The sequence below is a fragment of the Streptomyces sp. NBC_01268 genome, from assembly GCF_036240795.1.
GTDB lineage: Bacteria > Actinomycetota > Actinomycetes > Streptomycetales > Streptomycetaceae > Streptomyces.
On record NZ_CP108454.1, the window covers coordinates 4,619,731 to 5,071,835 of the forward strand.

438 protein-coding genes, 5 tRNA genes and 9 pseudogenes (2 of these 452 only partly in view) are annotated in these 452,105 nt (G+C 72.2%); 255 read left to right on the forward strand and 197 right to left on the reverse strand.

The window, feature by feature from the left end; all coding sequences use genetic code 11:
* Positions 1-157, forward strand: partial view of a hypothetical protein gene (locus tag OG309_RS20620; RefSeq protein ID WP_329422875.1) — the 3' portion only. The gene continues 833 nt to the left of window position 1, outside the view; 157 of the gene's 990 nt are visible here — the last part of the coding sequence; its start codon lies off the left edge, out of view; the stop codon is at positions 155-157.
* Positions 158-211: 54 nt separating this feature from the next.
* Complete coding sequence (locus tag OG309_RS20625; RefSeq protein ID WP_329422876.1) at positions 212-913, forward strand: copper homeostasis protein CutC; 702 nt, start codon at positions 212-214, stop codon at positions 911-913.
* A gap of 71 nt (positions 914-984) precedes the next feature.
* On the opposite strand, the gene OG309_RS20630 is transcribed toward OG309_RS20625, so the two are convergent.
* Both OG309_RS20630 and OG309_RS20635 read right to left on the reverse strand, forming a co-directional pair.
* On the reverse strand, positions 985-1,224 hold the full coding sequence (locus OG309_RS20630; RefSeq protein WP_329422877.1) for a hypothetical protein: 240 nt from the start codon (positions 1,222-1,224) through the stop codon (positions 985-987).
* A 274-nt stretch (positions 1,225-1,498) separates the two neighbouring features.
* Positions 1,499-3,802: a hypothetical protein gene (locus OG309_RS20635; protein WP_329422879.1), complete on the reverse strand. Its 2,304-nt coding sequence runs from the start codon at positions 3,800-3,802 to the stop codon at positions 1,499-1,501.
* Between the two features lie 310 nt (positions 3,803-4,112).
* Here OG309_RS20635 and OG309_RS20640 point away from each other — a divergent pair, with 310 nt between their 5' ends.
* Both OG309_RS20640 and OG309_RS20645 read left to right on the forward strand, forming a co-directional pair.
* Complete coding sequence (locus OG309_RS20640; protein ID WP_329422880.1) at positions 4,113-5,039, forward strand: hypothetical protein; 927 nt, start codon at positions 4,113-4,115, stop codon at positions 5,037-5,039.
* A gap of 72 nt (positions 5,040-5,111) precedes the next feature.
* Positions 5,112-6,035 (forward strand): aminoglycoside phosphotransferase family protein, encoded by a 924-nt coding sequence (locus OG309_RS20645; RefSeq protein ID WP_329422881.1) that lies wholly within the window; start codon positions 5,112-5,114, stop codon positions 6,033-6,035.
* 116 nt (positions 6,036-6,151) lie between these two features.
* On the opposite strand, the gene OG309_RS20650 is transcribed toward OG309_RS20645, so the two are convergent.
* Positions 6,152-8,212, reverse strand: a complete 2,061-nt coding sequence (locus tag OG309_RS20650; RefSeq protein ID WP_329422883.1) for a HelD family protein — start codon at positions 8,210-8,212, stop codon at positions 6,152-6,154.
* Positions 8,213-8,505: 293 nt separating this feature from the next.
* Between OG309_RS20650 and OG309_RS20655 the strand changes: the two genes are divergently transcribed.
* Positions 8,506-8,685, forward strand: coding sequence for a hypothetical protein (locus tag OG309_RS20655; protein WP_329422884.1), 180 nt, complete (start codon positions 8,506-8,508; stop codon positions 8,683-8,685).
* A 25-nt stretch (positions 8,686-8,710) separates the two neighbouring features.
* Here OG309_RS20655 and OG309_RS20660 read toward each other — a convergent pair whose 3' ends face one another.
* The 4 genes from OG309_RS20660 to OG309_RS20675 form a co-directional block, all read right to left on the reverse strand.
* On the reverse strand, positions 8,711-10,351 hold the full coding sequence (locus OG309_RS20660) for a DNA repair helicase XPB (RefSeq protein ID WP_329422886.1): 1,641 nt from the start codon (positions 10,349-10,351) through the stop codon (positions 8,711-8,713).
* A gap of 87 nt (positions 10,352-10,438) precedes the next feature.
* Complete coding sequence (locus OG309_RS20665) at positions 10,439-12,835, reverse strand: tetratricopeptide repeat protein (RefSeq protein ID WP_329422887.1); 2,397 nt, start codon at positions 12,833-12,835, stop codon at positions 10,439-10,441.
* Complete coding sequence (locus OG309_RS20670; RefSeq protein ID WP_329422889.1) at positions 12,832-14,409, reverse strand: hypothetical protein; 1,578 nt, start codon at positions 14,407-14,409, stop codon at positions 12,832-12,834. Before OG309_RS20670 ends, OG309_RS20665 begins: the two co-directional genes overlap by 4 nt.
* A gap of 171 nt (positions 14,410-14,580) precedes the next feature.
* The gene (locus OG309_RS20675) at positions 14,581-15,324 is read right to left on the reverse strand and encodes a GntR family transcriptional regulator (RefSeq protein ID WP_329422890.1); all 744 of its coding nucleotides are present in this window, start codon (positions 15,322-15,324) and stop codon (positions 14,581-14,583) included.
* 261 nt (positions 15,325-15,585) lie between these two features.
* On the opposite strand from OG309_RS20675, the gene OG309_RS20680 reads away from it, so the two are divergent.
* The 5 genes and pseudogenes from OG309_RS20680 to OG309_RS20700 all read left to right on the forward strand — a co-directional run.
* Entirely contained in the window at positions 15,586-16,755 is a 1,170-nt protein-coding gene (locus OG309_RS20680; protein WP_329422891.1) for an ABC transporter substrate-binding protein, read from the forward strand.
* Positions 16,752-17,690: an ABC transporter permease gene (locus tag OG309_RS20685; RefSeq protein ID WP_329422893.1), complete on the forward strand. Its 939-nt coding sequence runs from the start codon at positions 16,752-16,754 to the stop codon at positions 17,688-17,690. Before OG309_RS20680 ends, OG309_RS20685 begins: the two co-directional genes overlap by 4 nt.
* Positions 17,678-18,515: pseudogene (locus OG309_RS20690) on the forward strand (ABC transporter permease). The gene OG309_RS20685 and the pseudogene OG309_RS20690 overlap by 13 nt, the downstream one beginning before the upstream one ends.
* Positions 18,516-18,517: 2 nt before the next feature.
* Positions 18,518-19,627 (forward strand): ABC transporter ATP-binding protein, encoded by a 1,110-nt coding sequence (locus OG309_RS20695; RefSeq protein ID WP_329422895.1) that lies wholly within the window; start codon positions 18,518-18,520, stop codon positions 19,625-19,627.
* An 80-nt stretch (positions 19,628-19,707) separates the two neighbouring features.
* Positions 19,708-20,487: pseudogene (locus OG309_RS20700) on the forward strand (HAD family hydrolase); the annotation flags it as partial.
* Between the two features lie 108 nt (positions 20,488-20,595).
* Here OG309_RS20700 and OG309_RS20705 read toward each other — a convergent pair.
* Positions 20,596-23,151 carry a helicase C-terminal domain-containing protein gene (locus OG309_RS20705; RefSeq protein ID WP_329422896.1) on the reverse strand — a complete coding sequence of 852 codons (2,556 nt, stop codon included), beginning with the start codon at positions 23,149-23,151 and terminating at the stop codon, positions 20,596-20,598.
* Positions 23,152-23,192: 41 nt separating this feature from the next.
* Between OG309_RS20705 and OG309_RS20710 the strand changes: the two genes are divergently transcribed.
* Positions 23,193-24,014, forward strand: coding sequence for a hypothetical protein (locus tag OG309_RS20710; protein ID WP_329422898.1), 822 nt, complete (start codon positions 23,193-23,195; stop codon positions 24,012-24,014).
* A 10-nt stretch (positions 24,015-24,024) separates the two neighbouring features.
* Here OG309_RS20710 and OG309_RS20715 read toward each other — a convergent pair whose 3' ends face one another.
* The 4 genes from OG309_RS20715 to OG309_RS20730 are packed head-to-tail and all read right to left on the reverse strand — an operon-like array spanning position 24,025 to position 28,413.
* Positions 24,025-25,479, reverse strand: a complete 1,455-nt coding sequence (locus tag OG309_RS20715) for a hypothetical protein (protein WP_329422900.1) — start codon at positions 25,477-25,479, stop codon at positions 24,025-24,027.
* 56 nt (positions 25,480-25,535) lie between these two features.
* Positions 25,536-26,342, reverse strand: coding sequence for an ABC transporter ATP-binding protein (locus tag OG309_RS20720; RefSeq protein ID WP_329422902.1), 807 nt, complete (start codon positions 26,340-26,342; stop codon positions 25,536-25,538).
* Positions 26,339-27,415, reverse strand: coding sequence for a FecCD family ABC transporter permease (locus tag OG309_RS20725; RefSeq protein WP_329422903.1), 1,077 nt, complete (start codon positions 27,413-27,415; stop codon positions 26,339-26,341). The genes OG309_RS20720 and OG309_RS20725 overlap by 4 nt, the downstream gene beginning before the upstream one ends.
* Positions 27,412-28,413: a FecCD family ABC transporter permease gene (locus tag OG309_RS20730; RefSeq protein ID WP_329422906.1), complete on the reverse strand. Its 1,002-nt coding sequence runs from the start codon at positions 28,411-28,413 to the stop codon at positions 27,412-27,414. Before OG309_RS20730 ends, OG309_RS20725 begins: the two co-directional genes overlap by 4 nt.
* Before the next feature lie 87 nt (positions 28,414-28,500).
* Between OG309_RS20730 and OG309_RS20735 the strand changes: the two genes are divergently transcribed.
* The gene (locus OG309_RS20735; protein ID WP_329422907.1) at positions 28,501-29,136 is read left to right on the forward strand and encodes an HAD family hydrolase; all 636 of its coding nucleotides are present in this window, start codon (positions 28,501-28,503) and stop codon (positions 29,134-29,136) included.
* Here OG309_RS20735 and OG309_RS20740 read toward each other — a convergent pair.
* Positions 29,124-29,411, reverse strand: coding sequence for a hypothetical protein (locus OG309_RS20740; RefSeq protein ID WP_329422908.1), 288 nt, complete (start codon positions 29,409-29,411; stop codon positions 29,124-29,126). The genes OG309_RS20735 and OG309_RS20740 overlap by 13 nt on opposite strands.
* Positions 29,412-29,576: 165 nt before the next feature.
* Here OG309_RS20740 and OG309_RS20745 point away from each other — a divergent pair, with 165 nt between their 5' ends.
* Positions 29,577-29,960, forward strand: coding sequence for a cold-shock protein (locus OG309_RS20745; RefSeq protein WP_132912020.1), 384 nt, complete (start codon positions 29,577-29,579; stop codon positions 29,958-29,960).
* A gap of 3 nt (positions 29,961-29,963) precedes the next feature.
* On the opposite strand, the gene OG309_RS20750 is transcribed toward OG309_RS20745, so the two are convergent.
* The 4 genes from OG309_RS20750 to OG309_RS20765 all read right to left on the reverse strand — a co-directional run bounded on the left by OG309_RS20750 (position 29,964) and on the right by OG309_RS20765 (position 33,563).
* Positions 29,964-30,812, reverse strand: a complete 849-nt coding sequence (locus OG309_RS20750; protein WP_329422911.1) for a 1,4-dihydroxy-6-naphthoate synthase — start codon at positions 30,810-30,812, stop codon at positions 29,964-29,966.
* On the reverse strand, positions 30,809-31,609 hold the full coding sequence (locus OG309_RS20755) for a futalosine hydrolase (protein WP_329428455.1): 801 nt from the start codon (positions 31,607-31,609) through the stop codon (positions 30,809-30,811). Before OG309_RS20755 ends, OG309_RS20750 begins: the two co-directional genes overlap by 4 nt.
* Complete coding sequence (locus OG309_RS20760) at positions 31,606-32,085, reverse strand: DUF2771 domain-containing protein (RefSeq protein ID WP_329422912.1); 480 nt, start codon at positions 32,083-32,085, stop codon at positions 31,606-31,608. Before OG309_RS20760 ends, OG309_RS20755 begins: the two co-directional genes overlap by 4 nt.
* A gap of 98 nt (positions 32,086-32,183) precedes the next feature.
* Positions 32,184-33,563: an MFS transporter gene (locus tag OG309_RS20765; protein ID WP_329422913.1), complete on the reverse strand. Its 1,380-nt coding sequence runs from the start codon at positions 33,561-33,563 to the stop codon at positions 32,184-32,186.
* Between the two features lie 325 nt (positions 33,564-33,888).
* On the opposite strand from OG309_RS20765, the gene OG309_RS20770 reads away from it, so the two are divergent.
* Together OG309_RS20770 and OG309_RS20775 are read left to right on the forward strand one after the other, a co-directional pair.
* Complete coding sequence (locus tag OG309_RS20770; protein WP_329422915.1) at positions 33,889-34,818, forward strand: DUF3027 domain-containing protein; 930 nt, start codon at positions 33,889-33,891, stop codon at positions 34,816-34,818.
* 150 nt (positions 34,819-34,968) lie between these two features.
* Positions 34,969-38,178 carry a sacsin N-terminal ATP-binding-like domain-containing protein gene (locus OG309_RS20775; protein WP_329422917.1) on the forward strand — a complete coding sequence of 1,070 codons (3,210 nt, stop codon included), beginning with the start codon at positions 34,969-34,971 and terminating at the stop codon, positions 38,176-38,178.
* Positions 38,179-38,188: 10 nt separating this feature from the next.
* On the opposite strand, the gene OG309_RS20780 is transcribed toward OG309_RS20775, so the two are convergent.
* The 3 genes from OG309_RS20780 to OG309_RS20790 all read right to left on the reverse strand — a co-directional run bounded on the left by OG309_RS20780 (position 38,189) and on the right by OG309_RS20790 (position 41,751).
* Positions 38,189-38,785: a hypothetical protein gene (locus OG309_RS20780; RefSeq protein WP_329422918.1), complete on the reverse strand. Its 597-nt coding sequence runs from the start codon at positions 38,783-38,785 to the stop codon at positions 38,189-38,191.
* 193 nt (positions 38,786-38,978) lie between these two features.
* Positions 38,979-41,390, reverse strand: a complete 2,412-nt coding sequence (locus OG309_RS20785) for an HAD-IC family P-type ATPase (protein ID WP_329422919.1) — start codon at positions 41,388-41,390, stop codon at positions 38,979-38,981.
* 88 nt (positions 41,391-41,478) lie between these two features.
* Complete coding sequence (locus OG309_RS20790) at positions 41,479-41,751, reverse strand: DUF2530 domain-containing protein (RefSeq protein ID WP_329422920.1); 273 nt, start codon at positions 41,749-41,751, stop codon at positions 41,479-41,481.
* Positions 41,752-41,903: 152 nt separating this feature from the next.
* Here OG309_RS20790 and OG309_RS20795 point away from each other — a divergent pair, with 152 nt between their 5' ends.
* Positions 41,904-43,349, forward strand: coding sequence for an NCS2 family permease (locus OG309_RS20795; protein ID WP_402544476.1), 1,446 nt, complete (start codon positions 41,904-41,906; stop codon positions 43,347-43,349).
* Here the strand turns inward: OG309_RS20795 and OG309_RS20800 are convergent.
* A complete protein-coding gene (locus OG309_RS20800) occupies positions 43,319-43,573 on the reverse strand; it encodes a hypothetical protein (protein ID WP_329422922.1) in 255 nt (84 codons plus the stop codon). The two genes, OG309_RS20795 and OG309_RS20800, sit on opposite strands and share 31 nt — an antisense overlap.
* A gap of 132 nt (positions 43,574-43,705) precedes the next feature.
* Between OG309_RS20800 and OG309_RS20805 the strand changes: the two genes are divergently transcribed.
* Positions 43,706-44,149 carry a MarR family winged helix-turn-helix transcriptional regulator gene (locus tag OG309_RS20805; RefSeq protein ID WP_329422923.1) on the forward strand — a complete coding sequence of 148 codons (444 nt, stop codon included), beginning with the start codon at positions 43,706-43,708 and terminating at the stop codon, positions 44,147-44,149.
* A 26-nt stretch (positions 44,150-44,175) separates the two neighbouring features.
* Entirely contained in the window at positions 44,176-45,543 is a 1,368-nt protein-coding gene (locus OG309_RS20810) for an MFS transporter (protein ID WP_329422925.1), read from the forward strand.
* Between the two features lie 68 nt (positions 45,544-45,611).
* Here the strand turns inward: OG309_RS20810 and OG309_RS20815 are convergent, their stop codons facing one another.
* Positions 45,612-46,124 carry a GNAT family N-acetyltransferase gene (locus tag OG309_RS20815; RefSeq protein WP_329422926.1) on the reverse strand — a complete coding sequence of 171 codons (513 nt, stop codon included), beginning with the start codon at positions 46,122-46,124 and terminating at the stop codon, positions 45,612-45,614.
* A gap of 45 nt (positions 46,125-46,169) precedes the next feature.
* Here OG309_RS20815 and thpR point away from each other — a divergent pair, with 45 nt between their 5' ends.
* Together thpR and OG309_RS20825 are read left to right on the forward strand one after the other, a co-directional pair.
* Entirely contained in the window at positions 46,170-46,778 is a 609-nt protein-coding gene (thpR, locus tag OG309_RS20820; protein ID WP_329422928.1) for an RNA 2',3'-cyclic phosphodiesterase, read from the forward strand.
* Positions 46,779-46,953: 175 nt separating this feature from the next.
* Positions 46,954-47,943, forward strand: coding sequence for an aldo/keto reductase (locus OG309_RS20825; protein ID WP_329422930.1), 990 nt, complete (start codon positions 46,954-46,956; stop codon positions 47,941-47,943).
* Between the two features lie 108 nt (positions 47,944-48,051).
* On the opposite strand, the gene OG309_RS20830 is transcribed toward OG309_RS20825, so the two are convergent.
* Positions 48,052-48,591: a MarR family winged helix-turn-helix transcriptional regulator gene (locus tag OG309_RS20830; RefSeq protein ID WP_329422931.1), complete on the reverse strand. Its 540-nt coding sequence runs from the start codon at positions 48,589-48,591 to the stop codon at positions 48,052-48,054.
* A gap of 27 nt (positions 48,592-48,618) precedes the next feature.
* On the opposite strand from OG309_RS20830, the gene OG309_RS20835 reads away from it, so the two are divergent.
* A complete protein-coding gene (locus tag OG309_RS20835) occupies positions 48,619-49,032 on the forward strand; it encodes a carboxymuconolactone decarboxylase family protein (RefSeq protein WP_329422932.1) in 414 nt (137 codons plus the stop codon).
* Between the two features lie 64 nt (positions 49,033-49,096).
* Here OG309_RS20835 and OG309_RS20840 read toward each other — a convergent pair whose 3' ends face one another.
* Complete coding sequence (locus OG309_RS20840; RefSeq protein ID WP_329422933.1) at positions 49,097-49,792, reverse strand: GDSL-type esterase/lipase family protein; 696 nt, start codon at positions 49,790-49,792, stop codon at positions 49,097-49,099.
* 79 nt (positions 49,793-49,871) lie between these two features.
* On the opposite strand from OG309_RS20840, the gene OG309_RS20845 reads away from it, so the two are divergent.
* A complete protein-coding gene (locus tag OG309_RS20845) occupies positions 49,872-50,855 on the forward strand; it encodes a WD40 repeat domain-containing protein (protein ID WP_329422934.1) in 984 nt (327 codons plus the stop codon).
* A gap of 96 nt (positions 50,856-50,951) precedes the next feature.
* Here OG309_RS20845 and serC read toward each other — a convergent pair whose 3' ends face one another.
* Positions 50,952-52,070 (reverse strand): phosphoserine transaminase, encoded by a 1,119-nt coding sequence (serC, locus tag OG309_RS20850; protein WP_329422935.1) that lies wholly within the window; start codon positions 52,068-52,070, stop codon positions 50,952-50,954.
* Between the two features lie 51 nt (positions 52,071-52,121).
* Between serC and OG309_RS20855 the strand changes: the two genes are divergently transcribed.
* Positions 52,122-54,950, forward strand: a complete 2,829-nt coding sequence (locus tag OG309_RS20855) for an FAD-binding and (Fe-S)-binding domain-containing protein (RefSeq protein WP_329422937.1) — start codon at positions 52,122-52,124, stop codon at positions 54,948-54,950.
* A gap of 34 nt (positions 54,951-54,984) precedes the next feature.
* Here the strand turns inward: OG309_RS20855 and OG309_RS20860 are convergent, their stop codons facing one another.
* The gene (locus tag OG309_RS20860) at positions 54,985-55,836 is read right to left on the reverse strand and encodes a DUF5937 family protein (RefSeq protein ID WP_329422938.1); all 852 of its coding nucleotides are present in this window, start codon (positions 55,834-55,836) and stop codon (positions 54,985-54,987) included.
* Positions 55,837-55,933: 97 nt separating this feature from the next.
* On the opposite strand from OG309_RS20860, the gene OG309_RS20865 reads away from it, so the two are divergent.
* Positions 55,934-57,244, forward strand: coding sequence for an MFS transporter (locus OG309_RS20865; RefSeq protein WP_329422939.1), 1,311 nt, complete (start codon positions 55,934-55,936; stop codon positions 57,242-57,244).
* Between the two features lie 17 nt (positions 57,245-57,261).
* Here the strand turns inward: OG309_RS20865 and OG309_RS20870 are convergent, their stop codons facing one another.
* The gene (locus OG309_RS20870; RefSeq protein WP_329422941.1) at positions 57,262-58,143 is read right to left on the reverse strand and encodes a LysR family transcriptional regulator; all 882 of its coding nucleotides are present in this window, start codon (positions 58,141-58,143) and stop codon (positions 57,262-57,264) included.
* A 191-nt stretch (positions 58,144-58,334) separates the two neighbouring features.
* On the opposite strand from OG309_RS20870, the gene OG309_RS20875 reads away from it, so the two are divergent.
* Together OG309_RS20875 and OG309_RS20880 are read left to right on the forward strand one after the other, a co-directional pair.
* The gene (locus OG309_RS20875) at positions 58,335-59,246 is read left to right on the forward strand and encodes an EamA family transporter (protein WP_329428459.1); all 912 of its coding nucleotides are present in this window, start codon (positions 58,335-58,337) and stop codon (positions 59,244-59,246) included.
* A gap of 62 nt (positions 59,247-59,308) precedes the next feature.
* Positions 59,309-59,497, forward strand: coding sequence for a DUF1272 domain-containing protein (locus tag OG309_RS20880; RefSeq protein ID WP_329422942.1), 189 nt, complete (start codon positions 59,309-59,311; stop codon positions 59,495-59,497).
* A gap of 290 nt (positions 59,498-59,787) precedes the next feature.
* Here the strand turns inward: OG309_RS20880 and OG309_RS20885 are convergent, their stop codons facing one another.
* Positions 59,788-62,346: an ABC transporter permease gene (locus OG309_RS20885; RefSeq protein ID WP_329422943.1), complete on the reverse strand. Its 2,559-nt coding sequence runs from the start codon at positions 62,344-62,346 to the stop codon at positions 59,788-59,790.
* Between the two features lie 251 nt (positions 62,347-62,597).
* Here OG309_RS20885 and OG309_RS20890 point away from each other — a divergent pair, with 251 nt between their 5' ends.
* The 6 genes and pseudogenes from OG309_RS20890 to OG309_RS20915 all read left to right on the forward strand — a co-directional run.
* Positions 62,598-63,404: a TIGR03084 family metal-binding protein gene (locus OG309_RS20890; protein WP_329422945.1), complete on the forward strand. Its 807-nt coding sequence runs from the start codon at positions 62,598-62,600 to the stop codon at positions 63,402-63,404.
* Complete coding sequence (locus OG309_RS20895; protein ID WP_329422947.1) at positions 63,401-65,176, forward strand: acyclic terpene utilization AtuA family protein; 1,776 nt, start codon at positions 63,401-63,403, stop codon at positions 65,174-65,176. The genes OG309_RS20890 and OG309_RS20895 overlap by 4 nt, the downstream gene beginning before the upstream one ends.
* Positions 65,173-66,771 (forward strand): acyl-CoA carboxylase subunit beta, encoded by a 1,599-nt coding sequence (locus OG309_RS20900; RefSeq protein ID WP_329422948.1) that lies wholly within the window; start codon positions 65,173-65,175, stop codon positions 66,769-66,771. The genes OG309_RS20895 and OG309_RS20900 overlap by 4 nt, the downstream gene beginning before the upstream one ends.
* An 8-nt stretch (positions 66,772-66,779) precedes the next feature.
* Positions 66,780-68,774, forward strand: coding sequence for an ATP-binding protein (locus OG309_RS20905; RefSeq protein ID WP_329422950.1), 1,995 nt, complete (start codon positions 66,780-66,782; stop codon positions 68,772-68,774).
* A complete protein-coding gene (locus OG309_RS20910) occupies positions 68,771-69,904 on the forward strand; it encodes an acyl-CoA dehydrogenase family protein (RefSeq protein WP_329422951.1) in 1,134 nt (377 codons plus the stop codon). Before OG309_RS20905 ends, OG309_RS20910 begins: the two co-directional genes overlap by 4 nt.
* Positions 69,905-69,967: 63 nt before the next feature.
* Positions 69,968-70,636: pseudogene (locus tag OG309_RS20915) on the forward strand (AMP-binding protein); the annotation flags it as partial.
* A 102-nt stretch (positions 70,637-70,738) separates the two neighbouring features.
* On the opposite strand, the gene OG309_RS20920 reads toward OG309_RS20915, so the two are convergent.
* Positions 70,739-70,930: a DUF397 domain-containing protein gene (locus OG309_RS20920; protein WP_329422953.1), complete on the reverse strand. Its 192-nt coding sequence runs from the start codon at positions 70,928-70,930 to the stop codon at positions 70,739-70,741.
* On the reverse strand, positions 70,927-71,757 hold the full coding sequence (locus tag OG309_RS20925) for a helix-turn-helix domain-containing protein (RefSeq protein ID WP_329422955.1): 831 nt from the start codon (positions 71,755-71,757) through the stop codon (positions 70,927-70,929). Before OG309_RS20925 ends, OG309_RS20920 begins: the two co-directional genes overlap by 4 nt.
* Positions 71,758-71,934: 177 nt before the next feature.
* Here OG309_RS20925 and OG309_RS20930 point away from each other — a divergent pair, with 177 nt between their 5' ends.
* The 4 genes from OG309_RS20930 (at position 71,935) to OG309_RS20945 (ending at position 74,059) form a co-directional block, all read left to right on the forward strand.
* Complete coding sequence (locus OG309_RS20930) at positions 71,935-72,135, forward strand: hypothetical protein (RefSeq protein ID WP_329422957.1); 201 nt, start codon at positions 71,935-71,937, stop codon at positions 72,133-72,135.
* A 425-nt stretch (positions 72,136-72,560) separates the two neighbouring features.
* Positions 72,561-72,658: transfer RNA gene (locus tag OG309_RS20935), tRNA-OTHER, on the forward strand.
* A gap of 60 nt (positions 72,659-72,718) precedes the next feature.
* Positions 72,719-72,862, forward strand: a complete 144-nt coding sequence (locus tag OG309_RS20940; protein ID WP_329422958.1) for a hypothetical protein — start codon at positions 72,719-72,721, stop codon at positions 72,860-72,862.
* Positions 72,863-72,985: 123 nt separating this feature from the next.
* Positions 72,986-74,059: a methyltransferase domain-containing protein gene (locus OG309_RS20945; RefSeq protein ID WP_329428461.1), complete on the forward strand. Its 1,074-nt coding sequence runs from the start codon at positions 72,986-72,988 to the stop codon at positions 74,057-74,059.
* Between the two features lie 77 nt (positions 74,060-74,136).
* On the opposite strand, the gene OG309_RS20950 is transcribed toward OG309_RS20945, so the two are convergent.
* The 43 genes from OG309_RS20950 to OG309_RS21160 form a co-directional block, all read right to left on the reverse strand.
* Positions 74,137-74,400 carry a hypothetical protein gene (locus tag OG309_RS20950; protein WP_329422960.1) on the reverse strand — a complete coding sequence of 88 codons (264 nt, stop codon included), beginning with the start codon at positions 74,398-74,400 and terminating at the stop codon, positions 74,137-74,139.
* A complete protein-coding gene (locus tag OG309_RS20955; RefSeq protein ID WP_329422961.1) occupies positions 74,397-74,630 on the reverse strand; it encodes a hypothetical protein in 234 nt (77 codons plus the stop codon). The genes OG309_RS20950 and OG309_RS20955 overlap by 4 nt, the downstream gene beginning before the upstream one ends.
* Positions 74,631-74,673: 43 nt before the next feature.
* The gene (locus OG309_RS20960) at positions 74,674-75,621 is read right to left on the reverse strand and encodes an N-acetylmuramoyl-L-alanine amidase (protein WP_329422963.1); all 948 of its coding nucleotides are present in this window, start codon (positions 75,619-75,621) and stop codon (positions 74,674-74,676) included.
* Positions 75,622-75,689: 68 nt separating this feature from the next.
* Entirely contained in the window at positions 75,690-76,406 is a 717-nt protein-coding gene (locus OG309_RS20965) for a hypothetical protein (protein ID WP_329422965.1), read from the reverse strand.
* A 13-nt stretch (positions 76,407-76,419) separates the two neighbouring features.
* Entirely contained in the window at positions 76,420-77,550 is a 1,131-nt protein-coding gene (locus tag OG309_RS20970) for a hypothetical protein (RefSeq protein WP_329422966.1), read from the reverse strand.
* Positions 77,547-78,623: a hypothetical protein gene (locus OG309_RS20975; protein ID WP_329422967.1), complete on the reverse strand. Its 1,077-nt coding sequence runs from the start codon at positions 78,621-78,623 to the stop codon at positions 77,547-77,549. The genes OG309_RS20970 and OG309_RS20975 overlap by 4 nt, the downstream gene beginning before the upstream one ends.
* 13 nt (positions 78,624-78,636) lie before the next feature.
* Complete coding sequence (locus OG309_RS20980; protein ID WP_329422969.1) at positions 78,637-79,533, reverse strand: phage distal tail protein; 897 nt, start codon at positions 79,531-79,533, stop codon at positions 78,637-78,639.
* A gap of 2 nt (positions 79,534-79,535) precedes the next feature.
* Positions 79,536-81,953: a phage tail tape measure protein gene (locus tag OG309_RS20985; RefSeq protein WP_329422970.1), complete on the reverse strand. Its 2,418-nt coding sequence runs from the start codon at positions 81,951-81,953 to the stop codon at positions 79,536-79,538.
* A 260-nt stretch (positions 81,954-82,213) separates the two neighbouring features.
* The gene (locus tag OG309_RS20990) at positions 82,214-82,663 is read right to left on the reverse strand and encodes a hypothetical protein (RefSeq protein WP_329422972.1); all 450 of its coding nucleotides are present in this window, start codon (positions 82,661-82,663) and stop codon (positions 82,214-82,216) included.
* Complete coding sequence (locus OG309_RS20995) at positions 82,660-83,130, reverse strand: phage tail tube protein (protein WP_329422973.1); 471 nt, start codon at positions 83,128-83,130, stop codon at positions 82,660-82,662. The genes OG309_RS20990 and OG309_RS20995 overlap by 4 nt, the downstream gene beginning before the upstream one ends.
* A gap of 12 nt (positions 83,131-83,142) precedes the next feature.
* Positions 83,143-83,559: a minor capsid protein gene (locus tag OG309_RS21000; protein WP_329422975.1), complete on the reverse strand. Its 417-nt coding sequence runs from the start codon at positions 83,557-83,559 to the stop codon at positions 83,143-83,145.
* A complete protein-coding gene (locus OG309_RS21005) occupies positions 83,552-83,902 on the reverse strand; it encodes a hypothetical protein (RefSeq protein WP_329422976.1) in 351 nt (116 codons plus the stop codon). Before OG309_RS21005 ends, OG309_RS21000 begins: the two co-directional genes overlap by 8 nt.
* Complete coding sequence (locus OG309_RS21010; RefSeq protein ID WP_329422978.1) at positions 83,899-84,219, reverse strand: hypothetical protein; 321 nt, start codon at positions 84,217-84,219, stop codon at positions 83,899-83,901. Before OG309_RS21010 ends, OG309_RS21005 begins: the two co-directional genes overlap by 4 nt.
* Positions 84,216-84,614 carry a hypothetical protein gene (locus tag OG309_RS21015; protein ID WP_329422980.1) on the reverse strand — a complete coding sequence of 133 codons (399 nt, stop codon included), beginning with the start codon at positions 84,612-84,614 and terminating at the stop codon, positions 84,216-84,218. The genes OG309_RS21010 and OG309_RS21015 overlap by 4 nt, the downstream gene beginning before the upstream one ends.
* 3 nt (positions 84,615-84,617) lie before the next feature.
* Positions 84,618-84,848 carry a hypothetical protein gene (locus OG309_RS21020; RefSeq protein ID WP_329422981.1) on the reverse strand — a complete coding sequence of 77 codons (231 nt, stop codon included), beginning with the start codon at positions 84,846-84,848 and terminating at the stop codon, positions 84,618-84,620.
* Between the two features lie 19 nt (positions 84,849-84,867).
* Positions 84,868-85,725 (reverse strand): phage major capsid protein, encoded by an 858-nt coding sequence (locus OG309_RS21025; protein WP_329422983.1) that lies wholly within the window; start codon positions 85,723-85,725, stop codon positions 84,868-84,870.
* Positions 85,726-85,764: 39 nt separating this feature from the next.
* Complete coding sequence (locus OG309_RS21030) at positions 85,765-86,544, reverse strand: hypothetical protein (protein ID WP_329422985.1); 780 nt, start codon at positions 86,542-86,544, stop codon at positions 85,765-85,767.
* Between the two features lie 55 nt (positions 86,545-86,599).
* Positions 86,600-86,764: an Rmf/CrpP fold protein gene (locus tag OG309_RS21035; RefSeq protein ID WP_329422986.1), complete on the reverse strand. Its 165-nt coding sequence runs from the start codon at positions 86,762-86,764 to the stop codon at positions 86,600-86,602.
* Between the two features lie 3 nt (positions 86,765-86,767).
* A complete protein-coding gene (locus OG309_RS21040; protein ID WP_329422988.1) occupies positions 86,768-88,702 on the reverse strand; it encodes a phage minor capsid protein in 1,935 nt (644 codons plus the stop codon).
* 17 nt (positions 88,703-88,719) lie between these two features.
* Positions 88,720-90,213 carry a phage portal protein gene (locus OG309_RS21045; RefSeq protein WP_329422990.1) on the reverse strand — a complete coding sequence of 498 codons (1,494 nt, stop codon included), beginning with the start codon at positions 90,211-90,213 and terminating at the stop codon, positions 88,720-88,722.
* Positions 90,200-90,421, reverse strand: a complete 222-nt coding sequence (locus tag OG309_RS21050) for a hypothetical protein (RefSeq protein ID WP_329422992.1) — start codon at positions 90,419-90,421, stop codon at positions 90,200-90,202. Before OG309_RS21050 ends, OG309_RS21045 begins: the two co-directional genes overlap by 14 nt.
* Positions 90,422-90,433: 12 nt before the next feature.
* Complete coding sequence (locus OG309_RS21055) at positions 90,434-91,705, reverse strand: PBSX family phage terminase large subunit (RefSeq protein ID WP_329422994.1); 1,272 nt, start codon at positions 91,703-91,705, stop codon at positions 90,434-90,436.
* Between the two features lie 19 nt (positions 91,706-91,724).
* A complete protein-coding gene (locus tag OG309_RS21060; RefSeq protein WP_329422996.1) occupies positions 91,725-92,237 on the reverse strand; it encodes a helix-turn-helix domain-containing protein in 513 nt (170 codons plus the stop codon).
* Positions 92,238-92,272: 35 nt separating this feature from the next.
* On the reverse strand, positions 92,273-92,482 hold the full coding sequence (locus tag OG309_RS21065; protein ID WP_329422997.1) for an Acb2/Tad1 domain-containing protein: 210 nt from the start codon (positions 92,480-92,482) through the stop codon (positions 92,273-92,275).
* 77 nt (positions 92,483-92,559) lie between these two features.
* Positions 92,560-92,958 (reverse strand): hypothetical protein, encoded by a 399-nt coding sequence (locus tag OG309_RS21070; protein WP_329422999.1) that lies wholly within the window; start codon positions 92,956-92,958, stop codon positions 92,560-92,562.
* A gap of 250 nt (positions 92,959-93,208) precedes the next feature.
* A complete protein-coding gene (locus OG309_RS21075) occupies positions 93,209-93,625 on the reverse strand; it encodes a hypothetical protein (protein WP_329423000.1) in 417 nt (138 codons plus the stop codon).
* 76 nt (positions 93,626-93,701) lie between these two features.
* Positions 93,702-94,901 carry a hypothetical protein gene (locus tag OG309_RS21080; protein ID WP_329423001.1) on the reverse strand — a complete coding sequence of 400 codons (1,200 nt, stop codon included), beginning with the start codon at positions 94,899-94,901 and terminating at the stop codon, positions 93,702-93,704.
* A 56-nt stretch (positions 94,902-94,957) separates the two neighbouring features.
* A complete protein-coding gene (locus OG309_RS21085) occupies positions 94,958-96,262 on the reverse strand; it encodes a hypothetical protein (RefSeq protein ID WP_329423002.1) in 1,305 nt (434 codons plus the stop codon).
* 158 nt (positions 96,263-96,420) lie between these two features.
* Positions 96,421-97,245 (reverse strand): hypothetical protein, encoded by an 825-nt coding sequence (locus OG309_RS21090; RefSeq protein WP_329423003.1) that lies wholly within the window; start codon positions 97,243-97,245, stop codon positions 96,421-96,423.
* Positions 97,242-98,414 (reverse strand): hypothetical protein, encoded by a 1,173-nt coding sequence (locus OG309_RS21095; protein ID WP_329423004.1) that lies wholly within the window; start codon positions 98,412-98,414, stop codon positions 97,242-97,244. The genes OG309_RS21090 and OG309_RS21095 overlap by 4 nt, the downstream gene beginning before the upstream one ends.
* 106 nt (positions 98,415-98,520) lie before the next feature.
* Entirely contained in the window at positions 98,521-99,090 is a 570-nt protein-coding gene (locus OG309_RS21100) for a hypothetical protein (protein WP_329423005.1), read from the reverse strand.
* 79 nt (positions 99,091-99,169) lie between these two features.
* On the reverse strand, positions 99,170-99,631 hold the full coding sequence (locus OG309_RS21105) for a single-stranded DNA-binding protein (RefSeq protein ID WP_329423006.1): 462 nt from the start codon (positions 99,629-99,631) through the stop codon (positions 99,170-99,172).
* Positions 99,631-100,092 (reverse strand): HNH endonuclease signature motif containing protein, encoded by a 462-nt coding sequence (locus OG309_RS21110; RefSeq protein ID WP_329423007.1) that lies wholly within the window; start codon positions 100,090-100,092, stop codon positions 99,631-99,633. The genes OG309_RS21105 and OG309_RS21110 overlap by 1 nt, the downstream gene beginning before the upstream one ends.
* Before the next feature lie 108 nt (positions 100,093-100,200).
* The gene (locus OG309_RS21115) at positions 100,201-100,413 is read right to left on the reverse strand and encodes a hypothetical protein (RefSeq protein WP_329423008.1); all 213 of its coding nucleotides are present in this window, start codon (positions 100,411-100,413) and stop codon (positions 100,201-100,203) included.
* Entirely contained in the window at positions 100,410-101,090 is a 681-nt protein-coding gene (locus OG309_RS21120) for a zinc finger domain-containing protein (protein ID WP_329423009.1), read from the reverse strand. Before OG309_RS21120 ends, OG309_RS21115 begins: the two co-directional genes overlap by 4 nt.
* On the reverse strand, positions 101,087-101,959 hold the full coding sequence (locus OG309_RS21125; protein WP_329423010.1) for a hypothetical protein: 873 nt from the start codon (positions 101,957-101,959) through the stop codon (positions 101,087-101,089). The genes OG309_RS21120 and OG309_RS21125 overlap by 4 nt, the downstream gene beginning before the upstream one ends.
* 292 nt (positions 101,960-102,251) lie before the next feature.
* Positions 102,252-102,551 carry a WhiB family transcriptional regulator gene (locus tag OG309_RS21130; RefSeq protein WP_329423011.1) on the reverse strand — a complete coding sequence of 100 codons (300 nt, stop codon included), beginning with the start codon at positions 102,549-102,551 and terminating at the stop codon, positions 102,252-102,254.
* Positions 102,552-102,615: 64 nt separating this feature from the next.
* A complete protein-coding gene (locus tag OG309_RS21135) occupies positions 102,616-103,245 on the reverse strand; it encodes a hypothetical protein (protein WP_329423012.1) in 630 nt (209 codons plus the stop codon).
* Positions 103,242-104,285: an ERF family protein gene (locus tag OG309_RS21140; RefSeq protein ID WP_329423013.1), complete on the reverse strand. Its 1,044-nt coding sequence runs from the start codon at positions 104,283-104,285 to the stop codon at positions 103,242-103,244. Before OG309_RS21140 ends, OG309_RS21135 begins: the two co-directional genes overlap by 4 nt.
* Positions 104,282-104,659, reverse strand: coding sequence for a hypothetical protein (locus OG309_RS21145; RefSeq protein ID WP_329423014.1), 378 nt, complete (start codon positions 104,657-104,659; stop codon positions 104,282-104,284). The genes OG309_RS21140 and OG309_RS21145 overlap by 4 nt, the downstream gene beginning before the upstream one ends.
* Positions 104,656-105,042 (reverse strand): hypothetical protein, encoded by a 387-nt coding sequence (locus OG309_RS21150; RefSeq protein WP_329423015.1) that lies wholly within the window; start codon positions 105,040-105,042, stop codon positions 104,656-104,658. Before OG309_RS21150 ends, OG309_RS21145 begins: the two co-directional genes overlap by 4 nt.
* Positions 105,043-105,105: 63 nt before the next feature.
* Positions 105,106-105,291 (reverse strand): hypothetical protein, encoded by a 186-nt coding sequence (locus OG309_RS21155; RefSeq protein ID WP_329423016.1) that lies wholly within the window; start codon positions 105,289-105,291, stop codon positions 105,106-105,108.
* Positions 105,288-105,497, reverse strand: coding sequence for a hypothetical protein (locus OG309_RS21160; RefSeq protein ID WP_329423017.1), 210 nt, complete (start codon positions 105,495-105,497; stop codon positions 105,288-105,290). Before OG309_RS21160 ends, OG309_RS21155 begins: the two co-directional genes overlap by 4 nt.
* A 289-nt stretch (positions 105,498-105,786) precedes the next feature.
* Between OG309_RS21160 and OG309_RS21165 the strand changes: the two genes are divergently transcribed.
* From OG309_RS21165 to OG309_RS21195, 7 genes and pseudogenes are all read left to right on the forward strand, one after another.
* Complete coding sequence (locus tag OG309_RS21165; protein ID WP_329423018.1) at positions 105,787-106,212, forward strand: helix-turn-helix domain-containing protein; 426 nt, start codon at positions 105,787-105,789, stop codon at positions 106,210-106,212.
* 17 nt (positions 106,213-106,229) lie between these two features.
* A complete protein-coding gene (locus OG309_RS21170) occupies positions 106,230-106,622 on the forward strand; it encodes a hypothetical protein (RefSeq protein ID WP_329423019.1) in 393 nt (130 codons plus the stop codon).
* The gene (locus OG309_RS21175) at positions 106,619-108,346 is read left to right on the forward strand and encodes a recombinase family protein (RefSeq protein ID WP_329423020.1); all 1,728 of its coding nucleotides are present in this window, start codon (positions 106,619-106,621) and stop codon (positions 108,344-108,346) included. Before OG309_RS21170 ends, OG309_RS21175 begins: the two co-directional genes overlap by 4 nt.
* Positions 108,347-108,446: 100 nt before the next feature.
* A pseudogene (locus OG309_RS21180) lies at positions 108,447-109,361 on the forward strand (AMP-binding protein); the annotation flags it as partial.
* A 35-nt stretch (positions 109,362-109,396) separates the two neighbouring features.
* Positions 109,397-110,119: an enoyl-CoA hydratase family protein gene (locus OG309_RS21185; protein ID WP_329423021.1), complete on the forward strand. Its 723-nt coding sequence runs from the start codon at positions 109,397-109,399 to the stop codon at positions 110,117-110,119.
* Positions 110,107-110,685, forward strand: a complete 579-nt coding sequence (locus OG309_RS21190) for a TetR/AcrR family transcriptional regulator (RefSeq protein ID WP_329423022.1) — start codon at positions 110,107-110,109, stop codon at positions 110,683-110,685. The genes OG309_RS21185 and OG309_RS21190 overlap by 13 nt, the downstream gene beginning before the upstream one ends.
* Positions 110,686-111,108: 423 nt before the next feature.
* Positions 111,109-112,140, forward strand: a complete 1,032-nt coding sequence (locus tag OG309_RS21195) for an isopenicillin N synthase family dioxygenase (protein WP_329423023.1) — start codon at positions 111,109-111,111, stop codon at positions 112,138-112,140.
* Here the strand turns inward: OG309_RS21195 and OG309_RS21200 are convergent.
* Complete coding sequence (locus OG309_RS21200; RefSeq protein ID WP_329423024.1) at positions 112,119-113,219, reverse strand: citrate synthase 2; 1,101 nt, start codon at positions 113,217-113,219, stop codon at positions 112,119-112,121. The two genes, OG309_RS21195 and OG309_RS21200, sit on opposite strands and share 22 nt — an antisense overlap.
* Positions 113,220-113,491: 272 nt before the next feature.
* On the opposite strand from OG309_RS21200, the gene pdxH reads away from it, so the two are divergent.
* From pdxH to OG309_RS21215, 3 genes are all read left to right on the forward strand, one after another.
* A complete protein-coding gene (pdxH, locus tag OG309_RS21205; protein WP_329428462.1) occupies positions 113,492-114,130 on the forward strand; it encodes a pyridoxamine 5'-phosphate oxidase in 639 nt (212 codons plus the stop codon).
* Positions 114,131-114,441: 311 nt separating this feature from the next.
* On the forward strand, positions 114,442-115,803 hold the full coding sequence (locus OG309_RS21210) for a PAS domain-containing protein (protein ID WP_329423025.1): 1,362 nt from the start codon (positions 114,442-114,444) through the stop codon (positions 115,801-115,803).
* 89 nt (positions 115,804-115,892) lie between these two features.
* On the forward strand, positions 115,893-119,762 hold the full coding sequence (locus OG309_RS21215) for a hypothetical protein (protein ID WP_329423026.1): 3,870 nt from the start codon (positions 115,893-115,895) through the stop codon (positions 119,760-119,762).
* A 76-nt stretch (positions 119,763-119,838) separates the two neighbouring features.
* Here the strand turns inward: OG309_RS21215 and OG309_RS21220 are convergent, their stop codons facing one another.
* Positions 119,839-120,594, reverse strand: coding sequence for an SIS domain-containing protein (locus tag OG309_RS21220; protein ID WP_329423027.1), 756 nt, complete (start codon positions 120,592-120,594; stop codon positions 119,839-119,841).
* Positions 120,595-120,744: 150 nt separating this feature from the next.
* Between OG309_RS21220 and OG309_RS21225 the strand changes: the two genes are divergently transcribed.
* The 3 genes from OG309_RS21225 (at position 120,745) to OG309_RS21235 (ending at position 123,691) form a co-directional block, all read left to right on the forward strand.
* Complete coding sequence (locus tag OG309_RS21225) at positions 120,745-121,437, forward strand: metal-dependent transcriptional regulator (RefSeq protein WP_046906584.1); 693 nt, start codon at positions 120,745-120,747, stop codon at positions 121,435-121,437.
* A 431-nt stretch (positions 121,438-121,868) separates the two neighbouring features.
* A complete protein-coding gene (locus OG309_RS21230) occupies positions 121,869-122,750 on the forward strand; it encodes an alpha/beta fold hydrolase (RefSeq protein WP_329423028.1) in 882 nt (293 codons plus the stop codon).
* Between the two features lie 128 nt (positions 122,751-122,878).
* On the forward strand, positions 122,879-123,691 hold the full coding sequence (locus tag OG309_RS21235) for a N,N-dimethylformamidase beta subunit family domain-containing protein (protein WP_329423029.1): 813 nt from the start codon (positions 122,879-122,881) through the stop codon (positions 123,689-123,691).
* Between the two features lie 24 nt (positions 123,692-123,715).
* Here OG309_RS21235 and OG309_RS21240 read toward each other — a convergent pair whose 3' ends face one another.
* Positions 123,716-124,879, reverse strand: a complete 1,164-nt coding sequence (locus tag OG309_RS21240) for a phage baseplate protein (protein WP_329423030.1) — start codon at positions 124,877-124,879, stop codon at positions 123,716-123,718.
* Between the two features lie 128 nt (positions 124,880-125,007).
* Between OG309_RS21240 and OG309_RS21245 the strand changes: the two genes are divergently transcribed.
* The gene (locus tag OG309_RS21245; protein ID WP_329423031.1) at positions 125,008-125,490 is read left to right on the forward strand and encodes a carboxymuconolactone decarboxylase family protein; all 483 of its coding nucleotides are present in this window, start codon (positions 125,008-125,010) and stop codon (positions 125,488-125,490) included.
* Positions 125,491-125,567: 77 nt separating this feature from the next.
* On the opposite strand, the gene OG309_RS21250 is transcribed toward OG309_RS21245, so the two are convergent.
* Positions 125,568-126,122, reverse strand: a complete 555-nt coding sequence (locus tag OG309_RS21250) for a PadR family transcriptional regulator (protein ID WP_329423032.1) — start codon at positions 126,120-126,122, stop codon at positions 125,568-125,570.
* A gap of 104 nt (positions 126,123-126,226) precedes the next feature.
* On the opposite strand from OG309_RS21250, the gene OG309_RS21255 reads away from it, so the two are divergent.
* The 3 genes from OG309_RS21255 to OG309_RS21265 all read left to right on the forward strand — a co-directional run bounded on the left by OG309_RS21255 (position 126,227) and on the right by OG309_RS21265 (position 128,407).
* Positions 126,227-126,991, forward strand: coding sequence for an alpha/beta fold hydrolase (locus OG309_RS21255; RefSeq protein WP_329423033.1), 765 nt, complete (start codon positions 126,227-126,229; stop codon positions 126,989-126,991).
* Between the two features lie 211 nt (positions 126,992-127,202).
* The gene (locus tag OG309_RS21260) at positions 127,203-128,228 is read left to right on the forward strand and encodes a trypsin-like serine peptidase (protein WP_329423034.1); all 1,026 of its coding nucleotides are present in this window, start codon (positions 127,203-127,205) and stop codon (positions 128,226-128,228) included.
* Positions 128,228-128,407, forward strand: coding sequence for a hypothetical protein (locus tag OG309_RS21265; protein WP_329423035.1), 180 nt, complete (start codon positions 128,228-128,230; stop codon positions 128,405-128,407). Before OG309_RS21260 ends, OG309_RS21265 begins: the two co-directional genes overlap by 1 nt.
* Before the next feature lie 61 nt (positions 128,408-128,468).
* Here OG309_RS21265 and OG309_RS21270 read toward each other — a convergent pair whose 3' ends face one another.
* Positions 128,469-128,912: an SSI family serine proteinase inhibitor gene (locus tag OG309_RS21270; RefSeq protein WP_402544457.1), complete on the reverse strand. Its 444-nt coding sequence runs from the start codon at positions 128,910-128,912 to the stop codon at positions 128,469-128,471.
* A gap of 401 nt (positions 128,913-129,313) precedes the next feature.
* Between OG309_RS21270 and OG309_RS21275 the strand changes: the two genes are divergently transcribed.
* A complete protein-coding gene (locus tag OG309_RS21275; RefSeq protein WP_329423036.1) occupies positions 129,314-130,534 on the forward strand; it encodes an NAD(P)/FAD-dependent oxidoreductase in 1,221 nt (406 codons plus the stop codon).
* A 33-nt stretch (positions 130,535-130,567) separates the two neighbouring features.
* Entirely contained in the window at positions 130,568-131,587 is a 1,020-nt protein-coding gene (locus OG309_RS21280) for an RNA polymerase sigma-70 factor (protein ID WP_329423037.1), read from the forward strand.
* 92 nt (positions 131,588-131,679) lie between these two features.
* Here OG309_RS21280 and OG309_RS21285 read toward each other — a convergent pair whose 3' ends face one another.
* The 3 genes from OG309_RS21285 to OG309_RS21295 all read right to left on the reverse strand — a co-directional run bounded on the left by OG309_RS21285 (position 131,680) and on the right by OG309_RS21295 (position 134,937).
* Positions 131,680-133,296: a transporter gene (locus OG309_RS21285; RefSeq protein ID WP_329423038.1), complete on the reverse strand. Its 1,617-nt coding sequence runs from the start codon at positions 133,294-133,296 to the stop codon at positions 131,680-131,682.
* Positions 133,293-134,138 carry an ABC transporter ATP-binding protein gene (locus OG309_RS21290; RefSeq protein ID WP_329423039.1) on the reverse strand — a complete coding sequence of 282 codons (846 nt, stop codon included), beginning with the start codon at positions 134,136-134,138 and terminating at the stop codon, positions 133,293-133,295. Before OG309_RS21290 ends, OG309_RS21285 begins: the two co-directional genes overlap by 4 nt.
* Positions 134,139-134,271: 133 nt before the next feature.
* On the reverse strand, positions 134,272-134,937 hold the full coding sequence (locus OG309_RS21295) for a bifunctional DNA primase/polymerase (protein ID WP_329423040.1): 666 nt from the start codon (positions 134,935-134,937) through the stop codon (positions 134,272-134,274).
* Positions 134,938-135,289: 352 nt separating this feature from the next.
* Here OG309_RS21295 and OG309_RS21300 point away from each other — a divergent pair, with 352 nt between their 5' ends.
* Complete coding sequence (locus tag OG309_RS21300; protein WP_329423041.1) at positions 135,290-136,672, forward strand: transcriptional regulator; 1,383 nt, start codon at positions 135,290-135,292, stop codon at positions 136,670-136,672.
* A 132-nt stretch (positions 136,673-136,804) separates the two neighbouring features.
* The gene (locus tag OG309_RS21305) at positions 136,805-138,262 is read left to right on the forward strand and encodes a hypothetical protein (RefSeq protein WP_329423042.1); all 1,458 of its coding nucleotides are present in this window, start codon (positions 136,805-136,807) and stop codon (positions 138,260-138,262) included.
* A gap of 3 nt (positions 138,263-138,265) precedes the next feature.
* On the opposite strand, the gene OG309_RS21310 is transcribed toward OG309_RS21305, so the two are convergent.
* On the reverse strand, positions 138,266-139,528 hold the full coding sequence (locus tag OG309_RS21310; protein WP_402544453.1) for an ABC transporter substrate-binding protein: 1,263 nt from the start codon (positions 139,526-139,528) through the stop codon (positions 138,266-138,268).
* 193 nt (positions 139,529-139,721) lie between these two features.
* Here OG309_RS21310 and OG309_RS21315 point away from each other — a divergent pair, with 193 nt between their 5' ends.
* Positions 139,722-140,168, forward strand: a complete 447-nt coding sequence (locus OG309_RS21315) for an SCO4402 family protein (protein ID WP_046906595.1) — start codon at positions 139,722-139,724, stop codon at positions 140,166-140,168.
* A gap of 46 nt (positions 140,169-140,214) precedes the next feature.
* Entirely contained in the window at positions 140,215-141,066 is an 852-nt protein-coding gene (gene purU / locus OG309_RS21320; RefSeq protein ID WP_329423044.1) for a formyltetrahydrofolate deformylase, read from the forward strand.
* Positions 141,067-141,079: 13 nt separating this feature from the next.
* On the opposite strand, the gene OG309_RS21325 is transcribed toward purU, so the two are convergent.
* Together OG309_RS21325 and OG309_RS21330 are read right to left on the reverse strand one after the other, a co-directional pair.
* Entirely contained in the window at positions 141,080-142,321 is a 1,242-nt protein-coding gene (locus OG309_RS21325; RefSeq protein WP_329423045.1) for a zf-HC2 domain-containing protein, read from the reverse strand.
* Positions 142,318-142,902 (reverse strand): sigma-70 family RNA polymerase sigma factor, encoded by a 585-nt coding sequence (locus tag OG309_RS21330; RefSeq protein WP_329423046.1) that lies wholly within the window; start codon positions 142,900-142,902, stop codon positions 142,318-142,320. Before OG309_RS21330 ends, OG309_RS21325 begins: the two co-directional genes overlap by 4 nt.
* 215 nt (positions 142,903-143,117) lie before the next feature.
* Between OG309_RS21330 and OG309_RS21335 the strand changes: the two genes are divergently transcribed.
* Positions 143,118-143,507, forward strand: coding sequence for an STAS domain-containing protein (locus tag OG309_RS21335; protein ID WP_329423047.1), 390 nt, complete (start codon positions 143,118-143,120; stop codon positions 143,505-143,507).
* Here the strand turns inward: OG309_RS21335 and OG309_RS21340 are convergent.
* A complete protein-coding gene (locus OG309_RS21340; RefSeq protein ID WP_329423048.1) occupies positions 143,504-145,150 on the reverse strand; it encodes an ABC-F family ATP-binding cassette domain-containing protein in 1,647 nt (548 codons plus the stop codon). The genes OG309_RS21335 and OG309_RS21340 overlap by 4 nt on opposite strands.
* Positions 145,151-145,410: 260 nt before the next feature.
* Positions 145,411-146,910 (reverse strand): class I adenylate-forming enzyme family protein, encoded by a 1,500-nt coding sequence (locus OG309_RS21345; RefSeq protein ID WP_329423049.1) that lies wholly within the window; start codon positions 146,908-146,910, stop codon positions 145,411-145,413.
* Between the two features lie 134 nt (positions 146,911-147,044).
* Between OG309_RS21345 and OG309_RS21350 the strand changes: the two genes are divergently transcribed.
* The 4 genes from OG309_RS21350 to OG309_RS21365 all read left to right on the forward strand — a co-directional run bounded on the left by OG309_RS21350 (position 147,045) and on the right by OG309_RS21365 (position 151,122).
* A complete protein-coding gene (locus OG309_RS21350; RefSeq protein ID WP_329423050.1) occupies positions 147,045-148,235 on the forward strand; it encodes an amidohydrolase family protein in 1,191 nt (396 codons plus the stop codon).
* Positions 148,235-149,368: an acyl-CoA dehydrogenase gene (locus tag OG309_RS21355; protein WP_329423051.1), complete on the forward strand. Its 1,134-nt coding sequence runs from the start codon at positions 148,235-148,237 to the stop codon at positions 149,366-149,368. Before OG309_RS21350 ends, OG309_RS21355 begins: the two co-directional genes overlap by 1 nt.
* Before the next feature lie 8 nt (positions 149,369-149,376).
* Complete coding sequence (locus OG309_RS21360) at positions 149,377-150,297, forward strand: acyl-CoA dehydrogenase family protein (RefSeq protein WP_329423052.1); 921 nt, start codon at positions 149,377-149,379, stop codon at positions 150,295-150,297.
* 390 nt (positions 150,298-150,687) lie between these two features.
* Positions 150,688-151,122 (forward strand): ATP-binding protein, encoded by a 435-nt coding sequence (locus OG309_RS21365; protein WP_329423053.1) that lies wholly within the window; start codon positions 150,688-150,690, stop codon positions 151,120-151,122.
* A 225-nt stretch (positions 151,123-151,347) separates the two neighbouring features.
* Here the strand turns inward: OG309_RS21365 and OG309_RS21370 are convergent, their stop codons facing one another.
* On the reverse strand, positions 151,348-152,286 hold the full coding sequence (locus tag OG309_RS21370) for a cyclase family protein (RefSeq protein WP_329423054.1): 939 nt from the start codon (positions 152,284-152,286) through the stop codon (positions 151,348-151,350).
* Positions 152,287-152,386: 100 nt separating this feature from the next.
* On the opposite strand from OG309_RS21370, the gene OG309_RS21375 reads away from it, so the two are divergent.
* Both OG309_RS21375 and OG309_RS21380 read left to right on the forward strand, forming a co-directional pair.
* Complete coding sequence (locus OG309_RS21375; RefSeq protein WP_329423055.1) at positions 152,387-153,319, forward strand: SDR family oxidoreductase; 933 nt, start codon at positions 152,387-152,389, stop codon at positions 153,317-153,319.
* The gene (locus OG309_RS21380; RefSeq protein WP_329423056.1) at positions 153,316-154,365 is read left to right on the forward strand and encodes a Zn-dependent alcohol dehydrogenase; all 1,050 of its coding nucleotides are present in this window, start codon (positions 153,316-153,318) and stop codon (positions 154,363-154,365) included. The genes OG309_RS21375 and OG309_RS21380 overlap by 4 nt, the downstream gene beginning before the upstream one ends.
* A gap of 65 nt (positions 154,366-154,430) precedes the next feature.
* Here OG309_RS21380 and OG309_RS21385 read toward each other — a convergent pair whose 3' ends face one another.
* Positions 154,431-155,417, reverse strand: a complete 987-nt coding sequence (locus OG309_RS21385) for a GlxA family transcriptional regulator (protein WP_329423057.1) — start codon at positions 155,415-155,417, stop codon at positions 154,431-154,433.
* Between the two features lie 60 nt (positions 155,418-155,477).
* On the opposite strand from OG309_RS21385, the gene OG309_RS21390 reads away from it, so the two are divergent.
* The gene (locus OG309_RS21390; RefSeq protein WP_329423058.1) at positions 155,478-156,770 is read left to right on the forward strand and encodes an MFS transporter; all 1,293 of its coding nucleotides are present in this window, start codon (positions 155,478-155,480) and stop codon (positions 156,768-156,770) included.
* An 88-nt stretch (positions 156,771-156,858) separates the two neighbouring features.
* Complete coding sequence (locus OG309_RS21395) at positions 156,859-158,172, forward strand: MFS transporter (protein WP_402544445.1); 1,314 nt, start codon at positions 156,859-156,861, stop codon at positions 158,170-158,172.
* On the opposite strand, the gene OG309_RS21400 is transcribed toward OG309_RS21395, so the two are convergent.
* Both OG309_RS21400 and OG309_RS21405 read right to left on the reverse strand, forming a co-directional pair.
* On the reverse strand, positions 158,162-158,746 hold the full coding sequence (locus OG309_RS21400; RefSeq protein WP_329428469.1) for a flavin reductase family protein: 585 nt from the start codon (positions 158,744-158,746) through the stop codon (positions 158,162-158,164). The two genes, OG309_RS21395 and OG309_RS21400, sit on opposite strands and share 11 nt — an antisense overlap.
* Before the next feature lie 64 nt (positions 158,747-158,810).
* Positions 158,811-159,257, reverse strand: a complete 447-nt coding sequence (locus tag OG309_RS21405; RefSeq protein ID WP_329423059.1) for a MarR family transcriptional regulator — start codon at positions 159,255-159,257, stop codon at positions 158,811-158,813.
* A 90-nt stretch (positions 159,258-159,347) separates the two neighbouring features.
* Here OG309_RS21405 and OG309_RS21410 point away from each other — a divergent pair, with 90 nt between their 5' ends.
* Positions 159,348-159,731 carry a hypothetical protein gene (locus OG309_RS21410; protein ID WP_329423060.1) on the forward strand — a complete coding sequence of 128 codons (384 nt, stop codon included), beginning with the start codon at positions 159,348-159,350 and terminating at the stop codon, positions 159,729-159,731.
* Positions 159,732-159,747: 16 nt separating this feature from the next.
* Here OG309_RS21410 and OG309_RS21415 read toward each other — a convergent pair whose 3' ends face one another.
* The 3 genes from OG309_RS21415 to OG309_RS21425 form a co-directional block, all read right to left on the reverse strand.
* Entirely contained in the window at positions 159,748-160,545 is a 798-nt protein-coding gene (locus OG309_RS21415) for an enoyl-CoA hydratase/isomerase family protein (RefSeq protein WP_329423061.1), read from the reverse strand.
* Between the two features lie 21 nt (positions 160,546-160,566).
* Positions 160,567-162,801, reverse strand: a complete 2,235-nt coding sequence (locus tag OG309_RS21420) for an acetate--CoA ligase family protein (RefSeq protein ID WP_329423062.1) — start codon at positions 162,799-162,801, stop codon at positions 160,567-160,569.
* A gap of 85 nt (positions 162,802-162,886) precedes the next feature.
* A complete protein-coding gene (locus OG309_RS21425; RefSeq protein ID WP_329423063.1) occupies positions 162,887-164,083 on the reverse strand; it encodes a flavin-containing monooxygenase in 1,197 nt (398 codons plus the stop codon).
* A gap of 156 nt (positions 164,084-164,239) precedes the next feature.
* Between OG309_RS21425 and OG309_RS21430 the strand changes: the two genes are divergently transcribed.
* Together OG309_RS21430 and OG309_RS21435 are read left to right on the forward strand one after the other, a co-directional pair.
* Entirely contained in the window at positions 164,240-164,689 is a 450-nt protein-coding gene (locus OG309_RS21430) for a DoxX family membrane protein (RefSeq protein ID WP_329423064.1), read from the forward strand.
* Positions 164,689-165,087 (forward strand): Zn-ribbon domain-containing OB-fold protein, encoded by a 399-nt coding sequence (locus OG309_RS21435; RefSeq protein ID WP_329423065.1) that lies wholly within the window; start codon positions 164,689-164,691, stop codon positions 165,085-165,087. The genes OG309_RS21430 and OG309_RS21435 overlap by 1 nt, the downstream gene beginning before the upstream one ends.
* Here OG309_RS21435 and OG309_RS21440 read toward each other — a convergent pair.
* Genes OG309_RS21440 through OG309_RS21450 form a run of 3 tightly spaced genes read right to left on the reverse strand, consistent with a single transcriptional unit; the run spans position 165,068 to position 166,704 of the window.
* Positions 165,068-165,484, reverse strand: a complete 417-nt coding sequence (locus OG309_RS21440; protein ID WP_329423066.1) for a PIN domain-containing protein — start codon at positions 165,482-165,484, stop codon at positions 165,068-165,070. The genes OG309_RS21435 and OG309_RS21440 overlap by 20 nt on opposite strands.
* Positions 165,460-165,792, reverse strand: coding sequence for a hypothetical protein (locus tag OG309_RS21445; protein WP_329423067.1), 333 nt, complete (start codon positions 165,790-165,792; stop codon positions 165,460-165,462). The genes OG309_RS21440 and OG309_RS21445 overlap by 25 nt, the downstream gene beginning before the upstream one ends.
* Before the next feature lie 42 nt (positions 165,793-165,834).
* Positions 165,835-166,704 carry an AraC family transcriptional regulator gene (locus OG309_RS21450; protein WP_329423068.1) on the reverse strand — a complete coding sequence of 290 codons (870 nt, stop codon included), beginning with the start codon at positions 166,702-166,704 and terminating at the stop codon, positions 165,835-165,837.
* 186 nt (positions 166,705-166,890) lie between these two features.
* Between OG309_RS21450 and OG309_RS21455 the strand changes: the two genes are divergently transcribed.
* The 3 genes from OG309_RS21455 (at position 166,891) to OG309_RS21465 (ending at position 169,988) form a co-directional block, all read left to right on the forward strand.
* Positions 166,891-167,877, forward strand: coding sequence for a hypothetical protein (locus OG309_RS21455; RefSeq protein ID WP_329423069.1), 987 nt, complete (start codon positions 166,891-166,893; stop codon positions 167,875-167,877).
* Between the two features lie 87 nt (positions 167,878-167,964).
* Entirely contained in the window at positions 167,965-168,720 is a 756-nt protein-coding gene (locus OG309_RS21460; protein ID WP_329423070.1) for a MerR family transcriptional regulator, read from the forward strand.
* A 47-nt stretch (positions 168,721-168,767) separates the two neighbouring features.
* Positions 168,768-169,988, forward strand: coding sequence for a glycosyltransferase (locus OG309_RS21465; protein ID WP_329423071.1), 1,221 nt, complete (start codon positions 168,768-168,770; stop codon positions 169,986-169,988).
* Positions 169,989-169,992: 4 nt separating this feature from the next.
* Here OG309_RS21465 and OG309_RS21470 read toward each other — a convergent pair whose 3' ends face one another.
* Positions 169,993-171,069, reverse strand: coding sequence for an SGNH/GDSL hydrolase family protein (locus OG309_RS21470; protein WP_329428472.1), 1,077 nt, complete (start codon positions 171,067-171,069; stop codon positions 169,993-169,995).
* An 18-nt stretch (positions 171,070-171,087) separates the two neighbouring features.
* Here OG309_RS21470 and OG309_RS21475 point away from each other — a divergent pair, with 18 nt between their 5' ends.
* Both OG309_RS21475 and OG309_RS21480 read left to right on the forward strand, forming a co-directional pair.
* Positions 171,088-171,909 (forward strand): IS5 family transposase, encoded by an 822-nt coding sequence (locus tag OG309_RS21475; RefSeq protein ID WP_443067586.1) that lies wholly within the window; start codon positions 171,088-171,090, stop codon positions 171,907-171,909.
* Between the two features lie 28 nt (positions 171,910-171,937).
* Positions 171,938-172,305, forward strand: a pseudogene (locus OG309_RS21480) (hypothetical protein); the annotation flags it as partial.
* 226 nt (positions 172,306-172,531) lie between these two features.
* Here OG309_RS21480 and OG309_RS21485 read toward each other — a convergent pair.
* Together OG309_RS21485 and OG309_RS21490 are read right to left on the reverse strand one after the other, a co-directional pair.
* A pseudogene (locus OG309_RS21485) lies at positions 172,532-172,927 on the reverse strand (IS701 family transposase); the annotation flags it as partial.
* Between the two features lie 145 nt (positions 172,928-173,072).
* Entirely contained in the window at positions 173,073-173,861 is a 789-nt protein-coding gene (locus tag OG309_RS21490) for a class I SAM-dependent methyltransferase (protein WP_024756398.1), read from the reverse strand.
* A 149-nt stretch (positions 173,862-174,010) separates the two neighbouring features.
* Here OG309_RS21490 and OG309_RS21495 point away from each other — a divergent pair.
* A pseudogene (locus tag OG309_RS21495) lies at positions 174,011-174,160 on the forward strand (IS701 family transposase); the annotation flags it as partial.
* Between the two features lie 51 nt (positions 174,161-174,211).
* Here OG309_RS21495 and OG309_RS21500 read toward each other — a convergent pair.
* Positions 174,212-175,483: a low temperature requirement protein A gene (locus OG309_RS21500; RefSeq protein WP_024756399.1), complete on the reverse strand. Its 1,272-nt coding sequence runs from the start codon at positions 175,481-175,483 to the stop codon at positions 174,212-174,214.
* Between the two features lie 487 nt (positions 175,484-175,970).
* On the reverse strand, positions 175,971-177,107 hold the full coding sequence (locus OG309_RS21505) for an alkene reductase (RefSeq protein ID WP_329423073.1): 1,137 nt from the start codon (positions 177,105-177,107) through the stop codon (positions 175,971-175,973).
* A 66-nt stretch (positions 177,108-177,173) separates the two neighbouring features.
* On the opposite strand from OG309_RS21505, the gene OG309_RS21510 reads away from it, so the two are divergent.
* On the forward strand, positions 177,174-177,536 hold the full coding sequence (locus OG309_RS21510) for a MerR family transcriptional regulator (RefSeq protein WP_329423074.1): 363 nt from the start codon (positions 177,174-177,176) through the stop codon (positions 177,534-177,536).
* On the opposite strand, the gene OG309_RS21515 is transcribed toward OG309_RS21510, so the two are convergent.
* Genes OG309_RS21515 through OG309_RS21525 form a run of 3 tightly spaced genes read right to left on the reverse strand, consistent with a single transcriptional unit; the run spans position 177,526 to position 179,263 of the window.
* Complete coding sequence (locus OG309_RS21515) at positions 177,526-178,161, reverse strand: HAD-IA family hydrolase (RefSeq protein WP_329423075.1); 636 nt, start codon at positions 178,159-178,161, stop codon at positions 177,526-177,528. The two genes, OG309_RS21510 and OG309_RS21515, sit on opposite strands and share 11 nt — an antisense overlap.
* Complete coding sequence (locus OG309_RS21520; RefSeq protein WP_329423076.1) at positions 178,158-178,403, reverse strand: DUF397 domain-containing protein; 246 nt, start codon at positions 178,401-178,403, stop codon at positions 178,158-178,160. Before OG309_RS21520 ends, OG309_RS21515 begins: the two co-directional genes overlap by 4 nt.
* Complete coding sequence (locus tag OG309_RS21525) at positions 178,400-179,263, reverse strand: helix-turn-helix domain-containing protein (RefSeq protein WP_329423077.1); 864 nt, start codon at positions 179,261-179,263, stop codon at positions 178,400-178,402. Before OG309_RS21525 ends, OG309_RS21520 begins: the two co-directional genes overlap by 4 nt.
* A gap of 90 nt (positions 179,264-179,353) precedes the next feature.
* On the opposite strand from OG309_RS21525, the gene OG309_RS21530 reads away from it, so the two are divergent.
* The 4 genes from OG309_RS21530 to OG309_RS21545 all read left to right on the forward strand — a co-directional run bounded on the left by OG309_RS21530 (position 179,354) and on the right by OG309_RS21545 (position 181,708).
* Positions 179,354-179,770: an ATP-binding protein gene (locus OG309_RS21530; protein WP_329423078.1), complete on the forward strand. Its 417-nt coding sequence runs from the start codon at positions 179,354-179,356 to the stop codon at positions 179,768-179,770.
* 112 nt (positions 179,771-179,882) lie between these two features.
* Positions 179,883-180,416: a hypothetical protein gene (locus OG309_RS21535; protein ID WP_329423079.1), complete on the forward strand. Its 534-nt coding sequence runs from the start codon at positions 179,883-179,885 to the stop codon at positions 180,414-180,416.
* 162 nt (positions 180,417-180,578) lie between these two features.
* The gene (locus tag OG309_RS21540) at positions 180,579-181,445 is read left to right on the forward strand and encodes an isocitrate lyase/PEP mutase family protein (protein WP_329423080.1); all 867 of its coding nucleotides are present in this window, start codon (positions 180,579-180,581) and stop codon (positions 181,443-181,445) included.
* On the forward strand, positions 181,442-181,708 hold the full coding sequence (locus tag OG309_RS21545) for a hypothetical protein (RefSeq protein ID WP_329423081.1): 267 nt from the start codon (positions 181,442-181,444) through the stop codon (positions 181,706-181,708). The genes OG309_RS21540 and OG309_RS21545 overlap by 4 nt, the downstream gene beginning before the upstream one ends.
* A 103-nt stretch (positions 181,709-181,811) precedes the next feature.
* On the opposite strand, the gene OG309_RS21550 is transcribed toward OG309_RS21545, so the two are convergent.
* The 8 genes from OG309_RS21550 to OG309_RS21585 form a co-directional block, all read right to left on the reverse strand.
* A complete protein-coding gene (locus OG309_RS21550) occupies positions 181,812-182,021 on the reverse strand; it encodes a hypothetical protein (RefSeq protein ID WP_329423082.1) in 210 nt (69 codons plus the stop codon).
* A gap of 84 nt (positions 182,022-182,105) precedes the next feature.
* A complete protein-coding gene (locus tag OG309_RS21555) occupies positions 182,106-182,612 on the reverse strand; it encodes a mycothiol transferase (protein ID WP_329423083.1) in 507 nt (168 codons plus the stop codon).
* A 91-nt stretch (positions 182,613-182,703) separates the two neighbouring features.
* Positions 182,704-183,228, reverse strand: coding sequence for a hypothetical protein (locus OG309_RS21560; RefSeq protein ID WP_329423084.1), 525 nt, complete (start codon positions 183,226-183,228; stop codon positions 182,704-182,706).
* Positions 183,225-185,288, reverse strand: coding sequence for a hypothetical protein (locus OG309_RS21565; protein WP_329423085.1), 2,064 nt, complete (start codon positions 185,286-185,288; stop codon positions 183,225-183,227). Before OG309_RS21565 ends, OG309_RS21560 begins: the two co-directional genes overlap by 4 nt.
* The gene (locus tag OG309_RS21570) at positions 185,288-185,671 is read right to left on the reverse strand and encodes a hypothetical protein (RefSeq protein WP_329423086.1); all 384 of its coding nucleotides are present in this window, start codon (positions 185,669-185,671) and stop codon (positions 185,288-185,290) included. The genes OG309_RS21565 and OG309_RS21570 overlap by 1 nt, the downstream gene beginning before the upstream one ends.
* 157 nt (positions 185,672-185,828) lie before the next feature.
* A complete protein-coding gene (locus tag OG309_RS21575) occupies positions 185,829-187,937 on the reverse strand; it encodes a serine/threonine-protein kinase (protein ID WP_329423087.1) in 2,109 nt (702 codons plus the stop codon).
* 132 nt (positions 187,938-188,069) lie between these two features.
* The gene (locus OG309_RS21580) at positions 188,070-191,456 is read right to left on the reverse strand and encodes a hypothetical protein (RefSeq protein WP_329423088.1); all 3,387 of its coding nucleotides are present in this window, start codon (positions 191,454-191,456) and stop codon (positions 188,070-188,072) included.
* Positions 191,457-191,563: 107 nt separating this feature from the next.
* The gene (locus tag OG309_RS21585) at positions 191,564-191,980 is read right to left on the reverse strand and encodes a J-domain-containing protein (RefSeq protein ID WP_329423089.1); all 417 of its coding nucleotides are present in this window, start codon (positions 191,978-191,980) and stop codon (positions 191,564-191,566) included.
* A gap of 130 nt (positions 191,981-192,110) precedes the next feature.
* Here OG309_RS21585 and OG309_RS21590 point away from each other — a divergent pair, with 130 nt between their 5' ends.
* Positions 192,111-192,941 (forward strand): M23 family metallopeptidase, encoded by an 831-nt coding sequence (locus tag OG309_RS21590; protein ID WP_329423090.1) that lies wholly within the window; start codon positions 192,111-192,113, stop codon positions 192,939-192,941.
* A 114-nt stretch (positions 192,942-193,055) separates the two neighbouring features.
* On the opposite strand, the gene OG309_RS21595 is transcribed toward OG309_RS21590, so the two are convergent.
* Positions 193,056-193,259, reverse strand: a complete 204-nt coding sequence (locus tag OG309_RS21595) for a cold-shock protein (protein WP_046908818.1) — start codon at positions 193,257-193,259, stop codon at positions 193,056-193,058.
* A 295-nt stretch (positions 193,260-193,554) separates the two neighbouring features.
* Between OG309_RS21595 and OG309_RS21600 the strand changes: the two genes are divergently transcribed.
* The gene (locus OG309_RS21600; protein WP_329423091.1) at positions 193,555-194,424 is read left to right on the forward strand and encodes a menaquinone biosynthetic enzyme MqnA/MqnD family protein; all 870 of its coding nucleotides are present in this window, start codon (positions 193,555-193,557) and stop codon (positions 194,422-194,424) included.
* Positions 194,425-194,612: 188 nt separating this feature from the next.
* Here OG309_RS21600 and OG309_RS21605 read toward each other — a convergent pair whose 3' ends face one another.
* Entirely contained in the window at positions 194,613-195,689 is a 1,077-nt protein-coding gene (locus OG309_RS21605) for an alpha/beta hydrolase (protein ID WP_329423092.1), read from the reverse strand.
* Between the two features lie 180 nt (positions 195,690-195,869).
* On the opposite strand from OG309_RS21605, the gene mqnC reads away from it, so the two are divergent.
* The 3 genes from mqnC (at position 195,870) to OG309_RS21620 (ending at position 198,479) form a co-directional block, all read left to right on the forward strand.
* Positions 195,870-197,069 carry a cyclic dehypoxanthinyl futalosine synthase gene (gene mqnC, locus OG309_RS21610; protein WP_329423093.1) on the forward strand — a complete coding sequence of 400 codons (1,200 nt, stop codon included), beginning with the start codon at positions 195,870-195,872 and terminating at the stop codon, positions 197,067-197,069.
* 11 nt (positions 197,070-197,080) lie between these two features.
* A complete protein-coding gene (locus OG309_RS21615) occupies positions 197,081-197,680 on the forward strand; it encodes a hypothetical protein (RefSeq protein WP_329423094.1) in 600 nt (199 codons plus the stop codon).
* Positions 197,681-197,783: 103 nt separating this feature from the next.
* Positions 197,784-198,479 carry a demethylmenaquinone methyltransferase gene (locus OG309_RS21620; RefSeq protein ID WP_329423095.1) on the forward strand — a complete coding sequence of 232 codons (696 nt, stop codon included), beginning with the start codon at positions 197,784-197,786 and terminating at the stop codon, positions 198,477-198,479.
* A gap of 21 nt (positions 198,480-198,500) precedes the next feature.
* On the opposite strand, the gene OG309_RS21625 is transcribed toward OG309_RS21620, so the two are convergent.
* Positions 198,501-199,892: a phosphodiester glycosidase family protein gene (locus OG309_RS21625; protein WP_329423096.1), complete on the reverse strand. Its 1,392-nt coding sequence runs from the start codon at positions 199,890-199,892 to the stop codon at positions 198,501-198,503.
* Positions 199,889-200,632 (reverse strand): peptidase inhibitor family I36 protein, encoded by a 744-nt coding sequence (locus OG309_RS21630; RefSeq protein WP_329423097.1) that lies wholly within the window; start codon positions 200,630-200,632, stop codon positions 199,889-199,891. Before OG309_RS21630 ends, OG309_RS21625 begins: the two co-directional genes overlap by 4 nt.
* A 115-nt stretch (positions 200,633-200,747) precedes the next feature.
* On the opposite strand from OG309_RS21630, the gene OG309_RS21635 reads away from it, so the two are divergent.
* Positions 200,748-202,034: a geranylgeranyl reductase family protein gene (locus OG309_RS21635; RefSeq protein WP_329423098.1), complete on the forward strand. Its 1,287-nt coding sequence runs from the start codon at positions 200,748-200,750 to the stop codon at positions 202,032-202,034.
* Here the strand turns inward: OG309_RS21635 and OG309_RS21640 are convergent.
* Positions 202,000-202,974, reverse strand: a complete 975-nt coding sequence (locus OG309_RS21640; protein WP_329423099.1) for a GlxA family transcriptional regulator — start codon at positions 202,972-202,974, stop codon at positions 202,000-202,002. The genes OG309_RS21635 and OG309_RS21640 overlap by 35 nt on opposite strands.
* A gap of 84 nt (positions 202,975-203,058) precedes the next feature.
* Between OG309_RS21640 and OG309_RS21645 the strand changes: the two genes are divergently transcribed.
* The gene (locus OG309_RS21645) at positions 203,059-203,961 is read left to right on the forward strand and encodes an NAD(P)-dependent oxidoreductase (RefSeq protein WP_329423100.1); all 903 of its coding nucleotides are present in this window, start codon (positions 203,059-203,061) and stop codon (positions 203,959-203,961) included.
* 81 nt (positions 203,962-204,042) lie between these two features.
* On the opposite strand, the gene OG309_RS21650 is transcribed toward OG309_RS21645, so the two are convergent.
* Positions 204,043-204,879, reverse strand: a complete 837-nt coding sequence (locus OG309_RS21650) for a C40 family peptidase (protein WP_329423101.1) — start codon at positions 204,877-204,879, stop codon at positions 204,043-204,045.
* A 671-nt stretch (positions 204,880-205,550) separates the two neighbouring features.
* Here OG309_RS21650 and OG309_RS21655 point away from each other — a divergent pair.
* The 16 genes from OG309_RS21655 to OG309_RS21730 all read left to right on the forward strand — a co-directional run bounded on the left by OG309_RS21655 (position 205,551) and on the right by OG309_RS21730 (position 223,240).
* The gene (locus OG309_RS21655) at positions 205,551-205,910 is read left to right on the forward strand and encodes an NADH-quinone oxidoreductase subunit A (protein ID WP_019888619.1); all 360 of its coding nucleotides are present in this window, start codon (positions 205,551-205,553) and stop codon (positions 205,908-205,910) included.
* Between the two features lie 17 nt (positions 205,911-205,927).
* Positions 205,928-206,482 carry a NuoB/complex I 20 kDa subunit family protein gene (locus OG309_RS21660; RefSeq protein WP_329423102.1) on the forward strand — a complete coding sequence of 185 codons (555 nt, stop codon included), beginning with the start codon at positions 205,928-205,930 and terminating at the stop codon, positions 206,480-206,482.
* Positions 206,479-207,210: an NADH-quinone oxidoreductase subunit C gene (locus tag OG309_RS21665; RefSeq protein ID WP_329423103.1), complete on the forward strand. Its 732-nt coding sequence runs from the start codon at positions 206,479-206,481 to the stop codon at positions 207,208-207,210. The genes OG309_RS21660 and OG309_RS21665 overlap by 4 nt, the downstream gene beginning before the upstream one ends.
* Positions 207,207-208,529, forward strand: a complete 1,323-nt coding sequence (locus tag OG309_RS21670) for an NADH-quinone oxidoreductase subunit D (RefSeq protein WP_329423104.1) — start codon at positions 207,207-207,209, stop codon at positions 208,527-208,529. The genes OG309_RS21665 and OG309_RS21670 overlap by 4 nt, the downstream gene beginning before the upstream one ends.
* Entirely contained in the window at positions 208,526-209,269 is a 744-nt protein-coding gene (nuoE, locus tag OG309_RS21675; protein WP_329423105.1) for an NADH-quinone oxidoreductase subunit NuoE, read from the forward strand. The genes OG309_RS21670 and nuoE overlap by 4 nt, the downstream gene beginning before the upstream one ends.
* Positions 209,269-210,618, forward strand: a complete 1,350-nt coding sequence (nuoF, locus tag OG309_RS21680; RefSeq protein WP_329423106.1) for an NADH-quinone oxidoreductase subunit NuoF — start codon at positions 209,269-209,271, stop codon at positions 210,616-210,618. Before nuoE ends, nuoF begins: the two co-directional genes overlap by 1 nt.
* Positions 210,615-213,095, forward strand: coding sequence for an NADH-quinone oxidoreductase subunit G (locus tag OG309_RS21685; protein WP_329423107.1), 2,481 nt, complete (start codon positions 210,615-210,617; stop codon positions 213,093-213,095). The genes nuoF and OG309_RS21685 overlap by 4 nt, the downstream gene beginning before the upstream one ends.
* Positions 213,092-214,456, forward strand: coding sequence for an NADH-quinone oxidoreductase subunit NuoH (gene nuoH, locus OG309_RS21690; RefSeq protein ID WP_329423108.1), 1,365 nt, complete (start codon positions 213,092-213,094; stop codon positions 214,454-214,456). The genes OG309_RS21685 and nuoH overlap by 4 nt, the downstream gene beginning before the upstream one ends.
* Positions 214,449-215,027, forward strand: coding sequence for an NADH-quinone oxidoreductase subunit NuoI (nuoI, locus tag OG309_RS21695; RefSeq protein WP_329423109.1), 579 nt, complete (start codon positions 214,449-214,451; stop codon positions 215,025-215,027). The genes nuoH and nuoI overlap by 8 nt, the downstream gene beginning before the upstream one ends.
* Complete coding sequence (locus tag OG309_RS21700) at positions 215,024-215,845, forward strand: NADH-quinone oxidoreductase subunit J (protein WP_329423110.1); 822 nt, start codon at positions 215,024-215,026, stop codon at positions 215,843-215,845. Before nuoI ends, OG309_RS21700 begins: the two co-directional genes overlap by 4 nt.
* Positions 215,842-216,141 (forward strand): NADH-quinone oxidoreductase subunit NuoK, encoded by a 300-nt coding sequence (gene nuoK / locus OG309_RS21705; protein WP_329423111.1) that lies wholly within the window; start codon positions 215,842-215,844, stop codon positions 216,139-216,141. The genes OG309_RS21700 and nuoK (OG309_RS21705) overlap by 4 nt, the downstream gene beginning before the upstream one ends.
* 10 nt (positions 216,142-216,151) lie before the next feature.
* Positions 216,152-218,047: an NADH-quinone oxidoreductase subunit L gene (nuoL, locus tag OG309_RS21710; protein WP_329423112.1), complete on the forward strand. Its 1,896-nt coding sequence runs from the start codon at positions 216,152-216,154 to the stop codon at positions 218,045-218,047.
* Between the two features lie 5 nt (positions 218,048-218,052).
* Positions 218,053-219,624, forward strand: a complete 1,572-nt coding sequence (locus OG309_RS21715; protein WP_329423113.1) for an NADH-quinone oxidoreductase subunit M — start codon at positions 218,053-218,055, stop codon at positions 219,622-219,624.
* Positions 219,621-221,270, forward strand: a complete 1,650-nt coding sequence (nuoN, locus tag OG309_RS21720; protein ID WP_329423114.1) for an NADH-quinone oxidoreductase subunit NuoN — start codon at positions 219,621-219,623, stop codon at positions 221,268-221,270. The genes OG309_RS21715 and nuoN overlap by 4 nt, the downstream gene beginning before the upstream one ends.
* A gap of 159 nt (positions 221,271-221,429) precedes the next feature.
* Positions 221,430-222,374: a helix-turn-helix transcriptional regulator gene (locus tag OG309_RS21725; RefSeq protein WP_329423115.1), complete on the forward strand. Its 945-nt coding sequence runs from the start codon at positions 221,430-221,432 to the stop codon at positions 222,372-222,374.
* Between the two features lie 41 nt (positions 222,375-222,415).
* Positions 222,416-223,240: a dioxygenase family protein gene (locus tag OG309_RS21730; protein ID WP_329423116.1), complete on the forward strand. Its 825-nt coding sequence runs from the start codon at positions 222,416-222,418 to the stop codon at positions 223,238-223,240.
* A gap of 59 nt (positions 223,241-223,299) precedes the next feature.
* Here OG309_RS21730 and fahA read toward each other — a convergent pair whose 3' ends face one another.
* Entirely contained in the window at positions 223,300-224,529 is a 1,230-nt protein-coding gene (gene fahA, locus OG309_RS21735; protein ID WP_329423117.1) for a fumarylacetoacetase, read from the reverse strand.
* 290 nt (positions 224,530-224,819) lie between these two features.
* On the opposite strand from fahA, the gene OG309_RS21740 reads away from it, so the two are divergent.
* On the forward strand, positions 224,820-226,106 hold the full coding sequence (locus tag OG309_RS21740) for an LPXTG cell wall anchor domain-containing protein (protein WP_329423118.1): 1,287 nt from the start codon (positions 224,820-224,822) through the stop codon (positions 226,104-226,106).
* 124 nt (positions 226,107-226,230) lie between these two features.
* Here OG309_RS21740 and OG309_RS21745 read toward each other — a convergent pair whose 3' ends face one another.
* Positions 226,231-228,249 carry a CocE/NonD family hydrolase gene (locus OG309_RS21745; RefSeq protein WP_329423119.1) on the reverse strand — a complete coding sequence of 673 codons (2,019 nt, stop codon included), beginning with the start codon at positions 228,247-228,249 and terminating at the stop codon, positions 226,231-226,233.
* Positions 228,250-228,270: 21 nt separating this feature from the next.
* Entirely contained in the window at positions 228,271-229,776 is a 1,506-nt protein-coding gene (locus OG309_RS21750; RefSeq protein ID WP_329423120.1) for a peptide MFS transporter, read from the reverse strand.
* A 196-nt stretch (positions 229,777-229,972) separates the two neighbouring features.
* Between OG309_RS21750 and OG309_RS21755 the strand changes: the two genes are divergently transcribed.
* Both OG309_RS21755 and OG309_RS21760 read left to right on the forward strand, forming a co-directional pair.
* Positions 229,973-230,983, forward strand: coding sequence for a polyprenyl synthetase family protein (locus tag OG309_RS21755; RefSeq protein ID WP_329423121.1), 1,011 nt, complete (start codon positions 229,973-229,975; stop codon positions 230,981-230,983).
* Between the two features lie 125 nt (positions 230,984-231,108).
* On the forward strand, positions 231,109-232,272 hold the full coding sequence (locus OG309_RS21760; RefSeq protein WP_329423122.1) for a LolA family protein: 1,164 nt from the start codon (positions 231,109-231,111) through the stop codon (positions 232,270-232,272).
* 89 nt (positions 232,273-232,361) lie between these two features.
* On the opposite strand, the gene OG309_RS21765 is transcribed toward OG309_RS21760, so the two are convergent.
* A complete protein-coding gene (locus OG309_RS21765; RefSeq protein WP_329423123.1) occupies positions 232,362-233,669 on the reverse strand; it encodes a M28 family metallopeptidase in 1,308 nt (435 codons plus the stop codon).
* Between the two features lie 586 nt (positions 233,670-234,255).
* Between OG309_RS21765 and OG309_RS21770 the strand changes: the two genes are divergently transcribed.
* Positions 234,256-234,663 (forward strand): VOC family protein, encoded by a 408-nt coding sequence (locus tag OG309_RS21770; RefSeq protein ID WP_329423124.1) that lies wholly within the window; start codon positions 234,256-234,258, stop codon positions 234,661-234,663.
* Positions 234,664-234,696: 33 nt separating this feature from the next.
* Here the strand turns inward: OG309_RS21770 and OG309_RS21775 are convergent, their stop codons facing one another.
* Positions 234,697-235,413 (reverse strand): DUF4232 domain-containing protein, encoded by a 717-nt coding sequence (locus tag OG309_RS21775; RefSeq protein ID WP_329423125.1) that lies wholly within the window; start codon positions 235,411-235,413, stop codon positions 234,697-234,699.
* Between the two features lie 168 nt (positions 235,414-235,581).
* On the opposite strand from OG309_RS21775, the pseudogene OG309_RS21780 reads away from it, so the two are divergent.
* Positions 235,582-235,722: pseudogene (locus OG309_RS21780) on the forward strand (beta/gamma crystallin domain-containing protein); the annotation flags it as partial.
* 148 nt (positions 235,723-235,870) lie between these two features.
* On the opposite strand, the gene OG309_RS21785 reads toward OG309_RS21780, so the two are convergent.
* Entirely contained in the window at positions 235,871-236,410 is a 540-nt protein-coding gene (locus OG309_RS21785; protein ID WP_329423126.1) for a hypothetical protein, read from the reverse strand.
* A gap of 35 nt (positions 236,411-236,445) precedes the next feature.
* On the reverse strand, positions 236,446-236,898 hold the full coding sequence (locus OG309_RS21790) for an ATP-binding protein (RefSeq protein ID WP_329423127.1): 453 nt from the start codon (positions 236,896-236,898) through the stop codon (positions 236,446-236,448).
* Positions 236,899-237,038: 140 nt separating this feature from the next.
* Here OG309_RS21790 and OG309_RS21795 point away from each other — a divergent pair, with 140 nt between their 5' ends.
* From OG309_RS21795 to OG309_RS21805, 3 genes are read left to right on the forward strand one after another with little or no spacing between them, the layout of a single operon-like run.
* On the forward strand, positions 237,039-237,905 hold the full coding sequence (locus OG309_RS21795) for a helix-turn-helix domain-containing protein (protein ID WP_329423128.1): 867 nt from the start codon (positions 237,039-237,041) through the stop codon (positions 237,903-237,905).
* Complete coding sequence (locus tag OG309_RS21800) at positions 237,902-238,090, forward strand: DUF397 domain-containing protein (RefSeq protein ID WP_329423129.1); 189 nt, start codon at positions 237,902-237,904, stop codon at positions 238,088-238,090. Before OG309_RS21795 ends, OG309_RS21800 begins: the two co-directional genes overlap by 4 nt.
* 38 nt (positions 238,091-238,128) lie before the next feature.
* Complete coding sequence (locus OG309_RS21805) at positions 238,129-238,641, forward strand: DUF1203 domain-containing protein (protein ID WP_329423130.1); 513 nt, start codon at positions 238,129-238,131, stop codon at positions 238,639-238,641.
* Between the two features lie 98 nt (positions 238,642-238,739).
* On the opposite strand, the gene dapB is transcribed toward OG309_RS21805, so the two are convergent.
* Positions 238,740-239,537, reverse strand: coding sequence for a 4-hydroxy-tetrahydrodipicolinate reductase (dapB, locus tag OG309_RS21810; RefSeq protein ID WP_329423131.1), 798 nt, complete (start codon positions 239,535-239,537; stop codon positions 238,740-238,742).
* A gap of 4 nt (positions 239,538-239,541) precedes the next feature.
* A complete protein-coding gene (locus tag OG309_RS21815) occupies positions 239,542-239,997 on the reverse strand; it encodes a VOC family protein (protein WP_329423132.1) in 456 nt (151 codons plus the stop codon).
* 51 nt (positions 239,998-240,048) lie between these two features.
* Between OG309_RS21815 and OG309_RS21820 the strand changes: the two genes are divergently transcribed.
* Entirely contained in the window at positions 240,049-240,369 is a 321-nt protein-coding gene (locus tag OG309_RS21820; protein WP_402545449.1) for a DUF6401 family natural product biosynthesis protein, read from the forward strand.
* Positions 240,370-240,379: 10 nt separating this feature from the next.
* On the opposite strand, the gene rarD is transcribed toward OG309_RS21820, so the two are convergent.
* Both rarD and OG309_RS21830 read right to left on the reverse strand, forming a co-directional pair.
* Entirely contained in the window at positions 240,380-241,381 is a 1,002-nt protein-coding gene (gene rarD, locus OG309_RS21825) for an EamA family transporter RarD (RefSeq protein ID WP_329423133.1), read from the reverse strand.
* A 106-nt stretch (positions 241,382-241,487) separates the two neighbouring features.
* Complete coding sequence (locus OG309_RS21830; protein ID WP_329423134.1) at positions 241,488-242,354, reverse strand: NmrA family NAD(P)-binding protein; 867 nt, start codon at positions 242,352-242,354, stop codon at positions 241,488-241,490.
* 94 nt (positions 242,355-242,448) lie between these two features.
* Between OG309_RS21830 and OG309_RS21835 the strand changes: the two genes are divergently transcribed.
* From OG309_RS21835 to OG309_RS21850, 4 genes are all read left to right on the forward strand, one after another.
* Entirely contained in the window at positions 242,449-242,841 is a 393-nt protein-coding gene (locus OG309_RS21835) for a winged helix-turn-helix transcriptional regulator (RefSeq protein ID WP_329423135.1), read from the forward strand.
* An 85-nt stretch (positions 242,842-242,926) separates the two neighbouring features.
* On the forward strand, positions 242,927-243,742 hold the full coding sequence (locus tag OG309_RS21840; RefSeq protein WP_329423136.1) for a hypothetical protein: 816 nt from the start codon (positions 242,927-242,929) through the stop codon (positions 243,740-243,742).
* On the forward strand, positions 243,739-245,991 hold the full coding sequence (locus OG309_RS21845) for a bifunctional serine/threonine-protein kinase/ABC transporter substrate-binding protein (protein WP_329423137.1): 2,253 nt from the start codon (positions 243,739-243,741) through the stop codon (positions 245,989-245,991). Before OG309_RS21840 ends, OG309_RS21845 begins: the two co-directional genes overlap by 4 nt.
* 2 nt (positions 245,992-245,993) lie before the next feature.
* Complete coding sequence (locus OG309_RS21850; protein ID WP_329423138.1) at positions 245,994-248,186, forward strand: bifunctional serine/threonine-protein kinase/ABC transporter substrate-binding protein; 2,193 nt, start codon at positions 245,994-245,996, stop codon at positions 248,184-248,186.
* Positions 248,187-248,237: 51 nt separating this feature from the next.
* Here OG309_RS21850 and OG309_RS21855 read toward each other — a convergent pair whose 3' ends face one another.
* The 5 genes from OG309_RS21855 to OG309_RS21875 form a co-directional block, all read right to left on the reverse strand.
* Positions 248,238-249,290, reverse strand: coding sequence for a 2-oxoacid:ferredoxin oxidoreductase subunit beta (locus tag OG309_RS21855; protein ID WP_329423139.1), 1,053 nt, complete (start codon positions 249,288-249,290; stop codon positions 248,238-248,240).
* The gene (locus OG309_RS21860; protein ID WP_329423140.1) at positions 249,283-251,220 is read right to left on the reverse strand and encodes a 2-oxoacid:acceptor oxidoreductase subunit alpha; all 1,938 of its coding nucleotides are present in this window, start codon (positions 251,218-251,220) and stop codon (positions 249,283-249,285) included. Before OG309_RS21860 ends, OG309_RS21855 begins: the two co-directional genes overlap by 8 nt.
* 279 nt (positions 251,221-251,499) lie before the next feature.
* Positions 251,500-252,153, reverse strand: a complete 654-nt coding sequence (locus tag OG309_RS21865; RefSeq protein ID WP_329428475.1) for a response regulator transcription factor — start codon at positions 252,151-252,153, stop codon at positions 251,500-251,502.
* A 155-nt stretch (positions 252,154-252,308) separates the two neighbouring features.
* A complete protein-coding gene (locus tag OG309_RS21870; RefSeq protein WP_329423141.1) occupies positions 252,309-253,595 on the reverse strand; it encodes a sensor histidine kinase in 1,287 nt (428 codons plus the stop codon).
* 140 nt (positions 253,596-253,735) lie between these two features.
* A complete protein-coding gene (locus OG309_RS21875) occupies positions 253,736-254,920 on the reverse strand; it encodes a sensor histidine kinase (protein WP_329423142.1) in 1,185 nt (394 codons plus the stop codon).
* 157 nt (positions 254,921-255,077) lie between these two features.
* On the opposite strand from OG309_RS21875, the gene OG309_RS21880 reads away from it, so the two are divergent.
* The 14 genes from OG309_RS21880 (at position 255,078) to OG309_RS21945 (ending at position 267,969) form a co-directional block, all read left to right on the forward strand.
* Positions 255,078-255,500 carry an NADH-quinone oxidoreductase subunit A gene (locus OG309_RS21880; RefSeq protein ID WP_329423143.1) on the forward strand — a complete coding sequence of 141 codons (423 nt, stop codon included), beginning with the start codon at positions 255,078-255,080 and terminating at the stop codon, positions 255,498-255,500.
* Positions 255,491-256,063: an NADH-quinone oxidoreductase subunit B gene (locus tag OG309_RS21885; protein WP_329423144.1), complete on the forward strand. Its 573-nt coding sequence runs from the start codon at positions 255,491-255,493 to the stop codon at positions 256,061-256,063. Before OG309_RS21880 ends, OG309_RS21885 begins: the two co-directional genes overlap by 10 nt.
* A complete protein-coding gene (locus OG309_RS21890; RefSeq protein ID WP_329423145.1) occupies positions 256,060-257,508 on the forward strand; it encodes an NADH-quinone oxidoreductase subunit C in 1,449 nt (482 codons plus the stop codon). Before OG309_RS21885 ends, OG309_RS21890 begins: the two co-directional genes overlap by 4 nt.
* Entirely contained in the window at positions 257,505-258,473 is a 969-nt protein-coding gene (locus OG309_RS21895) for a complex I subunit 1/NuoH family protein (RefSeq protein ID WP_329423146.1), read from the forward strand. The genes OG309_RS21890 and OG309_RS21895 overlap by 4 nt, the downstream gene beginning before the upstream one ends.
* 2 nt (positions 258,474-258,475) lie before the next feature.
* Positions 258,476-259,036 (forward strand): NuoI/complex I 23 kDa subunit family protein, encoded by a 561-nt coding sequence (locus OG309_RS21900; RefSeq protein WP_329423147.1) that lies wholly within the window; start codon positions 258,476-258,478, stop codon positions 259,034-259,036.
* Entirely contained in the window at positions 259,033-259,605 is a 573-nt protein-coding gene (locus OG309_RS21905) for an NADH-quinone oxidoreductase subunit J family protein (protein ID WP_329423148.1), read from the forward strand. Before OG309_RS21900 ends, OG309_RS21905 begins: the two co-directional genes overlap by 4 nt.
* On the forward strand, positions 259,605-259,946 hold the full coding sequence (gene nuoK, locus OG309_RS21910) for an NADH-quinone oxidoreductase subunit NuoK (RefSeq protein WP_329423149.1): 342 nt from the start codon (positions 259,605-259,607) through the stop codon (positions 259,944-259,946). Before OG309_RS21905 ends, nuoK (OG309_RS21910) begins: the two co-directional genes overlap by 1 nt.
* Positions 259,943-261,916: an NADH-quinone oxidoreductase subunit 5 family protein gene (locus OG309_RS21915; RefSeq protein WP_329423150.1), complete on the forward strand. Its 1,974-nt coding sequence runs from the start codon at positions 259,943-259,945 to the stop codon at positions 261,914-261,916. Before nuoK (OG309_RS21910) ends, OG309_RS21915 begins: the two co-directional genes overlap by 4 nt.
* 27 nt (positions 261,917-261,943) lie before the next feature.
* On the forward strand, positions 261,944-263,497 hold the full coding sequence (locus tag OG309_RS21920) for a complex I subunit 4 family protein (protein ID WP_329428478.1): 1,554 nt from the start codon (positions 261,944-261,946) through the stop codon (positions 263,495-263,497).
* The gene (locus tag OG309_RS21925; protein WP_329423151.1) at positions 263,497-265,020 is read left to right on the forward strand and encodes an NADH-quinone oxidoreductase subunit N; all 1,524 of its coding nucleotides are present in this window, start codon (positions 263,497-263,499) and stop codon (positions 265,018-265,020) included. Before OG309_RS21920 ends, OG309_RS21925 begins: the two co-directional genes overlap by 1 nt.
* A 34-nt stretch (positions 265,021-265,054) precedes the next feature.
* Entirely contained in the window at positions 265,055-265,525 is a 471-nt protein-coding gene (gene mscL, locus OG309_RS21930; RefSeq protein ID WP_329423152.1) for a large conductance mechanosensitive channel protein MscL, read from the forward strand.
* Positions 265,526-265,670: 145 nt separating this feature from the next.
* Positions 265,671-266,534, forward strand: coding sequence for a zinc metalloprotease HtpX (htpX, locus tag OG309_RS21935; RefSeq protein ID WP_329423153.1), 864 nt, complete (start codon positions 265,671-265,673; stop codon positions 266,532-266,534).
* Positions 266,531-266,932, forward strand: coding sequence for a YccF domain-containing protein (locus tag OG309_RS21940; RefSeq protein WP_329423154.1), 402 nt, complete (start codon positions 266,531-266,533; stop codon positions 266,930-266,932). The genes htpX and OG309_RS21940 overlap by 4 nt, the downstream gene beginning before the upstream one ends.
* Entirely contained in the window at positions 266,932-267,969 is a 1,038-nt protein-coding gene (locus OG309_RS21945) for a hypothetical protein (protein ID WP_329423155.1), read from the forward strand. The genes OG309_RS21940 and OG309_RS21945 overlap by 1 nt, the downstream gene beginning before the upstream one ends.
* On the opposite strand, the gene OG309_RS21950 is transcribed toward OG309_RS21945, so the two are convergent.
* Positions 267,950-269,179 (reverse strand): APC family permease, encoded by a 1,230-nt coding sequence (locus tag OG309_RS21950; protein WP_329423156.1) that lies wholly within the window; start codon positions 269,177-269,179, stop codon positions 267,950-267,952. The two genes, OG309_RS21945 and OG309_RS21950, sit on opposite strands and share 20 nt — an antisense overlap.
* A 57-nt stretch (positions 269,180-269,236) precedes the next feature.
* Between OG309_RS21950 and OG309_RS21955 the strand changes: the two genes are divergently transcribed.
* Positions 269,237-269,506, forward strand: coding sequence for a GlsB/YeaQ/YmgE family stress response membrane protein (locus OG309_RS21955; RefSeq protein WP_329423157.1), 270 nt, complete (start codon positions 269,237-269,239; stop codon positions 269,504-269,506).
* Positions 269,507-269,513: 7 nt separating this feature from the next.
* Here OG309_RS21955 and OG309_RS21960 read toward each other — a convergent pair whose 3' ends face one another.
* From OG309_RS21960 to OG309_RS21970, 3 genes are all read right to left on the reverse strand, one after another.
* Complete coding sequence (locus OG309_RS21960; protein WP_329423158.1) at positions 269,514-270,137, reverse strand: alpha-ketoglutarate-dependent dioxygenase AlkB family protein; 624 nt, start codon at positions 270,135-270,137, stop codon at positions 269,514-269,516.
* Positions 270,134-270,637: a methylated-DNA--[protein]-cysteine S-methyltransferase gene (locus OG309_RS21965; protein WP_329423159.1), complete on the reverse strand. Its 504-nt coding sequence runs from the start codon at positions 270,635-270,637 to the stop codon at positions 270,134-270,136. The genes OG309_RS21960 and OG309_RS21965 overlap by 4 nt, the downstream gene beginning before the upstream one ends.
* 64 nt (positions 270,638-270,701) lie before the next feature.
* A complete protein-coding gene (locus OG309_RS21970) occupies positions 270,702-271,193 on the reverse strand; it encodes a YajQ family cyclic di-GMP-binding protein (protein ID WP_329423160.1) in 492 nt (163 codons plus the stop codon).
* 172 nt (positions 271,194-271,365) lie between these two features.
* On the opposite strand from OG309_RS21970, the gene OG309_RS21975 reads away from it, so the two are divergent.
* Positions 271,366-271,447 (forward strand) — tRNA-Tyr (locus OG309_RS21975).
* 73 nt (positions 271,448-271,520) lie between these two features.
* On the opposite strand, the gene OG309_RS21980 is transcribed toward OG309_RS21975, so the two are convergent.
* Genes OG309_RS21980 through OG309_RS21990 form a run of 3 tightly spaced genes read right to left on the reverse strand, consistent with a single transcriptional unit; the run spans position 271,521 to position 274,502 of the window.
* The gene (locus OG309_RS21980; protein ID WP_329423161.1) at positions 271,521-272,510 is read right to left on the reverse strand and encodes a DUF6236 family protein; all 990 of its coding nucleotides are present in this window, start codon (positions 272,508-272,510) and stop codon (positions 271,521-271,523) included.
* Positions 272,511-272,562: 52 nt separating this feature from the next.
* Positions 272,563-273,219 carry an NAD(P)H-binding protein gene (locus tag OG309_RS21985; protein WP_329423162.1) on the reverse strand — a complete coding sequence of 219 codons (657 nt, stop codon included), beginning with the start codon at positions 273,217-273,219 and terminating at the stop codon, positions 272,563-272,565.
* 17 nt (positions 273,220-273,236) lie between these two features.
* A complete protein-coding gene (locus OG309_RS21990; protein ID WP_329423163.1) occupies positions 273,237-274,502 on the reverse strand; it encodes an amidohydrolase family protein in 1,266 nt (421 codons plus the stop codon).
* Positions 274,503-274,721: 219 nt separating this feature from the next.
* On the opposite strand from OG309_RS21990, the gene OG309_RS21995 reads away from it, so the two are divergent.
* The 6 genes from OG309_RS21995 (at position 274,722) to OG309_RS22020 (ending at position 277,241) form a co-directional block, all read left to right on the forward strand.
* Positions 274,722-274,794, forward strand: a tRNA-Thr gene (locus OG309_RS21995).
* Between the two features lie 44 nt (positions 274,795-274,838).
* Positions 274,839-274,911, forward strand: a tRNA-Met gene (locus OG309_RS22000).
* Between the two features lie 88 nt (positions 274,912-274,999).
* Complete coding sequence (rpmG, locus tag OG309_RS22005; RefSeq protein WP_003956487.1) at positions 275,000-275,164, forward strand: 50S ribosomal protein L33; 165 nt, start codon at positions 275,000-275,002, stop codon at positions 275,162-275,164.
* 82 nt (positions 275,165-275,246) lie between these two features.
* A complete protein-coding gene (locus OG309_RS22010; RefSeq protein ID WP_329423164.1) occupies positions 275,247-275,699 on the forward strand; it encodes a MaoC family dehydratase N-terminal domain-containing protein in 453 nt (150 codons plus the stop codon).
* A 2-nt stretch (positions 275,700-275,701) separates the two neighbouring features.
* Positions 275,702-276,130 carry a MaoC family dehydratase gene (locus tag OG309_RS22015; RefSeq protein WP_329423165.1) on the forward strand — a complete coding sequence of 143 codons (429 nt, stop codon included), beginning with the start codon at positions 275,702-275,704 and terminating at the stop codon, positions 276,128-276,130.
* 55 nt (positions 276,131-276,185) lie between these two features.
* The gene (locus OG309_RS22020; protein ID WP_329423166.1) at positions 276,186-277,241 is read left to right on the forward strand and encodes a UDP-N-acetylmuramate dehydrogenase; all 1,056 of its coding nucleotides are present in this window, start codon (positions 276,186-276,188) and stop codon (positions 277,239-277,241) included.
* 8 nt (positions 277,242-277,249) lie between these two features.
* Here OG309_RS22020 and OG309_RS22025 read toward each other — a convergent pair whose 3' ends face one another.
* A complete protein-coding gene (locus tag OG309_RS22025) occupies positions 277,250-277,882 on the reverse strand; it encodes an NAD(P)-dependent oxidoreductase (protein WP_329423167.1) in 633 nt (210 codons plus the stop codon).
* A gap of 96 nt (positions 277,883-277,978) precedes the next feature.
* Between OG309_RS22025 and OG309_RS22030 the strand changes: the two genes are divergently transcribed.
* Positions 277,979-278,572: a TetR/AcrR family transcriptional regulator gene (locus tag OG309_RS22030; RefSeq protein ID WP_329423168.1), complete on the forward strand. Its 594-nt coding sequence runs from the start codon at positions 277,979-277,981 to the stop codon at positions 278,570-278,572.
* Here OG309_RS22030 and OG309_RS22035 read toward each other — a convergent pair.
* Both OG309_RS22035 and OG309_RS22040 read right to left on the reverse strand, forming a co-directional pair.
* Positions 278,565-279,596 (reverse strand): adenosine deaminase, encoded by a 1,032-nt coding sequence (locus OG309_RS22035; RefSeq protein WP_329423169.1) that lies wholly within the window; start codon positions 279,594-279,596, stop codon positions 278,565-278,567. The genes OG309_RS22030 and OG309_RS22035 overlap by 8 nt on opposite strands.
* Positions 279,597-279,755: 159 nt before the next feature.
* The gene (locus OG309_RS22040) at positions 279,756-280,982 is read right to left on the reverse strand and encodes a pyridoxal phosphate-dependent aminotransferase (RefSeq protein ID WP_329423170.1); all 1,227 of its coding nucleotides are present in this window, start codon (positions 280,980-280,982) and stop codon (positions 279,756-279,758) included.
* A 238-nt stretch (positions 280,983-281,220) separates the two neighbouring features.
* On the opposite strand from OG309_RS22040, the gene OG309_RS22045 reads away from it, so the two are divergent.
* From OG309_RS22045 to OG309_RS22090, 10 genes are all read left to right on the forward strand, one after another.
* Positions 281,221-281,293 (forward strand) — tRNA-Trp (locus OG309_RS22045).
* 114 nt (positions 281,294-281,407) lie between these two features.
* Positions 281,408-281,692 (forward strand): preprotein translocase subunit SecE, encoded by a 285-nt coding sequence (secE, locus tag OG309_RS22050; protein ID WP_329423171.1) that lies wholly within the window; start codon positions 281,408-281,410, stop codon positions 281,690-281,692.
* A gap of 44 nt (positions 281,693-281,736) precedes the next feature.
* Complete coding sequence (nusG, locus tag OG309_RS22055) at positions 281,737-282,672, forward strand: transcription termination/antitermination protein NusG (RefSeq protein ID WP_329423172.1); 936 nt, start codon at positions 281,737-281,739, stop codon at positions 282,670-282,672.
* A gap of 160 nt (positions 282,673-282,832) precedes the next feature.
* Positions 282,833-283,267, forward strand: coding sequence for a 50S ribosomal protein L11 (gene rplK, locus OG309_RS22060; protein WP_329423173.1), 435 nt, complete (start codon positions 282,833-282,835; stop codon positions 283,265-283,267).
* Between the two features lie 78 nt (positions 283,268-283,345).
* A complete protein-coding gene (rplA, locus tag OG309_RS22065) occupies positions 283,346-284,074 on the forward strand; it encodes a 50S ribosomal protein L1 (protein ID WP_329423174.1) in 729 nt (242 codons plus the stop codon).
* A gap of 152 nt (positions 284,075-284,226) precedes the next feature.
* A complete protein-coding gene (locus tag OG309_RS22070) occupies positions 284,227-285,162 on the forward strand; it encodes a hypothetical protein (protein WP_329423175.1) in 936 nt (311 codons plus the stop codon).
* Between the two features lie 247 nt (positions 285,163-285,409).
* The gene (gene rplJ / locus OG309_RS22075; RefSeq protein WP_046908215.1) at positions 285,410-285,940 is read left to right on the forward strand and encodes a 50S ribosomal protein L10; all 531 of its coding nucleotides are present in this window, start codon (positions 285,410-285,412) and stop codon (positions 285,938-285,940) included.
* 110 nt (positions 285,941-286,050) lie between these two features.
* Positions 286,051-286,437 carry a 50S ribosomal protein L7/L12 gene (rplL, locus tag OG309_RS22080; RefSeq protein ID WP_015035540.1) on the forward strand — a complete coding sequence of 129 codons (387 nt, stop codon included), beginning with the start codon at positions 286,051-286,053 and terminating at the stop codon, positions 286,435-286,437.
* A 547-nt stretch (positions 286,438-286,984) separates the two neighbouring features.
* Positions 286,985-290,467: a DNA-directed RNA polymerase subunit beta gene (gene rpoB / locus OG309_RS22085; protein WP_329423176.1), complete on the forward strand. Its 3,483-nt coding sequence runs from the start codon at positions 286,985-286,987 to the stop codon at positions 290,465-290,467.
* Positions 290,468-290,574: 107 nt separating this feature from the next.
* The gene (locus tag OG309_RS22090) at positions 290,575-294,474 is read left to right on the forward strand and encodes a DNA-directed RNA polymerase subunit beta' (protein ID WP_329423177.1); all 3,900 of its coding nucleotides are present in this window, start codon (positions 290,575-290,577) and stop codon (positions 294,472-294,474) included.
* 71 nt (positions 294,475-294,545) lie between these two features.
* On the opposite strand, the gene OG309_RS22095 is transcribed toward OG309_RS22090, so the two are convergent.
* From OG309_RS22095 to OG309_RS22160, 14 genes and pseudogenes are all read right to left on the reverse strand, one after another.
* On the reverse strand, positions 294,546-294,809 hold the full coding sequence (locus OG309_RS22095) for a hypothetical protein (RefSeq protein WP_046908218.1): 264 nt from the start codon (positions 294,807-294,809) through the stop codon (positions 294,546-294,548).
* Between the two features lie 88 nt (positions 294,810-294,897).
* Positions 294,898-295,107: pseudogene (locus tag OG309_RS22100) on the reverse strand (hypothetical protein); the annotation flags it as partial.
* A 38-nt stretch (positions 295,108-295,145) separates the two neighbouring features.
* Complete coding sequence (locus OG309_RS22105; protein WP_329423179.1) at positions 295,146-296,054, reverse strand: peptidoglycan-binding protein; 909 nt, start codon at positions 296,052-296,054, stop codon at positions 295,146-295,148.
* A gap of 85 nt (positions 296,055-296,139) precedes the next feature.
* On the reverse strand, positions 296,140-296,520 hold the full coding sequence (locus OG309_RS22110; protein ID WP_329423180.1) for an ATP-binding protein: 381 nt from the start codon (positions 296,518-296,520) through the stop codon (positions 296,140-296,142).
* 30 nt (positions 296,521-296,550) lie between these two features.
* Positions 296,551-297,114, reverse strand: coding sequence for a hypothetical protein (locus tag OG309_RS22115; protein WP_329423181.1), 564 nt, complete (start codon positions 297,112-297,114; stop codon positions 296,551-296,553).
* Entirely contained in the window at positions 297,114-298,211 is a 1,098-nt protein-coding gene (locus OG309_RS22120; protein ID WP_329423182.1) for a hypothetical protein, read from the reverse strand. The genes OG309_RS22115 and OG309_RS22120 overlap by 1 nt, the downstream gene beginning before the upstream one ends.
* An 11-nt stretch (positions 298,212-298,222) precedes the next feature.
* Positions 298,223-299,362, reverse strand: coding sequence for a hypothetical protein (locus OG309_RS22125; protein ID WP_329423183.1), 1,140 nt, complete (start codon positions 299,360-299,362; stop codon positions 298,223-298,225).
* 33 nt (positions 299,363-299,395) lie between these two features.
* Positions 299,396-300,613: a hypothetical protein gene (locus tag OG309_RS22130; protein WP_329423184.1), complete on the reverse strand. Its 1,218-nt coding sequence runs from the start codon at positions 300,611-300,613 to the stop codon at positions 299,396-299,398.
* Positions 300,614-300,650: 37 nt separating this feature from the next.
* Entirely contained in the window at positions 300,651-301,850 is a 1,200-nt protein-coding gene (locus OG309_RS22135; protein WP_329423185.1) for a hypothetical protein, read from the reverse strand.
* A gap of 39 nt (positions 301,851-301,889) precedes the next feature.
* The gene (locus tag OG309_RS22140) at positions 301,890-302,813 is read right to left on the reverse strand and encodes a phage distal tail protein (RefSeq protein WP_329423186.1); all 924 of its coding nucleotides are present in this window, start codon (positions 302,811-302,813) and stop codon (positions 301,890-301,892) included.
* Between the two features lie 45 nt (positions 302,814-302,858).
* Positions 302,859-304,115 carry a tape-measure protein gene (locus tag OG309_RS22145; protein ID WP_329423187.1) on the reverse strand — a complete coding sequence of 419 codons (1,257 nt, stop codon included), beginning with the start codon at positions 304,113-304,115 and terminating at the stop codon, positions 302,859-302,861.
* Positions 304,112-305,314 carry a phage tail protein gene (locus tag OG309_RS22150; protein ID WP_329423188.1) on the reverse strand — a complete coding sequence of 401 codons (1,203 nt, stop codon included), beginning with the start codon at positions 305,312-305,314 and terminating at the stop codon, positions 304,112-304,114. Before OG309_RS22150 ends, OG309_RS22145 begins: the two co-directional genes overlap by 4 nt.
* A 56-nt stretch (positions 305,315-305,370) precedes the next feature.
* On the reverse strand, positions 305,371-306,090 hold the full coding sequence (locus OG309_RS22155) for a hypothetical protein (protein ID WP_329423189.1): 720 nt from the start codon (positions 306,088-306,090) through the stop codon (positions 305,371-305,373).
* Between the two features lie 131 nt (positions 306,091-306,221).
* Positions 306,222-306,413: a hypothetical protein gene (locus tag OG309_RS22160; protein WP_329423190.1), complete on the reverse strand. Its 192-nt coding sequence runs from the start codon at positions 306,411-306,413 to the stop codon at positions 306,222-306,224.
* A gap of 249 nt (positions 306,414-306,662) precedes the next feature.
* On the opposite strand from OG309_RS22160, the gene OG309_RS22165 reads away from it, so the two are divergent.
* Positions 306,663-307,427, forward strand: a complete 765-nt coding sequence (locus OG309_RS22165) for a hypothetical protein (RefSeq protein ID WP_329423191.1) — start codon at positions 306,663-306,665, stop codon at positions 307,425-307,427.
* Between the two features lie 36 nt (positions 307,428-307,463).
* Here OG309_RS22165 and OG309_RS22170 read toward each other — a convergent pair whose 3' ends face one another.
* The 4 genes from OG309_RS22170 to OG309_RS22185 all read right to left on the reverse strand — a co-directional run bounded on the left by OG309_RS22170 (position 307,464) and on the right by OG309_RS22185 (position 309,459).
* Positions 307,464-307,763 (reverse strand): hypothetical protein, encoded by a 300-nt coding sequence (locus OG309_RS22170; protein WP_329428479.1) that lies wholly within the window; start codon positions 307,761-307,763, stop codon positions 307,464-307,466.
* 119 nt (positions 307,764-307,882) lie between these two features.
* Positions 307,883-308,173, reverse strand: coding sequence for a hypothetical protein (locus OG309_RS22175; RefSeq protein ID WP_329423192.1), 291 nt, complete (start codon positions 308,171-308,173; stop codon positions 307,883-307,885).
* A 106-nt stretch (positions 308,174-308,279) separates the two neighbouring features.
* Positions 308,280-308,882, reverse strand: a complete 603-nt coding sequence (locus tag OG309_RS22180) for a phage tail tube protein (RefSeq protein WP_329423193.1) — start codon at positions 308,880-308,882, stop codon at positions 308,280-308,282.
* 169 nt (positions 308,883-309,051) lie between these two features.
* Positions 309,052-309,459 (reverse strand): hypothetical protein, encoded by a 408-nt coding sequence (locus OG309_RS22185; RefSeq protein WP_329423194.1) that lies wholly within the window; start codon positions 309,457-309,459, stop codon positions 309,052-309,054.
* Positions 309,460-309,764: 305 nt separating this feature from the next.
* Here OG309_RS22185 and OG309_RS22190 point away from each other — a divergent pair, with 305 nt between their 5' ends.
* Positions 309,765-310,598: a hypothetical protein gene (locus tag OG309_RS22190; RefSeq protein WP_329423196.1), complete on the forward strand. Its 834-nt coding sequence runs from the start codon at positions 309,765-309,767 to the stop codon at positions 310,596-310,598.
* Positions 310,599-310,680: 82 nt separating this feature from the next.
* Here OG309_RS22190 and OG309_RS22195 read toward each other — a convergent pair whose 3' ends face one another.
* The 3 genes from OG309_RS22195 to OG309_RS22205 are packed head-to-tail and all read right to left on the reverse strand — an operon-like array spanning position 310,681 to position 311,967.
* On the reverse strand, positions 310,681-310,890 hold the full coding sequence (locus OG309_RS22195) for a hypothetical protein (protein ID WP_329423197.1): 210 nt from the start codon (positions 310,888-310,890) through the stop codon (positions 310,681-310,683).
* Entirely contained in the window at positions 310,884-311,627 is a 744-nt protein-coding gene (locus tag OG309_RS22200) for a hypothetical protein (protein WP_329423199.1), read from the reverse strand. Before OG309_RS22200 ends, OG309_RS22195 begins: the two co-directional genes overlap by 7 nt.
* A complete protein-coding gene (locus OG309_RS22205; protein ID WP_329423201.1) occupies positions 311,620-311,967 on the reverse strand; it encodes a WhiB family transcriptional regulator in 348 nt (115 codons plus the stop codon). The genes OG309_RS22200 and OG309_RS22205 overlap by 8 nt, the downstream gene beginning before the upstream one ends.
* A 244-nt stretch (positions 311,968-312,211) precedes the next feature.
* Here OG309_RS22205 and OG309_RS22210 point away from each other — a divergent pair, with 244 nt between their 5' ends.
* The 6 genes from OG309_RS22210 to OG309_RS22235 all read left to right on the forward strand — a co-directional run bounded on the left by OG309_RS22210 (position 312,212) and on the right by OG309_RS22235 (position 320,163).
* The gene (locus OG309_RS22210) at positions 312,212-312,661 is read left to right on the forward strand and encodes a helix-turn-helix transcriptional regulator (protein ID WP_329423202.1); all 450 of its coding nucleotides are present in this window, start codon (positions 312,212-312,214) and stop codon (positions 312,659-312,661) included.
* 314 nt (positions 312,662-312,975) lie between these two features.
* Positions 312,976-313,347: a 30S ribosomal protein S12 gene (gene rpsL / locus OG309_RS22215; protein ID WP_003948652.1), complete on the forward strand. Its 372-nt coding sequence runs from the start codon at positions 312,976-312,978 to the stop codon at positions 313,345-313,347.
* 2 nt (positions 313,348-313,349) lie between these two features.
* Positions 313,350-313,820, forward strand: coding sequence for a 30S ribosomal protein S7 (rpsG, locus tag OG309_RS22220; protein ID WP_329423203.1), 471 nt, complete (start codon positions 313,350-313,352; stop codon positions 313,818-313,820).
* Between the two features lie 39 nt (positions 313,821-313,859).
* Positions 313,860-315,986: an elongation factor G gene (gene fusA, locus OG309_RS22225; RefSeq protein WP_329423204.1), complete on the forward strand. Its 2,127-nt coding sequence runs from the start codon at positions 313,860-313,862 to the stop codon at positions 315,984-315,986.
* 148 nt (positions 315,987-316,134) lie between these two features.
* Entirely contained in the window at positions 316,135-317,328 is a 1,194-nt protein-coding gene (gene tuf, locus OG309_RS22230; protein ID WP_046908240.1) for an elongation factor Tu, read from the forward strand.
* 180 nt (positions 317,329-317,508) lie between these two features.
* On the forward strand, positions 317,509-320,163 hold the full coding sequence (locus OG309_RS22235; protein WP_329423205.1) for a peptidoglycan recognition protein family protein: 2,655 nt from the start codon (positions 317,509-317,511) through the stop codon (positions 320,161-320,163).
* Between the two features lie 60 nt (positions 320,164-320,223).
* Here OG309_RS22235 and OG309_RS22240 read toward each other — a convergent pair whose 3' ends face one another.
* Complete coding sequence (locus OG309_RS22240; protein WP_329428481.1) at positions 320,224-322,200, reverse strand: PIG-L family deacetylase; 1,977 nt, start codon at positions 322,198-322,200, stop codon at positions 320,224-320,226.
* Positions 322,201-322,422: 222 nt separating this feature from the next.
* Here OG309_RS22240 and OG309_RS22245 point away from each other — a divergent pair, with 222 nt between their 5' ends.
* The 32 genes from OG309_RS22245 (at position 322,423) to truA (ending at position 341,446) form a co-directional block, all read left to right on the forward strand.
* Positions 322,423-323,589 carry a hypothetical protein gene (locus OG309_RS22245; protein WP_329423206.1) on the forward strand — a complete coding sequence of 389 codons (1,167 nt, stop codon included), beginning with the start codon at positions 322,423-322,425 and terminating at the stop codon, positions 323,587-323,589.
* Between the two features lie 460 nt (positions 323,590-324,049).
* A complete protein-coding gene (gene rpsJ, locus OG309_RS22250) occupies positions 324,050-324,358 on the forward strand; it encodes a 30S ribosomal protein S10 (protein ID WP_003948644.1) in 309 nt (102 codons plus the stop codon).
* Positions 324,359-324,371: 13 nt separating this feature from the next.
* Entirely contained in the window at positions 324,372-325,016 is a 645-nt protein-coding gene (rplC, locus tag OG309_RS22255; RefSeq protein ID WP_329423208.1) for a 50S ribosomal protein L3, read from the forward strand.
* 7 nt (positions 325,017-325,023) lie between these two features.
* Entirely contained in the window at positions 325,024-325,674 is a 651-nt protein-coding gene (gene rplD, locus OG309_RS22260) for a 50S ribosomal protein L4 (protein ID WP_329423210.1), read from the forward strand.
* On the forward strand, positions 325,674-325,997 hold the full coding sequence (gene rplW / locus OG309_RS22265; protein ID WP_024755407.1) for a 50S ribosomal protein L23: 324 nt from the start codon (positions 325,674-325,676) through the stop codon (positions 325,995-325,997). The genes rplD and rplW overlap by 1 nt, the downstream gene beginning before the upstream one ends.
* 40 nt (positions 325,998-326,037) lie before the next feature.
* Positions 326,038-326,874: a 50S ribosomal protein L2 gene (gene rplB / locus OG309_RS22270; protein WP_329423211.1), complete on the forward strand. Its 837-nt coding sequence runs from the start codon at positions 326,038-326,040 to the stop codon at positions 326,872-326,874.
* Positions 326,875-326,886: 12 nt separating this feature from the next.
* Positions 326,887-327,168, forward strand: coding sequence for a 30S ribosomal protein S19 (rpsS, locus tag OG309_RS22275; RefSeq protein ID WP_015035577.1), 282 nt, complete (start codon positions 326,887-326,889; stop codon positions 327,166-327,168).
* Between the two features lie 42 nt (positions 327,169-327,210).
* Positions 327,211-327,558, forward strand: a complete 348-nt coding sequence (gene rplV / locus OG309_RS22280; protein ID WP_004571827.1) for a 50S ribosomal protein L22 — start codon at positions 327,211-327,213, stop codon at positions 327,556-327,558.
* Complete coding sequence (gene rpsC / locus OG309_RS22285; RefSeq protein ID WP_046908247.1) at positions 327,558-328,391, forward strand: 30S ribosomal protein S3; 834 nt, start codon at positions 327,558-327,560, stop codon at positions 328,389-328,391. The genes rplV and rpsC overlap by 1 nt, the downstream gene beginning before the upstream one ends.
* A gap of 5 nt (positions 328,392-328,396) precedes the next feature.
* Complete coding sequence (gene rplP, locus OG309_RS22290) at positions 328,397-328,816, forward strand: 50S ribosomal protein L16 (RefSeq protein ID WP_015035580.1); 420 nt, start codon at positions 328,397-328,399, stop codon at positions 328,814-328,816.
* On the forward strand, positions 328,816-329,040 hold the full coding sequence (gene rpmC / locus OG309_RS22295) for a 50S ribosomal protein L29 (RefSeq protein ID WP_046908248.1): 225 nt from the start codon (positions 328,816-328,818) through the stop codon (positions 329,038-329,040). The genes rplP and rpmC overlap by 1 nt, the downstream gene beginning before the upstream one ends.
* The gene (gene rpsQ, locus OG309_RS22300; RefSeq protein WP_046908249.1) at positions 329,040-329,321 is read left to right on the forward strand and encodes a 30S ribosomal protein S17; all 282 of its coding nucleotides are present in this window, start codon (positions 329,040-329,042) and stop codon (positions 329,319-329,321) included. The genes rpmC and rpsQ overlap by 1 nt, the downstream gene beginning before the upstream one ends.
* Positions 329,322-329,433: 112 nt before the next feature.
* Positions 329,434-329,802 carry a 50S ribosomal protein L14 gene (gene rplN, locus OG309_RS22305; RefSeq protein WP_003956455.1) on the forward strand — a complete coding sequence of 123 codons (369 nt, stop codon included), beginning with the start codon at positions 329,434-329,436 and terminating at the stop codon, positions 329,800-329,802.
* Positions 329,803-329,804: 2 nt separating this feature from the next.
* Positions 329,805-330,116 (forward strand): 50S ribosomal protein L24, encoded by a 312-nt coding sequence (gene rplX / locus OG309_RS22310; protein WP_329423212.1) that lies wholly within the window; start codon positions 329,805-329,807, stop codon positions 330,114-330,116.
* Complete coding sequence (rplE, locus tag OG309_RS22315) at positions 330,113-330,670, forward strand: 50S ribosomal protein L5 (protein ID WP_329428483.1); 558 nt, start codon at positions 330,113-330,115, stop codon at positions 330,668-330,670. The genes rplX and rplE overlap by 4 nt, the downstream gene beginning before the upstream one ends.
* Before the next feature lie 5 nt (positions 330,671-330,675).
* Entirely contained in the window at positions 330,676-330,861 is a 186-nt protein-coding gene (locus OG309_RS22320; RefSeq protein WP_003948630.1) for a type Z 30S ribosomal protein S14, read from the forward strand.
* Between the two features lie 223 nt (positions 330,862-331,084).
* Positions 331,085-331,483, forward strand: coding sequence for a 30S ribosomal protein S8 (gene rpsH, locus OG309_RS22325; protein ID WP_015035585.1), 399 nt, complete (start codon positions 331,085-331,087; stop codon positions 331,481-331,483).
* Positions 331,484-331,504: 21 nt separating this feature from the next.
* On the forward strand, positions 331,505-332,044 hold the full coding sequence (gene rplF / locus OG309_RS22330) for a 50S ribosomal protein L6 (RefSeq protein ID WP_329423213.1): 540 nt from the start codon (positions 331,505-331,507) through the stop codon (positions 332,042-332,044).
* Positions 332,045-332,047: 3 nt separating this feature from the next.
* Positions 332,048-332,431 carry a 50S ribosomal protein L18 gene (rplR, locus tag OG309_RS22335; protein ID WP_329423214.1) on the forward strand — a complete coding sequence of 128 codons (384 nt, stop codon included), beginning with the start codon at positions 332,048-332,050 and terminating at the stop codon, positions 332,429-332,431.
* Positions 332,432-332,476: 45 nt separating this feature from the next.
* On the forward strand, positions 332,477-333,079 hold the full coding sequence (gene rpsE / locus OG309_RS22340) for a 30S ribosomal protein S5 (protein ID WP_135332562.1): 603 nt from the start codon (positions 332,477-332,479) through the stop codon (positions 333,077-333,079).
* Positions 333,079-333,261, forward strand: coding sequence for a 50S ribosomal protein L30 (gene rpmD, locus OG309_RS22345; protein WP_005313525.1), 183 nt, complete (start codon positions 333,079-333,081; stop codon positions 333,259-333,261). Before rpsE ends, rpmD begins: the two co-directional genes overlap by 1 nt.
* 1 nt (position 333,262) lies before the next feature.
* Positions 333,263-333,718: a 50S ribosomal protein L15 gene (gene rplO, locus OG309_RS22350; RefSeq protein ID WP_329423215.1), complete on the forward strand. Its 456-nt coding sequence runs from the start codon at positions 333,263-333,265 to the stop codon at positions 333,716-333,718.
* A gap of 214 nt (positions 333,719-333,932) precedes the next feature.
* The gene (secY, locus tag OG309_RS22355; RefSeq protein WP_329423216.1) at positions 333,933-335,252 is read left to right on the forward strand and encodes a preprotein translocase subunit SecY; all 1,320 of its coding nucleotides are present in this window, start codon (positions 333,933-333,935) and stop codon (positions 335,250-335,252) included.
* Positions 335,252-335,899 (forward strand): adenylate kinase, encoded by a 648-nt coding sequence (locus tag OG309_RS22360; protein WP_329423217.1) that lies wholly within the window; start codon positions 335,252-335,254, stop codon positions 335,897-335,899. The genes secY and OG309_RS22360 overlap by 1 nt, the downstream gene beginning before the upstream one ends.
* 106 nt (positions 335,900-336,005) lie before the next feature.
* Positions 336,006-336,857 carry a type I methionyl aminopeptidase gene (gene map / locus OG309_RS22365; RefSeq protein ID WP_329423218.1) on the forward strand — a complete coding sequence of 284 codons (852 nt, stop codon included), beginning with the start codon at positions 336,006-336,008 and terminating at the stop codon, positions 336,855-336,857.
* A gap of 380 nt (positions 336,858-337,237) precedes the next feature.
* Positions 337,238-337,459 (forward strand): translation initiation factor IF-1, encoded by a 222-nt coding sequence (gene infA, locus OG309_RS22370; RefSeq protein WP_003956442.1) that lies wholly within the window; start codon positions 337,238-337,240, stop codon positions 337,457-337,459.
* Positions 337,460-337,523: 64 nt separating this feature from the next.
* The gene (gene rpmJ / locus OG309_RS22375; protein ID WP_003956441.1) at positions 337,524-337,637 is read left to right on the forward strand and encodes a 50S ribosomal protein L36; all 114 of its coding nucleotides are present in this window, start codon (positions 337,524-337,526) and stop codon (positions 337,635-337,637) included.
* A 206-nt stretch (positions 337,638-337,843) separates the two neighbouring features.
* Positions 337,844-338,224 carry a 30S ribosomal protein S13 gene (gene rpsM, locus OG309_RS22380; protein ID WP_015035595.1) on the forward strand — a complete coding sequence of 127 codons (381 nt, stop codon included), beginning with the start codon at positions 337,844-337,846 and terminating at the stop codon, positions 338,222-338,224.
* A gap of 66 nt (positions 338,225-338,290) precedes the next feature.
* On the forward strand, positions 338,291-338,695 hold the full coding sequence (rpsK, locus tag OG309_RS22385) for a 30S ribosomal protein S11 (protein ID WP_003956432.1): 405 nt from the start codon (positions 338,291-338,293) through the stop codon (positions 338,693-338,695).
* Positions 338,696-338,834: 139 nt separating this feature from the next.
* Positions 338,835-339,857, forward strand: coding sequence for a DNA-directed RNA polymerase subunit alpha (locus tag OG309_RS22390; RefSeq protein ID WP_003966937.1), 1,023 nt, complete (start codon positions 338,835-338,837; stop codon positions 339,855-339,857).
* 180 nt (positions 339,858-340,037) lie between these two features.
* Complete coding sequence (gene rplQ, locus OG309_RS22395; protein ID WP_132912420.1) at positions 340,038-340,502, forward strand: 50S ribosomal protein L17; 465 nt, start codon at positions 340,038-340,040, stop codon at positions 340,500-340,502.
* 86 nt (positions 340,503-340,588) lie between these two features.
* Entirely contained in the window at positions 340,589-341,446 is an 858-nt protein-coding gene (gene truA, locus OG309_RS22400) for a tRNA pseudouridine(38-40) synthase TruA (RefSeq protein ID WP_329423219.1), read from the forward strand.
* Here truA and OG309_RS22405 read toward each other — a convergent pair.
* Complete coding sequence (locus OG309_RS22405) at positions 341,417-342,382, reverse strand: hypothetical protein (protein WP_329423220.1); 966 nt, start codon at positions 342,380-342,382, stop codon at positions 341,417-341,419. The genes truA and OG309_RS22405 overlap by 30 nt on opposite strands.
* 56 nt (positions 342,383-342,438) lie before the next feature.
* Between OG309_RS22405 and OG309_RS22410 the strand changes: the two genes are divergently transcribed.
* On the forward strand, positions 342,439-344,061 hold the full coding sequence (locus tag OG309_RS22410) for an ABC-F family ATP-binding cassette domain-containing protein (RefSeq protein ID WP_329423221.1): 1,623 nt from the start codon (positions 342,439-342,441) through the stop codon (positions 344,059-344,061).
* A 19-nt stretch (positions 344,062-344,080) separates the two neighbouring features.
* On the opposite strand, the gene OG309_RS22415 is transcribed toward OG309_RS22410, so the two are convergent.
* Positions 344,081-345,019 carry an NADP-dependent oxidoreductase gene (locus OG309_RS22415; RefSeq protein ID WP_329423222.1) on the reverse strand — a complete coding sequence of 313 codons (939 nt, stop codon included), beginning with the start codon at positions 345,017-345,019 and terminating at the stop codon, positions 344,081-344,083.
* Between the two features lie 114 nt (positions 345,020-345,133).
* Between OG309_RS22415 and OG309_RS22420 the strand changes: the two genes are divergently transcribed.
* The 4 genes from OG309_RS22420 (at position 345,134) to glmM (ending at position 348,327) form a co-directional block, all read left to right on the forward strand.
* Positions 345,134-345,541: a winged helix-turn-helix transcriptional regulator gene (locus OG309_RS22420; RefSeq protein ID WP_329423223.1), complete on the forward strand. Its 408-nt coding sequence runs from the start codon at positions 345,134-345,136 to the stop codon at positions 345,539-345,541.
* A 203-nt stretch (positions 345,542-345,744) separates the two neighbouring features.
* A complete protein-coding gene (gene rplM / locus OG309_RS22425; RefSeq protein ID WP_132912430.1) occupies positions 345,745-346,188 on the forward strand; it encodes a 50S ribosomal protein L13 in 444 nt (147 codons plus the stop codon).
* A 44-nt stretch (positions 346,189-346,232) separates the two neighbouring features.
* Positions 346,233-346,745, forward strand: a complete 513-nt coding sequence (gene rpsI, locus OG309_RS22430) for a 30S ribosomal protein S9 (protein WP_030750225.1) — start codon at positions 346,233-346,235, stop codon at positions 346,743-346,745.
* Positions 346,746-346,968: 223 nt separating this feature from the next.
* Positions 346,969-348,327 (forward strand): phosphoglucosamine mutase, encoded by a 1,359-nt coding sequence (gene glmM, locus OG309_RS22435; protein WP_329423224.1) that lies wholly within the window; start codon positions 346,969-346,971, stop codon positions 348,325-348,327.
* Positions 348,328-348,420: 93 nt separating this feature from the next.
* On the opposite strand, the gene OG309_RS22440 is transcribed toward glmM, so the two are convergent.
* Entirely contained in the window at positions 348,421-349,398 is a 978-nt protein-coding gene (locus OG309_RS22440; RefSeq protein ID WP_329423225.1) for a DUF389 domain-containing protein, read from the reverse strand.
* A gap of 2 nt (positions 349,399-349,400) precedes the next feature.
* A complete protein-coding gene (gene coaA / locus OG309_RS22445) occupies positions 349,401-350,402 on the reverse strand; it encodes a type I pantothenate kinase (RefSeq protein ID WP_329423226.1) in 1,002 nt (333 codons plus the stop codon).
* A 104-nt stretch (positions 350,403-350,506) separates the two neighbouring features.
* Between coaA and OG309_RS22450 the strand changes: the two genes are divergently transcribed.
* The 9 genes from OG309_RS22450 (at position 350,507) to OG309_RS22490 (ending at position 359,210) form a co-directional block, all read left to right on the forward strand.
* Complete coding sequence (locus OG309_RS22450; RefSeq protein ID WP_329423227.1) at positions 350,507-351,250, forward strand: hypothetical protein; 744 nt, start codon at positions 350,507-350,509, stop codon at positions 351,248-351,250.
* Positions 351,251-351,290: 40 nt separating this feature from the next.
* Positions 351,291-353,138 carry a glutamine--fructose-6-phosphate transaminase (isomerizing) gene (gene glmS, locus OG309_RS22455; protein WP_329423228.1) on the forward strand — a complete coding sequence of 616 codons (1,848 nt, stop codon included), beginning with the start codon at positions 351,291-351,293 and terminating at the stop codon, positions 353,136-353,138.
* An 8-nt stretch (positions 353,139-353,146) separates the two neighbouring features.
* Positions 353,147-353,515 carry a holo-ACP synthase gene (locus OG309_RS22460; RefSeq protein WP_329423229.1) on the forward strand — a complete coding sequence of 123 codons (369 nt, stop codon included), beginning with the start codon at positions 353,147-353,149 and terminating at the stop codon, positions 353,513-353,515.
* Between the two features lie 59 nt (positions 353,516-353,574).
* On the forward strand, positions 353,575-355,014 hold the full coding sequence (locus OG309_RS22465) for an NAD(P)H-hydrate dehydratase (protein ID WP_329423230.1): 1,440 nt from the start codon (positions 353,575-353,577) through the stop codon (positions 355,012-355,014).
* Between the two features lie 173 nt (positions 355,015-355,187).
* Positions 355,188-356,039 (forward strand): L,D-transpeptidase family protein, encoded by an 852-nt coding sequence (locus OG309_RS22470; protein ID WP_402545463.1) that lies wholly within the window; start codon positions 355,188-355,190, stop codon positions 356,037-356,039.
* Between the two features lie 32 nt (positions 356,040-356,071).
* Entirely contained in the window at positions 356,072-357,220 is a 1,149-nt protein-coding gene (alr, locus tag OG309_RS22475; protein ID WP_329423232.1) for an alanine racemase, read from the forward strand.
* Positions 357,221-357,237: 17 nt separating this feature from the next.
* Positions 357,238-358,377: an alpha/beta fold hydrolase gene (locus OG309_RS22480; protein ID WP_329423233.1), complete on the forward strand. Its 1,140-nt coding sequence runs from the start codon at positions 357,238-357,240 to the stop codon at positions 358,375-358,377.
* A gap of 57 nt (positions 358,378-358,434) precedes the next feature.
* A complete protein-coding gene (gene tsaE / locus OG309_RS22485; RefSeq protein ID WP_329423234.1) occupies positions 358,435-358,935 on the forward strand; it encodes a tRNA (adenosine(37)-N6)-threonylcarbamoyltransferase complex ATPase subunit type 1 TsaE in 501 nt (166 codons plus the stop codon).
* A gap of 110 nt (positions 358,936-359,045) precedes the next feature.
* Positions 359,046-359,210 carry a hypothetical protein gene (locus OG309_RS22490; protein ID WP_329423235.1) on the forward strand — a complete coding sequence of 55 codons (165 nt, stop codon included), beginning with the start codon at positions 359,046-359,048 and terminating at the stop codon, positions 359,208-359,210.
* Positions 359,211-359,230: 20 nt separating this feature from the next.
* Here OG309_RS22490 and OG309_RS22495 read toward each other — a convergent pair whose 3' ends face one another.
* Positions 359,231-359,800, reverse strand: a complete 570-nt coding sequence (locus tag OG309_RS22495; protein WP_329423236.1) for a L,D-transpeptidase — start codon at positions 359,798-359,800, stop codon at positions 359,231-359,233.
* 120 nt (positions 359,801-359,920) lie between these two features.
* Between OG309_RS22495 and tsaB the strand changes: the two genes are divergently transcribed.
* From tsaB to OG309_RS22535, 8 genes are all read left to right on the forward strand, one after another.
* The gene (tsaB, locus tag OG309_RS22500) at positions 359,921-360,577 is read left to right on the forward strand and encodes a tRNA (adenosine(37)-N6)-threonylcarbamoyltransferase complex dimerization subunit type 1 TsaB (RefSeq protein WP_329423237.1); all 657 of its coding nucleotides are present in this window, start codon (positions 359,921-359,923) and stop codon (positions 360,575-360,577) included.
* Positions 360,578-360,597: 20 nt separating this feature from the next.
* Positions 360,598-361,068: a ribosomal protein S18-alanine N-acetyltransferase gene (gene rimI, locus OG309_RS22505; RefSeq protein ID WP_329428485.1), complete on the forward strand. Its 471-nt coding sequence runs from the start codon at positions 360,598-360,600 to the stop codon at positions 361,066-361,068.
* Positions 361,058-362,173: a tRNA (adenosine(37)-N6)-threonylcarbamoyltransferase complex transferase subunit TsaD gene (tsaD, locus tag OG309_RS22510; protein ID WP_329423238.1), complete on the forward strand. Its 1,116-nt coding sequence runs from the start codon at positions 361,058-361,060 to the stop codon at positions 362,171-362,173. Before rimI ends, tsaD begins: the two co-directional genes overlap by 11 nt.
* A gap of 14 nt (positions 362,174-362,187) precedes the next feature.
* Entirely contained in the window at positions 362,188-362,451 is a 264-nt protein-coding gene (locus OG309_RS22515) for a hypothetical protein (protein ID WP_329428487.1), read from the forward strand.
* 40 nt (positions 362,452-362,491) lie between these two features.
* Entirely contained in the window at positions 362,492-363,343 is an 852-nt protein-coding gene (locus OG309_RS22520; RefSeq protein WP_329423239.1) for a polysaccharide deacetylase family protein, read from the forward strand.
* A 117-nt stretch (positions 363,344-363,460) separates the two neighbouring features.
* Positions 363,461-363,826, forward strand: a complete 366-nt coding sequence (locus OG309_RS22525) for a YciI family protein (protein ID WP_329423240.1) — start codon at positions 363,461-363,463, stop codon at positions 363,824-363,826.
* A gap of 89 nt (positions 363,827-363,915) precedes the next feature.
* Entirely contained in the window at positions 363,916-365,166 is a 1,251-nt protein-coding gene (locus tag OG309_RS22530) for an RNA polymerase sigma factor (protein ID WP_329423241.1), read from the forward strand.
* Between the two features lie 10 nt (positions 365,167-365,176).
* Complete coding sequence (locus tag OG309_RS22535) at positions 365,177-365,845, forward strand: hypothetical protein (RefSeq protein ID WP_329423242.1); 669 nt, start codon at positions 365,177-365,179, stop codon at positions 365,843-365,845.
* Here the strand turns inward: OG309_RS22535 and OG309_RS22540 are convergent.
* Entirely contained in the window at positions 365,790-366,974 is a 1,185-nt protein-coding gene (locus OG309_RS22540; RefSeq protein WP_329423243.1) for a class I SAM-dependent methyltransferase, read from the reverse strand. The two genes, OG309_RS22535 and OG309_RS22540, sit on opposite strands and share 56 nt — an antisense overlap.
* 101 nt (positions 366,975-367,075) lie before the next feature.
* On the opposite strand from OG309_RS22540, the gene OG309_RS22545 reads away from it, so the two are divergent.
* The 4 genes from OG309_RS22545 to groL all read left to right on the forward strand — a co-directional run bounded on the left by OG309_RS22545 (position 367,076) and on the right by groL (position 370,518).
* Entirely contained in the window at positions 367,076-367,999 is a 924-nt protein-coding gene (locus OG309_RS22545; protein WP_329423244.1) for a polysaccharide deacetylase family protein, read from the forward strand.
* Positions 367,996-368,289: a hypothetical protein gene (locus tag OG309_RS22550; protein ID WP_329423245.1), complete on the forward strand. Its 294-nt coding sequence runs from the start codon at positions 367,996-367,998 to the stop codon at positions 368,287-368,289. Before OG309_RS22545 ends, OG309_RS22550 begins: the two co-directional genes overlap by 4 nt.
* 174 nt (positions 368,290-368,463) lie before the next feature.
* Positions 368,464-368,772 (forward strand): co-chaperone GroES, encoded by a 309-nt coding sequence (groES, locus tag OG309_RS22555; protein WP_329423246.1) that lies wholly within the window; start codon positions 368,464-368,466, stop codon positions 368,770-368,772.
* Positions 368,773-368,889: 117 nt separating this feature from the next.
* Positions 368,890-370,518, forward strand: a complete 1,629-nt coding sequence (gene groL / locus OG309_RS22560) for a chaperonin GroEL (protein WP_329423247.1) — start codon at positions 368,890-368,892, stop codon at positions 370,516-370,518.
* Positions 370,519-370,617: 99 nt separating this feature from the next.
* On the opposite strand, the gene OG309_RS22565 is transcribed toward groL, so the two are convergent.
* Positions 370,618-371,316 (reverse strand): ester cyclase, encoded by a 699-nt coding sequence (locus OG309_RS22565; protein WP_329423248.1) that lies wholly within the window; start codon positions 371,314-371,316, stop codon positions 370,618-370,620.
* Between the two features lie 73 nt (positions 371,317-371,389).
* Between OG309_RS22565 and OG309_RS22570 the strand changes: the two genes are divergently transcribed.
* On the forward strand, positions 371,390-374,881 hold the full coding sequence (locus OG309_RS22570; RefSeq protein WP_329423249.1) for a hypothetical protein: 3,492 nt from the start codon (positions 371,390-371,392) through the stop codon (positions 374,879-374,881).
* An 8-nt stretch (positions 374,882-374,889) separates the two neighbouring features.
* On the opposite strand, the gene OG309_RS22575 is transcribed toward OG309_RS22570, so the two are convergent.
* The 5 genes from OG309_RS22575 to OG309_RS22595 form a co-directional block, all read right to left on the reverse strand.
* Positions 374,890-375,909, reverse strand: coding sequence for a hydroxyacid dehydrogenase (locus tag OG309_RS22575; RefSeq protein WP_329423250.1), 1,020 nt, complete (start codon positions 375,907-375,909; stop codon positions 374,890-374,892).
* 17 nt (positions 375,910-375,926) lie between these two features.
* Complete coding sequence (locus OG309_RS22580; RefSeq protein WP_329423251.1) at positions 375,927-376,781, reverse strand: carbohydrate ABC transporter permease; 855 nt, start codon at positions 376,779-376,781, stop codon at positions 375,927-375,929.
* Positions 376,778-377,680 carry a carbohydrate ABC transporter permease gene (locus OG309_RS22585; protein WP_329423252.1) on the reverse strand — a complete coding sequence of 301 codons (903 nt, stop codon included), beginning with the start codon at positions 377,678-377,680 and terminating at the stop codon, positions 376,778-376,780. The genes OG309_RS22580 and OG309_RS22585 overlap by 4 nt, the downstream gene beginning before the upstream one ends.
* Positions 377,681-377,684: 4 nt before the next feature.
* Complete coding sequence (locus OG309_RS22590) at positions 377,685-378,986, reverse strand: ABC transporter substrate-binding protein (protein ID WP_329428489.1); 1,302 nt, start codon at positions 378,984-378,986, stop codon at positions 377,685-377,687.
* A 136-nt stretch (positions 378,987-379,122) separates the two neighbouring features.
* On the reverse strand, positions 379,123-380,274 hold the full coding sequence (locus OG309_RS22595; RefSeq protein ID WP_329423253.1) for a substrate-binding domain-containing protein: 1,152 nt from the start codon (positions 380,272-380,274) through the stop codon (positions 379,123-379,125).
* Between the two features lie 190 nt (positions 380,275-380,464).
* Between OG309_RS22595 and OG309_RS22600 the strand changes: the two genes are divergently transcribed.
* A complete protein-coding gene (locus OG309_RS22600; RefSeq protein ID WP_329423254.1) occupies positions 380,465-382,279 on the forward strand; it encodes a DUF2264 domain-containing protein in 1,815 nt (604 codons plus the stop codon).
* Positions 382,276-383,802, forward strand: coding sequence for a right-handed parallel beta-helix repeat-containing protein (locus OG309_RS22605; RefSeq protein WP_329423255.1), 1,527 nt, complete (start codon positions 382,276-382,278; stop codon positions 383,800-383,802). Before OG309_RS22600 ends, OG309_RS22605 begins: the two co-directional genes overlap by 4 nt.
* A gap of 13 nt (positions 383,803-383,815) precedes the next feature.
* Here OG309_RS22605 and OG309_RS22610 read toward each other — a convergent pair whose 3' ends face one another.
* Both OG309_RS22610 and OG309_RS22615 read right to left on the reverse strand, forming a co-directional pair.
* Positions 383,816-384,589, reverse strand: a complete 774-nt coding sequence (locus OG309_RS22610) for an SDR family NAD(P)-dependent oxidoreductase (RefSeq protein WP_329423256.1) — start codon at positions 384,587-384,589, stop codon at positions 383,816-383,818.
* Positions 384,590-384,687: 98 nt separating this feature from the next.
* Positions 384,688-385,353 carry an MOSC domain-containing protein gene (locus tag OG309_RS22615; RefSeq protein ID WP_329423257.1) on the reverse strand — a complete coding sequence of 222 codons (666 nt, stop codon included), beginning with the start codon at positions 385,351-385,353 and terminating at the stop codon, positions 384,688-384,690.
* Between the two features lie 79 nt (positions 385,354-385,432).
* On the opposite strand from OG309_RS22615, the gene OG309_RS22620 reads away from it, so the two are divergent.
* Positions 385,433-386,353, forward strand: coding sequence for a LysR family transcriptional regulator (locus OG309_RS22620; RefSeq protein WP_329423258.1), 921 nt, complete (start codon positions 385,433-385,435; stop codon positions 386,351-386,353).
* Positions 386,354-386,779: 426 nt separating this feature from the next.
* Here OG309_RS22620 and OG309_RS22625 read toward each other — a convergent pair whose 3' ends face one another.
* Positions 386,780-387,127: a WhiB family transcriptional regulator gene (locus OG309_RS22625; protein WP_329423259.1), complete on the reverse strand. Its 348-nt coding sequence runs from the start codon at positions 387,125-387,127 to the stop codon at positions 386,780-386,782.
* Positions 387,128-387,585: 458 nt separating this feature from the next.
* On the opposite strand from OG309_RS22625, the gene OG309_RS22630 reads away from it, so the two are divergent.
* From OG309_RS22630 to OG309_RS22645, 4 genes are all read left to right on the forward strand, one after another.
* Entirely contained in the window at positions 387,586-388,197 is a 612-nt protein-coding gene (locus OG309_RS22630) for a response regulator transcription factor (protein ID WP_003948568.1), read from the forward strand.
* 246 nt (positions 388,198-388,443) lie between these two features.
* Positions 388,444-389,046 carry a sigma-70 family RNA polymerase sigma factor gene (locus OG309_RS22635; RefSeq protein WP_046908296.1) on the forward strand — a complete coding sequence of 201 codons (603 nt, stop codon included), beginning with the start codon at positions 388,444-388,446 and terminating at the stop codon, positions 389,044-389,046.
* Positions 389,047-389,185: 139 nt separating this feature from the next.
* Positions 389,186-390,685: an IMP dehydrogenase gene (gene guaB, locus OG309_RS22640; protein ID WP_329423260.1), complete on the forward strand. Its 1,500-nt coding sequence runs from the start codon at positions 389,186-389,188 to the stop codon at positions 390,683-390,685.
* A gap of 129 nt (positions 390,686-390,814) precedes the next feature.
* Complete coding sequence (locus OG309_RS22645; RefSeq protein ID WP_132912496.1) at positions 390,815-391,939, forward strand: GuaB3 family IMP dehydrogenase-related protein; 1,125 nt, start codon at positions 390,815-390,817, stop codon at positions 391,937-391,939.
* A gap of 90 nt (positions 391,940-392,029) precedes the next feature.
* Here OG309_RS22645 and OG309_RS22650 read toward each other — a convergent pair whose 3' ends face one another.
* Entirely contained in the window at positions 392,030-392,521 is a 492-nt protein-coding gene (locus OG309_RS22650; RefSeq protein WP_329423261.1) for a hypothetical protein, read from the reverse strand.
* Positions 392,522-392,614: 93 nt separating this feature from the next.
* Positions 392,615-393,856, reverse strand: coding sequence for a nucleotide sugar dehydrogenase (locus OG309_RS22655; protein ID WP_329423262.1), 1,242 nt, complete (start codon positions 393,854-393,856; stop codon positions 392,615-392,617).
* 266 nt (positions 393,857-394,122) lie between these two features.
* On the opposite strand from OG309_RS22655, the gene OG309_RS22660 reads away from it, so the two are divergent.
* The 6 genes from OG309_RS22660 to OG309_RS22685 all read left to right on the forward strand — a co-directional run bounded on the left by OG309_RS22660 (position 394,123) and on the right by OG309_RS22685 (position 406,928).
* Complete coding sequence (locus OG309_RS22660) at positions 394,123-395,829, forward strand: glycerol-3-phosphate dehydrogenase/oxidase (RefSeq protein ID WP_329423263.1); 1,707 nt, start codon at positions 394,123-394,125, stop codon at positions 395,827-395,829.
* A 152-nt stretch (positions 395,830-395,981) separates the two neighbouring features.
* Positions 395,982-398,246: a serine/threonine-protein kinase gene (locus tag OG309_RS22665; protein WP_329423264.1), complete on the forward strand. Its 2,265-nt coding sequence runs from the start codon at positions 395,982-395,984 to the stop codon at positions 398,244-398,246.
* Between the two features lie 76 nt (positions 398,247-398,322).
* Positions 398,323-401,502, forward strand: coding sequence for a protein kinase (locus OG309_RS22670; RefSeq protein WP_329423265.1), 3,180 nt, complete (start codon positions 398,323-398,325; stop codon positions 401,500-401,502).
* A gap of 142 nt (positions 401,503-401,644) precedes the next feature.
* Entirely contained in the window at positions 401,645-403,306 is a 1,662-nt protein-coding gene (locus tag OG309_RS22675; RefSeq protein WP_329423266.1) for a serine/threonine-protein kinase, read from the forward strand.
* A 104-nt stretch (positions 403,307-403,410) separates the two neighbouring features.
* Positions 403,411-405,039, forward strand: a complete 1,629-nt coding sequence (locus tag OG309_RS22680; protein ID WP_329423267.1) for a succinic semialdehyde dehydrogenase — start codon at positions 403,411-403,413, stop codon at positions 405,037-405,039.
* 65 nt (positions 405,040-405,104) lie between these two features.
* The gene (locus OG309_RS22685; protein WP_329423268.1) at positions 405,105-406,928 is read left to right on the forward strand and encodes a GMC family oxidoreductase; all 1,824 of its coding nucleotides are present in this window, start codon (positions 405,105-405,107) and stop codon (positions 406,926-406,928) included.
* A 678-nt stretch (positions 406,929-407,606) separates the two neighbouring features.
* On the opposite strand, the gene OG309_RS22690 is transcribed toward OG309_RS22685, so the two are convergent.
* Positions 407,607-407,927, reverse strand: a complete 321-nt coding sequence (locus OG309_RS22690; protein WP_402545410.1) for a chorismate mutase — start codon at positions 407,925-407,927, stop codon at positions 407,607-407,609.
* Between the two features lie 322 nt (positions 407,928-408,249).
* Between OG309_RS22690 and guaA the strand changes: the two genes are divergently transcribed.
* The 4 genes from guaA (at position 408,250) to OG309_RS22710 (ending at position 412,840) form a co-directional block, all read left to right on the forward strand.
* Positions 408,250-409,842 carry a glutamine-hydrolyzing GMP synthase gene (gene guaA / locus OG309_RS22695; protein ID WP_329423269.1) on the forward strand — a complete coding sequence of 531 codons (1,593 nt, stop codon included), beginning with the start codon at positions 408,250-408,252 and terminating at the stop codon, positions 409,840-409,842.
* A gap of 124 nt (positions 409,843-409,966) precedes the next feature.
* Positions 409,967-410,755 carry a class II aldolase/adducin family protein gene (locus OG309_RS22700; protein WP_329423270.1) on the forward strand — a complete coding sequence of 263 codons (789 nt, stop codon included), beginning with the start codon at positions 409,967-409,969 and terminating at the stop codon, positions 410,753-410,755.
* Positions 410,756-410,894: 139 nt separating this feature from the next.
* Positions 410,895-412,133, forward strand: coding sequence for a hypothetical protein (locus tag OG309_RS22705; RefSeq protein WP_361838994.1), 1,239 nt, complete (start codon positions 410,895-410,897; stop codon positions 412,131-412,133).
* Positions 412,134-412,225: 92 nt separating this feature from the next.
* Complete coding sequence (locus OG309_RS22710; RefSeq protein ID WP_329423272.1) at positions 412,226-412,840, forward strand: DoxX family protein; 615 nt, start codon at positions 412,226-412,228, stop codon at positions 412,838-412,840.
* Here OG309_RS22710 and OG309_RS22715 read toward each other — a convergent pair.
* Together OG309_RS22715 and OG309_RS22720 are read right to left on the reverse strand one after the other, a co-directional pair.
* Complete coding sequence (locus tag OG309_RS22715; protein ID WP_329423273.1) at positions 412,750-413,010, reverse strand: hypothetical protein; 261 nt, start codon at positions 413,008-413,010, stop codon at positions 412,750-412,752. The two genes, OG309_RS22710 and OG309_RS22715, sit on opposite strands and share 91 nt — an antisense overlap.
* The gene (locus tag OG309_RS22720; protein WP_329423274.1) at positions 412,997-414,460 is read right to left on the reverse strand and encodes a PspC domain-containing protein; all 1,464 of its coding nucleotides are present in this window, start codon (positions 414,458-414,460) and stop codon (positions 412,997-412,999) included. The genes OG309_RS22715 and OG309_RS22720 overlap by 14 nt, the downstream gene beginning before the upstream one ends.
* Positions 414,461-414,627: 167 nt before the next feature.
* Between OG309_RS22720 and OG309_RS22725 the strand changes: the two genes are divergently transcribed.
* Together OG309_RS22725 and OG309_RS22730 are read left to right on the forward strand one after the other, a co-directional pair.
* Positions 414,628-415,896, forward strand: coding sequence for a PspC domain-containing protein (locus tag OG309_RS22725; protein WP_329423275.1), 1,269 nt, complete (start codon positions 414,628-414,630; stop codon positions 415,894-415,896).
* Complete coding sequence (locus tag OG309_RS22730; RefSeq protein WP_329423276.1) at positions 415,893-416,603, forward strand: response regulator transcription factor; 711 nt, start codon at positions 415,893-415,895, stop codon at positions 416,601-416,603. Before OG309_RS22725 ends, OG309_RS22730 begins: the two co-directional genes overlap by 4 nt.
* Before the next feature lie 4 nt (positions 416,604-416,607).
* Here OG309_RS22730 and OG309_RS22735 read toward each other — a convergent pair whose 3' ends face one another.
* On the reverse strand, positions 416,608-417,696 hold the full coding sequence (locus tag OG309_RS22735) for a C40 family peptidase (RefSeq protein ID WP_329423277.1): 1,089 nt from the start codon (positions 417,694-417,696) through the stop codon (positions 416,608-416,610).
* Between the two features lie 341 nt (positions 417,697-418,037).
* On the opposite strand from OG309_RS22735, the gene OG309_RS22740 reads away from it, so the two are divergent.
* Positions 418,038-418,391 (forward strand): hypothetical protein, encoded by a 354-nt coding sequence (locus OG309_RS22740; protein WP_329423278.1) that lies wholly within the window; start codon positions 418,038-418,040, stop codon positions 418,389-418,391.
* A gap of 25 nt (positions 418,392-418,416) precedes the next feature.
* On the opposite strand, the gene OG309_RS22745 is transcribed toward OG309_RS22740, so the two are convergent.
* Positions 418,417-419,604 carry a C40 family peptidase gene (locus OG309_RS22745; RefSeq protein ID WP_329423279.1) on the reverse strand — a complete coding sequence of 396 codons (1,188 nt, stop codon included), beginning with the start codon at positions 419,602-419,604 and terminating at the stop codon, positions 418,417-418,419.
* Positions 419,605-419,903: 299 nt separating this feature from the next.
* Here OG309_RS22745 and pcrA point away from each other — a divergent pair, with 299 nt between their 5' ends.
* On the forward strand, positions 419,904-422,354 hold the full coding sequence (pcrA, locus tag OG309_RS22750; protein ID WP_329423280.1) for a DNA helicase PcrA: 2,451 nt from the start codon (positions 419,904-419,906) through the stop codon (positions 422,352-422,354).
* Between the two features lie 100 nt (positions 422,355-422,454).
* On the opposite strand, the gene OG309_RS22755 is transcribed toward pcrA, so the two are convergent.
* Positions 422,455-424,005: a M23 family metallopeptidase gene (locus OG309_RS22755; RefSeq protein WP_329423281.1), complete on the reverse strand. Its 1,551-nt coding sequence runs from the start codon at positions 424,003-424,005 to the stop codon at positions 422,455-422,457.
* A gap of 198 nt (positions 424,006-424,203) precedes the next feature.
* Entirely contained in the window at positions 424,204-425,031 is an 828-nt protein-coding gene (locus OG309_RS22760; RefSeq protein WP_329423282.1) for a lipase family alpha/beta hydrolase, read from the reverse strand.
* Between the two features lie 224 nt (positions 425,032-425,255).
* On the opposite strand from OG309_RS22760, the gene OG309_RS22765 reads away from it, so the two are divergent.
* Positions 425,256-425,663, forward strand: a complete 408-nt coding sequence (locus OG309_RS22765; RefSeq protein WP_329423283.1) for a cobalamin B12-binding domain-containing protein — start codon at positions 425,256-425,258, stop codon at positions 425,661-425,663.
* A gap of 75 nt (positions 425,664-425,738) precedes the next feature.
* On the opposite strand, the gene OG309_RS22770 is transcribed toward OG309_RS22765, so the two are convergent.
* Both OG309_RS22770 and OG309_RS22775 read right to left on the reverse strand, forming a co-directional pair.
* Entirely contained in the window at positions 425,739-427,331 is a 1,593-nt protein-coding gene (locus OG309_RS22770; protein WP_329423284.1) for a DUF5691 domain-containing protein, read from the reverse strand.
* Between the two features lie 50 nt (positions 427,332-427,381).
* On the reverse strand, positions 427,382-428,731 hold the full coding sequence (locus tag OG309_RS22775) for an SWIM zinc finger family protein (protein ID WP_329423285.1): 1,350 nt from the start codon (positions 428,729-428,731) through the stop codon (positions 427,382-427,384).
* Between the two features lie 137 nt (positions 428,732-428,868).
* On the opposite strand from OG309_RS22775, the gene OG309_RS22780 reads away from it, so the two are divergent.
* The 5 genes from OG309_RS22780 (at position 428,869) to sucD (ending at position 436,172) form a co-directional block, all read left to right on the forward strand.
* Positions 428,869-430,056 (forward strand): ATP-binding protein, encoded by a 1,188-nt coding sequence (locus tag OG309_RS22780; protein WP_329423286.1) that lies wholly within the window; start codon positions 428,869-428,871, stop codon positions 430,054-430,056.
* Positions 430,053-432,521, forward strand: coding sequence for a DUF5682 family protein (locus OG309_RS22785; protein ID WP_329423287.1), 2,469 nt, complete (start codon positions 430,053-430,055; stop codon positions 432,519-432,521). Before OG309_RS22780 ends, OG309_RS22785 begins: the two co-directional genes overlap by 4 nt.
* A complete protein-coding gene (locus tag OG309_RS22790; RefSeq protein ID WP_329423288.1) occupies positions 432,518-433,687 on the forward strand; it encodes a VWA domain-containing protein in 1,170 nt (389 codons plus the stop codon). Before OG309_RS22785 ends, OG309_RS22790 begins: the two co-directional genes overlap by 4 nt.
* Before the next feature lie 404 nt (positions 433,688-434,091).
* The gene (gene sucC / locus OG309_RS22795) at positions 434,092-435,270 is read left to right on the forward strand and encodes an ADP-forming succinate--CoA ligase subunit beta (protein WP_329423289.1); all 1,179 of its coding nucleotides are present in this window, start codon (positions 434,092-434,094) and stop codon (positions 435,268-435,270) included.
* Between the two features lie 17 nt (positions 435,271-435,287).
* The gene (sucD, locus tag OG309_RS22800) at positions 435,288-436,172 is read left to right on the forward strand and encodes a succinate--CoA ligase subunit alpha (RefSeq protein WP_329423290.1); all 885 of its coding nucleotides are present in this window, start codon (positions 435,288-435,290) and stop codon (positions 436,170-436,172) included.
* A 111-nt stretch (positions 436,173-436,283) separates the two neighbouring features.
* Here the strand turns inward: sucD and OG309_RS22805 are convergent, their stop codons facing one another.
* Positions 436,284-437,648 (reverse strand): sigma factor-like helix-turn-helix DNA-binding protein, encoded by a 1,365-nt coding sequence (locus OG309_RS22805; protein ID WP_329423291.1) that lies wholly within the window; start codon positions 437,646-437,648, stop codon positions 436,284-436,286.
* 128 nt (positions 437,649-437,776) lie between these two features.
* Here OG309_RS22805 and OG309_RS22810 point away from each other — a divergent pair, with 128 nt between their 5' ends.
* Complete coding sequence (locus OG309_RS22810; protein WP_329423292.1) at positions 437,777-439,420, forward strand: cell division protein PerM; 1,644 nt, start codon at positions 437,777-437,779, stop codon at positions 439,418-439,420.
* 50 nt (positions 439,421-439,470) lie between these two features.
* On the opposite strand, the gene OG309_RS22815 is transcribed toward OG309_RS22810, so the two are convergent.
* Entirely contained in the window at positions 439,471-440,169 is a 699-nt protein-coding gene (locus OG309_RS22815) for a hypothetical protein (RefSeq protein WP_329423293.1), read from the reverse strand.
* Positions 440,170-440,397: 228 nt separating this feature from the next.
* Here OG309_RS22815 and purN point away from each other — a divergent pair, with 228 nt between their 5' ends.
* The 3 genes from purN to OG309_RS22830 all read left to right on the forward strand — a co-directional run bounded on the left by purN (position 440,398) and on the right by OG309_RS22830 (position 444,266).
* Entirely contained in the window at positions 440,398-441,024 is a 627-nt protein-coding gene (gene purN / locus OG309_RS22820; RefSeq protein WP_329423294.1) for a phosphoribosylglycinamide formyltransferase, read from the forward strand.
* Positions 441,002-442,573, forward strand: coding sequence for a bifunctional phosphoribosylaminoimidazolecarboxamide formyltransferase/IMP cyclohydrolase (gene purH, locus OG309_RS22825; protein WP_329423295.1), 1,572 nt, complete (start codon positions 441,002-441,004; stop codon positions 442,571-442,573). Before purN ends, purH begins: the two co-directional genes overlap by 23 nt.
* 244 nt (positions 442,574-442,817) lie before the next feature.
* The gene (locus OG309_RS22830; protein ID WP_402545395.1) at positions 442,818-444,266 is read left to right on the forward strand and encodes a DUF2079 domain-containing protein; all 1,449 of its coding nucleotides are present in this window, start codon (positions 442,818-442,820) and stop codon (positions 444,264-444,266) included.
* An 84-nt stretch (positions 444,267-444,350) separates the two neighbouring features.
* On the opposite strand, the gene OG309_RS22835 is transcribed toward OG309_RS22830, so the two are convergent.
* Positions 444,351-444,941, reverse strand: a complete 591-nt coding sequence (locus OG309_RS22835; protein WP_329423296.1) for a hypothetical protein — start codon at positions 444,939-444,941, stop codon at positions 444,351-444,353.
* A 236-nt stretch (positions 444,942-445,177) separates the two neighbouring features.
* On the opposite strand from OG309_RS22835, the gene OG309_RS22840 reads away from it, so the two are divergent.
* The 6 genes from OG309_RS22840 to OG309_RS22865 all read left to right on the forward strand — a co-directional run bounded on the left by OG309_RS22840 (position 445,178) and on the right by OG309_RS22865 (position 451,165).
* Positions 445,178-446,038: a bifunctional methylenetetrahydrofolate dehydrogenase/methenyltetrahydrofolate cyclohydrolase gene (locus OG309_RS22840; protein ID WP_329423297.1), complete on the forward strand. Its 861-nt coding sequence runs from the start codon at positions 445,178-445,180 to the stop codon at positions 446,036-446,038.
* A gap of 2 nt (positions 446,039-446,040) precedes the next feature.
* Positions 446,041-446,664 (forward strand): DUF3017 domain-containing protein, encoded by a 624-nt coding sequence (locus OG309_RS22845; protein ID WP_329423298.1) that lies wholly within the window; start codon positions 446,041-446,043, stop codon positions 446,662-446,664.
* Positions 446,665-446,974: 310 nt separating this feature from the next.
* Positions 446,975-447,964 carry a malate dehydrogenase gene (locus OG309_RS22850; protein WP_329423299.1) on the forward strand — a complete coding sequence of 330 codons (990 nt, stop codon included), beginning with the start codon at positions 446,975-446,977 and terminating at the stop codon, positions 447,962-447,964.
* A gap of 181 nt (positions 447,965-448,145) precedes the next feature.
* On the forward strand, positions 448,146-449,882 hold the full coding sequence (locus OG309_RS22855) for a hypothetical protein (RefSeq protein WP_329423300.1): 1,737 nt from the start codon (positions 448,146-448,148) through the stop codon (positions 449,880-449,882).
* Positions 449,875-450,273: a hypothetical protein gene (locus OG309_RS22860; RefSeq protein ID WP_329423301.1), complete on the forward strand. Its 399-nt coding sequence runs from the start codon at positions 449,875-449,877 to the stop codon at positions 450,271-450,273. Before OG309_RS22855 ends, OG309_RS22860 begins: the two co-directional genes overlap by 8 nt.
* Before the next feature lies 1 nt (position 450,274).
* On the forward strand, positions 450,275-451,165 hold the full coding sequence (locus OG309_RS22865) for a serine/arginine repetitive matrix protein 2 (protein ID WP_329423302.1): 891 nt from the start codon (positions 450,275-450,277) through the stop codon (positions 451,163-451,165).
* On the opposite strand, the gene OG309_RS22870 is transcribed toward OG309_RS22865, so the two are convergent.
* Both OG309_RS22870 and OG309_RS22875 read right to left on the reverse strand, forming a co-directional pair.
* Complete coding sequence (locus OG309_RS22870; protein WP_329423303.1) at positions 451,155-451,880, reverse strand: isocitrate lyase/PEP mutase family protein; 726 nt, start codon at positions 451,878-451,880, stop codon at positions 451,155-451,157. The genes OG309_RS22865 and OG309_RS22870 overlap by 11 nt on opposite strands.
* Positions 451,877-452,105 carry the final stretch of a carboxymuconolactone decarboxylase family protein gene (locus OG309_RS22875; RefSeq protein WP_329423304.1) on the reverse strand. The gene runs 284 nt beyond the window's last position, so 229 of the gene's 513 nt are visible here — the last part of the coding sequence; its start codon lies beyond the right edge, outside the window — the gene reads right to left on this strand; the stop codon is at positions 451,877-451,879. The genes OG309_RS22870 and OG309_RS22875 overlap by 4 nt, the downstream gene beginning before the upstream one ends.

Below are 452,105 nucleotides of genomic sequence, written 5' to 3' on the forward strand. Positions count from 1 at the left end.
GGGCACGTACCGCCTCTTCCTGGACTTCCAGCACGAGGGCAAGGTCCGCACGGCGGCGTTCACGGTCCGCGCGGGAGCGGCGTCCGCGCCCGCCTCGACCCCGGCGGGTGGCACTCAGTCCCCCGCGCACGATGCGGGAGGCCACTCCCACGGCTAGTCTGGTCATTGGACTAGACCTGTAAGCCGTGGGAACCCAGGAGGAATGGGCTCGATGAGCAACCGTGCAGTGCTGGAGGTGATCGCCCTCGACGAGGAGGACGCGGTCGCTGCCCAGGCCGGCGGGGCGGACCGCCTCGAACTGGTCACCGACATGGCGGCGGACGGGCTCACCCCGTCCACGACCGGCTTCGCGGCGGTCCGCGCCGCCGTCGACATCCCGCTGCGCGTGATGCTCAGGCTGACCGACGGCTTCGCGGCCGGGGACACCGAGCAGGTCGACGCCCTGGTGGCCCGCGCCACGGAGCTCCGCGCGGCGGGCGCCGACGAGTTCGTCCTCGGCTTCCTCACCCCGGCGGGCGACCCCGACCTGGTCGCCGTCGAGCGCCTGATCGCCGTCCTGGACGGCTGCCGCTGGACCTTCCACCGGGCGATCGACCGCGCCGCCGACCGGGACGCCCTGCGCAAGCAGCTCGCGGACCTCCCGGGCCTCGACACCTACCTGACCGCGGGCGCGGCCACCGGCGTCGACGACGGCCTCACCACCCTCAAGGCGGAGGCGGCCCGCGCGGGCGAGCCCGGCTACGAGCCGCAGATCCTCGTCGGCGGCGGCCTCCGCCTCGACCACCTCCCGACCCTCCGCGCCGCCGGCCTCACCGCCTTCCACATCGGCGGCGCGGCCCGCCCGTCCGGCTGGACGGCCCCGGTCTCGGAATCGGCGGTACGGGCCTGGCGCGAGGCACTGGACGAGGCGTAAGGCTGCTGGAGTTGAACACGAGAAATACAGAAGCCCCGGAGGACTCTCCGGGGCTTCTGTATTTGCTGCGGCTACTTCTCCAGCGACAGAGTGAAACGGCAGGGCAGGTCCTGCGTGAACCTGTCGGCGCCTTGCTTGTAGGTGAAGCGGCATGCGGATGCTTCACCGGAAATCGGGCCGGTGACGGTGACCTTCACCGAGTGGTAGATGCGATTCTCTTTACCCGGGTCCAACTTGATCGGCCCCTTCGAGTAGTCCGTGTACGTGGCCGAGGGGAACTGTGAGTCCCCGTCCGGAAAAATGAGGGCCACGCCTCGTGTCTCCCGCGCATCGAATGCCGCGTATCGGACTACCTTGAGCCCCTTGGGGACGTCCAGTACTTCCGCCTCTGTCAGTTCGATGGGTGAATCGGACCGATTCTGTAGTTTGGGTAGGGCGAACCACCAGGACTGCCCGATCTTGGCGTGGTCGTTCCATACGATTGCGCCTTCTCCTGGGCCGTCCAGAGCATCCCCCTCGCGGGTTCCAGACCCATTGGAGAAGGCGCAGGAGGACAGTGTCAGGAGGAGGGTGACGACGGCTCCACTAGTACGAGTAGAACGTGCCTTCCCTGCCAGTCCCCACTTGTGCATAAAGCCCCCAGATCCAATGGTCGGCCGCCCTGGAACCACCGGCGACTATTTTCTGCTCGTGATCCTTGTCCATCTGCGTCGAAGCCGCCAGAGAGATTCCCATGACCGAGACGGCTCCAGAGATCTTGGCGCTTCGCCCTCGGCTTATTCCGTACCCCGAATTCGGCGCGACCCGTGCGCGGTGTTCGTATGGAGACTTGAAGAATCTAGCCATGCCGTCGAGGTGCGACACGTCCTTGCCGTATATCCCGGTGAAGCCGCCCGGAGGGACCTTGTATCCAGTAGCAGCGATGCGCTGGTACGAGCTCCTTACTACGCCTCCGCAGTAGTACTTTACCTGCTGCTTTACATAGTTGATCGGAACTCGCCAGTGCTTCCCGAAGTATGGACCGCGGTTTGTGAAACCTGTGCTTGAGCCGGCTGAACCGCCGAGTGTGACCCCCCGGGTGACGCTCCAGCTGCCCGTTCCCTTGATGGCCGTGTCGACAGTCGTGGTCATCTTGGACTTGTACTCGAACGACGCCTTGGCATCCCAGTAGGCATGAGCCTCGCCGACCGTCGTGTAGGCGATCTGCTCACTCACGTTCTTCGTCAATGTGTAGCAAGTGCCCGAAGCGCGGGGATCTGTCTGTGATTCGTCTCGGACGGCCTGCGAGCGCACGTCCACACCGCTGACGAGGTAGGGGTTGTAGGCGGCATCCGGCGCAGTGCCCCTGTCGTTCTGCCATGCGGGGGTCAGCGCTGCGTCTTCGGGGGAGGCTGTGGGGAGCTGCTCGTACTGGGCGGCGTAGCTGTTCCGTTCCTGGGCCGCTGTCGGCTCGGAGGTGTCGGCGTCAGGCGCATCGGCGGGGATCATCGCGATCGTGTGATCCGGTTCGGCGGAGGCGGTCACCGCGAGCGCGGACCGCTGAGCAGGGGCCGAGATCGACGCGGGAGCTGCGACCAACTGATCCATGGCAAACATCTGAACGCCAGACGTCGTGGCTCCGAAGACGCTGGCCCCGACATTGAGCACGCCGTCGTTCGCGTCGACCTGGGCCTGGACCTCGGTGGGCAGCTCACTCGGAAGGGTAAATGACCAAGTGCCATCGGCTGCGGTCGTCGTCGTGCCGAGCGCGGCGATTTCCTTTGCCGTGCCGACCTCGCCGACAAGCGCTGGGTCGTTGGGCGCGATCCGCACGGTCATTCCGGCGGCCGGGGTGCCGTTGCCGAGCGTGAACTTGCCAGAGACGGTGACCGGTCCGGCGGCCGGAGTCGGGTCAGGGTCCGGCTGGGGAAGGTCGATTGGCGGTGGTGCAGGCTGGTTGCCCAAGTTCGGCTTGTCGTCAGGAGACGGAGCGGTGAGGCAGCTCGCGGTGTCAGGCAGAACAGCGCCGAAGAAGCCGACAGCCACCTCAGGATTGGCGAGCGCCGGAGATGAACCCGTGTAACTCTTGACGATTCCCGTGTAGTCCTGCGGTCCCGGCTTCGTGTACATGACTCCGGGTGCAGGGCTCCAGGCGCTGGCCGCGGAGGACAGTCCGGTGGCGATCACACCATTGTCGGTCAGCTTGGGGGCCATTGCATCGACGCCGATGTACTCGATGCTGTAACTCCACTGCCTCACCTCGCCGTTGGACAGGGTGAAGATCTTGTCCTCGACACCCCAGACGTGTGTCGCGGAGGCGATGGCCACGGCGGCCGCATCGTTGGCAGGGATTTTGGCGGCGAGCGGCACCATGTGTGGTTTGTTGTTGATCCGCGTTCCGGTGAAGACGCTGACGGAGCGATCGGTCGCCGAGAGTCCGAAGATGGTGTTACCCAGTGTCCACACCCTGGAGTATCCGGTCCATCCGCTCCCGTACGTTGCGAGCGGGGTCAGGAGTGCGCCACCGGTTTCGGTGTTGTCCTTGTACGACTTGAGTATGCCGTCCTGCGTGATTTCGTAGATGACACCGCCCTTCCCGCCGAACACCTGGCTGGTTCCCGGGAGTTGAGCGGTGCTCCCCGTGTCAATGAAGCGACCATCGGTGTCCCCGTTGTAAGGGCTCCAGTCGACGTACTTCCGGATCGTCACCGGCGGCGGGTTCACGGGGCGACCTCCGCCCGGCTTCCCTTCGATGAGATAGAAGGGAAGGTGTGTGGAACAGTCCGCTGCCGACGCAACGGCAACTTCCAAAGTGGCCGGCAGGGCCACTGTGGCGCCTGCAGCAAGCGCCACCGTCAGGGCGCCGCTGACGAGTCTCTGGCGCGAAAAAGAAGAATGGCGCGCGGCCATATGTAATCCCCCCACGGAATTTTAGAAGCTGCCGGGTGAGGGCAGCTGTACCGCAATTACATGCACGCGCTTTGGTTGGGTCAACCCCATATTTGCGGGCCGGGCGTATGTATGCTCCTTTCCGTGGTGTTTGTCCCGCGTGAGGCTTCCTGAATTGATCAAGATCTGAGCTTTCGGGGCCGGTGCGATCTTCCGCCGCCCGGCGCATGCTGGAGATGTGGCGGGTTGGGCCCGCCGGGGGGAAGGGCGTCCCGCCGCGGCATCGTGACAGTGAGAGTCAGGAGAGCCAGGAAGGGACGGTCTGGTGGTCATGGCGCATTCAACTACCTATCCCGCACCCGATATCGCTTCGCTGAACATCCGTATCGCCTACCGCGACGAACACCCCTCCGAGGAACTGTGCGGAGCGGCCGAGCGCAGCGTCGGGGCGCTCGTGCTGCGGCACATGGAGGCGACGCGGCTCCGGCGGGAGGCCGAGGCCGTGATCGACGAGGCGGCGGTCGCGTACGCCGCGCCCGCCACGCGGCTGGTCGAGCCCGATCCCGCGGCGGCCGAAGTGCTGCGCACCGCGCGCCTCTTGGACGGGTCCACGGACTCGTTCGACCGCTACGCCACACTCGAACCGACGGTGCCGGAGGCCCCGGCCTGGGCCCGGCAGATCCCGCCGTACCACTACACCTGGAGCTGGCACGACACGAACGGCTACGCCCCCTACGGCGTGGTCACCACGCTCAGCAGCGGCGCGCTCGGACTGGACGCCCGCTCCGGCTCCCTGCCCGGCGGCAAGAGCGGGTTCGTCAACGCCCACGCGGGGTTCGGTCTGGCCGTCACCACCGACCACGAAGTGATGGCGCGGGGCGTGTCCTTCCGCCAGATGCGGTACAGCTACACCCTGGCCGCCGCCGGCACCGGAGGCAACGCCACCTCCGAGGGCGGCATGGAGTTCACCGCCTTCGAGGACGGCAACCTCATCGGCGCCACCGACCTCAACCTGGACAAGCTCTGGCGCAGCCGGGTGAGCACCACCCTCTTCGACCCGTACGAGTCCGACAGCGGGGGTCAGGGGCCGTACGCGGTCGACAGGCCGCTTGATCTGTACTTCCGGATGCGGCCCGGGCACGGCTACACCTTCAACGTCGGCGGCTGGGTCGCCAGCGACTACCACTCCGGCGCGGGTCAGGCCGGGGCGCAGGCGTTCATGCAGGGGGCCGTGCTGGCTCTGACCGTGTGGAAGTGAGGTCGGCGGACGGCCGGGGCCCGTCGGGGAATCGGGTGGCGCGCGGGTGCGGGACGTCCATAGCCTCACCTCATGCCCGACGCCACGCCTGCCACCCCTGCCCCCACCCCCACCCCCGCCCCCGTTGCCGACGTCGGCCTCGTGCGGCGGCTCGTCCACGCGCAGTTCCCCCAGTGGGCCGGTCTGCCCGTGCGGCAGGTCGACTCCGCCGGGACCGACAACCTGATGTTCCGGCTCGGCGACGCGCTCGTCGTACGGCTGCCCAAGGCCTCGTGGGCACAGGGGCAGGTCGAGAAGGAGCAGCGGTGGCTGCCGCGCCTCGCCGGGCATCTGCCGCTGCCCGTTCCCGTGCCCGTCGGGCTCGGGGTGCCGGGGGAGGGGTTCGGGCAGCGCTGGTCCGTCTACGAGTGGCTGGAGGGCGAGGACGCGTTCCGGGCGCCGATCGGTGATCTCGGGCACGCGGCCGTCGAGTTGGGGCGCTTCGGGTTCGCCCTGCGTGCCGTCGACGCCACCGGCGGGCCGGCCTCCTTCCGGGGCGGGCCGGTCACCGCGTGGGAGGACGGCGCCATGGTGCCGTCCATCCGCGCACTCGGGGCCGACGGCACGCTCGACGCCGGCCTCGTCTCCGCCGCCTGGGAGGCGGTGCTGCGGCTGCCGCAGTGGGACCGCGCGCCCGTGTGGGTGCACGGCGACCTGCTGCCCGGCAACCTCCTCACCCGCGACGGGCGGCTCAGCGCCGTCATCGACTTCGGCGGGCTCGGAGTCGGCGACCCCGCCTGCGACATGATGGGCGCCTGGACGCTCCTCACCCCCGAGACGCGTCCGCTGTTCCGCGAGGCGGCCCGCGTCGACGACGCGACCTGGGCGCGCGGGCGGGGGTGGGCGTTGTGCTGGGGCGTGGTGACGGAGCAGCACTACCGCGTCACCAACCCCGTCCTCGCCGCCGTCGCCCACCGGGCGTGGACGCAGGCGCTGCCGGAGTGCGAGATCGGGTAGGGCGGGCCCTCGCCACGCCCAGGCCAGGGCGCACCGCCGCCCCCCCCAGGCCAGGGCGCAGCGGGCGGCACCGCCGCCCCCAGGCCAGGGCGCACCACCCTCGGCCGCGCCTCCGGCTACCCCTCCAACTGGCCCGGCATGTCCGCCGCGTGAAGCACCGTCAGGCCCGACACCGCACGCGTCAGCGCCACGTACAGGCGGCGCAGGCCCGTGCGTTCGTCCGGCTCGCCGTCCACCACGGCCGCCGGCTCGTCGAGGACCACGTAGTCGTACTCCAGGCCCTTCGCCAGTGAGGCCGGGACCAGGGTCAGGCGGGAGTCGGCCGTGGTCTCCTCGCCGGGGGAGAGGTACGTGAGGCCCGCCGCCGCCAGGGCCTCGGCCAGCGGCGCGATGCGGGCGTCCGCCGCGATCAGGCCGATCGAGCCCTCGTGGGCCAGGGACGCGACGCACGCCGCGACGACGGACGCGTCCAGGTCGTCCGGCCCGTCCACCCGCCGGATCTCCAGCGAGCCGGGGTTCTCCCGTACGGACTCGACGGGAGCGAGCCCCGGTGACATGTGGGGGAGCAGGCGGGAGGCGTACGCGATGACCTCGCGGGGCACGCGGAAGCCGGCCGTCAGCTCCTCCACGTGCGCCTCCGGCTTGCCCAGGTGCTCCAGGGCCTGCGCCCAGCTCCCCGTGGCCCACGGGGTCGTGCCCTGCGCCAGGTCGCCGAGGACCGTCGCCGAACCGGTCGTGCAGCGGCGCCCCACCGCCCGGTACTGCATGGGGGAGAGGTCCTGCGCCTCGTCGAGGACGACGTGGCCCAGCGAGTGGGTGCGCTCCACCAGGTCCTTCGCCTCGTCGATGAGGACCGCGTCCGCCGCCGACCACTTCGCCGACTTCACGCTGCGGGCGGGCTTCGCCCACAGCAGCAGCTTCTGCTCGTCCTCGTCGAGGATGCCGTCGGCGTGCGCGGCCAGGAACTCGGGGTCGCTCAGCAGGCGCAGCACCAGCTTCGCCGGGTCGACCGCCGGCCAGCACTCCTTCACGACGGCCTTGACCGCCGCGTTGCGCGCGACGGTGTTCTGCACCCGGTCGTCGGGAGCCTCGCCCGCCTCCTCCATGCGGACCAGGACGGCGTGCGCGATGCGCTGGGGCAGGGCCTCGCGGGCCGCCCCGTACCGGATGTCCCGGTCGAGGAGCTCGCGGACCATCTCCTCCAGCTCGTATGCGGGCACCCGCCAGCGGCGCGAGCCGCGCACCACCATCAGCGGCTCCGTCGGCAGCGCGACGTGCGAGCGCACCGCGCGCCGCAGCACCTCCGCCATCCGGGCGTCGCCCTTGACGACGGCGGTCGCCGCCTCGTCCGTGCCGCGCACCTCGACGTGGGCGACGAGGTCGTCCACGGTCGCCTGCTGCACCTCCAGCTCGCCGAGCGCCGGCAGCACCTGCTCGATGTAGTGGAGGAAGGAACGGTTCGGCCCGATGACCAGGGTGCCGGTACGGGCCAGCCGCTCCCGGTGGGCGTACAGGAGGTAGGCGACGCGGTGCAGGCCGACGGCGGTCTTTCCGGTGCCGGGGCCGCCCTGCACGCAGACCGTGCCGGACAGGTCGGAGCGGACGATCTCGTCCTGCTCGGGCTGGATGGTGGCGACGATGTCCCGCATGGGGCCGACGCGCGGCCGCTCGATCTCCGCCTGGAGCAGCCGGCTGGTCCGCTCCAGCTCGGCCGGGTCGGACAGGTGCTCGTCCTCGTACGCGGTGAGCTCGCCGCCCGTGTACCCGAAGCGCCGGCGCAGTCCGACGTCCTGGGGGTTCTTCCTGGACGCCTGGTAGTACGGCTGGGAGACCGGCGCGCGCCAGTCGATCACCATCGGGTCGCCGACGGCGTCGTGGACGTGCCGCCGGCCGATGTAGAAGCGCTGCCCCTCCTGCGTGGTGTGCAGGTAGTCGAGGCGGCCGAAGAAGAGCGGGGTGTCGGCGAGGTCGGCGAGGGCCTTGATGCGGTCCTCGATCTGCCGGGTCAGGATGACGGCGTTGACCCAGTTCGCGGTGACGTCCTTGATGTCGAGCGACTCCACGTCCTCGCGCATCGCCCGCAGCGCGGAGCGGGAGTCGGCGAGGTGGGCGCGCTCCCTGGCGAGGGGATCGTCGGCGGCGCCGTGGGCGGTGTCGGTGGTGGACGTTACGGACACGGTGAAGCCTCCGGGTCGGGTACGCGGACACGTCGAGGTGGCCGCCGGTTTCCGACCGGACGGCGGCGCTCCGTGAGGGGAGGCGGGGAAGCTGGCGAGTGTAACGCCGGGCGGCTGCCGGGGGCGAATGGATTCACTCCCCGCAGGACCGCCGCAGGACCGCCGCAGGACCCCCGCCCGGCCCCCCGCCCGACCCCCGTACGACCCGTAGGGGGCGGGGTCCGACTCACGGGGGATCCCGGCTCCACCCCGAGGCCGATGTGTTCCGAATGTCCGGATTCCATCATGGATGCATGACTGCCACGACCCTCACCCCAGCGCCCACCACCCTCCCCCGCGTCCACCGCCTGGCCTTCGCGCCCCTGCGCGCGATACGCGCCTTCGGCGGCGCGGTCGTCTCCGTCGCCGTGCTCGGTCGCCATGACGAGGCGGAGGCGGGGGTCCGCGACCCCCGCCCCACCTACCAGGCCTGACCGGCCGGCCGGGCCGCGGCTACGGCTACGGCGCCAGCAGCTCACTCGCGTCGAGGATCCGGTACGCGTACCCCTGCTCCGCGAGGAACCGCTGCCGGTGCGCCGCGAAGTCCTGGTCGATCGTGTCGCGGGCGACCACCGAGTAGAAGTGCGCCTGATGCCCGTCGGCCTTCGGGCGGAGCACCCGGCCCAGCCGCTGGGCCTCCTCCTGCCGGGAGCCGAAGGTGCCCGAGACCTGGATGGCGACCGTCGCCTCCGGCAGGTCGATCGAGAAGTTCGCGACCTTCGACACGACGAGCACGCTGATCTCGCCGTTGCGGAACGCGTCGAAGAGCTTCTCGCGCTGCGCGTTCGACGTCTCGCCCTTGATCACCGGGGCGTTCAGGTGCTCGCCGAGCTCGTCCAGCTGGTCGATGTACTGCCCGATGACGAGGATCTGCTGCCCGGCGAACTTCTTCACCAGCGCCTCGGCCACCTTCCGCTTCGTCGCCGTCGTCGCGCAGAAGCGGTACTTCTCCTCCGCCTCCGCCGTCGCGTACGCGAGCCGCTCCGAGTCGGTCAGGTCGACCCGGACCTCGACGCAGTCGGCGGGCGCGATGTAGCCCTGCGCCTCGATCTCCTTCCACGGCGCGTCGAAGCGCTTCGGCCCGATCAGCGAGAAGACGTCCGACTCGCGCCCGTCCTCGCGCACGAGCGTCGCGGTGAGACCCAGCCGCCGCCGCGCCTGGAGGTCGGCGGTGAACTTGAAGACGGGGGCCGGCAGCAGGTGCACCTCGTCGTAGACGATGAGGCCCCAGTCGCGGGAGTCGAAGAGCTCCAGGTGGGGGTAGATGCCCTTGCGGCGGGTGGTGAGCACCTGGTACGTGGCGATGGTGACCGGCCGGATCTCCTTGCGGGTCCCGCTGTACTCGCCGATCTCGTCCTCGGTCAGCGAGGTCCGCTTCACCAGCTCGTGCTTCCACTGCCGGGCCGAGACGGTGTTCGTCACCAGGATCAGGGTGGTCGCCTTGGCCTTGGCCATGGCACCCGCTCCGACCAGCGTCTTTCCCGCCCCACAAGGCAGTACGACGACGCCCGAGCCACCGTGCCAGAAGCCCTCGACGGCCTGCTGCTGGTACGGGCGCAGCGCCCAGCCGTCCTCGGCGAGGTCGATCCGGTGCGCCTCGCCGTCGACGTAGCCGGCGAGGTCCTCGGCGGGCCAGCCCAGCTTGAGCAGGGTCTGCTTGATCTGGCCGCGCTCGGAGGGGTGCACCGCCACGGTGTCCGGGTCGAGCCGCTCCCCGACCAGCGGCTGCACCTTCTTCGAGCGCAGCACCTCCTCCAGGACGGGCCGGTCCGTGCTGGTGAGCACGAGCCCGTGCGTGGGGTGCTTGGAGAGCGTGAGCCGCCCGTAGCGCGCCATGGTCTCGGCGATGTCGACGAGCAGTGCGTGCGGCACCGGGTACCGCGAGTACTCCACGAGGGCGTCCACGACCTGCTCGGCGTCGTGCCCGGCCGCCCGCGCGTTCCACAACCCGAGCGGCGTCACCCGGTAGGTGTGGATGTGCTCGGGCGCCCGCTCCAGCTCGGCGAACGGCGCGATGACCCGCCGGCAGGCCTCGGCCTGCTCGTGGTCGACCTCCAGCAAGAGCGTCTTGTCACTCTGGACGATGAGTGGACCGTTCACGTGTCGTGCTTCCCTTCCACGCGGCCGAACGTGGCCAAACATCCAGTCTGCCGCATCGGGGTGCGTCGGGGGCAGGTGCCGGGACCGTCACCGCTGGTCACGGTCGGCGGGGAGGCCGATGCTGACGCGGGCCAGCCCGAGGCGGGAGCGGGCGTCGGCCGCGCTGTTCGCGTCCCCGGTCGCGGCGTACAGGCCCGCGGCGAGCTCCAGGTTCTCGAGCGCCTCGATGTTGCGGCCCAGCTCCAGAAGGGCCTCGGAGAGCGCGACGAGCTCGGTCGCCATGCCGTGGTCGTCCTGGCTGTCGAGGAAGGCCTCCAGGGCCAGGGTGTGGAGCCGCACGGCCTTGCTCCACTGGCGCTGCCGCTGCCGGGTCTGGGCCATGTTGCCCAGGGTCATCGCCTCGTTGCGGCGGTCCTTCATCTGCCGGAAGACGGCCAGCGCCTCCTGCTGGGCGGTGAGGGCCGCCTCCAGATCGCCGTACTCGGTCAGGGCGCTCGCCAGGTTGGTGAGACTCACCGCCCGCTCGTGCGGGAGCAGCACGCCGTCGGCCAGCGCGAGGGCACGCCGGTGGAGCTCCACGGTGTGCTCGACCGCGCCGGTGTTCCGGGTCGCCCTGGCCAGGGTGTCCAGCACGTGGGAGCGATTGCGCAGGTCACCCAGCTTCCGGAAGATCTTCGAGGCCTTGCGCAGGGTGGCGACCGCCTCCTCCGGCCGGCCCAGCTCGATGAGGGTCTCACCGGCGTTGGCCAGGGCCTGGGCGAAACTGTGCCGGTCCCCGGTGCGCCGGAAGATCCGGGCGGCCTGGGAGTGAGCGGCCAGGGCCCGGTCGAACGCGCGCTGGTCATGGAGCGTGAGGCCGAAGTTGTTCAGTGCGCTGGCCAACGGCAGCGGCCGTCCCTCCCGACGGCAGAGCTTGATGGCCCTGCGATGGACCCGGGCGGACTTGCGCAGCTTGCGCATGTCGCGGAGGACGATGCCGAAGGAGCTCAGCAGGGAGGCCTCCCGGCGCCGGTCTCCGTTCCGGCGGCTGGATCCGATGCCGGCGACCAGCACCTGTGCGGCGTCGTCCGTGTAGTGCATCTCCAAGAGGAAGCGGGCGACAGGGATCGCCAAGGACACGCACATGAAGTCGTCTTCGGACTGGTGCGACCAGAGGGCGGCCGCGACCAGGGTGGGTCGTTCCGCCTCAAGCCACCGCAGGGCCTCGTCCCGATCGGCGAAGAGAGGTTTCCGCTTCTGCTCGGCGGGTGGTGGTGCCGTGGGTTGGAGAACCAGCGTGCTCGCGAGGGTGGCCGCCTCGTGGAAGTACGCCAGCAGGCGCATGAGTCCTTTGGGCCAGGTGTCGTCGTCGCCCGCCCTGAGCAACTGCCACGCGTGGTCGCGTACGAGCCCGTGCTGCTGCCAGCGGCCGTACGACGCCCGTGACTCGACCAGGTGCCGCCGGGCCAGATCCTCCAGGAGCCGCCCTGTTTCGCGGGTGCCGGCGCCGTAGAGCCGGGCGGCCGCCTCGGTGGAGAAGTCGGGCCCCGGGTTCAGTGCCGTCAGCCGGAAGAGCCGGGCCTGGTCGGGCGTGAGCCTGCGGTACGACAGGTCGAAGGCAGTGGCCACCGCGCGGTCCTCGCGGCTCAGCACGGAGAGCCGGGAGCGGGTGCCCTCGATCTCCTGGCGGAGGTGGGACAGCGGCCGGGCCGGTACGTCCACGAGCAGGGACGTCAGGATGCGCAGGGCCAGGGGCAGGCCGTCGCAGAGGCGGACGATCCGGTCGGCCTCGCCGGGCTCGGCGGCCACGCGCGCGTCGTCGGGGAGCGCGGTGTGGAGGGTCGTCGCCAGCAGGTCGCGCCCTTCGGAGACGGTCAGCTCGCGCAGGGTCAGCATCTGCGCGTCGAGCTCGGCGAGCGAATGGCGGGCGGACACCAGCGTCGCCGTGCGGCCGTCGCTCGGCAGCAGGTGGTGCAGCTTGTCGGTGGCGGGCACGTCGTCGAGGACGACGAGCACGCGCCGTCCGGCATCGGCCAGGGCGCCGAGCGCGGACCGGTAGACGAGTGCGCGGTCCGCGGTCCCGGACGGAACGGCCTCCGCGGGGACGCCGAGCGCGCGCAAGAGGGTGCCGAGCGCCCGCTTCGGCGACACCTTGCGCTCGTCGTCGTATCCGTGGAGATCGACGAACAGGACCCCGCCGGGGAACCATCCCTCCTCACGGACCGCCCGGTGCGCCGCCTGGAGCAGGAGCTCCGTCTTTCCCGATCCGGCGAGTCCGGTCACCGCGACGGCGCTCGCGGTGGCCTCGGGCGCCGTCCCGGGTGCCAGGGCGGCGAGGACACGCTCCAGCTCGGCGTGCCGTCCCGCGAAGGCGGACGAGTGACGGGGAAGGCCGGCGAGTGCCGGGTCCGGGCGGTACGGGAGCGACAGGTGGACCTCCCCCGCCTGGATCAAACCGCCGAAGTGCGCGCCCCCGCTGACGGTGTTCTCCGTCCGTGTGTTCATCCGGCGGCCTCCCGGTGCCGGACGACCGCCCTGCCGAAGGCGATGATCTCGGCTGCGCTGAAGGCCTGCCTGTTGTCCTCGGTGACCACGTATCCGAGCTCTCGCCAGGCGTGGAGGTACGCGGGGTCGATGCCCAGGCCGGCCGCGCGCTCGGCCATGTCGAGGAGCATGCCGTCGAATCTCTCCGGGGTGATCCTGGTGGGCTCGTCGGCGTCGGGGTCGAAGAACAGCGGGTCGTTCGGCTCCGGTTCGCGGCCGAACTTCTCCCGGAACGCCTCCAGCTGACCTTCGAGCGCCGCCGTCATCTCCCGGCCCTGCGGGTCGTCGGCCGGGAGCGTCACCACGGAACTGCCGTCCGCGTTCCAGACGCGCTGGACTCCGGTTCCGGAGCGGGGGCGGTCGGACGGGCTCGTCGCGCCCGACTTCCTTCCGGCCCGCTTGCGCATCGCCTCGCGCACGGCCGTGCGCCGTGCCTCCCACTCCTCCTCGTCGGCGGCGTCCTGGTCGGTATCCGGGTCGTCCCAGGCGTCCGCGGCAGCGTCGCCGCCGCGAGCGGCGGCGTTGAGCCGCATCCTGGTCTGGGTGCCTGCCCAGTCCAGCAGGTCCGGGGTCAGCTCCATCGACAGGGTCGAGACCCGCGGGATGCCGAGCTCGAACGCCAGGCGGGGCAGGGCTAGTCCGGGAGAGCTCGTCCACAGCAGTGCGTCGGAGGGCAGTGGTGCGGTGAACGCGGGCAGCGAGAAGAGGCGGCCCAGCGTCTCGTCGACGGACATCCCCGCCGCATCGGGGGCGAGGAGGAGGACGTCGACGACGGCCACGAGCGGCGAGGTGTCGTTCAGGGAGCAGGCCCAGGCCGTGGCGTGGTCGCCCAGGTCTTCGAACCGTTCGCCGGGCTTGGTCAGGAGCGCCGCATACAACGCCGGGAGCAGCAGGCCGGGTTCCTCCCTCACGGGCAGTCCGGCGTCCTCGAAGCGCCACAGTCCTGCACGGAGGACCGCACGGGGGGTGTCGCCGTTCCGGGCCTTCTTCTCCTTGGTCTTCCAGAACCGCTTGACGCGCTCCTTCGCGTCCTGTGCCGGGTCGGGGAGCTGGAGGTCCGGCGGCGGCCCGAAGACTTCGCGGCAGCCCCGGAGGGCCGCCCCGGGCAGGATCCGTCGGGGCAGGCGGCGGCCGTCGAGCCGGGCCGCTTCGAGCCTGACGGCCAGGGCGGGCAGCAGCTCCCAGTCGTCCACGGGCAGCCCCAGTTCCTCGCTCGCCGCGACGACTTCGCGTACGAAACGCTCCACGCCCCTGCCCTGCACCGTCCCCTTCAGCAGGCGGAGCCAGGCGTCCCGGGCGTTGGCGAACTCGAACTCGTCCCTGAAGGTCCCGGGCCAGCAGGCTCCGAGGAACAGGAGGTCCAGCGGGTCGACCTCCTGGTACCAGGAGGGCTGGGTGCCTTCGGACTGGGCGTGGGCGAATGCCGCGTAGCCGACGGCGTAGGCGCCGGCCAGGCTGATGTTCCCCGTGGTGGACGAGGTGAGCAGCCGCCTGAAGGCTGCCTCCGTCTCACTCTCCGGGGCGTCGGGACTCACGGCGCCGTCCGGCCCGTCCCCTCGCGTGGCCCGGCTCCCCCCGGACGCCCGCAGCCCCCGCCTTCTCCCCGACGCCTTGCCCACGACATCCTCCCGTGCTCGTGTCCCGGTGCAAGGATGACGTACGGGTCCGACATCGGGTCGGTGAAGTGCCCAGGTCCACCCGGGGGTTCAGCCCACCGTCGTCCGGGCCAGCGCGTTGTTGCCGATCGAGTTGTGGACGGTGAAGCTCACCGCGTCCGGGCGGTAGCGGTCGTCGGACCATTCGACGGGGCGGCCGTCGTGGGTGGTGGTCACGCGGCGGACGCGGAGGAGGGGGCCGGTGCGGCGGACGGTGAGGAGGGCGGCGTCGTGGGCGCCGGCGGCGATCGCGTCGATGACGTGCTCGCCGTGGGCGAAGACCAGGCCCGTGTCCTCGTACAGGCGCTGGGTGACCGAGGCGCAGCCGGGGTCGATGGCCTCGACGGCGGGGGAGATCCAGTCGGCGTACACGCTCCGCTCGACCAGGACCGGCTCGCCGTCCAGGCCGCGGACCCGGAGCACGTTGAGGAGCGGGGTGCCCTCGGGGAGGTGGAGGCGGGTGGCGTCCTCGGCGGTGGCGGGGCGGTACTCCTGGGCGACCACCCGGCCGGTCGCCGTGCGGCCCATCGCCTGGGCCCACTGGGCGAAGCTGCGCAGTTCGGCGAAGCTCTGGCTGCGGCGGCCGGCCAGGACGACCCGGCGGGCGCCCTGGCGGGAGCCGATCAGGCCTTCGGCGGTGAGCGCGGCGAGGGCCTGGCGGACGGTGCCGCGGGAGGCGTCGTAGCGGGCGGCGAGCTCCGCCTCGGTGGGGAGCCTGCCGCCCACCGCGTACTCCTCGCGGTCGATGGCCCGCCGCAGCTCCTCGGCGATCCGCTCGTGGCGCGGCGTGGTCATGGCTCCCCCTTCGAGCGCGCTCCTCAGTGCGCAGTGCTGTCAGCGTAGTTGAGGGCGCAGGTGGCCGAAAAGCGCTGTCAATGTGCAGGGAATGGCGGGCGGCCGTTCCCCTCGCGTTCATGTTCACGACACGGTCGCCGGGCGTACTGAGGCCAACTTGTTCAGACAAGTTGATCGGACGATCGCGTGTGCAGCCGAGGGGCTGCCGATCGATCGCCCGGTCCGGTCGGACCACCCTCGACGCTCCCCCCTGGAGAAGCCGTGCCCGTCCCCACGTCCCCGCTGAGCCTCCCGAGAACCGCCGTCCTGGGCGGCTCCCTCGCCCTCGTCGCCGCGCTCGCCCTGACCGCCTGCGGCGCCGCCCCCGAGAAGGCCACCACGCCCGACGGCAAGAACGCCGCCACCGCGACCTCCGCCGCCGACTTCGGCGGCATGGACGCGCTGGTGAAGGCGGCCAAGAAGGAGGGCGCGCTGCACGCCATCGCGCTGCCCCGCGACTGGGCCAACTACGGCGCCCTCATCGACGGCTTCCAGCAGAAGTACGGCATCAAGGTCGAGGTCGAGAACCCGGACGCCTCCAGCCAGGACGAGGTCAACGCCGTCACCTCCCGCAAGGGCCAGGACCGCGCCCCCGACGTCCTGGACCTCGGCAGCTCCTTCGCGCTCAGCGCCGCCCAGCAGGGCCTCCTCGCCCCGTACGAGGTCGCCGCCTGGAACGACATCCCCGAGGGCCAGAAGGACCCGAAGGGCCGCTGGTACAACGACTACGGCGGCTACGTCTCCATCGGCTGCGACGCCAAGCGCGTGAAGACCTGCCCCACCACCTTCAAGGACCTCCTCAAGCCCGAGTACAAGGGCCAGGTCGCCCTCAACGGCAACCCCACCAAGTCGGGCTCCGCGTTCGGCGGCGTCTACGCGGCGGCCCTCGCCCAGGGCGGCTCCTTCGACGACATCCAGCCCGGCCTCGACTTCTTCGCCGCGCTGAAGAAGAACGGCAACTACACCCCCGTCGAGTCCACCCCGGCCACCGTCGAGAAGGGCGAGACGCCCATCAGCATCGACTGGGACTACCTCAACGCCGGTTACGCCGCCGAGTTCAAGTCCAAGGGCCTGGACTGGAAGGTCGCCGTCCCGACCGACGGCCGCTACGCCATGTACTACTCGCAGGCCGTCAACAAGGACGCCCCGCACCCCGCCGCCGCCCGCCTGTGGCAGGAGTACCTCTACAGCGCCGAGGGCCAGAACCTCTGGCTCAAGGGCTTCGCCCGGCCCGTCCTGATGCCCGCCATGGACAAGGCCGGCACCCTCGACGCGCAGGCCGCCCTCAAGCTGCCCGCCGTCTCCGGCATCCCGTCCTTCCCGACCGAGGCCCAGCAGGCCAAGGCCAAGACGGTCCTCGCGCAGGGCTGGGGCAAGGCCGTCTCCGGATGACGAGCACCCTGACCGAGCCCGCCGCTTCCCGGACCACGTCCGGGAAGCGGCGGGGCCGCACCCCCGGCGCCGGGCCCGCCGCCCGGCCGCGCCGCCGCCGCGCCCCCGCCTGGCTCGCCGCCGTCCCGCTGCTCGCCTTCACCGCGCTCGCCTTCGGCGTCCCCGCACTCGCCATGCTCGGCGGCGCGTTCACCGTCGACGACCCGGCCGGCGGCCCCGCCTCGTACGGCACGGAGAACCTGAGCACCTCCCTCCAGGGCGCCTACCTCACCGCCCTGCTCGGCAGCGTCAAGCTCTCCGGCACCGCCGCCGTCCTCGCCGCCCTGCTCGGACTCCCGCTGGCCCAGGCCGTCGTGACCTCCCGCTCCCGCGCGCTGCGCGAGGCCGTGCTCACCGCCTCCGGCGTGCTCGCCAACTTCGGCGGCGTCCCCCTCGCCTTCGCCTTCGTCGCCACCCTCGGCAACGCGGGCGTCCTCACCCGGCAGTTCGGCCTCGCCGACCAGGGGTGGAGCCTGTACAGCTTCTGGGGCCTGGTCCTCGTCTACCTGTACTTCCTCATCCCCCTCATGGTGCTCACCATCACCCCCGCCCTGGACGGCCTGCGCACCCAGTGGCGCGAGGCCGCCCGCAGCAACGGCGCCACCACCGCCCAGTACTGGCGGTACGTCGCCCTGCCGGTCCTGCTGCCCAGCCTGCTCGGCGGGTTCGTGCTGCTCTTCGGCAGCGCCTTCGCCGCGTACGCCACGGCCGCCGCGATGGTCGGCAGCGCCGTCCCGCTGGTCACCCTGCAGATCTCCGACGCCCTCTCCGGCAACGTCCTCGTCGGCCAGGAGAACGTGGCGCTCGCCCTCAGCCTCGACATGGTCGTCGTCGCCGGTCTCGTCATGGCCGTCTACCTGCCCCTGCAACGCCGGAGCTCCCGATGGCTCGCCTGAACCCCGCACCCCACTGGCGCCACTGGGTCCTCGGCCTCGCCGGGCTCTACTTCCTGGTGCCGCTCGCCGCCTCCGTCGTCTTCACCGTCGACGTGCCGGGCCAGGGCCTCACCCTCGACGCCTACACGCGGATCATCGGCACCGAGGGCTTCACCACCAGCCTGCTGCTCTCGCTCGGCCTCGCCGCCGTCACCATCGCCGTCGTCCTGCTGCTCGTGGTGCCCGCCATGGTCGCCCTGCGGCTCGGCGCGCCCCGGCTGCGGCCGCTCGTCGAGACGGTGTGCTCGCTGCCCCTCGTCGTCCCGCCGATCGCCTTCGTCGCCGGCCTCGGCACCGTCCTGAAGTGGGGTCCCGAACACCTCGCCCGCACCCCCCCTCTTCCAGACCTTCGTCGCCCTGCAGAACCCGGACTTCCCCGTCGTCCTGGTCCTCGCGTACGTGGTGATGGCGCTGCCCTTCACCTACCGCGCCCTCGACGCCGGCCTGCGCGCCGTCGACGTCCGCACCCTCGTCGAGGCCGCCCGCAGCTGCGGCGCCGGCCCGGTCCGCGCCCTGGTCACCGCGGTGCTGCCGAACCTGCGCGGCGCGCTGATGAACGCGGCCTTCCTCACCCTGGCCCTGGTCCTCGGCGAGTACACCGTCGCCCAGCTGCTCGGCTTCCGGCCCTTCGCCGTGTGGATCGTGAACATCTCCGGTTCCCAGGCCCAGATGTCCGTGGCCGTCTCCGTGCTCAGCCTCCTCGTCACCTGGGTGCTGCTCCTGGCCCTCGCCGGGGCCGGCGGCCGCGCGCCCGGCGCCCGCCGCACCCGTACCGCCAAGGGATAACCATGACCGTCACCCCCACCGACGCCACGCCCGCGACCGCATCCGCCGCATCCGGCGCATCCGGCGCATCCGGCGCCGCGACCGTCGAGTTCCGCGGCCTGCGCCGCCGGTTCGGCGCGACCACCGCCCTCGACGGGCTCGACCTGACCGTCCACCCCGGCGAACTGCTCGCCCTGCTCGGCCCCTCGGGCTGTGGCAAGACCACCGCCCTGCGCATGCTCGCCGGCTTCGAGACCCCCGACTCCGGCGCGGTCCTGGTCGACGGCCGGGACATCACCCACGTGCCGGCCCACCGGCGCGACGCGGGCATGGTCTTCCAGTCGTACAGCCTCTTCCCCCACCTCGACTGCGTCGACAACGTGGCCTTCGGCCCCCGCATGCGCAAGGCCGGCAAGGCCGAACGGCGCAAGCAGGCCGCCGAGCTGCTCGAACTCGTCGGCCTCGGCGACAAGGGCGGGCGCTTCCCGCACCAGCTCTCCGGCGGCCAGCAGCAGCGCGTCGCCCTCGCCCGCGCCCTCGCGCTGCGCCCCCGCGTCCTGCTCCTCGACGAGCCGCTGTCCGCGCTCGACGCCAAGGTGCGGCTCACCCTCCGCGAGGAGATCCGCCGCATCCAGTCCGAACTCGGCATCACCACGCTCTTCGTGACGCACGATCAGGAGGAGGCGCTGTCCATGGCCGACCGGGTCGCCGTCATGCGGGCCGGCCGCCTCGAACAGTGCGCCGCCCCCGCCGAGCTGTACGGGCGCCCCGCGACCGCCTTCGTCGCCGAGTTCGTCGGCACCATGAGCCGCATCCCCGGCCGCCTCGACGGCGACACGGTCGAGGTCCTCGGCCGCCGCCTCCCCGTCGACGGCGAGGCACCCGCGACGGCGGAGGTCGACGTCCTCGTACGACCCGAGGACCTCAAGGTCACCACGGACGGCGCCCGCGCCGCCCGGATCGTGGCCACGGCCTTCCTCGGCGCGACGACCCGGCTCACCGTACGGCTCGCCGACGCCACCGAGGTCAAGGCCGACCTGCCCACCCACGAGGCCGCCGCCCTCGCCGCCGGGGACGCCGTCACGGTGACCCCGCGCGAGCGCCCCGTCCTCGTCGCGGCCCGCGCCGCCTGAGACCGCGGCCCGCGCGACAACTGGACCGGTGGCGCGGGCCGCCCCCGCCGTACGACGACGTGAAAGAGAAAGCGACCAGCGTGACCATCGAACTCCCCCTGCACGCCGTCCTGTTCGACATGGACGGCACGCTCGTCGACACCGAGGGCCTGTGGTGGGAGGCGGTGGAACAGGTCGCGGGCCGCCCGCTGTCCGAGGCCGACCGCCCGGACGTCCTCGGCCGCCCGGTCGAGCACACGGCGGCCTGGCTGGCGGCGACCGGCGGCACCGGCACCACGGCCGGCCCCACCACGGGCACCACGGCCGGCCCCGCCACCGGCCCCGCCACCGACGTCCCGGCCGCGGGTGGCGACGCCCCGGCGGGCCCGGCAGGAAGCGCCCCCGCCCCCGCCCCCGCCGACACCCTCGCCGACACCCTCGCGGCCGAGCTGCACCGCGAGTTCGCCGAGCGGGTCCGGGCCGGGGTCGTGCCGCGCCCCGGCGCGCTCGCGCTGCTCGCCGCGCTCGCCCGCGACGGCGTGCCGACCGCCCTGGTCACGGCCTCGCCCCGGGCCGTCGCCGACACCGTGCTCGCCGCCCTCGGGGCGCTCGGCGCGCCGGAGTTCGCCGTCTCGGTCACCGCGGACGACACCGAGCGCACCAAGCCCGAGCCCGAGCCGTACCTCGCCGCCTGCCGCGCCCTCGGCGTCGCCCCCGAGGATTGCGTGGCCGTCGAGGACACCCCCACCGGCGTCGCCTCGGCGCAGGCGGCGGGCTGCACCGTGCTCGCGGTCCCGTCGGTCGCCCCGATCGACCCGGCGCCCCGCCGGACGGTGCGGGAGAGCCTGACGGGAGTGACGCCGGAGCTGCTGCGGTCCCTCGCCGCCCCGACCCCGGACGGCTCTGCCGGGCCGAACGGGACGGACCGCTGAGGGGGAGGCGGCGCGGGCGCGGGTGCCGGGGGGGCCTTGGGCCGTGCTCCGCGCCCCTCAGGCCTCCCCGTCCTCCAGTTCGGCCACGCCCGTGATCCGGTGCAACGGATACGTCCGCACCTCGTCGGCCGTGTGGTCGTATCCGGTCACGAAGCCGCCCTCGACCCGGACCGGCGCGATCACCCGCTGGCTGGCGGCGCCCTCCGCGTTGACGTAGCCGATCCACACGGCCGAGCCGGTGAGGGCGGCGGCCTGCACCGTGGCCAGGGTCTCGGCGGGCGAGGTGCGCGGGAGCGCGCCCGCCGCGAGCGGGGTGGCCGGCTCCTTGCGGACGACGGTGGCGGCCCGGTCGCCCGCCCGGATCGCCCGGACCGCCGCCGTGAGCAGCGTCGCGTCCGGGGCGGGCGGGCCGTCGGGCACGGGGGCCGGGGCGGTGCGGGGCGGGGTGCGGTACGCGTCGGCGCGGGTGATCAGGACGTCGCCCTCGGCGGACTCGGCCGCCGGCGCGTACCCCATCGCCCGCAGCCCTTCCAGGAGCGCCGTCGGATCCGCCTGGGCGGCCAGCACGGTCGGCGCGAGCCGCCGCAGGCCCAGCGGGGCAGAGCGCCGGTCCGCGAGGATCTCGCCGAGCACGGCGTCGTCGTCGCAGCGCACGTACGCGGAGGCGGCGCCGATCCGCAGGTGCCCGTGCCTGCGCGCCACGTCGTCGATCAGGTACGAGAGGGGCTGCGGCACCGGGGTGCGCGAGTGCGCGGTGAGGAAGTCCTGGAGGTCGGACGCGCTGCGCCCGGCGTCCAGGGCCCGGCGCACGGAGCCGGGCGTGAAGCGGTAGACGGTCGCGCCGCCCTTCGACTCCACGTCGGCGAGGACCGACAGCACCTCCGCGAGCGGCCGGCGCAGCGGCCCGGGGGCGACGGCCGTCAGGTCGGCCTGCAGCAGGACGTGGTCGACGGCCTCGGGCAGCAGCGGCGCGAGCAGGGTCGCGGCCCGCGAGGCGGCGACGGACGGCTCGCAGTCGCCGGGGTGCGCGGGGTCGGGTGCGGCCTCGGCGAGCGGCAGGTTGAGCAGCGCGCGGGCGGGCGAGGCGAGCGCGCCCCGGCCGGTGACGCCGAGGAGTTCGGCCTCGTCCAGGGTCCATTCGGCGATCCGGGTGCGCAGGTCGGCGGGGGTGCCGCCCTCGGCGCCGGGCGCGGGCTCGGTGCCCGGTCCGCCGGAGCCGCCCCGTAGCGGCCGGTCCCAGCGCAGCCGGGCGAGCACCGACGCGCGGTCGGCGGCGGCGCCCGGCGGGAGGGTCGCCTGGAGGGCGAGGACCCGGTGGCGGACCTCGGGGGCGGCGGCCCGGTCCAGGCCGGGGCCGAAGGCGGCGAGGGCGCGGCCCTTGCCGTCGAGGGTGCCGATCAGGCCGGAGGTGCGGGTCGCGGCCAGCCAGGGGACGACGAGCGCGACCCAGCGTTCGGCGGGCGGCAGGTCGAGCCAGTCGTCGTACGCGGGGGTCGGCGCGTACCGTTCGTCGGCTTCCCCGTCCGAGGCGAGCAGCCCTGCCCCGTAGAGCAGTTCCAGCCAGAACGCGGCGAGCGGTTCAGACGTGTCGAGGGCGGTCGCGGTGCGCTTGAGGTCACGCACGGCCAGACCGCCGGCCCGCAGCACCTGGGGGCCGCCCTGGTCCCAGGACTTCAGCAGCTCCTCCGCGGTCGCGAGGACCGTGTAGGCCTGGCCCGCCGCCGCGCTGTCCACCACCTGTGGACGGTATTCGCGGGCCGTCACCACCACCGGCGCCACCGGCTCCGGGGCGCGGTGCGCCCGCCCGCCGCGCAGGTGCAGGGCCGCCTCCCGGGGCAGTACCACCGTCCGCGTCGACACCGGCAGCAGCAGCCCCCGGTCGCGCAGCCAGCGCACGGGCGGCGTCGGGGTCGCCGTCACCTCCCCGTACGGCGGGCCCCACACCAGCCGGTCGAGCACCGTGAGCGCCTCGGGCGGCGCGGTGTCGAGCAGCGCCGCCATCCTCGTACGGTCGGTGAACAGCGCGGCCAGCGCCGCGACCGCCGACACCGGGTCGTGCGTGGCGGGCAGCCCGGCCGCCGCGATGATCTCCTGGAGGCGCCCCGGCGACATGCCCGACGTCGCCTCCGCGACCGTCGGGCCGAGCCCGGTCGGCGAGGGGTGCTGCGCCGACGGGGCGAGCAGCTCCCGCGCCGTCCGCACCAGCCGCAGCCGCTCGTCGTCGCCCCACACCAGAGCCTGCTCGCGCAGCACCCCGACCGCGCGCGGCAGCGCCGCCTCGATCTCCGCGTCGCCGCCGTCGCCCGTCAGCAGGGCGAGGAGTACGGGGTACGGGGCGGGGTCCGGCGCCACGGCCAGCGCCTCGGCGGTCTGCAGCGCGAACCGGTCGAGCCGCTCCAGCGCCCGGACCACGGAACCGCGGGTGCCGGCCCGGGTGGCCAGCTGCGTCAGGTCGTTGGGCACCGGCGCGAGCAGGTCGGGGCGGGCCCGCAGCAGTGCCGCGATGCCCCCGTCCGCACCGGCGCGCAGCGCCTCCGCGAGGGTGCGCGGCGCCGCGCCGACACCTGTTGCCTCGGGCACGTGCGCCTCCCGGTCCAGCTCACCGATCCCCATCCGCACCACGTTAGCCCCTGCGCAGGCGCTACCGTCGTGCCGTGGGGATCGAGAACGACCAGTTGGTCTTCGACTATCTGAGCCGCGTCGGCGACCTGGCCCAGCAGCGCAGGATGCCGGCCGCGGAACGCCGCGAGCTGGTCACGGGCCTGCGCGACGAGATCGAACGCCGCCGCACGGTGAAGGGGGAGCCGGTGCGGGGGATCCTCGGCGACCTGGGTACGCCGGACGAGGTGGTCGGCGCGACGCCGGGCCGCGTCCCGGGCGGGCCGGCCGACGCGCCTGCGGAGGAGGAGCCGGCCGCCACGCCGGGCACCGCCGTCCCCACGCCCCGGGAGCCGGACTGGTGGCGCGCGGACGCCGGTGCCGCCGGCGATGTCGTCGACGCCATGGACGCCCCGGCGGCCCTCGGCTTCTACGGCGGCGTGGAGATCCCGGAACTCCTGAAGCCACCGGTGGAGGACGAGGACGACGACGAGGCAGGGGACGACGAGGCCGTCGCGGGGGAGCCGGAGACCTTCCGCCGTCGCCTGTCCTTCCGCCTCGGCAGCCCCCTCCTCCTGGTCGCCGCCCTCCTCCTGCTGGCCGGCGCGGCCGGCGGCTGGCTGCTCCCGCTCGCGGCGGGCTGGCTCCTCGCCTACTTCTCGCGCGAACGGCGCGCCGCCGCCCTCGTCCTCCCGGGCCTGGCCGCCACCGGCGGCGCCGTCTGGCTGTGGGGCCGCATCGCGGGCCGCTGGGGCGAGGCCGTCCCGGCGGGCGGCGAGGCGATGGGCGCGGCCCTCTCGGACACCTGGCCCTGGACGCTGCGGGCGGCGGCCGTGGCGTCGGGGGCGTATCTGCTGTGGCGGTCGCGGCGGGGGTGACGGGGGCGGTTCAGGGGCCGTTCGGGTGCACCACGGCGGCGAACGGGATGGCGGCGTCGGCCGTCACGGTGAACAGGTCGAACCTGCGGTTCTCCCGTTCCGTCTCGGCGTCGCTGATGAACCCCTGACCCTTGAACGTGGAGATGGAGGCGTCGAAGTTGGAGTCGTCCTTGCCCAGTCCCCACCACGCGGTCACATAGCGGGGCTTCCGGGTGACGTTGATCAGGTTGTTGGTGTAGCGCACGGGTGAGTGGTACGTCAGGAACTCCCCGCCGCAGTCCTTCGGGTCGCAGTGGAGGAACGCGTCCTTCTCCCAGGAGTGCTCTCCGACGCTGAAGGTGTCGAGGTCGATCCTCCCGCGGTCCATCCGCATCACCGTGATGTTCAGGTCGGCGTCGATCATGTCGAACGTCGAGGTCTTCGGGATCTCGACCATCTTGTCCTCGCTGTACTCCTCACCGGGTTCGTAGTAGCTGCCGGGTCCGGTGAAGGGGCCGACACCGAGGGCGGTGTACGTGACGGAGCCGAGGTGGAGCGACGCGTCACCCTCCCGCTCGGACCCCAGTTCCAGCGCTTGCCTGCGGTCCCGCAGCTCGTCGCTCTTCTCGACGTACCTTCCGCTGCGCCCGTAGACGTTCCAGCCGTCGGCGAGGATGTAGAGAGGCACGGGGCCGGTGTTCTTCAGCCGGAGCGTCACAGGGAGCAGGTGGACCGGCTTGTTGAGGTCCGTCCGCGGCTGCCCGAACCGCACCCAGATCGTCAGGTTCGCCGGCGCGGCGGTGGGCTGGTAGACGGACGAGTAGGCCAGGTTCACCGCGGCGAGCAGCGCGGTGGCCGTGACGCCGGCCGCGATCTTCGTCGGGTGGGGGAGACCGCGCCACACCTTCTCCCGGATGCACACCCACAGCGCCCACAGGGACCAGAGGAAGAGCGGGATGAAGGCCAGCAGGTACGGCGTGTACTCCAGTTCCTGGAACCAGAGGAAGACCAGCAGGGTGCTGACGGTCAGCGCGATCAGGACGCCCACGAGGACGAGCGCCCCGGAGATCTTCAGACCGCGCTTGCCCCAGTAGTCCACGGCGGCGACGGCCGCCGCCACCTCCGTCACGCCCCCGAGGATGAAGAGGAAGCCGGAGATCCGCCCCGCGAACGTCAGCGCGTCGAAGGCGTCCGGGATGCCGACGGACGTCAGCAGCGCCCAGCCGCCCACCAGCCCCGCCACCATCAGGGCCATCGTCATGCGCCGGAGCCCGGTGCGGTCGGGCCACACCTCGCTCCCGCCGCCGTGCCAGCTGACGATCGACCGGTCCTCCAGGTCGACGTCCTCGGGATACCCGTGGCGGCGCAGCAGGCGCCGTAGTTCTCGCGGAGACCAGGCGCTGCCCGCCGTCTCGCCTCCGACGCGCACCTCGCGCAGCCCTCGGGCGTTCGGTGGTTGCACCGTGGCCTTGCTACGGCGTTCCATGCCCACCAGACTCCGGCCGGGGTGGGAGGGCCGCAGCCGGTGCTGCGCTGTTGGGACTAGGCGGTGTCCGCGACCTTCGCCCCCCACGGCGCCCCCGGCACCACCAGCGGCGACCCCGTCACAGGATCCGGGACCACCACCGACTCCAGCCCGAACACCTCCCGTACGAGCTCGGCGGTGACGACCTCGCCCGGGGCGCCCTCCGCGACCACCCGGCCCGCCTTCATCGCGACCAGGTGGTCGGCGTACCGGGCGGCCTGGTTCAGGTCGTGGAGGACGAGGACGACCGTGCGGCCGCGGACGTGGTTGAGGCGCCGGACCAGGTCCAGGACCTCGACCTGGTGGGCGATGTCGAGGTAGGTGGTGGGCTCGTCGAGGAGGAGCAGGTCGGTCTCCTGCGCGAGGGCCATCGCGATCCACACGCGCTGGCGCTGCCCGCCGGACAGCTCGTCCACCGAGCGCTGGGCCAGGGAGGCGACGTCGGTGCGTTCCATCGCGTCGACGACCGCCCGCTCGTCCTCCTGCGACCACTGCTTCCACCACGCCTGGTGCGGCTGCCGGCCGCGGGCGACGAGGTCGCCGACGGTGATCGCCTCGGGGGCGACGGGCGTCTGCGGGAGCAGGCCGATGGACTGGGCGATCCGCTTGGTGGGGATCTTCGCGAGCTCCTCGCCGTCGAGCAGGACGGCCCCGCCCTTCGGCTTGAGGAGCCGCCCGAGCGCCCGCAGCGTCGTGGACTTGCCGCACGCGTTGGGGCCGACGATGACGGTGACCTCGCCGTCCGGGACCGCCAGGTCCAGCTCGTGGACGACGGTCCGCTCCTCGTACGCGAGGGTCAGCTCCCGCGCGGCCAGCCTGCTCACGATCTGCCTCCTACTCCACGGCTGCGCATGATCAGCCAGATCAGGTACGGGGCGCCGACCGCCGCCGTGAGGACTCCCACCGGCAGTTCGACGGGGGAGAAGAGCCGCCGGCCCAGCAGGTCGGCGGCGACGACGACCAGCGCGCCCATGAGCGCCGAGCCCAGGAGCGGGATCTGGGCCGTACGGGTGGTCCGGCGGGCGATCTGCGGGGCGAGCAGCGCCACGAAGTCGACCGGCCCGGCGACGCCCGTCGCGACCGACGCCAGGATCACGCCCACCGCCACGAGGCCGAGCCGGACCCGTCCGAGCCGCACTCCGAGCGCGGTCGCCGTGTCGTCGTCGAGCGCGACCGTCCGCTGGGCGCGGGCCGCCCACAGCACGGCCGGCAGCATCACGAGCAGCGTCACGCGCAGCGGCAGCGACTCGTCCCAGCCGCGCCCGTTGAGCGAGCCGGTCATCCAGATCTGGGCCTGCTGGGCGACCAGGTAGTCGCCCTTGGTCATGAACAGGGTGGTCAGCGAGCGCAGCGCGATGGCGAAGCCGATGCCGATGAGCACGAAGCGGGTGGCGTGCAGCCCGCCGCGCCAGGCGAAGACGTACACGAGCGCGGCGGCCAGCACTCCGCCGGCGATCGAGAGGTACGGCAGGACCGTGTACGAGGCCAGCCCGAAGGTCATCGCCGCGACGGTCACCGCGCCCGCGCCCTGGCTGATGCCGATGATGTCGGGGCTGGCGAGCGGGTTGCGGGCGACGGTCTGGATGAGGGCGCCGGCGATCCCGAACGCGGCGCCGACCATGAGGCCGGTGGCGAGCCGCGGCAGCCGCAGGTCCTCGACGACGAACGCGGAGGGCGAGCGCTGCCCGGCGAGGATCTTCAGGACCTCGGTGGGGGCGACGAACCGTTCGCCGACGCAGAGGTACGCGACGCAGACGGCTGCCAGGAGGACGACGAGTCCGGCGGCGACGCGTGCGGAGCGCCGGTGCACGAGGAAGGACGCGCGCCCGGCGCGTACGAGTCCGTACCCGGCGGGGCGGACGGAGCCGGGGCGCACCGGCCGGGAGAGGGTGCTCACGCGGGCACCGCCTTGCGCCGGACCAGGGTCACCAGGAACGGCACGCCGATCAGGGCCGTCATCACGCCCGCCGGGACCTCGCCCGGCGGGAAGAGGATCCGGCCCAGGACGTCGGAGACGAGCAGCATGACCGGTCCGATGAGCGCCGCCATCGGCAGCACCCAGCGGTGGTCGCTGCCGACGACGGCGCGGGCGATGTGCGGGACGGCGAGGCCGACGAAGGCGATCGGGCCCGCGGCGGCGACGGCGGCGCCGGTCAGCACGGTCGCGCCGAGGCCGCCGACGATCCGCACGGTCGCGACCCGCTGCCCGAGCCCCTTGGCGACGTCCTCGCCGAGCGCGAGGGCGTCCAGGCCGCGGGCGACGGAGACCACGAGGACGGTGCCGAGCAGCAGGAAGGGCCAGAGCTGGGCGACGATCTCGGCGTCCCGGCCGTCGAGCGAGCCGATCTGCCAGAACCGGAACTCGTCGAGGGCGGACGCCTTCGTGGTGAGGACGCCGGTCGTCACGGAGAGCAGCAGCGCGTTGATCGCGGCGCCGCCGAGCGCCAGCTTCACCGGGGTCGCGCCGCCGCGCCCCCGGGAGGCGACGGCGTACACGGCGACGGAGGCGAGCGCGGCGCCGGCGAAGGCGAACCACACGTATCCGGTGAGCGAGTGCACTCCGGCGAACGCGATGGCGAGGACGACGCCGACGGAGGCGCCCTGGCTGATGCCGAGGATGCCGGGGTCGGCGATCGGGTTGCGGGTGATGCCCTGGAGGGCGGTCCCGGCGAGGGCGAGCGCGGCGCCGACCATGAGGCCGATCAGGGTGCGGGGCACCCGCAGCTGCCGTACGACCTCGGCGTCGGGGCTCGTGGCGCCGTGCAGCAGCGCGTCGACGACGGTGGACGGGGGGATGGCGCGGGCGCCGACCGCGAGGCTCAGCAGGATCGCGAGCAGCAGGGCGGCGACGGCCGCGCTGGTCGCGACGGCGCGCCGGGTACGTGGGGCGGTCATGTACACCCATCAGAGGGACGAGGTTCGGTAAGGCTTGGCTAAGTCTAGACAGCGGGCCTATTCGAACACCCGGGCACAATGACCCTTATGACGACGACGCACGCGCAGAGCCCGCTGAGCCCCCTGACGGTGGGCTTCGACCTCGATCTGACCCTGCTCGACACCCGCCCCGGCATCAGGGCCGCGTTCGAGGCCTTCTCGGCCGCCACCGGCGTCCCGATCGACGCCGACCTGGTCGTCAGCCGGCTCGGGCCGCCGCTGGAGCACGAGCTCGCGCACTGGTTCCCGCAGGAGCGCGTGCCGGAGATGGCGACCCTCTACCGGGAGTTCTACGGCGTCCACGCGATCGAGCCGACGGTGCCGATGCCGGGTGCGATGGATGCGATTCAAGCCGTTCGCGAGGCCGGCGGCCGGACCATCGTCGTGACCGCCAAGAACGAGCCGCAGGCCAAGCGGCACTTCGCCCACCTCGGCATCGAGCCCGACGCCGTCGTCGGCGGGCTCTTCGCCGAGGGCAAGGCGGAGGCGCTGCGCGCCCACGGCGCGGGGGTGTACGTCGGCGACCACGTCGGCGACGTGCGCGGGGCGGCGACCGCCGGCGCGCTCTCGGTCGCCGTGGCGACCGGCCCGTGCGCCCCCGAGGAGCTGAAGGCGGCCGGCGCGGACGTCGTCCTCACCGACCTGACGGACTTCCGTGCCTGGTGGGAGGGCTACCGCGGCTGAACCGTCGCGGCCTGAACCGCACGGGCCCGGCGGCGCTGGACGGTGATCGAGCGGAGCACTCCGGCGCCGGCGACGAGGAATCCGACGCCCATCAGCATCGAGACGAGGTAGGCGACGGTCGGGAACGGCTCCGTTCCGAGGAACAGCGGAGCCACCGTGACCAGCGTCGCCACCGCTCCGACGATGAAGACGATCGCGCCGGCGCGGACCAGGCCGTCACCCGGCGCGCTGTCGTCCGTGGGCGCCGGGGCGGCCGAGGGGGTTTCACTACGCATTCGGCCAGGGTAGTTCCCAGGCGCGGACAACAGTCCGGCGACGTCTTGTCACCGGGCCCGATCCCATTAGCCTTGGTGCCGGCGGGTCCGCGATCAGTGACCCGCTGTATCTCTTTCCGAGCCGGAATCCCGGCGCCCCCATCGAGTACGAGGACGAGGACGGACGTGCCTACCGGCAAGGTCAAATGGTTCAACAGCGAGAAGGGCTTCGGCTTTCTCTCCCGCGACGACGGCGGCGACGTCTTCGTGCACTCGTCGGTGCTCCCGGACGGCGTCGACGCCCTGAAGCCGGGCCAGCGCGTCGAGTTCGGCGTGGTCGCCGGGCAGCGCGGTGACCAGGCTCTCTCGGTGACGGTTCTCGACCCGACCCCGTCCGTCGCCGCGGCGCAGCGCCGTAAGCCCGACGAACTGGCGTCCATCGTCCAGGACCTCACCACGCTCCTGGAGAACATCACGCCGATGCTGGAGCGCGGCCGCTACCCCGAGAAGGTGCACGGCGCGAAGATCGCCGGCCTGCTCCGGGCCGTCGCCGACCAGCTGGACGTCTAGGAGCTAGGGGAAACGCAGCGCGTCCGGGCCGAGGGGAGGCACGAGCCCCTCGGCCGCGGCGCGCGTGAGCAGCCCGCGCACCGCCGCGTAACCGGTCTCGCCGAGGTCCGCGGTGAACTCGTTGACGTAGAGACCGATGTGCTGATCGGCCACCTTCGGGTCCATCTCCTGCGCGTGCTCCCGTACGTACGGGCGGGAGACGGACGGGTCGTCCCAGCCCATCCGGACCGATGTCCGCGCCGACTCGGCGAGCAGCCGCAGGGTCTCCTCGCCCAGGGACCGCTTGGCGATGATCGCGCCCAGCGGGATGGGCAGCCCGGTGGTGTGCTCCCAGTGCTCGCCCATGTCGGCGAGCGCGTGCAGGCCGTAGTTCGCGTACGTGAAGCGGGCCTCGTGGATGACGAGCCCCGCGTCGACCTTGCCGTCGCGCACGGCGGGCATGATCTCGTGGAACGGCAGCACCACGACCTCGCCGACCCCGCCCGGGACGAGGTCCGCCGCCCACAGCCGGAACAGCAGGTAGGCCGTCGAACGCTCGCTCGGCACCGCGACCGTCTTCCCGGTCAGGTCCGCGCCCGGCTCCCGCGTCAGCACCAGCGGGCCGCAGCCGCGCCCCAGGGCCCCGCCGCAGGGCAGCAGGGCGTACTCGTCGAGGACCCACGGCAGCACCGCGTAGGACACCTTCAGGACGTCGTACGGGGCTTCGCCGTCCGCGGCCCAGCCGTTGGTGAGATCGATGTCGGCGAAGGTCACGTCCAGGCGGGGTGCGCCGGGGACCCGTCCGTGCGCCCAGGCGTCGAAGACGAAGGTGTCGTTCGGGCAGGGCGAGTAGGCGATCTTCAGCTTGGTCACGACGGGGACTCCGACTCCACGGGGGCGGGAACGGGGGTGGTGGCGGGAGCGGTCGGGGGAGCGGCCTCGGCGGCGGTCCCGACCGTGGCCGGGAAGACGCTCCGGTCGAGCAGGCCGAAGGCGTCCCGCAGCGCGGCCAGTGCCTCACCGATGCGCCAGGCGGCGCGGTCGCGCGGGCCGACGGCGTTGGACACGGCCCGGACCTCGACGACCGGCAGGCCGTGGGCGGCGGCGGCCTCGGCCACCCCGAAGCCCTCCATCGCCTCGGCGACGGCCCCGGGATGACGCGCCGCCAGCTCGGCGGCCCGCTCGGCGGTGCCGGTGACGGTGGACACGGTCAGGACGGGGCCGACGGCGCACGGCCGCCCGCCGTCCGCGAGCGCGCCGGAGATCCGCGCGACGAGCTCCCCGGCCACCGGGTGCGCCGAACGGCCGAAGCCGAGCTCGTCGACGGGCAGGTACCCCTCGGGGGTCTGCGCCCCCAGATCGGCGCCGACGACGGCGTCCGCCACCACGACCGCCCCGATCGGGGCGTGCGGGGCGAAACCCCCGGCGATCCCGGCCGACACGACGAGCGCGTACGGGGCGGGCGCACAGGCCAGGGCCGTCGCCGTCGCGGCCGCCGCGGCCGCGGGACCGACGCCCGCGACGAGCACGTCGGCCCGCGCGTGGCGGCGCAGCACGAAGCCGCCGGGCAGCGGGGACTCGCCCTCGCCCGGCCCGGCGGACGCGAGACCGCCGGCGACGGAGTCGGCCTCCGCCGCCACGGCGGTCACGATGAGGATCCGGTGGATCAGGACTTCTTCTTCAGCTCGAAGTGCCAGATGCCGGTCACGGACTTGCCGGTGTTCTCGACGATCGTGACCTGGGTCTTGTTCGTCGCCTCGCCGGACTGGCTGGAGAAGAAGGCGCTGGCCGGGATGGTCCGGTACGTCTTCTTGTACGGCTCCGGCTCGGCCTGCTGGCCGCCCAGGAAGATCGTCCAGCCGTTCTCGGCGATCTCCGGGTCGACGCCGAAGCGGATCTTGTCGTCGGACTCGACGGTGATGGACTTCTCGGCCTTCTTGTTGAGGCAGGCCGGGATCTGCGACTCCTTGATGGGGTCGCCGTCGTTGTAGCAGGCCGCCTCGGAGTTCACCGACTCCGTCCCGACCGTCACGGTCGCGAGCGGCGTCGGCTTGTCGCAGGCGGAGAGGACGAGGAGCCCGGCGGAGACGGCCCCGATGGCCACGACGGCCCGGCGGCGCTTGCGGGTGAGGAACGCAACGGTCATGGGCCGAAGGCTATCGGGCCGCCGCGCCCTCGCCACGCGGGGGTACGGCGTGCCGCCGCCGGAGCGACCCGTTGTGTGCATTCGTCCCACCCCGCGCGCTACGCCGCCCGCGCCTTCGCGGCCCCGCCCCGCCCCTTCTGCCGCCGCGCCGCGGCGAGCAGCCCCCGCACGGACAGCGAGGCCCCCACCGCCAGGATCCCCGCCGCCACCGCCATCCCCAGCGTCCCGTTCAGCGGCAGCGCGATGCCGATCCCGCCGCCCACCACCCACGCCATCTGCAGCGCCGTCTCCGAACGGGCGAACGCCGAGGTGCGGACGAGTTCCGGCACGTCGCGCTGGATCAGGGCGTCCAGGGACAGTTTCGACAGGGCCTGGGTCAGGCCGGCGACCGCGCCGAGGACCGCGACCATCAGGCCGCCGAAGAAGATCGCCGTGCAGATCGCGGTGGCCAGGACCACCGACACCATGGTGGCGATGATCACCTCGGGCCCGTGCCCCCGGTCCCGCAGCAGGGAGCCCATCGCCGTCCCGCACGCGTTGCCGACGCCCGCCGCCACGCCGACGATGCCGAGGGAGACCGCCGCGCTCTGCCCCGACAGGGGGTGCACGCGCAGCAGGAACGCCAGGAAGAAGATCAGGAAACCCGACAGCATCCGCTGCGAGGCGTTCGCCTGGAGCCCGTGCAGGACGGACGGGCCGACCGTCCGCAGACTCGGCTTCTTCTCGCCGTGCGTCAGCAGGTGGGCCCGCCGTTCACCCTTCGCCGAGTCGACCTTGTGCGGCATCCGCAGCGCCCAGAAGGTGCCGAGCAGGAACAGCGCGCACGCCCCGTACAGCGGCCAGGCCGGGCCGATCAGCTGGAGCCCGGCGCCGACGGGCGCGGCGATGCCGGTGGCGAGCAGTCCGGCGAGCGTCACCCGGGAGTTCGCCTTCACGAGGGAGAAGTCCGGTGGGAGCAGGCGTGGCACGACGGCGCTGCGCACCACCCCGTACGCCTTCGAGGCCACGAGCACGCCGAGCGCCGCCGGGTAGAGCTGGATCCCCCCGGTGGCGACGGCCCCGGACATGGCGATGGCCAGCACCGCCCGGGTCAGCATCGCCCCGGCCATGGCGGCGCGCCGGCCGTGCGGGATGCGGTCCAGGAGCGGGCCGATGACGGGGGCGAGAAGGGTGAAGGGCAGCATCGTGATGCCCAGGTAGAGCGCGACACGGCCGCGCGCCTCGTCCGTGGGCACGGCGAAGAAGACCGTGGTGGCGAGGGCGACGGTGATCATGACGTCGCCGGCGCCGTTCACGGCGTGCAGCTCGATCAGTTTGCCCAGGCCGGACTCGCCCGCGCCGTGGGCGTGGGTGGCCCGCCGGATGCCCCTGGCCGTACCGGTGAAGGGCAGGTGGAGGGCGCGCCCGACCTTCCGGCCCGCTCGGCTGAGCGGCCCGGCAGGATCGTGGGATCGTGCGGAAGACCGTGCGGCTGCCACTCCGTCATAGTGCCCCACGCGCCCCTCTCGCGAACCGTGGCGCGGCCCGGAGGACGTCCGCGATGCGGGCCGTTTGGTACGGGCAGGTGGGCGGCGGGCGGCGGAGAGGGTAGCGTGCGTAGCGCGTCACCGGCGGATGTTCTCGGCCGCGCGCCTCTTCGGCATCCCGCAGAATGGATGGCGATAGGTGTGCCCGAGACGCGCGAGTCATGTCGGGCGTGGACGTCGATGCGGCCCTCTGGTCCGCTCCGCCCACGACCCGGGACTTCGCTCCCGCTCCTCGGCCGGCGCACCCGTGAGACGGCGTAGGAGAGAAGCGAGACCTGTGAGTGCTGCGACGACGCGAAGCCGTACCCCGCGTACCCCGCGAGCCACGCGTACCCCCGACCGCCTCTGCGTCGAGGCCGTAGACCTCGCCCGCGAGGCCGCCGAGGAGGCGGCCGCCCCCGGCATCGTGGGGGAGCACATCGAGGCGATCGCCGAGGGTGACCGGGTCGTCACGCACTTCTTCGAGTGCAAGGAGCCCGGTTACCGCGGCTGGCGGTGGGCCGTGACGGTCACCCGCGCCTCCCGCGCGAAGAACATCACCCTGGACGAAACCGTCCTGCTGCCCGGCTCGGACGCCCTCCTCGCGCCCGAGTGGGTGCCGTGGAGCGAGCGCCTGCGGCCCGGCGACATGGGCCCCGGCGACCTGCTCCCCACCGAGCAGGACGACCCGCGCCTGGAGCCCGGCTACTCGGGCGAGGACGCGCCGCCGCCGAACTCGGCGGTCTCCGAGGAGCTGGCCGACCACCTGGACGTCGAGGACGCGGAGATCGTGTCCCGTACGCCGTCCCGGGGCGCGATCTCGGCGGTCGCCGAGGAGCTCGGGATGCGGCGCGCCCGCGTCCTGTCCCGGTACGGCCTGCACGTCGCGGCCGACCGCTGGGACGAGGCGTTCGGCCCGCAGACCCCGATGGCCCAGGCGGCGCCCGCCACCTGCGTCTCCTGCGCCTTCCTGGTGCCCATGGCGGGATCGCTGAAGCAGGCGTTCGGTGTGTGCGCCAACGAGTTCTCGCCCGCGGACGGCCGGGTGGTCTCCCTGTCGTACGGCTGCGGCGGCCACTCGGAGGCGGCGGTCATGCCGAAGCCCCCGCGTCCGGCGCCCCCGGTCCTGGACTCGATGGCCACGGACGCCTTCCCCCTCCGCCCGGCCAGGGACTCGGGCTCCACGACGGAGCCCGACACGACCTCGGACGACCTGGGCCACTCCTAGCCCACGGGGGCCGGTGCGGGACGCGGCGCGCAGGGGCCGCGGGGGCGTGACCGTGCCCCCGCGCGCCCCCCGCCCCCTGACGTGCCCCCGCGCGGCGGGCAGGGCACGGCGCGGTACCTTCGGGCCCCGGCCAGTTCCCCGTCCCGCAGAGTGGAGTCAGACGTGAGCGTCAGCGTCAGGACGTCGACCGACGGAACCGACCCCTTCGGTACCGCACGGCTCCGCAGAGGCGTGCTCGACGCGTGGGGTGCGGGGCCCGCCCGGTTCCGGGAGGACGCCAACGCCGAGGAGGACCTGGTCCTCGGCGGCTACCGGGACCGGCTCGTCGTCGAGCTGGCCCAGAACGCCGCCGACGCCGCCGCCCGCGCGGGTGTCGCCGGCCGCCTGCGGCTCACCCTGCACCCGGCGGACAGCGAGGGCCCGGCGGTCCTCGCCGCGGCCAACACGGGCGCACCGCTGGACGCCACCGGCGTGGAGAGCCTCTCCACCCTCCGCGCGTCCGCGAAGCGGACCGAGCGCGACACCGCGTCCGTGGGACGGTTCGGCGTCGGATTCGCCGCCGTTCTCGCGGTGACCGACGAGCCCGCCGTCCTCGGCCGCCACGGCGGCGTCCGCTGGTCCCTCGCGGAGGCCCGCGAGCTCGCGGCGGACGCGGCCCGGTACAGCCCCGGCCTCGGCGACGAACTGCGCCGCCGCGACGGCCACGTACCGCTGCTGCGGCTCCCGTTGCCGGCCGAGGGCACCGCGCCCGAGGGCTACGACACGGTCGTCGTGCTGCCCCTGCGGGACTCCGCCGCCGTCGACCTCGCCGAACGCCTGCTCGACTCGATCGACGACGCCCTGCTGCTCGCCCTCCCCGGCCTCACCGAGGTCGTCGTCGAGACGGCGGCCGGTGTCCGGTCCCTGGTGCGGGGCGAGGGCGACGGGTACGTCCACATCGACGACTCCGCCGACCGCGCGGCCGGCACCCACCGGTGGCGGACCGTCAGCCACGGCGGCCCCCTCGACCCGGCCCTGCTCAAGGACCGGCCCGTCGAGGAGCGGCTGCGCCCGCACTGGTCGGTCACCTGGGCCGTGCCCGTGGACGGGGAGGGCGCCCCGCGCTACCCCCGTACGGCCGGCGTCGTGCACGCCCCCACCCCCACCGACGAGCCGCTCGGCATCCCCGCCCTGCTCATCGCCTCGTTCCCGCTGGACACCGCCCGCCGGCACCCGGCGCCGGGGCCGCTCACCGACTTCCTGGTGGAGCGGGCGGGCGACGCGTACGCCGAACTCCTCGCCGCGTGGCAGCCGGTGACCCCCGCCACCCTCGATCTCGTGCCCGGCCCGCTCGGCAAGGGTCCCCTCGACGGCGCGCTGCGCGCCGCGGTCCTGGACCGGCTGCCCCGGGTCGCGTTCCTCGCCCCCGCGACCGCCTCCGAGGAACTGCCCGCGCTGCGCCCGATCGAGGCGGAGGTCGTGGAGGGCGCGGGCGCCGAGACGGTCGAGGTGCTCGCCGAGGTGTTCCCGACGCTGCTCCCGGCGGGCCTGGAACGGCGCGTGGAGCTGCGCACCCTGGGCGTCGGCCGGGTGCCGCTGACCGAGGCGGTCGACCGGCTCGCCGGCGTCGACCGGGCGCCGTCCTGGTGGTGGCGCCTGTACGACTCGCTGGCGGGCGTGGACCCGGACCGCCTGTCCGGGCTCCCGGTGCCGCTGGCCGCGCCGGAGGAGCCCGAGCACCGCTCCGACCCGTACGCGGACGAGCTCGACGACGCCGCCCCGCAGCCCGCCCGGATCCGCACCACCATCGGCCCCCGGCAGGTCCTCCTGCCGCAGGAGCGCACCCCGGCGGAGCTGACCCGGCTCGGCCTGAAGGTGGCGCACCCGGAGGCCGCCCACCCGCTCCTGGAGAAGCTGGGCGCGCTCCCGGCCACGCCCCGGGCCGTGCTGACGACCCCGCAGGTCCGGGCGGCCGTCGCGGCCTCCCTGGACGCGGGGGAGATCTGGGACGAGGACGCCGACACCCTGGACGCGGAGGAGCTCGCCGAGACGGTCCTCGCGCTCGTCCGGGACGCCGACCTGGCCCCCGGCGACGAGCCGTGGCTCGGGGCGCTCGCGCTGCCCGACGAGGACGGCGAAACGGCCCCGGCCGGGGAGCTGGTCATGCCGGGGTCCGCCTTCGCCGCCGTGATGCGGGAGGGCGAACTGGCCCTGGTCGACCAGGAGCTGGCCGACCGCTGGGGCGAACAGCCGCTCGCCGCCTGCGGGGTGCTCGCCGGTTTCACGCTCGTGCGCGCCGCCGACCTGGTCCTCGACCCGGACGAGCTGGAGCCGCGCGAGGGCGACTTCGCGGAGCCGGACGACGCGGGGCTGCTGGACGCCGTAGACGTGTGGTGCGAGGACGTCCTGGACCGCCTGCCGGAGACCCCGGTGCCGCCGGTCGCGACGGAGATCGTCGCCGTACGCGACCTGGACCTGGTCGACGACGACGCCTGGCCGCAGGCCCTCGCCCTGCTGGCCCGCCCGCCGCTGCGGGACGCGCTGACCCAGCCGGTGCGGGTGCTGCTGCCGGACGGCACCACGGAGACCGTCCGCTCGTACACCGCCTGGTGGCTGCGCGACCACCCCGTCCTCGACGGGCGGCGCCCCGCCGGACTGCGCGCCGCGGGCACGGACCCGCTCCTGATCGGCCTGTACGACGCGGCCGACGCGACCGGCTTCGAGGACGAGCAGGTCCTGCGCGCCCTGGGCGTACGGACGTCCGTCCCGGTGCTCCTGGACGAGCCCGGTGGGGCCGCCGAGCTCCTGGCGCGGCTGGCCGACCCGGCGCGCGAGGTGTCGGGCGCCCAACTCCACGCCCTGTACACGGCCCTGGCCGACCTCGACCCGGACCAGGTCACCCTCCCCGACGAGCTGCGCGCCGTCCTGGACGGCGCCCTGGTGGTCGTCGACGCGGCCGATGCGCTGGTCGCCGACGCACCCGACCTGCTGCCGCTGGCGGGCGGCCTGCCGCTGCTCCCGGTCGCCCCGGCGCGGGCGGCCGAACTGGCCGAGCTGTTCCAGGTGCGCCGGCTCAGCGAGGCGGTCGACGCCGAGGTCACGACGGTCGGCGAGGAGCACGAGGTCCCGTCGGCGGTGCACGCGCTGCTCGGCCCGGCGACCCCCGCCAGCTACGTCGAGCACGAGGAACTGCGCGCCGCCGGCACGGAACTCGACTGGCGCCGCACCCCCGACGGCGTCATCCACGCCGCCACCCTGGAGGGCGTCGCCGCGGGCCTCGCCTGGGCGGCGGGGCAGTGGCCCCGCCGCTTCGAGGTGGCGGCCCTCCTGGAGGACCCGTCGCGGACGGCGGAGCTGGCGAGGGACCGCTGGTTCGACTGAGGCCGCGCGGTCAGTACTTGGCGGCCAGGCTGACCTGCGTGTCACCTCCGGCGCCTTCGAGCCGCCACCGCAGGTACTTGTGGTCGGGCGCCGTCGTGTTCACCGAGATCCAGTGTCCCGGGACGACGGCGCCCCGCCAGTTCTCGATCCAGAAGCACTCGTGGCCGCCGAGACAGAACGGGCCGACGCAGATGCACTCCCACACGTCGACGAAGAGGGTGGCGTTGCGCGTGCCCTCCCTGCCGACCATGGCGATGCCGGTCGCGAAGCCGACGTCCCGTACGGTTCCGCAGATCGCCCAGTCCCAGCCCTGTACGCAGGCCTGGGCGCCGTTGCAGAACGTGTCCTTGAACCACTGCTGTTCGCCGGCGTCGCGGACGACCGCCTCGTCGTAGCCGGTGCGTTCACCGCTCGACTGCTCGCCGACCTCGGGCGGGGCGTCGATCTTGCCGGGGGTGGAGGGGTACTGCTCGACGGCACGGCCGCCCTCCACGACCGCCCGCATCCCGTTGGGGAAGTCGAGGATCTGCAGGGCGTGGTCGTCGCCCAGGTCCATCGTCGTGCTGACACGCGGGGGCAGCCCCCGCCTGATGTTCGTCGTGGTCATCTCGGGGTCCTCCCTCTGGAACGAGGAACGCGCCACGGGCGCGCCCCTGCCGAGGCGAGTGTGCTGAGGGACGATCGCGGGCCGCGGGTGAGGTCCGGTCCGCGGGCCTCACCCCCGGTGACCCCGCGTGTTCTCAGTCTTTCACGGGGTACGCGGCCTGTCGTGCCGACGCCGGGCGGCCCGGCGGGCGGATTCAGGCCGGGAACCTGCGCCCCACCCACCGCCAGGCGAACTCCAGGACCGCGGCCCCCGCCGCGGCGACGGCGACCGCCGTCCACGGCATCGTCACGCCGACCAGCTTCAGGGCGAAGAAGTCCTGGAGCCAGGGGACGACGAGCACGAGGAGGAACGCGCCGCCCATCGTGGCCACCAGGGCGATCCGCCACCAGGTGTAGGGGCGGGCGATGATCGCCAGGACCCACATGGAGACCAGGAAGAGCGTGAGGGTGGCCGCGCTGGTCTCGGCGTCGAGGGCGTCGGGGCCCGTGTAGTAGTGGCGGGCCAGCAGGTAGGTGACGAAGGTGGCGGCGCCCGCGACGACGCCGGCGGGGATCGCGTACCGCATCACCCTGCGGACGAAGTGGGGTTTGGCGCGCTCCTTGTTGGGGGCGAGGGCCAGGAAGAAGGCGGGGACGCCGATGGTCAGCGTGGACAGCAGGGTGAGGTGCCGGGGCAGGAAGGGGTACTCGACCTGGGAGCAGACCACGAGGATCGCGAGGAGCACCGAGTAGACGGTCTTCGTGAGGAAGAGCGTCGCGACCCGGGTGATGTTGCCGATGACCCGGCGGCCCTCGGCGACCACCGACGGGAGCGTCGAGAAGGAGTTGTTGAGGAGGACGATCTGGGCCACGGCCCGGGTGGCCTCGGAGCCGGAGCCCATGGAGACGCCGATGTCGGCGTCCTTGAGGGCGAGCACGTCGTTGACGCCGTCGCCGGTCATGGCGACGGTGTGGCCGCGGGACTGGAGCGCGGCGACCATGTCGCGCTTCTGCTGCGGGGTGACCCGGCCGAAGACGGCGTTGGCGTCGAGGACCTCCGCCATGGCCTCCCGTTCGGCGGGCAGGGTGCGGGCGTCGACGGTGCTCGCGGCGCCGGGCAGGCCCAGCTTGCCGGCGACGGCACCGACGGAGACGGCGTTGTCGCCGGAGATGACCTTGGCGGTGACGTGCTGGTCGGCGAAGTAGGCGAGGGTGTCGGCGGCGTCGGGCCGCAGCCGCTGTTCGAGGACGACGAGCGCGGTCGCGCGGGCGCCCTCGGCGACCTTCGGGGAGTCGAGTTCGGCGGCGGCGCGGGCCAGCAGCAGGACCCGCAGGCCCTGCTCGTTGAGCTGGTCGACCTCGCCCAGGGACGGGTCGCCGGGCGCGAGCAGCACGTCGGGGGCGCCGAGCAGCCAGGTGGAGTTCTCGCCGTCGCCCTCGCTGAAGGCGGCGCCGCTGTACTTGCGGGCGGAGGAGAAGGGCAGCGACTCGGTGCAGCGCCAGTCCACGGAGTCCGGGTAGGCGTCGATGACGGCCTGGAGGGAGGCGTTGGGGCGCGGGTCGGACTCGCCGAGGGCGCCGAGCACCTTGCGCACGTAGCTCTCGTCGGCGCCGTCCAGGAGCCGCAGGCCGGTCACGTCCATGCCGCCCTCGGTGAGGGTGCCGGTCTTGTCGAGGCAGACGACGTCGACCCGGGCGAGGCCCTCGATGGCCGGGAGCTCCTGCACGAGGCACTGCTTGCGGCCGAGCCGGATCACGCCGATCGCGAAGGCGACGGAGGTGAGCAGGACCAGGCCCTCGGGGATCATCGGGACGATGCCGCCGACCGTGCGGGCGATGGACTCCTTGACGTCGTTGTCCTTGACGACGAGCTGGCTGATGACCAGCCCGATCGCGGTGGGGATCATCATCCACGTCACGTACTTGAGGATCGTGGAGATGCCGGTGCGCAGCTCGGAGTGGACCAGGGTGAAGCGGGAGGCCTCCTCGGCGAGCTGGGCCGCGTAGGCCTCGCGGCCGACCTTGGTGGCGGTGAACGCGCCGCCGCCGGCGACGACGAAGGAGCCGGACATCATCCGGTCGCCGGGCTTCTTCACGACCGGGTCGGCCTCGCCGGTGAGCAGCGACTCGTCGACCTCCAGGCTGTCGGCCTCGGCGACCTCGCCGTCGACGACCACCTTGTCGCCGGGGCCGAGCTCGATGAGGTCGCCGAGGACGATCTCGGAGGTGGAGATCTCGGTGGCGGCGCCGTCGCGGCGGACGGTGGGTTTGGCCTCGCCGATGACGGCGAGCCCGTCGAGGGTCTTCTTGGCGCGGAGCTCCTGGACGATGCCGATGCCGGTGTTGGCGATGATCACGAAGCCGAAGAGGCTGTCCTGGATCGGCGCGACGAAGAGCATGATCACCCACAGCACGCCGATGATCGCGTTGAAGCGGGTGAAGACGTTGCCGCGGACGATGTCGGCGGTGGAGCGGGAGCTGCGCAGCGGGACGTCGTTGACCTCGCCGCGGGCGACGCGCTCGGCGACCTCGGCGGTGGTCAGTCCCGTGGGGCGGTGCACGACGGGTGGCTCCGCCGCCGGTCCGGTGCCCCCGCCGTCCGTGTCGATCTTCGCCCGCTGCGTCATGGTTTCGACGGTACGGGGGGAAAGGGGCGCACACCTGCCGAGAAGTCCGAAGATCAGACCGGGGGAGGAGGGGAATGGTCCCCTGGGACTACGAGGCGGGCGGCTGGGCCGCCTGCCGGGCCGCGTGCCGCTTGATGGCCGCGTCCCGCTTCCGCACGTACCAGATGCCGATCAGGCCGAGGCCGGCGCCGGCCAGGCAGGTCCACACCCACCACGCGAGGTCCCGGTCGTCGAACCAGCCGTAGAACGGGACCTGGACGAGGAACAGGACGAACCAGAGGATCGTGCCGCCGGTGATGGTGGCGACGACCGGTCCCTCGAGGGGCTCGGGTGCCTCGTGCTTCGCTGTCCACTTCGCCATGGGGGTCAGTCTAGGTGGCCCGAATGCGTATCTACGCGCGGAGATGGACGCTCGCTCGTTCATGTGTTCATACTGAAACGGTTTGCCTCTGGCGGGTTCCCTTCGTATGAACCGCCAAAAAGGACTTCTCTGAACCTCCGAAGAGGAACCCCATGAGCACCACGGCCCCCGCCAAGGCCATGCCCCCGGAGACCCCCGAAGGGCCCGTCTCCGGCCTCGACCGCTACTTCAAGATCTCCCAGCGCGGCTCCACCGTCGCCCGCGAGGTCCGCGGCGGTCTCGCCACCTTCTTCGCGATGGCGTACATCATCGTGCTGAACCCGATCATCCTGGGCAGCGCGAAGGACATGTACGGGCACCAGCTCGACGGCGGCCAGCTGGTCACCGCGACGGTGTTGACCGCGGCCTTCTCGACCCTGCTGATGGGCGTCATCGGCAACGTGCCGATCGCCCTGGCCGCCGGTCTCGGCGTCAACACGGTCGTCGCGCTCCAGCTCGCGCCGAAGATGTCCTGGCCGGACGCCATGGGCATGGTCGTGCTCGCCGGTCTGGTCGTGATGCTGCTGGTCGCCACGGGGCTGCGCGAGCGCGTCATGAACGCCGTACCGGTCGGCCTGCGCAAGGGCATCGCGATCGGCATCGGCCTGTTCATCATGCTCATCGGCCTGGTCGACTCGGGCTTCGTCTCCCGGATCCCCGACGCCGCGCACACCACCGTGCCGCTCCAGCTCGGCGCCGACGGGCACCTCACCGGCTGGCCGGTGCTGGTCTTCGTCCTGGGCACCCTGCTGACCCTGGCCCTGATCATCCGCAAGGTGCCGGGCGCGATCCTCATCTCGATCGTCGTGATGACGATCGTCGCCATGGTGATCAACGCGGTGGCCGACATCCCGTCCTGGGGCCTGACGACCCCGGAGTGGCCGGGCAACCCGGTCGCCTCGCCCGACTTCGGCCTGGTCGGCCAGGTCAGCCTCTTCGGCGGCTTCTCCAAGGTCGGCGTCCTGACCGGCGTCCTGTTCGTCTTCACCGTGCTGCTGTCCTGCTTCTTCGACGCCATGGGCACGATCCTCGGCGTCGGCGACGAGGCCAAGCTGATGGACAAGGACGGCAACTTCCCCGGCATCAACAAGGTCCTGCTGGTCGACGGCCTCGCCGTCGCCTCCGGCGGTGCCACCTCGTCCTCCGCCACCACCTGCTTCGTGGAGTCCACGGCGGGCGTCGGCGAGGGCGCGCGCACGGGTCTGGCCTCGGTGGTGACCGGTGCGCTGTTCTCGGTCGCGCTCTTCCTCACGCCGCTGGCGACGATGGTCCCCTCGCAGGCGGCGACCCCCGCCCTGCTGGCGGTGGGCTTCCTGATCCTGGCCGGTTCGATCAAGGAGATCGACTGGAGCGACTACACGATCGCCGTGCCGGCCTTCCTGGCGATGGTGATGATGCCGTTCACGTACTCGATCACCAACGGCATCGGCATCGGCTTCATCTCGTTCAGCGTGCTGCGGCTGGCGGCCGGCCGGGGCCGTGAGGTCCCGGTGGCCATGTACGTCGTGTCGGCGGTCTTCGTCTTCTACTACGCGATGCCGGCACTCGGCCTGATGTGAGGCGCGCGGGGGGCGGCCGGCGCGGCCGGCTCCCCGGGTCCCGCCTCCTTCCCGTAGAACCTCTCCGTCTCGTCGACGGCGGTCTTGAACCGTTCGTCGAAATCCTCGCGAATGAGCGTCCGGACGACATAGTCCTGGACGCTCATTCCGCGTTTGGCGGCGTGCCCGCGGAGCCGTTCGAGCAGCTCTCCGTCGAGGCGCAGGCTGAACACGGTCGATTCCATGCCCGTCAGGGTCGCGCCACGGAAGGCCTCCGTGCGTCACTTTCCGGAGGGACCTCACTCGTTCGGGTGACAGTTGGCGGCTACACGTTTTCGATTGGTCTTTAGGAAGAGTAATGAGTTACTCTAAGGACTATGCCTGACCTGTCCCACGGCGCCGCCGACGACATCGCGGCCGTGAACGCGCTCCGCAGTTCCGTGATGCGGCTGAGCCGACGCCTGAAGCACCAGCGCGTCGACGAATCGCTGAGCCCCACCGAGATGTCGGTGCTCGGCACCCTGTCGCTCTGCAGCTCGGCCACCCCTGGTGAGCTGGCCCGCAAGGAGCACGTCCAGCCGCCGTCGATGACCCGCATCGTCGCGCTGCTCGAAGCCAAGGGACTGGTCCGGCTGGAGCCGCACCCCGACGACCGCCGCCAGAAGGTGGTCCGCCAGACCGAGCAGGCCGAGGCCATGCTCGACGAGTCCCGCCGCAAGCGGAACGCCTGGCTGGCCTCCCTCGCCGAGGGTCTGGACGAGGACGAATGGGCCAAGCTGCGCGCAGCCGCCCCGGTCCTGGAGAAGCTCGCCCATCTCTGACCCCGCAGCCGAGGAGGCGACGCACTTTGAGCACGGGACCCGGAGCAGACTCCGCACCCGTCCACAAACCCGACACCTACGCGCACCCGCGCACCCGCCGGAGCAAGGAAAGGGGCACCCGAAAGGGCACCTTCTCCTCGCTTTCGATCCGGAACTACCGGCTGTTCTTCACCGGAGCGATCGTCTCCAACACCGGTACGTGGATGGCCCGGATCACCCAGGACTGGCTGGTCCTGAGCCTCACCGGCTCCGCCGCGGCCGTCGGCGTCACGACGGCCCTGCAGTTCCTGCCGATGCTGCTGTTCGGGCTGTACGGCGGCGTCATCGCCGACCGCTACCCCAAGCGGCGCCTGCTGCTGATCAGCCAGGCCGCGCTCGGCCTCTGCGGCCTCGCCCTCGCCGTCCTCACCCTCTCCGGGCAGGTCCAGGTCTGGCACGTCTACCTGATCGCCTTCCTGCTCGGCATGGTCACCGTGGTCGACAACCCGGCCCGGCAGTCCTTCGTCTCCGAGATGGTCGGACCCGACCAGCTGCGCAACGCGGTCTCGCTGAACTCGGCGAACTTCCAGTCCGCCCGGCTCATCGGCCCCGCCGTCGCGGGCGTCCTGATCGCCGGCGTCGGCAGCGGCTGGGCCTTCCTCATCAACGGCCTCTCCTTCCTGGCCCCGCTCGCCGCGCTCTGGCTGATGCGGACGAGTGAGCTCCACAAGGTGGAGCGCGCCCCGCGCGGCAAGGGACAGCTCCGGGAGGGCCTGCGGTACGTGGCGGGACGACCCGACCTGATCTGGCCGATCGTCCTCGTCGGCTTCGTCGGCACCTTCGGGTTCAACTTCCCGATCTGGCTCACGGCCTTCTCCAGCGACGTCTTCCACGTCGGAGCCGGCGCGTACGGCTTCCTCAACACCCTGATGGCGGCCGGCTCCCTCGCGGGCGCCCTGCTCGCGGCGCGCCGGGGCTCCACCCGGCTGCGGATGCTGGTCATCGCCGCGGGCGTCTTCGGCGCCCTGGAGGTCGCCGCCGCCCTCTCGCCGTCGTTCTGGCTGTTCGCGCTGCTCCTGGTGCCGATCGGCATGATCGGCCTCACGGTCAACATCACCGCGAACTCGGCGGTCCAGATGGCGACGGACCCGGCGATGCGGGGCCGGGTGATGAGCCTCTACATGATGGTCTTCGCCGGCGGCACCCCGATCGGCGCGCCGCTGGTCGGCTGGATCACCGACACGTACGGCGCCCGCGTCGGCTTCGCGGCGGGCGGCCTGGTCTCCCTGGCCGCGGCGGCCGCCATCGGCCTGGTCCTGGCCCGCGTCGGCGGCCTCAAGGTGGCCCTGGGCTGGCGTCGCGGCCACCCGCAGGTGCGCTTCGTACCGCGGGAGCGGCTGGTGACGGCGGCGTAGTCCGCGCGGCCGACGGGGAGGGGGCGGGTCCGGACGGACCCGCCCCCTCCCCGTCGTGCCGCTTCCGCTCAGACCCGCCGTTCCAGCACCTGCCCCGGCCAGTCGCCCACCACGAACTCCTCCGTGCGCGTGAACCCCTGGCGCTCGTAGTAGGCGACCAGCCGCCCCTCGCTGCCCGCGAAGCAGTCCACCCGGAGCAGCGAGACGCCCTGGCGGCGCGTCTCCTCGGCCGCGTGGGCGAGGAGGGCCGCGCCGACGCCGTGCCCGTGGAAGCGGGTGTCGGTGGCGAGGAAGCGGACGTACGACTCCGGTTCCCCGGCGGGCGCCACGTACGCGCCCGGGTGCGGGGTCAGGGTCAGGGTCCCGGCCGGCACCCCGTCGATCTCGGCTATCCACGGGACGCCCTCGGTGGCGACCTGTTCGACCAGCTCCACCGTCTTCGGGCGCGAGCTGAACGGCTCGGTGCCCCACTGGGCGGTGATGCCCTTGCCGTTGAGCCAGCCGACGGCGCTGTCGAGGATCGTGAGCATCGCGGGGACGTCCGACACCCCGCCCTTCCTGATCTTGATCGCGGTGTTCATCCGGCAGAGGCTAGTCCCCCGCTCCTTCCCTGCCACACTCGCCGTATGAGGCTTTTCGCTGCCGTCGTACCGCCGCCCGCGCAGCTCGCCGAGCTCGCCGCCGAGGTCGACCTGCTCGCCGGACTGCCCGGTGCCGGGCAGCTGCGCTGGACCTCGCGGCCCGGCTGGCACTTCACGCTGGCGTTCATGGGCGAGGTCGACGAGGAGCTGCTGCCGGACCTGCGCGCGCGGCTCGGCCGGGCCGCGCACCGCACGGCGCCCTTCCCGCTCCGGCTGCACGGGGGCGGGCACTTCGGGCGGGCGGTGCTGTGGGCGGGCGCGGCGGGTGACCTGGACGACCTGCGACTGCTCGCCGAGCGCGCGGACGCGGCGGCCCGGCGGGCGGGCGTCCCGATGGACGAGCACCGCCGCTACCAGGCCCATCTGACGGTCGCCCGCTCCCGCGCGGACCTGGACCTGCGGCCCTTCGTCGCCGCCCTGGACGCCTTCGAGGGGACCCGCTGGGAGGTCGGGGAGCTGGCTCTGGTGCGCAGCAACCTGCCGGTCGGCGGCACGCCGGGAGAGCGCCCGCGGTACGAGACGCTGGACACATGGGCGCTGGGAGGAGCGGGGCCGGGGCGGGGGCGGGACAGCGGCCGGGCCGGTCCGGGTTAGTCTCGGAGGGTGGACCCGAAGACCCGAAACCGGATCATGGCCGGCGTGCTCGTACTGATGTTCGCGATCATCGCGGTGGCGTCCGTGGTGAGCTGAGCCGCCGCTGCGGCGAACCCCGCGGGCGTCCCGGAAGGCGCTTGCTTCGAGCGCACTCGAAGGCGTTGGCTTGACGCCCATGGAGTACACGCAGCTCGGACGCACGGGACTCAAGGTCAGCCGACTCGTCCTCGGCACCATGAACTTCGGACCGCAGACGGACGAGACCACCAGTCACGCGATCATGGACGCCGCGCTCGACGCGGGGCTCAACTTCTTCGACACCGCCAACGTCTACGGCTGGGGTGACGACAAGGGCCGCACCGAGGAGATCATCGGCTCCTGGTTCGCCAAGGACCCGGCCCACCGCGACAAGGTGGTCCTCGCCACCAAGGTCTACGGGAACATGGGCCCCGACGGCGCGGCCTGGCCCAACCACGACAAGCTGTCCGCGGCGAACATCCGCCGGGCCGTCGACGCCAGCCTGAAGCGCCTCGGCACGGACCACATCGACGTCTACCAGTTCCACCACGTGGACCGCCTGACCCCCTTCGAGGAGATCTGGCAGGCGATCGACGTCCTCGTCCAGCAGGGCAAGATCCTGTACGCGGGCTCGTCCAACTTCCCCGGCTACAAGATCGCCCAGGCCAACGAGACCGCCGCCCGGCGCGGGACGGTCGGCCTGGTCAGCGAGCAGTGCCTCTACAACCTCTACGAGCGCCGCGCCGAGATGGAGGTCATCCCGGCCGCCCAGGAGTACGGCCTGGGCGTCATCCCCTGGTCGCCGCTGCACGGGGGCCTGCTCGGCGGGGTCGTCCGCAAGGAGGTCGAGGGCGGCCGGCGCGCCACCGGCCGGGCCGCCGAGGTGCTCGCCGACCCGGCGGCGCGCGCCCGCCTCCAGGCGTACGAGGACCTGCTCGACAAGCACGACGCCGACCCGGGCGAGACCGCCCTGGCGTGGCTCCTCACCCGCCCCGGCGTGACGGGCCCGATCATCGGCCCGCGCACCGTGGAGCAGCTCCGGAGCGCCCTGCGCGCCCTGGACGTGAAGCTGGGCGAGGAGCTCCTGACCAGCCTGGACGAGGTCTTCCCGGGCCCGGGGCCGTCGCCGGAGGCCTTCGCCTGGTGACGTCGTCCTGAGTGCGCGGGTCATGGGCCGACCGTTCTCGCCGGGCTGTTCGCGGCGGGAGCGGCCGGCCCTTCCGCTGCCCGCCCGGCCCCGGCGGGCCCTGGGGTGTCAGGCCCCGCCCAGCCAGCTCGTCGCGTCGAGGCGGGAGGTCGTGCCCGGGGGGACGACCGTGCGCAGGGCGTTCTCCAGGTCGCGGACGCGGTCGGGGCCGAGGCGGGCGGCCCATTCGGCGCGGAGGGCGTCGAAGACGGCGGCGGAGCGGGTGAGGGCGTCGATGCCGCGGGGGGTGAGGCGGACCAGTTTGCGGCGGGCGTCGGCGGGGTCGTCGGTGCGTTCGGCGTAGCCGAGGGCGAGGAGCCGGTCGACGGTCTTGCCGGCGGCCTGCTTGGAGACGCCGAGGCGGCGCCCGATGTCGCTGGCGGTGGAGCCGCCGGGACCGATGGCCTGGAGCGCGTAGCCGTGCGCCGGGCGCAGGTCCGGGTGGCCCTGGCGGGCGAGTTCGGCGTGGACGCGGTCGATGAGGGTGCGGAAGCCGGCGAAGAGGAGCAGGGGCAGCTCGAAGCCCGGCGGGTCGGGGACGGCCCCGGGAACCCCCTTGCGCGGATCGACAACCTGGTTTACGTTTTCCTCAACGACATGGTCAACCATGTTGTCCATCGTATCGGGGGAGTCACCTTGCCGCAGGACCTGTCCAGCCGTACCGCCGGAGCCGTCGCCCTCCTCAAGGAGTCGCCGCACCTCCTCGACGGCTTCCTCAAGCTCAGCGAGATCTTCGAGTCGACCACCCTCGACCCGCACTCCCGCGAGACCGTCATCCTGACCGTCGCCGCCCGCAACCAGTGCCATCTGTGCGTCGACATGCACGAGGCGAAGTTCGCGGCCCTCGGCCCGGCCGCCGCACCCGAACGGCTCGACGCCGTCCGCCGGTTCACCCTCCAGGTGCTGGCCGCCTCGGGCGCGGTGTCCGACGCCGAACTGGAGGCGTTCCTCGCCCATGGCCACACCCGTCAGAACGCCCTGGAGGTCGTCCTCGGCATAGGGACCTACACGGTCTCCACCTTCGCCAACCGCCTGACGAGAGCAGCCTGATGGCCGACACGACCAGCCGCAGGGACATCGCCTCCGGGGCCCAGGACCCCGGGCGCCGCGGCGGTCACCCCAGGTCGCCCGGGCCCCGGTACGGGCCGCCCACGCCCCACGCCTGGTGCATCGCGTCGGCGAAGGCCGCCGCCAGCTTGTGCTCGCCGGTGGGGCCCGGATGAGTGCCGTCGTAGGTGTCCGCGTGGATGTCGTACGACTCCGGCACCGAGCCGAGCAGCAGCGGTGAGGCCGCCGAGTCCAGGTCCGCGACCGTCTTCGCGAGCAGCTCGTTGAAGCGGAGGCACTCGGCGGCGAAGGCCGGCTCGTCCTCGGCCCGCACGTTCGGGATGACGGGCAGCAGCACGGCCCTCACCCGGGGGTTCGCCGCGCGGGCGGCGGCCAGGAAGGCGCGGACGTTGTCCGCCGTCTGGTCGCTGTTCGTGTAGAAACCCAGGTCGATCAGGCCCAGCGAGATCAGCAGCACGTCCGCGCCGGTCGCCGTCACCGTCGGGCCGATCAGCGGCGCCATGTGCAGCCAGCCCTCGCCCCAGCCGGCCAGATGGCGGCGCGCCCCGGCCGGGAACAGCGGATCGGCGTAGGCGTACGACACGGCCGCGTCGGCCCCGGTCTCGTACAACGCGGTACGCGGGCCGACGATCTCGTACGCCCCGGGCAGGACGGTCTCCAGGTGCTGCCACAGGCGGTAGCGCCAGGTGAAGTCGCCGGCGCGTCCGATGGTCATGCTGTCGCCGACGAACAGAAAACGCATGGCGACCATCATCACCGACCGACGGCGGGCCCTGCGACGTGATCCCCGACACCCGGACCACCGTGGCAGGCTGGAGGGCATGCGACCTGCTCTGTGCGCTCTCGGAACGGCGGCCCTCGTCCTGCTCACGGCGGTTCCCGCGGTGGCGGCGGACGCCGACCGGGACTTCACCATCGAGGACCCCCGGATCACCGAGTCCAGCGGGCTCGCCGCCAGCCGCGCGCACCCCGGCATCTACTGGACGCACAACGACCAGGACGCCCCGCTCGTCTACGGCGTCGACTCCCGCACCGGCAAGACGGTGGCGACCCTCACGATGAAGGGCGTCGGCACCCCCCGCGACATGGAGGGCATCTCCGTCGGCCCGGACGGCGACATCTACGTCGGCGACATCGGCGACAACCTCGACGGCTCCTGGGACCACGTCTGGATCTACCGCTTCCCCGAGCCGAAGGAGCTGAAGGACCAGACCGTCAGCGCCACCCAGTACGACGTGAAGTACGCCGACGGGGCCCGCAACGCCGAGGCGCTGATGGTGCATCCGAAGACCGGCCGGGTCTACATCGCCAGCAAGAACGAGGACGGCGGCGGCCTCTACCAGGGCCCCGAACGGCTCAGCACGTCCGGCACCAACGTCTTCCGCCGCGTCGACGAGGTCCCCTGGGTGACCGACGGGGCCTTCTCCCCGTCCGGCGACCGGCTCGTGCTGCGCGGCTACTTCACGGCCAAGGAGTACACCTGGAAGAACGGGCGCCTCGGCGACGACGGCACCCCCGTCGGCGCGCCGTTCCAGGGCCAGTCGGAGTCCGTGACGTACACGCCGGACGGCTCCGCCTTCATGTTCGGCTCGGAGGGGACGAAGAGCCGGGTGATCCGGGTGGACCGCGAGGGCGGCTCCGCGAGCCCGTCGGGGAAGCCGTCGGGGAGCTCGGGCGGCTCACCCGACACCCCGTCCGCCTCCCCCTCGGAGGGCGGCCCCGGCAACGCGACCCTCGGCTTCCTCGTCCTCGCCGGCGCCACCGTCCTCGTGGTCGGCGTCAAGCGCCTGCTGCGGCGCGGCTGAGCGCGGACGCGGACGGCCGGCGGGGCCGGGGAACGCCGAGGGCCCGGCGTCGGACGACTCCGACGCCGGGCCCTCGTAGGGTCCGCGTGCCGCGGGCTACAGCTTCTCGATCACGTAGTCGACGCAGGCCGTCAGGGCCCGTACGTCCGCCGGGTCGATCGCCGGGAACATCGCGATGCGGAGCTGGTTGCGGCCCAGCTTGCGGTACGGCTCGGTGTCGATGATGCCGTTGGCGCGCAGCACCTTGGCGACGGCCGCCGCGTCGATCTCGTCCGCGAAGTCGATCGTGCCGATGACCTGCGAGCGCTTCGCCGGGTCGGTGACGAACGGGGTCGCGTACTTGGACTCCTCCGCCCAGCCGTAGAGGGCGTCCGAGGACTCCTTCGTGCGGGCCACGGCCCAGTCCAGACCGCCCTGGCCGTTGATCCACTTCAGCTGCTCGTTGAGCAGGAAGAGGGTCGCGAGCGCCGGGGTGTTGTACGTCTGGTTCTTCAGCGAGTTGTCGATCGCGGTCGGCAGGCTGAAGAACTCCGGGATGTGCCGCCCCGAGGCGTGGACGCGCTGGGCGCGCTCCAGCGCGGCGGGGGAGAAGGCCGCCAGCCACAGACCGCCGTCGGCCGCGAAGGACTTCTGCGGGGCGAAGTAGTAGACGTCGGTCTCGGCGATGTCGACGGGCAGACCGCCGGCGCCGGAGGTCGCGTCGACCAGGACGAGCGCACCCTCGTCGGCGCCCGCGACCCGCTTCAGCGGGGCGGCGACACCGGTGGAGGTCTCGTTGTGGGTGTAGGCGTAGACGTCGACGCCCGCCTCGGCCACCGGCTCCGGGTGGGTGCCCGGGTCGGCGGAGATCACGGTCGGCTCGGCCAGCCACGGGGCCAGCTTCGCGGCCTTCGCGAACTTGGAGGAGAACTCGCCGAAGGTGAGGTGCTGCGACTTGTTCTCGATCAGACCGTGGGTCGCGACGTCCCAGAAGGCGGTCGAACCGCCGTTGCCCAGGATCACCTCGTAGCCCTCGGGCAGCGAGAACAGGTCACTGATGCCGGTACGCACCTCGCCGACCAGGTCCTTGACCCGGGCCTGGCGGTGCGACGTACCGAGGTAGGAGGTACCGGTGGCGGCCAGGGCGTCCAGCGCCTCCGTCCGCACCTTGGAGGGGCCCGCGCCGAAACGGCCATCGGCGGGCTTGATGTCAGCGGGAATCTGGATATCGGCCACGAGGCGGAGCGTATCCGGTCGGTGGAGGCGAGGTTGCGGCATGTCCGCCCGATGAGACGAGGACTGAGACATTCTGTAGTCGTGGGATCACACGAACACGCGACACCGGAACTGGCGGACGCCCTGCGCGCGGCGGTCGCCGGAGACGTCGACTTCAGCACCACCGCCCGCGCCCTGACCTCGATGGACGCCTCCAACTACCGGCGGGTCCCGCTCGGCGTCGTAGCCCCCCGGGACGCCGACGACGTGGCCGCGGCGCTCGCCGTCTGCCGCACGTACGGGGTACCCGTCGTCCCCCGGGGCGGCGGCACGTCCATCGCCGGACAGGCCACCGGAACGGGTGTCGTGCTCGACCTCACCCGGCACCTGCGCGCGCTCGTCTGCCTCGACCCCGAGGCGCGCACCGCCGTCGTCCAGCCCGGCCTCGTCCTCGACCGGCTGCGCGAGGCGGCCCGCCCGCACGGGCTGACCTTCGGCCCCGACCCGTCCACGCACAGCCGCTGCACGCTCGGCGGCATGATCGGCAACAACGCCTGCGGATCGCACTCGGTGGCCTGGGGCACGACCGCCGACAACGTCCGGGGCCTCGACGTCCTGACGTACGGCGGCGAACGCCTCCGCGCCGGGCGCGACGGGCAGGGCGCGCCCGCCGGACTGTGCGAGCTGATCGGGCGCAACCTGGCGCCCCTGCGCACCGGTTACCCCGACGGCCTGCCCCGCCGGATCTCCGGCTACGCCCTGGACGCGCTGCTCCCGGAGCGGGGCGCGGACGTGGCCCGCTTCCTCTGCGGCAGCGAGGGCACGCTGGGGGTGGTGACGGAGGCCGAGCTGCGGTTGGTTCCGCTCCCTGCGGAACCCGTCCTCCTCGTGCTCGGCTACCCGGACGAGAGCGCGGCGGCGGACGCGGCGGCGGGGCTGCTCCCGTACGGACCGCTGACCGTGGAGGGCATGGCGGCGGACCTCGTGCGCGGCGGGGCCGCCGGGCTGCCGCGGGGCGGCGCCTGGCTGTTCGTCGAGGTCGACGGCGCCTCGGCCGCCGCCGGACTGGCCCGGGCGGCCGACGCCCTGGACTCCCTGCTGATCGCCGACCCGGCCGGGCAGCGGGCGCTGTGGCGGATCCGGGAGGACGCGGCGGGCACGGCGACCCGGACGCCGGAGGGAGGCGAGGCCTGGCCCGGCTGGGAGGACTGCGCGGTGCCGCCGGCGCGGCTCGGCGCGTACCTGCGCGCGTTCCGCTCGCTGCTGAAGGAGTTCGGCCTGCGGGGCACCCCGTACGGGCACTTCGGCGACGGCTGCGTCCATGTCCGCATCGACTTCGACCTCTACACGGGGAAGGGGGTGGGGGACTTCCGCCGCTTCTCCGAGGCGGTGGCCGACCTCGTCGTCGCGCACGGCGGCTCCCTGTCGGGCGAACACGGCGACGGCAAGGCGCGGGCCGAACTGCTGCCGCGCATGTACGGGGACGAGCTCGTCGGCCTGTTCGGCGCGGTCAAGGACCTGTGGGACCCGGCGGGCGGCCTCAACCCCGGCATGCTGGTCCGCCCCGAACCGCTGGACTCCGGGCTGCGCTTCCCGGACCTGCCCGTGGTGGGCCTCGGCCGTGAGGTGGCCCGCTGCGTCGGCGTCGCGAAATGCCGGACGGAGGGACCTGCTTCGGGGCCCGGGGTGATGTGCCCGTCCTACCGGGCGACCGGGGAGGAGCGGCACTCCACGCGCGGCCGGGCCCGGCTGCTCCACGAGATGGCGCTCGGCGAGATCATCACGGACGGCGCCCGTTCGGAGGAGGTCCGCGAGGCGCTCGACCTGTGCCTGTCCTGCAAGGGCTGTCGCAGCGACTGCCCGGCGGGCGTCGACATGGCCGCGTACAAGGTGCGGTTCACGGAGGAGTACTACGCGGGACGGCCCTGGGCGCGGCCCCGCTCCCACTGGACGATGGGCGGCCTGCCGCGCCTCCTCGACCACTTCGGCCCTGCCCTCAACGCGGCGATGCGCCTGCCCTTCGCGGCCCGGCTCGCGGGCGTCACACCGGAACGGGCCATGCCGCGGGTGGCGCGGGAGTCGTTCACCTCCTGGTTCGGCGAACGCGCCTCGGACCGGGCCCCCGCCCTCACCCTGTGGCCCGACACCTTCACCGACCACCTCGCCCCCCACACCGGCCGCGCCGCCGTCCGCGTCCTGGAGGACGCCGGCCTGGGCGTCGCCCTGCCGCCCGGCCGGGTCTGCTGCGGCCTGACGTACGTCTCGGCGGGCCGGCCGGCCGCGGCGCGGAAGGTGATGCGCAGGACGCTGGACGTGATGGTCGGGGAGGAGCCGGGGCCTTCCGGTCCGGGCGAGGGCGCGGCTCCTCCCGGCGGTCTCGGTCTCGCCGTCCCCGGGCCCGTCGTCGTCCTGGAGCCCTCCTGTGCGGCCGCCCTCCGCTCCGACCTCCCCGAGCTCCTCCCGGACGACCCGCGCGCCGCCCTCCTCGCCGCCTCCGTCCGCACGTTCGCCGAGGCCCTGGAGGAGCTGGCCCCCGACTGGACCCCGCCCCGGGTCGGCCGCCCGGTCACCGGCCAGACGCACTGCCACCACCACGCGGTCCTGGGCGACGCGGCCGACCGCAGGCTCCGCGAACGGGCGGGCATGGAGGGCGACTTGGCGGGCGGGTGTTGCGGGCTCGCCGGGAACTTCGGCTTCGAGCCGGGCCACGAGACGGTCTCCGCGGCCTGCGCCGAGGACCAGCTCCTGCCCGCCCTGCGCGCCGCCCCGCCGCACGCGGTCGTCCTCGCGGACGGCTTCTCCTGCCGCACCCAGATCGCCCACACGGCACCGGACCGGCACGCCCTCCACACGGCGGAGATCCTCGCGGAGGCACTGGCGGAGGGGCGGCCGGAGCGGTAGCGGGGAGGCCTGGGCCGCGAACGGCCGGACAGTCCTAGCGGGTGTCGTCGCCCAGGAGCGCGCGTCCGAGGTCCACGGCCACGTAGTGGACCTCTCGGCCGTAGCGGTGCGCGGTGACGAGCCCCGCGTCACGGAGCACCGCCAGGTGCTGGGAGACCGTGCCCACGCTCAGCCCGGTGCGGGCGGACAGCTGGGTCGTGGTGGCCGGGGCGGTCACCTCGGCGAGCAGGCCCGCGCGGCTGCGCCCGAGCAGCCGGGCGAGACCGTCACCGGGCCCGCCCGCGCACTCCCACAGCGTGCCCACCGCCCGCGCCGGATAGATCACGCACGGCGGCACCGGGCCCCGGCCCGCGACCAGCCGGCAGCGCCCGGTGAAGGCGCTCGGCACCAGGGTCACCCCCTGTCCGCGCAGGGCGAGTTCGCCGGGCGGGAGCTCGGCCGAGACGAGCCGGTCCCCGGTCCAGGCGACGGTGCGGTGCAGTCCGGCGAGCACCTCCCCGATGCCGTCCTCGGCCAGTTGCCGGGTCCGGTACGCGATGTCCGCCTCCAACAGGGCCCGGACGCGCGGCCAGTGCGGCCGCACCGCCGTCCGCCACCACGGCAGGACCGCCTCCGCCGCCCCCGGCCCCACGGCGGCCAGCTCCTCCTCGATCCCGGCCAGCGGGCAGCGCGGGGGCGGCACCGCGTCCAGGTCCAGGCCGATGCCGAAGCCGGGTGCGGGCGGCGGCCCCCCGGCCGCGCCGAGGGCCCGCTTGATCCAGGGCAGGTGCAGGGCGTGCCGCCCGGGGTCGGCAGCGGCCCGCAGTCCGGCGACGGTCTCCCACAGGGGCGAGACCGCGAACCGTACGTGCGCCAGGTCGGCCACCTCGAAGCGCACCGCACCCATGCCCGCTCCCTGCCCCGTCGTCCCGGCCGCGGCGCGACCTTTCGGCCCAGGCTAAAACAATTGTCGGGCCGGTCGCGGACTGGTGATCTCACGGGTCATGACGCTCTCTCACCCCCGTTCGCACCCGGTGGCACCGGCACCGGCCGGTGTCTCCGCCCGCCCGGCCGCCGTCCCGGACTTCCGGCGCCTGTGGGCCGCCGACACGGTCAGCCAGGCCGGGACCGCCGTGACGCTGCTCGCCCTCCCGCTCGTCGCCATCGGGACCCTGCGCGCCACGCCCTTCCAGGCCGGCCTGCTGGTGACCTGCGAGTACCTCGCCTTCCTCCTCGTCGGACTGCCCGCCGGGGCCTGGGTGGACCGCTCGCGGCACCGCCGCGTGATGGTCGCGGGCGACCTCGGCCGGGCGGTGCTGCTCGGGTCCGTGCCGGTCGCGGCGCTGCTGGGCGTCCTGACGCTGCCGCAGTTGTACGGGGTCGCCTTCGGGCTGTCGCTGTGCACGGTGTTCTTCGACGTGGCCGCGCAGAGCGTGCTGCCCCGGCTGGTGGACGGCGAGCGGCTGGAGGAGGCCAACGTGCGCCTGGAGACCACCCGGAGCCTCGTCCAGGCCGCCGGGCCCGGGGTGGGCGGGGTGCTGCTGGCGGTGGTGGCGGCGCCCGTGGCGCTCGCGTTCGACGCGTTCAGCTACCTGGCGTCGGCGCTGCTGCTCGCCCGCGTCCGGCGCGCGGACACCGGGCCCGCCGCCGAGGACGTGCGCGGCCCGGGCCCGGGGACCGCCGGTCGCGGGGACGGCCTCCGGGCGGAGATCGGGGCGGGTCTCCGCTTCGTCTTCGGCCACCCCCGCCTGCGCGCCGTCACCCTCGCCGCCGCGCTCTCGAACTTCTGCGGCACGATCGGCGCGGCCATGCTGATGGTGCTGCTCGCGGGCGAGCTGGGCCTGTCGCCCCTCTGGTGCGGCCTGGTGTTCACCGCCGAGGCGGTCGGCGGGCTGCTCGGCGGGCTGTTCACCGCCCGCCTGGCCGCCCGCTTCGGCACCGGGCGGGCGATGTGCGGGTCCGTCCTGCTCAGCGGGGTGCTGTGGCTGGCGGCGGTGCCGTCCTTCCACGCGGACTGGCGGTTCGCGGTGGGCGTGGCGCTCCAGGGGCTCGGCTGGGCGGCGTTCATGCCGTTCAGGATCGGCGCGGTGACGCTCCGGCAGCGGCTGTCCCCGCCCGAGCTGCTGGGCCGGGTCACGGCGACGGTCCGCTTCGTGGTGTGGGGGGCCATGCCGGTGGGCGCGCTCGTCGGCGGCCTGCTCGGGGAGTCCTGCGGCGCGCGGGCGGCCCTGTGGGCGGGCGCGGTGGCCGAGCTCCTCGCCGTACTGCCGCTGCTGCCGCTGCTGCGGTCCCGGCGGCCGGGCGACGCTCCCTGAGGGCTCGGCGCCCCGGCCTAGGGGGTGTCCGTCCGCCCTTCCCGCGCGATCTCCCGCGCCAGCTCCACCAGCGCCCCCACCGCCGGGTGCCGGTCGGCCTCGCGCCAGGCCAGCAGGACCGGCACCGGCGGGGTGTCGGTCAGGGGGCGGTAGGCCACGCCCGGGTGGGGGTGGAGGGTGGCCGTCGAGGCGGAGGTGACGCCGATGCCCCGGGCGGCGGCGATCGTGGTGAGCCAGTCGTCGGTGTTGGCGACGGTCAGCGTGGTGCGGGGGCGGGCGGTGGCGGGCCACAGGTCGAGGGTGGTCGTGCCCGAGACGGGGTTCAGGATCGCGGTCTCGGCCGCCAGGTCCGCCAGGGTCAGCGAGGTGCGCGCGGCCAGCGGGCTGTCCGCCGGGACCGCCGCCACCCGCTCCTCGGTGAGCAGCTCCTCGGTCGCCAGGCCCGGCAGTTCGGCCGGCCCGCGCAGCAGCGCCGCGTCCACCTCGCCGCGCAGGAGGCCCGCGGTGCGGTCGTCGATGCGGAGGAGTTCGAGCGGGGTGCCCGGGTGCTCGGTCTGCCAGCGGCGCAGCAGGGGGGTCGTGTACGGGCCGAAGGCCGACCAGGCGTGGCCCAGGCGGAGCGGGCGGTGCCGGAGCAGCTCCGGGTCGACGGCCGCGTCGAAGGCGGTGACCGCCGTGGCGGCCCGGTCGAGGAAGGTCCGCCCCTCGGGGGTGAGGGCGAGGTGGTGGGTGCTGCGGTCGACGAGCCGGGCGCCGAGGTGCCGTTCGAGGGCGGCGAGGGTGCGGGAGACGGCCGGCTGGGTGAGGTGCAGGCGGGCGGCGGCGCGGGTGAGGGTGCCTTCCTCCGCGATGGCGAGGAAGCAGCGGAGGTGGCGGAGCTCGATGTTCGTCCGGCTCATGTCTTCGGAGCATAACCGCAGACCAATCGGCATTTCACATGCCACGCGGGGGCTCCTAGCGTGAAGGTTGGAGCCTCGGGGGTCGGTCCATTACTCTGGACTGGTTGGTTCAGAGTAGTGAACTCTTGATCGTTTTCAAGGCAAGGAGCGCGCCGGTGGACAGCCCGGTCAAGGACATAGCCGCCGGCCCCCTGGTCACCGGCAGCCCCGGCCCCGCCGCCGCCCGGGGGCCGGGCCCCCGCGCCCCCCGGGGCACCCGGCTGGGGCCCGTCGCACTCGTCGTCGCGGGCGGCCTCTCCGTACAGTTCGGTTCCGCCGTCGCCGTGCTCCTCATGCCCCGGGCCGGCGCCCTCGGCGTCGTCACGCTGCGGCTCGTGCTCGCCGCGGCCGTCCTGCTGATCGTCTGCCGCCCCAAGGTCCGCGGCTACAGCCGCGCGGACTGGGGGACCGTGCTCGCCTTCGGCACCGCCATGTCCGGCATGAACATCCTGTTCTACCTGGCCATCGACCGGATCCCGCTCGGCGCCGCCGTCACCCTCGAAGTGCTCGGCCCGCTCGCCCTCTCCGTCATCGCCTCCCGCCGGCTGTCCAACCTGCTCTGGGCGGGCCTCGCCCTCGCCGGCGTCGTCCTGCTCAGCGGCGGCGGCTTCGACCGGCTCGACCCGGCCGGTGCCTGCTTCGCCCTCGCCGCGGGCGCGATGTGGGCCACGTACATCGTCTTCAGCGCCCGCACCGGCCGCCGCTTCCCGCAGGCCGACGGGCTCGCCCTCGCGATGGCGGTCGGCGCGGTCATCAGCCTGCCGTTCGGCATCGTCGAGGTCGGCGACCGGCTCCTCGTGCCGTCGACCATCGGACTCGGCCTCGCCGTCGCCCTGATGTCCTCGGTCCTCCCGTACACCCTGGAGCTGCTCGCCCTGCGCCGTCTCCCCGCCCCGACCTTCGCCATCCTCATGAGCCTGGAACCGGCGATCGCCGCCACCGCGGGCTTCCTCGTCCTGAACCAGGCCCTCGGCGTGACGGACGCGCTCGCGATCGCCCTGGTCATCGCGGCGAGCATGGGCGCGGTACGGAGCCAGGTGCGGCGTTCGGCCCCCGCGGCCTGATCCCGTCGATCTTTGGCCCGCGGGCGGTTTTCCGGCCCGCGGGTCTTGCGCAGGATGGGGGCATGGCTCTGGAAATGCGCGACCTCTGCGAACGCTGCGGGACGACCCCCCTGCCCACCGACGGCCCCGCCCGCATCTGCACCTACGAGTGCACCTTCTGCGTGCCCTGCGCCGACGGGATGCGGGACGTCTGTCCCAACTGCGGCGGGGAACTGGTGCCCAGGCCCCGCCGTGGGGTCACCGCCGCCTAGCGCCGTGTCCGACCGTTCCCGCCGGTCCGGCGGGAACGGACGATCACCGCTCCCGCCCCGGTCGGCGCCGCCGCCACCCCGGCCAGGGCCGCCGACGGGCCCGCGCCCGTCTTCGCGAGCTCACCGCCCCCGCCCGCCGACGGCCGCGCGGTCGGGGTCGGCCTCGGTGAGGGCGTCGGCTTCGGCGTCGGGGTCGGCTCGGCGCCGCCCGAGGCCTTCGTGATCCTGAAGGTGGCGGTGGCGGGTTGTACGGCGGGGAACCGGGCGCCCCCTGGCCCCCGGCCGCCCGCCTACGACGCCCGCAGCGCGTCCACCACCACCATCCGCCGCACCCGCCGGGCCGGCAGGACCGAGGCCGCGACGCCCGTGAGGACGGTGGCCGCGAGGATGCCGAGGACGGTCAGGGCCGTGCCGCCGGAGGAGGCGAGGACGTCCGGCGGGGAGACCCGGTCGCCCATCACCGAGCGGGCGGCGAGCGTCCCGTAGACCACGCCCAGGACGGTGCCGGCGAGGGCGCCGGAGAGGGCGAGCAGGACGGACTCCAGGGTCAGCATGCGGCGGAGCTGGTCGCCCGCGAGGCCGATCGCGCGGAGCATGCCGAACTCGCGGGTGCGCTCCTCCACCGTGAGCATCAGGGTGGCCGCGACGCCCAGCGCGGCGATGCACATCGAGAAGCCGAGCAGCACGGTGACCACCAGCATCAGGCGGTCCAGCATCGAGCGGACCATGGCCGCGTCGGAGCCGGTGTCCGCGATCCGGATGTCGGGGTGGGCGGCGAGCGCGCGGTCGACGGCGGAGCGGGCCTCGTCGTGGCCGGTGCCGTCGGCCGGGTTCACCAGGACCGTCGAGGTGCGCGCGGCGCCGCCGGGGGCGAGCCGGTCGAGGGTGGCGCCGTTGACGTACACCGTCGCCTCGGGGAAGAGCGCGACCGGCAGCGCGCCGCCGCCGTCGACCACGGTCAGCCGGGTGGTGCCGGCGGCGGTCGCCGGAGCGCCCTGCACCGTCAGGCTCCCGCCCCGCCCGCCGAGGGCCAGCGCTTCGCCGTCCTTCAGGGCGCGGGCCGCCGCCACGCCCTCCGCGTCGGGGTTGAGGGCGGCCGGGTCCGCCGTGGCGACGACGGTGCGCTGCCCGTCGACGGTCAGGGTGGCGGTGCGGACGGGGGCGACGGTGAGGCCGGGCGCGGCACGCAGGGCGGCGACGGCGTCGGCCGGGACCCGGTCGGCGTCGCCGTCGAGGGCGAAGACGGCCGGCATCCGGCTCGCGAGCATGTCCTCCAGGCCGCCCTTGGTGACGCCGATCGCCGTCACCGCCGACACGGCGACCGTCACGCCGACGAGCATCGCGGAGGCGGCGGCGCCGGTGCGCCCCGCGTTGGCGCGCAGCTGCTGGACGGAGAGGCGGCCGACGGTGCCGAAGGGGCGCCGCAGGGCCAGGCCGATGAGGGCGACGAACGGCGGCAGCACGTACCGCGCGTACCGCAGGACCGCGAAGAAGGTGAGGATCGAGCCGAGGGTCACCACGAGCAGCGAGACGGCCGAGCCGCCGAACGCGCCGAGTGCGAGGAGGCCCGCGCCGGCGACGAGCATGAGGACCGACACGGCCTCGCGCAGGGCGCGGCTGCCGGGCTCGGGCAGCGTCGCGGCGCCGCTGGCGGCGAGCGCGGCGACGGGCGGTACGGCGGATGCGGCCCGGGCGGGCTTGCGCACGGCCCACAGGGTGAGCAGGACGCCGAAGAGTCCGCCGAGGACGAAGGTCCAGCGGCCCGGCATCAGGGAGATGTGGAGGGGGCCGAGGTCGGCGAGGCCGGCGAGGAGGGCGGTGCCGAGGGCGCAGGCGCCCGCGCCGGCGGCGAGTCCGGAGCCGGAGGCGAGCACGCCGAGCATCAGGCCCTGGCGGCGGATGATCCGCCGCACCTGGTCGCGGTCGGTGCCGATGCAGCGCAGCAGGGCCAGCTGGCGGGCGCGCTGGGCGAGGACGACGGAGAAGGTGTTGGTGACGACCATCCGTGCGACGGCCATCGCGATGAGGACGAACGAGAGGGCGGCGGTGAGCACGACCGCGTACATCGTCCGGCCGCTCTGCACGGCCTCGTCGACCGCCCCGGCGTGGGTGCGGGCGGTGACGCCGCCGCCGAGCTCCTTCGTGACGTCCTTCGCGACCCGGAGCGCGTCGGCGCCGGGGCGGACGGCCAGGTCGAGGTGGGTGGCGCGCAGGCCGGTGGCGTACGTCGCGGTCTGCGCGTACGGGATGCCGATCGCCGGCTGGGAGCCGAGGGCCTGGGAGGCGGACGTGTCGAGCAGGCCGGTGAGGCGTACGTCGGCGGTGCCGCCGGAGGCCTGGGTGAGCCGCACGGTGCCGCCGACCCCGGCGCCGACGCGGGCCGCGCTGTCCCGGTCGAGGACGATCTCGCCCGCGCGTTCGGGCCAGCGGCCCGTGTCGAGGCGCTGCCAGCGCAGTGCCGGGTCGGCGGCGACGGAGGTCACCATGGCCCGGTCGTCGAGCGGGCGGCCGGTCGGCGTGAGGAGGTTGGCGTGGCCGACGAGGCGCTCGGAGACGCCGCTGACCTGCGGGACCTTCGCCGCCCGGGCGGCCGTGCCGGCGGGCAGCGCGGCGCCGTCGCGGGCGGCGACCTGGACGGGCGCGTCGCCGACGTCGGCCGCCGCCGACTGCTCGTAGGACTGGACGAGCGCGCCCGCCCCGCCGACGGACAGGACCAGGAAGGCCACGCCGACGGCGACGGCGGCGCCGGTGAGGACCAGCTGGCGCAGCTGGGCCCGGAAGTCCTTGACGGTGAAGCCCAGCAGGGACGAGGACGAGGACGAGGACGATGACGGAGGCGACGGCGACATGCCTTCCACGCTAGGAGCGGGAAGCGGTGGTTCTCGGCCCCACCAGGCAGGATCCGAGGTCATCCCGGAGTCGTCCGTGACGCCCGTGGCGCGTACCTCCGGAGGATGAGCGGAGCTCGTCCTAAAATCATGCAAGCGTGCTTGATTGTTTCCCTGGGCCCTGCCATGCTCCTCCGCAACACGCCCGTGCACCCGTCCGTGCACCCGTCGTGCACCCGCCCGTGACCGCCGATCCCCGAGGGGAGCGTCCCGTGTCCGACCCCGTCACCGTGCTCGACGACCTGAACGCCGAGAGCGAGGAAGTCGACTCCCTCGTCAGGGAGTTGAGTGCGAAGCAGTGGGCCGCGCCCACTCCGGCGGCCGGCTGGACGGTCGCCCACCAGATCGCCCACCTCGCCTGGACCGACCGGGCCGCGCTGCTCGCCGCCACCGACCCCGAGGCCTTCGCCGCCGAGGCCGCCGAGGCCCTCGCCTCGCCCGGCACCTTCGTCGACGAGGGCGCCGAGAAGGGCGCCGCCCTGCCGCCCGCCGAGCTCCTCGCCGGCTGGCGGGACGGCCGTGAACGGCTCCTCCGGGTCCTGCGCGAGGCCCCGCCCGGCGCCCGCTTCCCCTGGTACGGGCCGCCCATGAGCGCCCTCTCGCTCGCCACCGCCCGGCTCATGGAGACCTGGGCGCACGGCCAGGACGTCGCCGACGCGCTCGGCGTCGTCCGCGCGCCCACGGCGCGGCTGCGGCACGTGGCCTGGATCGGGCTGCGCGCCCGCGACTACGCCTACCTGGTCCGGGGCCTCACCCCGCCCGCCGAGCCCTTTCGCCTCGAACTCATCTCCCCTGAGGGGGAGTTGTGGGCGTACGGCCCCGAGGGTGCGACCCAGATCGTCCGGGGCCCCGCCCTCGACTTCTGCCTGCTCGTCACGCAGCGGGTCCACCACGCCGACACGGCCCTCGTTCCGCTCGGAGCGGAGGCGGCGCACTGGCTCACGATCGCCCAGGCCTTCGCGGGCCCGGCCGGCCAGGGCCGTCCGCCGAAGGGCGGCCCGGAGGAGGGGGCGTCGTGAGCCGGATCCTGCGCATCGGCAACGCCTCCGGCTTCTACGGAGACCGCTTCGACGCCGTCCGCGAGATGCTCACGGGGGCAGGGGCAGGGGCAGGGGCAGGGGCGGACGGCGCCCCGGGCGCCGTCCCCGGGTCCGGTACGGACGCCCGTGCCGGCTCCGGCGGGCTCGACGTCCTCACCGGCGACTACCTCGCCGAGCTGACCATGCTCATCCTCGGCCGCGACCTCCTCAAGGACCCCTCCACCGGCTACGCCAAGACCTTCCTGCGCCAGATGGAGGAGGGCCTCGGGCTGGCCCACGAGCGCGGGGTGCGGATCGTCGCCAACGCGGGCGGGCTCAACCCGGCCGGGCTCGCCGACGCCCTGCGCGCGCTGGCCGGACGGCTCGGGATCCCGGTCCGCGTCGCCCACGTCGAGGGCGACCGGCTGCCCGCGCGGGACGGTGTCCTCGCCGCCAACGCCTACCTCGGCGGGGCCGGGATCGCCGCCTGCCTCGACGCGGGCGCCGATGTCGTCGTCACCGGCCGGGTCACCGACGCCGCCCTGGTCACCGGGCCCGCGCAGTGGTTCTTCGGCTGGGGCCCCGAGGAGTACGACCGGCTCGCGGGCGCCGTCGTCGCCGGGCACGTCCTGGAGTGCGGCACCCAGGCCACCGGCGGCAACTACGCCTTCTTCACCGGCCACGACCCGAAGCTGCTGCGCCGCCCCGGCTTCCCGCTCGCCGAACTGCACGAGGACGGCAGTGCGGTCGTCACCAAGCACCCCGGCACCGGCGGCGTCGTCGACACCGGGACCGTCACCGCGCAGCTCCTGTACGAGACGGGCGGCGCGCGCTACGCGGGCCCCGACGTCACCGCGCGGCTCGACACCGTACGGCTCACCCAGGAGGGTCCGGACCGGGTCCGGATCGACGGGGTGCGGGGCGAGGCGCCGCCCCCCACGCTCAAGGCCGGGCTCTGCCGGCTCGGCGGCTTCCGCAACGAGGTCGTCTTCGTGCTGACCGGGCTCGACATCGAGGCCAAGGCGGAGCTGGTCCGCGACCAGATCGAGGACGCCCTCGCGCGGGGGCCCAAGCCGGCGCCCGCGCAGGTCCGTTGGGAACTGGCCCGGACCGACCGCGCGGACGCCGGCACCGAGGAGACCGCGAGCGCCCTGCTCCGGCTGGTGGTCCGCGACCCGGACCCCGAGGCCGTCGGCCGGACCCTGTCGGGGGCGGCGATCGAGCTGGCCCTCGCGAGCTACCCCGGCTTCCACGTCACCGCCCCGCCCGGGAAGGGCGCGCCCTACGGGGTGTTCGAGACCGCGTACGTCCCCGTCGGGGAGGTCCCGCACACGGCGGTGCTGCCCGACGGGAGCCGGGTCGCCGTGCCCGTACCGCCGCAGAGCCGGGTCCTCGCGCCCGTACCGCCGCCGCCGCTGCCCGAGCCGCTGCCGACGGGGCCCACGCGCCGGGCACCGCTCGGGCTGGTCGCCGGGGCCCGCAGCGGCGACAAGGGCGGGGACGCGAACGTCGGCGTGTGGGTCCGGGACGACCGGGCCTGGCGCTGGCTCGCGCACGCCCTCACCGTCGACCTCTTCCGGCAGCTGCTTCCGGAGACGGAGGAACTGGCGGTCGAGCGGCATCTCCTGCCCGGGCTCCGGGCCGTCAACTTCACCGTGACCGGGCTGCTCGGCGAGGGAGTCGCCTCGCAGGCCCGGTTCGACCCGCAGGCCAAGGGGCTCGGCGAATGGCTCCGCTCCCGGCACGTGGACCTACCGGAGGAACTGCTGTGACCGTCCTCGCCTCCGCCCTCGACACCGGCGGACCCGACTACGCGCTGCACCGCTCGGCCATGCTGGAGAAGCTGGCCGCGCTCGACGCCGAACACGCCAAGGCGTGCGCGGGCGGCGGCGAGAAGTACGTCGAACGGCACCGCAAGCGCGGCAAGCTGCTCGCCCGCGAGCGGATCGAACTGCTCGTCGACCCGGACACCCCCTTCCTGGAGCTGTCCGCGCTCGCCGCCTGGGGCAGCGACTACCCGCTGGGTGCCTCGCTCGTCACCGGCATCGGGGTGATCGAGGGCGTCGAGTGCCTGATCACCGCCAACGACCCGACCGTGCGCGGCGGCGCCTCCAACCCCTGGACGCTCAAGAAGGCGCTGCGGGCCAACGAGATCGCGTTCGCCAACCGGCTGCCGGTCGTCTCGCTCGTCGAGTCCGGCGGCGCGGACCTCCCCTCCCAGAAGGAGATCTTCATCCCGGGCGGGGCGCTCTTCCGCGACCTCACCCGGCTGTCCGCCGCCGGCATCCCCACCGTCGCGGTCGTGTTCGGCAACTCGACGGCCGGCGGGGCGTACGTCCCCGGGATGTCCGACCACACCGTGATGATCAAGGAGCGGTCGAAGGTCTTCCTCGGCGGGCCGCCGCTGGTGAAGATGGCGACGGGCGAGGAGAGCGACGACGAGTCGCTCGGCGGGGCCGAGATGCACGCCCGGGTCTCCGGGCTCGCCGACCACTACGCCGTCGACGAGGCCGACGCCCTGCGCCAGGCCCGCCGGATCGTCGCCCGCCTCAACCACCGCAAGGCGCACCCGGACCCGCTCCCGGCGGCGCCCCCGAAGTACGCCGAGGACGAGCTCCTCGGCATCGTCCCCGGTGACCTGAAGACCCCCTTCGACCCGCGCGAGGTGATCGCCCGGATCGTCGACGGCTCGGAGTTCGACGAGTTCAAGCCGCTGTACGGGCCGAGCCTGGTGACGGGCTGGGCCGAGCTGCACGGCTACCCGGTCGGCGTCCTCGCCAACGCACAGGGCGTGCTGTTCAGCGCCGAGTCGCAGAAGGCGGCGCAGTTCATCCAGCTCGCCAACCAGCGCGACATCCCGCTCCTGTTCCTGCACAACACCACCGGCTACATGGTCGGCAAGGAGTACGAGCAGGGCGGCATCATCAAGCACGGCGCCATGATGATCAACGCGGTGTCCAACTCGAAGGTCCCGCACCTCTCCGTCCTCATGGGTGCGTCGTACGGCGCCGGGCACTACGGCATGTGCGGCCGGGCCTACGACCCGCGCTTCCTCTTCGCCTGGCCGAGCGCCAAGTCGGCCGTCATGGGCCCGCAGCAGCTCGCGGGCGTCCTCTCCATCGTGGCGCGCGCCTCGGCGGCGGCGAAGGGGCAGCCGTACGACGACGAGCAGGACGCCGGGATGCGGGCCTTCGTCGAGGCGCAGATCGAGGCGGAGTCCCTGCCGATGTTCCTCTCCGGGCGGCTGTACGACGACGGGGTCATCGACCCGCGGGACACCCGCACGGTCCTCGGACTCTGCCTCTCCGCCATCCACAACGCACCGGTCGAGGGCGCGCGCGGCGGCTTCGGCGTCTTCCGAATGTGAGGCCTCTCGTGATGACGACTGTTCTGGTGGCGAACCGGGGCGAGATCGCCTGCCGGGTCTTCCGCACCTGCCGCGAGCTGGGCATCGCGACCGTCGCGGTGTACTCCGACGCGGACGCCGGCGCCCTGCACGTACGCGAGGCCGACGCGGCCGTGCGGCTGCCGGGGGCGACGCCCGCGGAGACGTACCTGCGCGCGGACCTCGTGGTGAAGGCGGCGCTCGCGGCGGGCGCGGACGCCGTCCACCCCGGGTACGGATTCCTCTCCGAGAACAAGGAGTTCGCGGAGGCGGTGATCGAGGCCGGGCTGGTGTGGATCGGCCCGCCGCCCGCCGCGATCGAGGCGATGGCCTCCAAGACCCGCGCCAAGGAGCTCCTCGGCATCCCGCCGCTCGCGGCCGCCGACGTCACCGAGGCCGAGCTGCCCGTCCTGGTGAAGGCCGCGGCCGGCGGCGGCGGACGCGGCATGCGCGTCGTCCGCGAACTGGACGCCCTGGCGGACGCGTTGGCGGCGGCGTCGGCCGAGGCGCTGAGCGCCTTCGGGGACGGCGAGGTGTTCGTCGAGCCGTACGTCGAGGACGGCCGGCACGTCGAGGTGCAGATCCTCGCCGACGCGCACGGCACGGTCTGGACGCTCGGCACCCGCGACTGCTCCCTCCAGCGCCGGCACCAGAAGGTGATCGAGGAGGCCCCCGCGCCCGGACTCCCGGCCGGGCTGCTCGACTCCCTGTACGCCGCCTCCGCCTCCGCCGCGCGGTCCGTCGGCTACGTGGGCGCGGGCACGGTCGAGTTCCTGGTCGCCGACGGCCGCGCGCACTTCCTGGAGATGAACACCCGCCTCCAGGTCGAGCACCCGGTCACCGAGGAGATCCACGGCCTCGACCTGGTCGCCCTCCAGCTGGCGGTGGCCGAGGGGACCCCGCTCCCGCCCGAGCCGCCCGCGCCCCGGGGCCACGCCATCGAGGCCCGCCTCTACGCGGAGGACCCGGCGGGCGGCTGGACCCCGCAGACGGGCGTGCTGCACGCGCTGGAGTTCGAGGAGCCGGCAACGCCCGGGACGCCCGGCGCCTCCCCGGGCCGGACCCCGGCCCGTACCCGGGTCCGCGTCGACACCGGGTACGTCTCCGGCGACACCGTCGGCGTCCACTACGACGCCATGCTCGCCAAGGTCGTCGTCCACGCCGCCACCCGCGCCGAGGCCGCCCGCAAGCTGGCCGACGTCCTGGAACGGGCCCGCGTGCACGGCCCCGCCACCAACCGGGACCTGCTCGTCGCCTCGCTCCGGCACCCCGACTTCGCCGACCCGGCCCGCCTGGGCACCGGCTTCTACGAACGGCACCTGGCCGCCCTGACCCAGCCTCCCGCCGGGGAGGAGCAGGCCGCCGTGGCGGCCGCGCTCGCGGCGGCGGCGCGCGGCCGGAGCCGCTTCGGCGGCGGCTGGCGCAACGTGCGCTCGCAGGACGAGTCCCGCACCTACGAGGGGCACGGCACCCACGAGGTCCGCTACCGCCCGTCCCGTACCGGCGCCTACGAGGTGACGTCCCCGCCGGGGATCCGCGCGGTGGCCATCGCGCCCGACCGGGTGAGCCTCGAAGTCGACGGCGTCGTGCGCCACTTCGGCGTCACCCGGCACGGCGGCACGGACTTCGTCGGCCGCCACCGCCTCACCGCCGCGCCCCGCTTCCCCGACCCGCGCGAGCAGACCGCGCCCGGCTCCCTGCTCGCCCCCATGCCGGGCACCGTCGTCCGGGTCGCCGAGGGCCTCGCCGTCGGCGACCCGGTCGAGGCCGGGCAGCCCCTGCTCTGGCTGGAGGCCATGAAGATGGAACACCGGGTCGTCGCGCCCGCCTCCGGCACGCTCACCGCCCTGCACGCCGTCCCCGGCCGCCAGGTCGAGGTCGGCGCCCTGCTCGCCGTCGTGCACCCCCTCGATCACCCCCTCGATCGCCCCCTCGACCAGTCCCTCGACGCACCGACCGAAGCCCAGGAGGACCAGACCGCATGAGCAGCATCATCGAGTCCCCGGAGCACACCGCGCTCCGCGCCGCCGTCTCCGCCCTCGGCCACCGGCACGGCCCCGGTTTCGACCGGGCGAGCCTGTGGGCCGAGGCCGGCAAGCTGGGCTACCTGGGCGTCAACCTGCCCGAGGAGTACGGCGGCGGTGGCGGCGGCATGGCCGAGCTGTCCATCGTCCTGGAGGAGGCGGGCGCGGCCGGCGCGCCGCTCCTCATGATGGTGGTCTCGCCCGCCATCTGCGGCACGGTCATCGCCCGCTTCGGCACCGAGGAGCAGAAGCGCGCCTGGCTGCCCGGCCTGGCCGACGGCAGCCGCACGATGGCCTTCGGCATCACCGAGCCCGACGCCGGCTCCAACTCCCACCGCATCACCACCACCGCCACCCGCACCGAGGACGGCTGGGTCCTCAACGGGCGCAAGGTCTTCGTCTCCGGGGTCGACATCGCCGACGCCACCCTGATCGTCGGCCGCACCTCGGACGCCCGCACGGGCACCCTCAAGGCCTGCCTGTTCATCGTCCCGCGCGACACCCCCGGGTTCGAGCGGCGGCAGATCGAGATGGAACTGGCCGCCGACGAGAAGCAGTTCGAGCTCGTCCTGGACGACGTGCACCTGCCCGCCGACGCGCTCGTCGGCGACGAGGACGCGGGTCTGCTCCAGCTCTTCGCCGGACTGAACCCCGAGCGGATCATGACGGCCGCGTTCGCCATCGGCATGGGCCGCTTCGCGCTCGCGCAGGCGGTGAAGTACGCCAAGGAGCGGCAGGTGTGGAAGGCGCCGATCGGCTCCCACCAGGCCATCGCCCACCCCCTCGCGCAGGCCCACATCGAGCTGGAGCTCGCCCGCCTGATGATGCGCAAGGCGGCCGCGCTGTACGACGCGGGCGACGACATGGGCGCGGGGGAGGCCGCGAACATGGCCAAGTACGCCGCCGCCGAGGCCTGCGTGCGGGCCGTCGACCAGTCCGTCCACACCCTGGGCGGCAACGGCCTCACCAAGGAGTTCGGTCTCGCCCGGCTGATCACGGCCGCCCGGGTGGCCCGGATCGCCCCGGTCAGCCGCGAGATGATCCTCAACTTCGTTTCCCACCAGTCCCTGGGTCTCCCCAAGTCGTACTGATCCGCGCCATCCTGGCCGTTCCCCGGCACCGTCCACCCACCGATCAGGGGGCCCGTACGCATGGTGTTCCACAGCGAGTTCGCGGATGTTCCGGCCGTCTCCCTCCCCATCCACGACGCCGTCCTCGGGCGGGCCGCCGAGTTCGGTGACCTGCCCGCACTGGTGGACGGAGCGGGGGAGCTGACGCTCACGTACGGCCAGATCGACGCCTTCCACCGGCGGGTGGCCGCGGGTCTCGCGGAGGCGGGCGTGCGCAAGGGGGACGTGCTCGCCCTGCACAGCCCCAACACCGTGCTGTTCCCGGTCGCCTTCTACGCCGCCACGCGCGCCGGGGCGGCCGTGACCACCGTGCACCCGCTGGCCACGCCGGAGGAGTTCGCCAAGCAGCTGGGCGACTCCTCCGCGCGGTGGATCGTCACCGTCTCCCCGCTGCTCGCGACGGCCCGGGCGGCGGCCGCACTCGCGGGCGGCGTCGAGGAGATCTTCGTCTGCGACACCGCCGAGGACTGCCGTTCGCTCCAGTCGTTCCTCGGCTCGGCCGCGCCCGAACCGGCCCTCGACGTCGACCCGGCCGCGGACCTCGCCGCCCTCCCGTACTCCTCCGGCACCACCGGCGTCCCCAAGGGCGTGATGCTCACCCACGCCTCCATCGCGACCAACCTCGCCCAGCTCGAACCGCTGATGCCGATGGGGCCGGGGGACCGGATCCTGGCGGTCCTCCCGTTCTTCCACGACAGTCGATCTAAAGGGGAGCGATACGGACTGGTGGCTTGACCTGCGGAAACGAGACGGCCCCGCGCCCCATCCAGGGACGCGGGGCCGTTCTGCGCCTGTTCAGCCGGCGAGGCCGGCCGCGTACGCGGCGAACGCGGACCACGCGGCCGGAGCCATGGCGAGGGTCCCCGCGCCGTGGTCCTTCGTGTCCCGGACCAGGACGGCCGGGACGTTGGTGGCAACCTCGATGCACGCGTCGTTGGTGTTGCCGCTGTACGTGCTCTTGTGCCAGTTCGGGACGGTCTCTGTCATTGATGTTCCTTCACGATCGCACGCATCATTTCGAGGGATGCCCGCACGCTCAAAGCCTCCTGTTGGAGCAGATCATAGACCCGCTGGAATTGGAGAACTTCGGCCTTTTCCTCGGTGTATGAACCGGTGCTGAACCCCTCGGTATACGCGCCCCTCCCCTTCGGCAGGGTGAGGAGAGAGAACGATCCGGCGACAGGCACGCTCCCTATCGGGAGGATCTGAATGTTCACATTCGGGCGCTCGCTCATGGTGAGCAGGTGCTCTATCTGCTCGCTCATGGCACGCCGGCCGCCGACCTCGCGCCGCAGACAAGCCTCATCCAGGACGATCATCATCCACGGAGGGTCGTCGCGGTCGAGCACCGCTTGTCGCTCCATTCGGCCCCGCACGTACTCCGTGATCTGTGCCCGGTCCCCCGCGAGGCCCGCCTCCATTGCGGCGCGGGCGTAGTCGGCAGTCTGGAGCAGGCCCGGAACGACGATCGAGAACTCGTGGATCGCCGTCGCCTCGACCAGGCGTCGGACGTAGGGCTTGGCGTAATCCCGTACGGCCTGCTGGCTGAGGATCCGTACGAGGTTGACGAGCGTGCCGGGCGGGAGCTTGAGCTTCAGTTCGAGCTTCTCCGCGAGGTCCCGGTCGGGTGGCTCCTCGCCGCGTTCGATCTCGGAAATCCGGCTCCCACTGCTGAACACCAAACCGGCTAGGTACGCCTGCGTCCAATCGTGTTCGGGGTCAGCCTTCCCAAGGGCGAGCCGCTGCTCGCGCACGATGTTGCCGAGGTACTGCTCGATGCTGTCCCCGGGGTCTAAGTCCTTTGGTCCTGGCATATGCCCCGTTCCTCACCTCACCTGGCGGAACCCAACTGCTAGTAAGCGTAGGGCTACTGCGGCCAAGCTGGAGCCATTCCGGAGCACGCCCCGCAAGGAGGAGAGCAGCCGATGAGCACGCCTACGCCCACGACCGCGCCACGCACCGCGCCGCCGGCCGCGCCGCAGATTCGCCCCGTGAGCGCCACCGAGGCCGGCGCCGTCTTCCAGGACCTCAAGTCGGCGATGGAGGGTGCTGGCTTTCCCACGCAGGGGCTCTACCGCGAGGGGCGCCAGACCCAACACGGCCCGATGCACGTCTACGGTCTGGGCGAGGTGAGCCTCGCCGGGGCCAAGCGCATGACGGCGATCCTGCGGGCCGCCCGGCGGCAGCCGTGAGATACCGCGTGGACGACGTCGTCACGGACGGGACTCGGGCCCTCGCGGGCCAGGTGCGGGCCGTGAACGGCGACCTCCTCACCCTCGCTCGACCCGGAGGCACGGAGTGGACGGCGAACGCGACCGACTGTTGGGCAGCGAGCCCCGAGGAGCGCAGGTCCCTGCGCCCGAGCGACGCGATCACCCTGATCGGGGAACACCTGCCTCCCGTTCAGCCGCCCTCGCACTCTTCCTGACCTTCGTCGCCATCGGCGCCGGCGCCGCCGCACTGGCACTCCGCGCCACCTAACCGCCTCGCCCCGGACCGGAGCTCCCGGGGCGAGGTCCCCCACCCGGCCCCGGGCTGCTCGTTCCCAGCCCGGGGCCGGCCCCAGCCCCGCCGTTCCGACGTGCTCCGCGCCGTCGGGACGGCGGCTCCACCCCTACCCCAGTAGCTCAGTCAGGCAGAGCCCGACGGCGGAGTACCCAACGATCTCCCGTCGCCCCGTCGTCGACGACCCCGGTTCGATTCCGGGCATGGGGACTCGGCCCCCCCGGATTCGGGGATGGCCGTTCCGAGCACCACCCAACCGAAGGAGTGACCATGTCGGGCAAGCACGGCGGCGGTTCGGGCAGCGGATCCGGCGGCAGCCAGCAGGACGACAGCAACAGCGGAAGCCAGCACGGAGGGGGCGGCTCGGAGACGAGCGGCGGGAACTCCTCCGACGGCAGCGGCCCCGCGAAGTAGAGGGACCAGCAGGTGACCACACGCGTAGAGGCGGCGGGCCCGGAGGGGCTCGCCGCCGCGCTCGTCGAATCGGGCGCACTGCAAACGGACTGGCTTTCCACGTACCGCGCCGTCCCCCGTGCCATGTTCGTTCCGGCTCGGGTCTGGCCCGGTATCCCCGAGGGCACGGAACAACGCGCACTCGTCGACCGGAACGCGGACCCTCGGGCGTGGCTTGCGGCCGTGTACTCGAACGTCCCGCTCACCACCCAGTGGGACAAGGGCGAGCACCAGGGCGACGAGCAGGGGACCACCCCGACGAGCAGCAACTCGCTACCGTCCATGGTGTTCACGATGCTCTCCGACCTCGACGTCGAGGACGGACACCGGGTCTTGGAGATCGGCACCGGGACCGGATGGAACGGGGCCCTCCTCTCGCACCGGCTTGGGGCTGAGAACGTCGTCAGCATCGAGTACGACCCGGTCATTGCCGAGCAGGCCCGAGAGAATCTCGCCGAGTTTGGGCCGCCGACGCCGCTCGTCGTGACCGGCGACGGACGGGAAGGGTTCGCCGACCGCGCCCCGTACGACCGGGTGATCGCCACCGCGTCGGTCGGCGATGTTCCGATCGCGTGGATCGAGCAGACGGTTACCGGCGGCGTGATCCTCGCCCCATGGGGGCCGCTGTACGGCGGCGAGGCCATCGTGCGGCTCACCGTCGGCGACGACGGGCACGCCCGGGGCCGTTTCACCCGCTCGTCGGCGTTCATGAGGATTCGGCAGCAGCGGCCGGAGCTTCCCGAGCCGGGCGTTTTCTTTCGGGGCCGGACGTGGCCGGCCGACGGGCGGATCAGCACGACCACGCTGTCGCCTACGGCCGTCGGCGGGTGGCTGGCTCAGTTCGTCATCGGGTTGCAGGTCCCGGGGGCGTTCTGGCGGACGGAACGGTACGACGACGGGGCGTACACCCTGTGGACGTACGACATCGCCGGGGACTCGTGGGCGTCCGCCGACTATGTGCCGGAGGCGAGCAGTTTCGACGTCGTGCAGGAAGGGCCCCGGCGTCTGTGGGACGAGGTCGAGGCCGCCTACCGGTGGTGGAACGGCAGGAGCCGGCCGGGGTTCGAGCGGTTCGGGTTGACGGTCGGGCCGCGCTCCACGGTGGCGTGGCTCGATGACGAGTCGTGCCCGGTGCCGGGGGCCGAGTGGCTCCGGTGACGGCCCGGACATGACGAAAGCGGCCCCACCCCCGGAGAGGGGGCGGGGCCGCTTCGGCGTCCCCGCTGCGGCGGGGGCTACTTCGTGGCGAGCTGCCAGAGGGAGAGGGCGACGCCGAGGACGGCGACGAGCGCGGCGAGGGAGGCGAGAGGCCAGCGGGCGCGTTCGAGGGCGTCGAGGCGTGCCTCGTGGTCGGCGAGCTGCCGGTCGGTCTGGTCGCCGCGCTGGACGAGCAGCGCGAGGGAGCCGTCGACCCGGGCGAATCCCGTCTCCATCGTTCCCCGGAGCTTTTCCAGCTCGACGGCGACGGCGGCAGGGTCGGACGGCGTGGGGATGGTCACTGGCCGCCCCCGTTGTCGTCGATGAGGCCGAGGCCGAAGCGGTCGAGGAGGGCCTCGACGGCGGGCAGCGCCATGACGCGCGCGAGGCCGCCGGCGACGGCGAGGGCGCCGGCGACGTACGGGAGCGAGGCAGGGATGCCGGACGCGGCGACGATGCCGGGGGCGGCGATCGCGAGGGCGGCGGCGGTCTGGAGCACGGTGCGGATGCTGCGCTTGGTGGCGGCGGACATGCGGGGTTCCTCCTGTGGGGGGATGTCAGATTGACGAGTCGAGTTACGCGGCGACGAGAAAGCCGTGCCGGGCCGCGAGGCGGACGAGCGTGGCGCGGCCGGGGATGCCGTCGGCGTCGGCACCACGGAAGCCCTGGCGCGCCTGCCAACGGGCGTACGCGGTACGGGTGGCGGTACCGAAGTGGCCATCGAGCAGGGAGCGCGCGAGCAGCCCCTCGGCGGCGAGGGCCTCCTCGACGATCCGGGCCCCGGCGTACGTGACGGGGGTGCCCTGCTGTGCGGGGTCGCGGCGGGCGGCGGCGATCAGGCGCGAGAGGCTGACGGTCGGCACCTTGGGCGGGTTCGGCTTGGGCTTGGGCTTGGCCGGCGGGGTGGGCTTGGGGGCCGGGGGCTTGGGCTTGTCGGCGAGGCGGGTCTCGACCCGGTCCCGCATCGAGCCCATGGTGAACCCGACCGGGTCCGGCTTGCCGGGCTGCCACTCGCGGTGGCCGATCACGGAGCGCGGGCCCCAGCCGTGCAGGCGGCAGACGGCGGCCGACGCGCGGGCGATGGCGTCGAGCTGGGCTTCGGGCCACGGGTCGGAGCCGTCGCCGAGGTTTTCGCACTCGAACCCGTAGAAGTGCCGGTTGCCGTCGGTGGTCGCCTCGTCGTCGACCGGGGCCGGCCGCTCGTCGATGACGGCCCGGAGCACGTCCGGGTCGCCAGAGCCGGCGTGGTTGGTGCGCCCGTAGCCGACCAGGTGCACCGTGCCGTCCTTGGCGATGACGCCGTGACACAGCGGACCCGGCAGGGTGCTGTGTCCCTCGCGGCAGATGCGGACCGTGTTCGCGGTGCCCTTGGTGACGGTGTGGTGCACGACGACGCCGTGCACGGGGCCCCACGGGCCCTTGTGGTTCCGGTTGTGGCTCTCCCACCCCGGATAGGTCACGACGGTCAGACCCTCGGCGCGGAGCGCGGCGAGGAAGGCGGACGCGGTCGCGGGTGCGGCCATGGGGTACCTCCGAGAATGCGGAAGGGCCGTCCGGCGCGGTGCGCGGGACGGCCCTTGGTGGGGTGGGATCAGGACTGGAAGCCGTACAGGTACCGGGTCATGGCGTACGCGGTCCCGGTGCCGCTGGACACACGGGCCTGAAGCTCGAACTCGGCGGTCGCGCCGTACGTGTAAGACGGGATGGCGAACGTGGTGAGCAGGGCTTGCCCGGCCGTGCCGGTCGCCACGATGCTGCCGTTCACGAGGAATCGGACCTGCGCGGTGGCGCCGCCGGATGCGGTGAGCTGCGCGTAGACGCGGGCTCGGGGCTGCTGCACGATGCCGGTGGAGCGGCCGACGGTGACGAACGTGGTGGACGTGGTCGACGGCCACTTGAGGGTGTTCTCCTCCAGCGGGACCGGCAGGGGGATGTACGGGCGGGCGATGCCGCCGGCGACGGTGTCCTCGGCGAAGATTTCGGCCCCGTTGGCGTCGACGAGCCGGATGGCCTGGGGGACGGTGGCGGGGTTGGTCGGACCTCGGTAGAGGCTGAACGCGATCGTGCCGTTGTCGCGGCGTACGACGGTGCCGTACTCGTCGGGGTTCTCGTAGATCCGGCCGACGCGGAACATGGTCGCGTTGCCGGAGGGGTGTTGGACGGCGAGGGCGCCGCCCTGCCCGACAACGACGTCGCCGTTCAGGACCTGGTCGAGGGCGGGGCGAATGTGGGCTCGGCCCTCCAGCATCCGTAGGCGGTTCTCCATGGCCCGTACGCGGTCGAGGAGGTCTTGGGGGATGGCTGCCATGTGGGAGGGGCTCCTAGGCGGTGAGGGGCGCCGCTGGGGCGGCCGGTTCGAGGAGTAGTTCGGCGGTCTCGGGACGGCCGCGTTCGCTCGGGGTGGTGGCGAGGCCGATCAGCCGATATCGGGTGTCGAGGCCGTCGGGGAACCAGTCGTCGCGGATGCGGAGTCGGACGGTCGAGCCGAGCAGGCCCGGGGAGATGCCGGAGCCTTCGAGGCGCACGGACACGGTGGGCACCTGTGTGGTGGTCCACGCGCGGGTGAGGTCGGCGCGCGCGTGCGCGTCTAGGGTCGTCTGTCGCTCGACGCTGCTGTAGTCGCTGGTGCCGTCGAGGCGGGGCCACCCGTCCGGGTCTACGGCCCCGTTGATGGACACCGGTGCGGACATCAGCGGGTAGGACGGCGCTGCCTGGTTGCGGTTGGTGGATGCGCCCCGGGAGTGCCAGTGCGTGGCGCGCACGGTGCCGTCCTCGGGCATCCGGTAGTCGATGATCGGGCCCGGCGAGGAGAGGACCAATTCGGTGCGGCTGCTGCGGATCGTCGGGTAACCGAGCTGCAAGGCTTTCACCCGGCGGCCGGACGCGTCGCGGTACGTCTGCACCCGCCACTCGAACCCGTTCTCGACGTTGGCGAGCTGGTCGAGGACGTCGCGCACCACGTACAGGTCGTATCGGGAGTACGCCCGGTCGCGGAGCACCCCGGATGTCTGCGACCAGTCCATCTCGATCCCGATGTCGCCGCCCTTGGTCGACTGGACCCAGTCGACGATCTGGCGGGCGATGTCGAGTTGGTCGACGCCGGTCCCGGTCCATCCATCGGAGAGCAGGCGGTGAGCGAGGTAGGAGTCGAACGTCGCGGCCTGAACGGCGAGGGCCCCCGGCCGGCCCCGGGACGGCGGAGTGATCTCCGTGGTCCACACGATGCCGCCCCACCACACTTCGCCGGCGCGCTCAATCCAGACGGCCGTACGAGCAGGGATGACGGCCTCGCGTGCACGGCGCGCCATGTCCCGGCCGGCCACGGGGATGGAGAACTGGGCGCCGCCGGTCTTGCCGATGTAGTCGTCGCACTTGACGCCCTGCGCGGGCAGGACGTCGAGCACCTGATCGGACCGGAGGTCGCACAGGACGACGCGGTAGAGGCCGCTCACGCAGGACCCTGCCAGATCAGGGAGGCGCGGCTGTAGCTGGACGGAATGCCCGTGAGGGCGGCTCCGCTGAAAATGGTCATCTCGACGTAGTCGCCTGCGGCCAGGACGAGCGGGAGGCCGTCCGCTGTGCCCTGTCCGCCGGACGACGACGGCTGATAGCTCATCTGGATCGCGTTGTTCTCGTCGCCGTTCACCCGTGCCCGGGTGCGGGCCAGGGTGGCGCCGCTCGGCCATGTCTGCTGCGCGTAGAAGATGTACTGTCCGGCGACCGGGGCGACCAGTCGAGACGGCTGAGCGGCCGACCACATGACGGTGTCCGTGCGGGCCGTGGCCTGGGACCACTGGATCGCCGTGTACGTGTTCGCGGACAGGGCATAGGTGCCGGTCTTCGTGACGGAGCAGTAGTGCCGCTCTTCGGTCGGCAGCCACGATGAACCGTTCCATCGCTCGATGCCGCGTCCGCCGTCGCGGTACTGGCCTGGGTAGGCGCCCTGCGCTGTGGGCGCACCGACCAGGATTCCGCCGACGGCGACGGTGCCGGTGCGGCGGTCCGTCATCGTGCCCCAGTCGACACCCCCGGTGCCCGCGCTCGCGCCGGCCGGTACGCGGACGTGGGCGAGGGGGATCGAGGCGGGCGGGACGGTGGGCACGATGGGAGTTCCGGCAGGGGCGCCCTGGATGATCTCGATGGCGCCCTTGGTGTCGGCGCCGCCGTCGACGGCTGCGTCGTAGATCCGGAGCACGACGAGATCGATGCGCGGGTTGGCCGCGTTGCCGTCCCCGAACGTGAGGGTCATGGCAGCGTCGAGGCTGACGGGGTAGGCGCCGGCCGTCTCGCTCGACTGGACCAGGGCGCGCCCGGGCGCCACGGACGCGGTCATGGTGCCGGTGGGGGTGACGGCGAGGCCGGCGAGGAGGGTGGCGCCGCCGGTCGAGCCGGGGATCACCCCGGAGAGGGACGAGAGGCGGCCGGCCGGAGTGAGGGTGCCGAGCGGGGCGAGGCGAGTGTCGGCGCGGGTCTGTCCGCCGGCGCTGTCGCCCCTGTTGGTCAGCCATGCGGGACGTACGGGCATGGGGGAGTCCTTCCTACCAGTGGGCGGAGCGCCATTCGATGGCGCATCGGGCGGCGGCCGAGTACGTCTCGGCGCGGTACGAGAGAGAGGTGGTGCCGGGGGCGAGGGTGAACGCGGCCTCGGGCACGCTGCGGGTCGTCGCGGTGTAGAGGCGGGATCCGGCCCCGTTCAGGGTCACGGTCCCGGCGTGGGTGTCGACGACAAGCTGATCGCCAGCTTCGAGGGTGATGTCGTACTCAAGGGTCCGGCCGTCCTCCTGGGTGAGGCGTGGCATGGTCACGGGGCCGGTAAACGCGATGGTCGGCGAGGTCTCGGCGTCGCCGTCGACGAGGACGTTGACGTTGCCGGACACACCGCCGGCTCCCCAGTGGAGGCCGTCGGTCCATTCGAGGCCGGTCCCCCCGGCCCATTCGAGGCCCGGCTCGGGCGCCGGGAGGCCGGTTTCGACGTGGTGCTCGTCTACGCCGTACCGGCGGGGGTCGGACGCCTCCCACTGGATCGCGGCGCCGAGGATCGTCCCGACCGTGTAGCCGGCGGCGACGGGGACGTTGCGGCGGATGGCGCGCGCGTTGACGAGCAGGGGCCCGCGCTCGTCGAGCCACACGACGAGCGGCACCTCGTCGAGGCGCGGCACCGTGGCGGCGTTCAGCGCGGCGACGGCTCGGCCGATCTCGTCGCGGCGGGCCCGCACCATCAGATCGAGGCCGATGGTGCGGGTCTGAGCGAGCAGCATCCCCGGGTAGGCGCCGTGCCCGTCCGGGCGGAGAGCCGAGGAGGAATCGAGCGAGGGGAGTTCTTCCCACCCGGTCAACGTCTTCCATCGGTATGGGGTGTCGGCGCCGAGCAGGAGGTCGCCGTACTGGATCTGTCCGGGGCGGGTGATCAGGCTCCCGAGGTCAGTGGCTCCCATGATCACCCCCGTCCCTTCGACGCCCATTCGAGCGCCCTGGCGTTGTCGTCCGGGCTGCCGTTCTCGGCGGCGTGCCAGTGCTCAATGTGGAGGCGGGCGCCCGGCGCGGTACCGCCGGCGAGCCCGTACGGCGCGGTGCCTGCGAGGGCGGGCGCGCCCATGCCGCCGAACTGCGGGAGGTCGGGGCTCGGGACGAGGGTCTGCATGGCGCGGGCGACCATGCCCTTGGTGCGGTCGATGCCTCGGACGAGACCCGGGGGGATCCAACGGCCGATCTTGGCCATGACGCGGCTCGGCGAGGCGATGCCGAGGGCCTTCGCGATCGGCCCCGGGACCATGCTCTTGGCGAACGACATGAGCTGACCCTTGAGCCAACTACCCATCTGTTTCACGCCGTTGACGAGACCTCGGACGAGGTCCTTGCCCTTGTCGACGAGCAGGTCGCGGAGACTGCCGAGCCCGTTTGTGATCATGTTCGGTAGGCCGCGAACCCACGCGAGGAGGTCGGACCCCTTCTGGATCACGCCGGCTTTCAGCTGGTCCCAGTGTTTGATCACCCGGCCGACGATCGTCCAGTTCAGGAAGAAGTCGGCGATCTTCCCGGGCAGGGCCTTGACCCATTCCACGGTGGCATTCCACACGCGCTGAGTGCCGGTCTTGATGGCGTCCCAGTGCTTGATGATCGCCCCGAGGATCGTCCACTTCATGAACCAGTCGACGATGGCCCGGCCGAACTCCGTCAGCTTGTTCCAGATCCAGTCCCATGCCTTCTTCGATGCCGCAACGATGTCGTCCCAGTACTTGATGATCAGTACGACGAGACCGACCACGGCGGCGATCAGGAGGCCGATGGGGCCCATGGCGATGAGCCACGCGCCAGCCATCCGGGCTGCCTGGATGAGCGACTGCGTGCCCATGAGGATCCACTGACCGACGACGATGGCCCCGGCCGCGATGGCGCGGGCGCCCATGGCGACCCAACCGCCGATCGTGGCCCATGACGACGCCACCTGTGTTGCGGCCGAGGTCACGGACGCGGTTCCGGTGGTGATCCACCCGGTGACCACTGCGGTGGCCGTGATGCCCTGCTGGATCGCCCACTGAATCAGGGCGGGCAGGATCGCCACCGTGATCACGGTGGCGATGCTCAGGAAGACGCCGGAGTTGTCTGCGATGAACTGGCCGGCGGCGCCGATCGCCCCGCCGATCGCGACGGCCGCGTCGGCTCCGGCCATGAGCGCGGGCACGACGTAGGCGCCGATCACGTCGACGACACCTTGCATGAGCCCGCGCTTGAACGCTTCGAACCTGTGCGCTGCGGTGTCGCGCATCATGTTGCCGGCGGCGTCGGTGGCTCCCTCGACCTTGCCGAGGGCGGACACCGCGTTGGAGGGGTCGAGGCCGAGGATGGCTTTCTGCATGTCCTCGGCCTTGGTGCCGAACAGGCCGATCGCAATCTCGGACTGCTTCGCCGGGTCCTTGACGGCCCTCAGCCGGTCCATGACCTGGTCCAGCGCGGCGCCGGCCTTCGGCCCGCCCTCCTGGAATACCTTCTGCATCTGCTCGCCGTTCAGGCCAAGGGCCTTGAAACTCTCGGCGGTCGACTCGCCCATGCCCTGGGCGAGGAGGGTGAACTCCTTCAACGCGTCGGCGACCGTGTCCGCGTCGCGGGCGCCGCCCTGGAGCCCCTGGGAGAGCAGGCCCATAGCGGTCTCGGCGTCGAGGCCGAGCTGACGGAACTCCGTCGGGTACTCGGCGAACGTGTCCAACAGGTCTTCGGCGACGTCCACGCCGCTCTGTGCGCCGCGCGTGAGGACGTCGAGGGCCTCCTCGGCGGAGTCGGCAAGACCGTTCTTCATCATCGTGCCGACGGCCCGGGTGACCTTGGAGACGTCCTCGCCCATGACGGCGGCGGTGTCGGCGACGCGGCGGCCCAGCGTCGACATCTGCTCTTCGGTCGCCTCGGGCGGGAGCAGGCCGCCCCTGGCGATGCCCTTGATGATCTCGGCGCCTTCCTCGACCGACTCGACGATCGCGCCGGCATACAGGTCGCCAGCGACGTCGCCGTACTTCTTCGCCTCAGGTCCGGTCGCGCCGAGCTGGGCGCCGAGGTTGGCCTCGATCTGCCCTTGCTGCATGGCCTCGGAGATACCGACCATGAGCGCGGCCCCGACGGCCGCGCCGACGGCGGCCCACCCGAACGCGGCGAGGGCGCCGCTTCCCTGCTCGGCTCCCTGGTCGGCGCCGCCCTCGATGCCTTCGGCGAGGGCGTCTCCTGCTTCGGCTCCGGCCTGCTCGGCCTCGGACACGATGCTGTCTCCGGTGCGGGCCATGGCGGCTTCCGTGCGCTGCATTCCGGCGCGTGCCTCGGAGTCGTCGACGCTGATGGTGGCGAGCAGCTCGCCTACAGTCAGTGCCACGCCGGATCACCTCCCATCGGGGGTCATCCGGCGCGGTGCCGGGGGTGCTTGGGTTCAGCCGGCGGGGTTGCCGGTGAGGGCCGCGATTTCGGCCGGATCGGTGACGCGGCGCGGTGTCTTCTGCCATGCGCGGGCGAACCGTGACTCGGGGGAGAGACCGCCGATCAGGACCAGGAAGCGGCGCGTGGACAGGGCGGCGACCCCTTCGGCGGCGAGGCCGTACTCGCGGGCGAGGTCAGCCTCGACGGCCGTCCAGTTGGTCAGGATCGCTTCCCAGAACTCCCGGCCTTCGGCTTCTTCTTGGTCCGCCGGGCCGCCCGGTTCGGGCCCGGAGCTTTTCCCGCAGCCTCCTCCGCGTACAGCTCGGCGGCGCGCTCCATCGAGACCTTGCCCGGGGAGCGGATCGCGGCGGCCGACCAGATCAGGAGGATTCCGAGCTGCTTGTCGGTGAGACCGTGTTCGGCCCACTCGTCGAGGACGTCTCCGCCGTAGAGCGCGGTCAGCATCCGGCGGACGTCGTTGGGGTCCTCGGACGCCTGGAGCCGTTCGGCCTGGAGCGTGAACAGTATGGGGAGGGACTCCGGCAGCGTGTACGTCTGGCCGAACAGGGCGAGGGCCTGGCGCGGCTGCTGCTCGGCCTGCTCGGCGAAGAACGCATCGAAGTCGGCCGTCTTGGGCGCGTGCTCGATGTCGATGTCGGGGTCGGTCACGGGGTCACCACCGCAGAGGTCGGCAGACCGGACCGGCGGAACGTCGCGGACCACGACGTCTTTTCATTGGTTCCGCCGGACTGTTCGCCCGGGGTCATCGTGGCGTCCCAGATCGCCCACGCGGTCTGCGTCTCGTGCCGGTAGCGGATCTGGTTGTGCGAGTCGATGCCGAGACGCGGCGCCCAGTCCTCGTCGATGTACGCCTGCCCGACGTCGCGGGCCTTCGTGGTCTTGTTGATGCGGTACTGACCTTCGAGGGTGATGCTCGCGCCACGCTGCATCACGTCCTCCTCGTACGCGCCGTCGCTCTCGAACGCGGTGGTTTCGGCGACCTCCTCGTTCTCGCCGGGGCTGAGCGACCAGGACGTGAGACCGGCGATCGGGAGCCACGTCTCGGTGCTGGCGTCGGCGTCCTCGACCTCGAAGATCCAGCCGCGCGCGTCGATAGACCTGCTGTTGCCCGCCATGGGCGGACCTCCTTACGGGGTGGGGGTGGGGGCGGCCGTGGCGACGTCGTAGTTGGTGACGTGCTCGTGACGGCCGTTGCTGTCGGCGCCCATGGGCGCGGGGATGCCGCGTGCGGCGATCAGGACGGCCCATGTGCCGTCGGGGAGCTGGGTTCCGGTGAGCCCGTGGAGCGCGGCGTAGATGGCCTGCGCGCGGGCGCGGGAGACGCGGGGGTCGGGGCCGCCTCGGACGCGGACCTGTAGGCGCTGGTCGGTGTCGTCGTCGCGGGCCTGCTGCGGGCCCGCGTCGTACAGGGCGAGGGACACGGCCCGGTCCGGGGCGGGTGGCATCGTCTCGACGAACGTGTCGCCCGTGACGCCGGCGGGGTCGTAGGTGAGCAGCCCCTCGGCGGCGAGGTACCGGGCGATGCCGTCGAGGAGGTCAGCCACGGAGGGCCCGCCTCACCTGGGCGGCGATGATCTCGTTGATCGGCCCGGCCTGCTCGACGAGCGGGCGTTCGAGGTACTTCGCGGTGCGGCCGGCGTCGTGCCGCAGGTCCATGTCCTCGTGCTGACGGACGGCGTACGGCGTGTCGAAGCTGACGCCGGCGGTGAGCGTGGCCTCGTCGACGGACGCGACCCCGGAGCGTTCGAGGGTCGCCTCCTCGATCGGGACGACGCGGCGGGCCTCGCCGAGGAGGTGTTCGGCGCCGAGACGGAGCCCGAGCAGGGCGCCGGCGCGTTCGGCGGCGAGGATGGCGGCGCCGTTCCATCGGATCCGGGCACGGCTCATTCGCACATCACCTCCAGTGACTCCGGCACCGGTAGGCCCGGCGCGGTGTGATGGGCGGCCGACAGGGCGCGCGTGCGGCGGCCGGACGGCAGGGTGATGCGGGACTCGGCCGGACAGTGGGTGTCCGGCGCGGTGATGACCTGCGCGGTGGAGATGACCTCGCGGCCCTCGCGGTCCCGCACGGTGCGCACCTGTTCGGCGACCATGGCGGGCACGTCTGGGACGGGCGGGCCGTACTGCGGGCCGTACGCGGAGTCGCCGACGTACGGCTCGATCGTGACGCGGTGGCGGAGCAGCCACGGGGGGACGCGGGTCACTGGATCACCCCCGGGAGCAGGCCGGCGCGCGTGAGGTAGCGGTACGCCTGCGGGCCGAGGTCGACGTTTCCGGCGCCGGTCCCGCCGGCGGCCTGCTGCGGGCCGGACATCGACACGGGGCCGATAGCCACGGACGACCAGCGGCCAGCGGCGCCGGTGCCGGTGTCGCCGGTCTCCTCCCGGTAGGCCACCTGCGCACAGGTGGCGTCGGCGAGGGCCTGAACGACGGCCGGGTCGGTCGGCATCCCTGCGACGTCGACGGCGTAAACGGCGGTCAACAGGCCGTCGTCGACGTCCTCGGACGCCCGGGTGAGCAGCCGTTCGGCGTCCGGCGGTGCGGGCTTGCCGGTCCACTCCGTGAGCTGCTCGGGGGTGGCGTAGACGCGGCGAGTCATCGGCTACCCCTCGGCGCCGTACTGCTCGATGAGCTGCTCCTTGGTGAGCTGCTCGGCGGCGGCCTGCTCGGCGCCGAGGGCGACCGCGTAGCCGATCCATTCGCCCTTGGACGCGGAACGGGCCGGACGCTCGATGTCGTCCGGCCCGTTGCCGTCGTTGTCCCCGCTCGGCGGCGGGGGCTCGTCCGGCTGCTCGTCGGCGTCCGGGCGGTCGTGGTAGCGGCGCAGCATCATGCGGCGGCTCCCTTCCTGATCAGGTGGTGGCGAGGGTGCCGACCGCGACGCCCCGGTCGTCGAGGCGCTTCACCGCGTAGTGGATCGTGGTGGTGATCACGTTCGAGCGGGCAAGGATGTCGCGGTCCTGCTCGACGAGCGGCCGGCGCTTGTAGAGCAGGCCGAGGGCGCCGCGCTTCATGATCAGGAACTTGCCCGCCGCGACGCGGTTGGTGAGGAACACCGGGACGCCACCGATGCGGCCGATCGATCCGGTGACGGCGGCCGAGGGGCCGTTGCCGAGCTTGGCGGCGTCGACGAACTGCGGGTCGCTGAGCGCGTCGGCGTACTGGGCGCTGTTCAGGTAGAGGCCGGCGAAGTCGTCCGGCTCCCACTCGTCGCCGAACTGGGCGATGCCGGGCACCATGGCGTCGAGCCACGTGAACTTGGTCTTCCCGGCTGCGGTGGTGAACTTGAACGGGTTGCCACCGCCGAGGGTGGTCTCGTCGGCCTGGGCCTGCGTGATCAGCGAGGCGTCGATCTTGCGGGCGGCGAGGATGCCGAACTGCCGGCGGGCCTCGGCCTCGGGGTCGCCGAGACCGACGAGTCGGGACTTGTCGGTGATCTCGACGGCCTTGCCGACTTCCTTGATGGTCGCCTTGGCCGAGCTGGTCGACATGGCGACCGGGACGAGCGGGGCCGTCTCGGTCAGGTCGTCGAGGTCGGACAGGGCGCCCCACTTGGGGAAGTTGATCTCATCGCCCGGGGCACCCTCAAGGGTGTTGTCCTCCTGGACGGCGGCGGATCCGGCGACGCGGACCTTGCCGAGGAAACTGGCCTGCGCCATGTCGCCCCAGACCTCGGGGACGATCATGTTCGCGGACGTGGTCTGAGCCATGGGGGGTGCTCACTTTCTCCGGTCGGGGCCGGGGGTTGGTCACCCGCCGGCGAGGCGCCGGTAGGTGTCGGGGTCGGATCCGTACAGCTCGGCCCGCGCGGCGTAGTCCATGGCGGCGAACTGCTCGGCCGTGACGGCCGTCGGGCCGGTGGTGAAGTCGGCGCCGCCGCGCTGCGGGCCCTGGGGCTGCTGGACGGCGAGTCGCGGGTTGGCCGTGACGGCGGCGGTGATCGCGGCCGTGACGGCAGCGTTGTCGGCCGGGTCGATGTCGGCGGTGGCGTCGGCGAACGCCCGGGAGTCGGCGAGCGCCGCCGCGTCGGCGCCGGCGGCCGGGGCGAGGTTGTAGACGGCGAGGCGCAGCTCGGCGGAGCGGGTCCGGGCCTGCTGCGCGGTGAGCTGCTGCGTGAGCTGCTCGGCCGTCGCGGGCTTGTCGGTGCTCTCCGGGTCGATGACGGCCATGAGCTGCTTGATGAGTTCGGTCTTGGCCTCGTCGGCGGCGCGGTGCTTGGCGGTGACCCGCTGGTTGCCCGCCTCCTGGCGCGCGCGGCTGAGTTCGTTCTGCAACCGGGCGATCGTGGCGGCCGGGTCCTCGCCGGGGGTCGGGGCGGCCGGGGCCGGGGTGGGCGCGGGGGCCGGCGGGGTGCCCTGCGGCGCGGTGTTCGGGTCCTGCCCGCCCGGCTGCGTGGTGGGGTCGCCGCCCTGGCCCGGGTCGCCGGTCGGGCCGGTCGACGGGGTGGTCGAGGTGGGGGTCGGGGTGCTCATGGTGTCGCCCTCCTGGGGTGACTCGGGGTCCCGCTCCTGGCGGGCTCGTGTGGACATGCGAAAGGGGCCCCTGCGCCTGGCTGGGGCCCCTTCGGGTGGTGCTGGTGTGCTGCTACTCGTCCGGCTCGGTGACCGGGCGGGCGGCGGCGTAGCCGCGTATCCACGCGGCCCGCAGGATGTCCGTACGCGGGTACGGGCACACGGTCGGCGGGTTGCCCTCCCGGGCGGCGCGGTCGCCCTCCAGGACGGCACGGGTGATGTCCTCGCGGGCGCCCACTGCTCACCTCTTGTTCTGCTGGTCGGATTCGTTGTGCCGGGCGCCGGCGGCCCATCGCTGGGTCTTCCCGGTGACCTGCTCGATGAACTCCGCCTGCGTGAGGCGGCCGTGTTCGGCCCACCACTCTTTCAGCTCGTCCGACGCTCGCGCGTACGCGATACGGGCGGGGCCGCTGAACAGGGCGGCCGGGTTGATGCCGTCCGCCTTGGCCTTCTTGTTCAGGAGGTAGCCGTTACAGGCGTCCTCGGCGTCCGCGTACTGGCGCCATACGTACTCGTCGTAGAGGGCGCGGGCCTCGCGGCGGGTGATGCGGTGCCGCTCGTCCCGGTCTTCGTCGTCCCCGCGAACCACGCGGGCGGCGGCCTGTTTCAGTGCGTCCCAGAACGCGGGGTCGGGGGCGGGGTCCATCGTTTCGGCGAGGGCGTCGCGGTCGGCGAGCAGGTTGTCGACGGCGTCCCCCGTGGCGGCCGGCGGCGGTAGCTCGATGCCGTCGCGGCGGTCCATCTCGGCGGCGATCCTGAGCAGCTCGTCGGCGGTCGCGTGCTGCATGGCCCATGCGAGGTCGTCGTCGCCGATGTCGGCGAGGTCCCCGGAGAGGTGTCCGCCGGGGAACAGGCGGTCGGCGCGCTCGGCGAGGTCGTCGAGGTCCCGGCGGTCTGCCTCCGCCTCGACGCGAGCGAGGGCGCGCGCGTCCACGGGGCCCGACCGGACGGCGGCGGCGAGCTGCTCGTCGGTCATCTCGCGCATGGTGCGCTCGTCGCCGGACCACACCCGTGCGTGGTCGAGCTGGTCAGGCGTGACCGTGGCGCGCTGCTCGGGAAGGTTCCCGGCGCCGAGCTGCTCCCGGGTCCGGTTGCGGCGTAGGTCGGGGTGGTCGGCGAGGTGCTGCCTCATGGCGGCCTGCCACTGACGGGCCTTGGCCTCGGCGGCCTTGCGGCCCTGCTCGTCGACGGCTGCGGCGGCACGGCGCTTGTACTTCCTGATGTGCCGCTCAATCTCTCGCTGTCGCTGCCCGGCCTCGTACCCGGCCGGGTCCGGCTCGGCGTCGTCCACGCGGGTGAGGCCCGGAAGGTACGCGCTCACGCTGTGACGGCAGTTGGGGTGCTGCAACCCCTTCTGTCGGGCCTCGTCGAGGGATCCGGCGACGTGCACCGTGACGGTCTCGCCGTCGCGGGTGGCGTGCTCGACCTCGACGTCGCGGGCGCCGGCCGGGCCACCGACGGTGAGTACCTGCCTCTCCCATGGACGGCAGAGCGGGCACTCGCGCGGCGAGCTGGAAACGATCACTAGGTCGACCCCGGCCGTGGCGAGGGTCTGCATGTGGGCCTCGGTCGCGGCCCTGCCGACGCTGGTCCGTACGGCCATCTCGGCGTATGAGGTGAGCTGCCAGGGGCGGCCGGCCGCGTCGCGGAACCCGGTGATGCCCTTGTCGGCGAAAGCGCGCATGGCGTCCTGTGTGGCCTGACGGCGGGTACCGGTGCCGACGAGCGGCGTGGCGGTGACGTCGGCGACGACGGCGCGGTACTGGTCGTCGACGGCCCGCAGGATGCTGCGGTGGGTCGCGGTGAGGCGGTCCACGGTTTCGGCGGCGAGGCGGTCGACGGCCTGTGCCTGCGGTAGGACGTCGTCGACCATGCGCACGGCGTCGTCCGACAGGGCGCCGAGTTCGGCGACGGCGGCGCGGTGGCCGGTGTTGTACGACTCGGCGATCGCGTCGTGCACGTCGAGGCTGACGGCCTGGCCAAGCTCGGTGACGACGGCCTGAGAGGCGCGCCGTACGGCGGACAGGGCGGAGAGCTTCCGCTCGGCCCATCCGGGGGCGTCGAGGCCGTCGCCGAGCTGCCTGGCGATGATGGCCAGTAGGCGCAGCTCGGCGGCGGCGTACAGGTCGCGGGTGCGTTCGGCGAGGGGCTCGACCATGCCCGGGTGGATCGGCACGGGCTCACCCCCTCGCGTCACATGGGGAAGTTGCCGACCGGGTCCGGGGCGGCGGCGCCGGTCTCGGCGAGGATCGCGGCGACCTCGGCCTCGACGGCGGTGTCGTCCCAGTCCGGATGCAGGATCTTCACCCGCGTCTTGGTGGACGCGGACTCGGCCCGCTTGAGCAGGTCGAGCGTCGTGGCGGTCTGCTGCTCCGACTCGGCGACCCCGTCCCCGAAATCGACGGTCACCGGTGTGGTGACGTCGTTGCGGCGGCCGAAGTGCGCGTTGTCGAGCGCGAGCAGGGCGAGTGCCTGCTCGGCGATGCCGTAACGGAAGTACCCGGCCTTCTTCCGGCGGGTGACCATGCTGCGCTGGTCCCGGGACTCGCTCTCGGTCGCGGTGATCGGCTGCCCGCCTCCCTCCAGCCCGAACGACTGGGCGGAGTAGCCGGCGGACTGGGCGGCCTGTCGCATGATCGCTTCGGCGGTGCGCTGGTGCTCGTCGACTCGGATGGCGAACTGCGACAGGGTGATGCCGCCCCCCTCGTTCGGGGGCATGTTCAGCTCGTCGTAGATCTCGCGGTCGAGGTCGAACGACGCTCCTCGGCCGGGGCCGTCGTCGCGCAGATAGCCACGGGGGACGATCAGGCGTGCGCGGGCGAGCAGGATGTCGCGCATCCACGACGTCCAGACCTCATCGAGCGCGGCGAACTGGTCGTACAACGGGGCCGAGTAGTCAGACCTGCCGAGGGGCGATCCCCGGTAGAGCCGGTTCGGGAGCATGTTGGGGACGTACGACGCGGTGAGCTGCTGGATACCGGTGCTCACGGTGGCGCCGTTCGCGCCGGCTCCGGCGAGGTCGAGGGAGTCGATCAGGGCGGCGGTGTCCGGGTGCTCGGTGAGCGGGACGCGGCGGCCCACGTTGTTCGGCGTGCCCTCGTAGAGCGCGTGCTCAACCTCGCCGGGAGCGTGGCGCTCCATGTGGCGCCACACGGTCGACTGGTTCGAGCCGGTCAGCTCACGCCAGAAAGTGACGGCCCGCAGGATGCCGAGGAAGAACTCGGGGGTCGCGCGGTCCGGCTGCACGACGGTGAGCAGGGGCCTATCAGGGGCTACGGACCGGTCCCATGTCGAGCGGAGATAGACCCCGGACATGGCGGCGGACTGCTCGCCGGCGGACAGGAGGACCTGTTGGACGCGGCCGAGGTCGAGCAGCTCGTCGAGGCGGGTCTGAGTCTCGGTGCTGCCGACGGTGATGGCCGGCATGTCGGCGAACAGGAGGTCGGCCGAGGTGGCGGCGATGTCGCCGGCGAGGGGGACGTGCAGGCGCTTGTCCCGCTCGGGGGTGTGGTCGACGGACCGGCGGCCCCACTGGTTCCGGCGGACGTTGGGCTGCGGAGCGTGCTCGTAGACGGCGGCGAGTCGGCGTTTGTCTCCGGAGTACCACGCGTCATCCACCCGCATCTGTGCGTAGACGGGGGCCCACTCGGGCGGCGGCCACGGGGCGCCGTTCTCAGGAAGTGCCATCGGGACTCACCTCCTGGTGCTCGTCGTCGTGCGGGCGGGTCGCGGTCTCTCGGTAGGCGGCGGCAAGGGTGTCGAGGAAGTCGGCGAGTTGGGGGCCGAGCTGCTCGGCGGCGTCGACGGTGAGGGTGCCGACCGTGGCGGAGCAGCCGGCGACGGTGACGGTGACCGGGAGGGCGAGGGTGTATCGCGGGGCGGGCGTGCTGGGCACGGGGCGGCCTCCTTACGCGGCGAGGGTGAGCAGGTGGCGCCACTCGTGCGCGGTGCTGTGCACGGCGTACCTGAGCGCGTCGGCCGAGTGGTCGTCGACCTTCATGGGGGCGTCCTCGCCACGCTCGGTGGCCTTCGGATCCCACGAGTAGCCGGGAAGCTCGGAGAGCAGGCCGGCGCACGACGAGTGGACGAGCAGGCGGTCGGCGGCGAGCAGGCTGGACACGGACCGGATGCCGTCGCCGACCGCGTTGGTGGCCTTGGCGGGGTTGCTGTGTCCGTCGGCCCACATCTGCGTGTGGAAGCTGGCGGCCGACGGGTCGATGAACGTCCACTCGGGCGCCACGCCCCTCGGCGCGGTGTCGGGTGCGCCCGGCGGTCGGTAGGTGGCGAGCCACGTACGGACGGCGTCGCTGTACTGGGCGTCGGTGAGCTGCCGGCGGGTCGCGCGGGAGTCGTGCCGGTACTCGGAGCAGGCGTACAGGCGGCCGTCGACGCCGAGACCGAGGAGGATGGCGGAGAAAGCGTTGGTGGTGCCGTAGTCGATGCCGACCCAGTACCGGCGCATGTCCGGCAGGGTGTCGACGACGTGCCGGGACTCGTCCCACATGCCGTAGACGGCACCCTCGGCGACGACCCATTCGCCGTCGATCATGCGGCGTTTCCACAGGCCGACGTACTCGGCGGCGAGGGAAGCGACGTACTCGGCGGAGAGACTCGGGTTGTCGGCGAGCTTGAAGTGCCAAGCTCTGAGGTTCAGTTCGTCGGCGCGGTCGAGGTACCCGAGCTTGAGCCAGTGGCGCGGCGAGTCTGGGTTCGTGGTGGCGAACAGGCGCGCCCCGGGGGCGGAGAGGCGGGCGAGTAGCTGCGTCCAGAAACCTTCGGGGACGAGCGTGGCCTCGTCGACGTACGCGAGCTGCGCCGTGAGCCCTCGGAGCCGGCCCTCGGACTTGGCGTCGTTGGCGCCGATCAGGTGGACGGTGCGGCCAAGGATGGTGGCGGTAGTCGAGCCTCGGGTGTGCACGACGTGCCGGGCGAGCGGGCCGAAAAGTAGCGGGTCCTGGAGTGGCTCCAGCACGTTGCGCTCGATGGTCTGGATGGTCTTCCCGGCGATCAGGATGAGACCGGACGGCCCGGCGCCAGCTACGGCGATGACGAACGCGAGCAAGCTGGCGATCGTCTTCCCGGAGCGGACGGAGCCGTGCCAGATGTTGATGCGCGCGGTGGCCCGGCCGATCGAACGGAGCTGCTTGCGAGACAGGGGGAGCGGGACGTCGGGGAGCACTGCTCACCCCCTCGACGGGCTATCCGCCGTCCTCGCCAGGGTCGTCCGCGAAAGCCCCTGCGAGGGCCTCTCCGAGACTGCCGAGCATCGAGCGGACCTCTCCGGCATCGGCGCCGCCCTCGGCGGGCTGTAGGCGTAGCGACTGCTGGATCGCGGTGGCGGTGGCGCTCATGATCTGTCGCTGATCGGTGAACCGTGGGCGGGGCAAGTCGGCGGTCTGCCAATCGCCCTCGCGGCCGGCGAACTCGCCAATCGTGCACGACTCCCAGAGCTGCGCCCGGAGCCGCTCAGCGTCCTCGTGGAGGGTCTCGGCGAGGGCCTGGCGACGGGCGGCGAGGTCGATGCGGCGGGCCTCGGTGGCGGCGACGACCTCGGAGCCGCGCTCGAACGTGAGCCCCTGCTCGGCGGCGAGCTTGGACACGGTCGAGGTGGATCGCTTGATGCGGCGGGCGATGTCGTTGCGGGACATGCCCTCGGCGTGGAGGGCCTTGACCTGCTCCCGGTCTCTGTCGGTGATGGGTCGGGCGGCCACGGCTCACCTCCTCGCCGAGGGCGGTCTCGGCAGGGCTACGCGCGAGCGAGCGCGGCGTTGCCCCAGAACATGGCCTCTTCGATGGCGGTGATGGCGAGGGACTTCTCGCGGCCGTCGGGGCAGGTCTCGTTGATGTGGTCGGCGAGGCGCCGGCAGTGCTGACGCACGCTGGTGTGCGCGTCGCGCTTCTCGTCGGTGGTGGCGGCGTGGAACGCGAACCGGTGCTCGATGTCCTCGGGGCTCATGTCGTGCGGCCTTCCTGGTCGGGGTATGGCGACGGCCCGGCACCCCAGTGCGGGGGCCGGGCCGTCAGGGGCGCGGATCAGGTGGTGCAGAAACCGGACTTCTTGAGTGCCTCGTTGATGGCCTTGCCCTGGGTTTCCGTGGTCGTGACGTCCTTGTAGGTGAAGCGCTGGGACGCGGTCCAATCCAGCTTGGATGCGCCACCGTTGATGGCCTGGCACTGGTTGCGGGCCGCGTCTACGGCCTTGTCCTCGTAGCGGACGGTTTCCGGGGCTGCGGTCTTGAGCGCGGCGAGAAGGTCGGCGCGGACCTGGCCGGTCGGCTCGGGCGGCAGTCCGGACTTCGGGGCTGCGGCGGTCGTGGTGGGCGCCGGCGCGGTGGCGGACGGCTTGGCCTCGGGCGCGGTCTCGTCGCCGCTGCACGCGGTGAGGGTGAGCAGGGCGGCGGCGGACAGGACGGCGGCGGCGGTGCGGTTCACGGGTGGATCCCCCTGGACGTACGGATGGGTCACGGGTGTGACTCGTGAGGCGTCCGAAGGGTTGCACGTGGAACGCCCCGCCGCACGGGAGCGGCGGGGCGTTCGGGGTGGTGATCGTGGGGGGGGCGTCCGATTCCGGGCACGCCGGGGTCGCCCCCGATTAGATCACGGAACGGTAACGACGTCCAGCGCGGGCGCGGGCGGGGCCGCGACCGGTCGGCCGACGTCCGACAGTCGGGGCCCGAGTGTCCTACGGCTGTCGGACGTTCAGGCCGGCGATGGGGCCGGGGCGGCGCGGGCTGGGACGGGTGCCGGGGACCTGCGCCGGCGGCTGTCCGACGGTCGGGGCCGGGGGCGTCCGACGGACGTCATACCCGCTGGTCATGGCGTCCGACGGGTTGGGCTGCGGCGGGGCCGGGGCGAGGTCTCGTTCGAGCTGGTAGGCGAGCAAGACCGGCGCGGTGCCGACGGGCACGACGCCCTCGGCCCATGCGGTGCGGTACACGTCGGCGACCAGTCGGACGCACTGTCGGACGGCGTCGGACAGATTGGCGCCCGTGCGCATCACGACGGCGAGGTCGGCGGCGAGCTGGTCGTCGACGCGGACCGATGGGCGGGTGCCGGCCTTCGGTGGGGTGGGCCGCTGGGTACGCTTGGCGGTAGTCATGACGGGGGTTGCTCCTGTCGTGGTTAGGGCCCGTCCTGCGGTTGCGTCGCAGGTGCGGGCCCGCTCTGTTCTCGGGCTAGTTGTCCCGGAGGATCTGGTAGACCCTGCCCTCGGTGAGGCCGGCGCGGCGTGCGATCTCCGGCACCTTGTACCGGACGCGCTCGGCGCGGACGACTCGGGGCGTAACGGCGGCGGCGGCCTCGGCTACGGCCCGCAGCACTCGCAGGTTGTCGAGGGTGAACTGATCGGCGAGGCGGTCGAGGAACGCGGCGCGTTCCTCCTCGTCGTCCTCGGTGCTCATCCACTCGTCGGCGATGTCCTCGAACGGCTTCCACTCGTCGAGGTCGTACGGGTTGGGGTCGCCCCGGCGGGCGCGGTCGGCGGCGGCCTCCCGCTCGTACTGCCCGAACAGGGCGATCATGTCGGCCATGAGGCGACTGGTTGCCGGGCCAGCTACCGGTTTGGTCCGGCGGTTCAGTTCGTCGGCAACCTGCTGAAGCGCGTCGACGGTCGCGCTCTCCTGCTCGGTGAGGGCGGAGTCGTCGGCGGGGGCCCACCCGGCGGCCGTGACTGCGCCCTCAGCGGCGGCCTGCTGACCGAGGAGGGTGGTCGGGTCGCCGGGGTGCGGGTGGCGGCGGGTGTAGGTCGCCTCCGTCGGCTCTTCGGCCTCGGTGGGCTCGTCCGGCTGCGGGGTGGCGTCCTCGCTCGGCTCGTCGACGGCTGCGTCGACCGGCTGCTCGGGTTCGTCGGCAGGGTCGGCGGTCTCGCGCCACGCCACGGTGTCCGTCTGGGCGAGGTCGAGGATGGCCCGGCGGAGAATCTCGGCTCGGGCTTCCCGGGGCTCGTTCTTGGCGCTGCGGGCGTACGCGAGGCAGGCGACAAGAGTGCGGCGGGCCCCGCTTCCGGGGTGGCCGGTGCCGGTCACGTAGCCGCGTTCGAGCAGCCCGTTGGAAAGCTGGTGGCTCATCTTGAGTCCCCCGTCGGCGAGCACGCCCACGTTGCGCCCGCTGCGCTCCCATGTGAGTTCGCGGCCAAGGACGATCATTCTGTGCATCTCGTCGCGCTGCCGGTCGGTGGGGAGCTGCGGCCGACGAGCGGGGATGACGCGGATGGTGCGCTGCTCGTTCGCGAGGGTGATCGTGTAGTTGTTCGCGTCGGCGGTGATCGTGAACCCCTGGGCGTGTGCCTGCCGGATGAGGTGTACGGCGGTCGGCTCGTCGTATGTGTCGTACTCCGGGACGGCGTGACCGACCTCGGTGGTGATGTTGAACTTCACGGCTGCTGTCCTGTCGGGTAGGGGCCCGCCCCGGGGTGGGGCGGGCCGGTCGGGTCCTAGGCGGGGCGGTGTGCCATCACGCAGCGGTGGGTGTGCGGTTCGATCGTCCACCCGGCCTTGCGCAGCTTGTCGGCGCCGATTTCCAGCTCGACGGCGAACGGCTGGCCGCTCGGGCGGACGTAGCGGCCGGCCTCGATCCAGTAGACGGCGACGCGGCCGTGCCCTCGGGGGTCAACGAGGAATCCCCATGCGCTCGGCGTGTGGTCGGGGTCGCCGGGGTTGGCGGTTACATCGGTGTGGTCGGTCACCTCGGCGAGACGGAGAGGCGCGAGGGCGGCGACGGCGGCGCGGGCGTCCTCGTCGGTGGAGTGCTTGGGCGCGGTGCCCGGGGTGGTGCCGTTGTGGGAGACGATCACGCCCTCGATCACGCGGCGGGCGGGCGCCGGTGCGGTGGTGCGGGCGTCGATGCGGGCCTGAACGGCGGCGGGGACGGGCGCACCGTAGGCGTGGTGCTCGGTGGCGATCCGGTCGTCGGTCTCGGCGCGGTACGCCTCGCGGTCGGCGGTGGCCTTGGCCTTGATGCGGGTGAGGGTGTCGGGGTCCTGGCTCATGCGGACGACGAGCGGTTCGGCCGTGCTGGTGAACAGGGCTCCCTGATCGGCGGGGAGTTCGAACAGGCCGTCGTCGGTGTGCTCGCCGATCCACTCGCCTCGCCACGTGCCGGCGTTGGCGTCCGCCTCGGTGATGAGCTGGGTGGCGTACAGGGCCTCGGCGTCCTCGACGGTGGCGACGCGGGCCTCGACCTGCTCGGCGTGCTCGACGGCCTCGACCGTGCGGGTGGTGTCGGCGAACGCGGCGGCGGCCTGCTCCTCGGCGTGGTCGAGGTGGGCCTCGGTGTCGGCCTGTTCGACGGTCTCGGCGAACTGCACGGCGGCGGCGGCGAGGGGGGAGCGGGCGGCGAGGGCGAGGGCGTAGGCGCGCTCCTCGGCGGCCCGGACGCACGGGGCGCACAGTTCGGGTGCCTGCTCGTCGAGGCCGTCGTACTCGGTGACCTCGCGCCCGCACAGGGTGTCGTCGTTGTTGGAGTAGTGGACGCGGCGGCCCTTTCCGACGCGGGCGTACCGGACGCCGGCGCGCTCGGCGAGGGTGGGGCCGTCGATGCTGCGGTCGGCGGCGACCTGCTCGGCGGCCACGCGGTCGCGCTGCTCGGCCTTGGCGCACTGCTGGCACACGCCGGTGATGTAGCGGTGCTCGATGGGCGTGGCCTCGACGGTGCGTCCGCAGTAGCTCGCGGACGTGCCGGGGCGGCGGTAGTGGCCGGCGCCACGGCTGCGGGGGTTGGCGGGGCGGTACAGGTCCATGGGGTTGCTCCCTGGTCTCTGGTGGGGGCCGGGTTGCGTCCGGCCGGGGTGTCGGGTTGCGTCCGACGAGAACGACTGTAGCCGTTACTGTAGCGACTACACAAGTGGCTACAGTAACGGCTACACAAGGAACTGCGTTCGAACGGTGCCGAGTTGGGCTAAGCGGCCCGGCGGCGGCCGTCGAGGGCGGCCCACAGTGCGGCGAGGTCCGCCCCCCGCCACGTACGCCGGCCCCGGTCGAGGTCGGCAGGGGCCGGGCACTGCTCCCCGGTCTGGCACGTCGCGGACGGCTCCCCGCCGGGCACCGTGCGGGCGAGCAGCTCGCCCCCGCACCACGGGCACGGGTCGGGGAGGACGGTCGTGCGGCCGTCCCGGCCGAGGGCGGTCTCGACACGACGGCGGGCGCGGCGGGCGACCGTGGCGAGGTCGGCGAGGACGTCGTCGCCGAGGGGAGAGAACATCCGGTCGTCCTGGTCCTCGCCGAGGGCGCGCCCCTCCAGCCACACGGCGGCCCAGTGCAGACCGTGTGCGCGGGATCCGGGGGCGTGCGTCCGGCCGGACGGGCCGACAGTGGACGGCGTCCAGCGGCGCGGGTCGGCGCGGTCGCTCTCGTCGACGACGACGCGCATGGTGCCGGTGGTCGCCGTGCCCCCGCCGCGCAGGTGGGCGCGTACCGGGCGCTGGTAGCGGGCGGCGATGCTGTCGCACGCGGTGAAGAGCGCGGCCTCGACGGCGAGGGCGGCGTCGAGGGCGGTCAAGTTGGCCGGCGCGGGGTGCTGGCGGAGCACCAGGGGCATACGGCCGGCGGCCGGCTCGTCCTCGACGGCGGCGAGGAGGTCGCGGATGTTGTCGACGGGCGGCCACGTGTCGGCGGGGCGCTGCTCGATCGCGACGAGCAGGTCGCCCCACTGCTCGCGGACGGCCCGCAGGTCGGCGGCGGTGGTGAGGGCGTGCTCGGGGAGCGCGGTCGGGGTGGTGGTCATGGCTGGTCCTTCCTGGCCTGCTCGATCGCGGCGTACAGGCGGTCGGCGATGTCGGCGGGGTGCGTGGTCCCGAGCTGGTTGGCGGCGCGGCCGGCTGCGTCGAGCAGGCCGTCGAGGCGGGCGCGGGTGGCGGCGTAGAGGCGGGACGCGTGCTGTTCACGGGGGCACCCGCAGGTGACGCACTCGGCGGCGAGGCGCCGGCGGTACTCCCACACGCGCTGACTGGCCTTGACCGCGTACTTCCGCTGCCGGTTGCGCTCGGCCTCGGCGGTGGTGGCGCGCTTCTCGGCCCGCTCGACGCGGGTGCGGAGCCGGGTGACGCGGTGCCGCATCGCTTCGGCCTCGTGCGTGGCGGTGTCGGCGCGCTCGTCGGCGGCCCGCTCGGCGGCGGTTCGGCGGTCGCGTGCTTCCCGGCCGGCCTGCTCGGCGGTGTAGCCGTAGCGCATCCCGAGGTGCGCCCACACGTCCGCCCATGTGCGGGCGGCGCGGACGTGGGCGAGGAGGGCCTCGGCGCGGTCGGCGCGCTGCTTCTCGGTGGCGAGGGCGACGGCGTGCTCGCGGGCCTGCTCGTCGAGGGCGGCGGCTTGGGTCTCGGCGGCGGCGGCGTACGCGGCGGCGGCGCGGGCGGCGACGGGGGTAAGTCCCCGGTGCTCGCCGAGGATTGCGAGGACGTCGCCGTACGTCTCGGCTCGGTGCAGCCGGTCGAGGAACGCCTCGGCGGTGTCGGCGCGGTGGGCCTGTCGGTCGATGCGCTCCTCGTGGGCCATGGCGGCGCACTCGCCGGCGCGGGCGAGGGCCTGGTCGCGCTCGGCCATCACACGCGCTGCTCCGTCGGCTCGGCCGGCGTCGACGGCGTGCAACAGGTCGATGCGGTGCCGGGCCTCGGCGAGCTGCTCCTCGACTCGGGCGCGGTCCTCCTCGGCCTCGACGATCGCCGCGTCGGCGGCGGCGAGGCGGTCGCGCATCTGCTGCATGGCGCGGTCCTGCCCGCGTGCGGTGGAGCGGAGTTGGTCCGCCGTGGCGGCCTCGGTGAGGGCGTACTCGCGGAGCGCGTCCGCTTCGGCGGGCGACAGTCGGTCGGCGCGGTCGAGGAGGACCTCGAACTTGATGCGGCGGGCGAGGCGGTCGTCGGCGTGCTTCCTGCGGGCGGCCATGGTGCGGCGGGTCATCGGCGCTGGTCCTTCGTGCGGCGGTGGTAGCGGGCGGGGTGGCCGAGGGGGACGGCCGCGCACAGGCTCACGAGGAGGACGTACGCGGCCGTGCACAGGAATCCGGTCACCCGTCGGTGCGCTGCTCGGCGGCGCGCTCCCGGCCGTACGCGGCGCGGTTGCGGCGGCCGGCCGCGAGGATGTCGCCGGCGGCGTCGGCGAGGGTGGCGAGCAGGGCGTCGAGCGGGTTGGTGGGGCGCTGCTGGGCCTCGGCGTCGAGGCGGTTGGCGAGGTGCCGGAGCGCGCACGCGACGTGGGCGGGGTTGAGCCCCTTCGTCTGGACGTCGGCGCGGAGCGCGTCCGGGTCGCTGCCCTCGGGCTGGATGACGACCACGGCGGCGGGGGCCGTAGCGGACACGGTGACCCGGTCGTTGGCGGCGTTGTACGTGATCGGGCCCTCGGGGGTGTCGAGGGCGTAGCACTTCCGGAACACCGACTCGCTTGCGGCGCTGCTCGTCTTGACGGGCCGGCCGAGGTGGTCGGTGGACTGGATGTCGTGGGCGATGGTCGGCTCGTCCCGGCCCTCGCCGAGGTAGACCTCGGTCACGGTGATGCGGTCCTCGGCCTTGCGGTGGACGTTGTACGGCGTGGGCCGGTACGTCTGTCCGGGCTCGATCGGGGCGGGGGTCTGGCTCATGGTGGGGTGCTCCTGGTCTCGGTTGTGGCGAGGTGCTCGCGCGCGCGGCCGGCCCGGCGACCGGTCGTCGGCGGCGCGGTCAGTAGGCGGGGCCGTTGGTGTTCCACTGGTCGTACTGGGGCTGCTGCTGGCCGTATCCGCCCGGCTGCTGCTGGGAGTTGCCTCCCTGGCGGTTGCCGGTGGTCTTGGTGACCTGCGCGGTGGCGTTGCGGAGCGAGGGGGCGACTTCCTCGGCCTCGATCTCGACGACCGTGCGCTTGACTCCCTGGTTGTCCTCGTAGGAGCGCTGGCGGAGGGTGCCGACGACGACGACGCGGGCGCCGCGCTGAATGCTGGCGGCGACGTTCTCGCCGAGGGAGCGCCATGCGGTCACGGTCATGAACAGGGACTCGCCGTCCTGCCACTGGCCGGACTGCTTGTCGTAGGTGCGGGGGGTCGAGGCGATGCGGAACTTGGCGACGGCGTGTCCGGCGCCGGTGTGCCTGAGTTCGGGGTCGTCGACGAGGTTTCCGGCGAGGGTGATGGTGGTTTCTCCGGCCATCAAGCGGCCTGCCTTTCGGTGGTGGGTCGGCGGCACGCACGGCAAGCGCGGGCGCCGTTGGGGCGTACGTAGGTGTTGGTGGTGTCGAAGGGATGGCCTCGGTGGCACGCCACCTTCCGCGCGTTGATGGCCGTAGGGCCGTTGCTGCGGAGGGTGTTGGTGCGGTGGTCGGTGAGTTCGAGGTGCTTGGGGTTCACGCAGTTGCGGCGGCGGCATCGGTGGTCGACCTCGGCGCCGGCGGGAATGGGGCCTCTGGCCTGTTCGTAGGCGTACTGGTGGGCGCGGACGGTGCGGCCGTCGGCCTTGAAAGCCCCGTAGAACTCGCCGTGTTCTCCGGCGTCGTGGGGGCGCTTGCTGCGGGCTCCGCCGGTCCACAGGTGGCAGGGGCCGGGGGCGTTTCGGTAGAGGCTGACGGGGCCGGCGGGGTCGACCTTGGCGGCGAAGCGCTCGGGGGTGATCACGGGTCGGTCCTCCTGCTCTACGTGCTGAGCGTGTGCTCGCGGTTCAGTCGTGAGTGGTTTCAATCAATCGCGAGTGGAACGTATCACGCATGAAAGGGCGCCGGTGTTCTACAGCGGCACTTCCGTGAGGCTCTGCGTGCCCGCCTCCGGCTCGAACGGGAGCGGGATCACCCGCAGGTCCCAACCGGCCCGTTCGAGGGCCCTGGCGGCCCGCATGGCGGTCGCCCCGGGGCGGTGCAGCAACTCGCGTACGGTCGCGTCCTCCAGGACGGTGCGGATGATCGCGACGGCGGCGTCGGGGATGGGCGCGGGCGTGGTCATGCGGCAACTCCGGTGTGGCGGTGGGCGAGGGCGGCCTCGACGCGCGAGGGGTGCGGGGCGCGCTCGGTGCGCCGCCGGCTACCGGTCTTGCACGGCGTGCGGACGTCGGCGCGGCAGTGCTCGTACGGGCACGGGACGTCGAGGGGGTCGGGCCGGTCCTCCTCGGCGAGGGCGCGGCGGCGGGGCCGGTGGTCGGCGAGGGCCTCCTCGACGTCCCGGGGCACGTAGTACCCGAGGGCGGCGAGACGTTCGGCGGCGAACTCGTCGCGCTCCTCGCGGGTGGCGGTGGCCGGAAGGGCGAGCATCGGCCGGTCCTCCGAGAAACCGAGGGCGCGGGATGCGGAGGGGGGCGCGACGCGGCCGTCGGCGATGGAGGCGAGCAGGGCGCGGCGGCGGGCGATGGACTCGGCGCCGGTCTCGCCGGGGATCCCGTCGTAGACGATCGTCGCGGCGTTGACCCGCTCGGCGCGGATCCGGGCGCGCTGCTGGCGGACGTGGGCGGGGGTCAGCCACTTGTCGGTGTCGCCGTAGTGGCGGGCGACGGCGGCGCGGGCGTCGTCGTCGAGGGGCATCGAGTGCAGTGCGGCGGCCCACGCGCGGGCGTCGGCCTCGCCGACGGTGCGGCGGTCGAATGCGGCGGCGAGGGTGAGCAGCTCGGCGGCGTCGGCGGGGGTCACTGGGCGGCCTCCTGGGCGCGGAGTCGGGCGGCGAGGTCGAGACCCTCGGCGACCCGCTGGTCGGTCGTCGAGGGGCGGTTGATGGGGACGACGTTCCCGCCGGCGGCCGGGCGGCTGGCCTGGAGGCGCAGGGTGTCGTACTTGTCGCGCAGCTTCGCCATGGACAGGACGTTGGAGCGCCAGAAGTCCGAGTCCTGGCACCAGTCGATGGCGCCGTGCACCTGCTCTTCGGTGCGGCCGTCCTTGTCGAGCATGAGCCGGGCCGCGTCCCGCCATGCCTTCGTGATGGTGGGCCGCTTGCTGCCGTTCTGCACGATGCGGTCGGCGAGGTGCTCACACAGCCGCTCGACGTCCTCACGGGCCGGCGACGGGTCGGGGTCTCGCGGGGCGAGGGCCGACGACGTTCCGTTCCCTGTTCCCTCTTCCCTTCCCTGTTCCCTGTTCCTTTCCTGGGGTGAGTCCTCACTGAGGTGTGCGTGAGCCTGCTCGGAACCCTCATCACCCCTGGTCGGGGGCGGTTCCGGGGTGGATTCGCCCTGGTCGGGGGCGGGGAGGCGGGACGCGGACGGGCGGTTGATCCGCTGGTGCTCCTTCCACCCGGACACGGCCAAGTAGCGCTTGCCCGTGACGGTGTAGCGAAGGATCAGTGAGGATTCACTGAGTGCGGCGAGGTCCGTCTCGACGTCGGCGGCGGTCCGGTCGTCGAGCGGCCAAAGCGCGGCCTTGATGAGCCGGGCGTCGTCGACGGCGCGGCCGAGGTCGTCGCAGTGCGTCCACAGGCCGATGAAGGTCAACCGCTGCTCGATGGAGAGGTCGGCGATCGTCAGGGAGGTGAAAAAGTCGGGTTTGATCGTGCGAATGCGCGGCATGGCGGGGGTCCTGTCGGGGCGGTGCGCCCCGGGGCGAGGGGAATCGTGTCCGGCCTCGCCCCGGGGCAGTACGGGGGCTACTGCGGGCGGGTGCGCGGTACGGGGCGGTGTGCGTCGCAACGCCACCCGCATGGGTACGGGCGGGTCGGGGCGGCGCCACACCTGGGGTTGCCCGTGTCGCACGTGTGCTTCGGCTTCGGCTCGCCCTGGTCGAGGGGGAGTTGACCGGGGACCGGTGCCGGCGGCGCGGTGTCGAGCAGCCTTCGGGCGCGGTCGAGGCGCTCGCGGCCGGTCACGCGGCGGCCTCGGCGGCGAGGCGGTCGCGCTGCGCCTTGACGGTGGCCTTGTGGAAGTGGAAACGGGCGCTGGCGGTCTTCCCGCCCCGGATGCCGAAACGGCCGGTCTTCCCGCGTCCGCCCTCCTCGGCCATGGCCTCGGCGAGGCACTCCTCGCGGACCGGGCACGAACGGCAGAGCGCGAGGGCCTCGCGGCGGCCCTCAACGTCGGTCGAGACAGGAAAGAACGCATCGACGTTCACGCCGGCGCACGCGGCGCGACGGTGCCAACGGGGTTTGAGTGTCTGGAAGTTCATGGGTGGTGCTCCTGGTCGAGGGGCCCGCCCCGTTCGGGGGGCGGGGCGGGCCGTGGCGCGGGGGTCAGAGCTGCTCGGGCGCCGGTTCGGCGGCCGGGGGGAGCGCAGGCGGTTTCGGGGGCGTGTCGAGGTCGAGGCGCTTGGCGGCGACGGCCTCGGCGACCAGGGCGCGGCCGTCGCGGGGCTGGTTCTTGCTCGTCCTGCTGAACAGCCAACGGAAGTGCGGCGACTTGGTGGGCTGGATCGCGACGCCGGGCACGTCGTGCAGCTCGCCCGTGTTCGGGTCGGCGTACCGGGGGGTGTTCGCCGCGTTGACGGCCCCGAGGACCTGCGCGGCGAACTGCTCGTCGATGACGACCTCGGTGCGGGCCGGGATGATCCGGAAGTCGAAGTGCTCCGGGAAGGTGTCGCGCACCCATGCCTCGAACGCGGGCCGGTCGATGATCCGGGCCTCAGCCTCGCCGCCCACTCGGGTCACGGTCGCGAACCTGGTGCCGTCATCGAGAGTGACGTCGGCCTTCGTGCTGCGGGTCGCCTGGTACTGCTGCGTGAGCAGCTTGGCGGCCTCCCGGTTGATGTCCTCGAACATCCCCTCGGCGGCGTCGAGGCGGGCGCGCATGGCCTGCCGGTGGCGCAGGACGGCGGCGAGGTGGTCGGGGTCGGGCGCCTCGACCTTCTTCTCGACGGTGCTCACGCGGCGTTCCCCTCGATCTTCTTCCGGAAGGCGTGCATCTGAACGGCGCTGGCCTGGACGATCGGCACCCCGTAGACGCGCTCGAAATCGGCGTCGAGGGTGCGCAGGTTGGCCCGGGACGCGGCGAGGCGGAGGGCCTCCTCGGCGGTGGCCGTGTTCGCGGCCGGCGGCGCGGTGGCGGGGGCCTGATCCGCAGCCGGGGCGGCCGGGGCCGGTGCGGGCGCCGGATTCCTCGGCGCGGACTGCTGCGGCGTGCCGTTCGCGCTCCGCTTTCGGGTGGCGATGGCGTCGAGTTCGACGATGTACTCCGGCGGGGCCCCGGCCTCCTCGGCGGCCTTTCGGATCGCGGCGAACTCCTCCTCACTCTTCGCCTGCCGGGCCTCAGCGGCGTAGTCCCGGCGCTGGCGCTGCTGCGGCTGCTCCTGCTGCGGGCGGCGCTGCTGGCCTCGCTGCCCGCGCTGCGGCTGCTGCGGGCGGCGCTGCGGCTGCTGGCGCTGCTGCGGGGTGTTGCTCATGACCGGGTGGTCGCGGTCGCCGTCGTCGATGCTGCGGGCGTCCACGGGGATCATGAACACCTGAAAGAGCATGTACTTGAGCGCGGCGCTCATGGCTTTGTTGGTGCTCTTGTCGGCCGTGTCCATGGCCTCGCCCGGGATGGTGACGGCGAGGCAGTCACCGGCCGGTCCGTAGATGCGGTACAGCATCGTGAGGACCGTGTGGGTGCCCTTCTCGCCGCGCGGGCGTTGCTTGTGCTCGATGACCTCGGGCGCGATGAAGCAGCCGTGGTTCCGCATGGGGCCGGCCATGGCGGACATCGCGTCGTCGACGCCCCGGAACTTGTAGTTCTGCTGGTGGTTGTCCTTGTCCTTGCCCACGGGCATGACGTCCCGCATGACGCCGTGGATGACGGCAAACACGCGGGGGAGGTCGGCGCTCGTTCCGGCCGGGGCCGGCGTGTACGCGGTGGTCACGCGGTGATCGAGGGTGGGCGTGGCGACGGGCGGCGCGGTGTGGGCGGTCGGCAGGGTGGTGACGGTCACGGGCGGTTCTCCTGTGCGGGGGTGCGGTGGCGGATGGCGGCGGCCTGCTTCGTGAGCGAGGTGGCGAGCGCGATGGCGTCGTCGGCGTCGAGCAGGTCGTCGAGGCGGTCGGCGGCCTCCAGCGTTTCGAGCAGGGCGTCGCGGGTCCCGTCCGCCTCGGCGGCTCGCATGGCGCGCTCCCAGTCGGCGGCGTCGTCGCTCACGACCACGTGGCCGAGGGAGAGGACCGACGCGGCGTGCTGGGTGAGCAGGCGGCCGAGCATGTCGGGGTCCTCGGCGTACGCGAGGGCAAGCTCGTCGAGCAGGGGGGAGACGGCGAGGGTGACCGGGAGGCGGACGGCGGTCCCGTCGGCGGTGAGGGTCGGGCGGATCACTGGTTCACCGCCGGCGCGGTGTCGATGCCGAGGTCGAGCGGGACGCCGGGGCCGTCGTGGGTGAGGTCTCCGGTCGCCGCGTTGTAGGTGCGGGGCATCGACCAGTCGGCGGCCGGGAACGCCCGGCGGAGCAGGCCGTACGCGGCCCGGCACTCGGCGGCGGTGCGGCTGACGGGCTGGCCGGACGCACCGATCAGTTCGACCCACGTGCGGCGGGCGTCGTTCACGGTGACCGGCACGGTGCGGACGCGGACGGTGCCGGGGGCGATCTCGTGGAGCTGGCGCGCCACGACGTCGATGAAGCGGGCGCGAGTGCGCGCCCTGTGGGCGCCGAGGATGGCCTCGGCGGCGCGCGGAGCGGAGTGGGTACCCTGGTGCTGCATCAGATCTCCTTCGGGGGATGAGAGGGCCGTCCGGGTCGCATCCGGGCGGCCCTCCTGCGTTGTTCAGGCGGCGAGGGGCCGGGGGGCGGTCTGCTCGCGCTGGGCGCGTTCGAGGCGGCGCAAGATCAGCTCGACCTCGGGGTCGAGGCGGCCGGCGGCGCGGTCGCGGTCGCGGCGTTCACGGGCGGCGTCGAGGACTCGGCGCAGGTTCCGTATGGCCTGGTCGCGGGTGACGGTGGGGGCCGTCATGCGGCGACCTTGCGGCGCAAGAGCTGGGAGGCGGTGACGCCGTAGTGCTCCTGGACGGCGGCGATCAGGTTGGCGCTCGGCGCGTTCCGGCCGTGCCACAGACGCCATGCGGTGTTGGGGGCAACCTTTAGGCGGCGTGCCGTGTCAGGAGGGGTGCGGTCGCCCTTCTGCCGGGCGGCGATGACGAACTCAGTGCGGTCGTACATGGGCGCAACGTTCCTTCCGTGGATGGTTCGATTCATCCACGAGTGGAACGTTAGCACGGACTTCACTCACACGTGAATCATTCACGCGCGGAACGTGACGGGGTCGCAGCCCTATGTGTAGATCCGCGTTGACACATTCCGGATGGCGGTAAAGAATCGTTCGCACGTTCGAGGCTCCGGGCGACCTTGGGTCGCTATGTGCCTAGATGGGGGGGATACGCGGTGAAAGATTTGGTCATGCACGCGGCACCCTGTGCCGCCCTCGACTCATGCGCGGTATCTTCCACTCATGGACGATTCGAACCGAGCCCCCTTCTCGGTCTGGTACAGAGACCGCTTGAAGCGCGCCGGATATGACCTCGACCGCCGAGGCGAACAGGCCCGCGTAGTCCGCGACAGCGGCATCCACCAAGCCACGGTCACCCGCCTACTCAAGGGCGACAACGTCCCCGACATCCCCGTACTACGGCAGATCTCCGAACACCTGAGTCGCCCCCTCCCCGAGGTGCTCGTCGCCGCCGGCCTGCTGACCAACGACGACATCGACCGCGTCCGCAACCCCCGAGCCACCACCCCCATGACAACCGACGACGCACTCGACGAACTCGGCATCACCGACCCTGCCGACCGCTCCGTCGTCTCCGCCGTCATCAACACCGTGAAACAGAACCGCGCCAACGACGGCGCGAACGGCGCCGAGAGGGCTGCCGAATAGCAAGGAGCCGCCACGTCATGAACAAACTCCGCCGCGCAGTGCCGCCGGCAACGGTCCTCCTCTTCGTGACCGCCCTCGCCGTCGGCGCGACCGGATGGGCCACCAGCACCGACCCCCTCACGGACGCTGGCACGCTCGGAACCCTCGCGGCGGTCCCCCTCATGTACTGGGTGATGATCACCCGCACCCACGAGATCACCGATCAGCAACTCGAACAGGCCCGGAAACAGGGCTACGTCATGGCCATGGACCACGTCGGGCGAGGTCTCATCGACGCCCCCGTGCCGCCGTCCCCCGGGCTCTGCGAGCACTGCGGGCGCCACGCCTCCCCGGCCGACGTGATCAGCCTCGACGAGCGCCGCCGGCCGGGCCACAACCCCAAGGAGAAACGAAAGGCTCAGATCCCGTGACCAGCCTCTACGTACCAACCCCGGCATCAGCCGCCCTACGCGGCGAACTGCCATGGGTCGTGTACATCCGCGTCAGCACATGGCGCGAGGAGAAGATCTCTCCTGAACTCCAGGAAAGCGCGATCCGACAGTGGTCGGCCCGCACAGGCAACGCCCTGCTCGAACCCCACATCGTCGACCTCGACGCCACGGGCAGGAACTTCAACCGCAAGATTCAAGGGGCCATCGAACTCGTCGAGGCCCGCAAGGCCCGGGGCATCGTCGTATGGCGGTTCTCCCGCTTCGGCCGCAACAGGACCGGCAACGCGGTCGCGCTCGCCCGCCTCGAAGGGGTCGGCGGCGAACTCGAATCCGCCACGGAGCCCCTCGACGCCAAGACCGCCGTCGGCGAGTTGCAGCGCGAAATGATCTTCGCCTTCGGCAACTTCGAGAGCAACCGCGCCGGAGAACAGTGGAAGGAGACGCACGAGCACCGCCGCAAGCTCATGCTCCCCGCGACCGGAGGGCAGCGCTTCGGCTACATCTGGCACCCCCGCCGCGTCCCGGACGCCACCGCGCCGGGCGGGTGGCGCCTCCAGGATGAGCGCTACGAGATCCACCCGGAAAACGCGAGCATCGCCGAGGAACTCTACGACCGGAAGATCAACCTTGAAGGGTTCGCCGGCCTCGCACACTGGCTCAACGACGAACTCGGCGTACTCACGCGCTACGGAAACCGGTGGAAGCCCAACACCGTTCAGCGCTACCTCGACTCCGGATTCGCCGCCGGCGTCCTGCGCACGCACGACCCGGAGTGCCGGTGCGGATACGGCACCATCCACACCGACAAGTGCAAGTACGACCGGGTGATCTACCTCCCCGGCGCTCAGCCGGCCATCATCACCCCGCCGGAATGGGAGGCGTACCTCGACCACCGAAGGGACATCAAGAGCCGGCCGCCTCGCGCCCGGAAAGCCACGTACACCCTGACCGGCATCGGCGGGCACGGGCACTGCCGGGGGACAGCCGTCTTCCGCAGCGACCGGGTCCGCTCCGGCGAGAACAAGGGGACCCCGATCCGGGGACACCACATCGTGTGCAGCAACAACAAGAGCCAGGGCAAGAGTGCGTGCGAGCCGGGCCTCTACGTCCAGAGGACGGAGGCGGAGGAGGCCGTGTTGAAGTGGCTCGCCGACAGGGTGGCCGAGGATGCTGACGCCCTGGTGCCCGAGCCCCGCAAGGAGCGCACCGAGGCCGATCCCCGGGCCCGCGCCATCCAGGAGCGAGCCAAGATCGAGGCTCAGATCGCCAGACTCGACGGGGCCATCAACCGACTCGTCGTCGACAACGCGATGGACCCCGAGAAGTTCCCCGAGGGCGCGTTCGAGGCCGCACGAAATCAGCTCGTCAAAAGCAAGGGAGAGGCACTCGAAGATCTCAAGAAGCTCGCCGACATCGAGGCGATTCCCACCCGGGAGAAGTTCCGCCCTCTCGTCGCCGGCCTGCTGGCGGAGTGGAAGACGTTCAACAACGAGGAACGCAACGCCATGCTCCGACAGGTGATTTGGCGCGTCGCGATGACGACGACGCCGGCACCAGAGAAGATCGGGCGCAAGACATTGGCCGCCACGTTCGAGGTGCACCCGAAGTGGGAACCCGATCCGTGGAAGTGCAAGAACTGCGGGAAGATCATTCCCGGCCCGGGGCCGCTCGTCTGCCCCAACGAAAAATGCCAGCGCGCTTGATTGTTTCCGGGGCTGCTGCCACCCTCTGACCAACCGACGGACCACGTAGGTAGGGGAGGGATGCACCGTGCACAGATGCTCCCCTTTAGATCGACTGTCCCACGTGTACGGGCTCACCGCCCTGATGAACGCCCCGCTGCGGCGCGGCGCGACCGTCGTCGTGCTGCCCCGCTTCGAGCTCGACGGCTTCCTCGCCGCCATCGAGAAGCACCGGATCAACGCCCTGTACGTGGCCCCGCCGATCGTCCTCGCGCTGGCCAAGCACCCGGCGGTCGCCGACTACGACCTGACCTCGCTGCGCTACATCGTCTCCTCCGCCGCCCCGCTGGACGCGGCCCTCGCCGACGCCTGCTCGGCCCGGCTCGGGCTGCCGCCGATCCGCCAGGCGTACGGCATGACGGAGATGTCCCCGGCCACCCACCTCGTCCCGCTCGCCGCCGAGAACCCGCCGCCCGGCACCGTCGGGAAGCTGCTGCCGTCCACCGAGATGCGGCTCGTCGCCCTCGACGACCCGGCGCGGGACGCCGGACCGGGGGAGGAGGGCGAGATCGCCTTCCGCGGCCCACAGGTCATGAAGGGCTACCTGGGCCGGCCCGACGCGACCGCCGCCATGATCGACGAGGCCGGCTGGCTGCACACCGGCGACGTCGGACGGGTCGACGAGGACGGCTGGCTGTACGTCGTCGACCGGGTCAAGGAACTCATCAAGTACAAGGGGTTCCAGGTCGCCCCGGCCGAGCTGGAGGCCCTGCTGCTCACCCACGAGGGCATCGCCGACGCGGCCGTCGTCGGGGTGCCCGACGAGGACGGCAGCGAGATCCCCAAGGCGTTCGTGGTGCGCCAGCCCGGCGCGAAGGAGCTGACCGGGGAGGACGTGGCCGCCTACGTGGCCGAGCGGGTCGCCCCGTACAAGAAGATCCGCCGGGTGGAGTTCATCGAGGCGGTGCCGAGGGCAGCGTCCGGGAAGATCCTCCGCCGGGAGCTGCGCGCGCCGCGCGAACCCCGGCAGCCGTGACCGCCGTGACACCGATGAGAACCGAGGGACCGCGCATGAGCCTGATCGACGTATCCACCGACCGGGGCGTCACCACGCTCGCCCTGGACTCCCCGTCGACGCGCAACGCGCTCTCGGCCCCCCTGGTCACCGAGCTGGCCGAGGCGCTCAGCGTCTGCGGCAAGGATCCGGCGGTCCGGGCGGTCGTGCTCACCCACACCGGATCCACCTTCAGCGCGGGCGCCGACCTGAAGGCCCCGCCCGGGCCGTACGCCTTCGTCGACCTGCTGCGACAGATAGTGGAGCTCCCCAAACCGGTCGTCGGAGTCGTCGACGGCCACGCCCGCGCGGGCGGCCTCGGCCTGCTCGGGGCCTGCGACATCGTGGTGGCCTCGGAGACGGCGGACTTCGCGCTCACGGAGGTACGGATCGGGGTCGCGCCCGCCGTGATCTCGCTGACCCTGCTCCCCAAGCTGGACCAGCGCGCGGCGGCCCGGTACTACCTGACCGGCGAGCGCTTCGGCACGGAGCGGGCCCGGGCCATGGGTCTGGTGACGGCCGCCGCGACCGAGCTCGACGGCATCCTCGACGGGCTGCGCGGCGCCTCGCCGCAGGGGCTGAAGGCCTCGAAGCGGCTGGTCACGGCTAGAGTCCTGGAAGCCTTCGAGCGGGACGCGGAGGAGCTGGTCCAGCTGTCCGCGTCGCTGTTCGCCTCGGCCGAGGCACGCGAAGGGATGACGGCCTTCCTCGAACGACGGGACCCAGCATGGCGGCTCTGACCGGCCCGAAGCAGGACAGGAGCCGCGCCACCCGGCAGCGGCTCCTGGAGGCCGCGGTGTCCTGCCTCGCCGAACACGGCTGGGCGGGCTCCACCGTGTCGGTCGTCGCCGAGCGGGCCGGCGTCTCGCGGGGCGCCGCCCAGCACCACTTCCCCACCCGGGAGGACCTGTTCACGGCGGCGGTCGAGTACGTCGCCGAGGAACGCTCCCAGGCCCTGCGCGAGCTCCCCGCCGTCGGGCGCCAGGAGGCCGTCGCGGCCCTCGTCGGCCTCTTCACCGGCCCCCTCTTCCGCGCCGCGCTCCACCTGTGGGTGGCCGCCGCCGACGAGGACCAGCTGCGCGACCGCGTCACCGAACTCGAAGCCCGCGTGGGCCGCGAGTCCCACCGCATCGCCGTCGAGCTCCTCGGCGCCGACGAGTCCCGCCCCGGCGTCCGCGAATCCGTCCAGGGCCTCCTCGACATGGCCCGCGGCCTCGGCCTCGCCACCCTGCTGACCGACGACCGGGCCCGCCGGGAGCGCGTCGTGGCGCAGTGGGCCCGGCTGCTGGACGAGGCGCTGGGCTGAGGCGTTGGACGAGGCGCTGGGGTGAGGCGCTGGGGTGAGGCGCGTCGGCGGGTGGCCGGGGGCCGGCCGCTCACGCGCCCGGCCGCTCACGCGCCCGGCCGCTCACGCGCCGGTGCGAGGCGCTCCTGCGAGGCGCTGGACGAGGCGCTCCTGCGAGGCGCCCCCGCGGGAGGTGACCCTGCGAGGCCGCTTCCCGCCCGCCCCGTGACGCGGGCCACAGCCACCCTCGCGCCCCCGCAGTACGCTGGTCGCATGCTTTCGCTCGTACGTCGTCGCCACGTGGACCTGCTCCGCGTCGCGAGCATGGGCTGTCCGGGTCGTCACTGACCCCAGGCCCCACCCCCTCGCCCGGCACGGAACGACACGGCACGACCTGCCACGCATCCGTATCCCGGGCGCCGTACACCCCCGCGGACGCACATCATGAGTTACACCTCGCAGCTCCCCATCGTCGACCTCGCCGCCGCCGACCGAGGCCCCCAGGCCCGTCGGCTGCTCCACGCGCAGCTCCACTCCGCCGCCCATGACGTGGGTTTCTTCCAGCTCGTCGGGCACGGCGTGACCGAGGCCGAGACGCGGGCGCTGACCGGCGCCATGCGGGCCTTCTTCGCGTTGCCGGAGGCGGACCGGCTCGCCCTGGACACCACCAACTCGCCGCACTTCCGCGGCTACACCCGGATCGGCGACGAGCGCACCGGCGGCGCCCGCGACTGGCGCGACCAGCTGGACATCGGGGCCGAGCGGCCCGCGCACGTGCCGGGCCCGCACGAGCCCGCGTACTGGTGGCTGCAGGGCCCCAACCAGTGGCCGGCCGCCCTGCCGGAACTGCGGCTCGCGGCGCTGAACTGGGTCGAGCGGCTCAGCGGCGTCGCCGAGCGGCTGCTGCACGAGCTGCTGCTGTCGATCGGCGCCGCGCCCGACTTCTACGACGACGCGTTCGGCCCGCGCGCCCACCCGCACCTGAAGCTGGTGCGCTACCCGGGCAGCAGCGGCGAGGGCGACGACCAGGGCGTCGGCGCGCACAAGGACTACGGCTTCCTGACGCTGCTCCTGCAGGACCAGGTGGGCGGGCTCCAGGTGGAGCGGGAGGACGGGCTCTTCCACGACGTGCCGCCGCTGCCGGGCGCCTTCGTGGTCAACCTCGGCGAGCTCCTGGAGGTGGCGACGGACGGCTACCTGGTCGCCACCAACCACCGGGTGGTCTCGCCCCCCGGGGCGACGGAGCGCTTCTCCGTCCCGTTCTTCTACAACCCGCGGCTCGACGCCCGGATCGTCCCGCTCCGGTTCCCGTACGCCGCGGCGGCGCCCGGGATCACGACCGACCCGGCGAACCCGCTGTTCGCCGAGTACGGCCGTAACGAGCTGAAGGGCAAGCTGCGCGCCCATCCGCTGGCGGCGGCCCGCCACCACGCGGACCTGCTGCTGGCCCAGGATCAGCCGGCGATGTCCTCGTAACCCTCGATCTCGCGCGGGTCCCGCTGCCCGGGGCCCTTGTAGAGCGCGGACGGACGGACCAGCCGGCCGGTGCGCTTCTGCTCCAGGATGTGCGCCGACCAGCCGGCCGTGCGGGCACAGGTGAACATCGAGGTGAACATGTGCGCCGGCACCTCGGCGAAGTCGAGGACGATGGCCGCCCAGAACTCGACGTTGGTGGCGAGGACGCGGTCGGGGCGCCGGTTGTGCAGCTCCTCCAGGGCGGCCTTCTCCAGGGCCTCGGCGACCTCGAAGCGCGGCGCGGCGAGCTCCTTGGCCGTGCGGCGCAGGACGCGGGCGCGCGGGTCCTCGGCGCGGTAGACGCGGTGGCCGAAGCCCATGAGCCGCTCGCCCTTGTCGAGGGCCTGCTTCACGTAGGCGGTGGCGTCGCCGGTGCGCTCGATCTCCTCGATCATGCCGAGCACGCGGGAGGGCGCGCCGCCGTGCAGCGGGCCGGACATGGCGCCGACCGCACCCGACAGGGCCGCGGCCACGTCGGCGCCGGTGGAGGCGATGACGCGGGCGGTGAAGGTGGAGGCGTTCATGCCGTGCTCGGCGGCGGAGGTCCAGTAGGCGTCGACGGCCTTGACGTGCTTCGGGTCGGGCTCGCCCCGCCAGCGGACCATGAACCGCTCGACGACGGTCTCGGCCTTGTCGATCTCGCTCTGCGGGACCATCGGCAGCCCCTGGCCGCGGGCCGACTGGGCCACGTACGACAGGGCCATGACGGCGGCGCGGGCGAGGTCGTCGCGGGCCTGCTCGGCGGAGATGTCCAGAAGCGGTTTCAGGCCCCAGACCGGCGCGAGCATCGCGAGGGCGGACTGCACGTCGACGCGGATGTCGCCGGAGTGCACCGGGATGGGGAAGGGCTCGGCGGCCGGCAGGCCGGGGTTGAAGGCCCCGTCGACCAGCAGGCCCCAGACGTTGCCGAAGGAGACGTGACCGACCAGGTCCTCGATGTCGACCCCGCGATACCGGAGGGCGCCGCCCTCCTTGTCGGGCTCGGCGATCTCGGTCTCGAACGCGACGACTCCTTCGAGCCCCGGTACGAAGTCAGACATGAGGTGGCTCCTCTATAGCGATGTGTGCGGTGCATGCGCTGTGCGGCGACGCATGCGATGCCTGATCGATGATCAATCATTAGGTCGGGCCGGTTGGCGGGACGTAACAGTGATCCAGCGCACGAGTCTGTACGGTTCCGATGATGCGGGGAAGCGTGACATCCGGCACACTGCGCCGAACCGGCGATGAAGGATTAGCGGCCCGTGGTGCCGGGCAGACTCGGGCGCTACGGCAGGATGGCCCCGTGACCGAAGCTCTCGATCCCGCCGACATGCGCGAGCAGTACCGCACCATGGAGTTGACCGTGGCGGACCTCGCACCCGAACCGATCGAACAGTTCTCGCGCTGGTTCAAGGAGACCGCCGCGACGCCGGCGATCCACGAGCCGAACGCGATGGTCGTCTCCACCGCCACCCCCGACGGCCGCCCGTCCTCGCGCACCGTGCTGCTCAAGCACTACGACGGGGCGGGTTTCGTGTTCTTCACCAACTACGGTTCCCGCAAGGGCCGCGAGCTGGCCGACAACCCGTACGTCTCGCTGCTCTTCCCCTGGCATCCGATGGCCCGCCAGGTCATCGTCACCGGCCGCGCGGTGCGCACCGGGCGCGACGAGACGGTGGCGTACTTCCGCACCCGCCCGCACGGCTCGCAGCTGGGCGCGTGGGCGAGTCACCAGTCGTCGGTGATCGGTTCGCGCGCCGAACTGCTCGCCCGGTACGAGGAGCTGGCCGCCCGCTACCCGGAGGACGAGCAGGTGCCGGTGCCGCCGGAGTGGGGCGGCCTGCGGGTGGTGCCGGAGACGGTGGAGTTCTGGCAGGGCCACGAGAACCGGCTGCACGACCGCCTGCGGTACGTGCGCGAGGACGCCGGGGACGATGCGGCCTGGCGGGTGGAGCGCCTCTCGCCCTGAAAACACAGACGACCCGTGGGCCTGGGTCCCGTCCGCTGCAGTTCGGACGGAAGCCGGCCGGACTTACCGGCGGCCCACGGGTCGGGTGACTGCGTTGTCGTCGGCAGAAGGCCTGCCGCGGTGCACAAGAGTGCGACGGCAGGCCTTAGCCCGCAGTCACCTCACGAGTCCGAAAAGAAACCATGTTTTCGGATCACCTCCTTTCACGTGTGGCTTCACCCTAGGAAGCCCCGCGCCCCCGCTCAACCTATTTTCGGGAACGGGCTGTGTCCTGGGTCACGTTTCCAGTTGAATGAGGCGGGGGGTGTCGAATGAGTGCTTCGACGGGTTCTGCCAGCGACACGGCGCGGGTTCCGGGGGTGCCGGGGGCGGACCTGCTGGCCGCCCTGCTCGACGGGATGGACGCGGCCTTGTGCGCGCTGGACTCCGACGGGACCGTCACCCACTGGAACCGCGAGGCCGAGCGGATCCTCGGCTGGTCGGCCGGGGAGGCCGTCGGACGGCGCGGCTTCGACGGCTGGGCGGCCCGCAGCGCCGACGCCGGGGAGACCCTGGCCCGGCTGATGCGGGCGATGACCGCGCCCGGCCGCCAGGTCCACGAGTTCGCGCTGCTGCGCAAGGACGGCGGGCGGGTCCTGGTCCGCACCCAGACGGCGGGCGTGCGCGCGGCCGACGGCGCCCCGGCCGGGGTGTACTGCGCCTTCAGCGAGGTGCACGTCCAGGTCGACCTGGAGCGGTCGATCGCCCTGAGCGAGGCCCTCTTCGAGGACGCGTCCTGGGGCGTCGTGCTGGTCGACGTGGACCTGCGCCCGGCGGTCGTCAACGCCTACGCGGCCCGCGCGCTCGGCACCGCCCGCACCACGCTGCTCGGGCGCCCGCTGGGCGAGATCGTCACCCAGGGCGTCGAACAGCTGGAGTCCGCCCTCCAGCACGTCCTCGCCGCGGGCGCGCCGCCCGAGCCGACCGACCTGTGGGTGACGCTGCGCGGCCCGCGCGGCGAGCGCCGCCGCTGCTGGCGCTCCGGCTTCGTCCGGCTCGCCTCACCGCTCGCCGAGGAGCCGGAGCCGGTCCCGCTGGGCGTCGGCTGGCTCTTCCAGGACGTCACCGACGCCCGTCTCGCCGAGCAGGGCGCGGACCGGCTGCGCTTCCGCTGGAGCCAGCTGCACCGCGCGGGCGCGGCGGCGGCGGAGTGCGAGGACCCGGCGGAGGCCGCCGCGGTCCTGCTGGACTTCGCCCTGGCCGGCTTCGCCGACCACGTCCTGGTCGACCGCACCCTCCCCGACGGGCGCCTGGTCCGCACCCTGGCCACCCCGGCGGGCACCCCCGGCCCGGTCACCCCGACGGCGAGCGGCGGCATCCCGCTGCCCTACGCCGCGTCCCACCCCGCCGTCCTGTCCTTCGCCCGCCCGGGCTGCACCCGTGCGAGCGCGGCCCCCGACGCACCGGACTGGTCCACCGACCGCCTCTGGCCCCCGGGCATGACCCACGCCCTCTGCGTCCCCCTCCGCGCCCGCGCCCGCACCCTGGGCGTCGCCACCTTCCTCCGCTCCCCGTCCCGCCCGGCCTTCGAGCGGGACGACGCGGTGTACGCGGAGACGGTCGCGGGGCGGGTGGCGGCGGCGCTGGACGCGAGCGAGCGCTTACGGCAGCCGACGGGACCCGAGGGGAACTGACGGGCTGTGGACAAGCCGGAGTGGCTGTCGGTCGCCTGTGCGATCATCGCGCCGAATACGCGAAGTCACCGCTCCGGGGGGAACGGAACATGTCTCAACCCTTGCGTGCGGCCGGGAGAACCACGCCGTACGCCGCTCTGTTCGCCACCCTGTCCGTACTGTTGTCCTTGCTGCTGCCCACCGGCGCCGCCTGGGCCGCGGAGGCGCCCTCGCCCCCGCCGTCCACGCCGAAGGCGACGTCCGAGGCGTCCCGGACGCCTCGGACGAGCGCGCCCGAGGCGCCTGAGGCACCGGCCGCCGAGGACTGCTCGCCGCTGGCGCTCGCCCGGTTCGGCGGCCCGGGCGCGGCCGTCGGCAAGGCCTCGCTCGCCGGAAACGGCACGGCCTGCTTCACCTTCACCGCCGAGCGGTCCGGAATGCACCGGGTGCTGCTGGCCGGCCGCTACGGGACCCGCGCCGCCGTCTTCGACGGCGAGACGGAGCTCGACTGCTACGACTCCGACTGGGGCCCCGGCTGGTGTGCCCTGCCCCGCTCCGGCGCGTTCACCCTGCGCCTGGACAACGGCTCGGTCGACCCCGACGAGGCGTCGGTGACGGTCACGCCCCTCGCCTCCGACGACGGCTGTCTGCCCGAGACCGGCACTTCCTGGGACCAGGAGCCCCTCACGGGGTCCCTCGTCAGTCCGCTGGGTCTCGTCTGCCGGCCCTTCGCGGCCAAGCCGGGCGAGCGCATCACGCACACGTTCGACATGGTCGTCTACGGCGACGAGCGGGGCTGGATCACGGACGAGACCGGTGGCCCCGTCTGCGACCTGCGCGCGCCGGGCGAAGGCTGCGTCCTGCCCGGTGACGGCCCCTACCGGGTCATCGGAGAGGCGTCCGGCAATCCTTTCGAGGCCTTCCCCGTCGACTACCGCCTGAAGATCCGTCGCCTCTCGGACCCCGAGGGCTGTGCGACCGTGCCGGTGAACGCCTACGGCTCGGCCCCGACGATCGCGTCCCCGGCGACCGGCTGCAAGACCTTCACCGTGCCCGTGACGGGCGACTACGACGTGTACGGCGTCGCGCAGCCCGAGGGCCAGCGTTCCCGCCTCAGGCTCTACGACCGCGCCGGCACGACCGTCTGCGAGCCCTGGAGCGCCTGCCGGCTCACCTCCGGCGTCCTGTACACGGCGACGACCGACGACGCGACCCTGATCCTCCGGCCGGCGGCCGCCGACGGCTGCGAGACCGTCTCCCTGGGCGCTCTGGAGGGCCGCTTCACCGCGCCCGGTGAGATCGACTGCCTGACGCTGCCCCTGCCCGAGAACGCCCACCTGGCGATCCTCAAGCCGAGCGGCGGCCCCGAGCCCCGCCCGGACCTCACCGTCGTGAGGGCGGACGGCGGCTACGTCTGCGGAGAGGAGACCCTGATCCAGGGCACCTGTGTCCTGACCGGCCAGGGTCCGTTCCGCGCGGTGGTCTCCACCGACGACACCCAGCCGCCGACCGGTGCCTACCGGCTGGTGCTGTACCGAACGGACGCCGCCCACGCCTGCCCGGTCTTCCCCGCGGGCGACTTCACGGCGACGAGCGCCGCCGCCCGGCTCACCACGGGTGACGGGGTCTTCTCCGGCTGTCTGTCCATCCCGGCCGACGCGCACTCCACCTCCGAGAACATGCAGATCAGCTCGGGGGCCGGGGCGGCCGCCGCCCAGTACTCGGTCCTGGACACCACGGGCAGGCAGGTCTGTCAGGGCCGGTCCGACTACGGCAGCTTCACCACCTGTGCCCTGACGCCGGGTCTCGCCCACACCGTGCTCCTCGCGGGCAGCGACACCGCTTCGGCGTACACGCTCGTCCGCCGGGACGTGACCGCTACCGCGAAGGGCTGCGCGGTGACTCCGGCGACAGCGGTCGGCGGCCCGTCCTCGGGCGGCGCGCTCGCCGCCCCGGGTGCGCTGCTCTGCCGCCAGGTGACGACCGGTGACGCCGGGGACGTGCTGCACCTCGACGTCCGCGACCCGCTGGGCACGGCGAACGTCCTGGCCTACGACGCGAGCGGCAGCGGCGTTCCCACTTGCGGCTACCGCAACAAGGCGTGCGCGGTCACCGGCTCGACCCGTTACCAGGTCGTGCTGACCGTGCCGGCGCACCTGAAGGCCGCCGCCGCGTACCGCTTCGACGCGCTGCGCATCGGCACGCCGGAGGGCCCCGCTCCGGAGTGCACCCGCGCCCCGGACATCACCTACGGGTACGGGCCGATCGAGGGCGTGCTCGACGAGCAGCACACGGCGGCCTGCCTGTCGCTGCCCACCGCCGCCCGCGACCGCTTCGACCTGAAGGTCGCCGACACCGCCGGCCGTACGGAGACGGGGGTGCCCGCGCTGTACGACGCGAGCGGTGACAACGGGTGCTTCGGCGTGGGGGCGTCGGCGTACCAGTGCTACCTCACGGAGGGTTCGGGCTCCAACGCCTCGCCCAGCACCTTCGTCCTCGGCCTGCCGGAGAAGGCGGCCAGGACGGACTACAGCACCCGGCTCGACTGCTGGTCGCTCCATTGCGGCACCGCGCAGATCACCATCGGAGACGTCTCCCCGACCTCCGCCCAGGGCGGGAAGGTCGTCACGCTCACCGTGACCGGCACAGCCCTCGGCATGCGGGACTACGTCCGGCTGACCGACGGCTCGAAGACCCTCACGGCCACCACGGTGTCCGTGTCCCCGGACGCCCGGACCCTGACGGCGACGCTGGACCTGCGGAGCGTCGGCGAGAGCAGCTGGAACGTCAGCGTGATCGCTTGGGCCGGCTGGGCTTACCAGCGCGGCACGTTCACGGTCACCAAGCCCGCCCCGTCCGCGCTCGGCACCTACAAGCCGCTCACCCCCACGCGCCTGATGGACACCCGCACCGGCGTCGGCGTCCGCAAGGGCAAGGTCGGCCCGGACGGCACCGTCACCCTGCAGGTCGCGGGCAACGGCGGAGTCCCGGCCACCGGGGTCGGCGCCGTCGTGCTCAACGTGACGGCGACCGGGCCGACGGCGGCGGGCTTCGTGTCGGTGTTCCCGGACGGCACGCAGCGCACGTCGGCATCGAACCTGAACTTCAAGGCCGGGCAGACGATCCCCAACCTGGTGATCGTGCCGGTCGTGAACGGCAAGGTGAGCTTCTACAACCGCGCGGGCTCCGTCGACCTACTGGCCGACGTGGCCGGCTACTACGTGACGGACGGCTCGGGAGCCACGTACCGGCCCGTGACGCCGACCCGGCTGATGGACACCCGGACCGGTCTCGGCGTGCCCAAGGCCAAGGTCGGGGCGGCGGGGACGGTCACCCTGCAGGTGACGGGGAAGGCGGGCGTCCCGTCCTCCGGCGTCACCGCCGTCGTGCTCAACGTGACGGCGACCGGGCCGACGGCGGCGGGCTTCGTGTCGGTGTTCCCGGACGGCACGCAGCGCACGTCGGCATCGAACCTGAACTTCACCGCCGGGACGACCATCCCCAACCTGGTCGTCGTGCCGGTCGTGAACGGCAAGGTGAGCTTCTACAACCACTCCGGATCCGTGGACCTGCTCGCCGACGTGTCCGGCTACTTCACCACCGACGGGACGGGGTCGGCGTACAAGCCGATCGCGCCGACCCGGCTGATGGACACCCGTTCCGGTCTCGGCGTGCCCAAGGCGAAGGTCGGCCCGGACGGGACCGTCACGCTCGCCGTGGCCGGGACCGCGGGCATCCCGGCCACCGGCGTCACGGCCGTGGTGCTCAACGTGACGGCGGTCGCGCCGACGGCGGCGGGTTTCGTGTCGGTGTTCCCGGACGGGACGGTCCGGACCTCCGCCTCGAACCTGAACTTCACCGCCGGGACGACCATCCCCAACCTGGTCGTCGTGCCCGTGGTGAACGGGAAGGTGGGTTTCTACAACAAGGCGGGGTCCGTGGACCTGCTGGCGGATGTCGCCGGGTACTACGTCTCGTAGGAGGCCCGTGCGACCTGACGGACAGCACGGGGGCGGTGGCGAGGATTCGCCACCGCCCCCGTGCGGGTTTCCGGCCTCAGTGGCGGAAGAAGATGCGGTCCCCGTACTCCGTCATCACGCGCCCGTTCCACTCGTGCCCGCCGTCCACGTTGCCCGAGCGGAGCAGCGGCGGCTCGATGCCGAGGCGGACCAGTTCCTCGGCGGCGGCGGCCATCGTGGCCTGCATGAGGGCGCTGGTGACGACGGTGGAGGCGGGGGCGAAGGGGGCCTCGATGCCCTCGTGGGTGAGTTCGGCGTCGCCGATGGCGATCTTCGAGTCGAGGACGACGTCGCAGTGGTCCTTCAGGTACGTCCCCGAGACGTGCCGCGACTTGGTCTCCGTCGCGTACGCGACCGAGGTGACCCCGATCACGGTGAGGCCGAGCGCGCGGGCGTTCATCGCCATCTCGACCGGCAGGGCGTTGCGCCCGGACAGGGAGATGATGATCAGGACGTCGCCGGCCCGCGCGGGGGAGGAGTCCAGGACGGCGCCGGCCAGGCCGTCGACGCGTTCGAGCGCGGAGCCCAGGGTCGCGGGCATGACGTCGACGCCGACGACGCCCGGCACGGCCAGCAGGTTCATCAGGGCGAGGCCGCCCGCGCGGTAGACGACGTCCTGCGCGGCGAGCGAGGAGTGGCCCGCGCCGAAGGCGAAGAGCCGGTTGCCCGCGGCCACCGCCCCGGCGATGGCGGTCCCGGCCGCGGAGATGGCGTCCGCCTCTTCGTCCCGCACCTTCTGGAGCAGGCCGATCGCGGCGTCGAAGAACTGTCCGGCCAGCTTGCTCTCGCCCATGGCGGCGGCTCCTTCTCGTCGTGGTCGCCGATCACGGTGCGGTCTGGACCATTGCTCTGTCAATACCGCCTCGCCCGTGCGCGCCCCGGTTGTCCGCGCGATGCGTCAGAATTGGTGCAGGGCCAGCGCACGACTCATTGAGGGGCACGTATGTCCGGACTGATCGACACCACGGAGATGTATCTCCGCACCATCCTTGAGCTCGAAGAGGAAGGTGTGGTCCCCATGCGCGCCCGGATCGCCGAGCGGCTGGACCAGAGCGGTCCGACCGTGAGCCAGACGGTGGCCCGCATGGAGCGTGACGGCCTGGTGGCCGTCGCCAGCGACCGGCACCTGGAGCTCACGGACGAGGGCCGCCGCCTGGCCACCCGCGTGATGCGCAAGCACCGGCTCGCCGAGTGTCTGCTCGTCGACGTGATCGGCCTGGAGTGGGAGCAGGTCCACGCGGAGGCGTGCCGCTGGGAGCACGTGATGAGCGAAGCCGTGGAGCGCCGGGTCCTGGAGCTGCTGCGCCACCCGACGGAGTCGCCGTACGGCAACCCGATCCCGGGCCTGGAGGAGCTGGGCGAGAAGGCCGAGGCGGAGTCCTTCCTGGACGACTCGATGGTCTCGCTGGCCGACCTGGAGGCCGGCGGCGAGGGCAAGACGGTGATCGTCCGCCGGATCGGCGAGCCCATCCAGACGGACGCCCAGCTGATGTACACGCTGCGCCGTGCGGGCGTGCAGCCGGGTTCGGTGGTCTCCGTGACCGAGTCCCCCGGCGGCGTCCTGGTGGGCAGCAGCGGCGAGGCGGCCGAGCTCGACGCCGAGGTCGCCGCGCACGTCTTCGTCGCCAAGCGCTGACGGTCGGGTTCCGCCCCTCCGGGTCCCGTCCGTTCTCGCACCCCTCGTCCCTTCCGCATCCCCTCCCGTCCCGTGCGGGGCCCGGTTTACGGCGGAATCGCCACGCCCGCGCCCCCGCCCGTGCCACGCTGGGGGGATGAGGGTCGTCCTCCATGCGTATCGCGCCACCGCGACAGAAAGCCCCGGCGCCCTGAGGCGCCGGGGCCTGTCCTCCCCTGTGCTGACCCGGAGCCCCGAGCTCCCAGGGTCATTCCCCACGGACCGATTTCCCCGAGCGGTCCGCCTCCCGCTGAAGATCTCCCCTCGGCCGCGTCCGTCAATCCTTGAGCGCCGTCACTCGAACGAGGGGTGTTGAGCGGCAGGAGCTCATTTTCGAATACAGGTTCGATAGTCTGGCGCAGTTCCAAGGGAAAGAGGGGGTGCCGAGCAGCATGGTGCGACGACTCGACGTCACCGGGGCCGACGGCGTACGGCTGGCGGCCTGGGACTTCACGGAGGAGACCGCCCCGGGGGCGGCCGACGGCTCCGGCGTCTTACTCCTGCACGGGCTCATGGGCCACGCCGCCCACTGGACCCACGCCGCCCGCCGGCTGGGCCGGCGCCACCGCACGGTCGCCCTCGACCAGCGCGGCCACGGGCACAGCGAGAAGCCCGCCGCGGGCCCGTTCACGCGCGAGGCGTACGTCGCGGACGCGGCGGCCGTCGTCGAGCGGCTCGGCCTCGGCCCCGTCACCCTCGTCGGGCACTCCATGGGCGCCCTCACCGCCTGGCAGCTCGCCGCCGAGCGCCCCGACCTCGTCCGCGCCCTCGTCATCTGCGACATGCGCGCCTCCGCCCTCGGCGCGGCCTCCCAGCGCGAGTGGCAGGACTGGTTCCGCCGCTGGCCCGTCCCCTTCGCCTCGCTGGACGCCGTCCGGCAGTGGTTCGGCGACGCGGACCCCTGGGTCGAGCGCCCGCACCCGGCCAGGGGCGAGTTCTTCGCCGAGGTGATGGCCGAGCGGCCCGACGGCTGGCGCCCCGTCTTCGACCCCGCCCAGATGCTCACCTCCCGCGAGACCTGGGTCCACGACGCGCACTGGGAGTCCCTCGCCCAGGTCCGCTGCCCCACCCTCGTCGTCCGCGGTCTCGACGGTGAGCTGGGCCGGGCCGAGGCGCAGGAGATGGTCCGGGTCCTGCCCCGAGGGGCGTACGCGGAGATCCCCGACGCCGGGCACCTCCTCCACTACGAGCACGCCGACGCCTGGTGGGAGACCGTCGAACCCTTCCTGGAGGGCGTCCTGACGCCCCGGCGGACACCGGCGCCGGGTCTATAAGATCACCGGCGGGCGCCCATCAGGGCGCCCGCCGCATCAGCGATGCCGGCGACGGAAGTGACGGTCAGCGACGTCGGTGCAGCCGGTGCCGCCGACCGGCGTCGGCGACGTCAGACCCGGAGGTTCCCTTGCAGCTCGCCCGCCGTACGGTCCTGCTCGCGGCCGGTGCCGCGTCCGCCGCCCTCGCCGTCGCCGCCCCCGGCGCCGCCGCGGCCGCCGGACCCCTGCCCCCGGCCGGGCCGCACACCGGCGACAACCCGGTCGTGCGGGAGAACCTGGCGGAGGGCTCCGACCAGTGGGGCATCGGCTGCGGCGAGACCTGCGGGGTCGACGCGAAGAACCCCCGGATCCAGGGGTACGCGTCCGCCGCCTCCGTCGAGCCGGGCCAGGACCTCGCCCTGCGCGTGTCGGCGCGCGGCGACCGCACCTGCACGGTCGAGATCTACCGCCTCGGCCACTACGGCGGCGACCGCGCCCGCCACCTGCTCACCGCCGCCGACGTCCCGGCCGACGGCCGGACCTGGAAGACGCGGGTCCCCGCGAGTTGGATCTCCGGCCTCTTCCTCGCCGTCCTCACCACGCCCGACGGGCACCGCGCCTACGCGCCCTTCGTGGTCCGCGAACCCGCCCGCCGCTCCGACGTCCTGGCCGTCGTCCCGCTGAGCTACGCCGGCCGGCGCCCGTACCCCGGGCTCGGCATGCCCGAGACCCTGGGGAGGGACGCGAGCACGGCCCGCTGGCTGGAGGAGGCGGGGTACGACGTCACGTACGCGACCGAGGAGGACGTCCGCCGGGGCAGGGTCCGCCCGGCCCGTTACGCGGCGGTCGTGCACCCCTCGGCCACCGCCCTGCCCCGTCCGCTCGCCCTCGCCGAGCCCGGCCACACGGACGAGCGGACCCGGCAGCAGGCCGCCGAACTCCTCGACGGCCTGCTCCGATAGGACCGTCAGGCCCCGGGACGGGCGTCAGCAGACCCAGAAGCTGACGTCCGCGCCCACCCAGCCCACCAGGTTCCGCTCGTCCCAGATGGTCACCTTGCCGTCCGCCGCCACCTCGAAGCGCACCGCCATGGTGTCGGCGGTGACGGCGCCGCCGGTCACCACGCCCAGCAGCCGCTGCGTACGGTTCGGCCGCACCCGCGGCGGCAGGGTGAACAGCACCTCGCCCTGGCCCCACGCGGTGTTGTCCGCCTTCGACAGCGAGAAGTGCAGGTGCACCTGGTCGCCGGCGATCCGGTACTGGGGCACGTAGTTGGCGCTGGTTGGGGTGTACGCGGGGGAGAGGCCCGGCACCTCGGTCCACGGGTTCGTCCCGGGGTGCGGGAAGCGGGCCACGTTCAACTGGCGCACGCCGTCCGGCTTCCCGGCTATGCCGAACGCCAGCGTGTCCTCGTACACGCAGATTCCCTCGGGCTCGCGGTTGGCGATGCCCGGGAAGGCGGTGATGCTCCGCGTCTGGAGCACGGTGCCGGAGGCCCAGTCCGTGCACGTCACCTGGAAGTTGTCGACGTTCTGGTCGCCGTACAGGTGGTAGACGTAGTCGCCGAGGCTCGTGAAGCCCTGGAGGGTCTTGCCCGATTCCCCGAACGTCATCGACCGGACCCGCTGGAACATGCCGGTGGCGGCGAGCCCCAGGTCGTAGGCGTCGATGCCGCCGGTCGCCGTCGGCGAGGACACGTTGTTCGACTGCCAGCGGAAGATCAGCTGGTGCCGGGTCGGGTCGATCGACGCGGAGACCCGGAACACGCCGGTACGCGGGGTCCGGACGACGGCCGCGTCGGACGCGTCGGCGGTGCCGTTCGGCACGTACGGGATGCGGGCGAGGGCGGTGGCCCAGCCGCCGTTCGGCACGGCGCCGGTCCACAGGTAGGTCCCGGTGGCGTTCTTCTCGACGCACAGCCCGGTCCCGTGCCCGGACCTGCCGAGGTACATCTTGTCGACGAGCGCCCCGTCGGCGCTGAGCCGGGTGACGGTGACCCGGTCCATGTCCTCCGGTGTGCCGTCGGGCTGGCAGACGTACCAGAGCTGGTCGACGGTCTCCCAGAACACCGACTGCGCGACGCTGACGGACGAGGCGAGGGTGGCGCCGACGAGCAGCGGGGGCGTGACGGCGGAAGCGAGCTTGATCAAGTGACGTCTCCTCGGAAGCGGCAGGAAGCCTTGAGCATCGCATGATCATCGCGTGGGCATGTCACAGCCGCCGGGGCCGTCTCGTCCAGGGGATGTAGGCACACACCGCCAAGGCCAAGGAGCCCGCCATGGAACCCCGCCTGAACCTCGCCGCCACCCTCGCCACCAGCAAGGCCATGAAGCACATCATGGCGGCCGGCCGCGCCGTCGCCGAGTCCTCCCTGCCGCTCGCCACCCGCGACCTGGTGATGATCCGCGTCAGCCAGGTCAACGGCTGTGCCTTCTGCGTCGACATGCACACCAAGGAGGCGACGGCGGCCGGCGAGACGTCCGTCCGCCTCCACCTGGTGGCCGCCTGGCGCGAGGCCACGGTCTTCACCGAAGCGGAGCGCGCCGCGCTGGACCTCGCCGAGCAGGGCACCCGCATCGCGGACGGCGCGGGCGGCGTGACGGACGCGGCCTGGGAGAACGCGGAGAAGCACTACGACGAGGAGCAGCTCATCGCCCTCGTCTCCCTGATCTCCTTCATGAACACCGTCAACCGCCTCAACGTCATCACCCAGCAGCCCGCCGGGACGTACGAGGTGGGGCAGCTGGCCGCCGCGCACTGAAGCGGGTGCGGAAGCGGACGTCACGGGGTCGGGCGCCGGGGCCGGCCGTGGCCGTCCGGCCCGATGCCCGGCCGGTGTCAGCTCCGGTCCGCCGCCGCCGGGCGGGGGTGGTCTTCCAGGTCGGCGATCATGTCGGCCAGCCAGGCGAGTTCGGCCTGTGAGGTCGCCCGGGCGATCAGCAGGATGCCGCTGCGGAACGGGTCGGTGATCTCCTCGGCGCCGAGCGGCCGGGTGTCGTCGTAGAAGAAGCTGGCGGGCTCGTCGAGGAAGGCGAGCCGGCGGCGGAGCACGGCGGCCTGCTCGGCCGGGTCGTCGAGGTGGCGCAGGAAGGCCAGCACCGTGAACCAGCGGTTCTCGTCGCTGATGTCCAGCTGCTCGGGCGTGCGGAGCCGTTCGAGCAGCGCCGCCCGCCCGGCCGGGGTGAGGTGCAGGGTGTGCCGGGGGGCGGCGGTCGATCCGGGCTCCGTCTCGCGGACGAGCAGGCTGTCGGTCTCCAGGCGCTTGATCGCCGGATAGAGGGTGCCGTCGCTGAGCGGGCGGATGTGGCCGGTCAGCGCGGCCAGGTGTCGGCGCAGTTCGTATCCGTGCATCGGCCGGTCCCTGAGGAACCCGAGAATCGCGAGCTTGAGCATGAGGCCATGCTGCCACCTCGCCGATCCGGCGAGGTATATCGATTCCGCTATACCTCGATGCCGAGGTAGCCTCGGGGAGTCATCCCGAGAGCAAGGAGTCGGCCATGCGCCATGCCCCCGTGACCCCCGACGGCGACCGGATCCGCTGGGTGGAGATCCCCGGCGCCGAGCCCGCCCGGCTCTACCTGCACGGACTCGGTGCCACCTCGCCGGTCTACTGGGCCGCCGCCGCAGCGCACCCCCTGTTGACCGGTCGCCGCTCCCTGCTCCTCGACCTGCTCGGCTTCGGCATCAGCGACCGCCCCACGGACTTCTCCTACACCCTGGAGGCGCACGCGGACGCCGTGGCGGCGGCGCTGGAGGCCGCCGACGTGACGGGCGCCGAGGTCATCGCGCACAGCCTGGGCGGGGCCGTGGCGATCCTGCTCGCCTCCCGGCACCCGCGGCTGGTCGCGAACCTGGTCCTCGTGGACTCCGTCCTGGACCCGGCCCCGCCGGTACCCGCTCCCGGCAGCAGCGGAATCACCGCCTACACGGAGGAGGAGTTCCTGGCCGACGGGTGGCAGCGGACCGAGGAGCGGGTCGGCCCGCTCTGGTGGTCCACGATGCGGCTCGCCGGTCGTGAGGCGCTGTACCGCACCACGGTCCACCGGGCCCGGGGGACCTCCCCGGCCCTGCGCGACCATCTGGCGGGCCTGTCCGTCCCGCGCACCTGCCTCCACCCGGCGGCCGACGGTGAACCGGCCGACGCGGCGGGACTGCGGGCCTCGGGCGTGACCGTCCGGGCGATCCCCGACTGCGGCCACAACATCATGTTCGACAACCCCGACGCGTTCGCGCGCGCGGTCGTCGACGCGTCGGCGACCTGACCGCCGCGCGCACGCCCCGCCGCCCGCCGCCCGGCCCCGCCGCCGCCCACGCCGGGCCGCCGCCGCCCACGCCGGGCCGCCGCCGCCCGGGCCGGGCGCGGCTGAAAACCGCACGGGCGAACCGGCCATTCCTCTGACATTTCGTTGACCGGCGGTCATGTGTTTGCAAAGGATTGCATGTCCATGCCAGCAACGGAGATCGAGGTATCACGTGTCCGGCATACGCCGCAGACGTTCGTACGCCCTGAGCATCGCCGCCGCAGCGACCCTCCTCTTGTTCCCGACCGCCGCGCAGGCCGTCGAGGCCCCCGAAGCGCCCTCCGCGCGGGCCGCCGCCCAGCCGGCCGCGGCAGCCCAGGCGGTGGAGCACAAGGTCCCGTCGACCGCCAAGGCGCGGGCGGCGGAGTACTGGACCCCCGAACGGATGGCGAAGGCCGTCCCGGCCGAGCGGGTGGAGCGCACCGGTGGACCCGGCGGCAGGCCCGCGCCCCAGCGGCCGACGGGCCCGGCGACGACCGGCTCCGACCCCGTCCTGGGGAACGCGGCCCGGGCCGAGGGCTTCCGGGCGACGGTCTCCGCGACCCAGGTCGTGGGCAAGGTCTTCTTCACCGGCTCGGACGGCAAGGACTACGTCTGCTCCGGCTCGGCGGTCAACAGCACCAACAAGAACATGGTGTTCACCGCCGGGCACTGCGTCCACGGCGGCCCCGGCCAGTCGTGGAACTCCAACTGGCAGTTCGTGCCGTACTACGACCACGGCAGCCGCCCCTATGGCACCTGGTGGGCCGAGACCCTCGTCGCCTTCAACGGCTGGACCAACGACGGGAACTTCGGTTACGACCTCGGCATCGTCATCACCTCGCCCAACTCCAGCGGTGAACTGGTCAACGCCGTGGGCGGCATGGGCCTCCAGTGGAACCAGTCCAAGGACCGCTTCGTGACGGCCATGGGCTACCCGCAGGCCCCGCCCTTCGACGGCCAGTGGCAGTACTTCTGCGCCGCGACCAGCTCCCAGCGCAGCTGGTGGACCACCGACCAGATCAAGATCCCGTGCAACATGACGGGTGGGTCGAGCGGCGGTCCCTGGATCTTCGGCAAGGACGACAACGTGTACTACAGCGGCTGGGTCAACGGCGTGAACAGCAACGTCGACAGCAAGGACAACCCGACGGAGATGCGCTCGCCGTACTTCGCCGGCTGGGTCGGCGACGCGTTCAACACGTACTCGTCGTACTGATGGCCAGGCCCGTCAGCGCCCCGCGCCACCTGCTCGTCGCCGCCGCGCTGCTGCTGTGCGCGCTCGCCGCGTGCGGGCCGAAGTCCGGCGCTCCGGGCGACGGCCGGAGCCACTCGGTGGATCCGAGCGGCAACCACGTCATCGAGAGCGGTGAGCCGGACATGCCCGTGGACCCCTGAGGGGTGAGACGGCGAAGAGGCCGGGCCCCAAGGGGTCCGGCCTCCTCTCGTACCGCCCGCGTCAGAACGCGAAGACCGTCCGCTCGGCCGTCTTGGCCCGCAGGTCGCACGTGTTGCCGTACCGGCTCGTCCAGTTGACCCGCTTGCCCTGCCAGACGCCGGAGCCGGTCACCACGATCGGGTCCCACTCCCGGGTGCAGGGGGTGCGGCCGGGGGAGGCGGCCGAGAGCCGGGACAGGTCGCCGCCCACCGCCGCCAGCTCCGAGCAGGCCTCCGCCGGAGCCGGGTGGGTGCCGCCGGGTGTGGGCGAACAGACGAGGGTGACCGCGCGGTCGACCGTGGCCGTGGCGGCGCGCTCGCCCTTGCCGACGGTGAGCACGAGCGCCGAGGGCGGGTAGAGCCCGGCGGGTGCGGCCTCGGCGTCGCTCGTGATCGCTGTGGCGACGAGGGCGAGGCCGGTGGTGGTGGCGAGCGCGGTGGCGCCCAGGGTCCGGAAGTAACGCACGGGGGTGTCCCTTCGCGTGTGAGTGCGGATACGGACGGGAGTCTTGTCGACGCGGAGGGTGATCGCACACCCGCTCGCCGCTTTCCGGCCGTACGTGCGAATCGCGGCCTACCGACCGGTAGTTCGGGCAGCTCGGAGCGGGTGTGCGGCGCTCGGGCGAGGTCCTTGACCGACCCGGTCGGGGTGGCGGTTCAACCGAGAACGACCGTCTGACCTGCGAGAGTCCGGAAAATGTTCCGAGTTGGAGCATTCTCGCCCGAGTTCGATCGACCGGAACCCTCCGTTCAGAGTCCCGCGACGTCCCGTGACGGCTCCCGGGATGTGATCCGGGCCACAACGTGTCACAGGATCGAGGGTCCTGGTGTCTTGATGCCGAACAACCAAGACGGAGGAGAGACACCATGAACGCGCACACCACCACCCCCACCCACGTGGTCGTCATCGGCGGCGGCTACGCCGGCGTCATGGCCGCCAACCGCCTCACCCAGCGCGACGACGTCACCGTCACGCTCGTCAACCCGCGCCCCGCCTTCGTGCACCGCATCCGCCTGCACCAGCTGGTGGGCGGCTCGGACAGCGCGGTCGTCGCCTACCGGGACGTGCTGGCCGAGCGCGTGAGCCTGGTGGTGGACTCCGCGACCCGGATCGACGCGGCCGGCCGCGGCGTGGACCTGGCGGGCGGCGGCACGCTCTCCTACGACTACCTCGTGTACGCGGTGGGCAGCGGCAGCGCCGACCCGGGCGTGCCCGGGGCTGCCGAGTTCGCGTACCCGATCGGCACCCTGGAGGAGGCGGAGCGACTGCGCCCCGCCCTCGACGCCGCTCCCGCGACCGCCCCCGTGACGGTCGTGGGCGCCGGTCCGACCGGCATCGAGACCGCCGCCGAACTCGCCGAGACCGGGCGTGCGGTGACCCTGGTCTGCGGCGGCGTCCTCGGCCCGTACCTCCACCCGCGGGGCCGCCGCTCGGTCGCCACGCGGCTGGCCCGGCTCGGCGTGACCGTGCTCGACGGCCCCGACACCAAGGTGACGGGCGTGCGCGCCGACAGCGTGCTGCTCGCCGACGGGCGCGAGCTGGAGAGCGCCGTGACGATCTGGACCGTGGGCTTCGGCGTGCCGGACCTCGCCGCGCGCAGCGGGTTCACCACCGACGCCCTGGGCCGCCTGCTCACGGACGAGACGCTGACGAGCGTGGACGACGAGCGCGTCATCGCGGCCGGGGACTCGGCGGCCCCCTCGGGCCTGCCGCTGCGGATGAGCTGCCAGGCCGCGATGCCGCTGGGCGCTCAGGCCGCCGACACGATCCTCAGCCGGATCACGGCCGAGCAGCCGGAGACGATCAACCGCCCCTTCGCCGCCCAGTGCATCAGCCTCGGCCGGGCCGACGGCATCTTCCAGTTCGCCAACCGGTCCGACGAGGCGGTGTGGTTCAAGGTCGACGGGCGCCTGGGCGCGAAGCTGAAGGAGACCGTGTGCACGGTCGTCCCCAAGCACCTGGCCGACGAGGCGCACAAGCCCGGTTCGTACGGCCTGCACCGCGGCAAGTCGGGCGGCGCCGCGCGCGCGAAGCAGCTCCAGGACGGGCGGGTCGAGGCGCCCGCGACCGCCGGCCGAAAGGGCTAGCGGATCATGTGGATCTGGGACCAGGATGTGATCATGAACGATCACGCGGCCGGGCCGGCCACCCCGGCCGACGAGGCCACCCCGGCCACCCCGGCCGACGAGGCCACCCCGGCCACCCCGGCCGACGAGGCCGCCCCGGCCGCTCCGGCCGCCCCGGCCGGCACCGGCGGTCCGGCCGACCTCGCGACCGACGCCTTCGTCGCCCACCGCAACCTGCTCTTCACCGTCGCCTACGAGATGCTCGGCTCGGCCGTCGACGCCGAGGACGTCCTCCAGGAGACGTGGCTGCGGTGGAGCAAGGTCGACCTCGACCGGGTCGACGACCAGCGCGCCTACCTGGTCCGCATCACCACCCGGCAGGCGCTCAACCGGCTGCGCTCCATGAAGCGCAGGCGGGAGGCGTACGTCGGGCAGTGGCTGCCCGAGCCGCTGCTCACCACGCCGGACGTGGCCGAGGACGTCGAGCTCGCCGAGAGCGTGTCGATGGCGCTGATGCTCGTCCTGGAGACGCTGTCGCCGACCGAGCGGGCCGTGTTCGTGCTGCGCGAGGTCTTCGAGGTCGACTACGACGAGATCGCCGCCGCCGTCGACAAGACCCCCGCGGCCGTCCGCCAGATCGCCCACCGGGCCCGCAAGCACGTCGACGCGCGCCGCCCCCGCAAGACGGTCACCCCGCGCGAGGCCCGCGCGGTCCTGGAGTCCTTCCAGCGGGCACTGGAGGAACGCGACCCGCAGCGGCTCCTCGACGTGCTCGCCCCGGACGTCGTCGTCCTGAGCGACGGTGGCGGCATCCGGCAGGCCGCCGTCCGCCCGATCGTCGGCGCGGACAAGTTCACCCGCCTCTACCTCGGCGGCTCCGCCAAGGCCGGGGTCACGGTCACCTGCGAGCCCGTCACGCTCAACGGCAACCCGGCGCTCCTCATCCTGGGGAACGGCGAGATCGACGGCATCATGGCGGCCCACGTCGAGGACGGGCACATCACCGGCCTCTACTACGTCCGCAACCCGCACAAGCTCACCCGCGTCGGCGCGGAGACCGCACTCACCCGCTGACGCCCGCCGCCGAGGGCACACGAAAGGGCCGGGCTCCCGAGAACGGGAACCCGGCCCTTCGCCGTCGGGCGCGTACGCCCGCGCGCGTCGGGTCAGCCCTTGCTGACCGCCGCCAGGATCTCCGGCAGCCGCCGCGACACCCGCGGGGCCGCCAGCTTCAGGCCGCCCCAGGTGATCAGCGCGCCGTACAGCGCGCCGCCCGGCAGCAGCACCCACAACAGGTCCTCGTGGTCCGCGAGGTGGAGGAAGAGCGTCAGCCCGATCACCGGCGCGCACAGCACCGCGGCGGAGACCATGCCGCCGAAGATGGACATCCAGGCGAGCCCGCCCTGCCCCGGTGCCACGTTCTTGTACGCGCTGTCCTGCGGGATCGAGTACGGGAAGGTCGCCGAGGCCACCGCACCCGTCGCCATCATCGCGCCGAGCAGGGCCAGGGCCACGCCCAGCGCCTCCGGCAGCTTCTGCCAGGCGTCCAGCATCGCGGCCGTCACCGTCGTCACCAGCACCGTGTACGGCACGGTGACGGTCAGCAGCGCGAGCGACCGGGCCCGCAGTTCGGCGTACGCGTCGGCCTTCGTCGCGATGGTCTGCGCGACCATCCAGAACGCGGAGGTGTCCTGGCCGAACTGGTTGTACATCTGGATGCCGAGCATGCCCGAGGCGAAACAGGCGAAGTAGACGGTGCCGGTTCCCTGCAGCGCGTTGAAGACCGGGACGATCGCGCCGATCGCGAGCGAGGTCACCCACGCCGCCTTCGTCTTCGGGTCGCGCCAGATGTAGCGCAGGCTGCGCTCCATCACCGTGCCCGTGCGCCCGCCCGGCAGGATCCGGCCCAACAGACCGGAGGACGCCTTGTCCTTGGCGCCGGAGTCCGAGGCCGCGCCGATCGTGGAGCCGTCCGGCTCGACCATCAGGCGCACCAGGCTGCGCTGCCACCAGTAGACGAGGCCCACCAGCGCGGCGGCGGTGAGCAGCAGCTTGGCCGCGGCCACCGCGTAGTCGCCCTCGCCGGCGGCGTCCACCGCGGAGATCGCGGAGGCCGGCGGCAGCCAGCCCACGACCTCGGCGGCGGGCTCGACCGCGCTCAGCCCGCCGGCCTGGCTGAGCCGCTGGGCACCGAAGTTGACCAGCTGCATGCCGACCGCGATGACCAGACCGGACAGGACGGCGAGGTCACGGCCCTTGCGGGAGGTGAGGAGGCGTACGTTCGCCGCCGCCACCGACCGCGAGAGCGCCACGCACACCAGCACCACCAGCGGTACGGCGAGGACGGCGAAGAGCGTGCCGGCCGCGCCGTGCGCGAGCGCGACGGCCGCGCCGACGCTCACGCACAGCGTGAACGCCGGGCCGATGCCGACCAGCGAGGCCACGAGCAGCGCCCGGACCAGCGGCCGGGGCCGCAGCGGCAGCATCACGAGCCGGGAGGGGTCGAGGGTCTCGTCCCCGCTCGGCACGAACAGCGGCATGACCGTCCAGGCGAGCGCCATGATCCCGGCCAGCAGGACGGTGACGGTGGGCGCGTTGACGCTGCCGCGCATCAGGGCGAAGCCGAGCAGCGTCACGGCGGCGAAGACCGCGGCGAACACGACCGAGATGATGTAGGCGGCGGTCCGGCCGCCCGACTGCTTCAGGCCGTTCTTGAGGAGCGCCAGCTTGAGCCGTACGAAGACGGCGGTCAGCGAGGGGGCGGGCGCAGTGGCGGTGGTCATCGGCCCGAACCGCCCAGCCAGTCCAGGGACTCGCCGGTGTCCCGTCCGTTCGCGCCGACCAGCTCCAGGAACGCGGCCTGCAGTGACGGTGCTTCGCCCCGCACCTGCTCCAGCGGGCCCTGGGCGCGGATCTGGCCCGCGGCCATCACCGCGACCCAGTCGCACAGCGACTCCACCAGCTCCATGACGTGGCTGGAGAAGACGACCGTGGCGCCCGAGGCGGTGTACCGCTCCAGGACGCCGCGGATGGTCTGTGCCGAGACGGGGTCGACGCCCTCGAACGGCTCGTCCAGGAAGAGGACTTCCGGGTTGTGCAGCAGGGCCGCCGCGAGACCGATCTTCTTGCGCATGCCGGTCGAGTAGTCGACGACCAGCTTGTGCTGGGAACCGGCCAGGTCGAGGACGTCGAGCAGCTGGGCGGCGCGCTTGTCGACCTCGGCGCCGGGCAGCCCGCGCAGCCGGCCGCTGTACGCGAGGAGTTCACGGCCGGAGAGGCGCTCGAACAGGCGCAGCCCCTCGGGCAGGATGCCGATCTTGGCCTTGACCTGGGCGACCGACTCGGCGTCGGCCCACACGTCGTGGCCGGCGACCAGGATGCGTCCGTGGTCGGGGCGGAGCAGCCCGGTGATCATCGAGAGGGTGGTGGTCTTGCCGGCGCCGTTGGGGCCCACGAGACCGATGAACTTGCCCGCGGGCAGGACCAGATCGATCCCGTTCACCGCGATCTGCTGGCCGAAACGCTTCCACAGCCCCTCGACGCGAACGGCGGGCACCGCCCCGGATCCCGATCCCGGTGTCGCGCCCGCCGTTTCGAACACTCCGTCAAATGCCTGGTCAGGCATCATGTTGCGTCAACCCTTCGATGGTCCCCGTCTGACGGGCACCACCTTACGGCCGCGTCTGATCCGGCCATATGGTCGTAAGACCCGAAGGACGGCGGACCCGGGGGCCGGGTCGGGGCGGCCGGGGCGCAGGTCAGGCGTGCCGCCCGCGCGCGTCCGCCGCCTCGCGACCGCACGCGTACGCCAGCGCGCTGATCAGCTCCTCCGCGTCCGGCAGCCAGCGGTTCGCCGCCGTGGGCTTGCGGGCCCACTGCACCGCTCCGAAACCGCCGACCCGGGTCGGCGGCGCCGCCACGAAGTGCCCCTCGCCGCGCGTCGTGAGATCGATCGAGGCGGGCACCCAGCCCAGCTTGCGCACCAGGTCCGGCACCTTGGCCGCGGCGCCGGGCAGCACGAAGAAGAACATCCGGCGGTCGGGCGTGCAGGTCACCGGGCCGAGCGTCAGCTCCATGCGCTCCATGCGGGCCAGCGCGAGGAAACCGGCCGACTCGGACACCTCGACCGCGTCGAAGGTGCGGCCGGTGGGCAGCAGGATCGAGGCCTTGGGCTGCTTCGACCACATCCGCCGGGCCCCCACGGCACTGCCCGTCGCCTGCGTCGACCAGTCGGGCCGTGCGGGGTGCGCGCCGGGCGAGGCGCACGCCTCCACGCCGCACGAGCAGCGCTCCCTGCCCTCGACCGCCTCCAGCCAGGTCCCGGGGAACACGTCCCAGTGCCGCTCTTCCGCGTACCGCACGGCGCTGTCCAGCAGCAGCTCGCCTCGCTGCTTGGGGATCTGTGCGGCGTCCGTGACTCCCATGGTCTCTTCCACGTCGAACTCAACTCCCGCCGTCACCTGGGGTTACGGGCGGGGCGGCGAGCGGTGTGGAGCATCGATCCTGCATGCGGGGCGCACGGTTGCACGGGCGGGGGCGCGCGTGGGGCAGGAGAGCGGTGGGCGGGTAGGACAGGAGGCGGGGGGCGTCGGTCCCGGCTGCCCGTGGGCGGCTGCGACCGTCGTGTCCGGTTTCGCGTGTTCACATCGGCATTGACCGGATATCTGCCGGGCATTGATCAGTCCTGTTGATCAACCGGATCAACTCGGTTCGGTTCGGCTCGACTCGAACCGGCCCGCACCGCGGACCACCGCACGGCCTCAGGGGGTAGTCATCATGGCAGCCAGGCCACTCGTCGCCCGCCAGCCCAACGAACGGCTGCAGGCGCTCATCCAGGAGGCCGCGTGCTCCAACGCCGGTCTCGCCCGCAGGGTCAACATGGTCGGCGCGGAGCGCGGCCTGGACCTGCGGTACGACAAGACCTCGGTGGCGCGCTGGCTGCGCGGGCAGCAGCCGCGCGGCCGCGCCCCGGGCGTCATCGCGGAGGCGCTCGGGCGCAAGCTGGGCCGCACCGTCACGATCGACGAGGTGGGCATGGCCAACGGCCGCAACCTCGCGTCGGGCGTCGGCCTCCAGTTCGCGCCGACCGTCCTCGGCGCCATCGAGCAGGTCTGCGAGCTGTGGCGCAGCGACGTGGGCCGCCGGGACTTCCTGTCCGGCTCCGCTGTCGCCGCCTCCGCGCTCGTGGAGCCCTCCCGCGACTGGCTGATCACCGGCGCCGACACCCAGGTGGCGCGGGCCGCCGGGGCGCGGGTCGGGTTCTCGGACGTCGCCGCGGTACGGGCGATGACCGCCGCGCTCGTCGACCTCGACCGGCGCTTCGGCAGCGGGCACGTGCGCCCGGTGGTCGTCCACTACCTCAACAGCGTGGTGTCGGGGATGCTCTCCGGCTCCTACCGGGAGGCCGTCGGGCGGGAGCTGTTCGCGGCGGTCGCGCGGCTGACGGAGCTCGCCGGGTACATGGCCGTGGACACCGGCCAGCCGGGCCTCGCCCAGCGCTACTACATCCAGGCGCTGCGGCTCGCGCAGGCCGCGGGCGACCGGGCCTACGGCGGCTACGTGCTGGCCGCGTCGATGAGCCACCTCGCCGCCCAGCTCGGCAACCCGCGCGAGATCGCCCAGCTGGCGCGGGCCGCGCAGGAGGGTGCGCGGGGGCACGTGACGCCGCGCGCGGAGGCGATGTTCCTCGCGGCGGAGGCCCGCGGCCACGCGCTCCTGGGCGACGCGTCCTCCTTCGAGCTGGTCGCGGGGCGCGCGGCGGAGGCGCTGGGGCAGGCCGACCCGGAGTCGGGCGACGACCCGGACTGGATCGCCCACTTCGACGGGGCCTACCTCGCGGACGAGCTGGCGCACGGGCACCGGGACCTCGGCCACGCGCGGGAGGCGGCCCGGGCGGCGCGGGAGTCGCTGGCCGGGCACCCCGAGACCCGGGCCCGGCGGCGCGCGATCGGCCTCGCGCTGCTCGCCGCGGCGCAGGTCCAGCAGCGCGAGGTCGAGCAGGCCTGCCAGACGGGCACCCGGGCCCTCGAACTCCTCACGACGCTGCGCTCCACCCGGGGCATGGAGTACCTGGACGACCTGCGGGACCGCCTGGATCCGTACGCGGGGGAGGCGGTGGTGCGGGAGTTCGGGGCGAGGCTGGAGCTGCACGCGGCATAGCGGCGGCTCCCGGGGGCGTCCTACGTCACACCTCTGTCACACGTGTGTGCGGGGCGCTGGGCGCACCCGGTAGCGTGGGCCGACGGTTCCGTAGGTACGCAGGTCCATCAGCAGGCATCAGTAGGAGTCCCGGTGACGCACAGCGGACAGGGGCCGGAGCAGCAGTATCCGGCCGCTCAGCCCCTCCCCCCTGAGGTGACCCCTGGCGGCTCCTCGGACGCCCAGGCGACGCAGTACCTGCCGCCGGTCCCGGCCCAGCCGCCGGTGGCCCCGCAGGCCGGCTACGGCTACCCGCCGCCCGCGCCCCCGCAGCAGCACCAGCAGCCCCAGCCGCAGTCCCAGCAGGGCTACGGCTACCCGCCGGCGCCGCAGCAGCACCAGCCGCAGCAGCAGCAGCAGCAGCACCAGCAGCAGCCCCAGCCCGGTTACGGCTACCCGCCGCCCGCGCCCCCGCAGCACCCGTCCCAGCCGGGGTACGGCTACCCGCCGCCGGCGCCCGCCGACGCGCAGGCCACGCAGTACCTGCCGCCGGTGGTGGCCGACTCGCAGGCGACGCAGCTGATCCCGCCGGTCGCCCCGGGCCCCGGCGCCCCGGGCCCGGACATGCAGGCGACCCAGTTCATCGCGCCCGTACCGCCGCAGCAGACGCCCCCGCAGGCCCCGCACGGCGGTCCGCACGCTCCCGGGGAGCGCCCGCCGCTCGCCGACTTCGAGAACCTGTTCCGCAGCGAGACCCCGCACCAGGCGTCGGCGCCCGTGCCTCCGGTCGTGCAGCACCAGCAGCCCTCGGTGCAGCTGCACCAGCCGCCGCACCAGCAGCAGTACCAGCCGCCGCAGCCGCCCCCGCAGCACCAGCAGCAGCACCACCAGCAGCAGGCGCAGCAGCAGTACGGCTTCCAGGAGGCGTACTACGACGAGCAGGGGTACGACGAGCCCGAGCCGCGGCGCCGGAAGTCGCCGGTCGCGCTGATCGCCGCCGTCGTGGCGGGCTGCGCCGTGGTCGGCCTCGGCGCGGGCGCGCTGCTCAGCGGGGGAGACGAGGACAAGAAGGACCAGAAGGGCGGTCAGAACGTGGCCGCCAGCTCCTCCGCGCCGTCCGCCGCCGGCGGCGGCACGACCGACAAGGCCGCCGATCCGGCCGAGGAGCAGGCGAAGCAGCTCGACAAGCTGCTCGCCGACAGCAACAACAGCCGCGACGCGGTGATCCGTTCCGTCGAGGCGATCAAGACCTGCTCCAACCTCGACCAGGCCGCCGGCGACCTGCGGGGCGCCGCCGAGCAGCGGCGCGGGCTCGTCACCCGGCTCCAGAAGCTGTCCGTGGACAAGGTCCCGGACAGCGGCGCGCTCACCGCGGCCCTCACCAAGGCCTGGCAGGCCTCGGCCTCCGCCGACGACCACTACGCGGCCTGGGCGGACCAGGCGAAGAGCAAGAAGGTCTGCAAGGGCGGCCGGGCCCGCTCGACCTCCCAGACCATCGAGGCGAACAAGAAGAGCGGCGAGGCCAGCACCGCCAAGCGCGAGGCGGCCGGGCTGTGGAACCCGACCGCCGAGAAGTACGGACTGACGAAGCGCAGCCAGACGCAGCTGTAGGCGCTACGGCGCCGTCAGCACGGTCTCGCCGACGTCGACGAAGCCGGGCTTCTGCGCCACGAGCCGCCCCTGGCGGACCACCTGGAACGTCACGTCGTGGTTGACGATCCGGGGGAAGCCGGGGGCGCCGAGCAGGTCGTCGTACCGCCAGCGCAGCGCCGGGGTGAGGCCGCCGGTGTCGATCCGTACGCCGTTGTCGAGCGCGTGCGAGAGCTGCACGGCGGTGACCTCGTCGCTGTCGAGGGACTCCACGACCTGCTTGAGCACGGTGTACGCGATCCAGGTGGTCTGCACGCCGGCGTCCGAGGGGTCGACCCGGTTGTCGACGAAGGCGTGCTGCTGGATCACCTTGCGCATCGGCGCCCAGCTCTTGTTGTCGGCGTCCGGGTACCAGCCGGTGACGAACGCGCCCTCGAAGGGGCTGTGCGCGCCGCCGGAGCGGTCGATGAGGGGCTGCCCGACGCTGCCGAGCACGGAGGAGATCCGCACGCCGCTCTTCCCCTCCTTCTCCTCCCCGGGCAGTCGGCGGAAGGAGTCGAAGAAGGTCTGGGTGCGCTCGCCGAGGACGGCGGTGACGCAGCCGCCCTCGTCCCCCGCGCGGGTCCGGGCGCGGTCGGCCTGCTGGGTGTACTCGGCGGCGTCCTCGACGGCCGGGATGTCGACGGCCTTGCGGTGACTGGCCTTGCGCAGGCCGGAGTTGAGCAGGTCGGGCAGCTTGTCGCCGGCGATCGTGTCGGGGCGGACCAGCGAGACCTTGCGGCAGCCGGCCGCGAGCTGCATGCCGTGGCCGGCGATGAGGGAGGCCTGGCCGCCGTTGACGGGGTACGAGAGCGGGGAGGTGAACTCGTCCTCCGAGATGCCGTAGCCGCCGATGTACGGGATGCCGGCGGCCTCCAGGGGGGCCATGAAGGCGCGCCCGTTCTGGCTGTACGAGCCGACGACGGCGACGGCGCCCTCGCGGACGGCCCTGCGGGCGCAGGCCGCGGCGCCGGCGGAGGTGTTCTGTTCGTTGCAGGTCAGGACGCGCAGCTCGTGCCCGTCGAGGCCGCCTTCGCTGTTGACCCAGCGGGCGAAGGCCTGGGCCATCGCGGGCATGCCGGGCATGTTGGTGGCACGGGTCTGGTCGGGAGCCCAGGTCATGACGGTGACGGGCTCCCTGGAGCCCCCCGTGGCCCCAGGGAGGACGCCGCAGCCGGTGAGCAGCGACGCACCTGCCGCCGCTGTCGTGACGTACGCGAGGATTGAGATGAGTCGCCTACCGGTCATGGGCATGCACAATTCCGCCCCACGGGTAACGCGGGAGTGAGCGCGCTTCAACGCTGGGTGACGTGAAGGTGAATTACGGGGGTCGCCCGGGCCCGGAAAGGGCGCTGTCAGTGGGTGAACGTACGATCGAAAGATGTCCGGTACCACCTCCCCTTCGGTGAACTCTTCCCGTCGCGGCCGTCGCTCCTCCACCATGGGCGGCATGCCTCTCAACGACATGCCGTGGTGGCGCTGGCGCAGCAACGTGCGCTCGGCGCTGCACATGCTTTCGGATCCGGGGTTCCACGAGACGACCTGGCTGGCCGGCCAGGAGGGGTACGGCGACGTCACCGACGCCGTCTACCGCCTGGTCGAGGACACCTGGCTGGACAACTGGTCCGCCGAGAAGTACGTGGGAACGATCTTCCGCGACTCCGGCGAGGCCGCCCTCGTGGACGTGGCCGTGCTGCGGGTGCTGCGGATCATGCACCAGGTCGGCCCGGACGCGCCGGTCTCCGCGTATCTGGAGCACCACGGGTGGCCGGAGGCGGTGCGGGCCGCCCGCGAGGCACACGTACGGATGGCGACGGCGGACGGCGAGGACCCCGAGGTGCCGCCGCGCTCCCTGGAGATCCTGCGGATCATGACCCGTTCCGCCTGACGGACGGCGGCGCGGGGTGGTCCGCCCGGTGTGGCAGGCTGGGCCAATGACCGACCAGTACGTCCTCACCCTCTCCTGCCCCGACAAGCAGGGCATCGTGCACGCCGTGTCGAGCTATCTCTTCATCACGGGATGCAACATCGAGGACAGCCAGCAGTTCGGAGACCGTGACAGCGGTCTCTTCTTCATGCGGGTCCACTTCTCGGCGGAGGCGCCGGTCACGGTGGAGAAGCTGCGGGCCAGCTTCGCCGCGGTGGGCGACTCGTTCACCATGGACTGGCAGATCAACCGGGCCGACGAGCGGATGCGCGTCGTGCTGATGGTGTCGAAGTTCGGCCACTGCCTGAACGACCTGCTGTTCCGCTCCCGGATCGGCGCGCTGCCCGTCGAGATCGTGGCGGTCGTCTCCAACCACACGGACTTCGCGGAGCTGGTCGGCTCGTACGGGATCCCGTTCCGGCACATTCCGGTCACCAAGGACACCAAGGCGGAGGCCGAGGCGGAACTCCTCGCCCTGGTCCGCGACGAGGACGTCGAGCTGGTCGTCCTCGCCCGCTACATGCAGGTCCTCTCCGACGACCTGTGCAAGCAGCTCTCCGGGCGGATCATCAACATCCACCACTCCTTCCTCCCCAGCTTCAAGGGCGCCAAGCCCTACCACCAGGCGCACGCGCGCGGTGTGAAGCTGATCGGCGCCACGGCGCACTACGTGACGGCCGACCTCGACGAGGGCCCGATCATCGAGCAGGAGGTCGAGCGGGTCGGCCACGAGGTGACCCCCGACCAGCTGGTGGCGACCGGCCGCGACGTGGAGTGCCAGGCGCTCGCCCGCGCCGTGAAGTGGCACGCCGAGCGCCGCATCCTGCTCAACGGGCGCCGCACGGTCGTCTTCGCCTAGGGAGCCGGCCCCGCTACATCCGGCTCAGGGACGCCGCCGCGCACAGCACGTCGCGGATCGCCTCCCGGTCGCCGTCCTGCCCCGCCGCGGCCTCCTCCGGCGGGACGTGCCCGGCGACCAGCTGGAAGAACTCGACGCCGTCCATCGCCACCTGGGCCACCGCGCGCTCCCGGGAGCCGAGCGCCCCGGGCGAGTCCAGGGCGATGAACCAGTGCCCGCCGCCCGCGCCCTCGATCTCCAGGTGGAGGGAGCGGCCGGGCGAGCCGGCCGTGACCATCTCGCGGGCCGGGGCCGCCAGCCCCGTGCGGCGGCGCCCGGCGAGGGTCGCGGGCAGCATCCGGGCCGCGAGGTCGATCATGCCGTGCATGTGCGCGCCGCTGGGCGGCTCGTACGGGTAGTCCACCGCCCGCGCGATGTCCCCGGCGTGCACCCAGCACTCGAAGGCCCGCTCCAGCAGCGAGTCCCGCAGCGGCAGCGCGAAGTCCCCGTACGTCACCGTCAGGTCCGCGACGCCGCGCCCGGCGAAGGACGCGGTGCGGATGAGGGTGTGGCTCTGCTCCCGCCAGGGCTCGCGGACCGAGCGGGTCGGCGGCCGGCCCGAGCTGTTCCAGTACGCCTCCGTCCGCTCGGTCGGCGTCAGTTCGCCCGCCCCGCCGGCGCCCAGCGGGTCGTCGAGGCCGAGCGACGCGGCCACCAGGCCGTCCACCGCGAGGAGATGTCCGATCACCCCGGCCACGGTCGTCTTCCGGTTCACCCGGCGCTCGTCCTCGAACCACTTCAGCCGCACCGGCGCGTGCCACTCCGCCTCGCCGATGTCGCGCAGCAGCGCGTCCAGCCGGGCGGTCTCGGCGTCGTACGGGGACGCCCAGGCGGGCACCGGGATACGGGCCGGGCGCCGGCCCAGGCAGTTCTCCAGGACCCGGGAGCGCAGCAGCGGGTCGAGGTCCAGGTCGCGCTCGGCGTGCAGCAGCCCGACCGCGTCCCGCAGCCGCAGCGCCTCGTCGGCGCAGGGCGCGCACTCGGTGAGGTGGTCCTCGACGGCCTGCGTCTCCTCCGCCGAGCAGGCGGACAGGGCCCAGGCCCCGAGCAGGGACTTGAGCACCCGGTGCGGGAGCGGTTCCGGGGCCGGGTCCGGAGCAGGGGCGGGATCCGGCCGTGGGGCCGACAGGTCCGCGTGGTCGTCCGCCGCCCACCGGGGGCCCGGTATCCGCGGGGCGCGTGCGGTCTCCTCGGGATCGCCGTTCGCCCCGGTCACAGCGGCCGCCCGTAGGAGCCGGGCGGCGAGGAGCCCTCGATCGAGCGGGTGTTGGCGGTGGAGAGCAGCTGGAGGCCGAGCCGCAGCCTGCGCCGTGCCTCGTCCTCGGTGACGCCCAGGTCGGCGGCGGTCTGCCGGTAGTCCCGGCGCTGGAAGTAGGCCAGCTCCAGGGCCTGCCGCAGCGGTGTCGGCATCGAGGTGACGATGTAGTCCGCGCGGGCCGCGACCGAGGCCCGGCGCACCTTCTGCTCCAGCTCCTCGGCCGAGCCCTCGCCGCGCTCCGCGTACGCGACCGCCTCGGCCTGGCGCAGCCGGTGGACGGCCTGCCGCTGGGTGAGCCGGGCGACCCAGGCGCGCATGTTGCCCTGCTTGGGGTCGTAGGCGTCGGGGTTCTCCCAGATGTAGCCGAAGACCTCGCGGGTGATCTGGTCGGCCGCGTCGTCGTCGTCGAGGACCCGGTGGGCGAGGCTGTGCACGAGGGAGGCGAAGCGGTCGTACAGCTCGCCGAGGGCCGCGGCCTCGCCGCGTGCGAGGCGCTGCTGCATCCTGCGGTCCCAGCGCGGTGGTGTGTCCTTCGCCATCCGAAGCCCTCCCGACGGCCCGGCCCTCCTGACCCGGGTTCTTCTCCAAAGTAGTGGCCCGGGACCCGGCGCACTCCTGTTTGCCGCAAGTGCGCCCTTGACGGATGACCGGATGGTAAGGAACGAGGCAACCTCGCCGCCGGGGGTTTCGCGGCGTCCCGACGGGGCAGCGGGAGGGCACAGGAAGCACTGCCTCCGTTTGAAAGGCGCCGCTCGTGACGATCCGGGTCGACGAGGACGAGCAGAACCCATGGACCGTGCTGCGGATCAGCGGCGAACTGGACCTGGTCACCTCCCCGCTGATCCGCAGACGCGTCCACGACGCCGTGGCGGGCGGCCGGCACGACGTGGTCCTCGACCTGTCCGCGGTCCGCTTCTGCGACTCCAGCGGCGTCGGGGTGCTGGTCGCCGCCCGGCGTCTGATGCGCTCCTGCGGCGGGCGCCTCCGGCTGATCCTGCCCGCGCGCGGCGCCGAGGACGGCGCCCACGTCAACCGCGTGCTCGCCGCCCTGGGGGTGCGCCGCCTCTTCGAGGTGTACGCGGACCTGCCCGCGGCCCTCGACGAGACGGCCACGCCCCTCCGGCCCGTGGCCCAGGCTTCCTAGGGCCGGTCCCGCAGGACCGGCGCCCCGGTCTCCGTGAGCGTCCCGTCGGCCAGCCGCAGCCACCGTTCCACCCCGATCTCCCGCAGGAACCGCTCGTCGTGGCTGATCACGACGAAGGCGCCGCGGTAGGCGTTCAGGGCGCTCTCCAGCTGGCCCGTGCTGACGAGGTCGAGGTTGTTGGTCGGCTCGTCGAGGAGCAGGAGGTGCGGGGCCGGTTCGGCGTACAGGACGCAGGCCAGGGTGGCGCGCAGGCGTTCGCCGCCGGACAGGTCGGCCACGGGCAGGTGGGCGCCGGCGCCGCGGAAGAGGAAGCGGGCGAGCAGGTTCATCCGCTCGGCCTCCGGGCGGTGGGGCGCGAAGTCGGCGAAGTTCTCGGCGACGCTGCGCTCCGGGTCCAGCAGGTCCAGGCGCTGGGAGAGGGAGGCGATCCGCCCGTCGGCCCGCTTGAGCGCGCCGCCGTCGGGGGCGAGGCCGCCGCCGACCAGGCGCAGCAGGGTGCTCTTGCCCGCTCCGTTCGGGCCGGTGAGCGCGATGCGTTCGGGACCCCGGACGGTGAGGTCGACCCCGGGCGGGGCGAAGACGGGCCGGTCGCCGAGCCGGGCCTGGAGCCCCTCGCCGACGAACAGGGTGCGGCCGGCGGGGACGTCGGTGTCGGGCAGGTCGAGCGTGAGGCGCTGCTCGTCCCGCACGGCGCGCCCCGCCTCGTCGAGGCGGGCCTGGGCGTCGCCGACCCGGGTGGCGTGGGTCTGCCCGGCACGGCCCGCCGACTCCTGCGCGCCGCGCTTCATGTTCCCGGCGAAGATGCGGGGCAGACCGGCGTTCTTCAGGTTGCGGGCGGCGTTGCTCTGCCGGCGCTCCGCGCGTTCGCGGGCCTGCTGCATCTCCCGCTTCTCCCGCTTCAGCTCCTGCTCGGCGCTGCGCACGTTCTTCTCCGCGACCTCCCGCTCGGCCCGCACGGCCTCCTCGTAGGCGGTGAAGTCGCCGCCGTACAGGCGCAGTTCCCCGCGGTCGAGTTCGGCGATCCGCTCCATCCGGTCGAGCAGGGCGCGGTCGTGGCTGACGAGCAACAGGCAGCCGTGGAAGTCCGTGAGGACGTCGTACAGGCGGTGCCGGGCGGTCAGGTCGAGGTTGTTGGTGGGCTCGTCGAGCAGGAGCACGTCGGGCCGCTTCAGGAGCTGCCCGGCGAGCCCGAGGGAGACGGCCTGACCGCCGCTGAGCGTGCCGAGGCGCCGGTCGAGGGCGAGGTCGCCGAGGCCGAGGCGGTCGAGCTGGGCGCGGGTGCGCTCCTCGATGTCCCAGTCGTCGCCGATGGCCGTGAAGTGCTCCTCGGCCACGTCGCCCGACTCGACGGCGTCGATGGCCCGGATCACCGCGTCGACGCCGAGCACCTCGGCCACGGTGAGGTCACCGGTCAGCGGCAGGCTCTGCGGGAGGTAGCCGAGGGCGCCGTCCACGGTCACCGTGCCCGCGCGGGGCCGCAGGACGCCGGCGATCAGCTTGAGCAGGGTGCTCTTGCCGGAGCCGTTGGGGGCCACCAGGCCCGTACGGCCGGCGCCCACGGCGAAGGACAGGTCCGCGAAGACCGGGGTGTCGTCCGGCCAGGAGAAGGAGAGGTGGGAGCCGACGACGGCGGGAGAAGACATGGAGGTGACCTCGTACGTGCAGGAGGGCAGGACGGATCCACTGCCCTGGCGGAAGCGGAGGAAGGGGACGACTGCGGGACCACGGGGCGGCGCCTCGGCGCGCCCTCCGGTGGCCTGCTCACATCCGGGTCTCACCCGGAGATGTCGTCGTCACCCGCCATGTCCGCCGCTCTCCTCGTTGCACGATCAACGTCCGCTCCAGGCTAACAGGACCGCTTTCCTCCGGCAGGGATTTACGTCCTGCCGGAGGGGGCGGCCGCTCAGGCGTACCGCTCGCGCAGCTTGTACTTGAGGACCTTGCGGAGGGTCTCGTTCCTGGGGAGGGCGTCGACCAGCTCCAGTTGTTCGGGCAGCTTGAAGACCGAGAGGCCGGCCGCGCGGAGGAAGGCCGTGACCGTGTCCAGGGTCAGCGGCACCGCGCCCTCGGGCTGTTCGATCACGGCGCAGACGCGTTCGCCGCGCTCGGCGTCCGGCAGGCCGATGACGGCGGCGTCGCCGACGCCGGGGTGCTCGTGCAGGAGGTCCTCGATCTCCTTGGCCGAGATGTTCTCGCCCTTGCGGATGATGATGTCCTTGACGCGGCCGGTGAGGACGAGGTGGCCGCTCTCGGTGAGGTGGCCGACGTCCCCGGTGATGAGGAAGCCGTCCTCGTCGAAGGCGGCGGCGGTCTGGGCCGGGTCCAGGTAGCCGCGGCAGACGGCCTCGCCGCGCAGCCGGACCTCGCCGTCGGCGGTGACGCGTATCTCCATGCCGGCGGGCGGGCGGCCCTCGGTGGTGGCCAGGTTCTCGGGGGTGTCGCCGGGGTCGCCCATGGTGATCATGGGGACCTCCGTCATGCCGTAGCCGTGGGTGAGCTGGCAGCCCATCTCGCGCACGACCGCGTGGTAGACCTCCGGTGGCTTCGGGGCGCCGCCGCCGGCGAGGAGGCGCAGGGTGGGGATGACCGGGTCGCCCGGCTGCTTGCGCTGCTCGGTGAGGAACATCGAGTAGAAGGCGGTGGACCCGCCCGCGACCGTCACGCCGTGCTTGCGGTACTCCTCCAGGGCCTCCGGCAGCGCGAACTGTTCGAACATGACCGCCGGGAACCCGTACAGCAGCAGCATCACCGTGTAGTCGGGGCCCGCGATGTGCGCGTACGGGAAGGCCATCGAGCCCACGTCGGCGTCGCTGAGGTGCAGGGCGTGGGCCAGGCAGGAGCCGCCGGCCAGGAGGGAGCGGTCGGTGTGCAGGACGCCCTTCGGGTCGGAGGTGGTGCCGGAGGTCCAGTAGATCCAGCGGACGTCGGTGCCCGAGGCGGGCGGCGGCGGGAGCACGGCCGGGTCGCCGTCGGGCAGGTCGTCGTACGTTTCGAGGATGCCGCGCGCGCCGAGCCGCCGGGCCATCCCGGTGTGGTCGAATCCGCGCCAGACCCCGGGGACGGCGAAGAACTCGGCGCCGGACTCACGCAGCGCGAAGCCGACCTCCTTGTCCCGGTAGAAGGGGATCACCGGGGTCTGCACGGCGCCGAGGCGGGCCAGTGCGAACGAGAGCACGGCCGTCTCGATCCGGGTCGGCAGCTGCCAGGCGACGACGGTCCCGGGGCGCACCCCCTCCCCGTACAGTCCGGCCGCGCAGCGCTCGGCGCGGTCGCGCAGCTCCCCGAAGGTCAGGGTGCGGTCGCCCTGGAGCAGGACGGGCCGGTCGGGGGTCAGTCCGGCGCGGCGTTCGACGAGCTCCCAGAGCGTGCGGGACTCGCCCAGGGCGTGTGCGGTCTCGTTCATCCCGTACTCCTCATGGCTGACGTTCCGTCAGATGGTGCGGTGAGCGTAGAGGTCCGGCGCTTGTCGGTCCAGGGGTGCGGGGCTAGCCTGACTCCATCGGATCTGACGGGTCATCAGAAATGGGAGAGGGCTCCATGACGGAACTGCCCCGCATCATCAGCGTCGACGACCACGTGATCGAGCCGGCCCACCTCTTCGAGACCTGGCTGCCGGCCAAGTACCGCGACCGCGGGCCCAAGGCCCTCACCGCCGGGATCGGCGAGCTCGCCTACGTCGGCGGGAAGTACCAGATCACGATGGACCCCGACGGTCCGCCGACCGACTGGTGGATCTACGAGGACCTCAAGTTCCCGTACAAGCGCAACATCGCCGCCGTCGGCTTCGACCGCGACGACATGACCCTGGAGGGCATCACCCGCGCGGAGATGCGCCGCGGCTGCTGGGACCCCAAGGCGCGCCTCGCCGACATGGACCTCAACCACGTCGAGGCCTCCCTCTGCTTCCCCACCTTCCCGCGCTTCTGCGGGCAGACCTTCGCCGAGGCGCACGACAAGGAGGTCGCCCTCGCCTGCGTCCGCGCCTACAACGACTGGATGGTCGAGGAGTGGTGCGGCGACAGCGGCGGCCGGCTGATCCCGCTGTGCATCATCCCGCTCTGGGACATCGACCTCGCCGTCGCCGAGATCCGGCGCAACGCGGCCCGCGGGGTCAAGGCCGTCACCTTCTCCGAGATCCCCACCCACCTCGGACTGCCGTCCATCCACTCCGGCTACTGGGATCCGTTCTTCGCCGTCTGCCAGGAGACCGGCACCGTCGTGAACATGCACATCGGATCCAGTTCGCAGATGCCGGCCGCCTCCCCGGACGCCCCGCCCGCCGTCCAGGCGTCCCTCTCCTTCAACAACGCGATGGCGTCGATGATGGACTTCCTCTTCTCCGGCGTCCTGGTGAGGTTCCCCCGCCTCAAGCTGGCCTACAGCGAGGGCCAGATGGGCTGGATCCCGTACGCCCTGGAGCGCGCCGACGACGTGTGGGAGGAGCACCGCGCCTGGGGCGGGGTCCGCGACCTGATCCCCGAACCCCCCTCCACGTACTACTACCGGCAGATCTTCTGCTGCTTCTTCCGCGACAAGCACGGCATCGCCTCGCTCGACGTCGTCGGCCGCGACAACGCCACCTTCGAGACCGACTACCCGCACGTCGACTCCACGTTCCCGCACACCAAGGACGTCGCCCTCGACCACGTCAAGGGCCTCGACGACGAGACCGTCTACAAACTCATGCGCGGCAACGCCATCCGCATGCTCGGCCTCGGAATCGTCTGATGGAGCTCGCCTGCACCGACGAGGAGGAGGAGTTCCGGGCCCGGCTGCGGGAGTGGCTCGCCGCCGAACTGCCCGGCCTGCCGCCCAAGCCCGACCCGCTCGACTGGCCCGCCCGGCGCGCCTACGACTGCGGCTGGCAGCGGCGCCTCTACGACGCCGGGTACGGGCACGTCCACTGGGACGCCTCCCCGACCCAGCGCCTGATCTTCCTGGAGGAGACCGAACGCGCCGGCGCCCCCTACGTCGGCGCCAACTTCGTGGGCCTCCTCCACGCCGGGCCCACCATCGCCGCCGAGGGCACGCCCGAACAGCGCGACCGCTGGCTGGAACCCGTCCTGCGCGGCGACGAGGTCTGGTGCCAGGGCTTCAGCGAACCCGAGGCCGGCTCCGACCTCGCCGCCCTGCGCACCCGGGCGGTCCGCGACGGCGACGCGTACGTCGTCACCGGCCAGAAGATCTGGACCTCCCACGCCGAGGCCGCCGACTGGTGCGAACTCCTCGTCCGCACCGACCCGGACGCCCCCAAGCACCGGGGCATCACCTGGCTCGCCATGCCCATGGACGCCCCCGGGATCACCGTCCGGCCGCTGCGCACCCTCGCCGGCTCCACCGAGTTCGCCGAGATGTTCCTCGACGAGGTGCGGGTGCCGGTCGGCAACCGGGTGGGCGAGGAGAACGACGGCTGGCGGGTCACCATGGTCACCCTCTCCTTCGAACGCGGCACCGCCTTCGTCGGCGAGGTCGTCGCCTGCCGTCGCGTCCTCGGCGAACTCGCCCGCACCGCCCGGAAGAACGGCACCTGGGACGACCCCGTCCTGCGCCGCCGCCTCGGCCGCCTCGGCGCCGAGTTCCAGGCGCTGTGGCGGCTCACCCAGTGGAACGTCAGCGAGGCCCAGGCGAGCGGCGGCGTCCCCGGCACCGGCGGCTCCGTCTTCAAGCTGCGCTACTCGCACGCCCGCCAGGAGCTGTACGACACGGCCGCCGCCGTCCTCGGGCCCGAGGCGCTCGACCTGGCCCGCGAGTGGAACCAGGACCGGCTGTCCTCGCTCTCGTACACCATCGCCGCCGGCACCTCGCAGATCCAGCAGAACATCGTCGCCGAGCGCATCCTCGGCCTCCCGAAGGGCCGGTGAAGCCGTCCATGGACTTCCGACTCACCGAGGACCAGCGGGCGCTCAAGCGAGGCGTACGGGAGCTCCTCGACCGCCGCTTCGGCCGGGACGCGCTGCGGGCGGCGGTCGACGGCGCGGGCCCGGCCGGGGCGGCGCTCGACCGGGAGCTGTGGCGCGAGCTCGGCGCGGCCGGCTTCTTCGCGCTCCGGCTCCCCGAGGCGGCCGGCGGCGTCGGCCTCGGCCTCCCGGATGCGGTGCTCCTCTTCGAGGAGGCGGGTCGGGCGCTGCTGCCGGGGCCGCTGATCGCGACGCATCTGGCGGCGGGGGAGGTGCCGGGGGCGGCGGAGGGGGCCGTGGTGGTCACCGCGGTCGATCCGAGCGGGCTCGTCGAATGGCTGGAAGCCGCCGACGTGGTGCTCGGCCGCGCCGAGGGCGTCGTGCCGGTGCGGAGCGTCGATCCGTTGACGCCCCTGCACCGGGCGCCCGTCAGCGGGGGCACCACGGGGACGGCGGAGACGGCGGAGACGGCGGAGACGGATCCGGCGTCCCGCGAAGCCTCCCTGCTCACCGCCGCCGAGCAGCTCGGCTCCGCCGCCCGTACCACCGAGCTGGCCGTCGCCCACGCCCGCACCCGGGAGCAGTTCGGGCAGCCGATCGGCGGCTTCCAGGCCGTCAAGCACCTGTGCGCGCAGATGCTCGTACGAACGGAGGTCGCCCGTGTCGCCGTCTACGCCGCCGCCGTGACCGCCGACCCCGTCGAGATCGCCGGGGCCCGGCTGCTGGCCGACGAGGCCGCGACCGCGTGCGCCCGGGACTGCCTCCAGGTGTACGGCGGCATGGGCTTCACCTGGGAGGCCGACGTGCACCTGCACCTCAAGCGCGCCTGGGTGCGGGCCGAGCGCGGACTCGCGGGGGCGGCGGCGGAGGAGCTGGTGGCGGCCTCGCTGTAGCGGGGAGGTCACACAGCGTCGATACCGTGTTGTGTCCTTCGGCGCGGCCGTCACGGCCCGGAGTCGGCCCCCGGCTCCGGTACGCTCCGTGGGATGCGAGTGCTTGTGGGCCCGGATCGCACCGGTGCCGCCGATGCGGTGGCTCCGGGCCCGGGAATGCGCGCCGCTCGCGCCCCGCGGAGGCGCTGTGCGCGCCCCTGTTCGACTCCCCGCAGCGTGCGTCGCACAGTATGGACCATGCGTACTCCTTCGCGCTGGAATATGCCCGAAGCGCTTGTTGCGGTGACTGTACGTCAACCATGCTGTCTCGCAAGGGAATCACGTTCTGTAAGGACGCTGATGGCTGTGAGGCGCGAGGCGATGTGTCCGCCGGTTCGGATGGTGTGAACGGTGCAGGTGCTTCAGGTTCAGTTGGAGGTCGGAGCCGATCCGGCCGAGGTGGGACGAGCCCGGCGATGGGCGCGGTCGCGGCTGGCGGGATCGGGGATAGGGGACGACGAGCCGCTGGCGGACACGCTGGTGCTGCTCATCTCCGAGCTGGTCACCAACGCCGTGGTCCACACGGGCTGCCCGGCCGTGCTGCGGATGCTGTTCGGCAGGGGCGGGGTGCGGGTCGAGGTCGCCGACACGAGCGAACGCCCGCCGAAGCCCCGGCACGCGGAGGGCGAGGACACCAACGGGCGTGGCCTGGAGCTGGTCGACGGGCTCGCCGACCGGTGGGGCTGGCAGCGCGAGGGTGCGGGCAAGAGCATCTGGTGCGAGGTGGACCGGGCCCCGGGCGCGGGTCCCGTCGCGCAGGGCTCACCCGCCCGGGTGCACTGTTGACGGTTCGTGGCGAATTGATCACCCTTGGGTGAGCGATTCGTACGGCGAGGGGAGTCGAGGGGCGTCCCGCCCCTCGACGAGCGCGGGTCGTGACGGGTGGCGGCGTTCGTGCCGTGCTCGGGGCGCGCGCGAGTGCGCCGCCACCCACACCCTCCCGCGCGGGCCCGGGCCACCGGGCCCGGATCGGGCGCCCCGGTTCAGGGGGCCCGGTTCAGGGGGTCCGGTTCAGAGGACGGCCACCGGTGCCACGGGTGTGCCGGTGCCGCCCACGAACGGCTCGGGCATCGCCGAGAGCAGGAACGCGTACCGCCGCTCTTGTGCACAGGCTGTGGACAGTTCCTCCAGGTTCCAGTTCTGCCCCTGGAGCATGCCCATCTCGACCAGGTCGAGGGCGTGCACGGGCAGCCACAGGTTCTCGATCTCCGGCGGGAAGATCTCGAAGGTGAGCGTGTCGTTGGCGACCGCCGCCACGTCCCGGGCGTGGAACCACTCGGGCGTGCGCACGGACAGCCCCGGTGAAGGGAACGCGTACCCGTGCCGGTCCCCGGCCAGGTAGACCTGGATCTGCCCGGTCCGTACGAGCACGATGTCACCCGCGCGTACGGTGACCCCGCCGAACTCCGCCGCCTCGTCGAGGTCTTCGGGCGTGACCGCGTGGTCGCCGGGCAGCCGGTCCACGCCCTTGGCGGCGGCCACGTCGAGCAGCACCCCGCGGCTCACCAGGTGCCGGGCGGTGTGGATGCCGCTGAACTGGGAGCGCCCGTGCGGGGTGATGGTGCCGGCGGGCCGCCCGTTGTAGATCCGGCCCGAGTGCGAGACGTGGGTGAGCGCGTCCCAGTGGGTGCCGGCCTGGAGGCCGAGGGTCACGGCGTCGTCGCTGGTGGCGACGGTGCCGGGGCCGAAGAGCTCCTGGTTGACCTGGACCATGACGTGCAGCGGGTTGACCCGGCCGGGGATCATGCCGGTCTGCACCCCGTCCTGTTCGAGGGCGACGGCCAGGGGCACGCGGCGGCCGGTGCGGACGGTGGCGGCGGCCTCGCGGACCACCTCGTCGGTGATCAGGTTGAGGGTGCCGATCTCGTCGTCCCGGCCCCAACGGCCCCAGTTGTTGACGCGCTTGGCGATCTCGTGGAATTCCGGCGGAAGAGCACTGGGCGAAGACATCGGGCCTCCGGGGTCTTGTTTTCCGGTATCTGACGGGCCGTAGAATCCTGACGACGAAAGAATCTAACGGACCGTCAGAAACCGCGGGAAGGGGCCGGGCGTGGGGAACTTCTTGGCAGGGAAGGTCGTCGCCGTGACAGGCGCGGGGAGGGGGATCGGCCGCGCGGTCGCCCTCGCCTGCGCGGCGGAGGGCGCGAAGGTCGTCGTCAACGACTACGGGGTCTCCATCGAGGGCGGCGAGCCGACCAGCGAGGTCGCCGAGTCCGTCGTCAAGGAGATCGAGGCGGTCGGCGGGGCGGCCGTCGCCGTCGCCGACGACATCTCGACGATGGCGGGCGGGCAGCGGATCGTCGATGTGGCGCTCGCCGAGTACGGGCGCATCGACGGCGTCGTGTGCGTGGCCGGCATCCTGCGCGAGCGGATGCTCTTCAACATGTCCGAGGAGGAGTGGGACCCCGTCGTCGCCACCCACCTCAAGGGCACCTTCACCGTCTTCCGGGCCGCCTCCGCGGTCATGCGCCGCCAGGGGAGCGGCACCCTCGTCGGCTTCACCAGCGGCAACCACCAGGGCTCCGTCGCCCAGGCCAACTACTCGGCGGCCAAGGGCGGCATCATCTCGCTGGTCCGCTCGGCGGCGCTCGGCCTCCACAAGTACGGCGTCACGGCCAACGCCGTCGCGCCGGTGGCGCGCACCCGGATGTCGGCCAACGTGCCGATGGAGCTCAAGGAGATCGGCGAGCCGGAGGACGTGGCCGCGCTCGTCGTCTACCTGCTCTCCGACCGGGCCAGGGCCGAGAAGATCACCGGCCAGGTCTACACGATCGCCGGCCCCAAGATCGCCGTCTGGGCCCAGCCCCGCGAGCTGCGCGCCGGCTACGCGGAGGGTGGCGCCTGGACCCCGGACCGGATCGCCGACTTCCTCCCGGGCACCGTCGGCACCGATCCGATGCCGATGCTCCAGCAACTGGAGGAGATGGCGCGCGCCGCGGCCGCCGGGGACCGCCCCAACTCACTTAAGGAGAACGGGTCATGAGGGGTGTCGTCTTCGACGGGAAGCAGGTCCGGGTCGTCGACGACCTGGAGGTCCGCGACCCCGGGCCCGGCGAGGTGCTGGTCGGCATCGCGGCGGCCGGGCTGTGCCACAGCGACCTGTCGGTCGTCGACGGCACCATCCCCTTCCCCGCCCCGGTCGTCCTCGGCCACGAGGGCGCCGGGATCGTCGAGGCGGTCGGCCCCGGCGTCACCCATGTCGTGCCCGGCGACCACGTGGCCCTGTCCACCCTCGCCAACTGCGGGGCGTGCGCCGACTGCGACCGGGGGCGCCCGACGATGTGCCGCAAGGCCATCGGGATGCCCGGGCAGCCGTTCTCCCGCGGCGGGCAGCCGCTGTTCCAGTTCGCGTCGAACTCCTCCTTCGCGGAGAAGACCGTCGTGAAGGCCGTCCAGGCCGTGAGGATCCCCACCGGGATCCCGCTGACCTCCGCCGCCCTGATGGGCTGTGGCGTCCTCACCGGCGTCGGCGCCGTCCTCAACCGGGCCAGGGTCGACCGCGGCGAGACCGTCGTCGTCATCGGCACCGGCGGCATCGGCCTCAACGTCCTCCAGGGCGCCCGGATCGCGGGCGCCACGACGATCGTCGCGGTCGACACCAACCCGGCCAAGGAGCCGGTGGCCCTCGACTTCGGCGCGACCCACTTCCTCACCTCGGCCGACGCGGTTCGGGAGATCCTGCCCACCGGCGCGGACCACGTCTTCGAGTGCGTGGGCCACACCGGACTCGTCCGCACGGCGATCGACCTGCTCGACCGGCACGGCCAGGCCGTCCTGCTCGGCATGACCGCCCCGAAGTCCGAGGCGACCTTCCTGCCGGCCGCGATGTTCCTGGACAAGTCGATCCTGGGATGCCGCTACGGCTCCTCCCGCCCCCAGAAGGACATCGCCCTCTACGCCGACCTCTACCTCTCCGGCCGTCTCCTCCTCGACGAGCTCGTCACGGCGACGTACCCGGTGGAGGACTTCGCGCGGGCGGTGGAGGACGCGGAGCAGGGGAAGGTGGCGCGGGGGGTGCTGACCTTCTGACCGCGGGGCGTGGCCCCTGACCGTCGGGCGCGGCCTTCCGGCGCGGGCCCCGGCCCGCCGGCCGGTCAGCCCACCGCGCCGGCCGCCCGGAAGGTGCGCCGGTAGGCCGTGGGGGTCACGCCGATCGCCGACTGGAGGTGCACCCGGAGCGACTGGGCCGTGCCGAAGCCCGAGGCGTGGGCGATCTGGTCGATCGGGAGGTCGGTGGATTCCAGGAGGTGGCGGGCGCGTTCGACGCGCTGCTGGGTGAGCCACTGGCCGGGGCTCACGCCGGCCTCCTCGCGGAAGCGGCGGGTGAAGGTCCGCACGCTCATGGACTCCCGGACCGCCAGGTCCCGCAGCTGGATCGGCTCGTGGAGGTGGGCGAGGGCCCAGGCGCGGGCCGTGGTGGTGGTCGAGGTCCCGGTCTCCGGCACCGGCCGCGCGATGTACTGGGCCTGCCCGCCGTCCCGGTGCGGGGGCACGACCGTGCGCCGGGCCACGTCGTTGGCGACGCCCGCGCCGTGGTCGCGGCGCACGATGTGCAGGCACAGGTCGATCCCGGCGGCGACGCCGGCCGAGGTCAGCACGTCGCCGTCGTCCACGAAGAGGACGTCCGCGTCGACCCGCACCCGGGGGAACAGGCGCTGGAAGTGCTCGGCGGAGGCCCAGTGGGTGGTGGCCGGGCGCCCGTCGAGGTAGCCGGCGGCGGCCAGCACGTACCCGCCGGTGCAGATCGCGACGAGCCGGGTGCCGGGCCGGACGTGCGCGAGCGCCGCCGCGAGCTCGGGGGGCAGGCGGCCCTCGTCGTAGACCGGGCCGAGCTCGTACGAGGCGGGGACGACGACCGTGTCGGCGGTGCCGAGGATCTCGGGGCCGTGCTCGACGTGCACCGCGAAGTCGGCGTCGGTCCGGACCGGTCCGGCGGCCGTCGCGCAGGTGACGATCTCGTACAGCGGCCGTCCCCCGGGGTCCTTGGCGCGGCCGAAGATCCGGTGCGGGATGCCCAGTTCGAAGGGGAGCAGTCCGGGCAGGGCGAGGACGGCGACCCGGTGCGGACGCTTGCTGTTCAAGGCTCGCTCTCTTCCTCCGAAATACAGTGGTGGTCCAGACCAGTCCACTGGTACGTCTGTGTGCTCGTGACGGACAACACGCACAAGTCTGAGGCCGACGGACGGATTCCCGTACCCGTAGAGCCGCCCGCACCCGCCGGGGGCCTCCCCGCCCCCACCGAGCCCCCCGCTCTCTGGAACCGTAACTTCCGCCTCTTCTTCGTCGCCCGCGCGGTCGCCGTGTTCGGCGAGGGCATGGTCCCGGTCGCCTTCGCCGCCGGACTCATCGGCGCAGGTCACTCCGGCTCCACCGTCGGCTACGCGCTCGGTCTGTGGACCGCGTCCTTCGCCGTCTTCGTGCTCTTCGGCGGCGTCCTCGCGGACCGTTTCACCGCGCGGCGCATGATGATCGTCGCCGACCTCCTGCGGCTGCCCGGCGCCGTGCTCCTCGGGGTCACCTTCGCGCTCGGCAGCCCGCCGCTGTGGGCCGTGTACGCGCTGTCCGCCGTCAGCGGCGTCGGTGCCGCCCTGTTCCAGCCGGGCGTCGCGTCCACGATCCCCCGCATCGCCCCCGACGTGCAGCGGGCCAACGCGGTGCTCCGGGTCGTGGAGGCGCTGATGACCATGGCGGGCCCGGCCGCCGCCGGTCTGCTCGTCGCCCTGTGGAACGCCGGTGCGGCCTTCGCCGTCAACGGCGCGGCCTTCGCGGTCAGTGCCGTCTGCTTCACCCTGATGCGGATCGCGCCGGTCCCCTCCGACGGGATCCGGCGCGGCTCGATGGCCTCCGAACTCGCGCTCGGCTGGCGCGAGTTCCGCGCCCGCAGCTGGCTGTGGGGGGTCATCGCCATCTGGACGGTGTACGGGCTGACCGTCGCGGGCCCGATGGTGCCGCTCACCGCGAGCCTGGTGACCGAGCAGCACGGCTCGGCGACGTACGGCGTGCTGATGGCCGTCAACGGCGCGGGCAGCGCCGTCGGCGGCCTGCTCGCCCTCCGGCTCCGCCCGGTCCGCCCGCTGGCCGCCGGCGCGGTCGCGCTGCTCGGCCTCCCGGTGAACCTGCTGCTGCTCGGCACCGGCGCGGCCGTGCCGCTGCTGTACGCGGGCCAGTTCGTCGGCGGCGCGGCCTTCGCCTTCTGGCTGGTGATGTGGTCGACGGCGGTCCAGACGCACGTCCCGCAGGACGCGCTGAACCGGATGCACGCGTACGACGTGGCCGGGTCGCTGCTGATGATGGGCGTCGGCCGGACGCTGTCGGGCCCGGTGGCGGCGGTGGTCGGCGCGGAACAGGTGCTGCTGGCCGGCGCGGGGATCGCGGTGCTGGTGGTGACGGCGCTGCTGCTGGTGCGCCCGATCAGGACGCTGCCGAGGCTGTAGCCCGCGCCCCGGCGCTTGGCCCGATCCGTTGGAAACACGTCCTTCGGGCCAATGGTGGCGGGGCCCCGGTGGCCGGATCCTGTATGACGTGACCCAGTCAATCGAGACGGCCGAGACCGCAGAGTCCCCCGAGCCCGCAGCGTCCCCCGCCCCCCGCCCCGCTCCCGCCCCCCGCGTGCACCGCGCCTGGTTCGTCGCGGCCGTCACCTTCGTCACGATCATCGGGGCGGCGGCCTTCGCGTCGCTGCCCGGTCTGCTCATCGAGCCGCTGCACGGCGAGTTCCGGTGGTCGCGCGGCACGATCGGCTTCGCGGTCTCCGTGAACCTCGCGCTGTACGGCCTGACGGCGCCGTTCGCGGCGGCGCTGATGGACCGCTTCGGCATCCGGAAGGTCGTCGCGGTCGCCCTGACGGTCATCGCGGCCGGCTCGGTCCTCACCGTGTGGATGACGGCGGCCTGGCAGCTGGTCCTGTTCTGGGGCGTCCTCGTCGGCCTCGGCAGCGGCTCCATGGCCCTGGCGTTCGCCGCGACGGTCACCAACCGCTGGTTCGTCGCGCGCCGCGGCCTGGTCACCGGCATCCTGACCGCGGCCGGCGCCTCGGGCCAGCTGGTCTTCCTGCCGCTGCTGTCCTGGCTGGTCGAGCACCACGGCTGGCGCCCCGCCGCCGTCACGGTCGCGCTGGCCGCGCTCGCGGTGGTGCCCTTCGTCTGGCTGCTGCTGCGCGACCACCCGGCGGACGTGGGCCTGGCCCCGTACGGCGGGGAGTACGCCGCGAAGCCCGCCCCGGTCACGGGCGCGGCCCGCCGCGCGCTCACCGTCCTGTTCAAGGCGGCCCGCACCGGCCCCTTCTGGCTCCTGGCCGGCACCTTCGCGATCTGCGGCGCCTCCACCAACGGCCTGGTGAAGACCCACTTCGTGCCCGCCGCCCACGACCACGGCATGCCGGTGACCGCGGCGGCCGGACTGCTCGCCGTGATCGGCGTCTTCGACGTGGTCGGCACGATCGCCTCGGGCTGGTTCACCGACCGGTTCGAGGCCCGCCGCCTCCTGGCCGTCTACTACGCCCTGCGCGGCGTCTCGCTGCTCTTCCTGCCGATGCTGCTGGCGCCGGCCGTGCACCCGCCGATGCTGTTCTTCATCGTCTTCTACGGCCTCGACTGGGTCGCCACGGTCCCGCCGACCATCGCCCTGTGCCGCGAGCACTACGGCGAGGACAGCGCCATCGTCTTCGGCTGGGTCCTCGCCTCCCACCAGGTGGGTGCCGCCGTCATCGCCTTCGCCGGCGGGGTCGCCCGCGACGTCTTCGGCTCCTACGACGTCGTCTGGTACGCCTCCGGCGCCCTGTGCGCGGCGGCGGCCCTGATGGCCCTCGTCATCCGGCGGCCCGTCGCTACGCGCTGAACCGCCCGAACCGCCCCCGGTGGAACAGCAGCGGGTCGGCCGTGCCGTCCGTGGCGCCGAGGGACTCGACGCGGCCGACCACGATCAGGTGGTCGCCGCCCGTGTGCACGGTGGTGATCGTGCAGTCGAGCCAGGCCGGGGCGTCCGGCAGCCGCGGGGAGCCGGTGGCCGGGGCGGGGGTCCAGTCGACGCCGGCGAACTTGTCGGCGCCGCTCACCGCGAAGGCCCGGCACAGCTCGCCCTGGTCGGCGCCGAGGATGTTGACGCAGAAGCGGCCCGCGCGGGCGATCCGGGGCCAGGTCGTCGAGGTGCGGGCGACCATGAAGGCGATCAGCGGCGGGTCGAGGGAGAGCGACGCGAAGGACTGGCAGGCGAAGCCCGCCGGGCCTTCCGCGTCCAGGGCCGTCACGATCGTGACCCCGCTCGCGAAGTGCCCGAGCACGCGCCGGAACTCGGCGGGGTCGACCGACAGGCGTTCGTCGTCCCGCACGGCGCGCAGCGCGGGGCGGGGCAGGGGTTCCACGGCCGTGGGCGCACCGGCCGACCTGAGGTATCGGACGGCGGTGGCCGCCATCCCAGCGTGTCCCATCACGTCGCCCATTGAAGCTGACGGAGCGTCAGATGAGAAGCCCCGCGGCTCAGTCGGACCCGCCCACCGCCGCCTCGTAGGCGAGCAGGGTGTCCACGAAGAGGCGGCGCTGCTCCGCCGTCAGCGGGGCGAGGGCCGTGCGCCAGGCCGTGGCGCCCGGGGCCAGCCAGGCGGTGATGGCTGGGGTGTGCGCGTCGGTGATCCGGACGATCCGGCGGCGCCGGTCCCGCTCGTCCTCGCGCCGCTCCAGGACGCCCTTCCGGCTCAGGTCGCCCACGAGCAGGCTGACCGTGGTCGGTGCGACCTCCAGCCGGGCGGCGAGCTCGTTCACGGACATCGCCCCGTCGAAGAGGAGCAGTGCGAGCAGGGAGAGGTGGCGCGGGGCCAGGTCGAGGGAGCGCAGCGGTTCGGGCACCGGGATCCGCTTGGCCCGGCCGACCAGGCGGGGCATGAGCAGCAGCAGCTCGCGGACGGTGTCGTCGGCGTTCTCGGGCATGCGGCGGCGGCCTCCCTCATTTACCTTTGAGTGCAAAGGTGTTTTACTGGCAAAGCTAAACCCCCTTCATCGTACGGAGGTTGGTCCGCCATGCCGCACTTCACCCTGCACATCCGTGAGGAGACCCTCGACGGCACCGTCGAGGCCCCGCTGATCCGCGCCCTCACCGATGCCGTCGGCTCGGTCTTCGGCGCGGGCTTCGCCCGGCTCGTCGGCGTCGACCTGATCGGCGTCCCGCGGCACCGCCGTGGCGTCGGCGGTGTCCCGAGCGACGCGCACGGGCCGCACGTCACCCTCAGCATGCGCGAGGCCGCCTACCACCTCGCCGAGGTCCCCGACGCCCCTGCCCGCCTCGTCGCCGCCACGACGGACGCCCTCGCCGGGGTGCTCGGCGAGGGCGTGCGCGGTCAGGTCATCGTGACGATCGTGGGCGTCCCGGACGGGCGTACGGGCGTGGCGGGCGCGGTCGCGTAGCCCCCGGCGGCGAGGGTCACCGCCCCTCGTACGCCGGCGTCCGCCGCTCCACGAAGGCCGCCACGCCCTCCTGCGCGTCCCGCGTGGTCATGCAGAGCTCCTGGGCGTCCGCCTCCGCCGCGAAGGCGGACGCCCGGTCGCCGTCCAGGGACGCGTTCACCAGGCGCTTGGTGAGGGCCAGGGCCCGGGTCGGGCCCTGGGCCAGGCGTTCGGCCCACTCGCGGGCCGTCTTCTCCAGCTCCTCCGCCGGCACCACCCGGTTCACCAGGCCCATCGCCCGCGCCTCCGCCGCCGGCACGGCGTCGCCGAAGAACATCAGCTCCTTCGCCCGCTGCGGGCCGACCAGGCGCGGCAGCAGGTACGCCCCGCCGCCGTCCGGCACGATCCCGCGCCGGGCGAACACCTCCACGAACTTCGCCGGCTCGGCCGCCAGCACCAGGTCGCAGGCGAACGCCAGGTGCGCCCCGATCCCGGCGGCCGTCCCGTTCACCGCCGCGATCACCGGCTTCTCGCAGTCCATGACGGCCGCGATGAAGCGCTGGGCGCCCCCGCGGATCATCCGGGCCACGTCGCCCTGGACCCGCCCCCCGTCCCCCGGGGACGCGGGCGGCCCGCCGCGCAGGTCCGCGCCCGCGCAGAAGCCGCGGCCGGTGGCCGTGATCACCACGGCCCGGACGCCGGGGTCGGCGGACGCGTCCGCGAGGAGCGCGATGATCCGTTCCCGCTGGTCCCAGGTGACGGCGTTCATCGCCTCGGGCCGGTTGAGCGTGATCCACGAGACGCCGTTCTCGACGGCGTGCAGGACGTCCGACATGTTCTCCCCTCCGGAGGGCGACTACCGGCACACCGCGAGCGCGTCCAGGGCCACGGCCCCCTGCCCCCGCGGCAGCACCATCAACGGGTTGATGTCCAGCTCGGCGAGGTCGCCGTCCAGTTCGAGGGCCATCCGCTGCACCCGCAGCACCACCTCCACCAGCGCGTCCACATCGGCCGGCGGCGCCCCCCGCACCCCGTCGAGCAGGGCCCGCCCGCGCAGTTCGCCGAGCATGTCCCGGGCCTCCCGCTCGCCGAACGGGGGCACCCGTACGGCCGCGTCGTTCAGGACCTCCACCAGGACGCCGCCGAGCCCGACCGTGACCGTCGGCCCGAAGAGGCGGTCGTGGGTCACGCCCACCACCATCTCGACGCCGCGCGGCACCATCTGGCAGACCAGGACGCCGTCCAGGTCGATGCCCTCGTAGCGGGCGATGTCGGTGAGTTCGCGGTACGTGTCGCGGATCTGGCTCGCCGAGGTCAGCCCGACCTTCACCAGGCCCAGCTCCGTCTTGTGGGCGAGCTGCGGGCCCGAGGCCTTCATGACGACCGGGTAGCCGACCAGGCCGGCCGCCCGTACGGCCGCCGCCGCGCTGGTCACCAGCTGCTCGCGCGGCACCCGGATCCCGTACGCCCGCAGCAGCTGCTTCGCCGCGTGCTCGCTCAGCCGGTGGCCGGGCCGCATCAGGGCCTGCGCCTTGCGGAAGGAGGGGGACGGGGTGCGCGGGGCCTCGTCGAAGGGGGAGCGGTAGCCGGTGGTGAAGCGGTGGTGGTCGAGGTAGGCCTTGACGGCGCCGATGCAGTTGCCGAAGGTGCGGAAGGTGGCGACCCGCGAGGAGCCGAGCAGGGTGGTGCGGTAGGCGTCCTCGGTGCCGACCGGCGACCCCCACACCACGCAGACCAGCTTGTCGGTCTGCTCGGCCGCGTCCACCAGGTCCTGCGCCAGCTTGTCGCTCATCGGCGGGAAGGGCCCGGTGATGGGACAGATCAGGACCCCGACCCCGGGGTCGGCGAGGATCGCGTCGATGATCTTCCGGCCGCGCCAGTCGCCGACCGGGTGCCCGCCGTTGTCGACGGGGTTGGCCACGCTCAGGTACTCGGGGATCCACTGGTGCAGCTCGTCCTGCTTCGCCTCGGACAGGGTCGGCAGGGTGAGCCCGGCCGCCGTCGCCAGGTCGGAGAAGTGGGCGCCGGTGCCGCCGGAGATCGAGTAGACGACGACGCCGTCCGCGACCGGCTTGCGGGCGCGGGCGAGCAGCGCGGCGGTGTCCTGGAGCTGGTCGAGCCCGTCGACCCGGATCACGCCGAACTGGCGCATGGCCGCGTCGACGACCTGGTCCGCGCCGGTCAGCTTGCCGGTGTGGGAGGCGGCCATCCGGGCCCCGGCCTCGGTGCGGCCCACCTTGACCGCGACGACGGGCACCCCGCGCCGGGCGGCCTGGTCGGCGGCGAGCAGGAAGGAGCGGCCGTCCTTGAGTCCCTCCACGTAGCAGGCGATGGCGCCGACCTCGGGCCGGTGCGCGAAGTACGAGAGGAAGTCGGCGGTCTCCAGGTCGGCCTCGTTGCCGGTGGGCGCCCAGTGGGAGAGCCGGACGCCCAGCTCCTGCATGGTGAAGACGGGCCGGCCCTGGTGCCCGGACTGGGTGATGAGCGCGACGGCGGGCCCGTCCAGGTCCTCGCGGAAGCGCTCGAAGGCGTTGAGGTTGGTGTTGGGGCCGAGCAGGCGCAGCCCCGAGCGGCCGACGGCGGCCGCGAGGCGTTCCTGCGCGGCGGCGCCCGCCTCGCCGGTCTCGGCGAAGCCGGACGCGAAGGCGACGGCGAACCGCACCTTGGCCTCGGCCAGTTGCTCGACGACCGGCAGCGGGTCGGCGACCAGGAGCACGGCGAGGTCGACGTTCACGCCGAGGGTGCCGAGCTCGGCGACCGAGGGGACGCAGTCGATGCCGAACACGGAGGTCCGGGTCGGGTGCACCGGCACCACCCGGGCGCCGACCCGCCCGGCCCAGTCGAGGAGCTGGCGGGTGATCCCGGTGTTGGGCCGACCCTCGGCGTCGGAGGCCCCGACGACGGCCACCACCTCGGGCCGGAAGAACCGGTCGAGCTCGGGCACGGGCGCGTGCAGGGGCCGCCCGCTGACGTCCCTGTCGCCCTCGACGGCGGTGACGCCGTGCACCGCGACCCGGGTGGGCTGCTCGCCGCAGGCGACGACGCGTGCGCGGAGGTCCGTGGTGAAGGTGCCGTGAGTCGATCCAAGCATCGTGGTAGCTCCGCCCGTCCGTTACCTCATCCCTGACGCATAGTCAGATTACAGAACTGACGGGGAGTCAGGAATGGCCGTGCAGCTACCTCTCGCGGGCGGACCCCGGCCGGCCGGCCGTCCGAGCGGTCCGCGCCCCGGTCCTGGCGATCCGCCGGGCGATCCGCTCGGCGTCGAGCGCCATCTCCCGGAACATCCCGCTGATCGGGTTGGTGAACCCCGTGAAGTAGAGCCCCGGCGCCCCCTCCGGGCACTTCGCTCCCCCCGTCACCGGCCGCCCGCGCCCGTCGAGCACGCCGAGGTGTCCGAGCAGCGGCTCCAGGGCCCGCTCGTACCCGGTGGCGGCGATCACCGCGTCCGGGGTGATCCGCGACCCGTCGGCGAGCACGACCTCCGCCCCGTCGAAGGAGTCCACGGCGGCGACCGGCTCCACCGTCCCCGCCCTGACGGCGGCGACCAGTCCCACGTCCTGCACCGGGATCGCGCCCTGGCGCACCCGGGAGTAGAGCCCGCCCTCGGGCCGGGGGATCCCGTACGCCGAGAGGTCGGCGGTCATGAACCGCCCGAGCAGCCCCGTGAGCCGGTCCACCAGGCCCACCGGGAGGCGCCGCACGAGGATGCCGTTGCGCTGGCTGGGCCAGCCGGCCGTGGAGCGCCGGACGATGTACGGGGCGGTGCGCACCGCGAGCCGCACCCGGGCGGCGCCGCCCTCCGCGAGGTCCGCCGCGATCTCGGCGCCGGTGTTGCCGACGCCGACGACGAGGACGTCGCGGCCCTCGTACGGCGAGGGGTTGCGGTAGGCGCTCGCGTGGAGGAGCTCCCTCTCGCGGCGGTACGTGCCGACGCCGGGCCAGTCCGGGACGCGGGGCGTGTGGTTGAAGCCGGTGGCGACGACCACGGCGGAGCCGACGAGCCGCCGCCCGCCGGTGGCGTGCAGCACCCACTCCCCGCCGTCCGCGCCCTTCTCGACCCGGTCGACCTCGACCCCGGTCACGATCTCCAGGTCGTGCACCTCGGCGTACTTCTCCAGGTACCGGACCACGTCCGCGCGGGCCACCCAGCGCCCGAAGGAGCGGGGGATCTTCAGGCCGGGCAGGGCGGAGAGGCGACGGGTGGTGTGCAGCCGCAGCCGGTCGTAGTGGGTGCGCCAGGAGGCGCCGACGGCCTCCGACTTCTCCAGCACGACGGCCCGTACGCCCTTCTCGCGCAGGGCGGCGGCGACGGCGAGTCCGCCGGGTCCGCCGCCGATGACGTAGACGGGGTGGCTCGGGGGGGTGGTCATGAACGCTGAGCGTAATGACGCGTACACGCAATGGGTCTCGGTCAAGAGGGGGTTCGGTTGCGAATCGATCACGCGTGCAGAGGTCTTGCGGAGACCGGAGCCGATCCGCTGAACTGACGCCCTGTCAGATTTCCTTCCCGAAGGGCGGCGGGGCACATGCAGACGGTCTGGCTCACGGGCGCCGAATGGCTCGCCGTCCTCCGCATCGGCCTCGGCCTGTGGTGGCTGGAGAGCTGGCGGCACAAGGACAGGAAGGGCTGGTTCGAGCGGGGCACCGGCATCGCCTGGGCGGCGGACGTGGCGGGCAAGCACAAGTGGCCGCCCGTGAAGAAGGGCTTCGACGCCGTCGTCGCCCCCCACCCCAAGCTGATGGCGTACGTGGTCGTCTACGCCGAACTCGCCCTGGGCCTCGGCCTGGTCACCGGCCTGCTCACCCCGGTCGCCCTCGTCGGAGGCCTGCTCCTCAACCTGCTCTACCTCACCCTGATGATCCACGACTGGGCCGAGCAGGGGCAGAACGCGATGATGGCGCTGATCTCCCTGGTCGCCCTCTTCGCCGTGTCCTGGCAGACCTGGTCCCTCGACCACGCGATCGGACTCTTCTGATGACGGCCACCCCGGATGTCGACGCCTTCACCCGCACCTACTGGGACGCCGCAGCCGAAGGCCGCCTCCTGCTGCGCCACTGCACCGCCTGCGACCGCGCCCACCACTACCCGCGCGAGTTCTGCCCGCACTGCTGGAGCGAATCCGTCGAATGGCGCCCGTCCCCGGGCCGCGCCACCCTCTACACCTGGTCCGTCGTCCACAGCAACGACCTCCCGCCCTTCGGCGACCGCGTCCCGTACGTGGCCGCGGTCGTCGACCTCGCCGAGGGCCCCCGCATGATGACGGAGATCGTCGACTGCGCGGAGGCCGACCTGCGCGTCGGCATGGACCTGGACGTCGCCTTCCGCGCGGAGGGCGACGTCCAGGTGCCGGTGTTCAGGCCCCGACGGTCGTGACCTGCCGGCCGCAGAGTTTCGTCATGTCGTCGACGTCGGACGTGACGACGATCCGGGGGCCGGGGTAGCCGAGGGCTGTGGCGGCGACGACGGAGTCGATCGCGTACTTGTGGCCGTGCAGATTCGCGTGGCGCAGGAGGTCGAGGGCTCGCCAGGTGATGTCGTCGGTGACGGGGACGACCTCCAGGCGGGAGACCTCCCACCGGAGGCGGTCCATGCGCCGCCGGGGGTTCCAGGCCTCCAGGAGTGTCAGGTTGCTGAGGGCGACCAGTGTGTCCTTGGACTGGGCGGTCCGCACCAGGCCGACGATCCTGGGGTCGTTCTCCATGTACTTGCTCAGCCCCTGGGAGTCGAGGAGCAGGATGCCATGGGCTAACCGGCTTCGCGTGCCCGCCACGGCGCCCCCTCCTCGGTCTCCGGCTGGGCGGCCTGCTCCGCGGCTGCCTGGGTCTCGGCCTCACGGAAGACCGCGGCGGCCCAGTCCTGGATCTCCTGGCTGGGAGGGCCGATCTCGGCCTCCTTGGCCCGGAGGGACTCCTCCAGCAGATCCCGCTGTATCTGCCGCTCGACCGCTGCGCTGACGTACGCCGAGAACCCGCGCGCGCCCACCCGCGCCTTCACCGCCGCGATGCGACCGGTCGGCATGGAAACGCTGACCTTCTGAGCGGGGCCCTCGTCGGGCCCGTACTCCGCCTGGGACTCCATGAGGCCGAGAGTAGCAAAGCGAGTAGCAAAGTGAGTGGTAAATCAGGACCGGATCCGCTCCACCGGAATCCACAGCTGCGAGTCCGTCGGCGTGCCGATCTCCACCGGCAGGGTCCGCAGCAGCTCCGGGCCGGGGCGGCTCGTGTACGGGTTGGAGGGGAACCACTGGGTGAAGACGTCCCGCCAGAGTTCCTGGAGGGCACTCGGGTAGGGCCCGTGGTCGTCGAAGACCGCCCAGGTCCCGGCCGGCACGTCGAGGGCGTCCAGCTCCTCGGCGGCCGCCCCGGGGCCGGCGACGACGCCGATCCAGTAGTCCAGCTCGGTGCCCTCCTCCCGGCTGTCGCTCAGGTGGACCGCCGCCGACAGGACGCCCTCCGGCTCCCCGCCGGCCAGCTCCTTCATCCGTACGATCGCCCGCTCGTCCAGGCTCGCCACGTGCGCCGCGGCAGCCGCGTTGACCCCTTCGTGGACCAGGGGGATCCGCGCCTTCCTGCCGACGATCCGGAACGCTTCCTTCTCCACGATCCGATACCTCATGGTGCTGCTCCCTTCGACGACGACCCGGAAGGACATCCGCGGCTGCGCCGTCAGCGTCGCCCCGGTGCGCCGGGCCTCGCCCGGCCCGATGCCGTGCACCGACCGGAACGCCCGGGCGAACGCCTCCCCGGAGCCGTAGCCGTACCGCACCGCGACGTCGAGCAGCGTCCGCTCCCCGTCCAGCACCTCGGCCCCGGCCAGCGTCATGCGCCGGCGCCGTACGTACACGGAGAGCGGCATCCCGGCGAGCGCCGAGAACAGGCGCCGGAAGTGGTACTCCGACGTCATCGCGATCCGGGCCGCCTCGGCGACGTCGAGCTCGCGGTCGAGCCGCGTCTCGATGTGGTCGAGCGCCTGGTTCAGCCGATCCAGCACCTTGGGGGTGTCCTTCCCTCTTGACGTCTCCACCGTAGGAAGGACCAGTGTCCCGGGACCCGACAAACCGTGCCCGGAACGGTCGGGGCAGCGAAGTGTGCCCCCGCACACCTGACGCCGCCCGGCCTCCGCCCGGTAAGCAGGAAGGGCCACCCGCCCGTCCCGACCCCGCAGAATCGAGACGCCATGCCCGCCCGAGACGCCCGGGACTCCCGCGCGGTCCACCCCGCCGCCCCCGACCACGCCCCGCCCCGCAGGCCCGGAGCCGCGCCCCACCCCCTGATGGCCCTCCAGAGCAGCGCGGGCAACGCCGCCGTCGTCCAGCTCCTCCGCAGCTCCGGCCACGCGGAGGCCCACGGGGCCGTCGTCGTGCAGCGCGCGGGCGACGAGAACGGGGAGTCGTCGAAGAGCAACAAGGGGAAGGCGGTGAAGCGGGACAACGGCAGGGGGCAGCAGCAGGAGGAGGAAGAGGCGGCGTCCGCGCAGGGCGAGCACGTCTTCAACGCCCTGGACGACCTGGCGCGGCAGTTCGCGGCCGAGATGGAGCGCATCCGGAGCGTGCGCGTGGGGCTCATCAACGCGGCGGGCAAGGCGAAGACGCTCTCGCCGACGCAGCTCACGAGGGCGACCGCGCGCATCAACCCGGTCAAGACGGCGCTCGCCCACCTGAACGCCTCCGCCACGGAGGCCGGAACGGAACGTGACCACGAGCGGTTCCGCTCCGCCTCGCACGGCGGTCCCAAGGGCAAGGGCGGTGACCAGAACTCGAAGGACTACGGCAGGTACAAGTCGGACGTCATGGCCACGCTGGCGACCTGCGGTACGCGGGACTGGCGCGACGCCCAGCAGCTCAGGGACCTGCAAGGCCGGCTGCTGAGCACCATCAGGGACGACGCCGCCGCCGACGTCCTGCGGAACGAGGACCTCGTCGGCGGGACGAAGGGAAGCAGTGTCGGGAAGAAGCGGACCAACACCGCGGTCCAGCAGGAGTTCGACGCCTGGGTGAGGGACACGGCCAGGACCATGACGGAGCTCTTCCAGGAGATGATCGACACCGCGAACGCGCTCCACACCCTGCTGAGGGAGACCCGCCGAGGCGCCCTCGGATTCGGCGACGTCGACGACGGCCTGTCGGACACGGACGCGGACCCGGACTCGGACCCGGAGGAGTAACCGCGCTTGCGCTTGCCGCAGCGTCAACTCCTACGGTCGTGGTGTGGGGGCCGGAGACACCGGCCCCGGCGACGGAAGGACACCACCATGGCCTGGTCGATCGCGGACGTGGCCCGGATGTCCGGAGTGACCTCCCGGACCCTGCGCCACTACGACGAGATCGGCCTGCTGCCCGCCGCGTGGATCGGCTCCAACGGGCACCGCCACTACGAGCGGGACGACCTGCTGCGCCTGCAGCAGATCCTGCTCATGCGGGAGCTCGGACTGGGCCTGAAGGAGATCCGCGCGGTCCTGGACAGCCAGGTCGACCGGGTGGCCGTCCTCCGCGAGCACCACGAACGGCTGCTCGCGGAACGCGCCCGTCTCGGCACCCTCGCCCGGACGGTCGCCCGCACCATCACCGAACTGGAGGAGGACGCCCCCATGGCGCAGATCAACCGGCCCGAGAACCTCTTCGAGGGCTTCGAGCCCGACCCCGAGCTGGAGGCCGAGGCACAGCGGCGCTGGCCCGAGGCGTACGAGGAGTCCCAGCAGGCGACGCAGGGCATGACCCCGGCGGACATGGAGCACTGGCAGCGCGAGGTCACCGCGCAGATGATCCGCCTCGCCGAGTTCATGACCGCCGGAACCCCCGTCGACGACCCGGCCGTCCAGGCCGAGATCGGCGCCCACTACCGGAACGTGAGCCGCTTCTGGACGCCGACGGCCGAGGCGTACAAGGGCCTCGCCCTGATGTACGTGGAGGACCCGCGCTTCCGCGACAACTTCGAGCGGATCGCGGCCGGCCTCGCCGAGTACCAGCGCGACGCGATGGGCGTGTACGCGGACACGCGCCTGAGCTGATCCGGAAGCGACGGCGGCGGCCCGCCCGGGCAGGCAGAATCGCCGCCATGCGCATCGTGATCACCACCGCCGGTTCCCGGGGCGACGTCGCCCCCTTCACCGGCCTCGGCCGACGCCTCCAGGACGCCGGCCACCAGGTCGCCGTCGTCGCGCACGCCTCCTTCGAAGGGCTGATCGGCGGCTGCGGGCTCGGCTTCCGGCCCATGCCGGGCGACCCGGAGCAGCTGATCCGGGACTGGTCGCGGGCGGCCTCGCGGGACGAGGTCCAGGCGCTGACCAGGGCGTACGCGGACGGGCTCGCCGACGGTGTGGCGGGGGCCGTCGAGGGCGGGGACGTGGACCTGTTGCTCACCGCCTTCGGCCCGGCGGCGCTCGCCATGGCGGCCGGCGAGGCGCACGGCATCCCCGTGATCGGCACCTACCTCACCCCGTCCTTCGCCACCGCCCGCTTCCCGCTCCCCAACGCGCGGAACACGGGAGACGGCGGTCCGCAGGACGACCTCGCCGCCGGACAGGACGTGCTGCGGCGCGCGGAGGGGGTCTTCGCGGGGGCGGTGCGGCGGCTGCGCGCCCGGTTCGGGCTGCCGGAGCGGACCGCCGGGAGCGGGGCCCTGCGGCCCGTCTTCCACGGCTACAGCCCGCTGCTCCTGCCCCGCCCCGACGACTGGCCGTCCGGCGTCGAGGTGTCGGGCTACTGGTGGCCCGCCCGCCCCGACGGCTGGCGGCCACCGGCCGGCCTGGCCGACTTCCTCGCGGCCGGCCCGCCCCCGGTCTTCCTCGGCTTCGGCAGCATGCTGCCCGGCGAGGGGGAACGGCTCGGCGAGCTGGTGGCCGAGGCGGTACGGAAGGCGGGCGTCCGCGCGGTGGTGCAGGCGGGCTGGGCCGGACTGAGCGGCTTCGGGCCGGACGTCCTGCCCATCGGCGACGTCCCGCACGACTGGCTGTTCCCCCGCACCGCCGCCGTCGTCCACCACGCCGGTGCCGGGACCACCGGGGCCGCGCTCCGGGCCGGGGTCCCGGCCGTCCCCGTCCCCGTCATGGCCGACCAGCCCTTCTGGGCGAAGCGGCTCCACGAGCTCGGCGTCGCTCCGAGGCCGGTGCCGTTCCAGGACCTCACCGCCGTCCGCCTCGCCGAGGCGATCACGGCAGCCCTGACCGAACCGTCCCACCGCCACCGCGCGGCCGAACTCGCCCGGGGCATCGCCGCCGAGGACGGCGCGGCGGGGCTGCTCGCCCACCTCCGCACCGCCCCCGGGGGCCGCGGCTGAGCGGTCAGCTGTCGAGGAGGGCGATGCGGATGGCGCGCTCCACGTGCGCGGCGGTGTTGGCGTAGCCGTGGGCGTTGGGGTGGACGAGGGTGACGCGCTTGTTGATGGGAGCGCAGTTCAGCAGGGTGCCGGCCAGCTTGGCGGGCCAGTAGTCCTCGGCGTCGCCGCAGATTCCCTCGACCCACTTGGTGCCCGCGGGCTGGCAGGCGTCGTGGCCCACGCTGGAGGAGTAGACGTCCACGTAGCGGTCGCCGAAGAACGACGTGACGCGCTGGATCGTGTTGTTCAGCTCCTTCAGGACGTCCTCACGCAGCCAGTCGATGTCGGCGTGCTTGATCCCGCCCAGCTCGGTGAGGGAGAGGCGGTTGCAGGCATTGCCCTCCTGCGGCAGGACGGCCGGATAGCCGACGGTGATCACCTTCGCGTTGGGCGCGGCCTCGTGCACCTTGGCCAGCATCGCGATGTACTCGTCCTGGACTCGGGCCAGCTTGTCCTGGATGCTCTCCTCCCCCTCGGGAGGAGAGGTGTAGTACTCACGGCAGTTCTTGCCGATCGTCGCGCCCTGTTCGAGGCACTTGAGGAGCATGCCGCCGAACGGGAGGCTGTTGCCGCCGATGCCGATGGTGACGACGTCGGTCTGGTCGTTGAGCTTCGCCCGCTGGATCTGCGGGTCCACCGCGGTCCAGCCTCCGGTGGGCGGCTGGACCGGGCTGATCGGCGTCTGCTTGGCGTCGGCGATGTCGGCGATGGTGGCGTTGCCGCAACTGACATTGGTCAGGTGGACCAGTTTGCCGGGCGGGAACTCGTCGAACTCCCGGTCGACAACGTCGGGGTAGGCGTTGGTGGTGCGGTCACAGCCGTCCCGCGCGGGGTCGCCGAGCGGGGGCAGCGGGTCCCCGACGAAACCGCCGGCGGTGTACGAGTCGCCCAGCGCGGCCCACTCGTACTGATCAGCCGCACCGGCGGAGCCCGAGAGCGAGAGAGCGGACGCCGCTAGGGCGTGTTTTAGAAGTGGGCTTCGCCGCTCGTCCTGCGCCGTGATGATCGCGGTGTGGGGCGAGGGGATCTTTCTGATGGTCAGTGGGCTGTGCTGGAACCAATGCTGCCGGTGGCGGTGTTGGGGCGGCCGCCGTTGGGCCGGCGGAGGCTGATCGACGGGATTCGGTGGCGGGTGCGGACTGGTGCTCCGTGGAGGGACCTCCCGTCGGAGTACGGGCCGTGGCAGACGGTCTATGGGCTCTTCCGCCGCTGGCAGCGTGACGGCACCTGGCCTGCACTGCTGACCAGGCTGCAAGCCCGCACGGATGAGGCAGGGCTGATCACGTGGGAGGTCAACGTCGACTCCACGATCTGCCGGGCCCATCAGCACGCCGCAGGTGCCCGCCGCGACGGACAGGCCCAGAAGGAACCGCCAGGCGGAACCCGCACCGAGCCGGAAGACCACGCACTGGGCCGGTCCCGCGGCGGTTTCACCACCAAGATCCATCTAGCCTGCGAGCAACGCCAACGACCGCTGTCGCTGCTGGTCACCGCAGGTCAGCGTGGCGACAGCCCTCAGTTCACCGCCGTGCTGGAAGGCATCCGAGTTCCCCGCACCGGACCGGGCCGTCCTCGTGTCCGCCCGCTGCGGGTGCGGGGCGACAAGGCGTACTCCTCCCGCGCCAACCGGGCCTACCTGCGAAAACGGGGAATCCGCTGCACCATCCCAGAGCCCGCCGACCAGGTCGCCAACCGCAAACGGCGCGGGAAGGCCGGTGGGCGGCCTCCGGCCTTCGACCGCGAGGACTACAAGGCCCGGCACGCGGTCGAGTGCGGGATCAACCGGCTCAAGCGCAACCGGGCGGTGGCCACCCGGTTCGACAAACTCGCCGTCCGCTTCGAGGCAACCGTCCTGGTCGCCGCCATCGGCGAATGGCTGTGACCGGCCTGGGCCGTCGGTTGCGCATGCCATGCTGACGGCGACCAGGGGGAACAAGGCGAGGGAGAAGCAACGATGGGGGCTCAGTACTACGGCGCCGACAGCGAGAACGGCGACCGCGTCGACGACCCCTCCGAGGACGCGCTGTTCATGATGGTCAGCGACCTCAACGACTCCGACAACACCTTCGTGGTCGTCCAGCCCGACGAGGAAGACCCCCTCTGGTTCGCCTCCGTGGCCGTCCTGGACGAAGGCGGCTACGAGATCGTCCGCCGTGATACCACCCGCAACGAGCACGAGATCACCACAGCGACCAGCATCAACGACATTGCCCGCGACCTCACCATCTGGATGGCCGCCCGTGACTTCTCCGGACGGCCAACCAGGCAGGTCGGCGAGTTCAAAACACGGCCTAGTACTCCAGCCGTAGATCGTGATCTTCATGGCTGGGCGGCTGCTTGCCGTCGGTAGTGGCAGTCGCGGGCGCGGGCCTGGTGTCGGCGTCGCCAGTGTGACCAGCGGAGTCGGTGCGCGAGGTCGTGGGCCCGGCTGGTCAGGGTGGTGAACAGGCGTTGGATCTCGTTGCAGGTCAAGGGGATCAGGTCGTCGGGGGCGGGGTGGTCGCGGCATGCCCGCAGGCGGCGGAGTAGACGAGGTAGACGGCGACCTGGGAGTTCTCGATCCGGCCCGCCGTGCCGGTGTACTGGCGCTGGACGCCGACCGTGGCGGTGCCCTTCTTCAGGTCGCCGGTCTCGTCGACCACCAGCACGGCTTCGTCATCGGCCAGGTGCGCGACCACGTAGGCGCGTACGTCGTCGCGGACCGCGTCGGCGTCCCACTTCGCGCGGTGCAGCAGGTGCTGCATGCCGTCCGGGGTGGAGTCGCCCGCGTGCTCGGCCAGCGTCCAGCAGTTCTTCCTTGGCAGGTCCGCCAGCAGGCCCAGCACCAACGCCGTTGCGTTGCGGCGTGGTTCGACCCGCGGGAACCGGCCCGCGATACGGCCCGTCAGCTGGTCGAACATCGACCGCCACCGGGCAGGCACTACGCTGTGACCTGCGGCCACCGCCTGATCTTCGTTGGTCGACACAACTCACGATGATCAACGGTGGCCGCAGCCGTCTCCGCACCGGCCCCGACCAGCAAGATCACGACCTACGGCTGAAGTACTAGTCGGCCTGCAGGACGAAGAACAGGAAGCACAGGAAGCGCGGCTTGGCCGCGATGGCCTCGGGGAACATCTCGCGGGCGGCGGGATCAGGCTCCGGCTCGCTGATGACCGTAATCCGGAAACCGGCCCCGATGAAAGCCTCGATCATCGCGTGCAGCGGCCTGTTCCACCTGCTCACCAGGGCGGTATGGCCGCCAATGGTCCACTCCACGGTCCATTTGGTGGTGTCGAAGTAGTTGTGCTCGGCCTCGCGACCGGCCTCGCGGTGTATGAGGTTGATGGCAAAGGGATGGTCGACAGATGCGATCAGCCGACCGCCGGGCCTGAGTACGCGTCGCAGCTCGGCCAGCGCCGGCCCCCAGTCCTCCAGATAGTGCAGCACCAGGGACGCCGTTACATCGTCGAATGTGTCATCAGCGTAAGGAAGCGGGCTGCCCAGGTCCGCCACCTGCAGGTCCGCACCGTCGCCGAGCCGCCGCCGAGCCAGCTCCAGCATCCCGGCACTCGTGTCGAAGCCACTCACAACGGCGCCACGGTCGCGCAGCGCGGCAAACAGGGCCCCCGAGCCGCAGCCGGCGTCGAGAATCCGTCGGCCGGCCACGTCTCCAGCGAGGGCCAGCATCGCGGGCCGCTCGTAGTAGGCATTGACCAGGTTGGTTTCGTTTGCGGCCGCGTACGCCTCGGCGAAGCTGTTGTAGTCGTTGGTCTTCGACGGTTCCGCACTCACTGCGGACGGCGAGACCAGCTTGGTGGAGATCGCGTGCTCTTGGCGCTCACTTGAGATCATGGTGCGGGAGACGTGTGCTCCACCAGTTCAGTTCCGGGCCGCTCCCGACGGCCCTCACATCCTTCGAGATCCAACGAGCCGTTCGTTCCCGAGTTCGTCCAGCACCGCCCGGTGCAGCCGACGCCACAGGCCGGCCCCGGTCCATACCGACCTGCAACGAGATCCAACGCCTGTTCACCACCCTGACCAGCCGGGCCCACGACCTCGCGCACCGACTCCGCTGGTCACACTGGCGACGCCGACACCAGGCCGGCGCCCGCGACTGCCACTACCGACGGCAAGCAGCCGCCCAGCCATGAAGATCACGATCTACGGCTGGAGTACTAGGCCCGGTGCAGATGGCGCTCTGCCTACTGCGCACCCAGTTCTTGCAGCATCTTTTGCTGATGGCGGTGACCGATCGTCTCGTAGCCGATCACGGTGACGAAGGGCGCGAGCATGACCACGAGCAGGCACACCGCGATGGACACGCCGGCGGCGGCCAGGAGGACTGCCGCGAGGAGTACGGCGATGGTGAGGGCGACCAGAAGGATGTGGAAGCGGTCTGCCGTGGACAGCAGCAGGGTGTGCAGGAGGTAGACCATCAGCATGTAGAGGCCGACTGGGAGAGCGAGGGCGAGGACGACGGCGGTGCCGGAGATCTTGGCGTGGTGTTCCATGTACAGGCCTGCCACGTGCAGCCCGGCGCCGGCTCCGGCGACGCCGATGAACAGGGGGATGTGACCGTAGCCGAAGAGGTATCCGCGGCCGCGGCGGTGCGCCAGGATGTCGCCGAACGGCGTCAGGAAATACATCCACCACATACCGAAGGTCAGGCCCACACCGGCGATGACAACGGCGATCGCGTTCCAGGTCCAGTGCGTGCCGTCCCCGCCGCCCAGGAGGTCCCCGGAGGAGGCGACCGTACCGACGACGCCCTCTCCGAGGACGATGATCGCGAAGAGCCCATACCGTTCGGCGACGTGGTGCGGGTGCCAGGGCGTGCCGCCCGCGGAGCCCTGTGTAAGCACCGGCAGGACGAGTTCGAGGGCGCCCAGGACGCCGAACGCGGCGAAAACGGCGCCGTTCGGCATGGGCACGAAGGCCACGACGATCCAGCCGGCCTGGACGATCACCGTCCAGCGGATGTTCGCCATGCCCACGTCGTGGAACGACGGGGACTGCCGGGCGGCGCGCCACCACTGGAGCACCATCGCGATCCGCATCACGACGTAGCCGATGACCATGGCACGTAGTTCGAGGTGGCCGCCCTCCTCGACGGAGTGGAACATCGCGGGCAGGCCGAGCGAGAAGACGACGACGCCGATCATCTGCACCATCGTCACGGCCCGGTAGAGCCAGTCGTCGGTGGCGAATGCAGAGGCGAACCAGCTGAAGCTGATCCAGGCGATGCTGATCGCGAACATCGCCAGGACGAACGCGATGACCGCCTGGCCGGCATGCCCCCCGGCGACCATCTCGGCGAACTGGAACGCCGCCGTGCCGACGGCGACCACGAACGTCAGGTCGAACAACAGCTCCAGCGGCGAGGAGACCCGGCCGTGCTCTTCCGGGTCACGGCCGGTCATGGGGACCAGCCGTCGCGACAGACCGAGCTTGCCGGTGGGTGGGGAATCATTCATGTGCAGCAGTATTTCTGACGCTGTCCCTGCCCGCCCGGCCGCACTGCCGACGCAGAGTTCTCCGGCGACAAGGGTGAAACACTCTACCCGCTCGGCCCCAGCAGCATCGCGGCATGTGGCTATTCGGGCAGGGGTCTCTCCTGGACGTAGCTCTGTGCTCGGTCCCTGACGTGCCCGTCGGCGTCTGCCAGCAGCACGGCCGCAGGCTCCGGCTGCCGGGCCGTCCTCGATGCCGAGCGGTATCTCGCCGCGTGACTTCTCCGGACGGCCAACCAGGCAGGTCGGCGAGTTCTAAAACACGGCCTAGGGCGAGCCCCACGGCCAGCACGCGCGTGCGCAGGCGGGAGACAGGGTGTCGCATGGATCCTCCGGGATCGTGGAAGACGCCCGGGGCCGAACGTGACGCCGGGCGGAGGCACCTCGGCCAAGATCATCCAGGTACTTCGCCCGCTCTTACGACGGATTGGGCCCATCTTGCACGAACGAGCTAATTGGTCACACTGGTCGGACTTTTCGGCTCCGCGTCCGCGTCCCAGGCCGGGTAGTCGGTGTACCCGGCCGCCCCGCCCGTGTACATCAGGTACTGCTCCCGTACGGCGTTCAGCGGAGCCCCCGCGCGCATCCGGCCCACCAGGTCCGGGTTGGCGAGGAAGGAACGCCCGAGGGAGATCAGGTCCGCCCCGGCGGCCAGCAGCCGCTCACCCGCCGCCCGGCCGCCGTCGGCCGGCAGCGGGCCGCCCCAGCCGAGCACCGGGTTCGCGATCAGCGCGCCCGGCCAGGCCTTCCGGATCTCCTGGAACAGCGGCTGCTCCGGATCGGCGAACACCACGTGCAGGTAGGCGGGTTCCCGCTCCGCCAGCGCGGCGACGAGCGCCGGGTACAGCTCCTCGGTGTCGCCCTCCTCGATGCCGTTGACGCCGACCCCGGGGGAGATCCGCACCCCGACCCGCTCCGGGCCTATCGCCTCCGCGACCGCCGTGACGACCTCCACGGCGAAGCGGATCCGGTTCTCGACCGTGCCGCCGTACCCGTCCGTCCGCAGGTTCGTGTTCTTCGCGAGGAACTGGTGCAGCAGGTAGCCGTTGGCCGCGTGCACCTCCACCCCCTCGAAGCCCGCGTCGACGGCCCGCCGCGCGGCGGCGGCGAAGTCCGCCACGGTCGCGCCGATCTCGTCGATGGTCAGCTCGCGCGGCGCGACGGCCGGCCGCGGCCCGTCGGCGGTGTGGATGGGCTCCGGCAGCGCGACCGCCGACGGCGCGACCGGCACGGCCCCGCTCGTGTCGGGGTGCCCGACCCGCCCGCCGTGCTGCAACTGCACGAACATCCGCCCGCCCGCGTCCCGTACGGCGTCGGTCACCCGCCGCCACCCCGCCACATGGGCGTCCGTGTACAGGGCGGGGATGTGCGCGTACGTCTGGCCGACGGCACTCGGCGTCGTCGCCTCCGCGACGATCAGACCGGCCGTGGCGCGCTGCGCGTAGTACGTGGCCATCAGCGGCGTCGGGACCCCGTCGGCAGCCGCGCGGTTCCGCGTCAGCGGTGCCATGACCAGCCGGTTGGCGAGGGGGAGGGGGCCGAGGTGGGTGGCTTCGAAGAGGCGGGATCCGCTCGTGTTCTGCGTCATGCCGGTACCGTAGATCCTGACATCAATGTCAGATTCAAGCGTGAACGACGTGTACGGGGGCGGCACATGAGGATCGGCGAGCTGGCACGACGGGCCGGGGTGAGCGAGCGCTCCCTGCGCTACTACGAGCAGCAGGGCCTCCTGCGCTCCGAGCGCACCCCCGGCGGCCACCGCGCCTACGGGGACTGGGCGGTCGACCGCGTCATCCGCATCCAGGCGCTGTACGCGGCCGGGCTCGGCAGCAAGAAGATCGCGATGCTGCTCCCCTGCATGCGGGACGCCGACGGCGGCCCGACCGAGCACACCACCGCCGAGCTCGTCGACGAGCTGGTCGTCGAGCGCGACCGCATCGACCGCATGATCCTCGACCTCGTCCGCTCCCGTGACGTCCTGGACGAGGTCATCGACGCGGCGACCGTCAGGGTCTGACGGCCCCCGCCCGCGCCAGGATCTCCGGCGCGGCCTCTGCGAGCGTGGCGAAGTGCCGGTGCGAACCCTCCGCCGGCTCGGGCGTGTTCACGGTCCAGACCGTCATCCCGGCCGCCCGGCCCGACCGCACGCCCGACGGGGCGTCCTCGATCACCAGGCAGTCGGCCGGGTCCGCGCCCAGGAGCTCGGCGGCCCGCAGGTACGGCACCGGCGACGGCTTGCCCTCGCTCACCGAGGCCGCGTCCACCAGCAGCTCCGGCACCGGCAGCCCGGTCCGCTCGAAGCGCCCCCGCACCCGGTGCGCGTAGTTCGACGTCACCAGACCCCACCGGCCCTCCGGCAGTGCGGTCAGCAGGGCCGCGGCGCCGTCGAACGCGGAGTACGTCCCCGTCCGCACGTCCTCGTCCTCCAGGGCGTGCAGGAGGGCGAGGCACTCGTCGGGGTCGGCTCCCGGCGCCACGGCCGCGAACGTCTCGACGGGGCGGGTCCGCAGCGCCACCGCGTACACCTCGTCCCCGTCGAGCCCGTGCCGCGCGGCCCACTCGTGCCAGACGCGGCGCTGGTTGGCGACGGCGTCCATGAGGGTGCCGTCCACGTCGAAGAGAACGAAGTTCTTGCTGGTCACGCGCCGGATGCTACGTCCAGGAACGCGGCCCAGGAAGAGGGGGTCACGGCGAGCTGGGGGCCGTGGGGGTTCTTGGAGTCGCGGATGTGGACGGTGGTGGGGTGGGCGGCTACCTCGACGCAGTTGCCGCCTTCGCCGCTGCTGTAGCTGGACTTGTGCCAGTCGTAGGCGATCTCGACGCACTCGCCGCCCTCGCCGCTGCTGTAGCTGCTCTTGAACCAGGCCAGATCCGCGGTGCTCATAGCTCTCCCAGCATCTTCTCGATCAAGTCCAGGGACTCGTTTGGCGTGAGTGCCTGTGCCCGGATGATCCCATAGCGCTCGGTGTACTGGCGTACGAGTTCCGGGTCGGTGATCAGCCGTGCGTGACCGTAGATTTCTGTGTACGCGACCTCCCTTCGGCCCTTGGGGGTCAGGAGGGTGAAGGAGCCATCCAGTGAGGGGTGTTCCGTTCGCCCGAACGGCATCGCCTGGAGGTGAATGGTGCGGCGGCGGCCGATTTCCAGTAGGCGGAGCAGCTGCTCTCGATGGACATCGATGCCGCCGGTGGGACGATGCAGAATCGCCTCTTCGAGGACAAAACTGATCGTGGGTGCAGGCCACTTGTCCAGGATCGCTTGTCGGGCGAGCCTGCCGGCCACGCGCCCCTCGATCGTTTCCTCGTCCCACACGGGGCGACGGTGGCCGTACACGGCTTTCGCGTACGAGGGTGTCTGCAACAGCCCTGGCACCGCCTGCACCGCGTAGTAATGCAGCGCCACCGCTTCGGCCTCCGCCTTGGCGAAGTCCTGGAACCAGTCGGGGTGTCGGGTGCGCGCCCGCGCCAACGCCTCCCGCACGTCGTCCACGGCCGCGATGAGCACCCCGTCCGCCCCCAACACCGGATCGGCCCGGATCAGGAAGTCCGGCTGCGGGGTCCGGACCCCGCGCTCCACCGACGAGACCAGGTCCTCGCTACAGTGCGTCGCCTCCGCGAGCTCCGCCTGGCTCATGCCCGCGTTGCGGCGCAGCACCTTGATGATTTTGCCCAGCGCCCTGAACAGGTGCGCCGTACCGTCGACTTCGGAGGGCCTTTCCGGCCGCTCCTCCTCGTTCCCCGACATCCGTACCGCCCTTTGGCGTGCTCGTACCGCTACTCAGCGTCGTGGTGAAGCCCCTGGTCAGCGTACGACCGGGGCCCCAGGCTCGGGGTCATGAAGACGGAAATGACCCCACCGACCACCCCTTCCGGTGAGTCGGGTGGCGAGTTCGCGCAACGCTTCTCCGCCACGCGCCGGGGCGCACGCCTGGCGCGGCTGCTGGCCGTGCAGCAGTTGCTCGACTGGGGTGTGACGGAGACCGACGCGGCGGAGCTCGTGGTGGCCGAGCTGGCGAGCAACGCCGTGACCCACGGGCGGGTGCCGGGGCGGGACTTCGAGTTACGGCTGACGCCGGCCGGCGACCACGTGCGGGTGGAGGTGTCGGACGCCCGGGGCGAACGCGAGCCCGCTCCCGACCCGTATCCCGACGAGCACGGCTACGGGCTGCACCTCGTCGGCGCGCTGGCCACGGCGTGGGGGGTGAAGAGCCGCAGCGTCGGCAAGACGGTGTGGGCGACGGTCCGCGTCTGAGGCGGGTGCGGTACCTCAATTCTTCCTCTGAGGATCACTCGGGCGCTCGATCCGGCCGCCCGGTGCGGTTACGGTCGCGGCAACGCTCAAGTGTTCGGGGGGAACTGTGGGTATGGCTGATCGACGTGCCGCGAAGCTCGTGACGGGTACGGCTCTGGCGGTCCTGGCGCTCTTGGCCGCCGGGTGTACGGAGGGATCGCCGAAGGCGGGCGCCCCGTCGGCCTCGGCTTCCGCATCGGCGACGAAGCGCGCGGCCGAGGTCGAGGCGGCCCAGGGCACGAGGGCCCAGGCCGCGCTGGAGCTGCTCGCCCCGGGGGAGGCGGACGCCATGGAGGACCCGGACGGGCCGCAGTTCGTCGAGTCCGGGCTCGAACGGGTCGCCGAGGGCCTGCACCACCTCACCCGGCTCAAGAAGGGGCCGTACCAGCTCTACGTGGCCTGCGTCGGCGAGGGATCGGTGCAGGTCGTCGCCTCGGGCGGTCCCGCGCGGACCGTGCGCTGCGACGGGGCACCGGCCGCACAGCGCGTCGTGGTGGACGCCCCGGAGGAGCTGAAGCTGGACATCGCGGGGGTGAACGGAGCCTCGGGCATGTTCGCTTGGGAGCTCGCCGCGCTCTCGCCCGACGGCGGGGTCCGCGTCCAGTGACGTTTCTGTGGTGAATGCGCTACGCCTGGAGAGTGAGTAAAGCGCCCGTATCGGAAGATCCTCGGTTCTCTCAGGAAATCATCTGGTTTTGGTAAAGGGTCGTCGTGTTGCGGCGGCGATCCGCGCCCTTCCGATTTCCCCGAGACGACCAGGAGTCAGGCGTTGACCAGTTACGGAAACCGACTGCGCGAACAGATCGCCGCCCCCGGCACGACCCCCCTGATCGGCGTGTACGACATGTACTCGGCGTCCGTCGCCGCCGACCACTACGACGGGATGTTCGTGTCCGGGTTCGGCTTCGCCGCCTCGTACTACGGGCTGCCGGACATCGGGTTCATCGCCTGGCCGGACATGGTCGCGTTCGTGGAGCGGCTGCGCGGCGCGTTCCCCGGGCAGCACCTGCTCGTGGACATCGACGACGGCTACGTCGACCCCGAGGTGGCCTGCCACGTCGTCGAGCGTCTTGAGCGGATCGGGGCGTCCGGGGTCATCCTGGAGGACCAGAAGCGGCCCCGGCGGTGCGGTCACGCGGACGGGAAGCAGGTGCTGCCGCTGGACGAGTACCTGACCAAGCTGGAGATGGTGCTCGCGACCCGGCGGGACATGGTCGTGGTGGCCCGTACGGACGCCACGGACGAGGAGGACATCCTGCACCGGGCGAAGAGCCTCGCCGCGACCGATGCGGACGTCGTCCTCGTCGACGGCGTTCGGAGCGTGGAGTGGATCCGGCGCATCCGCGAGGTCGTCGGGGGCAAGCCGCTGCTCTTCAACCAGATCGCCGGCGGCAAGTCCCCCCGGCTCTCGCTCGGCGAGCTCTCCGAGCTGGGCGTCGACGTGGCGATCTACAGCACCCCCTGCCTCTTCGCCGCCCACCAGGCCATGGACTCCGCCCTCTCCGAACTGAAGCAGGCCGACGGACGGCTGCCCGTCTTCGACGCGACCGACGGGGTCGGCGTCGCCGCCTCTACCCGGCTCCTGGAGCGGAACATCGCCCGCCACCGCGACGCCCCCGAGCGGGTGGGGGTGTGATCCCCCGCCCGCGCGGCGCACGTCCGGCCAAGGCGCTCGGCCTGGCCGCCGTCCTCCTCGCGGCGGCCGCTTCGCCCGCCGCCGCGGGCGGCAGCCTGGTCACCGTCATCGACAACTCCCAGGCCGACTCGGTCCTGGAGGTCGACCGGGCCGCCAACTTCCAGTACGGCAGCAGCGGCACCGTCGGCAGCGACCACGACGGCAGCGCGATCGACGCGATCCAGGCGCTGATGGGAGCCGTCGGCGCCTCGGACGACGCCTGACGGCGACCGACGGCGACCGACGGCGACCGACGGCGTGCGAACGGCCGGGCACCTCCCTCGTGGTGTCCGGCCGTTCCGTCACGTCGTGCGGGGCGTGCGGGGCTCAGTCCTCCGTCAGGTCCGGCTTCCCGTCCTCGCCGACCTCGACCGGCTCCGGCCCGTCCGCGACGTGGTGCGTGACGGCGGCCGCGGAGGCGTCGGCGGCGGGGGTCGCGGGGGTGGTGGCGTGGGCCGACTGGGCGGCCAGGCCGAAGGCCGCGCCGGTCAGGGTCACGGCGGCGGCGATCGCGCGGGCGATCGTGGTGAGGTTCATGCCCGGTCAACGGACGCCGGGCGGGATCGGTCACGGAACGTGACCCTGGAGAGGGAGGAGCGCGCGGTGGAGCCGCGCGCGCCGTCAGCGCCGTTCGACGATTCCGCGCACGTAGGACGCCTGCCCGGCGTGCTGGTTGTCGTCCGTGATCACGCTGACCAGCCGGACACCCAGGGTCACCGGCGGGTCCCATCGGGTGTCGACGATCCGGTCGAGCTCGGCGTTGGTGACGGAGCCGACGTGGGCGAGCGTGTGGAGGTGGACCGCGTCGTGGTAGGCGAGGAGCAGCGTCCCGGGGGCGCGGACGGCGGCGACCTGCTCCCTGGTGTGGCCGTAGCCGGTGTCCGGCTCGGGGAAGGGCAGGCCGAAGCGGGTGGCCCAGCCCTCGCTGTGCCAGATCTGCTCCGTGCCGAACGCGTCGGCGACGTGGTCGTCCTGGATGCGGGTCAGATGCCACACGAGCCAGGCGATCGGGTTGGCGTCGGCGTCGACCCGTACGGTCAGGTCGTCCTCCGACAGGCCCTCGACGGCCTCGTGCACGGTCTCCTGGATCCGGGCGAACGCGTCAAGGAGCAGGTCGGCGCTTTTCATGGGGCCAGACTCGCGGTCCGGCGGCGCGCTGCCGGGCCCCGACCGGCGCCGGACGGGCGGAATTCACCCGAACGGCGCCCGGCCGACGGGCTCAGGCCGTGCAGCCGGCCGCCTTCTGCGCGGCCGGGAAGTAGGCGGTCATGAAGCGGGTCAGCGCCTCCTTGCGGGCGGCCGCGTCACCGCCCTGCGAGGTGAAGCGTTCGGCGCGGGAGACGAACACGGCCTTCTCGGTGCCGACCGTGCACCTGCGGGCCGCGCTGACGAGCGTGTCCGTGGCGCGGCCCTCGTCGCCGATCCCCACCGCCGTCCCGTGCGGCATCTGCCACGTCCAGGTGGCCCGGTAGTCGAGGCTCGCGGGGCCCGGCGTGTTCTCCAGGGCCAGGACGCGCTTGCCGTCCACCGAGACCGCGCAACCGGTGCCCCCGGAGGGCGCGTTCGCGAGCGAGACGGCGACCTCCTTGCCCGGGACCAGGACGGGCCGGAGCACGGCCGGGTCGACGGTGACCCCGCACAGCGCGGCGGGCGTCGCGTACTCCTTCTGCTCCGTCCCCTTCGCGCAGCCGGCCGCGGCCAGGGCGGCGACCACCGCGAGGGCCGTCAGCGCGCCTCGCCTCACTGGTCGCCCGCCAGGCCCTTGGCCCGGCTGTTGCCGTTCAGGGCGGAGAGGTTGATCTCGTTCTCCAGGGTGTAGGCGTTGTTGGTGCCGCCGGGGTTGGCCTTCGCCCACTCCTGCGACAGGGCCCGCAGCTGGTTCTCCCGGAAGTCGAAGGTCTTGCCGTTCTGCTCCTGGATGCCCTTCTCGATGCGGGCCTGCTCGTCCAGCTGCCACTGGTAGGCGAGGGCGTCGACACCACGTTGGGCCGCGTCACCGAGGACCGGGATGAAGTTCGCCGCCCCGCCGAAGCCGTGGTACAGCCACTTGGCGTTCCACGACGGGTCCTCCTTGTCGGTCTTCAGCGCCTGGTAGCGGGCCTCTTCGAGGAAGCCGACGGTGGCGCCGCCGCGCTGGAGGGTCTCCTTCGGGTCGCTCGGGTGATCCGTGTGGATGTCGCTGAGGATCTCCCGGTTCATGGCGTCGTTCAGCACGCCGTACGCGTCCTGGTCGCGGGAGATCTGCTTCGTGACCTCCAGGAGCTGCTTGCGGTCCAGCTGGCGCGGGTCCTGTGCGTCCGCGGACAGCGAGCTCGCCGAGTGGTGCACGACGTCGCTGTGCCGGGAGAGGACCTTCGCCATGTCGTCGCGCATCTCGGACGGCATGTCGTCGCCGCGCGCCGACAGGTACTCCAGGGAGCGGTCCAGGACCTGCCGGTGCTCCGGCGTGAGGTCGACCTGCGGGGCGGTCGGGTCGTTCGGGTTCATGCCGGTCGCGGCGGCGGCCAGTGCGGCGCCGGTGGCGTCCCAGGCCGAGTTGCCGTCCTTGTGGTTCAGCGGGGTGTCGTCGAAGGTGTGCCGGTCGCCGAGGACGTACTTCGCGTTGTCGTCCGGCTGGGTGGCGTTGAAGAACTCGGTGGCCGCGTCCGGGCTGGCGGCGAGCCCCTTCATGAAGCCGGTCATCGGGTCGCGGCCGAAGTCCTCGCCGATGAAGTTCATCTTCGGCGTCGGCGGGGTGCCCGCGTTCCAGTAGTGGTCGGGCAGCTTCATCTTCTTCTCGGTCGCGACGAGCGCGTTGCCGTAGTCGTTGAGGAAGCGGTCGTCCCAGTTGCCGGTGCGCATCAGGTTGCTCATCAGCTGGTACCCGTACACGTGGGCGCCGCGGGTCTGGATGCGCTCCTCGCCCAGCTTCACCATGTCGTTCTCCCACGTGCGCATCGCGGGACTGTCCGACTGGGTCGCGCCGGCCAGGACCAGGGAGAGGTTCTGCTGGAAGTCGCCCAGCTCCTTGAGGCGGGCGCGCTGGAGGTTGCCGCCGTCCGACCCGTCGGACAGGTCCGCCCAGAAGTCGAGGACGCCGCGCGGGCCGAGGGTGGTGGCCAGCTTCTCCTGGAAGAGGCGGTCGTCCTTGTAGGCGGCGAGGTCCTTGTTGAGCCGGTCGAACTCCTCGGGGGACAGGTCGTCCCCCTTGGTCTTCAGCAGGTTCGCGATCCGCTCCGCGTCCTGCATCGCCTGCGCGGCCCGGTCCCGGTCGTAGTAGGCGGCGTCCGAGAAGCCGTACGGGGTCTGGCTGACCAGCATCGTCAGCGCCTGCGCGGCGGTGGTGTCGCTCTCGGTGGCCTGCTGGAGGATCTTCTGGACCTCGTTGCGCAGGCTGATCGCGTCGGCCTCGGTGTGCTCCGGCACCGTGGTGCCCTTGGCGGCGCGGTCGGGGTGGATGTTCATGGTGACGGTGAAGCCGCCGTCACCGGTCCCCACCACCGTCAGGTTCCGGGTCAGGGCCTGGCTGATCGTCTCGTTCAGCTGCTTCTTGTAGCCGTCCAGCTCGCCGTGGGTGTCGCGGAGGATGTTGGCGATGCTGGTCGCCTGGGTGGCGGCGTCCGCGAACTCCTTGGCCGTCTTGCCGATGAACTCCCGCGTGACGGTGGCGTTCACGCCCTTCCAGTCGGCCTTCTGCGCCTTCCCGCCGAGGTTGTCGCGGGCGTCCGACTCCAGCTCCCACAGCTTCTTCGCCATGGCGTCCCAGTCGCCGGCGGACGTGCCCAGCTTCGAGAAGTCGGCGAACCTGAGTGCGTCGAGGTCCATCAGTGGCCCGCCCTCTCCTCGAAGCCCTTGTCGAGCTGCTCGTACTTGAAGCGGGTGGCGATCCAGTGCTCGTCGTCCGCGTGCGTCTTCTTCGAGTACTCCAGGTGGTTCGAGATGTGGGCGCACGCGTCGAGCAGCGTGTTCACCTGCTCGTTCCACTTCTCGGCCACGGTCGTGAGGGCCGGGCCGAGCGCGAAGTCCGCCTTCATGGCGGTGCCGGCCTCCTGCGTGCTGGCCTTCGCGTGGTCGCCCTCGGTGCCGAGGCGCGTGTGCAGCTTGAAGGCGGCGTCCCCGACGGCCGCCAGGTCCGTCTGCTCGACTCTCAGATCGCCGCCCTGGGCGGAGCCGCCGTCGCCGTCGATGTCGACGTGGGCGAGCTGCATCGCCGCCCGATCCTCATGCGCGGCCGACCTGATGCCGGCCCATTCCTCGTCGAATGACACAAGACCCCCGTGTGGTTCCAAGTACCGGTGTACGACGTGCAGATGCACGGCATACCGACGTGAGCGAACCCAGCATATTGCTATCGGAAACGTTTCCTCAGCTGGCCCTCTCGTAGTGGTAGCCCTCGCCGTGCGAGGGTCCCACGTCATGCCGCAGACCCGTCGGAGTGGCGAGTGCGAAGTAGGAAGGGTCGGTGTTCTGGCAGAGGCTGTGCGAGCGGGCCCGGTCGATGATCCCGGTCCCGAGGTTGATACGGCTGCCGCCGTCGCTGATCGAGACCAGCTTCGTGACGTACTCGCAGTGGAACCCGCTCTGCGAGTCGCTGACCATCTTGGCGGCGATCTGGCCGGGGGCGACCCGGTAGATGTACACGGTCGCCGGCTGGTCGATGTTGAACTGGGCCGTGTACTTCCAGGTGCCGACGAAGGCCGACGGGATGCGGTTGTCGGTGGTGGCCGGGGGCTTCGGCTGGGGGGCGGTGGTGGCGGGCGGCCGGGTCGTCGTGCCGCCGGAGGTGGTGGTGGACGAGCCGCCGGAGGTGGTGGTCGAGGACCCGCCGCCGCCGGACGGGCCCGTACCGCCGGAGGAGCCGCCCACGGCCCCGCCCGCGCCCCCGGAGACCGAGCCGCCGCCCCCGCCCGCGCCACCCGCGCCGCCCGCGCCGCCCGCGCCACCCGCGCCCGCCGTGTCGGCGACGCCCGGCGGGGGCACGGCCTTCGTCGGGGCCGGACCACCGCTGCTCGGCCCCGCCGACGGGGCCCCGCTCGACGGGCCGCCCGAGGCGGTGCCCGGGGGAGCGGTGCTGGTCGTGCCGGGCGCGCCCTGGAGGTCGCGGTGGTCGGGGTCGTTGTCGATGAGCCGGACGACGGTGCCGCTGATGCCGAGGACGACGAAGACGGCGGCCACGACGGCCCAGATCCGCGACGCGCGACGCGGCTCGCGGGCGGCGGGCGCGGGCGTGGCGGGGGTGGCGGGAGTGGCGTCGGCGGCGGCCTGCGGGCGCAGCCCGAGCGTGCCGGTGTCGGACGCCCCGGCAGCCGCCTCCCGGGCCTCGCGGGCCTCCTGGGCCAGCTCCTCGGACAGCGCCTCCACGTCGAGCAGCCGGGCGGCCTGCCGGGCGAGCCGCGCGACGAGCACGGGCGGCAGCCAGGCGCCCCCGGCGAGGGCGTCTTCCCAGGGGGCGGGGGCGGGCTTGGGCGGGGTGGCGGCTCCGGGCGCCTCGGCGGCGTCGGCGGCTGCGGAGTCCCCGGTGTCCCCGGCACCCCCGGCGTCCACGCTGGCTCCGGCCTCTCCGCCGGCCACCGCCTCCCCGGCGGCTCCGCTCTCCCCGGCCTCCCCCTCCCCGCCGGTCAGCGCGGGATCGGCGAGCAGGGCGTCGATGCCGGGGCGGCCGGCCGGGTCCTTGATCAGACAGCGGGCGATGAAGGCGCGCAGGGGCTCGGACGCGATCCGGTCGAGCTCCGGTTCGGCCTCCACGATCTGGAACATGATCGCGTGCTGGTTGCTGGCCCCGTGGCCGAAGGGGAGCCGCCCGGTGGCCGCGTACATCAGGACGCAGCCGAGCGCGAAGACGTCGGCGGCCGGGCCCAGGGACTCGCCCCGGACCTGCTCGGGCGCCATGAACCCGGGGGAGCCCACCACCATGCCGGTGCTCGTGAGCAGCGACTCGACGGAGGGCTCCAGGGCACGCGCGATGCCGAAGTCGATGACCTTGGGGCCCTCGACGGTGAGCATCACGTTGGACGGCTTGAGGTCCCGGTGCAGGATCCCGGCCCCGTGGATGCCCTGGAGGGCGCGCAGCAGCCCGCCGGCGAGCGCGAGGAGCGAGTCGGCGGGCAGCGGGCCGTGTTCCCGTACGACCTGCTCCAGGGAGGGCCCCGGGACGAACCCGGTGGCCACCCAGGGGCGTTCGGCCTCGGGGTCCGCGTCGAGGACCGGCGCGGTGAAGTGCTCGCCGACCTTCCGCACCGCCTCGATCTCGCGCCGGAAGCGCGCCCGGAACTGCGGGTCCTGCGCGTGCTCCTCGTGCACGACCTTCACGGCCACGGTCCGCCCGCCCTCGGACCGGGCCAGGAACACCCGGCCCATGCCGCCGGAGCCGAGCCGCCCGAGGAGCCGGTACGGCCCGATCAGCCGCGGATCGCCGACGGCGAGCGGCTCCATGCCGCTGCCGCCCCTGTCGCGCTTGCCACTCTCGCCGCTCATGACGGTCTGACTCCCCCTGGTCGTGACACTGCCCGGTGGTCGGCCGAACGCGCTCAGGTTAGATGAGTACGCGTCAAGTGGACGCCTCGGGAGCCCACTTGGTTTCCAGAGGCACCGATCGACACGCTTTCCTTACGCGAACCAACCCTGCACGTCGGCGATCAGCTGCACGCTGCCGGAGTGGTTGTAGAAGGTCACCTTCCCGTCGACGACGGGGACGACGACCATGTTCGGCACGGTCTGCCCGGCCTGGAAGTTCAGGCTGGACGCGCTGGTGCGCGGCTGCCCGGACGGGTGGACCGAGATGAAGCCGGCCCGCGTCGGCTGGGTGGCGGTGACGTTGAGGACGACGGCCTTGGCCCCCGCCGGGACCACGCCGACGCCCGCCACCGGGAGGGTGACGGACTGGCCGGGGCCGACGGCGCCCTTGCGGACGCCCTGGCCGGTGCGGGTGTCCATGAAGCGGCGGTTCGTCATGCCGGTGAACGCGACGCCCTCACCGCTCGTGTAGTAGCCGACGACGTCACCGACGAGGTCCAGCGAGCCGAACCGGTTGGCGAAGGCGATCTTGCCGCCGACGACCGGGACGACGACCGTGCCGGCGACGGTCCGGCCCGCCGGGACGTTCACGCTGGACGTGTCCGGGCGGGCGGTGCCGTCCGGGTAGGCGGTGACGAAGGTCGACGCGGTGGCGTTGGTCGCCGTCACGTTCATGACGACGGCCGTGACCCCGTCCGCCGGGACGCCCCGGGCGCCGGTCACCTGGAGCCGGGCCGTGCCGCCGGGACCGATCTTGGCCCGGGGCACACCGGTGCCGGAACGGGTGTCCATGAAGCGGGTCGGAGTGAGCGGCCGGAAGGCGGAGCCGCCGGAGCCGTCGGTGTAGTAGCCGGAGACGTCGGCCACGAGGTCGGCCGTGCCGGCGGTGTTGACGAAGATCCGCACCTTGCCGTCGACGACCGGGACGACCACCAGGTTGGACGTGGTCTGTCCGGCGGTGAAGTTGAGGTGCGAGCCGGCCGAGTAGTCGTCGAGGGACGGCGTCACCTTGATGTCACCGGGCTTGGTGGGGTTGGCGACCGTCACGTTCAGCACGACGCTCGTGACCCCGGTGGCCGGGACCCCGCCGACGCCCCCGACCTGGAGGACGACGTTCTGCCACCGCTGGACCTTGCCCTTGGGCGTGCCGAGGCCGGTGCGGCTGTCCAGGATGCGCTGGGGCCGGAGCGGCAGGTAGCGGCCGGGCAGGGTGGTCAGGAGGGTGTTCCTGGCGTCGAACGTGCCGTTCGCCCCCGCCACGTCGACGAAGGCGTCGCCCTTCCAGGGCGCGACCAGGAGGCGGTAGGTGTACGAGGACGGGGTGACACCGCGGCCCTCGTCGTCCTGGCCGGTCCACTGGGTGGTGACGGTGGCGGCGGGGCCGCCCGCACCGGTGAGCGTCCGCACCAGCTTCCCGGAGTAGCGGTTGCGGATCTCCACCTTCCACTGCGCCACCGGGCGGGAGAGCCGCCACCGGGCGTCCCAGGTGCGACTCTGCGCGGACGTGGACTCGGCGTTGAGGTAGGGGTCGACGGTGGCGTGGATCGCGCTGACCGGCTGCGGGGCGATGCCGGTGGGCACCACGTGGATCCGGCTCCGCTCGTCCACGTACGCGACGCCGCCGCCGTACTTGTCGACGGCCCAGTCCTTCCACCGGCCCGACCCGGAGGTGATGACCGGGACGTCGGCGAGCTCGCTGGTCCTGCCGGTACGCGCGTCGGTGAGCAGCAGCTTCCCGGCCGCGTTGTCCCGGCGCACGAGGTACCCGTCGCCGAGCACCGCCTCGCCCACCGGGACGGACACGTTCGTGGCCCCCCACTGGTTGAACACCCCGGCCTTGCCCTCGGGCCCGCAGGCCCAGTAGATCCAGCTCTGCACGACCTGGAGCTCGGTGGGCGTGCACCCGGTGCGCAGGTCGAGGTCGACGGAGTTCCAGTTCCCGACCAGGTCGTACCGGCTGAGTTTGCCGGGGGTCGCGGTGGGCTTCCAGAGGGTGGTGCCCCAGACCGCGGCGGCGGTACGGGGGAGGGTGAGCAGCACCTTCGCCTCGGTGCCGGGGCGTTCACCGAGGTCGCCGACGTACTGCTTGTCCTCGTGCTCGGCGATGACGAAGCGGCCGGCGGCGTCGGCCAGGCGGGTGGCCGGGGGGAAGTTCACCTGTCGCGCGGTGCCGTCGCCGGTGGGCGAGATCGCGGAGCTGCCGTGGAGGTAGGCGCTCCGCCCGTCGCCGAGCGCCCGCAGTCCGTCGACGCCGTCGGGCTCGGCGAGCCGCCGCACCTCGGTCGGGGCGTCGACGTCGACCTCGTAGACGGCCTCCTTGGGGCCGCTGTCGGAGCGGAAGTCCACCCGGCCGCCGGCGATGTCGAGGCGGTCGTAGGTCACCGGCACGGGCGCGATGTCCCGTACCTTCGTGAGCCGTGGCGTCCCGTCCTCACCGAGGGTGATGCGGTGCGCGGCCCAGTCCTGCGCCCCGCTGCCGCCGACGACGATGACGCTGCCGTCGGGCGCGACGGTCAGCCTGTCCACCGAGGCGGGCAGGAGCTCCTTGGCCGGTCCGCCGCCGATGGGGACCGCCCAGAGCCTGGTGCCGACGGCCTCGCCGGTCGTCACCTCGCGGCGGGTGACGATCCAGTCGCCGATCACCGCGTGCTCGCCGAAGCCGGTCTCGTTCGGCTGGCGTGTCGGCAGCGGCGTCGTCACGGGCGTGGCCGTGGGGTTGTCGCGGGGGACGGTGAGCACCGAGTGGTAGTCCGGGGCCACCAGGATGCGGTCCGCCCCCAGGACCGCCGGGCTGTACCGGTGGATCGGGAGGGTGGGCGTGAGGGCGGCGGTCGCGTAGTCGAGGAGGTACGAGGCGAACGGGCCGCCGGTCGCCGCCTGGGTGGTCAGGAGGACGCCCCGCAGGTCCTGGGCGACGACCCACACCTTGCCGGTCTCGCCCAGGCCGGTGACCGGCCGGTCGGTGACCTGGCCGTCGGCCGCCTCGCTCCGCAGGTGGAGTCCGGCGATCGTGCCGTCGGCGTTCTCGGCGTAGGTCAGGACGGTGTCGGCGTCGAAGGCGCCGGTCCAGATCTGGTCCGCCGGGACGGGCACGGCCTTCCGGGTGCCGGCGGCGATGTCCTGGATCTCCACGCGGCGCTGCTCGGTCGCGGAGCCGGGAAAGAAGGTGGCGCCCCGCCCGGAGTGGCGGACGGCACCGGTGCTCGCGGTCCCCAGGTTGCGGTCCGCGCCGGTGGCGAGGTCCGTCCAGATCCCGCCCTTGGTTCCCTCCTCGTAGCGCAGGAAGCCGGTGGGGCCCGCGGACTCGACCCGGGCCACCCGGGGCACGAACCGCCCCGGGTCCGGGATCACCACCCCCTCGGTGGACGGCAGCGGGTCCGGGTCCTCGGCGACGGCCACGCCGGTCAGGCCGGTCGTGGCGGCCAGGACCGTGGCGGTGGCGAGTGCGGCGCGCGAGAGCGCGCGCGGAGTGTGACGCATGAATGGATCCCCTCCTCGTACGCGGGAGGGGACCACGCCCGGCCGCGCCCACGCGCCGCAGGGCCCCCCGGTCACCCCCCGGATCGGGTGATCCTAATCGAACCGGTTCAAGAAGCCCCCGACGGGCCCGTCCGCTCCGCCCGCCACCGGGCCGCCATCGCGTCCACGTCGAACGGCGTCAGGTTCAGCGGCGGCCCCGCCGGCGGCCGGGCCAGCGCGGCGGCGATCTTCGTGTTGATCTCGCCCAGGATCCGGCGCAGCTGCGTCTCCGAGACGGCCGCGCGGGCCGCCTCCGCCGCGTCCTCGGCCTGCTTGCGCAGGGTCAGCGACGGGGGCAGCACGGAGGCGCCCTCGGTGTGCATCTTCTGTTTGACCCACCACAGCTCGTCGTACGGCGCGGTGTCGTTCTCCAGCGGCTTGCCGAAGCCCTTCAGGCGGTCGAACTCCCCGCGCTCCGCGGCCTCGCGGATCTGCTTGTCCACGAACGACTCGAAGCTGACGCCAGGCGGTTTCCGTTCGGTCATGTGTCCAGACTACGTATCCGCCGGGCCGTACATGGGGCGGTGGCGGACTTCTCCGGGGGGCGGAATTCGGGCACGCTGTCCGCGTTCAACGCGCGTCGACCCTTGTTGGCCCCACCCACCGGAGCAACGCATGCGTTCCAGAACCACCGCCCTCGGCGGCCTCCTCGCCCTGCTCGCCGGGCTGTTCACCGTCCTCGTCGCCACTCCCGCCCAGGCGGCCCCCAACTTCAAGGCGCCCTTCCCCTGCGGCCAGCAGTGGACCTACAGCCACCACTCGGCCGAGGTCCGCCAGGCCCTGGACTTCGTCCGGTCGGACGGCGGGACCACGGCCGGGACGCCGGTGCTGGCCTCCGCCTCCGGCACCGCGTACCGCTACTCCCAGCCCAGCGGCGCCGGGAACTACGTCGTCGTCGACCACGGCGGCGGCTGGAAGACGTACTACTTCCACCTCAGCGCCTACTCCGTCGCCGACGGCGCCTGGGTGGACCAGGGGCGCCAGATCGGCGTCACCGGCTCCACCGGCAACAGCTCGGGCGCGCACATCCACTACGAGCAGCTCTACAACGGGGTCGGCCAGAGCATCGTGATCAACGGGGCCTCGCTCGCGCCCTATCCGGGCTCGTACTACGCGAAGTACCTGACGAGCGACAACGGATGCTCGGGCGGCGGCGGGAGGTACTGGGTCGACACCTTCGCCGACGCCACCGGCTACGCGCAGGCGAACACGAACGACGCCCAGGGCGTGCTGAGGGCCGGCACCAACTACGTCTCCTGCAAGGTCTGGGGCCAGGAGATCCGCGACGGCTCCGGCAACGTCAACCACTGGTGGCTGAGGACGGACCTGGACACGGTCTACCCGGGGAAGAACGGACGCGGGGCGTACGTGTCCGCCTACTACCTGTCGCGCTGGGGGAACGACGAGGCGCGGGACAACAGCGGGAACGTGATTCCCGACTGCTGAGGTCCCGGCGTCCGCCGCCGGAACGGCAGGAGCCCCGCTCCGTGCGCTGGGCGCGCACGGAGCGGGGCTCCTTGGGTACAGCTCTAGAGATCGCGATTGTCGACCCGGGTCAACTTAGACCGGGGTGACGTTCTCCGCCTGCGGACCCTTCGGGCCCTGCGTGACGTCGAAGTTCACCTGCTGGTTCTCCTCGAGGGAGCGGAAGCCAGAGGCGTTGATCGCGGAGTAGTGGACGAAGACATCCGGGCCGCCGCCTTCCTGGGCAATGAAGCCAAAGCCCTTTTCAGCGTTGAACCACTTCACGGTTCCGGTAGCCATGAGCCCTCCTATGGGCCAAAGGGTCGCCCTGCTCCAGAACCTGCAACCAAGTCTGAAAACTACAAAAGCCTGCGGGTTACATGCTCCGCAGGCTCTGTACTGCAAGGGAAACCAAACTGCAACTTGCGCTGAGCGTAGCACGCAGCGTGGTCGAAGCGGTAGAGGGAAAGATCACGTCACTCTCATGTTTGACGCGCTTCTGACGGGCTGACGCGGGTGCCCTCGCGAGTTCGGACGGATGTCCGATGCGTGCCCCGGCGACGTCCACCGTACGAGACGGGGCTAGCCTCGCGATGTGGACAATGCAACCGATGACCACCAGCGCAGCCGGCCCCGTGTCGGGCACATCCAGTTCCTGAACTGCCTTCCCCTCTACTGGGGCCTGGCGCGTACCGGAACGCTCCTCGATCTGGAGCTGACGAAGGACTCCCCGGAGAAGCTCAGCGAGCAGCTGGTGCGGGGCGGCCTCGACATCGGCCCGATCACCCTCGTCGAGTACCTCCGCAACGCGGACGACCTGGTCGCCCTGCCGGACATCGCCGTCGGCTGCGACGGGCCCGTCATGTCCTGCGTGATCGTCTCGCAGCGGCCCCTGGACCAGCTGGACGGGGCGCGGGTGGCGCTCGGCTCCACCTCGCGCACCTCCGTGCGCCTGGCGCAGCTGCTGCTCGCCGAGCGGTACGGCGTGCGCCCGGACTACTACACGTGCCCGCCCGACCTCGGCCTGATGATGCAGGAGGCGGACGCGGCCGTGCTGATCGGCGACGCCGCGCTGCGGGCCTCCCTGCACGAGGCGCCGCGGCTCGGGCTCCAGGTCCACGACCTGGGGCTGATGTGGAAGGACTGGACGGGGCTGCCGTTCGTCTTCGCCGTGTGGGCGGCCCGCAAGGACTTCCTGGCCCGCGAGCCGGAGACCGTCCACGACGTGCACCGGGCCTTCCTGGCCTCGCGCGACCTCTCCCTGGAGGAGGTCGCGAAGGTGGCCGAGCAGGCGGCCCGCTGGGAGGCCTTCGACGCGGAGCTCCTGGAGCGGTACTTCCGGACGCTCGACTTCCGATTCGGGCCCGAGCAGCTCGCCGGGGTCCGCGAGTTCGCCCGCAGGACCGGCCCGACGACCGGGTTCCCCGCGGACGTACGCGTGGAACTCCTCGAACCGGCCCGCTAGGGCCTGTCGTCACACTCCCGTCGTCGCCCGAAGGGCGGCCCCGCGGCGTCTGGTGCGTGCTCTCGGCGTGCCGGGTGGAAGCCCTCGTACTGGACGTACTCGGACTTTCACCCGGTGCGGCGAGAGCGCGTGCCAGGCGTCGCGGGGCAGGCGGGAGTTTGACGACAGGCCCTAGGGCCCCCGGGGCCCTACGAGGAGGGGACGGGGGCGGCGATCGGGCCCTGCATCCGGCGGCTCAGCCAGGCGATCGAGCCCTCGTCCATGCCCCGGATGTAGCTCAGCGCGTTGTGCCCGCCGCCCTGGATGATCTCCAGGTGGGACTTGATCGGGCCCTTCGTGTACTGCTTGATGAAGGCCTTCACGTGCGGGGAGAGGCGGGTCTCCTTGGTGCCCAGCTGGAACGCCAGGAAGAGCTCGTTCTCCTTGGTGTCCGGCTTCCGGCCGAGCGCCGCGGCGAGCCGGCCCGGGTCGTTCGCCCGCCGCTCCCGCTCGTGCCCCTGCCACAGCGGCGAGTCCGGGATCAGGTCCGGTCCCGAGGCGATGACGCCCTTGAACTTGTCCGGCTTCTGGAGCACCGACTTCAGGCCCACGAAGCCGCCCGAGGACGAGCCCATGAACGCCCAGCCGTCCCGCGACTTGAACGTACGGAAATTCGCCCGGACGAAATCCGGGACGTCCTCGGTCAGCCAGGTGCCCATTCGCGGCTGGTCCGGGATATCGCTCCCGTCGTAATAGTGCTTGTCGTCCGGGTTGAGGACGGGCATCACCACGATGAACGGCAGGCTCTTTCCCTCTTCGGACCAGCGGGCGATGCTCGACTGGAGTTTGAGGTCGGTGCCCATCCAGTAATTCGTCGGATAGCCGACGCCGCCGGGCAGCGAGATCAGGACCGGAAAGCCGCTGTTCGCGTACTTCGGGTCGAAATACTGCTTCGGGGCCCACACCCACACCTTGCCGGTGAATCCGGACTTCGCGCCCCGGAGCTCGGTGACGCCGATCTTCGTGCCGTCCTCGACGGTGTTGGCGTCGGTGAACTCCGCCTTGGGTCCGGTGGGGAACACGGTCACGGGGCCGTGGTCCCCCTTCGTCCCGCCGTTCTTCCCGCCCGGTGTGTGCACGGCCGCCTGCTGGGGCTTGCCGTTCCGCGGGGTGTCGAAGGAGACCGGGTCGCCCTGGTCCGAAGAGCAGCCGGCGACCGCGGCCAGCGTGGTCCCGAGGGCGAGGGCGGCCGCGAGGGTGCGGTGGAGGCGGCGGCGACGTGTCATGGCGGGGTCTCCGAGTGCGTTTCGGGTCATACGGCGGATTCCGGAAGGGGAGAGGGATCCGGGACCCGATCGGTTGGCTCGGGACCGGCACGAATCCGGCCGGAGGTGCTGGCGTAGGCTGGCTCGGTCCGTCCAGTACGCGCCCGCCCGCGCGTGCGCAGCCTCCGAAAGGGACACCCGGTGACCGAGAAGGCCGCTCTCCAGTCCGTTCTCGACCGCGCCGCCGCCGGTGGCCGGATCACCCCCGAGGAGGCGCTCGACCTGTACCGCTCGGCGCCGCTGCACGCCCTCGGTGCCGCCGCCGACGCCGTGCGCCGCCGCCGCTACGCGGGGACCGAGCACATCGCCACGTACATCATCGAGCGCAACATCAACTACACGAACGTCTGTGTGACGGCGTGCAAGTTCTGCGCGTTCTACGCGGCCCCCAAGGACACCAAGAAGGGCTGGACCCGCGACCTCGACGACATCCTGCGCCGCTGCGCGGAGACCGTGGAGCTCGGCGGCACCCAGATCATGTTCCAGGGCGGCCACCACCCCGACTTCGGCGTCGAGTACTACGAGAAGCACTTCGCCGCGATCAAGGCCGAGTACCCGCAGCTGGTCATCCACTCCCTCGGCGCGTCCGAGGTCGAGCACATGGCCCGCATCTCCAGGGTCTCCGTCGAGGAGGCCATCACCCGCATCCACGCGGCCGGCCTGGACTCCTTCGCGGGCGCCGGCGCCGAGCTGCTCCCGGAGCGCCCCCGCAAGGCCATCGCCCCGCTCAAGGAGAGCGGCGAGCGCTGGCTGGAGATCATGGGGATCGCCCACGGGCTGGGCGTCGAGTCGACCTCCACGATGCTCATGGGCACCGGCGAGACCAACGCCGAGCGCATCGAGCACCTGCGGATGATCCGCGACCTCCAGGACCGCACGGGCGGCTTCCGGGCCTTCATCCCGTACACGTACCAGCCCGAGAACAACCACCTGAAGGGCCGTACCCAGGCGACCCTCTTCGAGTACCTGCGCATGATCTCCATCGCGCGCCTCTTCCTCGACAACGTGGCGCACATCCAGGGCTCGTGGCTCACCACCGGCAAGGAGATCGGCCAGCTCACCCTGCACTACGGCGCCGACGACCTCGGTTCCATCATGCTGGAGGAGAACGTCGTCTCCTCGGCCGGCGCCAAGCACCGCTCCAACCTGCGCGAGATGATCGACATGATCCGCACCGCGGACCGCGTCCCCGCGCAGCGCTCGACCACCTACGAGCACCTGGTCGTCCACGACGACCCGGCGAACGACCCGGTCGACGAGCGCGTGGCCTCCCACATCTCGTCCATCGCGATCGAGGGCGGCACGGCCCACCCCGAGCTGAAGCTCCTCGACGCCCACTGAGAACGGCACCGATGCTGACGCTGCACGCCGCCGACGGCTCGCCCGAGTTCGCCGTCCTCGTCGACGGTCCGCTCGTCGCGGCCGTCGGCCCGTACGAGGAACTGGCCGACGCCAACCAGGACGCCCGGCTGCGCCGCTGGCCCGGCATCCTCACCTCCGGGCTGCTCAACCCGTACGGCCCCGAGCTGCTCGAAGCGACCTACCACCCGGACCCGCGCGAGGCCGACACCTTCGGCACCGAGCCGATCATGGGGGAGCGGGCGCACGAGATCTTCGAGGCGAACCCCGCCCGCCGGGGAGCCTCCGCGCGCCGCGGGGTGCAGCGGCTGCTCGCGCACGGCACGGTCGCCGTCGGCGGGGAGCTGCGCGGCCGGGCCGCGCAGGACGCGGTGCGCCGGGCCGGGCTCGCCGTGGGGCAGCGCCCGCCGAACCTGCCGGGGCCGCCGTCCCTGACGCCGGCGCCGCTCGTGCTGCTGCCGCGGCTCGCGCCGGGCGGCCCGGCCCGCTTCGCCGTCTTCGACGTGCCCGACCGGGCGGCGCTCGTGCGCCTGGGGCCCGCCACCTGCGTGGCGACGGTCATCGCGGGCCGTCTGGTCTACCGGGCCCGCTGACCGTCGTGGCCGCCGTCCCCTGCGACAATGCGGGCGTAACGTCGGCCCCCAGGCCCTCCGTACGAACCAAGCCCGCAGTACGAACCAAGTGAGGCGAACGCCAGTGACCCGCGCCACCCTGGACAAGCAGCCGCACGAAGTCGCCTCGATGTTCGACGACGTGGCGGCGAACTACGACCTCACCAACGACGTCCTGTCGCTCGGCCAGGACCGGCGCTGGCGCAAGGAGGTCGCCAAGGCGGTCGACGCGCGGCCCGCGCAGAGGATCCTCGACCTGGCCGCCGGCACCGCGACCTCCTCGCAGCCGTTCGCGCGCGCCGGGGCGTACGTCGTGCCCTGCGACTTCTCCCTGGGGATGCTGCGGGTCGGCAAGAAGAACCACCCGTGGATGCCGTTCACCGCGGGCGACGGCACGAAGCTGCCGTTCCGCGACGACGTCTTCGACGCCGTCACCATCTCCTTCGGGCTGCGCAACATCCAGGACACCGACCAGGCGCTGCGCGAGCTGTACCGCGTGACGAAGCCCGGCGGCCGGGTCGTCATCTGCGAGTTCTCGCACGCCACCTGGGCGCCGTTCCGCACGGTGTACGAGGAGTACCTGATGCGCGCGCTGCCGCCGGTGGCGCGGGCCGTCTCCTCCAACCCCGACGCGTACGTGTACCTCGCCGAGTCCATCCGGTCCTGGCCCGACCAGCCGACCCTCGCGGGCATGATGCAGAAGGCCGGCTGGTCCGAGGTGGCCTGGCGGAACCTGACCGGCGGGATCGTGGCGATGCACCGCGGGTTCAAGCAGCCGTAGCGGCCGCAGCGCCCTGGCGGGCTACGGCTTGGCGTACATGCCGTAGCCGCCGACGCCCGCGTACACGGCGTCCGCCACCTTCCGGTGCACCTTCACGCCGCCCACGGTGTCCGTGGGCGGGGTGAGCACCTGGGTGCCCGCCATCAGCGTGGTCGAGCCGCCGCCGTCGAGGTTGAGGGCGTCGACCAGACCGAGCTCCTTGGAGTCGAGGAGCTCGGCGAAGGTGCGCAGGTAGTCGCCGTCCTCGCCGTCCTTGGCGGTGAGGGTGACGAGCACCGGGTTGCCCTTGATGTTCGTGGCGAGCGAGGTGCGCGAGTCCGTGCAGATGAGGATCGCGGGGTCCTTGCCCGGCTTCGTCGTGTCGGAGCACGAGTTGGGCAGCTCGGCGGGGATCGACCCGCTCGTCAGCAGCCGGTGGAAGGAGCTCACCACGTCGACGGAGGCGTCCAGCGGGATGTCCCGGCCGAGCGTGACGTCACGCAGCTTCTGCTCGACGCCGACCCGGTCGTCGCGGACGAGGCGGGTGCGCAGCCACTCGGCGCCGGTGCCGATGCCCTGGAGGACCCGTCCGCCGGCGGGGACGGTGGTGCCGCCGCGGCCGGTGTGGGCGTCGGTGACGACGCCGTTCGCGTCGAGGACGACCTCGAACCCGGTGTCGGCGGTGGCCGGGACGGTGGGGTCGATGCCCGGCTTGGGCGTGGGGACCCCGTAGTCGTCGGTGAACAGGACGATCTCGTCGGGATCGGTGTAGACGGGCGGGCTGGTGGTCACCCGGGTGTCCTCGGCGTCCCGCGCGCAGTGCGCGACCCGGCCGGGGCTGCGGTTCACGTCGTCGACGCGGACGCTCTCGCCGGTCGGCCCGGTCAGCTTCAGGTCGGTGAGCAGCTTGGTGATGTACGGGATGCCGTACTGGATCACGGCCCCGTTGCTGCCCTGTCCGCCGGTCCAGCAACTGGCGCTGTGCAGCACGCCGTCGGTGGCCGTGGCGCTGGTGTGCACCGCGTTCCGGTCGGTGGTCCCGGCCGCGGCGGGCTCCAGCTGGAACAGGCCGCCGTTGGTGCCCGCGTACGGGTGACGGGCGGCGACGGAGGAGACCGTGGCCAGCTGGTCGGGGAGCACCTCGGGCGGGGCGTCGGCGCGGCCGACGGTGCTGCCGAGGGTGAGCGCCGAGGCGGCGGGGTCGATCTCGACGACCTGGAGGACGCGGGGCGCGGTCCGGTTGTCGAGGTTCCGCTCGGTCCACGTGGTGCGGGTGACGCCGGTGGCGACGGTGACCGGGTCGGACTTGGTCCAGTTGAGGCCGAGCGGGCTGGGCGGCTCCTCGGCGGCCGGCGCGGCGGTGGCCGAGGTGGTCAGGGTGAGGGCGGCGGCGACGGCGGCGAGGGCCGCCAGGGGGCGCTGGTTCCTGGTCACTGGCACTCCGAGGTTCCGTTGACGAGCTCGTGCGAGCGGAAGGTGCCGGTGTACGGGGCGGGCACGGTGGTGCTGTCGCCGCGCAGCACGACGTACGCGCCGTACTTCTTCTGGTCGGCCGGGTCGGTCCAGGTGCCGGAGTAGGTCGGCTCCGGGTAGAAGCAGGCGTGCTTCCGGGTGCGGTTGAACACCGACTTGGGCGCCGTCTCGGGGCCGTAGCTGTCGCCGTAGTTCTTGGTGGCGGGGTCGGTCGCGGGCAGGTGGACGGTCATCGCGCCGCGGCCGCGCTCCTCGGTGAAGGTGCAGACCCGGTTGTCGGGGCAGCGCTCGTAGCCGGTGAAGCAGTGGGCGCGGGACGGGACCAGCTTGTGGGAGCTGATGGTGCCGTTGAAGTTCGGGTCGGTCGTGTACTCGTCGGAGTTGCCCGGCTTGATGGTCTGGAGCCGGCCGCCGTAGTGCGCGTCGACGTAGACGCAGCTCCACAGCTTGGTGTTGTTCTTCGCGGAGAGGGTCCGGCCGTCCCAGGTGGCGTCGTAGCTCTCCAGGCTCTGCGTGGCGGTGAAGTCGCGGCGCTCGCCGGTGCCGTCGGTCCCGCCGTACAGGCAGAGGGTGTCGGCGGGGCAGTCGTCGAAGGGGGCGGGCTCGGCGCTGGCGGGCAGCACCAGGAACGCCGCGCTGAGCAGCGCGAGGACCGCTGTGACCAGCGAGCCCCGTCGTATGTGTGTGCGAGTAAGGGTCACGGGGAGTGATCATGCAATGAGGGGTAGCCCTCCGGCCAGTCCTTTCCCGTCCCCCATAGACTGCCCCGGTACGTCCGTACCGCCCCCTACCGTCGAGTCTTCGGGAGAATCCGCCGTGACCGAGCAGCCCCTCTCCGAGCACAGCGCAGACGTGATCGTCGTCGGGGCGGGCCCGGCCGGCTCGACCACCGCGTACTACCTCGCCAAGGCCGGACTCGACGTCCTGCTCCTGGAGAAGACCGCGTTCCCGCGCGAGAAGGTCTGCGGCGACGGCCTCACCCCGCGCGCGACCAAGCAGCTCGTCGCCATGGGCATCGACATCTCCGAAGAGGCCGGCTGGCTCCGCAACAAGGGCCTGCGGATCATCGGCGGCGGCGTCCGGCTCCAGCTCGACTGGCCCGACCTCGCCTCGTACCCGGACTACGGACTGGTCCGCAAGCGCGACGACTTCGACGAGCAGCTCGCCCGCCAGGCCCAGAAGGCCGGCGCCCGGCTCTACGAGCGCTGCAACGTCGGCGCCCCGATCGTCGACGACCGCACCGGCCGGATCACCGGCGTCCACGCCAAGCTGGGCGAGGAGAAGCGCGAGGTCACCTTCCACGCCCCGCTGGTCGTCGCCGCCGACGGCAACTCCACCCGGCTGTCCCTCGCGATGGGCCTGCACCGGCGCGAGGACCGCCCGATGGGCGTCGCCGTGCGCACGTACTTCACGAGCCCGCGCCACGAGGACGACTACCTGGAGTCCTGGCTGGAGCTGTGGGACCGGCGCGGCGCGCAGGACCGGCTGCTGCCCGGCTACGGCTGGATCTTCGGCATGGGCGACGGCACCTCCAACGTCGGCCTCGGCATCCTCGACTCCTCCTCCGCCTTCAAGGAGCTCGACTGGCGCGAGGTCCTCAAGGCCTGGTGCGCCTCGATGCCCGAGGACTGGGGCTTCACCCCGGACAACATGACCACCCCCATCCGCGGCGCCGCCCTGCCGATGGCCTTCAACCGCCAGCCCCACTACACCAAGGGCCTGCTGCTCGTCGGCGACGCCGGCGGCCTCGTCAACCCGTTCAACGGCGAGGGCATCGCGTACGCCATGGAGTCCGGCCAGATCGCGGCCGACGTCATCGTCCAGGCGCACGCCCGGGCCACCCCCGCCCAGCGCGAGCTGGCGCTGCACAACTACCCGAAGATCCTGAAGGACACCTACGGCGGCTACTACACGCTGGGCCGTGCCTTCGTGAAGCTCATCGGCAACCCGAAGATCATGAAGATCGCGACCCAGCGCGGCCTGAGCCACCCGCTCCTGATGAAGTTCACGCTGAAGATGCTGGCCAACCTCACCGACCCGACGGGCGGCGACGCGATGGACCGCATCATCAACGGGCTCTCGAAGGTGGCCCCGAAGGCGTGAACGAGGCCCGGTAGACGGTCGGGGAGACCCCGACCGTCCGGGTGAAATGGCGGCGCAGGTTCGCCGCCGAACCCAGGCCGCTCTCCTCGCCGATCCGCTCCACCGGCAGATCCGTCGCCTCCAGGAGCGTCTGCGCGCGCGCCACCCGCTGCTCCAGCAGCCACTGCAGCGGGGTGGTGCCGTGCACCTCGCGCACCCTGCGGTGGAAGGTGCGCGGGCTCATCCGCGCCTGGCGCGCCAGCCGGTCCACCGTCAGCGGCTCGTCCAGCCGCTCCAGGGCCCACTGGAGGGCCGGGCCGAGGGTGTCCGCCCCGGCCGCCGGGAGCGGCGCCGCGACGGACTGGGGCCGGTCGCCGGAGCGGTGCGGCGCGACCACCAGACGGTCGGCGAGCGCGCCCGCGACGCCCGCGCCGAGGTCCTTGCGCACCAGGTGCAGGCACAGGTCCAGGCCGGCCGCGGCGCCCGCGCCGGTCAGCACGCGCCCCTCGTCGGTGTAGAGCACCGACGGGTCGACCTCCACCCGCGGGTGACGGACGGCCAGCTCGGCCGCGTACGCCCGGTGCAGGGTGGCCCGGCGCCCGTCCAGCAGCCCGGCCGCGGCCAGCGCGAACGCGCCGCTGCACATCGACACCGCCCGCGCCCCGGCGTCCGCCGCCGCGCGCACCACGTCGACCAGCTCCGGGGGCAGCTCCTGGCGCCCCTCGACCACCGCGTCCGGCACCGACGGCACGATCACGGTGTCCGCGCCGGCCACGGCGTCCAGGCCGTGCGTCCCGTACGGGGCCGGGCCGACCACCCTCAGCTCGTACCAGGGGTCGGCCAGATCCGTGTGCGGCATCCCGAACACCATCGACGCGGTGGACAGTTCGTACAGGTCGTACGGGGAGATCCGGCCCTGCTCGTCGGGGACGAGGACGACGGCGACGACTCCGGTGCTCATGTCCGCGACCCTATGGCAGGAATCGTGCGCAGGGCGGCGGTCCCGCTCCTGTCGGCCGGATCCCGCCGTTGAGAGCGTGGAGCCATGAGCGACACGAGCACCACGACCCGCGACACGACCGCCACCGACAAGCAGAACGTCACCGTCATCGGACTCGGCCGGATGGGCGCGGCCCTCGCCGCCGCCTTCCTCGACGCCGGACACCCCACCACCGTCTTCAACCGCACCCCGGAGCGGGCCGATCCGCTCGTGGCCCGTGGTGCCCGCCGCGCCGGCACCGTCGCCGAGGCGGTCGCGGCGAGCGAGCTCGTCGTGGTCTGCGTCCTCGACTACCCGGCGGTCCGCGCCCTCCTCGACCCCGTGGCCGGGGTGCTGCGCGGCCGGGCCGTGGTCAACCTGACCTCCGGCTCGCCCGAGCAGGCCCGCGCGGAGGCCGCCTGGGCCGAGGGGCACGGCATCGGCTACCTCGACGGCGGGATCATGACCACCCCGCCCGGCATCGGCGACAGCGCCAACATGATTCTCTACGCGGGCCGTCCGGGCCTCCTGGAGCAGCACCGCACGACCCTGGAGCTCCTCGCCGACCCCGTGGACCTGGGCGGGGACGCGGGTCTCGCCTCGCTGTACGACGCCGGTCTGCTGGGCCTGATGTGGTCGATCTTCGGCGGCTGGCTGCACTCCACCGCGCTCACCGGCGCCGACGGGGTGCCGGCCAAGGAGTTCACGGCGGTCGCGGTGCGCTCGTTGCGCACGATGGCCTGGTTCATGACCACGTACGCCGAGCAGATCGACGCGGGGGAGTACCCCGGCGACGACGCGACCCTCGACGTGCACGTGGCGTCGGTCGCGCATCTGCTGCACGCCGGCGAGGAGCGCGGGATCGACGGCCGGCTGCCCCGGCTGCACCTGGAGATGATGAAGGAGGCGGTCGAGGCCGGGCACGGAGGGGACAGCTACGCCCGGATGATCGAGGCATTCCGGAAGTAACGCCCGAAAGCATACGCAGGCAGGACGAAGGGCCGTCGCTCCCCCGAGGAGTGACGGCCCTTCACGCGTGCGGTGGTGCGATCAGAGGATGCGCACGGCGCCGGACGGGGTGTCCCAGTCGAGGGAGCGCTCGACGACACCGGTCGACGGGTTCTGCGCGCCGACGTACATGCCGCCGCCGACGTAGATGGCGACGTGGTACGAGCCGCTGCGGCTGCCCCAGTAGAGGATGTCGCCCGGCTGGAGGTTGCTCAGCGAGACGGAGGTGCCGCGGCTCGACTGGTCGCCGGAGATGCGCGGCAGGTCGATGCCGGCCTCGCGGTAGGCGGCCTGGACGAGGCCCGAGCAGTCCCACGAGTTGGGGCCGGTGCCGCCCATGACGTAGGCGTCGCCGACCTGGGCGCGCGCGAAGGCCACGATCGCGGCGGCGGAGCCGGTGGCGACCTGCGTGCTGCCGCTGGAGGAGCGGCTGCTGACGGCGTCGGAGGAGCCAGAGGACGACTTCGCGGAGAGCTGGGTGCGCGTCGCGGTGCGGGAGGCGCGCTCCTCGGCCTCGGCGCGGGCCTTCTCGGCCTTCTCCGCCTCGGCCTTGCGGTCGGCCTCGGCCTTGGCCTTCTTGGCCTGGGCGGCGGCCTTCTTGAGGGCGGCGTCCTCCTGAGCGGCGAGGCTCTGGTCGAGGGCCTCCTGCTGGCTCGCCTCGGCGGAGGCGGAGACGGCGCTGGCGAGGTCGGCGTCGAGGGAGCCCAGGGTGGGCATCTCGAGGGTCGTCTCGGTCACCGGCTCGGCGTTCGCCGGGGCAGCGGCACCGGCCACCGCGAGGGTGCTGAAGACGCCACCGGCAACTCCGGCGCGGAACGCCATCTTCGAGCCGCTGCGGCGGGGCTTCCGGTGGCTGGGTATGTGAGCGGTGTGGGACATGGGTACAACCGCTATCAGGGCTTCACGGTTCCCTTCAAGAAACGTGGGTTGCGCCACAGTTACGTTCGGAACCTTTGAATCCGCTTCCCTGGCACCCTTATTGACGCCGTAACGGGCAAAACGGTCACGCCTCAATCGGGCCTTGATCATGGGTTTTCAATGAAAAGTCCGAATTGCCCGTCACTTACCACCTCTTCACCTCGATGGCCAAGCCCCGTTCTTCCCGGCCGGTTCCCGATGTGGCGCAGGTCACACCCGAGCTCGTGAACGCGTGCACACGTCCACCGCGGTACGCCGAGCCCCCCGACCGGGCGACAGGCGGTTCCTTTATCACTCGTACGCGTCTCGCTGCCAATTTGCCTGTACCGCCCAACTCTTGATAGTGCGACACCCCCTCCGACCAGCGATTTCCGGTACGGATGTCACATCTGGTGATCACCTGGGCGCTTCGAGTGGCAAGATCACCGCTCATCCGACTTCATGATCCTTCGTCAGGTGGTGGAGATCACAAAGTCGTTGCTGCACCCCGTGTCGCAGATCACAGAGGGGCGGGCTTAAGATGCGGGGCAGTCGGGCTTGTGAACTGCCTCACATGGGAGCGATCTTCCGTGTCGCGGCGCAGGCCGACAGTGCGGTCCAACGGTCAAGGACGACTGGAAGGAGCGAGGAGCGTGAATGCGTACGCGCCCGTCCTCGTGCTCGGTGCCCTGGGTGCGGGGTTTGCGATCTTCTCCGTGGTCATGGCCACGCTAATCGGGCCAAAGCGGTACAACAGGGCAAAACTTGAGGCCTACGAGTGCGGCATCGAACCGACGCCCACTCCGGCCGGAGGCGGCCGCTTCCCGATCAAGTACTACCTGACGGCGATGCTCTTCATCGTCTTCGACATCGAGATCGTCTTCCTCTACCCCTGGGCCGTCACCTTCGACGCCCTGGGGCTTTTCGGGCTCGTGGAGATGCTGCTCTTCGTGCTCACCGTCTTCGTCGCCTACGCCTACGTGTGGCGGCGCGGCGGCCTGGAATGGGACTGAGGGGCTGAGGAGCACCCATGGGACTCGAAGAGAAGCTGCCCAGCGGTTTTCTGCTGACGACCGTCGAACAGGCCGCGGGCTGGGTCCGGAAGGCCTCCGTCTTCCCCGCGACCTTCGGCCTCGCCTGCTGCGCCATCGAGATGATGACGACCGGCGCAGGCCGCTACGACCTGGCCCGCTTCGGGATGGAGGTCTTCCGCGGCTCCCCGCGCCAGGCCGACCTGATGATCGTGGCCGGCCGCGTCAGCCAGAAGATGGCGCCCGTCCTGCGGCAGGTCTACGACCAGATGCCGAACCCCAAGTGGGTCATCTCCATGGGGGTTTGCGCGTCTTCGGGCGGAATGTTCAACAATTACGCGATTGTGCAGGGCGTTGACCACATTGTTCCGGTTGACATCTATTTGCCGGGTTGCCCGCCGCGCCCGGAGATGCTGGTGGACGCGATCCTCAAGCTCCACCAGAAGATCCAGAACTCCAAGCTGGGCGTGAACGCCCAGGAAGCGGCCCGCGAGGCGGAGGAGGCGGCGCTCAAGGCGCTGCCCACGATCGAGATGAAGGGTCTGCTCCGGTGAGCGACGAGACACCCAATCCCGAGAAGGAGCTCAGCGAGCAGAACCTCCCGGGACAGCGCGGCGAGCACGGGGAGGAGGTCCGCGTCCAGCGCGGCATGTTCGGCGCGAACAACGGCGGCGACACCTCCGGCTACGGCGGCCTGGTCCGCTCGGTGCGCCTGCCCGGACCGGCCTCCCGCCCGTACGGCGGCTGGTTCGACGAGGTCGCCGACGAACTCGAGGGCGCCCTGGAGGAGCAGGGACTGCTCCCGGAGAACGCCATCGAGAGGACGGTCGTCGACCGCGGCGAGCTCACCTTCCACATCGAGCGCGAACACCTGGTCCGGGTCGCCCGCACCCTGCGCGACGACCCCGCCCTGCGCTTCGAACTGTGCACCGGCGTCTCCGGCGTCCACTACCCGGGCGACAAGGGCCGCGAGCTGCACGCCGTCTACCACCTGCGCTCGCTCACCCACGGCCGGCTGCTGCGCCTGGAGGTCTCGGCCTCCGAGGGCGACCCGCGCATCCCGTCGCTGGTCCCGGTCTACCCGACCAACGACTGGCACGAGCGCGAGACGTACGACTTCTTCGGCATCGTCTTCGACGGCCACCCCGCCCTCACCCGGATCATGATGCCGGACGACTGGCCGGGCCACCCGCAGCGCAAGGACTACCCCCTCGGCGGCATCGCCGTCGAGTACAAGGGCGCCCAGATCCCGGCTCCGGACCAGCGGAGGTCGTACTCGTGAACACCCCCTCTGCCTCCCCCAGGGAGACCACGGAAGGGACCGTCTACACGGTCACCGGCGGCGACTGGGACGAGGTCGTCCAGTCCGCCGCCAAGGCCGACGACGAGCGCATCGTCGTCAACATGGGCCCCCAGCACCCGTCCACCCACGGCGTGCTCCGGCTCATCCTGGAGATCGACGGCGAGACCGTCACCGAGGCCCGCTGCGGCATCGGCTACCTCCACACCGGCATCGAGAAGAACCTCGAGTACCGGACCTGGACGCAGGGCACCACCTTCGTCACGCGCATGGACTACCTCACCTCGTTCTACAACGAGACGGCGTACTGCCTCGGCGTGGAGAAGCTGCTCGGCATCACCGACGACATCCCGGACCGGGCGAGCATCCTCCGGGTGCTCCTCATGGAGCTCAACCGGCTCTCCTCGCACCTGGTGTGCATCGCCACCGGCGGCATGGAGCTCGGCGCCACCACGATCATGATCTACGGCTTCCGGGACCGCGAACTGATCCTGGACCTGTACGAGCTGATCACCGGCCTGCGCATGAACCACGCGTTCATCCGCCCCGGCGGCCTCGCCCAGGACCTCCCGCCCGGCGCCGTCGACGCCGTGCGCGAGTTCGTGAAGACCATGAGGAAGAACCTGCCGGAGTACGACAAGCTGGCCACCGGCAACCCCATCTTCAAGGCCCGCATGCAGGACGTCGGCTACCTCGACCTCACCGGCTGCATGGCCCTCGGCGCCACCGGACCGATCCTGCGCTCCGCGGGACTCCCGCACGACCTGCGCAAGACCGACCCGTACTGCGGCTACGAGACCTACGACTTCGAGGTCCCCACCGCCGACAGCTGCGACGCCTACGGGCGCTTCCTCGTCCGCCTGGAGGAGATGCGCCAGTCGCTGCGGATCGTCGAGCAGTGCCTGGACCGGCTGGAGCCCGGCCCGGTCATGGTGGGCGACAAGAAGATCGCCTGGCCCGCCCAGCTGGCCCTCGGCCCGGACGGACTCGGCAACTCCCTCGACCACATCAAGAAGATCATGGGCACCTCCATGGAGGCCCTGATCCACCACTTCAAGCTCGTCACCGAGGGCTTCCGGGTCCCCGCCGGACAGGCCTACGCGGCCGTCGAGTCGCCCAAGGGCGAACTCGGCGTGCACGTCGTCTCCGACGGCGGCACCCGCCCCTACCGGGTCCACTTCCGCGACCCGTCCTTCACCAACCTCCAGGCCATGGCCGCGATGTGCGAAGGCGGCCAGGTCGCCGACGTCATCGTCGCCGTCGCGTCCATCGACCCCGTGATGGGAGGCGTCGACCGATGACGGACGGACACACCAGTCTCGGGATGCCCCAGCTGCCCGCGCCCGACTACCCCGCCGAGGTCCGCGCCCGGCTGGAACAGGACGCGAAGGCGATCATCGACCGCTACCCGGGGTCCCGCTCCGCGCTCCTGCCGATGCTGCACCTCGTGCAGTCGGAGGAGGGCCACGTCACCCGGACCGGCATGCGCTTCTGTGCCGAGACGCTCGGCCTGACCACCGCCGAGGTCACCGCGGTCGCCACGTTCTACACGATGTACCGGCGCAAGCCCTCGGGCGACTACCAGGTCGGCGTCTGCACCAACACGCTGTGCGCCGTCATGGGCGGCGACGCCATCTTCGAGGAGCTCAAGGAGCACCTCGGCGTCGGCAACGACGAGACGACCGCCGACGGCAAGGTCACCCTCGAACACATCGAGTGCAACGCGGCCTGCGACTTCGCGCCCGTCGTGATGGTCAACTGGGAGTTCTTCGACAACCAGACGCCCGACTCCGCCAAGCGGCTCGTCGACGACCTGCTGGCCGGGCGTCCCGTCGCCCCCACCCGCGGAGCGCCGCTGTGCACGTTCAAGGAGACCGCGCGGATCCTCGCGGGCTTCCCCGACGAGCGCGAGGGCGCCGTCGAGGCCACCGGGGGCGCCGGCCCCGCCTCGCTCGTCGGTCTGCGCCTGGCCAAGGGGGAGACCCCCCAGCACCGGATCGTCCACCCGCGTGGCGAGGCGGCCAGTGAGGAGGGGGAGTGATGACCTTGGCAGCCGAGATCAACAACAGCAGCCCCGAGAAGCTGCTGTCGCCGGTCCTGTCGGCGTTCTGGGACCAGCCCGAGTCCTGGACCCTGGACACCTACCGGCGGCACGAGGGCTACGAGGGCCTGCGCAAGGCGCTCGCGATGTCGCCCGACGACCTCATCGCGTACGTCAAGGAGTCCGGCCTGCGCGGCCGCGGCGGCGCGGGCTTCCCCACCGGGATGAAGTGGCAGTTCATCCCGCAGGGCGACGGCAAGCCGCACTACCTCGTCGTCAACGCCGACGAGTCCGAGCCGGGCACCTGCAAGGACATCCCGCTGCTCTTCGCCAACCCGCACTCCCTCATCGAGGGAATGATCATCGCCTGCTACGCGATCCGCTCCGAGCACGCGTTCATCTACCTGCGCGGCGAGGTCGTACCCGTCCTGCGCCGCCTGCACGAGGCGGTCCGCGAGGCGTACGAGGCCGGCTACCTCGGCCGGGACATCCTCGGCAGCGGCCTGAACCTCGACATCACCGTGCACGCCGGCGCCGGCGCGTACATCTGCGGCGAGGAGACCGCGCTGCTCGACTCGCTCGAAGGGCGCCGCGGCCAGCCCCGGCTGCGTCCCCCCTTCCCCGCGGTCGCCGGTCTGTACGCCTGCCCCACTGTGGTGAACAACGTCGAATCCATCGCCTCGGTTCCCGCGATCCTGAACAAGGGCAAGGACTGGTTCACCTCCATGGGGACCGAGAAGTCCCCGGGATTCACGCTCTACTCGCTCAGCGGGCACGTCGCCTCGCCCGGCCAGTACGAGGCCCCGCTCGGCATCACCCTGCGTCAGCTCCTCGACATGAGCGGCGGGATGCGGCCCGGCCACCGGCTCAAGTTCTGGACCCCCGGCGGCTCCTCCACCCCGATGTTCACCGAGGAGCACCTCGACGTCCCGCTCGACTACGAGGGCGTCGGCGCCGCCGGATCCATGCTCGGCACCAAGGCGCTCCAGTGCTTCGACGAGACCACCTGCGTGGTGCGGGCCGTCACCCGCTGGACCGAGTTCTACGCCCACGAGTCCTGCGGCAAGTGCACCCCCTGCCGCGAGGGCACCTACTGGCTCGTCCAGCTGCTCCGTGACATCGAGGCCGGCAAGGGCGTGATGAGCGACCTCGACAAGCTGAACGACATCGCCGACAACATCAGCGGCAAGTCGTTCTGCGCCCTCGGCGACGGCGCCGCCTCGCCGATCTTCTCCTCGCTGAAGTACTTCCGCGCCGAGTACGAGCAGCACATCACGGGCAAGGGCTGCCCCTTCGACCCCGCCAAGTCCACCGCCTGGGCGGACAAGCACCGGGAGGTGAACGCATGACAGTCACCACGTCCGCCCCCTCCGGGGGTGGTGCGGCGGTCCCGCCGGAGGACCTCGTCACGCTGACCATCGACGGCATCGAGATCTCCGTCCCCAAGGGGACCCTGGTGATCCGGGCCGCCGAGCAGCTCGGCATCGAGATCCCCCGCTTCTGCGACCACCCGCTCCTCGACCCGGCCGGCGCCTGCCGCCAGTGCATCGTCGAGGTCGAGGGCCAGCGCAAGCCCATGGCGTCCTGCACCATCACCTGCACCGACGGCATGGTGGTCCGGTCGCAGCTGACCTCGCCGGTCGCCGAGAAGGCCCAGCACGGCGTGATGGAGCTGCTGCTCATCAACCACCCGCTGGACTGCCCGGTCTGCGACAAGGGCGGCGAGTGCCCGCTGCAGAACCAGGCCATGTCCCACGGGCAGTCCGAGTCCCGCTTCGAGGGGAAGAAGCGGACCTACGAGAAGCCGGTCGCCATCTCCACCCAGGTGCTGCTCGACCGCGAGCGCTGCGTGCTCTGCGCGCGCTGCACCCGCTTCTCCAACCAGGTCGCCGGCGACCCGATGATCGAGCTGCTGGAGCGTGGCGCGCTCCAGCAGGTCGGCACCGGCGAGGGCGACCCCTTCGAGTCGTACTTCTCCGGCAACACCATCCAGATCTGCCCGGTCGGCGCGCTGACCTCGGCCGCCTACCGCTTCCGCTCGCGCCCCTTCGACCTCGTGTCGACGCCGAGCGTCTGCGAGCACTGCGCCGGCGGCTGCGCGACCCGCACCGACCACCGCCGCGGCAAGGTCATGCGGCGGCTCGCCGCCGAGGACCCCGAGGTCAACGAGGAGTGGGTCTGCGACAAGGGGCGGTTCGGCTTCCGGTACGCGCAGCAGCGCGACCGGCTGACCACCCCGCTGGTCCGCAACCCCGAGACCGGCGTGCTGGAGGCGGCCTCCTGGCCCGAGGCGCTCGAAGCCGCGGCCCGCGGGCTCGTGCGCGGGCGCACCGGCGTCCTGGCCGGCGGCCGGCTGACCGTCGAGGACGCCTACGCCTACGCCAAGTTCGCCCGGGTCGCCCTCGACACCAACGACGTCGACTTCCGGGCCCGCGTCCACTCCGGCGAGGAGGCCGACTTCCTCGCCTCCGCCGTCGCCGGACGCGGCCGCGACCTGGACGGCAGGGGCGTCACGTACACCTCGCTGGAAGCCGCGCCCGCCGTGCTCCTCGTCGGCCTGGAGTCCGAGGAGGAGGCCCCCGGCGTCTTCCTGCGGCTGCGCAAGGCCTGGAAGAAGAAGGGCCAGCGGACCTACGCGGTCGCCGCGTTCGCCACCCGCGGCCTGGAGAAGACCGGCGGCACCCTGCTCGCCGCCGCCCCCGGCACCGAGACCGAGTGGCTCGACGCCCTCACCTCCCGGGTCGGGCTCTCCGCCGACGGGCTCGCCGCGGCGGAGGCGCTGCGCCAGGACGGCGCCGTCATCGCCGTCGGCGAGCGGCTCGCCGGAGTGCCCGGGGCGCTCACCGCCGCCCTGCGCGCCGCGACCGCCACCGGCGCCACGCTGGTGTGGATCCCGCGCCGGGCCGGAGAGCGCGGCGCCGTCGAGGCGGGCGCCATCCCGGCGCTGCTGCCCGGCGGTCGGCCCGTGACCGACCCGCGCGCCCGGGAGGAGGTCGCCGAGGTCTGGGGCGTCCGCGAACTCCCGCACGGCTACGGCCGCGACACCGGCCAGATCGTCGAGGCCGCCGCCACCGGCGAACTCGGCGCGCTGCTCGTCGGCGGCGTCGACGTCGACGACCTGCCCGATCCGGCCCGCGCCCGCGAGGCCCTCGACGCGGCCTTCGTGGTCTCGCTCGAACTGCGGCCCGGCGCGGTCACCGAGCGCGCCGACGTGATCCTGCCGGTCGCCGCGGTCGCCGAGAAGGCCGGCACCTTCCTCAACTGGGAGGGCCGCGCCCGGCTGTTCGAAGCCGCGCTCAAGCCGGAGCAGATGACCCGGACGCTGCCGCCCGCCGACGCCCGCGTGCTGCACATGCTGGCCGACGCCATGGACGCCCACCTCGCCCTGCCGGACCTGCGTTCCGTACGGCGCGAGCTGGACCGGCTCGGCGGCTGGACCGGCGAGCGGGCCACCGAGCCCGCCGAGCCCGGCCAGTCCGCCGCGCGCCCGGGCGAGGGCGAGGCCGTCCTCGCCGGACACCGGATGCTGCTCGACCTCGGGCGCCTCCAGGAGGGCGACACGGCACTGGCCGGCACCCGGCACGCCGCCGTCGCCCGGCTCTCCGCCGGCACCGCCGCCGCCACCGGCGTCAAGGACGGCGACACCCTCGAAGTCACCGGGCCCGCGGGCGCGGTCCGCTTCCCCCTCCAGGTCACCGAGATGCCCGACCGGGTGGTCTGGCTCCCGCTGAACTCGGCCGGCCACGGCGTCCTCGCCGGCACCGGCTCCCGCCCCGGCGACCTGGTCCGCATCGGCCCGGCCACCCTCACGGAGGTGGAGGCATGAACACGCTCCTCGCCGCCGAAGACCTGTCCCTGTTCGGGCGCGACCCCTGGTGGCTCGTCCTCGTCAAGGCGGTCTTCTGCTTCGCGTTCCTGATGGTGACCGTGCTCTTCTCCATCGTGTGGGAGCGCAAGGTCGTCGCCTGGATGCAGCTGCGCATCGGCCCCAACCGGCACGGCCCCTGGGGCATGCTCCAGTCGCTCGCCGACGGCATCAAGCTGATGCTGAAGGAAGACGTCATCGTCAAGCGGGCCGACAAGGTCGTCTACGTCCTCGCTCCGATCATCGCCGCCATCCCGGCCTTCATGGCCATCGCGGTGATCCCCTTCGGCCCGGCCGGCAACGAGGTGTCGATCTTCGGCCAGCGCACCACGATGCAGCTGACCGACCTGCCGATCGCGATGCTCTACATCCTCGCGGTCGCCTCCGTCGGCATCTACGGCATCGTGCTCGCCGGCTGGTCCTCCGGCTCCACGTACCCGCTGCTCGGCGGACTGCGCTCGGCCGCCCAGATGATCTCGTACGAGATCGCCATGGGCGCCGCGTTCGCCTCCGTCTTCCTCTACTCCGGGTCGATGTCGACCTCGACGATCGTGGAGGCGCAGGCCGACCGCTGGTACATCGTGCTGCTGCCGGTCTCCTTCATCATCTACATCGTCACCATGGTGGGCGAGACCAACCGCGCCCCCTTCGACATGCCGGAGTCCGAGGGCGACCTGGTCGGCGGCTTCAACACCGAGTACTCGTCCATCAAGTTCGCGCTCTTCATGCTCGCCGAGTACGTGAACATGGTGACCGTCTCGGCCGTCTCCGTGACCCTGTTCCTGGGCGGCTGGCGCGCCCCCTGGCCGATCTCCGGCTTCTGGGAGGGCGCCAACCACGGCTGGTGGCCGATGCTCTGGTTCGTCCTCAAGGTCCAGCTGCTGCTCTTCTTCTTCATCTGGCTGCGCGGCACGCTGCCCCGCGTCCGCTACGACCAGCTGATGAAGCTGGGCTGGAAGGTGCTCCTGCCGGTCTCCGTGGTCTGGCTGATGCTGGTCGCCACCGTCCGGGCGCTGCGCAACGAGAACTACGACTTCCAGACCATCGTGCTGTACGTCGCCGGGGCCGTCCTCGGAGTGCTGCTGCTCTCCTTCGTCTTCGACGTCTTCCGCGACAAGAAGGGCAAGGCGGCCGCGGACGCGGAGGCCGCGGAGACCGGCTCGTTCGACCCGATGGCGGGCGGCTTCCCCGTACCGCCCAAGCCGGGGCAGTCCCTGCCGGCCGTACCGCGGCGCAGGCCCCGCCACGAGCGGGAGCTGATCGTCAGCGGCGGCGCCGATACCGCGACCGCGAGTGAGGGAAAGGAGACGGACGGTGTCTGACTTCCAGAATCCGGTGGCCGGCTTCGGCGTGACCTTCAAGGCCATGTTCAAGAAGCGGCTGACCGAGCAGTACCCGGAGCAGCCGAAGACGACGGCGCCCCGCTTCCACGGCCGGCACCAGCTCAACCGTCACCCCGACGGTCTGGAGAAGTGCGTCGGCTGCGAGCTGTGCGCCTGGGCCTGCCCCGCCGACGCCATCTACGTGGAGGGCGCCGACAACACCGAGGAGGAGCGCTACTCCCCGGGCGAGCGCTACGGCCGCGTCTACCAGATCAACTACGCCCGCTGCATCCTGTGCGGGCTGTGCATCGAGGCGTGCCCCACGCGCGCGCTGACGATGACCAACGAGTTCGAACTGGCCGACTCCTCCCGCGAGAACCTGATCTACACCAAGGAGCAGCTGCTCGCGGGCCTGGAAGACACCATGGTCGACACCCCGCACGCCATCTTCCCGGGCATGGACGAGCAGGACTACTACCGGGGCCTGGTCACCGAGGCCGCGCCCGGCACCGTCCCCCAGATCGCCGTGTCCAAGGGCGAGAAGGGCGAGCCGGAGGGGGCGGACGCATGAGCGTGACCCTCGCCTCCTACACGACCTCCACGGGTGAGGCCCTCCAGTTCTGGGTGCTCGGCACGATCGCCGTCATCGGCGCGCTGTGCACGATCCTCATGAGGCGGGCCGTGCACTCCGCGCTCTGCCTCGCCGGGACCATGATCATCCTGGCGGTCTTCTACCTCGCCAACGGCGCCTACTTCCTCGGCATCGTCCAGATCGTCGTCTACACCGGCGCGATCATGATGCTCTTCCTCTTCGTCGTCATGCTGGTCGGTGTCACCGCCGCGGACTCGCTGAAGGAGACCATCAAGGGACAGCGCTGGTGGGCCGCCCTGTGCGGACTCGGCTTCGGCGTCCTGCTGTTCGCCGGCATCGGCCACGCCTCGCTCACCGAGTTCAACGGCCTGGGCACCGCCAACACCGCCTCCGGCGGGAACGTCGAGGGCCTCGCCGCCCTGATCTTCACCACGTACGTGTTCGCCTTCGAGATCACCGGCGCGCTGCTCATCACCGCGGCCCTCGGCGCGATGGTGCTCACCCACCGCGAGCGCACCGAACGCGCCCGCACCCAGCGCGAGCTGGCCGAGCAGCGCGTGCGCGAGGGCAAGCACCTCCCGCCGCTGCCCGCCCCCGGCGTCTACGCCCGGCACAACGCGGTGGACATCGCGGGCCTGCTGCCGGACGGCACCCCGGCCGAGCTGAGCGTCATGCAGACCCTGCGCAAGCGGGGCCAGATCCGGGACGTGTCGAACGAGGCGCTCGCCGACCTCAAGGCCCTCGAACAGCGCTCCGAGGAGCGGCTGGGCCGGGACGCAGAGGAGGCTTCGCGGTGAATCCCGTCAACTATCTCTATCTCTCCGCGCTGTTGTTCACCATCGGCGCGGTGGGCGTGCTCATCCGGCGCAACGCGATCGTGCTCTTCATGTGCGTCGAGCTGATGCTCAACGCCTGCAACCTCGCGTTCGTCACCTTCTCCCGCATGCACGGCAACCTCGACGGCCAGGTCATCGCCTTCTTCACGATGGTCGTGGCCGCCGCGGAGGTCGTCGTCGGACTCGCGATCATCGTGTCCGTCTTCCGTGCCCGCCATTCGGCCTCGGTCGACGACGCCAGCCTGATGAAGCTGTGAGGGGCTGACCGTGGACAACCTCATTGCGCTGCTCATCGCGGCGCCCCTGCTCGGAGCCGCCGTCCTGCTGTGCGGCGGCCGGCGGCTCGACAAGACCGGGCACTGGCTCGGCACCGTGCTCGCCGCCGTCTCCTTCGCCATCGGCGTGGTCCTCTTCGCCGACATGCTCTCCAAGAGCGCCGACGACCGGGCCCTGCACCAGACCCTGTACACCTGGATCCCGGTCGAGGGCTTCCAGGCGGACATCGCCTTCCAGCTCGACCAGCTGTCGATGACCTTCGTGCTCCTCATCACCGGGGTCGGCACGCTCATCCACGTCTACTCGATCGGGTACATGGAGCACGACGAGCGGCGCCGTCGCTTCTTCGGCTACCTCAACCTGTTCGTCGCGGCGATGCTGCTGCTGGTCCTCGCCGACAACTACCTGCTGCTCTACTTCGGCTGGGAGGGCGTCGGCCTCGCCTCCTACCTCCTGATCGGCTTCTGGCAGCACAAGCCCAGCGCGGCCACCGCCGCCAAGAAGGCCTTCCTGGTCAACCGGGTCGGCGACATGGGCCTGTCGATCGCGATCATGCTGATGTTCACCACCTTCGGGACCTTCGCCTTCGGGCCGGTCCTGGCGGCGACCGGCGAGGCCTCCGAGGGCAAGCTCACCGCGATCGGCCTGATGCTGCTCCTCGCGGCCTGCGGCAAGTCCGCCCAGGTGCCGCTGCAGTCCTGGCTCGGCGACGCGATGGAGGGCCCGACCCCGGTCTCGGCCCTCATCCACGCCGCGACCATGGTCACCGCCGGCGTCTACCTGATCGTCCGCTCCGCCGACATCTTCAACGCCGCCCCCGACGCCCAGCTCGTCGTCACCGTGGTCGGCGCCGTCACGCTCCTCTTCGGTGCGATCGTCGGTTGCGCGAAGGACGACATCAAGAAGGCGCTCGCCGGTTCGACGATGTCGCAGATCGGCTACATGATCCTGGCGGCCGGCCTCGGCCCCATCGGCTACGCCTTCGCGATCATGCACCTGGTGACGCACGGCTTCTTCAAGGCCGGGCTCTTCCTCGGCGCCGGTTCGGTCATGCACGGCATGAACGACGAGGTGGACATGCGCCGCTACGGCGGCCTGCGGAAGTACATGCCGGTCACCTTCGTCACCTTCGGCCTCGGCTACCTCGCGATCATCGGCTTCCCCGGCCTGTCCGGCTTCTTCTCCAAGGACAAGATCATCGAGGCGGCCTTCGCCAAGGGCGGCACCGAGGGCTGGATCCTGGGCGCGGTCACCCTGCTGGGCGCCGCCATCACCGCGTACTACATGACCCGCGTGATGTTCATGACCTTCTTCGGCGAGAAGCGCTGGCAGCCCGACGAGAAGGGCGAGCTGCCGCACCCGCACGAGTCGCCGAAGTCCATGACGGTCCCGATGGTCCTGCTCGCCTTCGGCTCGGTCTTCGCCGGCGGCCTCTTCGGGATCGGCGACCGCTTCGTGAAGTGGCTGGAGCCCGTCACCTCCTTCGAGCACGGCCACCCGCCGATCAGCGCCGGGGCGATCACCACCGCCACCGTCGCCGTGATGCTGCTGGGCGTCGGCCTCGCCTACCTCCAGTACGGACGCCGGCCCGTCCCGGTCGTCGCCCCGCGCGGCTCGCTGCTCACCCGGGCCGCCCGCCGCGACCTCCTCCAGGACGACTTCAACCACGTCGTCTTCGTCCGGGGCGGCACGCACCTCACCCGCTCCCTGGTCTACGTCGACCACAGCCTCGTCGACGGGGTGGTCAACGGCACCGCGGCCTCGGTCGGCGGGCTGTCCGGCCGGCTCCGCAAGCTGCAGAACGGCTATGCCCGGTCGTACGCGGTCTCCATGTTCGGAGGTGTGGCGGTGCTCATCGCCGCGACCCTGCTGATGAGGGCGGTGTAACGCTCATGTCCTTCCCGCTCCTTACGGCGACGGCAGCGGTGCCGGCGGTCGGTGCGATCCTCACCGCCGCCGTGCCCGCCGCCCGGCGCACGGCCGCCAAGTGGCTCGCGCTGCTGGTCTCGCTCGCCACCCTCGTGCTCGCCGCCGTCGTCTTCGCACGGTTCGAGCCCGGCGGCGACCGCTACCAGCTCGTCGAATCGCACTCCTGGATCGCGGACTTCGGCGTCCGCTACGAGCTCGGCGTGGACGGCATCGGGGTGGCGCTCATCGCGCTCACCGCGCTGCTCATCCCCTTCATCGTGCTCGCCGGCTGGCACGACGCCGACCCCCTGGAGACCTCCTCCACCCGGTGGCGTCCCACCCAGGGCTTCTTCGCCCTGATCCTCATGGTCGAGGCGATGGTGATCCTCTCCTTCGAGGCCACCGACGTCTTCCTCTTCTACATCCTGTTCGAAGCCATGCTCATCCCGATGTACTTCCTCATCGGCGGCTTCGGCGACCGCGCCCACGCGGGCTCCGACGAGAACGCGGCGGCCCAGCGCTCCTACGCGGCGGTCAAGTTCCTGCTCTACAACCTGGTCGGCGGCCTGATCATGCTGGCCGCGGTCATCGGCCTGTACGTCGTCGCCGGCAACTTCTCCCTCACGGAGATCGCCGAGGCGCGGGCCAACGGCTCGCTGGAGATGGCGACCAGCACCGAGCGGTGGCTGTTCCTCGGCTTCTTCTTCGCCTTCGCGGTGAAGGCCCCGCTGTGGCCGCTGCACACCTGGCTGCCGAACGCGATGGGGGAGGCCACCGCCCCGGTCGCCGTCCTCATCACCGCCGTCGTCGACAAGGTCGGCACCTTCGCGATGCTCCGCTTCTGCCTCGGGCTCTTCCCGGACGCGTCGAAGTGGGCCACCCCGGTGATCGTCGCGCTCGCGCTGATCAGCATCGTGTACGGGGCGCTGCTCGCCGTCGGCCAGCGGGACATCAAGCGCCTGGTCGCCTACGCGTCGATCTCGCACTTCGGCTTCATCATCATGGGCATCTTCGCGATGACCAGCCAGGGCCAGTCCGGCGCCACGCTCTACATGGTCAACCACGGCATCTCGACGGCCGCCCTGATGCTGGTCGCCGGCTTCCTGATCTCCCGGCGCGGCTCGCGGCTCATCGCCGACTACGGCGGTGTGCAGAAGGTGGCCCCGGTGCTCGCCGGGACCTTCCTGATCGGCGGCCTCGCCACCCTGTCGCTGCCCGGACTCGCCCCGTTCGTCAGCGAGTTCCTGGTCCTCGTCGGCACCTACTCGCGCTACCCGGTGGCCGGGATCATCGCCACCACCGGCATCGTCCTGGCCGCGCTGTACGTCCTCGTCCTCTACCAGCGGACGATGACGGGCCCGGTGAAGGAGGAGGTCCGCGAGCTGCCGGACCTGCGGGCGCGCGAGCTCGCCGTGGTCGTCCCGCTGATCGCGGTGCTGATCTTCCTCGGGGTCTTCCCGAAGCCGCTGACGGACGTCGTCAACCCGGCGGTCCAGCACACCATGTCCGATGTCCAGCAGAAGGACCCGAGCCCCGAAGTGGAGGCGGCCAAGTGAGCACCCCGGCTGTCCACACCCTGTGGACGACGGCCGCCGAGCCGATCAGCAAGATCCCGGCACCCCACATCGAGTACACGCAGCTGTCGCCCGTGCTCATCGTGGTCGGCGCGGCGGTCGTCAGTGTCCTCGTCGAGGCCTTCGTGCCGCGCAGGGGACGCCACTACACGCAGGTGTTCCTGAGCGTCCTGGCGCTCGTCGCCGCGTTCGCCGCCGTCGTCGGCCTCGCCGCCGGCGGCTACGGCTCCACCAAGGCGCACCTCGCGGCGATGGGGGCCATCGCCGTCGACGGGCCCGCGCTGTTCCTCCAGGGCACCATCCTGCTCGCCTCGGTCGTCGCGGTCCTCACCTTCGCCGAGCGCAGGCTCGACCCGGCCGACCACGGCCACCGGGTCGACTCCTTCGCCGCCGAGGCCGCCGCGGTCCCCGGCAGCGAGCAGGAGCGGGCGGCCGTCAAGGCCGGCTTCACCACCACCGAGGTGTTCCCGCTCGCCCTGTTCGCGGTCGCCGGCATGCTGGTCTTCCCCGCGGCCAACGACCTGCTGACCCTCTTCGTCGCGCTGGAGGTCTTCTCCCTCCCGCTCTACCTGCTGTGCGCGGTCGCCCGCCGCAAGCGCCTCCTCTCGCAGGAGGCCGCGGTCAAGTACTTCCTGCTCGGCGCCTTCTCCTCGGCGTTCCTGCTCTTCGGGATCGCCCTGCTCTACGGCTACGCGGGCTCCGTCTCGTACGCCGCGATCGCCGACGTCGTCGACGGCGACGTCGCCGGGATCGACCCGGCGCTCGCCGACACCATGGGCAACGACGTGCTGCTGCTCATCGGCTTCGCCCTGGTGCTGATGGGGCTGCTGTTCAAGGTCGGCGCCGTCCCGTTCCACATGTGGACCCCGGACGTCTACCAGGGCGCCCCGACCCCCGTCACCGGCTTCATGGCCGCCGCGACGAAGGTCGCCGCGTTCGGCGCGATGCTGCGCCTGCTGTACGTGGTGCTGCCGGGGCTCACCTGGGACTGGCGGCCGGTCATGTGGGCCGTCGCCATCGTCACCATGCTGGGCGGTGCGATCGTCGCCATCACCCAGACCGACATCAAGCGGCTGCTCGCGTACTCCTCGATCGCCCACGCCGGGTTCATCCTGGCCGGTGTCATCGCGGCCACGCCCAGCGGCGTCTCGTCGGTCCTGTTCTACCTGGGCGCCTACTCCTTCGTGACGATCGGCGCCTTCGCCGTGGTCACGCTGGTCCGGGACGCGGGCGGCGAGGCCACCCACCTGTCCAAGTGGGCGGGTCTGGGCCGCCGTTCGCCGCTGGTCGCGGCGGTCTTCGCGGTCTTCCTGCTCGCCTTCGCCGGCATCCCGCTGACCTCCGGGTTCTCCGGGAAGTTCGCCGTCTTCAAGGCGGCGGCGGACGGCGGCGCGGGCGCCCTGGTCGTGGTCGGTGTGATCTCCTCCGCGATCGCCGCGTTCTTCTACATCCGGGTGATCGTGCTGATGTTCTTCAGCGAGCCGAAGGCGGACGGCCCCACGGTCGCCGTGCCGTCGGGCCTCACCTCGGTCGCGATCACCGCCGGTGTGGTGGTCACCCTGGTGCTCGGCTTCGCGCCGCAGTACTTCCTGGACCTCGCGAACCAGGCGAGCGTGTTCGTGCGCTAGCCGTCGCCGCACGCCGGAGAGGGCCCGGCCGCCTGTCACGGGCGGCCGGGCCCTTCGGCGTGCGCCGCCCGCCCCCGCGTCGCCGTGGTGACCCACGGCGGGTCGCTGTGTCATCGTGAACGACCGGATTGGTCTCGACCAGTTGAGGGAGGCCGCACGATGCGCGGGACCACCGCGTCGCCCGACACCCCCGAAGCCCCGCCCCCGCGCGGCGCGTTACCCGTGCACCGCCTGGAGGTCCGGCTCCCCGACGGCGTGCCCTTCGCCGTCGGCAGCTTCGACTCCATCGGCCCGATGTCCCGGGCCGCGTTCCCGCACCGCCACACCTTCTACGAGTTCGTCCACGTCACCCGGGGCACCGGCACCCACGTCGTCGACCTGGCCCGCTGGGAGCTGCGCCCGCCGCACCTGGGCCTGATCCTGCCGGGCCAGGTGCACCACTGGGAGGACGCCCGCGACCTCGACGGGACCGTCGTCCTGTTCACCCCCGAGTTCCTCCTCGACCACCCCGGCGACCGGGAACTCCTCCGCCGCCTCGGCGCACACCCCTGGCTCCGCCTCGACTCCGCCGAACACGCCCGCACCGCCCGCCTGATGGCCGAACTCGTCGAGGAGTACGGGCGGGTGGACGCCGGCTTCGCCACCGTGCTGCGGTCGCTGCTGCACGTCCTGCTGGTCCGTACGGCCCGCCTCGGCGACCGCACCGAGGACCGCGCGCCCGGGCGGCCGTCGCCCGGGCGGCACGCGGTGGTCGCCGAGGAGTTCGCCCAGCTGGCCGCCCGTACCGGGACCGACGGCGTCCGATCCGTACGGGAGTGCGCGGAGCGGCTCGGGGTCACCCCCGGCTACCTCACCGAGGCCGTACGGGCCACGCTCGGCCGCACCCCGGCCGGGATGCTCCGGGAGGCGCGCACCCAGGAGGCCCAACGGCTGCTCGCCCGGACCGACTTGTCGGTCCGGCAGGTCGCGGCCCGGACCGGCTTCGACGACCCCGCGTACTTCAGCCGGTTCTTCCGCCGGGAGGCCGGAATGAGCCCGGGGGACTTCCGAAAGCACCACGACCGCCGTGTTCCGTCCATCGAAGACGCCCCCGGACCGGCCTAGGTTTCTGGACGATCGCTCAGCCCCCCACCCGAGGAGCAGGCATGGACAGCGAGACCAGCACCGGCCACATCACCCGGAAGGCCGTGCTGCGCGCGGCGATAGCCGCCGGGATGGCCGTCCCCACGGTGCTCATGGGCGTCCCCGCGCTCGCCCGCACGCTCACCGACGGCACCGTCGCGCCGGCGCTGACGCCGGAGTGCGACGACGGCGACCACCCCACCGTCGAGCAGATCGAGGGCCCCTACTTCAAGCCCAACTCCCCGCTGCGGTCCAGCCTGTTGGAAACGGGCACACCGGGCGTGCGGCTCACCGTCAGCGGCTACGTCTTCGGGCGGGCCTGCCTGCCGGTGTCCGGGGCGCTGCTCGACTTCTGGCAGGCCGACACCAACGGCGCGTACGACAACACGGGCTTCCGCTTCCGGGGGCACCAGTTCACCGGCGCGGACGGCTCGTTCAAGCTCACCACGATCGTGCCGGGGCTCTACCCGGGCCGCACCCGGCACCTCCACGTCAAGGTGCAGGCCCCGGGCCGGCCGATCCTCACCACCCAGCTGTACTTCCCGGGCGAGCCGCGCAACAACACGGACTCGATCTTCGACGCGCGGCTGCTGATGAACGTGCGGGACGCGGGCGGAGCCAAGGAGGCGGCGTTCGACTTCGTCCTCGACGTGCCGCAGACCCCCGGCCCGACGCCCACGCCGACTCCGACGCCGACGACGCCCGGGGGCACCTGGGCCGTCGGGACCGTGTACCGGGCGGGGGACGCGGTCACCTACGCCGGGCGGGGCTACGTGTGCCTGCAGGCGCACACGGCCCAGCCCGGCTGGGAGCCGCCGACGGTGCCCGCGCTGTGGCGGGCGGCCTGAGGCGGCGGGTGCCGCGGGGTGCCGCGGCGGTGAGGCGGCGGCACCCGGGCGGCTGAGACTCAGCCCGCGTTCGGCGCGATCTTGCCCGTGACCTCGCCGAGCGCGATCCGGGTGCCGTCCGGTCCGGGCGCCCAGGCGGTCAGCGTGACCTCGTCGCCGTCCTCCAGGAACGTCCGCTTGCCGAAGGGGAGTTCGAGGACGTCGCGGCCGTTCCAGGTGAGTTCGAGGAGCGAGCCGCGCTGGCCGACCTCGGGTCCGGAGACCGTGCCGGAGCCGTAGAGGTCGCCGGTGCGCAGGGAGGCGCCGTTCACCGTCATGTGGGCCAGCTGCTGGGCGGCGGTCCAGTACATGGTGGAGAACGGCGGCTCGGCCACCACCTCGCCGTTGATCGTCACGGTGATCCGCAGGTCGAAGCCGCCGGGCTCCTCCTCGGCCGCGTCGTCCAGGTACGGCTGGAGGGCGAAGTCGCGGGCGGGCGGCGCGACCCGGGCGGCGTCCAGGGCCTCCAGCGGGGTCACCCAGGCGGAGACGGAGGTCTGGAAGGACTTGCCGAGGAACGGGCCCAGCGGCACGTACTCCCAGGCCTGGATGTCACGGGCCGACCAGTCGTTGAGCAGCGTCAGGCCGAAGACGTGCTCGCGGAAGTCGCCGAGGGCGACCGGGCTGCCGAGCGTGGACGGGGTGCCGACGAGGAAGCCGACCTCCGCCTCGATGTCCAGCTTCACGGACGGCCCGAAGACCGGCGCCGGGTCGGCGGGCGCCTTGCGCTGACCGGCCGGGCGGACCACGTCGGTGCCGGAGACCACGACGGTGCCGGCCCGCCCGTGGTAGCCGATCGGCAGGTGCTTCCAGTTCGGGGTGAGCGCGTCGCCGTCGGGGCGGAAGATGTGCCCGACGTTGGTGGCGTGGTGCTCGCTCGCGTAGAAGTCGACGTAGTCCGCGACCTCGTACGGCAGGTGCAGCGTGACCGCGTCCAGCGGGTGCAGCAGCGGCTCGACGACCGGCCGGTGCGCGGGCACGGTCAGCCAGCCGGTGAGCGCGCGGCGCACGTCGCGCCAGGCGGTGCGGCCGGCGGCGAGCAGCGGGTTCAGGCTCGGCTGGGCGAGCAGCGCGGCGTACGGCGAGCCGAGCGCGTGTGCCGCGGCCCCCGCGTCGAGCACGTGCCCGCCGATCCGGACGCCCAGCCGGCGCCGGTCGGGCTCGTCGGCGGTGCTGAAGACGCCGTACGGAAGGTTGTGCGGGCCGAAGGGATCGCCCTCGGCCAGGTCGAGCGGGCTCTGCTCGGGCATCGGTGCTTGCCTCGCTTTCCAGGTGTGTGGGGGACACGTTACGGGGCGGGCGGCGAGGCGCAGATGACATGTGTCACACGGAAAGTGGGGCCTCCATGGGCAACTGTCCCGGTTCAGGTGGTTTGCCCGTGCTGTGGGTTCGCTGTGCCGAGGTGAACGCGTTCAGACCTCTGTTCCGGGGGCTGTTTCCAGCCCTACGATCACGGGGACGTCGCGCCGCGTGAGTTCCCCGCAGGTGCGGCCCCCACCACGTGTTTCCCCTCCTCCGACCAGCAGGAACAAGGTCCGTCTTGAAGATCCGTCGCATCCTCGCGACCGCCGTGGCCGCCGCCGTGACCACCCCGGTCGTCTTCCTTTCCGCCACGCCCGCCTTCGCCGACACCAAGCCCGGCACGACGGCCGAGGCGCGCAACAAGAAGCCCACGCTGGACGAGCTCCGCCTCGCGGTCACCAAGGCGCAGGCCGTGTACGACGCGGCCGTCGTCGCCGACTCGGACGCCCAGCGGGCCATGGACGAGTTCGACAAGCCGGGCAACCCGCTGTCGGTCGCCCGCATCGCCGCGAAGAAGGCCTCCGACGAGGCCGCCGCCGCCAAGGTCACCGCCGACGGCGAGCTGAAGAAGGCCCAGGACGCCCAGGCCGCGCTGCCCGCCGAGGCGACCCAGGAGCAGAAGGACGCGGCCAAGAAGGCCGTGGACGACGCCCAGAAGTCCGCCGACGAGGCGAAGGCCACCGCCGAGACCAAGGCCGCCGCCTACGCGGCCGCGGACAAGACCTACGACGACGCCTCCGTCGAGCTCTCCCGCAAGATCGGCAAGGCGCAGAAGGCCAAGGCCGACGCGCTCAAGGCCCTCGACGCCGCCAAGAAGGAGCTCGCCGACGCCCAGGAGGAGCCGGGCGAGGACGACTGCGTGGACGACAAGAACTTCGTCACCACCCTCACGGGCCCGGCGAAGGTCACGGCCGGCACGAGCGCGGTCTTCAACCTGCGGGTGACCAACAAGGGCAAGTTCACTTTCGACGAGGTCGGCGGCTCGGCGCTCGCGTACTCCATGGAGGACGGCGAGGACGAGCACTTCAGCGTGGCTTGGTCCTCGGTGAACAGCCCGAAGTGGCAGACGCTCGACTCATTCGACGAGGAGGAGGGCTTTTCCAGCCTCTCCGCGGTCAAGCCGGGCGGCTCCTTCGACTTCAAGCTGAAGGTCACCGTCGACGCCAAGGCCAAGGCGGCCGACGCGGTCCTGGCCGGTGGCGGCGGCTACCAGAACAAGGACGGCGCTTGCGGCGTCACCGACGAGGGCGCCTTCGCAGGGTTCGCCGTCGTCAAGCCCACCAAGCCCGCCCCGGGCAAGGACACCGACAAGGGCGGCTCCACCACCGGCGGCAACGGCAACACCACCCAGCAGGGCGGCTCGTCGAACACCTCGGTGACGAGCGGCTCCACCGGCGGCACCCTCGCCAAGACCGGTTCCGGTTCCGCCACCCTGCCGATCGGCCTCGCGGGCGGCGTGGCCGTCGTGCTCGGCGCGGGCGCGATGGTGCTCGTGCGGCGGCGCAAGGCCGGCGCGGACGCGTAGGCGCCGTACGCGGACTGTGTGAGAGTGGCCCCGATTCCGTCCCGCGGGATCGGGGCCTTCCGTCGTAGGCGGTGTGCGGCGCGTCCGTGATCGCGGAGGGCAGCCGTTTGTCCCGTCTCGGACGTCACCCCGCCGTGCGCGGAATGGCGCGTTCCCACGTGCGGTGGAACACCACCTCGCCGCCCTCCTTGCAGATCACCTCGTTCGAGGTCAGGAACGAGTCCGCGTCGCAGGCGATCTCGGAGCGGGTGTCGATGGTGACGTCCCAGGCCATCTCGGGGCGGTGCAGGCGGATCGACCAGTCGGAGCGGGTGCGGGCGGTCAGCGGGCCGGACTCGGCGATCGTGTAGGTCTCCAGGGCGTCCTCGGTGAATTCGAGGCCGTCGGGGTAGACGCGGGTGCCGCCGTAGCGCGGGTCGACCTCCAGGCGCCATTCGCCCTTGGCGACGTCCCGGACCACCAGGCGCTCGGGGCGGGGCTCCTCCAGGGTGGCGGGGTAGCTGACGCCGAGGGGTTCGGACTGCTCGGGGTCGGCGAAGCCGACGGCGTCCTGGGTGGGGGCGCGGACCGGCAGGGTGAGCGCGGAGCCGGCCGGGTCGAGGGTGAAGCCGGCGGCGTCGGGCTGGGGCCAGATCCAGGGCCAGTACGTGGAGGAGACGGCCAGCCGGACCCGGTGGCCGGGCGGGAAGGTGTGGCCGATGCCGTTGAGCTCGAAGCGGACGTCCTCCCCTTCGCCGATCTGCGCCTCCACGGCCCGGTCGCGGCCGTAGCGGGCGGAGAGGTTGAGCACGCCCCGGGTGACCAGGGTGGAGGAGCCGTCGGGGGCGACGTCGCAGAGCCGGGCGATGACCTGGCCGGTGGGCGCGTCCGCCAGCAGGCGCAGGTCGACGGCGGGCCGGCCGAGGACGTCGATGGGTTCGCCCCCGGAGGAGGCGTCCGGCACGAGGAAGTCGAAGCAGGCCGAGTGGGCGTCCTCCTGGCGCTGGTCCGGCGGCAGGTCGGCGTCGTTGCCGAAGGGGAAGAAGCGGCCCGCGTCCAGACCGGTCTGCTGGGGCGAGCGGACCGGCACCGGGTCGCCGGCGAAGGCGTACGTGACGGGGGTGACGTGCGGGGAGGGCCAGGCGGGGTCGGTGACCCAGCGGCCGGGCAGCTCCTCGTACAGGGTGGCCGGCGGGTGCGAGTCGCTGATCCAGGAGCGCAGCAGCGGCTCGGCCATCACGTCGTTGTCGGCGCCCTTGAGGTGGTGGTCCCACCAGCGCAGGGTCTCCTGGAGGAAGCCGATCGCCGGTCCGGGCGGCAGCCCGCGGTCCGGGTACTGGTGCGACCAGGGCCCGATGATGCCGCGGACGCGGTCCTGGGGGAGGTGCTCGACCAGCCGGAGCACGGTGTCGCGGTACGGGTCGTGCCAGCCGCCGACGGCGAGGACGGCGGCCTTGACCGCGGAGTAGTCCTCGCAGACGCTGCCGTGCCTCCAGTAGGCGTCGCGGGTCTGGTGGGCGAGCCAGGTGTGGATGAGGGGCTCGACGGCCTCCAGGCGCTTCAGCCACAGCTCGCGCCACTCCTCGCCCGCGTACAGCGGGTCCGGCGGCCGGGCGACGAAGGCGAGCATGGTCGCCGCCCAGGCGTGCATGTCGACGGCGAGGACGGAGCCGCCCATGTAGTGCACGTCGTTGTCGTAGCGGTCGTCGGTGGAGCAGACGGTCACGACGGCCTTCAGCGGCTCGGGGGCGAGCGCGGCGATCTGGAGCGAGTTGAAGCCGCCCCAGGAGATGCCGAACATGCCGACCTTCCCCGTGCACCAGGGCTGTTCGGCGAGCCAGTTCACGACGGCCACGCCGTCGGCGAGCTCCAGGGCGTCGTACTCGTCGCCGGGCAGGCCCTCGCTGTTGCCGTGGCCGCGGACGTCGACCCGTACGGAGGCGTAGCCGTGGCCCGCGTACCAGGGGTGGCGCTGCCAGTCGCGGGGCGCGGTCCAGTCGGTCAGGCGGTACGGCAGGTACTCCAGGAGCGCCGGTACGGGCTCGTCGGTGAGCGGGCGCCACACGCGGGCGTAGAGCCGTGTCCCGTCGGGCATCGGGATGCGGATGTCCTCGTGGCGGGTCTCGTACGGGAAGTCGGTACGGATCTTCGGCGTCGCGGGCATCGGGGTCACCTCAGGGCTGCCTCAGTGGACGGGGTGCATGGTGCGGCGCAGCCAGGGCGCCAGGGCGATCACGGCGAGACCGACGGCGACCGCGATGGCGCCGTTGACGGCGAAGTAGGCGGGCTTGGAGACGTCGTCGTAGAGCTTCACCGTCTGGGCCTGGATGCCGTTGGCGAGCGCGAGGGAGAGGAACCAGAGCGACATCGTCTGGCTGGAGAAGGCCTTCGGCGCCAGCTTGCTGGTGGCGGACATCCCGGAGGTCTCCAGGAGCACGTCGCCGAGGCCGAGCAGCAGGTACGAGCCGACGATCCACCAGGCGGCCATCCGGTACGTGTCGTCGGCGTGCCCGGAGGTCGGCAGGACCATCAGGAGGAACGACAGGCCGCCGAGGATCACCCCGAAGGCGATCTTGTTGGAGGCGTGCGGCTGGCGGGGTCCCATCCGCGCCCAGACGGCGGCCACCACGGGGGCCAGGAGCACCTCGAAGGCGCCGAGGGCGGAGGCGTACCAGCTGGCCGGGAAGTCGAAGCCGAGGATGGTCGTGCGGGCGTTGGTGGACGCCAGCAGGATCATCGTCGAGTACGCCTGGAAGAGGATGAAGTTGAACGCCACCGAGGCCAGGAAGAGTACGACGTACGGCCTGAGGCGGCCCCGCTCCTCGGCGGTCACCCGGGGGCTCGCGAACATGACCCAGAAGTAGACGACCGGTGCGATCACCGAGATCAGGGTGAGCAGGTCGACGAAGCGGTCCATGGTCAGCCAGCCGGCCAGGGCCAGGGCGCCTCCGACGACGGCGGCGGCCAGCACGCCGGCGATCATGATCCGGACGGCGCGGCGCAGGGCCTCCGGGGCGAGCGCGTACTCGGCGGAGTGCTTGCGCCCGGCCAGGTGACGGCGGCCCGCCACGTACTGGATCAGGCCGAAGGTCATGCCGATCGCGGCGGCCGAGAAGCCCCAGTGCCAGCCCTTGTGGTCGCCGAGCCAGCCGGTGATCAGCGGGCCCGCGAACGCGCCGATGTTGATCGCCATGTAGTACAGCGCGAAACCGGCGTCGCGGCGCTCGTCGTCGGTGCGGTACAGCTTGCCGACCATGGTGGCCACGTTCGGCTTGAGCAGCCCGGTGCCGGCGCTGATCAGGCCGAGGCCGACCCAGGTCATCGCGCCGGTGGGGACGGCCATCGCGTAGTGGCCGCAGGCGATCAGGATGCCGCCGTAGAGCACCGCCCGGTACGAGCCGAGGATCCGGTCGGCCAGCCAGCCGCCGGCCACGGAGACCAGGTAGACGAGGGTGCCGTACGCGGCGGAGACCGAGGCGGCGGTGCCCGGGTCCATGCCCATGCCGCCGTTCGCGACCGTGTCGGCGAAGTACAGGACGAGGATCGCCTGCATCCCGAGGAACGAGAAGCGCTCCCAGACCTCCAGGCCGGAGAGGGTGAGCAGACCCCTCGGCTGCCCGAAGAAGGCGGCGTCGTCCTCGGGAGGCGGCTGCTCGCCGTTCGTGTCGGTGTCGATCGCTGTTCGGGACAAAACGTGCACTCCTGGTCGTATGAGCTGATCACGAACATACCGGGGGTGACGGGAAGGCGCCCACGGTGATCGAAACGTGACCGGATACGCTGGCTTGAGTGAATCGACCGACACATCGACAATCCGAGTGATGGCGTGTGGTTCGGACAGCGTCAAGGACAGCGTCAGCAGGCGTCAGCAGACAGGAGACCCCCTCGTGACCGTCGTCGGGCCGTTCGGTCTTAGCGTGCGGGACCAGGCTCTCGAAGCCGATGTCCAGACCGGATTGGCGGCGGTGGAGGCCGGCCTCCTCGACGCCACCAAGAGCGACGTACCGTTCATCACGGAGGCCGCCCAGCACCTGGTGCTGGCCGGCGGCAAGCGGTTCCGGCCGCTGCTCGTGATGCTCGCCGCCCAGTTCGGCGACCCCTACGCGCCGGGCGTGGTGCCCTCGGCCGTCGTCGTCGAGCTCACCCACCTCGCCACGCTCTACCACGACGACGTCATGGACGAGGCGGACGTGCGCCGCGGTGTCGACAGCGCGAACACCCGCTGGGGCAACTCCATCGCCGTCCTCACGGGTGACTTCCTCTTCGCCCGCGCCTCGCACACGCTGGCGGACCTCGGACCTGAGGCCGTACGCATCCAGTCCGAGGCGTTCGAACGGCTCGTGACCGGTCAGATCCTGGAGACCGCGGGCCCGCAGGAGGGCCGGGACCCGGTCGACCACTACCTCGACGTGCTCGGCGGCAAGACGGGCTCGCTCGTCGCCGTCTCCTGCCGCTTCGGCGCCATGATGTCCGGCGCCGACGAGAGCGTCGTCGACATCCTCACCCAGTACGGGGAGCGGCTCGGCGTCGCCTTCCAGCTCGCCGACGACGTCCTCGACATCGCCTCCGACTCCCACGAGTCCGGCAAGACCCCCGGCACCGACCTCCGCGAGGGCATCCCCACCCTCCCCGTGCTCCGGCTCCGCGCCGCCGCGGCGGCCCACGGGCGCCCGGAGGACCTGGAGCTCGTCGCCCTCGTCGACGGCGACCTCACCGACGACGCCCGGCACGCCGAGGCGCTGCGCCGGCTGCGGGTCCACCCGGCCCTGGAGCAGGCCCGCCGCGACACCGTGCGCTACGCGGAGGAGGCCCGCGCGATGCTGGCACCGCTGCCCGAGGGGTACGCGAAGTCGGCGCTGGCGGAGATGTGCGACGCCGTGGTGCACCGGGCGGGCTAGGGGTTCTCGGGGTGGGGTCATCCTGGAGGGGTACTCCAGGTTGATCCCGAGGGCTGACGTTTCCGAGCCGCCGGTTTGGTGAGATGGATCCATCGACCAAGGTGCCCACGGAGGTAGCGCAGACCATGGCAACGAACGAAAACCGTCAGCGTAAGGCGAGCCGTTACGTCGTCCCGGTCGCGGTGGCGGGGGTGGCGGCGGCGACGATCGGCCTCGTCCCCGCTCTCGCGGCGTCGGGCGACCCGGACCTGCCCGAGATCACCGCGCAGCAGCTGATCGAGAAGATCGCCGGCTCGGACACGCAGACCCTGTCCGGCACGTTCAAGATCAGCACCGACCTGGGCCTGCCGTCCTTCGCGGGCCTGCTCCCCGCCCCGTCCGGCTCCTCGTCGGCCGACCCGGCGGACAAGCTGACCCAGCTGGTCTCCGGCTCGCACACGCTGCGGCTCGCGGCGGACGGCCCCGACCGGCAGAAGCTGACCTTGCTGGACGGCTCCGACGAGTACAGCCTGGTCCACAACGGGAACGACGTCTGGGCGTACGACAGCAAGTCGAACGAGGTCTTCCACGAGAAGGCGGACGGCAAGGGCCCGAAGACGGAGGACACCAAGCTCCCCGGCACCCCGAAGGAGCTCGCCGACGAGGTCCTGAAGGCCGCCGGCGACACCACCTCGATCACCGTCGGCGGCACGGCGAAGGTGGCCGGCCGGGACGCGTACCAGCTGGTGATCAAGCCCAAGCAGTCCGGCTCCATGGTCGAGTCGGTCAAGATCTCGGTGGACGCGCAGACCGGCACCCCGCTGAAGTTCACGCTGGCCTCCGTCGACGGCGGCAAGCCGGTCGTCGACGCGGGCTTCACGAAGGTCGACTTCGGCAAGCCGGAGGCGTCGGCCTTCGACTTCAAGGCCCCGAAGGGCGCGAAGGTGACCGAGGGCGCGGCGGAGAAGGGCGCCCACGAGGGTGTCGACAAGCCCTTCGGCGGCCTGGCCGACCTGGGCGGCTTCGGCGACCTGACGAACGGCAAGGACGGCGCCGTGAACGTCATCGGCGAGGGCTGGACCACCATCGCCAAGCTGGACTCCGGCGCCCCCGCGCCCAAGACGGACGAGGCGCCGAAGGAGGTCCAGGGCTTCCTGGACGCGCTCGGCGACAAGGTGAGCGGGAAGTTCGGCTCCGGCACGGTCTTCAAGACGAAGCTGGTCAACGCGCTGATGACGGAGGACGGCAAGGTCTACGTCGGCGCGGTGACCCCGCAGAAGCTGGTGGACACGGCGAACGCGTCCAAGTAGCGGACGCGTGAGGCCGGTGGGACCGGCCGGTTGGGACCCCGGGTGGGTCGGGGGCGATGGTCACCGACCCACCCGGGAGTTTTCGGGCCTTAGGGGAACGTCAGCTTGAACTGGCTGATGTAGCCGGTGTCGATCGAGGCCTTGTCCTGGGCACGCAGCTTCCAGACGCCGTTGGCGACCTCGGAGGAGGCGTTGACGGTGTAGGTCTGGTTGATGTTGTCGGCGCTGCCGCCGGCGCGGTTGTGCAGGTTGTAGACCGAGCCGTCGGGGGCGATGAGGTCGACGACGAGGTCACCGATGTAGGTGTGGACGATGTTCACGCCGACCGAGAGGCTGGCCGGGGCGTTGCCGGTCACACCGGAGACGGTCACGGACGAGGTCACCGCGGCGCCGTTGTCCGGGATGGACACGTCGGTGTCGTTGGTGAAGACCGTGCCGGTGGGCGGGGTCGTCGAACCGCTCGAGAGATTCCAGATCGCGTACGCGATGGCGTCCGCGTTGCGGTCCAGGGCGGTGTCGTTGATGTTCGCCGTGGTGTCGCAGGAGGAGTGGTAGCAGCGGTCGAACGCCTGGCCCGAGGTGCCGCCCCACTTCTGCGCCTGGGCGGCGGTCTTGGTGTAGTCGGCGCCGGAGAAGAGCCCGCCGACGGGGATGCCGACGTTCTTGAACGGCGCGTGGTCGGAGCGCCCGTCGCCCTCGGTCTCGATCTCCGTGGGGACGCCGATGCCGGCGTAGTAGTTCTTGAAGGTCTGCTCGATCGTGGGGTCGTCGTCGTAGACGAAGTAGCCCGGGTTGGGCGAGCCGATCATGTCGAAGTTCAGATAGCCCGTGATCTTCGAACGCTCGGCGGCGGGCAGGTTGTTGACGTAGTACTTCGACCCGACCATGCCGTACTCCTCGGCACCCCACCAGCCGAAGCGGATGTGCTTCGTGGGCTGGAGCTGGGCGCGGGAGACGGCGAGCGCGGCCTCCAGGATGCCGGCGGAGCCGGACCCGTTGTCGTTGATGCCGGGCCCGGCGGTGACCGAGTCGAGGTGCGAGCCGGACATGACGACCTGGTTGGGGTCGCCGCCCGGCCAGTCGGCTATCAGGTTGTAGCCGGTGGCGCCGTTGTAGCTGAACGACTGGAGCGTGGTGGTGTACCCGGCCGCGTCCAGCTTGGCCTTCACGAAGTCGATCGAGGCCTTGTAGCCGGTACGGCCGTGGGCCCGGTTGCCGCCGTTGGCGGTGGCGATCGACTGGAGGTCGGTGAGGTGCTGCTTGACGTTGGCCACGGAGATGTCGGGCGGCGTGACCGCCTGCTCCGAGGCGGAGGCGGCAGGGGCCGCCCCGGTGAAGGCGCCGAGTACGAGCGCGGAGGCGCCGACGGCAGCGGAAAATCTCGCGGAGAGCTTCATGTGGGGGCTCCGGATTCCGAACTGGGGATGGTACGGAACGTACGAGCGCCTCGCACCGTGGGTGGTACGAGGCGTTGGAGCTGTGCGGTTGCGCTGTGTGTGACGAATGTTCAGCGAGAGTTTGACATCGCGTCAAGGGCGGAATTCGGTCACGTCAGTTCGATTTTCGAACAAGGTGTCGCGGATGTCGTCGTCCGCCAACCGGATTCAGGGGTCCGGGAGTTGGCGCGACCAGGGCATCTGCGGGTCCCTTGGGCGAGGGCTCAGACCTGCCGGCGCCGGCGGTGCGCGGCGACGCCCGCGAGGCAGCCGAGGCCCAGCGCGATCGCGCCGCCGCCGATTCCGAGCGCCCGGTTCGAGGACGCCTCCGCGCCGGTTCGCGCGAGGGTGCCGGACCTGCCGGATCCTTCGGGGACGGACGGGCGACGCCCTCGCCCTTGCCGGGAAACTGACGCCTCGGCAGGTCCTGTCCCTCCATGGGCTCATGAGTCCGCTCTGTGCCGCACGCGCGATTCCGGCGACGGAACTCGCTACATTGGCCCTGGTTGTCGAGATAACCCCCTTTCGTCCGCATTCGGAGGTTTCCATGGCTTCGCGACTCAACCCCTACATCCGCTTCGACGGCAACGCCCGCGAGGCGATGGAGTTCTACCGGGAGGTCTTCGGAGGCACGCTGGAGGTGCGGACCTTCGGCGAGTACGGCGCTCCCGAGCCGTCGCTGGCCGGCAAGGTCATGCACAGCTCGCTGCAGAGCCCGAGCGGCTACGTCCTGATGGCCAGCGACACGCCGCCGGGGATGCCGTACGGCCCCGGCGACGACGTCTCGCTGAGCCTCGGCGGCGACGACGCCGACGAGTTGCGCGGCTACTGGGAGAAGCTCTCGGCGGGCGGCACGATCGGCGTGCCCCTGGAGAAGCAGATGTGGGGCGACGTGTTCGGCGCGTGTGTGGACCGGTTCGGCATCTCCTGGATGGTCAACATCACCCAGGCGTGATGCCGAACCGCGACGGCCCGTCGGCGAGGTGCGTCAGGACCGGGTCACCGGGCGCATGGCGAGACCCTCCGTCCCCGCCCAGTACGTGACGCGCTGACCGTCGTCCGCCGGGAAGGACCTGACCGGCATCGGCAGGGCGACCGGCTTCTCCGGCTCGGCCTCGCCCCCCGGGCTGCCGAGGCCGATCTTCATGTACGTCACGTCGTACGTGTCCATGTGCCCGCCGGTCGCGAGCAGGCCGGCGTACGCCCTGCCGCCGGGCGCGAGCGTGAGGACCTCGCCCGGGTCGGTCTCCCGCTTGACGGGGGCCGGGCCCTTCGCGTTGCCGAGGGTGACCTCGGGGGCGCCCTGGAGGTCGCACTTCCTGCCGCTGGTGTTGGTGGCGACGAGCATGAGGTGCCGGACCGGCTCGCCCTTCGCGTCGTACTTCGTCGCGGAGAAGGACAGGTCCTGGTGGGTGCAGAGACCGGTCTCGGAGCCGCCGTCACCGCCGCCGTTGCCACCGCTCTTGCCGGTGCTGGGGCTCGCCTTGGGCGGCGCGCTCGCATCCGACGGGCTCGGCGACCCGGTCGGGCCGGTCGAGTCCGTGGCGCTCGGCCGGTCCGACGGCTTTCCGCCGTCGGCGGCGGCATCGCCCGAGCCGGGCCCGCACGCGGTGGTCGCCATAAGCGCGGCGACCGCCACGGCGCCGAGTGCGTAGCTCCGCCGACGGGCGGGACCTCTGTGGTTCTTGCGGACGGCAGCGTTCATTTCTTCCCCCTGGTGACACTGTGGTGATGCCCCGTGAAGCGCTGAGACGCACTGTGCGGGCAGACCGATTGTGCGGCACGCCGTGCCCGTAACTCACCGGCGCCACAGTTCTGTTGACGTTCTGGTACGTGGCGGCCGTACCCCTGGTCCGGGTGCCGTGGCCCTAGCTGGTGGGTCGACAGGATCTCCACGGGCAACAACGACCTGATCTGCTACGACGTCAACGGCGACTCCGTGCGCATCAACCGCTGGACGGACATCACGTTCCCGAGCCGCCCGCCGCAGGTAAAGGACATCGAGATCCTGTGATGTCGTGATGTCCTGACGCTCCGATCCCTTCGGCGAACACCCCTCGCGGGGACGGCGGCCTCTTGGTGCCGTCCCCTGCGGGGGCTTCGCGGTCCGCCGTCCGGAACGTCCTTCCGCTTCCTTCCCCGGCGCGTACCGCGCACGGCCTCTAGGGCTGATCGCCGCTGCCGAGAGCGTGTTCCTTGAGGAACGCGCCCGCGTGGGCCGCTGCTTCCTCGGCGGTGGCGTAGAGCGTCTCGCCGGCGACCGTGCCGGGCACTCCGTCAGCGCCCACGCCCGTCCAGCCCCACTCGCCGGAAGGCGACGGCACCAGCTCGGCAGTCCCTCCGAACAGCGTGAGCGCGCTCTTGCCCGCTGTCGTGGGTGCGGGGCGCCTGACGGCATCGGGCCACTTCTTGCGCGCGCCCTGTCGGGTGATGCCCCAGACGGCTCCCAGCTGCTCGTAACTGGCGCCGTAGGAGCCGGCGGTCGCCGCCGCCTGGGCGGTCAGCCGCCGCACCTCGGCATCCATCACCTTCCAGGCGGCCAGGACGGACAGTGTCACGTCGACGGGGTCCGCGTCCCACATGCGTTCCGGCGCCAGCCCGGTCTCTCGGGAGCGGATGGCCGAGGCCAGGGGATTCAAGATGTCGTACAGGGACTGTTCGAGCTCTGCCTGCTCTTCCGGGGTGATCTCAGAGACCATCATGCGACAACTATAGTTCCCAGAGTCGTTTGTGGAAACTAAAGTTTCCGTACCTGGGCGGCCTCCGGCTCGCTCTCGCGGCAGTCCAGTTCCGCCCACACCGTCTTCCGGGGCACGGGCCCGGTCCGCACGCCCCAGCCCCGCGCCAGTCCCTCGACGATGAGCAGCCCGCGCCCCGACTCGGCCGCGCCCGGACGCCCGGGCCGGGGCAGTCGGTCACCCCGCGTGTCCGTGACTTCGATCCGCAGCACGTCCTCCTGCGCGAACAGCGCGAGGTGGAAGTCCCGGCCCGCGACATGGCCGTGCGTCACGGCGTTCGCGGCGAGCTCGGCGACGATCTGGGCGGCCGGCTCCGCCACGTACGCCAGTCCCCAGGAACGCAGCTGCTCCACGGCGAGCAGCCGGGCCAGTCGGGCGCCCCGGCGGGTGGCGGAGAGCTGGACTCCGAATTGGCGTACGGATGCCAAGAGTTGGGTGGGTTCTTCGTTCATGTCGCCCAGCGTGGCGGCGGCTGCCTACGCTGCCCATCGAACATGCCCTTACGTACGGTTACTGTCCCGCGGCTGTCCGGTCCTGTCCCGACTGTCCCGCGCGACGCTCCGGGAAGGGCTCCGTCGGAGGAGGTGCGCGCATGGGCGTGGACGAGGTGGACGGCACGGGAACCGAGGACGCGGGCTGGGAGGTCGAGCCCGGCGACGAGTCGGGTGCGGCGGTCGTCGCCGCGGTCGGGCGCCAGCTCAAGCTGTGGCGCGAGGCGAAGGGGCTGGGGGCGGTCGAGCTAGGGGAGCGGATCGGCTACGGCGAGGACCTGGTGCGCAAGGTCGAGCGCGGAGCGCGCATCCCACGCCCCGAGTTCCTGGACAGGTCGGACGAGGTGCTGAGCGCGGGCGGGCTGATCTCTGCGATGAAGAAGGACGTGGAGGAGGTTCGCTATCCCAAGCAGGTGCGTGACCTGGCGAAGCTGGAAGCACGCGCGGTCGAGTTCTGCCTCTACTCCAACTTCAACGTCCACGGCCTGTTGCAGACCGAGGAGTTCTCGCGAGCGATCATGCGGACCTGGCGTCCCGCGTACGGCCTGGAGGAGCTGGAGCGGTACCTGGCGGCGCGGGTGGCCCGCCGCTCGGTGCTGGAGAAGGACCCCGCGCCGGAGTTCAGCTTCATCCAGGAGGAGGTGTCGTTGCGACGTCCCATCGGGGGGAGGATGGTGCTGCGTCGCCAGCTCGAACATCTGCTGGAGGTGAGTGAGTTGCCGCACGTCGAGATCCAGGTGATGCCGACCGATCGCGCCGATCATCCCGCTACCGGAGGTCGGATCGCAGTTCTGAAGTTCGGGGACGGCACGGCGGTCGGACGCATGGACGGCGACTTCGGGGGCCGCCCGGTCTCCGACCTCAAACGGCTCCGGATCCTGGATCTGCGCTATGGCATCATCCGGTCCAAGGCCCTCACTCCTGCGGAGTCACGGGACTTCATCGAGCAACTGCTGGGAGAGACATGATCCGCAACCCCGAGCTGGACTGGTTCAAGAGCAGCTACAGCGACAGCGGCAACGGCAACGACTGCGTCGAGGTCGCCAGCACCCCCGGCACCGTCCACGTCCGCGACTCCAAGGACGCCGACGGCTCCCGTCTCGGGTTCGGCCGCGACGCCTGGGCCGGGTTCCTGAGCTTCGCGTCCGAATAGCGCCAGCGTGCGGGGTGGCCGCACGTGACGCTGGGGGCATGACGACGACCACGTACACCGCGCTCCCCATCCCGCCCACCGCCCTCGCCCAGCTCCGCCGCACCGACGACGCCGGGTGGCCCTGTGCGCCGTACACCGTGGGTGAGGACGGCGCCGGCAGCCCGCTGCGATGCTGTCTGCGGCCGGTGGCGGCGGGGGAGCGGATCGCGCTCGTCTCGTACGCGCCGCTGCGGCGGTGGGCTGTCGAGACGGGGGCCGAGCCGGGCGCGTACGACGAGCAGGGGCCCGTGTTCATCCACGCCGAGGAGTGCGGGGGCCCGGACCCGGACGCCGCCGCGTACCCCTTCGACCGCCCCGGCGCGCTGCGGACCCTGCGCCGGTACGACGCCCGGGGCCGGATCGTCGGCGGGCGGCTCCTGGAGATCCCCGAGGAGGCGGGCGAGGGCTTCGACCGGGCCTTCGGCGAGGCGTTCGCGGACCCCGCCGTCGCCCTCGTGCACGTCCGGGCCGTCGAATACGGGTGCTTCCAGTTCGAGGTGCGGCGCGCCTGACACGGCGGTACGAGGTCCGGAGCGGGCCCGGCATCCGTGGCGTGGCGACGCTCGTGCACGTGACCTCGGCGGCGGAGGCCCCGCGCACCGCCCTGGCACTAGCCGAACAGCACCGACCCCAGCCCCCGCCGCACGCCCACCGCCTCGCCCACCCGCCGCACGGCGAGCAGCGTGCCCGCCGTGTACGGGTCGGGGGTCGCGCCCGCGTCGTGGCGGAGGGCCAGGCGCTCGCCGTCGCCGCCGAAGACGACCTCCGTGCTGACCACGAAGCTGGGCAGCCGCACCGAGTGCACCCTGCTGCCCGCCACGTCCGCGCCCCTCGCCTCGACCGGGCCGTGCAACTCGGCCAGGGGGACGCCCTGTCCGGGGGTGCGGGTGTTGCCGAGGGTCTCGGCGAGCTCCCGGGCCGTGCCGCTCGGCACGTCGGGCTTGGTGGCGCTCGCGTAGTCGATGATCTCCCAGTGGTCCAGGTGCTCCGCCGCGAGCTCGGCGGCGCGGGCGAGGACCGCGGCCATGACGGAGAAGTTGCCCGCCGCGATCACCCCGACGCCCCGCGCGCGGGCCAGGGCGTCGAGTTCGGCGTAGTCCTCGGCGGTGAGACCGCTGGAGCCGACGACCACGTGGACGCCCGCCTCGACCGCCGCCCACACGTTCGCCCGTACCGCGGAGGCGCTGGTGTAGTCGACCAGCACGTCCGCCGGGGCGGCCGCGAGGGCCTCGGTGACCGAGCCGTGCACCGTGCCCTCGGAGCGGACCCCCGTCACCTCGGCCAGCGGGCGTCCGGCGGCCGACCGGGAGACCCCGGAGACCAGCTCCAGGTCGGCGGCGTGGGCGATGCCCGCGAGGATCGGCGGGGCGGTCCAGCCGGTGACTCCGGCGAAGCAGACTCGGATCATGCGGTCAATGTACGCAGAACTCGTTGCCTTCCGGGTCCGACATCACGACCCAACTCCCCCCGGGTTCGGCCACTTCCCGCAGCGTCGAGGCGCCGAGGTCCGTCAGCCGGGCCACCTCCGCCTCCCGGCTGTCCGCCTGCGGGTGCAGGTCGATGTGGAGGCGGTTCTTGACGGTCTTCGGCTCCGGGACGCGCTGGAAGAGGATGCGGCGGCCGAGGCCGGTGTCCGAGGCCGGGTCGTGGGGATCGTCGGGGTGCCGGACGGCCGCCAGGTCACGCCAGGCGGCGCGGCCGTGGACGGTGAGCGTGGCCTCGGGCGGCACGGCACCGGCGGCCAGCAGGGTGGCGATCAGCTCGCTGTGGTCCTCCTCCCGGTAGGCGAGCGCGGCGGCCCAGAACGCGGCCTGGGCATGCGGGTCGGCGCAGTCGACGACGAGCTTCCAGTGCACAGGAGTGGTCATGGATGCGTTTATACGGGAGGGGTCCGACAGCCCGTGGGAGCCCGCGCCCGCGTGGCTCAGGCGGCGGGCTCCCGCGCGTCGTACGCCTCGCGGGCCGCCGCGATCTCGTTCTGGTGCTCCTCCGAGCCGGGGCTCGTGGCCGCGCTCGACCAGCACGCGGCGGCCGGGTGCGACGCCCTGCTCCCCGCCCAGCGCGGGGCGCGGGGCCGGACCGTCCGCCGGGAGGAGCTGGGGGACTACGTCCTCGGCTTCACCGACTGGCTCAGCGGGTCCGACTGGGTCGAACCGGCCGGCCACGACTTCGCCACGCTGCGGCTCACCGCCGTCTGCCGGCTGATCCGGGACCACGACCTGCTGGACGCCGCCCCGTAGGAGCCCGGCCCTAGGCGGGGTCGGCCGCCGGCTGCGGCGCGACGGGTGCCGCCGCGAGCGGCGTGGACGGCGTCGCGGACGCCGCCGCGGCGGCCGCCTCCCGGCTCGCCGCCTCCACCGCCGCCCGGCTGCGGCGGGCCGTGCGCAGGGCGTCCCAGGTCAGGATCGTCAGGGCCAGCCACACCAGCGAGAAGCCCGCCCAGCGCTCCGCCGGCATCGCCTCGTGGAAGTAGACGACGCCGAGCAGGAACTGGAAGACCGGGGCCAGGTACTGGAGCAGCCCCAGCGTGGAGAGCGGGACGCGGATGGCGGCGGCGCCGAAGCAGATCAGGGGGACGGCGGTCACCACGCCGGTGGCCGCGAGCAGCGCCGCGTGGCCGGTGCCGTGGGCGCCGAAGGTGAGCGTGCCCTGGGTGCCGAGCCAGAGGAGGTAGCCGAGCGCGGGCAGGAACTGCACGGCCGTCTCGGCGGCGAGCGACTCCACGCCGCCGAGGTTGACCTTCTTCTTCACCAGGCCGTAGATCGCGAAGGAGAAGGCGAGCGTGAGGGAGATCCACGGCAGGCGCCCGTAGCCGATGGACAGCACGACGACGGCCGCGAAGCCGACGCCGACCGCCGTCCACTGGGCGGGCCGCAGCCGTTCCTTGAGGACGAGGACGCCCAGCGCGATGGTGACGAGCGGGTTGATGAAGTAGCCGAGCGAGGCCTCGACGACCTGGCCGTTGTTGACGGACCAGATGTACAGACCCCAGTTGACGCTGATGACGGCCGCGGCGATGGTGATCAGGCCCAGCTTGCGGGGGCTGCGTATCAGCTCGGGCAGCCAGCTCCAGCGGCGCATCACGAGCAGCGCGAGGGCGACGACCGCGAGCGACCAGACCATCCGGTGGGCCAGGATCTCGACCGCGCCCGAGGGCTTGAGGAGCGGCCAGAAGAGCGGGACCAGGCCCCACATCCCGTAGGCGCCGATCCCGTAGATGAGCCCTGTCCGGGCCTCGTTGTCGTCCTTCACCGAACCTCCCCGCCCCGCGCCGCGCTGTCCCGTCGAAGGTAGCGCCGCACGGGGCAGGCTGTCATGTCCGTATCGCCATACGGTCCTGACGGATCTTGGGGGCCGGTCAGGCACCGGCGAGCGCGGCGCCGATCGTCTCGGCGATCGGGGTGGTCGGGCGGCCGATCAGCCGCGTCAGGTCGTCGCCGCGGCTCGCGAGCGCGCCGTGCTCGACGGCCCGGTCGACGTCGACGAGGATCTCGGCGAACTGCGCCGGCACCCCGGCGCCGGTGAGGATCTCCCGATGGGCCTCGGCGGGCACGCTGGTGTACGCGACCTCCCGGCCGGACTGGCGGGCGACCTCCGCGGCGTACTCGGCGAGGGACCAGGACACGTCGCCGTTCAGCTCGTACGCCCGGTTCAGGTGCTCCTCGACCGGTCCGGTGAGGACGGCGGCGGCCGCGGCGGCGTAGTCGGCGCGGGAGGCGGAGGCGATCCGGCCCTCGCCCGCGTTGGAGACGACGGCGCCGTGGGCCAGCACGGGCGCGAGGTTCGCCGTGTAGTTCTCGGTGTACCAGCCGTTGCGCAGGAAGGTGTACGGCAGCCCCGAGTCGAGGACGGCCCGCTCGGTCGCCTTGTGCTCCTCGGCGAGCAGGAAGTCGGCCTCGGGCCCCCCGAGGATGCCGGTGTAGGCGAGCTGGGCGACGCCCGCGGCCTGGGCCGCGGCCACCACGGCGGTGTGCTGCGCCACCCGCCGGCCGACCTCGCTGCCCGAGATCAGCAGCACCCGGTCGCCCGCCTCGAAGGCGCCGGCCAGCGTCTCCGGGCGGCTGTAGTCGGCGATCCGCAGCTCCACCCCGCGCTCGGCCAGGTCGGCGGCCTTCGCCTTGTCGCGCACGACCGCGGCGACGGGCCCGGCGGGGACGGCGGCGAGGAGGGCGTCGATGACGAGGCGGCCGAGCTGACCGGTGGCTCCTGTGACGACGATGCTCATGGGGTGCTCCTGGGGTCGGGGGAAGCGAATCTCCACTCACCGTACGACTGGCGCTAACTATTCGTAAGTACCCACTTTGAAGTAAGGTACTGGTATGGAAGTAAGTGTGGACGGAGTCAGGCGGACCGTCGTGGTCGACGCGATGTGCCCCGAGCGGCGCGTCCTGGAGCACGTCACCAGCCGCTGGGGCGTGCTCATCCTCATCGCCCTGCTGGAGCGCTCGTACCGCTTCGGCGAGCTGCGCCGGGCGGTCGGCGGGGTCAGCGAGAAGATGCTCACCCAGACCCTCCAGACCCTGGAGCGCGACGGCCTCGTGCACCGCGACGCCCAACCCGTGATCCCGCCGCGCGTCGACTACAGCCTCACCGCCCTCGGCCGCGAGGCCGCCGAGCAGGTCGCCGCGCTGGCGCAGTGGACCGAGCGCCGGCTCCCCGCCGTCCAGGAGGCCCGCGCGCGTTACGACACGGTGCGCGGGGCGTCCCAATGAGGTTGTAGCCCGGGCGAGTTGATCCCCGGGGCCGTACGATCTCCTTCACCGACCGGGGGATCGTGTGAGCGACCGTGGGGGAATCGTGAGGGACACAGGCGGAAAGGTGCTGCGCACCGGAGCCGTGGTGGTGGCGAGCGTGGCGCTCCTGGCGGGCTGTTCGTCGGGAGGCGGGGGGGACGACGGGGGCGACGGGAAAGCGCCACGGAAGACCCCGGCCGCGAGCACGACCGCCGCCCCGAGCCCTTCGCGCACCGCTCTCGACTTCACCGTGAACCCGAAGCGCGTGCCGAAGAACGTCGCCGAGGCCCGGCGTCTGGCACTGGCGATCGTGGCGGGGCCGGAATCGTGGGGGCCCGGCTACGTCAAGCGCAACCCCTACCTCAGCGCCCCGGACTCCTGGCCGGTCCTCGACGCGAACTGCGCGTGGGAGGTCGAGACGCCGCCCGCCTCCGTCCTGGCCAGCGTCACCGCGTACAGCGAGATCCCGGCCGCCGACGGCAAGGGGCCGCTGCGGGTCGCCGCGACCGTCACCATCCACCGCACCGAGTCCGACGCCGACTGGGAGATGGCGGAGACCCTGGAAGAGGCGCTGCGCTGCCCCGACCAGCAACTGCGCGAGGGCGAACGCATCACCGGCCTCGGGTCCCTCGGCATGCCCTACGGCACCTCCGGCAACGCCCATTCGACCGACTCCCTCTCCGAGCAGGGCACGTACCTGAACGACGCCTTCAAGGGCGGGCAGCCCTACAGCTGGTACGAGGCCCGCATCGGGCAGGTCACCGTCGCCACCGTGGTCAAGGGAGCCCCCGGCCGTACCAAGGACGTGACCTCCGTCCTGACCCAGGCCCAGGTCACCATGGAAGAACGTGTCAGGAAGCAGATGGGAGCCGCGTCATGAGCTCGACGCCTCAGCCCGCAGGCGGCACCGACCCCGCCGGCCTCCAGCCGCTCCTCCCCTCCGACCCCTCCGCCCTCGCCGGCTACCGGCTCCTCGGCCGCCTCGGCGCCGGCGGCATGGGTGTCGTCTACCTCGGCCGCACCGACACCGGCGCGCTCGCCGCCGTCAAGGTGACCCACGCCGACCAGGCCGACCAGCCCGACTTCCGAGCCCGTTTCCGCCGCGAGGTCGAGGCCGCCCGCCGGGTCGTCAGCCCCTGGGCCGTCCCCGTGACCGGCGCCGACCCCGACGCGCCCGAGCCGTGGATGGCGACCGCCTTCGTGGCGGGTCCCTCCCTCGGCGAGGCGGTCCGCGCGCACGGACCGCTGCCCGAGCGGAGCGTACGGATCCTCGGCGGCGCCGTCGCCCGCGCGCTCGCCGCCGTGCACGCGACCGGGATCGTCCACCGGGACGTGAAGCCGGGCAACGTCCTGCTCGCGGCCGACGGGCCTCGGCTGATCGACTTCGGCATCGCCCGCACGACCGGGGAGACCGGTCTCACCTCGGTCGACATGGTCGTCGGCACCCCCGGATTCCTCGCCCCCGAGCAGGCCGAGGCCCGCGCCGCCGAGATCGGCCCCGCCTCCGACGTCTTCGCCCTCGGCTGCCTCCTGGCCTTCGCGGCCACCGGACGACCGCCCTTCGGCACCGGCACCCTGGACGCGCTGCTGTACCGGACCGTCCACGACGAGCCCGACCTCGACGGCGTACCGGACCCGCTGCTCGACCTCGTACGGCAGTGCCTCGCCAAGGAGCCGGCCGCACGCCCCACCGCCGAGCAGGTCGCCGACCGGCTGACCGAGGACACCCCCGGAGACGCGGCCGACTGGCTGCCGGCACCCGTCGTCACCACGATCGCGGTCCGCTCGGCGGCCATGCTGGCGCTCCCCGACATCGACCCGACAGCGCCCGGAACCGACCCGGCCGCCCCAGCCGCATCCAGTCGGCGCGGCTTCCTGGCACTCGGCGCAGGTGCCGCCGTACTCGCCGCGGGCGGCGGTGCGTTCGCCCTGTGGAACTCACGGCGCGACGGCGCCGACGACGCGAAGGCCCCGGCGCCGAAGGCCCGCAACACCTGGAGCATCGGCGTCCTCGCCGACCTGTCCGGCCCCGCCCAGGAGATCGGCCGGGCCCAGGAGCGCGGCGCCCGGCTCGCCGTCGAGCGCTTCAACGCCGTGCACAAGGGCAAGCCCTTCACCCTGGAACTCAAGGTCGCCGACGACCGCGGGGACCGCGCCGGCGCCTTCGCCGTCGCCCGCCGGCTCACCTCCGACCCCTCCGTGATCGCCGTCCTCGGCCCCACCTCCGACGACACCGGCATCGCCGCGCTTCCCGCCTTCGAGGAGGCCGGCGTGCCGCTGCTCACCACCTCGGCGGGCTACAACCTCTTCACCCTGCGCGGGGAGTCCGGCCCCCCGAACACGACGGTGCTGCGCGCCATCCCGAGCCACTTCATGGCGGGCGCCTTCCTCGCCTGGTCCACCACGCTGCTGCCGCAGGTCCGCCGTCCGGGCATCCTCCAGGAACGCACCGACGACCAGTACGGCTGGCAGTACGTCAGAGGCGCCCGCTTCGGTTTCGACCAGGCCGGTCTCAAGCCGCACTTCCGGGTGATCCCCGGCCAGGCCACCGACTACCGCCGGGTCATCGGCGAGATGATCGACGCCGGCATCGACACCTACATCCACTGCGGTGTCCGGTCCACGGCCGTGCTCGCGGCACGCGCCTTGAACGAACTCGGTTTCACCGGGCCCCGGTTCACCGGCCAGCACGTCTTCGGATCGCGATTCCTGAAGGAGGCCGGGAGCGCCGCCGAGGGCTGGTTCGTCTGTGCCCCCGTCGTCGACCCCGTCCAGCGGGCCGCCGACGCCAAGCTGAAGCCCGCCGACCGCAAGGTCACCCAGGACTTCCTCGACGCCTACCGCAAGCGCTACGGCACCACCCCGGACTTCTACTCCGGCGAGTCCTTCGACGTGGTCGAGCTGGTCACGTCCTGGCTCTCCGCGAACGCCGCCAAGGGCCCGCTCACCCGCAAGGGCCTGTGGCAGGCGCTGCGCAAGCAGAAGTACGAGCACGGGGCCATGGGCGGCTACCAGTTCGACGACCACGGCGAACTCAGGGGCGTGGGCACCTTCATCTACGGCGTGCAGAAGGGGGCCTACAAGTTCATCAGCGCCGCCCCGGCCGAGCCCCAGAACAAGAAGAGCTGACGGTGCAGCGACTCAGGAAGGCCGACCCGTCCGTCATCGCGGGCTACCGGCTGCTCGGGCGGCTCGGCACCGGCGGCATGGGCGTCGTCTACCTCGCCCGGTCCGCCGGCGGCGCGCTCGCCGCGCTCAAGCTGATCCGCGCCGAGCACGCCGCCGACCCCGGCTTCCGCGAACGCTTCCGCCGCGAGGCGCGGGCCGCCGAACAGATCACCGGCCGGTGGGTCGTCCGGGTCCTCGGCGCCGACCCGGAGGCCCGCGAACCGTGGCTGGCCACCGAGTTCGTGCCCGGACCCTCGCTCGCCGAGGCCGTCGCCCTGTGCGGCGCGCTGCCCGAGCCGACCGTACGGGCCCTCGGCACACGGCTCGCCGACGCCCTCGCCGACATGCACGGCGCCGGGCTCGTCCACCGCGACGTGAAGCCCGGCAACGTCCTCCTCGCCCTCGACGGGCCCCGGCTCATCGACTTCGGCATCGCCCGGGCCGACGGCGCCACCGCGCTCACCGCCACCGACGCGATGATCGGAACCCCCGGCTTCCTCGCCCCCGAGCAGGCCCGCTTCCTGGGTGCGGGCGAAGTCGGCCCGCCCAGCGACGTGTTCTCGCTCGGCTGCGTCCTCGCGTACGCGCTGACCGGCCGCCGCCCCTTCGGCACGGGCGCGGTGGCCGCGGTCGTCTACCGCACCGTCCACGAGGAGCCCGACCTCGACGGCCTGCCCGCACCGCTGCTGCCCCTGGTCGAGGCCTGCCTCACCAAGGACGCCGGCGGCCGGCCGAGCGCCGCCGAGGTGCGGGACGCGCTCGGTCCGTACGAGGGGCCGGCGGCGGGCGACTGGCTGCCGCCGGGCCTGCCCGCGCTGATCGCCCAGCGCTCCTCGCGGGTCCTGGACCTGCCGGTCGCCGAACCGACCCTGTTCGACCCGGGGGAGCCGCAGGGGACTTCCCGGCGCCGCTTCCTGGTCCTCGCCGGAGCCGGAGCCGGGGCCGTGGCCGGCACGGGCGGCCTCGCCGCCTGGCTGCTCTCCCGTGACCGGGCCACCGGGGCGGGGGCCGGCGCGAGCACGGGGGCGAAGAGAGCGGCGTACACGCTCGGCGTGCTGACCGACCTCAGCGGCTCCGGCAGGGCGGACGGAAACACGCAGGAACGCGGGATGCGCCTCGCCATGGAGACCTTCAACGCCCGCGCGGACCGGCCCTTCGACCTGGTGCTCAAGGTGACGGACGACGGCGGTGACCCGAAGCGGACCGCCGCCGGGGCCCGGGCCCTGCTGAAGGATCCGAACCTGGTGGCCGTGTTCGGCCCGACCACCCCCGACACGGCCGTCTCCGCGGCGGAGGCGCTGGTCAACGCGAAGGTGCCGGTGCTGAGCGTGGTGGCGTCCGTTCCCGCCGGGACGACGATCCGGGGCCAGACGCCGGACCTGCGCACGTACTTCGAGGTACGGCCCCCCGCCCAGGCGATGATCGTGCCCTTCGGCCGCTACCTCACCGATCACCGCCGGGACCGCACCGCCGTCATCGAGGACCAGGCAGCCGGCGCCTACGCGTGGCTCGCCGCCCAGAGCCTGCGGCAGTCGCCTCCCGCGGGCGGCACGGTCACCGTGCACCAGGTCGCGGCGGACGACGACGACTTCGGCCCGGCGGTCCGGGCCGCGCTCGCCACCTCCCCGACGGGCGTGATGTACGTGGGAAACTCGCCGCGCCGGGCCGCCGGGTGCGCCAAGGCACTGCGGCAGCAGGGGTACCAGGGGCCGCGTGGAAGCGTCGAGGGCGCGTTCGGTCCTGAGTTCCTCGCCCTGGCGGGTCCGGCAGCCGAGGGCTGGTACTTCGGGGCGGGCTACACCGATCCCGACACGGTCCCGACTGCGAAGGCGTTCGCGGCCGCGTACCGGAGGCGCTGGAAGCTCGCGGCCACGGACCAGATCGACCGGTTCGCCGTGGAGTCGTACGACGTCCTGTTCTGGACGGGGCAGGTGCTGCGCACCGCCCTCACGAGGAACGCGGACCGTCCGGTCGAGGCGATGGCCACCGTGTTCATGAAGAACGACCGGGTGTACCGCGGCGTGGCCAAGTCCTACGACTCCAGGTCCAACGACGCCGCGCCTCCCTCGCTCGAGGGGTGGGCGACCCTCTGGAAGGTCACATCCGGCCGTCCTCGCTGCCTGGGTCCCTTCGCGGCCGCGGCGAAACGCGGCTGACCGCGGACCAGGACGGTCCGCGGTCAGCGGGCGGCGCGGCCGGACGCTCCGTCAGCCGACGACCGTCCACGTGTCGTTGCCCGCGAGGAGCTGGCCCAGGTCGCCCTTGCCCTGCTGCTCCACGGCCTTCTCCAGCTGGTCCGCCATCAGCGTGTCGTACACCGGCCGCTCCACGGACCGGAACACCCCGATGGGCGTCTGGTGCAGGGTGTCGGGGTCGGCGAGGCGGGAGAGGGCGAAGGCGGTCGTGGGGGAGGCGGAGTGGGCGTCGTGGACGAGGATCCGCTCCTCGTTCTCCGGGGTCACGGTCACGACCCGGAGGTCGCCCGTGGCCGGGTCGCGGACGACGCCCTTGTCGAGCGCGGCGCCGAAGCGGATCGGCTGCCCGTGCTCCAGGCGGATCACCGCCTCCTTGGCCTGCTCGTTGTCCTTCAGGACCTCGAAGGCGCCGTCGTTGAAGATGTTGCAGTTCTGGTAGATCTCCACCAGGGCCGTGCCGTTGTGGTCGGCGGCCTGACGCAGCACCTCGGTGAGGTGCTTGCGGTCGGAGTCCACCGTGCGCGCCACGAAACTGGCCTCGGCGCCGATCGCCAGCGACACCGGGTTGAAGGGCGCGTCGAGGGAGCCCATCGGCGTCGACTTGGTGATCTTGCCGAGCTCCGAGGTGGGGCTGTACTGGCCCTTCGTCAGACCGTAGATCCGGTTGTTGAAGAGCAGGATCTTCAGGTTGACGTTGCGGCGCAGCGCGTGGATCAGGTGGTTGCCGCCGATGGACAGCGCGTCGCCGTCACCCGTGACGACCCACACCGACAGGTCGCGACGCGAGGTCGCGAGGCCGGTCGCGATGGCCGGGGCGCGGCCGTGGATCGAGTGCATCCCGTACGTGTTCATGTAGTACGGGAAGCGGGACGAGCAGCCGATGCCGGAGACGAAGACGATGTTCTCGCGCGCGAGTCCGAGCTCCGGCATGAAGCCCTGGACGGCGGCGAGCACGGCGTAGTCGCCGCAGCCGGGGCACCAGCGGACCTCCTGGTCGGACTTGAAGTCCTTCATCGACTGGGCGGCCTCGGTCTTGGGCACCAGGTGCAGCAGCGACTCACTCATCGATGACCTCCTTGAGAGCGGCGGCGAGCTGCTCGGCCTTGAACGGCATGCCGTTGACCTGGGTGTGGCTGCGGGCGTCCACGAGATAGCGGGCCCGGACGAGGGTGGCGAGCTGGCCCAGGTTCATCTCGGGCACCACCACCTTCTCGTAGCGCTTGAGCACCTCGCCGAGGTTCTTCGGGAAGGGGTTGAGGTGGCGCAGGTGGGCCTGCGCGATGGGGCGGCCGGCCACCCGGAGCCGCCGCACGGCCGCCGTGATCGGGCCGTACGTGGAGCCCCAGCCGAGGACCAGGGTGCTCGCGCCGTCCGGGTCGTCGACCTCGATGTCCGGCACCTCGATGCCGTCGATCTTGGCCTGCCGGGTGCGCACCATGAACTCGTGGTTGGCGGGGTCGTAGCTGATGTTGCCGGTGCCGTCCTGCTTCTCGATGCCGCCGATGCGGTGTTCGAGACCGGGGGTGCCGGGCACGGCCCAGGGCCGGGCGAGGGTCTCCGGGTCGCGCTTGTACGGCCAGAAGACCTCGGTGCCGTCGGCCAGCGTGTGGTTCGGGCCGGTGGCGAAGGCCGTGGTCAGGTCGGGGAGTTCCGCGACGTCCGGGATGCGCCAGGGCTCGGAGCCGTTGGCCAGGTAGCCGTCGGAGAGCAGGAAGACCGGGGTGCGGTAGGCGAGCGCGATCCGGGCCGCGTCGACCGCCGCGTCGAAGCAGTCGGCGGGCGTCTTCGGGGCGACGATCGGCACCGGGGCCTCGCCGTTGCGCCCGTACATGGCCTGCAGGAGGTCGGCCTGCTCGGTCTTGGTGGGCAGACCGGTGGACGGGCCGCCGCGCTGGATGTCGACGATGAGCAGCGGCAGTTCGAGCGAGACGGCCAGGCCGATGGTCTCGGACTTGAGCGCCACACCGGGGCCGGAGGTCGTGGTCACGGCCAGCGAGCCGCCGAAGGCGGCGCCGAGCGCGGCGCCGATGCCGGCGATCTCGTCCTCGGCCTGGAAGGTGCGCACGCCGAAGTTCTTGTGCCGGGACAGCTCGTGGAGGATGTCCGAGGCCGGGGTGATCGGGTACGAGCCGAGGTAGAGCGGCAGGTCCGCCTGACGGGCGGCGGCGATCAGACCGTACGAGAGGGCCAGGTTCCCGGAGATGTTGCGGTACGTGCCGGTGGGGAAGGCCCGGGTCGCCGGGGCGACCTCGTAGGAGACGGCGAAGTCCTCGGTGGTCTCGCCGAAGTTCCAGCCGGCCCGGAACGCGGCCACGTTCGCTTCGGCGATCTGCGGCTTCTTCGCGAACTTCTGGCGCAGGAAGGTCTCGGTGCCCTCGGTGGGCCGGTGGTACATCCAGGAGAGCAGCCCGAGCGCGAACATGTTCTTGGAGCGCTCGGCCTCCTTCCGGGACAGGCCGAACTCCTTCAGCGCCTCGACCGTCAGGGTGGTCAGCGGCACCGGGTGGACCCGGTAGGCGTCGAGCGAGCCGTCCTCCAGGGGGGAGGTCGCGTACCCCACCTTGGCCATCGCGCGCTTGGCGAACTCGTCCGTGTTGACGATGATCTCGCCGCCGCGCGGCACGTCCCCGATGTTGGCCTTCAGCGCGGCCGGGTTCATCGCGACCAGGACGTTCGGAGCGTCGCCCGGGGTCAGGATGTCGTGGTCGGCGAAGTGCAACTGGAACGAGGAGACGCCCGGCAGGGTGCCGGCGGGGGCCCGGATCTCCGCGGGGAAGTTCGGCAGCGTGGAGAGGTCGTTCCCGAACGACGCCGTCTCCGAGGTGAACCGGTCACCCGTGAGCTGCATGCCGTCACCCGAGTCACCCGCGAAGCGGATGATGACCCGGTCGAGCCGGCGGACTTCCTTGGCGGGTCCGTGGTCGGCCGTCGCCGGGGCGCTGCGCTGCTCCCCGACCAGGGCCTCACCGGCCTCGCTACTGACCTGGCTGGTCACTGAACTGGACCTCCCTCGCGGCAGGGGTTCTCTACTCCGCAGGGGCGGAGAAGGCTCGGAGGACGACCGGCCGACCGGTCGTCCCGTGGCCCACCCTACGTCCGTGGGGGAGTCCCTCCCGGCACTTCTCGCATGGTGGACGCTGTTTTGAGACGCCTGGGACGCCCTTTTCTCATCAATTGTCGCGCTCCGTGAGCCCTCGGGTCCACCGAGGGTCACGCTCCGTCCATTGTCGGTCACGCGGTGGCGTATGCCGACATCTGACAGGGTGTCAGGTAATCAGGAGTTGAGATAGGTCAGCACCGCGAGTACCCGGCGGTGATCCCCGTCACTCGGCGAGAGGCCCAGCTTCATGAAGATGTTGCTGATGTGCTTCTCCACCGCGCCGTCGCTCACCACCAGCTGGCGGGCAATGGCCGAATTCGTACGACCCTCCGCCATCAGCCCCAGCACCTCGCGTTCCCGGGGCGTCAGCGCCGCCAGCACGTCCTGCTTGCGGCTCCGGCCCAGCAGCTGCGCCACCACCTCGGGATCCAGCGCCGTGCCGCCCCGGGCCACCCGCACCACCGCGTCCACGAACTCGCGGACCTCCGCGACCCGGTCCTTCAGCAGATAGCCGACGCCCACGCTGGAGCCGGCCAGCAGCTCCGTGGCGTACTGCTCCTCCACGTACTGCGACAGCACCAGCACCCCGATCCCCGGGTACTCCTTGCGCAGCCGAACCGCCGCCCGTACGCCCTCGTCCGTGTGCGTCGGCGGCATCCGCACGTCCGCCACGACCACGTCCGGCAGCGCCCCTTCGGCCGCCAGATCGGACACCGTCTTCACCAGCGCCTCGCCGTCACCCACCCCGGCCACGACCTCGTGCCCCAGGTCGGTGAGGAGCCGGGTCAGACCTTCACGGAGCAGCACCGAATCCTCGGCGATGACCACCCGTACCGCTTCCGTGCCCTTGTCCGTCACGGCCCTGCCTTTCTGCCTGAGCTGAGAGCTCCTCAGCATCGCAAGCATCGCAGCAGAAGGGACGCGAGAGGGGGCGCGGGGGTTCAACCCGGGTCGCGGGAAGCGGCAGGGGCGGGGTGCGGACGTCACGCCCGCCAGGGCAGCTCCGCCGTGACCGTCGTCGGGCCGCCCGCGGGGGAGTCCACCGCCAGGACGCCGTCGACCGCGTCCAGCCGCTCCGCGAGGCCCGCCAGGCCCCGCCCCTCCACCGGCGCCGCGCCGCCCGCGCCGTCGTCGCGGACCTGGAGCATCAGCCGGTCCCCGGTCCGCCACACCTCCACCCAGGCCTGCCGGGCCCGGGAGTGCTTGGAGACGTTCTGGAGGAGTTCGGAGACCGTGAAGTACGCGATGCCCTCGATCGCCGCGGCCGGGCGGGCCGGCAGCTCGACCTCCACCGTCACCGGGACGGTGCAGCGGGCGGCGATCGCGGACAGGGCGGCGTCGAGGCCGCGGTCGGTGAGGACGGCCGGGTGGATGCCCCGGGCCAGGTCGCGCAGCTCCTGGAGCGCCAGCTTCACCTCGCCGTGCGCCTCGTCGACCATCGCCGCCGCGGCCAGCGGATCGTGCGCCAGCTTCTCCTTCGCCAGGCCCAGGTCCATCGCCAGGGACACCAGCCGGGCCTGCGCCCCGTCGTGCAGGTCCCGCTCGATGCGGCGCAGGTCGGCGGCGGCCGTGTCCACCATCACGCCCCGGTCCGACTCCAGCTCCGACACCCGCGAGGCCAGCCGGGACGGCCCGAGCAGCCCCGACACCATCAGCCGGTCCACCGCCACCAGCCCCCGCAGGACCCACGGCCCGACCATCACGAACAGCAGGCCCACCAGGCAGGTGAAGGCGATCTCGAAGCCCGAGTCCAGGTAGAAGGAGTGCGTGTCGTCCCCGTACAGCTGGAGCCCGGCCTGACCCGCGTACATCGGGAAGACCCACTGCCACAGCGGATAGGTGAACAGGCTCCAGCCCGTGGTCCACAGCACGAGCGACACGACGAAGGAGAAGACGGCCCACGGCATGTGCAGCAGCGCGTAGAGCAGGTGTCGCCAGGACGCCCCGCTCTTCAGCATCGCCCCCATCCACGACAGCGCCCCGCCGGTCCGGCCGCGCACCGGCTCCGGCGCTCCCACGTCCAGCCGCAGCAGCCCCCGCGCCCGCGCCCGCTCCACGGCCCCGAAGCCCCGGCACATCGCGAGCGTGCCGGCCAGCACCGGAATGCCCAGGAAGGTGATGAGCAGTCCGGCCCCGGCCGAGAAGAAGGCCACGGCGAAGCAGAAGTAGACGACGCTCAGCGGAAAGCCGAGCAGGACGTAGCCGAACGCGCGCCAGGTGCGTCCTTCGAACGGCGCGCGGACGGCGGCGGGCAGACGGGGGGAGGCCATCGGGAGGGTCCGTTTCTCACGCGGGGTCGGTGGGTGCTTCCAGCCTCCCGGGAAAGGAGGGGTCGGGACCATGAGGAGGGTCGGCGTCCGGAGAGGGGGGTTTTCCCTACCGGGCGGCCGCCGGCGGGTAGGTCGACCGGCTACCGGCCGCCCGCCGGCGCCCGGTCACGCCACGGCAGTTCCGCCGTCACCACCGTCGGGCCGCCCTCCGGCGAGTCCACGACGAAGAGCCCGTCGACCGCGCCGAGCCGCTCCGCGAGCCCCGCCATGCCCGTACCGCCGCCGTCCAGGCGCGCACCGCCCACGCCGTCGTCGCGGACCTGGATCATCAGCCGGTCCTCGGCCCGCCACACCTCCACCGAGGCCGAACGGGCCCGGGAGTGCTTGGAGACGTTCTGGAGGAGTTCGGAGACCGTGAAGTACGCGATGCCCTCGATCGCCTCGGCCGGCCGGGCCGACAGGTCGACGCCCACCTTGACCGGGACGGTGCAGCGGGCGGCGATCGCGGACAGGGCCGCGTCGAGGCCGCGGTCGGTGAGGACGGCCGGGTGGATGCCCCGGGCCAGGTCGCGCAGCTCCTGGAGCGCCAGCTTCACCTCGCCGTGCGCCTCGCCGACCATCGCCGCCGCCGCGTCCGGGTCGTCGAGCAGCTTCTCCTTCGCGAGCCCCAGCCCCATCGCGAGCGCCACCAGACGCGCCTGCGCGCCGTCGTGCAGGTCGCGCTCGATGCGGCGCAGATCGGCGGCCGCGGTGTCCACCACGACCCCCCGGTCCGACTCCAGCTCGGCGATCCGCCGCTCCAGCTCGTCCGAGGGCGACAGCAGCCCGCGGACCATGGCCCGGTCGACGTTGCCGAGCCCACGGGCCAGGAACGGCAGCACCGGCCACAGCACGAACAGCGACACCAGCGTCACCGTGAACGTCACGATGCCCCACGGCAGCCGGACGAAGCCGTACAGCTGGCTCCGCCACGCCACCGGGTCCTTCAGCTGCGCCCACAGCCACCCGAAGAAGCCCTGCCGCCGCGGCAGCCGGCTCGGCTCCTCGACCCGCACGCCCAGCAGCGCCCGGGCCCGCGCCCGCTCCGACCGCGCCATGCCGCGCGCCCCGGCGAGACCGAGCGCGAGCAGCGGCAGGCCGATCACGGTCACGGCGAGCCCCACACCGAGCGCGATCGTCACGACGGCGTACACGAAACCGGCCACAGCGCAGGGCAGATCGGCGAGGAGGTGCGCGACCTCCTTCCAGGTGTACCGGTCGTACGCGAGACGCGCGGGCGGCGGAGGCGGGCCGGCGTCGGTGTCGGTGGCGGTGTGGTCACTCATGAGGACAAGGCTCCCAAGAGGGGGCCCGGACACGCCATGGGGGAGGTCGGTGAAGGAGAGGGGGGATAACCCCACCCGGAGCCGCCCCACGACCCCGCCCCGGACTGCTTACGGTCTCTTTAGCAGGGCCTAGACTCGCGTGCGTAAAACAAACCGGATGAGACAACGAGACCGAGGGGCGGACGTGCGGGAACCGACCGTTGTTGTCGCGGCGGACTACTTTCAGACGTACTCCGTCGTCGGGCTGCTGGCCGTCGTCGGCGTGCTCTTCGTCGCCGTCGCCTTCGGCGCGGGCCGGCTGCTGCGGCCCGTCGTGCCGACCCCCGAGAAGCTGCTGACGTACGAGTGCGGCGTCGACCCGGTCGGCGAGGGCTGGGCCCACACCCAGGTCCGCTACTACGTCTACGCCTTCCTCTACGTCATCTTCGCGGTCGACTCGATCTTCCTGTTCCCCTGGGCCACGGTCTTCGCCGCGCCCGGGTACGGAGCGACGACGCTGGTCGAGATGTTCATCTTCCTCGGCTTCCTGGCCGTGGGACTGCTCTACGCGTACAAGAAGGGCGTCCTGGCATGGACGTAACACCCCTGCCGGCTCCCACGCTGGGCCCGCTCGCCCGCCTGGCCCCCGAGCCGATGAAGGTGGTCCTGAACTGGGGCCGCCGCTACAGCCTGTGGGTCTTCAACTTCGGCCTCGCCTGTTGCGCGATCGAGTTCATCGCCGCGTCGATGGCCCGCCACGACTTCATCCGCCTCGGTGTGATCCCCTTCGCGCCGGGCCCGCGCCAGGCCGACCTGATGATCGTCTCCGGCACGGTCACGGACAAGATGGCGCCCGCGGTGAAGCGCCTGTACGAGCAGATGCCGGAGCCCAAGTACGTCATCTCCTTCGGCGCCTGCTCGAACTGCGGCGGGCCGTACTGGGACTCGTACTCGGTCACCAAGGGCGTCGACCAGATCATCCCGGTCGACGTCTACGTACCGGGCTGCCCGCCGCGCCCGGAAGCCCTCCTCCAGGGCATCCTCAAGCTGCAGGAGAAGATCGCGCGCGAGAGCCTCGGCGAGCGCTACGGCGCCGGCGCGCCCTCCGTCGGGCAGCTCACGAGCGGCCTCGTGCAGCCCCCGAAGCCGGGAGCGACGGAATGACGCAGGACCGGAACGCCTACGACACCCTCCCGGACGCCGTCACGGAGCTCTTCGGCGAGGAGGCGACGGCGGAGCGGGCCTACGACCTGCTGACCGTCGACGTCCCGACGGCCTCGTGGATCGCCGCGCTGGAGATCGCCCGCGACAAGCTGGGCTGCACCTACTTCGACTGGCTCAGCGCGGTCGACGAGCCGGGCACGGGCTTCCGCGTCTGCGCGCACGTGGCCTCGCTCGGCACCGGCCACGTCCGCCGCCTCCTGCTCCGTACGACGGTCCCGCACGCGGCCCCCTCCCTGCCGTCCGCCGTGGCGGTGTACGCGGGGGCGGGCTGGCACGAGCGCGAGACGTACGAGATGTTCGGCGTGACCTTCACGGACCACCCGCACCTGGTCCACCTGCTCCTCCCGGAGAACTTCGAGGGCCACCCCCTCCGCAAGGACTTCGTCCTCGCCGCCCGGGTGGCCAAGGCCTGGCCCGGCGCCAAGGAGCCGGGCGAGTCGCACGACCCCAACGCGCCCAAGCGGCGCCAGATGCTCCCGCCGGGCGTCCCCGACCCCAACGAGTGGGGCCCCCTGAAGGGCCAGCTCCCCGCGGCCCCGGCCCGCCCGGCCCGCGCGGCCGCCGGCGACCGCCCGGTCCGCCGCACCCGGACGGCGGCCGAGGGCTCGGCGACCCAGCCGGACCCGTCGGCCCCGGTCCGCCGGTCCCGCTCGGTCTCGGAGGGCTCGGCGAGCCAGGCGGGCCAGGAGGGCCAGGCGAGCCAGGCGGGCCAGGTGGATCCGTCGGCTCCGGTACGGCGGTCCCGGTCGGCGTCGGAGGGTTCGGCGAGCCAGGCGAGCCAGGCGGGCCAGGTGGATCCGTCGGCTCCGGTACGGCGGTCCCGGTCGGCGTCGGAGGGTTCGGCGAGCCAGGCGAGCCAGGCGGGCCAGGTGGATCCGTCGGCTCCGGTACGGCGGTCCCGGTCGGCGTCGGAGGGTTCGGCGAGCCAGGCGAGCCAGGCGGGCCAGGCGGACCCGTCCGCCCCGGTCCGCCGCTCCCGCAGCGCGAGCGCGGGCTCGGCGAGCCAGCGCGCGCAGCCTCCGGCACCCGCCGAGGCGCCCGCCGCCCCGGCGGCGCCCGAGGCGCAGGAGAAGCCCGCGCCCCGCACCCGCAGCGCGGACGCCCCGTGGCACCACGCCCGCCCGGCGTTCGACGAGAAGCCCGGGGCCGACGAGGACCCGGGCCCGAAGGACGAGGCTCCGAGCGAGCCGGCTCCGAAGGACCAGGCTCCGAAGGACGAGGCTCCGACGGACCAGGCTCCGACGGACCAGGCTCCGAAGGACGAGGCCGCCGACGAGCAGGCTCCGAAGGCGCAGGCTCCGAAGGCGCAGGCTCCGAAGGCGCAGGCTCCGGACGAGCCGCCCGCCGATCCCCACGACACCCCCGCCGGAGGCGATCCCGCGTGAACGACGTACTCGACGTCGCCCTCCGCCTGCTCATCGTCTTCGCGGTCTTCCTCGTGCTGCCGCTCGTCGTCGGGCAGACGGAGCACAAGGTCATGGCCCACATGCAGGGCCGCCTCGGCCCCATGTACGCGGGCGGCTTCCACGGCTGGGCGCAGCTCGTCGCGGACGGGGTGAAGTTCGCGCAGAAGGAGGACGTCGTCCCGGCCGCGGCCGACCGGCGGGTCTTCCAGCTCGCGCCGGCCGTCGCGCTCCTGCCGTACCTGCTCGTGCTCGTCGCGATCCCCATCGGGCCGAGCGGGGGCGCCGTCGGCCAGGTCGTCGACGCGGGCATCTTCTTCGTGCTCGCGGTGATGGGCGTCGGCGTGCTCGGCAGCCTCATGGCGGGCTGGGCCTCGGCCAACAAGTTCTCGTTGCTCGGCGGTCTCCGTACCGCCGCCCAGCTGCTCGCGTACGAGCTGCCGATGCTGCTCGCCGCCGCGTCCGTCGCGATGGCGGCCGGCACGGTCTCCCTGCCCGGCATCCTGAACGCCTTCGAGTGGTGGTGGGTGCCCTGGCAGATCGTCGGCGCGCTCGTCTTCTTCACCGCGGGCCTCGCGGAGCTCCAGCGCCCGCCGTTCGACATGCCGGTCGCGGACTCGGAGATCATCTTCGGCGCGTACACGGAGTACACCGGTCTCCGCTTCGCGCTGTTCCTGCTCGCCGAGTACGCGGGCATCGTCGTCCTGTGCGGTCTGACCACCGTCCTCTTCCTCGGCGGCTGGCACGGCCCGTTCGGCGCCGACGGCCTCGGCTGGGTCTGGACCCTGCTCAAGACCGCCGTCCTGGCCTTCGTCGTGATCTGGCTGCGCGTCTCGTACCCCCGGCTCCGCGAGGACCAGCTCCAGAAGCTGGCCTGGACGACCCTCGTACCGCTCGCCCTCGCGCAGATCGCGCTGACCGGCATCGTGAAGGTGGCGATCCAGTAACCATGGCTCCCCCGATCCCCGGCTCCGGCCTCGCCAAGGGCCTCGCCGTCACCCTCCGCACGATGACCCGCAAGAGCGTCACCGCGCAGTACCCGGACGCCCAGCCCGAGCTGCCGCCCCGCACCCGCGGGGTCATCGGGCTGTTCGAGGAGAACTGCACGGTCTGCATGCTGTGCGCGCGCGAGTGCCCCGACTGGTGCATCTACATCGACTCCCACAAGGAGACGGTGCCGCCCGCCGCCCCCGGTGGCCGCGAGCGCAGCCGCAACGTCCTGGACCGCTTCGCGATCGACTTCTCCCTCTGCATGTACTGCGGTATCTGCATCGAGGTGTGCCCCTTCGACGCGCTGTTCTGGTCGCCCGAGTTCGAGTACGCGGAGACCGACATCCACGAGCTGACGCACGAGCGCGACAAGCTGCGCGAGTGGATGTGGACCGTCCCGGAGCCGCCCGCGCTCGACCCGCGCGCGGAGGAGCCCAAGGAGATCGCCGCGGCCCGCAAGGCGGCCGAGAAGGCGGCGGCCCAGGCGGCGGCCCAGGCGGCCGAGGGGGAGCAGCAGTGATCCTCGCCGCCCAGAACACGCACGGCTTCCTGTCGCCCACCGGCGTCGAGATCGCCTTCGTCCTCGTCGGCCTCGTCACCGTCGGCGCGGCCCTCGTCACGGTCACCACCCGGCAGCTCGTGCACGCCGCCCTGTGGCTGGTCGTGGCGCTCGGCGGCGTCGCCGTCGAGTACCTGCTGCTGACCGCCGAGTTCATCGCCTGGGTCCAGGTGCTGATCTACGTCGGCTCGGTCGTCGTCCTCCTCCTCTTCGGGCTCATGCTCACCAAGGCCCCCATCGGCCGCTCCCCGGACTCCGACTCGGGCAACCGGCCGGTCGCCCTGGCCGTCGCCGTCGTCGCCGCGGCGGCCCTGGTCTGGGTGGTCGTGGACGCCTTCCGCACCACCTGGATCGAGCTCGACGGGCCCGGCGGGACCGGCGGGACCGTCCAGGGCTCCACCGCCGTGACCGGGGAGATCCTCTTCCGGCACTGGGTGCTGCCCTTCGAGGCGCTCTCGGTGCTGCTGCTCGCGGCCCTGGTCGGAGCGATCGTCCTGTCGAAGCGCACCAGCGAGGGGGAGCGGGACTGATGCACCTCGTCTATCCGGCGGTCCTGGCCGCCCTCCTCTTCTCCATCGGCCTGTACGGCGTGCTCGCCCGCCGCAACGCGATCCTGGTCCTGATGTCCGTCGAGCTCATGCTCAACGCCGTCAACCTCAACCTGGTCGCCTTCGACGTCTGGCTCCGGGACACCCTGCACGCCGGCCAGGCCCTCACCCTCTTCACCATCGCCATCGCCGCCGCGGAGATCGGCATCGGTCTCGCGATCGTCCTGATGGTCTACCGCAACCGCGGCACCTCGGACGTCGACCGGCTCCGCGACACCAAGGAAACGCCGTCCGAGGACGAGAAGGCCGAGGCCATCGCGTGACCACCACGACCCTCGCCGTCCTCGTCCCCCTCCTCCCCTTCCTCGGCGCCGTCGCCGGCCTCTTCCTGGGCCGCACCGCCCCCGGCTTCGTGCGCCCGCTCGCCGTGCTGCCGACGCTCGTCGCAGCCGGCCTCGCGGTCGCCGTCGCCGCCCGGCAGGGCGGCGGGAAGGCGATCGACGCCGCCACCCAGCTGACGCCCAGCGGCTCGGTCCCGATCGACCTGGCGCTGTACGTCGACGGCTTCGCCGCCCTCGTCGCCGTCCTGGTCGGCACCGTCGCCACCTGCGTGCAGGTCTACTCGACCGGCTACCTCCGCCACGACCCGCGCTACCCCTCGTACGCGGCGCTGGTCTCCCTCTTCACCTCCGCGATGCTGCTGGTCGTCTACTCCGGCGACCTGATGGTGCTCCTGGTCGGCTGGGAGATCATGGGCATCTGCTCGTACTTCCTGGTCGGGCACTACTGGGAGACCCCCGAGGCCCGCTCGGCCTCCCTGAAGGCCTTCCTCGTCACCAAGCTGGGCGACGTCCCCTTCCTGATCGGTCTCTTCGCCCTGGCCACCGACGCGGGCACCTTCCGCATCACCGGTGTCCTCGGCGCCGTCGCGAGCGGCGGCCTCGACCACCCCACCCTGATCGCGCTGCTGCTCCTCGCGGGCGTGGCCGGCAAGTCGGCCCAGTTCCCGCTGCACACCTGGCTGCCCGACGCGATGGCCGGCCCCACCCCGGTCTCCGCGCTGATCCACGCGGCGACGATGGTCGCCGCCGGCATCTACTTCGTGGCCCGGCTGCTGCCCGTCTTCGCCGAGTCGGCCGCCGCGCTCGTCGTGCTCGCCGTGATGGCCGCGGTCACCATGGTCGGCTCGGCGCTCGCCGCGCTCGCCCAGGACGACATCAAGCGGGTCCTCGCCTACTCGACGATCGGCCAGCTCGGCTACATGTCCGGCGCCCTCGCCGTCGGCGACCGCGGGGCCGCCGTCTTCCACCTCCTGGCGCACGGCGCATTCAAGGCGCTGCTGTTCCTCGCCGCGGGCGCGGTCATCCACGCCGCCGGCACCAACTCGCTCTCCGCCATGTCCCGGATGAGCGGGCTGACCAAGCGCATCCCCGACGCCTACTGGACGATGACCGTCGGCCTGCTCGCGCTCGCCGCCATCCCGCCCTTCGCCGGCTTCTTCTCCAAGGAAGCCGTCCTGGTCGCCGCCGAGCACACCGCCACCGGGGAGATGACCGTCGCCCCCGCCACGGCCGGCTGGATCGTCTTCGTCGCCGGACTGCTGACGGCGCTGCTCACCGCCGCGTACGCGATGCGCCTGTGGCTGCTCGCCTTCCGCGGCCGCGGCGCCGAGGCCCCGGACCACGGACGCCAGCCGCTCGCCATGACCACCGTCCTGTGGGTGCTCGCGATCCCCTCCCTCGGCTTCGGGCTCACCGCCGGCTACCTCGACGACTGGTTCGACGGGCACCCGCTGACCCCGACCGTCACCACGGCCGTCCTCGGCACCGGCCTCGCCGTCGTCGGCGCGGCCGTCCTGTACGCCGTCTGGCGGGCGCTCGCCCCCCAGCGCGCGGTCCCGGCCGGGACCACCGTCGCGCACCCCGACGCCGAGGGCGGCGCGGTCGAGGCGGAGGCGCTGGACCTGCCGCACCCCGCGCGGGACCCGGCCGACCCCGGCCGCGCCCTGCTCGGGCCGCTGCACCGCCCGGCCGCCGACGGCTTCCACCTGGACGCCGTCTACCGGGCCGCCTTCGTCCGCCCCGTGCTCGCCGCCGCCTCCCTGGTCCGCTTCCTGGACCGCGAGGTCGTCGACACCTACGTGCGCGGTGCGGCCGACAGCGCCAAGGGCCTCGGCTGGCTCGTCCGCCGCGCCCAGACCGGCAACGTGCAGAGCTACCTCAGCGCCCTGCTCGCCGGCTCCGTCGTCCTGGCGATCGTCGCCGTCGTCCTCGCCAACGTCGCCGGAGCGTGAGCCGTGATCGATATCAGCGAATCCGTGATGCAGTTCCTTCTCGCGTTGGTCGTCGCCGGCCCGCTGGTCGGCGCCGCCGCCGCCCTCCTGCCGGCCCCTCCCGGGCTGAAGGGGAAGTCGCCCGACCAGGCCGTGCTCCGGCACGGCGTCACCGTCACCGGCGTGATCCTGCTGGCCGCGATCGTCCTCGCACTCGGCTTCGACCACGCCCACCCGTCGAAGATGCAGGCCACGACGGACGTCAGCTGGATCCCCGCGCTCGGCGTGCGCATCCACCTCGGTGTCGACGGCATCTCGCTCCCCCTCCTGCTCCTGACCGCGCTGCTGACCTTCCTCTGCGCGCTGTACAGCTACTTCAAGATGCCTGCGGGCCCGTCACCCAAGGCATTCGTCGCGCTGCTGCTCGTCCTCGAGTCCGGCACGCTCGCGACCTTCGCCGTCCTCGACCTGGTCCTGTTCTTCCTGGCCTTCGAGATGGTCCTCATCCCGATGTACTTCCTCATCGCCCGCTGGGGCGGCGAGGGGAGGCGGGCCGCCTCCTGGAAGTTCATCCTCTACACGCTGCTCGGCTCGGTCGTGATGCTGCTGGGTCTCCTCCTCATCGGCGTGCAGGCGGGCACGTTCGACATGGTGGCACTGGCCACTGACAACGGCCGGGGCCTGACCACGTCCGTGCAGGTCGTCGCGGTTCTCGCGATCGGTCTCGGGCTCGCGGTGAAGACCCCGATGTGGCCGCTGCACAGCTGGCTCCCGGACGCCCACACCGCCGCCCCGACGGTCGGCTCGGTGCTCCTCGCCGGCGTCCTGCTGAAGATGGGCACCTACGGGTTCGTCCGCATCGTGCTCCCGATCGCCCCCGACGGCATGCGCACCTTCGCCCCGTACCTCGCCGCCTTCGCCGTCGCCGGGATCATCTACGGGTCGCTCGCCTGCCTCGCCCTCGTCCGGCCCGGCAGCAAGGGCGACCTCAAGCGCCTGATCGCCTACTCCTCCGTCGGCCACATGGGCTTCGTCCTGCTCGGCATCGCCACCATGACCCCCACCGGGGTCAACGGCGCCCTCTTCGCCAACATCGCCCACGGCCTCATCACCGGCCTGCTCTTCTTCCTGGTCGGCGCCGTCAAGGACCGCTACGGCACCGCCGACCTCGACACCCTCGCCGGGGCCACCGGCGCCGCCCTCTACGGACGCGCCCCCCGCCTCGGCGCCCTCCTCGCCTTCGCCGCCGTCGCCTCCCTCGGCCTGCCGGGACTCGCCGGGTTCTGGGGCGAGATGCTCGCCCTGTTCGGCGCCTTCGAACCGGCCGAGGGGCTCAGCCGGCCCGCCTTCCTCACCTTCATGGCGATCGGCGGCCTCGGCACCCTCCTCACCGCCGCCTACCTGCTCCTCGTCGTCCGCCGCGTCTGCATGGGCGGCCCCCGCCCGGCCGGCGAGGCCGCCATCGCCGACGTCCAGGGGTACGAGGTCGCGGCCTGGAGCCCGCTCGTCGCCCTCACCGTCCTCGCCGGACTGTGGCCCGCGGTCCTCCTCGGCCTCACCGACCCGGCCGTCCAGCGCCTGCTCGCCGGAGGAAAGTCGTGATGTCCCTCGTCCAGTCCGTCGACTGGCTCACGATCGCGCCGCCCACCCTCACCGCGGTGGTCGCCGTCGGCGTGCTCGTCGCCGACCTCTTCGTCCCCGCCGCCCGCAGGCAACTGCTCGGCTGGACCGCGGTCGGCGGCCTCGTCGCCGCCCTCGCGCTGCTCGTCCCGCTGCGCGCCGGCGACCGCTCGACCTTCTGCCTCACGCCGGACACCACCCTGCGGGCGTGCAGCTACACCGCCGACGACTTCACCGTGGTCATCCAGTTCCTGGTGCTCGGCGGCGCGCTCGTGACCGCGCTGCTGTCGCTCGCCGACACCCGCGAGAAGCTGCCCGCCGGGGAGTACTGGTTCCTGCTGCTGTCCTCCGCGGCCGGCGCCGCCCTGCTGCCCGCCGCCCGGGACCTGGCGACCCTCGTCGTCGCCCTCGAAGTGGCCTCGCTGCCCGCGTTCGCGCTGGTCGGCATGCGCCGCGGCGACCGCATGTCCAGCGAGGCGGCGCTCAAGTTCTTCCTCTCCTCGGTCACCGCGACCGCCGTGACCCTGCTCGGCGTCAGCTTCGTCTACGCGGCGACCGGCACCCTCCACCTCACCGAGGTCGCCCAGCGGCTCGGCGAGGTCCCGGGCCAGCTGCAGACCCTCGCCCAGGCGGGCGTGGTCCTCACCCTCGTCGGCTTCGCCTTCAAGACCGCCGCCGTCCCCTTCCACTTCTGGGTGCCCGACACCTACGTCGGCGCCCCGCTGCCCGTCGCCGCCTACCTGTCCGTCGTCGGCAAGGCCGTCGGCTTCACCGGCGTCATCCTGGTGACCGTCGTCGCCTTCCCCTCGTACGCGGACGTGTGGGGACCGGCGCTCGCCGCGCTGGCCGCGCTCACCATGACCGTCGGCAACGTGGCCGCCCTGCGCCAGGCCTCCACGCGCGCGTGGAGCGCGGTACGGCTGCTCGCCTGGTCCTCCGTCGCCCAGGCCGGCTACCTCCTGGTGCCGATCGCCGCCGCCGCGTACTCCAGCGACGACCAGGTCGGCGCCACCGTCGCGTACGCCCTGATGTACGCCGTCGTGAACCTGGGCGCCTTCGCCGTCGTCGTGCTCGTCGCCCGGACGCACCCCCAGGCGCGGATCTCCGACTTCCGCGGCCTGTACGCCGAGCGCCCCGGGGCCGCCCTCGCGCTCGGGTTCTTCCTGCTCAATCTGGCCGGTCTGCCCCCGGGTATCATCGGCCTCTTCGCCAAGGTGACCGTCTTCTCGGCCGCCGTCGACGCCGGCCTCGGCTGGCTCGCCGTGATCATGGGCGTCAACGTCGTGATCGCCCTCTACTACTACCTGCGGTGGACGGCGCTGCTCTTCCGGACCCCGGAGACCGCGCACGCGCCCGCGCCCGTGGCCGAGGGCGAGCCGCGCACGGCACGCGCCGGGGTCCCCACCCCCGTCACCCTGGCGGTCGCGCTGACCGCCGTCGCGGGCGTCGTCCTGTCGGGCTACCCGCAGATCGCCCTCCGCTTCGCGGCGAACAGCCTCTTCTGACCCCCCACGGAACACACCCAAGGAGCAGTACCCCGTGCTGAACGGTTTCAAGGACTTCATACTTCGCGGGAACGTCGTCACGATGGCCATCGGCCTCGCTGTCGGCTCGGCGTTCACGGCCGTCGTGACCGGCTTCAGCAAGGCCTTCATCACCCCGCTCATCGGCCTGGCCACCGGCTCGGTCGGCGACTTCAGCGAGGCGCAGTTCACCGTCGGCAAGACCGTCTTCCCGTACGGTCTGGCCATCGCCGCCGCCATAGCGTTCGTGATCACCGCGGCCGTCCTCTACTTCCTGATCGTCGTCCCCATGACGAAGATCCAGACGAAGTTCGCCAAGGAGGAGGCGGCCGACCCGAAGTCCGAGAAGCGCGACTGCCCCCGCTGCTTCACCGAGATCCCGGCCATCGCCTCCCGCTGCGGTCACTGCACCAGCGAGGTCGAGCCGCTGTCCACCGCCCTGGAGAAGGCGCACCTGGAGGCCTTCGGCGTCCCCACGCCCCGCTAGTCACCCGTACGGCCCACACGGCGTCCCGTGCGGCCCGGGGAACCCGAGCTCCCCGCCTGGCGTTGACCAGGAGGGGAGGGTCCACTGGACGGTGGACCCTTGTAGAGCAAAGGGTTCCCCTGCCGCACCACTTGGAGGGCGTACCGTGCACCGCCGGCACAACGGGCTGAGGACCGCCGTACTCCTCGGAGGGCTCTCGGCCCTCATCATCGTCATCGGCAGCTTCTTCGGGCGTACGGGCCTGATCGTCGCGCTCTTCGTGGCGCTCGGCACCAACGCTTACGCGTACTGGAACAGCGACAAGCTGGCGCTCCGCGCCATGCGCGCCCGTCCCGTGAGCGAGTTCGAGGCCCCGGCCCTCTACAAGATGGTCCGGGAGCTCTCCACGCAGGCCCGACAGCCGATGCCACGGCTCTACATCTCGCCCACCCAGGCGCCGAACGCCTTCGCCACCGGCCGCAACCCGCGCAACGCGGCCGTCTGCTGCACCGAGGGCATCCTCGCGATCCTCGACGAGCGCGAGCTGCGCGGGGTCATCGGCCACGAGCTCAGCCACGTCTACAACCGGGACATCCTGATCTCCTCGGTCGCCGGAGCACTCGCCTCCGTGATCATGTTCCTCGTGAACTTCGCCTGGCTCATCCCGGTCGGCCGCTCCAACGACGACGACGGCCCCGGCCTGCTCGGCATGCTGCTGATCATGATCCTGGGGCCCATCGCCGCCTCCGTCATCCAGCTCGCCATCTCCCGCTCCCGGGAGTACGAGGCGGACGCCTCCGGCGCCCAGCTCACCGGCGACCCGCTCGCCCTCGCCAGCGCCCTGCGCAAGCTGGAGGCGGGCACCAAACAGCTTCCGCTGCCCCCCGAGCCGAGGATCGAGACCGCGAGCCACATGATGATCGCGAACCCGTTCCGCCCGGGGCAGGGCCTCTCCAAGATGTTCTCCACCCACCCGCCGATGGCCGAGCGCATCGCCCGGCTCGAACAGATGGCAGGTCGACGCCCGTGAAGACAATCCTGAACGTCATCTGGCTGGTCCTCTGCGGATTCTGGATGTTCCTCGGCTACATGCTGGCGGGCGTCCTGCTCTGCATCACGATCATCGGCATCCCCTTCGGCATCGCCGCGTTCCGGATCGGCCTCTACGCCCTGTGGCCCTTCGGGCACACCGTCGTCGACCGCCACGACGCGGGCGCGCCCTCCTGCGTGGGCAACGTGCTCTGGCTGATCCTCGCCGGCTGGTGGCTGGCCCTCGGCCACATCACCACCGGCATCGCGCTGTGCATCACGATCATCGGCATCCCGCTCGGCATCGCGAACTTCAAGATGGTGCCGATCTCGCTGATGCCGCTGGGCAAGGAGATCGTCCCCACGGACCAGGCCGGCTACGGCTACCCGGCCCGCTAGTGCGGAACGCGAAGTACGCGCTGCTGGCCGGCGCGGACGTCCTCGCCCTGTGCGCCGACGTCGACGGCCTGTTCGCCGAGCCCGCGCCGCCCGCCCGCGCCCGCTACGAGCTGCGCGGCTGCGAGCCGCGCGGCCCCCTCGCCCGGGCCGTCACCCAGGCCGTCGTCGAGGGCAGCGCGCCCCAGGGCGAGCTGTACGTGCGCACCGCGGACGGCGTGTCCGGCCTGCGGGACGTCCGCGTCCTCGGCATCCGCGGCGACGTCGTCACCGTCGAGGCCCGCACCCCGCCCCTTTGCGAGCGGGACGGGGACCGTGACCGGGACCGGGGCCGCCGGGACGCCGTCGACTGCGCCAACCTCATACGGGTCTCCCCCCAGGAGCCCGAGACCGCCACCCACACCGAGGTCACGTTCCTCGGCTGCACGCCGCGCGGTCCGCTCCGCGCGGCCGTGGAGTCCGGCACGGGGGAGCTCCCGGCGCCCGTGACGTACCGGCGCCTCGCCTCCGTGGGCACGGCCGCCTCCGGCGTCCGGGGCGGCCGGGTCACCGGCTGGGCGCCGTCCGGCCACGAACGCGGCCTCCTCGACGTGACCGTGCTCGTCGACCGCCGCGACCTGCGCCCGCCCGCCGTGGCGGACATCTGGGAGCTGTGGTGGTGGGCGCGTCCCGAGGAGCCCGGCACCTGGGCCCGCTTCCCCTCCGGGACCCGCGGCGCGTGGCTGGAACAGGCCAGGCGCCACTCCGAGACGCCGGACCCGCCGGCCGACACGTACCACCTGGACGGCGCCCACGTCGTCGACGCGGACTCCTTCTGGTGCGCGCTGGGGGAGGCGTTCCTGGGCCCCGGCGGCTACCTCGCGGACGACCTCGACCAACTGCGCCCGCCCTTCGCGCCCGGCACCACCCTGGTCTGGCACGACGCCCATGTCGCCCGCACCTGTCTCGGCGTCGTCCCCCGCGCGCGCGAGCGCCCGCCCACCTTCGAGGAGATCGTCGTCGGCCTGGCCTGCTCGGGCGTCACGGTCGAGTTCGCCTGACGGCGCCCACGACGGCGTACGCGACCGTCCCCGCCGCCAGGACGCCCACCCCGGCCAGGACGGCGCCCATGGGCAGCGCGAAGGCCAGCACGCCGCAGCCGAGCAGCCCGAGCGCGGCGAGCGGGCGCTCGCGGGGGCCCAGCGTCCAGGCGGCGGCGTTGGCGATCCCGTAGTAGACGAGGACGCCGAACGACGAGAAGCCGATCGCGCCCCGCACGTCGGCCGTCGCCGCCACCAGGGCCACCACCGCGCCCACCGCGAGCTCGGCGTGGTGCGGCACCCCGAAGCGCGGGTGGACGGCCGCGAGCGGGGCCGGCAGGTAGCCGTCCCTGGCCATCGCGAGGGTGGTCCGGGAGACGCCGAGGATCAGCGAGAGCAGCGAGCCGAGGGCCGCGAGGGCCGCGCCCACGGTGACGGCGGGAACCAGCCACGCCGAGCCGGCCGCCCGCGCGGCGTCGGCGAGCGGGGCCGCGGAGGCCGCCAGCCGGGGCGCGCCGAGGACGGCGAGGACGCCCACGGCCACGGCCGCGTAGACGCCGAGGGCGATGCCCAGGGCGATCGGTACGGCCCGCGGGATGGTCCGGGCCGGGTCGCGGACCTCCTCGCCGAGCGTCGCGATCCGCGCGTACCCGGCGAAGGCGAAGAAGAGCAGCCCGGCGGCCTGGAGCACCCCGCCCGTCGGCACGTCCCCGTCGAGCCCGAGCCGGTCCGCCTGGCCGGCTCCCGCGCAGACCGCCACGACGGCGGCGAGCACGGCCAGGACGAGGGCCACGATCACCCGGGTGACGAGCGCCGACTTCCGCGCGCCCCGGTAGTTCACGGCGGTCAGCGCGACCACGGCGGCGACCGCCACCGCGTGCGCCTGCTCCGGCCACAGGTAGCTCCCCACCGTGAGCGCCATCGCCGCGCAGGAGGCCGTCTTGCCGACGACGAAGGCCCAGCCCGCCAAGTACCCCCAGAACGGGCCCAGTCGCGCGCGCCCGTACACGTAGGTGCCGCCGGAGGCCGGATGGAGGGCGGCGAGCCGGGCCGACGCCATGGCGTTGCAGTACGCGACGACGGCGGCCGCCGCCAGCGCCGGCAGGATCCCCGTGCCGGCCGCGCGGGCCGCCGGGCCGAGCGCCGCGAAGATCCCGGCGCCGATCATCGAACCGAGCCCGATGACGACGGCGTCGAACACTCCGAGCGAGCGCCGCAGTTCCTGTGTCATGGGCCGCACCCTAGTCACCGCGGCAACCGCCGGTGCCGACAGGGCGTCCTGTCTGGCATGAGCATCATCGGTTGGATCGTTCTCGGACTCCTCGCCGGAGTCATCGCCAAGATCCTGCTGCCCGGCCGCGACCCGGGCGGCGTGATCGGCACCACGCTGATCGGCATCGTCGGCGCGTTCCTCGGCGGCTGGCTGTCGGCCCGCTTCCTGGACCGCCCGATCACCACGGACTTCTACGACGGGGCGACCTGGCTCTCGGCCATCGGCGGCTCCCTGGTGCTGCTGATCGCCTACCGGGTCCTCTTCGGCCACTCGCGAGAGCGCTGACCCGGCGTCAGAGGCCGGTCTCGCGCAGGGTGATGTTCAGCCGCCCGGCCAGCCCGAGCGCCGGGTCGGCCGTCCCCGCGTGCACCCGGGGCACGCCGTGGTACGCGAACCTGGACGGCCCGCCGAAGACGAACAGGTCCCCGGAGGCCAGCTCCACGTCGGTGTAGGGCCGCCCGCGGTCCTCGGTGTTCCCCAGCCGGAACACACAGGTGTCGCCCAGGCTCAGCGACACCACGGGAGCGGGGGAGCGCTCCTCCTTGTCCTGGTGCATGCCCATCCGCGCGCCGTCCGCGTAGAAGTTCACGAGCGCGGTGTCCGGCGCGAACCCGCCGTGCGCGCCGTACGCCTCGACCAGCGCCTCCCGCCCCAGTGCGGCCAGCCAGTCCGGCAGTGCGACATCGACGCCGTCCAGGTACCGGTACGGCTCCCAGCGCCGCCCCAGGCAGAGCGAGCGCACCGACATCACGCCGCCGCCGGGCAGCACGGTCCGCCGGTACGGGACGGCCCCGCGCCCGAACGCGCGGCAGGAGGCCACCAGCTCACGCTGGCGCGCGAACGACAGCCACCCGGGCACGTGCACCGCCCCCGGCGCGGGTTCGGCCCGCTCGCGCGGGAACAGGCCCTCGGTCACGCCAGAGCCCCCTCCAGCCCCAGCAGCCGCTCCTTGCGCTCCAGGCCGGCCGCGTAGCCGCGCAGGCTCCCGTCCGCCCCGATCACCCGGTGGCAGGGCCGCACGACGAGCAGCGGGTTGCGCCCGATGGCGGTGCCCACGGCGCGCACGGCGGCACCGGAGGACCCGACCCGCCGGGCGACGTCCCCGTACGACACGGTCGTCCCGTACGGGATCTCCTCCAGCGCGGCCCACACCCGCCGCTGGAAGTCGGTACCGCCCCCGGCGAAGAGCAGGTCGAAGGAGTCCCGCTCGCCCGCGAAGTACTCCGCGAGCTGACGTACGGCCTCCGCGAAGGCCCCCGGGTCGTGGACCCACCCCCGCTCGACCGTCGCGCCCCCCTTCTGTCCGGGCAGCGACAGTGAGCGCAACGCGGTACGACCCCCTTCGGCGAGCTCTCCGACCAGGAGCATCTCGCCCAGGGGGCCGTCGGTGTACGCGTACACGGTGATGTCGTCCATGTCTCCAGTGTGCGATCCCCGCCGCCCCTCGGGCTGGCGGTTTTCGGACGCCGAAATCCGGGACCTACCGGTAGTTCACGAACTGCAGCGCGAAGTCGAAGTCCTTGCCCTTGAGCAGCGCGATGACGGCCTGCAGGTCGTCGCGGTTCTTGGAGCTGACCCGCAGCTCCTCGCCCTGCACCTGCGCCTTGACGCCCTTGGGGCCCTCGTCGCGGATGACCTTGGAGACCTTCTTGGCGTTCTCCTGGGAGATGCCCTCGGTGATCGAGGCGAAGAGCTTGTACTCCTTGCCCGACAGCTGGGGCTCGCCCGCCACGTCCAGGGACTTCAGCGAGATGCCGCGCTTGATCAGCTTGGTCTGGAAGATGTCGAGGATCGCGTTGACCCGCTCCTCGCCGTTCGCCTGCATGAGGATCTTCTCGCCCGACCACTCGATCGAGGCGTTGGTCCCCTTGAAGTCGTAGCGCTGCTGGATCTCCTTGGCGGCCTGGTTGAGGGCGTTGTCGACCTCCTGCCGCTCGACCTTGGAGACGATGTCGAAACTGGAGTCGGCCATGAGGTGAGGCTCCTTGCTCGGATGCGTTCGGTTACAACGCAAAGCGTAGCCACCCCGACCGCCGCGAACCCGTGATCAATCGGGTGGCGGAGCACCCCCTGGGATCAGGTATCGTTTACGTCGTTGCCAAGGAGCACCGCCGAAAAGCGGCCAACCGAAGCGACATTCCCATGGCGGTGTGCCCGAGTGGCCAATGGGAGCGGACTGTAAATCCGTCGGCTTAGCCTACCCAGGTTCGAATCCTGGCGCCGCCACATGGAAGGAACGGCCCCCGATCTGCGGAAACGCGATCGGGGGCCGTTCTGCTCTCCGGGTGCCGGAGCGGGCTCAGCCCAGTTCCGCGCGGGCGTGGTGCAGATAGGCGAAATCGTGCTCGTCGCGGCGGGTCCGCAGCGGGCGGATCGGGGCCGTGGCCACGTTGATCGCGTAGGAGCCCGCGGTGGCCGCCGTGACGGTGGCCCAGCCGGGGAGGGTGGTCGCGGCGGTGGCCGCGCCCGCGAGGGCGACGGCGACGGTGATCAGGCGGGTGCGCCAGGCCATGCGGAGGGCGCTGCCGGCGGCCCGGTAGTCGGCGGCCGCCTCGGAGAGTTCGCGTTCCAGCTCGGCGAGGACCTCGGCCGGGTGGGCGTAGTCGCGGCGCAGCTCGCCCAGCAGCCGGTGGACGGCCCGCAGCAGCCGGTGCCGCTCGTCCTCGTGGCGCTCGCGGAAGGCCAGGACCGCCGAGAGCGGGGTGCCGGGGGCGGGAAGGGGCAGGACGCGGCCGAGGTCCACCTCGTAACCGCCGGCCAGGGTGCCGGGGGACAGCTCGCGCGCGGCCCGGTGCGCGGCAGGACGGTCGGTGTACGGGATGTACGCGGTGGTGTCACGGCTCGCCTCCGCGGCGGCGAGCCGCGCCGCCGCGCCGATGACGGTCTGCGCGGTCTCGGCCGTCACGGCGACGGACCAGCGCCCCGGCAGCCGCGTGCCGAGTCCGAGGTCGACGAGCCGCTCCTCCAGGGACCACGACCACTTCGAGGAGTTGATGTACGCGTCGAAGGGCGCGGGAGCCGCCGCCTGACGGGCCGCCAGCCGGTGCAGCTCCGTCCGGACCCGGCCCGTGAACTCCCGGTCGGGCAGCGCGCGGTCGAAGAGCCGGTGGTGGTCCATCGGGTGGTAGAGGCCGCGCTCCCGCAGCTCCGCCAGCTCCGGACCGATCGCGGCCCGCCGGATCTCGCGGTCGAGCGGCGTGACGGACGCGATGCCGTCCCAGTACAGGAGCGCCTGGTGGATGACCTCCACCGGCGGCGAGACGAGCGGGTAGTAGAGCAGGACGCGCATATGTGGGACCCCCCGACGCGATGTGGAGGGTCCAACGTAAGCCCGCCGGAACTCAGTTGCCGGCGATGTCCTTCACCGCCACCGAGACCGGCACCGAGCCCGAGATCAGTTCGAGGGTCAGGCCCGACGTCGCCGGGGTCTCCAGGAGCTCGGCCAGCACCGCGGCCACGTCGTCGCGGGGGATCGGCCCGCGGCCCGTGCGGGCCTCCAGGCGGACCAGGCCCGTGCCCGCGTCGTCGGTGAGCATGCCGGGGCGCAGGATCGTCCAGTCGAGCCCCGAGCGGGCGCGTACGGAGTCGTCCGCGGCGCCCTTCGCTCGCAGGTACGCGTCGAAGACCGCGTCGCCCCGGTGCCCGGCGTCCGCGCCCATCGACGAGACCACCACGAAGCGGCGCACGCCCGCGCGTTCCGCCGCGTCGGCGAAGAGGACCGCCGCCGCGCGGTCCACCGTGTCCTTGCGGTCCGCCCCGCTGCCCGAGCCCGCGCCCGCCGCGAAGACGGCCGCGTCCGCACCCTGCAGGATCCCGGCGACCTCCTCCACGGAGGCCGATTCCAGGTCCATGAGCGCCGGCTCGGCGCCCGCCTCCCGGAGGGCTCCGCCCTGCTCGGGGCGGCGGATGACGCCCACCGGTTCGTGTCCGCCCGCGGCGAGCAGCCGCTCCAGCCGCAGGGCGATCTGTCCGTGTCCACCAGCGATGACTACGCGCATACTCCCGACCGTACGACTCAGCGCGCCCCGTTGCTCCCCGGATCGGGCCGCTCCGGGCGTGTCTGCCTCGGCAGGTCCAACGCCGCCGCCGAGTCGCAGTACTCCCGCACCGCGCTCGTCCGGGCCACCACCCGGCCGCGGTGCACCACGATCCGGCTGTACGCGAGGGACAGCACGCCCGCCAGGCGCTCGCCCCGCACCGCCAACAGCTCCGCGGGGAAACCCGCCTCCACCCGCACCTCCGGGAGCCCCAGCGCCGCCCGCGCGTCCGTGCTCACTGCCTCGTACGCCGCCCCCGCCGGCAGTCCCGCCAGCGACGCCAGCAGAAAGGCCGCCTCCAGCGGGTCCCCGCGCCCCACCGGGTTGCTCACGTCCCGCAGCGCCCCGCTGCCCGCCGCGACCCGCACCCCGGCCGCCCGCAGCAGCCGCACCGGGGCCGCGCCGCGCCGCTCGGTCGCGCCGCAGCCGCCCTGCGGGAGCGCGACCACCGTCACCCCGGCCGCCGCCAGCTGGTCCGCCGCCCGCCGGGCCGCGTCCGAGGGGAGCCGGCCGAGCCCCGCGCAGGGCGCGAGCGTCACCCCGGGGCGCAGCCCGCCGGCCATCGCGGCGAGCCGGGCCAGCCGGGCCGGATCGTCACCGTCCGTGTGCAGGTCCACCGGGCAGCCGTGCTCCGCGGCCACCTCCAGCACCGCCTCCACGTACCCCGTCGGGTCCGGATCCAGGTCGGGGCAGCCGCCGACCACCCCGGCGCCCATCTTCACCGCGTCCCGCAGCATCGCGAGCCCGTCGGCCCCGGCCACACCCGTCAGCAGCCGGGGCACCGCCACGGCCGTCAGGTCGACCAGGCCGCGCAGCGAGCGCCGGGCCTGGAGCACGGCCTCCAGCGGCCCGAGACCGTGCACGTCCCCGATCCGCACCTGGGCGCGCTGCGCCGTGGCGCCGTGTCCGAGCTGGAACAGCGCCGCCTCGGTGGCCCGGCGCTGCACCTCCTCCGGGGCGTACGAGACGGGGCCGGGGGAGTCCGCGGTGAGGGCGGTGTCGGCGTGCGCGTGGGGCTCGACGGGGGCGGGCAGCAGCAGATGGCCGGCGAGGTCGACCCGGGCGCCGACCGCCACGAGGCTGCCGGCCGTGCCGACGGCCTCGATCCGGCCGCCGCCGAGCCGCACGTCCACGGTGCGCCCGTCGGTCAGCCGCGCGTTGCAGAGCAGCAGCGACGTGGTGTCGGCGGTGGCCGCGGCCCGGTCCTCGGGAGACGGCTGGGGCTGCTTGCTGTCGGCTGACAATCGGGCTCCTCGGGCTCCGGGTTCACCGCTGGCCAAGATCAAGATCACGCAGCGTGCGCCCGAGCCTAGGGGGGCCCGCAGCCGCCTTCGAGGAGGAGCGCAATAGTCGTACTGATGAGGGCACGAGTGGCCTACGAGGCGGCGGGGACACTCCCCGCAGGTGGCCGGGGAAACGGATTTGGGTGATGGGCGGAGGACCGTGTAATGTCTTCCTCGCTCGCCCCAATAGCTCAGTCGGTAGAGCGTCTCCATGGTAAGGAGAAGGTCTACGGTTCGATTCCGTATTGGGGCTCTGGTGAGAAGGGTCCCGCCTTCGGGCGGGATCCAGATCATCAAAGCGGTGTAGCTCAGTCGGTAGAGCAAGCGGCTCATAATCGCTGTGTCACCGGTTCAAGTCCGGTCACCGCTACAGAGTGTAGCCGATTGTGGGGTCGGTCCTACGATCGGCTACTCTTTTATGCGTTCATCCGTCTATCCGTCCGTCAAGGAGCACTCACGTGGCTGCCACCGACGTCCGCCCGAAGATCACGCTGGCCTGCGTGGAGTGCAAGGAGCGGAACTACATCACCAAGAAGAACCGGCGTAACAACCCGGACCGTCTTGAGATGAAGAAGCACTGCCCTCGCTGCAACTCGCACACCGCGCACCGCGAGACGCGTTAATCAGGCTCGTACACGAGGCCGTCCCTTTTGGGGGCGGCCTCGTGTCGTTTGTACAGGCAACACACCAGGAGGTATCGAGGCCATGGCGCTCGACCAGTCCTTCGTGGGCCGGACCTATCCGCCCACCGCGCCGTACGAAGTCGGCCGCGAGAAGATCCGCGAGTTCGCCGAGGCGATCGGGGACGCGAATTCCGCGTACACCGACCAGGAGGCCGCCAAAGCGCTCGGCCACCCGGACGTGATCGCCCCGCCGACCTTCGTCTTCGCGATCACCTTCAAGGCCGCGGGCCAGGTCATCGACGACCCGCAGCTGGGCCTGGACTACAGCCGCGTGGTGCACGGCGACCAGAAGTTCGCCTACACCCGCCCGGTGCGCGCCGGGGACCGCCTCTCGGTCACCTCGACCATCGAGGCGATCAAGTCCCTCGCCGGCAACGACATCCTGGACATCCGCGGCGAGGTCCACGACGAGAGCGGCGAGCACGTCGTGACCGCCTGGACCAAGCTGGTGTCCCGCGCCCCCGAGGAGGCCTGACCGTGACCGCGAAGATCGCTTACGACGAGGTCGAGGTCGGCACCGAGCTGCCCGCGCAGACCTTCCCGGTGACGCGCGCCACACTGGTGCGGTACGCCGGCGCCTCCGGGGACTTCAACCCCATCCACTGGAACGAGAAGTTCGCCCGCGAGGTCGGCCTGCCCGACGTCATCGCCCACGGCATGTTCACCATGGCCGAGGCGATCCGCGTGGTCACCGACTGGGCCGGTGACCCGGCCGCCGTCGTCGAGTACGGCGTGCGCTTCACCAAGCCGGTCGTCGTCCCCAACGACGACGAGGGCGCCGTGATCGAGGTCTCCGCGAAGGTGGCGGCCAAGCTGGACGACGGGCAGGTCCGCGTGGACCTCACCGCGATGGCCGCGGGCCAGAAGGTCCTCGGCATGAGCCGGGCTGTGGTCAAGCTCGCCTGACGCCGTCGACGGCACGGGCCCCTTCCGTACGGGAGGGGCCCGTACTCTTGAGCCCGTGCAGCAGCTCAACGACGCCCCCCTCGCCCCCCTGACCACCTTCAGGCTCGGCGGGCCCGCCACCCGGCTCGTCACCGCCACCACGGACGACGAGGTGATCGCCGCGGTCCGCGAGGCCGACGCCTCCGGCACGCCGCTGCTCGTCATCGGCGGTGGATCCAATCTGGTCATCGGCGACAAGGGCTTCGACGGCACCGCCCTGCACATCGCCACCACCGGCTTCTCCCTCGACGGCACCCGCCTGGAACTGGCGGCCGGAGAGGTGTGGACGGACGCGGTCGCGCGGACCGTCGAGGCCGGGCTCGCCGGGATCGAGTGCCTCGCCGGCATCCCCGGCTCCGCGGGCGCCACCCCCATCCAGAACGTCGGCGCCTACGGCCAGGACGTCTCCGCCACCGTCACCGAGGTCGTCGCCTACGACCGGAGGGCCGAGGAGACGGTCACCCTCACCAACGCCGAGTGCGCCTTCTCGTACCGGCACAGCCGCTTCAAGGACCAGCCCGACCGCTACGTCGTGCTGCGGGTCCGCTTCGAGCTGGAGGACGCCGCCGGGATGTCGGCGCCGATCGCCTACCCGGAGACCGCCCGCGCCCTCGGCGTCGAGGCCGGCGACCGGGTGCCGCTCGCGCGGGCCCGGGAGACCGTCCTGCGGCTCCGTGCCGGCAAGGGCATGGTCCTGGACCCTCAGGACCACGACACGTGGTCGGCGGGCTCCTTCTTCACCAACCCGATCCTGACGCACGACGAGTTCGCGGCCTTCCGGGAGCGGGTGGCCGAGCGCCTGGGCACCGACGCCAAGGCCCCGGCGTTCCCCGTGGGCGACCACTCCGTCAAGACCTCGGCCGCCTGGCTGATCGACAAGGCCGGCTTCGTCAAGGGCTACGGCTCGGGGCCCGCCCGCATCTCCACCAAGCACACCCTCGCCCTCACCAACCGCGGCGAGGCGACCACCGAGGACCTGCTCGCGCTCGCCCGCGAGGTCGTCGCCGGGGTGCGGGACGCCTTCGGGATCACCCTCGTCAACGAGCCCGTGACGGTGGGCGTCGCGCTCTGACCCATCGGTCAGTACGCGACTCCCACGCCCTGCTTCACCGTCGCCGGGTCGTCGACCATCGCCAGCATCGCGTGCGCCACGTCCGCGCGCGCGAGGGAGCGGCCGCGGGGCGGGTTGCCGCCCACGACCGAGCGGTAGCGGCCGGTCAGGGGCTTGTTCGTGAGCTTGGGCGGGCGGACCGAGGTCCAGTCGGTGGCGCTCGCCGCGAGCTCCGCCTCCATCGCGCGCAGGTCGGCGTAGACGTCCTTGAGCACGGAGTTGACGATCGCGAGCATCGCCTTGTCGACCACGGCCTGACCGTCCGGGACCGGGCCCACCGGGGCGGCGCTCACCACCAGGAGCCGCCGGGTGTCCGCCGCCTCCATGGCGCGCAGGACCGAGCGGGTCAGCCGTGCCGCGACGCCGGCGTCCGCGCGGGTGCGGGCGCCCAGGCCGGAGAGGACGGCGTCCCGGCCCGCCACGGCCTCGCGCAGGGCCTCGGGGTCGGAGAGGTCGGAGCGGAAGACCGCCAGCTTGTCGCCGCCGACCGTGAACCCCGCCGGATCGCGGACCACGGCCGTCACCTCGTGGCCCGACGCCAGGGCCTGGCGGACGATCTCCCGGCCGATGCCGCCGGTCGCACCGAAGACTGTCAGCTTCATGGCACACCCTCCAAGGGTGGGTAAGTGTTCACTCACCTCTAGAGTGGGTGGGTACTCACTCACCCGTCAAGCGTTCCCAGGAGTTCAGGAGTCTTCGTGGAGCAGAAGCCGACCCGGACGCGGCTCGTCGACGCCGCCCGCGACCTCATGCGCACGGCAGGCCTGGCCCGCACCACCACCAAGGAGATCGCCAAGGCGGCCGGCTGCTCCGAGGCGGCGCTCTACAAGTACTTCAGCAGCAAGGAGGAGCTGTTCGTCACGGTCCTCGACGAACGGCTGCCCCGGCTCGGCGACCTGCTCGGCACCCTCGCCGTCGACCCCAAGGGGCGCGGGGTGGAGGAGAACCTCGTCGAGATCGCCCGCCAGGCCGCGCTCTTCTACGAGCAGACCTTCCCGATGGCCGCCTCCCTCTACGCCGAGCCCCAGCTCAAGCGCCGCCACGAGGAGGGCATGCGCGAGCTCGGCACCGGCCCCCACAAGCCGATCGAGGGCCTCGCCGCGTATCTGCGCGCCGAGCGGCAGCACGGCAGGATCAGCGCCGACGCCGACCCCGAGGCCGCCGCGGCCCTGCTGCTCGGCGCCTGCGTGCAGCGCTGCTTCGCCTGGGAGATGGCCCCGGACGGTCCGCCGCAGTCCCTCGACGCCTTCGCCCGCTCGATCGCCCGCACCCTGATGCGCGGCCTCAGCTAGCCGGCGCCGCCAGCCAGGCGTCGATCCCCGCGAGCAGCCGCCGCCGTTCGTCCTCCGGGGCCGCCGAGCCCCGTACGGACTGGCGCGCCAGCTCGGCCAGCTCCGGGTCCGTGAAGCCGTGGTGGACGCGGGCGAACTCGTACTGCGCCGCCAGCCGCGAGCCGAACAGCAGCGGGTCGTCCGCGCCGAGCGCCATCGGCACCCCCGCGTCGAACAGCGTGCGCAGCGGCACGTCCTCCGGCTTCTCGTACACGCCGAGCGCCACGTTGGACGCCGGGCACACCTCGCAGGTCACCCCTCGCTCGGCCAGCCTGCGCAGCAGCCGCGGGTCCTCGGCCGCCCGGACGCCGTGGCCGACCCGGGCCGCCCGCAGGTCGTCCAGGCAGTCCCGTACGGACGAGGGGCCGGTCAGCTCGCCGCCGTGCGGGGCCGCGAGCAGACCGCCCTCGCGCGCGATGGCGAAGGCCCGGTCGAAGTCGCGGGCCATGCCCCGCCGCTCGTCGTTGGAGAGCCCGAAGCCGACCACGCCCCGGTCCGCGTACCGCACCGCCAGCCGGGCCAGCGTGCGCGCCTCCAGGGGGTGCTTCATCCGGTTCGCCGCGACCAGCACCCGCATCCCGAGCCCGGTCTCCCGCGCGGCCGACTCCACGGAGTCCAGGATGATCTCCATGGCGGGGATCAGACCGCCGAGCAGCGGCGCGTACGAGGTGGGGTCGACCTGGATCTCCAGCCAGCCCGAGCCGTCCCGGACGTCCTCCTGGGCCGCCTCGCGCACCAGCCGCTGGATGTCCTCGGGCTCGCGCAGGCAGGAGCGGGCGAGGTCGTAGAGCCGCTGGAAGCGGAACCAGCCGCGCTCGTCGGTGGCCCGCAGCTTGGGCGGCGTCCCGCTCTTGAGCGCCTCGGGGAGATGCACCCCGTACTTGTCGGCCAGTTCGATCAGGGTCGAGGGCCGCATCGAACCCGTGAAGTGCAGGTGCAGATGGGCCTTGGGGAGGGTGGCGAGGTCGCGGTAAACGTGCTCCATCGACTGATCCTGCCGCACCCGAATGGACGAAGACAGTCCCTTTCCCCGATCGGGACCTTGATAGAACGCAAAAACGGGCCCCCGGTTCAGGAGAACCGGGGGCCCGCAGTGCTCGTATCACCCAGGAACGTTACTAGGTGGGTGCGAGGTCGGTCGCGGTCAGTCGCGCGCCTCGGCGAGCAGCTTCTGGAGCCGGGACACGCCCTCCACCAGGTCCTCGTCACCGAGCGCGTACGACAGGCGCAGGTAGCCCGGCGTGCCGAAGGCCTCGCCCGGGACGACCGCGACCTCGGCCTCGTCCAGGATCAGCGCGGCCAGCTCGACCGAGCTCTGCGGGCGCTTGCCGCGGATCTCCCTGCCGAGCAGCGCCTTCACCGACGGGTACGCGTAGAACGCGCCCTCCGGCGTCGGGCAGTACACGCCCTCGATCTCGTTGAGCATCCGCACGATGGTCTGGCGGCGCCGGTCGAAGGCGGTGCGCATCTCGGCGACCGCGTCCAGGTTCCCGGAGACGGCGGCGAGCGCGGCGGCCTGGGCCACGTTGCTCACGTTGGAGGTGGCGTGCGACTGCAGGTTGGTCGCGGCCTTCACGACGTCCGTCGGGCCGACGATCCAGCCCACCCGCCAGCCGGTCATCGCGTAGGTCTTGGCGACACCGTTGACCACGATGCACTTGTCGCGCAGCTCGGGCAGGATCGCCGGCAGCGAGGTGAACTTCGCGTCGCCGTAGACCAGGTGCTCGTAGATCTCGTCGGTGAGGACCCACAGGCCGTGCTCGACGGCCCAGCGGCCGATCGCCTCGGCGTCGGACTCGCTGTAGACCGCGCCCGTCGGGTTCGAGGGGGAGACGAAGAGGACGACCTTGGTCCGCTCCGTGCGCGCCGCCTCCAACTGCTCCACCGAGACCCGGTAGCCGGTGGTCTCGTCGGCCACGACCTCCACCGGGACGCCACCGGCGAGGCGGATCGACTCGGGGTACGTCGTCCAGTACGGGGCCGGGACGATGACCTCGTCGCCCGGGTCGAGGATCGCGGCGAAGGCCTCGTAGATCGCCTGCTTGCCGCCGTTGGTCACCAGGACCTGGGAGGCGTCGACCTCGTAGCCGGAGTCGCGCAGGGTCTTCGCGGCGATCGCGGCCTTCAGCTCGGGCAGGCCGCCGGCCGGCGTGTAGCGGTGGAACTTCGGGTTCTTGCAGGCCTCGACGGCCGCCTCGACGATGTAGTCCGGCGTCGGGAAGTCGGGCTCACCCGCGCCGAAACCGATGACCGGGCGCCCGGCGGCCTTGAGGGCCTTGGCCTTGGCGTCGACGGCGAGGGTCGCGGACTCGGAGATCGCACCGATCCGGGCGGAGACCCGGCGCTCGGTGGGAGGGGTAGCAGCGCTCATGCGGCCCATGGTCCCAGACCCCGAACGGGCCCGGCACACAGGTTTCACGGAGCGGACAGGAACGGTCAATCCCGGTCGTACTCGCCGTTCCCCAGGGGATCTTGAGGGGTCCGGAACGGGCCGTACGCAGGTCGGAGCCGTTTCTGTTCGACGCGGGGCCCCATCACCACGTACACTCACTGCTCGTTGGCCCGCACCGACCACATCTCACGATGCGGTAGGTTGGGGGACACCACAAAGGGTCGTAGCTCAATTGGTAGAGCACCGGTCTCCAAAACCGGCGGTTGGGGGTTCAAGTCCCTCCGGCCCTGCTACACACACCGCCAGGCTGTGTGCGCATGTTGTTGTACGTACTTCATTGCACCGCCGTGCGGCTCCACCCATCCGGGCGCGGCACGGCCAGACCCGGAATCAGGTGAAAGATCGTGACGGACGCCGTAGGCTCCATCGACATGCCTGATGCCGAAGACGCTGCTCCGGAGTCGAAGAAGGCCCGCAAGGGCGGCAAGCGCGGAAAGAAGGGCCCTCTGGGCCGCCTCGCGCTGTTCTACCGCCAGGTCGTCGCGGAACTCCGCAAGGTCGTCTGGCCCACGCGAAGCCAGCTCTCGACGTACACCACTGTGGTGATTGTCTTCGTTGTCATCATGATCGGCCTCGTGACCGTGATTGACTATGGCTTCCAGGAAGCAGTCAAGTACGTCTTCGGCTGACTTTTTGTTCCACCCCATCTGTATCGCAGGAAGAAGCAGCCACCGTGTCTGACGCGAACCTGAACGACGCCTTCGAGTCCGAGTCCGTCGAGGACGAGCAGGACATCGTCGAGGCGGCCGACGAGGACCAGGCCGACGCTGCTGACGCCGAGGCCGGCCAGGCCGCCGAGGAGGCCGCGCTCCACGCCGAGGCCGCCGACTCCGATGACTCCGACGACGACGAGTCCGAGGACGTCGAAGAGGCCGCCGACGAGGACGCCGCAGAGGAGTCCGACGAGGACGCCGAAGAGGCCGCCGAGGACGAGGGCGACGACTCGGAGGACGAGGACGTCGAGGCCGAGGAGGCCGAGCCCGCCGCTCCGGTCGACCCCATCGCCGCGCTCCGCGAGGAGCTGCGCACCCTGCCCGGCGAGTGGTACGTCATCCACACCTACGCGGGCTACGAGAAGCGCGTCAAGGCCAACCTCGAGCAGCGTGCCGTCTCGCTGAACGTCGAGGAGTTCATCTACCAGGCCGAGGTGCCCGAGGAAGAGATCGTCCAGATCAAGAACGGCGAGCGCAAGAACGTCCGGCAGAACAAGCTGCCCGGTTACGTTCTCGTCCGCATGGATCTGACGAACGAGTCCTGGGGCGTCGTCCGCAACACGCCGGGCGTCACCGGCTTCGTGGGCAACGCCTACGACCCGTACCCGCTGACCCTGGACGAGATCGTCAAGATGCTCGCCCCGGAGGCCGAGGAGAAGGCCGCCCGCGAGGCCGCCGAGGCCGAGGGCAAGCCGGCTCCGGCCCGCAAGGTCACCGTCGAGGTCCTGGACTTCGAGGTGGGCGACTCGGTCACCGTCACCGACGGCCCCTTCGCGACCCTCCAGGCCACGATCAACGAGATCAACGCCGACTCGAAGAAGGTCAAGGGCCTCGTCGAGATCTTCGGTCGCGAGACCCCGGTCGAGCTCAGCTTCGACCAGATCCAGAAGAACTGATCTACACAGGTTTCCGACCAGGTCAGAGTGGCTCTCAGAGCCGCTCTGACCTGCTCGGTTTTTAGCCGCACGTCTATACCCGTTATCGTTGTGCGGTATGCCTCCGTCCGGAGACCGGACGGAACGGCTGAAAACTCTCACTAGGACCCGGAGAGAGCACATGCCTCCCAAGAAGAAGAAGATCACGGGGCTTATCAAGCTCCAGATCAACGCTGGTGCGGCCAACCCGGCCCCGCCGGTCGGCCCCGCGCTCGGTCAGCACGGCGTCAACATCATGGAGTTCTGCAAGGCCTACAACGCCGCGACCGAGTCGCAGCGTGGCATGGTCGTGCCGGTGGAGATCACGGTCTACGAGGACCGTTCCTTCACCTTCATCACCAAGACTCCGCCGGCTGCCAAGCTGATCCTCAAGGCCGCGGGTGTGGACAAGGGCTCCGGCGAGCCGCACAAGACCAAGGTCGCGAAGCTCACGGCCGCCCAGGTCCGCGAGATCGCCACGGTCAAGCTGCCCGACCTGAACGCCAACGACCTGGACGCCGCGTCGAAGATCATCGCCGGCACCGCCCGTTCCATGGGCATCACGGTCGAGGGCTGACCAGCCCCGTAAGTCCCCAGTGGTAGGGCCTGCGCCGGCCCGCACCACGACTCCCCCCTGAAACACACAGGAGCAGAAGTGAAGCGCAGCAAGTCTCTCCGCGCTGCGGACAGCAAGATCGACCGGGAGAAGCTCTACGCCCCGCTCGAGGCCGTCCGTATTGCCAAGGAGACCTCCACCACGAAGTTCGACGCCACCGTCGAGGTCGCCTTCCGCCTGGGTGTCGACCCGCGCAAGGCCGACCAGATGGTCCGTGGCACCGTGAACCTTCCGCACGGCACCGGCAAGACCGCCCGGGTCCTGGTCTTCGCGACCGGTGACCGTGCCGAGGCCGCGATCGCCGCTGGCGCCGACATCGTCGGCTCCGACGAGCTCATCGACGAGATCTCCAAGGGCAACCGCCTGAACGAGTTCGACGCCGTGGTGGCCACCCCGGACCTCATGGGCAAGGTCGGCCGCCTCGGCCGCGTCCTCGGCCCGCGTGGTCTGATGCCGAACCCGAAGACGGGCACCGTCACCCCCGACGTGGCGAAGGCCGTCAACGAGATCAAGGGCGGCAAGATCGAGTTCCGCGTCGACAAGCACTCGAACCTGCACTTCATCATCGGCAAGGTGTCGTTCGACGACGCGCAGCTGGTGGAGAACTACGGTGCGGCCCTGGAGGAGATCCTCCGTCTGAAGCCGTCCGCCGCCAAGGGTCGCTACATCAAGAAGGCCGCCATCGCCACCACGATGGGCCCCGGCATTCCGGTCGACTCGAACCGCACCCGCAACCTCCTCGTCGAGGAGGACCCGGCCGCGGTCTGAGTCCTCTGACTCAAGCGTCCTGAAACCGCCCCCCACGGCTCGCGAGAGCCGTGGGGGGCGGTTTTCTCGTACCGGGGATGTCGGCCCCGTGCGTTACGGTGCTGGGGACTACAAGTTTTGCGAACACATTAACGATCAAGGGGTGGGGACGCATGAGCATGTCCGCATGGAAGCGCGCGGGCGTCTCGGTGGCGGCCGTGGCGGTCATCGCCGGTGTGGCCGGTTGTCAGGACGGGGACGGCAAGGCGGCGGGCGCGAGCTCCGAGAAGCACCAGGCCGGCCAGACGCGGGACGAGATGACCAAGGTCATCCAGGCCGCCTACCGCAAGACCGCGGACGCCAACTCCGCGAAGGTCAAGATGACCATGGACATGAAGATGCCGGCCGCCCCCGCGGACTCCGGCACCATGGAGATGACCGGCATCCAGTCGTGGAACCCGGCCGCCATGGACATCACCATGACGGGCTCCGCGCTCACCGCCGCCGACCCGGGGGCTCCCAAGGAGTCCCGCATGATCATGCTCGACCAGGTCATGTACGTCGACATGGGCGCCAAGCAGGCCGCCGAGATGGACGGCAAGCGCTGGATGAAGCTGGACCTCAAGGCCGCGGCCGAGGCCTCCGGCGACCCGGCCGCGCAGAAGCAGATGACCGGCGGCCTGGAGAACATGAACCAGGACCCGGCGCAGCAGCTCGCCCTGCTCCTGGAGTCCCCGAACCTGAAGCACATCGGCTCGGAGAAGATCAACGGCGGCGACACCGAGCACTACAAGGGCACGCTCACGTTCGAGCAGATGCTGAACGCGAACAAGCAGTCCGAGGCGCTCACCGCCAAGGAGCGGGACCAGCTCGTGGCCAACATGAAGAAGATCGGCATGAAGGGCTACGAGACCGAGGTCTGGGTCAACAAGGACGGTTACCCGGCCCGGATGGTCGTCGACATGACGATGGCCCAGGGCACGATGAAGATGCGCGCCGACTACACGGACTACGGCGCCAAGGCGACCGTCCAGGCCCCGCCGGCCAAGGACACCTTCGACCTCTTCGAGATGCTCAAGGGCCTCAAGGGCGGCGCCCCCCAGGGCTGATTTGCCCCGGACCGGTCCCGTCACGTACTCTTCCACAGAAGCCAAAGACCGCTGGTCGTCGCTGCGCCCCTATAGGTGCGGTGGCCGAAGGATTCGCTGAGTGGCGAACGACCCGCGCAGGTGACTGTGGATGAGTTCCTGGATTTCGATCCGGTCGAGCTGAGCCCCGTGCGCCTGCGCCCGGGGCGTTCTGTTTTGTTCAGCCCCTTCCGTGCGGTCACATCACCCGGAAGGAGGCCGACGCTCTATGGCAAGGCCCGACAAGGCTGCCTCGGTGGCCGAGCTCGCGGACCAGTTCCGTGGCTCGAACGCCGCTGTGCTGACCGAGTACCGGGGTCTCACCGTTGCGCAGCTCAAGACGCTGCGTCGTTCGCTCGGTGAGAACGCCCAGTACGCCGTGGTGAAGAACACGCTGACCAAGATTGCGGCCAACGAGGCCGGGATCACCGCACTGGACGAGCACTTCGCTGGTCCGACCGCGGTCGCCTTCGTCACCGGTGACCCGGTGGAGTCGGCGAAGGCTCTGCGTGACTTCGCCAAGGAGAACCCGAACCTCATCATCAAGGCTGGTGTCCTTGACGGTAAGGCTCTCTCCGCCGACGAGATCAAGAAGCTCGCGGACCTCGAGTCCCGCGAGGTTCTGCTCAGCAAGCTGGCCGGCGCCTTCAAGGGCAAGCAGTCTCAGGCTGCTTCGCTCTTCCAGGCTCTGCCGTCGAAGTTCGTCCGCACCGCGGAAGCGCTTCGCGTCAAGCTCGCCGAGCAGGGCGGTGCCGAGTAATTCGGCTCGCGCAATGATCCGCTCACGCACGTGAGCGGGTCGCAGCGGGCCGTTACGCCCGCCTTTACATACATCCGGCACCTGCCGAATTAGTGGAAGGATCGCCCATCATGGCGAAGCTCTCTCAGGACGACCTCCTCGCCCAGTTCGAGGAGATGACCCTCATCGAGCTCTCCGAGTTCGTGAAGGCCTTCGAGGAGAAGTTCGACGTCACCGCCGCCGCGGCCGTCGCCGTTGCCGGCCCCGCCGTGGGTGGTGGCGACGCTGGCGCCCAGGCCGAGGAGCAGGACGAGTTCGACGTCATCCTCGAGGGTGCCGGCGACAAGAAGATCCAGGTCATCAAGGTCGTGCGCGAGCTCACCTCCCTGGGCCTCAAGGAGGCCAAGGACCTCGTCGACGGCACCCCGAAGCCGGTCCTCGAGAAGGTCGCGAAGGAGGCCGCCGAGAAGGCTGCCGAGTCCCTCAAGGCCGCCGGCGCCTCCGTCACGGTCAAGTAAGGCCGTTTCGGCTCGCTGAGCTGACTCCTGCCCCCGTGTAACGCGGAGGCACCGAAGGGCGATCATCCATCTGGGTGGTCGCCTTTCGGCGTTCCCTGAGACCGCGTGGCGGCGGTCGTCCGGGCCTCCGGATGCGGAGTATGGTGATCTTCGCCGTGCGCCGCGCAGGGGCGGGGGCCTTGACGAACCGCACGCAGCGCGCAATTCTCAGGACGCGTCGTCACAACGATCCGTTTCCGAGGCATGGATCGGCGACCGAACGGGCAGTATCGAGGTGCGCCACACGGCGCGAGGTACCGCGGAGTTGAGAACAACGAGGGTTGCGAAGAACTCGCCCTGGACATCAGTGGGCCAACTGGCTACACTGTCCCTTTGCGCTGCCTGTTAACTGCCCCCTGCCCGTCACCAGGGGCATCCCCTCGCAACCGCTTCGCTGGTCGACCCACTCTGACCTGGCCTTTCAGCCACATCGGGAAACGTCTTCCAACAAGCCCCGCTAGGGACCGGTACGCGCGTAGTGAGTCCGAGCCCTCGGAAGGACCCCCTCTTGGCCGCCTCGCGCAACGCCTCGACCAATACGAACAACGGCGCCAGCACCGCCCCGCTGCGCATCTCCTTTGCAAAGATCAAGGAGCCCCTCGAGGTTCCGAACCTTCTCGCGCTCCAGACCGAGAGCTTCGACTGGCTGCTCGGCAATGCCGCCTGGAAGGCTCGCGTCGAGGCCGCTCTCGAGTCGGGACGGGACGTCCCCACGAAGTCCGGCCTGGAGGAGATCTTCGAGGAGATCTCCCCGATCGAGGACTTCTCCGGGTCGATGTCGCTGACGTTCCGCGACCACCGCTTCGAGCCGCCGAAGAACTCGATCGACGAGTGCAAGGACCGTGACTTCACCTACGGTGCCCCGCTCTTCGTGACCGCCGAGTTCACGAACAACGAGACCGGCGAGATCAAGTCCCAGACGGTCTTCATGGGCGACTTCCCGCTCATGACCAGCAAGGGCACCTTCGTCATCAACGGCACCGAGCGTGTCGTCGTGTCGCAGCTCGTCCGTTCCCCCGGTGTCTACTTCGACTCCTCCATCGACAAGACGTCCGACAAGGACATCTTCTCCGCCAAGATCATCCCGTCCCGGGGTGCCTGGCTGGAGATGGAGATCGACAAGCGCGACATGGTCGGCGTCCGCATCGACCGCAAGCGCAAGCAGTCCGTCACCGTCCTGCTCAAGGCGCTCGGCTGGACCACCGAGCAGATCCTGCAGGAGTTCGGCGAGTACGAGTCCATGCGCGCCACCCTGGAGAAGGACCACACCCAGGGTCAGGACGACGCGCTGCTCGACATCTACCGCAAGCTGCGCCCGGGCGAGCCGCCGACCCGCGAGGCCGCTCAGACGCTGCTCGAGAACCTGTACTTCAACCCGAAGCGCTACGACCTCGCGAAGGTCGGCCGCTACAAGGTCAACAAGAAGCTGGGTGCGGACGAGCCGCTGAGCGCGGGCGTCCTCACCACCGACGACGTCATCGCCACGATCAAGTACCTGGTCAAGCTCCACGCGGGCGAGACCGAGACGATCGGCGCGAGCGGCACGGAGATCGTCGTCGAGCCCGACGACATCGACCACTTCGGCAACCGTCGTCTGCGCAACGTCGGCGAGCTCATCCAGAACCAGGTCCGCACGGGTCTGGCTCGTATGGAGCGCGTCGTGCGTGAGCGCATGACCACCCAGGACGTCGAGGCGATCACGCCGCAGACCCTGATCAACATCCGGCCGGTCGTCGCCTCCATCAAGGAGTTCTTCGGCACCAGCCAGCTGTCGCAGTTCATGGACCAGAACAACCCGCTGTCCGGGCTGACGCACAAGCGTCGTCTGTCCGCGCTCGGCCCGGGTGGTCTGTCCCGTGAGCGGGCCGGCTTCGAGGTCCGAGACGTGCACCCGTCCCACTACGGACGCATGTGCCCGATCGAGACCCCCGAAGGCCCGAACATCGGTCTGATCGGTTCGCTCGCCTCGTACGGCCGGATCAACCCCTTCGGCTTCATCGAGACGCCGTACCGCAAGGTCGTCGACGGCCAGGTCACCGACGAGGTCGACTACGTCACCGCCGACGAGGAGGACCGCTTCGTCATCGCCCAGGCGAACGCGACCCTGAACGACGAGCTCCAGTTCACCGAGCCTCGCGTCCTGGTCCGTAAGCGTGGCGGCGAGGTCGACTACGTCCTCCCGGCGGACGTGGACTACATGGACGTCTCGCCGCGCCAGATGGTGTCGGTCGCGACCGCGATGATCCCGTTCCTCGAGCACGACGACGCCAACCGTGCCCTCATGGGCGCGAACATGATGCGTCAGGCCGTCCCGCTGATTAAGTCGGAGGCCCCGCTCGTCGGCACCGGCATGGAGTACCGCTGCGCCACCGACGCCGGCGACGTGCTCAAGGCCGAGAAGGACGGTGTCGTCCAGGAGCTGTCGGCCGACTACATCACGGTCGCCAACGACGACGGCACGTACATCACGTACCGCCTGCACAAGTTCTCCCGCTCGAACCAGGGCACCTCGGTCAACCAGAAGGTCGTCGTCAACGAGGGCGACCGGGTCATCGAGGGCCAGGTGCTGGCCGACGGTCCCGCCACCGAAGACGGCGAGATGGCGCTCGGCAAGAACCTGCTCGTGGCGTTCATGCCGTGGGAGGGCCACAACTACGAGGACGCGATCATCCTGTCGCAGCGCCTCGTGCAGGACGACGTCCTCTCCTCGATCCACATCGAGGAGCACGAGGTCGACGCCCGTGACACCAAGCTGGGCCCCGAGGAGATCACCCGGGACATCCCGAACGTCTCCGAGGAGGTCCTCGCCGACCTCGACGAGCGCGGCATCATCCGCATCGGTGCGGACGTCGTCGCCGGCGACATCCTCGTCGGCAAGGTCACGCCCAAGGGCGAGACCGAGCTGACCCCCGAGGAGCGGCTGCTCCGCGCGATCTTCGGTGAGAAGGCCCGCGAGGTGCGTGACACCTCGCTGAAGGTCCCGCACGGCGAGATCGGCAAGGTCATCGGCGTCCGCGTCTTCGACCGCGAGGAGGGCGACGAGCTTCCTCCGGGCGTGAACCAGCTGGTCCGCGTCTACGTCGCCCAGAAGCGCAAGATCACCGACGGTGACAAGCTGGCCGGCCGTCACGGCAACAAGGGTGTCATCTCCAAGATCCTTCCGATCGAGGACATGCCGTTCCTCGAGGACGGAACGCCGGTCGACATCATCCTCAACCCGCTCGGTGTGCCGTCCCGAATGAACCCGGGACAGGTCCTGGAGATCCACCTCGGCTGGCTCGCCAGCCGCGGCTGGGACGTCTCCGGTCTCGCCGAGGAGTGGGCGCAGCGCCTGCAGGCCATCGGTGCCGACCAGGTCGCCCCCGGCACCAACGTCGCCACCCCGGTCTTCGACGGTGCGCGTGAGGACGAGCTCGCGGGTCTGCTCCAGCACACCATCCCGAACCGCGACGGCGAGCGCATGGTGCTCCCGACCGGTAAGGCGCGCCTGTTCGACGGCCGCTCCGGCGAGCCGTTCCCGGACCCGATCTCGGTCGGGTACATGTACATCCTCAAGCTGCACCACCTGGTCGACGACAAGCTGCACGCCCGGTCGACCGGCCCGTACTCGATGATCACCCAGCAGCCGCTGGGTGGTAAGGCCCAGTTCGGTGGCCAGCGCTTCGGTGAGATGGAGGTGTGGGCGCTGGAGGCTTATGGCGCCGCGTACGCCCTCCAGGAGCTGCTGACGATCAAGTCCGACGACGTGACCGGCCGCGTGAAGGTCTACGAGGCCATCGTCAAGGGCGAGAACATCCCTGAGCCCGGCATCCCCGAGTCCTTCAAGGTGCTCATCAAGGAGATGCAGTCCCTGTGCCTCAACGTGGAGGTGCTGTCCTCGGACGGCATGTCCATCGAGATGCGCGACACCGACGAGGACGTCTTCCGCGCAGCGGAGGAGCTCGGCATCGACCTGTCCCGGCGCGAGCCGAGCAGCGTCGAAGAGGTCTGACGGGAGTTCGGTCGGGGACTCGGCGAAACGCCGCTGAGTCCCCGGCCGGCCCCAAGACCCCCGTATCAGACCCACAGCCTTACAACCCTGAGAGGGATTGACGCATAGTGCTCGACGTCAACTTCTTCGACGAGCTCCGGATCGGTCTGGCCACCGCTGACGACATCCGTCAGTGGAGCCACGGCGAGGTCAAGAAGCCGGAGACCATCAACTACCGCACCCTGAAGCCCGAGAAGGACGGACTCTTCTGCGAGAAGATCTTCGGTCCGACCCGGGACTGGGAGTGCTACTGCGGCAAGTACAAGCGTGTCCGCTTCAAGGGCATCATCTGCGAGCGGTGTGGCGTCGAGGTCACCCGCGCGAAGGTGCGCCGTGAGCGGATGGGCCACATCGAGCTCGCCGCTCCCGTCACCCACATCTGGTACTTCAAGGGCGTTCCGTCGCGCCTTGGCTACCTGCTCGACCTCGCTCCGAAGGACCTGGAGAAGGTCATCTACTTCGCGGCGTACATGATCACGTACGTCGACGACGAGCGCCGGACGCGCGACCTGCCCTCGCTGGAGGCGCACGTCTCCGTCGAGCGTCAGCAGATCGAGAACCGTCGCGACTCCGACCTGGAGAACCGCGCCAAGAAGCTGGAGAACGACCTCGGCGAGCTCGAGGCCGAGGGCGCCAAGGCCGACGTGCGCCGCAAGGTGCGCGAGGGTGCCGAGCGTGAGATGAAGCAGCTGCGCGACCGTGCGCAGCGCGAGATCGACCGCCTGGACGAGGTCTGGACCCGCTTCAAGAACCTCAAGGTCCAGGACCTGGAGGGCGACGAGCTCCTCTACCGCGAGCTGCGTGACCGCTTCGGCACGTACTTCGACGGTTCGATGGGTGCCGCGGCGCTGCAGAAGCGCCTGGAGACCTTCGACCTCGAGGAGGAGGCCGAGCGCCTCCGCGAGATCATCCGCACCGGCAAGGGCCAGAAGAAGACCCGTGCGCTCAAGCGCCTCAAGGTCGTCTCCGCGTTCCTGCAGACCGCGAACAGCCCCAAGGGCATGGTTCTCGACTGCGTGCCGGTCATCCCGCCGGACCTGCGTCCGATGGTGCAGCTGGACGGTGGCCGCTTCGCGACCTCCGACCTGAACGACCTGTACCGCCGCGTGATCAACCGCAACAACCGTCTGAAGCGCCTGCTCGACCTCGGTGCCCCCGAGATCATCGTGAACAACGAGAAGCGGATGCTCCAGGAGGCGGTCGACGCCCTCTTCGACAACGGCCGTCGCGGTCGCCCGGTCACGGGCCCCGGCAACCGTCCGCTGAAGTCCCTCAGCGACATGCTGAAGGGCAAGCAGGGTCGATTCCGTCAGAACCTGCTCGGTAAGCGTGTGGACTACTCCGCGCGTTCCGTCATCGTCGTCGGCCCGCAGCTCAAGCTGCACCAGTGCGGTCTGCCGAAGGCCATGGCGCTGGAGCTCTTCAAGCCGTTCGTGATGAAGCGCCTGGTCGACCTGAACCACGCGCAGAACATCAAGTCGGCGAAGCGGATGGTCGAGCGCGGCCGCACGGTCGTGTACGACGTCCTCGAAGAGGTCATCGCCGAGCACCCGGTTCTGCTGAACCGTGCGCCCACGCTGCACCGCCTCGGCATCCAGGCCTTCGAGCCGCAGCTGGTCGAGGGCAAGGCCATCCAGATCCACCCGCTCGTCTGCACCGCGTTCAACGCGGACTTCGACGGTGACCAGATGGCCGTCCACCTGCCGCTCTCCGCGGAGGCGCAGGCCGAGGCCCGCATCCTGATGCTGTCCTCGAACAACATCCTCAAGCCCGCCGACGGCCGTCCGGTGACGATGCCGACCCAGGACATGGTCCTCGGTCTGTTCTTCCTCACCACCGACGGTGAGCTCCGTGACACCAAGGGCGAGGGCCGCGCGTTCGGCTCCACGGCCGAGGCGATCATGGCGTTCGACGCCGGCGAGCTGGCGCTGCAGTCCCCGATCGACATCCGCTTCCCGATCGGCACCGTCCCGCCGCGCGGCTGGGTTCCCCCGGTCGCCGAGGAGGGCGAGCCGGAGTGGCAGCAGGGTGACTCGTTCCGCGTCCGGACGACCCTGGGCCGCGCGCTCTTCAACGAGCTGCTGCCCGAGGACTACCCGTTCGTCGACTACTCGGTGGGCAAGAAGCAGCTCTCCGAGATCGTCAACGACCTGGCCGAGCGCTACCCCAAGGTCATCGTGGCGGCGACGCTCGACAACCTGAAGGCGGCGGGCTTCTTCTGGGCGACCCGTTCCGGCGTCACCGTGGCCATCTCCGACGTCGTCGTTCCCGAGGCGAAGAAGGAGATCGTCAAGGGTTACGAGGCGCAGGACGAGAAGGTCCAGAAGCAGTACGAGCGCGGTCTGATCACCAAGGAAGAGCGCACGCAGGAGCTCATCGCGATCTGGACCAAGGCGACCAACGAGGTTGCCGAGGCGATGAACGCGAACTTCCCCAAGACGAACCCCATCTTCATGATGGTTGACTCGGGTGCCCGAGGAAACATGATGCAGATGCGGCAGATCGCCGGTATGCGTGGTCTGGTGTCGAACGCCAAGAACGAGACCATCCCGCGTCCCATCAAGGCGTCCTTCCGTGAGGGCCTCTCCGTCCTCGAGTACTTCATCTCGACGCACGGTGCCCGTAAGGGTCTCGCCGACACCGCCCTGCGTACCGCCGACTCGGGTTACCTGACCCGTCGTCTGGTGGACGTCTCGCAGGACGTGATCATCCGCGAGGAGGACTGTGGCACCGAGCGCGGTCTGAAGCTGAAGATCGCCGAGCGCGCCGCGGACGGCACCCTGCGCAAGACGGACGACGTCGAGACCTCCGTGTACGCGCGGATGCTCGCCGAGGACGTCGTCGTGGACGGCAAGGTCATCGCGCCGGCCAACGTCGACCTGGGCGACGTGCTCATCGACGCGCTGGTCAACGCGGGCGTCGAGGAGGTCAAGACCCGCTCGGTCCTGACCTGTGAGTCGGCCGTCGGCACCTGTGCCTTCTGCTACGGCCGCTCGCTGGCCACCGGCAAGCTGGTCGACATCGGTGAGGCGGTCGGCATCATCGCCGCCCAGTCCATCGGTGAGCCCGGTACCCAGCTGACGATGCGTACCTTCCACACCGGTGGTGTGGCCGGTGACGACATCACCCAGGGTCTGCCCCGTGTCGTCGAGCTCTTCGAGGCCCGGCAGCCCAAGGGTGTCGCCCCGATCTCGGAGGCGGCCGGCCGCGTCCGCATCGAGGAGACCGAGAAGACCAAGAAGATCGTCATCACCCCGGACGACGGCACCGACGAGACGGCGTTCCCGATCTCGAAGCGCGCCCGTCTGCTCGTGGGCGAGGGCGACCACGTCGAGGTGGGCCAGAAGCTCACCGTGGGTGCCACCAACCCGCACGACGTGCTGCGGATCCTCGGCCAGCGTGCCGTCCAGGTCCACCTGGTCGGCGAGGTCCAGAAGGTCTACAACTCGCAGGGTGTGTCGATCCACGACAAGCACATCGAGATCATCATCCGGCAGATGCTGCGCCGCGTGACGATCATCGAGTCGGGCGACGCGGAGCTGCTGCCCGGCGAGCTCGTCGAGCGTTCGAAGTTCGAGACCGAGAACCGTCGTGTGGTCCAGGAAGGCGGCCACCCGGCCTCCGGCCGTCCGCAGCTGATGGGTATCACCAAGGCCTCGCTGGCGACGGAGTCCTGGCTGTCGGCCGCCTCCTTCCAGGAGACGACCCGAGTCCTGACGGATGCGGCGATCAACGCCAAGTCCGACAGCCTCATCGGCCTCAAGGAGAACGTCATCATCGGTAAGCTCATCCCGGCCGGTACGGGTCTGTCCCGCTACCGCAACATCCGGGTCGAGCCGACCGAGGAGGCCAAGGCCGCGATGTACTCGGCCGTCGGCTACGACGACATCGACTACTCGCCGTTCGGCACCGGCTCCGGCCAGGCCGTTCCGCTGGAGGACTACGACTACGGTCCGTACAACCAGTAAGCGAGTCGCTTGACCGAAGGGCGGTCACCCCGAGAGGGGTGGCCGCCCTTCGGCGTTCGCCCCCGGAGGGGTCAGCGCGCGGTCAGCTCCCAGGCCGTCACGGCGACCGTGGCCACCGCGGCGAGGGCGCCGATGCTGGCGAGCGGCCAGCGGGCGCGCTCCAGGGCGTCGAGCCGCGCCTCGTGGTCGGCGAGCTGCTTGTCGGTCTGGTCGCTGCGCTGGACCAGCAGGGCGAGCGAGCCGTCGACGCGGGCGAAGCCGGCCTCCAGCGTGCCGCGCAGCCGTTCCAGTTCGAGCGCGACGGCGACCGGATCGTTCGGGTCAGACTCGGTCATCGGCCGCCTCCGGAAGGGCTTCCGGGCGGACCTCCGGGTCGGCCACGGGCGCGAGCTCGTGGACCGGGGCGAGCTCCTGGGCCGGCGCCGGGTCGACGCGCAGCCAGGACGGCAGCAGCGCCTGGAGCACCGGGTAGGCCATCACCCGGGTGAGGGCGCCGGCCACGGCCAGGGCCGCCGCGACCCAGGGGAGGGTCGCGGGGATGCCGGAGGCGTCGACCAGGGCCGGCAGCACCACGGCGATGCCGACGGCGGTCTGCAGCACGGTGCGGACCGTGCGCTTGGCGGCTTCGGACATGGGTGGTTCTCCTTGCGTGGGGGTTCGGTGCGGGGGGCTTACTGGACGAAGGGGACCTTCAGCGCGTTCCAGGAGGCGCGGCCCGGCCAGCCGTCGGCGTCGGTGCCGGAGAAGCCCAGCTTCCGCTGCCAGGCGGCGTACGACCGGCGGTCGGCCTCGGACCAGCGCGGGCTCGGGCCGACCTGGTAGCGGCCGCAGCCCTCGGCGGTCAGCCGGCGGCCCATCGCGGTGACGACGGGGGAGCTGGGGGTGGTCCTGAAGAAGGCGGTCCCGGGGAACGGCTGGTAGCGCGGGGCGGCCGGCTTGGGGGCGGTGGGCTTGGCGGCCGGGGCGGAGCCGAGCCGCTTCTGGACCCGCTCGCGCATGCCCGGCATGCCGAAGCCGCGCGGGTCGTTCTTCCAGTCGGACCACTCGGAGTGGCCGATCACGGACTTGGCGCCCCAGTCGTGGGCGCGGCACAGGGCGGCGGACACCCGCTCGATGGCGTCGAGCTGGGCGGGCGGCCACGGGTCGCTGCCGTTGCCGAGGTTGATGCACTCGAAGCCGTAGAAGCGGGAGTTGCCGTCGACGGCGCCGGCGCTGCCCTGGTGTTCGCGCGGGCCGGGCGGGCGGTCCCCGTAGGTCTCGGTGATCACGGCCTGGAGGACGGACGGGTCGCCGCCGCCGGCGTGGTTGGCGCGGCCGCTCGCGACCAGGTGGACCGAGCCGTCCTTGGCGATCACTCCGTGGCAGAGCGGCCCGGGCAGGCCGGCGTAGCCGTCGTAGCAGAGCGCGACGGTGTTCTCCGTGCCGGCGGAGACGGTGTGGTGGATCATCACGCCGGTCACGGGGCCCCAGGCGCCGTGGCCGTTGCGGTTGTGGGTGCGCCAGCCGTCGTGCTCGACGACGGTGACGCCTTCGGCGCGGAGCGCCGCGACGAAGCGGTCCGCGGACAGGGGAGTGGCCATCTGTGTCCTCCGGGCATGCGAAAACCCCGGCCGGATCGGCACGGGGCGTGGGACGTACGGGGGCGGGCGGGGCGGCCCGCCGGGGTTACGGGGCCGGGGCGGGGGCCGGCGGCGCCCAGGTGGCGCAGAGCGCGGCGTAGGCGGCGCGACGGTTGTCGAAGTCGGCGAGCGCCGTGGCGACGGCCCGCTGCACGGCCGTCGGGTCGGGGACGGCCGGGTTGCCGTCCTGGGCGGTGACGACGACGAGGGCGCTGCCGCGCAGGACGGCGTCGCCCGCGCCGTTCTCGCTGAACGTGGCCGAGACCTGGACCGACGGGTACTGGCCGGTGACCGGGTCGCGGTCGAGGGTGCCGCCGAAGGAGTTGTCGTAGACGCGGATGTCGAGGGTGTGGCCGTTCTCGGTCACACGGGCGCGGCCCGCGTAGTCGATGGCCACGCCCCACGGCTGGGTGGGGTCGATGTTCATGGGTGCTCCTCTTGCTCCTGGACGGGCCGGTCAGCTCTGGGTGCCGTAGATGAGGACGGGCTGGGCGTAGACGGTGCCGCCGGAGGCCAGGGCCTGGATCTCGATCTTCATGGTCTGGCTGAACCGGGTCTTGAAGTCGCCGGGCAGCAGGCCGGTGTAGTCGTAGGTGGTGCCGGCCGTGACGGTGGGGCCGAACTGCACGTCGTCGACCATGACCCGGACCTGGCCGGTGGCGCCGGTACCGGCCGCGGTGCTCAGCGAGATGCGCATCTTCGGCTGCCAGATCGGGTTGAAGGACCGGGCGATGGTGGTGAAGGAGCCGTTGGCGGTCTGCGGCCAGCGGGTCGTGCTGGTGTCCTTCGGCGGCATCAGCGCGAGCCAGGGCCGGGCGAGGCCGCCGGTCACGATGTCGTCCGAGAAGATCTCGTGGACGTACCCGTCGTACATCCGGATCACCGGCCGGGTGGGCACGGTGTTCGGGTCGGGGCGGATCTCGTTGAGCGGCGGCCGGGTGTTGACGGCGGTGGACAGTGCCTTCAGCCGGCGCTCCATCTGGTTGAGCCGGTCGATGATGTCCTCGGGCAGCTGGGGCATCAGGCCTCCTCGAGGTAGAGCTCGGCGGTGTCGGGGCGGCCCCGCTCCGGGGGCGTGACCTTGACGCCGATGATGCGGTAGCGGGCGTCGAGGCCGGTGGAGAACCACTCGTCGGTGATCCGGATGCGGGCCACCCGACCGAGCAGCGCCGGCGGGACGATCCCGCCGAGGTGGATGCTGACCTCGGGGATCAGGACGGCGCCGCGGGCCTCGGCGAGTTCGGCTGCGGCCACCTGGTTGAGGGTGAGCTGGTCACCGATCTCGTTGTGGTCCGAGGACAGGTCGATCTTCGGCCAGCCGTCGACGAGCAGTCCGGTGTCGACCTGCTCGGCGGAGAACAGCGGCCGGGACTCGGCGCCGGCGTTGGAGTTCACCGAGGCGCCGCGGGCCATCGCGGTGGTGCCGCCGCGCGTCGCGTCGTACGGGAAGGAGTACGACAGGATGACGCCGGGCCGGTCGAAGAGCAGGTCGGTGGCGCCGGTACGGATCTTGGTCGAGCCGAGCCGGAGTTGCCGGACGCGCTTGCCGTCCTCCGGGTCCCGGTAGACCAGGATCTGGTACTCGAAGCCGTTCTGGAGGTCGGCGAGCTGGCTCAGGGCGTCCTGGTAGACGGTCTCGTCGCCGAGGCGGTAGTTGACCGTCCGCTTGATGTCGGAGGTCTCCTCGCCCATGGTGAGCGTGAAGCAGCCCGGGCCCTTGGTGAGCTCGGTCCACAGCTTGCGGGCGATCTCCAGCTGGTCGGTGTCCGTGAACGCGAGGTCGGTGCGGATGCGGCGGCGGGCCGCGTACGAGTCGAAGGTGGCGGCCTGCAGGGACAGGGTGAGCACCCCGCGCCCGCTGGACTGGAGCGTGGTGGTCCAGATGATGCCGCCCCACCACAGGTCGCCGCCGCGCTCCAGGTAGATCGCGGTGCGGCCCTCGCGGACCTTCTTGACCCGCTCGGCGATCTCCTGGTTGGGGATCGGGATGGTGCCGGACAGCGAGCCGGCCTTGCCGATGTAGTCGTCGAAGGAGACGTCGCGCAGCGGCAGGATGTCGATGGTCTGGTCGGTGATCAGGTCGCAGAAGATGGCCCGGTAGGGCGTGTCGAGTGCCATCACGGGCCTCCTTACAGGACGTAGGTGGCGGAGACGCGGATGTTGCGTCCGCCGGCCAGCTGGCCGTTGGGGGACCAGGTGCGCAGGTCGATCTGCCCGTTGGTGTTGATGTTGGCGCCGCCCGAGCCGAAGCCGTCACAGGCGACGGCCTCGAAGGAGATGGTGGGGCGCCAGCCGGCGGGCAGGGTGCACAGCGGCTCGTCGCTGATCTGGCCGGTGTTGTCGGCGGTGACGGTGGAGCCGGTGCGGGTGACGGTGACGGTCATGGTGCACAGACCGCTCTTGGTCCTGCGGGCGAAGAACGAGACCACGCCCCAGTTGGGGAGCGGGGTGACCCCGCTGGTGGCGGTCTCGTTCTCGAGCGGCGGCTGGTAGTTCGCCCACGAGGTGCCGTTCCAGCGCTGGAGGTTGCCGACGTTGTCGCGGTACTGGCCGGTGTAGGAGCCGGTCGAGACGGTGCCGCTGGGGGCGACGCCGCCGATCTCCTTCGGGTAGGCGACCCAGGAGGTGCCGTCCCAGCGCTGGAGGAAGTGGGCGTTGTCGTTGTCCTGGTACTGGCCCGGGTAGGAGCCGGCCAGGCCCGCGTTGTTGTAGACGGGCAGGATGCCGCCGGACGAGACGGTCGTCTGGCGCAGGTCGGTGGCGGCGCCGCCGACCCAGTCGATGCCGCCGGTGCCGGCGGAGGCGCCCTTCTTGACCAGGACGGAGAACAGGACCAGCGAGCGCGCCGGGGCGGTCGGCAGGACCGGGACGGCCGCCGGCTGGCCCTTGATGATCTCGATGCCGGCCGTGTACTTGCCGAGGGCGTCGACGTCGTTGTCGTACACCCGCACGACGACCAGGTCGAGCCGCGGGTTGAGCGGGTCGCCGTCGCCGAAGGTGATGACGACGTCCTCGTCGAGGGCGACCGGGTAGGCGCCGTCGGTGTTGCCGCCCTGGATGACGGCCTTGCCGTGGTAGACGATGGCCGTCATCGGGCCGTTGGAGCCCATCCAGAGGCCGCCGACGCGGAACTTGCCGTCGTACGTGCCGGGCAGGACGCCCGACCGTACGCCGAGCGGGTTGACGGGGGTGGTGGCGCCGATGGCGGTGACGCGGGTGTTCTGACGGGTCTGACCGGTGGGCAGCAGCCAGCCGGAGCGTACGGGCATGGATCTCTCCTCGGGAGGGGGCGGGCGGGCGGCTCAGTACTGCGGGGTGACCTGGATGTACGAGTTGTCGAACCAGGCCCGCACGTTCGCGTTGGAGGTCCGGAAGTACGCGGTGACCGTGTAGGTCTGACCCGGGGTCAGGGCGTAGAGGCGCTGGATGGTCCCGACCGACTGGGCGTCCGTCGGGTCGGCGGACTTGGACGACATCGCGGCCAGTTCGTCCTCCACCTCGCGGACCACGGTGGCGCCCTGGGTGATCCGCACGCACATGAAGGCCGAGCTGGCGATGCCCGTGGTGCCGCTGGCCAGGCTGAGCTCCATCCGGGAGCCGAAGCTGAGGATGGCCTGCTTGGACTCGGGGGCGACGAAGCTCACCGCGAGCGGGTTCTCGGCCCGCTCGACGAGCGCGTTCACGTACGTCGTCGAGACCGTGTAGCCCGCGTCCAGCGAGTCGTTGAAGTACGGGCCGGGGTACGCCGGCGCCCACGCCGAGCCGGTCCAGCGCTGCAGCGGGCCGTCGGCGACGGCGCGGTACTGCCCGTTGTAGGTGCCGGCGCTCGCGGCGGGCACGGAGCTCGGCACGATGCCGCCGATGGCCTGCGGGTACGCGACCCACTTGCCGCCGTCCCAGCGCTGGAGCTGGTCGTTCGCGGTGTCCTGGTACTGGCCCGGGTAGGCGCCCGGCAGCACCGGGCCCTCGACCGGGAGGATGCCGCCGACCGCGACGACCGGGGTGCGCAGGTCCTTCAGGGCGCTGTTCCACGGGATGCCGCCGTTGCCCGCGCTGGCGCCGGCCGGGACGGTCACCTCGTACAGCGGCAGGCTGCGCGGCGGGGCGACCGGGGCCTTCGGGGTCTGCTCGGCGACGCCCTGGATGACCTCGATCCTGGCCTCGTTGCGGGTGGAGCCGTCGTAGAGGTTGTCGTAGATCTTCAGGACGACCAGGTCGATGCGCCCGTACTGGGCGTTGCCCACGGCGAAGGTGACCTGCTCGGCGGCGGGCAGGGTGACCGGGTAGACGCCCTGGGAGATGTCTCCCTGGATGACGGCCCGGCCCTCGGAGACGGTCGCGGCCATGGCGGACGCGTTCGTCATCCAGAAGCCGGAGAGGCGCCACTGGCCTCCGTAGGAGCCCGGCAGGATGCCCGAGCGCACCTGTACGGGGTTGATCATCGTGGTCGGCGTCTGGGTGAGCCGGGTGTCCTCGCGGGTCTGGCCGGTCTCGGCGACCCAGCTGCTGCGCAGGTTCATGGGGTTCTCCATTCCAGGAGGGGCGGGGGAGCGGGGGTCAGGACTTGAGCCACTCGGCGGTGAGGGTGCAGGCGTAGCCGGAGCCGCCGAGCGTCTTGATCGGCGCGGTGTGGCTGTGGTAGCCGGCGAGCTGCAGGGTGTCGCCGGCGACGAGCCGCATCACGCCCGTGCCGCCGACGGAGATGGCGCCGTTGCCGGCGGGGACGAGCCAGGTCGTACGGGACTGGCCGACGCCGCTGACCACGATGCGGGCGCCGCGCATGCCGGTCTGGGCGTCGTTGGCCCAGGTGGCCTGGCCGGAGACGCGCCACCAGCCGGTGCGCGGCACGACGTAGGTGCTGGTCCCGTTCCAGCCGCGGCCGTCGTCGACCTCGACGGTCGGCAGGGTGAGCACGGTCCAGACGTTGGGCGGGACGGTCTGCTGCTCGCCGGACAGCCACTGCGTGACGCCGAGCAGGACCTTCGAGGTGCCCTCGGCGTACTGCCAGTTGGTGCCGTCCCAGCGCTGCAGGATCCCGGCGTTGTCCCGGTACTGGCCGATGTAGCTGCCGGTGGACACCAGGGAGCCGGGCGCGATGCCGCCGTTGGCCCGGGGGTAGGAGACCCAGGTCGAGCCGTCCCAGCGCTGGAGCATGCCGCTCGTGTCGCGGTACTGGCCGACGTACGCGCCCTTGAAGCCGCTCGTCGGCAGGATGCCGCCGAGCGCCACCACGGGCCAGTGCTGGGTGGTGACGCCGCCGGTGGTCCAGGCGATGCCGCCGGTGCCGGCCGAGGTGCCCTTCGGCACCCGGACCGTGTAGAGCTGCTGGGTGCTGCCGGGGCCGCTCGCCGGGGCGACCGGCTGGGCCGCCGGCGTGCCCTTGACCAGGCGGACGACGGCGTCGGTGACGCCGGTCTTGTCGTAGGCGTCGTCGATGACGGCCAGTTCGATCAGGTCGATCCGGTCGTACTGCGGATCGCCGTCGGGGACGGTGATCGTCTCCGGGGAGATCGCGGCGACCAGGTAGGCGCCCTGACGGGTCTCGTCGCCCTGGATGATCGCCCGGCCGGTGCCGATGGCGCACTGCATGGCGGACGTCGCGGTCAGCACGAAGCCGCCCGGCACGATGCCCTGCCGGGAGCGGAGCGGAGTCTCCTCGGGGCTCTGGCCGCTCGGGGTGAGCAGGGCGGCCAGGGTGAGACGGGTGTCCTCGCGGGTCTGGCCCGTGGGCTGGAGCCAGGCGGCCCGTACGGTCATGGTTCACCTCTTTCTACGGGGTGGGTCACAGGCCTTCGGTCACCACTCGGCGCTGCGCCAGCGGACCGTCATCAGGGCCTCGGGAGTGGCCGCGTCGGGCCGGAACGCCAGTTCGGTGCGGCCGGGTTCGAGGAGGAACAGCTCCTCGGGGCTGGAGTCGGCCATGGCGGTGTGACGGCGGGACGCGGTGTTGTTGAGCATCACGGTGCCGTTGGCGGTGTCGACGACGAGCTCGTCGCCGGCGGCCAGGTCGATCGCGTACCGCAGGCGGCGCCGGCTGACCCGCTCGGTGACGGTCGGCATGGAGCACGGGCCGCGGAAGACGATCACCGGGTGGGTCGCGGCGGAGCCGGTGTTCACGGCGACGGCGTCACCGGTGGACTTGGCCTCGCCCCAGCTGAGCGGCCACGTCAGCGGCCAGACCAGGCCCGATTCCGGCTGCGGCGGGGTGGTGGAGGCGGACTGCTCGTCGACGGCGTAGCGGCGCGGGTCGGTGGCGAGCCACTGGATCGACATCTTGGAGCTGCCCTGGGTGGCGAAGCCCTGGTCGGCGGGGACCACGCGCTGGGCGATCCGGGCGCGGACGGAGAGCATCTCGCCGTGCAGCCGGACGGTGAGCCAGCGCTCCTCGTCGAGCAGGGCGAGCGCCTGGCGCAGGGCGCGGACGGCCTCGCCGGCCTGGTTCCACTCCGGCATCAGGACGATCGTGCCGCCGATCTTGCGCGGCTTGGCGTAGCGGGAGCCGGGCCAGGCACCGTGCGAGGTGGGCCGGTCGGCGTCGGAGGAGTCGTACTCGGGCAGGTCCTCCCAGCCCTGGAGTCCGCTGCGGTCGACGGCGAACGGCGTACCGGGCCCGATGAGCAGCCCGGCCCACTGCAGCTGCCCGTCCTGGGTGATCAGCGAGCCGGGCGCGAGGTCGGCGGTGAAGTTGCTTCCGGCATAGGGGGCGGTGGTCTCGGCCATGAGGCCGTCACCTCACTTCTGAGGGGTGTCGGGTGGGTGGGGGCGTCAGGCGTGGGCGGCCATGAGGAAGAGCAGGTCCTCGGCGGTCGACCGGGGGCCGGCGCTCGGGTCCTCGTGGAAGTCCCGGATCCGGTGCGGCGGTTGCGGCGGCTCGGTGAGCGCCGGGACCGTGCGGGACTCCAGGACGGTGAGCGGGTCGATGCGGGGCGCGGTGTCGGAGCCGGGGAAGACGACGCCGCCTTCGGCGAGCATCGGGATCTTGGGGATGTCGACGCCGAAGTGCTTGCCGAGGAAGTCGAAGCTCAGCTTGTTGAGGCCGTCGATGATCCAGTTGGCGAAGGCGATGAGGCCCTTGATGGGCCCCGTCACCACGCCGCTGACCGAGGTCAGCGCGCCCTTGATGAGCTCGCCGAAGCCGCGCATGGCCCCGCCGACGGCGGTGTTCGCGGAGCGGAAGAAGCCCGGGACCTGCTCGGTGAAGAAGGACAGCATCGGCTGGATGGCGCTGCGGATCCCGCCCATGGCGCCGGAGGCGATGCCGCGGAGGGCGGCGGACGAGGACGAGACGGAGGAACCGGTGCCGGAGAAACCGCCGACGGCTGCGCCGATGACGGTCAGGGCGGCGGTGATGACCGTGAGGTAGCCCTGGAAGTACGTCATGACGGCGTCGCCGAGGAACTCCATGACCGGCTGGAGGTACTTCCAGATCGACTCGAAGCCCTTGAACACCTGCTCCATGACCTGCTCGATGATGCGCTGTCCGGCCTCGCTGTTCATCGCGTACTCGATGAGCCAGGCGGCGACCGGGAGCAGGATGCCGATGAGGAAGCCGAGCGGGTTGGCCCGCATGGCGACGTTGACGGCCATCATGACGACGGAGGCGACGGTCATGACCATGCCGAACTTGTCCATCAGCTTGGTGATGATGTCGGTGACGGGGAGCAGCGGCACCAGGATGGTGAGGATCCCGCCGAGGCCCTTGCTGAGCTTGCCGAAGGCTCCCTTGGCCTTGCCCGCCTTGTCGCCGAAGGACTTGACGCCGCGGGGGGCGGTGGTGCGGCCGATCTTGGTGGTGGAGGTGGCGGTGGTGGTGGCGTCGGCGCGGAAGCGCCCCAGTGCGCCGCCGGCTCCCTGGGCTTCGGTGGTGAGGCGGCGGACCTTGCCCGACGCGTCCCGGAAGCTCTGCGCCTGCCGACGCAGGGTCGAGACGGCCTGCCGGAGGTTTCCGCTGACCGTCTGGAGCGCGGGCGTGACGGGCCCGAGCAGGTTGGTCAGGGGCAGGGTCGCCATGACCGCGGTCATCCGCGCGCCTTGGCCAGGTACATCAGCGCGTCCGCGGTGGACTGCGGGTCGCTGTTACGGGCCGCGTGGTAGTTCTCGATGTGCAGCCCGACGCCGCCGCCCCGGCCCGACTGCAGCTGTGCCGACATCCGCGCCCGGCGCGCGGTCATCGCGAGCAGCCGGTCCAGCTTGGAGAGCGGGAGCACGGCCTCGGCCTCGCCCGCCTCGGCGATGATCGCGGGGACACCACCGGCGCGCGGCATGACGACACCACCGGTGGCCAGCATCGGGATGGTGGGGACGCTGACGCCGAAGGTCTTGCCGCCGACGATCGGCACCCAGCCCGGGACGCTGACCTTGACCCGGTTGACGGCGCCGATCAGGCGGTTGATCAGGCCGATGATGGAGTTGATCGGGCCGGAGACGCCGCTCTTGATGCCGTTGAACGCCCGGGACGCGATGTCCTTGAGGCCGTTCCAGATGGACGACATCTTGTCCTTGACGGCCTGGAAGGCGCTGGGGATCGCGCTCTTGATCCAGTTGACCACCGGGGTGATGACGGCCTTGATGCCGTTCCAGACGGTGCTGATGACCGTCTTGATCGCCTTCATCACGGTGGTGATGACGGTCTTCCAGATGTTCACGTAGGTCTTGACGACGGTGGCGACCGCCTTGACCACGGTCGAGATGGAGCTCTTGATGGCGTTCCAGACCGTCTTGATCAGCGCGCCCGCGTTCTTCATGATCGGGCCGATGGCCTTCATGACGGCGCTGATGACGACCTTGATGGCGTCGAACGCCTTCTTCATGATCGTCTGCATGGTCTTCGAGCGGGACGCCATCTCGACGATCTTCTCGATGAGCGGCATGAACAGCTCGATCAGACGGGCCAGGAAGTTGCCCTTCATGGACTTGTTGAGCTTGTCCTGGCCCTTGGCGGCCTTCCCCGCGCCGGACTCGTACTTGCCCAGCTTGCCGCCGGCGGACTGGCCGGTCTGACCCGCCTTGGCCATCGAGCGCTCGGCCTGGTCGGAAGCCGTCTTGAGGCTCTTGAGCTGAGAGGTGGTCGACTGGGCACTGGTCTTGAGCTGCTTGACGCCGTTCGAGGCGGAGGTGGAGCCGCTGGCGACGCGGGTGACGGCCTGCGCGCTCTGCTGGGCGTTGTTCTTGAGGTTCTTCAGGGCCGATGACGTGCCGGTGAGGGCTTTGGCGAGAGACATGGTTCACCTGGTTTCGGTAGGACGGCGAACGGACGGTGTGGCTGCGGAAGCGGGTGTCAGGCTTCTTGGGCGGCTTGCCTGAGCGCGGTCCGCAGCGAGTTGACGTCCTTCGTGGTCGCCTTCGCGGCCGTCTTGAACCGGTTCTTCGCGCGCTCCTCCTTGCGGCCGTACAGCTGTGCCTTGCGCATGAAGGTGCGCGCCTTCTTCTCGATCCGGGCCGCGGACTTCGTGATGTCCTTGAGCGCGTCGCGGGCCTTCTTCTCCTCCGCCCGGGCCTGGCGGGCCTTCTCCTTGACCTTGGCCAGCCACTCGTCGGATTCCTTGCCCTGGCGGTGGCGCTTCTCGGCGAAGGGGACGCGGGCTTCGGCGTCCTGGCGCCTGGACACGGCGTTCTTGTACGCGTCCTGGGCGGCGGTGACCTTGTCGAGGCGCCGCTTCACCTTGGCGTGCCGGCGGTTCAGCTTGCGCTGGAACTTCTCCATCTTGAGCTGGAAGTGCTTGGCCGGGTCGGCCAGCTTCCAGCCCCTGATCTGGCGCCCCATCACGGTGAGGCCCTTTTCGTCGATCTTGATGGCGGCGTAGCCGAGCGAGGCCACCGTCAGACCGGCGAACTCCATTTTCAGGAGCGTGATGTCGGCCTTCATGCCCGAGACGGTGCTCGAGAGGTTGACCGCGGTCTTCTTGGTCTCGGTGTAGTCCTTCTGGAGGTCGAGCCACGGGGGCGCCTTGACCAGCGCTCCTGAGATGTCCTGGATGGGATCGGGAACGGTTCCCATGGGTGTCCTCGATTCGGGAGGTCGTGCCGCGGCGCACCCGGAAACGCCTGAGCCGCCTGTCCCCGGCGGGGGAGGCGGCTCGTGTGCGTGGGCGGCGGGTTGATCCCGCCGGCGAGGGCGTGGCGTGGGTGTCAGCGGCGGCGGAGTTCGGCCAGGGCGTCGTTCCAGCCGGCCGTGTAGGCGCGGGTCTCGCGAGCCGCGACCTCTGCGTCGAGGGTGGCGAGCAGTGCGCGCTTGTCGAGGGGACCGGGGCCTTGGAGCAACGCGTTGAGCCTGTCGTGGAGCGTGCTCCCTGCGCGGCTTCCCCCGGTCTGAGACGTCATGGTGCCCTGCCCTCCGGTGATCGAACTACTGTGCGATGCATTGTCGAACGAAAGTTCGAACTTTGTCGAGCCTGAAACGCCCGGCGCGGCGTCTTCCACCGGGGTCGCCTCAGAACGGTCCTGATCGGAGCCAGTGTTCGAGCCGGGGTACTCTGGATGGCGCGTTCCCCGAACCTGACACAGTCGGGGGACGGCGGGGCGCGAGGGGCGCGCGGGGACCCCAGGGGGCTTGGAAGGCAGTGCTGACGCATGGACACGGAGCCGGGAGCTAGCCGGCGGGAACGGGCCGTCGACTGGCTCGAGTCCCACCCGGATCTGCCCCATCTGTTCGCACGTCTCGCGGAACTGGTCCATGTCACCGGCTACGCCCCGGAGGACCTCGTCGTCCTGCCCCGCTCCGAAGTGGACCGCCGCGAGACCGCAGGCTTCACCGCCGGATGGGCCGAGGCCGTCTCCGACGAACTGCCGCGCATCCGCAGGGAGTACGAGAAGCGCGTCGCCGACGCCTACGCGCAGGGACAGGGCGACGCGCGTGGTATACGCCGCCCCCAGCGACGGTCGGACACGCCCCAGGACGGCGCCCGGGTCATCGCGCTGCCCTTCGCCCGGCTCCTGGAACCCCCGGCCGTCGTGGTCCAGGCCGAGGAACGGGTCCGCAGGGAGCGGGAGTTGTTCGAACAGAGCCCCGAGCCGGAGCACGAGCCCGTTCATGAGCGGGAGCCCGACCCGACGCCGGAGCCCGACCTCCTGGTGACGGCTCAGGAGAGCCGTACGCGCAGGAACGCCCAGCCGGTACGGAAGGTGGTACGCGGCAAGGGCGGCCGCCCGATCGTGCCTCCCCTCGCCGGCGTACCCGTGCAGAGCGGAACGGGTGGTGAACGTCGGGACCCGGAGCCGGCCGAGCCGGACGCGGCGGCGGGCAAGGGGCGGCGTCTCTCCGACCGGGCCAGAGCCCTGGAGAAGGGAATGGCCGCGGAGCGAGCACAGGAAGCGCCCCCGGAGCCCGTTCCCTGACGGGAACGGGCTCCGGGGGCCGTGGGGGAGGCGGGGTCAGCCGAAGAAGCGGGCGAGGGTACCCAGGGACACCGCCTCGACGGCGCTCTCCTCCGTGGAGTCCTCGTCCTGCTCCTCCTCGTCCTCGTCCTCGTCGGAGTCGCCCGGACGAGGAATGGGCTGCGGGGGCTCGGGCTGTTCGCCGTCCTCGTCCGCGTTGACGGCGGCGAACATCCAGTTGGCGACGGCCAGATGGTCCACCGCGGCCGCCAGCAGGTGGTCGGTGACCGACCAGTCCGCGGCCTCGCCGTGCAACTCCCGCTGCACGGCGCTGTCGGCCGGCAGATGTGTGATCAGCGCGGCGACGCGCCGACTGGAGAGATCACCGCGGTACCAATCGAGGAGATCGGTGCCGTAGTAGCGGAGGAAGTCCGCCTCAAGGGCCTCGGCGTGTTCGTCGACGAACTCGACGAGGCTCAGTCTTCCCCCAGGCCGAGCCCGGTCTCCTCGCCGTAGGCCTCAAGGATCGCGGCGATGTCCTGCATCGTCACGTCGTGCTGTTCGAAGCGGGCGAACTGCGCCCCACCCATCAGGAGCGAGAGCAGACCGTCCACGTCGTTGTCGTCCAGCTTGCTCAGCTTCTTGGCGGTCGCGCGGGAGAGCTCGGTCGGGAGCGTGAAGGACTCGCCGTCCAGCTCGAAGGACCAGTCGTGGCCGGAGACCTCCAGGCGCTGGGCGCGAGCGGCGTTGACGTCGAAACGGGCCATGGTGTGCGTACTCCTTGTTCGCGTGGTTCGCGTGGGTGAAGAGCAGAAGGGGCGGGGCGGGACGGCGCGTGGCCGTCCCGCCCCGGGTGGGGAGTGATCCGCCGGATCAGACCGTCGCGGAGTACTGGTCGTCCTTCATCAGGAAGGACGCCAGCGGCTTGCCGTCACCGTTCGACATCGCCGTGAAGGTCACGCCCAGCTGGGACGCGGCCTTGCGGTTGAGCTTGATGTCGTCGGTGGCGGTCACCTGGCCGCGCGGGATGATGAAGCGGTAGGTGACGGCGGTGGTGCCGCCGGCCTTCACGTCGGTGAACTCCAGGCCGAGGGCGCGGACGTCCGCGAACGGACGCTCGGCGATCTCGTACTTGTAGGTGCCGGTCGCCGGCGCCGGGTCGGCGTCGACCTTGCCGCCGCCCATGAAGAACGGCAGCGTGTCCTCGTTGAACTGGAGCAGCGAGAACTTCAGGGACAGGTCACGGGCCGAGTAGATGTAGTGGACCGGGGAGACCGACTGCCACGAGTCGATGGCCTCCAGCTTGTCCTTCTTCGAGAACGTGACGCCGTCGCCGGTGGTGAAGCCGAGGTTGGTCCAGGACGACCAGTCGGCGACCGCGTCGGCGCCGAAGTTGGGCGCGGCCGTGCCGACCTTGGCGACGTAGAGCTTGCCGCTGCCGGCGACGCGGATCTCGGCAGAGTTGTTTCCAGCCATGGTGGTGTTTCTCCTTGGATACAGAGGGGGTGGGGTCGCCGCCCCGGCGGCCGGGGGATTCCGGCTCCGGGTACGGCAAAGGCCCCGCTGGACGGTCCGGCGGGGCCTGGTCTGGGGCGAGCGGCCGCAAGGGCCCTCGGGGGCGGGGCGTCGAGGAGACCGCTGGGGTCTACAGGACGTCCAGGGAGAGGCGGATCACGCAGAGGTAGCGGTTCGCGCCCCGGTAGAGGTAGTCGGGCATCCAGCGCGGCCCGTCCTCCTCCTCCACGTCGCTGACGTAGGTCACGCCGAGCTGCTTGCCGATGGTGGCGAGCAGCGCCCGGCGGGCCGCGTTGGCGGTGACGTGGGCCGCGGTCTTGTTCGGGCCGTAGACCTCGAACTCGATGAGCGGCTTGTCGACGTGCAGGTCGCCGATCCAGGCGCCGCCGCGGCGGTTGACCAGGACGGCGTTCTGCGTGCCGTCGAAACCGGCGGGCGCCTGGGCGGCGACCGTGACGCCGGCGAGCGCCGGGTCGGCCTTGAGGACGTCGACGACCAGCTTCTCGACGTCCGGGAACGCACTCGGGGGAGTGGTCATGACGGTTCTCCTCGGAGAAGGGGATGGGGTGGGGCGGGCGGTGCGCGGGTGCCGCCCGGGGCGCTCGACGCGGGGAAGGGGGCGGGGGCGCGGAGCGCTCCCGGACGGCGAACGGCGGAGGCCGCGTCCCGTCCTGCGGGCGCAGCTCCGCCGCTGCACCAACTGTGACAGAGAGCGTGCGCGCACGCAACTAGTTCGGTGATCCCCTTCGGGATTCCCTGGGGAGGGGGCTGCTGTACGGCGCTGACCTGCGGTTTCGTCTCGGCGGTAGGTTGGCCCGGTCTTCCCCGAACAAGGAGCCGCCCGTGCCCACCGCCCGCCGCCCCCGTCTCCTCTACGTCAGCGACCTCGCCTACCCGGCCCGCGGTCGCCGCTACTGCGACGAGGACATCGACCTCACCGCCCGGCTCCGCGCGGAGTTCGACCTCGCCGTCTGCCACCCGCGGGACGCCGCCGCCCTCATGGACGCCTTCGACGCCGTCGTCGTCCGCAACAGCGGGCCCGTGCTGCACTACCAGGAGGCGTACGACGCCTTCCGCGCCCGCGCGGCGGAGCTGGGCACCCGCGTCTACAACCCGCTGCACGGACGGGGCGACATGGCCGGCAAGCAGTACCTCCTCGACCTCACCGCCGCCGGGCTGCCCGTCATCCCCACCGTCGACCGCGCCCAGGACCTCGAACGGCTGCCCGCCGCCGACACGTACGCGGTCAAGCCCAAGGCCGGGGCCGACTCCATAGGGCTGCGCTTCCTCCCGTACGAGGAGCTCGGCGGACTCGCGTACGGCGAGGGGCTCCTGGTCCAGCCGCGGATCGACTTCCGGTACGAGGTGTCCTTCTACTTCGTCGACGACCGCTTCCAGTACGCCCTGTACGCCCCCGACCCGGAGAAGCGCTGGGAGCTGGAGCCGTACGAGGCCGACGAGGCCGACCTGCGGTTCGCCCGCCGGTTCGTCGACTGGAACACCCTCGACCACGGCATCCAGCGCGTCGACGCCTGCCGCACCCGCGAGGGCGAGCTGCTCCTCGTCGAGCTGGAGGACCTCAACCCGTACCTCTCCCTCGACCTCGTACCGGAGGCCGCGCGCGAGCGCTTCGTGGCCGCCATGGCGGAGTCGCTGCACGCCTTCCTCGCCGCGTAGGGACAGGCGCAGGGAACGCCGGAACGCCGAAGCGCCCCGTGTCTCGGGTGAGACGCGGGGCGCTTCGGCGGATCCGGGGGCTTCAGGCGGTGCGCGGGCGGCGGCGGGCCGTTCGTTCGGCGGCGAAGACGTCCTCCAGGCGGAACAGCTGCGCCCGGCCGGCCTTGCCCGCGGCCCGCAGGTGGCCCAGCTGGACCCACTTGCGGATCGTCGCCGGGGCGACCCCCGCCTCCACGGCGGCGAGCGGGCCCGGGATCAGCGCCGGCAGGGAAAGCGCGGTCGAGCTCAGCATGTGGTCTCCTTCGTGTCGTCCATCGCCGCTTCGATCTCGTCCGTGCGTGCACCCGACGCGTCCGCGAGCTCCGCCCACTCGTCCTCCGGCCACAGGTGCCGGTAGGCCGGGTCGTCCTGGCAGCCGCAGGCCTCGTCCGTGCACAGGCAGGCCGGGTTCACGCACAGCACCGCCCGCCGGTCCGGGAAGGCCCGCAGCGACACCGAGTCGCACCAGGGGCAGCGGCCCGACACCCGTACGACCGTCTCCGCGTCGCCCAGCGTCCGCGCGCAGCGGCGGGCCATCCGGCGGATCTCGTCCCGCACGTGCCGGGCCAGCACCGGGTGGGCGGCGATCGTGTCGAGCGTCCCGGTGACCCGGCGCAGCCGCTCCACCACGCCCGCCCGCCGCGGCCGCGGCAGTCCGAGCCGGGCGCAGACCGCCTCCTCCAGCTCCACCACGCCGTCGGTGATGTCACGGATCGCGTCGGAGATGTGCAGCCGGATCGGGGCCGCGCCGTGGCCCGGTACGGACAGGCCGTGCCGCTGTTCGAGCAGCAGTGCCTCGCGGCGCTCCGCGCGGATCAGCTCGTCCCGCCCGGGGTGGGGGGCGGTGGGCGCGGTCCCGGCGGGGGAGCGGCGGCCGGGGGCGAGCTCCTCGGCGAGCTCGGGGAACTGGCGGGCGAGGGAGGCGGTCCAGAGCACGATGTCCCGCACCACCCGCTCGTCGGCGGGGCCGGCGTCCACGTGCTCAGCCACGGTCGCCTCCGGCGAGGGCGGCGCCCGCGGCGTCCAGGGCGGCGTGATCGGCGAGGGCGTGGTCCGCGGACGGCTCGGCGGTGTCCGCCGGGGCCGGCTCGCCGCGGCGGCGGCGGGGCTTGACCGGGCGTCCGTTGCGCCACAGGCGGCCGGCGCAGACGCCGTCGAACCAGCTCTCGGCGGGGGCGACGGCCGTCTCGCACTCGCGGCGGACGGGGCAGGCGGCGCAGGCACGCAGGGCCGGGGCCGCCTCTTTGCCGCGGCGCGAGAACACGACGGACGGGGAGAGGCCGGCACACGCGGCGGCGGCCTGCCAGGGGGAGGAGTCGTACTGGTGCAAGGAGGTTCTCCACGTTCCGGGGCCCCGTACGCCCCTGGGGCCGGTGTGGCCCGTGGGACTCAGGAGGCCGACGAGTGCGGCGGCGAGAACACTGACATGTTGCGTGCGAGCTCGCAACTACCTTTGTGAGGGCCCCTTCACCGGTTCGACACGATTGCGTGCCCGAAAGCACGTAATTCCGTGCGCGCAAGCACGCTAAAGTAAGGGGCCCGAAGGGTGGGGGAGTTAAGGGAGCGGTACACACATGAGCACTCAAGGGCTCGACGAGTTCGCAGGCTGGGTCGAGAGACTGATGCGAGCGCGCGGCTACGACATCGACAGCCCCCGCGGCGGAGGGAAGTCCCGGATCGCGGACGAGGCCGGAGTGCACCGTGCCGCCGTGACGCGACTGCTGCAGCGGCAGAGCATGCCCGACCTGGAGACCATGCGCAGGATCGCCCCGCTCCTCGGGGTCTCGGTCCGCGACATGCTCATCCGGTCCGGCCGGGTGACCCCGGAGGAGCTGCCGCTCGCGGAGGACCTCCTGGCGCCGGGCGACTGGCAGCCGACCATGGAGGACTTCGCGCGCTGGCTCGGCGTCCCCGACGAGCGGATGGACGTCTTCGTGAAGGTCGTCACGCAGTTCCTGGAGCCCGGGGCGGAGGGTTCCGACGCCCGCGCGGCGGGCGAGCCCCGCCGTGCCGCCCAGGACTGACCCGCGCGCCCACCGCCTCGCCGCGCCGCCTTGCCCGTCCGGGTGACGTTCTCCCGCGTCGCCCGGACCGGCCTGCGCGTGGGCATTTGTTTTGACCGGAGTCCATGCGATAGGTACGCTCATGCCTTGTGCCTGGGGTGTGCCCGGACTCGTGTGCGTGTCTTCCGCCGCAGACTGAGTCCGAAGCCGGCCGCCGCAATCCGCGCTCCTCTCCGCCTCTGGCGGGGGGTTCGCAGGATTCGACACACCCGACCGCGTGGGTCGGAGATGTTCCAGGTTAGTTTTACCGACGGCACACAGAAACCGGAGAAGTAGTGCCTACGATCCAGCAGCTGGTCCGTAAGGGCCGGCAGGACAAGGTCGAGAAGAACAAGACGCCCGCACTCGAGGGTTCCCCTCAGCGCCGCGGCGTCTGCACGCGTGTGTTCACGACCACCCCGAAGAAGCCGAACTCGGCCCTCCGTAAGGTCGCGCGTGTGCGTCTGACCTCGGGCATCGAGGTCACGGCCTACATCCCGGGTGAGGGCCACAACCTGCAGGAGCACTCGATCGTGCTCGTTCGCGGTGGCCGTGTGAAGGACCTGCCGGGTGTTCGTTACAAGATCATCCGTGGTTCCCTCGACACGCAGGGCGTCAAGAACCGTAAGCAGGCTCGCAGCCGCTACGGCGCCAAGAAGGAGAAGTAAGAATGCCTCGTAAGGGCCCCGCCCCGAAGCGCCCGGTCATCATCGACCCGGTCTACAGCTCTCCTCTTGTCACCTCGCTGATCAACAAGATCCTGCTGGACGGCAAGCGTTCCACCGCCGAGCGCATCGTCTACGGCGCCATGGAGGGCCTCCGCGAGAAGACCGGTGCTGACCCGGTCGTCACGCTGAAGCGCGCTCTCGAGAACGTCAAGCCGTCCCTCGAGGTCAAGTCCCGCCGTGTCGGTGGCGCCACCTACCAGGTGCCGATCGAGGTCAAGCCCGGTCGCGCGTCCACCCTGGCGCTGCGCTGGCTGGTCGGCTACTCCCGCGCCCGTCGCGAGAAGACCATGACCGAGCGCCTCATGAACGAGCTCCTCGACGCCTCGAACGGCCTCGGTGCTGCGGTCAAGAAGCGCGAGGACACGCACAAGATGGCCGAGTCCAACAAGGCCTTCGCGCACTACCGCTGGTAGTCGCAACCCACATCGAGACCGAGAGAAGACTGAGCCGATATGGCTACCACTTCGCTTGACCTTGCCAAGGTGCGCAACATCGGCATCATGGCGCACATCGACGCGGGCAAGACGACCACCACCGAGCGGATCCTGTTCTACACCGGCGTCTCGTACAAGATCGGTGAGGTCCACGACGGCGCCGCCACGATGGACTGGATGGAGCAGGAGCAGGAGCGTGGCATCACGATCACCTCTGCTGCCACCACCTGCCACTGGCCGCTCGAGAACGTCGATCACACGATCAACATCATCGACACGCCGGGCCACGTCGACTTCACCGTCGAGGTGGAGCGTTCGCTGCGCGTGCTCGACGGTGCTGTCACCGTGTTCGACGGCGTGGCCGGCGTCGAGCCCCAGTCCGAGACCGTTTGGCGTCAGGCGGACCGCTACGGCGTTCCGCGCATCTGCTTCGTCAACAAGCTGGACCGGACCGGTGCCGAGTTCTTCCGCTGCGTCGACATGATCGTGGACCGCCTCGGCGCGACCCCGATCGTCATGCAGCTCCCGATCGGCGCCGAGATGGACTTCCAGGGCGTCGTCGACCTCGTCCGCATGAAGGCGCTTGTCTGGTCCGCCGAGGCCAGCAAGGGCGAGATGTACGACGTCGTCGACATCCCGGCCACGCACACCGAGCTCGCCGAGGAATGGCGCGCCAAGCTGGTCGAGGCCGTCGCCGAGAACGACGAGGAGCTCATGGAGCTCTTCCTCGAGGGCCAGGAGCCCACCGAGGAGCAGCTCTACGCCGCGATCCGTCGCATCACCATTGCCTCGGGCAAGGGTGGCGAGACCACGGTCACCCCGGTGTTCTGTGGCACCGCGTTCAAGAACAAGGGCGTTCAGCCCCTGCTCGACGCGGTCGTTCGCTACCTCCCGTCCCCCCTCGACGTCGAGGCCATCGAGGGCCACGACGTCAAGGACGCCGAGGTCGTCGTCAAGCGCAAGCCGTCCGACGACGAGCCGCTGTCGGCCCTCGCGTTCAAGATCGCGAGCGACCCGCACCTCGGCAAGCTCACCTTCGTCCGGATCTACTCCGGTCGCCTGGAGGCCGGCACCGCGGTGCTGAACTCCGTCAAGGGCAAGAAGGAGCGCATCGGCAAGATCTACCGCATGCACGCGAACAAGCGTGAGGAGATCGACTCGGTGGGCGCCGGCGACATCGTCGCCGTCATGGGCCTCAAGCAGACCACCACCGGTGAGACGCTGTGTGACGACAAGAACCCGGTCATCCTGGAGTCCATGGACTTCCCGGCGCCGGTCATTCAGGTCGCCATCGAGCCCAAGTCCAAGGGTGACCAGGAGAAGCTGGGTGTTGCCATCCAGCGTCTCGCGGAGGAGGACCCCTCCTTCCAGGTTCACTCGGACGAGGAGACCGGCCAGACCATCATCGGTGGTATGGGCGAGCTTCACCTCGACATCCTCGTCGACCGTATGCGTCGCGAGTTCAAGGTCGAGGCGAACGTCGGCAAGCCGCAGGTCGCGTACCGCGAGACGATCCGCAAGGCCGTCGAGCGACTGGACTACACCCACAAGAAGCAGACCGGTGGTACCGGTCAGTTCGCCAAGGTGCAGATCGCGATCGAGCCCATCGAGGGCGGCGACGCCTCGTACGAGTTCGTGAACAAGGTCACCGGTGGCCGCATCCCGAAGGAGTACATCCCTTCGGTGGACGCCGGTGCGCAGGAGGCCATGCAGTTCGGCATCCTGGCCGGCTACGAGATGACTGGCGTCCGCGTCATCCTTCTCGACGGTGGCTACCACGAGGTCGACTCCTCCGAGCTCGCGTTCAAGATCGCCGGTTCGCAGGCCTTCAAGGAGGCCGCGCGCAAGGCTTCGCCGGTCATCCTCGAGCCCATGATGTCCGTCGAGGTCACCACGCCCGAGGACTACATGGGTGAGGTCATCGGCGACATCAACTCCCGCCGTGGTCAGATCCAGGCCATGGAGGAGCGCAGCGGCGCTCGCGTCGTGAAGGGCCTCGTGCCCCTCTCGGAGATGTTCGGCTACGTCGGAGACCTCCGCAGCAAGACCTCGGGTCGCGCAAGCTACTCGATGCAGTTCGACTCCTACGCCGAGGTTCCGCGGAACGTCGCCGAGGAGATCATCGCGAAGGCCAAGGGCGAGTAACTCTCCCGAGTGCACGCTTTAGGCTTGACACCGTACGCCGGGGCTCGGACTTCGAACCCGAAGGAAGTCCCCGGCGGACGGCATCCCAGCAAAGATCACCTGGCGCCGTTGAGTAAGGCGTACAGAACCACTCCACAGGAGGACCCCAGTGGCGAAGGCGAAGTTCGAGCGGACTAAGCCGCACGTCAACATCGGCACCATCGGTCACATCGACCACGGTAAGACGACCCTCACGGCCGCCATTACCAAGGTGCTGCACGACGCGTACCCGGACCTGAACGAGGCCTCGGCCTTCGACCAGATCGACAAGGCTCCTGAGGAGCGCCAGCGCGGTATCACGATCTCGATCGCGCACGTCGAGTACCAGACCGAGTCGCGTCACTACGCGCACGTCGACTGCCCCGGTCACGCGGACTACATCAAGAACATGATCACGGGTGCGGCGCAGATGGACGGCGCCATCCTCGTGGTCGCCGCCACCGACGGCCCGATGCCGCAGACCAAGGAGCACGTGCTCCTGGCCCGCCAGGTCGGCGTTCCGTACATCGTCGTCGCCCTGAACAAGGCCGACATGGTGGACGACGAGGAGATCCTGGAGCTCGTCGAGCTCGAGGTCCGTGAGCTCCTCACCGAGTACGAGTTCCCGGGCGACGACCTGCCGGTCGTCCGTGTCTCGGCGCTCAAGGCGCTCGAGGGCGACAAGGAGTGGGGCGAGAAGCTTCTCGGCCTCATGCACGCCGTCGACGAGGCCATCCCGCAGCCCGAGCGTGACGTCGACAAGCCGTTCCTGATGCCGATCGAGGACGTCTTCACGATCACCGGTCGTGGCACCGTCGTCACCGGTCGTATCGAGCGTGGTGTCCTCAAGGTCAACGAGACCGTCGACATCATCGGCATCAAGACCGAGAAGACCACCACCACGGTCACCGGCATCGAGATGTTCCGCAAGCTGCTCGACGAGGGCCAGGCCGGTGAGAACGTCGGTCTGCTCCTCCGTGGCATCAAGCGCGAGGATGTCGAGCGCGGCCAGGTCATCATCAAGCCCGGTTCGGTCACGCCGCACACCGAGTTCGAGGCCCAGGCCTACATCCTGTCGAAGGACGAGGGTGGCCGTCACACCCCGTTCTTCAACAACTACCGCCCGCAGTTCTACTTCCGTACCACGGACGTGACCGGCGTCGTGACCCTCCCCGAGGGCACCGAGATGGTCATGCCGGGCGACAACACCGCCATGTCGGTCGCGCTGATCCAGCCGATCGCCATGGAGGAGGGCCTCAAGTTCGCCATCCGTGAGGGTGGCCGGACCGTCGGCGCCGGCCAGGTCGTCAAGATCACCAAGTAAGTTCTCACGAACTTCGGTGGTTTGACCTGGTAGCTCGACAGAGCTGCTTGGAAGGGCCCCGCACCGCTTCGGCGGCGCGGGGCCCTTCTGCGTGCCCACCCCGGTGGCAACCGCAAACCTGACGTCCCGTAGCATGCGCCGGTCAGCCGTGTCATGGGCACAAACAGGGGTGGAGACGACTTGAGTTCGGGACGTGGAGTACGTCGCAGACAGAACAAGCGGGTACGCCGTACGGCGATCGCGGCGGGTCTCGCCGCGGCGACGGTGCTGGGATTCCAGGCCGCCGCGAACGGCGCGGTGTTCGGCGAGGAGGGCCCCACGCCCAACCCGCCCAGCGTCTACAGCGCCACGGGGGAGGAGACCGGACCCGTCAAGAGCGAGGTCCAGAAGCTGGCCCTGACCGACAAGGGCCACGGCGAAGCCGTCCTGTCCCAGCGTGACACCCAGCGCTTCGGCCTCCTCGGCGTGTCCTGGACGGACCCCGAGGCGAAGATCAAGGGCAAGATCCAGGCCCGCTCCCGTGACGCCGAGACCGGCGCGTGGACCGAGTGGATGGACCTGGAGCCCTACCCGGCACTGCTCGACGGCAAGCGGGCCGGTGCCCGCGGCTCCACCGAGCCGATCTGGGTCGGCGCCTCCGACGGCGCCGAGGTGCGGGTCACCGACGGTGCCGCCAGCGGTGTCCTCCCGGCCGGCCTCCGGCTGGACCTGGTCGACCCCGGTGCGCCCGCCAAGGCCGCCGCAGGCGACCTGAACGCGGAGACCGCGGCCTTCAAGGCCGACGTCCCGCCGACCCCGACCGGCCCCGAGTCGACGGCCCCGCGGCCGACGATCGTCAGCCGCGCCGAGTGGGGCGCCGACGAGTCCCTGAACAACGAGGGCCCGATCTACCTGCCCGGCGGGAAGATCAAGGCCGCGTTCGTGCACCACACGACGGACGCGGACTACGACTGCGCCCAGTCCGCCGCCCTGGTCAGGGCGATCCACGTCTACCACGTGAAGACCAACGGCTGGCGCGACCTCGGCTACAACTTCCTCGTCGACAAGTGCGGCACGATCTTCGAGGGCCGCCAGGGCGGCGTCGACCAGCCGGTCCTGGGCGCGCACACCTACGGCTGGAACTCCGAGTCGACCAGCGTGTCCATCATGGGCAACTACACCGACAAGGCCGCGCCGCAGGCCGCGCTGATCTCGGCCTCCAAGGTCATCGCGTACAAGCTGGGCCAGTACGGCGTCGACCCGGCCGGCAAGGCCACGCTGACCGCCGGTGCCACGCAGAACAACTTCTTCGGCGACAAGTTCACCGTCGGCCAGACGTACACCTTCGACGCCGTCTCCGGGCACCGCAACGGCTTCAACACCGAGTGCCCCGGCACCATGCTGTACCCGCAGCTGCCGCAGATCCGGGCGTACGCCACCGGTTCCCTCGCCAACCTCAAGGTCGACTCGCTCACCGGGGGTGCCACCCCGGTCGGCAGCGGCTACGAGACCCCCGGACCGGTCACCGTGAACTGGTCCACCAGCACCGCGCCGAACAGCCTCATCAGCAAGTTCGAGGTCCTCGTCGACGGTCAGGTCGCCACCACGAGCTGGGGTCACATCCGCAGCTCCGCGGTGAACGTCAGCGGCTACGGCGACCACAGCGTCGCCGTCCGCGGTACGCACACCTCCGGCAAGGTCACGACCTCCGCGCCGGTCACCGTGACGGTGCCCGGGCCGAAGACCTACAAGCCGCTCACGCCCACCCGCCTGATGGACACCCGCTCCGGCCTCGGTGTGCCGAAGGCCAAGGTCGGTCCGGCAGGCGAGGTCACCCTGCAGGTCGCCGGCCAGGGCGGCGTCCCGGCCACCGGCGCCGGCGCCGTCGTGCTCAACGTGACCGCGACCGGTCCGACCGCGACCAGCTTCGTCTCCGTGTACCCGAACGGGACGGCCCGCACCAGCGCGTCGAACCTGAACTTCACCGCGGGCAAGACGATCCCGAACCTGGTCGTCGTGCCCGTCGTCGACGGCAAGGTGAAGTTCTACAACCACGCCGGATCGGTCGACCTGATCGCCGACGTCACCGGCTACTACGCCAAGGACACCAGCGGCTCGACCCACGTGAACCTCGGCCCGCTGCGGCTGATGGACACGCGTGCCGGGACCGGCGTCGCGAAGGCGAAGGTCGGCGCGGACAGCACGGTCGACCTCCAGGTCGCCGGCGTCAGCGGCGTCCCGGCCGACAAGGTCACCGCCGTGGTCCTGAACGTGACCGCGACCAACCCCACCGCGGGCAGCTTCGTGTCGGTCTTCCCGCACGGCACCGCCCGCACCAGCGCGTCGAACCTGAACTTCACCGCCGGCCAGACGATCCCGAACCTCGTGGTCGTCCCCGTCGTCGACGGCAAGGTCAGCTTCTACAACAAGTCCGGCTCGGTGGACCTGCTCGCCGACATCACGGGCTACTTCACGTCCGAGAACACCGGCGCCTCGCACATCAACCTGGGACCGAAGCGCCTGATGGACACCCGCTCCGGCCTCGGTGTCCGCAAGGGCGCCATCGGCGCGGACAGCTTCGTCACGCTCGACGTGGCGGGCGTGCAGGGCGTCCCGGCGACCGGCGTCACGGCCGTCGTCCTCAACGTGACGGCGACCAACCCGACCTCGGGCAGCTTCGTCTCCGTCTACCCGGACGGCACCACCCGCACCAGCGCGTCGAACCTGAACTTCACCTCCGGCCTGACCATCCCCAACCTGGTGGTCGTGCCGGTCGTCAACGGCAAGGTGAACTTCTACAACAGGTCCGGCTCGGTCGACCTGCTCGCCGACATCACGGGTTACTTCACCAAGTGACCTGAGAACGGCTCGCGTCGAGGGCCCGTCTCCCTGCGGGGAGGCGGGCCCTCGGCGTTCCTACGGGCGCCACGCCCAGGGCCGCGCATCCGCCCCGAGGCCGACCACCGCCCCCGCGTGCGGCACCGCGTCGCCGACCGGCACGGGTCCTCCCGTACGGGTGTACGGACGCCCCGCGCGGTACAGCTGGACCCGGTGGCCCTGGTCCCGGCCCACGAGCACCGGGCGGCCGTCGGGGCCGGGCGCTGCGGACAGCAGGCCGTAGCCGTCGAAGGCGGGGGCGGTGCCGGTCGTCGTGCGCAGCCGGGCCTCCGCCGGGCGCCGGTAGAAGACCTGGACGCCGCCCGGGGCCGGGACCGCGGCGACCGGGTCGCCGGCGAGCGGGAGCGGGGCCCCGGGGGAGCCGTCGACCCAGTGCCGTACCGCGTCCCGGCCGGCCGCCAGGACGTGCACCCGGCCGTCGGCGCCGGTCAGCGCGGTCAGACCGTCCTGGAGCTCGCCCTGCGCCGGGAGCGCCCGCCACGGGCCCCAGGAGCCGTCGGCGTCCCGTACCCGGGTGGAGACGCCCTGGTCGGCGTCGCGCACGAAGAGGTGGACCCGCCCGTCGGGCGCCGTGACGGCCACCGGCGCGCCGATCCGGCGCCCGCGGTCGTCGCCGCGCTCCGGGTTGCCGAGGCCCCGCCAGGCGAGGAACGGGCCACCGGGGGAGCGCTGCTCCAGGACCACCAGCTCGCGCCGGTTCGGGCCGCCGCGGCCCGCGAGGGCGGCGAAGCGCACCCCGAAGAGCAGCACCCGGCCGTCGCGGAGCACCGTCCGGGCCAGCGCGGGCGCCAGCGGGCCGCCGCCCAGGTCCTCGGGGGCGCCGAAGCGGCCGGAGCCGGGGGCCGTCTCGCGCCAGCGGACCGCGCGCAGCCCGAGCACGCCGTACGCGGCGAGCCGGCCGTCCGGCTCGGTGGCGACGGCGGGCGCCGGGGCGGGCCAGCGGTAGTGGGTGGAGCGCACCCAGCCCTTCTTGTTGGTGAGGGGCCGGTCGCCGCCGACGCCGTAGTCGCCGCAGCCGGAGGGGTTGCCGCACTCCCATGAGGGGTCGCCGCCGTAGGGGGCGAGGTGGCCGGCCTTCTCGGCGAGGACCTGAGGCGGGAGGTTCTTGGGCCAGTGCCGGTTGTAGTAGCCGCGGAAGGCGGTGACGGTGAACGCGGGGACGGGCCCGCCGCCGGCGGTGGCGTCGGCGACCCGGCGCAGCAGCGCCGCCCAGGTGAAGCAGGCGACGGCGGTGTGGTCGCCGTGGTCGGAGTAGCCGGGCTGCTCGCTGTCCCGCCTGCGGGTGGCCTCGGTGCTGTGCTGAAGGTCCGGGTCCGGGTCGAGGGTGTGCACGACGGTGGGCCGGTACGTGGCGAGGAGCCCGGCGAGGACCTCGGTCAGGCCGTCGTGGTCGTAGCGGTCGGCGCGGGTCACGGGGGAGTCCGCGGACAGGTGGGTGCGCAGTTCCAGGGCGCGGTCCTCCCACAGGGAGGGGAGCGCCATGGAGCGGCGGGAGGTGTGCATGGGGAGGTTGAGGAAGAGCAGCTCCACCCGGCGCCCGCCGTGCACGAGCGTGTCGGCCTCGGCCTGCCGTCCGCCCGCGAGAGAGAAGATTCGTTTCTTCCACGGGGCGAACCGGTCCGCGCCGAGCGCTTCCGCGTACGCCTGCCGTAGGCCCTGGTGGCGGGCGGAGGAGTAGGCGGCCCGGTCGGGGGGCGTCTCGGGCATGCCCTTGATCCGGTTGACGCCGGTGTGCTCGCCCGCCGTGACGTACACGGAGACGAGCGGGACCCCGGCGTCGAGCAGCCGCTGGGTGTCGGGGTTCATGAAGTACAGGTCGTCGTCCGGGTGCGCGGCGAACTGCATCAGCAGCGCCCTGCCGTCCCGCGCGGCCACCGGCAGACCCGGCTTCGGATCCGCGCTCGGCCCGACGCGGGGCCGCGGCGGTACGGAACACCCGGCGGCGGTCGCGGCGGCGACCGCGGCCGCTCCCGCGAGAACACTGCGCCGCGCCACTCTTCTGCTGTCCACCGGTCGTACGTCCCCCGTGCGTCGTGCTGCGTACTGGCCTCGTGCCATCTGATGAGACGGTCATACGATCGCCCGGGTTCAACGGTAAGCCGCCGTGCGCGGTCACGAACTGATCAAGAGGCCCTGACCAGGCTTTTCCGCCCGTCCGGAGACGTGAGAACGTCCGGATCGCAGGATGAGACGCAGCAGCACCCGGGGTGGGACAGCATGAGTGAGAAGCCGTCGGTCTCCGACGAGGAATGGGCCTCGTTCGTCGAGGCCGCGCGCGAGCAGGGGCTCGGCACGGAGGAACAGGAGAAGCTCCTGAAGAAGGCCAGGCCGCCGAAGCGGTCGAAGCCGCCCAAGGCGCCGAAGCCGCCGAAGCGCCAGGAGCCCGCGGGCTGGCGCACCGGGCCCGCCTGGCAGGAGATGAACGGCACCGCCCGCCGCCGGGGCCGGGCCAAGGCCGCGCTCGGGATCACCCTGGTCGCCGCCCTCGCCCTGGTCGCCGTACGCCCCCAGCTGCTGACCGACCACCTTCCCGAGGGCGTGACGTCCGCGCTGCCGTCCAGCTGGACCGACCGCCCCGAGGACACCACCCCGCTCGCCGCCGAGACGGCCCGCCCGACCGCGGCGCCGGACGCGGTGGACCCGCACCGCCCGACCCTGAAGGAGCCCTTCAAGGGCTCCCCGGCGTTGCGCTGGGCCGACGGGGCGGCGGGGATCGAGCTGCCGCCGGCGAAGGCGGTGGGCTGGATGTCGAAGGAGCAGGCCGCGACCGCCCTGAAGCGCTCCAAGGCCTTCCTGGTCGCGGCGAACCTGGACCCGGCGGTCCTCAGGGGCGGCAGGCCCGCCGACGCGCTGGCGCTGGTCGAGCCGACGCAGCCGGCCCGCAAGCAGCTGGAGGGCTGGCTGGCCCGGCCGACGAAGGAGACCGACCCCACGGCGGTCTTCAGCCGCTTCTCCCCGTCCGAGGTCAAGTTGGTCGGCACGGTCGTGAAGACCCGGGGCCGGATGACGATGGAGGCCGGCGAGGGGGAGCAGAAGGGCGCGGTGCTCGTCCACGTCGACTACAGCTTCGTCTACCCGCTGGTGCAGGTCAGGCCCGGAGCCGACGAGGTCACCCGCACGATCGTCCGGCGCGAGATGGTCTTCGGCTTCTACGACTCGACGCGGTACCGCGTCACCCAGGGCAAGCTCTCCCTGCACCGCTGGAGCTCCGACGTCGGCAACAGCTCCTGCGAGCGCGACGGCGACGGCTTCTACCACCCGGCCTTCCAGGGGGACCCTGCCACCACCGAGCCCGGCACCGCGGGCCCGGAGATCGACCCGTACGACCGCACCAAGGGCCTCGACCAGCGCCCGAAGGAGTGCGGCACGGTCTCCCGCGTCTGAACCGCGGCACCGTCGCCCCTCCCGGGGGCGCGACCCACCCGTCGTGCCCCTGCGTGTACCCCGACGTGACGTGGGGTACAGTCTTCGCCGCCGATTGGCGGCGGGATGGCCGCGTATGGCAGACTGTCGGGGTTGCTCGGTTGAGTGCCGATGCTGCGCGCCTCCCGCCGGGAGGACCGGAAGCGAGTCCCACAGTACTCGTCGCCCCCCAGGGGCGGACGTACGGGAATCTTTCGGGAAGTGTCAGCGGGGCCTCTACCAGGCACCCGGTGGGTGTTCCACCCCCGTCTCGCGGTCCATGGCCCGCACCCCCTTGGTTGGGAATTCCTCAGGGAATTCTTCGTAGAGGGAGTGCGACACGCCCGACCGCGTGGGTCGGAGGAGGAGCGGTGTTCTCGACAGAGGACGCAGCCGCCCGGGTTCCAGAGCGTTACGACAGAGACAGGACTACGAAGTAGCCATGGCGGGACAGAAGATCCGCATCCGGCTCAAGGCCTACGACCACGAGGTCATCGACTCCTCGGCGAAGAAGATCGTCGAGACGGTGACGCGCACTGGTGCGTCGGTCGCGGGCCCGGTGCCGCTGCCCACTGAGAAGAACGTGTACTGCGTCATCAAGTCGCCGCACAAGTACAAGGACTCGCGCGAGCACTTCGAGATGCGCACGCACAAGCGCCTCATCGACATCCTCGACCCCACGCCGAAGACGGTCGACTCGCTCATGCGTCTCGACCTGCCGGCTGGCGTCGACATCGAGATCAAGCTCTGAGGTGACGCGCGAGATGGCTAAGAACATCAAGGGCATCCTGGGCGAGAAGCTCGGCATGACGCAGGTCTGGGACGAGAACAACCGGGTCGTCCCGGTGACCGTCGTCAAGGCCGGCCCGAATGTCGTGACCCAGGTCCGTACGAACGACAACGACGGCTACGAGTCGGTCCAGATCGCCTTCGGCGAGATCGACCCGCGCAAGGTGAACAAGCCCCTCAAGGGTCACTTCGCCAAGGCCGATGTCACCCCGCGCCGCCACCTGGTGGAGCTCCGTACCGCTGACGCCTCCGAGTACACGCTCGGCCAGGAGATCACCGCTGAGCTCTTCGAGGCCGGCGTGAAGGTCGACGTCACCGGTAAGAGCAAGGGCAAGGGCTTTGCCGGTGTCATGAAGCGCCACAACTTCCGTGGTGGCAAGGCTTCTCACGGTGCCCACCGCGTGCACCGTAAGCCTGGTTCGATCGGTGGCTGCGCCACCCCGGGCCGCGTCTTCAAGGGCATGCGCATGGCCGGCCGTATGGGCAACGAGCGCGTGACCACCCAGAACCTGACCGTCCACGCCGTTGACGCGGAAAAGGGACTGCTGCTCATCAAGGGCGCCGTTCCCGGCCCGAACGGTGGCCTCGTCCTGGTCCGCACCGCGGCCAAGGGGGTTTGAGGAACCGATGAGCACCATTGACATCCTGTCGCCCTCCGGCGACAAGGCCGGCACCGTCGAGCTCCCCGCGGAGATCTTCGGCGCCAAGGTCAGCGTCCCGCTGATCCACCAGGTCGTCGTTGCGCAGCTGGCCGCGGCCCGTCAGGGCACGCACAAGGTCAAGACGCGTGGCGAGGTCCGTGGTGGTGGCCGCAAGCCGTACCGCCAGAAGGGCACCGGCCGCGCCCGTCAGGGCTCGACCCGCGCGCCGCAGTTCGCCGGTGGTGGCGTCGTGCACGGTCCCGTGCCGCGTGACTACTCGCAGCGGACTCCGAAGAAGATGAAGGCCGCCGCCCTCCGCGGTGCCCTCTCGGACCGCGCGAACCACTCCCGCATCCACGTCGTCACCGACGTGGTCGAGGGTGGCATCTCCACCAAGGCCGCGAAGACGCTGTTCGGCAAGATCTCGGAGCGCAAGAACCTGCTCCTGGTCGTCGAGCGCTCCGACGAGGCCGCGTGGCTGTCCGCCCGCAACCTGCCCCAGGTGCACATCCTGGAGCCGGGCCAGCTCAACACGTACGACGTGATCGTCTCCGACGACGTGGTCTTCACCAAGGCCGCCTTCGAGTCCTTCGTGTCTGGCCCCCAGACCGCTGAGACCGAAGGGAGCGACGCCTGATGACTGAGGCCGTCGTCACCAGCAAGACCTTCTCGGACCCGCGCGACATTCTCGTCAAGCCGGTCGTCTCGGAGAAGAGCTACGCTCTGCTGGACGAGAACAAGTACACGTTCATCGTCGCGCCTGGCTCCAACAAGACCCAGATCAAGCAGGCCGTCGAGGCGGTCTTCTCGGTCAAGGTCACCGGGGTCAACACGATCAACCGCCAGGGTAAGCGCAAGCGCACCAAGGCCGGTTTCGGCAAGCGCAAGGACACCAAGCGCGCCATCGTGACCCTTGCTGAGGGCAACCGTATCGACATCTTCGGCGGTCCGACCGCCTAAGGGCGGTCTGGATCGTCCGGAATCGGACGAGGACTGAGAAATGGGAATCCGCAAGTACAAGCCGACTACGCCGGGCCGTCGTGGCTCCTCCGTAGCCGACTTCGTCGAGATCACGCGGTCCACGCCGGAGAAGTCGCTGGTTCGCCCCCTGCACAGCAAGGGCGGCCGTAACAACACCGGTCGGATCACCGTTCGCCACCAGGGTGGTGGACACAAGCGCGCCTACCGTCTGATCGACTTCCGTCGTCACGACAAGGACGGCGTGCCGGCCAAGGTCGCGCACATCGAGTACGACCCCAACCGCACCGCGCGCATCGCGCTGCTCCACTACGCGGACGGCGAGAAGCGCTACATCATCGCCCCCAAGGGTCTGACGCAGGGTGACCGCGTCGAGAACGGCCCGGGCGCGGACATCAAGCCCGGTAACAACCTGGCCCTCCGCAACATCCCGGTCGGTACCACGATCCACGCGATCGAGCTCCGCCCCGGTGGCGGCGCCAAGTTCGCGCGTTCCGCTGGTGCCTCCGTGCAGCTGCTGGCGAAGGAGGGCACGATGGCCCACCTTCGTATGCCGTCCGGTGAGATCCGTCTCGTCGACGCCCGCTGCCGCGCCACCATCGGCGAGGTCGGCAACGCCGAGCAGTCGAACATCAACTGGGGTAAGGCCGGCCGTAAGCGCTGGCTGGGCGTTCGCCCGACCGTCCGCGGTGTGGCGATGAACCCGGTTGACCACCCGCACGGTGGTGGTGAGGGCAAGACCTCCGGTGGTCGCCACCCGGTCTCCCCGTGGGGTCAGAAGGAGGGTCGTACTCGTTCGCCGAAGAAGGCTTCGAACAAGTACATCGTCCGCCGCCGCAAGACGAACAAGAAGCGCTAGGAGCGGGTTTAGATGCCGCGCAGTCTCAAGAAGGGACCCTTCGTCGACGGCCACCTCGTCAAGAAGGTGGACGCCCAGAACGAAGCCGGTACCAAGAACGTCATCAAGACCTGGTCCCGTCGCTCGATGATCATCCCGGCCATGCTCGGCCACACGATCGCGGTGCACAACGGCAAGACCCACATTCCGGTGTTTGTCACCGAGTCGATGGTCGGCCACAAGCTCGGCGAGTTCTCGCCGACGCGCACCTTCCGGGGTCACGTGAAGGACGACCGGAAGTCGAAGCGCCGCTAGTAGCGGGGTGGAATGACCATGACAGACACTGGAAGGACAACCATGGAAGCCAGGGCCCAGGCGCGGTACATCCGCGTCACGCCCATGAAGGCCCGCCGCGTGGTGGACCTTATCCGTGGCATGGACGCCACGGAGGCTCAGGCGGTCCTGCGTTTCGCCCCGCAGGCCGCGAGCGTGCCGGTTGGCAAGGTGCTGGACAGCGCCATCGCCAACGCCGCGCACAACTACGACCACACTGACGCCTCTTCGCTGGTCATCAGCGAGGCGTACGTGGATGAGGGCCCGACCCTGAAGCGGTTCCGTCCGCGTGCTCAGGGCCGTGCCTACCGGATCCGTAAGCGGACCAGCCACATCACCGTGGTCGTCAGCAGCAAGGAAGGAACCCGGTAATGGGCCAGAAGGTTAACCCGCATGGGTTCCGGCTCGGCATCACCACGGACTTCAAGTCCCGGTGGTACGCCGACAAGCTGTACAAGGACTACGTCAAGGAAGACGTCGCCATCCGTCGGATGCTGACGTCCGGCATGGAGCGCGCCGGCATCTCGAAGGTTGAGATCGAGCGCACCCGTGACCGCGTCCGCGTGGACATCCACACGGCTCGCCCGGGCATTGTCATCGGTCGCCGCGGCGCCGAGGCCGACAAGATCCGTGGCCAGCTGGAGAAGCTGACCGGCAAGCAGGTTCAGCTCAACATCCTCGAGGTCAAGAACCCCGAGATGGACGCTCAGCTGGTGGCCCAGGCCGTCGCCGAGCAGCTGTCCTCCCGCGTCTCCTTCCGTCGCGCCATGCGTAAGAGCATGCAGGGCACGATGAAGGCCGGCGCCAAGGGCATCAAGATCCAGTGTGGTGGCCGTCTCGGCGGCGCCGAGATGTCCCGCTCGGAGTTCTACCGCGAGGGCCGTGTGCCCCTGCACACGCTCCGCGCGAACGTCGACTACGGCTTCTTCGAGGCCAAGACGACCTTCGGCCGCATCGGTGTGAAGGTCTGGATCTACAAGGGCGACGTCAAGAACATCGCCGAGGTCCGCGCCGAGAACGCTGCTGCCCGCGCTGGCAACCGCCCGGCCCGTGGCGGCGCTGACCGTCCGGCCGGCCGCGGTGGTCGCGGTGGCGAGCGTGGCGGTCGCGGCCGCAAGCCGCAGCAGGCTCAGGCTGCCGAGGCCCCCAAGGCCGACGCTCCCGCCGCCGCTCCGGCTGCTGAGAGCACCGGAACGGAGGCCTGACCGAAATGCTGATCCCCCGTAGGGTCAAGCACCGCAAGCAGCACCACCCGAAGCGCTCTGGTATGAGCAAGGGTGGCACGCAGGTTGCGTTCGGCGAGTACGGCATTCAGGCCCTCACGCCGGCGTACGTGACCAACCGTCAGATCGAGGCCGCGCGTATCGCGATGACCCGCCACATCAAGCGTGGCGGCAAGGTCTGGATCAACATCTACCCGGACCGCCCGCTCACGAAGAAGCCTGCCGAGACCCGCATGGGTTCCGGTAAGGGTTCGCCGGAGTGGTGGATCGCGAACGTCAAGCCCGGTCGGGTGATGTTCGAGCTGTCCTACCCGAACGAGAAGATCGCGCGTGAGGCTCTGACTCGTGCGGCTCACAAGCTGCCGATGAAGTGCAAGATCGTTAAGCGCGAGGCAGGTGAGCTGTGATGTCGGCCGGTACCAAGGCGTCCGAGCTGCGCGAGCTGGGCAACGAGGAGCTTGTCGCCAAGCTCCGCGAGGCCAAGGAAGAGCTGTTCAACCTCCGCTTCCAGGCGGCGACGGGTCAGCTCGAGAACCACGGCCGGCTCAAGTCCGTCCGTAAGGACATCGCCCGGATCTACACCCTGATGCGCGAGCGTGAGCTGGGCATCGAGACGGTGGAGAACGTCTGATGAGCGAGAACAACGTGACTGAGAAGACCGAGCGCAACGCTCGCAAGGTCCGCGAGGGCCTCGTCGTCAGCGACAAGATGGACAAGACCGTCGTCGTCGCTGTCGAGGACCGCGTCAAGCACGCGCTGTACGGCAAGGTCATCCGCCGTACGAACAAGCTCAAGGCTCACGACGAGCAGAACGCTGCGGGCGTCGGCGACCGTGTCCTCCTCATGGAGACGCGCAAGCTGTCCGCCTCGAAGCACTGGCGCGTCATCGAGATCCTCGAGAAGGCCAAGTAAGCACCTGAGGATTCCCTCAGGTTCGTTCCGCCAGGCTCCGCTGGGGGCCGAGGCGCTCTGACCGAGCGCCGTGGCCCCCGGCGGGGAACCGGCAGACAATCAGGAGATAGACGTGATCCAGCAGGAGTCGCGACTGCGTGTCGCCGACAACACTGGTGCCAAGGAGATCCTTTGCATCCGTGTTCTCGGTGGCTCGGGTCGCCGCTACGCGGGCATCGGTGACGTCATCGTCGCCACCGTCAAGGACGCGATCCCCGGTGGCAACGTGAAGAAGGGTGACGTCGTCAAGGCGGTCATCGTTCGCACCGTCAAGGAGCGCCGCCGCCAGGACGGCTCGTACATCCGCTTCGACGAGAACGCCGCCGTCATTCTGAAGAACGACGGCGACCCTCGCGGCACCCGTATCTTCGGCCCGGTGGGCCGTGAGCTGCGCGAGAAGAAGTTCATGAAGATCATCTCGCTCGCGCCGGAGGTGCTGTAAGCATGAAGATCAAGAAGGGCGACCTGGTCCAGGTCATCACCGGTAAGGACAAGGGCAAGCAGGGCAAGGTCATCACGGCCTTCCCTACTGAGAACCGTGTCCTGGTCGAGGGTGTCAACCGGGTCAAGAAGCACACCAAGGCCGGCCCCTCGCAGGCCGGCGGCATCGTGACGACCGAGGCTCCGGTCCACGTCTCCAACGTCCAGCTGGTCGTGGAGAAGGACGGCAAGAAGGTCGTCACGCGTGTCGGTTACCGCTTCGACGACGAGGGCAACAAGATCCGCGTTGCCAAGCGGACGGGTGAGGACATCTGATGGCTACCACCACTCCGCGTCTCAAGACGAAGTACCGCGAGGAGATCGCGGGCAAGCTGCACGACGAGTTCAAGTACGAGAACGTCATGCAGATCCCCGGCCTCGTGAAGATCGTGGTCAACATGGGTGTCGGCGACGCCGCCCGTGACTCGAAGCTCATGGACGGTGCCGTCCGTGACCTGACCACCATCACCGGTCAGAAGCCGGCCGTCACCAAGGCCCGCAAGTCCATCGCGCAGTTCAAGCTGCGCGAGGGTCAGCCGATCGGTGCGCACGTCACCCTCCGTGGCGACCGCATGTGGGAGTTCCTGGACCGCACCCTGTCGCTCGCGCTTCCGCGCATCCGCGACTTCCGCGGCCTGTCCCCGAAGCAGTTCGACGGCCGTGGCAACTACACCTTCGGTCTCACGGAGCAGGTCATGTTCCACGAGATCGACCAGGACAAGATCGACCGTACCCGGGGTATGGACATCACCGTGGTCACCACGGCGACCAACGACGACGAGGGCCGCGCGCTTCTCCGTCACCTCGGCTTCCCGTTCAAGGAGGCGTAAGCGAGATGGCGAAGAAGGCTCTCATCGCGAAGGCTGCCCGCAAGCCCAAGTTCGGTGTGCGGGGCTACACCCGCTGCCAGCGCTGCGGTCGCCCTCACTCCGTGTACCGCAAGTTCGGCCTGTGCCGCGTGTGCCTTCGTGAGATGGCTCACCGTGGCGAGCTGCCGGGCGTGACCAAGAGCTCCTGGTAATTCCCCTTCGCCCTTTGGGCGTTGGTGAATGACCGGAGTCTCTCGGTAAGCACTGGGTTGGCGGCCGTCCAGCCCCGCATGGCTTAGGCTAGTGGGGTTGGGCGTCCGCCGCCCGTACGACTTACTACGCCGTAGGTCCCCGCGCCGCACCCGTCCCGCCCCTGTGTGGGGAGAGGGATGGCGCATACAGGAAACCCCGGCGAGAGAGGCCGAAGGCCAATTCATGACCATGACTGATCCGATCGCGGACATGCTGACTCGTCTGCGTAACGCGAACTCGGCATACCACGACTCCGTGACGATGCCGCACAGCAAGATCAAGTCTCACATCGCGGAAATCCTCCAGCAGGAGGGCTTCATCACGGGCTGGAAGGTCGAGGACGCCGAGGTCGGCAAGAACCTCGTCCTCGAGCTCAAGTTCGGTCCGAACCGTGAGCGCTCCATCGCGGGCATCAAGCGGATCTCGAAGCCCGGCCTCCGGGTTTACGCGAAGTCCACCAACCTGCCGAAGGTTCTCGGCGGCCTGGGCGTGGCGATCATCTCCACGTCCCACGGTCTCCTGACCGGCCAGCAGGCAGGCAAGAAGGGCGTAGGTGGGGAAGTCCTCGCCTACGTCTGGTAGTCGGGAACGGAGGAATAGCTAATGTCGCGTATTGGCAAGCTGCCTATCCAGGTTCCCGCCGGCGTGGACGTCACCATCGAGGGCCGCACGGTCACGGTGAAGGGTTCCAAGGGCACCCTGAGCCACACCGTCGCCGCGCCGATCGAGATCGTTAAGGGCGAGGACGGCGTTCTCAACGTCACCCGTCCGAACGACGAGCGTCAGAACAAGGCCCTCCACGGCCTGTCCCGCACGCTGGTGGCCAACATGATCACCGGTGTGACCCAGGGTTACGTCAAGGCGCTCGAGATCAGCGGTGTCGGTTACCGCGTGGCCGCGAAGGGCTCCGGTCTGGAGTTCCAGCTCGGCTACAGCCACCCGATCATGATCGAGGCGCCCGAGGGCATCTCGTTCAAGGTCGAGTCGCCGACCAAGTTCGCGGTCGAGGGCATCGACAAGCAGAAGGTCGGCGAGGTCGCCGCCAACATCCGCAAGCTGCGCAAGCCCGACCCGTACAAGGCCAAGGGCGTCAAGTACGCGGGCGAGGTCATCCGCCGCAAGGTCGGAAAGGCTGGTAAGTAAGCCATGGCATACGGTGTGAAGATCGCCAAGGGCGACGCTTACAAGCGCGCTGCCAAGGCGCGCCGTCACCTGCGCATCCGCAAGCACGTGTCGGGTACGGCGGAGCGTCCGCGCCTCGTCGTGACGCGTTCCAACCGCGGTATCACCGCTCAGGTCATCGACGACCTCAAGGGTCACACCCTTGCGTCCGCGTCGAACCTGGACGCGTCGATCCGTGGCGGCGAGGGTGACAAGTCCGCGCAGGCCAAGCAGGTCGGCGCCCTGGTCGCTGAGCGCGCCAAGGCCGCCGGTGTCGAGACCGTCGTGTTCGACCGTGGTGGCAACAGGTACGCCGGGCGCATTGCCGCTCTGGCTGACGCCGCCCGCGAAGCCGGGCTGAAGTTCTAAGCCCCGGTTCCGGGACTAACGGACGTAACAGAGAGAGGTAATCCAATGGCTGGACCCCAGCGCCGCGGAAGCGGTGCCGGTGGCGGCGAGCGGCGGGACCGGAAGGGCCGCGACGGTGGCGCTGCCGCCGAGAAGACCGCGTACGTTGAGCGCGTTGTCGCGATCAACCGCGTCGCCAAGGTAGTCAAGGGTGGTCGCCGCTTCAGCTTCACCGCGCTGGTCGTGGTGGGCGACGGTGACGGCACCGTGGGTGTCGGTTACGGCAAGGCCAAGGAGGTGCCGGCCGCCATCGCCAAGGGTGTTGAGGAGGCCAAGAAGCACTTCTTCAAGGTCCCCCGTATCCAGGGCACCATCCCGCACCCGATCCAGGGCGAGAAGGCTGCGGGCGTCGTCCTGCTCAAGCCGGCTTCCCCCGGTACCGGTGTTATCGCCGGTGGCCCGGTGCGTGCCGTGCTCGAGTGCGCCGGCGTGCACGACATCCTGTCGAAGTCGCTCGGCTCCGACAACGCGATCAACATCGTGCACGCGACCGTGGCGGCCCTCAAGGGCCTGCAGCGTCCCGAGGAGATCGCGGCTCGCCGTGGTCTGCCCCTCGAGGACGTCGCCCCCGCGGCTCTGCTTCGTGCGCGTGCCGGGGCGGGTGCGTAATGGCCCGCCTCAAGATCACGCAGACGAAGTCGTACATCGGCAGCAAGCAGAACCACCGCGACACCCTGCGTTCGCTCGGGCTCAAGCGCCTGAACGACGTGGTTGTCAAGGAGGACCGCCCCGAGTTCCGCGGCATGGTGCACACCGTCCGCCACCTCGTGACGGTCGAGGAGGTTGACTGACATGGCGGAGAGCAACCCGCTGAAGGCCCACAACCTCCGTCCCGCCCCCGGCGCCAAGACCGCGAAGACCCGTGTGGGTCGTGGTGAGGCGTCGAAGGGTAAGACGGCCGGTCGTGGTACCAAGGGCACCAAGGCCCGTTACCAGGTTCCGGAGCGCTTCGAGGGTGGCCAGATGCCCCTCCACATGCGTCTCCCGAAGCTCAAGGGCTTCAAGAACCCGTTCCGCACCGAGTACCAGGTCGTGAACCTGGACAAGCTGGCCGCGCTCTACCCGCAGGGTGGCGAGGTCACGGTGGCCGATCTGGTCGCCAAGGGTGCGGTTCGTAAGAACCAGCTCGTCAAGGTGCTCGGCGCCGGCGAGGTCTCCGTGGCGCTGCAGGTGACGGTCGACGCCGTCTCCGGCTCCGCCAAGGAGAAGATCGCCGCTGCCGGCGGCACTGTCACCGAGCTCGTCTGAGACGACTCGATGGCCTGAACATCCGACCGGGGATGCCTCCCAAAAGGGGCATCCCCGGTTGGTCGTTCCTAGGGGGCCATAGTCGCCGGTAAGGTGGCGTCCACTGTCCTAGAGTGCGTGCGGTATGCCCGCGTGTTCTCCGGACGGATTCATATTCGTCGAACCTCAAGACCGTCACCTCTGACGCACGTGCGCGGGGGTCGCAGGAGGCACCGTGCTCACCGCGTTCGCCCGGGCGTTCAAGACGCCCGACCTGCGCAAGAAGCTGCTCTTCACGCTGGGCATCATCGTGCTGTACCGCCTCGGGGCACACATCCCCGTGCCGGGCGTCAGCTACGAGGCCGTGCAGCAGTGTGTGGACCAGGCGAAGCAGGGCAACAACAGCCTGTTCGGTTTGGTCAACATGTTCAGTGGCGGGGCGCTGCTGCAGATCACCATCTTCGCGCTCGGCATCATGCCGTACATCACGGCGAGCATCATCCTGCAGCTGCTGACCGTCGTCATCCCGCGCCTGGAAGCCCTCAAGAAGGAGGGGCAGTCCGGCACCGCCAAGATCACGCAGTACACGCGTTATCTGACGGTCGCCCTCGCCATCCTCCAGGGCACCGGCCTCGTCGCAACGGCTCGGACGGGCGCGCTCTTCAGCGGCTGCTCCGTCGCGAACCAGGTCGTCCCCGACCAGTCGATCTTCACTACCGCCACCATGGTCATCACGATGACCGCCGGTACCGGTGTGGTCATGTGGCTCGGTGAGCTCATCACCGACCGCGGCATCGGCAACGGCATGTCCATCCTGATGTTCATCTCGATCGCCGCCGGCTTCCCCGGCGCCCTCTGGGCCATCAAGGAGAGCGGCAAGCTGGCCAAGGGCTGGATCGAGTTCGGCACCGTCATCGTCATCGGCTTCGTCATGGTGGCCCTCGTCGTCTTCGTCGAGCAGGCCCAGCGCCGCATCCCGGTGCAGTACGCGAAGCGCATGATCGGCCGAAGGTCGTACGGCGGTACGTCCACTTACATCCCGCTCAAGGTGAACCAGGCAGGTGTGATTCCTGTCATCTTCGCCTCGTCGCTGCTCTACATCCCGGCGCTGGTCGCGCAGTTCTCGAACTCGACCGCCGGGTGGAAGACCTGGATCGAAGCCCACTTCGTCAAGGGTGACCACCCCTACTACATCGCCGCGTACTTCCTCCTGATCGTGTTCTTCGCCTTCTTCTACGTGGCGATCTCGTTCAACCCCGAGGAAGTTGCCGACAACATGAAGAAGTATGGTGGCTTCATCCCGGGTATCCGGGCCGGTCGTCCTACTGCCGAGTACCTGAGCTACGTGCTCAACAGGATCACTTGGCCGGGCTCGCTGTATCTGGGTCTGATCGCTCTTGTGCCGACGATGGCGTTGGCAGGCTTCGGTGGCGCCAATGCCAACTTCCCGTTCGGCGGGACGAGCATCCTCATCATCGTGGGTGTGGGTCTTGAGACCGTGAAGCAGATCGAGAGCCAGCTCCAGCAGCGCAATTACGAAGGGTTCCTCCGCTGATGCGAATCGTCCTCGTCGGACCGCCCGGGGCCGGCAAGGGAACGCAGGCCGCGTTCCTTGCCAAGAACCTGGACATCCCGCACATCTCCACGGGTGACCTGTTCCGTGCCAACATCTCGCAGGGCACCGAGCTGGGCCTGAAGGCGAAGGCGTTCATGGACGCCGGCGACCTCGTCCCGGACGAGGTGACCATCGGGATGGCCAAGGACCGCATGGAGCAGGACGACGCCGTGAACGGCTTCCTGCTCGACGGGTTCCCGCGCAACGTGGCCCAGGCCGAGGCTCTGGACGCTGTCCTCAAGACCGAGGACATGCAGCTGGACGCGGTCCTGGACCTGGAGGTCCCCGAGGACGAGGTCGTGAAGCGGATCGCGGGTCGCCGCATCTGCCGCAACGACTCTTCGCACGTGTTCCACGTGTCGTACAACGCTCCCCAGTCCGAGGGCGTCTGCGACGTCTGCGGCGGCGAGCTGTACCAGCGCGACGACGACTCCGAGGAGACCGTCCGGCGGCGCCTGGAGGTCTACCACACGCAGACCGAGCCGATCATCGACTACTACCGTGCGCAGGACCTGGTCGTGACGATCTCCGCGCTCGGCAAGGTGGACGAGGTCACGGGGCGTGCGATGGAAGCGCTGAAGAAGTAACCCACGGTTCGTCCGATACGGCCGCGGTGCCCGTCAGGGGCGCCGCGGCCGTATCGTTGTTCTGTCCCGTACACACGCAGTACTCGCAAGGAAGGCCCCCGTCACGATGGTGCAGATCAAGACCCCCGAGCAGATCGCGAAGATGCGCGAGGCGGGGCTGGTCGTCGCGGCCATCCACGCGGCCACCCGCGAGGCGGCGGTGCCCGGTGCGACCACCCGCGACCTGGACGAGGTCGCCCGCAAGGTGATCGCCGACCACGGCGCCAAGTCGAACTTCCTGGGGTACGGCGGCTTCCCCGCGACGATCTGCACCTCGGTCAACGAGGTCGTCGTCCACGGCATCCCCGACGAGAAGACCGTCCTGAAGGACGGCGACATCATCTCGATCGACGCCGGCGCGATCATCGACGGCTGGCACGGCGACGCGGCCTACACCGCCTTCGTGGGCACCGGGCACGCGCCCGAGCTGGTCGAGCTCTCCCGGGTGACCGAGGAGTCGATGTGGGCCGGCATCGCGGCCATGAAGCTGGGCAACCGGCTCGTCGACATCTCCAAGGCGATCGAGACGTACATCAAGCGTCAGCCGCGGCCGGCCGTCGGCGACCACAGCCTCGGCCGCTACGGGATCATCGAGGACTACGGCGGCCACGGCATCGGCACCGAGATGCACATGGACCCGCACCTGCTGAACTACGTGGCCCGCAAGCGCGGCAAGGGCCCGAAGCTGGTCCCCGGCCTCTGCCTGGCGATCGAGCCGATGGTCTCCCTCGGCACCCCGCAGACCGAGGTCCTCTCCGACGACTGGACGGTCATCACGACCGACGGCACCTGGTCCTCGCACTGGGAGCACTCGATCGCCCTGACCGAGGAGGGCCCGCTGGTCCTCACGGCGGTCGACGGCGGCAAGGCGAAGCTGGCGGAGCTGGGCGTCGTCGCGGCGCCGGATCCGCTGGCGTAGCGGAGCTCCGGTCCTGGTCGCCCGGCGGCACCACTGCCCGGGGTCCGGCCGTGGCCGTGGCCGGCGGACGGAGTCCGACGCAGCCGGCCGAAGCATGTGAGGCGCCCCAGGCGCCGAGCCCGCGAGGGCGGCGTGCGGCAGGACCGTCGGCGGCAAGGCGAAGCCGGCGGAGCTGGGCGTCGTCGCGGCGCCGGATCCGCTGGCGCAGTAGGGCGGGGGCGCTTCGAGCGCCCCTGCGTAACGATCTTCTACGGTGGGCACACTTCCCGGATTCGTCTTTTGGAAAGCCCTGACGTAGACTGATGCGTCGGCTCTCGTGTACCCGTGTGTCCGCACCCGGTGCGAGAGTCGATCAAGGTAGCCGATTCGAAAGGCGAAGCGTGGCCAAGAAGCAAGGTGCCATCGAAATCGAGGGCACCGTGATCGAGTCCCTGCCGAACGCCATGTTCAAGGTGGAACTCCAGAACGGTCACAAGGTCCTCGCGCACATCTCCGGCAAGATGCGGATGCACTACATCCGAATCCTTCCGGACGACCGGGTCGTCGTGGAGCTGTCTCCGTACGACCTGACGCGTGGCCGGATCGTCTACCGGTACAAGTAGATCTTGCCCGCACCCGCGCGCCCCGCGCGGGTCGTGAGCACTGACCCGGAGAACCTCACATCCCATGAAGGTCAAGCCGAGCGTCAAGAAGATCTGCGACAAGTGCAAGGTGATCCGCCGCCACGGCCGGGTCATGGTCATCTGCGACAACCTGCGCCACAAGCAGCGCCAGGGCTGACGCACGCCGACCGACCTGCATTTCGCAGTCTTCGCGCGACGCATAGCAACACGTACATACGCAGAGCCCGTCGGGCCGTGATCGCACGGTTGACGACACCTCCGGCGGGGGCCGGGGACCCGGTTCGTACCACTTCCCTGGAAACAGGGCGGTCGGCGGTCGGGAGCGGTTCTGCAGCAGACCCCCGAGAACACAGGAGCCATTGAATGGCACGCGTTTCCGGTGTTGACATCCCGCGCGAAAAGCGCGTGGTGGTCGCACTCACCTACGTCTTCGGCATCGGGCGTACCCGGTCCGAGGAGATTCTCGCCGCGACCGGCGTGAACCCGTCCACCCGTGTCCGCGACCTTGCCGAGGAAGACCTCGTCAAGATCCGCGAGTACGTGGACGCCAACCTCCAGACCGAGGGTGACCTCCGTCGCGAGATCGCCGCCGACATCCGCCGCAAGGTCGAGATCGGCTGCTACCAGGGCCTGCGCCACCGTCGTGGCCTGCCCGTCCGCGGCCAGCGCACCAGCACGAACGCTCGTACCCGCAAGGGCCCGCGTCGCGCCATCGCCGGCAAGAAGAAGCCGGGCAAGAAGTAGTCCTCAGCGGACGCTTGACCAAGCGGTCTTCGCTGTAGGACCGACCACCTCCCGTAGGAGTAAGAGATGCCCCCCAAGGGTCGTCAGGGCGCTGCCAAGAAGGTGCGCCGCAAGGAAAAGAAGAACGTCGCTCACGGGCACGCTCACATCAAGAGCACGTTCAACAACACGATCGTCTCGATCACGGACCCGTCCGGCAACGTGATCTCCTGGGCCTCCGCCGGCCACGTCGGCTTCAAGGGCTCGCGCAAGTCCACCCCCTTCGCCGCGCAGATGGCCGCCGAGTCGGCCGCCCGCCGCGCGCAGGAGCACGGCATGCGCAAGGTCGACGTCTTCGTCAAGGGTCCCGGCTCCGGCCGTGAGACCGCGATCCGCTCCCTCCAGGCCACGGGCCTCGAGGTCGGTTCGATCCAGGACGTCACCCCCACCCCGCACAACGGCTGCCGTCCGCCGAAGCGCCGCCGCGTCTGACGCAGCGACGCCTGTGCGTCTTTGAGTGTCCGGGCGGTACGACCCCGTATGGGGACGTGCCGCCCGTACCCTTGGCTGTACCTCGCAGTACCTGTCGGGCGTCAAATAGTGGGCGTCCACAAACGAAGGAAACGAAGACATGCTTATCGCTCAGCGTCCTTCGCTGACCGAAGAGGTCGTCGACGAGTTCCGCTCCCGGTTCGTCATCGAGCCGCTGGAGCCGGGCTTCGGCTACACCCTCGGCAACTCCCTCCGCCGCACCCTCCTCTCGTCGATCCCCGGCGCTGCTGTCACCAGCATCCGCATCGACGGTGTCCTGCACGAGTTCACCACCGTGCCGGGCGTCAAGGAGGACGTCACCGACCTCATCCTGAACATCAAGCAGCTGGTCGTCTCCTCGGAGCACGACGAGCCGGTCGTGATGTACCTGCGCAAGCAGGGTCCGGGTCTGGTCACCGCCGCCGACATCGCGCCCCCGGCCGGTGTCGAGGTGCACAACCCCGACCTCGTCCTCGCCACGCTCAACGGCAAGGGCAAGCTGGAGATGGAGCTGACCGTCGAGCGCGGTCGCGGCTACGTCTCCGCCGTGCAGAACAAGCAGGTGGGCCAGGAGATCGGCCGTATCCCGGTCGACTCCATCTACTCGCCGGTGCTCAAGGTCACGTACAAGGTCGAGGCGACCCGTGTCGAGCAGCGCACCGACTTCGACAAGCTGATCGTCGACGTCGAGACCAAGCAGGCCATGCGCCCGCGTGACGCCATGGCGTCCGCCGGCAAGACCCTGGTCGAGCTGTTCGGTCTGGCGCGCGAGCTCAACATCGACGCCGAGGGCATCGACATGGGCCCGTCCCCCACGGACGCCGCCCTCGCCGCCGACCTCGCGCTGCCGATCGAGGAGCTCGAGCTCACCGTTCGTTCGTACAACTGCCTCAAGCGCGAGGGCATCCACTCCGTGGGTGAGCTCGTGGCGCGTTCCGAGGCCGACCTGCTCGACATCCGCAACTTCGGTGCGAAGTCGATCGACGAGGTCAAGGCGAAGCTGGCCGGCATGGGCCTGGCCCTCAAGGACAGCCCGCCCGGATTCGACCCGACCGCCGCCGCCGACGCCTTCGGCGCCGACGACGACGCGGACGCCGGTTTCGTCGAGACCGAGCAGTACTGAGAGCTCGGACCTCACGGTCCGTACTCGGGTGCGGGAGCGCTGTGCTCGATCGCGCAGCTCCCCGCGCCCCTTCCGGACTCGCCCCTTCGGGGCTTGTCCGGATCTCCGACAGGCGACCGCCTGCTCGGATACTGACCCCGGTACCTCACACGGCCGGGGCAGACACCTAGGAGAATCACCATGCCGCGTCCCGCGAAGGGTGCCCGCCTCGGCGGTTCCGCCGCTCACGAGAAGCTGCTGCTCGCCAACCTGGCGAAGTCGCTGTTCGAGCACGGCCGCATCACGACGACCGAGGCCAAGGCCCGTCGCCTGCGTCCCGTCGCCGAGCGCCTCATCACCAAGGCGAAGAAGGGCGACATCCACAACCGTCGCCTGGTGCTGCAGACGATCACCGACAAGGGCATCGTCCACACCCTCTTCACCGAGATCGCCCCGCGCTACTCGGAGCGTCCGGGTGGTTACACCCGTATCACCAAGATCGGCAACCGTCGTGGCGACAACGCCCCGATGGCCGTGATCGAGCTGGTCGAGGGCGAGATCGCCAAGAAGGCGACCGTCGCCGAGGCCGAGGCCGCCACCAAGCGTGCCGTCAAGGAGGCCGACGAGGCCGCCGAGGTCAAGACCGAGGACGCCCAGGACGCCTGAGCGTTCTGAACGATCTCGTGTGCGGGCCCGCACCCCTCGGGGTGCGGGCCCGTTCCGCGCGTACAGGCATGGAGAGGATGAGGCGCGTGAGCGACGACGTGCAGCCCGGTTTCGTACGGGTACGGCTGGACCTTTCGTACGACGGCAAGGACTTCTCCGGTTGGGCCAAGCAGGCCCAGGGGCAGCGCACCGTGCAGGGCGACATCGAGGACGCCCTGAAGACGGTCACCCGCTCCAAGGAGACGTACGAGCTCACCGTCGCCGGCCGCACCGACGCCGGTGTGCACGCCCGCGGCCAGGTCGCCCACGTCGATCTGCCCGTCGCCCTGTGGGAGGAGCACCACGACAAGCTGCTGCGGCGGCTCGCGGGGCGCCTCTCGCACGACGTGCGGGTGTGGCGGCTGACCGAGGCCCCGGAGGGCTTCAACGCGCGCTTCTCGGCGATCTGGCGCCGCTACGCCTACCGCGTCACCGACAACCCCGGCGGCGTCGACCCGCTGCTGCGCGGACACGTCCTGTGGCACGACTGGGCCCTCGACATGGACGCCATGAACGCCGCCGCCGAGCGGCTCGTCGGCGAGCACGACTTCGCCGCCTACTGCAAGCGGCGGGAGGGCGCCACCACCATCCGCACGCTCCAGGAGCTGCGCTGGGAGCGGCGCCCGGACGGTGTGCTGGAGGCCACGGTCAAGGCCGACGCCTTCTGCCACAACATGGTCCGGTCGCTGGTCGGCGCGCTGCTCTTCGTGGGCGACGGGCACCGGCCGGTGGAGTGGCCCGGCAAGGTGCTCGCCGCGGGTGTGCGGGACTCGGCCGTGCACGTCGTACGGCCGCACGGCCTCACCCTCGAAGAGGTCGGCTACCCCGCCGACGACCAGCTCGCCGCCCGCAACAAGGAGGCGCGCAACAAGCGCTCACTCCCGGGGAGCGCCGGCTGCTGCTGAGGCCTGGGCGCGGCCCCGGGCGTAGATCTGGTTGAACGCGAAGGTGCCCAGGTCGTCGGCGGTCTGGAAGACCGCCTTGTCGCCCGTGGTGACCTTGGTGCCGTTGGTGAAGCCGGTCTGGGTGAGGTAGACGTACCGGCCGACCGAGTTGGTGCGGCGCAGGCAGACCGTCTGGTGGCAGAAGTCGCCGACGCCGGCGCCGGTGAGCGGCGCGATGCCGCCGCCCGCCTGCTTCTTCGCCTTGAGCGCCTGGTCGTCGGTGGGGAAGACGGCCACCCCGACGGTGACGGCGACGCCGTCCTTCACGTACGTGGCGCGGATCACCCGGGTGCAGCCGTTGGCCTTCAGGACGGAGCCGAGGCCGCCCTGGGTGACGGCGGCGCAGTTCGTCGTCGAGGCGGTCGCGCCCTTCTGGTAGGGGCGCCCGTTCATGGTCAGCTTCTTGCCCGGGAAGAGGCCCTCGGCGCTCAGCGGCGCCTTGTCCTTCTTCGCGTCGGTGAGGAAGTCCATCGGGTTCGGCGGAGGCAGCGGGGCGACCGAGGAGAAGGTCGGCGCCGGGCTGGCGGAGTCCGTGGGGGCGGCCGAGCCGGTCGGGGTGGGCCCGCCGTTCTTGGCCTCGTCGTTGCTCTTGTTGGTGAGCACGACGGCGGTGGCGACGACCGCGCCCACGGCGAGCACCGCGAGGACGCCGCCGCCGATGACCAGGCCGCGCTTGCGCTTGTTACGGGCGGCCGAGGCCTCCGCGAGGGCGCCCCAGTCCGGGGTGTGCCCGGGCTGCGCCCCCGGGAAGGGGTTCGGCTGCGTCGGGCCGGCCTGCCCAGGCCCCTGGAAGCCCCCCTGCGGGCCGTTCTGCCACGCCTGCGGCGGCGGCTGCTGTCCGTACGGCTGCTGCTGTTCCGGGCCCTGCTGCGGCCACTGTGGTCCCCCAAAGCTCATGCCGCGCATCCTAATCCGCTTGGGATCACACGGGTCGGGCGGTGACAATGCCCCTCATGGGACATGTCGAGGCCGCGCATCTGGAGTACTACCTTCCGGACGGGAGGGTCCTGCTCGGGGACGCCTCCTTCCGGGTCGGAGAGGGCGCCGTCGTCGCCCTGGTCGGGGCCAACGGCGCCGGCAAGACGACCTTGCTCCGGATGATCGCCGGTGAGCTCCAGCCGCACGGCGGCACCGTCACCGTCAGCGGCGGGCTCGGCGTGATGCCGCAGTTCGTGGGCTCCGTGCGGGACGCGTCCACCGTCCGCGACCTGCTGGTCTCGGTGGCGCCCGCGCGCATCAAGGCCGCCGCGAAGGCGGTCGACGAGGCCGAGCACCGGATCATGACCGTCGACGACGAGGCCGCGCAGATGGCGTACGCGCAGGCCCTCAGCGACTGGGCCGAGGTCCACGGGTACGAGTTCGAGACCCTCTGGGACATCTGCACGACGGCCGCGATGGGCGTCCCGTACGACAAGGCGCAGTTCCGCCAGGTGCGCACGCTCAGCGGCGGCGAGCAGAAGCGGCTGGTCCTGGAGTACCTGCTGCGCGGCAACGACGAGGTGCTGCTGCTCGACGAGCCGGACAACTACCTGGACGTCCCCGGCAAGCGCTGGCTGGAGGAGCGGCTGCGGGAGACCCGCAAGACCGTGCTCTTCATCTCCCACGACCGGGAGCTGCTCTCCCGGGGCGCGCAGAAGATCGTGGCCGTGGAGCCCGGCCCGGCCGGGTCCGACGTGTGGGTGCACGGCGGCGGCTTCGACACCTTCCACGAGGCGCGGCGGGAGCGGTTCGCCCGCTTCGAGGAGCTCAAGCGGCGCTGGGAGGAGAAGCACGCCCAGCTGAAGAAGCTGGTGGTCAACCTGCGGCAGGCGGCCGCGGTCAGCCACGAGATGGCCTCGCGCTACGCGGCGGCGCAGACCCGGCTGAAGAAGTTCGAGGAGGCGGGCCCGCCGCCGGAGCCGCCGCGCGAGCAGGACATCCGGATGCGGCTGCGCGGCGGGCGCACCGGGGTGCGGGCCTTCACGGCCGAGAACCTGGAGCTCACCGGCCTGATGAAGCCCTTCTCCCTGGAGATCTTCTACGGGGAGCGGGTCGCCGTCCTGGGCTCCAACGGCTCCGGCAAGTCGCACTTCCTGCGCCTGCTGGCCGGCGACCCCTCGGTGGCCCACACGGGCACCTGGAAGCTGGGCGCGCGGGTCGTCCCCGGGCACTTCGCGCAGACCCACGCCCACCCGGAGCTCTTCGGCCGGCCCCTCGTCGACATCCTGTGGACGGAGCACGCCAAGGACCGCGGCGCCGCGATGTCGATGCTGCGCCGCTACGAGCTGGAGCGTCAGGGCGACCAGCCCTTCGACAAGCTCTCCGGCGGCCAGCAGGCCCGCTTCCAGATCCTCCTCCTGGAGCTGGCCGGCACCACCGCCCTGCTCCTGGACGAGCCGACGGACAACCTGGACCTGGAGTCGGCGGAGGCCCTCCAGGACGGTCTGGAGTCCTACGACGGCACGGTCCTGGCCGTCACCCACGACCGCTGGTTCGCCCGCTCCTTCGACCGCTACCTGGTCTTCGGCTCGGACGGCGTGGTCCGCGAGACGCCGGAGCCGGTGTGGGACGAGCGGCGGGTGGAGCGGGCCCGGTAGGCGCGCCCTCCCGCAGCACCTACGGCACCAGCACCAGGCGCCCACGCAGGCCGCCCTCCGCCAGGCGCCGGTGCGCCCGGGCGGCCTGCGCGAGGGGGAGGGTCCCGGCCAGGCGCGGGGTGAGGGCGCCCCGGTCGGCGAGGGCCGCCAGGCGGGCGAGGCCGGCCGGGTCGGCGCGGACCCAGACCGGGACGACCCGGATGCCCCGCAGGGGGTACGGGGCGCCGCCGGCCACCAGGGCCGCGAAGGCGCCTCCGGTGCGGACCGCGTCCAGGGCCGCGGCCCCGAGGACGGCGCCGTCCAGGGCGGCGGCCACGCCGCCGGGGACCAGCTCCCGGACGGCCTCGCCGAGGCGCGGGGCGTCGGCGGGCACGAACAGCGCGGCGCCCAGGCCCCGGACCAGGGCCTCGTCGCCCGTACGGGCCGTCGCCACGATCCGCAGGCCGCGCGCGGCGGCCAGTTGCACGGCGTAGCCGCCGACCGCGCCCGCCGCGCCCGTGACCAGGACCGTCTCCCCGGCGGGCAGGTCCAGCGCGTCCAGGGCCTGGAGGGCGGTGAGCCCGGCCAGTGGCAGGGTCGCGGCGGACGCCGGGTCGAGCTCCGCGGGGGCTGGGGCGAGGGCGTGGGCGTCCAGGACCACGTACTCCGCCTGGGTGCCGAGCGGCACGTCCAGGCGGTCGTTCAGGCCGATGACCCGGTCGCCGGGTGCGAGACCGGTCACGCCGGGGCCGGTCCGGTCGACGACGCCGGCGACGTCCCAGCCGAGGCCGGTGCGGCCCCGGCCGGCCATCAGGCCGGCCTCCGCGAGGACGCCCGAGCGGGTCGCGAGGTCGACCGGGTGGACGGTGGCGGCCTCGACCCTGATCCGGACCCTTCCGGGTCCCGTCGTGGGCACCGGGACCTCGGCGATCCGCAGGACCTCGGGGCCGCCGAAGGAGTCGATGACGAGAGCGCGCATGGCCGGGGCCTTCCCTGGGGGAGCGGTGTGCTGACCCCACGAACCTAGGGAGAGCTACTCTCCGTCGGGAAGTACGTACCCGGGAGTGCGTACCGCACCGGAAGGAGCGTGCCGATGGGCACCCGCACCGCCGCCGAGCGCCGTGACGAGGCCCGGCGCGCCTATGACGCGTATCTCGCCGAGTGCCCCGCCCGGCAGCTCCTCGACCGGCTCTCCGACAAGTGGGTCACGCTGCTCCTGAACGCCCTCGCGGACGGCCCGCGCCGCTACGCCGAGCTGGGGCGCAAGGTCGCCGGGGTCAGCCAGAAGATGCTCACGCAGACCTTGCGGGGCCTGGAGCGGGACGGCCTCGTCGCCCGGACGGTCACCCCCTGCGTACCCGTACGGGTCGACTACGCCCTGACCCCGCTCGGCGAGAGCCTGCTGCCGGTGGTGCGGGCCGTGAAGGAGTGGGCGGACGGGCACATCGAGGAGGTCGTCTCCGCGAGGGAGGCGTACGACGGCGGCGCCGACGCGTTTTGACCCGCCCGGGGGAGCCCGGGTACGCTTCTGCTTTGTTATGCGTACTGGCTTCGTCGTTCTCACGCGAAGGGCCGTTGCGCAGGTTCCCTGGAGCAGTTACCAGTGGCTCGCATACGGGCGGTGTCCCGGCAGTGCAGGCCCCAGCTGCATGATCGCTTCAGGTGTGTCTGGACTCCATCCACTGAAGAAGCGAAGGCTACGAAGTGCGTACGTACAGCCCCAAGCCCGGCGATGTCACTCGCCAGTGGCACATCATCGACGCGCAGGACATCGTCCTGGGTCGTCTGGCGACCACGGCTGCGAACCTCCTGCGAGGTAAGCACAAGCCCGTCTACGCCCCCCACATGGACATGGGCGACTTCGTCATCATCATCAACGCCGACAAGGTTCACCTGTCCGGCAACAAGAAGACCCAGAAGATGGCGTACCGCCACTCTGGCTACCCGGGTGGTCTGCGCTCCGTCCGCTACGACGAGCTGCTGGACAAGAACCCCGAGAAGGCCGTCGAGAAGGCCATCAAGGGCATGATCCCCAAGAACACCCTGGGCCGTCAGATGCTCTCGAAGCTGAAGGTCTACGCGGGCGAGAACCACCCGCACGCTGCCCAGCAGCCGGTCCCGTTCGAGATCACCCAGGTCGCGCAGTAGTTCCGGCCACACCCCCTAAGAACGAAAGAAATCTGAGGAGCATCGTGGCCGAGACCACCCCCGAGACCCCCGTCGACGAGTTCGAGGGCGTCGAGGAGTACACCACCGAGACCGAGATCGTCGAGGGTGACTACACCTCCGAGTCCCTCGCGTCCCGCTTCGGCGACCCGCAGCCGGCCGCCGGCCTGGGCCGTCGCAAGAACGCCATCGCCCGCGTCCGGATCGTTCCGGGCACCGGCAAGTGGAAGATCAACGGTCGCACCCTTGAGGACTACTTCCCCAACAAGGTGCACCAGCAGGAAGTCAACGAGCCCTTCAAGGTGCTCGAGCTCGACAACCGCTACGACGTCATCGCCCGCATCGCGGGTGGCGGCGTGTCCGGCCAGGCCGGCGCCCTGCGCCTCGGCGTGGCCCGTGCGCTGAACGAGGCGGACGTCGAGAACAACCGCCCGGCGCTGAAGAAGGCCGGCTTCCTCTCCCGCGACGACCGTGCGGTCGAGCGCAAGAAGGCCGGTCTCAAGAAGGCCCGTAAGGCCCCGCAGTACAGCAAGCGTTAATCGCCTGCTCGGTCTGCTTTGTACGTACGCCCCGGCGGCACTGTCCGTGCTGCCGGGGCGTACGGCTTTTTCACACCTTGGTTTCATAATCTTGGACAGGACCCCGGACACCACCCTGGGCACACATGTGGGCGTCTTCTGAACGACTCGGACGGCTCGGACGTAAGAAGCGGGCATCAGCCGGTCAGGGGATCGCATTTCTGAGCACTTTCGGAGGACAGCTGTGGGACGACTCTTCGGCACGGACGGGGTCCGCGGTGTGGCCAACGCCGACCTGACGGCGGAGCTGGCGCTCGGCCTGTCGGTCGCGGCCGCGCACGTGCTCGCCGAGGCGGGCACCTTCGAGGGCCATCGGCCGACCGCCGTGGTCGGGCGGGACCCGCGGGCCTCGGGAGAGTTCCTGGAGGCCGCGGTCGTCGCCGGCCTCGCCAGCGCGGGCGTCGACGTCCTGCGCGTCGGCGTGCTGCCGACCCCCGCCGTGGCGTATCTCACCGGCGCCCTCGGCGCCGACCTCGGCGTGATGCTGTCGGCCTCGCACAACGCGATGCCCGACAACGGCATCAAGTTCTTCGCGCGCGGCGGGCACAAGCTGGCCGACGAGCTGGAGGACCGGATCGAGTCCGTCTACGAGGAGCACCGCACCGGCGCCCCGTGGGACCGTCCGACCGGTTCCGGCGTCGGCCGGGTCCGCGACTACGACGAGGGCTTCGACAAGTACGTCGCCCACCTCATCGCCGTCCTCCCCAACCGGCTCGACGGGCTGAAGATCGTCCTCGACGAGGCGCACGGCGCCGCGGCCCGCGTCTCGCCCGAGGCCTTCTCCCGGGCCGGCGCCACCGTCGTCACCATCGGCGCCGAGCCGGACGGCCTCAACATCAACGACGGCTGCGGCTCCACCCACCTGGGCCTGCTGAAGGCCGCAGTCGTCGAGCACGGCGCCGACCTCGGCATCGCGCACGACGGCGACGCCGACCGCTGCCTGGCCGTGGACGCGGCCGGCAACGAGGTCGACGGCGACCAGATCCTCGCCGTGCTCGCGCTCGCCATGCGCGAGGCCGGCACGCTGCGCGGCGACACCGTCGTCGGCACCGTCATGTCGAACCTCGGCTTCAAGCTGGCCATGGAGCGCGAGGGCCTCGCCCTCGTCCAGACCGCGGTCGGCGACCGCTACGTCCTGGAGTCCATGAAGGAGCACGGCTACGCGCTCGGCGGCGAGCAGTCCGGCCACGTCATCGTGCTCGACCACGCCACCACCGGCGACGGCACCCTCACCGGCCTGATGCTGGCCGCCCGGATCACGGCCACCGGCAAGTCCCTCACCGAGCTCGCCGCCGTCATGGAGCGGCTGCCGCAGGTCCTGGTCAACGTGCCGGACGTCGACAAGTCCCGGGTCGGCACCTCGGCCGAGCTGGCCAACGCCGTCAACGACGCCGAGCGCGAGCTCGGCTCCACCGGCCGCGTGCTGCTGCGCCCCTCCGGCACCGAGCCGCTGGTACGGGTCATGGTCGAGGCGGCCGACATCGAGCAGGCCCGCTCGGTGGCCGGCCGGCTCGCGGACGTCGTGAAGTCGGCGCTCGGCTAGAGCCGGTGACGGGCCGTCCGGCGACGGACGGCCCGCCCCCTGGCACCCCGTCGGCCCCCGCCCCGGTTCACCGGAGCGGGGGCCGACGCCCTCTCAGCGGGCTTCGCCGGAAGCGCCGCCGTCGCCGCCCTTGGCCTTGCGCACCCAGTGCCCGCGCTGGGTGCGCCACAGCAGCACCTGCCCGAACAAGGTGACCGTGCCCGCGAGGATGATGCCGGTCAGGTTGAGCGCCAGCTGCTCGACCGAGCCCCACATCTGCCCGTACTGCCCGTAGCTGAGCGCCACGGCCGCGTTCGCGGCGGCCGGCACGGTCGTCACGGAGATCGCGACGCCGATCAGCGCGCCCGACTTCGTCGAGGTCAGCGAGAGCGTGCCCGCCGCGCCCGCCAGGAGGGCGACGACGAAGGAGAACGGGTCCGGCTTCCAGATGAAGCCCGTGTTCACCCGGGGCGCGTCCAGCTTGTCCACGCTGAACAGGCCGAGCGCGTCCATCCCCAGGCTGAAGACGGTCGTCGCGACGATCGCCGCCGCGAAGCCGACGACCAGCGCGTACGAGGAGCGCAGCACCAGCTTGGCGGAGCGCCGCACGATCCCCGTGCAGATGCCGGCGAGCGGGCCGAACTCCGGGCCGACGGCCATCGCGCCGACGATCAGGATCGCGTTGTCGAGGACCACGCCGCAGGCCGCGATCATCGTCGCCAGGATCATGAACGCGCTGTAGGTGATGGTGAGGGTCGACTCCTCGTGGGTGGCGTCGGTCAGCTGCTCCCAGAGGACCGCGTCCGCGGCCTCTCCGGGGGCCTCCTCCTCGGCCGCCGTGGCGCGCTGCGACAGCGTGAGGTCGATGTCGTCGACGGCGATCGACCCGTCCTGATCGATCTTCAGGTCCCGCATGCCGTTGATGAGTTCGTGGCCGGCCTCGCGCGCCACGTCGCACATCACGACGTCCCCGGCCGGTTCCCGGGCGGCGCCCGGCAGGACCACCACGTGGGTGGTGCCCACCGTCCGGTCGATGAGGGCGACGGCCGCCTCCGTACGGTCGGCCGGGACGATCATCCGAAGGTGCAGCATCCTCAGAGCTTACGGAGGCTCAGTCGCTGCACCTTGTGATCGGGGCCCTTGCGCACCACGAGCGTCGCTCGTCCGCGGGTGGGGGCCACGTTCTCCAGCAGGTTCACCTTGTTGATGGTCCGCCACATCGTGCGGGCGTAGTCCAGGGCCTCCTCCTCGGAGACCCGGGTGTAGCGCTGGAAGTACGAGGACGGGTCCTGGAACGCGGTGTCGCGCAGCTTGCGGAAGCGGTTGAGGTACCAGCGCTCGATGTCCTCCGGGCGCGCGTCCACGTACACGGAGAAGTCGAAGTAGTCCGCGAGCCCGACCCGGGTGCGGCCGTCCTTGCCGGGCAGGGCCGGCTGGAGGACGTTGATCCCCTCGACGATGAGGATGTCGGGGCGGCGCACGACGAGCCGCTCGCCGGGCACCCGGTCGTAGATCAGGTGCGAGTAGACGGGCGCGGTGACCTCCTCCTTGCCCGCCTTGATGTCCGCGACGAACCGGGTCAGCGCCCTCCGGTCGTACGACTCGGGGAAGCCCTTCCGGGACATCAGCCCGCGGGACCTGAGCTCCTCCATCGGGTACAGGAACCCGTCGGTGGTCACCAGCTCCACCCGCGGGTGCTCGGGCCAGCGCGCGAGCAGCGCCTGGAGCAGGCGCGCCACGGTCGACTTGCCGACCGCGACCGATCCGGCGACCCCTATGACGAAGGGGGTGCCGCGCTGCTCGGCGCGTTCCCCGAGGAAGGTGTTGAGCGCCCCGCGCAGCCCGCTGGTGGCCTGCACGTACAGGTTGAGCAGCCGCGACAGCGGCAGGTAGACGTCCCGAACCTCGTCGAGGTCGATGACGTCCCCGAGTCCGCGCAGTCGCTCGACCTCCTCGGCGGAGAGCGGCAGCGGCGTCTTGTCCCGCAGGGCGCTCCACTCGGCCCGAGTGAGATCGACGTACGGCGTCGGCTCGGGCCCCCGCCTGGCTCCGTTGCCGGCGGGACCGTTCGGGCTTCGTGGCGGCGAAGTGATCACCCCGCCATTGTCCTGGGTGCGGGGCGGCCGTGGGGGGTGGGGTGGGTCACGCGCGCAACGGGTTGTGGGCCGCGGCCCCGGGCCGTGATCATTCGCTCATGCGCATGTCTGTACGTACCGCCCTGACCGCGGCCACCGCCGCCTCCCTGGCCCTGCTCCTCACCGCCTGCGGCGGAGACGCGAGCGACGGCAAGCCGAAGGGGGACAACGACGCCTCCGCGTCGGCCGCCGCCAAGCCCGACGTCAAGGCGCTGACCCCGGCCCAGCTGGACAAGCTGGTCGTCGCCCAGGCCGACCTCACGGGCTACCTGGTGCAGAAGACGGACGCCGCGGACGTCGTGAACGGCGGGGACGTCGGCGCCGACAAGGCGCCCTGCGAGCCGCTCGCCGAGGCCATGTCCGCGGTGGCCCCCGGCACCCCCGGGGCCAGCGTGCAGCGCAAGGCCGTCCAGGCGAAGAAGGGCACCGGCGGCTCCCCGGCCGACATCCGGAACGCGCTCGGCGCGCCGGCGACCGCGATCACGCTCGGCTCGTACGCCGGGGAGGGCGCCCAGCAGGCCCTCGCCTCGCTCAAGGCGGCCGGGGACGCCTGCGGCGGCGGGTTCACCATCAGCGCCAGCGGCGAGAAGACGAAGGTCGCCAAGGTGAGCCCGGAGCCGCTGACCGCGGGCGACGAGGCGGTGGCCTTCACCGTCATCAGCGAGATGGAGGGCAAGCCCTTCATGAGCACGCTGGCCGTCTTCCGCAAGGGCAACAACCTCGCCACGTTCTCCACCGTCAGCCTGACCGGCAAGGTCAAGGAGCTGCCGCAGGACGTCGTCGACGCGCAGGCGGCCAAGCTGCGCTGAGTCCGGACGGTGGGGGCCGTTCCGCCGTAGGCTGCGCGCTATGTGCGGAATCGTTGGCTATGTGGGCGGACAGTCGGCACTCGATGTCGTGATCGCCGGCCTCAAGAGGCTCGAATACCGGGGCTACGACTCGGCCGGGGTCGCGGTGCTCTCCGACGGGGGGCTCGCCGCGGCGAAGAAGGCCGGCAAGCTGGTCAATCTGGAGAAGGAGCTGGTGGACCGCCCGCTGTCGAGCGGCTCCACCGGCATCGGCCACACCCGCTGGGCCACCCACGGCGGGCCCACCGACGCCAACGCGCACCCGCACCTCGACAACGCGGGCCGTGTCGCCGTCGTCCACAACGGCATCATCGAGAACTTCGCCGCCCTGCGGGCCGAGCTGGCCGACCGCGGCCACCGCCTCACCTCCGAGACGGACACCGAGGTCGTCGCCCACCTGCTCGCCGAGGAGTTCTCCTCCGTCGGCGACCTCGCCGAGGCCATGCGGCTGGTGTGCAAGCGGCTCGACGGGGCCTTCACCCTGGTCGCCGTCCACGCCGACCAGCCGGAGGTCGTGGTCGGCGCCCGCCGCAACTCCCCGCTCGTCGTCGGCGTCGGCGAGGGCGAGAACTTCCTCGCGTCCGACGTCTCCGCCTTCATCGCGCACACCCGCTCGGCCATCGAGCTCGGCCAGGACCAGGTCGTCGAGCTCACCCGCGAGGGCGTCACCGTCACCGACTTCGACGGCGCCCCCGCCGAGGTGCGCGCCTTCCACATCGACTGGGACGCCTCCGCCGCCGAGAAGGGCGGCTACGCCTCCTTCATGCTCAAGGAGATCGCCGAGCAGCCCAAGGCCGTCGCCGACACCCTGCTCGGCCGGATCGACGCCGAGGGGAACCTGCGCCTCGACGAGGTGCGCATCCCCGCCGCCGTGCTCCGCGAGGCCGACAAGATCGTCATCATCGCCTGCGGCACCGCCTTCCACGCCGGACTCATCGCCAAGTACGCCATCGAGCACTGGACCCGGATCCCCTGCGAGGTGGAGCTGGCCAGCGAGTTCCGCTACCGGGACCCGATCCTCGGGCAGCGCACCCTGGTCATCGCGATCTCCCAGTCCGGAGAGACCATGGACACCCTCATGGCGGTGCGGCACGCACGCGAGCAGGGCGCCAAGGTGCTCGCCGTGTGCAACACCAACGGCTCGACCATCCCGAGGGAGTCGGACGCCGTGCTCTACACGCACGCCGGGCCCGAGGTCGCCGTCGCCTCCACCAAGGCCTTCCTCACCCAGCTCGTCGCCTGCTACCTGCTCGCGCTCTACCTCGGCCAGGTGCGCGGCACCAAGTGGGGCGACGAGATCCACGCCGTCGTCCGCGAGCTGGCCCGGATCGCCGACGAGGTCGAGCGGGTCCTGGAGACCATGGAGCCGGTCCGCGCCCTCGCCCGGTCACTGGCCGACCGGGACACGGTGCTGTTCCTCGGCCGGCACGTCGGCTACCCCGTGGCCCTCGAAGGCGCCCTGAAGCTGAAGGAACTCGCGTACATGCACGCGGAGGGCTTCGCGGCCGGCGAGCTCAAGCACGGCCCGATCGCCCTGATCGAGGAGGGCCTGCCGGTGGTCGTGGTCGTGCCGTCGCCGCGCGGCCGGTCCGTGCTGCACGACAAGATCGTCTCCAACATCCAGGAGATCCGGGCCCGGGGCGCGCGCACGATCGTGATCGCCGAGGAGGGCGACGAGGCCGTCGTCCCGTACGCCGACCATCTCTTCCGCATCCCCGCTACGCCTACGCTTCTCCAGCCGCTGGTCTCCACCGTGCCCCTCCAGGTCTTCGCCTGCGAACTGGCGACGGCACGGGGCAACGAGGTCGACCAGCCGCGCAACCTGGCCAAATCCGTGACGGTGGAGTGAGTGGACAGATGATCATCGGGGTGGGGATCGACGTGGCCGAGATCGACCGCTTCGCGGCGTCGGTCGAACGGACGCCGGGGCTGCTCTCGCGCCTCTTCGTCGAGCGCGAACTGATGCTGCCCAGCGGCGAACGGCGGGGGAACGCCTCACTGGCGGTCCGGTTCGCCGCCAAGGAGGCCCTCGCGAAGGCGCTCGGCGCCCCGGCGGGGCTGCACTGGACGGACGCCGAGGTGTACGTCGAGGACACCGGGCAGCCGCGCCTGCGGGTCCGCGGGACGGTGGCCGCCCGGGCGGCCGAACTGGGCGTGCGGCACTGGCACGTGTCGCTCAGCCACGACGCGGGAGTGGCGTCGGCGGTGGTGATCGCGGAGGGGTAGCGCCCTCCACGCCGCGCCGAGGGTGGCGGGCCGCGCGCCGAGCGGAGAGGGTGGGTGCCATGCGTACCGCTCATCGTGTGGAGACCGTACGGGCCGCCGAGGCCGAACTGATGGCCCGGCTGCCGGAGGGCGCGCTCATGCAGCGCGCCGCGGCCGGGCTCGCCGCCGCCTGCTGCGCACTGCTGCCCCGGGTGTACGGGGCGAGGGTCGTGCTCCTCGTCGGGAGCGGCGACAACGGTGGCGACGCCCTCTACGCCGGGGCCCGGCTCGCCCGGCGCGGGGCCGGGGTGACGGCCGTGCTGCTCGGGGCGCGGGCCCACGAGGGCGGGCTCGCCGCACTGCGGGCCGCCGGGGGGCAGGTCGTCGGCGAGCACGACGACCCCTACGACGCGCTGGCCGTCGCCGACCTCGTCCTCGACGGGATCACCGGCATCGGCGGGCGGGGCGGACTGCGGCCCGACGCCGTGCCCGTCGCCCGGGCGGCCCGCGGCTCCGACGCGGTCGTCGTCGCCGTCGACCTGCCGAGCGGCGTCGACGCGGACACCGGCGAGGTGACGGGGGAGGCGCTGCGGGCCGACGCGACCGTCGCCTTCGGCACGTACAAGCCGGGGCTGCTGATCGACCCGGCCCGGGAGTACGCGGGCGCGCTGCGGCTCGTCGACATCGGGCTCGGCGCGACCCTCCCCTCGGTCCCCGACCTGGAGGCGCTGCAGCACGAGGACCTGGCGCGGATGCTGCCGGTGCCCGGGGCCGAGAGCGACAAGTACCGGCGCGGGGTCGTCGGCATCGTCGCCGGCTCCGCCCGCTACCCCGGTGCCGCCGTCCTCGCCGTCGAGGGCGCGCTGCGCGGCGGCGCGGGCGCCGTCCGGTACGTGGGGCCGGCCGGCGAGGCGGTGATCGCAGCCCGCCCCGAGACGCTGGTGCACGCGGGGCCCCCGGCGAAGGCCGGCCGGGTCCAGGCGTGGGTCGTCGGGCCCGGCCTCGGCGACGGGCCGGGTGTCGCGGAGGTGCTGGCGACGGACGTCCCCGTGCTGGTCGACGCGGACGGCCTGCGGGACCTGTCCCCGCAGACCGTGCGGGGCCGCCCCGCGGCCACCCTGCTCACCCCGCACGCCGGCGAGGCGGCGGCGCTGCTCGGCGTCGCCCGCGAGGAGGTCGAGGCGGGACGGCTCGCGGCGGTCCGCGAGCTGGCGGCCCGGTTCGGCGCGACGGTCCTCCTGAAGGGCTCGACGACGCTGGTGTGCGGGGCGGGCGGCGCGGGGCCGGTGCGGGTCAACCCGACGGGGACGTCGTGGCTCGCGACGGCGGGGAGCGGCGACGTGCTGTCGGGGCTCGCGGGGTCGCTGCTGGCCGCGGGGCTTCCCGCCCTGGAGGCCGCGTCGGCCGCCGCGTACCTCCACGGGCTGGCCGCCCGGCGTGCCTCGCGGGGCGCGCCGGTGGCGGCGGGGGACGTGGCGGCGGCGCTGCCGGGGGCCTGGCGGGACGTCACGGGGGGGTGAACGGGACCCGCGCCGCCGCTCGGCGGGACGTCGCGGGAGAGCGAAGCAACCGCCGCCGCTCGGCCGGACGTCGGGGGGAGCGACGCCCCGCGCCGCCACTCGGCGGAACGTGTGGGGCCGTAGGTGGTGTACCGCAGGCGGGGCCGGGCGGGGCGGCGTGGGATGGGTGGGTGATCAGATGGAGAAGGCGTCGTCGTGGCGTCACCGCGTTGTTGTTCGCCCTGGCTCTCGTGGCGCCCTCGCCCGCGCTCGCCGACGCGCCCGAGCCCGGTGAGGACCTGCTGCCGGGCGGGGTCGGCGCCGCGCGGGCCGAGTACCCCATGGACACGCCCGACCAGGTGCTGCCGCCGCGCCGGCCGGACGGGGAGCTGCCGGTGCCCGAGCCCGAGGACGAGGTGGACGAGCTCGTCGAGTTCCTGCCGCGGAGCGCCGCCGGGGCCGCCTGCACCGCGAAGGCCGGGCCCCACCAGAGGCGGGTGGAGCGGCTGCTGCGGCTGAGGGCCGACGGGAAGCAGTCCGCTGCGGACTGCCGGGCCATCCGGGCCTTCCAGCGGTCGCAGAAGATCAAGCCGGCCAACGGGTACGCGGGACCGGTGACCTGGGGCCGGGCCGAGCTGCTGGCCGCCCGCGCGCACCCCAACGCCGCCGGGAGGTGCCCGGTGCGCGCGTACACCGTCGCCTGCGTCGACCTCGACCGCGAGCTGATGTGGGTGCAGAAGGGGACGCACGTCACGTACGCGGTGGTGAACGTGCGCAGCGGGCGGGCCGGGTACCGGACGCGGACCGGGTGGCACGAGGTCTACTGGCGCCACAAGGACCACTGGTCGTCGATCTACAACACGCCCATGCCGTACTCCCAGTTCTTCAGCGGCGGCCAGGCCTTCCACGCCGTCTACGGGCAGATCGCCACGCCCACCGGCAGCCGCGGCTGCGTGAACCTGAGCCACGGCAACGCGCGGAAGCTGTGGGACGTCCTGCGCAAGGGGGACCGGGTCTACGTCTGGGGCAGGCGGCCGGAAGGCTGAGCGGGCCCGGGGACCTGAGAGACTGGGCGGCGATGACTGAGACACCACTGCCCCGCCGGGCCCGCGCCGAGATCGACCTCGGCGCGCTGCGCGCGAACGTCCGCGCGCTGCGCGCCAGGGTCGCCCCGCACGTTCAGATCATGGCCGTGGTCAAGGCCGACGCGTACGGGCACGGTGCCCTGCCCTGTGCCCGAGCCGCCGTCGAGGCCGGCGCGACCTGGGTCGGGACGGCGACTCCGCACGAGGCGCTCGCGCTGCGGGCGGCCGGTCTGCTGGACGTGCGGATCATGTGCTGGCTGTGGACGCCGGGCGATCCGTGGGCGGAGGGCATCGAGGCCGGGCTCGACATGTCGGTCAGCGGCATGTGGGCGCTGGCCGAGGTCGTCCAGGCGGCCCGGGAGACCGGCCGCCGGGCCAGGATCCAGCTCAAGGCCGACACGGGCCTCGGGCGCAACGGCTGCCAGCCCGCCGACTGGCCGGAGCTCGTCACCGAGGCGCTCAAGGCCGAGGCGCAGGGGCTGGTCAAGGTGACCGGGCTCTGGTCGCACTTCGCCTGCGCGGACGAGCCGGGGCATCCGTCGATCGCCGCCCAGCTCGACCTGTTCCGCACCATGCTCGACTTCGCCGAGAAGGCGGGCGTCGCGCCCGAGGTGCGGCACATCGCCAACTCGCCGGCCACCCTGACGCTCCCCGAGTCGCACTTCGACCTGGTGCGGCCCGGCATCGCCATGTACGGCGTCTCGCCCGCGCCCGAGGTCGGCACCTCCGCCGAGCTGGGACTGCGGCCGGTGATGAGCCTCAAGGCGAGCGTCGCCCTGGTCAAGGACGTGCCGGGCGGACACGGGGTGTCCTACGGGCACCACTACACGACCCCCGGCGACACCACCCTCGGACTGGTGCCGCTGGGGTACGCGGACGGGATCCCGCGGCACGCCTCCGGGCGCGGCCCCGTGCTCGTCGACGGCAGGGTCCGCACCGTGTCCGGACGGGTCGCCATGGACCAGTTCGTGGTGGACCTCGACGGCGACCGGCCGGCACCCGGCACCGAGGCGGTGCTCTTCGGGCCCGGCGACCGCGGCGAGCCGACGGCCCAGGACTGGGCCGACGCCGCCGACACCATCGCGTACGAGATCGTCACCCGGATCGGCGCGCGCGTCCCGCGCGTCTACCTGGGCGAGTAAGAGGGGGCGGGGCGGCCGTGGGCGAGGAGACCTGGCGGCGGGCCGGCTGGGCCGGTGCCGCGATAGGAGTGCTCGCGGCCGGGGCCGCCGCCGGTGTCGCGGTGGAGCGGCTGACCGTCGGGCGTTCCGTACGGGAGAAGGCACGGCTCGTGCTGGACGCCGAGGGCCCCTACGGGGCGGTGCGCGGCGCCCCGGGGTGGGCGGTCGCCGACGACTCCACGCGCCTGTACTTCGAGGTCGACGAGGTCGAGGGCGACGCGCCCGCGCCGCGCCGGCGGCGCCTCTTCGGGCGGAAGGCACCCGCGCCCGTCACGGTCGTCTTCAGCCACGGCTACTGCCTCAACCAGGACTCCTGGCACTTCCAGCGGGCCGCGCTGCGCGGTCTGGTCCGCGCCGTGTACTGGGACCAGCGCAGCCACGGACGGTCCGGCCGCGGCGCCGAGCAGGCGGGTCCCGACGGCGTGCCCGTCTCCATCGACCGGCTGGGCGGCGACCTCAAGGCCGTCCTCGACGCCGCCGCTCCCGAGGGCCCGCTGGTGCTGGTCGGGCACTCCATGGGCGGGATGACGATGATGGCGCTGGCCGACCGCCATCCGGAGCTGGTGCGCGAGCGGGTGGTCGGCGCCGCCTTCGTGGGGACCTCGGCCGGGAAGCTGGACGAGATCAGCTACGGGCTGCCGATGGCCGGTGTGAACGCCGTGCGCCGGGTGCTGCCCGGGGTGCTGCGGGCGCTCGGCTCGCAGGCGGAGCTGGTGGAGCGGGGGCGGCGGGCCACCGCCGACCTCTTCGCCGGGCTCATCAAGAGGTACTCGTTCTCCTCGAAGGACGTGGACCCGGCGGTCGTCCGGTTCGCGGAGCGGATGATCGAGTCGACTCCGATCGACGTGGTCGCCGAGTTCTACCCGGCGTTCGTCGAGCACGACAAGGGGGCGGCGCTCGCGGCCTTCCGCGAGCTGCCGGTGCTCGCGCTGGCCGGCGACCGCGACCTGGTCACGCCCAGCTCGCACACCGAGGCCATCGCCGACCTGCTGCCGGACTCCGAGCTGGTCATCGTGCCGGACGCCGGGCACCTGGTGATGCTGGAGCACCCGGAGGCGGTCACCGACCGGCTCGCCGACCTCCTCGGGAGGGTGGGGGCGGTCGCCCTCGGCGGATAGGGGCCGGCGGGCGGGGGTCGGCGGATGGAGCGCCGGCGGATAGGTAGGTTGGCGGACATGGACACTCCGCACATCCAGGCCACCCTCGACGTCGACTCGCCCGCGCGCATGCAGGAGCTCGGCCGCCGCCTCGCGAAACTGCTGCGCCCCGGCGACCTCGTGATGCTCACCGGCGAGCTCGGCGCCGGGAAGACCACGCTCACCCGCGGTCTCGGCGAGGGGCTGGGCGTCCGTGGGGCCGTGACCTCGCCGACCTTCGTCATCGCGCGCGTCCACCCCTCGCTGGTCGGCGGCCCCGCGCTGGTCCACGTCGACGCGTACCGCCTGGGCGGCGGCCTCGACGAGATGGAGGACCTGGACCTCGACGTCTCGCTGCCCGACTCGGTCGTCGTCGTGGAGTGGGGCGACGGCAAGGTCGAGGAGCTGACGGACGACCGGCTGCACGTGCTGATCCACCGGGTGGTCGGCGCCACCGAGGACGCCGAGGACGACCGCCGGACCGTGGTGCTCAACGGGATCGGCGCCCGGTGGGCCGACGAGGACCTGCTGCTGGGCTGAACGTACGTAGGTTCCGACAACGTGTCGGGAAAATGTTGCGTCAGTGCTCCGCGCCGTGGTCACATGGAATCACGAGCTGGTTAGGTGTACCTAACCTACGGGAGGCATTCATGGCGACGCCGGAGCACGCCGTTCGGATCGACCACACCGCGGACGGCGTCTCGATGAGAGAGCTGCTGGCCTCCTGTGCCGCGGCCAGCGCCGTCTCGACGCCGCCGCGCGAGCCCGAGGCGGCGGACGAGCAGGAGTCTCCGGTACGCGGGGAAGCCGCGTAGGCGGTACGCGAGGGGTCGCGTCAGGCGACGACGACGACCTTCGCGCCGATCACCGCGAACGTCCACAGCGCGTCGCCGTCCGCCCGCTTCATGCGCACGCCGCCGGTCTTCTTCGACGGGTCCGGCTTCGGCGTCGAGCCGTCCACCGCCGCGCTGAAGCCGATCGACACGTCCTGGACGGTCGCGAACCGCACCACGTGCTCGATCTGCACCCCGTCCGAGCCGCGCACCGCGCCGGAGCGCGAGGTCACCGCGTACACGCCGGGCGGCGGCGAGACGGTGCTGGGCATCACCGAGAAGGTGTGGGTGACCTGGTTCTTCTCGTCCACGAGCCACACCCGGTGGTCGTCGAGGGCGTAGACCACGCGCTCGCCCTTGCCGGAGCCCGCGGGCACCGCCAGCGGGTCCTTCGGCGCCGGCTTCGGCTTTCCGCTCGCGGTGGCCGAGGGAGCCGAGCTCGGGGCCTGCGGCTTGGCCGCCAGATCGGCGGCCGACGGCGCGGCGGCCGAGGCCTGGTAGGCGAGGAAGCCGATCACGGCCACGGCGGCCGCGGTGAGCCCGGCCACGAATCCCGAGCTGCTCCTTGCCACCGCACGCCCACCTTCTGTCGTACCTACGTATCGGTGCCTGACCGTAGCAGCCGCCGCCCCGCGGGGGCGGGGCGCCGTACGCCGGACACGCCCTGCGCTCCGGCGCCGTAGGCTGTTCGCGTGCTCTTGCTCGCCATGGATACCGCCACCCCCGCCGTCACCGTCGCCCTGCACGACGGCGACTCCGTCGTCGCCGAGTCGAGTCAGGTCGACGCCCGCCGGCACGGGGAGCTGCTGCTGCCCGCCGTCGACCGGGTCCTGAAGCAGGCCGGGCTGACGCTGGACGCGGTGACCGGACTGGTGGTCGGCGTCGGCCCCGGCCCGTACACCGGTCTGCGCGTCGGCCTGGTCACCGCCGCCTCCTTCTCCTCCGCGCTCGGCGTGCCGGTGCACGGCCTGTGCACCCTCGACGGGCTCGCGTACGCCTCCGGCATCGAGGGGCCGTTCGCCGTCGCGACGGACGCGCGCCGCAAGGAGGTCTACTGGGCCCGCTACGCCGACGCCCGCACCCGGGTGACCGACGCGGCCGTCGACCGGCCCGCCGACATCGCCGAGCAGCTCGCCGGAGTGCCCGTGGTGGGCGCCGGTGCCCGGCTGTACCCGGAGGCCTTCCCGGACGCCCGCGACCCCGAGCACCAGTCCGCCGCCGCGCTCGCCGCCCTCGCGGCCGAGCGGCTCGCCGCGGGCGGGGACGGCTTCCTCGACCCGCTGCCGATGTACCTGCGCCGCCCCGACGCGCAGGTGCCCAAGAACTACAAGGTGGTCACGCCGAAGTGAGCGGCGTGGCACTGCGCGAGATGCGCTGGTGGGACATCGGCCCCGTGCTCACCCTGGAGGCCGAGCTGTTCCCCGAGGACGCCTGGTCCGAGGGGATGTTCTGGTCGGAGCTCGCGCACTCCCGCGGCCCGCGCGCGACCCGCCGCTACGTGGTGGCCGAGGACGCGCGGGGCCGGATCGTCGGGTACGCGGGGCTCGCCGCGGCCGGCGGGCTCGGCGACGTCCAGACCATCGCCGTCGCCCGCGACCAGTGGGGCAGCGGCCTCGGCGGGCGCCTCCTCACCGATCTGCTCCAGCACGCCACGGCCTTCGAGTGCGACGAGGTCCTGCTCGAAGTGCGCGTGGACAACACCCGGGCCCAGAAGCTCTACGAGCGCTTCGGCTTCGAGCCCATCGGTTTCCGACGCGGCTACTACCAGCCCGGAAACGTGGACGCGCTCGTGATGCGACTGACCGTTCAAGGAACTGAGACTGATTCTGATGGCTGCTGACGAACCGCTCGTACTCGGCATCGAGACCTCCTGCGACGAGACCGGCGTCGGCATCGTCCACGGGACCACCCTCCTCGCGGACGCCGTCGCCTCCAGCGTCGACACCCACGCCCGCTTCGGCGGCGTCGTGCCCGAGATCGCCTCCCGCGCGCACCTGGAGGCGATGGTCCCGACGATCGAGCGCGCCCTGAAGGAGGCCGGCGTCTCCCCGAAGGACCTCGACGGCATCGCCGTCACCGCGGGCCCCGGCCTCGCGGGCGCGCTGCTCGTCGGCGTCTCGGCGGCCAAGGCGTACGCGTACGCCCTCGGCAAGCCGCTCTACGGCGTCAACCACCTCGCCTCGCACATCTGCGTCGACCAGCTGGAGCACGGCCGGCTGCCGGAGCCGACGATGGCCCTGCTGGTCTCCGGCGGGCACTCCTCGCTGCTGCTGTCCTCGGACATCACCTCCGACGTGCGGCCGCTGGGCGCGACCATCGACGACGCCGCCGGCGAGGCCTTCGACAAGATCGCCCGCGTGCTCGACCTCGGCTTCCCCGGCGGTCCGGTCATCGACCGGCTCGCGCGGGAGGGCGACCCGAAGGCGATCGCCTTCCCGCGCGGACTGTCCGGCGCGAAGGACCCCGCGTACGACTTCTCGTTCTCCGGTCTGAAGACCGCCGTGGCCCGCTGGATCGAGGCCAAGCGGAACGCGGGCGAGGACGTGCCGGTCCGGGACGTCGCCGCGTCCTTCCAGGAGGCGGTCGTCGACGTGCTCACCCGCAAGGCCGTGCGGGCCTGCAAGGACGAGGGCGTCGACCACCTGATGATCGGCGGCGGCGTGGCCGCCAACTCGCGGCTGCGGGCGCTCGCGGAGGAGCGCTGCGAGCGGGCCGGCATCCGGCTGCGGGTGCCCCGGCCGGGCCTGTGCACCGACAACGGCGCGATGGTCGCGGCCCTCGGCGCCGAGATGGTCGCCCGCAACCGGCCGGCCTCCGACCTGGAGCTGTCCGCCGACTCCTCGCTGCCGGTGACGGACCCGCACGTGCCGGGGGCGCACGCCCACGACCACGTGCACGACCACGACCACGTGCACGAGGTCAGCAAGGAGAACCTGTACCCGTGACCACGGTGACCCTCATGTGGGAGGCCCGTGCCGTCGAGGGCCGCGGCGCCGAGCTGCTGGACTGGGCGCGGGCCCGGGCCCGGGAGCTGCCGGCCGTGCCGTCGCGCCGCGAGACCTTCCGCGCGCCGCAGGACCGGGTGCTCGTGCTGACGTGGTGGGAGACGGCGGACGGCCTGGGGGCGGAACTCCCCGAGCTGCCGGAGCCGGACGCGGAGCTGGTCACCCGTCCGGTGCACCGCTGGCGCTTCGAGTCGATCGAATCGAACGAATCCGTGTAAGTGGGGCAACCGTTCGAGCGGTGAGCGCATCCCACAGCGTGTGAAGAAGAAGATCGCGCTGTGGGCGGCGCTCACCACCGCGGCGCTGCTCGTGACGACCGCCTGCACGACGACGGCCGACGCGGACAGCACGGCCCCGAGCACCGGGACCGGCACGCCGACGGCCAAGGCCTCGCACACGCCGGACGCGCCCGACGCCGCGGCCGCGCGGGCCGCCGCGTACCGCAAGTGGGGGCTCAAGCCCTTCCCGGCGCCGCCCGCCCCGCCCGCGAGGAAGCCGGTGAACCGCGGGCCCGGCGGACCCGTCCCCGTGGTCAGCGACATCCCCACCCGCGAGAAGATCGTCTTCATCACCATCGACGACGGCGCCGAGAAGGACCCCGAGTTCGTCGCGATGATGCGCGACCTCCGGATCCCCGTGACGATGTTCCTCACCGACGCGGCCATCCGCGCCGACTACCGCTACTTCGCCCCGCTCGTCGCCCAGGGCCACGGCGTCGCCAACCACACCCTCACCCACCCCAACCTGCGCACCCTCTCCGAGGACGCCCAGCGCAGGGAGATCTGCGGCCAGCAGGAGAAGCTGACCAAGGAGTACGGGAAGCGGCCGCGCCTCCTCCGCCCGCCCTACGGCAACTGGAACGAGTCCACGCGCGCCGCGGCCGCCCGCTGCGGGATCGACGCGATCGTGCTGTGGCGCGAGTCCATGCAGATCAAGAACATGCAGTACCAGCGCGGGGACCGCAAGCTGCACCCCGGCGACATCATCCTGGCCCACTTCCGCGGACCGTCCGAACTCAAGGGCACCTCGATGACCGAGATGACCGCCAACCTGCTGCGCCACATCCAGGAGCAGGGGTACACGGTGGCGCGCCTGGAGGACTACCTCTGAGCCGCCCCGAAAGAAAACGGAGGAAATACCGGCGCGGTCGTCGATGCGGGCGTCTCCCGTTCGACGTATGAGTGTGAAGGCGGGGAACGGCCCCGCCACCGCACCCGAGGAGTCACCATGCCCCGCTACCTCTCCCTCGTCCGCATCGAGGAGAACAGCATCGACATGGCATCCGCCGACCCCGGCTTCGAGGAGCGCATGGGCGCGCTCTTCGAGGAGATCACCAAGGCCGGCGTCATGCTGGACACGGCCGGGCTCAAGCCCACCTCCGAGAGCACCCGGGTCTCCTGGCAGGACGGGAAGCTGTCGTACACCGACGGCCCCTTCACCGAGACCAAGGAGGTCGTCGGCGGCTACGCCATGATGCAGTGCAAGGACATGGCCGAGGCGATCGAGTGGGGGAAGCGCTTCCTGGAGGTCCACCCGCCGCAGTGGACGGTGGGCCTGGAGATCCGCGAGGTCGAGGAGATGCCGGGCGCCTGAACCCACGGCCTGGCGGTGCCTGGAGGTGCCTGGCGGTGCCTGGCGGTGCCTGGCGGTGCCTGTCAGTGGGCTGTGCTGTCATGTGAGGCGTGACGGCACAGACGGTCGAGGAGACCCTGGACACGGTCTTCCGGATGGAGTCCGCCCGGATCATCGCCACCGTGGCGCGGATCGTCCGGGACGTCGGGATCGCCGAGGAGATCGCCCAGGACGCGCTGGTCGCCGCCCTTGAGCAGTGGCCGCGGGCGGGCGTCCCGGACCGGCCGGGCGCCTGGCTGACGGCCACCGCCAAGCACCGCGCCGTCGACCTCGTGCGCCGCCGCGAGACGTACGCCCGCAAGCTGGCGGAGGCCGGCCGCGAGCTGACGGAGGAGGCGTACGACCCCGAGCCCTCCGGCCCCGGGGACATCGACGACGACCTGCTGCGGCTGGTCTTCACCACCTGCCACCCGGTGCTCTCCGCCGACGCCCGCACCGCGCTCACCCTCCGCCTGCTCGGCGGGCTGCGCACGGACGAGATCGCCCGCGCCTTCCTCGTCCCGGAGCCGACGGTCGCCGCACGCATCACCCGGGCCAAGCGGACCCTGGCCCGCTCCGGGGTCGCGTTCGAGGTCCCCTACGGGGAGGACCGGGCGGCCCGCCTCGGCTCGGTCCTGGAGGTCATCTACCTGATCTTCAACGAGGGGTACGCGGCGACCGCCGGCGACGACCTGCTGCGCCCGGCCCTGTGCGAGGACGCGCTGCGGCTGGCCCGGGTGCTCGCCGCGCTGATGCCCCGGGAGGGCGAGGTCCACGGCCTGGCCGCCCTGCTGGAGATCCAGGCCTCCCGGACGGCGGCCAGGACCGCCCCGGACGGGCAGCCGGTGCTCCTCGCCGACCAGGACCGGCGGCGCTGGGACCGGCTGCTGATCCGGCGGGGCTTCGCCGCCCTGGCGCGGGCCGTCGAGGCGGACGGCGCCACCGGTCCGTACGCCCTCCAGGCCGCCATCGCCGCCTGCCACGCGCGGGCGACGCGGTACGAGGAGACGGACTGGACGACCATCGCCGCCCTCTACCGGCGGCTCGCCGCCGTCGCGCCCTCCCCGGTCGTGGAGCTGAACCGGGCGGTCGCCGTCTCGATGGCCGAGGGCCCGGAGGCGGGCCTCGCGCTCGTCGACGCCCTCGCCGCCGCACCGGCCCTGGACCGCTACCACCTGCTGCCCAGCGTCCGGGGCGACCTGCTGGCCCGGCTCGGCCGGGAGGCGGAGGCCCGGGCCGAGTTCGCGCGGGCGGCGGAGCTCACCCGCAACGAGCGGGAGCGGGCGCTGCTGCTCAGGCGGGCGGCCGGCGCCGCCGGTTAAGCTCCCCGGCATGTCCCCCCGCACCCCGCTTCCGCCGCCCCCGCCGCCCGCCGAGATACGCAACTGGCCCGACCGCGAGGCGCGGCTGGCCGACCGGGCGCTCGCCATGGACGAGTTGGGGCGCCGACTGCTGGGCGGCGGGCGGCTCGCGCTGTTCCTGGTCTGGTTCGGGATGCTCCAGCTGGGCTGGTCGATGGTGGGCGTGCCGCTCGTGTCCTTCGGCGGGGCCGGCGGGGTGGCGGACCCGATCAGCATGCTGCTCGCGCTGTTCTGCGGAGCCGCCGGGATCGCCGTGCTCGTCCCGGCCGTGTGGCTGACCGTGCGGAGCCTGCGCCGGGACCGGGTGGTGCGCGAGCGGCTCGTGGGATGGGCGGCGCTCGACCGGCACGGGCCGTCCGACGCGCGGCTGCGACTGCCGCTGCTGAGCGCGAGCTGGCTGGTGCTGTCCTTCGCGATGTGCGCGGTCGGGCTGTGGACCGCCTTCGCCGTCCCGCTCAACACCGGCCCGGAAGACGGTGGTTACGGCGCCGTCGCCTACGGCATGGGCGCCGCCCTCATCCTGTGGATCACCGGACTGACCGGCCTCGCGAAGGCCGTCGGGCACTACCGCATGGCCGTCCGCCTCACCGGCCGGCCGGGCGCCCGATCAGCATCGTCGGAGCTCCCGCGACCCGAGTGAGCAGCACCGTCGCCGAGTTGGGGCCCTTGGGCTTCACCTTGCGGCGGATCTCCTCGGGTTCGACGGCGGAGCCGCGCTTCTTCACGGTCAGCACGCCCACCTCGCGCTCACGCAGCAGCGCCTTCAGCTTCTTCAGGTTGAAGGGGAGTTCGTCGGTGATCTCGTAGGCGGCGGCGTACGGCGTCGGGATCAGGGCGTCGGCCGTCACGTACGCGATGGTCGGGTCGATCAGCCCGCCGTCCAGCTCCCGCGCCACCTCGGCGACCAGGTGGGCCCGGATGACGGCGCCGTCCGGCTCGTAGAGGTAGCGGCCGACGGGCCGGACCGCCGGGTCGGGCAGGGTGCCGCCGGTGAGGGTCGCGCCGCCGGGCAGCAGGGTGGCGCGCCGGGCGCCGGGCTCGGTGCCGAACCAGAGCACGGCCTCCTTCACGTCCCCGCCGTCCGAGATCCACTCCGCCTCGGCCTCCTCGGGCACCGCCTCGTGCGGGATGCCCGGGGCGATCTTCAGGGCCGCGTGCGGGGCCTTGCGGGCCGCCTCGACCGCCCAGGACAGCGGCGGCGAGTAGGCCTCCGGGTCGAAGATCCGGCCCCGGCCGCCGCGCCGCGCCGGGTCGACGAAGACGGCGTCGTACGGGGAGGTGTCGATCTCCGTCACGTCGGCGCAGCGCACCTCGATCAGGCCGTCGAGGCCGAGCGCCGCCGCGTTGGCGCGGGCCGCCTCGGCGGTGAGCGGGTCGCGGTCGACGGCGAGCACCGAGATCCCGGCCCGGGCGAGCGCGAGCGCGTCGCCGCCGATGCCGGAGCAGAGGTCCGCGACGCTGCGCACGCCGAGCTCCTTGAGGCGGGCCGCCCGGTAGGCGCCGACGGTGGCCCGGGTGGACTGCTCGACGCCGTGGGGCGTGAAGTACATGCGGTAGGCGTCCTCGGCGCCGAACTTCGCCACCGCCCGCTGCCGCAGCCGGGCCTGGCCGAGCGCCGCCGAGACCAGTTCGGCGGGGTGTTCGCGGCGCAGCCGGGAGGCGACCGCCAGCTCCTGGGCGGGGTCGTAGTCGCGCAGGGCGGCGAGGAGGGCCTGCCCCTCGGGGGCGAGCAGGGAGGCGAAGGCGGCGAGGTCGGTCACCCGACCCATTCTGAGGGGCGCGGGAGGTGTGGGCCGCCCGGGGGACCGTGCGGGCGGCGCCGGTGGTGTCGGGGCCCGGGAGGGGCTCGGCGCTGACAGGATGCGGCGCCATGCAGCTAGTACGACAAAAGGAACAAGTGCGCACCTTCCGATCCGTGCGGGTGGTCGGCGCCGCCCTCCTCGTCGCCGTCCTCGGCTCCGCCTGCGCGGGGCCCGGCGCAGGCGGGGAGTCCGCGTCGCCGAAGCCCGCCGCCGGTCAGCCCCGCGCGCAGAACCCCGCCGGGGCCCTGAACGCGTACGTCGAGCGGGTCCGGGCGGCGCGGGCCGCCCGGGTGGCCGCCGCCAAGAAGTGGGGGCTGGCCCAGCCGCCGCTCGAAGCGCCGGCGCCGCCCGCCGTGAAGCCGAAGATCACCACCCGCAAGGGCTTCGAGACCGACGGGGAGGGGCTGCCGCCGGTCTTCACCACCGTGCCGACGAAGCAGAAGGTCGTCTTCCTGACCATCGACGACGGCGCCGAGAAGGACCCCGCGCTGCTGCGGATGATGAGCGAGCTGAAGATCCCGTACAGCGCGTTCCTCAGCGACTACCTGGTCAAGGAGGACTACGGCTACTTCCGCACGATGCGGGACTCGGGGGTCGCGCTGCACAACCACACCCTCCACCACCGCTATCTGCCCGGGCTCGACTACGCGGACCAGAAGCGCGAGATCTGCGGGATGCAGGACGTCATCCAGAAGCAGTTCGGCAAGCGGCCCGCGCTCTTCCGCCCGCCGTACGGCAACTACAACGAGGACACCCTGCGCGCGGCCGGGAGCTGCGGGGTCAAGGCCGTCCCGCTGTGGGCCTCCGAGGCCTTCCCCGACCACATGGAGTGGCGCGAGTGGGACCGGGACCTGCATCCCGGCGACATCGTCCTCACGCACTTCCGCGGCAAGGAGGACTGGAAGGGCTCCATGCCGGACATGATCCGCCGGGTGATGAAGACGATCACGGCGAAGGGGTACGCGGTGGCCAGGCTGGAGGACTACGTATGAGCCGGGCGCGCCGGCTGGCAGCCGCCCTGGCCCTGACCGGCGCGCTGTTCGCCCTGACCGCCTGCGCGTCCTCGGCCGACCCGATCGACCCGATCGAACGGCTGGGCCGCAAGGCGGCGGAGAAGGTCTCGCCGCGGGTGCCGCACCAGCCGCACCCGCCGCGCGCGGTCCGGGGTCCGTCAGCCGCCCCGTCGGGGTCCGCCGTCCCGGTCAGACCCCTCGCACGGAACCGCGGGCTCCGTCCGCGCGTTCTTCCCGGAGTGCCCCCGCGTCACGCCACGGGGTCGTGAATTGGCACTCCGCTTGACCGAGTGCTAATCGCGGTCATAGTCTCGGCTCTGGCACTCCCCACTGGAGAGTGCCAACGCAGCGACAGGCAGGTCCGGCACCCGCGACGACGGATCCACCTGGTCGCCACCTCAGACAGTTAACCCCGTGAGATCTCCGAAGGGGGAGGTCGGATCGTGACGACCACCAGCTCCAAGGTTGCCATCAAGCCGCTCGAGGACCGCATCGTGGTCCAGCCGCTCGACGCCGAGCAGACCACGGCCTCCGGCCTGGTCATCCCGGACACCGCGAAGGAGAAGCCCCAGGAGGGCGTCGTCCTCGCCGTGGGTCCGGGCCGTTTCGAGAACGGCGAGCGCCTGCCGCTCGACGTCCAGGTCGGCGACGTGGTGCTCTACAGCAAGTACGGCGGCACCGAGGTCAAGTACAACGGTGACGAGTACCTCGTCCTCTCGGCTCGCGACGTGCTCGCGATCATCGAGAAGTAGTCCACCGAAGCACCTGTAAAGCAGACGCTTCACGCCGCGCCCCTGACCCCCTGGTTTCTCCGGGCGTTCAGGGGCGCGGTTTTTTTCCACGATTTCCGAGAGGGCTGAACCGCTTCCATGGCGAAGATCCTGAAGTTCGACGAGGACGCCCGTCGCGCCCTTGAGCGCGGCGTCAACAAGCTGGCCGACACGGTGAAGGTGACGATCGGCCCCAAGGGCCGCAACGTCGTCATCGACAAGAAGTTCGGCGCCCCCACCATCACCAACGACGGTGTCACGATCGCCCGCGAGGTCGAGATCGAGGACCCGTACGAGAACCTCGGCGCCCAGCTCGTGAAGGAGGTGGCGACCAAGACCAACGACATCGCGGGTGACGGCACCACCACCGCCACCGTGCTCGCCCAGGCCCTGGTCCGCGAGGGTCTGCGCAACGTCGCCGCGGGCGCCTCCCCGGCCGCCCTGAAGAAGGGCATCGACGCCGCGGTCAAGGCCGTGTCCGAGGAGCTCCTCGCGACCGCCCGCCCGATCGACGACAAGTCCGACATCGCCGCCGTCGCCGCGCTCTCCGCGCAGGACCAGCAGGTCGGCGAGCTCATCGCCGAGGCGATGGACAAGGTCGGCAAGGACGGTGTCATCACCGTCGAGGAGTCCAACACCTTCGGCCTGGAGCTGGAGTTCACCGAGGGCATGGCCTTCGACAAGGGCTACCTCTCGCCGTACATGGTCTCCGACCAGGAGCGTATGGAGGCCGTCCTCGACGACCCGTACATCCTGATCAACCAGGGCAAGATCTCCTCCATCCAGGACCTCCTGCCGCTGCTCGAGAAGGTCATCCAGGCCGGTGGCTCCAAGCCGCTGCTGATCATCGCCGAGGACGTCGAGGGCGAGGCCCTCTCCACCCTCGTCGTCAACAAGATCCGTGGCACCTTCAACGCCGTCGCCGTCAAGGCGCCCGGCTTCGGTGACCGCCGCAAGGCGATGCTCCAGGACATGGCCACCCTCACCGGTGCCACGGTCATCTCCGAGGAGGTCGGCCTCAAGCTGGACCAGGCCGGTCTGGACGTGCTGGGCACCGCCCGCCGCGTGACCGTCTCCAAGGACGACACCACGATCGTGGACGGCGCCGGCTCCTCCGAGGACGTCCTCGGCCGCGTCAACCAGATCAAGGCCGAGATCGAGTCCACGGACTCCGACTGGGACCGCGAGAAGCTCCAGGAGCGCCTCGCGAAGCTGGCCGGCGGCGTGTGCGTGATCAAGGTCGGCGCCGCCACCGAGGTGGAGCTGAAGGAGAAGAAGCACCGTCTCGAGGACGCCATCTCCGCGACCCGCGCCGCGGTCGAGGAGGGCATCGTCTCCGGCGGTGGCTCCGCTCTCGTCCACGCCGTCAAGGTCCTCGAGGGCAACCTCGGCAAGACCGGCGACGAGGCCACCGGTGTCGCCGTGGTCCGCCGCGCCGCCGTCGAGCCGCTGCGCTGGATCGCCGAGAACGCCGGCCTCGAGGGCTACGTCATCACCTCGAAGGTGGCGGAGCTCGACAAGGGCCAGGGCTTCAACGCCGCCACCGGCGAGTACGGCGACCTGGTCAAGGCCGGCGTCATCGACCCGGTGAAGGTCACGCGCTCCGCCCTGGAGAACGCCGCCTCGATCGCCTCCCTGCTGCTCACGACCGAGACCCTGGTCGTCGAGAAGAAGGAAGAGGAGCCGGCGGACGCGGGCCACTCGCACGGCCACGGTCACTCGCACTGACGCACTGACGCGCTGAAGCGCTGAAGCGCTGACGTCACCGAGGCCCGGTGCCCCCGTCGCGGGGGCACCGGGCCTCGCCCGTTCCGCAGGCGCCGCCGGTCAGGCCTCGACCGCCCCGAGCTGCCCCATCAGCCCGAGCATGTCGTACTGCCACCACCCCGCGACGGCCTTTCCGTCCTCCCGGAAGCGCTGGATCAGCGTGCCGGTCATCTCCACCGCGATGCCGCTCGGCTGGAGCCCCATGAAGTCGCCGCTTTGGGTGCCGTTCCAGGTCCAGCGGGTGCACACCCGGTCACCCTCGGCGATCTGGTCGTCGACGGTGAAGGCGAAGTCGAAGCCGCCCCGCCACATCTCCACCTGGCGGCGTATCGCGTCCATGCCGATGGCGTCCGCCGGGTTGGACGGATCGTGGTCGTGGTACCCCTCGGCGATCACCTCGTCCAGCAGCGCCATGTCCTCCCCGCCGCCGAGCAGCGCGAGGAAGCGCCGCGAGTTCCCCTTGTAGAGGGCCTCGTCGCGGACCACGTCCAGATCGGTGAAGGTCGGCATCTCGTCGCAGAGCGCCACCATCTCCCGGAAGATCCGGTCGGTCTCCGGCAGCTGCGAGTTGCGCATGGCCACGTCGTACGAGGGGAACTCGACGATCTCCACCACGTGGGAGGCGTCGGAGCGGTCCGTGCCCACGATGCTGTGGGTGGCGGTGCGCTTGCCCTTGGTCTGTTCGACCCACTCGTCCATGAGCCGGTTCAGGTCGTCGATCCGGCTGGTCTTGCAGTCGATTATCTGTACAAAACTCATGACGCCTCCCGGGCCGGGGCGGACCCTTCCAGTCTAGGTCCGCGGGCCCGGGGTGCCCTGGCAGCATGGCCCCATGCGCGCCATGGGGGAGGAACCGGGGGAGCGGTCGGTCCGCGTCGACAACGACAGCGGGATCGTCGTGGTCGGGGACGGGAACCGGGTCGTGGTGGGGGCTCCGCCGCCCGTCCGGTCCGCGTACTGGGAGCAGGTCCGCCGCCTCGCCCCGGCCGAACTGTGCGACAGGGAAGTGGAGTTGGCGGAGCTGGCCGCCTTCTGCGGGACGACCGGAACCGGATACCTCTGGTGGCGTGCGGACGCGTGGGCGGGCAAGACGGCACTCATGGCCTGGTTCGCCCTGCACCCGCCGCCCGGCGTACGGATCGTCCCCTTCTTCATCACCGCCCGCTGGGCCGCCCAGAACGACGCGACGGCGTACGTGGACGTCGTCCTGGAACAGCTCGCCGAACTGGCCGGCGAACCCCTGCCCGCCCTCCTCACCGCCGCCACCCGCGAGACCCACCTCCTGCGCCTGTACGGCACGGCCGCCCGCGCCTGCGCCGGGCGCGGCGAACGGCTGATCCTGCTCGTCGACGGCCTCGACGAGGACCGGGGGGTGACCACCGGGCCGGACGCCCACTCGATCGCCGCCCTCCTGCCGCCGGACGCGCGGGTGATCGTCTCCGGGCGCCTCAACCCGCCCCTCCCGCCGGACGTCCCCGACGCCCACCCCCTGCGCGAATCGGCGACCGTCCGCGTCCTGGTCCCGTCCCCGGCGGCCCGCGCGATCCGGTTCGAGGCGGAACGCGAACTGAAGCACCTCCTGACGGCGGGCGGCCTCCCGTACGACCTCCTCGCCCTCCTCACGGCCGCGGGCGGCGGCCTGACGGCGGACGACCTCGCCCATCTGACGGACGGGGTCCCGTACCGGGTACGGGACGTGCTGAGGACCGGCCCGGGGCGGACCTTCGCCCCGGCGGGCCCCGCCTACCTCCTCGCCCACGAGGAACTCGCCGCCCAGGCCCGGGAGATGCTGGGCGAACGCGAACTGGCCCGGTTCCGGGACCTGCTGCACGCCTGGGCGGAGCAGTGGCGGGAGCGCGGCTGGCCCGAGGGCACGCCGGAGTACCTGTTACGCGGGTACGCGGCGACCCTGCGGGCGGCGGGGGACGTCGAGCGGCTGGTCGGCTGCGCGCTGGACGCCGTACGCCACGACCGGCTGCTCGCGGCGACGGGCGGCGACGGGGCGGCGCTCGCGGAGGTCCGGGCGGCGTCGGAGGCCCTCCTCGCGGGCGGCGACCGGCCGGACCTGATCCCCCTCATGCTGCGCCTCGCGGTCCGGCGCGACGACCTGGAGCTGAGCGGCGGCCTCGTCCGGCCCGAACTCGCCGCGGGCTGGGCCGCCGTGGGCGAGGTGGACCGGGCGGTGGCGCTGGCGCGGGCGGCGGGGGACGAGCGGGCGGTGGCGGGGCTGTGCGCGGTGGCGGCGACGCTGCTGCGGCGCGGGGACCGGTACAGGGCCGTCGCTCTCGCGGAGGAGGCGGAGGAGCTGGCGCTGCGGGAACGGGAGAGCCACGCGAGGGACAGCGCGTCGGCGAAGGCCGCCTCGCTCCTGGTCGCGCTCGGGTTCCACGACCGGGCGGAGCGGCAGATCCGGCGGGTCGGCAGCGACCTGGACCGCGACAAGGCGTTGTACGCCCTGGCCGAGGCTCTCTGCACGGCGGGGGAGTACGAGCGGGCCCTCGACCTCGCACGCGGCGAATCGCACATTCGGCTGCGGGCCAACGTGCGCTCCGTGGCGGTCCGGTCTCTGGTCCGGGCGGGCCGGTCCGGGGAGGCCGAGCGGGCGGCGCGCGAGGAGGATCCGAACCGCGCAGTCCGGGCCTTGGTCCTGGTCAGGGCCGCGACCACTCTGAGGGAGGCCGATCAGGGCGGGCCGGGGGCCGTGCTCCTGGCCGAGGGGCTGCGTGAGTGGGGCTCGACGGAGCCGGACGAGGACGGGAAGGGGGTCCGGCGCAAGCTGATCGAGGCGCTGGTCGAGGCGGGAGAGCTCGACCACGCCCGCCGGTCCCGCCACGGTTCCTTCGACGGTATGGACCAGGAGACCTACGCCGCGGCGCTGGCCCGGATCGGCGAGTGGGACCGGGCTTGGGAAGTCGTCGACGGTCTGGGGAGCGTCTGGGCGGAGGGGGCGCTGCTGCAGTTCGCCCTCATCACGGCCGAAGCCGGAGACGACGTGGTGGCCGAGCAGATGGGCGACGAACTGGATTACGTCGAGGACCTGTGGGCGGTCATCGCGACGACCCGCCTGGAACGGGGGGAGCTGGACTCCGTCGAACCGCTGCTCGACCGGCTGGCCGGCACCGGCGGCTTCGACGTGATGGGCGAGTACGTGCGGCGGTTGGTCGAGCGGGGCCGGGTGGCGCAGGCGCGTGCCGTGCTGGCTCGGGTGGGCGGTCCCGAGCACGAACCGTGGTTCGCCGCCCCTCTGATCGGACGGGCGGCGGAGGCCTTGCACGACGCGGGCCACGTCGCCGAGGCGAGGGCGCTGCTCGTCTCGGCCGAGGCGGGGGTCCGCACGCCGCCTCAGGACGACCTCGTGCGGCGACTGGTGCGGTGTGCTCACGCCCTCGCGGAGGCGGGACGGCCGGACGCCGCCGCGGCCCTGATCGACGTCGTGGACTTCGACGAGCAGGACGCCGAGCGTGCCATGGTGTCGGCGCTGCTGGCCGTCGGACGGACCGAGGAGGCCGAGGAACTGGCCTGGGCTGTCGAGGTGGTCGACAGCCCACTCCTGAGGGTCGCCGCCACCTGCGTCCGGCGAGGGGACTTCGAGCGGGCCGACAGGCTGGCCCGCGCGGGCCGGTACAGGTTGGCCGTGGCAGCCGCCGTGGCGTACGCGGAGTCCGGCGACCCGGATCGGGCCGCCGGTTTCGTGCCGGACCTGTCCACCGACCTGGAGGTGATCGAGCTGGCCACCGCACTGGTCCTCGCCCTGGACCTTCAGGGCCGCCGCGAGGAGGCGGAGCAGTGGCTGGACCGGGCCGTGGGGCTGTCCTGGCCGCTGGCGGCGACCACCGCCGTCATGCTGCCGGCGCTGGTCCGCGCCCAACTCGCCCTCGGCCGCCAGGACGAGGCGACCGCGCTGCTGCACCGGGCCACCAGGTCCTGGCTCACCTACTACGGCTCGTCCCAGCCCGAGTACCTGCTCCAGGCCTGGGTCCTGCTGGGCGCCCCCGACCACGCCCTCGACCTCGTGCGGAGGCTGGAGCCGGACGCCGTCGCGCGGGCCCTGCCGTCGCTCGCCGCCGACCTCGCCCGGGCCGGCCAGTACGAGCGCGCCGAGACGGTGCTCGCGGACCTGCACCACCTGGGCCCCCGGTGCGCCACGGCGTACACCGTCCTGGCCGTCGAGCACCCCGACCCGGTCCGCGCCCGCGAGCTCACCGCGCTCGCCCTGCACCTGGGCCCCTGGTACGAGGCGCTGCCCGCGGTACTGGCGTGCGAGCCGGGGACGGTGGAGCAGGTCGTCGCGGAGGGTGAGCGGCTACGGGCCCTGCTGGGCTAGGCGACCCGTCAGGCCGACCGCCCCAGCTCCTCCGCCGTCACCTCCTCCGCGAACGGCTCCCCCCGCCCGTACCGCGCCACCTCCTCGACCGCCTGGTCCGCCATCCGGTGCAGCTCGTTGCCGAGGGAGCCGGCGACGTGCGGGGTGAGGAGGACGTTGGGGAGGGTCCACAGGGGGGAGTCGGGGGCGGGGAGTTCGGGGTCCGTGACGTCGAGGACGGCGTGGAGGCGGCCCGAGCGGAGGTGGGGGAGGAGGGCGGCCTCGTCGACGAGGGAGCCGCGGGCCGTGTTGACCAGGGTCGTGCCGTCGGGCATCGCGGCGAGCTGGGCGGGGCCGAGCATGTGGTGGGTGGCGGGGAGCTGGGGCGCGTGGACGGAGACGACGGTGGCGCGGGCGCAGAGTTCGTCGAGGGGGACGAGCGTCACGCCGGGCGGGGGAGTCGTCACGTACGGGTCGTACAGCAGGATCTCGAAGTCGAAGGGGCGCAGGAGGTCGATGACCCGGCGGCCGATGCGGGAGGCGCCGATGATGCCGATGGTGCGGCGGTAGTTGCCCCAGGCGGTGGACTCGTCGAGCCAGGCCTGGTCGGTGCGCAGCTCGGCGTACTGCTGGGCGGAGCGCAGGACCCGCTTCCCGGCGAGGAGGATCGCGGCGAGCGTGTACTCGGCCACGGGCAGCGCGTTGGCGGCGGCGGCCGAGGTGACCCGGATGCCGCGTGTCCAACAGGCGTCGGTGATGTGGTGCTTGACCGAGCCGGCCGCGTGGACGACGCCCTTGAGGCGGGGGGCGCGGGCCAGGACGTCGGCGGTGAGCGGGGTGGTGCCCCAGCAGGTGAGGAGGAGCTCGGCCTCGGCGAGGGCCGCGGCGACCCTCTCGTCCGGCGCCGTCAGGTCGTGGGCGACGAGCCGCGGGTCGGTGCGGGTGAGTGCGGCGAGGCGGTCGCGGTGGGCGTCGGTGAGGAGGCGTTCGGCGATGCCGGGGCCCATCGCGAGGAGGAGGGAGGGGCGGTTGTCGGTGGCGGGGTGCATCGTGGGATCTGTGCTCCTCACTTGACGCTGCCGGCGGTCAGGCCCGCTTTCCAGTGGCGCTGGAGGGAGACGAAGGCGATGACGAGGGGGACGACGGCGAGCAGGGATCCGGTGACGACGAGGGGGTAGAAGTCGGGTTCGGCGTGGGCGTTGCTGTTCCAGGAGTAGAGGCCGAGGCTCAGCGGGAACAGCTTCTGGTCGGAGAGCATCACGAGGGGGAGGAAGAAGTTGTTCCAGATCGCGGTGAACTGGAAGAGGAAGACGGTCACGAAGCCGGGCATGACCATGCGCAGGCCGATGGACCAGAAGGTGCGCAGCTCGCCGGCCCCGTCGATACGGGCGGCTTCGAGGGCCTCGTCGGGGATGTAGCCGGCGCTGAAGACGCGGGCGAGGTACACCCCGAAGGGGTTGACGAGGACGGGCAGGATGACGGCCCAGTAGGTGTTGACGATGCCGACTTCGCTGGCGAGCAGGTACATGGGCAGGGCGAGTGCCGTGGTGGGGACGAGCACGCCGAGGAGGACGACGCCGAAGAGCTTCTCCTTGCCGGGGAAGTCGTACTTGTCGAAGGCGTAGCCCGCGGCGACGCTGACCAGCGAGCAGGCGAGGGCGCCGATGCCCGCGTACAGCAGGCTGTTCAGGTACCAGTGGAAGTAGATGCCGTCGTTGTAGTCGGCGAGGCGGGTGAGGTTGCCGCCGAGGTCGAAGCCCTCGAAGGAGAAGGCGTTTCCGGCGAGGAGTCCGCCGGCGTCCTTGGTGGCGGCGGTGAGCAGCCAGACGAGCGGGAAGAGCATGTAGACGACGGCGAGGACGAGGGCGCCGTTGACGGCGGTCTTCGACAGCCAGACGGAGGGCGTGCGGGGCGTGCTCATGCGGCCTTTCCCTTCCGGCGGCCGCCGCGACGGCCGGTGAGGCGCGTGACGGCGAAGGAGAGCAGGGCGGCGGTCAGGGCGAGCAGGACGGAGGCGGCCGCGGCGAGGCCGTAGTCGTTGCGGTCGAAGGCCGCGGTGTACGCGTACATGTTGGGCGTCCAGGTGGAGGTGACGGCGGAGCCGGTGCCCTTGTTGAGGATCAGCGGTTCGGTGAAGAGCTGGAGCGAGCCGATGACGGTGAAGAGGGCGACCATCGCCAGGGAGGCCCTGATCAGCGGGAGTTTGATGGAGAAGGCGATCCGCCAGGAGCCGGCGCCGTCGACGGTGGCGGCCTCCAGGACGGAGCGGTCGATGGCCTGGAGGGCGGCGTAGAAGATCACCAGGTTGTAGCCGAGCCACTCCCACAGCGCGATGTTGACGACGGAGGGGAGGGCGCCCTCGGGCGAGAAGAAGTCGAAGCCGATGCCGCCGGCCTCCATGGCCTGGACGACCGGGCTGAGTTGGGGGGTGTAGAGGTAGACCCAGATCAGCGCGGCGATGATGCCGGGGACGGCGTGCGGCAGGAAGAGCGCGAGCTGGAAGAAGCGGCGGGCGCGGGCGAGCGCCGAGTCGAGCAGCAGGGCGAGGCCGAGGGCTCCGGCGAGCAGCAGCGGGATGTAGAGCAGGCAGTATCCGAGCAGCACGCCGAAGCCTTCGAGGAAGGCCCGGTCACCCAGCGCCGCGGTGTAGTTGTCGAGTCCGCTGAAGACGGTCTCGGTGCCGCCGAAGCCGAGTCCCGACTGCTTCTCGGTGAAGAGGCTGAGCCAGACCGCGTAGCCGATCGGCACCACCATCACCGCGGTGAACAGCAGGAAGAACGGGGTCAGCAGGGTCGCGGCGGCGCGGGTGCGGGCCTTCACGGGATCAGCCCTCGACCTTCAGGCCGCGCTTGGTGAGCTCGGCGACGGTGGCGTCGTGGCCTGCCTTGATGGCGTCGGTGATGCCGGGACCGCCCTTGGCGATCTTGCCGAACTGGTCCTTGATGGTGGTGTTGGTGGTGCCGGTGGTCGGTCCCCAGGCCCAGCCGGGGGCGATGGAGGCGCCGGACTGCTCGAAGAGGGCGTAGATGTCCTGGCCGCCGTAGTAGCTCGCGTCGAAGACCTGCTTGGCGACCGGGCGCAGCGCGGTGGCGGCGGGGAAGGCGCTGGAGGTGCCGGAGGCGATGCGGGCCTTCACACCGGCCTCGGTGGTGGACATCCACTCGGCGAACTCGACGGCCGCGGCCTTCTTCTTGCTGTCCTTGGTGACGGCGAACGAGGTGCCGCCGAGCATGCCGCTGGCGGGGGTGCCGTTCCAGTTCGGCATGGGGGCGACGGCCCACTTGCCGCTCTGCTCGGGCAGGGTGCCCTTGAGGACGCCCGCGCCCCAGGAGGCGCCGAGGTAGCCGATGGTGGTGCCGTTCTTCAGGGAGCCGGTCCACTCGGGGCTGAAGGAGGCGTTCTTGTGGACGAGGTCGGCGTCGAGGAGGCCCTGCCAGTAGGAGGCGACCTTGGTGGTGGCGGCGTCGGTGGTGTCGATCTTCCAGGTGTCGTTCTCGGCCTTGAACCACTGGGCTCCGGCCTGCCAGGCCATGGCCTCGAAGGTGGTCGGGTCGTCGGGGAAGAAGGTGGCGATCCGGGCCTTCGCGTCGGCCTTCTTCACCTTCTCGGCGGCGGACTTGAACTGGTCCCAGGTCGTGGGGACGGCGACCTGGTACTTGGCGAAGAGGTCCTTGCGGTAGAAGAACGCCTGCGGCGCGGCGTCGAAGGGCACCGCCCAGCTCTTGCCGCCGAGGGTGGTCAGCTGCACGGCCTGCGGCAGCAGCTTGGCGCGGTCCTGTTCGGTGAACGCGTCGCCGATGTCCTGGAGGGCCCCGGAGGAGACGAACTCGGGGAGCGAGGAGTATTCGATGGAGACCAGGTCGGGGGCGTTGCCCGCCTTCACGGCGTTGGAGATCTTGGCGTAGCCGCCGGCGGTGCCGGAGGGGATCTCCTCGAACTTCACCTGGATGTTCTCGTGGGAGGCGTTGAACGCGTCGACCACGTCCTTGGAGCCCTTGGCCCAGCCCCAGAAGGTGAGGGTCACGGGTCCGGAGGGCTTCGCCGCGGAGTCGTCGCCTCCGCCGCCGCAGGCCGTGAGGACGGCCAGGGCGGTGGCGGTGACGGTGGCGGCTATGAGGGGGGTGATTCGTGGACTGCGGGGCCTACGGGGCCTACGGGACACGGCACGGCTCCTGACACGGCGGCACGGACGGGGTTGGCCGTGATCCTGGAACCGTTCATGACCGAAGTCAAGAGCGAAAGATTGAATGATCGAAAATTGATCAAACCTGAGGAGGGGTGAGCGCCCCGCAGGAGGCCCGCACCCGCAGGCTCGGCAGCAGGCTCAGATGCCGCCGCGCCGGCTCCTCGCCGACGGCCGAGCCCCCCTCCGCGAAGCCTTCCGCGACCCCGGCCGTGCCCCCTGCCGTGCCCCCTTCCGACACTCGCTCCACCAGCAGCTCCGTGGCGTGCCGGCCCACCTGCCGTTTGGGCGGGGCGACCGCCGTCAGCGGGGTGTCGGCGAGCGCGGCGACCTCGTCGTCGTACGCGATCAGGGCCAGGTCCTCGGGCACCCGCACCCCCAGCTCGGCCAGGCGCTGCACGATCTCGATCGCGTCCACGTCGTTGTGCACCAGGGCCGCGCTCGCCCGCCCGGACCCCACCGCCTCGTGCAGGGCCCGCACCGCCCGCTCGAAGCCCTCCGGGTCGCGCTCGGCCGGTACGGAGTCGATCACCGCGCGCGGCGCCTCCAGGCCCAGCGTGCGCAGCGCCTCGGCGTACCCCGCGCGCACCGCCAGCGCCGTCGGGCTGTCCCCCCGGGCCACCAGCAGCGGTGTCGCGTGGCCGAGTCCGAGCAGGTGGCGCAGGGCGAGCAGCACCCCGTGGGAGTGGTCCGACGCCACCCGGTCCAGGCCGTCGAGCGGGGTGCCCGGATCGGCCCGGCGCTCCAGGAGCACCGCGGGCACCGGCAGTTCGGCCAGCCAGTCCCCGTACGCGAGCCGGTCCTCCGGGCCCCGCCAGCCCGGTGCGACGAGCACGCCCTCGGCGCCCGCCGCGAGCAGGCCCTCGGTGCGCGCCCGGTCCTCCTCGGGCCGGTAGTCCGAGATCCGCAGGATGAGCCGGGCACCGGCCCGGGCGGCCGCCTCGTGCGCGCCCCGGATGACCTCGGCGAAGTAGTACGTGGCGGAGGGCGCGAGCAGACCGAGCACCAGGCCCCCGCCGCCCTGCGGGCCCGCAGGGCCCTGGCCTCGGGGCCAGGAGACCTGGCCGTGCACCCGGTCCAGCAGCCCCCTGGCGGCCAGCGCCTCGACGTCCCGGCGCGCGGTGACGGGGGAGACCCCGAGCAGTCCGGCCAGGTCGGAGACGCGGGCCGTGCCGCGCTCGCGCACCAGCGCCAGCAGTCGGTCGTGTCGTTCGGCAGCACTCTCGCGCACGGTGCGGTTCCCCTCGGTTCCCTGGCGGTGGTGGTCGTTCCCCGACCTTAGAGCAGCACGGCCCCAAATGATCGAACGGAGGGAGTTTCGATCATTCGCTCCGTCTCCTCTTGACGTTCGATCGAAGCGTCTTCAGGATTCCGGGCGACGCCGCCGTCACCCTCCGCAGCACGGAATCCCAGGGAGCATCATGCCCACGCAACCCGAGAACCGTGAGCTCAGCCCGTACACCGGCTGGACCCGGGCCCACTGGGAGACCACGGCCGACCGCCTCCTGCTCGCCGTACGCCCCCACGCCTCACCCCGCGCCGCCCTCGTCGACCTGCCCGGCCCCCGCCCCAGCTGGTCGGGCCCCCGCTCCGACGGCCTGGAGGGCTACGCCCGCACCTTCCTCCTCGCCGCCCTGCGCGCCGCGCACGGCGACGACCCCCACGGGCACCTCGACCGCTACGCCGAAGGGCTCGCCGCCGGCACGGCACACCCCGGCACCACGGGCCCCGACTCCTGGCCCCGCATGGCCGACACCCGGCAGGCCGTCGTCGAGTCCGCCTCCGTCGCCCTCGCCCTGCGCCTCACCCGCCACCACCTCTGGGACCACCTCGACAGCCGCGTCCGCGAACGGATCGCCGACTGGCTGCTCCCCGCCCTCGGCCCCTCGCCCGTCGACAACAACTGGTGGCTCTTCGGACTCACCGTCGCCGGCTTCCTCCAGGACGCGGGCATCGAGACCGACCGCGCCGCCGCCACCGTCGACCGCGCCCTCGAACGGATCGAGGACTGGTACCTCGGCGACGGCTGGTACAGCGACGGCGACAACCGCGCCTTCGACCACTACAACCCCTGGGCCCTGCACTTCTACCCCGTCCTGCACGCCCACCTCTCCGACGACCGCGCCCTGCTCGACCGCTACGGCCCCCGGCTGCGCGCCCAGCTCGACGCCCACGTGCACCTCTTCGACACGAACGGCGCCCCCCTCCCGTACGGCAGGTCCCTGACCTACCGCTTCGCCGCGGCCGCCGCCCCCTGGCTGGGCGTCCTCACCGGACACACCCCGCTCACCCCCGGAGCCACCCGCCGCCTCGCCTCCGGCAGCCTCCGCTACTTCCTCGACCGCGGCGCCACCGACGCCCGCGGCCTGCTCACCCTCGGCTGGCACGGCCCCTACGAGCCCGTCCTGCAGAGCTACTCGGGCCCCGGCTCCCCCTACTGGGCCGCCAAGGGCTTCCTCGGCCTGCTGCTCCCCGCCGGCCACCCCGCCTGGACCGACCCCGAGGAACCCCTGCCCGCCGAACGCGCCGACACCGTCCGTCCCTTCGGCCCCACCGGCCTCCTCGTCCAGACCACCGCCGCCGACGGAGTGGTCCGCCTCCACAACCACGGCAGCAACCACGTGGGAGACCCCGGCACCGACGACCCCGGCTACTCCCGCCACGCCTACTCCACCCGTACCGGACCCACCAGCGCCCCCGACCCCGCCGACAACCACTTCGCCCTGCTCGACGCCGACGGCCGGGCCACCCGCCGCGGCCCCGTCACCCCGCTCGGCTCCGGACCCGACCGGGCTCTCTCCCGGCACACGCCGCTCCCCGGCGTCCACGTCGTCTCCGCCGTCCTCGTCCACGGCCGCGCCGAGGTCCGCGCCCACCTCGTCCTGGGCGCCCCCGAAGGCACCCCCGTACGGCAGACCGGCTGGACGGTCCACCCCGACGGGCCCGTCTCCCAGCTCCACCCCGTCCACGGCTACGCCCCCGAGGTCACCGAACTCCCCACCGGCGGCACCCTCCAGGGCCCGGCCCCCACCCGTACCCCCGCCCTGAACGGCACCACCAGCGGCCCCGCCGCCCTCTTCGTCGCCCTCGCCTCGCTCACCGCCGAAGCCGATCCCGCCCCCGTACCCGACCTCGCGAACGTCCAGGTCAGCGACGCCCGCACCCTGCACGTGACCTGGCAGAACGGCACCACCTCCCGCCTCGCCCTCGACGCCCCCGAACCGGAGGACCAGTGACCCAGCGCCGAACCCGCGCGGCCCTCGCCGCCGCCCTGGCACTACCGCTCCTGACCACCGCCCCCGCCGCGGCCGCCCCGCGCACCGGCGACCGCCACTACGTCGACTGCTCCGCCACCGCCCCCGGCGACGGCACCGCCCGACGCCCCTGGACCACCCTGACCGAGGCCAACGCCCACCCCTACGGGCCCGGCGACCGGCTCCTGTTCAAGCGCGGCACCACCTGCACCGGCACCCTCGCCCCCCAGGGCGCGGGCGCAGCCGGCGCCCCCTTCACCATCGCCGACTACGGCGACGCGCCCGGTCGCGCGGTCATCGACGGCAACGGCGCCCACGACGCCGTCCTCCTCGCCAACACCCGGTACCTCCGGCTCACCCGCCTGGAGATCACCAACGCCGCCGCCCCCGGCACCGAACGCAACGGCGTCCGGCTGCGCCTGGCGGACTACGGAGCCGCCCAGGGCATCAGCCTGGACCACCTCGCCATCCACGACGTGCGCGGCGGCGACTCCAAGACCCTCACCGGCTCCAGCGCCATCCACGTCGCCGTCGAGGGCACCACCGTCCCCAGCTGGTACGACGGCCTCGACATCGCCCACAACGACATCCGCGACGTCGACCGCGAGGGCGTCTACTTCAAGTCACGCTTCTCCAAGCGCGACCTGGTCGGAAACCAGCAGGACCCGGTCGCCTTCCCCGGCCCGTGGACCCCCAGCCTCCGCGTCCGCGTCCACCACAACACCCTGACCTCGATCGCCGGCGACGGCATCAAGATCGACACCACCAGCGGCGCCCGCGTCGACCACAACCGCATCGACGGCTTCCAGCTGCGCTCCAAGGCCGCCAACGCCGGCATCTGGACCTTCAACACCGATGACACGACCGTCGAGTACAACGAGGTCTCCGGCGGCGGCAACACCAAGGACGGCATGTCCTTCGACGCCGACGGCGCCTCCAAGGGGACCGTCTTCCAGTACAACCACAGCCACGACAACGCCGGCGGCTTCCTGCTGATCTGCCCCTACAGCGGCGCCCAGACCCTCGACACCGTCGTCCGCTACAACCTCAGCGTCGACGACGGCGCCCGCCTCGTCCAGAACTGCTGGGGCCCCATCCTCAACACCCGTATCTTCAACAACACCTTCGTCAACCGGACGACCGTCCCCTCCTACCTCGTCCAGGACGACGCGGGCAGCCCCGCCACCCCCCGCCACGAACTGACCCTCACCAACAACCTCTTCGTCAACGAAGGCACCCCCGGCGGCTACGCCTTCAAGAACCCCACCCCGGGCCTCGCCTTCTCGGACAACCTCTTCCACGGCGTCACGATGACCCGCCCCAACCCCGGCGGCCTCACCGCGGACCCCCTCCTCAACCCCGACCTGACGCTCGCCCCCGGCTCTCCGGCCCTGTCCGCGGGCACCCCCGTCGAGGACAACGGCGGCAGGGACTGGTTCGGGAACGACGTGTCGGCGACATCGCCCCCGAACATCGGGGCGTACGAGGGGCCGGGCGTGAACTGAGCCCCGAGCGGCTCTATTCGGGCCCGTACTTGCGCCCCGCCCGGGAGGACACCCCGCCCAGCAGCCCGCGGGGAGCCAGCTTCACCACACCCATCAGGGCCTTGTAACGGGGATCGGGGATGGACAGCGTCCGCCCCCGGGCCAGATCGGCGAGCGCCGCGGAGACCAGCTTGTCCGCGTCGAGCCACATCCAGCCCGGGATGTTGTCCGTCCCCATCCCCGCCCGCTGGTGGAACTCCGTCCGCACGAACCCCGGGCACAGCGCCATCAGCCGCACCCCGCTGCCCGCGAGATCCCGCGCCGCGCCCTGCGTGAACTGCACGACCCACGCCTTCGACGCCCCGTAGGTGCCGCGCGGCAGGAAGGCCGCCACCGAGGCGACGTTCACCACCCCGCCGCGCCCGCGGGCCCGCATCGCCTCCGACGCCGCCGAGGTCAGCCGCAGCACCGCCTCGCAGTGCACCTTCAGCATCTTCAGCTCGTCGTCCATGGAGACTTCCAGGAACCGGCCCTTGTTGCCGAACCCGGCGTTGTTCACCAGGAGGTCCACCGGCTGCTTGGCGTCCGAGAGCCGCGCCACCACGGCCTCGATCCCCTCCTCCTCGGAGAGGTCCGCCGCCAGCACCTCCGCCTCGATCCCGTGCCGGTCGTGCAGCTCCGTCGCCTGTTCCCGAAGCCGCTTCACGTCGCGCGCCACGAGCACCACGTCATGCCCGTCCGCGGCCAGCCGCCGCGCGAAGGCGGCGCCGATGCCGGCGGTCGCGCCCGTAATCAGTGCAGTCGTCATACGCGGCACGTTAACCCGCGCCGCGTGAACGCCGTGTGTGGGTAGGACCCCGCCCCGCTCCGTCCCGTTCCCGCCCCCGGTCCCTCCCGTTCCCGCTGCTACGCCCCGTACTTCTCCGCGTAGTTCCGCGCCAGCGCCAGCAGCCCCGACTCCATCCACTCGGCCGCCACCAGCGTGCCCGGCAGCTGGGAGCGGTCGCGGGTCGCGGCGTGGTGGAGGCGGGTGATGGTGACGGGGTGGGTCGGGCGGTGGATGACGGTGATGGGGTCGCCCGCGCGGATCTCGCCCGGTTCGATCACGCGGAGCAGGGCGCCGGGGCCGGCCGAGGACTGGTTGAGACGGCGGACCCAGGCGTCCTCCTGGACGAAGCCGGCGAAGGTGCGGCACGGGATGCGGCCGCCGGTGACCTCCAGGACGAGGTCGGGACCGATCCGCCAGCGCTCGCCGACGAGGGCGCCGTTCACGTCGAGGCCACGGGTGGTGAGGTTCTCGCCGAACGAGCCGGGGGGCAGGGGGCGGCCGAGCTCGCGCTCCCAGACCTCCATGTCCTCGCGCGCGAAGGCGTGCACGGCTCGGTCGGCGCCGCCGTGGAAGCGCAGGTCGCACACGGTGTCCCCGGCGACGCCACTGGCTCCACCGGGTGCGGGGGCGGCGACCCGCACGGGGCCGTCCACCGGGCGCTTGTCGATGCCCGTACGGCCCGAGGGGGCGCTGGTGTAGTCGACGGCCTGGGGGCTTCCCACGTTCACGCTCAGGAGTTCCATGGGGGCAGCCTAGGCCGACTTCCTCAAAGGTTGGTATAGGAATTCCACGACGCATCCAAGGAGGCCTTATGCTTGGGGCATGATCGAGGCCCGCCACCTCCGTGTCCTGCGCGCCGTCGCCGCCACCGGCTCCTTCTCCGCCGCCGCCCGAGAACTGGGCTGCACCCAGCCTGCGGTGAGCCAGCAGATGAAGGCGCTGGAGAGCTCCGCCGGCACGCCCCTGCTGATCCGTACCGGCCGCGAGATGCGCCTCACCCAGGCGGGCGAGGCCCTGGTCCGGCACGCCTCCGGGATCCTGGCCGGGCTGACCGCCGCCGAGGAGGAGGTCGCGGCCATCGCCGGGCTGCGGGCCGGACGGGTGCGGCTCGTCTCGTTCCCCAGCGGCAGCTCCACCCTCGTCCCCACCGCCCTCGCCGCCCTGCGCGCCGCCCACCCCGGCACCCGGGTCTCCCTCGTGGAGGCCGAGCCGCCGCGCTCGGTGGAGATGCTGCGCGAGGGCGACTGCGACGTGGCCCTCGCCTTCCGTTACGGGACGGGCCCGGACGCCTGGGACGACCTGGTGGTCCGCCCGCTCCTCGCCGACCGGCTCGTCGGCCTGGTGCCCGAGGGGCACCGGCTGGCCGGGGCGGAGTCGGTGGCCATCGGCGAACTGGCCGAGGACCCGTGGATCGCGGGCTGTCCGCGCTGCCGCCGCCAGCTGGTGGACGTCTGCCGGGAGGCGGGCTTCACCCCGCGCATCGACTTCGCCACCGACGACTACCCGGCCGTGATCGGCCTGGTGGGCGCCGGCCTCGGCGTGGCCGTCCTGCCGGAGCTCGCCATCGAGTCCGTACGGCCCAAGGGCGCGGTCACCGTCACGGTGGAACCCGCCGTGGAGCGCGAGATCGTGGCACTCACCCTTCCGGACCTGGCCCAGGTCCCGGCCGTCGCGGCCACCCTGGACGAGCTGACCCGCGCCTCCGCCCGCGCCGCCGAGAAGTCGGCGCCGACACGCGCGTAGGCCGTACGAGTGACACGGAGGCGCCGCCGTACGGGTGGTCGTCGAACCGCCGTACGGGGGACCGCGGTACGGGACGGGGGGCGCCGTCCGGGCGAACCGGGTCCGGCCGCACGGGTGCGGGCGCACGCCCGTAGGAGTGGGTGCGCTGGGCCGGGAGGGTGAGAGCCGCGCGCCTGTGTGGGTGAGGGCGGAGGTATCGGTCGGGCGAGCGCGTTCCGGCGGCGCGCGGTACGCGCCCGCCGTCCGGGTCACCGGCCCGGCGCGCGCCCCTTCCCGCGGCCGTCGCGCGCGGCGGGCGTGCGGGAGGGCGCGGTCGCCGGAGCCGCACGCCCCCGGGCCGCGTGCGGCGCGGCTCCCGGGGCCGGGTGGCCGTCGGCCCGGCCCGTGTCGTCCGGTTGTCCCAAGTCGTGGTGCAGAAACGTTACTTCAGGCGTGACCCACGCCGGCCGTGCTCGTGTGGGACGCCCGCGCGGTGGCGGACGTCGTGACCAGGCGATTGCGGGCTCGGCCCATGAGCTCTTCGCGTTCGTCCTCGGTGAGGCCGCCCCAGACGCCGTAGGGCTCCCGTACGGCGAGCGCGTGTGCCGCGCACTCCGCGCGTACCGGGCATCGCATGCAGACCTCTTTCGCCGAGTTCTCGCGCGCACTCCGTGCCGCGCCGCGCTCTCCCTCGGGGTGGAAGAACAGGGAGCTGTCGACCCCGCGGCAGGCCGCGAGCAGTTGCCAGTCCCACAGATCGGCGTTGGGTCCGGGAAGGCGGGAGAAATCTGCCATTGCGCTAGTCCCCTTGAAACCGTGTGAACGGATTGGTGGGCGGGTTGATGGCTGATCGACGGGGCCCTTCGTCCCCTGCCGGGTGTCGCGTACCCGCTCTCGCGGGTTCGATCCGACCGTACAACTACTGTCTAAGTAGATGTAAATATGACTCATTGCGAATCTAGCCACAGACACCGCGAAAAGGGAAGAAAACCCGCTAAATGGGGCATACCTTCGGGTGAAGGACGGATGACCTGCGACGCTCTCCTCCGCGTACGGACCCTCACGTAGAGTGCCGAAGGCGGCCGTCCGACCCGTAACTCTTTCGAGTGACCGTCGTTGAGAGTGCGGAGGCGGTTGAAGGAACAAGCGCTCGGACAGGTGTCCGGGGGTGTCAACCGCACAGGTGACGATACGTACCAGCCCTGGAGGCTCAAGGTGACGCGCTTCAGCTGCGAGAGCCGCGGAGGTCAGGCATGACTTCCGTCCTCGTCTGCGACGACTCCCCGCTTGCCCGAGAGGCGCTTCGGCGGGCGGTCGCGACCGTGCCCGGCGTCGAGCGCGTGACCACCGCGGCCAACGGCGAGGAAGTCCTCCGCCGCTGGGGCGCGGACCGCTCGGACCTGATTCTGATGGACGTGCGCATGCCCGGCCTGGGCGGCGTGGAGACCGTCCGCCGGCTGCTGTCCGCGGACCCCGGCGCCCGCATCATCATGCTCACCGTCGCCGAGGACCTGGACGGTGTCGCGCTCGCGGTCGCCGCGGGTGCCCGTGGCTATCTGCACAAGGACGCCTCGCGCGCCGAGCTGCGGGCCACCGTCACCCAGGCCCTCGCCGACCCGACCTGGCGGCTCGCCCCGCGCCGGCTGCGCTCGGCCGAGATGGGCGCCGCGCCCACGCTCACGGCCCGCGAGATCCAGGTGCTGGAGGGCATGAGCCACGGCCGGTCCAACGCGGAGATCGGGCGCGAGCTCTTCCTCTCCGAGGACACGGTCAAGACGCACGCGCGCAGGCTGTTCAAGAAGTTGGGTGCCTCCGACCGGGCGCACGCGGTGGCGCTCGGATTCCGCTGGGGCCTGGTGCGCTGACCTGCGGCCATCGGCCGCATCCCCGTCCGCCGAGCGGCGGACGGGGTGGGCTTGTGTCACTTCTCCGCGGAATGCCGCATCCTTGGTGGTGTGGAGTTCCTCGGGGACGAGACGAACGAGCGAGCGGACAACGAGCGGAAGGGGAGGGCGCAGGAGATGAGTGCCGGCGCACCTGCTCATAACGCTTCGGTGCACAACTACGGACGCGGTGCCGCGAACGAGCAGGCGTCAAGGCACCATGGAGCGATGCGCGACGACGAGACCATGGGGTCCCCCGTGCCCGCAGGGCAGGGGGAGATCGGTGCACTCGTTCACCGTGCCGTGGAGGGGGACCAGCAGGCGACGCACGACCTCCTCGCGCGCGTGCACCCCCTTGCCCTGCGCTACTGCCGTACGCGGCTGAACCGGCTGCCCGGTGACGCCCGTCACTTCGTGGAGGACCTCGCCCAGGAGGTCTGCGTCGCGGTCCTGATGGCGTTGCCGCGCTACAAGGACACGGGCAGACCCTTCGAGGCGTTCGTCTTCGCGATCGCCGGACACAAGGTCGCCGACCTCCAGCGGGCCGCCATGCGGCACCCGGGTTCGACGGCCGTGCCCTCCGACGAGATGCCCGAGCGGCCCGACGACTCGCTCGGGCCCGAGGAGCGGGCGCTCCTCAGTGACGACGCCGAGTGGGCCAAGAAGCTGCTCGCCAACCTCCCGGAGAACCAGCGCGAGCTGCTCGTCCTCCGGGTGGCCGTCGGGCTGACCGCCGAGGAGACCGGGCAGATGCTCGGGATGTCCCCGGGCGCGGTCCGGGTGGCGCAGCACCGTGCGCTGAGCCGGCTGCGGGCACTGGCCGAGCAGTAAGGGTTCGGAGGGGCGGCTGTCCCTCACGTACACGTACGAACGTCCAAAGCTGCTCGCTGATCTTGATCGTGGAATGAGACACGGCCGCGGCCCGTTAGCATGGACATCCGCACCGATCAAGGCCATTGGGGAAGGTGTCATGACCAACATCGACGGAGTGCCCGAGAAATTCGCGACACTCGGGCTGACCTACGACGATGTACTGCTGCTGCCGGGTGCGTCCGACATGGCGCCCGACCAGATCGACACCTCTTCGTACATCTCGCGGAACGTGCGGGTGAACATCCCGCTGCTCTCCGCCGCGATGGACAAGGTCACCGAGTCCCGGATGGCCATCGCCATGGCCCGTCAGGGCGGCGTCGGCGTCCTGCACCGCAACCTCTCCATCGCCGACCAGGCCAACCAGGTCGACCTGGTGAAGCGCTCCGAGTCCGGCATGGTGACCGACCCGATCACCGTGCACCCGGACGCCACGCTCGGCGAGGCCGACGCGATCTGCGCCAAGTTCCGCATCAGCGGCGTCCCGGTCACCGACCCGGCGGGCAAGCTGCTCGGCATCGTGACCAACCGCGACATGGCCTTCGAGTCGGACCGCAGCCGCCAGGTGCGCGAGGTCATGACCCCGATGCCGCTGGTCACGGGCAAGGTCGGCATCTCCGGCGTGGACGCCATGGAGCTGCTGCGCCGCCACAAGATCGAGAAGCTGCCGCTGGTCGACGAGGCCGGGCTGCTCAAGGGCCTCATCACGGTCAAGGACTTCGTCAAGGCCGAGAAGTACCCGAACGCCGCCAAGGACAAGGACGGCCGGCTGCTCGTCGGCGCGGCCGTCGGCGTCGCCGGCGACTCCTACGAGCGCGCCCAGGCCCTGATCGAGGCGGGCGCCGACTTCATCGTCGTCGACACCGCGCACGGCCACTCCCGACTGGTCGGCGACATGATCGCCAAGATCAAGTCGAACTCCTCGGTCGACGTCATCGGCGGCAACGTCGCCACGCGCGACGGCGCCCAGTCGCTCGTCGACGCCGGCGCGGACGGCATCAAGGTCGGTGTCGGCCCCGGCTCCATCTGCACCACCCGCGTGGTCGCCGGCATCGGCGTCCCGCAGGTCACGGCCATCTACGAGGCCTCCCTCGCCGCCAAGGCGGCCGGCATCCCGGTCATCGGCGACGGCGGCCTGCAGTACTCCGGCGACATCGCGAAGGCGCTCGTCGCCGGCGCCGACACGGTGATGCTCGGCTCGCTGCTCGCGGGCTGCGAGGAGTCCCCGGGCGAGCTGCTCTTCATCAACGGCAAGCAGTTCAAGTCGTACCGCGGCATGGGCTCGCTGGGCGCCATGCAGACCCGCGGCGACCGCAAGTCCTTCTCCAAGGACCGGTACTTCCAGGAGGGCGTCGCCTCCGACGAGCAGCTGATCCCCGAGGGCATCGAGGGCCAGGTGCCCTACCGCGGCCCGCTCGCCTCGGTCGTGCACCAGCTGACCGGTGGTCTGCGTCAGTCGATGTTCTACGTCGGCGGCCGCACGGTCCCGGAGCTCCAGCAGAACGGCCGTTTCGTCCGGATCACCTCGGCGGGTCTCAAGGAGAGCCACCCGCACGACATCCAGATGACCGTCGAGGCACCGAACTACAGCCGCAAGTAGGTCTCCGTCACCCGGTGCGACGCACGGTGTGACACCGACGGGGTGGTTCCGGCATGTGGCCGGAGCCGCCCCTTCGGCGTGTGTCGGGGATACTGGTAGGCGCAGACCAAGAGGGAAAGGCCACACAACGTGACTGAGATCGAGATCGGGCGCGGCAAGCGCGGCCGCAGGGCGTACGCGTTCGACGACATCGCCGTCGTACCGAGCCGGCGCACCCGGGACCCGAAGGAGGTCTCGATCGCCTGGCAGATCGACGCCTACCGCTTCGAGCTCCCGTTCCTGGCCGCCCCCATGGACTCGGTCGTCTCGCCGCAGACCGCCATCCGCATCGGCGAGCTCGGCGGCCTGGGCGTGCTGAACCTCGAGGGCCTGTGGACCCGCTACGAGGACCCGCAGCCGCTGCTCGACGAGATCGCCGAGATGGACGAGGAGACCGCCACCCGCCGTCTGCAGGAGATCTACGCGGCTCCGATCAAGGAGGAGCTGATCGGGCAGCGCATCAAGGAGGTGCGCGACTCGGGTGTGGTCACCGCCGCCGCGCTCTCCCCGCAGCGCACCGCGCAGTTCTCCAAGGCCGTGGTCGACGCCGGCGTGGACATCTTCGTCATCCGCGGCACGACCGTCTCCGCCGAGCACGTCTCCGGCGCGGCCGAGCCGCTGAACCTCAAGCAGTTCATCTACGAGCTCGACGTCCCGGTCATCGTCGGCGGCTGCGCCACGTACACCGCGGCCCTGCACCTGATGCGCACCGGCGCCGCGGGCGTCCTGGTCGGCTTCGGCGGCGGCGCCGCGCACACCACGCGCAACGTGCTCGGCATCCAGGTCCCGATGGCCACGGCCGTCGCCGACGTGGCCGCGGCCCGCCGCGACTACATGGACGAGTCCGGCGGCCGCTACGTGCACGTGATCGCCGACGGCGGCGTGGGCTGGTCCGGCGACCTGCCGAAGGCCATCGCCTGCGGCGCCGACGCGGTCATGATGGGCTCCCCGCTGGCCCGTGCCACGGACGCGCCCGGCAAGGGCCACCACTGGGGCATGGAGGCCGTCCACGAGGACGTGCCGCGCGGCAAGCTGGTCGACCTGGGCATCGTCGGCACCACCGAGGAGGTCCTGACGGGCCCGTCGCACACCCCGGACGGCTCGATGAACTTCTTCGGCGCCCTGCGCCGCGCGATGGCCACCACGGGCTACAGCGAGCTCAAGGAGTTCCAGCGCGTCGAGGTGACGGTCGCGGACGCGCAGCACAAGCGCTGACACCGCGGGATCCGTGCCCCGTACGTACGAGAGGGGCCCCGCACCGGGTGGTGCGGGGCCCCTCTCGCGTGCGTGCGGGTCTGCCCGCGGCTACTCGGCGGCCTTCTTCGAGCCGCTGAACGCGGCGAAGGCGGCGAGGGCGAAGAAGAGGAAGGTCAGCGGGTCCAGCTCTTCCTTCCACGCCGCCTGCAGGACGTCGGAGTGCTCGAAGAAGAGGGTGCTCACGGAGACGTTCAGCTCCTTGCCACCGATGATCGCGATGGCGAGCAGCTGGCCGAAGTAGACCGCGCCGAGCGAGAGCACCGCGCTGACCACCGGCAGGGCCGGGTTGCGGCCGCCGGCCTTGCCGGCCGCGAAGCCGACGAGGAAGCCGACGCCGACGGCGGCCCAGCCGATCTCGCGCTCGATGGCGCCGGCGATCCCGCCGTAGACACCGCCGGCGACGAGCGCGGCGACGACCGCGACGACCAGGCCGAGGCCCACGTTGGAGCGGGCCGGCGGGGCCGGGGCGACCGGCGGCTGCGGGAAGGGCTCGGCACCCTGGGCGAACGGGTTGCCGGGCGGCGGAACGGGCTGAGACATGAAGAAGATCCCCCCATGGGACGCGTGATGAAGCGGCCTGGAGGCTAGCAGTCCCCTGTGACATGTTCACAGGGGGTTTACTTCGGACGTTTCCTACAGCCGGTGCGCGGCGCCCCCCGGGGTGGCGCCCCGGGTGTCGAGGAGCAGCTGCGCCTTCACGGACAGGCCCTGGAGGTCGTACGTGCGGTGGTGCTGGAGCAGGATCGTCAGGTCGGCGTGGGCGGCGGCCTCGTAGAGGGAGTCGGCGCGGGGGACCGGCAGGTCGCGGACGCGCCAGTCGAGGACGTGCGGGTCGTGGTAGCTGACCGTGGCGCCCAGGTCCATCAGGCGGCGGGCGATCTCGTCGGCGGGGGAGCCCTGCCGGTCGGCGAGGTCGGGTTTGTACGTGATGCCGAGCAGCAGGATCCGGGCGCCGCGGGCGGACTTGCCGTGCTCGTTGAGGAGGGTGGCGCAGCGCTGGACGACGTACTGCGGCATGCGTTCGTTGACCTGGCCGGCGAGTTCGACCAGGCGCAGCGGGCGGTGGGCGCCGACGGTGTCCACGGGGACGCCGTGGCCGCCGACGCCGGGGCCGGGGCGGAAGGCCTGGAAGCCGAAGGGCTTGGTCTCGGCGCAGCGGATGACGTCCCAGAGGTCGACGCCGAGTTCGTGGCAGAGCACCGCCATCTCGTTGACCAGGGCGATGTTGACGTGCCGGAAGTTGGTCTCCAGGAGCTTCACGGTCTCGGCCTCGCGCGGGCCGCGGGCGCGGACCACCTTGTCGGTGAGGCGGCCGTAGAACGCGGCGGCGGACTCGGTACAGGCGGGGGTCAGCCCGCCGATGACCTTGGGCGTGCCGGCGAAGCCGTGGGTGCGGCTGCCGGGGTCGAGGCGGCCGGGGGAGTAGGCGAGGTGGAAGTCGCGCCCGGCGCGCAGCCCGGAGCCGGTTTCGAGGAGTTCGCGGAGCGGGCCTTCGGTGGTCCCGGGGGGTACGGGGGACTCCAGGAGGACCGTCGTGTGGGGGCGCAGCCGGGCGGCGAGGGCGCGGGCGGCGTCGGTGACGTCGGTGAGGTCGAGGGCGCCGTCCGGTCCCGGCGGGGTGGGTGCGCAGATGACGGCGGTGCGGACCCGGCCGAGTTCGGCGGGGTCGGTGGCGGGGCGGAAGCCCGCGGCGAGCATCCGGCGGATCTCGGCCGCGGTGAGCGAGCCGTCGACGGGGGGCCGTCCGGCGGCGAGTTCGGCGACGGGTCGGGGGTCGGTGTCGTAGCCGATGGTGCCGACGCCGGCCGTGGTGGCCGCCTGGGCGAGGGGGAGACCGTGGTGGCCGAGGCCGATGACGGCGAGATCAGCGGGCATGGAGTGGGCCGTCCTTCCCTGGTGCCGGAGGGGGGTGTGAGACCGGGGCCGCTAGCCGGAGGGGACGCGACGCGCAAGCCCTGTGGACAGAACGGGGCGAGTGCAATGTCAGACTAGGCGTAAATATGACCGATATGCGGCATTGTGGAGCCGAAGATCGCGAGTGTTATCCACAGGTCGCGGTTCAGGCGGTGGCTGAAGTCGGTGGGCCGGGCCAGAATCGAAGCCGTGAGCCCGACCACACAGGGGGACGACGGGAGGCAGCGGTGAGGACAGCGACACTGGGACCCGCCGAGCGCACGGCGGCGCTCGCGGCGATGGCCGAGCGCGAGCTGGACGTGCTGGTCGTCGGCGCCGGAGTCGTCGGCGCGGGCACCGCGCTCGACGCGGTCACCCGAGGCCTCTCCACCGGCCTCGTCGAGGCGCGCGACTGGGCCTCCGGCACCTCCAGCCGGTCCAGCAAGCTGATCCACGGCGGCCTGCGCTATCTGGAGATGCTCGACTTCGCCCTCGTCCGCGAGGCCCTCAAGGAGCGCGGCCTGCTCCTCGAACGGCTCGCACCCCACCTGGTCAAACCCGTCCCGTTCCTCTACCCGCTCCAGCACAAGGGCTGGGAGCGCTGGTACGCGGGCTCGGGCGTCGCGCTGTACGACGCGATGTCCGTCTCCTCGGGTCACGGGCGCGGCCTGCCCGTCCATCGCCACCTCAGCCGCGGCCGCGCCCTGCGGGTGGCGCCCTGCCTCAAGAAGGACGCCCTGGTCGGCGCCCTGCAGTACTACGACGCGCAGATGGACGACGCCCGCTTCGTCACCACCCTCGTCCGCACCGCCGCGAGCTACGGGGCGCAGGTCGCCAGCCGGGCCCGGGTCGTCGGGTTCCTGCGCGAGGGCGAGCGGGTGGTCGGCGCCCGGGTCCAGGACGTCGAGACCGGTGGGGAGTACGCGATCAGGGCCCGCCAGATCGTCAACGCCACCGGCGTGTGGACCGACGACACCCAGGCCCTCATCGGCGAGCGCGGCCAGTTCCACGTCCGCGCCTCCAAGGGCATCCACCTGGTCGTGCCCAAGGACCGCATCCACTCCACCACCGGACTCATCCTGCGCACCGAGAAGTCCGTGCTGTTCGTCATCCCCTGGGGCCGCCACTGGATCATCGGCACCACCGACACCGACTGGGACCTCGACAAGGCCCACCCCGCCGCCTCCAGCGCCGACATCGACTACCTCCTGGAGCACGTGAACGGGGTCCTCGCGACCCCGCTCGGCCGCGACGACGTCCAGGGCGTCTACGCGGGCCTGCGCCCGCTGCTGGCCGGCGAGTCGGACGCCACTAGCAAACTCTCCCGCGAACACACCGTCGCCCACCCCGCCCCCGGACTCGTCGTCGTCGCCGGGGGCAAGTACACGACCTACCGCGTGATGGCGAAGGACGCCGTCGACGAGGCCGTCCACGGCCTCGACAAACGGGTCGCCGACTGCGTCACCGAGGACACCCCGCTCATCGGCGCGGAGGGGTACCGGGCCCTGTGGAACGCCCGCGCCGGAATCGCCGCCCGCGCCGGGCTCCACGTGGCCCGGGTGGAGCATCTGCTCAACCGCTACGGCTCCCTGACGGAGGAGATCCTCGACCTGATCGCCGCCGACCCCTCGCTCGGCGCGCCGCTGCCCGCCGCCGAGGACTACCTGCGGGCCGAGATCGTCTACGCGGCCTCGCACGAAGGCGCCCGCCACCTCGACGACGTCCTCACCCGGCGCACCCGCATCTCCATCGAGACCTTCGACCGGGGCACCCGCAGCGCCCGGGAGTGCGCCGAACTGATGGCGCCGGTGCTCGGCTGGGACGCGCACCAGGTCGACAAGGAGGTCGAGCACTACGAGAAGAGGGTCCAGGCGGAACGCGAATCGCAGCGCCAGCCCGACGACCTGACGGCGGACGCGGCCAGGCTGGGGGCGCCCGACATCGTGCCGCTCTGACCGGCGCGGGCACGGGAATGCTTCTCGGAGTGCGGACCCGGGGGAGGCATCGGTCCCGGAGTGAGGGACAATGAGCTCTCTTCCAGGGCGGGTTGCCGCATCGTGCGGGAGCGGCGGACGCGGGCGCAGATCAGGGATCGACGAGGGGACGCATGTCGGAGGCGGAGCAGTCGCGGGACACGGGGCAAGACCCCCGGCGGGACGCCCCCGCGGGGGCCGCCACCGACGGCGACCGGAGCGCGGTTCCGGCCGCGCGCAAGGCGGACCGGGACCAAGCGGCACAGACCGGGACGAAGCAGGACGCGTCGGAGGACGCCCGGAGCCCGGATAAGGACGTCCCGGAGCAGGACGCCGCGGCCGGAGCCGCGGCGGCGTCCGGGGCCCGGAGCGGAACGGGCGCGCGGACCGGCGCCGATCTGACCAAGAAGCCGGCGGCCACACGCACCCCGGCCGCGGGCGGATCGACCGACGGGGCCGCGCCCGCCACCGGATTCGGGGCGGACGTGGCGGACGTCGACGCGAAGCGCGCCGCGAGAACGGGCGGGCGCACCGGCCGTGCTGACGCGGCGTCCACCGAAGGACGGCTGCTCGCCGGGCGCTACCGCCTCGGCGTGGTCCTCGGCCGCGGCGGCATGGGCACCGTGTGGCGGGCGGTCGACGAGACGCTCGGGCGGACCGTCGCCGTCAAGGAGCTGCGCTTCCCCAACAGCATCGACGACGACGAGAAGCGACGCCTCATCACCCGGACCCTGCGCGAGGCCAAGGCCATCGCCCGGATCCGCAACAACGGCGCCGTGACCGTCTACGACGTGGTCGACGAGGACGACCGTCCGTGGATCGTCATGGAGCTCATCGAGGGCAAGTCGCTCGCCGACGCCGTGCGCGAGGACGGCACGCTCACCCCGCGCCGCGCCGCCGAGGTGGGCCTCGCCATCCTCGACGTGCTGCGCTCCGCGCACCGCGAGGGCATCCTCCACCGCGACGTGAAGCCGTCCAACGTGCTGATCGCCGAGGACGGCCGGGTCGTCCTCACCGACTTCGGCATCGCCCAGGTCGAGGGCGACCCCTCGATCACCTCCACCGGCATGCTCGTCGGCGCCCCCTCGTACATCTCGCCCGAGCGGGCCCGCGGCCACAAGCCCGGCCCGGCCGCCGACCTCTGGTCGCTCGGCGGCCTGCTGTACGCGTCCGTCGAGGGCAGCCCGCCCTACGACAAGGGCTCCGCCATCGCCACGCTCACCGCGGTGATGACCGAGCCGGTCGACCCGCCGAAGAACGCGGGCCCCGAGCTGGAGCAGGTCATCTACGGCCTGCTCGCCAAGGACCCCGACCAGCGGCTCGACGACGCCGGGGCCCGGGTGCTGCTGCGGGCCGTCCTCGACGCGCCCGAGGCCCCGCCCGAGCCGTCCCCCGAGGCGACCAGGGTCGTCCCGCTGCCGCCGCTCCCCGAGCGCCCGCCGGTGGCCCCGGCGACGCCCGCCCCGGCGAAGCCGGCCCGGGAGAAGACCGGCGAGGCCGCCGACCGCGTGCGTGGCGCCCTGAAGTCCGTACGGAACGCGGCGTCCGCGGCGAAGCCGGAGACCGAGCGCCGCCCCGGCGCCGGAGCGCCCGCGCAGGCCCGCGCCTCGCTCACCGACGTCGTCCCGCGCCGGACCCTCGTGATCATCGCCGCGGTCGTGCTCGCCGCCCTGCTCGGCACGATCCTGTACGTCGCCCTCGGCGGCGGCCAGGACGGCGGCGCCACCGACAAGGGCAAGGGCGCCGGCACCGGCGGCACGACCGCCTCGGCCGGGTCCACGGCCGGCGGCGGCAGCGACCCGAGCACCGACACCGGCACGTCGGGCGGCGACCCGGACCAGCAGGGCGGCGGGGACAAGCCCACGGGCAACAGCGGCGGCCAGAGCGGCACCACGCCCACCGGCACGCCCGGCGGCGACAAGCCCGCCGGACCGCAGCTGCCCGCCGGCTACGTGATGGTGACCAACGGCCGCTTCCACTTCCGGATGGCCATGCCCGCCTCCTTCAAACTGGCCGCCATAGCGGGCCAGAACTCGGGCGGCATCTTCCACGCCGGCGGCAGCGGCTTCCCGCGCGTCCAGGTCGACTTCAACGACAGCCCCCGTGACGACGCCGCCAGCGCCTGGCGCGCCGCCGTCGCCGCGGTGGCGGCGTCGAGCAACGGCTACAAGCACATCGGCATCCGCCCGGTCGAGTACAAGGGGTACCCGACCGTCGCCGACTGGGAGTTCGAGCGCAACCAGAACGGCATGCGGATCCGGATCCTCAACCGGGGATTCAAGGTCGACGCCGGACACGGCTACTCGATCATGATCAGCTGCAAGGCCGACGAATGGGACGCGGCGGACTGCAAGACGCTGCGCGAGACGGCGTTCGCCACGTTCAGCCCCAAGGACTGACGGGCGCACGTATCGTGAAAGGCCCCGGGCCGTCAGGTCCGGGGCACGGGGGACGACAGGCGCGTGGGGAGGCGTCGTGGACGACTACGCGGGAAGGGTGCTGGCGGACCGCTACCGCCTGCCCGTGCCGCCGGCCGACGCGTACGACCTCGTCGAGACGCGCGCCTTCGACACCTACAGCGGACAGGAAGTCCGGATCCGGCAGGTGCCGCTGCCCGAGGTCGTCGACGCCGAACTCGTCGGCGACGAGCCGTACGCCGCTCCCGGCCGGGCCACCCGGCGTCCCGCCGACCCCGGCGTCCGCCGTGCCCTGGAGGCCGCCCAGGCCGCCGCGCAGATACCCGACCACCCGCGCCTCGACCAGGTCTTCGACGTGTTCGCCGAGGCCGGCTCGCTGTGGATAGTGAGCGAGTTCGTGGCGGCCACCCCGCTCTCCGAACTCCTCGCCGACGCACCGCTGAGCCCCTACCGGGCCGCCGAGATCGGCTCCGACCTGCTCACCGCCCTGCGCGCCCTGCACGCCCACGGCTGGACCCACCGGAACGTCACCCCGCGCACGGTCCTCGTCTGCGACGACGGCCGCGTCGTCCTCACCGGCCTCGCGGCGGGCGCCGCCGAGGAAGCCCTGTGCGGCTACGCCCCGGTCCCCCTCCCGGACGACGAGGAGCCGGCCTTCGGCCCGCGCCCGGCCGCCCGGGAGGACGACGAGGACGCGTACGGGGACGAGGACGCGTACGACGACGAGGGCGCGTACGAGACCGCGTACGGGGATGCGTACGCGGACCTGGCCGAGGGGCAGGGCGCGGGCGAGGAGCCGGGGGACGAGCCGGAGACGTACGCGACCGAGGAGTACGAGCCGGGACCGTACGCGGGCGAGGAGGCAGGCTCCGGGGACCACCGGGCCGAGCTCTACGGGGCGGGCGGCGGGTACGCGACCGGCGTCCCCTGGGAGCCCGTACCCGCCTACGAGCCCGTAGCCGCCCACGAGCCCCGGCCCGCCCACGACCCCGAGGCACTCCCGTCGGGCGGGTACGAGCGGCGCTTCGGCGGGACCGGTTCCGGCGGGACCGGATCCGACGAGGTACACGGGGCCGAGTCCGGCTACGACAGCGAGTCCGGGGCCGAGTCCGGCTACGACGCCGACTCCGCTCGCGACCAGGACCCGCACACCTCCTTCTACGGCCCCGAGCCCGCCGGCACCCCCTACGGCCCCGGCGAGGGCGCGGGTGCGCGGCCGGAGTTGCCGGCCGCGCCCGTCGTGCCCGCGCCCGCCACGCCGTCCGCCGCGGAGGTGCGCGCGGCGCGGGCCGGGGCGATCGCCGCGTACCGGGCGGGGGCCCGCGCCGCCGCCCGGCTCGGCGAGACCGGGGCGCTGCCCGTCCAGCGCCCGGCCGCCCCGGTACCCCCGGCCCAGGCAGCGACCGAGCCCCCCGACGAGCCGCCGACCGAGCCCCTGCCCCTGCCTCTGCCCGCGCAGCCCTCCGGCCCGCCCGTCCCACCAGCCGCGCCTGCCGCGCCGCAGTGGTGGGCACGGACGGACGGCGATGACGACGACGAGGACGACGAGGACGACGGCGACGACGAGACGGGTGGCGTGTACGGCGGGACGCCGCCGCCGCGCGCGTACCTCTCCGGGACCTGGAGCGACGGGCCGCACGCCTCCCGCGACGGCGCCCGCGCCGTCCCGGCGGGCGGCGGCGCGCTGCCCGCGCTCCCCGCCGGGTACACGGCGGCTGCCCCCGCGCCCCTCCCCGGCCCCGCCCCGGGCGCCCCGACGGGCGCCCCGGAATACCGCGGCCCGGTGACCCGGCTCGCGGCCGAGCGGGCCCGCCAGGCGCGGATCGCGGTCGTCGGCGCGGTCACCGAGCGCTGGGCGCCCGAGCAGGCGGGCCCGGTCCACGAGCACTGGCGGCTCGCCCCGCCGATCGGCCCGGCCACCGACCTGTGGGCGCTGGGCGCGCTGCTCTACCGGGCCGTCCAGGGCCACGCCCCGTACCCGGAGGACAGCGCCGCCGAGCTGGTCCAGCTGGTCTGCGCCGAGCCCCCGGCGTTCGCCGAGGAGTGCGGCCCGCTGCGCCCGGTCGTGGAGTCGCTGCTGCACCAGGACCCGACCGAGCGGCCCGACGTCGAGGTGCTGAGCGGCTGGCTGCGCTCGCTGGTGCGCTCGGCGCCCGAACCCGAGGCCGGGCTGGGTGTCGTGCCGCTGCCGTCCCCCGACGCGGCCAGGCTGCCCATCGTGCGGCGCCGCGGCGAGCTGGTGCGCCGGCGGCGCGGGGGCGCTGCGGGCGGCCGCCACCGGCACGCGAAGGGTGCCGTCCCGCGCCAGGGCCGTCGGCACGAGGACGCCCACGGCCCCCACGAGCCCCTGGAGGCCCGGCGGCCCCCGTACCCGGCCCAGGCCAAGTCCGGCTTCCCGTCCGGCTTTCAGAACGACTTCCGCAGCGACGGTCGCGACGACGACTTCCGGAGCGACCGGCGCGACGCCCACCCCGACGACGACTTCCGCGAGGAGATCCCCCAGCGCGCCGCACGCGGCTCGGGCGCTCCGCGCGGCTCGGGCGCTCCGCGCTCGCTCGGGCGGATCCTGCTGGTGCTGATCCTCCTGCTGCTGGCCGGAGCCGTCGCGTACGCCGTGCTGTTCATGCCCGGGAAGGGCGAGGGGAAGAACCCGACGGCGACGCCGCCCCCGGCGGGCGGCACCACCCCGCCGCCCGCGTCGACGAAGCAGGCCACCCCGTCGGCCACCCCGTCCGCGAAGCCCTCCAGCGTCCCGCCCCCGACGTCCGCCCCCGGCCCCGCGCTCGCCGCCGGATACGTACTGCGCAAGGACACCGAGGGCTTCGAGGTGGGCGTGCCGCGCGACTGGCGGCGCAGCCCGATCAACGACTCCGGGCAAGTGCGCTACACGGGCGGGGACTTCACGCTGATCGTGGTCCCGGGCCGGGACACGGTCCGGGCGAACGGCTCCGACCCCATGGCGTACCAGCGCACGAAGGAGCGCGAGCTCCAGCCCTGGCGGGACTCCTCCTGGTCCGGGGCCTCGGGGCTGCGGCGCATCGACATCGGCCGACAGGCCATGGCGGTGGGGCAGTTCACCTGGCAGGACAGCACCGGCCGGGAGGTTTTCGTCCGCAATCTGGCCCTGATCGACCGCGGCCGCTACCACGTCGTCCAGGTCATCGGACCGGAGAACGAACGGGACAAGGTGTCCGAGATCTACGACCAGGCGGTGAAGGCCTACCGGGCGACGCGCTGATCGAACGCCGGGTGAGGGGAGGAACGAACCGCCGAGTCCCCGACGTCCCGCCGGTCACAGTGTTGTTCCACAACCCGCCCCGAGGTTCCGTGCGCCGCACCCCCCTCCGTAACCTTGCTTCCGAGCAAACAGGCGGGGGCACGTGGAACATTCTGAGAGCACCGGCACCGGACTTCTGCTCGCCGGCCGCTATCGGCTGGGCGAGTCCATCGGGCGCGGTGGCATGGGCAAGGTTTGGCGTGCCCACGACGAGGTGCTGCACCGTGTGGTGGCCGTCAAGGAGTTGACGGCGGGCCGGTTCGTGGCCGAGGCCGACCGGCTGGTTCTGCACGCCCGGACGCAGAAGGAAGCGCGTGCCGCCGCCCGGATCACCCACCCGGGTGTGGTCACCGTGCACGACGTCCTGGAGCACGACGACCGGCCCTGGATCGTCATGCAGTACGTGGACGGGCCCTCGCTCGCCGACGCGGCCAAGGAGGCCGGCACCATCGAGCCGCGCGAGGCGGCCCGGATCGGCCTGCACGTCCTGGGCGCCCTGCGGGCCGCGCACGCGGCCGGCGTGCTGCACCGTGACGTGAAGCCGGGCAACGTGCTGCTCGCCCGCGACGGACGCGTCCTGATCACCGACTTCGGGATCGCGGCGATCGAAGGCGATTCGTCCATCACCCGGACGGGTGAACTCGTCGGCTCCATCGACTATCTGGCACCCGAACGGGTCCAGGGCGGTGACCCGGGTCCCGCCTCCGACCTGTGGTCCCTGGGCGCCACGCTGTACGCGGCGGTGGAGGGCGGCTCGCCGTTCCGCCGCAGCTCGCCGATCAGCACCATGCAGGCCGTGGTGACGGAGGAGCCGCCGTACCCCGAGAAGGCCGGCCCGCTCGCGCCGGTCATCGTGGCGCTGCTGCGCAAGGATCCGGAGCAGCGCCCTCGCGCGGACGAGGCCGAGCGGATGCTGCTCGACGCGATGGAGGGGCGTTCGCCGCAGGCCGCGCAGGCGTACGTGCCGACACAGCGGGTCCAGACGGAGGAGCTGGTCGCCGCCGCCCCCTCGGCGACCGCACAGCTGCCCACGCCGTACGACGAACCCGCGGCCGGCCCCGTTCCCGCGTCGGCGGGGCGGCCCTCCGCCGGTGCCACCGTTCCCGGGCTGCCGGGCGGCTCCGTCGGCGGCCGGGGCCGCTGGCGGGCGGCGCTCCTCGCGGCCGTGGTCGCCGGGCTCCTCGCGGGCGGCGCGGTCTTCGCCGCGATGACCCACATGGGCGACAAGGGCGACAAGAAGGGCGGCACGCCGGTCAGCCAGGCGACGGGCAAGGACGCCAAGGACCCGACCAAGGGCGCGGTCCCGGTCGGCTGGCAGCGGGTCGACGACCCGGAGGGCTTCAGCCTCGTCGTCCCCAAGGGCTGGAAGCGCCGGATGGACGGCGACCAGATCGACTACACCCCGGACGACGGACGCCACCGCATCCGCATCAGCATCGACCGGTCGCCCGACTTCGAGAACCCGTACATGCACATGCTCGATCTGGAGAAGATCGTGGCCAGGCGGGCGGAGTACCAGCGGATCCGGCTGACCCAGAACACCTTCCGCGACCAGGTCAACTCCGCCATCTGGGAGTTCACCTGGATCGAGAAGCAGACCTTCCCGGGTCCCCGCCACGCCATCGACCAGGTGTACTACGACGACGACGGCGTCGAGTACGCCCTGTACATGGCGTCGCCGGAGGAGGGCTGGGAGCGGACCCGCGAGCAGTTCGACATAGTGAAGAAGTACTGGCGGGCCCCGGGTGACGCCGTAAGCCCCTGATCAGGACTTATGTGCCAGCAATCGCTGGCGCGGTTGTGCGTGCCTGGTGAAAACGCGTTACTGACGGGTACCCAAAGGCGGGAATGCGGCCTACCCTCGGGCTCATGACGGACTCGCAGGCGCTCACCGCAACGGCCCCCGCCCCCCTCGGTACCAACCCCGTCGCCCCCGTGCCCGCCCGGGCACGCACGGCCGCCGACGTGGTCACGCCCGAGCTGGTCGCCCGGCTCACCCGCGGGGTCGCGGGCTCCGGCCGTACCGCCAACCACACCCCCTTCACCGGGGCGAAGCTGGCGGACCTGCCCGAGTCCACCCCCGAGGACGTCGCCGAGGCCTTCGCGCGCGCCCGCGCCGCCCAGGGCGCCTGGGCCGCGACGCCCGTCAAGGTCCGCGCGGCCGTGCTGCTCCGCTTCCACGACCTGATCCTCCAGCGCCAGGGCGAGATCCTCGACCTCATCCAGCTGGAGACCGGCAAGGCGCGCCTGCACGGCCACGAGGAGGTGCAGTCGGTCGCCGTCGCCGCCCGCCACTACGGCCGCAAGGCCCCCGCGTACCTGCGCCCCAAGCACCACACGGGTGTCGTGCCGACCCTCACCAAGGTCACCGAGCTGCGGCAGCCGCGCGGGGTCGTCGGCCAGATCGCGCCCTGGAACTACCCGCTGGAGCTGTCCGTCGGCGACGCGCTGCCCGCCTTCGTCGCCGGCAACGCCGTCGTGATGAAGCCGGACACCGAGACCGCGCTGACCGCCCTGTGGGCCCGCGACCTGCTCATCGAGGCCGGTCTGCCCGCCGAGGTCTTCCAGGTCGTCATCGGCGAGGGCCCGGTCGTCGGCCCCGAGGTCGTCCGCCACGCCGACTACGTGTCCTTCACCGGCTCCACCCGCACCGGCCGCGAGGTCGCCCAGGGCGCCGCGGCCCGGCTCATCGGCGTCACCCTGGAGCTCGGCGGCAAGAACGCCATGATCGTCCTCAAGGACGCCGACATCGAGAAGGCCGCCGCGGGCGCCGTCCGCGCCTGCTTCTCCTCCGCGGGCCAGCTCTGCATCTCCATCGAGCGGCTGTACGTCCACGAGTCGATCGCCGACGCCTTCCTGGACCGCTTCGCCGCCCGCACCAAGGCCATGCGGCTCGGCAACTCCCTCGCCTACGGCTCCGACATGGGCTCCCTCGTCGGCGAGCGGCAGCTGGAGACCGTCACCCGGCACGTCGACGAGGCCGTCGCCAAGGGCGCCAAGCTGGTCGCCGGCGGCGTCGCCCGCCCCGACATCGGCCCCCTCTTCTACGAGCCGACCATCCTCGACGGCGTCGAGGCCCCGATGGCCGTGTGCACCGAGGAGACCTTCGGACCGGTCGTCTCGATCTACCGCTTCACCGACGAGGACGAGGTCGTCGAGCGGGCCAACGGCACCCCGTACGGTCTGAACTCCTCCGTGTGGACCACGGACGCCCGCCGCGGACACGCCCTCGCCGCCCGGCTGCGCACCGGCACCGTCAACATCAACGAGGGCTACGCGCCCGCGTACGGCAGCGTCCGCGCCCCCATGGGCGGCATGAAGGACTCCGGCCTCGGCCGCCGCCACGGCTCCGAGGGCATCCTCAAGTTCACGGAGGCGCAGACCGTCGCCCAGCAGCGGCTGATCCCGCTCGCCCCGTCCTTCGGGATGGACGACGAGAAGTACGCGGCCTTCATGAGCACCTCCCTGAAGGTGATGAAGGCCCTGCGCCTGCGCTGACCCGCATCCCGTCTCGCCGTCCCGTTCGCCGTCCCTTCGCCGTTCCTTTTCGCACGAGGAGAGCCATGACCGCGGTACCCCCTGCCCAGAATCAGGCCGAGGACGGCTCGTCCGACGACGCGTACGACTACGACGTCATCGTCGTCGGCTCCGGTTTCGGCGGGTCGGTCACCGCCCTGCGCCTGACCGAGAAGGGCTACCGGGTCGGCGTCCTGGAGGCCGGCCGCCGGTTCACCCGGGCGACCCTGCCGAAGAACTCCTGGGACCTGAAGAACTTCCTGTGGGCCCCCTCGCTCGGCCTGTACGGCATCCAGCGCATCCACCTGCTCGGCAACGTCATGGTGCTCGCGGGCGCGGGTGTCGGAGGCGGCTCCCTCAACTACGCCAACACGCTGTACGAGCCGCTCGCGCCGTTCTTCGAGGACGCGCAGTGGAAGGACATCACCGACTGGCGGGACGAGCTCACGCCGTACTACGACCAGGCCAAGCGGATGCTGGGCGTCCGGCTCAACCCGACGATGACCCCCTCCGACGTGCACCTCAAGGCCACCGCCCAGGCCATGGGCATCGGCGACACCTTCCACATGGCCCCGGTCGGGGTCTTCTTCGGGGACGGCCAGGACGCGGGCGGCGCGGAGCGGGCCAGGGCGAAGCCCGGCGGCGAGGTCGCCGACCCGTACTTCGGCGGCGCGGGCCCGTCCCGCAAGGCCTGCACCGAGTGCGGCGAGTGCATGACCGGCTGCCGTCACGGCGCCAAGAACACCCTCAACGAGAACTACCTCTACCTCGCCGAGAAGGCGGGCGCGGTCGTCCACCCGATGACCTCGGTCGTCGCCCTCACCGAGGACTCGCGCGGCGGCTACGCCGTGAAGACCCTGCCCACCGACAACCGCAAGAAGGGCGCGGGCCGCACCTTCACCGCCCGCCGGGTGGTCGTCGCGGCCGGCACGTACGGCACCCAGACCCTGCTGCACCGCATGAAGGACACCGGCCTGCTGCCCCGGATCCCGGACCGGCTCGGCGAGCTCACCCGGACCAACTCGGAGGCGCTGGTCGGCTCGCAGACCACCGACCGCCGCTACCGCAAGCGGCACGGCAAGGACCGGGTCGACTTCACCAAGGGCGTCGCGATCACGTCCTCGATCCATCCGGACGAGAACACCCACATCGAGCCGGTCCGCTACGGCAAGGGCTCCAACTCGATGGGCGGCCTCACCGTCCTCCAGGTGCCCTACGGCGCGCACCGGGTCCGCAACTGGCTCGCCGAGCTGGTCAAGCATCCCGCGCTGGCCGTGCGCTCGCTCTCCAACCGGCGCTGGTCGGAGCGGACCATCATCGGCCTGGTCATGCAGTCCCTCGACAACTCGCTGACCACCTTCCGCAAGCCCGGCGGCCTCGGCAAGGGCCTGCTCACCGCCCGCCAGGGCCACGGCGCGCCCAACCCGACGCAGATCGAGGCGGCCACCCGGGCCGCCGCCCTGATGGCCGAGGAGATCAACGGCTTCGCCGGATCCAACATCGGCGAGCTGATGGGCACCCCGCTCACCGCGCACTTCCTGGGCGGCTGCCCGATCGGCGCGGACGCGGAGTCGGGCGTCATCGACCCGTACCACCGCCTCTACGGGCACCCGGGCATCTCCGTCGTCGACGGCGCGGCCGTCTCCGCCAACCTCGGCGTCAATCCTTCGCTGACGATCACGGCGCAGGCGGAGCGGGCCATGTCGTTCTGGCCGAACAAGGGCGAGGAGGATCCGCGGCCGCGGCAGGGGGAGGCGTACGTGCGGCTGGCCGCGGTCGAGCCCAAGTCGCCGGCGGTTCCGGCCGAGGCCTTCGGCGCGCTGAGGCTGCCGTTCCTGGGGATGCCGGCGGTGCCGCCGAAGAAGGACTGAGGGCGTTCCAGATAAGTGGAAAGGGCGCTGCACCCCCCTCCGAGTGCAGCGCCCCTCCAGCTTCTGGGTGGTGCTGCATAGATGACCGGTGACCTGGGGGATTGGTTGTAGCGTTCTCACGAGATCTTCATGTGACGCGCGTCACGTATGTGGAGGCCGGGCAACGCAGGGGCCCCGCGTCGCGATTCCGGTCGCGGTCGCGGGGCCCCTGGGGAATGCGGCGCCGGGGGAGTGGAGTGCGCCGCGGGGGAGGGAAGCGGAAGTGGGGGGAGAGCAGAGGGCGTGGGGAGGGGGACGGTGGGGGGATCTCGGATCGGTCGGCCGGGTGCGGCCGGCCCCGGGCGTCCCCGGGACCGACCGCCCTTTCTGGGTGACCGGGCTGCTGTCCCCTGCCGTCCGGTCACATGCGCTGGTGCGCGGTCCCACGACGCACCAGAGGTACGTCACACGCCCCAGCGAAGCCACGCGTGGTCTTGTTGCGGGCCCGCCCCTGGCTGGCACGGACAACACGACCAACGAAGCGGCGCCCGGCCCGGTCACGCGCCGTACGGGTGAGGACGCGACCGAACTCGGGTGCGGGGGTGCACCCCCCGCACCCGAGTCGGCCCGGGACGGGCGTGCGGGACGACGTGCGGGGCGGGTGGACGGGGCGGCGTACGGGCCGGGTGTGCGGGACGGTCAGATGCGGCCGCGGCACAGCTCCAGCATCGTCATCGCGAGCGCCGTGCCCGGCTTGCCGAGCGCGTCGCGGTAGTGGGCGAGGACCTCCATCTCGCGGGCCAGGTTCACCCGGCGCCCGCCGGAGGAGATCCGGGCCTCCTGGATCACGGCCGAGACGGCCACCCGTTCCTGGATCAGGCCGATGATCCGGTCGTCGAGCGTGTCGATGCGCTCCCGGGCGTCGCCGATCAGCGCGGCCGCCTCGTCGGTACGGGCACCGGTCTTCTCGGTCGGGGTCGGCGCGGTCTGGGCGACGGCGGTCTGGGTCATGGCGGTCATGTCGGGGCTCCGGGTGGTGTCGGGAGGCCCACGGGCGCTACGGCCCGGAAACGACAGACGCCCCGGGCCTTGTCGGCCCGGGGCGCCTGGGAAGTCGCTTGTCAGTTGCTCAAGCAGCACGACCATGGCAGCCGGTGGGCCGGTTGCCATAGGTAAAGACGTAGGTCGTGAGCTTGCGCATGGGGACAGTATGGACCCCTTTGGGCGCGGTGGAGCAATCCGGGTTCGGATGGTGAGACGAAAACCGGCCGCGGCTCGCCGGTAGAATCGACAAATAGCCCCCCTTCGGGGGAACCGCTCCTACCGCCGGAAGGCCGCCGTAGTGTCATCAGCGACCCCCGCTGCCGCGCCCGACGTCACCAACCCGGACGTAGTCCTCGTTGTCGACTTCGGCGCCCAGTACGCCCAGCTCATCGCCCGCCGCGTCCGTGAGGCCCGGGTCTACAGCGAGATCGTCCCGTCCACCATGCCGGTGGCCGAGATGCTGGCCAAGAACCCGAAGGCGATCATCCTCTCCGGCGGCCCCTCCTCGGTGTACGCCGAGAACGCCCCGCGCCTCGACCGCGCGATCTTCGAGGCCGGTGTCCCCGTCTTCGGCATGTGTTACGGCTTCCAGCTGATGGCGACCGCGCTCGGCGGCACCGTCGACAACACGGGCGCCCGCGAGTACGGCCGTACGCCGCTGCACGTCTCCAAGGCCGGTTCGACCCTCTTCGAGGGCACCCCGGTCGAGCAGTCGGTGTGGATGTCGCACGGCGACGCCTGCTCCGCCGCCCCCGAGGGCTTCAGCGTCACCGCGTCCACCGACGTGGTGCCCGTCGCCGCCTTCGAGAACGACGAGAAGAAGCTGTACGGCGTCCAGTACCACCCCGAGGTGCTGCACTCCACGCACGGCCAGCAGATCCTGGAGCACTTCCTCTACCGCGGCGCCGGCATCGAGCCCAGCTGGACCACCGGCAACGTCATCGAGGAGCAGGTCGCGGCCATCCGCGCCCAGGTCGGCTCCAAGCGCGCCATCTGCGGTCTGTCCGGCGGCGTCGACTCCGCCGTGGCCGCCGCGCTCGTGCAGAAGGCCATCGGCTCGCAGCTCACCTGCGTCTACGTCGACCACGGCCTCATGCGCAAGGGCGAGACCGAGCAGGTCGAGAAGGACTTCGTGGCCGCGACCGGCGCCAACCTGGTCGTCGTCGACGCCCAGGAGCGCTTCCTCGACGCGCTCGCCGGCGTCTCCGACCCGGAGACCAAGCGGAAGATCATCGGCCGCGAGTTCATCCGCGTCTTCGAGCAGGCCCAGCTGGAGATCCTCCAGGAGGAGGGCCCCGAGGTCGCCTTCCTCGTCCAGGGCACGCTCTACCCGGACATCGTCGAGTCCGGCGGCGGCACCGGCACGGCCAACATCAAGTCCCACCACAACGTGGGCGGCCTCCCCGACGACATCGAGTTCGAGCTCGTCGAGCCGCTGCGCCAGCTGTTCAAGGACGAGGTCCGGATGGTCGGCCAGGAGCTCGGCCTGCCGGAGGAGATCGTCCAGCGCCAGCCGTTCCCCGGCCCCGGCCTGGGCATCCGCATCGTCGGCGAGGTCACCAAGGAGCGCCTGGACCTGCTGCGCGATGCCGACGCCATCGCCCGCGAGGAGCTGACGGCCGCCGGTCTCGACCGCGAGATCTGGCAGTGCCCGGTCGTGCTGCTCGCCGACGTCCGCTCCGTCGGCGTCCAGGGCGACGGCCGCACCTACGGCCACCCGATCGTGCTGCGCCCGGTCTCCTCCGAGGACGCCATGACCGCGGACTGGTCGCGCCTGCCCTACGAGGTGCTCGCCCGCATCTCGACCCGGATCACCAACGAGGTCGCCGACGTCAACCGCGTCGTCCTCGACGTGACCAGCAAGCCGCCGGGCACCATCGAGTGGGAGTGACCCCTCCCCGCGCCCGCGCGTGAGCGTGTGAGACCGCCGTCCCCGTACGTCACGGGGGCGGCGGTTTCGCTTTGGCCCGTACGGGCTCTGGTGACTTGCGGGAGCGGGCGTTACCTTCCGGCGCATGACCCAGACACCGGCGCCGGTCCCCGTCGAGCAGCTCCATTTCGCCATGCCGCCCGTCCACGCGACGGCCGCGGAGGAGCGCACCCACCGCAAGCAGCGACTCGCCGCCGCGCTCCGGGTCTTCGGGCGGCTCGGATACGAGGAGGGGGTCTCCGGACACATCACCGCCCGCGACCCGGAGCTCGCCGACTGCTTCTGGGTGAACCCCTTCGGCGCCCCCTTCGCCGAACTCACCGCGAGCGACCTGATCCTGGTCGACGGCGACGGGCGGGTGGTCTACGGCGCCCACCACGTCAACCAGGCCGCGTTCACCACGCACGCCGAGGTGCACCGGGCCCGGCCCGACGTCGTCGCCGTCGCCCACACCCACTCCGTGCACGGGCGGGCACTCGCCGCCCTCGGCGAGCTGATCGACCCGATCACCCAGGAGGCCTGCGCCTTCTACCAGGACCACGTCCTCTACGACGCCTACACCGGCGTCACCGTCGACCCCGAGGAGGGCCGGCGGGTCGCGGTGGCCCTCGGCCTCTTCAAGGGGATGGTGCTGCGCAACCACGGGCTGCTCACCGTCGGTTCCTCCGTCGACGCGGCGGCCTGGTGGTTCATCGCCATGGAACGCTGCGCCCAGGTCCAGCTGACCGCGCGGGCGGCGGGCCAACCGGTCCTGATCGACCACCGGGACGCCGTCGCCACCCGCGAGCAGCTCGGCAGCGATCTGGTGGCCTGGATCAACTACCAGCCGCTGTGGCGCCGGATCAGCCGTACGGAGCCCGAACTCCTGTCGTAGAAGGCGCCGTTACGTCAATGTGATGACTCTTCAATCACTCCCGCGCGAGGTGTGCACGGCCCTCCGGACACCTGCTCGGTGCGGCACAATTCCCAGGAATCAACTGCGAGTTGACGAGGACCGGGAAGTGGGCGGCGCCGTGGCGGTGCAAGAGGCGAGACAGTGCGGGGCGGACGCGGACGGCGGAGGCTGTCCGCACTGCGAGGGCTCCGGGCACCGGCGTGCCGTCGCCGCCTTCCTCGCCCGCCGCGACGAGCTCGCCACGGGCCACGGCGTGCCGGCCGCCCTCGCCCACTCGCCGGTCGCCTCCCGCCAGTGGGTCTCCGACGAACTCGCCCAGTCCGCCCGCACCGTCACCGCGCGCGGCCGGGAGACCGGCGCGGCCCGGCTCGGCCGGGTGCACCGCGGCACCCTCGGCGTCGTGTGGGGCGCGGTGCTCGCCCTGCTCCTCGGCCAGGCCCTCACCGCCGTCGGCACGGGCTGGACCGGGACCCGCACGGCCGCGCTCGGCGCCGCCGTCCTGCCCGCCCTCGCCCTCACCGCGGCAGCCGGGCTGCACCGCGACCGGGGCGGCGTCCTCGCCCCGCTCGTCGGCGAGGACCGGCGGTTCTCCACCTCCCGCACCGTCGCCGCCGGCTGGCTCCTCCTCTGCGTCTTCGCCGTGCTCCAGCTCTCCCTCCTGCTGGCCATCGGCGCGCCCGGGGTGGACCTCGGGCTCCAGCGCGGCGCCGGGCTGCTCGCCGTCTTCGCCCTCGCCTCCGGCGTCACCGTCACCGCCCGGCTGATCGTCTCGCTGCGCGTCGCGGCCCGGCGCCTGCAGAAGGTGTGCGCCGACCGGCCGCGCCCCGCCGACCTGCTCTGCGACGACGACGGCCGCGCCTCCCTCGCCGACGTCCAGTACGTCCTGGTCTCCGGCGCCGTGCTCCTCCTCGCCGCCGTCCGGCTCGGCCGCACCCCCGACCGGCTGCCCGGACTGCCCTGGGCCCTGGTCCTCCTCCTCGCCGTCTCCGCCGCGGTCTACCTCGCCGCCAAGTGCGCGGAGGGCGGCCGGCCGAAGGTCTTCTCGGTGGTCCGGGCCCGCGAGGCGGGCGACCTGGACGCCCCCATCCGGACCGGCGACGACATCGAGATCCGCGGCTCCGGCTTCGTCCCGGCCGGGGCGGCGGGACCCGAGCCGCTGACCCGGCTGGTCGTCCGGATCGGCGCCGTCCACGCCCACGTCCCGCTCGTCCCGGTCCCCGGCGGCTTCGCCAACCCGACCGGCACCACCCTGACCGTGCCCCTCCCGGCCGACGTCGAGCCCGGCCGGGTCGAGGTGTCGGTCGTGACGGCCGCCGGGGTCGAGACCAACCGGGTCACGATCGACGTCGTCGACTGAGGCGACTGCCCGTCCACAGGGAATCCGGGGAGAATCGTTCCGCGGACCGTGTGGTGCGGACAGTGGCGTGGGGCGTGGAGAGGCGGCCGGAGATGGCGGGACGGGCGGACGACGGATCGACGGGTTCGGGCGGCGTACCGGGTACGGGCTCCGGGCCGGGCTCGGACCCGGGCTCGGGCCCGGGTTCCGGATCGGGGGCCGGGGCGGGCCGGGCCGTCGGCTTGGGCGGCTTCGGCGGGGACGGCAGCTGGAAGGCGCTCGCCTCCCGCTACGCCCTCGTTCCGCTGCGGATCTTCCTCGGCGTCACCTTCATCTACGCCGGGCTCGACAAACTGACCACGCCCGGCTTCCTCGCCGACACCGGCCCCGACTCGATCGGCGAGGTCATGCGGGGCGTCCGGGACACCTCCGCCCTGCCGGCCCTCGTCGACGTGGCCCTCAAGAACCCCGTCGGCTTCGGCTACGCCATCGCGCTCGGCGAGCTGCTGGTCGGCGTCGGGACCCTGTTCGGCCTGTACGCCCGGGTCGCCGCGCTCGGCGGGGCGCTGATCTCGCTGAGCCTCTGGCTGACCGTGAGCTGGCAGGTGAACCCGTTCTACCTCGGCAACGACCTCGCCTATCTGATGTCGTGGCTTCCGCTGCTGCTCGCCGGGGCCTCGGTGCTCTCGCTCGACGCCCTGCTCTCCGAGCGCCGGCGTATTCCGTAGGCGGTCCAGGTCGCGAGCGCGGCGACCACGAGGGCACCGCTCAGCACCGGGAACACCACGTACCAGGGGACCGACCAGCGCCCGGCCGCGTCGCCCGCGTAGAGCGCCGCGAGGGCGAGTGCGGCGAGGCCCAGGACCAGGCGGCCGGGGCGGAACTCATGAACCAGCACGGATGACCTCCACCTGTCCGAGTCCGACCTTCAGGAAGAGGTCGATGGTGCCGCCCGGGGTGACGCCCGGCGACGGGGGGAACGTCCGGGTCTCGTCGAGGTCCGGGGCGATGTCGATGTCGTCCGGCGAGCTCGGGTCCGCGGGCCGCGGGGACGGGGGTGCCGGCGGGGACGGCTGCCGGGACGCCGACGGCGCCGGGCCCGTGGGTGCCGCGGAGGGCGGCAGGGGTGCCGTGGGCGCCCCCTGCTCCGGCAGCTGGAGGTCGCCGAGGCCCGCCTGGGCCCGCACCTTCAGCGTCACGTTCCTCGGGACGATCACCTTCAGCTGTCCCGCGCCGACCTCGCCCTGCGTCACCACCGTCGTCCCGGCGGGAACGGCCAGACCCGACAGGTCCAGCGTGCCGACCCCGAGACCCAGCTCGTAGCGCGGCTGCACGGCCGCGACGCCCGCCGGACGCCAGGTCTCGCGGATCCACTCGGTCGAGATCTCCTTCGGCAGCGACGAGGCCGCCGCGAGCAGGCCCGCCGTCACGACCGTGAGGAACACCGTGCCGAAGCCGGTCCTGCCGATCAGGCTGCTGACGACCAGGCCGAGGCCGAACACCGCGAGCGCGGCGACCAGACCGATCTGCAGGCTCGTGCCCAGCGGATGGCCGTGCCAGGAGAGCCCCGTGCCGAGCCCGCCCGCCACCAGAGCGAGCAGGAACACCAGACCGCCGATGGACGGGGGACTCGTCCGCACCCGTGTCGAGGGCGTGGGCCGCTCGGGCACGTCGCGCGGCGGACCCCACTGGCTGCCCGGCGTCGGCACCACGCCGTCGATCTTGCCGTCCTCGTCGAGGACGCCGTGCGGCCCCCACATGTAGCCGATGGCGACCTTGCCGGTGGAGCCGTCCTTGACGATCGGGTCGCGCCACCAGGACGGGAACTCGACCAGCGGCGGGGCCTTCGTCTCGGGCGGCGCCTCGGCGACCGCGAGCGCGGCGGCCGCGTCTATCCGGCCGCCCTCCTCGGCGGTCGCGGCGACCGAGGGGCGCCGCTGCGACCACACCGCCGCCCCGCTCACCGCGACCGACAGGACCAGCGCGAACGCCAGCGTCCCGCCGTTGTGCAGCATCGACAGGAAGATGCCGCAGCCCACCAGGGCCGTCAGCACCGCCGTCAGCGAGGAGCCGGACACCCGGCCGGTCAGCAGCCGGCGGCCCTCGCTCTCCTCCTCGCCCGCGAGCGGGACCAGCAGCCAGGCGAAGCCGTAGAAGAGCAGCCCGACGCCGCCGGTCACCGCCAGCACGCCGAGCGCGATCCGGAAGATCACCGGGTCGAGGTCGAAGTGCCGGCCGAGGCCGTCGCACACGCCGGCCACGACCTTGTGCCCGCGCGACCTGCGCAGGGGCGGGGCGGCCTCGGCCGGCGGCGGGGCCTCGTGGTGCGAAGGCGTCGAACTCGTCATGGGTCCATGGTGACCGCCCGTGACGCCCGGCGGCACCGGGACCGACCCTGCCTTGACCCTGATCTTCCGCCGGCCCCGGACCCCCAACCGACCCCGAGGCGGTTCCGGGGCCGATATCCGGGCGGACCCTGATGCCCCGGGCGGCCCCGGCGTGTGACGATCCATGCATGTCCGCAGCCACCCGTGTCGCAGAGACCGACGAACCGCCCGCCCGCAGGCTCTACCGGAGCGCCGACGGCCGGTGGCTCGGCGGTGTCGCGCGCGGTCTCGCCGGACACCTCGGGCTGCCGGTGATCTGGGTCCGCGCGTTCTTCGTGGTCCTGCTCCTCACGGACGGACTCGGTGCGCTGCTCTACGCGGTGTTCTGGATCGTCGTCCCCCTCGGGGTCGGCGGCCGGGCCACGCCCCGGCCCGTCTTCGAGACCACCCCGGACGGCCGCAGACGCCTCCGCAAGCCCGACAAGGGCCAGGTCTTCGCGCTGGTCGCGCTGGCGGTCGGCATATCCGCGTTCGTCGGCAGCATCAACGTCGACAAGCAGGCGGGGCGCTACGTCTGGCCCTCGCTGCTCATCGGGATCGGCGTCGTCCTCGTCTGGCGCCAGGCGGACAACGCCCGCCGGGCCAGCTGGACCGACCCCGGCCGCAAGCGCCGGGTCCTCCAGCTCGTCCGCGGACTCGTCGGCGTCGCGCTGGTCGGCACGGGCCTCGCGGTCTTCCTCGTGGTCCGCGGCTCCGTCGCGCAGCTCGGCACGGCGCTCACCGCCGCCGTCGCGGTCCTCACCGGCATCGCGCTGCTCGCCGGGCCCTGGCTGGTGCGCATGTCGCAGGACCTCAGCGAGGAGCGCACGCTGCGCATCCGCGCCCAGGAGCGCGCCGAGGTCGCGGCCCACGTCCACGACTCCGTCCTGCACACCCTGACCCTGATCCAGCGCAACGCCGACGACCCGGGCGAGGTCCGCCGGCTGGCCCGCGCCCAGGAGCGGGAGCTGCGCAACTGGCTGTACAAGCCGGAGGGCACCGGCAAGGACGAGGACGAGGAGCCGGCCACCGTCGCGGAGGCGGTCAAGCGGGCCGCCGCCGAGGTCGAGGACAAGCACGGAGTGCCGCTGGAGGTCGTGGTCGTCGGCGACTGCCCGCTCGACGAGAAACTGGGCGCGCAGATGCAGGCCGCGCGCGAGGCGATGGTCAACGCCGCCAAGTACGGTGGCGAGGGCGGGGCGGTGCAGGTCTTCGCCGAGGTGGAGGGCCGGACGGTCTTCGTCTCGGTGAAGGACCGCGGTCCGGGCTTCGACCTGGACGCGGTCCCCGACGACCGCATGGGCGTACGAGAATCGATCATCGGCCGGATGCAGCGCAACGGCGGATCGGCGCGGCTGAGGTCCGTGCCGGGCGGGGGCACCGAAGTGGAGCTCGAGATGGAGAGGGCGGACGGATGAGCGACGGGACCGGGACCGGGAGCGGGGCGGCGGCGCAGGGTACGGAGCGCCGGGTGCGGGTCGTGCTCGTCGACGACCACCGGATGTTCCGCACGGGGGTGCAGGCCGAGATCGGCCGGACCGACGTGACGGGCGTCGAGGTGGTCGGCGAGGCCGCCGACGTCGACCAGGCGGTGACGGTGATCACCGCCACCCGCCCCGAGGTCGTCCTGCTCGACGTGCACCTGCCGGGCGGCGGCGGGGTCGAGGTGCTGCGCCGCTGCGCCAGCCTGATGGCGGCGGCCGAGGACCCGGTGCGCTTCCTGGCGCTTTCGGTCTCCGACGTGGCCGAGGACGTCATCGGGGTGATCCGGGGCGGCGCCCGCGGCTACGTCACCAAGACGATCACCGGCACCGACCTGGTCGACTCGATCTTCCGGGTCCAGGAGGGCGACGCCGTCTTCTCCCCGCGTCTCGCGGGCTTCGTCCTCGACGCCTTCGCCTCGACGGACGCGCCGCCGGTGGACGAGGACCTGGACCGGCTGACCCAGCGGGAGCGCGAGGTGCTGCGGCTGATCGCCCGCGGCTACGCCTACAAGGAGATCGCCAAGCAGCTCTTCATCTCGGTGAAGACGGTCGAGTCCCACGTCTCGGCGGTGCTGCGCAAGCTGCAGCTCTCCAACCGGCACGAGCTCACCCGCTGGGCGACCGCCCGCCGCCTGGTGTAGCCGCTCACCCGACCCGGGTCGCGCCCGCGAACGGCATCTCGTCGATGGGGGCGACCCGGACCGGGGCGCCCGGCCGCGGGGCGTGGATCATCTGCCCGCCGCCGATGTAGAGGCCGACATGGCTGATCCCGGAGTAGAAGAAGACCAGGTCGCCCGGGGCCAGCTCGGAGCGGGAGACCCGGCGGCCGGCGTTGATCTGGGTGTAGGTGGTGCGCGGGAGCGAGACCCCGGCCGCGCGCCAGGCCGCCTGGGTGAGCCCGGAGCAGTCGTAGGCGGAGGGCCCGGTCGCTCCCCACACGTAGGGCTTGCCGAGCTGGGCCTGGGCGAAGGCGATCGCCTCGGTCGCGCGCGCGTTCGGCGCCGTGAGGGGCCCGCGGATCGCCGAGGAGCGGTCGGCCCTGGCCACCGTCGCGGAGCCGCCGGGGACCCCGTCGGCCCCGCCGTGCCCGCCGGCGGCGACGGCCGCCTCGTAACGGGCCCGTTCCTCGGCGGTGAGCCGGGCGAGCAGGGTCCGCGCGGCGTTCAGCTTCCCCTGCACGGTCGCCTTCTGGCGCCGCAGCTCCGCCTCCTGCGCCCGCAGCTCCCGCAGCCGCCCCTCGGACTCGCCGCGCAGCTGCCGTACGGCCGCGAGCTCACGCCGTACGGCGGTGACGGCCGCGGCCTGCCGGTCCCCGGCCTTCTCGGCCAGCGCCGCCCGCTCCAGGTACTGGTCGGGGTCGGAGGTGAGGGCGAGCTGGATGGCGGGGTCGAGCCCGCCGGAGCGGTACTGCGCGGCGGCGACCGCGCCCAGCGCGTCCCGGGACCGGTTCAGCCGCTCGGTCCTGCGGGCCGCCTCGTCGCGCAGCCGGTCGAAGGCCGCCCGTGCCCGGTCCGCCTTCTCCTTCGCCCCGTTGTACTTCTCGGTGGCGGCCTCGGCCTGCTCGTAGAGCCGGTCGACCTCGGTCTTGACCTGCGCGGGGGTCGGCCGCGGCGCGGCGTGCCCGGAGCCCTCGAAGACGGTCGCGGTCGCCGCGGAGGCGAGGGCCAGCGTGACGGCCGTGCGGGCCGCCTGGCCGCCGAGGGGGGACTGCTTGGGCTTGCGGTGCGCTGCCACGAGGGCGGGTCACATCCTCTCCCTGTGGGGGACGCTGCCCGCCGGGGCCGGCGACGGTCCGCACAGGGGGACGGACCGCCGCCGGTCTTTCTCGGCGGGGGCGACCGGCAGCCGCCGGAGTGGCGGAGGTGGGGAGCCGGTCACCTGGGGGAGGACGCTAAACCTGGCCGCCGTACGGCTGCGGGGAGTTGACCGCTACTGGCACCAGTTGATGCTTTCCGACCGTTCCCGTTCGCCGTGGGAGAGGGTCGGGCGGTGCTTGCGGCGGCCGCTGACCGAAGCCCGGGACAAGGTGGACCCGCCCGGCGGCCGGTGCTATGGCCCCGGTTAGGCTCCGCCTCATGGACGCCCTCATCAATGTCTTCGTCGCCCTGCACATCATCGGGATCGCCAGCCTCCTCGGCGGCTTCCTCACCCAGATGAAGGCGATGGGCGCGGGCACCGCCCGCTTCGTGCCGGCGATGCTGCACGGCGCCCTGACGATGCTCGTCACCGGCATCGCCCTCGTCGGGCTCAACCAGGCCGACGACCACACGGTCAACAACCTCAAGGTCGGCATCAAGCTGGCCATCCTCGTGGTGATCCTCGGCCTGGTCTACGTCAAGCGCGACGAGGAGAAGGTCGACAAGGCCGTCTTCGGCGCCGTCGGCGGCCTCACCATGGCGAACATCTTCATCGCCACCCTCTGGGTCTGACCCGGAGGCGGTCCGGTGCGCCCGGTCAGACCGGGCGCACCGAGCCGTAGAGCGGCATGTAGTAGATCGACTCCTCGCGCACGTACGCGCCGGGCTTCGGCGCGTGGATCATCTTCCCGCCGCCGATGTAGATCCCCACGTGGCTGATGTCGTCGTAGAAGAAGACGAGATCGCCGGGGAGCAGGTCCGCCGTGGACACGCGGGTGCCGACCTTCACCTGGTCCCAGGTGGTCCGGGGCAGGTCGACGCCGGCCGCGCGCCAGGCGGCCTGGGTCAGGCCCGAGCAGTCGTACGAGCTCGGGCCCGTCGCCCCCCAGACGTACGGCTTGCCGATCTGGGCGCGGGCGAACGCCAGGGCCTGCTCGGCCTTGGCCGCGTACGTGGAGCCCGACGGGGGCGGCGCGGGCGTGGTCGGCTTCGTGGGGTCGGGCGTCGTCGGGGCGGGCTTCGCCGCGGCCCGGCGCCGGCGCTCGGCGGCGGCCGCCGCCTCGGCCTCGGCCCGCTCCTCCGCCTTGCGGCGCGCCTCCGCCTCCCGCTTGCGCTCCAGCTCCGCCAGCCGGGCCTTCTCCTCGGCCGTCAGCCGCGCGAGCAGCGTCCGCGCCTCGGCCAGCTTCCCCTGCACCGTGCGCTTGCTGGTCCGCAGCGCCGTCTGCGAGGCGGTCAGCTCCGCCAGGCTCCGGGTGGCCCGCGCCCGCTGTCCGGCCGCGGCGGCGCGCTGCGTCTCGTACGAGGCGATCGCGGTGTGCTGCCGGTCCGAGAGCCGGTCCATGAGGTGCGACTGGTCGAAGTAGTCCTGCGGGCTGTCCGCGAAGATCAGGGTGGCGGTCGGGCCGACGGCGCCCGCGCGGTACTGGGCCGCCGCGTACGAGCCGAGGGCGCGGCGCGAGACGTTGATCGTCTCCGTGCGCCGGGCCACGTCGTCGAGGAGCCGGCCGACCTCGCGTCGCTTCCGGTCGGTGGCCTCCTTGGCGCGGTCGTACTCCTGGGTGGCCGTGCCGGCCTCCTGGTACAGCCGGTCGACCTTCGCGCGGACCTCCTCGACCGTCGGCCTGGGGGCCGTCGGCGCCGTCGGCGCCGCGGGCGTGGCCGGCGCGGCCAGGGCGCTCTGCGCGGACAGCAGGGTGACGGAGGCGAGGGCCGCCGTCGTGACGCCGACGGCGGGGGAGTGGGGGCGGGTGGTGCGCGGCTTGCGGTGGGACGCCAAGACCGGCATCTCCTTCCGTGGACGCCGAGGTCCACCGACGGCCGTGGGGGAGGACCGGGGGTGACCGGGGTGCGGCGTGGGCCGCCCGCTCGGCGCGGTGCGCCGACGGTGGGGAGAGCGGGGGACGGGCTGCCTGGGCGAGCACGCTAGCGAGCCGTGGGGCGGCTGGGAAGGCCGGTGTTCGATATGCCCGATACATTTCCGTGACCTGGCGCCCGGCCCGCCGGGACGCTCACCCTCCGCGCTTTCCCGGTCACTTCCGGAGGCGGCAGCGGACTGTCGGTCCGGCGTCCTAGACTCGTGAGGCGATGAGCAGCCTCTTTGACGACAGCTTCCTGGCGAGCCTCCAGAACCACTCCTCGGAGGAGCCCCCGCCCCCGCCCGAGGACCACGAGCCCGGCGCCCCGGCCGCGGAGGAGGTCCCGCACGCCCTCTTCGGGGAGCACTGGGACGCGCCCCCGCCCGAGCGGGACGCCTACTACCGCGACGGTGCCCACCGGCCCGTCGTGGACGCCGCCGCGCTCCTGGACGGGCTGAACGAGCAGCAGCGTGCCGCCGTCGTGCACACGGACACGCCGCTGCTCATCGTCGCCGGCGCCGGCTCCGGCAAGACCCGGGTGCTCACCCACCGCATCGCCCACCTCCTGGGCACCCGGCACGTCCACCCGGGTCAGATACTGGCGATCACCTTCACCAACAAGGCCGCCGGCGAGATGAAGGAGCGCGTCGAGCAGCTCGTCGGCCCGCGCGCCAACGCCATGTGGGTCATGACCTTCCACAGCGCGTGCGTGCGCATCCTGCGCCGCGAGTCGAAGAAGCTGGGCTTCACGTCCTCCTTCTCGATCTACGACGCCGCCGACTCCAAGCGCCTGATGGCGCTGGTCTGCCGCGACCTGGACCTCGACCCGAAGAAGTTCCCGCCGAAGTCCTTCAGCGCCAAGATCTCCAACCTGAAGAACGAGCTGATCGACGAGGAGACCTTCGCCGACCAGGCGGCGGACGGTTTCGAGAAGACCCTCGCCGAGGCCTACCGGATGTACCAGGCCCGGCTGCGCGAGGCCAACGCGCTGGACTTCGACGACATCATCATGACGACGGTCCACCTGCTCCAGGCCTTCCCGGACGTCGCCGAGCACTACCGCCGCCGCTTCCGCCACGTCCTCGTCGACGAGTACCAGGACACCAACCACGCCCAGTACACCCTGGTCCGCGAGCTCGTCGGCACCGGGTACGAGGACCTCGGCCCGGCCGAGCTGTGCGTGGTCGGCGACGCCGACCAGTCGATCTACGCCTTCCGCGGCGCGACCATCCGCAACATCCTCCAGTTCGAGGAGGACTACCCGGACGCGACGACGATCCTCCTGGAGCAGAACTACCGCTCCACCCAGACGATCCTCTCCGCCGCCAACGCGGTCATCGAGCGCAACGAGTCCCGCCGCCCGAAGAACCTGTGGACCAACGCGGGCGCCGGCGCGCAGATCACCGGCTACGTCGCGGACACCGAACACGACGAGGCGCAGTTCGTCGCCGACGAGATCGACCGGCTCACGGACACCGGGGCGGCCAAGGCCGGCGACGTCGCCGTCTTCTACCGCACCAACGCCCAGTCCCGCGTCTTCGAAGAGATCTTCATCCGCGTCGGACTGCCCTACAAGGTCGTCGGCGGCGTGCGCTTCTACGAGCGCAAGGAGGTCCGCGACGTCCTCGCCTACCTGCGCGTCCTCGCCAACCCCGAGGACACCGTGCCGCTGCGCCGCATCCTCAACGTCCCCAAGCGGGGCATCGGCGACCGCGCCGAGGCGATGATCGACGCCCTCTCGCTGCGCGAGAAGATCACCTTCCCGCAGGCGCTCAAGCGCGTCGACGAGGCGTACGGGATGGCGGCCCGCTCCTCCAACGCCGTCAAGCGCTTCAACACGCTCATGGAGGAGCTGCGCACCATCGCCGAGTCGGGCGCCGGCCCGGCCGTCGTCCTGGAGGCGGTCCTGGAGCGGACGGGATACCTGGCCGAGCTCCAGGCCTCCACCGACCCGCAGGACGAGACCCGCATCGAGAACCTGCAGGAACTCGCGGCGGTGGCCCTGGAGTTCGAGCAGGAGCGCGGCGAAGAGCCCGCCACCCTCGCCGAGTTCCTGGAGAAGGTCGCCCTCGTCGCCGACTCCGACCAGATCCCGGACGAGGACGAGGAGGGCTCCGGGGTCATCACCCTGATGACCCTGCACACCGCCAAGGGCCTGGAGTTCCCGGTGGTGTTCCTCACGGGCATGGAGGACGGCGTCTTCCCGCACATGCGCGCGCTCGGCCAGACCAAGGAGCTGGAGGAGGAGCGCCGCCTCGCCTACGTGGGCATCACCCGCGCCCGCGAGCGCCTCTACCTCACCCGCTCCTCGATGCGCAGCGCCTGGGGTCAGCCCTCGTACAACCCGGCCTCGCGCTTCCTGGAGGAGATCCCCGCCGCGTACCTGGAGTGGAAGCGGACCGGCCCCATGGCCAAGCCCGCCGGGCCCACCTCGGGGATCACCTCCTCGCTGTCCTCCTCGCGCTCCCGCTCCGGCCCCTCGGGCTTCGCCACCCGGCGGACCAGCGACAAGCCGGTGATCTCGCTCCAGGTCGGCGACCGGGTCACGCACGACCAGTTCGGCCTGGGCACGGTCATGGCCGTGACGGGCGTGGGCGCGGACGCGCAGGCGACGATCGACTTCGGCGACGAGAAGCCCAAGCGCCTCCTGCTGCGGTACGCGCCGGTCGAGAAGCTGTAGGGGCGTCGAAGCCCCGGGGTGTGGCCCCGGGGCGCACGCCCACGCGGAAGGGGCCCCTGCCGGATGTCGGCGGGGGCCCCTTCCACGTACGCGGGTGGTGTCAGCCGGTCGGGTCGAGACCGCGGCTGAGCAGCCAGGGCAGCGGGTCGATCGCCGCGCCGCCGTTCGGCCGGACCTCGAAGTGGAGGTGCGGACCGGTGGAGTTGCCGGAGTTGCCGGAGTACGCGATGACCTCGCCGGCCTTGACCTTGCCGGAGCGGATCTTGGTGCTGCTGAGGTGGCAGTACCAGGTCTCGGTGCCGTCCTCCATGGTCACGATCGCCATGTTGCCGTAGGCGCTGTTCCACTGGGTGCGCACGGTGCCGTCGGTCGCGGCCATCACCGGAGTGCCGTACTGCACCGGGAAGTCGATGCCCGTGTGCACGGACATCCAGTTGACGCCGGACTGGCCGAAGCGCGCGCTGAGCTGGTGCAGCTTGACCGGGAGCAGGAACTTCGGCCGCAGGGCCTCCTTGCGGGCCGCCTCCTCCTCGCGCTTCTTCTTCTCCAGCTGCTGGCGCTGCCGCAGGTCGATGCGCTCCTGGGTGCGGCTGGCGCGGTCGCCGAAGTCGCGGGCCTCGGCACTGAGCGCGGCGAGCTGGGTGTCCAGCTCGCTGTTGGCGGCGACCTGCTTGACGGAGGCCGGGTCGGCGGCGGCGAGGGACGTCGTGTCGTCCTTCGTGTCCGCGCCGGGGTCGGTGAGCCCGCCGACCGAGGCGGCGGCGATACCGGCGACGCCCATGACGCAGGCGGACGGGACGGCGACCGTGAGGAGCGCGGACCGCTTGGCGGGCGTACGGCGCCGGCCGCGGCTGCCGCCGCCGGAGGAGCGGCGCGCGGGGCGGGCGACGACGGGCGGGAGCTCGTCGGCGGCGGCCTCGGGGAGGACTTCGAGGCCGATCATCGTCTCGGCGTCGTGGAAGGCGTGGAGCTCGGGCTCCGGCTCCCCCTCGGCCTCCGTCTCCGTCTCCGCCTCGGCCTCGTGGCCGAGGTCGTACGCGGGGACCTGCATGGTCTCGGAGTAGGCCGGGACCTGCGCGGTCTCGGAGTACGCGGAGTACGCGTCGAGGTCGAACTCGAACTCGGCGGTGTGCTCGGGGCCCGGCGTGTACTGCTGGGGGACGACCGGCTCGGGCGTCGCGCCCTGGTTCCAGGCGGTCGCGGCGGTCATGTCGGTCACGGCGGTCATGTCGTAGGCACCGGTCTCGAAGCCGGGCGTCGTCCACTGGCCGGTGGTGTCGTACGAGGCGAAGGCCGCGGCCTCGTACGGGCCGGTCTGCTGGGCCTCGGTCCAGGCGGTGGCGTCCCACTGACCGGTGGTGGTGTACGAGCCGTAGGAGCCGGTGTCCCACTGGCCGGTCTGGACGCTCTGGTCGGTGTGACCGGCGTAGCCGCCGTACCCGTTCGGGTCGGGCTGGCCGGCGTACTCGGCCTGCCCGGCGTACGCGGTGTGACCGGTGTGCTCGGCGTAGTCGCCGTACATGCTCTGACCTGCGCTGTGACCTGCTGCGTAGCCGGCGTCGTAGGTGCCGAACAGCGGGTCGACGGTGAAGCTCCCGGTGGTCTGGGTGCCGTCCGTGACGTACCCGGCGTGGGGATGCTGGTCGTTCACCAACAACTTCTCTCTCGCCTCGGCAGCAGGGGGTCAAGCAGTGGCGTGACTGTACCCGGCGGTATGCGCGCCCGACAATCTTCCGCGGGTTTCGAGCCGCCAGGAAACGGGCAATCGGCCGTCTTTCGGTGGGTAGCGGAGAGAGCTTTGGCTCTGTGTTCGAGGAACGTTCGAAGAACGGGGCCCGGCGCCCGTACCTCAGGCCACGGAGCTGGCCCCGGGGGCGGCGCCCGCGGCCCCGGCGGCCGGGCCGTCGTCGTCCAGCGCGTCGAGGACGCCGGCCGCGACCGTCGGGTGCACCGGCAGCGCGAGATGGCCGATCCCGCTCACCCGCACGTTGTGGACGATCAGGTCCGGGTGGTCCAGACGGGCCGTCTCGACCGGCACCATCACCTGGTCCAGCTCGCTCCAGAAGCTCACGAAGCGGGTCCGGACGCCCGGAGCGGGCCCGGCCAGCTCGCGCAGCACCTCCGAACCGGGACGCATCTGGCGCACCAGGGGGTGCGCGTCGGCCAGCGGCACGACGGTGGTGCCGGAGTGCGGGGTGCCCAGCATGACCAGCGTGCGCACCCGAGCGTCACCGCCGAGCCGCTGTACGTAATAGCGTGCGATCAGACCGCCCAGGCTGTGGCCCACGAGGTCGACCTCCGCGTGGCCGGTCCGGGCCTGGATCTCCGCCACCCGGCGCCCGAGCAGCTCGGCGGCGGTCCGCAGGTCGCCGGTGAGCGGGGAGTAGTCGAACGACTCGACGCGGTCCCGGCCGTGCCGGGCCAGGGCCCGGCGGAGCAGGACGAAGACCGAGCGGTTGTCCACGAAGCCGTGCAGCAGCACGACCGGGCGGCCGGCGGCGGCCCCCTCGGCACGCGGACCACCCCCGGTGCTCCCGGGGCCGGCGGCCACCGGGCCGCGCGGGCGACGTTCGGCGACGAGCCCGGTGGGGTAGAGGACCAGGTGTCCGGCAAGGACCGCCAGCTCCAGGGCTGCGGCCTTCACGCGGTCGGCGACGTCGGTGGGGATGAGCTCCATCGTCGGCCTCCGTCCCGGGACGGAGGTGCGCCGCACCTCCGTGCCGTGCGGCTGGCGGCGCGGTGATACGGCGACCCCGTGGCGGCTCCTCCGCGGAGCGAACGATGTCCCACGTGTGATTTCCCCCTCGCTGTCCACCGTGAAACGGCCGCTTGCGGGATGCTGGCGATAACGTTCGTTCACTTTCCCGCGGCCAGGCGCGGGGGTCGCATGTGGAGGCACTGATGGGTGTGACCGGTCCGATCCGAGTGGTGGTGGCCAAGCCGGGTCTCGACGGCCACGATCGCGGGGCCAAGGTGATCGCGCGTGCGCTGCGCGACGCCGGTATGGAGGTCATCTACACCGGGCTCCACCAGACGCCCGAGCAGATCGTGGACACCGCGATCCAGGAGGACGCCGACGCGATCGGCCTCTCCATCCTCTCGGGCGCGCACAACACGCTGTTCGCCAAGGTGCTGGAGCTGCTGAAGGACCGCGACGCGGAGGACATCAAGGTCTTCGGCGGCGGCATCATCCCCGAGGCGGACATCGCGCCGCTGAAGGAGAAGGGCGTGGCCGAGATCTTCACCCCGGGCGCGACGACCGGCTCCATCGTGGAGTGGGTCAACGCGAACGTCCGCGTGGCGGCGTAACGGCGCCGACGGACCCGAGGGCCCGGGGCGGGCGGCGCGTGGGACGCGCCGCCCGCCCTTCTCGTGCCCCCGGTCTCAGGCCTCCGTCAGCTCCGCGTGCATCGCCGCCCGCAGCTCCAGCGTCGCCACGAGCCGCTGGAAGGCCTCCGACCAGTAGCCGCCGGCGCCCGGGGAGGCGTCCTCCGCCTCGGCCGGAAGAGTGGTCAGCGCGGCGAGCTGCGGCACGGTCTCCGGGGAGAGGCAGCGCTCGGCCAGGCCCATCACCCCGCTGAAGCTCCACGGGTAGCTGCCCGCGTCCCGGGCGATGTCCAGGGCGTCGACCACCGCCCGGCCCAGCGCCCCCGACCACGGCACCGTGCACACCCCCAGCAGCTGGAACGCCTCCGACAGGCCGTGCGCCGCTATGAACGAGGCCACCCAGCGGGCCCGCTCCTCCGCCGGGAGCGTCGACAGCAGCTTGGCCCGCTCCGCGAGCGAGGACGTGCCCGGGCCGGTGGCCTGCGGGGCCGCCGGGGCGCCCAGCAGGGCCCGCGACCAGTCCGCGTCCCGCTGCCGCACCGCCGCCCGGCACCAGGCGGCGTGCAGTTCGCCCTGCCAGTCGTCCGTGACCGGCAGCGCCACGATCTCCTCGGGCCGCCGCCCCCCGAACCGGGCCGGCCAGCAGTGCAGCGGCGCGGCCTCGACGAGCTGGCCGAGCCACCAGGAACGCTCGCCCCGGCCCGTCGGCGGCGTGGCCGTCACCCCGTCGTGCTGCATGCCCGCGTCGCACTCGTGCGGCGCCTCCACGACGATCGCCGCCGCCCCCTGCGTGCGGTCCAGGGACACACACGACGCGGCCCGCTCCGCCATCCGCGCGGCCAGTGCCGACCCCGGCAGGGCCGAGAGCAGCTCGGCGGCCGTCGCGCGCACGTTGCGGCTGCGGTCCGAGAGCGCCGCCTCCAGGAACTCCTCGTCCGCCCCGGACAGGCCCGCGCGCAGCGAGTCCAGGAACATCAGCCGGTCCTCCGCCCGCTCGGCCCCCCAGGTCGAGGCCAGCAGCGCGCGGCCCGCCGCCGGGTCCTGTGCCCGCACCGCGGTCAGCAGCGCCACCCGCTCCGCGAACAGGCCCTCCTCCCACAGCGCCGACACGGCCTCCGCGTCCCCCGGGTCGGGCAGCGCGCCACCGCCGCCCGCACCGCGCAGCGCGAACTTCCACTCCGGGTTGAGCCGGGCCAGCCACAGCCCCCGGGGCCCGGCGAAGGCCAGCGCCTGGGGCCGCAGATCGGTCCGGGCGCGGGCGGCGTCGAGCAGCGCGGGCAGGGCCGCCGCCGGAGCGCGGTATCCCCGCTCGTGCGCCGCGGCAAGCCACTGCGGCAGCAGCTCCGTCAGATCCGGTGCCGACCCGCGCCGCCCCCCGGAAGGCGCGGGCGCGGCCCGGCCCGCGAGCAGCCGGGCCAGCCGGCGCCGGGCCGCCTCGGGCAGCGGTCGGCGCCCGTCCTCCGGCGCGGCCTCCAGCGGAGCCGCCGCGGGCCCGGGCCGCAGCCCCGCCCGGCGCCGCACCGTGTGCGTCGCGGCGGCGCCGAGCAGCGCGACGGGCGCCGCGTCCCCGGAGGCACCCCCGTGCGGTCTGCGGTCGGTGCCCAGCAGCGCCGACGTGACGAGCTCTTCCCAGACGTCCTTGGCCACCATGGCCTCCTCCAGAAGTGGGTTCCGAGACGGATCGGGGCGGGTGCCGGGCGTCAGACCAGCGGCACCGTCTCCCCGGGGGCGTCCCGGGACCAGGCGGCCAGCGGGGTGAAGCCCTGGTGGCCGCACTCGCCGAAGACCGTGAGCGGCGCGCCGCCCGACAGGGCCACCAGACGCCACAGGCCCGGCCGGGCCTGGGCGGCGCGGGTCAGCGGCACCGCCTCCCGCTCCGTGCCCCGGGCGTCCGCCAGCTGCCAGCCGTACTCCGCGCGGGCCGGTACGACCTCGGCCAGGGTCACCGGCCAGGCGTCCAGCCACGGATCGTCGCGCAGCGCGAGTCCGTACGCGGTGAGCGCCGCGCCGACCGTGCCGCCGCGCGGCGGGGGACCGGACGGCGCGGGGACGCCGAACTGCTCGACCAGCTCCGCGCGGAGCCCGCCCCCGCCCTCGTACGGCCGCAGCTCCGCGTCGAGCACCGCCCCGACGGGGAAGGCGAGCTGCGGCGCGCGGCCGCCCGCCCCGAAGGAGAGGACCAGCGCCGTACGCCCGCTCGTCTCCCCGTGCAGCCATATGCGGCGGGTCGTCAGCTTGGCGTCCGCCGCGTCGTACTGCGCGAGGACCAGCCAGTGGTCCCGCAGCACCGGGCCGCCCGGCGGGGCCGTCAGCCCCACCCGGGTCCGCACCGTCGCCGCCAGCGGGCCGGGCAGCCGGTCGGCCGACAGCCAGGCCCGGTCCAGGAGATGGGTCAGCGCGCACTCCTCCAGGAGCCGCACCGGCCAGCCGGGACCCGAGCCCGCCACCGCCCCCAGCTCCCGCACCCGGCCCGCCAGGCCCGGGGCCTGCGCGTCGACCATGCGGGCCGCGGTCTCCTCCCACAGCGCGGGCCCCGACCGCTCCGCCGCGGCGAGACCACCGCGCAGCAGATCGGCCAGCCGCTGCTCCAACTCCAGCGCCCCCGCGCTGATCCGGGCCGCCCGCCGCTCGGCACGGCGGCGCGCCGCCTCCGGGTCGGCCGGCCCCGTCTCCGCCGACGCCGCGGCGGCCTCCGCCCGGCCCCGCCGGCCCGCGAGCCACGTCTCGGCCCAGTCCGGCGCCCCGGCGGCGCCCGGGCCCGACGGCACGCCGCCGCCGGACCAGAGCAGCAGCAGCCCCAGCGCGTGCTTGCACGGGAACTTCCGGCTCGGGCAACTGCATTGGTACGCCGGGCCCGTGGTGTCCACGACCGTCCGGTACGGCGTGCTGCCGCTGCCCTTGCACAGGCCCCAGACGGCCCCCTGGCCGCCGCTGCCCGCGCCGGACCACGGACCGGCCGCGCCCAGCTTGCTTCCCGCTCTGCGTGAGGCGTCGTCAGGAGCCAGTGCCAGCACCTGATCCGCCGTCCAGAGCGCCCCCTGTTCGTCCATGTGACCGACCGTACGACCCTCCACTGACAAACGCGCCCACCTGCGGATTCCACAGCCGGTCCGGCGGCCGGGCCGATTGTCAGTGGCATGGTGCACCGTGGTTCGCACAGCAGGTCGAACGATCTGGAGGGGGACCCATGACCCTGCCCGAAACCACCACGGACACCACCGCGAGCGCCGTCGTGAGTACGGCCGCGACCACCGCCCGGGGCATCTCCGCGGACATCTCCGCGGACGGCACCGGCGGCGAGGTGCTGCGGCCGCACGCCGAGGACGCCTTCGGCCACGAACTCGCCGCGCTCGCCGCCGCCGACGACCGGCCGCGCCCCACCCGCTGGCGGCTCTCGCCGTGGGCCGTCGCCACCTATCTCCTCGGCGGCACGCTGCCCGACGGCACCGTCATCACACCCAAGTACGTCGGCCCGCGCCGCATCGTCGAGGTCGCCGTCACCACCCTCGCCACCGACCGGGCCCTGCTCCTGCTCGGAGTCCCCGGCACCGCCAAGACCTGGGTCTCCGAGCACCTGGCCGCGGCCGTCAGCGGCGACTCCACCCTCCTCGTCCAGGGCACGGCCGGCACGCCCGAGGAAGCCATCCGGTACGGCTGGAACTACGCCCAGCTGCTCGCCCACGGCCCCAGCCGCGCCGCGCTCGTGCCCAGCCCCGTCATGCGCGCCATGGCCCAGGGCATGACCGCCCGGGTCGAGGAGCTCACCCGTATCCCGGCCGACGTGCAGGACACCCTCATCACGGTGCTCTCCGAGAAGACCCTGCCGATCCCCGAGCTGGGCCAGGAGGTGCAGGCCGTCGGCGGGTTCAACCTCATCGCCACCGCCAACGACCGCGACCGCGGCGTCAACGAGCTGTCCAGCGCCCTGCGCCGCCGCTTCAACACCGTCGTGCTGCCGCTGCCCGCCACCCCCGACGCCGAGGTCGACATCGTCGCCCGGCGCGTCGACCAGATCGGGCGCTCCCTCGACCTGCCCGCCGTGCCCGAGGGCGTCGAGGAGATCCGCCGGGTCGTCACCGTCTTCCGCGAACTGCGCGACGGGGTCACCACCGACGGGCGCACCAAGCTCAAGTCCCCCTCGGGGACCTTGTCCACGGCCGAGGCGATCTCCGTCGTCACCGGCGGCCTCGCCCTCGCCGCCCACTTCGGCGACGGCGTGCTCCGCTCCGCCGACGTCGCCGCCGGCCTCCTCGGCGCCGTCGTCCGCGACCCGGCCGCCGACCGCGTCGTGTGGCAGGAGTACCTGGAGACGGTCGTCCGCGAGAGAGACGGCTGGAAGGACTTCTACCGCGCCTGCCGCGAGGTGACGGCGTGACCCGACCCGACGCCCCGGCGGGGCCCGCCCCCGGGCCCCTGCTGCTCGGGGTGCGGCACCACGGGCCCGGTTCCGCGCGGGCCGTGGCCGCCGCCCTGGACGCCGGGCGGCCCAAAGCCGTCCTGATCGAGGGACCGCCCGAGGCCGACACCCTCGTCGCGCTCGCCGCCGACGAGGGGATGCGGCCGCCCGTCGCGCTGCTCGCGCACGCCGTCGACGACCCGGGACGCGCGGCGTTCTGGCCGATGGCCGAGTTCTCGCCCGAGTGGGTCGCCCTGCGCTGGGCCCTCGACCACGGCGCCGAGGTCCGCTTCGTCGACCTGCCCGCCGCCCACACCCTCGCCGCGCCCGAACCGGCCCCCGACGAGGACGGCAGGGGCCGGGGACCGCGCGTCGACCCCGTCGCCGAGCTCGCCCGCGCCGCCGGATACGACGACGCCGAGCGCTGGTGGGAGGACGTGGTCGAACTGCGCGGCAGCACCGACCCCTTCGCCCCCTTCGAGGCCCTCGCCGAGGCCATGGGCGCCCTGCGCGAGGCGTACGGACACGGCGGACACCCGCGCGACCTGGTGCGCGAGGCCCACATGCGGCTGCGCCTGCGCGCCGCGCGGAAGGAGTTCGGCGACGACCTCGCCGTCGTCTGCGGCGCCTGGCACGTGCCCGCGCTGCGCCGCGCGACCACCGTCACCGCCGACCGGGCCCTCCTCAAGGGACTGCCCAAGGTCAGGACCGAGCTGACCTGGGTGCCCTGGACCCACCGCCGGCTCGCCCGGCGCTCCGGCTACGGCGCGGGCATCGACGCGCCCGGCTGGTACGCGCACCTGTTCACCGCCCCCGACCGCCCGCTCGAACGGTGGATGACCAAGGTCGCCGGCCTGCTCCGGGCCGAGGACCTGGCGGTCTCCTCCGCCCATGTCATCGAGGCCGTCCGGCTCGCCGACACCCTCGCCGCGATGCGCGGGCGCCCGCTCGCCGGGCTCGGCGAGACCACCGACGCCGTCCGGGCCGTGATGTGCGACGGCTCCGACGTCCCCCTCGACCTGGTCCGCGACCGGCTCGTCGTCGGCGACGTCCTCGGCGGCGTCCCGGACGGCGCCCCCGCCGTGCCGCTCCAGCGCGACCTCGCCCGGCTCCAGCGCGGCCTGCGCCTCAAGCCCGAGGCCGAGCCGCGCGAGCTGGAGCTCGACCTCCGCAAGGACAACGACGCCGCCCGCAGCCGGCTGCTCCACCGGCTCAGGCTGCTCGGCGTCGACTGGGGAGCGCCCGCCGCCGGGCGCGCCTCCACCGGCACCTTCCGGGAGAGCTGGCGGCTGCGCTGGGAGCCGGAGCTGCACGTGCAGGTCGCCGAGGCGGGCGTGTGGGGCACCACCGTCGAGGCCGCGGCCACCGCGAGGGCCGAGGCCCGCGCCGTGGCCGCGCGGGACCTCGCCGCGCTCACCGCCCTCGCCGAGCAGTGCCTCCTCGCCGGGCTCACCGAGGCCCTGCCCGCCGTCCTCGCGGCGCTCGCCGACCGCGCCGCGCTCGACAGCGACGTCGCCCACCTCGCCCAGGCCCTGCCCGCCCTCGCCCGCTCCCTCCGCTACGGCGACGTACGCGCCACCGACACCACCGCCCTGCGCGAGGTCGCCGCCGGACTCGCCGAACGCATATGCGTCGGCCTCCCGCCGGCCTGCTCCGGCCTCGACACGGACGCGGCCACCGAGATGCGCGCCCGCCTGGACGCCGTCCACACGGCGATCGCCCTCCTCCCGGAGGGGCCCCGACCGGACGCCGCGGAGCGGGGCGACACGGAGCCGGACGCCGCGGAGCCGGGCGACGCAAGGCTGGGCGAGGCAGAGCCGGACGCCGCACAGCCCGAAGCCACCCTCGCCTCCCAGCCGCCGCCCCCCACCGGCCGTACCAGCCCTACCGCCCCTACCGCCCCCACTGCCCTCACCGCCCCCACCGCCCCCCTGCTGGTCGAGCGCTGGGCCGGGGTCCTGCGGCGGCTCGCCGGGCGGGAGCGCGTGCCCGGGGTGCTGCGGGGCCGGGCCACGCGGCTGCTGCTGGACGAGGGGCGGCTCGGGGAGGACGAGGCGGCCCGGCTCATGGGGCTCGCGCTCTCGCCCGGCACCCCGCCCGCCGACGCCGCCGCCTGGATCGAGGGCTTCGTCGGGGGCGCCTCCGGCGGCGGCCTGCTCCTCGTCCACGACGAACGGCTGCTCGCCCTCGTCGACGGCTGGCTCGGCGCCGTACCCGCCGACGCGTTCACCGACGTGCTGCCGCTGCTGCGGCGCACGTTCTCGGCGTACGAGCCCGGGGTGCGCCGCACCCTCGGCGAGCTCGCCGCCCGCGGCCCCGCGGCCGGCGGCCCCACCCCGGCCGGCGCCGCGACCCCCGGCTTCGCCACCGCCCTCGACCAGGAGCGCGCCGACGGCGTCCTGCCCCTGCTGCACCTCATCCTCGGCACGGAGGCCCCCGCATGACCCTCAGCCCCGACCGGCAGGAACCGGACGGCGAGCGCCTGCGCCGCTGGCGGCTCGTCCTCGGCGGCGGCGCGGCCGACGGCACCGGCCACGCCCTCACCGGCACCGACGCCGCCATGGACGGCGCCCTCACCGCGCTCTACGACCGGAAGAAGGGGGACCAGGACACCGGCCGCGACCGCTCGGCCGGGCTCGGCGGCTCGGCGCCCTCCGTCGCCCGTTGGCTCGGCGACATCCGGACGTACTTCCCCGGCTCCGTCGTCCAGGTGATGCAGCGCGACGCGATCGACCGGCTCGGGCTCGCCACCCTCCTCCTGGAGCCCGAGATGCTGGAGGCCGTCGAGGCGGACGTCCACCTCGTCGGCACCCTGCTCTCCCTCAACAAGGCGATGCCGGAGACCACCAAGGACACCGCGCGGGCCGTCGTCCGCAAGGTCGTCGACGACCTGGAGAAGCGGCTCGCCACCCGCACCCGCGCCACCCTCACCGGCGCGCTGGACCGCTCGGCCCGGATCAGCCGGCCCCGCCACCGGGACATCGACTGGGACCGCACCATCCGCGCCAACCTCAAGAACTACCTCCCCGAACACCGCACGGTCGTCCCCGAGCGCCTCGTCGGCTACGGCCGGGCCTCGCAGTCGGTGAAGAAGGAGGTCGTCCTCTGCATCGACCAGTCCGGCTCCATGGCCGCCTCCGTCGTCTACGCCTCCGTCTTCGGCGCCGTCCTCGCCTCCATGCGCGCGATCGCCACCCGCCTGGTCGTCTTCGACACCGCCGTCGTCGACCTCACCGACCGGCTCGACGACCCCGTCGACGTCCTCTTCGGCACCCAGCTCGGCGGCGGGACGGACATCAACCGGGCGCTCGCCTACTGCCAGTCGAAGATCACCCGCCCCGCCGACACCGTCGTCGTCCTCATCAGCGACCTCTACGAGGGGGGCATCCGCGACGAGATGCTGAAGCGGGTCGCCGCGATGAAGGCCTCCGGAGTGCAGTTCGTGTCCCTGCTCGCCCTCTCCGACGAGGGCGCGCCCGCCTACGACCGGGAGCACGCCGCCGCGCTCGCCGCGCTCGGCGCCCCCGCCTTCGCCTGCACCCCCGACCTCTTCCCGGAGATCATGGCCGCCGCCCTGGAGAAGCGTCCGCTCCCGGTACCCGAGGCCTGACCGGGGCGGCAGGAGGTGCGGAATCCGTCGTGCGTGCGCCACCCGGTCGGGTGCCCGGGACCCGACTGAGGTCCATATCACAGTCGCGTCCCGGTACCCCTCACCCCGCGCCCCGGCGCGCCGTGAGGGCCACAACCCCCGCTCCCTGCCTGGCGCAAGGGCGTCCGGGGCACCCGTGGTCCCCTCCACGGAACGCCCCACCACCCCTACGTTCTGTGACCCGTATCACCGCTCCGTTGTGATCTGCGATTTAGGGACCAACGGCCCACGGGGATAACCTGCGAGACGGACATGCCGCGTCCACGGACACCGTGTACGCCTCCCTAGTGACAGCGCAGTCACGTTGCCCTTCGCGGCACGCCCACGCAGACAACGAACCGCGATCATCTAGAAAAGGGACGCGCGTGGACCTGTTCGAGTACCAGGCGAGGGACCTCTTCGCCAAGCACGGTGTACCGGTGCTGGCCGGTGAAGTCATCGACACGCCTGAGGCGGCGCGCGAGGCCACCGAGCGGCTTGGCGGAAAGTCGGTCGTCAAGGCGCAGGTGAAGGTCGGCGGCCGCGGCAAGGCCGGCGGCGTCAAGCTGGCCGCCACCCCGGACGAGGCCGTCGCCCGCGCGACGGACATCCTGGGCATGGACATCAAGGGCCACACGGTCCACAAGGTGATGATCGCGGAGACCGCTCCGGAGATCGTCGAGGAGTACTACGTCTCGTACCTCCTCGACCGCACCAACCGCACCTTCCTCGCCATGGCCTCCGTCGCCGGTGGCATGGACATCGAGGAGGTCGCCGAGAAGACCCCCGAGAAGCTGGCGAAGGTGCCGGTCGACTCCAACAAGGGCGTCGACATCGTCAAGGCCCGCGAGATCGTCGCCCAGGCGCAGTTCCCGGCCGAGGTCGCGGAGCAGGTCGCCGAGGTCCTCGTGACCCTGTGGAAGACCTTCGTCGCCGAGGACGCGCTCCTCGTCGAGGTCAACCCGCTGGCCAAGGTCGCCTCCGGCGACATCCTGGCCCTCGACGGCAAGGTGTCCCTCGACGAGAACGCCGACTTCCGTCAGCCCGAGCACGAGGCGCTCGAGGACAAGGCCGCAGCCAACCCGCTCGAGGCTGCCGCCAAGGCCAAGGGCCTCAACTACGTGAAGCTGGACGGCTCCGTCGGCATCATCGGCAACGGCGCCGGCCTGGTCATGTCGACCCTGGACGTCGTCGCGTACGCCGGTGAGAACCACGGTGGCGTGAAGCCGGCCAACTTCCTCGACATCGGTGGCGGCGCCTCCGCCGAGGTCATGGCGAACGGCCTGGAGATCATCCTGGGCGACGAGGACGTCAAGTCCGTGTTCGTCAACGTCTTCGGTGGCATCACCGCCTGTGACGAGGTCGCCAACGGCATCGTCCAGGCCCTGGAGCTGCTCGCCTCGAAGGGCGAAGAGGTCACCAAGCCGCTGGTCGTGCGCCTCGACGGCAACAACGCCGAGCTGGGTCGCAAGATCCTGTCGGACGCCAACCACCCGCTGGTTCAGCGCGTGGACACCATGGACGGTGCGGCCGACAAGGCCGCCGAGCTCGCGGCTGCGAAGTAAGGGACGAGGACACAGCCATGGCTATCTTCCTCAACAAGGACAGCAAGGTCATCGTCCAGGGCATGACCGGTGCCACGGGCATGAAGCACACCAAGCTCATGCTGGGTGACGGCACCAACATCGTCGGTGGCGTGAACCCGCGCAAGGCCGGCACCTCCGTCGACTTCGACGGCACCGAGATCCCGGTCTTCGGCACCGTCGCCGAGGCGATGAAGGAGACCGGCGCCAACGTCTCGGTCCTCTTCGTCCCGCCGGCCTTCGCCAAGGCCGCCGTGGTCGAGGCGATCGACGCCGAGATCCCGCTCGCCGTGGTCATCACCGAGGGCATCGCCGTCCACGACTCCGCCGCGTTCTACGCGTACGCCGTGGAGAAGGGCAACAAGACCCGCCTCATCGGCCCGAACTGCCCCGGTCTCATCACCCCGGGCCAGTCCAACGCCGGCATCATCCCGGGCGACATCACGAAGCCGGGCCGCATCGGCCTGGTCTCGAAGTCCGGCACGCTGACGTACCAGATGATGTACGAGCTCCGTGACCTCGGCTTCTCCTCCGCCGTCGGCATCGGTGGCGACCCGGTCATCGGCACCACGCACATCGACGCCCTGGCGGCCTTCGAGGCCGACCCGGACACCGACCTGATCGTCATGATCGGCGAGATCGGCGGCGACGCCGAGGAGCGTGCGGCCGACTTCATCAAGGCCAACGTCACCAAGCCGGTCGTCGGCTACGTCGCGGGCTTCACCGCGCCCGAGGGCAAGACCATGGGCCACGCCGGCGCCATCGTCTCCGGCTCCTCCGGCACCGCCCAGGCGAAGAAGGAGGCCCTGGAGGCCGCGGGCGTCAAGGTCGGCAAGACCCCGACCGAGACGGCCAAGCTGGCGCGCGCGATCCTCGCGGGCTGAATCCAGGCACAGCGGTAGGCGGCCGGTCCGGCCGAGCCGACCGTACGCGAGCGGGCCCCGCCCCTCCCGGGAGACCGGGTGGGGGCGGGGCCCGCTCGTTCTCGCGCGGCGTTACTCCGCTCGGGGGATCAGGCGCTCCGGGCCGGGGTTCGGCTCGGACCGCAGCCGGTCCCGCAGCTCCCTGTCCTCCGGGCCCAGCTTCTGCGGGCCGCCGCGGACCGGGACGCCCTCGACGACCTCGCCGGGCGCGTTCACCGGGATGTAGCGGGTCGGCGCGGTCGACACGGTGAAGGCCGTGGCGCAGATCAGCGCCGCCGTCACCCCGAAGACGGCCCTGGTCAGCAGCCGGGACCGGCGCTCGCTGCCGCTGCGCACGCTGCGCGCCGCGGGCAGGGTCGCCGTCGGCGCCTCCGCGACGAGGGCGCTCAACCGTCGCTGCAGGGCCTCGGGGTCGGCCAGACCGGGGACCCGCTGCCCGATGACGGTACGGGCGTGCAGCAGCCGGTTCCCGGCCGCCGGGGTGCTGGCCTCGGTCTCCGCCGCCGTCTCGGGCAGGTCGAGGCCGAGCCCGTCGTAGAGCAGGACGGTCCGGCGGTACGGGGCCGGCAGCTCCAGGAGCGCCATGAGCAGGGCGCGCCGGGAGGCCTCGGTGGGTGCGGAGTCCGGGTGCCGGTGGCGGCGCCGGAAGCGGTGCCACGGGGAGAGCGCGTACTCGTACGCGGCGGCGCGCACCCAGCCGACCGGGTCCCGGTCGACGGCGACCTCGGGCCAGTGCTGCCAGGCGTGGTGAAAGGCCTGCTCGACGGACTCGCGGGAGAGGCTGCGGCGCCCGGTGAGCAGGTAGGTCTGGTGCACGAGGCCGGGCGCGGCGTACGCGTACAGCGCGTCGAAGGCCTGCTCGGGCGTGAGCCCGGGCTCGACGACGAGGGGTTCGGCGCCGAGCGCACCGACGCCGAGCGGCTCGACGCCGAGCGGTGCGTCGGGGTCCGGGGTCTCGGCCACCGCCGCCCCGGCGGGCTCCGCGGCCGGTTTCAGCCGCTCCTGGTGGGACGCGGGGACCTCGGGGGCCGTCCGGGTGACGCGGGGGGCCTGGCGAGAGGTGACCGGCTGTGCGGCGGGTGCCGCCTGCGCCGTCGGCGCCGGGGCCTTCGCCGCGGCCGCCGGAGCCGGGGCCGGTGACTTGGGCGGCCGGGCCGGGCCCTTGGCGGCCGGGCGGGGGCGGGTGGCGGCGGGGGCCGGCCGGGCGGGCTTCTCCGTACGGGGCGCGGTGGGCTCCTCGTACACGCCGAGCAGCTTCGCGTACGCCTCGCGTTTGCGTCCCCTGGGGGCGCTGCGGCCGGTCTCCCAGGAGCGGACGGTGGCGCGGGTGACGCCCATGGCCTCCGCGACCTGCTCCTCGCTCAAGGAGAGGGCCTCGCGGAGGCGTCGCTGCTCCTTGGGGGAGGGCAGCGAGACGGTCGGGCTCGTGGGGCTCATCGGTGTCGACCTCCCGCGATCAGCCGGTGCAGCTCTGGGCCGAAAAGTACATAAACGTATCTTGAGCGACACAACGGCCATTCGCCTGTTACGCGGGCAAACCGCGTGTCGCTGGCAGCATGGGCCCCGTGACGCAAGTGACCGAGCACCACCCGCCGTTGTCACCCGACGCCCCGGTCCAGGGAGCCCGTACCGCCGCCCTGGCCACGGCTTTCGTGCGCGGCGGGGTCGCGGCGGGCCTCGGGCTCGGCGCGCTCGCCGTCCTCGTGACGGCGGCCTGGATCGCCTCCCCGTTCCCGGACAGCGGCCCCGGCGGGGCCCTGCACACCGCCGCCGGCCTCTGGCTGCTGGCCCACGGAGCCGACCTGCTCCGCACCGGCACGACGAGCGGGGTCGCCTCCCCCCTCGGCGTCACCCCGCTGCTGCTCACGGCCCTCCCGCTGTGGCTCGCGCACCGGGCCGCCCGGGACACGCTGGACGCCGGCGACGGGCGCCCGGCTCCTTCCACCGCGGGGGCCGTGGCCGCCGTGTCGGGGGGATATCTGCTGGTCGCGGCCGTAGTCGTGGTCTACACGGAGAGCGGGACGCTGCCCGCCGACCTGCTCGCCACCGGAGTCTGGACGCCCCTGTCCGTGGTGGCCGCCGCCTCGGCGGGCGCCTGGACGGCGCACGGCAGGCCGCTGCCGGGCCGGGTGGAGACCGTCGTGGCCCTGCGTTCCGCGGGACTCGCGCTGGCCGTCCTGCTGTGCGGCGGCGCGGCGCTCGCGGCCGTCTCGCTGCTCTGGCACGTCGGCGACGCCCGGGTCTCCCTGGACGGTCTCGCGGGGGAGTGGTCGGGGCGGGCGGCCGTCCTGCTGCTCGTCCTGGCGCTGTTGCCGAACGCGGTCGTGTGGGGCATGGCGTACGGCCTCGGCCCCGGCTTCTCCGTCGGTACGGGTGCGCTGGTCACCCCGCTCGGCTTCGCCGGCACCCCCGCCGTGCCCGACTTCCCGCTGCTCGCCGCGCTGCCCGCCGAGGGCCGGGGCATGTGGCTGCACTGGACGGCCGCGGTGGTCCCGGTCGCCGCCACGCTGCTGCTCGGGCACCGGGTGGGCCGGGCGGCCCGTGCCTGGCCGGTCCGCGAGGCGGTCCGGGCCGCGCTCGTCGCCTCGTGGGCGTGCGGGGTGGCGGTGGCGCTGCTCGCGGCTGCGGCCGGAGGCCCGCTCGGCACGGGGCGGCTCGCCTCCTTCGGCCCGGTGTGGTGGGAGGCGGGCGCGGCGGCGGTGCTGTGGGGGTCGGCGCTCGGCGTTCCGACGGCGCTGGCCGTACGGTCCTGGGGCCTGCGCGGCCGCGGGCGGGGAGCGGCGGCCCTGGCGGCGGCCAAGGGCGTACCGGTCGCGGCCGGAGCGGCGGTCCTGGCCCTCCTGCCGCTGCCCCTTCCCGGACCGGCCGAGGCGGTGCAGGACCCCCGGGGCACCGGCAAGGGCGCCGGGTCCGACGACCCCGCGGGCCCCGCCGACGCCACCCGCTCCGCCGCGGGCACGCCCGGCGCGGCCCCGCCGGGCGCGCTCGCGGCCCTGGACGCGCTGGAAGCCCTCGACGACCTCGACGAGGGCACGGGCGACGACGCGTACGGCTTCCTGCCCGCCGCGTGGGAACCGCCGGCGGAGCCCCGGAGCCAGGGGCGGGACCGGGACCGGGACCGGGAGCAGGACCAGGACCGGGAGCAGGACCAAGGCCCGGAGCAGGGCCCGGAGCAGGGCCCGGAGCAGGGCCCGGAGCAGGGCCCCTGACCCACTCCCCTCCCCCTACTCCCGCAGCCGGCTCCTCTGGCTCACTGCTCCTACTCGCGCACTCCGAAGGTGTCCTGCAGCGGCTTCGGCAGCAGGTCGTTGCAGGCCAGCTGGGCCTGCGTGGTCAGGGCGTCGTCGCGGCACTCGTAGAAGTCCCGGTAGACGAGGTGCATCGCGAAGCCGCTCGCGACGATCGCCAGGGCCACCGCGGACGCGACCAGGCCGCTGATCGCCGAGGTCCGCTTCGAGCGGGCCGCTCCGGCGGCCGCCGCGACCTGGACGGGCGTCGGCGGGCCGTCGATGCCCTCCGGCGCCTTCACCCGCGCGCGCAGGGCGCTGATCGCCCAGTACAGGCCGAGGGCGCCGAGCAGCAGGGCCAGCTCCGGGATGTTGAAGATCGCGAAGAAGAACGCCCACATGCCCGAGAGCACCGCGTACCGCGCCCGCCGCTGCGCCGGGTCGGTCGGATCCCAGCGCAGGCCGGGGCCCTGGCCGCCCTCGGGCCCGCCCGGTCCGCCGCCCTGCCCGCCCGAGGGCTGCTCCGGGCGTCGGCCCCAGCCGTCGGAGGAACGCCCGGGCTGGCTGCTGCTCCAGCCCGGACCGGACGTCGGACCCGACGTCGGACCGTCCGCCGGGCCGTCGGCGTGGTCGGAGCCCTCGGGGCGCCGCGGCTGCCACGGCTGGTCCGGCTGCCCCTCCGGCGGCGGCGCGAACGGGTTGTTGTCGTTCGTGGACTGGCGATCCGGCATGTGCTGGACGTCTTCCCTCTGTCTGTCGTGCGCGGGTGTGGCCTGCTGTGGCGTGGCTGTGGCGTGTCGTCGGACCTTGACGCTACCCCCCGGCCCCGCCCCCGTCCCGTGGGGGCCGTCCGGTGTGCCGGTATCGTTGCTGACGGCCGAGCCCTTCGTAGGGTTCCCCGTATCGCGGGATGCGATTCGTTCGTACGACCGCACAAACACCACGGAAAGAGTGACCCAGTGGCTGCCGCCCGCCTCGTCGTCCTGGTCTCCGGCTCCGGCACGAACCTTCAGGCCCTGCTCGACGCCATCGCCGCCGACCCCGAGGGGTACGGCGCCGAGGTCGTCGCCGTCGGGGCCGACCGCGACGGGATCGCCGGCCTGGAGCGGGCCGAGCGGGCCGGGCTGCCCACCTTCGTCTGCCGGGTCAAGGACCACGGCACCCGCGAGGAGTGGGACCGTGCGCTCACCGAGGCCACCGCCGCCCACGAGCCGGACCTCGTCGTCTCGGCCGGATTCATGAAGATCGTCGGCAAGGAGTTCCTCGCCCGCTTCGGCGGCCGCGTGGTCAACACCCACCCGGCGCTGCTCCCCAGTTTTCCCGGTGCCCATGGGGTGCGCGACGCCCTCGCCTACGGGGCGAAGGTCACCGGATGCACCGTCCACTTCGTCGACGACGGCGTCGACACCGGCCCGATCATCGCCCAGGGCGTGGTCGAGGTGCGGGACGAGGACGATGAGGCCGCGCTCCACGAGCGCATCAAGGACGTCGAGCGCTCGCTGCTCGTCGAGGTCGTGGGGCGCCTCGCCCGCAACGGCTACAGCATTGAGGGACGAAAGGTTCATGTCGGTGAACGACACCGTTAAGCCCATCCGCCGCGCGCTGGTCAGCGTCTACGACAAGACGGGGCTCGAAGAGCTGGCCCGCGGACTGCACGAGGCCGGGGTCGAGCTCGTCTCCACCGGCTCCACCGCCTCGAAGATCGCGGCGGCCGGCGTCCCGGTCACCAAGGTCGAGGAGCTCACCGGCTTCCCCGAGTGCCTGGACGGCCGCGTCAAGACCCTCCACCCGCGCGTGCACGCCGGCATCCTGGCCGACCTGCGCCTGGAGTCGCACCGCGAGCAGCTGGCCGAGCTGGGCGTCGAGCCCTTCGACCTGGTCGTCGTGAACCTGTACCCGTTCCGCGAGACCGTCGCGTCCGGCGCCACCGCGGACGAGTGCGTCGAGCAGATCGACATCGGCGGCCCCTCCATGGTCCGCGCCGCCGCCAAGAACCACCCGTCCGTGGCCATCGTCACCGAGCCCGGCGCCTACGGCGCGGTCCTCGACGCGGTCAAGGAGGGCGGCTTCACGCTGGCGCAGCGCAAGCGCTTCGCCGCCCAGGCCTTCCAGCACACCGCCGCGTACGACGTGGCCGTGGCCTCCTGGTTCGCCGACGCCGTCGAGTACGGGGCCGCGGCGGACGACAGCGGCTTCCCCGACTTCCTGGGCGCCACCTACACGCGCAAGAACGTCCTGCGCTACGGCGAGAACCCGCACCAGGGCGCCGCGCTCTACGTCGACGGCACGGGCGGCCTCGCCGAGGCCGAGCAGCTGCACGGCAAGGAGATGTCCTACAACAACTACACGGACACCGACGCCGCGCGCCGGGCCGCGTACGACCACGCCGAGCCGTGCGTCGCGATCATCAAGCACGCCAACCCGTGCGGCATCGCGATCGGCGCGGACGTGGCGGAGGCGCACCGCAAGGCGCACGCCTGCGACCCGCTCTCCGCGTTCGGCGGCGTCATCGCCGTCAACCGCCCGGTGTCGGTCGCGATGGCCGAGCAGGTCGCCGAGATCTTCACCGAGGTCATCGTCGCCCCGGCGTACGAGGACGGCGCGGTCGAGGTCCTGGCCAAGAAGAAGAACATCCGCGTGCTGCGCGCCGAAGGCGCCCCGGCCAACCCGGTCGAGGTCAAGCCCGTCGACGGCGGTGCCCTGCTCCAGGTCACCGACCGGCTGCAGGCCGAGGGCGACGACCCGGCGCACTGGACCCTCGCCACCGGCGACGCGCTCTCCGCCGAGGAGCTCGGCGAGCTCGCCTTCGCCTGGAAGGCCTGCCGCGCGGTCAAGTCCAACGCGATCCTGCTCGCCAAGGGCGGCGCCTCGGTCGGCGTCGGCATGGGTCAGGTCAACCGCGTCGACTCCGCGAAGCTGGCCGTCGAGCGGGCCGGCGAGGAGCGCGCACGCGGCTCGTACGCCGCCTCCGACGCGTTCTTCCCCTTCCCGGACGGCCTGGAGATCCTGACCGCCGCGGGCGTGAAGGCGGTCGTGCAGCCGGGCGGTTCGGTCCGCGACGAGCTGGTCGTCGAGGCGGCGGCGAAGGCCGGCGTGACGATGTACTTCACGGGGACGCGCCACTTCTTCCACTGAGCACTGAGCGCTGAGCGCTGAGCAGTGAGCACCGAGGGCCCGCCGGTACGCGTCGCGTACCGGCGGGCCCTTGCTGTGCCGTTCGGAATCCACTGACAGGCGCTGACAGGCGCTGACAGGCACTGACAGGCGACGAGATCGGTGCCATCCCATCACGTCAATGTGATGTCCGTCACATCGGATCATCTTTCGGGTGGCTCTGGTCTAATGGGTTGCTCTTTTGTCGGCGGTCCCTGGGGGCGCGGTGTTGGATGTCCGGAACGGATCCCTGGCGGAGACCTCCGCCCCCGAGGCGGGCGGCGCACCGCCGGGCGGGCTCGCGGTGGCGCCCCTGCGCCCGTACGCGATCCTCGCGGGCGTGCTGTGCGCGCTCTACTTCCTGTACTCCTGGGTCCAGTACACGCAGTTCCGCAACCCGTCCTGGGACCTCGGGATCTTCGAGCAGTCGGTCCGGGCCTACGCCGAGCTGCGCGCCCCGATCGTCGACATCAAGGGCCCCGGCTTCCTCATACTCGGGGACCACTTCAGCCCGGTGACCGCGCTCCTCGCACCGCTCTACTGGGTCTGGTCCTCCCCCCTCGCCCTGCTCTTCGCGCAGGCGGCGCTCTTCGCCGTCTCCGCCGCCGTCGTCGGCCGCACCGCCCAGCAGGTGCTCGGCAGCCGGGCGGCCGGCATCGGTCTCACCGTGGCCTACGGCCTCTCCTGGGGCCTCCAGGAGGCCGTCAAGTCCGACTTCCACGAGATCGCCTTCGCCGTCCCGCTGCTCGCCCTCACCTGCCGGGCCCTGCTCCTCGGGCGCTGGACCGCCGCGGCGGCCTGGGCGGCGCCGCTCGTCCTCGTCAAGGAGGACATGGGGCTCACCGTCGCCATGGTCGGCGCGGTCCTCTTCGTGAAGGGTCGGAAGCGGCTCGGCGCCGCACTGGCCGGTTTCGGGGTGGCGTTCTTCGCGCTCACCGTGCTCGTCCTCATCCCGGCCGCCAGCAAGGTCGGCCAGTACGACTACTGGGCCAAGATCGAGAAGACCGGCGAGGGCGCGGACGTCTCCCTCCTCGACTCGGTCCTCGGCGCCTTCGGGCCCGGCGACAAGTGGGAGATGGTCTTCTTCCTCGTCGGCATCACCGGCTTCCTCGCCCTGCGCTCCCCGCTGATGCTGATCGTCCTGCCGACCCTCGCCTGGCGCTTCCTCTCCCAGGACCCCAACCACTGGGGCATGGTCTGGCACTACAGCGCCATCCTCATGCCGGTCGTCTTCCTCGCCCTGGTCGACGCCGTCCGTGCGGTCCGCACCTCGCCGCGCCCCTGGCTCGTCGCGTACGGGAGGGTCGTCGTCCCCGTCGTCACCGCGATAGCCGTCGTGCACGCCCTGGACCTGCCGCTGCGCGAGCTGCTCCGCTCCGAGACCTACCGCACCGACGCCCGCACCCTGGACGCGCGCCGCGCGGTGGCCGCGGTGCCGGAGGGGGCCAGCGTCGAGACGAACGTGACGCTCATGGCGCACCTCACCGCGGACCACCAGGTCTACTGGGTCGGCGGCGCGACCGGCGTCAGCCCCGACTACCTCGCCCTCGACCTCGACTCCGGCTGGTCCCAGCCCGTCACCGACCCGGTCCGGCTGGCCTCCCAGCTCCACCCGGAGGCGCGCTACGCGATCGCCGCGCAGTCGGGGCAGTTCGTGGTCCTGAAGCGGGGCTAGCCGCCCCCCCCCGTACGCGGAAGGGGCCCGGTTCCAGGACGGAACCGGGCCCCTTCGCCGTACGGGGATCCGTACGGCCGTGGATCAGTACTGCTGGCGCTGGCGGTTGAACCAGGCCGAGCCGTCGCCCTTGGCGCACATCACGATGATGATGACGCCCAGCGCGAGGCTGACGACGCCCAGCGGCAGCGAGAAGATGCTGAACAGCACGATGAAGGCCGCGTACACGATGGAGCAGATGCGCACGCCGTTGCCGCCGGACTTGAACTTGGCGGCGAGGACCATGCCGAGGACGGCGAAGATGATCGAGAAGATGCCGACGCCGATCATCAGGCCCTGGCCCAGGTCCGCGAACGCCTCGGCGTCCGCGGTGGACGCGCCGGACTTCTCCAGCTCGCTGTTGAGCGCGAAGGAGAAGACGATGGCGCCGAGGCCGCCCAGCAGGTTGAGGCCGCCGATGATCCACAGCATCACGCGGGCCGCCTTCACCCCGCCCGGCATCTCCGTCGGGCCGGCCGGGAAGCCGCCGTACTGGTTGACCGGCGGGGCCGCCGGGTAGCCGTAGCCCTGCTGCGGCGGGACGCCCTGGGGGGTCTGCTGCGGGTAGCCGTAGCCGGGCTGCTGGCCGCCCTGGGGCTGCTGGCCGTAAGGGTTGTTCGGTTCGCCGAAGCTCATCGAGGGGTTCCTCCGAGGAAGTCGTGCGGGGACGACGCGGTCCGCGCGGAGGAAGTTGCACCACGTGTTTCACCACATATGAGCGGTTTTGCCCCCCGGCACTGCCCGCGGCACTGCGCGGATCATCGTCGTCAATGCGGCGACTGCTTGTCCAGTCGATACGCAGCGGAGTTGTGCAAGTGCAACCATCCGTTCCGAATTGGAAACTGCGGGGGGTCATCCGGGAGGATGGCCGCATGAGCGCCCAGATTCTCGACGGCAAGGCCACCGCAGCCGCGATCAAGTCCGATCTGACCGCCCGTGTGGCGGCCCTCAAGGAGCGGGGCGTCACGCCCGGTCTCGGCACCGTCCTGGTCGGCGACGACCCGGGCAGCCAGAAGTACGTCGCCGGCAAGCACCGCGACTGCGCCCAGGTCGGCATCGCGTCCATCCAGCGCGAACTGCCCGCCACCGCCACCCAGGAGGAGATCGAGGCCGTCGTCCGGGAGCTCAACGAGGACCCCGACTGCACGGGCTACATCGTCCAGCTGCCGCTGCCCAAGGGCATCGACGAGAACCGCATCCTGGAGCTGATGGACCCGGCCAAGGACGCCGACGGCCTGCACCCGACCAACCTCGGCCGGCTGGTCCTCAACGAGCCCGCCCCGCTGCCCTGCACCCCGTACGGCATCGTCCGGCTGCTGCGCGAGCACGGGGTGGAGATCAACGGCGCCGAGGTCGTGGTCGTCGGCCGTGGCGTCACCATCGGGCGCCCGATGCCGCTGCTGCTGACCCGCCGCTCCGAGAACGCGACGGTCACCCAGTGCCACACCGGCACCCGCGACCTCTCCGCGCACCTGCGCCGGGCCGACATCATCGTCGCCGCGGCCGGCGTGCCCCACCTGATCAGGCCGGAGGACGTGAAGCCGGGAGCCGCCGTCCTCGACGTCGGCGTCTCGCGCAACGGCGAGGGCAAGATCCTCGGCGACGTCGACCCCGGTGTCGCCGAGGTCGCCGGCTGGATCTCGCCGAACCCCGGCGGCGTCGGCCCGATGACCCGCGCCCAGCTCCTCGTCAACGTCGTCGAGGCCGCCGAGCGCGCGGCCGGGGTGCTCTGACCGTGCCGCCCTCCGGCACCCCGAAGGAGCCGACCGGGGCAGCGGACCCGCTGACCGCGCCCTCGGCGGACGCTCCCGGGCCGGACGCGCCTCCGGCGGGGGAGACCCCGTCCGCGTCCGACGGCTCCGCGTCCGGCGAGACCGCGTCCGCCGGTCCGTGGCCCGACGGCGACACGCCCGGCGACGCCAGGGACGACGGCGACGCGCCCGAGGGCTCCGCGCCGGTCTCCCGCCGCCACCCCCGCGCGACGCTCACCACCGGGACCGTGCGCCCCGAGGGCGGCGGCCGGGCGGCGCCCGGGGACGCCTCGGCGCCCGCGCGGCAGTGGCCGCTGCTGACCGTGCTCGGGCTGGCCGCGCTCGGGCTGCTGATCGTGGGCACCGACCTGTTCCCGCAGGCGTTCCGGGTCGGCACGCTGCTCGTCGGCGCCGCGCTGCTGACCGGTGCGGTGCTGCGGCGCACGCTGCCGTCAGTGGGCATGCTGGCGGTCCGCTCGCGCTTCACCGACATGATCACGTACGGGGTGATAGGCGCCCTGATCGTGCTGCTCGCGCTCATGGTGCAGCCGCAGCCCTGGCTGAAGATCCCGTTCCTGGAGGACGTCCTCCACCTCACGGTGACCTAGCGGTCCCGCCCTCCGCACGCATCGCGGCGCCCGTCCTCTCCCCCGAGGGAGGACGGGCGCCGCTGCGATCAAGGGTCATGTACGTGCCAACACCGTTCAAGGGCTGCCGGGCCCTTGTGGCACGGAAGTGACCGTTCCGGTACCTGGGTGGCAGTGAGCCGTCCCACAAGGGGTCGGGGATTCGGCAGGGCCCGGGTCGGATAGCCTGACCGACGGATATCTCTTCACGTCGAGACAAGGATCGATCAAGAGGGGTATCCCGCACCCGGGGCAGGGACCCCCCACCGCCAGCTGTCTTACGGAGATCGCCATGACCCGCACTCCCGTGAATGTCACCGTGACCGGCGCGGCCGGCCAGATCGGCTACGCGCTGCTCTTCCGCATCGCCTCCGGCCACCTGCTCGGCGCGGACGTGCCGGTCAAGCTCCGCCTCCTGGAGATCCCGCAGGGCGTCAAGGCCGCCGAGGGCACCGCCATGGAGCTCGACGACTGCGCCTTCCCGCTGCTCAAGGGCATCGACATCTTCGACAACCCGAACGAGGGCTTCGAGGGCGCCAACATCGGCCTGCTCGTCGGCGCGCGTCCCCGCGGCCCGGGCATGGAGCGCGGCGACCTGCTCGCCGCCAACGGCGGCATCTTCAAGCCGCAGGGCGAGGCCATCGCCGCGCACGCCGCCGACGACATCAAGATCCTGGTCGTCGGCAACCCGGCCAACACCAACGCCCTGATCGCCCAGTCGGCCGCCAAGGGCGTCCCGGCCGAGCGCTTCACCGCGATGACCCGCCTGGACCACAACCGCGCCCTGACGCAGCTGGCCCAGAAGACCGGCTCCTCCGTCGAGGACATCAAGCGCCTCACCATCTGGGGCAACCACTCCGCGACGCAGTACCCGGACATCTTCCACGCGGAGATCGCCGGCGAGAACGCCGCCAAGCTGGTCAACGACGAGGCCTGGCTGGGCGACACCTTCATCCCGACCGTCGCCAAGCGCGGCGCCGCGATCATCGACGCCCGTGGCGCGTCCTCGGCCGCCTCGGCCGCCAACGCCGCCATCGACCACGTCCACACCTGGGTCAACGGCACCGCCGAGGGCGACTGGACCTCCATGGGCGTCCCGTCGGACGGCTCCTACGGCGTCCCGGAGGGCCTGATCTCCTCCTTCCCCGTCACCTGCAAGGACGGCCAGTACGAGATCGTCCAGGGCCTGGACATCAACGAGTTCTCCCGCACCCGCATCGACGCCTCCGTCAAGGAGCTCGTCGAGGAGCGCGACGCGGTCCGCGAGCTCGGCCTGATCTGAGCCGCAGCCGGACCCGACCGGGCTCCGATCCGCACCTGATCCGAGCCCACCCGGTTCCTTCACCCACGGCGCCCCCGGCCCATTCGGCCGGGGGCGCCGTGCGTTCTATGCTGTCCCCTCGCGCGGCCCGGTCGCCAACTTCGTCGCGCGCACGCACAGTTCGACCACCATCGGGGGAGCCATGGCGCAGTCGTTCGTACCTCAGCAGCCCGGACCACCACCACCCGCCGCCGACCTGCGCGGCGCACCCGCGGGCAGCGAGGCCACCCGGCTGCTGTGCGCCGGCACCTACCTCGACGACCGGTTCCGGGACGCCGTCATCGACGAGCTCTACGTCCACGAGGAGCGCGTCGCCGCGCCCTCCCTCGGCCTCGACGCCGCCCGCGTCCTCGCCCACGCCCTGCGCGCCCGCCGGATCGAACTCGGCTGGGCCGCCGCGATCCTGGCCCTGTGGATCATCGCCTTCCCGGTGACCAAGGGCCTGGTCATGCTCTTCGTCCTGCCCTTCCTGCTGCTCGGGATCGCCCGCTGGGTCCGCGGCCGCTCGGCCCGCGCGCCCTTCTACCGGACCGTCCCGGCCTTCCTGCTGCGCTGGTACGGGCGGCTCACCCTGGTCCAGTCCGTCCTGCTCCTCCTCGTGCTGGCCCTCGCCGGCGAGGAGACCCGCTGGGAGCTCCTCGGCGACCTCGGCGAATGGGGCGAGCTCCTCGGCCTCGCCCTCAGCGGCGCCACCCAGGAACTGTGGGGCATCGGGCGCCTGGAGGTCTGGCTCACGATCGCCGTCCCGCTGCTGCTCGCCTGGGCGGTGGCCACCCAGCGCGGCCAGTTCGCCAGGGCGCTCACCGGCGAGCTGTCGAAGGAGCGCTTCGCCGACGTCGCGGCGGACCCGGCGGAGCAGGCCCAGGGCGCCCGCTTCCGGCGGCTGCGCGACCGGATCAGGACCGAACAGCACGCCCGGCTCGTGATGTACCGCTCCGAAAACCCGTTCTGCGGCGCGGGCGAACCCTACGAGCCCTGGTCGCTCTCCGTCGAGCTGCGCCCCCGCAAGAACCTGGACGGCAAGGCCCCCGAACCGCTCGACAACAGCGCGATCATGCGGCACATCGTCCCCCTCGTGGAGGCCCTGCGGGTGCCCTCCCCGCACAGCTCCCCGCAGATCGCCGCCGCCGTACGGGACCGGCTGCGCCAGCTGGAGATCGACGAGGTCGTCTTCCTGCCCGTCGACGGCCTGCCGACGCGGGCGGCCGCCCCGTACACCCCCGAGTTCTTCGAGCTGCACCGCTCCTCCGCCATCGAGGAGGGCGGCGAGCCCCGCCGGCACTTCCTGCGGATCAGGGTCGGCGGCTGGGGCGAGGAGATCGTCACCACCGTGTTCGTACGGGTCCACACCCAGGGCGGCATGCTCATGCTGGAGGTCGCCCCGCACGTCCTGCGGCCGGTCGCCCCGCTCTACCGGTACGCCGACCGGATCGCCCACCGCTACCGCCACAACCACCACTTCGGCAAGGCCGTCTGGGCGCTCGGCCAGGCCCCGAGCTCCGCGGGGCAGGCCCTGATCACGATCGGCCGGGCCCTCGCCCACCTGTGGCGGCAGGCCACCGGCGGGCACGCGGGAGCCCTGCCCGAGGGGCCGCGGATCTCGGTCCGTGAGCTCGGCTCCGACGACGAGGCCTCGCTGTTCCAGGAGATGGACGTCAGCCGCTACCTGAAGAGCATCCAGGACCGGGTGGCGAACGGGGTGACCGTCGCCCTGCGCCAGGCCGGTTACGAGACCGCCGAGTTCGAGCAGAAGATCGTGCACGTCGCCGAGGGCGGGACGTTCATCGAGAACACCAAGGGGAACGTCACCATCGGCGACCACAACACCGTCACCAGCAAGTCCTTCACCACGACGAAGACCGGAGGCGACCGTGGCTGACCAGGGCCAGGACCAGGGCCAGGGCCGGAGCAGGCCCGCGGGCGGCATCAGCATCACCAACACCCAGGGCAACGTGACCATCGGCGACCAGAACACCGTGTCGTACACGGTGCACGGCACCCAGCCGGAGCGCGACGCCGCGCAGGAGGAGCTGCTCCAGGCCATCCGCAGGCTCCGCGGCGACCTCGGCGGGGTCGTCGCCTCCGAGCAGACGGCCGCCCTCGACGCCGAACTCTCCGACGCCGAGGACGAGATCGAGGGCACGGGCTCCGCGGGCACGGGCCGGCTGACCCGGCTCCGCCAGGCCCTGACCGACGCCGGTGCCGTGACCGGCATCCTCGCCTCGGGCGTCGCCGTCGGCCAGGCCGTCGGCGCGCTGCTCGGAGGGTGAGATGAGCGGGTACGGGGGAGAGGCGCGCTGGAACGACGAGAAACAGAGCTGGGAGACGGTCACCGGACCCCCCGGCCCTCAGCCGTCCCAGCCCGCGCCGCAGCCGCAACCGCTCCACATCCAGCCGGTCCAGCCCCTGCCGGTGCAGCCGCAGCTGCCTCCGCAGCCCCCGTCGTACGACCCGACCGTGGGCCCCGGCCCGGGTCCCGCTCCCGGCTCCTTCACGACGGTGGCGCCCGGCCGGTCGCGGAACGCCGTCGTGGCCGGGGTCGTGGTCGCGGTCCTCGTCGCCGGGGGCGTCGGCGGCTGGCTGGTGTGGGGCCGTGACGGGAACACGAAGGGGACGGCGGGCTCGCCGGGCACCTCGGTCAGCGCGCCCGGCGATCCGGGGCGGACCTCGGACCCGGCCTCCGGCTCGCCGTCCGACTCGCCCTCCCCGTCGGACGGTTCGGCCCCCATGGACGACATGCCCCCGCCCGGCTTCCACGCGGTCGAGGACCCGGAGGGCTTCGTCATCGCCGTCCCCGAGGACTGGAACCGCACCTCCTCCCAGGAGGGCGTCTTCTACAACTCGCCCGACGGGAAGAGCCTGGTGCAGATCTTCACCCTCGCGGCCCCGGACACCACGCCGTACGAGTCGCTCCAGCAGACCTCCCGGACCCTCGCCGGGAATCCGGGCTACGAGCAGATCTCCCTGGAGCGGACCGGCGAGGGCGACACCGCCGAGCTGGTGTACGCCTACGACCGGGAGGAAGGCCGCCGCAAGGTGGTCGACCGGGCGTTCACCGGCACCGACGGGCGCCAGCACGCGATCCTGGTCGCGGGGCCGGAGACCGACTGGCCGAAGCAGCGGGAGAACCTGACCACGGCCCTGGAGTTCTTCAGGCCGTGAGCAGCCCCGCCGCGAGCTCCCTCGTCCCGGCGAGGGTGCGAAGGAGCAGGCCCTGCCCGAAGGTGATCCGGGTGGCGCCGAGCCGGCCGAGCTCGGCGAAGGACGGATCGCCGGGCCGGGCGAGGAAGTTGAGCGGCCCCTCGACCCCGGCGGCCCGCAGCCGGGGCAGGTCCCCGGCCGGGGCGAGGATCGGGAAGACGCAGTCCGCGCCCGCCGCCGTGTAGAGGCGGGCGCGCGCGGCGGCCTCGTCGACGCCCCCGCCGTGCAGGTACGTGTCCACCCGGGCGTTCAGGACGAGCGCGGGCCCCGCCTCCGCCCGTACCGCCGCGAGCCGTTCGGCCTGTTCGCGGGGGTCGCGCGGGCCGTCCGTACGGTCGGAGTCCTCCAGGTTGAGGCCGACGGCCCCGGTCTCCAGGACCCGGGCCACCAGCTCCTTCGCGGAGAGCCCGTAGCCGTCCTCCAGATCGGCGGTGACCGGGACGGAGACGGCCCGGACGATCCGGGTCACGGCCGCGAACATCTCCTCGGCCGGAGTCTGCCCGTCCTCGTGGCCGAGCGCGGCGGCGATGCCCGCGCTCGGCGTGGCCAGGGCGGGGAACCCGGCCTCCTCGAAGACCCGTGCGGAGACGGCGTCCCACGGCCCCGGCAGCACCAGGGGCCGCCCGCCGGCCGGGACGCCCGCGTGCAGCGCCCGCAGCTCCTCGGCGCGGCTCACCGCTTGTACATCCCGGCGGTGTAGTGGCCCGGGGCCATGCGGGTGCTGACGCCGATCCGGTTCCAGGAGTTGATGACCGTGATCGCGCCGATGAGGTGGGCGAGCTCGGTCTCGTCGAAGTGCTCGGCGGCCTGCGCGAACACCTCGTCCTTCACGAAGCCGTCGGTGAGGACGGTGACCGCCTCCGTCAGGCCGAGGGCGGCCAGCTCGCGCTCGGTGTAGAAG

Bases quoted from the DNA above. Each gene is read 5' to 3' on its own strand.
- purU (WP_329423044.1), top strand. From the start codon at position 140,215: ATGACCGACCAGTACGTCCTCACCCTCTCCTGCCCCGACAAGCAGGGC.
- OG309_RS21250 (WP_329423032.1), bottom strand. From the start codon at position 126,122: ATGCTCAAGCTCGCGATTCTCGGGTTCCTCAGGGACCGGCCGATGCAC.
- guaB (WP_329423260.1), top strand. From the start codon at position 389,186: ATGACCAACATCGACGGAGTGCCCGAGAAATTCGCGACACTCGGGCTG.
- alr (WP_329423232.1), top strand. From the start codon at position 356,072: ATGACTGAGACACCACTGCCCCGCCGGGCCCGCGCCGAGATCGACCTC.
- rplD (WP_329423210.1), top strand. From the start codon at position 325,024: ATGAGCACCATTGACATCCTGTCGCCCTCCGGCGACAAGGCCGGCACC.
- OG309_RS20655 (WP_329422884.1), top strand. From the start codon at position 8,506: ATGACTGCCACGACCCTCACCCCAGCGCCCACCACCCTCCCCCGCGTC.
- OG309_RS21380 (WP_329423056.1), top strand. From the start codon at position 153,316: ATGAGGGGTGTCGTCTTCGACGGGAAGCAGGTCCGGGTCGTCGACGAC.
- OG309_RS21730 (WP_329423116.1), top strand. From the start codon at position 222,416: ATGGACAGCGAGACCAGCACCGGCCACATCACCCGGAAGGCCGTGCTG.
- OG309_RS20830 (WP_329422931.1), bottom strand. From the start codon at position 48,591: ATGGTTGACCATGTCGTTGAGGAAAACGTAAACCAGGTTGTCGATCCG.
- OG309_RS22655 (WP_329423262.1), bottom strand. From the start codon at position 393,856: ATGCCCGCTGATCTCGCCGTCATCGGCCTCGGCCACCACGGTCTCCCC.
- OG309_RS22460 (WP_329423229.1), top strand. From the start codon at position 353,147: ATGATCATCGGGGTGGGGATCGACGTGGCCGAGATCGACCGCTTCGCG.
- OG309_RS22540 (WP_329423243.1), bottom strand. From the start codon at position 366,974: ATGGGTCGGGTGACCGACCTCGCCGCCTTCGCCTCCCTGCTCGCCCCC.
- OG309_RS22615 (WP_329423257.1), bottom strand. From the start codon at position 385,353: ATGGAACTCCTGAGCGTGAACGTGGGAAGCCCCCAGGCCGTCGACTAC.
- OG309_RS22685 (WP_329423268.1), top strand. From the start codon at position 405,105: ATGACCGCGGTACCCCCTGCCCAGAATCAGGCCGAGGACGGCTCGTCC.
- OG309_RS21785 (WP_329423126.1), bottom strand. From the start codon at position 236,410: ATGATGGTCTCTGAGATCACCCCGGAAGAGCAGGCAGAGCTCGAACAG.
- rplP (WP_015035580.1), top strand. From the start codon at position 328,397: ATGCTGATCCCCCGTAGGGTCAAGCACCGCAAGCAGCACCACCCGAAG.
- OG309_RS22725 (WP_329423275.1), top strand. From the start codon at position 414,628: ATGTCCGCAGCCACCCGTGTCGCAGAGACCGACGAACCGCCCGCCCGC.
- OG309_RS21255 (WP_329423033.1), top strand. From the start codon at position 126,227: ATGCGCCATGCCCCCGTGACCCCCGACGGCGACCGGATCCGCTGGGTG.
- OG309_RS21475 (WP_443067586.1), top strand. From the start codon at position 171,088: ATGCTGCCGGTGGCGGTGTTGGGGCGGCCGCCGTTGGGCCGGCGGAGG.
- OG309_RS21020 (WP_329422981.1), bottom strand. From the start codon at position 84,848: ATGATGCTGCGCCGCTACCACGACCGCCCGGACGCCGACGAGCAGCCG.
- OG309_RS21805 (WP_329423130.1), top strand. From the start codon at position 238,129: ATGACGACGACCACGTACACCGCGCTCCCCATCCCGCCCACCGCCCTC.
- OG309_RS21085 (WP_329423002.1), bottom strand. From the start codon at position 96,262: ATGGACCTGTACCGCCCCGCCAACCCCCGCAGCCGTGGCGCCGGCCAC.
- OG309_RS22805 (WP_329423291.1), bottom strand. From the start codon at position 437,648: ATGAGCCCCACGAGCCCGACCGTCTCGCTGCCCTCCCCCAAGGAGCAG.
- OG309_RS22120 (WP_329423182.1), bottom strand. From the start codon at position 298,211: ATGGCACTCGACACGCCCTACCGGGCCATCTTCTGCGACCTGATCACC.
- OG309_RS21800 (WP_329423129.1), top strand. From the start codon at position 237,902: ATGATCCGCAACCCCGAGCTGGACTGGTTCAAGAGCAGCTACAGCGAC.
- OG309_RS21815 (WP_329423132.1), bottom strand. From the start codon at position 239,997: ATGACCACTCCTGTGCACTGGAAGCTCGTCGTCGACTGCGCCGACCCG.
- OG309_RS21585 (WP_329423089.1), bottom strand. From the start codon at position 191,980: ATGACCGAACGGAAACCGCCTGGCGTCAGCTTCGAGTCGTTCGTGGAC.
- OG309_RS21245 (WP_329423031.1), top strand. From the start codon at position 125,008: ATGGAACCCCGCCTGAACCTCGCCGCCACCCTCGCCACCAGCAAGGCC.
- OG309_RS22840 (WP_329423297.1), top strand. From the start codon at position 445,178: ATGAGCGCCCAGATTCTCGACGGCAAGGCCACCGCAGCCGCGATCAAG.
- rimI (WP_329428485.1), top strand. From the start codon at position 360,598: ATGCGCTGGTGGGACATCGGCCCCGTGCTCACCCTGGAGGCCGAGCTG.
- tsaD (WP_329423238.1), top strand. From the start codon at position 361,058: ATGGCTGCTGACGAACCGCTCGTACTCGGCATCGAGACCTCCTGCGAC.
- OG309_RS22740 (WP_329423278.1), top strand. From the start codon at position 418,038: ATGGACGCCCTCATCAATGTCTTCGTCGCCCTGCACATCATCGGGATC.
- OG309_RS21030 (WP_329422985.1), bottom strand. From the start codon at position 86,544: ATGTCCACACGAGCCCGCCAGGAGCGGGACCCCGAGTCACCCCAGGAG.
- OG309_RS22210 (WP_329423202.1), top strand. From the start codon at position 312,212: ATGAGCACTCAAGGGCTCGACGAGTTCGCAGGCTGGGTCGAGAGACTG.
- OG309_RS22515 (WP_329428487.1), top strand. From the start codon at position 362,188: ATGTGGGAGGCCCGTGCCGTCGAGGGCCGCGGCGCCGAGCTGCTGGAC.
- OG309_RS22420 (WP_329423223.1), top strand. From the start codon at position 345,134: ATGGGCACCCGCACCGCCGCCGAGCGCCGTGACGAGGCCCGGCGCGCC.
- OG309_RS22545 (WP_329423244.1), top strand. From the start codon at position 367,076: ATGCAGCTAGTACGACAAAAGGAACAAGTGCGCACCTTCCGATCCGTG.
- OG309_RS21210 (WP_329423025.1), top strand. From the start codon at position 114,442: ATGAGTGCTTCGACGGGTTCTGCCAGCGACACGGCGCGGGTTCCGGGG.
- OG309_RS21520 (WP_329423076.1), bottom strand. From the start codon at position 178,403: ATGAGCACCGCGGATCTGGCCTGGTTCAAGAGCAGCTACAGCAGCGGC.
- OG309_RS21760 (WP_329423122.1), top strand. From the start codon at position 231,109: ATGGCAACGAACGAAAACCGTCAGCGTAAGGCGAGCCGTTACGTCGTC.
- OG309_RS21405 (WP_329423059.1), bottom strand. From the start codon at position 159,257: ATGCCCGAGAACGCCGACGACACCGTCCGCGAGCTGCTGCTGCTCATG.
- OG309_RS22135 (WP_329423185.1), bottom strand. From the start codon at position 301,850: ATGACCGTACGGGCCGCCTGGCTCCAGCCCACGGGCCAGACCCGCGAG.
- OG309_RS21125 (WP_329423010.1), bottom strand. From the start codon at position 101,959: ATGCCGCGCATTCGCACGATCAAACCCGACTTTTTCACCTCCCTGACG.
- OG309_RS21885 (WP_329423144.1), top strand. From the start codon at position 255,491: ATGGACGTAACACCCCTGCCGGCTCCCACGCTGGGCCCGCTCGCCCGC.
- OG309_RS22580 (WP_329423251.1), bottom strand. From the start codon at position 376,781: ATGAGCACGCCCCGCACGCCCTCCGTCTGGCTGTCGAAGACCGCCGTC.
- OG309_RS22110 (WP_329423180.1), bottom strand. From the start codon at position 296,520: ATGAACATCGACCCCACCCAGCCGTGGGGCGTGGCCATCGACTACGCG.
- OG309_RS22450 (WP_329423227.1), top strand. From the start codon at position 350,507: ATGTCTGTACGTACCGCCCTGACCGCGGCCACCGCCGCCTCCCTGGCC.
- rpmC (WP_046908248.1), top strand. From the start codon at position 328,816: ATGTCGGCCGGTACCAAGGCGTCCGAGCTGCGCGAGCTGGGCAACGAG.
- OG309_RS21590 (WP_329423090.1), top strand. From the start codon at position 192,111: ATGCGTTCCAGAACCACCGCCCTCGGCGGCCTCCTCGCCCTGCTCGCC.
- OG309_RS20955 (WP_329422961.1), bottom strand. From the start codon at position 74,630: ATGTCCGCCGCCACCAAGCGCAGCATCCGCACCGTGCTCCAGACCGCC.
- OG309_RS22035 (WP_329423169.1), bottom strand. From the start codon at position 279,596: ATGGAGCACGTTTACCGCGACCTCGCCACCCTCCCCAAGGCCCATCTG.
- rplB (WP_329423211.1), top strand. From the start codon at position 326,038: ATGGGAATCCGCAAGTACAAGCCGACTACGCCGGGCCGTCGTGGCTCC.
- OG309_RS21045 (WP_329422990.1), bottom strand. From the start codon at position 90,213: ATGGCACTTCCTGAGAACGGCGCCCCGTGGCCGCCGCCCGAGTGGGCC.
- dapB (WP_329423131.1), bottom strand. From the start codon at position 239,537: ATGATCCGAGTCTGCTTCGCCGGAGTCACCGGCTGGACCGCCCCGCCG.
- OG309_RS20665 (WP_329422887.1), bottom strand. From the start codon at position 12,835: ATGAACACACGGACGGAGAACACCGTCAGCGGGGGCGCGCACTTCGGC.
- OG309_RS21150 (WP_329423015.1), bottom strand. From the start codon at position 105,042: ATGCAGCACCAGGGTACCCACTCCGCTCCGCGCGCCGCCGAGGCCATC.
- OG309_RS22115 (WP_329423181.1), bottom strand. From the start codon at position 297,114: ATGCCCCAGCTGCCCGAGGACATCATCGACCGGCTCAACCAGATGGAG.
- OG309_RS21570 (WP_329423086.1), bottom strand. From the start codon at position 185,671: ATGCAGCTCGCCCACGTCGACATCGACGGCGACGGCGGCTCCGCCCAG.
- OG309_RS21715 (WP_329423113.1), top strand. From the start codon at position 218,053: ATGTCCTTCCCGCTCCTTACGGCGACGGCAGCGGTGCCGGCGGTCGGT.
- OG309_RS21015 (WP_329422980.1), bottom strand. From the start codon at position 84,614: ATGACTCGCCGCGTCTACGCCACCCCCGAGCAGCTCACGGAGTGGACC.
- OG309_RS22150 (WP_329423188.1), bottom strand. From the start codon at position 305,314: ATGTCTCTCGCCAAAGCCCTCACCGGCACGTCATCGGCCCTGAAGAAC.
- OG309_RS22405 (WP_329423220.1), bottom strand. From the start codon at position 342,382: ATGAGCTTTGGGGGACCACAGTGGCCGCAGCAGGGCCCGGAACAGCAG.
- OG309_RS22180 (WP_329423193.1), bottom strand. From the start codon at position 308,882: ATGGCTGGAAACAACTCTGCCGAGATCCGCGTCGCCGGCAGCGGCAAG.
- OG309_RS21340 (WP_329423048.1), bottom strand. From the start codon at position 145,150: ATGTCTTCTCCCGCCGTCGTCGGCTCCCACCTCTCCTTCTCCTGGCCG.
- OG309_RS21265 (WP_329423035.1), top strand. From the start codon at position 128,228: ATGGCCAGGCCCGTCAGCGCCCCGCGCCACCTGCTCGTCGCCGCCGCG.
- OG309_RS20785 (WP_329422919.1), bottom strand. From the start codon at position 41,390: ATGACGCAGCGGGCGAAGATCGACACGGACGGCGGGGGCACCGGACCG.
- pdxH (WP_329428462.1), top strand. From the start codon at position 113,492: ATGCGCGAGCAGTACCGCACCATGGAGTTGACCGTGGCGGACCTCGCA.
- OG309_RS21830 (WP_329423134.1), bottom strand. From the start codon at position 242,354: ATGAGCATCGTCGTCACAGGAGCCACCGGTCAGCTCGGCCGCCTCGTC.
- OG309_RS21455 (WP_329423069.1), top strand. From the start codon at position 166,891: ATGCCCGCCCGAGACGCCCGGGACTCCCGCGCGGTCCACCCCGCCGCC.
- OG309_RS22650 (WP_329423261.1), bottom strand. From the start codon at position 392,521: ATGTCTCAGCCCGTTCCGCCGCCCGGCAACCCGTTCGCCCAGGGTGCC.
- OG309_RS21985 (WP_329423162.1), bottom strand. From the start codon at position 273,219: ATGCGCGTAGTCATCGCTGGTGGACACGGACAGATCGCCCTGCGGCTG.
- OG309_RS20780 (WP_329422918.1), bottom strand. From the start codon at position 38,785: ATGACCACGACGAACATCAGGCGGGGGCTGCCCCCGCGTGTCAGCACG.
- sucD (WP_329423290.1), top strand. From the start codon at position 435,288: ATGGCTATCTTCCTCAACAAGGACAGCAAGGTCATCGTCCAGGGCATG.
- OG309_RS20825 (WP_329422930.1), top strand. From the start codon at position 46,954: ATGGAGTACACGCAGCTCGGACGCACGGGACTCAAGGTCAGCCGACTC.
- rpsH (WP_015035585.1), top strand. From the start codon at position 331,085: ATGACCATGACTGATCCGATCGCGGACATGCTGACTCGTCTGCGTAAC.
- OG309_RS20870 (WP_329422941.1), bottom strand. From the start codon at position 58,143: ATGAGCCGGACGAACATCGAGCTCCGCCACCTCCGCTGCTTCCTCGCC.
- OG309_RS21165 (WP_329423018.1), top strand. From the start codon at position 105,787: ATGGACGATTCGAACCGAGCCCCCTTCTCGGTCTGGTACAGAGACCGC.
- fahA (WP_329423117.1), bottom strand. From the start codon at position 224,529: ATGCCCGAGCAGAGCCCGCTCGACCTGGCCGAGGGCGATCCCTTCGGC.
- OG309_RS21445 (WP_329423067.1), bottom strand. From the start codon at position 165,792: ATGGAGTCCCAGGCGGAGTACGGGCCCGACGAGGGCCCCGCTCAGAAG.
- nuoK (WP_329423149.1), top strand. From the start codon at position 259,605: ATGCACCTCGTCTATCCGGCGGTCCTGGCCGCCCTCCTCTTCTCCATC.
- OG309_RS22070 (WP_329423175.1), top strand. From the start codon at position 284,227: ATGAGCATGTCCGCATGGAAGCGCGCGGGCGTCTCGGTGGCGGCCGTG.
- OG309_RS20975 (WP_329422967.1), bottom strand. From the start codon at position 78,623: ATGCCCGTACGTCCCGCATGGCTGACCAACAGGGGCGACAGCGCCGGC.
- rpmD (WP_005313525.1), top strand. From the start codon at position 333,079: ATGGCCCGCCTCAAGATCACGCAGACGAAGTCGTACATCGGCAGCAAG.
- OG309_RS21195 (WP_329423023.1), top strand. From the start codon at position 111,109: ATGAGTTACACCTCGCAGCTCCCCATCGTCGACCTCGCCGCCGCCGAC.
- OG309_RS21410 (WP_329423060.1), top strand. From the start codon at position 159,348: ATGCCGCACTTCACCCTGCACATCCGTGAGGAGACCCTCGACGGCACC.
- OG309_RS21870 (WP_329423141.1), bottom strand. From the start codon at position 253,595: ATGGCCTCCCCCCGTCTGCCCGCCGCCGTCCGCGCGCCGTTCGAAGGA.
- OG309_RS20880 (WP_329422942.1), top strand. From the start codon at position 59,309: ATGGCTCTGGAAATGCGCGACCTCTGCGAACGCTGCGGGACGACCCCC.
- OG309_RS21290 (WP_329423039.1), bottom strand. From the start codon at position 134,138: ATGCCTGACCAGGCATTTGACGGAGTGTTCGAAACGGCGGGCGCGACA.
- OG309_RS21075 (WP_329423000.1), bottom strand. From the start codon at position 93,625: ATGACTACCGCCAAGCGTACCCAGCGGCCCACCCCACCGAAGGCCGGC.
- rpsG (WP_329423203.1), top strand. From the start codon at position 313,350: ATGCCTCGTAAGGGCCCCGCCCCGAAGCGCCCGGTCATCATCGACCCG.
- OG309_RS21575 (WP_329423087.1), bottom strand. From the start codon at position 187,937: ATGAGCGGCGAGAGTGGCAAGCGCGACAGGGGCGGCAGCGGCATGGAG.
- OG309_RS21765 (WP_329423123.1), bottom strand. From the start codon at position 233,669: ATGAAGCTCTCCGCGAGATTTTCCGCTGCCGTCGGCGCCTCCGCGCTC.
- glmS (WP_329423228.1), top strand. From the start codon at position 351,291: ATGTGCGGAATCGTTGGCTATGTGGGCGGACAGTCGGCACTCGATGTC.
- OG309_RS22610 (WP_329423256.1), bottom strand. From the start codon at position 384,589: ATGACGACTGCACTGATTACGGGCGCGACCGCCGGCATCGGCGCCGCC.
- OG309_RS21505 (WP_329423073.1), bottom strand. From the start codon at position 177,107: ATGACGCAGAACACGAGCGGATCCCGCCTCTTCGAAGCCACCCACCTC.
- OG309_RS20925 (WP_329422955.1), bottom strand. From the start codon at position 71,757: ATGCCAGGACCAAAGGACTTAGACCCCGGGGACAGCATCGAGCAGTAC.
- rpsK (WP_003956432.1), top strand. From the start codon at position 338,291: ATGCCCCCCAAGGGTCGTCAGGGCGCTGCCAAGAAGGTGCGCCGCAAG.
- rplO (WP_329423215.1), top strand. From the start codon at position 333,263: ATGGCGGAGAGCAACCCGCTGAAGGCCCACAACCTCCGTCCCGCCCCC.
- rplK (WP_329423173.1), top strand. From the start codon at position 282,833: ATGCCTCCCAAGAAGAAGAAGATCACGGGGCTTATCAAGCTCCAGATC.
- rplW (WP_024755407.1), top strand. From the start codon at position 325,674: ATGACTGAGGCCGTCGTCACCAGCAAGACCTTCTCGGACCCGCGCGAC.
- OG309_RS22680 (WP_329423267.1), top strand. From the start codon at position 403,411: ATGACGGACTCGCAGGCGCTCACCGCAACGGCCCCCGCCCCCCTCGGT.
- OG309_RS20865 (WP_329422939.1), top strand. From the start codon at position 55,934: ATGACGCTCTCTCACCCCCGTTCGCACCCGGTGGCACCGGCACCGGCC.
- OG309_RS20855 (WP_329422937.1), top strand. From the start codon at position 52,122: ATGAGACGAGGACTGAGACATTCTGTAGTCGTGGGATCACACGAACAC.
- OG309_RS20645 (WP_329422881.1), top strand. From the start codon at position 5,112: ATGCCCGACGCCACGCCTGCCACCCCTGCCCCCACCCCCACCCCCGCC.
- OG309_RS22440 (WP_329423225.1), bottom strand. From the start codon at position 349,398: ATGCTGCACCTTCGGATGATCGTCCCGGCCGACCGTACGGAGGCGGCC.
- OG309_RS21225 (WP_046906584.1), top strand. From the start codon at position 120,745: ATGTCCGGACTGATCGACACCACGGAGATGTATCTCCGCACCATCCTT.
- pcrA (WP_329423280.1), top strand. From the start codon at position 419,904: ATGAGCAGCCTCTTTGACGACAGCTTCCTGGCGAGCCTCCAGAACCAC.
- OG309_RS21835 (WP_329423135.1), top strand. From the start codon at position 242,449: ATGGAAGTAAGTGTGGACGGAGTCAGGCGGACCGTCGTGGTCGACGCG.
- OG309_RS22390 (WP_003966937.1), top strand. From the start codon at position 338,835: ATGCTTATCGCTCAGCGTCCTTCGCTGACCGAAGAGGTCGTCGACGAG.
- OG309_RS21400 (WP_329428469.1), bottom strand. From the start codon at position 158,746: ATGGCGGCCACCGCCGTCCGATACCTCAGGTCGGCCGGTGCGCCCACG.
- OG309_RS20715 (WP_329422900.1), bottom strand. From the start codon at position 25,479: ATGGAACGCCGTAGCAAGGCCACGGTGCAACCACCGAACGCCCGAGGG.
- OG309_RS21105 (WP_329423006.1), bottom strand. From the start codon at position 99,631: ATGGCCGGAGAAACCACCATCACCCTCGCCGGAAACCTCGTCGACGAC.
- OG309_RS21525 (WP_329423077.1), bottom strand. From the start codon at position 179,263: ATGTCGGGGAACGAGGAGGAGCGGCCGGAAAGGCCCTCCGAAGTCGAC.
- OG309_RS21220 (WP_329423027.1), bottom strand. From the start codon at position 120,594: ATGGGCGAGAGCAAGCTGGCCGGACAGTTCTTCGACGCCGCGATCGGC.
- OG309_RS20980 (WP_329422969.1), bottom strand. From the start codon at position 79,533: ATGGGAGCCACTGACCTCGGGAGCCTGATCACCCGCCCCGGACAGATC.
- OG309_RS22600 (WP_329423254.1), top strand. From the start codon at position 380,465: ATGCCCACGCAACCCGAGAACCGTGAGCTCAGCCCGTACACCGGCTGG.
- OG309_RS20625 (WP_329422876.1), top strand. From the start codon at position 212: ATGAGCAACCGTGCAGTGCTGGAGGTGATCGCCCTCGACGAGGAGGAC.
- OG309_RS21745 (WP_329423119.1), bottom strand. From the start codon at position 228,249: ATGCCCGCGACGCCGAAGATCCGTACCGACTTCCCGTACGAGACCCGC.
- OG309_RS20815 (WP_329422926.1), bottom strand. From the start codon at position 46,124: ATGAACACCGCGATCAAGATCAGGAAGGGCGGGGTGTCGGACGTCCCC.
- OG309_RS22095 (WP_046908218.1), bottom strand. From the start codon at position 294,809: ATGACCGAGTCTGACCCGAACGATCCGGTCGCCGTCGCGCTCGAACTG.
- OG309_RS20965 (WP_329422965.1), bottom strand. From the start codon at position 76,406: ATGGCAGCCATCCCCCAAGACCTCCTCGACCGCGTACGGGCCATGGAG.
- OG309_RS21555 (WP_329423083.1), bottom strand. From the start codon at position 182,612: ATGAAAAGCGCCGACCTGCTCCTTGACGCGTTCGCCCGGATCCAGGAG.
- OG309_RS21955 (WP_329423157.1), top strand. From the start codon at position 269,237: ATGAGCATCATCGGTTGGATCGTTCTCGGACTCCTCGCCGGAGTCATC.
- OG309_RS22465 (WP_329423230.1), top strand. From the start codon at position 353,575: ATGCGTACCGCTCATCGTGTGGAGACCGTACGGGCCGCCGAGGCCGAA.
- OG309_RS22155 (WP_329423189.1), bottom strand. From the start codon at position 306,090: ATGGGAACCGTTCCCGATCCCATCCAGGACATCTCAGGAGCGCTGGTC.
- OG309_RS21595 (WP_046908818.1), bottom strand. From the start codon at position 193,259: ATGGCTACCGGAACCGTGAAGTGGTTCAACGCTGAAAAGGGCTTTGGC.
- OG309_RS21155 (WP_329423016.1), bottom strand. From the start codon at position 105,291: ATGACGGCCCCCACCGTCACCCGCGACCAGGCCATACGGAACCTGCGC.
- tsaE (WP_329423234.1), top strand. From the start codon at position 358,435: ATGGACACTCCGCACATCCAGGCCACCCTCGACGTCGACTCGCCCGCG.
- rplC (WP_329423208.1), top strand. From the start codon at position 324,372: ATGGCTAAGAACATCAAGGGCATCCTGGGCGAGAAGCTCGGCATGACG.
- rpsQ (WP_046908249.1), top strand. From the start codon at position 329,040: ATGAGCGAGAACAACGTGACTGAGAAGACCGAGCGCAACGCTCGCAAG.
- OG309_RS21965 (WP_329423159.1), bottom strand. From the start codon at position 270,637: ATGGACGACATCACCGTGTACGCGTACACCGACGGCCCCCTGGGCGAG.
- OG309_RS22565 (WP_329423248.1), bottom strand. From the start codon at position 371,316: ATGAGTTTTGTACAGATAATCGACTGCAAGACCAGCCGGATCGACGAC.
- OG309_RS21355 (WP_329423051.1), top strand. From the start codon at position 148,235: ATGGAGCTCGCCTGCACCGACGAGGAGGAGGAGTTCCGGGCCCGGCTG.
- OG309_RS22165 (WP_329423191.1), top strand. From the start codon at position 306,663: ATGGACACGGAGCCGGGAGCTAGCCGGCGGGAACGGGCCGTCGACTGG.
- OG309_RS21465 (WP_329423071.1), top strand. From the start codon at position 168,768: ATGCGCATCGTGATCACCACCGCCGGTTCCCGGGGCGACGTCGCCCCC.
- OG309_RS21350 (WP_329423050.1), top strand. From the start codon at position 147,045: ATGACGGAACTGCCCCGCATCATCAGCGTCGACGACCACGTGATCGAG.
- OG309_RS21500 (WP_024756399.1), bottom strand. From the start codon at position 175,483: ATGAATGATTCCCCACCCACCGGCAAGCTCGGTCTGTCGCGACGGCTG.
- OG309_RS22175 (WP_329423192.1), bottom strand. From the start codon at position 308,173: ATGGCCCGTTTCGACGTCAACGCCGCTCGCGCCCAGCGCCTGGAGGTC.
- OG309_RS21415 (WP_329423061.1), bottom strand. From the start codon at position 160,545: ATGTCGGACGTCCTGCACGCCGTCGAGAACGGCGTCTCGTGGATCACG.
- OG309_RS22195 (WP_329423197.1), bottom strand. From the start codon at position 310,890: ATGCTGAGCTCGACCGCGCTTTCCCTGCCGGCGCTGATCCCGGGCCCG.
- OG309_RS21900 (WP_329423147.1), top strand. From the start codon at position 258,476: ATGGCTCCCCCGATCCCCGGCTCCGGCCTCGCCAAGGGCCTCGCCGTC.
- rplR (WP_329423214.1), top strand. From the start codon at position 332,048: ATGGCATACGGTGTGAAGATCGCCAAGGGCGACGCTTACAAGCGCGCT.
- OG309_RS22625 (WP_329423259.1), bottom strand. From the start codon at position 387,127: ATGGCAGATTTCTCCCGCCTTCCCGGACCCAACGCCGATCTGTGGGAC.
- OG309_RS22550 (WP_329423245.1), top strand. From the start codon at position 367,996: ATGAGCCGGGCGCGCCGGCTGGCAGCCGCCCTGGCCCTGACCGGCGCG.
- OG309_RS21230 (WP_329423028.1), top strand. From the start codon at position 121,869: ATGGTGCGACGACTCGACGTCACCGGGGCCGACGGCGTACGGCTGGCG.
- OG309_RS22245 (WP_329423206.1), top strand. From the start codon at position 322,423: ATGAGTGAGAAGCCGTCGGTCTCCGACGAGGAATGGGCCTCGTTCGTC.
- OG309_RS20790 (WP_329422920.1), bottom strand. From the start codon at position 41,751: ATGGCGAAGTGGACAGCGAAGCACGAGGCACCCGAGCCCCTCGAGGGA.
- OG309_RS21420 (WP_329423062.1), bottom strand. From the start codon at position 162,801: ATGCTTGGATCGACTCACGGCACCTTCACCACGGACCTCCGCGCACGC.
- OG309_RS21295 (WP_329423040.1), bottom strand. From the start codon at position 134,937: ATGGGAGTCACGGACGCCGCACAGATCCCCAAGCAGCGAGGCGAGCTG.
- rpsE (WP_135332562.1), top strand. From the start codon at position 332,477: ATGGCTGGACCCCAGCGCCGCGGAAGCGGTGCCGGTGGCGGCGAGCGG.
- OG309_RS21650 (WP_329423101.1), bottom strand. From the start codon at position 204,879: ATGTCCCACACCGCTCACATACCCAGCCACCGGAAGCCCCGCCGCAGC.
- purH (WP_329423295.1), top strand. From the start codon at position 441,002: ATGTCGGTGAACGACACCGTTAAGCCCATCCGCCGCGCGCTGGTCAGC.
- OG309_RS20885 (WP_329422943.1), bottom strand. From the start codon at position 62,346: ATGTCGCCGTCGCCTCCGTCATCGTCCTCGTCCTCGTCCTCGTCCCTG.
- OG309_RS21425 (WP_329423063.1), bottom strand. From the start codon at position 164,083: ATGACCACCCCCCCGAGCCACCCCGTCTACGTCATCGGCGGCGGACCC.
- OG309_RS22700 (WP_329423270.1), top strand. From the start codon at position 409,967: ATGACCCAGACACCGGCGCCGGTCCCCGTCGAGCAGCTCCATTTCGCC.
- OG309_RS20685 (WP_329422893.1), top strand. From the start codon at position 16,752: ATGACGAGCACCCTGACCGAGCCCGCCGCTTCCCGGACCACGTCCGGG.
- OG309_RS21345 (WP_329423049.1), bottom strand. From the start codon at position 146,910: ATGAACGAGACCGCACACGCCCTGGGCGAGTCCCGCACGCTCTGGGAG.
- OG309_RS21115 (WP_329423008.1), bottom strand. From the start codon at position 100,413: ATGACCACGCCCGCGCCCATCCCCGACGCCGCCGTCGCGATCATCCGC.
- OG309_RS22635 (WP_046908296.1), top strand. From the start codon at position 388,444: ATGCGCGACGACGAGACCATGGGGTCCCCCGTGCCCGCAGGGCAGGGG.
- nuoE (WP_329423105.1), top strand. From the start codon at position 208,526: ATGACGGACGGACACACCAGTCTCGGGATGCCCCAGCTGCCCGCGCCC.
- OG309_RS21090 (WP_329423003.1), bottom strand. From the start codon at position 97,245: ATGACCACCACCCCGACCGCGCTCCCCGAGCACGCCCTCACCACCGCC.
- OG309_RS21980 (WP_329423161.1), bottom strand. From the start codon at position 272,510: ATGCGCGTCCTGCTCTACTACCCGCTCGTCTCGCCGCCGGTGGAGGTC.
- OG309_RS22040 (WP_329423170.1), bottom strand. From the start codon at position 280,982: ATGAGCGCTGCTACCCCTCCCACCGAGCGCCGGGTCTCCGCCCGGATC.
- OG309_RS22765 (WP_329423283.1), top strand. From the start codon at position 425,256: ATGGGTGTGACCGGTCCGATCCGAGTGGTGGTGGCCAAGCCGGGTCTC.
- OG309_RS22760 (WP_329423282.1), bottom strand. From the start codon at position 425,031: ATGGAGCTCATCCCCACCGACGTCGCCGACCGCGTGAAGGCCGCAGCC.
- OG309_RS20705 (WP_329422896.1), bottom strand. From the start codon at position 23,151: ATGGGGATCGGTGAGCTGGACCGGGAGGCGCACGTGCCCGAGGCAACA.
- rpsJ (WP_003948644.1), top strand. From the start codon at position 324,050: ATGGCGGGACAGAAGATCCGCATCCGGCTCAAGGCCTACGACCACGAG.
- OG309_RS20735 (WP_329422907.1), top strand. From the start codon at position 28,501: ATGACGACGACGCACGCGCAGAGCCCGCTGAGCCCCCTGACGGTGGGC.
- rpmJ (WP_003956441.1), top strand. From the start codon at position 337,524: ATGAAGGTCAAGCCGAGCGTCAAGAAGATCTGCGACAAGTGCAAGGTG.
- OG309_RS21490 (WP_024756398.1), bottom strand. From the start codon at position 173,861: ATGATCTCAAGTGAGCGCCAAGAGCACGCGATCTCCACCAAGCTGGTC.
- rplL (WP_015035540.1), top strand. From the start codon at position 286,051: ATGGCGAAGCTCTCTCAGGACGACCTCCTCGCCCAGTTCGAGGAGATG.
- OG309_RS22690 (WP_402545410.1), bottom strand. From the start codon at position 407,927: ATGACCGCCATGACCCAGACCGCCGTCGCCCAGACCGCGCCGACCCCG.
- OG309_RS22720 (WP_329423274.1), bottom strand. From the start codon at position 414,460: ATGACGAGTTCGACGCCTTCGCACCACGAGGCCCCGCCGCCGGCCGAG.
- OG309_RS20860 (WP_329422938.1), bottom strand. From the start codon at position 55,836: ATGGGTGCGGTGCGCTTCGAGGTGGCCGACCTGGCGCACGTACGGTTC.
- fusA (WP_329423204.1), top strand. From the start codon at position 313,860: ATGGCTACCACTTCGCTTGACCTTGCCAAGGTGCGCAACATCGGCATC.
- OG309_RS21300 (WP_329423041.1), top strand. From the start codon at position 135,290: ATGGCAGCCAGGCCACTCGTCGCCCGCCAGCCCAACGAACGGCTGCAG.
- nuoF (WP_329423106.1), top strand. From the start codon at position 209,269: ATGACCTTGGCAGCCGAGATCAACAACAGCAGCCCCGAGAAGCTGCTG.
- OG309_RS22790 (WP_329423288.1), top strand. From the start codon at position 432,518: ATGACCCTCAGCCCCGACCGGCAGGAACCGGACGGCGAGCGCCTGCGC.
- OG309_RS21795 (WP_329423128.1), top strand. From the start codon at position 237,039: ATGGGCGTGGACGAGGTGGACGGCACGGGAACCGAGGACGCGGGCTGG.
- OG309_RS22780 (WP_329423286.1), top strand. From the start codon at position 428,869: ATGACCCTGCCCGAAACCACCACGGACACCACCGCGAGCGCCGTCGTG.
- OG309_RS22535 (WP_329423242.1), top strand. From the start codon at position 365,177: ATGTCCCCCCGCACCCCGCTTCCGCCGCCCCCGCCGCCCGCCGAGATA.
- OG309_RS22160 (WP_329423190.1), bottom strand. From the start codon at position 306,413: ATGACGTCTCAGACCGGGGGAAGCCGCGCAGGGAGCACGCTCCACGAC.
- OG309_RS22525 (WP_329423240.1), top strand. From the start codon at position 363,461: ATGCCCCGCTACCTCTCCCTCGTCCGCATCGAGGAGAACAGCATCGAC.
- OG309_RS20635 (WP_329422879.1), bottom strand. From the start codon at position 3,802: ATGGCCGCGCGCCATTCTTCTTTTTCGCGCCAGAGACTCGTCAGCGGC.
- OG309_RS22410 (WP_329423221.1), top strand. From the start codon at position 342,439: ATGGGACATGTCGAGGCCGCGCATCTGGAGTACTACCTTCCGGACGGG.
- OG309_RS20945 (WP_329428461.1), top strand. From the start codon at position 72,986: ATGTTCGTTCCGGCTCGGGTCTGGCCCGGTATCCCCGAGGGCACGGAA.
- OG309_RS22770 (WP_329423284.1), bottom strand. From the start codon at position 427,331: ATGGTGGCCAAGGACGTCTGGGAAGAGCTCGTCACGTCGGCGCTGCTG.
- OG309_RS21370 (WP_329423054.1), bottom strand. From the start codon at position 152,286: ATGTCTTCGCCCAGTGCTCTTCCGCCGGAATTCCACGAGATCGCCAAG.
- OG309_RS21510 (WP_329423074.1), top strand. From the start codon at position 177,174: ATGAGGATCGGCGAGCTGGCACGACGGGCCGGGGTGAGCGAGCGCTCC.
- OG309_RS21770 (WP_329423124.1), top strand. From the start codon at position 234,256: ATGGCTTCGCGACTCAACCCCTACATCCGCTTCGACGGCAACGCCCGC.
- OG309_RS22140 (WP_329423186.1), bottom strand. From the start codon at position 302,813: ATGGCCGAGACCACCGCCCCCTATGCCGGAAGCAACTTCACCGCCGAC.
- OG309_RS21200 (WP_329423024.1), bottom strand. From the start codon at position 113,219: ATGTCTGACTTCGTACCGGGGCTCGAAGGAGTCGTCGCGTTCGAGACC.
- OG309_RS21190 (WP_329423022.1), top strand. From the start codon at position 110,107: ATGGCGGCTCTGACCGGCCCGAAGCAGGACAGGAGCCGCGCCACCCGG.
- OG309_RS21790 (WP_329423127.1), bottom strand. From the start codon at position 236,898: ATGAACGAAGAACCCACCCAACTCTTGGCATCCGTACGCCAATTCGGA.
- OG309_RS22010 (WP_329423164.1), top strand. From the start codon at position 275,247: ATGGCGCTCGACCAGTCCTTCGTGGGCCGGACCTATCCGCCCACCGCG.
- OG309_RS21360 (WP_329423052.1), top strand. From the start codon at position 149,377: ATGGACTTCCGACTCACCGAGGACCAGCGGGCGCTCAAGCGAGGCGTA.
- OG309_RS21685 (WP_329423107.1), top strand. From the start codon at position 210,615: ATGACAGTCACCACGTCCGCCCCCTCCGGGGGTGGTGCGGCGGTCCCG.
- OG309_RS21615 (WP_329423094.1), top strand. From the start codon at position 197,081: ATGCTGACGCTGCACGCCGCCGACGGCTCGCCCGAGTTCGCCGTCCTC.
- OG309_RS21170 (WP_329423019.1), top strand. From the start codon at position 106,230: ATGAACAAACTCCGCCGCGCAGTGCCGCCGGCAACGGTCCTCCTCTTC.
- OG309_RS20795 (WP_402544476.1), top strand. From the start codon at position 41,904: ATGAGCACCACGGCCCCCGCCAAGGCCATGCCCCCGGAGACCCCCGAA.
- OG309_RS21660 (WP_329423102.1), top strand. From the start codon at position 205,928: ATGGGACTCGAAGAGAAGCTGCCCAGCGGTTTTCTGCTGACGACCGTC.
- OG309_RS21645 (WP_329423100.1), top strand. From the start codon at position 203,059: ATGAGCGACACGAGCACCACGACCCGCGACACGACCGCCACCGACAAG.
- OG309_RS20845 (WP_329422934.1), top strand. From the start codon at position 49,872: ATGCGACCTGCTCTGTGCGCTCTCGGAACGGCGGCCCTCGTCCTGCTC.
- OG309_RS21875 (WP_329423142.1), bottom strand. From the start codon at position 254,920: ATGAGTGACCACACCGCCACCGACACCGACGCCGGCCCGCCTCCGCCG.
- OG309_RS22130 (WP_329423184.1), bottom strand. From the start codon at position 300,613: ATGAACCTGCGCAGCAGCTGGGTCGCCGAGACCGGCCAGACCCGCGAG.
- OG309_RS22360 (WP_329423217.1), top strand. From the start codon at position 335,252: ATGCGAATCGTCCTCGTCGGACCGCCCGGGGCCGGCAAGGGAACGCAG.
- OG309_RS21925 (WP_329423151.1), top strand. From the start codon at position 263,497: ATGTCCCTCGTCCAGTCCGTCGACTGGCTCACGATCGCGCCGCCCACC.
- OG309_RS21530 (WP_329423078.1), top strand. From the start codon at position 179,354: ATGAAGACGGAAATGACCCCACCGACCACCCCTTCCGGTGAGTCGGGT.
- rplJ (WP_046908215.1), top strand. From the start codon at position 285,410: ATGGCAAGGCCCGACAAGGCTGCCTCGGTGGCCGAGCTCGCGGACCAG.
- OG309_RS21430 (WP_329423064.1), top strand. From the start codon at position 164,240: ATGCAGACGGTCTGGCTCACGGGCGCCGAATGGCTCGCCGTCCTCCGC.
- OG309_RS20730 (WP_329422906.1), bottom strand. From the start codon at position 28,413: ATGACCGCCCCACGTACCCGGCGCGCCGTCGCGACCAGCGCGGCCGTC.
- OG309_RS20640 (WP_329422880.1), top strand. From the start codon at position 4,113: ATGGCGCATTCAACTACCTATCCCGCACCCGATATCGCTTCGCTGAAC.
- OG309_RS21580 (WP_329423088.1), bottom strand. From the start codon at position 191,456: ATGCGTCACACTCCGCGCGCGCTCTCGCGCGCCGCACTCGCCACCGCC.
- OG309_RS21215 (WP_329423026.1), top strand. From the start codon at position 115,893: ATGTCTCAACCCTTGCGTGCGGCCGGGAGAACCACGCCGTACGCCGCT.
- OG309_RS21460 (WP_329423070.1), top strand. From the start codon at position 167,965: ATGGCCTGGTCGATCGCGGACGTGGCCCGGATGTCCGGAGTGACCTCC.
- OG309_RS22775 (WP_329423285.1), bottom strand. From the start codon at position 428,731: ATGGACGAACAGGGGGCGCTCTGGACGGCGGATCAGGTGCTGGCACTG.
- OG309_RS22620 (WP_329423258.1), top strand. From the start codon at position 385,433: ATGATCGAGGCCCGCCACCTCCGTGTCCTGCGCGCCGTCGCCGCCACC.
- rplQ (WP_132912420.1), top strand. From the start codon at position 340,038: ATGCCGCGTCCCGCGAAGGGTGCCCGCCTCGGCGGTTCCGCCGCTCAC.
- OG309_RS21100 (WP_329423005.1), bottom strand. From the start codon at position 99,090: ATGAGCCAGACCCCCGCCCCGATCGAGCCCGGACAGACGTACCGGCCC.
- OG309_RS22630 (WP_003948568.1), top strand. From the start codon at position 387,586: ATGACTTCCGTCCTCGTCTGCGACGACTCCCCGCTTGCCCGAGAGGCG.
- OG309_RS22105 (WP_329423179.1), bottom strand. From the start codon at position 296,054: ATGGCCACTCCCCTGTCCGCGGACCGCTTCGTCGCGGCGCTCCGCGCC.
- OG309_RS21185 (WP_329423021.1), top strand. From the start codon at position 109,397: ATGAGCCTGATCGACGTATCCACCGACCGGGGCGTCACCACGCTCGCC.
- OG309_RS21160 (WP_329423017.1), bottom strand. From the start codon at position 105,497: ATGTACGACCGCACTGAGTTCGTCATCGCCGCCCGGCAGAAGGGCGAC.
- OG309_RS21640 (WP_329423099.1), bottom strand. From the start codon at position 202,974: ATGAGCACCGGAGTCGTCGCCGTCGTCCTCGTCCCCGACGAGCAGGGC.
- OG309_RS21775 (WP_329423125.1), bottom strand. From the start codon at position 235,413: ATGAACGCTGCCGTCCGCAAGAACCACAGAGGTCCCGCCCGTCGGCGG.
- OG309_RS21130 (WP_329423011.1), bottom strand. From the start codon at position 102,551: ATGAACTTCCAGACACTCAAACCCCGTTGGCACCGTCGCGCCGCGTGC.
- OG309_RS22665 (WP_329423264.1), top strand. From the start codon at position 395,982: ATGTCGGAGGCGGAGCAGTCGCGGGACACGGGGCAAGACCCCCGGCGG.
- OG309_RS20805 (WP_329422923.1), top strand. From the start codon at position 43,706: ATGCCTGACCTGTCCCACGGCGCCGCCGACGACATCGCGGCCGTGAAC.
- OG309_RS20995 (WP_329422973.1), bottom strand. From the start codon at position 83,130: ATGGCGGGCAACAGCAGGTCTATCGACGCGCGCGGCTGGATCTTCGAG.
- OG309_RS20675 (WP_329422890.1), bottom strand. From the start codon at position 15,324: ATGACCACGCCGCGCCACGAGCGGATCGCCGAGGAGCTGCGGCGGGCC.
- OG309_RS22815 (WP_329423293.1), bottom strand. From the start codon at position 440,169: ATGCCGGATCGCCAGTCCACGAACGACAACAACCCGTTCGCGCCGCCG.
- map (WP_329423218.1), top strand. From the start codon at position 336,006: ATGGTGCAGATCAAGACCCCCGAGCAGATCGCGAAGATGCGCGAGGCG.
- OG309_RS21855 (WP_329423139.1), bottom strand. From the start codon at position 249,290: ATGAGTGAGTCGCTGCTGCACCTGGTGCCCAAGACCGAGGCCGCCCAG.
- OG309_RS21280 (WP_329423037.1), top strand. From the start codon at position 130,568: ATGAACGATCACGCGGCCGGGCCGGCCACCCCGGCCGACGAGGCCACC.
- OG309_RS20760 (WP_329422912.1), bottom strand. From the start codon at position 32,085: ATGACCGTTGCGTTCCTCACCCGCAAGCGCCGCCGGGCCGTCGTGGCC.
- OG309_RS21310 (WP_402544453.1), bottom strand. From the start codon at position 139,528: ATGACCGGTAGGCGACTCATCTCAATCCTCGCGTACGTCACGACAGCG.
- OG309_RS21330 (WP_329423046.1), bottom strand. From the start codon at position 142,902: ATGGCGAAGGACACACCACCGCGCTGGGACCGCAGGATGCAGCAGCGC.
- rplV (WP_004571827.1), top strand. From the start codon at position 327,211: ATGGAAGCCAGGGCCCAGGCGCGGTACATCCGCGTCACGCCCATGAAG.
- OG309_RS22850 (WP_329423299.1), top strand. From the start codon at position 446,975: ATGACCCGCACTCCCGTGAATGTCACCGTGACCGGCGCGGCCGGCCAG.
- OG309_RS21005 (WP_329422976.1), bottom strand. From the start codon at position 83,902: ATGAGCCGTGCCCGGATCCGATGGAACGGCGCCGCCATCCTCGCCGCC.
- OG309_RS21700 (WP_329423110.1), top strand. From the start codon at position 215,024: ATGAGCGTGACCCTCGCCTCCTACACGACCTCCACGGGTGAGGCCCTC.
- OG309_RS21890 (WP_329423145.1), top strand. From the start codon at position 256,060: ATGACGCAGGACCGGAACGCCTACGACACCCTCCCGGACGCCGTCACG.
- rplF (WP_329423213.1), top strand. From the start codon at position 331,505: ATGTCGCGTATTGGCAAGCTGCCTATCCAGGTTCCCGCCGGCGTGGAC.
- OG309_RS21025 (WP_329422983.1), bottom strand. From the start codon at position 85,725: ATGGCTCAGACCACGTCCGCGAACATGATCGTCCCCGAGGTCTGGGGC.
- OG309_RS22710 (WP_329423272.1), top strand. From the start codon at position 412,226: ATGGCGGGACGGGCGGACGACGGATCGACGGGTTCGGGCGGCGTACCG.
- rpsC (WP_046908247.1), top strand. From the start codon at position 327,558: ATGGGCCAGAAGGTTAACCCGCATGGGTTCCGGCTCGGCATCACCACG.
- rpsM (WP_015035595.1), top strand. From the start codon at position 337,844: ATGGCACGCGTTTCCGGTGTTGACATCCCGCGCGAAAAGCGCGTGGTG.
- OG309_RS20840 (WP_329422933.1), bottom strand. From the start codon at position 49,792: ATGCGTTTTCTGTTCGTCGGCGACAGCATGACCATCGGACGCGCCGGC.
- nuoH (WP_329423108.1), top strand. From the start codon at position 213,092: ATGAACACGCTCCTCGCCGCCGAAGACCTGTCCCTGTTCGGGCGCGAC.
- OG309_RS22855 (WP_329423300.1), top strand. From the start codon at position 448,146: ATGGCGCAGTCGTTCGTACCTCAGCAGCCCGGACCACCACCACCCGCC.
- OG309_RS22185 (WP_329423194.1), bottom strand. From the start codon at position 309,459: ATGACCACTCCCCCGAGTGCGTTCCCGGACGTCGAGAAGCTGGTCGTC.
- OG309_RS20920 (WP_329422953.1), bottom strand. From the start codon at position 70,930: ATGACAGAGACCGTCCCGAACTGGCACAAGAGCACGTACAGCGGCAAC.
- OG309_RS21605 (WP_329423092.1), bottom strand. From the start codon at position 195,689: ATGACACGTCGCCGCCGCCTCCACCGCACCCTCGCGGCCGCCCTCGCC.
- OG309_RS22865 (WP_329423302.1), top strand. From the start codon at position 450,275: ATGAGCGGGTACGGGGGAGAGGCGCGCTGGAACGACGAGAAACAGAGC.
- OG309_RS22575 (WP_329423250.1), bottom strand. From the start codon at position 375,909: ATGCACCCCGCCACCGACAACCGCCCCTCCCTCCTCCTCGCGATGGGC.
- OG309_RS21880 (WP_329423143.1), top strand. From the start codon at position 255,078: ATGAGACAACGAGACCGAGGGGCGGACGTGCGGGAACCGACCGTTGTT.
- OG309_RS22730 (WP_329423276.1), top strand. From the start codon at position 415,893: ATGAGCGACGGGACCGGGACCGGGAGCGGGGCGGCGGCGCAGGGTACG.
- OG309_RS22745 (WP_329423279.1), bottom strand. From the start codon at position 419,604: ATGCCGGTCTTGGCGTCCCACCGCAAGCCGCGCACCACCCGCCCCCAC.
- OG309_RS21315 (WP_046906595.1), top strand. From the start codon at position 139,722: ATGGGCGGCATGCCTCTCAACGACATGCCGTGGTGGCGCTGGCGCAGC.
- OG309_RS22320 (WP_003948630.1), top strand. From the start codon at position 330,676: ATGGCGAAGAAGGCTCTCATCGCGAAGGCTGCCCGCAAGCCCAAGTTC.
- OG309_RS21950 (WP_329423156.1), bottom strand. From the start codon at position 269,179: ATGACACAGGAACTGCGGCGCTCGCTCGGAGTGTTCGACGCCGTCGTC.
- OG309_RS21565 (WP_329423085.1), bottom strand. From the start codon at position 185,288: ATGGACCTCGACGCACTCAGGTTCGCCGACTTCTCGAAGCTGGGCACG.
- OG309_RS21970 (WP_329423160.1), bottom strand. From the start codon at position 271,193: ATGGCCGACTCCAGTTTCGACATCGTCTCCAAGGTCGAGCGGCAGGAG.
- OG309_RS22835 (WP_329423296.1), bottom strand. From the start codon at position 444,941: ATGAGCTTCGGCGAACCGAACAACCCTTACGGCCAGCAGCCCCAGGGC.
- OG309_RS21845 (WP_329423137.1), top strand. From the start codon at position 243,739: ATGAGCTCGACGCCTCAGCCCGCAGGCGGCACCGACCCCGCCGGCCTC.
- rpsS (WP_015035577.1), top strand. From the start codon at position 326,887: ATGCCGCGCAGTCTCAAGAAGGGACCCTTCGTCGACGGCCACCTCGTC.
- OG309_RS20800 (WP_329422922.1), bottom strand. From the start codon at position 43,573: ATGGAATCGACCGTGTTCAGCCTGCGCCTCGACGGAGAGCTGCTCGAA.
- OG309_RS22125 (WP_329423183.1), bottom strand. From the start codon at position 299,362: ATGCCCGTACGCTCCGGCTGGCTGCTGCCCACCGGTCAGACCCGTCAG.
- OG309_RS22415 (WP_329423222.1), bottom strand. From the start codon at position 345,019: ATGCGCGCTCTCGTCATCGACTCCTTCGGCGGCCCCGAGGTCCTGCGG.
- OG309_RS21550 (WP_329423082.1), bottom strand. From the start codon at position 182,021: ATGAACCTCACCACGATCGCCCGCGCGATCGCCGCCGCCGTGACCCTG.
- OG309_RS20960 (WP_329422963.1), bottom strand. From the start codon at position 75,621: ATGGCCGCACCCGCGACCGCGTCCGCCTTCCTCGCCGCGCTCCGCGCC.
- OG309_RS20910 (WP_329422951.1), top strand. From the start codon at position 68,771: ATGAGCAGCATCATCGAGTCCCCGGAGCACACCGCGCTCCGCGCCGCC.
- OG309_RS21435 (WP_329423065.1), top strand. From the start codon at position 164,689: ATGACGGCCACCCCGGATGTCGACGCCTTCACCCGCACCTACTGGGAC.
- thpR (WP_329422928.1), top strand. From the start codon at position 46,170: ATGAGGCTTTTCGCTGCCGTCGTACCGCCGCCCGCGCAGCTCGCCGAG.
- OG309_RS21275 (WP_329423036.1), top strand. From the start codon at position 129,314: ATGAACGCGCACACCACCACCCCCACCCACGTGGTCGTCATCGGCGGC.
- OG309_RS21065 (WP_329422997.1), bottom strand. From the start codon at position 92,482: ATGAGCCCCGAGGACATCGAGCACCGGTTCGCGTTCCACGCCGCCACC.
- OG309_RS22490 (WP_329423235.1), top strand. From the start codon at position 359,046: ATGGCGACGCCGGAGCACGCCGTTCGGATCGACCACACCGCGGACGGC.
- OG309_RS21725 (WP_329423115.1), top strand. From the start codon at position 221,430: ATGCGCGGGACCACCGCGTCGCCCGACACCCCCGAAGCCCCGCCCCCG.
- OG309_RS21535 (WP_329423079.1), top strand. From the start codon at position 179,883: ATGGCTGATCGACGTGCCGCGAAGCTCGTGACGGGTACGGCTCTGGCG.
- OG309_RS21920 (WP_329428478.1), top strand. From the start codon at position 261,944: ATGCAGTTCCTTCTCGCGTTGGTCGTCGCCGGCCCGCTGGTCGGCGCC.
- OG309_RS21285 (WP_329423038.1), bottom strand. From the start codon at position 133,296: ATGACCACCGCCACTGCGCCCGCCCCCTCGCTGACCGCCGTCTTCGTA.
- OG309_RS21095 (WP_329423004.1), bottom strand. From the start codon at position 98,414: ATGACCCGCCGCACCATGGCCGCCCGCAGGAAGCACGCCGACGACCGC.
- OG309_RS22145 (WP_329423187.1), bottom strand. From the start codon at position 304,115: ATGACCGCGGTCATGGCGACCCTGCCCCTGACCAACCTGCTCGGGCCC.
- groL (WP_329423247.1), top strand. From the start codon at position 368,890: ATGGCGAAGATCCTGAAGTTCGACGAGGACGCCCGTCGCGCCCTTGAG.
- OG309_RS20940 (WP_329422958.1), top strand. From the start codon at position 72,719: ATGTCGGGCAAGCACGGCGGCGGTTCGGGCAGCGGATCCGGCGGCAGC.
- OG309_RS22025 (WP_329423167.1), bottom strand. From the start codon at position 277,882: ATGAAGCTGACAGTCTTCGGTGCGACCGGCGGCATCGGCCGGGAGATC.
- rplX (WP_329423212.1), top strand. From the start codon at position 329,805: ATGAAGATCAAGAAGGGCGACCTGGTCCAGGTCATCACCGGTAAGGAC.
- OG309_RS20695 (WP_329422895.1), top strand. From the start codon at position 18,518: ATGACCGTCACCCCCACCGACGCCACGCCCGCGACCGCATCCGCCGCA.
- OG309_RS20740 (WP_329422908.1), bottom strand. From the start codon at position 29,411: ATGCGTAGTGAAACCCCCTCGGCCGCCCCGGCGCCCACGGACGACAGC.
- OG309_RS22570 (WP_329423249.1), top strand. From the start codon at position 371,390: ATGCGCGCCATGGGGGAGGAACCGGGGGAGCGGTCGGTCCGCGTCGAC.